Raw genomic sequence first — 458,339 nt, 5'->3', positions numbered from 1 at the left:
ACGACCAAGGCACACCAAAGCTGCCCAATGCGAAAGTCAAAGCCACGAAAAACCGCCGGCGACAAAACGCTCAATAACCAATGGTAGACGTCCCACCAGAAAATCAAGGCCACGCTCGCACAACATGAGCACTTAGAAGCAACAGTCGGGGAAGGCAGCAATAAGACCGGGTCGCAACCATCAAAGCAGACCACGACAGTTGGCCTCACTGGCCAATGATAGGTTCGTCCATTCGCCTCGATCGATGGGGCGTGGTGTGTTGCAGACATCCGTTATCCTTTCCGTCCTGTGTCCGAAGCGGTCGACTCACTCGACCTCAGCGGCTGCATTAGAGGCAACGCTGACAGGACAAATTTGCCTTATCTCCACGTGCCTGTGAGTTTTCGCAACAAACACAGTGTTTCGACGAATTGACGATCAGCCAACTAGTAGGTAGGTATTGCTCATGACCAATGTCGTTTCCACATACGAAAACATCCTCGACTGCGCACAAAACCTCATCGTGTCAGGCGGCTACAATGGTTTCAGCTATGCGGATATTTCCGACGTCGTCGGTATTCGTAAAGCGAGTATCCACCATCATTTTCCCAGCAAAGTCGATCTGGTTCAAACACTTGTCAGTCGATACCGACAGGATGCCGAAACCGGCATCGCGGAAATTGAGCGCAACGTGACCAACCCTATCGAGCAACTTCGCACCTATAGCGACCATTGGGCGACATGCATCAGTGATGGCAGTCGGCCATTTTGCGTTTGCGCCCTGTTGGCAGGTGAACTGCCGCTGCTGCCGCCCGAAGTGGCCGTTGAGGTCAAAGGGTATTTTCGAGTCCTGTCAGGGTGGATGGCTCGGGCATTCGATCGCGCGTCGCAACAGGGTATAATCGATATTTCGCGGACATCTGAGGTTGAGGCGGAGCTGTTTATGGCCACTGTCCATGGCGCTATGCTGTCCGCGCGCGCCTATGGCGACACGAACAAATTCTCATTGATCATGTCGGCGACGTTTGACGCATTGAAACCAAAACGATGACTCCAAAACGGAAGTGCCCTGAGGAACTGGCCGGCAAATTTTATCAACAAACCTACCAACTAGTAGGATGTTAAATTTTAAGTCTGGGAAGCTACCTCGGCAAATGGGCGTGAATTCAGATTGAAAGGACCTGAAATGTTTGGAATAACAACACTTGGCTGGCTCCACACTCTGGGCAGCCTTCCAGCGATACCCGCTGCGGCTTACATGATTTTTCGCTTTGGGCGCATCAAGCCAGACAGTCTTGCCGGACGCATTTATTTCATCTGTATGCTGATCGGCAGCCTTACGATTTTCCTCGTGGCGAAGGCGCCCGTCAGTCCGGTCATTGCGGTCGTTACCCTGCTGTGTCTGATCGGCGGTTACACCGTGCATCGGCTGGCTTTTCTGGGGCGTCTGCAAAAGTATCTGGAGACATTCCTGTTGAGCCTTTCGGTATTTCTGCTCATGGTGCCTTCAGTCTCCGAGACCCTGCGTCGAGTGCCAGACGGACACCCGATTGCGGCTGATCCGGATTCGATCATTTTGAAAGTCGCTCTTGGAACTGTGGCCGCAACCTTTGTCGTTGGGCTCATCACACAGTTCGTTTATCTGGCGCGGTACGCCAACAAACCGCGCTGAAGAAACAATTCCGTTTTGCGAGATGTCATCGCGGCATTGCCTTGATGAAATCAATAAAGGCACGCAGTGGAGATGGAACAAGACGGCGGCCCGGATAGTAGAGAAACGGGCCAGAAAAGCTCAGCCACCAGTCTTCCATGATTGGTAAAAGCGTCTCGTCCGCGAAGTGTGGTCTCAGCCAGTCCTCAAACAGATACATGATGCCAAGGCCAGCTTTCGCCGCTTCAATGCCAAGATCGGTGGCGCCACCGGACTGCACGATCAGATTGCCACTGGGCTCGATTATCAACTCCTTTCCATCGCGCTCAAATTCCCAGGCGGGTATGGCGCGGCCCGAAAAGCGCCCCCGGATGCAATCATGCGACAGAAGGTCATGCGGGGTTTGAGGTGTGCCGCGTGCTGCAAGATAGGAGGGGGATGCTGCGAGGGCATAACGCTGCACACGCGGGCCGATCGGCACGGCAATCATGTCCTGTTCCAACCGCTCATCGTAGCGGATTCCGGCGTCATAACCGCCTTCAATGATGTCAACGAAGCTCTCCTCCGTGACGATTTCCAGCCTGATGTCCGGATAGGTGGCCAAAAAAGCCGGCACAATGCGGGGTAGAACGAGCCTAGCAGCACTCGCTGGTACATTAAGCTTCAACGAACCGGCCGCACGGTCTCCGTGGCTGGTTGCCTGATCAAGTGCAGATGTGATTTCTGAAAAGGCAGGCCCCAAACGTTCCATCAGCGTGCGCCCAGCCTCAGTTGGCAACACGCTGCGTGTTGTGCGGTTGAGTAGCCGTACCCCGAGATCAGCTTCAAGCCGCTTGACGGCATCGCTTAGGGAGGATGAACTCGTTCCGCTGACACGCGATGCCTCACGAAAGCCTTTCGCACGTGCGACCAGTAGGAAAGCCTCGATATCGGCCATTTCTCGCATCCGGCTCTCCTGTTTCTGACTGCAGATTGTCCGGCCAAGCGGACAGCATGTCCGGATTCTAGCGGATTGTGACCTCTATGTCAGGCGCTTACTTTGGAACTCGAAACAGGAGACAAAGCCATGACTTCAATTGGAAAATCCGGTACCTTTATCCTCGGTGGGCGCTCTGTAAACCGGCTCGGTTACGGGGCAATGCAGCTTGCGGGTAAGGGTGTGTTCGGTCCGCCGCGCGATCATGCGGAAGCCATTGCCGTTTTGCGTGAGGCGATCGAAAGCGGTGTCAACCATATTGACACTAGCGACTTTTACGGACCGCACATCACCAACCAGATCATTCGTGAAGCGCTACATCCCTATGGCGATGACCTTGTGATCGTCACGAAGATCGGTGCAACGCGCGGCGCGGACGCTTCATGGAACCCGGCCTTTTCGCGGGAAGATCTGACGCAGGCGGTGCATGACAACCTTCGCAATCTCGGTCTAGACGTTCTGGATGTGGTTAATCTGCGCGCCATGTTCGATGTTCATGGCCCTGCGGAAGGCTCTCTTGATGAACCGCTCGAAGTGTTGGCAGATCTGAAACGACAGGGGTTGATCCGAAATATTGGCTTGTCCAATGTCACCGCAAAACAGATCGATGACGGAAAAAAGATCACCGACATTGTCTGCGTACAGAACCAGTACAATCTTGCCCACCGTGGGGACGATGCGTTGATTGAAAAGCTTGGCGCAGAAGGAATTGCCTATGTGCCGTTCTTCCCGCTCGGTGGCTTTTCGCCACTGCAATCTGCAGCTTTGTCGGATGTTGCGTCTCGGCTTGGCGCGACACCATTGCAAGTGGCTCTCGCCTGGCTTTTTCAGCGCTCCCCGAACATTCTGTTGATCCCCGGCACATCCTCGCGAGTTCATCTGAGGGAGAATCTCGCTGTAGGGAACATCGAGCTTCCTGGCGATGCTCTTGCCGAACTGGAAAAAATGGCTGCCTGAATAGGGCGTGCAACAAGACCGGGCAGCATGGGATATACGGTATAAGCCGTAATTATGCTGCCTGGTTCGGAACCGAACATTACGGTGACAGAACTTTACCTTAGGAGCTGGGCTATCCTCGAAGCAATCGCGTTCTCAGTTGCATCAAAACGTAATCCGAGACGCTCAAATCAGCTGGCTTTTTTGAGCTCATGAATTACGCCGATGCCATTGACCAATTCAAGGCCAGAATTGGCAGGTTCAGGCAAACCCTTAGAGCGGCAGAATGCCGTCAGGGTGTTTAACAGCAGGCAGGCGATCGTCATTGGACCAACGCCGCCCGGGACCGGGGTGATGGCGCCCGCAACTTCCGATGCGGACGTAAAATCAACATCACCAACAAGGGTTGGTTTGCCATTGCGTTCAATGCGGTTGATGCCAACATCGATCACCGTCGCGCCGGGTTTGATCCAGGTACCCGGGATCATCTCTGGTTTGCCGACAGCCATCACCAGAATATCGGCGCGTCGGCAATGCTCCTCCAGATTTTCACTGTAGCGATGGGCAATAGTGACTGTGCAATCTTCGGCCAGAAGCAGTTGCGCCATCGGTTTTCCAACAATGTTCGAGCGACCAACCACCAGTGCGTTTCTTCCTGTCAACGAACCGAACTGCTCGCGCAGCAGCATCATGCAGCCCAAGGGAGTGCAGGGCAGCATGGCCGGCTGGCCGGTTCCCAGCAAGCCGACATTGGACACATTGAAACCATCGACATCCTTGCGCGGATCAATCGCGTTGATCACGCGCTCGGCAGTGATATGCGCGGGCAGTGGCAATTGAACGAGAATGCCATGGACGTCTTCATTTGCGTTCAGATCCGCAATCAGATCCAGCAGTTCTGCTTCCGATATGGCGGCATCAAGTGTGTGCTTGAACGATGCCATGCCGGCTTCAATCGTTTGGCGCGCCTTGTTGCGCACGTAGACCTCGGAGGCTGCATCCTGTCCCACCAATATGGTTGCCAAACCCGGCACAACACCGTGCTCGGTTTTGATAATCGCAACCTGCTGGCCTATAAATTCACGCAGCCGCTGCGCGAACAGTTTCCCATCAATGATCCTCGACATTACAGCACCTTGGACAGGAATTCTTTGGTACGTGGATCGCTGGCCTTAGTGAAAAAATCTGCCGGCGGTGCATGTTCGACAATCACGCCCTTGTCGGTGAAATAGACATGGTCTGCAGCCTCGCGGGCAAAGCCCATTTCATGGGTAACGAGGATACATGTCATGCCGTCTTCGGCCACTTTACGCACGGCCGAGAGCACTTCCTTGACCATTTCCGGATCAAGCGCCGCCGTCACTTCATCGAACAGGATGACCTCTGGCTCCATACAAAGCGCCCGGGCGATTGCCACACGTTGCTGCTGGCCTCCGGAAAGTTCGCCGGGGTAGGCCGCCGCCTTGTCGGGCAGGCGCATTTCGGACAAGAGCGTGCGGGCCCGTTCTTCCACTTGGTTGCGCGGCTGCTTGAGCACCTGGATTGGTGCCATGGCAACATTTTCCAGCACGGTTTTATGCGGAAACAGATTGTATTGTTGGAACACCATGCCAACGCGATGACGCAACTTGACCTGATCGAGCTTCGGGTCACTGACATTGATGTCGCCAACCTGGATGGTGCCTTCATTGATCGGTGTCAGCCCGTTGATGGTACGCAGGATCGTCGACTTTCCGGAACCGGAAGGGCCGATGATCGCAACAACTTCGCCTTTGCGAATATCCATGTCTATGCCACGAAGTACCTCAAACGTGCCGAAGGACTTGCGGACGCCATGAAGAGAAATCAATGGCTTCGCATTTGAATTAATAGTCATGTCAGCACCTCATTTTGTGCGGAAGCGGCGTTCGAGCATCAACGACAGTCGATTGATCGGCCATGTGTAGACAAAGAACATCGTGAGAAGAGCGAGATACATCGGGATCAAAACCCGGGAGTCGCTCTGGGCTTGCACAGCTGCCTGGGTACGACCAAGAGCTTCCTCAACACCGACAATCATCGACAGGGGGGTGGCTGTCAGCAGAAGCGCATAGAGGTTCATCCACGGAGGAACCATGCGTGTGATGCACTGGGGCAGGATGATCCTGAATAGCGTTGCGCGACGGCTGTAACCAAGTGCCTCGGCGGCTTCCCACTGTCCACGTGGCACCGAGTTGACCGAGCCGCGGACGATTTCGGAAAAATTGGCTGCCACCGGAAAAGAAAAGCCGATGGTTGCTCGCAGCCAGCTCGGCAACTGTATGGTTATGCCTGCAATATTCACCTGATAGGGAATGAGAAAGATGCAGTAGAATAACAGAACCAGCCAGGGCGCGTTGCGAAACAGCTGTGTTGCAAGCTTTGATGGCCCCCCAACCGCCATGCTGGGCGACAATTGTCCAAAGCCCAGAAACGTACCGATGGCCGTGCCAATGGCGATTGCCATCAGGCTCATGAGAATGTTGAGCCCAAAACCTTGAAGAACGAATGGCATCCATTCAAGAATCTGGGGGAGAATGCTGGTCTGGTTCATTGTCCGTCTCCCAGTCCAAAGCCAGGCAGGCGCATGGCGGCTTCGACCCTGTTGATGATGACGACGACGGCTCCGGTCAGGATCAGGTAGATCACCAGCATCACATTCATCATTTCGATGGTGTTGAGGGAATCCGACCAGATCTGGTTGGAAACGTAAAGGAGTTCAGCGACACCAACGGCATAGGCGACAGTTGTTGCCTTTGTCAGATCGACCAGATTGTTGGCGAGAGATGCAAATGAAAAACGCAACGCCAACGGCACGGTGACAGAAAAGAATGCCTGGCGTTTGTTATAGCCGAGTGCAAAAGCTGCCTCCTGATAGGAGCCATGGACAGCACCCACACCGGCCCGAAACGTCTCGGTATTAAATGCGCCAGAATAGAGTGAAAGCGAAATCACCGCCCAGCTGAAACTGCCGATCAAGGGTTGGGGCAGCCCTATCTCACTGCGACCCACCGGCATGATGCTGCCGATCGCAAAATAGAAAAAATACATCTGCACGATCAGTGGCGTGTTGCGGAACAAAGCAACGTAACCCCGGATGATTTTTGTCGGCCACCCCGTGGACAGCGACAGGATTGCGGCGCAGGCCGCACCGATGACGATGGAGAAAAATGCGCTGATCAGGATCAGGAGTAATGTGTTGCCAAGACCGGTGGTGAAACGGTCGAAATCGAAGGCGTCATAGAAGATCGTGAGATTGATCCCCGATGCCGCCAGATCGCGAAAAAATGTCTGGATCTCTGTAATCACAGCCCAATCCTCAGTGCTGTCCGGAGCATTGGCGCCCCGGACTGTTTACGGTTCAAGGATCAGTTGACGTCATCTTTCAGAGCATCGTGCATTTTGATGAGGAAGGCAGAGTTTGCGATACCATGCTCTTTTTCGAGCGCGAGCAACGTGCCGTCACGGTGCATTTCGGAGATGATGCCGGAAATTGACAGGCCGAATGGAGCAAACTGGTCACTCTGGCGCACCGCCATGCCCCATGGGGTATCTGCCTGGCTCGACAGTGGTTTCTGGTACTCCCCCCATTTCGGGTTGGAGAGACGAACGTTGATCTGGTTGTCGTCTTCAAGCAGGCCAATGCAGCGTCCCTGCGTCATCGCGGCCTCGGTTTCGGCCGTGCCGGCAAAAGCCAGAACCTTCAGTTTCAGCTCTTCCTGCGCAGGCTTGTTGTACCAGGCACCCTGTACTGCGCAGACGGTCTGGTCAGCAAGCTGCGACCACTCTGTTGCCGTGACGGCTTTTGGAAGCAGAAGTGTGTAACCGGACGAATAATAATTCGGGTGAACAAAAGCGACCACTTTGCGTCGTTCAGCGGTATCTGAAGCGGAGGCAATCATCAGATCGATCTGGCCCTGCGCCAGAAATTCGAAACGATTTGCGGAGGTTACTTTGACGAATTCGGCTTTGACGCCGAGGGTTTCAGCAATTTTTTTGCCGATATCGACTTCCATGCCTTTGAAGCTGCCATCGGAGGCGCGGTAGGACCAAGGCACGTAGTCGTCTTTGGTGCCGACCTTCAGGACACCTGAGGCTTTGACCTTGCACAAGGTATCGTCACCGCAGGACTGTGCCGATGCGGAAAAACCAACGAAAGCGAAGGCTGTCGCCAGAAAAATTGCTTTCAGTTTGAACATTTCGTTCCCCTTTTTGAACAGTTTGTTTGCATCACTTTCAGGCATCGGTGTCGTCTGCATTTTTGTTGTTGCGACTGGGAAAGCTGATGTGAGTGGAATGTCTCCAATTGCGGCCGTTGCTTCAATGGTGATTTGAGAGTAGTAGTCATATTACTGACAAAGATTAATTCAGGTAAACTAAGCAGATGCCCCTACCGGATTTGCACGCTCTGGAAATTGCTGCAACTGTGATCGAGCAAGGCAGCATGAGTGCTGCCGCCGCGCAGTTGGGCATGACCCAATCAGCGGTCTCTCAAGCCATGAAGCGCGCTGAAGCGCAAGTCGAGGTGACGCTAGTTCATCGCGACCGGCGTCCGCTTGTTGCAACGGAGGCGGGGCGGGTGCTGGTGGCTCATATCCGCGAGATTGCCAATCGCGCCGAGCGGGCGATAGAAGAGGTGAGGGCAACGGCAAGGCGGCCTGAACGGCAGGACCTGCGATTGGGCATGGTCGACACCTTTGCCTCATCCGTTGGTCCGGTGCTGATCCGCGATCTGATGGAGGGCGCGATCGCGCTGCGCGTGACAGCCTTTTCAGGCCTTGCACACTCACACACCGACGCCCTGATGCGTCACGAGATCGATGCAGCGATCACCTCGGACCCGATGGACGAACTGGATGAGATGATGCGTTTCCCGCTTTACCGGGAGCCATTCGTTCTTGTTGCGCCGGTTGCCTGGGGGGATACGCTGCGCAACCAGCCACTCAGGGATCTGCTGTTTGAGCACCGGCTCATTCGCTACAGTTCACGTTCGCATATGGGCATGCAGGTCGAGCGGCATCTCAGACGACTGCGCATCGAACACCCGCAGGTGTTGTCTTTCGACACCTCGGACTCGTTGTTGGCAATGGTAGCCGGTGGCGTTGGCGTGGCCATCACCACGCCTCTCTGCCTCGTTCAGGGCGCCATTCACATGCCGGCGCTTTCGGTGTTGCCATTGCCAAGCCCCGGATTTTCCCGCGAATTGACACTGGTGACCAGACGCGGTGAGTTTGACACATTGGGGCCAAGGGTGGCCGAAGCCGCCCGTCAGATGCTGGTAAAGCACACGTTGCCACTGATCGTTAGCCACATTCCCTGGCTCGCCGAAACGGCGGGTGAGATGATTTGGAAACCGCCGCTCATTGAAGGCGATCAGAGCGAGTGAAACACTTCAGCAATGTCACCGTGACTGTAACCAGCGGCCAGGCAAAGTGACAAAAGGATGCGCGCTTTCTGGGGATTGATATCGCCACCGGCAAGAATGCCGAGGCTTTGATGGTGCGCACTATCGACCACCAAGCCCGCACCGGTACGGGACGATTGCACAACAACAAGGCCAGCATTCACCGCTTCATGTAATGCAGCCGTTTCTGCAGGCGTTGACATTCCCGGCCCGAAACCTGATGAAACAATTCCTTTTGCGCCTGCCGCAACAAAGGATTGTATCGCACATCCATCAGCACCGACATGACTATAGCTGATATCCACCCGTGGCATCTCACGCAGCAGATCGCGTGCGAAGGGTTCATGTCTGCGTTTGCTTACCTGCTGAAACCTGACTTCGGTTCCATCGACATATCCGATCGGAGCAGCCCAGGGAGATTGGAAAGCACCTAGTCGTAATGTGTGGGTTTTCGTGACCGTTTTTGGGTCGTGGATTTCGTCATTGATGACCACAAATACGCCGGGTCCGGTTGTTGGTGCGATCGCTGCGCGGATTGCCGCAGCCAGATTTGCATGGGCATCGGTCGAAATTCCCGTCAGTGGCCGCATCGATCCGGTGAGAATGACAGGAATTTTCAGGTCCAGAACCAGTGACAGAACCCATGCGGTTTCTTCGAGGCTCGCCGTACCGTGGCCGATCACGATGCCGCGCAGGCTGCTATCTTCAGCCAACTGGCAGCAAATTTCTGCCAGATCCGCCCAGTCGTCCGATGTGATTGCCGTGCTGTCGATCTGGCGAAAATTGACCGGCCTGATATCGGCGATCGTCCCCTGAATGCCAATACGCTCGATCAGCGCTGCCGCATCGAGCCGTTGCTGACTGGCATTATAATCCAGAAGGTCAAACTGGTCTGTGCCAATGGACGCAATTGTCCCACCGGTGCCGATGAATGCGATCTTTGCCAGCATGTGTTGCTCCGCCGTTTGAGTGTGTCTGACATAAAAATCTTCACAGCGGTTTTGCAACGAGCTCACCCGTACTATTAGATGAATTAATGCCAATAAGTGAATTAATTTAAGTCTCGCTTATTCGGTTCAAATGGTTCCTGGAGTTTGCGATGCTGCGGCATCACACGAACGGACCTTGGAACCTCCATGCCAAATACCAGAACCGACACAGACAGCCTGGGAGCGCGCGAGTTACCCTGCGGAGCATTGTATGGGGTCGCGACGCTGCGTGGACAGGAGAACTTCGATATCTCCTTTCACAAATTGGGTGATGCGCCGGAGCTGCTGAAGGCGCTTGCGCAGATCAAGCGGGCTGCCGCTGCGGCCAATCACGACATTGGCATATTGCCGCGCGACGTGGCGCAGGCGATCGATAAGGCGGCCGAAGAAATCGAATGCGGTTTGCATTCCGACCAGTTCATCGTCGATCTGCTGGAAGGCTCTGGTGGTACGTCGATCAACATGAATGTCAATGAAGTGATCGCCAATCGTGCCTTGCAGATATTGGGCGATGAGCCAGGCAATTATAGTCGCATTCACCCCAATGATCACGTCAATACCGGGCAATCCACCAATGATGTTTTGCCCGCTGCCGTCAAACTGGCGGTCTATGACAAGGCTTCGGCGCTTGGTCATCTCGCTGCGTGTCTTGAGGTCAAGGCCACTGAATTTGCGGATATTTTGCGGATAGGGCGCACCTGCATGCAGGCGGCTCAACCCATGCGGCTGGGGCAGGCCTTTGGTGGTTATGCGGCCTCCACCCGGCGTCTGGAAAGCAAACTGTCGCAAGCGCGCGAAGACATGCTTGTTCTGCCTTTGGGCGGCACGGCAATCGGCACGGGGCTGGGTTCAGCGCCGGGATATCGTTCAGCCGTTTACCGGCATTTGAAGGCGATCGTCGGCGCGAATGTACGCCCCGGTGATGATATGTTCGATGCCATGCAGAATGCCGATGCCTTTGCGCGGGTTTCGTCGGAAATCCGCATTTGTGGAGAGGTCATCGGCAAGATCGCATCTGATTTGATCATCCTGTCATCCGGTCCCAACAGCGGTGTTGGTGAACTGAGGCTACCTTCGGTACAACCGGGCTCTTCGATCATGCCAGGCAAGGTCAATCCTGTCTTGCCGATGATGATGCAACAGGTTGCATTTGCCGTGGTCGGTAATGATGCGGCGGTGTCGCTGGCTGCCCTTCAAGGCCAGTTGGAAATCAACCATTTTGAACCGGTCATCGCCTCGCGTCTGTTCGATTCCATCGAGCTGCTGGCCAAGTCATCACGCATCTTCGCGGATAAATGCATCGCTGGCATAGAAGCCGACGAAGAACAATCGCTCAAAAACCTGATGCAGTCATCGGCACTTGCCACCGTGTTTGTGCCCAAGCTCGGATACGCCGAGGTGTCCCGCCTTGTTCATGCATCAGCAATAGAGCGCCGCCCTTTCATAGACCTAGCCATAGAACGCGGCCTGCTGAGCAACGACGAAGTGCTCAAGGTGGTGCGCGAAAGTACCGATTACCGCGAGGAGATCGCATGAGTCATTATTCTGCCCTGTCTATTTTACGCCACGGCCTGAGTGGCAACCGGAACTGGACCCTCGCCTGGCGCGATCCGGTGCCGAAGCCAAGCTACGACGTGATCATTGTCGGCGGCGGCGGCCATGGCCTGGCAACAGCCTATTACCTTGCCAAGGAGCACGGCATCCGCAATGTCGCGGTGCTGGAAAAGGGTTGGCTCGGCGGTGGCAACACCGGTCGTAATACCACGATCGTTCGCTCCAATTACATGATGCCCGGCAATACGATGTTCTACGAGCGGTCGATGCAACTCTGGGAAAACCTGAGCCAGGACCTGAACTACAATGTCATGATCTCGCAGCGTGGTCAGTTCAATCTCTGCCACTCTCCGGGGCAGATGGATGCTGCCCGCCGTCGTGGCAATATCATGCGGGCCAATGGTATCGACGCCGAACTTTTTGACCGGGCAGAGGTGATGCGCCGTTTGCCCTACCTCGATTATTCGCCCAATGCCCGTTTCCCGATCCATGGCGCGATTTACCAGTCGCGGGCAGGGACGGCACGTCACGACGCGGTTGCCTGGGGGTTTGCGCGTGGCGCAGACCAGCACGGCGTGGACCTGATCCAGCAATGCGAAGTGATCGGATATATCTGGGATAATGGTACCATTGTCGGTGTGGAGACGACCCGTGGACCGATCCGCGCCAAGAAGGTGGCACTTGCCGTTGCCGGTCACACCGGCCATCTGGCGGAAAAGGCCGGCCTGCGTTTGCCAATCGAAACCCATGTTCTTCAGGCTTTTGTGACCGAGCCGCTGAAGCCACTGGTCGACAGCGTCATCTCCTTCGGTGCCGCTCATTTCTACATCAGCCAGTCCGACAAGGGTGGACTGGTGCTTGGTGGAGATCTCGACGGTTTCAACTCCTATGCCCAGCGCGGCGGCCTGCCGATTGTCGAACATACGCTGCACAGTGCCAAGGCGCTGATGCCGTCGCTGTCGCGACTGCGGCTGTTGCGTCATTGGGCCGGGGTCATGGACATGTCGATGGATGGCTCGCCGATCATCGGCAAGATGCCGGTTGACGGTCTCTGGCTGAATGGTGGCTGGTGCTACGGCGGCTTCAAGGCAACGCCTGCCTCCGGTTACTGCTTTGCCTGGACAATCGCCAAGGGCGAACCGCACCCCGACAACGCCGAATTCACGCTGGAACGTTTCGAACGCGGCTACCAGATCGACGAAAAGGGCGCAGGCCCGCAACCCAACGCCCATTGAGGTTCCATCATGTTGAGAATTCATTGTCCCGTCTGCGGGCTGAGGGACGAAACGGAGTTTACCTATGGCTCCGATGCGACGATCCGCCGGCCTGACATGAACGAGAGCGATCCGAAAGCCTGGCTCGATTATGTGTTCATGCGTGACAATCCGCGCGGACCGCACAAGGAATATTGGCACCATGTGACCGGCTGCCGCCAATGGGTGGTGGTTGAGCGTGACACCCTGACCCATGAGATTTCGGCGAGCTATCTTGCCCGCGAGGTGGCGGCATGACAGCGCGCAGACTTCCCACCGGCGGACGCATTGACCGCAGCCGCAAAGTTACCGTGCAGTTTGATGGCAAACCGTTTGTCGCTCATCCCGGCGATAGTCTGGCTTCTGCCCTGTTGGCCGGTGGCCAGAAAATCACCGCACGCAGTTTCAAATATCATCGCCCACGCGGTCTGATGGCTGCAGGTGTCGAAGAGCCGAATTCACTGGTTCATCTGCGTGATGGCGCCCGTCACGAACCCAACGCACAGGCAACGATGGTCGAGGTGTTCGATGGTCTAATCTCGACGCCGCAAAATGCATGGCCCAGCCTGAAGTTTGATATCGGTTCGGTTAACGGTGCCCTGTCGCGCTTCTTTGGTGCCGGGTTCTACTACAAGACATTTATCGGTCCGTTCAAAGGCACCGGCTTCTGGATGGCCTGCGAAAAAATCATCCGCAATGCCGCTGGCATGGGCAAGGCAACAACGCTTGACGATCCGGATCACTACGAAAAGATCAATGCTTTTTGTGATGTGCTGATCGTGGGGGCAGGTCCTGCCGGACTTGCTGCAGCCTTGGCCGCAGGCCGCAAGGGCGACAAGGTGATGCTGGTTGAACAGGATCACGAACTCGGGGGCTCTTTGCTGAGCGAAGGTGCCGGTGGTGAAAGCGATACATGGCTTCGCAACGCCGTGGCCGAACTCAAGAATATGCCCAATGTTCAGGTACTCAGCCGCACAACGGCGTTTGGTGCCTATGACAGTGATGTCTTTGGGCTGGTTGAACGGTTTCGGGATCATCTGCTGGTGCCGGAAGCGGGCAAACCGCGCCAGCGTTACTGGCTGGTTCGCACCAAACGGGCAATTCTTGCCACCGGTGCCATTGAACGACCGATGGTTTTTGCCGGCAATGACGTTCCCGGTGTGATGTTGGCATCGGCCGTGCGTAAATATCTCAACCGTTACGCTGTTCTGGCCGGTGAGAGTGTCGTCGTCGCGACCAACAACGACAGTGCCTACAGCACTGCAATCGATCTCGCCAAGGCCGGTGCGAAGGTCATTCTCTGTGATCTTCGCCGAACCATTCTGGATGCACTGTCTAGCCGCGCAAAGACTGCGGGCGTGGAGCTTCGGCTTGGTTACGGTCTCCTGAAAGCCGAGGGCCGTGGCCAGGTGCGTGGCGCCCGCATCGTGCCTGTCGACACCAATGGTCGGGCGTCTGGTAAGGAGATTGCTGTCAAATGCGATGTCGTCGCGATATCGGGCGGTTGGGCTCCGGCACTGCATCTGTGGAGCCAGCGTTTCGGCAAACCGCAATATCATCAGGAGTTTGATGCATTTCTGCCGATGCAGAAAACAACCGTCACCAGCGTTGGATCGCTTGTTGCCGCTGTCTCAACCGCTGAAGCGATCACGCAGGGGTACGACGCCGGCGGTGACGCTGGCAAGGTCGATACGGTAGCCAATGGCGGTGATTTCTGGGGCCGCGATCTGCTGCCGACCACCGTCATCACAAAGGCCGACGGCACGACCCCGGGCAAGGCTTTCATCGATTTCCAGCACGATGTGAAACTTGCCGACATCGATCAGGCGCATCTGGAAGGTTATGTCTCGGTCGAACATCTCAAGCGTTACACTACATCGGGCATGGCTGCCGACCAGGGCAAAACCTCCAACCTCAATGCACTGGCAAGAATGGCGGCGCTGAGAGGCATGGACATTCCCAAGGTCGGAACAACGACCTTCCGTCCGCCCTATACGCCGATTGCCATTGGCGCGATCGTTGCTCACGATCACGGCCTGCATTTCCGCCCGACGCGTCTGTCGACCATTCATGACTGGCACCAGCAAAATGGTGCAGAGATGATAGAAGCGGGTGCCTGGCTTCGCCCCTGGTATTACCCGGCCAAGGGCGAGACACTGCGCGATACCTATATCCGTGAAGCAGCCCATGTGCGCGACCATGTTGGCATCGTCGACGTGTCGACGCTTGGCAAGATTGCCGTGCAGGGCCCGGATGCGGCGGAGTTTCTCAACCGCGTTTACGCAAACGGCTTCAAGACTTTGCCAATCGGTCGCCTGCGCTACGGCGTCATGCTGCGAGAAGACGGTTTTGTTCTTGATGACGGTGCGACGGCGCGTCTCGGCGAGAACGACTATTTCATGTCGACCACAACAGCCAATGCCGCCAAGGTTCTGGCACAGGCTGAGTTCCTGCTGCAGACGGCATGGCGTGATCTCAAGGTGCATGTGACAACCGTGACGGATCAATGGGCAGCCATTGCCATTGCCGGTCCCAAATCGCGAACAGTACTAACGGCACTGACGGACGCGGATTTGAGCAAGGAGGCTTTGCCGAACAACCACCTGACCTATGTGACGATTGCAGGTGTGCCGTGCCGTCTCCATCGGATGAGCTATTCCGGCGAGCTGGCCTATGAAATCTACATCCCGGCCAAATCCGGCCCGAAGGTCTGGCGCGCGCTGATCGAAGCGGGTGTTCCGCATCATCTCAAACCCTATGGTACCGAGGCGATGGGCGCCCTTCGTATTGAAAAGGGCCACGTGGCTGGCGCTGAGATCGAGGGCCGTACGACCATGAAGGATCTTGGTCTCGAAGTTTTCGCGTCGAGCAAGAAACCCTTCATCGGATCGGTGTTGCGCAAACGTGTGGTGCTGGAAGATGCAACACGCCCGTCATTGGTTGGCTTGGAGATCGTCGGCGACGACGGTGCAAGAGCTGGGTCGCTGCTGTTCGGATTGAATGTCCCTGCGAAAGGTCATGGCGAAGGCTGGGTGTCATCGACAACCTATTCACCGGCTCTGAAAAAGAACATCGCGCTGGCCTTGTTGTCCAAGGGACCGGAACGCATAGGTGAAACAATTCAGGTCGTTGATTTTGTTGGCAACCAAACACTGCGCGCCAAGGTCGTCTCTCCTCACTTCTTCGATCCGGAAGGGTATCGTCAAAATGGCTAAAAAACATAACCTTCCGCTTGGTGGTCTGAACAGTGACGGGCGAACCGTGTCGGTCTCCGAGATCGCGCTTGGCCACCTCACACAATTAGCGGGATGGGAAACCTTCGCAGATGCCACCGACGCGGTGTTAAAGACGCAAGGCCTGTCGCTGCCGCCAGACTATCGTTCTCCTGTTCATAGTGCCAGGATGACAGTGTGGCGGATTGCGCCGGACCGTGTGCTCCTTCGCTCCGAAACACCGGTTAACATGTCGGTGCCGGAAGATCTTGTGGCACTTGATCTTTCCGATGCTCGTGTCTGCCTGATCCTCGAAGGAGAGGGGGCGGCAGGCTTGCTGGGTCGCGTGATCGCCCTGGATTTTTCGGAAGCTGCCTTCCCGGCAGGGACCTTCGTACAGACGTCTTTGCACCATGTCGGTGTGCTGGTTGAACGTCTGGAGCGGGACAGATTTCTGGTCATGGTGCCGACCACCTGGGAGCGGTCATTGACCGACCTGCTTGTTACCCACCTCACTGTTGCGGCCTGACGGCTGGCCATCCCATCACGACTTCATGGAGTTCCCGCGTGGAGAATTTTGTCCTTACCGTTCAATGCCAGTCCCGTCGTGGGATCGTCGCTGCCATCGCAACCTTTCTGGCGGAGCATGGCTGCAACATCACGGATTCTGCGCAATTTGATGATCCGCAGACCGAAAACTTCTTTATGCGCACCACATTTCGTTCGGAACTTGGAACGGACCTCGAGACACTGCGCAGCAGTTTCGAACCGGTCTCAAAGCCTTTCGACATGGCGTTTGCTTTCCATGATGCTGCCCAGCGCACCAAGGTTTTGCTGATGGTGTCCAATTTTGGCCACTGCCTGAACGACCTGTTGTATCGCTGGAAAATCGGTGCGTTGCCGATCGATATTGTCGGCGTGGTGTCCAATCATCTCACTTATCAGAAGCTTATTGTGAACAATGATATTCCGTTTCACCACATCAAGGTGACCAAGGAAAACAAGCCTGAAGCGGAAGCGAGGCTGATGTCGATTGTCGAGGATTCAGGTGCTGAATTGGTGGTGCTGGCGCGTTATATGCAAATCCTGTCGGACGGGGTGTGCAAAAAAATGTCCGGACGCATCATAAACATTCACCACTCGTTTTTGCCATCCTTCAAGGGTGCCAATCCTTACAAACAGGCATTTGAGCGGGGGGTTAAGCTGATTGGGGCGACGGCGCATTACGTGACTGCCGATCTGGACGAAGGTCCAATTATCGAGCAGGACGTTGCTCGCATCACGCATGCGCAATCGCCCGACGACTACGTATCGATTGGACGCGATGTGGAAGCGCATGTTTTGGCCAGAGCAGTGCACGCGCATATCCACCAGCGGGTATTCCTGAACGGCCACAAAACCGTCGTCTTTCCTGCAAGCCCCGGCAGTTATGCCTCGGAAAGAATGGGGTGATCACGCCCCTATCCAAGACATTTTGAAAAGGGCGCCTCAAGCGCCCTCAACCTCATCCGTCGGATAGCCACTGGTCCGGCGTATTTCGGCAACGATTTTCTTCGCGAAGTGACCTGCCGCAGGCAAAAGTTTGCAGCTTTTAAGCCGAATGACAGATTACCGAGAGAGATATCCCCCATGGCAATAATCGTTTTCTGCATGGTTAAACCGGTGATGCCCGGACATGACTTTAACGTTTTCGGTCAGCAAACTTGGTGTGCGGCTTGCCCGTAGTTAGAGCAATATCCAGCGGTTTTGGTTTCAGCGTGGATATGGGGGCGCAATCGATTGCTGTCGTCAGGTAAAATTTCTTAGGTTCATGTGTCCGTTCCCCATACCTAAATCTGTCAGTGTTTTCGGCTGGCGCAGAATGTTCGTTTTGTACTGAGCAATCAATCCACACCAAAGATCATTCTAGGGTATCAATCCGGCATGCCTGCCAGTGGCGACCCTTGACGATAAAGAAAGCAATTGGGTCACTTTCCGCGGTTCTCAATGGTGGCTGGAACCAGGCGAACAAACCTGTGAGCGGCAGGGCATTGCATATCGTTTAGACCCGCGTGAAGCAGTAAGCTGATGTACCGAAATTAGCCTTGGCGCTCTTAGATCTGCTGCAGGACGGCTCGAAGTCTTGGAGCAGCAAAGTCGAGAAACGTTCTGAGCTTCAGCGTCATCAGCCCTTGCGACAGATAAACCAGATGTACGGGTGAGGCGTCCAACTCGAAATCCTCCAGAAGCGGCACGAGCAGGCCGGCTTCCACGGCCCGTTTCGCCTGATAGGACATCACCCTTGTGATGCCCAACCCATCGGCTGCAGCATCCACAGCTGCCTCTGCCGTATTGACCGATAAACGGGGCCGTACCGGCACTGTAATCTCCGAACCGGTGTCTTTGAATGTCCAGAACCGGTTTGAAAGCACGCCTTCAAACGCGATACATCTGTGGTTTTCAAGGTCGCGCGGATGGAGTGGCTGACCGTGTCGGCGCAGATAATCCGGATTGGCGTAAACACATGTGCGGATCGCACCGAGACGTGTTGCAATCAGATTGTTTTCTGACAGCGCTGAGATACGCAGAGCGACATCGATATGTTCGTCTGCGAGGCTGACGGACCGGTCACTCATCGCAAGCCGGATATTGATGTCGGGAAACACTTTCAGAAATTCGGTGATGATCGGCAACACATGCAGGCGGCCAAACACGATCGGCGCTGTGATTGTCAGGTCGCCGCGTGGCGAAACATATTCACCGGATGCGCGGCGTTCCGCTTCCTCAACGCGGCCGAGGATCTCGCGCGCGGCAATGACATAATTTTCTCCGGCTTCTGTCAACAGGGCCTTGCGGCTGGTGCGCACCAATAGCTGAACCCCAAGCTGAGCCTCAAGCTCCGATATCTTGCGGCTGACCGTCGGCAGAGGTGAATGAAGTGCCCGGGACGCTGCCGACAGACTGCCGTTTTCCACGACAGACAACAAAACAGCCATGGCATCCAGCCGGTCCATATCAGCCTTCCAAAAAGTGAGAGGGTAACTCTATAAATATCTGTCTACTGCAGAAATGTGGATGCCGATAGCCTCCTTCGTGCCATCGGAGCTTTTGCTCCACATCTCAACGGAGCCTCTCATGAAACTGTACCATTTTCCGCTTTCCGGCCATGCGCATCGTGCCCTGCTCGGTCTTTCGCTGCTCGGTGTGAAAGCCGAAGTCATCGACGTCGATCTGGCAAACGGCGAGCACAAATCGGCGCCATTCCTCAAACTCAATCCGTTCGGTCAGGTGCCCGTGCTTGAGGACGGAGACATCATCGTCAATGATTCCAACGCAATCCTCGTTTATCTCGCCACTAAACTGGGCCGGAAGGACTGGCTGCCTGACGACCTGCAGTCGACAGCAAAAGTCCAGAAATGGTTGTCTGTCGCCGCTGGCGAAATCGCCTATGGGCCGGCTGCCGCCCGGCTGATTACCGTGTTCGGTGCGGATTTTCGTGCCGATGAAGTTATCGCGCGCGCCCATCGCATTCTCGGGCTGATCAATGCGGAGTTGGAGCAGCATCAGTTCATCATCGATGAAAAACCGACCATCGCTGATATTGCGCTCTACAGCTATATCGTCAGTGCGCCAGAAGGAAATGTGAACCTCGTACCGCATGAAAACGTCCGCCGGTGGCTTGCCCGCATAGAAGCGCTGCCCGGCTTTGTGGCTTTCCCCAAAACCGCAGCAGGCCTTGCTGCCTGATTGTGAGGATGCGGTCGGCAAATTGGGCCGCATCCACTTTTTCCATGTTTCCCTTGGAGGTGCGAATGTCCGATCGAAATGCGCAACTCGAAAATGTTTCGGCCTTGTCATCACCCTGGCATGAAGGTGAGCTGGAATTGCAACGACACGCCGGTGTCGCCGACCAGATGGATACGGTTGGTCGAAAATTCGTGCGTCATTTTCTGCTGGATCAGCACCGCGAATTCTATCCGCTTCTGCCGTTTATCGTTATAGGTGCGGTGGATGGCGAGGGTATGCCATGGGCTACAATCCGGAGCGGTCAACCGGGTTTTCTGCATTCACCTGATCCGCTCACACTGGACATCAATGCGGTGAGTGATACCAGCGATCCTGCGCAAGCCGGAATGAAGGAGGGAGACCCTGTCGGCCTGCTGGGAATTGATCTTGTAACCCGCAGGCGCAACCGTATGAACGGCTTGATCACCCGTCAGTCAAACGAAGGCTTTTCGGTTTCGGTGGAGGACAGTTTTGGAAACTGTCCGCGTTACATCCAGAACCGGCATTTCGCGTTCGTGCGTGACCCGTTGCAACAGACGAGTTCTGCAGTTGATGTCAGCGACAGACTTGACGCCGATGCACGGCGTATCATCTCCACAGCAGATACATTTTTTGTCGCATCCTATGTCGATCGACCCGACGAAAAGCGGCAGGTTGATATCTCGCACCGTGGCGGCCGGGCCGGTTTCGTGCGCATTGACGATGATGGCGGTCTGACTGTCCCTGATTTTAACGGCAATCTGTTCTTCAACACGCTCGGAAATTTTCTCGTTAATCCGCTTGCCGGTTTGGTGTTCTTTGATGCAGTAACAGGTGATGTCCTGCAGATCGCAGGGACTGTTGAGCTTATTCTTGAATCACCCGAAATTACGGCTTTCGAAGGTGCAGAGCGGCTTTGGCGGGTCATGCCGACGAAGGTTGTCCGGCGTCGGGATGCACTGCCCTTGCGGTGGACGTTTGCCGACGATGGAATGTCGCCCAGTAGTCTGATGACCGGCAGTTGGACAGACGCCGAGGCCCGGCTGCAGGCCGCAGCAAAAGCAAAGACCTGGCGCAATTTTCGTATTGGACGGATCGTCGATGAAAGCACGACGATCCGCTCACTCCACCTTGAGCCGGCTGACGGTGAAGCTTTAATCCCGCATCTGTCAGGTCAGCATCTGCCGGTCAAAATTGCCGATGGTGGGGTGTTCATCCGACGCAGCTACACGATCTCAAGTGCACCGTCGGACGGTTATTACCGCATAAGCGTCAAACGCGAGGGGAAGGCATCAAACCTGCTGCATGGCATGCAGATCGGTGACGAAATTTCAGCGCTTGCGCCAACCGGTGCCTTCACTATCGATCCGATGGAGCGGAGCAGGCATGCGGTGTTTATTGCCGCCGGTATTGGTGTCACACCCTTATTGTCAATGCTGCGTCATCTCGTTCATGAGGGCGATAGGACACGACATCGCCGCCCGGTCTGGTTTTTCAGATCATCCCATAGACGTCAGGAGCGGGCGTTCGACCAAGAGATTGATGAATTGGTCGCGCGCGGCAACGGCAGCGTCCGGGATATCAGAGTCGTTGGGCAGCCGGAGGAGGACGGGTTGGAAAGTCGCGAGACTTTAGGCCGCATCAATATGGATCTGTTGAAGGCGCATCTGCCCTTTGACGATTATGATTTTTATCTCTGTGGGCCGCCATCCTTTATGCAGTCGGTTTATGATGGCTTGCTCAAGCTCAATGTCGCAGATGAACGCATACATGCCGAGGCTTTTGGACCGTCGGGGCTGAAACGCGATGTCAAAGACGGTTCTATTAAGGTCAACTCTGCACAGCCTGCGTCCGAGCCTGTCAGGGTGATTTTTGCAGGGTCGACAAAGGAGGCGCGGTGGAAACCCGGTGACGGGTCTTTGCTCGAACTTGCGGAACAGCGTGGCCTGTCACCAGCCTTCGGTTGTCGGGCAGGGCACTGCGGAGATTGTAAAGCCGCTATCATCAAAGGGCAGGTCAGCTATTTCTCGCAGCCAGCTTATGATCCTGGTGTGGGCCATGCGTTAATCTGCTGCTCCGTCCCGGCAACTGGCAGCGATCTGCACCTGGACATCTGATAGTCTGTCAATACCGACTTGGGGCGTTGGTCTTAGCGTTGACCTGCCAACGCCACCGCCTTTTCGGCACCGCCATCCCGCTCTAACTCATCGACCAGAAGTGCCAGAAGACCGGGAAAGCGGGCTTCGATATCTTGCTTCCGCAGCGACGACGAACGCCGATTTCCGTAGTCGATCTGGCTGATCAGGCCGGACTCACGCAGAACCTTGAAGTGATGGGTGAGGGAAGCTTTCGCGACCGGAAATCCGAAGGACACACAGTTGCGCTCCGTGCACTCAGGCAATGTTGCGAGAATGGCAACGGTGGTGCGACGCAGAGGATCAGACAATGTGGACAGGACGACACCGAGGTCGATCTCGTCACGTGCGGGTTGGGGAAGCAAATCTGGCATGAAGACATTTTACCGGGTCGGACGATGATGCGCAAGCGCAAGGTACGCCTTGACGTATACCTTCGACAGGCTTAGGTATGGTATTGTCCATACCAATTGATCTTTGTCAGATTGATTGACTGGTCAAGATCGCGCATCATTCTGGGAACCTCATCAGGTCATCGGTATGGTGACAAACCCGTCACGTTAAGAGTATGCCCAATGCCTCAGCCGCAGCTATTCACGCCGTTCAAGATCCGCAATCTCGAACTAGAGAACCGTATCACCATCGCCCCGATGTGCACCTATTCAGCCGTCGATGGTTGCATGACGGACTGGCACCTGATCCATCTCGGGCAACTTGCGCTGTCTGGCGCCGGCCTGTTGACCATCGAAGCAACCGCAGTCGTTCCCGAGGGACGCATCAGCTACGCGGATGTCGGCCTCTATGACGACGCAACAGAACAGGCCATGCAACGCACGCTGGATGGCATTCGCAAGTGGTCAAACATACCGATCGCGATACAGCTTGCCCATGCCGGCCGGAAGGCGTCTTCGGACTTGCCTTGGCTGGGTGGCGCACAGATTGCGGCAGACCAGAAGAATGGCTGGCAAACCGAAGCACCTTCCGCGGTGCCGTTCAAATCCACGGATACGGTGCCGACCGCGCTGACCCGTGAACGAATGAACGCGATCCGCGATGCCTTTGCAGAGGCTGCCAAACGCGCTGCCCGTATCGGGATTGATGCGGTACAAATTCATGCGGCGCACGGTTACTTGCTGCATTCATTTCTCTCGCCGCTTTCCAATCATCGAACTGATGAATATGGCGGCAGCCTGGAAAACCGGATGCGTTTTCCGCTTGAGGTCTTTGATGCGGTCAGATCTGCATTCCCTGCGGACAAGGTGGTGACGGTTCGTGTTTCGGCCACCGACTGGCACGACAATGGCTGGGATATTGAACAGACCATAGAGTTTGCGAAGGCTCTGGAGCTTCGTGGCTGCGATGCCATCAACGTATCGACGGGCGGTCTGCATGTCGATCAAGCGATTCCGCTGTCCCCGAGCTATCAGGTACCGTTCGCTCGTGCCGTCAAGGCTGCGGTGAAGATGCCGGTTGTTGCTGTTGGATTGATTACCGAGCCTGCACAGGCCGAGGCAATCATTGCGACTGGCGATGCCGATCTTGTCGGCCTTGCCCGTACGATCCTCTATGATCCGCGTTGGCCTTGGCACGCGGCTGCCGCACTCGGCGGAGAGGTGTCGGCTGCACCGCAATATCATCGCAGCCAACCCTCCACACTGAAGTCGCTTTTCAAGATGTAACAGTCACTGACAATAAGGCTCCGGTTTTGAAAGACCGGAGCCTTTATCGTTTCAAAAGTCGGCAAGGCAACGAAAGCGGAGCACCTTAAATGTTCCCCGCTTTTATATGTCGGACAGATCCCTGCTCGTGCCGGTATCGGTCGTATGATCCATCAGGACACGTCTTGTCAGCTCAGGAGCGAACATCGCGACCTGACTGTTGCGCGGAGAGATCGCCCAGCCGATCAAGATGTCCTGGCTATCAAGCTCCTCTTCATCGTCAAGATCGACAGGTTCGAAACGCAAGGACGCGATAGACGATTTCGGCTCCTTGAAGGCTGTATCGAAATCCGGTGTGACCGCACTAAAACCCGTGGTGAACGACGGTGTCAGGACAGTGGCCGCGGTTGCCGGGTCGCCAGGTGTGGGCGAGGGACGAACAGAGGGGATGGCCCCCAGCGAAGCGGTCACGATTGGATCGGTCGCTGCAGCAACTTCGCCAATTTCTGCCTCGGGCCTCATAGTGGGCATTGGTATCGCGAACTTCGCGACATCAACGCGTCCGTCATCGGTTCTGTCGGCGATGTCAAAGGCTGTGGTCGGCCGGCTTGTGGGCACCGGCAGCATTGCAGTCACCAGTGTGCTCTGGCTATCCGCAACCGGTGCAACACGGGATGGGGCGGCGGCGGCTTTTGCCTGCGAAGCAGCGTTGGTTGGTCTGGCAACCGACGCAACCTGAATTGACTGACCGTTGACGCGACGTCTGTAGTCGGCAAGCGCAACGTTATAGCCGGCAAAGCGTCTGCCATCTGGCGGCAGATGCAGTGTTTTGCCATCCGGGAAAAGTCTGACCAGTTCCTGCCGCGACATGCGCGGCCAAGCGCGTACTCCACCGACGTCAACATGCAAGAACGGCGAACCAGACGTTGGGTAATAGCCAACGCCTCCTGCCTGCATCTGCATGGCGAGTGCACGCAGCGTCGACAGCTTCACACCGGGAATATAGAAATCCATCGCCTTGCCCTGCATATGCAAGCTTTTTTCTCCAACACCGGTGTTTCTCGACCGGCCACGCAACATGGCGTTGGTGGTGGGAGACCGGTAGCCGGAAACGACATGGATGTAGTTCGAAGTGTTGGCGCGTTGGTAGATTTCCCAGACAATGTCGAGCAGCCTCGGGTCCATCCGTCCGCTCTCATTACGTCGCCAGTCACGAAGGAAACGATTGACCTTCTGCAGACCTGCCGGATCGAAACGGCCATTCCGCTTGTAGGTAATGGTGGCCTTTTCTCCGGTATGTACAAAATACAGCTTGAGTGAGCGGTCTTGTGCCTGGGCGAATGACACCACTCCAAGCAGCGCGACCGCAGCGATTGTCACAACGCGGATCGCCTTGGCGAAACGGTTGAGAAGGCCGGAAAGGCCAACCGACGTCATGTCGGGAGACATAATAATCGACAACTTGAACACCCGCTTGGCTGACAAACTCCACAAAGGGCAGGCGGCAGTCAGTACACCCATGCCCTCGAACAACTGAGGGCAATTATGGTCAACAAGGTGTTAACGGGTGATTTACGATGAGACAGTTGCCGCCCGCAATTCATCACAACGACGTTATAAGGTGGGTTGGAAACCAGATATGCACAGGCGGAAGTGTCGACGCCAACGCCAATTTTCTTAAACGACATAGACACTTGAGCCTATTTCTCCAGGAGCTTCATTTCCGCTTTGATTGCACTGCTAAAATACCATCCAAGCAGACGTTTTGGCATGTTCCGCATGATGAAATTGCGCAGGCGGAAGGCAAAATTGCTGTGCGGAAAGAAGACGGCGGCCATCTTGCGGCTGCGTGCCCGCAGACGTTGAATGATGGGAGAGCTTCTGTTCATGCAGTGCCTGCTCCAGCATTTCCGCAGATGCCGGTTGCGCACCTGCGGGTTGCTGTTTGCAGTAAAGTCGTTGAACAGTTTGGCTGATCCTGTTGTGTTTCGGGACGGGGCCATCCTTAGGAGAGGATGTCGGTATCGAAAGAACGATTGCAGACCTCATCGGCGAAGGAAGTCTGACAGCCTGTTCAGGCCTTCGGAAATCTTGTCTTCGGAAACGGCGTGGCACCACCGCAGCCAACCTTCACCCTCGGGACCGAAAGCGGCTCCCGGCGCGAGACCAAGACCGACTTCGCGGACGAGACGCTGCGCCAACTCGAGAGATTTGCCGTAGCCATCAATGCGCAGAAACGCATACATGGCTCCGCCAGCCTCCGGCACACTGACGCCGCCCATGCTGCGTAGCCCGTCAACCAGCAATGCACGGGTCTTGGTAAGATTGGCGCGCAGACGCAGCACTTCACTTTCTCCTTCCTTGATCGCCACGGCTGCAGCGCGTTGGGTCGGTTCAAAGATGCAGGAGAAATTATACTCCACTAGCTTGGTGGCATCCTGTGACAGCGTTTCCGGAATGACCATCCAGCCAATACGCCAGCCGGTCATCGACCAGGACTTGGAGAAGCTGTTGACTGAAATGATGCGATCGCCGGTTTGATAGTGGCGCAGAAATGACGGGGCATAACGGACAGCAGGATCGTATACCAACCGCTGATAAACCTCGTCGGCTAAAATCCAGATACCGTGCTTTCGGCAATGCTTCAAAATGGCCTGAACGCTTTCGTCATCAATCGCCCAGCCAGTCGGATTGTTTGGCGAGTTGATGATAACCATGCGGGTGTCGGGCGTCAGCGCGTCAATAAGTTTGTCGAGATCAAGCGACCAGCGACCATCATTGATGGACAAAGGAACACGCTCAACATTCGCGCCGAGAATAAGTGGTGCTTCGCTGATATTTGGCCACAGCGGGGTTACCGCCACAACCCGATCACCCGGCGATAGTACGAGCTGCATTGCAATCTGCAAACCACTCATGCCGGAGCCGACAGCCAGTACCTGTTCGACCGGAATAGCGCAGCCGAGCAGTTCGCTCTGATAGGCCGCGATGGTTTCTCTCAGATAGGGACGCCCGAGATTCTGGGAATAAAATGTTTCGCCCGACAGCAGGGATTCTGCCGCTGCTTTCCGAACGAAATCGGGAGTGGGCGTATCGGCCTCACCGAACCAGAAAGGCAGAACATTCGACTTGCCCATCGCCGCATTTGCGACCTCACGGATAAGCGAATTGGAGAGTGCCCGGACAGCCGGCCGCGCTTCGACAACAGTATTACTCATCGTTCCTGAATTTCACATATATTTGGGAGTATCAACCTGTTCCATGCATGATAGAGCTTAGGAAAAGCCTTGCACGGTCCGTTTTTTGCCTGCCAGTTCCAGACCACCAACCTATCAAAAACTCGATGTAACATCGCGCGTCGACGTGATCGTCGGCATCCCGGCATTCGGTGAGTTGGTCTTATGAAAAAAGGGGAAGCGAGCATCCCGCTTAATAATTGCCCGTCCAGTTGGTGAACTGAACAGGCAAGGTGTTTAAAGCGGCATAATTTATTGCCGATAAGGCCATTTGGCCAGAATGGTTACTGGGGCAGGTTTGCGGCAGCCTGTTTCAAGGCATTTGACATGGTCTCGCAAAGCTTGGCTTCATCAACGCCCTGCGCTTTTGCGGCGGTTGTCAGGTCTTGTTCCATACCCATGACGGAGACCTTTCCTTGCTTGCCAACGTCTTCGGCAGCATCGCCCTTGGAAACATCGGCAGGAGCGGGCACTAGGGCAAGAAGCTTGGTCTGAACTTCGGCTGCGGTACCGTCAATATGACCTTTTCCCTGGCAATAGGTCAGTACGCCGAGCTGGTTTCTCGCCGCAGTATATGCCATTTCCACCTGTTCAGGCGTCGGTTGCTGTGCAAATGCAGCCGTGATTGTGGCGCCAGTCAATATAGCCGTTAAAGCAAGAATTTTCATATTTCTGTCTCCTTCCAAAATATCATACAACCAATTGTTATTGCTTCTGAATGGTTCCAGCAACTGCAGGTTTCTAGAACATTATTCTTCTGTTGTTTGCTGAAGCCCAGGTTTTCCCTTTCGAAACGGTCATAATTTCTCAAGTGTATAAGGCGCAGCACTTGAGCGGAAAATTGCGGTGCGGCTGTGGCAGGAAGATGCAAACTTCTCCTAATCTCGATGTCTCAATTTGTTAGAAAAACTAAACAAAATTTCTTTTGTTCTAAATTGAGCTAACGTCGCCGCACGTTTAATCTCCCATTAACAGCCAAGGGAAATGGCTGCATTGCTCGCGGGGAGGAGTTCTGCGAGCCGAAGGAGGAGATCAATACATGTCATTCAGCACCCGAAAGCGGTGGGCGTCACCGTTTGCCTGATGCGCACTATCTGACACCAGGTTGATGCAGCGGCGCAGCCGTTCGCATTGTCTGTCGCACTATCTGCAATCTCATCGTTGGAGCGGTTTCCTGAATTCACCTTCTGGTCGAAGGCGAAAACGGTGCACTGCGCCCATCGATGATGCTCAACATCATCCAAGGATCATTTCATGAATCTCTACAGTCTTCTGTCCGCCAGTGCCGCCAAGGGGCGCCCCGTTCGTGTTGGCCTGATTGGCGCCGGTAAATTCGGTTCCATGGTTCTCGCCCAGGCGCAACGCATCGACGGTCTGCATATGGTTGCGGTCGTTGACCTCAATGTCTCCAAGGCACGGGAATCTCTCAATCGCGTCGGTTGGTCCGACAACCGCTACAGCGCAAAAACGGTCGGTGAAGCCATGTTGTCCGGCACGACCTGCGTGCTTGATGATGTCGATGCCATGCTGGCCTGCGACGAGATTGACTGCATCATCGAGGCAACCGGCCATCCGATTTTTGGAACACGCCATGCTCTCAAAGCCATTGAGGCCGACAAGCACGTTGTGATGGTCAATGTTGAAGCCGACGTCATGGTTGGGCCGATCCTGGCTGAAAAAGCCCGCCAGAAGGGTGTCATCTACTCCATGGCCTACGGGGATCAGCCAGCTCTGATCTGCGAACTGGTCGATTGGGCGCGTGCTACCGGTTTTGAAGTCACCGCTGCCGGCAAGGGCATGAATTTCGAGCCGCGCTACCGCTACTCGACGCCTGAAACCGTCTGGGGTTTCTTTGGCTGGACCGATGAGGAAGTTGCCAAGGGTGATTTTAATCCAAAAATGTATAACTCCTTCACCGATGGTACCAAGGCGGCAATCGAAATGGCAGCGGTTGCCAATGGCACCGGTCTGGATTGCCCGGATGATGGTCTTGCCTTCCCGCCAGCTGGACTGCACGATCTGGCGCGGGTTTTCCGTCCTGCTGCGGATGGTGGTCGCATGGCACGTTCGGGTCTCGTCGATATCGCCGCCAGCCAGGAGCCGGATGGTCGTGAGGTGTTCAACAACATTCGCTACGGCGTTTTCGTTACCTTCAAGGCGCATAATGAATATGCCAAGGCCTGCTTCAAGCAATATGGCCTGCTGACCGATCCGTCGGGCGGGTATGCGTCCATGTGGCGTCCGTTCCACATCATCGGTCTTGAAACTTCCATCAGCGTGCTGTCGGCGGTGCTGCGCGGCGAAGCGACGGGTTGCTCCAAGGAGTTCCGCGGCGATGCCGTAGCAGTTGCCAAAAAAGACCTGAAGCCTGGCGAAATGCTGGATGGTGAAGGCGGTTTCGCGGTCTGGGCCAATGCAATTCCGGCAGAGCGCAGCCTTTCCCTGAAAGCCCTGCCAATCGGTCTTGCCCACAACGTCAAGGTTATCCGCCCGATTGCCAAGGACACGATCGTCAGCTTCGACGACGTCGAACTGGTCAACGATCTCGATGTCGTCAACCTGCGCCGTGACATGGAAAACCGTTTCCGTCCTGGCGGTCAGGCATAAGGAGGGCGACATGCCTGATAACAACAAGCCATTCGTCGTGTTTGCCGGGTTTCATGTGAAGCCCGGCTGCATGGAAGCCTTTCTTGCGGCGGCGCATGACGATGCCAAACATTCCGTTGCCGATGAACCGGGCTGCAGGCAGTTCGATGTCGTCACGATCGACGATGAGGAAGACACGGTTGTCTTCTACGAGGTCTATGACAGCCGCGCGGCCTTTGATGCGCATCTCGAAACACCGCATCTGGCGCGGTTTCGTGAAGCCTTTCCGTCACTGATCATTGCCGAGCACCCAGTGCGCTTCGGCAAGCTTTTCTAAAGGGGATGGGACTGACGATGAGAGGTGGATTTATCGGCACGGGCATCATGGGCGGCCACATGGTTCGCAGGCTTTCCGAGGCGGGTTTCGACATGGCGGCCTGGAACCGCTCACCGGGAAAAACCGCATCTTTGAAAGATCTGGGTATCGAGGTGGCAAGTAGCGCCGTTGCCGCCGCAACGGCCAAGGATTTCGTCATCTGCATGTTGAGCTCAGGCCCGGTCTGCGATGAGGTTTTGCTTGGTGAAGGCGGCGTCATTGATGCCATGCAGACCGGGTCTACACTCATCGTCATGAGTTCCATTCCGGTGGAAACCGCAAGGAAGCAGGCAGACATCTGCCGGCAGAAGGGCATTTTCTACATTGATGCGCCGGTGTCGGGCGGTGAAAAGGGTGCCCGTGACGGCACGCTTGCCATCATGGCCGGTGGCGAGGTTGGTGACGTGGCTGCCATGCAGCGTGTGTTCGCTGCCATGGGCAGACTGACGCCTGTGGGACCGGTTGGCAGTGGCCAGCTTGCCAAACTTGCCAACCAGATGATCGTTGCCAGTTCCATCTGCACGGTGGCCGAGGCATTGCTTTTGGCCGAACGTGGCGGGGCAGATCCAGCCCGCGTGCGCGAAGCACTGCTGGGCGGTTTTGCAGACTCGACGATCCTGCGCCAGCACGGCTTACGCATGGTGACGAATGATTTCGTTCCCGGTGGCCCAGCCCGGTACCAACTCAAAGATACCAACACCGCCCTGTCGCTTGCGGCAGGGCTTGGACTGCAGCTTCCCATCGCCATCGGGGCCGACCGGCTTTTTGCCGCCATGGTCGAAAATGGCGATGGCGATCTTGATCATAGCGCCGTCATAGAAGAGTTGCGGCGCATGAATGCCTGATGCTTCCAGGGAGGGAAGTATCGTGATTAAAAACACTGTGTGGAGGAGAACACATGAACATGACTTTTATGCGCGGACTTCTGGTTGCCGCGTCCATGCTGGCGACAACTGCAGCGCAAGCTGCAACAACGCTAACGCTGTCGACACCCGATACCGACACGTCGGAAATCACCATCGCCGCCAAAAAATTCGCTGAAATTGTCACGGCGAAAAGCAACGGTGACATCACTGTCAAAGTGTTTCCGAACGGTACGCTTTATGGCGCTGATCCATCGGCGGCCGTCAAGCAGCTGGCTGGTGGTTCGCTGGACATGCTGTTGCTGTCCACATCGCTTTATTCGAACTTCAATCCGAAGTTCACAGCCATTTCCATCCCCTATCTCTATGACGACATGGCGCAGCTTCGCGATTATCTGAGCGGCGAACTGGGGCAGGAACTGATTGCAGATCTAGACAAGATCGGCATCAAGGGGCTTGGCATGTGGACACGTCCATTCCGCCAGATCACCAATTCACGTTTGCCGATCACCTCTCCGGCCGATCTTGCCGGGGTGAAACTGCGTGTGCCGAACAACCCCCTTTACGTCGAGTTCTTCAAAAAACTCGGCGCTGTTCCGACCCCCATGGCCTTTGCGGAAGTCTATAATGCCCTCCAGCTCAAGGTCGTTGACGGGCAGGAAAACCCGATCAACGTACCGCTCAGTGCCAAGCTCTATGAAGTCCAGAAATACGTTTCCATGACCGACCACATGGGCGACGGCTGGGTCATGGCTATCAATCCTGCCAAGTTCGCAGCGCTCACTGATGAGGAAAAGAAGATCATCACCGAGGCCTCGGCCGAAACCGAGAACTGGAAGGCTGAAAACGACGCGGCAGAAGCTGACAAGGCACTGGCCGAGCTCAAAAAAAGCGGCATGGAAGTCAACACTTTGACGCCTGAACAAAAACAGGCCTTCGTGGAAGTGTCGAAAAGCCTGTTTCCGGTATTTGCCGGGCTCGTGAAGGACCAATCGTTCTTCGATCGTAGCGTGGCTTCCGTCGGCAAGAACTGACGTCCTGTGTCATGCCGCCCGGGCTTCTTCTCGGGCGGCATGACCCTCTCTGGCTACAGCACATCAGCCCTGTGCCACCACGCCTTTATCCGCATGAATGACTGACAGCCTGGCCTGTCCCGACCCGTTCTGAAGGATCGCTTTAATGTCTAGCAATATCTCTCTTCCCAGCCGCATGATCAGGATCTTCGCCGATGTTTCGGCAGGCCTTGCTGCCATGGGAATCTTTCTTGTCGTGCTTCTTCAGGTGGGCAGCCGCCTTGCAAATATACCGGTTTCCTGGACCGAGGAAGCCACACGGTTTCTGTTCGTCTGGATGGTGTTCTTGGGAGTTGCCGCAGGCTTTCGTACCGTGGAGGCAGCCCGTGTTGTGGTGTTTATCGCCTCGCTGCGGTCCGTTTTCAAATATCTGGCCGTGCCAATCTATGTCGGTTTTTCCGTGCTGTTTTTTGGACTGATGTTCTGGACGGGCGCAAGTCTTGTGCGCCAGCAGTTCATGATGAATGAAACCGCCGCAACCCTTGCCGTTCCCATGTGGGCAATTGGCATCATCATGCCGCTTTCGGCTCTTCTTGCCATTCTTGGCATCGTCGATTCCCTGCGCAACCGCCGCAACCAGATTGCGCTGCCGGAGATCGGCATTGCCCAGACCGAAACCGACATATCCGCATCCAATACGGAGAAGGCGCTATGAGCATTTTTCTTCTGGTTCTGTTTCTGGTGCTCAGCGCACTTGGCGTGCCGCTCGCGGTCTCGCTTGGCCTTTCCAGCATCGCTGCAATCCTCATCTACACATCGACGCCGCTTGATTTGCTGTCACAGAGCATGTTTTCGGCCATGAATTCCTTCCTGCTGGTGGCTGTGCCGCTGTTCATTCTCGTCGGAGTGCTCATGGAGCGTGGCCGCGTGGCTGAAAGGCTGTTTGACTTTGCCGAGGCGTTGGTCGGCTGGCTTCCCGGTGGGCTGGGGCACGTCAACGTGGCATCGTCGGTGATCTTCGGTGGTGTTTCGGGCTCGTCCGTTGCCGATATCGCCTCGATCGGCGCAATCGAGATCAACGCCATGCAGCGCCACGGTTTCCCCAAGGGCTATGCCGTTGGCATGACACTGGTGACATCGACCTTGTCATCGATCATTCCACCGTCGATCCTCATCGTGATCGCCGGTTCCATCGCCAATGTGTCCATCGGCACGTTGCTGGTTGCGGGTCTGGTGCCCGGCCTGTTCCTGGCCTTCATGTTCATGGTTTTCAACCACTTCTATTCGGTCTATCACGGCTATAATCCGCCCAAGCCTTTTAATGTCCGGCTTGTGGTCACAACTGGCATTGCCGCGATATTGCCGATGCTGACGCCGGTCATTCTGCTTGTTGGTATCGTCGATGGTTATTTTACACCGACGGAAGCTGCCGCCATTGCCGTGCTTTACACCATGTTCCTGTCGATCGTGCTCTACCGCACCATCCGCCCGAAGGAACTGCCATCGATCTTTATTGAAACGGCACGCACAACAGGCACCATTCTTTTTATCGCCGCGACAGCCAAACTGGCGGCATGGGTCTTTACCTATGATGGCCTGCCACAGCAGGTTGCCGAATTCCTCGGCAGCATCAGCACCGGCCCGACCATGGCACTGTTCCTGATCTTCCTGTTCCTCGTCGTCATCGGCATGTTCATGGACGCGATCGCTGCCATGTTCATTCTGATCCCGGTTCTGATGCCACCAGCCATCCAGCTTGGTATCGATCCCATGCACTTCCTGATCGTGACGGTCATTACCTTGACGCTTGGCCTGATTACGCCGCCTGTCGGTGTGTGCCTGTTCGCGGTGGCGCAGGTGGCCAAAATGTCGATCGAGGATGTCATCAAGGGATCGATCCTGCCGATCAGCATCATGATGGCGGCAATTCTGGCGCTGGTGCTGTTTCCGGTCCTGACGCTTGGCCCGATCCGGCTGCTTGGATTGTATTGATGGCAGGCGATACGTTCATTGTGGTGATGGGCGTCTCGGGCGCTGGCAAGACAGAAATTGCCAGCGGCCTTGCCCGGGAACTGGATTGTCCTTGGCTGGAAGCAGATGAACTGCACAGCCCTGAAAATATTGCCCGGATGCGATCCGGGCACGGGCTCTCCGACGAAGCACGCTGGCCATGGCTTGCCAGCGTTTGCGATGAGGCAGTTGCCCTGTCGCAGCGTCCAGCGGTCATTGCCTGTTCGGCGCTGAAACGGCGTTACCGCGATTTTATTAGAGAAAGACTGGGGCAGGTGCACTTCATCTTTCTCGATGGAGCCGCTGAAATCATCGCGGCACGGCTTGCTAACCGCAAGGGGCACTACGCTGGTGTATCTTTGCTGGACAGCCAACTTGAGGCGCTGGAACCACCTGAACCGGACGAGCAGGCACTTCATTTATCGATAGGGTTGATGCCTGCGGATATCATCCGCGCCGCGGTTAAAAGCCTGACGCAGTTGCGGGCAATAAAAACATAGTCAGATGTCGGCCGGCCAGACGGAGATCGCCTCTTTCTCCCGCCATAGAGCGCTTTCCGTGCGCAACCATTCAAGGAACACACGTACTTTCTTTTGCCTAAGATGATCTCTCGGGCAAACGATCCACTGGGTGGTTAGCCTGATCTGTGGCGGTGCTTTTATGGGGCAGATCAGGCGTCCATCACGCAATTCGCGCCACATCATCAGATTGCTTTCAAGTGCAATGCCGAAACCGTCGCAGGCAGCATCGATTGCCATGTGGCTCCGGTCAAAGAACACGCGTTTCCAGCGGTCCGGCGCTTCGATGTTGGCAAGAGTGAACCAGCGCGGCCATTGCGCCTGCGATTTTACCGAATGGATGAGACGGTAATTGAGAACTTCCGACGGGTGCAATCCGTCTTGAGGGGCGTAGCCGGGTGCGCAAACAGGAAAAAAGTATTCTTCCGTCAACCCTTCCACGAAAAGGCCCGGCCAGCGACCATCGCCGTGGCGAATTTCCACGTCGACCATTTCGCGGTTGAAATCGGTCGGCTCATTGGTGCCGTCCAGCCGCACCTCCAGTTCGGGGTGATTGTCGAGAAATGCGCCAAGGCGCGGCAATAGCCATTTGTTGGAAACGGTCGGCGTGGCACGGATCGTCAGTGTGGTGACCGAACGATAGCCACGTATGGTGTTGGTCGCCTCGACAATACGGTCAATTTCATCCGTTACACTGGCAAAGTAACGTTCGCCTGCCTCTGTCAGCGTAATGCGACGGCCGACCTTGCTCAGCAGCGATATGCCAAGCTGAACCTCCAGTACCTGTATCTGCTGTGTCACGGCAGAGGGTGTCACACCCAGTTCGTCGGCGGCGCGCGAAATACTGCCCGCTCTTGCGACGGCGTGAAACACGGTAATGGCGCGTATAGGAACCTGCATCGCGAGCTATTTCCGGTTTCTGTTTCGGTCGCGTGCAGGATGGGAATCTCGCCTCGGACGAAGTTGATTCTAAAGCATAATTGAACTGCAGTAAAAGCGAGGATTTGCTAGATTGGAAGCCTAGTCGGTTTTCCTTCGATCCGCAGAAACCTGATGGCAACAGACTATCCATTGTCTGCAAAAGGTGCGCGTCGTCTTTGTACCGGCGTGCCTTTGATGATGCTGGTATTGGTGCGCGCCTTGTCATGAAGCGGGTCGAGTAGCCGATTGAGGTCCTGAATATCTCTCAATACCATACGTGCGATGAAGCAATCGTCGCCTGTGACTGTGTCACATTGGGTGATTTCAGGGGTGTCTTGAAGAATTTTCTCGACGATGTGCAGTTTCCCCGGAAGCGGCTCGACGCGCACAATGGCTTCAAGGCTGTATCCCAGCATTTTCGAGGGGACCTCGATCGTGAAGCACTCGATTACCCCTTCATCTTCAAGACGTCTGACGCGCTCCCGCACGGTCGGCGATGACAGGCCGACAGTTGAGCCGATCGTCTGTGAACTCTTGCGGCTATCCGCCAGAAGTTCGTCGATGATACGGCGATCTTTCGAGTCGAGGCTGATTTTCTTCATCTTGGTACATTAGCTGATTTCTTTATCAAATAGAAAGCGATCTTCTCCTTCGTTTTTGAAAAACAAAGTACTTGAGACGAAGCTGCTGCTAATTTGTTGGCGCAAAATATGAGGAATAGTGCTGTGCAAGTTAAACGAATTTCGGCGTTCACCAATAACGGTTTGGGAGGAAATCCAGCCGGTGTTCTGTTGACGCAAGAGCCCATGTCAGCCGAGCAGATGCAGGCCATCGCCGCTGAGGTCGGTTATTCCGAGACGGTATTTGCAAGTCCAAACCCGGACGGGTCTTGGCGGGTTCGTTATTTCGCGCCTGAAACAGAAGTGCCTTTTTGTGGTCACGCAACAATCGCGCTCGGAGCAGTACTTGGTGAATACACATGGATTCCGCCGCTACGCCCTCAGTCTTTCTAAGGCTGAGATTGAAGTGTCTGCCGAACAGGTCGACGGGACGTGGGTAAGCACACTTCTATCGCCACCAACCCGCAGCAGCCCGGCCGATCCTGAACTGGTTGATGAGGCTTTGTCGTTGTTTGGCTATACAGTAGATGAGCTTGATCCTCTTTTGCCGCCGCGTCGCGCCAATGCGGGCACCGAACATCTTGTCCTGCCTCTCAACACTCGCGACGCATTGAAGCGTATGGACTACGACCTCGACGAAGGTCGTCGTTTTATGGAAAAGCATCGGATCGGGACAGTGGCCTTTATCTTCCGTGAAGAGGAAAGACGTTTCCAGGCGCGAAACGCCTTTGCAATTGGCGGGGTGCTTGAAGACCCTGCAACAGGTGCAGCAGCGGCCGCTTTTGCAGGAATGCTGCGTGACCTGCAAATACTTAGCGATGGCACCTTTGTCATCCACCAAGGCGAGGATATGGGGCAGCCGAGCAGGATTGAGGTTACGCTTACAGAAACTCCTGGCGCCCCTGTCTCGGTGAGAGGCCGCTCGTCCGTCATTGTTTGACTGGCTTCAATCCAACGCAATGGAGATGACCCAACTGGGACGCTTTCCGGTTGCAAAATCCAGTCGGCGAACTATGCCGCTGTCAGATGTCAGGCTGTGGATTGCCGCACGATTACCGCGAAAACCAAGGGTGGTGACAAACTGGTCCTGCGGGTCGACAAAAAAAGCGCGAGGATAATCGGGGGTGGTCACTTCATTTCGAAGGGCAGGGTGTCTGGTGTCGGGGTCAATATCCAGACATATGAGCCGGTTGGTGTTGCGCTCGGTCACCAAAAGGCTTCTGCCTTCGTCAAAAAGCGCAATTTCGCCGGACATGGCGGGGATATTGTCGTCGATGATGGCAAGGGTATGAACAATCTCCATCTTAGCTCCGAGCGAGATTGTGACAACCTTGCCGCCCTCTTGCAGCAGTACATAGGCAAAACAGCGATCCGCGCTGATGGCCAGATGGCGTGGACCGGAGTTGTTCTCCATGGATATCTGGTCGTGGAACGTCAGCGCGCCGTTTTCGGGATCGAAGTCAAAGCGCCTGACCAGATCGCCTCGACAGGAAGTTGCTAATGCGAGATGGTCTGAAACCATGAGGCAGTGCGCCATCGGGCCTGCCGTAACCCGATCTGTTGACCGCATGACCCGCCCGTCATCGTCGAGTGAAAACACCGTGCCATCCTCTCCTCCGGCGGCGAGAAGATGTTTTTCATCATCGGCAAGCGACAGATGGCAAATATTCTGTTCGATTGGGAAGCTGCCCAGTAACACTGAACCGGGTCGGCTCCGGTCAATTGCAAAACTGTGAATGGCACGACTGTCACCCCGCCACGCTAGCCAGAACCGATCGCCGGAACGAGAAACAGCCATGGGGGCTGCATCTCCCGGCCCGATTGCTCCGGGCACAGCGACGGCCTCCAGATCAATCAACGACCAGTCAGTCGTATCCAGTACGTGGAACTGAATATTTGCAGATCGGGCATTGCAGATGGCAATCAGATGTCGGCTCATTCTCCAACCCGTCGGTTTGCGAGCCACTCCAGATTGCCGGTAAAATCCCGTCCGGCATGATTGGCACCCTGCAACACCGTGGCGACATCGTTCTTATCAGGCGTGGTCATGGCAACCTCTGGTGCATATGTCTCCGCATTGTCTTGCGGTGCATAGCCGAGTTGATAAGCACGGTCGTTACGCCACCAGCTTCGACTATTGTTGGAAACACCATAGACGATTTCATTGTGATATTCGGCCTGCAGTCCGACCCGGATCAGTGAGGCGAGATCACGTGGCGAAACCCAGGTCGCCAGTTCCCGTTCAATGGACGGTTTTTCGCGGTATGTGCCGATACGAATGGAAAAACACTTGATGTTGAATTTGTCGGCGTAGCAGCTGCCCAATGCCTCACCGAAGACTTTTGTGATGCCGTAACGCGAGTCAGGTCGTGCAGCTTCCGTCCCGCTTAGCGTCTGTGTCGCAGGATACATGCCACTGGCATGATTTGAGCTGCCAAAGATGACACGTTTGACGCCCTGTTGCCGCATTGCCTCCCACAGATTTGTGCAGGTGACAATGTTTGGGCCGAGCAGCTCGGACCATTCGCGTTCACGCGGTTGACCAGCCAGATGTATGACCGCGTCGACACCGTCACAGAGCCGTTTTGCCTGTTCGGGGTCGGTCAAATCAGCCTGAACCCACTCAACGTTTCCAGACCTGGATGTTGCCGATGGACTAGCCGGGCGGATGTCGGTCAACCGCCAGAACTCTCCATGATGTGGCAAAAGACGTGCAACGTCAGTTCCGATGACGCCGGCAGCACCGGTCAGTAGAATTTTCCGCATATTATCATATCCGTCCGGGATGTTTGCGCAAGGTCGTCATGAGACCAACACGGGCATGTCGATTTTCAACTTCACCGCCCACTCTTCCAGTTTCTGGTAGATTGGCGCAATCAACGGCACACCCTGCGACAGGTGTCTGGCGCGGTTGTTCAGCGCCCTGTCACCGGGCAGTCTTACGGCCTTGTCGGGATCAGCCGGTTTGTTGGCCCTGATATTGCGCGCGAGATGGCCAAGTTCCGTTTCAAATGCCGAGCGCCCGCCAAAAATCTCTGGGTCAAAAACCTGCAGGAACACATTGGCCTGCCAGCCTTGCGGACCGGAGTGACGACCGTTGCCAGAAAGACCGTGGGTTAACGCCTCGACCACAATGCCAAGCCCTGTGCCTTTGTGACCGGAGGCCATGCCGCCCAGCGGCAGGATTGAGCCCGGCGGATCGGTCAAGCGCACAGCGGGGTCGCGACTGGCGCGGCCAGCATTGTCAGCCAGCAATTCGTCGCGGAAAAGCCGGTTTTGCTCCGACAGACGCCGGACCATGCCATTGGTGGTCGTTGAGGTGCTGACGTCAACCAGGATTGCACCTTCGGTGCCTGGGAAACCCCAAGCGAGCGGATTGGTCGACAGCAGCGGGGCCGTGCCACCGAATGGCAACACACAGGCTTCCGTCGGGTCCGAAACGGTGATCATTGCAACCATGCCCTGTTCAACGACTGGTCGCAAATAGGCAACAAGACTTGCCGTGTGATGGCTTCTTGCAATGGCAAGCGTGAACGTGCCGTTTTCATGAGCGCGCTTAACGCCCTGCCTGAAACCTTCCGTCAGTAACCATGGGCCGGGCAGAAAACATCCGTCCCACAACATGGCGGCAGGACAATCCCTGAGGACTTCGGGCTGTCCCGAGCGGGCCATGCCGCCGTTCTCCAAGGCTGAAAGATAGGCAGGTAGCAGGGCCAAGCCGTGCGTGTCGTGCCCCATCAAGTCACCCTCAACAAGCACTTCCGCAACCGTTGGCGCCATGCTGGAGGCAAGGCCCGCAGCACACAATGCGGATGTGGCAAAATCGCGCAAACCTGCGGCGTCATGAAGACTGGTTCTTTCCATCATGTCGCCTTTGTCCTCACACGCCCGCGGGTCAGATCATCGGCCATGGCGCGGTCGTAACTGCGACTGGCCTCATAAAGGGTGCGGGTATAGTCCTGTTGCGCATCACCTGACATCAGTTGGCTGACGGGCAAAATTTCCTCGATCCGGCCGCCCTGCATCACCGCAAGCCGGTCGCAGAGATGGGCGATGACCGACAGGTCATGGCTGACCATGATGTAGGTCAGACCACGTTCCTTGCGGACATCCGACAGCAGGTTGAGGATTTCTGCCTGCACTGATACGTCAAGGGCGGAAGTCGGTTCGTCAAGAAGAAGCACCGATGGTTCAAGGATCAGAGCACGGGCGATGGCAACGCGTTGCCTCTGACCACCAGATAGTTGATGCGGATAACGATACCGCGCCGCAAGCGGTAAGCCGACTTGCTCAAGGATTGTGTTAACACGCCGGTTGATATCACCAATGCCGTGTATCTTCAGTGGGGAAGAAAGAGTGCTGTCAATCGTGTGCCGCGGGTGCAGGGAGCCATAGGGATCCTGAAACACCATCTGAATTTGCCGATAATGGCTCTTCTGGATTTTTCCGCCGATCGGATGTCCGTTCACATCGATCTTTCCGGTCCAGTGTGTGTAAAGACCTGCAATGCACCGCAGGACAGTCGATTTTCCCGAACCGCTTTCGCCCACCAGTCCGAATATCTCACCCTTCGGCACATCAAAATTCACGTCGAACAGTACCTGATGGTCGTCATGCCCCGCGCCGAAGGAAAGGTTCAGTTCTTCAACCCTGATCATGGATGTTGCTCCTTTTGCGCAAGCCATGCCGGATCACGGCGCAAGACAGGCAAAGCCGGTCGACGTGTTTCCAGTGACGGCAGGGAATCCAGCAGGCCTCGGCTGTATGGATGTTGGACTTTGTCGAGGTCCTTGGCAGCAATGGTTTCCATGACCTGGCCGCCATACATGATGACAACCCGGTCGCAGAACGATCGCACGAGGTTGAGGTCATGGCTGATGAAAATCAGGCCCATGCCGCGCTTGCGCACGAGATCATCAAGAATGGCCAGAATTTGTAGCCTGACAGTCACATCAAGCGCCGACGTCGGTTCATCGGCGATAATCACGTCAGGATCCGAAATCAACATCATGGCAATCATGATGCGTTGACCCATGCCCCCGGACACCTGATGCGGGTAGAGGCCATAGACCCGTTCGGGTGAACGAATTTGCACCGCTTCGAGCATCTCAAGGGCATTTTTTTTGGCCACATGACGGCCGACCTTGTGATGCGCGCGATAGGCCTCCGCGATCTGCTCACCGACGGTGATGACCGGGTTGAGCGAGAACTTCGGATCTTGCAGGATCATTGAGATGCGTGCGCCGCGGATTTGGCGCATTTCGCGCGGGCTTGCGCTGAGAATATCTGTGCCACGGAAACGTAGTGCCTTGGCTTCGACAACTGCGTTTGGTGACAACAGTCCCAGCAGGGCGCGACCAACTGTTGACTTTCCCGAGCCGCTCTCACCGACAATCGCAAGTTTTTCGCGTCCAAGTGTGAAGGACAGGCCGCGCACGGCGGTCATGTCACCAGCCCGTAGCCGGAACTTCACCCAAAGATCTTTAACTTCGATCAGAGGTTCGGCATCATCATTTACGTTTGGGATCGAGGACATCACGCAGGCCATCTCCAAAAAGGTTGAAAGCGAGACTGACGATCATGATCGCAAGTCCGGGGAAGGTGATGACCCACCAGCTGTCGAGCATATATTGCCGACCGGTTGAGGTCATGGCGCCCCACTCAGGGGCCGGAGGCTGGGCGCCGAGGCCGAGAAAACCGAGGCCGGCTGCAGTCAGGATCACAGATGCCATTGCAAGTGTCTGGCGCACGATGACAGATGGCAGGCACATCGGCAGAATAGAGCCGAATATGATGCGCAGGTCACTGGCGCCTTGAAGCCTCATGGCCGCTATGTAGTCGGCATCCCGCACAGTCATGGTTTCTGCGCGTGCGAGGCGAGCGATGCTGGGCCAGCCTGTAAGGGCAATAGCCAACACGGCCTGTTCCAGACCCGGTCCGAGCACTGCTACGAAGGCCAGTGTCAGGATCAGGCTGGGAAATGCGAGAAACAGGTCCGTTATACGCATCACAACCAGATCAACGATGCCACCGAAGTAACCGGAGACAGCGCCAACGATCAGGCCGATCGGGGCAACAGTGATGGTCACCAGTGCCACAATGTAGAGGGTGACGCGCGAACCATAGACGATACGGCTCCAGATATCGCGACCGTATTCATCCGTCCCGAACCAGTTTGCCAGGGATGGTGGCTGCAGAGCGGTGCGAAGATTTTGGATGGTTGGATCGTGGGTGGCAATCAGCGGCGCAAATATTGCCATAAAGACCAGCAGCGCGATGATGACTAGACCGATGAGCGCAAGCCGGTTTCCAAGCAATTCCAGACAGCCCAAGGCCAAACGCTGCATCAGCGCTTCGCGAGGGGACCTTGCGTCACGCAGAAGAAAAGGCCGTTCCGGCGACGTGGTACCTTTGAGAGGGATGATATCGCTCATCGCGTCGTCCTCGGATCAAATATCTTGTAGAGAAAATCGGTGAACATATTCAGAGTGATAAAGATCACGCCGACCAGCAAAACACAGACCATAATGGCGTTCATATCGCCCAGTAACAGGTTGTTGGTCAGGTACTGGCCAAAGCCTGGCCAAGCAAAGATCGTTTCGATCAGCAATGCACCTTCGAGCATCGATCCATAGGCCAGTGCCACAACAGTCAGAAGCTGCACTCGGATGTTGCGGAAGGCATGGCCCCAGACAACCCGTGAAGGCGAAAGGCCTTTTACCTGCGCGGTGATGATGTATTCCTGCCCCAACTGATCGAGCATGAAGCTGCGGGTGAGCCGGCATAAAGATGCCATGGAGGCATATCCAAGGATCGATGCGGGAAGGATGATGTGCCTTATTGCGCTCCAGAACACGTCCCATTCACCAGCAACAGCGGAATCAATCAGGATAATGCCGGTGACCGGTTGAACAAGATCATCATAATAGCTGGCGACACGACCCGATCCGCCGACCACGCCAAGCCAGGCATAAAAGATCAACAACCCGACCATGCCCAACCAGAAAATCGGCACCGAATGGCCAAGGAGCGTGATGACACGAATGAAGTGATCAACCAGTGTATTGCGCTTGACGGCAGCAAGAACGCCAAGGGGAATGCCGATACCAGCACCGATCAGCAGCGCCAGGCTGCCAAGTTCAATCGTCGCAGGGAACACCCTGAGGATATCGTCGCGGACTTGGTTCCCGGTCAGTAGGGCGGTACCAAAGTCCCCAGTGATAATACGGCCTATATAAAGGCGGAACTGTTCCCAGATGGGTTGGTCCAGTCCCAGACGTCTGGTCATCGCCTCATAGGTCTGGGAATCCGCATCCGGACCAACCAGTCGTGACACGATATCGACCGGCATGACCTGGCCGAGAAAGAAAGTCAGTGTCACCAGCAGAAAAAGCGTGACGATGACTGAGGAAAGCAGCTGGACGATACCGTCCGCACGCCTTGGAAGCAATTTACGAAACATGGAAATTTCCCGAGTTTGTCCGGCGGAACGTCCTTGTTCCGCCGGTCTTCTGGGTGATTGCGATCAGATGACCCCAAGAAATATCTAGCGGTCCTTTTCGAGGTTGCGGTATCGCGTCGTCTGGTAGGGATGGGCGATGTAATTCTTCAGATCTGCCTGATAGACAACCGTGTCGTAGCTCTGAGAGATGACCTGGATAGATGGTACCAGCTCCTCATAGAGCGTCTGGATCTTTTCATAGCTCGCGCGCTGTTTTTCCGCGTCCGGTTCGATCAGCGCTGCGTCCAGCAACTCGTTGATCTCCTTGGATTGGAAAGAGGTTCGCCATGCCTGAAGCGTATAGAGCTTGGCTTCGTCGGTGTTGTCAGGGTTGTAAACAAGCGACAGCAGGCTGGTGTATGGATGTGAGCCGTTGCGATCACCGCCGCGGCCAACAACCATTTCAAACTTGCGATCACGCATGGCCCCGTATGTCTGGTCGCCATTGCCCGTGATGATCTCGGCTGTGATGCCGCCTTGTGCGAGTGACGCCTGAATGGCAGTTGCCACATTTACAAAAGGCGAGTCTGCCAGAACCCGGATCGTTGTCTTGAAGCCGTTGGGATAACCTGCGGCGGCAAGCTGCTCCTTGGCGAATGCCGGGTCGAGCTTGTAGCCCGGATCAGGCAAACTACCGGGCAGGCCGGGAGACAGCGGACGCTGATGCAATTTGCCGTAGAAGGGCAGGATTGTTTCGTTGATGCCCTCGTAATCGATCAGATGGCGTAATGCCAGGCGAACCCGCTGATCCTTAAATTTCTCGTCCTTCATGCTGACGGCGAGATAATAGACGTTACCACTTGGTACTTCAGCGGTGGCCAGCTTTTCATCGGTCTGCAATGCTTTGACGTCGGCGACAGACATGCCCATCGCAATGTCGATATCATCGCGCTGCAGCGCCAGACGCTGTGACTGGCTTTCTGGCATATGGCGGTAGATGATGCGGCGCATCTTCGCGGGCCCGGACCAATGGTCGTCTACCCGCTGCAGCACGACGGTGTCATTGGCCTGCCAGCGCACCAGTTTGAACGAACCCGAGCCTGCGCTGTTGGTTGTCAGCCATGCTTGGCCAAAGTCACCATTCTTCTCATGTTCCATGGCAAGTTTGCTGTCGATGACCATGCCGATACCAGAGCCTGCGATGACACCGAGGATCAGGTCCGGATCGCTTGCTTTAGGCAATCGGACAACGACCGTATGGTCGTCAGGCGCGGTTATCATTTCCGCAATGTTCTTCTCGTTATAGCCGAATACACGAATGTTGGAGCCACCGATGCCAAGCGCAAAAGCTCTGGTCACCGACCACACGAAGTCTTTGGCCGTCAGGGGATTGCCGGAGTGGAATTTGACGTCGTCACGCAATTTAAAGGTGATCGTGTCGCGGGCGTCGTTCACCTCCCAAGTGGACGCAAGGCGTGGGTGAAACACACCTTTTTCAACCGGATCTGTCTCGAGCAGGCTGTCATAGATGTTGCTGTTGACCTCTGCCGATTCCCGGCCGCTCATTGCGGAGGGGTCGAGCGACAACATGTTGACCAGACTAACGCCAACGATCAGCTGGTCCGGTGGCGTTTCTGCCAGAGCGGGCATGCCTGCGCATGCGAGAAACGCGATAAGGCTGGCGGATTTGAGAAATGTTCCTATACGCATCGAATACCTTCCTCCTCAAAGGCATAGTTGCAGATGGATTATGTATTTCAGGGGATCTGATGATCCCGGATGTAGTCGAAGTTGATATCGTCACCGATCCCCGGAATGTCAGGGGCATGCACATAGCCCTCTTCATCCATCGGGTCGCAGATGGTGTTGAGATAAAGGGCAGGAACCTCATAATCGAGGAACGGGTGCAGCAGTCCACGTTCGTAATATGTGCAGTTCGGCACGGTCATGCAGAGCGACAGATTGGCAGCGCCGTTTCCGTGAAGCTCGCAATCCAGCCCGTGGGATTCCGCAAGATGCGCAACCTTGATCATTGGCGTGATGCCACCCGCATTCAGCACGCCACACCGCATGATGTCGCTTGCATCATTGCGGATCCATTCGGCTCTGGTGTGATGTTTCCCCGGCGCGGATTCCGGTCCGATAACCGGGATTGACAGGTTTTGTGACAGCCAGCGATAGGATGACATGCTGGTTTCATCCATGGGTTCCTCAAACCACAGGAAGTCCAATTCTTCCAACGCCTTGCCAATTTTTAACGCGTTGCTACGGCTGTACCAGTGATATCCATCCAGCATCAAAGCGATATCGGGGCCAACGGCATCACGCACTGCAGCACAGGCTGCGATATCGAGCTTTACGTTAGGCGCACCCTTTGCCGGCGGCATCCAGGTATGAAGCTTGATGGCTTTGTAACCGCGCGCGACCAGAGTCTTGGCGAAACGGCCATAGTCTTCCGGCGTCGACAGGCCGCCTTCCAACTCATCTCCACACATGATGGAACCATAGGCCAGGATCTTGTTGCGGTAGGTTCCAATCAACCGGTGCATTGGCAGGCCCAAGGCACGTCCGGCCAGATCCCACAGAGCCTGATCGACGGCGCCGATGGACCGGTCGGCCAGATGTCCACCCGACCCCCGCTGCTGATGTTCGATCCGCTGCCAGAGACGTTCGCGGGCCATCGGATCTTCGCCGATAAGCATGGGGCGGAAAAATTTATCGACGATACCTGGACGCAGGGCGTCCGGGCTTTGAAACGCGTAACCTTCGGACCCGTCGTCTGCCCGGACGGTAAGCATTGCCTGCGTGGCATCCTTTTCTGGCCCGGGATGGGAGTGCCCGTGGCTGTCCTGATGCTTGCGGGTCTTGTGCACAAACTTCGTCACAATGACGTCGGTGATCTTCATGAAATGCCTCCTCAGTCATCGCCTCATGCGCCCTCTTCCTTCAGGGCGCGTCAGTGAGATGACGGGATGTTTTTATTCGCAAAAGAGAATGGGCGTCAATAGTTGTGTGATGACTTATCGTAAAAAAAGTACGTGTTATATAAATTTGTCTATTTTTCAACCGTAAGTATTACGTTGGATATGCTTTTCTATAGATGCGAGATATGAAGTTCGATTTTAATTTATCTATATCAGATGTTTATGATGGTTTTCGTGCGAGGTAAGTTAAAAATAGTTTCAGAAATATCGAACTTACACATCATACAAGTTATCAATATGCTGCGCGAAGCTCGTGTAAATTTCGCGTGTTATGAGATTGGTTATTGTGTCCTGGATAAAAATTTCGAACACTTGACATACAAGTGAATGTTGGCAAAGGTTGTTCAACACGGTTCCTAACGGAGAGGACATTCTTTGGGGCTTGAGCGCCAGACACACGGTCGGAAAAAAGGTGGGACGCTTGCCTTCCACTTAAGCGGTGAACTGCGTCAGCAAATTCGGGATGGCATGTTTCGCGCCGGGGACAAGTTGCCGAGTGAAACCCAACTGACGGAAGCACATGGGGTTAGTCGCACAGTCGTGCGAGAAGCAATCGCCTCTCTTCGTGCTGACGGGCTTGTTGAGGCCAGGCAGGGGGCAGGGGTGTTTATCCTGACCTCCAGCCCGATTGATCCGGCAACGCCACGCCTTCAGGACATGGACCAAAACCGGATTTCCTCCGTACTGGAGATGCTTGAAATCCGTGTTGCGGTTGAATCGGAAGCGGCTGCCCTTGCTGCCTTGAGACGTTCGCCGCAACAGGAAGAACATATTATCGAATGTCATCACGCCCATATGAGGCAGATACAGGCCGGTCTACCAACCGCTGAGGCGGAATATGCGCTGCATCTTGCTGTGGCGAAGGCGGCCAATTCTCCAAAATTTGTGGCCTTCATGACACTGATCGGCGAAGCCTTGGTGCCGAGAATTATCCTGAACAAAAGAAGCGAAGCCGGCGAAACTGAATATCTAGCGCAATTGCACGAGGAGCATGGCCGGATTGTCGATGCCATTTCGGCTGGCGACGAATATGCAGCGCGTGAAGCAATGCGTGCGCACCTAAATGGAAGTCAGGCTCGTTACCGTTTGTTGCAACGGCAAAACAGCGACATCACGACCAAATCGGGATAAACGTCTGCCGTGTGTACATGGCATTTGGTTGTTGTTACAGCGGCGCAGGCCGACCGAAGTTGTCACGGCGCATTGTATGTCGCCCCCGGTATTCTGGTGGAACTCAAGTTTTGATACTCCTCAGAGTAGAGTTCCCCTATGGTGAGCTATCGCGATTCCATCTCGGGGCGCGCTGGTATTTTTCGTAGGCCTGCGTTCCGGGCCGAGTTTACAGGACCGCATATGAGACGCAGTTTGCTGACGATTTTTGTTGCCCTCTTTCCCTGGACCGCCAGCGCCAACTGTATGCCTCCTTGGCAGACGCTGTTTGCCTGTAACATCAAAGGTTCAGAGGCCAGGGCAGAGTTTTGCGAAATTGCAGATCAGGAAAGCCACAAGAGCCTCAAAAGCCACTACTATACCTATGTTGTGGGAACGAAGCCGGCAGAGCTTTATTTTGAAGCGGACGGTTATTATTTCTCCACCAAAGATACGATTGCTGGTCATCCCAGCGACCTGACCATGGGGGTCGGTCTCGCCAACAAGAACTACGTCTATTCGTTTTTTGTCACTGAAGATAAGAACGATGACGGGCCTGTCCGTGATGCCGAAATCCGCGTTTACAAGTCGATAGACGCATTCAGCAACGATACAAAAAACAATGAACAGCTACGGCTGCAGTGCGATCCCGCTTCGGTCATTGCGAACAAGGACAACATTCGTCCCTAATCGATGTTTTATGCTTTGATGTGATGCGAACGACCACCCGGTAGGCGGGGCGATCTGTCGTTCGTTTCTGTTACGCTGCTGAATGCAAATCACACGGTTTTACTGGCCAGATTTTACCATCTCGCGAACCTTCAGCGCCTTTTCAAAATGATTGAGCCTATGGGTCTTGATCCACCACTCGGCGGCTTCCATCAGCGGGTTCGGGTCATCATTTTTGTTGGCAAAAAAGGCGTAGAAAGAAATGCCGACGGCATCGCCGTTCTTTGCGATCTTGTCGTCACAAATGGCGATGGCTTTTGTTCTGAGACTTGCGCGCATTGCTATGCCTGAATGCTTGAGAGATTTTATTGTCGACGTATCAGATCGCCAGATCCAGTTGATGCTCGTAGGCCGCAGATGTTTCTCCCAGATTGGAGATTGTGACACCAAGTAACCTCACGGGTTTGCGAAATGGAAATGCGCTGGCGAGCAATTGGGCGGCGTTTTCGACCAGCTCGGCTTCACCACCGAAAAAATGCGAAACTGTCCGGCTGCGTGTGATCTGCTGAAAATCAGAATATTTGACCTTAACCGTCACCGTTTTTCCGGAATATCCGTTTGCCTCGCAATGACGCCAGATTTTCGCGACAAGCGGCACCAGTTCAGCCTTTGCCAGATCAAGCTCTACGATATCTTCAATAAAGGTATCTTCGGCGCCGACCGATTTGCGCTCACGATCGGGTTGTACCTGACGGTTATCAATGCCACGCGAAATGCCGTAAAAATATGGTCCCGACTTGCCAAAGTGCTGGGCCAGAAATTCCAGCGATTTCGCTTTGAGATCGGCCCCCGTTTCAATGCCAAGCAGGTGCATCTTTTCTGCGGTTGCAGGGCCGACGCCGTGAAACTTCTTGACGGCCAATCCCTCGACAAAAGCCGCACCATTTTTTGGCGTAATGACTGCTTGTCCGTTCGGCTTGTTGAGATCAGAGGCCATCTTGGCAAGAAACTTGTTGTAGGAAATGCCGGCAGAGGCGTTAAGCCCGGTCACTGCCTTGATTTTTCCCCTGATTTCCAGGGCAATCTCAGTCGCAACCGGCATATCTCTCAGGTTTTCCGTCACGTCGAGATAGGCTTCATCAAGCGACAAAGGCTCGATGAGTGGTGTATATTCCGCAAAAATCTCGCGAATTTGCCGGGATACTGCGCGGTAAATCTCAAACCGCGGTTTCACAAAAATCAGCTGGGGGCATTTGCGCGCTGCGGTGACTGAAGGCATAGCCGAGCGAACGCCAAATTCTCTTGCCTCGTAACTTGCCGCAGCCACGACCCCACGTGCTGCGGCTCCACCAACGGCAACGGGTTTGCCCCTTAGCTCGGGATTGTCGCGCTGTTCCACTGAAGCGTAGAAAGCATCCATGTCCACGTGAATGATCTTGCGGATCGGACGGGGGCTCTCGTCAGGCATGGCTGGTCACCGTCACTTCCACATGGAGCGCATTCGCGCACCGACATCCATGCGTATCTGGGTGGCACTGCGCTCGCTGGCGTTAGGGCTTATCTTCGGCCAGCTTGTTGACTCGAAGAATTGCAGCAATGTCGCGGGAATGAAGCGGGTGCGCGAGGCGTAGACATGACGGTCACCTTGCGTGTTTTGTCCGTGGGTAAAAAAGCGTTGCGGGGTAATGAGCGAAAGGCTGTCACGCGCCCTAGTCATTCCAACGTAAAGCAAACGTCGCTCTTCTTCGATCTCGGCCGTCGTACCAACCCCGAGGTCAGAAGGAATGCAGCCATCAACCACATTGAGCATAAAAACGGAGCGCCATTCCTGACCCTTGGAAGAATGGATGGTTGACAGGATCAGGTAATCCTCATCAAGCAACGGGACCCCGGCCTGATCACTGGTCGCGTCGGGCGGATCAAGGGTCAGCTCAGTCAGAAATCTTTCCCGGTTGGCATAACCTGCTGCGATCTGCTCAAGCTGGATGAGATCGGCCTTGCGCGTGTCAGCATCCTCGTGAATGCGATCAAGATAGGGCTCATACCACAGGCGAGCCAGGCCAATCTCGGCAGGCCAGCTCGCCCCCATCTTCCTCAGGCCTACCATGAGAGTGATAAACTTTGCCCAGTCTTCACCACTCTTGGGTGGAGGCGGAATCTCCGCGAGCGAGATCAGCGGCTCCGGTTCTGCCGTTATCGTGTCGAGGATTTTACCTGCCGTTTGTGGGCCAATACCCGGTAACATCTGAAGCAGTCTGAAACCCGCCACGCGGTCACGCGGGTTCTGCGCAAACCGCAGTACGGCCAGCAGGTCCTTGACATGAGCGCTGTCGAGAAACTTCAAACCGCCGAACTTCACGAAGGGAATATTGCGCCTGGTCAGCTCAACTTCCAACGCACCGCTGTGGTTGGATGAGCGGAAGAGCACCGCCTGCTGTTTTAGCGATATTCCGATCTCGCGATTGGCCAGTACCTGTTCGACAATATAGGCGGCCTGATCGGTCTCGTCCTTTACGGTGACCAGCATTGGCCGCTGTTCGGATTCGCGGTCGGTCCACAGATTCTTGGTAAAGCGCTCCCGGGCAAGATCGATCACACCATTTGCGGCGGCAAGGATCGGCTGTGTGGATCGATAGTTCCGGTCAAGGGTAATGACATCAGCCGGTTGCGGCGAAAATTCCTTCGGAAAATCGAGAATGTTGCGAATGGTAGCGGCGCGAAAGGAATAGATCGACTGTGCGTCATCGCCAACCACCGTCAGGCCCTGACCATTTGGCTTGAGCGATCTGAGAATGGATGCCTGCAGACGGTTGGTGTCCTGATATTCATCAACGAGAATATAGTCGAAACGATTGCCGATATCTCCCGCAAGTTCCGGATCTGACACCATTTGAGCCCAGTAGAGAAGAAGGTCGTCGTAGTCGAGTACGTTTTGTGCCTGCTTGGCCTCGACATAGGCGCCAAACAACTCCTTCAACTCATTTTCCCATTCCGTGACCCAAGGCCAGGAGGTTTTAAGCGCTTCGGCAATCGAACATTCCGAATTCACCACGCGGGAATAGATGGCAAGGCACGTGCCCTTGGTCGGAAACCGGTCCCGGGTTTTGGAAAAACCGAGATCATGCCGGACGATATTCATAAGATCGGCGCTATCTTCGCGATCATGAATGGTGAAATCGACGTTCAGTCCGATCTGTTCGGCATAGATCCGCAAAAGCCGTGCGCCGATGCCGTGGAATGTGCCCGCCCACGCAAGTGCATCGGTCATGACGGCGGAATTTTCGCCGAGAACCTGCCGACAAATGCGCTGGACGCGCCGGGTCATTTCCGAAGCTGCCCGTCTGGAAAAGGTCATTAGCAGAATGCGGCGTGGATCCGCACCATTGACGATGAGATGAGTGACGCGATGCGCAAGCGTATTGGTCTTGCCAGAGCCAGCACCGGCAATAATCAGCAGTGGTCCGCCGATCTGCCCATCCACTGCGCCGATGCCATGCACGACAGCACTTCGTTGCTGGTCATTCAGTTTTTCCAGATAGGTCGCCGTCATTTGATGCCTGTAAATGCTCTCATTTCGCGCTGCTACATAGTCCGTCACGCCATTACTGCGATGGCGTTCAGGCCCAGACGATTCCGAAAGCCCGAAAATATTGGCGTCTGCATAACATGAAAGGAACAAAAAAGGAACATGCTGGCGTAAAATGCCGGTGTATGTGGTTCGCACCGCGCGCGCCGCTTGGCCGTTGCGCGCAGTGCTTTGATATGGCGGGCGGCAGTTAAACAGCCCGCAGTGTCAGTCAGGTTGCATTGGTAATTTTGATGATTGTCGAGTTTCCGCCACCACGTTGTTCGGTCACTGCAAAGACAGAACCGTCAGGTGCAACTTTCACATCGCGGATACGTGCTTCTAAATCGAGCCGTCCTTCATGCGAGACGCGATCACCATCCATATGGACCGCTACGATGCCCTGGCTGACAAGCCCGCCAATCAGGAAGGCGCCTTTCCATTCCGGTATCAGGTCATGATCATAATAGGCCATGCCAGAAGGCGCGATAACGGGATCCCAGTAATAGACCGGCTGCTCGGTACCTTGCTGTGAGGTAATACCATCTCCCACTGCGCGACCGCTGTATTCAATGCCGTAGGTTACCTCTGGCCAACCGTAATTTTTTCCGGCTTCCGGTCGATTGAGCTCATCGCCGCCCTTGGGCCCGTGTTCGACCAGCCACAGACGTCCCTGTCCATCGAGGGCTGCTGCCTGAACATTGCGGTGTCCCAAGCTCCAGATCTCGTCGAGCGCGCCGTCCGTGGCGACGAATGGATTGCCTTCAATTGCCTTGCCTGATGTGTCGATGCGGAAAACCTTGCCAAAACCGCTTGCCAGATCCTGCGCACCGGTGCGCACTTCCGCGTCTGAACGCTCGCCGACCGTCACATACAACTCACCCTGCGGTCCAAATACCAGGCGTGAACCGAAATGTTTGTCACCGTCGTAACTCGGTGTCTGCTGGAATATGGTCGTTACACCTTCGAGTTTTGCACCACCGTCGACCTCGACCAATTTTGCTGCGGCCACGGAAGTGCCGTTGCCATCTTGGCGGGGTTCTGAAAACGAGAAATAGATCATGCCGGATGTTTCAAAGTCCGGTGCGAGCGCAACGTCCAGCAGGCCGCCCTGACCAGCAGAGGCTACTTCCGGAACGCCTTCAATAGGCTCGCTGACTGCACTGCCATCTTGCGAAACAATGTGCATAGCACCTTCCTTTGCCGTGACCAGCATGCGGCCATCCGGCAGGAACTCCATTGCCCACAGGTGTGGCAAGTCCTTGGCAATCACCTTCATTTCGACACGTGGCTGGTTTTCAGGCAACGGTGCCCGCGTCTGGTTTTCAAACGCCGGTGCCTGCTGCGGCGCATTTGCTTTTCCTGTTTCTGCGGTGTTGCTGTCTTGGGCCGAAACGGGAACCGCAATAAGGCTGCATGCAAGCATCGTGGTGGCGAGAATGTAGTTTTTTCTGAACATCGACAGTTGGCTCCCTTGAGTGCTGGCGGGGCAGATTGATGCCACGCTTCGTTTCAGGAACACATGCGGGCTAAATTTGTTGCAACACACCAGTTCAACAAAAATTTATCGCCTCGAGAGGTGACTGCCAGGCATTTCAGCTGGGGCGTTAACGGCCTCTGACAGATGCCCATAGAAACCCCGCTGCTGCCGCCATTGATACCCACAATAAAGGTTGGGCGCGCACCTTCTCCTCAATCGTTTCCACCTGGTCGCGCACTTCCGCTTTCGCCAATCTGGCAGATGATGTGCCGACAGAACGAATGGCGTCGGAAAGTTTTGTAATCTCGCTGCTGAGATCTCGCAGTTCCTGACGTGTAGCGTCGTCGTCACGGACGGCAGTTTTGGGTGTTATGAGGTCAGCGCTGTTTTCAATCTGCTCTGCGGCGTCAACATCGGTCCGTCCCGAAGGCACGGAGGTTTGCGTAATCGACAAAGGATCGGATGCGGGAAACGTATCTTCAATCGCGTTCTGCAGGTCGTCATTTGCGCTCTTGTCTTTGACGGCAGCCTGCTCCTTGCGGAGCGACTGGACGGCGGGCGATACTGGATTTTTCATGATTTTTCTCCTGAGCTAGTCCTTTTAAATCATCAAGAGGGCTCAGATGTTCCGTGCGGGCCAATAAATTTGGGTGGTAAGCAAGACGGCAAGTCGGGTTGCTGAACAGATTACCTGCGTATAAGCTTTCCGTAGTCGTTTGCAGGGTGTTCGAAGGCGCAGACGATGAGGGGTGCCAACTCTTGCCTCAAGACGGAAGCGAACGTCATGGTTTCAGCCAATCAGGATTCCATTCGGAACAAACTACTATCCATTCTTCCGCCCGACGATTTTTCGTTGATTGCAAAGCACCTGGAATATGTCGACTTGCCTCGTGGCACAGTTCTGGCCCGGGTGGGTGAACCGATCGATCATGTATACTTTCTGGCGTCGGGCATAGGCTCGCTGGTGACTACGACGCCTGATGGAAACAGTGCAGAGGCGGGAATTTTCGGATTTGAAGGTTATGTGCCAACAACTGCCATTGCCGAAGTGGAAACCAGTTCGCACGATGTAACGATGCAGCTTTCCGGCGATGCATATCGCGTTGACTACAAAAACTTCCGCGCTGCTATGGAAAACAGTAGCTTTTCAAAGATTGTTATTCGGTCAATCGAGGCTTTTTCAGTCCAACTTGCTCAGACAGCAGTTTCCAACGCTGTCCACGATGTCAATGAGCGGCTCGCACGCTGGCTTTTGATGTGCCACGACCGTGTGACGGGAAACGAGATCGCACTGACCCATGAGTTTATTGCCCGAATGCTGGCCGTACGTAGACCAAGCGTCACCACCTCACTTCACGTGCTGGAAGGTAACGGTTTCCTCAAATCACAACGTGGCATGATTACAATAAGGAACAGGGCTGCGCTTGAAGAGTTTGCACATGACGCTTACGGAAAGCCGGAGGCAGAGTACCGGCGTCTTATGAAGGACCTTTTCCCATGAACGTTGCAAACGAAGCCAAACATCACAACGCCCTCAGACTGATGTTGTCGATATGAGCCGATATTTCTTTCACCTACGCCGTGACGGAGAAATTGTTTCCGATGTCGAGGGCGATGACTTTTTGAATGATGATGCTGCTCGCGTAAGTGCCATTGGTGCGGTCCGAGAAATGGTTGCTGCACTCATCAAGAGCGGGCGCGTGGTGGCTGATGAATATGTGGATGTATCGGATGACGCTGGCAAGCTTCTGTTCAGCGTATCCTTTCACGACGTCGTGCAAAATCATTTGAAAAAATAACTGATCAAAAAGGACCGATCAGTCGACGATACTCCGCTTCTGGTTCGCCGTAGGCGCCCCCGGCAAATTCCTCAAGTCCCTTGCGGTCACGGATCGTCACCCTGCCGCGCTCTGCCACAACAAGCTTCATGCCTTCCAGAACATGGAACGCGTTGGTGATACTGGGTCGTCGAACCGCGAGCATCAGGGAAACGAAGTCGTGGGTGAGGCTTATTTCATCGTCGTCCAGCCGATCGTGGCACATCAGTAACCATCGGGCTAGGCGTTGGTCGACCTGATAATTGGCGTTGCAGAGGGCCGTGTATGATATTTGTGCGGCAAATGTCTGGATGAATCTTGCTAGCAGGTTTGCAAAGATCGGATTGGCCGACAGCTTGTCATTCACTGCGTCGATCGGCATGCGGTAGGCTTCACCCGACACCTGCATTAGCACCTCGTGAACACTGATGGTTCCGCCCACGCCTGCCGAAGTCGGGCAAAACCCCTCACGCCCGACCATGCCAGCTTCGGAGCGTTGACCATCCTTTGATGCGGTGACCACCGACCCGATGCCACTGCAAAGAAAATAGACATACTCGATGGTGCCGTTGGCACTCGCGATGACTTCGCCTTTCGGGAGGTCAACCGGCGTCAACGCATCGGTCACACTTGCGAATTCATGGGGAGGCAAAAGAGCTAGGAGTCGACTGCGAGAGGCGGGGTGGTCCGAAACGTTCATGGCACTCGTTGACGGGCGTGAGTCCGAACCCACAGCCGTTAAGCCCTGAGCTATTTCAAACGGTTGGTGATTCTATAGCATTCCGGAAATTCGACGGATTTTATGTACGCTGGCATACCTTCCACCTATGCGCGTCAGAAACTGCTAAGCTGCGGTTTATTGCAAGGAGAAGTTACACTGGTAACGCGTACATATGACACCGTTCTGGTGCTGGACGACCAGCCGCTCATCGCCCTTGAGGTCGAGGATTTGCTCACGAGCGCCGGTTTTTCAAACATTGTCACCTTTACCTCCTGTGCCGAAGCGCAAAATTGGCTTAACACCAACACACCACAGCTGGCGGTTATAGAGACACGTCTGCGTGACGGTGCATCGGACGAGGTCGCTGGAATCCTCTCATCCCGCAATGTCCCCATCATTGTGCATTCTGCTGATGATGCGCAGGTTGATACCGCTGCGGAAATTACTTGGGCGAGCCGTTTCTGGATCAACAAACCATGCTTGCCGGATGCCTTTTTGAAGGCCGTTCAGGATTGTCGCGTCGCCTAGCAGACGGTCCTGTATTCGTCATTCCCCATCAAATCAACGCCATTTCCCTCCCATGTGGTGATCAATGGGTGGTATCGTTTGGCCTGTGGAATTAAAGATGACGCATGCCGCGTCGCAAACTGGCGACGTCGGCAACGACGCGCGGGTGGCTCCACCTGATATTCCTTAGTGAGACTGCCATGATCCTTTCGCTTTCTGATATCACCAAATCATACCCGTCAGCCGAAGGGCAAATCCCGGTCCTGAAAGGTGTGACGCTTGATCTGGCAAAAGGCGAGAGCCTTGCGCTGACGGGTGAATCCGGTAGTGGCAAAAGCACCCTTCTGCACCTGGCAGGCGGGTTGGACAAGCCAGATAGTGGCACTATCACTGTCAACGGGCGCGACATCACCAATCTCGATGATGCGGGTCGTGCAGGCTTTCGCAGGCGCGATGTCGGGGTCATCTTCCAGCAGTTCAATCTCATTCCAAGTCTGGATGTGAAAGCCAATATCTCGTTTCACGCCAAGCTCGCGGATCGTTTCGATCAGGCGTGGGAGACGCAACTCGTTGAAGAACTTGGCATCGGTCAGCTTCTTCATCGCTACCCCGAACAGCTTTCCGGCGGTCAACAACAAAGGGTGGCGATCGGGCGGACACTGGCGGCCAGACCGTCGCTTATTCTTGCCGATGAACCGACCGGCAATCTGGACGAAGCCACAGCCGATATCGTACTAAATATCATGCTGCGACTGACCAAATCGGCGGATATTGCCCTTCTTCTGGTAACACATTCCAACAGACTGGCCGACAAGCTGGACCGCCGGATCACTCTGAGTGGCGGAAGGGTTGTCACATGAGGAGGATTGCCTTCTGGGCGCTGCTGTCCCACTGGCGTTACAGACCACTGCAGTTGACCACACTCATTCTGGGTGTGGCGCTTGCGACGGCGCTGTGGTCTGGCGTGCAGGCAATCAATGCGGAGGCGAGGGCAAGTTACGGACGTGCCGCTGCCGTCTTCGACCAGAATGCTCTCGATCAATTGGTACCGCGAAACGGAAGCACTATCGCCACCGAGACATATGCAAAATTACGCCGCTCGGGCTGGTCCGTTTCACCGGTTATCGAGGGTGACTACAGGTTTGGTCAGACGCGCATCCGGCTGATTGGCATCGATCCACTGAGCATGCCCTCGCAAGCACAGTTTACCCCAGTTTCAAGCGCCGCAGGTCTTACCGAATTTGTCCGTTCTCCCGGCCAGTTGATCGTGTCGGCTGCGACTGCCGCCCGCCTGACCGATACCGCTGGTCTATCGGTCAAAATAGCGGCGGATCTTCCTGATGGCGCAGCTTTTGTTGACATTAGTGTTGCCGACCGGCTGCTGAACCGCAATGGCGAACTGAGCAGGATCGTGATCTCGCCTGACCAGAAAGCAGGGCTTGAAGCCATCAAAAACATAGCGCCGGAGCTGATGGTGCGCGATGCCGGCGGGCGACCTGATGTTGCCCAGCTGACCGACAGTTTTCATCTTAATCTGACAGCCTTCGGTTTTCTGGCATTCGTAGTCGGCCTTTTCATCGTCTACTCAGCGACAGGCCTGTCTTTTGAGCAACGCCGCGCGACCTTCAGAACATTGCGGTCGCTTGGAGTATCGCTGCGCACGCTCACGACAATGCTTGCCATCGAAACCATTGCCTTTGCCCTTCTCGCAGGTGTGCTTGGCGTCGTGCTGGGTTACCTCGTCGCATCTGCTCTCCTGCCTGGTGTCGCGGCGACATTGAGCGGTCTCTACGGGGCAAGCGTAGCGGGTGGACTTTCGATCAGACCGCAATGGTGGTTGGCAGGGCTGGCCATGGCGTTGGCTGGCACGGCCTTGTCGTCTGTGCAACATCTGCTGCATGTCTGGAAAATGCCGATACTGGCGGCTGCACAACAAAGAGCCTGGGCGCGCGTGTCGACTAAAAGGCTGGTGGTTCAGTCAGGTATTGGCGTTTCCTTGCTGTTTGCCTCTGCCATTATCGCGGTCGCGGGCGAGGGCCTTTACTCCGGTTTTGCCGTGCTTGGGGCGCTGCTGCTTGGTGCAGCGCTTATTTTGCCAGCCCTGTTGGCACTGGTGATGGCTGCTGGACAATACATGTCCCGACAGGTTCTCATGCAGTGGTTCTGGGCTGACACGCGCCAGCAATTGCCCGGCCTTTCCTTGGCACTGATGGCGCTGCTTCTGGCGCTTTCGGCCAATGTCGGTGTCGGAACAATGGTGTCCAGTTTTAGGCAGACCTTTCTGGGCTGGCTGGATCAGCGTCTTGCCGCAGAGGTGTATGTTACGGCGCGCAATGAGGCGGAAGCCGAGAGGCTACGTGGCTGGCTGCCCGGACATGTCACGGCGATTCTGCCGATCTGGAGCACGGAAGGTGAGGTGCTTGGCAGGCACATACAGATTTCAGGCGTTGCAGATGATGTCACCTACCGCGACCACTGGCCCTTGATTGCTCGCTCCACCTCGACCTGGGATGAGATTGCCAAGGGACAAGGCGCGCTTGTCAATGAGCAGCTTTGGCGAACCGGCAAGGCAAACCTTGGTGAACGGATTAACCTGCCCGGTGGTTGGTCGGCAGAGATTGTTGGCGTGTTCTCTGACTACGGCAATCCAAGTGGCCAGGTCATGATCGGGCTCGATGCACTTGTCCGGCATTATCCCGATGTGGCGAAACTTCGGTATGGTTTGCGTATGAAACCGCAACAGGTGCCGGAATTCAGAAAAAAGCTGTCAGAAGAGTTTGGCCTGCCAGAGAGCAACGTCATCGATCAGGCCGCCCTGAAACGGCAGTCGACGGCGATCTTTGAGCAGACATTTGCGGTAACCGGCGCGCTTAACATTCTCACGCTTGCGGTCGCCGGATTTGCAATGTTTTCCAGTCTGCTGACATTGTCAGCACTTCGACTGCCGCAGCTTGCTCCCGTATGGGCGATGGGGCTTCGCCGCCGTGATCTCGCGCTACTGGAAATCGTCCGAACGATCGCCTTGTGGCTGGCGACCTTTGTCGCGGCGGTTCCCGTCGGACTGGCGCTTGCGTGGGTTTTGCTTGCAATCGTCAATGTCGAAGCTTTTGGCTGGCGGTTGCCCCTGATCCTGTTTCCATTCGACTGGCTGAAGCTCGGCGTTGTTGCGCTGCTGGCGGCTTTGATTTCGGTTCTGATCCCGGTGCGGCGACTGGCCACAACCGATCCTGCCGATCTACTGAGGGTGTTTGCCAATGAACGTTAGAACGGCGTTTTTTATCGTCTTCGCATTAATCACGGCTGCACCGGTCGCCGCTGTTGCGCAGGGTTTCGCCGGGCTCGGTTCAAATGCCGAGGGGTTTACCGTGCCGCAAAAAGGCGTGGCGTTGCAGTTTCCACGTGACCACGCTGCGCATCCCGATTTCAGGATCGAATGGTGGTATGTCACGGCCAATCTGGAGACGGTTGATGGTCGTCCGCTGGGTGCTCAATGGACATTATTCCGTTCGGCACTTGCCCCGCAAGAACGGGCAGGCTGGTCCGACCCGCAAATATGGATTGGTCACGCGGCCCTTACGACCGCAACCAGCCATCATGTCGCCGAAAAATTTGGCCGAGGTGGTGTGGGGCAGGCGGGAGTAGCAGCTGAGCCATTTGCTGCGTGGATTGATGATTGGCAGATGAAGAGTGTCGTTGCGGCCGAGCAGGACGGTATGGATGGCGTATCGCTCAAGGCCAGTGGCAAGGATTTTTCCTATGATCTGACCCTGAAAGCACAGGGGCCGGTGACACTGCAGGGCGACCACGGGTATTCGGTAAAATCACTGGCTGGGCAGGCAAGCTATTATTATTCGCAGCCGTTCTACGCCGTCACCGGTCGGGTGGAGCTTGACGGGCAATCTGTCGAAGTGAAGGGAAAGGCCTGGCTTGACCGTGAATGGTCATCGCAGCCGCTTGCTGCCGACCAGACCGGATGGGACTGGTTTTCACTGCATCTGGATAGCGGGGAAAAAGTCATGGCTTTCAGGCTGCGTGACAGCGGTGAAGGTTACACTTCCGCAAACTGGATCAGCGCTGATGGCACGCCGTCGCCGCTCGCTTCCGGCGATGTGTCTTTTGAACCGCTTAGATCTGCGGATGTCAACGGCAAGTCGATCCCCGTGGAGTGGCGGGTACGAATTCCAAGTCGCGGTCTAGACATCACAACGAAGGCACTCAACGATCAGGCATGGATGGCCACATCCACGCCTTATTGGGAAGGTCCGATCACGTTTGAAGGCAGTGTGTCGGGTCGCGGATATCTTGAAATGACAGGATATTAAGCGTCTTGCATTTTTCTCTTCTGGAATACGGAACAACTCGGTTTCGACGGGGTTGGACGTAACAATAAGGGAGGAAGTGTCATGACCGACAGGGAAGAAAAAATCCGCCAACTGGCCTATAAAATCTGGGAGGAAGAGGGCCGCAAAAGCGGTTTTCACAACGATCATTGGCTGCGTGCTGAAAAAGAGCATCAAATGACCGACCAGCAGGCCGAACAGGCGACCAAAGCCAATCAACACGCCGATGAGGAATTTGCCAAGGACAACAGCGGCAAAAAATCTGCGGTGGACATTCGCCCACCGTCGATTTCCAGCCCGGATTAATGCAGGGACGTGCGCCATCAATGGGGGCGGTGGCGCTGATGTGGAGCGCATCCGAGGCGTTGGTGTGGATGAGAAACATGCGAATGATGGATAGGCAGATATTTGGAACGTGATCTCGACAAGGCGATAGGACGGGATGCAGATGCGCCCAACGAAATCCCTGCAAAGGGCATGCGCGATGTGTTCTGGCGTATCGTCAAAGCGCTTATGGTTGATCGGGTCACGTTGATCGCAGCTGGCGTTACCTATTTCCTGCTTCTATCGCTGTTTCCTGCCCTTGGTGCACTGGTGGCCCTTTACGGCTTTATCGCTGATCCGGTGACGATCGTCGATCATATCAGCTTTCTGGCGCGGATCCTGCCGCCTGGGTCCTTTGACATCGTGCTTGGCCAGTTGCATGCGCTTGCCCAGCAAAAGAGTTCAACGCTGAGCATCGCTTTCGTCAGCGGTCTCATCATTGCCCTGTGGAGTGCCAATAGTGGCATGAAAGCGCTGTTCGAAGCGATGAATGTCGCCTATCAGGAAAGCGAGAAGCGTAATTTTTTTCGCCTTAACCTGCTATCCCTGACATTTACTTTTGGTGCCCTAATCGTCGTTATCGTGATCATTGCGGCGATTGGCGTTCTGCCGGCGGCTCTTACCTATCTGTGGCTTGACCGGTGGCAGGAAATGCTTGCCCGGTTCGTGCGCTGGCCGTTCCTTATCCTGTTCGTCGGCTTCGGAATTACCGTAGTACACCGCTTCGGCCCCAGCCGTGAGCAAGCCAAGCTAAGGTGGATCAACTGGGGTGTCTTGTTCAGTACATCTCTATGGTTCGTCGCATCGCTGCTTTTCTCCTATTACCTTGAAAATTTTGCGAATTATAATGCGACATATGGAACACTGGGCGCCCTGATAGCTCTGATGGTGTGGGTGTGGATTTCCGTCATTATCCTGATCGTCGGTGCCCAGATAAACGCAGAGCTGGAACACCAGACGGCGCGAGACACGACGACCGGCTCGCCCAAACCCATGGGCCAGCGCGGTGCCTTTGTTGCCGATACGCTGGGCGAAACACTCGAATGACAACGCGCTCTTCGCGCAAAGGGTGGCTTTGGCGAATGTCAGCGCTTGCCGGGCCATGCATTCAGGGCGATATCGACCAGTGCCTTCAATCTTATCGTACATGCGCCGTCGCAGGCTTGAGCGGACATGCCCTGCATGACAGCGCCGTAGAAACGGGCCAGTGTGTCTGTATCCGTTCCCTCAGGTAGTTCACCTTCGCTGACCGCGCGGTCAAATCGGCTCTTCAGAACCTGTATCGAGGCTTCGCGCAGTGCTGCCGTTGTCCGGGCCACCGAGGCGTTTTCTTCTGAGTGCTGCAAAACGGCCGTCGAGACGATACAGCCCCGCGGCTTGTCTGGCTGGGTGTCTCCTTCGGCGATGTCATAAAGGAATAATTTGAGCGTCTCATAAACGGGCCTTTTTGCGTCAAGCAGTTGTAGGCGTTGGCTGTTTTGCTGGCTGATGCTGTGGTTGAGCGCCATGCGGAACAGTTCTTCCTTGGAGCCGAAGGTTGCATAGAGCGATGGCGGTGTGATGCCCATGGCGGCGGTGAGATCGGCAATCGATGTGCCTTCGTAGCCACGTTCCCAGAACAGATTGGCTGCAACCTCAAGTCCGGTTTCCCGATTGAGCACGCGGGGTCTGCCGCGTTTCCGCACCGTTTCAGACATTATTATATCGATCCCTACATAAATATTGACATGCCATTCAGCGGTTTTATTATATCGTTCGCTAGTTAAATCGCAACGGAGTGATTTATGTCCAAGAAGCTATCCAATAAAACCGCCCTGATTACAGGAAGTTCCCGCGGCATCGGCCGGGCTGCCGCTCTGGCATTTGCCAGGCAAGGTGCGGGTCTTATCGCTGTCCACTATGCTGCCAATGCAGATGCCGCACAGGCGACTGTGCGTGAAATTGAAGCTCTGGGCGCAAAAGCGGTGGCCATCGGCGCCGATCTGCGCAAGGGCAAGCAAGCGACAGACAGCCTCTGGCAGCAGTTCAAGGAGGCTGCGATCGCGTTTTCTGGTAAACCGGTGCTTGATATTCTCGTCAATAATGCCGGGATTGCAACGGCAACATCGATAGGTGACACGACCGAAGCTGCATTCGATGAGTTGATGACCATCAACTTCAAAGCGCCCTTCTTCCTGATACAGGCTGTGGCTGATGATATCAGCGACAATGGGCGTATCATCAATGTTTCGACCGGTTTTGCGCGTGTTGCAGCACCAACTCACCCTGCCTATGCGGCATCAAAAGGTGCTCTCGAAACGCTTACTCTTGCTCTTGCGCCGGAGTTCGGCAAGCGCGGAATTACCGTCAATGTGGTCAGACCCGGCGTGACTGAGACAGACATGAATGCCGAATGGCTGGCAATGCCGGAGGCACGTGCGGGTGCCGAGGCGATGTCGGTCTTCAATCGTCTGGGACGTGCCGATGACATTGCTGATGTCATCACATTCCTTGCGTCGGAAGAGGCCCGCTGGACGACAGGACAGATGATTGACGCAACAGGTGGCGCACGATTGTGATCCTCGTGGCGGCGTGGGCAAACTTTGCCCACGCATACTTCTAGGTCTGCATAGCGTCGAACGATGATCGACCCTCATGTGGTTGGCAGAACATTTGGTTAGACGTGACGTTCGGCACAGCATTCCATTGCTTGGTTACACGACCGCTTTGCAACAACAAAAAATGCTTGTGGTCATGCGGCGGCCTATCGCCGAGGCAATCAGCACGGATGGCCGTCTTGTTATCCGCGAACTGCCCTTCTCATCATCACGCATCGCCACCTGCCTGCGCTAGCATAAAAGGCCGGATTCTCAGCCCGCACATCGCTGGTTGCGTGACATCATCGCCGCCGCAGTGGCGGCTGACTGACGGCACTTTCACGTAGCATGCGTTGGTCGAACCGCCTGAGAAGTCGCCGCGTAATACATGTGACCGTCGTCCAGAACGGTTATTTCCATCGGAAACAGATCGCGACTTTTTGTCCGCAAAACAACGATAAATCGCCGTTGCTTACCGTTTCAAACGCGCTACATTCATGGTGTGGAGTAAGCTTGGAGGAGCAGTTTCATGAAACGAATGTGGCCGGAAGAATACAATTCCTTGTTACAGGGTGCTGAGGAGGTGACGCTTGATGTCACAGGAGATGCCTCAGATGACCCGACCTCTCACCCGGAAGCTCTTCGTAAGGCTTTAAAAGTTCGAATGCTGCAACAGGATTATGAGCGCATCTGGCCTCTTGCAGAGGCGCGTTATCGTCTCGACGGCAAGTCGGCAGGAAAGGCAATTACGCTCATCGCGAACAACCCGCATTATCAGCGTTGGCATCCAGCCGATGGCGGTACCGTTGAAGAAAAATCAGAAAGTGGAAATGTGAGCCAATCCAAATACGTCATCGTGCATTTTCTGCTTGATGATGTGAGCGTGGCCGCCTGATAAGCGGATTTGATTTCCAGCAGCGTCGTCTAACCACGCGTTGCCGCTTATCACTCATCCCGATCTGATTGTTTAACTGCTATCAACTGGTCAGATCGGGGTTTTACTGTGTGCGTCGAGCACACAATGTCCGTAACCAGATCGAGCAGCGCCAGTTAGATCCGCGCGCGCCGCTTCATCCCATCCACCTGCGATCATCAGGCGTTGGTGGCATCTGGATGCTTGCCGGCGATCCCTGGCGAAGCCTCTTGCCTATCTCCAGCCCCCTAAAAAAGGGGAGGCTCTCCACTGAAAAAGCAAAAATTTCGCAATGAAAAAGCCACAGTGCGTAATTACCAAGCTTCGCGAAAGGCACGGCTGGTATTTCTAACAGATGCCGAATCGTGCTTTAGCTACTTTGGCTAGGTGAGTACTTGACGCGGGGGCGTTGTCATTCTGGCTGTGACGGGAAGGTATTGGTATGACGATAGCTGGGATCCTGTATTTGATGATCGCATCTATTTTTGCCATCGCAAACTCAGTTGAATCTGCACGGCGAAGACTGCCCTGGGGCAGGTATGTTGTGGGGCTGCTTCTGTGCCTGGTTTGGCCAGTTCCGTTTGTTGTTGTCGCCGCTCAGTTGATCCATCGCGCGAGCGTGCGACGCTTCGAGGATCAGCGGTTTTTCTCGATGATAAAACGGCAGCCATAATAGAGGCGCTGAAGCGTCTCGGCCTTCGCGTTCAGGAAATGATCGCTTTCAAGCGGTCTTGTGCTTTTCAAGCTGTTTTTCGACGATATTCTTTTCCGATCTTGCCCGCTGCCGGGATTTTGAGCGCATCATGGCTTCCGCGGCAAACATCCGAACAAGCGGCGGGACCGCATAGACATAGCGGCGCCAGAGCCTCCGGGGATCGGACATCAGTCGATAGAGCCATTCAAACCCGAATTTCTGCATGACGAATGGCGCCCTTGTCTGAAGGTTTGTGATGAATTCCAAAGATGCCCCACAACAGATGCAAACGCCGGTTGAGCCTGCTGTGTGTGATATTTCGTAAGCGATCAGCTCAGACTGTGGTGAGCCAACAGCAATGAATATGAAGTTTGGCTTGTCCCGGGCGGCAAATTCTGCACAGGCACGCATCGCCTCTTCATTGGTGATCACATTACGTGGCGGCACGTGGTAGGTAATGTGGACGTCCGGGAACCGTTCAATCATGCGCTGTGCGACCTCCTCGTAAGGAGCGATCAAAGTAACGCGGTCCCCTGGCTGAATTACCTCATGAAAAAGACATGCCGTCAGATCTGAGCCGGTAACGAGCGGCAACGGAAAAGACAGGGATTTCGCCATCCAGGAAATAGGTTTGCTATCGCATAGAGAAAGCCAGGACTGTTCGTAAATGTTCTGCAGGATATTATCGCCGCGTAATCTAACGGCATGATCGACGTTCGGAGTAACGATGTAAAAAAAACCATCGGTGTGTTTGACGCCCTCAATTGCGGCAATAACCTCATGAAACCGTAAAGTGTTGTACGGAACATCCAGAAACCGTTGTTTGACTTCCCACGCGTCGCCATTGATCGACACATTTTCCATCGTCGTTCCCCCCGAAAAAAATTATGCGTTTTGTAATTTTATATTTAGTTAAGCAATTATTAATAATGCAGTATTGTTGTGAAGCGAGTCAATACAATTTCCTCGTGAAAGAAATTGTTTGTCGTCTGGAATTTCTTATTTGAGATGCATGATGCTATCTCATCGCTACTCGGAGAGAGGGGAGGCTGCTAAATAATAAATTTATCTACGTCTTTTGATGTACTTAGTATTACTAATGATAATTACGTTTGTCGTCGAACCGCGCGTGTAGTTAGTAAGCATGACTATATTAAAAAGGTTCGCTGCCGTTGGAACGGTCTGTTCTGATCCAGCTTTTGTTCTGCCGACCACCAATTATGGTAAGATAGAGAGGTATTTTACTGAAGACGTAGGGCAGGACCTGGGTAAGGTCTTTAGGCGGTAAAGCTGTCATTCCGTACTTTAGCCACGCCAAACTTGTTGTTCCGAGCAGCCACATAAGTGCAAGCATTGTCACTGTGAATGGGCCAGCGGGCATATCGAATGAAATGATCAGGCCGATTTCAGTCATGCCGACAATGACCAAGCTCAAAAGAAGGAGGCTCAAAGGTGGGATAAGTAGATCCAGCATCCAAAGCGCCAGTTTCGGCTCTTTGAGGATTTGAGCCTTGGGCAGAGCGCGAAACGCTTCTGAGATGGTCGCAATATGCCCACTTTCCCAACGTTGCCGTTGGGTTGCAGCTCCAGTCTTGGATTGCGGAAAAAAGCTATAGATATATGACGTCTCGCAGAGTGTCGGTGGCTTTCCGACCAGCGTGAGATCAAGTCCCAGCTTCATATCTTCAACGAGGTTTCCGCTCGCGACGTTCACGCCGCGAATAAGGGCCCATGGGAACGCCATGGCGGTCCCGGTGAGCTGGCATCCGACGCCCATGCGCGCCAGCCCCTTTGGCCGTACTTTGTTTTTGATCAGAAAAGCAAACTCGGCAACTTTGGTCCCGATGCTCGCACCGGTCGGCGCAAGCATCAGATTGACGGCCTGGACTGCTCCACTCTGGGCATTTGATGCCCTGACGAGCGCGTCGAGCCCACCCGCCTCGATTATGCAGTCTGCATCAATAAAAACCACGAAGGGCAGTGGATTTTGCGCAATGGCCTGCAATCCCGCATCTAGTGCATAACCCTTGCCGCGAAGCTTAAGATCAGTTCGCTCCAGCACCTCGGCGCCAGCGGCTCGAGCTATTTCAGCCGTGGCATCAGTGCAATTGTCGGCGACAACCAAAAGCCGGTCGAATGGGCGCATTTGCGAAGTTACGCTGACCACCGTTCTTGCAATTCCCTCTTCTTCATCATGGGCTGGAATAATGATGACGGCTGGGAGGCGTTCGGCAGGAGTTGGTGCAACTTGCCGTCTCAGGAAAGACATGGAAACTTCTATTCCATACAGAGCCGTGGGGATCGCAGTACATATAGAGAAAAGCCAAAGCACCGGTGAAATCATGCTCATAAACTTCGGCCTCAACCCAAGCGTCTAATGGTGGTGTGTTATTCAATATGTAAAATAATTACGAGCGGCAAGCAGTATTATCTCTCTGAAATATTTAAGGTGTTCATAATTACACCTACTGTTGCCAACAAGATCCAGTCATCGACTGTTGGCGAAGGTTCCCAATACCCGGAACGGCAATCCCGATGCGAGTGCGGCCACATATCTGCGGCGTTGCCAGCGACCATCGATGTTGACTCTCGGAAGTTGCAATGCCGACGTCACCTGCTCATTGCAAACTGGCGCCTGCACTGTGGTAACCGCCAATTTAAAGCCTGACGCACCTGCGGCCGCAAACTCTCTTGGTCCTGCCTCAGCACGATGACCGTAGGGAAATGCGAAAGTACAGATTTCCTGAGACAATAAAGTTTCCAGGTAATGGCACGATGATGTTAGTTCTTCTGTCAGTTCATCGTGGGTCAACCTGGCCATTGCCCGATGACTGACGGAGTGCGCGCCGATCGTGGCCAGTGGGTGGCGAGAAAGTGCTATGAGTTCGGCCTCATCGAGGATCGTCTCGTCAACGGGCTTCATAGGATCAATACCGCAATCTGATGCCGACTGATTGAGCTTGTCGATGGCTTTTGCTTCATCAGAGTTCATAATGAAACGCGACAGGCGTTGATATGCGGCTTCTCTGGCGTCTGGCGATGCCAAACTGACCTGCTCGCGGCCGTCACCGAAATCGAACTGCAAAGAATGCCCTTGTTGCGTGAGTTCAAAGGCCGTTTCCCACCACATGCTGTGGGTCCGTTGAATGAAGCCTGAGCATGCAAATATTGTAAAGGGAACCTGATGTCGGGCGAACACTGGAAGCGCGTATGTCACGTTGTCGCGATATCCATCGTCCAATGTGAACACAGCGAATGGTTGGGCAGAGGGATCTTTCGCTGCCGTTTCAAGCTCCTCAAGCCGTATAAATCGATATCCCAAATCGCGGAGTGTGCTGATCACCAGATCAAGAAAATCAGGCGTGATTTCCAGATTTTTCTGCTGCGGGTTGCTGCCGGACTGGCTTGGCCGGACATGATGAAGCGTAAAGATAACCCCGTGCATAGCCGAATTTTTGTACAGGCCACTGGCTGTCCATAAAGAGGACGCTTCAAGGATCGCTGTCTTTATTAGCGCCTTTAGCTTGATGGAGGCGGCAGAATCTTGAAGCTTGGTTTTTACGAAGTGTGTCATCCGTTTATTCTACAATCCCAAGCTCTGTTGAATTCCAGTGGGTGACCGTCCTAAATTGCATCCAGAAACAGCGCTATGAATGTCACCGGACCGATGGTTTGATCGACAGTGTATTCCTGCTGAATAACGATGGCTGGATGTTCGATCAGGTATTCGAAGAAGGGCAGGGCAAAGCGATCTGGCTCCACCTTGCGCTGCGCAACCGCGTCGGGGCGTCCCACTTCTGCCAGAGGCGACCATGAGGGCCCAAAAACCCAGCCATATGCAGAGGCGTTTTGTGGCGCCCAGCCATAGATGGTTATCCCAGGTGGCGGCGCCACGCCCATGGCGCGATGATCTTCGTGCAAAGGATGCTCGATCTGCCTAGGGCCGATCCCGGTCGTAAAGCTGATACCAAGCTGGTTTGCGCCGTGCAGGCCATGCATGGTTTGCTGCAACAGGCGAATGATCTGGACATCACCGCTGATCTGATAGGCGCGGAACAGGAGCAGGGTTTGACCGAAATCGGGCGGGCCGCCTTGTCCCCAGCCTGCTGGCGCATAAGGATGTTTCATGCTTGGATAGGCCAGTGACGATTGCACAGAGAGAAGCGTGCCGGCCTCGCGGACAAAGGCTTTTTCAATCTGGTCACGCAATGTTGGGTCGGCATGACCGCTTTGGTGATAGTCCCAGGCGCCATCGCCTTTCTGGAAATAAACGTCTCCCTCTTTTTTCCACGCGGTTTCGACCAAGGTGGCGAAGGATGGATTGTTGTCGAGCCTGAACAGCGAAGCCGCTGCCGCAATGCGCGGTCCTTCTGCATCTTTCTGCAACACGGCCTTGCGGTCTTCCCACGATATGGCAGAAAACGCGCCGGCCTTCGTTCCTGCCTCTATCGATCTGGCGTAGAATTCGTCCGGGTTCTCGAAGCCTCGTTCTGCGGCTTCCCAGGCTTTCAGCGCGCTTTGGCGATAGGTTTCCGACAGGTCTTGTTGACCGGCTTCTCGCAGCAATCGGGCAAGTCGCGCAGCAGATGCCGCATATCTGTAAGTAGAGATATGGTCGGGTGCATAGGTGAATATCTTCAGGTGCTCCAGAAAGCTCGTCGAACCGAGTAATGGATGCCCGGTACTTTCAATACCGCCGCGTACACTTCCATCCGGCAGTTGAAGGCGTCGGTAAAAATCAATGTTCCAGACCGCTTCGTGTAGAAGGTCTGGTGCGCCGTCGAGGCTCTCGTAACCCGGCAAAAGTTCACTGGATTTTGGAATCCCGAGCAGTTCTGCGCGTTTGTTCGCGGGAAGAAACTCGTCAAGTTCAAGGAATGCATCTGAAACCGAAAGATGCTGAATGCGCCTGTCCCAGTCTCCTGCATCCATGTAACCGCCCCAATAGTCATCGGGCGCAACATGGGTCGTAACCCAGGAGGCATTTGAACCCTCCTCAAACGGCACAAAACCGTTGTACCAGTTCGGCGTCCAGACAAGTGGCAGGTTACTTTCGAGTATCTGCAGTTTTGGGCCGGGGCGGAAAGCCTCCGGACGTTCAAACCCAAAACGGTTATCGAGCGGGATGCCGCTGCGATGATTGTAAAGCCCGCCAATGCCATTGCGGGCCAACGCCATCCAGCGGTCGTCAGCAATCTCGAATGTGTCACTCACACCAATGCCAGGCAGTCGCAGGCGGTATTTGCCCGGATTGTTCCATGCGGAATAATCCAGCTCGAACACGAACGTTCCGGCGCGGTTCGATTTATAGGTCAGTGAGACATTTGCTCCGGGTTCGATCACATCAGGCAGCGGTTCGCTGACATCGCTTAAAGTGAAGCCGTCGGCGTCAGTGCTTGCCATTGTTGCAAACACGGCTTTTGCATCCTGTTCGCCACGCAGTCGCTGAAGCGCGACGCGTTGCCCGGTCTGCAGTTCGTGGCCCGGCGCCATAATGTAGGGTTCTGCTCCCGGACGAATGGCCGTAACCGGAAAGGGTACGCCTTCTGCGTAATCGATGAGTGGCTGAGGAAGCCCGTTTGACGGCTCGGGATCGTCGGGCTGGCTGCGAAGACTGACCGGAGCCGTGAAAACCTCTAGGCCGGTTTCATCAATGAGCGAGAAAGTATCGATGCCGTATTTGCGGAAGTCCACTGCGCCGTGCTCTGGTCCTTCCGGCAGCCACAATGCCAGATAGGCAATTTTGGAAGGGTCTTCCGGCCTGTGTCCTACAAAGGTGGAACGCAAAGCGATTGCGCGTGTCTGGAGCGTGTCGAAGACAAAATTCGTTGGTGGAAATACACCCTCAGGCCACGTTATCGTATGTTTCCCTTCGTTGAGTGGCTGATCCAGTTTGAGATAAAATGTGTGTTTGAACGAGGCGCCTGTTTCGGTTGCGCCGCTGTCGCCGCGATAAAAACCAGAACTGTAGGGCACGGATTTTCGGTAGACGGCCACAACGCGTGCTGCGCCGTCCAGCTGATAATTGCTTTGCTTCAGAAACTTCGCGCGATCAAGAAATTGGTCGGGTGGGGTGTCGGAGATGCGCAGATGTCGACGATCTGGCCCGATAACCATGCCCCATTCGTCTTTGTAAGAAATCCAGGAGCCGACGGATGCAGATGCAGGCGCATCAAGCTCGACGATACGGCCAACACGAAAATCCATGTCTCGAATTTCGACTGCAATGATATCCGGAGCAGCCATGGTAATTTCGTGAATACGAACTCCGCTGCTCGCCAATGCTTTAGATGAAGCAGAAAAAGGTGCTGTTAAAATGCACGTTAAGAAAATTATCAAATAAAATAATCTCACGGCACCAAAGACCTTTCATGTCGCAAGCTATGTGTTAATTGTATTGACCGATAGCAACATTGTTAATCGTCAGAGATACAGTTTTGAAGTTTGCATTTGCCGCTCTTCTGTTACTCAGCATTTTTCCAATAAGTTTATTGGTGCGACGATACGCCTTTGTGTCAAGAATATTCTGGATATCATTCGGAAGTTTTCCATTTTACCTGACTGCGGTACCTCTTCTGGATATTGGCATAGTATCCTGGGAGGAGTGGAGCGGTTTTGTCATGGGAATGGAAGTTTCCATTCTCGATTTCATGGCCCTCATAGCTTTGCTGATCTTGCCAACGCAGCATTCGCCCAAAGCTTATTATGTGCCGATGCTTATCTATATATTTGTTCTGATGCTTTCGGTCACGCAGGCGCCTGAGCCAATGGCTGCATTTTTCGGCGTCTGGCAATATCTCAGGATGTTCCTGATCGTCGTTGTTGTTGCCAGGGCCAGCGCCTACGAGGAAGTTCCGTCGCTGATTTACAAAGGCATGATGATCGGGATTGTCGGCCAGTTCATCGCAGTTGTCTGGCAGCGTTTCGGGTTGGGCCTTCCACAGAATACCGGGCTTTTTGTGCATCAGAACACTTTGGGCATGTCGGTGCACTTCGTGCTTTTCCCGCACCTTGTCATGCTGTTGTCGGGCCGCAAGAACCTGCTCTATCTGGTTGGGTCGGTGCTCGTCATGTTGACGATATTGATCTTCACCGCGTCGCGCGCCTCGTTGGGAATGGCCGGTTTTGGAATTGCCCTGACGTTCGCGCTAATGGCGCTTATCGGACTGACCAGACGCAAGATCGCCGTCGTCGGTGGTGCGGTTCTGGTGGCAGTCATGCTGCTGCCGGTCGCTGTGTCGACATTCGAAAAACGCTTTGAAGCAAGTCCGCTCCATGAAGACGCCTATGACGAGCGTGCGGCCTTTAATCAGGCGGCTCTTTTCATGCTTCACGATTTCCCGATGGGGGTTGGCGCAAACCATTACGTCTATGCAGCCCAATCCATGGGCTACTCCGACCGTGCTGGCGTGGACCCATCTGAAGGAAACCGGCGCGCCATCGTGCACAACGCCTACATGTTGGCCGGTGCCGAGACCGGCTACCTTGGTATGGTTGCTTTTTGTCTGATGGTGTTCACGCCGATGCTGCTTGCATTTGTAGCCGGCTTTCGAAATCACGACAAAACAGAAGGCCAGATTCTGCTGGGGTGCGCGATCGCGATGTTCGTCGCCTACGTCCACTCTGGATTCGAATGGATCATATTCACCAAGGAAATCCAGTATTTGCTGGCAATGACATTTGGCTTGGTGATTGGTGTGGCAACACGTCAACGCGCGCGCCAAAGCGAATATTTCAATATTGACACGTCGAATTATCAATACTTTCGTTGATTTTCTGATTCGTTTTGTATTTACTCAACAAACATGCGTAATACATTATGTATTAATTCTCATGGTCTGAAAATTCTACCGAAATTCCGCGTACGAGATTACATAAAAATATGTGCTAACAGGAGTTCGAATGTGTAATTGTGTAAAATTCGAACATGCAATCTTATTTTTTCGAACACCCGCGAATACATTAAAATTTATATTATCTTGGCTGGTGGTATATTTTCTGTCGTTAGCGCCGTCCATGGCAGCGGAATACAAGCTCGATGTTCAGGACAAGTTGCGTGTTTACGTAGCGGAATGGCCTATACTCAATGTTGAACTGTCGGTTGGCGCAAACGGCAGTGTAGCGCTGCCACTGATCGGTGAAGTCCAGGCGCGTGGCCTAGAGCCAGCACAGCTGGCAGCTGCAGTTGCGGAAAAACTGAAGCTGAAAGCAAATCAGCGCCAACTTCCAGACGTTTCCATTGATGTGGTTGGTTACAGACCATTTTATATTCTGGGATCGGTCACATCCCCCGGCGAATATGCATTCAGGCCCGAAATGCTGGTGTTGAATGCCATGAGCATCGCAGGTGGAGCTTATCGCGCTGTTGGCTATTCAGAGTGGGATCTTGCACGCACCTCGATCAACGGGGTTGGAGAGCTGAATGTTGCTGAATTGAGAAAAGCTACGCTGCTGGCCGAACAGGTTCGATACGAAGCTGAAGTCGGCGAACGTGGTTTTCCTCCAACGCCCCCTGATGCAGCGCCATCCTATGCGCGCGCCTTGGATGAACAACGAGAGTTATTCACAGCCAATAACAACAGCTACGAAAACCAGGCCAAAACCCTGGGCGCGATGGTCGAGTTGCATAAAACGGAAATAGCATCGATTGCGATGCAGCTTGAAACTGTCTCGAGCAAGCTTGCCGAGTATCAGGTCGAAGTCGAAAAAGCGACCAGACTAGAGAATTCCGGCCTGGCTACGAACCGTCGCTTGCCGTTGCAGCGGGATCTGTTCGATATTCAGCGAGAACAGCGCCTATTAGAGTTCGAAAAAGTCAGAGCCGAGCGCGCTGTGCAGGAAGCATTGCTGCGCATTGAGACGCTGGGCAGCACCCGTAAAACGGCGGCTCAGGAAGGTCTTCAGCGGGCAAGATCGATGATGCGTGAGATTGATGAACAGCTCACTTCATTGAGCCAATTGGTAACCGGTGCGGCGCTGCAGACGGAGCAATTCAAGACAGCAAGACAGCGGGAAGAGCTGCCGCGCTTGCAGTTTACAATCATCAGGGGCCGGGATGCGCAGATGCAGCAAATCTCGGCGACCGAGGTTACTCCAATCCTGCCTGGAGACATAATCAAGGTGGAGCTTTCAGGTAATAAATCGATGTAGGGGAAGCGCGCCGGTTTCGCCGACAAGACCTGACATAATACGATCAATTCGTGCGTGTTTAGGCGATGTGGCGGGGATGGCAGCTGCAGTCTTGATGTCTTCAGACAGGTGCAAACATGATGTTATCGCGTAACATGCAGACCCATTCTATCCCGTCACTTCCGATATCGACGGACAATACATATGACTGGCGCTGGATGGTGAAAGCGATACGCAATCGTATCTTTTTGATCATCTTGATTGCCGCATTATTGTCTGCAGCCGCTGTCGCATTCGTCCAATATCGACCCGCGGCTTACACGGCATCATCGACGCTGAACATTACCAATCTGCGATTGACGATGAGCCGCGATGACGCGTTTTTTGCCGAGTTGCAGTTTGATCCGACATTCCTCGAAACGCAGATTCGGATAATCTCGTCGGACTCTGTGCTGATGAACGTTCTCTCAAAATTGCAGATCATCGACAGCTCACCTGCTACTGCAGAAAATCCGCCATCGGCAGAGCGGACTGCCAAGCTTGTCCAGGAGGCGGAGGCCCTCGACGATTTCAGGAGGGCCTTGGACGTTCAACGGCTGGGCATGAGCAACCTGGTCAGCATCAGATATACGGCCGAAACAGCAGAGCGCGCCGCGACAGTCGCAAACACCGTTACGGAAACCTATTTGGCAAAGCTGGAGCAGGACCGGCTTGAGGCCGCAGAAACGGCAAGTAGCTGGCTGCGTGAGCGTTTGCAGGAAGTCGGTCCGAAGGCACAGGTCGTTTCCGAGGCATTGCCGCCAGTCCACAAAAGCGACATTCGTGGCATCTTCATCATCGTCCTGGCTGCCATTATCGGGGTTTCGCTCGGAGCGGTCATCTCGCTTCTGCTGGCGTTTTTTGACAAGCGGATCCGTAGCCCTGAACAGATTATGGAAATCGTGGGCAAACCCTGCATGGGTCTTGTGCCAACGCTGCCGAGAAAACGTCGCAAGAACAAGGTTGATCTGTTGTACTCGGTTGCCAACCAGCCTTCGAGTGGGCTTTGGCATACTTTACGGCACCTCGACACTGTTGTTACGAGTGCGGAGGCAAAGGGCCCGAACATTGTCGGTTTTACCTCGACCATTTCCGAAGAAGGCAAGACGACCATCGCCGGTAATTTTGCGGTCATGAAAGCAAGAGCCGGGAAAAAAGTTCTGCTCATCGATGCCGATCCCTACCGCAAGTCGCTCTCCCATCTTCTCGTTTCTGCTGTAGACGAAACGGAAAAACCGGAGCTGGCCAACGGTGCAGACGCTGACATTGCGTCTCTCATTGAGAAAGATCAGACGGCGGGCTTCGCATTTCTGCGTCTTGGCGATCAGAGTGATATGGATGTGACGACACAGCTTTTCTGGTCTGAGACAATGCCGAAACTCTCGGCAGTTTTCAAAGACTACGATCTGGTGATCTTCGATCTGCCGCCACTTGTGGCACTTGGCGATCTTCAAAATGCCGCGCAGGTCGTCGATAAATTTATCCTCATCGTCGATTGGGGCAAACTGACAGGTGTGATGCTTCAGACGGCAATGGTTATGAACCCGACGGTTCATGAGAAGATCGCAGGCGTTGTCTTGAACAGAGCCGACCGTTCGCGGATGAAGAAGGTCTTTTCACCCTTCGCAGCTTTGCTTGGCAAGCAGTCTCTGCTGGTTGGTGCCAAGAGGCGCTAGAACAGCTTTGATGTGAGGCTGCCGGGTGCAGGCTCACATGTTATCAAGCGCGTTCTGGTTTAGAGTTGACGCATGAAGCGCAACATGTCGCGAAATCTCTGCACGTTCGCCGCGACATATCCCTTTTCGGGCCGCACATAGGTCCGTTCGATGTAACCTGTGTATTTGAAGATAAACGACAGGCTGGGTCTGTCACCGCAGGACTGACTGTCGAAAGTCGGGTTGTCCGCACGGTATCGCGCCAGAAAATCTGCTGCAAGTTTACGGAGAGTGCGCGCCTTGTCGTCTGCAAGGCTAGACGGGATATCGTCAACTTTCAATTCGCCGTAGATTGCCTGAAAGGTCAGTGCGGCGATGAAATAGTTGCCAGCCGCAGTGAGGTGCACATCGTCTTCGAAAAAGGTGTCGACAATCTTGCGGGGGCTCTGACTTGCAAAGCCTGATGTCGATGGATTTGCAATGAGATGATCGACAAGATCTGCCAGAGCTAGCGACGCTGGCACGATGCGAATGGGATGGGCGGGGCCTTGATTTAACGGCTGGTCGTTGACCTTAGCAACCACACACTGCCACACCGGCATGGCTGCGCGTTCGTATTCAATCCAATCGCGTGCATTGTTCTTGTCGGATAGGCTGATCCAGGGCGTAAAGAAGAAGACCTCTCCCTCAGGGTTCGATTGTATGAACCGTTCCTGATAGGCGCGCAGATAGGTCTTGGTCTGTTGCCAGAGGAGTGAATCCAGCAGCCGATGTTGCTCGGTGATCAGCAGAATATCGTACTTGCCGGCATCTGCCTTTGACGGAGATTGCATTTCTGCAAGGGCGTCTATCGTTTCGCCATTTGCATCTGTCCCTGTATCAAACCCACTCCAGGCACGACTTTCGTCACGTCCGAAAGACCTGTCCTTGATGGAGGATCCGTTGAGATTCTGACCGTTCCAGACGATTGGCATTTCCACTGCCGCAGAGATCTCGCTCATGGACTCCAGCATCGGGCGAGGGGTCAAACTATGCCCGGAAACGAAGATATGACGTTTCGCGTCCATTTCGCCGGGCGCTGGCAGTAGTGGATACACCGTCGGCTCCTCGCTGCTGGATGGTGTCGAAATTGCAGATGTCATGATCATCAGACCTGTGACGCACACCACCACGGCGGCAGTCGACAAGAGCGCAAACCGCCTCATGCATAGCTCTTCAGCAGGGTTGCCCGACGGTGATAGATTGACTTCTCATCGAAGCGTTTTCCGGAAATGGCAGCCGCGCTCACGAGTTGCGCGAGTTTGGCGCGATCATTGTTCAACTCGGTTATTTGACGGCCCAGAGCCTCGATGTCATCACGGGAGACAAGGGCGCCGCCGCCATGTTCAGAGACCAGATCCTCAGCATAGGGTGAGTGATATCCGACGAGGGCGCTACCGCAAACCAGTGCTTCGATAAGGCAGCGCGGTGACTCGGCGGTCTTGTGGCAGAACACAAAAATATCGCTGTCGCGCAGAGCCTGCAATAAAGCCTCCCGGTCGCCGACGTAACCGGCAAGCTTCACCTTGTCTTGCAAATGATTTTTCTGGATCATCTCTTCCATCACATCGAGCAATGGTCCGTCGCCTGTCCAGCAGGCTTCGATCGACGGGTTGCCCTGAGCGGCTATTGCCAGTGCCGATACCCAGTCTTCCGGACCTTTCATCGGAGCCGCGCGACCGACATAGGAAACACGTATCGGTGCAAGGGATAAAATTCTTTCGATTTTTTGGTCCAGCGTGTGCTCGTCGATCTGGTCCGCTTCCTGGGTATGAACGTCGTACATGCAATGGGGATTGGAAGACGCCCCAGAATAAGTGTCGTAGGTATCACGTCCCTGGAAAAGCCCAAGTGTGCTGCGCCCGATTAGATAACGATGGTACCATTTCATCAATGGCAGGGTTGCTCGCTCTTTGATGCGTCTGCGTAACCGATGTGCTGATAATGTGCGCAGGATGACATCATGCTCGACGCGGTCAAACCAGATGGCGAATTTGCGCCCCTGCGCATTGGCTTCCAGTGCAGCAATGGCGCCCCAATCGCCGATGAGGTAACCGACGGTAAAGCAGAGATGATCGGCGCTACGGATCTCTTCTTTCAGCAACGCTCGTGTCTTGCGGTAGGTCCGCGCAAAATCCTTTGCCTTGTAGGCAAAGGGCAGTTCGATGAACTTGAGCTGACCATAACAAGGGAGGTCCACGACATCGATCCATGTCGTAGACGTGTTCTCTTCGCGATCACCTTCCAGAACGATGCCCGCGAATTTTACCTGCCGGAAGTTTTCGGCGTGGCGGACCAGCCCGGCACTGGTCTGGTCATCAAGCTGCAGACCGCGAGGCCCGCGCCGCAGACGGACCGCAGTGACAAACAGCACACTGCCTTTGGCCTGGTCAGAGATTGGCTCGTGGACTTTCAGCGTTGCTTTCTGGAGCATTGTGTCACCTTGAGTTCCATCTGCTTTGCGTGGTCATCACCATGGCGGCGAAAATGTAGTCGTCTTGAACTGCAAGGCTGCCCGGAAGAACGGTTCCCTTGGTGAAGCCTTTGATGTCCTTGCGGAAGGTGGCATCAAATGAATCGGTGCCAAGCGAGATTTCCAGATCCTGAAAATCCATCATCATGCCAGTTAAAGGGTACTGGCACTTGTAGGTTGCTTCCTTTGCGCTGAAGATCGTCCGCACCAGAAGAGCACGCTCGCTTGATGGGCGATCCTCGAGCCAGTCCTGCTCTTGACGTGTACATATTGCATCGAACAAGTCAGCAGGTAGCGCTTCAGCAGGCTCGACGTCGAGACCCATTGACAGGTACCCATCTGCCTTGAGGCCGACGGCCGCGACACACAGCGTATCGCAGTGGCTGATGCTTCCAACAACACCATCTGGCCAAACGGGAGAGCGATCGTTTGCAGCGGGTATGGGCACGCGTTTCAGGCCCAAGGCATTCATGGCGTTTCCCGCGCAGGCGCGGCCAGCATGGAATTCCCGTTTGCGGCGCGGAATGGCATGCGCGACATACCGCTCTTCTTCGTCCAGAAAACCACTGCGAGCTGCGCGTGGATCGTCGTGCGCGATGGCCACGTCATCTGGAAACAGGGACTTTAGCGCATCCACCACCATTCAGAGTCGCGAACGTGTCAGCGCCGCACGCCGATCTCCAAGAGCGGCCCGTCGATTGGCTGCTCTGTCCGCCACCTGGCTCAGACGTTCTTCTGCCTTTCCGCGGTCGGCAAGATGCTCGGCAAGCGCTCGCACAGTCGGGAAACGGAAAACATCGGTTATTGTCAGGTCAGGCGCGATGACGACTTTCAGGTCGCGGTGCAATTGCACGGCGAGAAGTGAATGTCCGCCAAGAGCAAAGAAGTTGTCGTTTAAACCGACGCGTTCAATGCCAAGGGTTCGGCTGTAGGCTTCAGCCAGATCCGATTGCAGTTTGTTTTCCGGCGCGACGAAAACCTGAGCGGAGACAATAATCGGTCCCGTATCCGGTTTTGGCAGAGCTTTTCGGTCGACTTTCGCATTCGGCGTCAGCGGAAACGCTTTGAGCGTCACGAAGTGCGCCGGTATCATATAGTCAGGCAGGGCTTCACCGAGATGTTGCCTGAGTGCCTCTTCGTTGATTGGCTGACCGGTCAGTCTCAGATAAGCGACGATACGAACGTCGGAAGCCCTGTCTTCTCTTGCAACAACCACAGCTTCGGCCACGCCCGGGAACGACCCGATCCGTGCCTCGATCTCACCCAGTTCGATACGATAGCCGCGGACCTTGACCTGATAATCCGTGCGCCCGAGAAATCTCAAGGTGCCGTCCGTCTTGCGGCAAACCAGATCTCCGGTACGGTATATACGACCTGGCGCAAAGGGGTTTGGAACGAAACGTTCCCGCGTCAATTCCTCGCGGTTCAGATAACCGCGCGTTACCCCGTCGCCACCAATATAAAGTTCACCGGGTTGTCCTGGCGCTGCCACGCCGCCAGACGCGTCCAGCACGTAGAGCTGTGTATTGGCAATCGGTTGCCCAAGCGGCACAACAATCTCCGACATGTCGGCGGTCATTGTGGATGACCATATCGTTGTTTCGGTCGGGCCGTACATGTTCTCGACACTGGCATTGGTCAGTTTTCGGATGTCGCCAAGCAGAGAGTTCTGAAGTGCCTCGCCACCGATAAACAGGTGACGGATTTGCGCGAAAGCAGCGCGATCTGTTTCGTTGATCAGGAACATACGTGCCATTGAAGGGGTGCACTGAAGATGTGTTACACCGTGCCGGTGCACGTCCTGATCAAAGCTATTGTCGTTTGCAACATCCTCAACCGTAACAGAAGTTTCAGCACGCGCCTGTGCTACCACCCGGGCCAGCGGCTCCAGTCTCTCCAGCACAAGCTCAGATGGCACGCCAAAGTCGATCAGGCAGGCAATCTCGTCCACGCCGATCCCGGCGACCTGATCAATACGCTTCATGGCGTCGTCGACGGTGCCAAACAGACCGCTGTCTTCGAAGTAACGCAGGAATGCAAATTCAAGGATGGCATCCAGCTCGTCTGCCGCAAGAGACTGCAGATCAATGTCGAGAGCGTTGGACAGGCCATGTGGTTTCTTGAAAGCGGGAAATGCCCAGGCATATTGTTTGATAAGCGCCGTGGCACTTTGCAGATAGGCTTTCATTGGGCCACGGGCGGCATCACGCACCTCTTCCCGGTCCTCACCGAGCAACGTGTGCAGCATCAGCGTCACCTTGTAGGCATCGGGATCGCGACCGCATTCGACCAGTGTTTGCCGGTAAATGCTGATCTTTTCAGCAAGCTCATCAACGGACTGGCCGAGCAGGTGAGTCAGCACATGTGCGCCGTTCCTCGCTGCTTCTCTGTATGTTTCGGGATTGCCTGCAGTCGTCAGCCAGACCGGCACTTCCGGCTGAACTGGTCGCGGCTGTGTGACGACACTGGCTTTGCCGCCGCCATAATCAAATTCCATGCGTTCACCGCGCCACAGCTTTCGCACGGTTTCGATATCGCGCAACAGCGCAGTCTTGTTGTGCGGCGGTGCGTTTTCGGGTCTGAGAACAAAGTCTTCCGGCATCCAGCCGGAGGCAAAGGCAAGGCCCACCCGCCCATTACTGAGATTGTCGAGAACCGCCCATTCTTCGACGACGCGGATAGGATGATGGAGCGGAAGGACGCAGCTGCCGGCACGAATTGCCAGGTTCTTGGTGACGGCAGCGATGGCTGCACCTGTTACGGCAGGGTTCGGGTAGGGGCCGCCGAATGCGTGAAAATGCCGTTCGGGCGTCCAGATAGCTTGGAAGCCATTCGCATCTGCAAATTTCGCGCCTTCGAGCAACAACTGGTATTTTGCCGGTCCCGCGCCATCATCATTGCCCCAATAGAATAGACCGAAATCTATCGGCGCTTTGCCAGCGCGGGCGGATTTGACGGCACCATCACCGCCTTTGTGGCTTTGGGTCTGGGCAGAATGGAGTACGACCTTGAAACCTCTCGCCAAGGTCCAGAAAAGCTCCAGGACCGAAATGTCGAAGGATAGGCTGGTAACCGCAAGCCAGACTGGCTGGCTCGACTTGTCGTACTGAATGCGTTCATCCATCCCGGCAAAGAAGTTGACCACATTGCGATGTTCAACCATCACGCCCTTTGGGCGACCGGTCGAGCCTGACGTATAGATGACGTAGGCGAGATTGGACGGTGATACCTCTGTAACCGGTCTGTCTGTCGTGACGGATCGCTCGAGTATATCTTCGATGAAGACGGTTTTGACGCCGGTCGCGAAGAGCGGTGTTTCGGTCATGCGGCTTGTCAAGATGACGGCCGTGCCGCTGTCTTCTACCATATAGGCAAGCCGATCGGCCGGGAAATGAGGATCAAGCGGAACATATGCTCCACCAGCCTTCTGGATCGCCAAGGCACCAACCACAAGATTGCTGCAGCGGGGAAGGTTGAGACCAACCATGAAATCAGGTTTGACGCCGAGGTCGACAAGAACATTCGCGATCAGGTTTGCCCGATCATCGAGCTCCTCGTATGTCAGTTCCTCATCGCGCCAGGCGACTGCAATGGCGTTGGGGGTCGATTGCACCTGTTGTTCGATGAGTGTGTGGACGCATGCGGCGGTGTCATAATCCCGGGCCGTATCGTTCCAGCCGTAGACCACGTTCTTGATTTCGTCGGCGGACATCAAAGGCAGATCAACGACGCGGCCATCCTGCAGGAAAGCAGACGCAAGCAGTTCGATGTGGCGACAATATTGCGCCGCGATTGCGTCCGGAAGCCTTGATCGGTCATACGCCAATCGTGCGCTTGTCGTTGCCGTGTCGAGGACAAAAGTCAGCGGATGGTCAATGCTGCCGGACCATGGTGACCCGTGGTCGGTCTCGACGATGCAGGTTGTCAAACGATTGTTGGACAGACCCGGTTCACGGAAGTGCAGATCGCTGAGATAGGTGGCTTCCCGCCGCAAAACAGTCAGCTGTGATGCCAGGCCTTCAGCAAACTCGGACACCAGAAAATCCGATGGCAGTTCAACGTGCAGAGGGACATCGGGGGCGAAGTAACCCGGGAACCGACTGTTATAATCTGCTGCCTTAGGCGAGGAATAGGCAATATCGAGCCTGTCCTGACCTGAAAACCGTGCCAGGAAGGCTGCAATCACTGCAATCCGTAAATTCGTCGTCAACGCGTCTGGCAGGTTAATGGAAATGCTGGCAACACCAGTCGCGTGAGACGCACTTTCCGACACGTCAAAAAGTTTGACGTCCTCGGCGGCCAGCAATCTGGCCTTCACCCGATCTTCGTAACGAACGACATCGGCAACTGCGGTATTCAGCTCCACGAGATCGCCAGTTGCAAATTGCGGAAGACTGTCACCCTGCCTTACATTGTCGGAAAGCAGGACCTCATGATCATTCCTCTGCATCGTACCATTGATCAGAACATCGTCGGTCGCTGTCGCGACAACCACGCCGTCCGGGCCGACAGAGCGAATGAAGCCCGCAGGCTTGGGAGCATCAGGTAGTCCCAACACTGTGAATGTCGTCAGCAGGAATATGCCATCGGCATGACGGATTTTTGGATGCACCATCCTGTTGGTGTAACCTGCGCCGAAATTCAGCGCGCGATGGAGGCGAGATAGATCCTCAGCTGATTTTTCAAACGGCAGGGTGCCAGCGGCGTCAGGTCTTTTGGACTTTGCAAAATAGCTGCGCTGGGAGAAGTCTTGTGCAATCCCGGTCAGTCTATTGTTGTTGATGTCGTCGACAAGCTTGGCAAAAGTCTCAACGCCAGCCGCCAGACATTTGGTGTTCAGCGTGAGACTGATTTCTTCAGGATTGATGTCGAAATGTGTCTGGCTGTAGATTTTACCTTCATCTGCGCCTTCAGTGATTTCGTGCCATGTAACGCCGAATGTTGTCTCACCTTCTAGAATAGCCCATGTCGGTGCGTTTAGACCTGCCAGTTTTGGAAGTGGGCCATCATGGAAATTGATGGCGCCCCGTCGCGCTTTCTGCCAGACCGTCTGCGGTATCATTCGCAGATTGGCGATGCTGAACAGCCAGTCGTAATCGAGGTGCCCAACGGCTTTCTCGAGGTCGTCACCCCATTCGATTACTGGAATAGACTGTTGTGTTGCCCAGTCTTTTGCCGCATCGTTGCTTGACACAACTGCAGTTATCGCAAAGCCTTTATCTCGGAGCAAAATGCCGCACTGCACAAGTAAAGCTTCATTGCCAATCAAAATACAGCTGAACATCTAGACGTATACTCCGAAACAACAAACGCCACTGAATATAGGTAATATTTCGCTGGGCAGATTATAAAAAATAGATTTCGCAAAACGAAATCGTGTTGCAAAATAAGCTTGTTGCCCGCATAATTTGTAGCAGGTTGAATTATTTTCCCTGATAATTCAATAGAGATATTCAGTATTTTGCGAAATATATTTGTTGTCGTGAGCGTTGTTTGGGCGCTACGTATCCATTTATTGTGCATTTTCAAAAAATCATCTCTACCGCTTTTACAGTGCTTGAGCAGCGCGATTTGTAACTTGAGTTTTGTGTGTGTTTGGAGTGGCGTAATGAAAGTAGGTTATTTCCTGAATACTTACCCGGTGCCGAGCGCCACTTTCATTCGTCGCGAGATCGAAGCCCTGGAAGTTCAAGGGCAAACGGTATTGCGCTTCGCGGCACGACGATTTTCAGACAAGTTGGTCGATCAAAAGGACATCGCTGAAGCCGAAAAGACGGTCTATATACTAGAAGGCAAGCTGTCAGACCTGACGATAGCGACGATACGAGAACTACTTCTCAATCCCGTTGGAATTATCAAGGCGCTGCCGACTTGGCGGAAATTGGTCGCGAACTCCGGAGGAGGGTTTGCACGCCACGCTGCCTATCTGATGCAGGCGGCAAGTTTTCGCCAAAAAGCCTCTCGTGCAGGCATCGACCACGCCCATGCCCATTATGGTACCAACGCCGCTGCCGTAGTCATGCTCGCCCGGCTCATGGGCGGCCCCCAATACAGTTTCACAGCCCATGGTCCCGATGAGTTCATTGACACGTCTGCAAACAGCTATGCGCTCAAGATCAGGCATGCATCTTTCGTCGTCGCCATTTCCAATTACTGCCGATCCGTCCTGCGTGACCTTAGCCAGACCGATGAGGACCGGAAAAAGATTGAGATTGCGCGTTGCGGCCTGAATCTCGAGGATTTCAAGCCGTCTGCACCAATCACCGCCGACAATTTCAACATTGTCTGCGTCGGCCGCCTGTGTCCCCAGAAGGGGCAGGTCCACATTCCTGCCGCTGCCGCCGCCTTGCGCGATGAGTTTCCTTCGCTTCGCATAACCTTGATAGGCGATGGCGAGAGCCGGGCGGAGATCGAAGCGGAAATCGCCCGTCACGGCGTTGGCGAGCAGGTGATCCTTAAAGGTTGGGCTTCCAACGAAGAGGTGAGGGTCTTCATTGCGACCAGTCGCGCATTGTTGTTACCAAGCTACCATGAAGGCCTGCCGATCGTGTTGATGGAAGGCATGGCGCTTCAGCGGCCGGTGATCACGACCACCATCGCTGCCATTCCCGAATTGGTGGATGACAAATGTGGTTGGCTTGTTCCACCGGGCGACCATCCCGCGCTCGTCTCCGCCTTGCGTGACGTTTTATCCGCCTCGCCTGAGCGACTGGCGGAAATGGGGCAGGAGGGCCGCATGCGCGTTGAACGCATGCACGATATCAAGTCGCTTGCATCAGATCTTTCCCGGCTTTTCGGACGTAAATCATGACGACCGCTCGAAAACAGAGGCATGCAAACGGGTTCGTCGTCCCTCAAAAGGCTGAGAAATGAGCGAAATTGTGAATTTCTCCCAAAAGCGTGTTGTCACCGGAGCGATGTGGACTGTCGGTGCCTATGGCCTGTCGGTGTGCTTGCGGTTTGTGTCGAATGTCATTCTGTCACGTATCGTGGTGCCCGAAGTGTTCGGCGTATTGATGATCGTTTTTACGCTGAAAAACGGCATGGAACTTGTTACGGATGTTGGCATCGGCCAGTCGGTAGTCCGCAATCCGAATGCTGAAAACCGATCGTTCAAAAATACGGTCTGGACGCTGCAATTTGTTCGCAGTTTCATTCTCTGCTGCATATTTTCCATTGCTGCATATCCGCTCAGCGCACTGTACGACATTTCTCCAAGCCTGCTGCAAGTGACAGCATTGAACATCCTGATCCTGGGCGCGGCGTCCACCTCGTTCTATTACATGCAGCGGCATATGATGCTGAAGCAGGCCAACCTTTTTGAGGTTGTTCTCGACGTCACGACCATCATCGTCACTGTCACGCTCGCGCTAATTCACCCAAGCGTGTGGGCGATCATGGTGGCAAACCTGATCTCTGCAATCATCCGTGCGACTGCCAGCTACATGCTGCCTCACGCCGTCAACTGGTTCGAGTGGAACACGGCCTATGTTCGTGAGGTCCTGTCCTTCGGTAAATGGATTTTCCTGTCGTCACTGCTGGCATTCCTGTGCGGAAATTTCGACAAGCTGTTTCTGGCGCAGGCCGTTCCGCTGGCTTTGGTCGGCGTCTATTCGATTGCGCGCATCATTGCCGATCTGCCGGGGACCCTGATCGGTCGCATCAGCTTCCAGCTTGTTTTTCCGCTGATTTCTGCCAGTGCCAGTGAAGCACGGCCAGCACTTATTCAGCAGGTCAGCCCGCTTCGCTTCAAGCTGTTGCTGCTTGCCGCAACCTCGATTGCGATCGGCATTGCGACTGCGGATTTTGCGATCTCAATTGTCTATGATGCACGCTACCATGATGCCGGATGGATGCTGTCCATGCTGCTTGTCGGCGCGTGGTTTGGCATACTGAGCACTGTAAACGAATATACCATGCTGGGAGTTGGCAAGCCCGCCTACGGGGTGGCGGGCAATCTGCTGAAACTCCTGTCCCTTGTGGTGTTGTCCTATGCCGGGCAGGCATGGCTAGGTCTGGCCGGCGTTATCCTTGCGGTCATTGCAAGTGAATTGCTTCGCTATTTCCCAATCGCTTTTGGTCAGCGACGCGAGAGAATCTCTTTTCTGAGCCAGGACTTGCTGATCAACGCCATCTTCCTGGCATTGATCGCGCTTTTGTTATTCATTCGCATAGAGCTTGGCTACGGAACTCCGTTTGCCACCGTATCGATGGCAATTGGACATTCGTGAGATGGAAACACTCACGCAACCCTCGCCAAATGATGTTGGTGTCGTCCTTATCGGTCGTAATGAAGGTCAGAGGCTCATCGATTGCATGGCTTCGCTCGGCGACCTTGCGGTCCGATCGGTCTATGTCGATTCCGGTTCAACCGACGGCAGTATCGAGGCGGCGCGCAGCATGGGGCTTACTATCGTGGAGTTGGCGCCAGACGTTCCGTTTACCGCTGCACGGGCACGCAACGAAGGTTTTGCCGCGTTGCTGCGTATTGCTTCCGATATCGAATTTGTCCAGTTCGTGGACGGTGACTGCCGGATCGTTGATGGGTGGATAAGGAAGGCGCGCGACTTTTTCCGCGACAAGGACCGGCTGGCGATCGTATGCGGGCGTCGGAGGGAAATCTTTCCTGACGTCTCGATCTATAACCGCATTTGTGACGATGAGTGGAATACACCGGTTGGCGAGACAGAAGCCTGCGGTGGCGACTGCCTTATCCGCGTTAAGGCGTTCCGGGATGTCAGTGGTTACTCTGCTGATCTGATTGCCGGTGAGGAGCCGGAAATGTGCCTGCGAATGCGTGAGATCGGCTGGACAATCTGGCGTATCGACGCGGACATGACGCTTCACGATGCCAATATCAAAAAATTCTCGCAGTGGTGGCGACGTTCGGTTCGCGCCGGCCATGCCTACGCGCAGGTCGCGGCCCGTCACAGAGCGTCCGATAAACGCATCTGGGTTCGCAATGTAAGGCGCAGCCTCTTTTGGGGTTGTGTGCTGCCTGCTGCGTCCTTGATCGGTGGCGCTGTCGTCCATCCCGCGTTTCTGGCGCTGCTTGCGCTTTATCCGCTTCAGGTATTGCGATTGGCAGGGCAAGCCGCCTCCAAAGATCAGAACAGATGGGCGGAGGCAGCATTGTCGGTGGTTGGGAAGTTCGCGGAAATGAGAGGCGTGGCGACTTACTACAGCAACGTTTTGACCAGTCGTCGCCACAGGCTGATCGAATACAAATAAGCCACTTATTCGCCTGGTTGTCCGCGATCCGTCCGCACCCATCCATTTCGATGTGCGCTGAGCAACATATGCGGGGATCGTATCATTTGCAGACCAATGATCGACACGGCACGAAGGGCGTCCGACGGCGTCAAAATCAAGCGTCCATATTTAACCCACGCGATTAACGTCGTGCCGCAGACCAAGGCCAGATTGGCTACTGCAATAAAGAGCGGGAGAGGGGCAAGCTTTAACGCCCAGGTAAAACCTGCAGTCATCAGCAAGACTATGGCAAGCAGCGGCAGAAGAAACGTAAGCGGCGGTATGGCCGTCGACAATGCACTCAATGCGGCAGGAAACCTGCCTCTGCGCAATGCCCTTCCAACACCGGCAAGCGCCGTGCTTATCAATTCGAAGTGACCGCCGATCCATCTTTGCCGCTGTGTGCTTAATCCTTGCACGGTGTCCGGAAACGGGCTCAGCACCACGGCGTCTTCGCAGAACACCGGTCCTGATCCGGCAATGGCAAGATCCAGGCCCATCTTCATGTCTTCGACGAGGTGTCCGTGGGCGAGATCAAGGTCGCTGATAACCTCCCAGCGGAAAGCCATTCCGCTTCCCGTCAGATGACAGGGAATGCCAAGGCGATTGAGCCCTCTCTGCCGAAGACGGTTTTTCAGCATGAATGCGAGTTCGGCAATCTTCAGGCTGAGCCCGGCGCCTGCCTTGTTTGTCATCAGATAAAGTGCCTGAACGGGTCTTTCTGTCTGTACGGTCGCTTCGGCGAGGAAGCCGATTGCGTCAGGGGAGGGAAAGCAGTCCGCATCTATCAGCACGACGATATCCGGCGGGCAAGAGGACAGATATTTTACGCCGGCATCCAGCGCATATCCTTTGCCCCTTCGGGTAGTATCGTTTCGCTCCAGCACCTCCGCACCAGCCGTTTGTGCAATGATTGCCGTCCTGTCCGAGCAATTGTCGGCGACGACAAGCAAGCGATCGTCCACTGCCATCGCTGCGCGAATGGCGGTCAGGGAGGCGCCCAGTCCTGCTTCTTCATTATGCGCTGGAACAAGAATGGCGATTTTTGGTCTTGGTGCAGTCGATGGCTGTATCTTCGCCCGTAGCGATGGCAGTGCTGCCAACAACTGCGCTGAATAGATGATTGCCAAAGAAAATAGTGCAATATTGAGAAGCGATAAACACCAGAAGAAAAGAGACTGAGTCATAAGCAATACTCTGTGCCCAATTTGTTTGGCTACTCGAAATTGAATACACTGGCTTCAGGTGCTTGCAAACAGTTAAATATTATTTATATTCATAAATTATAGAAATTGCTTATAAGACAAACTCAATAGAATTCATACGGTTACTTACCAAGAGCAGCTATGGAATAAATATAGGCACGTTTTCTATTTTGCTGTCAGCAATTTCGATCGGGGCCGCGTGTGAGAGAGTAAAGAGCGTCGCATGCAAGATCAGGATACCGCCTCACCAAACGACATCGCAATCATCGGCATGGCTTTAAGAGTGCCGGGCGCCAGAACACCAGATGAGTTCTGGCAAAACCTTCGATCAGGCACTGAATCCATTCGCAACCTTTCGGAAGACGAGTTGATTGCCGCTGGCGAGAGCCGGGCTCGAATGCTCGATCCCAAATATGTTGCGCGGACGTCTGATATGCCCGACATGGAGATGTTCGATGCTGATTTTTTCGGGCTGAGCCCGAAAGAGGCTGCGATCATGGATCCTCAGCACAGGCAGTTTCTGGAATGCACCTGGGAAGCAATGGAGGACGCGGGGCGTACTCCAAACACAATGCCTGGGCCAGTCGGTGTATTTGCCGGCTGCGGTATGGGCAGCTATTTCTATTTCAACGTCTGCAGCAACAGGCAGTTGCTAGAGCAAACGGGCATGTTCCTGCTTCGCCATACCGGCAATGACAAGGACTTTCTGTCTACGCGGGCGTCGTTCTCCTTTGATCTGCGCGGGCCGAGTGTGAATGTGCAGACGGCCTGTTCCACCTCGCTTGTCGCTGTCCACTATGCCTGCCAAAGCCTTCTGAGCGGTGAGTGCGACATGGCTCTTGCGGGCGGCGTGACAATTGAGTTGCCGCATCGGCGCGGCTATATTTATCACGACGGTGAAATCCTCTCTCCCGATGGCCGTTGCAGACCGTTCGACCACCGCGCCGCTGGCACTGTGTTTGGCAGCGGGGCAGGGGTGGTTGTGCTTCGACGGCTGTCCGATGCCTTGGCTGATGGCGACATCATTCATGCAGTCATAAAAGCCTCGGCAATCAATAATGATGGTGCCAGCAAGGCTGGTTATCTCGCGCCAAGCGTTACGGGTCAGGCAGAGGCGATCATTGAGGCGCAAGGGCTTGCGGGCATCAGTGCCGAGACGATCCAATACGTCGAATGCCACGGAACTGGCACGGCACTTGGAGATCCGATCGAGATCGAGGCTCTGACCCAGGCGTTCCGTCAGACAACAAACCAGAAAGGTTTTTGTCACGTCGGGTCGGTGAAATCCAATATTGGTCACCTAGACACTGCCGCTGGTGTCGTCAGCCTGATCAAGACGACCCTTGCGCTCAAGAACGCTGAAATACCGCCCACTCTCGGCTTCGAGAAACCAAATCCGTCAATCGATTTCGCCAGTAGTCCGTTTGTTGTCGCAAGCCAGCTGACCAGCTGGCCTGACACAGACGGACCGCGTCGCGCCGCAGTCAATTCGCTTGGAGTTGGCGGCACAAACGCCCATATCGTTTTGGAGCAGGCTCCCGATGTGACACCTGTTGATGACATCAGCAATGATGAACCGGCCATCCTGCTTTTCAGCGCAAAACACCGCAAGGCTCTCGACGGGGCGACTAAACGTCTCGGTACAGCGTTTGCGACAAATTCGGGGTTGAGGACTGTAGACGCAGCGTTCACCTTGCATCAGGGACGGGCACAGTTCGAGCATCGGCGCGTTGCGGTGGTTCGTGACCGCGCGGATGCTGTCGCCGTGCTGTCTGGCGACAACCCAAAACGGATGTTCACACATTCGGCGATTGAAAACCCCGTGGGAGCTGTCTTTCTGCTTCCCGGCGGAGGTGCCCAGCATGTTGGCATGGCACGTCGTCTTTTCGAGGAAGATGCGCGCTTCCGCAGTTTTGTAGAAGAAGGTTTTTCCTATCTTGAGCCGGCGACCGCCGATGAAATCCGTGCAGTATGGTTTGCCACTGGCGGTGACAAAACGGCTGAAGGTAAAACGTTCCTGCGCCCGTCTCTGCAACTGCCTGCCATATTGATCGTTGAGGTCGCCATTGCACGGCTTTGGAAGGATTGGGGTGTCAGCCCCAAGGCGCTGATCGGTCACTCGATGGGCGAATATGCAGCAGCCTGCATTTCGGGCGTGATGAGCTACCGTGACGCGGTCAATCTCGTGCGTTTGCGCGGCGAATTGTTCGATATTGTCGAGCCCGGTGGCATGTTGAGCGTACCGGTTTCGGTTGAAACACTAAAGTCCCTGCTGCCAGCGTCGCTGGATATCGCGTCGGTCAACGCCCCGGAACTTTGCGTCGTGTCCGGACGGGATGAAGACCTCGCCCTGTTTCAAGCCGAGTTGGCGGAAAAAGGTATTGATGCGTCCCGTGTTGCGATTGATATCGCGGCACATTCGCGCATGCTGGACGGCATATTGCCAAGGTTCGAAGCGTTTGTGCGCAGTATCCGTCTCAATCCGCCGACTATTCCGATCATGTCCAACCTTGCCGGACATTGGCTGACGAATGCCGATGCCTGCGACCCGACCTACTGGGTCAGGCATCTGCGATCCACCGTCCTGTTCAACGATGGTATGGCGCGGCTATCGGTGCAGCCGGGTCAGGTCTACATTGAAATAGGACCTGGTCGAACCTTGTCATCGCTGGCAAAAATGCAGACGAATATCGATGCGAACCAAGTGATCAACACCTTGCCGCATGCTGATGACGATGCGGACGATCGACTACACTTCCTTTCGGCAATCGGTCGCGCCTGGGCGACCGGGATTGAGGTTGACATCTCGCGGTCCTGGAAGGGACGTGATCCGCGCCGCGTTCAGTTGCCAACCTATGCGTTTCAGCATCAGCGCTACTTCATCGAGCGGGTCGTGGACAGCTCGGCCCCGATTGCCAGTGATGATGCACCCTTATTGCGGCAGGAAGACATGTCCGACTGGGGTTATCGACCGGTCTGGAAGCAGGTACCTTGCGATATCGCGATAGATGCGAGCATGGAGCCGCGTTCATGGCTGATTTTCCTTGATGACACCGGGCTTGGAGAGCGACTGGTCGACCGCTTGCGGTCTTCAGGCCACCACGTTGTGACCGTGACGGCGGGCGATGGTTTCAGCCGGATTGATGCTTCGTCCTATAGTCTGTGTCCTGAAGAGGGGCGTGGGGGCTATGACGCACTGTTCGCCAGCCTCAGTGAAGATGGTGAGGTGCCCGCCAATATCGTCCACATGTGGCTGGTGACCGGCGACGAAAATCACCGACGCGCATCCAGTTTCTTCGACAGAATACAGGAACAGGGTTTCTATAGCCTTCTGCATCTGGCACAGGCCATGGGCGACGCTGGCGTGGCGGGCAGTCACCTGACCGTGCTGACCAACGGCATGCAGCGCGTGGGCGATGAGACGCTTGCCTATCCCGGCAAGGCGACCGTGCTCGGCCCCGGTCTGGTGATACCCAAGGAGCTTGAGCGCACAACAGTACGGATGGTCGATATCGAGCTTGTGGCAAAGCCCAAACACAACGACAGGCCGGGCCTGCAAAAGCTGCTCAAACTTGTCGGCGATGTTCCGAGCAGTCAGACCGCAGATGTCCTCGACCAGTTGTGGGAGGACCTCTGCGTTTCTCCGGCCTCCGAAACGGTTGCCTATCGCAAAGGGCGCCGCTGGGTTGCAAGTCATGAACGCCTGCCGCTCAAACCGTCCGATCCAACACAGCAATTCCGCCATGAGGGCACATATTTGCTGACAGGTGGTTTAGGAGATCTTTCGCTTGTTGTGGCGAGAGAACTGGCAACACAGTTTTCCGCGCGGCTGGTGCTGCTGGGCCGAACCGAGTTGCCTGAGCGGTCGCAATGGACGTCTTATCGGCGTATGCATTCTGGCACGGACAAGGTAAGCCGGGCGATTGCAGCAATAGAAGAGCTTGAAGTACTCGGAGCCGAGGTCATCTACCGCGTCGCCGATGTGCGCAACGTCGAGCAGATGGCCGCAGCGGTTGAGGCCGCAAAGAACCGATTCGGTAGTCTCAACGGTGTGTTGCATACCGCCGGTATTGTCAGAGATAATCTTATCCAGCTGAAATCATTCGATGAAATTGAAGATGTGTTGTCGCCGAAAGTCTATGGCACATCCGTTCTCGCCCGTGTGTTGGAAAAGGAAGATATTGATTTCCTGGTGCTGTTTTCTTCGACCAGTACCGATACGGCGCCCGTCGGCCAGGTGGACTACGTCGCAGCCAATGCCTATCTCAATGCCTATGCGGAGAGCCGTAGTGGCGACCAAAAACGCCAGACAGTCGCCGTGCATTGGGGCGTCTGGAACGAGGTGGGCATCGCGGCTCGTGCTTCCCTTCATCCTGGATCAGCCTCGACGCCATCCAAAGAGCTGATCGCCGCAAAAGGTCCCGTGTTCGAACGTTGGGTTGAAGATGCGGATCAAACCCAGTGGCTCGAATTTACGGCGAGCCCCGCGACCCACTGGATGTGGAATGAACATCGGCTTGTTTCAGGTCAGGCCATTCTGCCTGGAACCGGTTATATCGAACTGCTGGCGCAGGCCGCCAATGAATATGGCTTCGCCGGAGGCTTTGAAATCGAGGATCTGATCTTCATTTCGCCACTCAGCATTGAAGATGAGACAACGAAGTCAATCCGGGTTCGGTTTGAACAGGATGGAAATGACTATCGCGCCTTCATTTGTGCGGCAGATCAGAATGGCGGTTCGGATTCCATTCGCCTCCATGCGGAAGCGTCGGTGCGACTTGCCCCTCCGTCGGTCTTGCCACCAGTGCAGCTTTCGTTGGGCGACACTCACTGGACAACCAGACGTCGCGCCGCAGACGGCGCGGCATTGCGTTCCGCACAGGAGGACAATATCCGCTTCGGGTCACGCTGGTCGGTTCTGCGCGCCCTTTCGGTCGGAAAAGGTGAGGCGCTTGCGCAACTGTCGCTCTCCGACGACTATGCTGGCGACATTGAGACAGGATTACGTTTTCACCCTGCGCTTCTCGATATTGCAACTGGCTACGCAATGGAGCTTATTGAGGGGTATGCGTCGTCTGGAGTGCTGTGGGCACCGATGTCTTACGGCTCTATTCGTATCTATGAAAATCTGCCGCAACAGGTTCTGAGCCATGTCAGGCTGTCAAAGGGCGGGAATTCCGGTCCAGATTATTCCGCTTTCGACGTGACCATTACGGCGCTGGACGGTTCAGTCATTCTGGAGATTGAACGTTTTACGATCAAACGCCTGGCAAATGATCTCAGTTTGAGTGTGACTTCTGCCGGAGCGGCAAGTCATGGCGAAGTCGGAGCACCGCCTTCGGCCGCAGCACTTGAACTTGCTGCGCAGGTTCGCCAGGGCATCATGCCTTCTGAAGGGTTCAGCCTGCTGTCTCGGGTGCTGGCAACACGCCGACCTCAGGCAATCGTCTCCAGTCTGCCGCTCGACAAGTTGCGCGAAAGGGCTGCTTGGCGAGTTGATACGCAGGCAAGTCCGTCTGCCCAGCTTTTCGAGCGGCCAGACCTTGAGAACGACTATATTGCGCCACGGAACGATGTTGAGCGAACACTTGCCGGTTATTGGAGTGAGTTGCTGGGGGTTGAGAAGATCGGTGTCAGCGACAACTTCTTCGACGTCGGTGGACATTCGCTCATCGCGGTGCGCCTGTTCCGGATGATCCATAAAACCTATGGGATCGATCTGCCCATTTCGGTTTTGTTCCAGGCGCCCACTATTGCCGAATGCGCAGACCTCATTGGCAAGAATGCAGCGCCCGCCGAAAGTGCGGATACTGCTGAAGCACCTGAAGAGGCAGATACGCAGCGGATACATCTGGTGTCGATGACCACGACATCTGCCAAAGCTACGGCTACGCCGCTGTTCCTTTGCGCTGGCATGTTCGGCAATGTGCTCAACCTGCGCCATATTGCATTGCAGATCGGCAATGACCGGCCGGTCTACTGCTTGCAGGCACGCGGGCTCTACGCAAATCAGGAGCCGCACGAGACATTCACCGAGATGGCGCGCGACTACCTAAGCGAGATACGCACAGTACAGCCGTCTGGCCCTTATCTTTTGGGAGGTTTTTCGGGCGGTGGGCTTGTGGCCTATGAAATGGCACAGCAACTGGAAGCTGCCGGAGAAACCGTCGAGATCATCATCATGCTGGATACACCGCTTCCCGGCTATCCCGTTTTGTCGATGACAGACAAAGTGCTGATCAAGGCGCAGGACATCAAGCGAGAAAGAGGTGCTTTTCTCCGCAACTGGATAGAGCATAAGCGTAATTGGGCAAACTATCAGAGAGCGCGATCAGATGCATTGCAGGCACCGGCAAAAACGGTCGAGTTGCACAACGAACGCGTTCACTCAGCCTTCTTGCGTGCTTTGGATCGCTATGAGGTCAGACCTTATGACGGGCAGATTTTGCTGTTAAGGCCAAAACTTGAACCGCGCTATCTGGTCACGGGTGGCAGACAGCTCAATGCCGATCGCGATTTTGTTCGTCACGACAACGGATGGTCACCGCTCGCCCCAAATCTTGACGTTATCGAGGTGCCGGGCGACCACGATTCCATGGTTCTCAATCCAAATGTCCGCGTTCTCTCAGACAAGATTCGACAGCATCTCAAGCTATGTGACCAACGTGTCCTATCGAGAAGCAGACCGATAGCGGCCGAGTGATCTGCGATTTGGACGCCCCTGTGTGAGAGGTCGTCGCTAAGAAGGTCTCTCATCTTGGCGACGATTTTTTCCGGTATTGTTGACGCCTTAGGACGTCACGGATTTACCGTGGCGTCTTCGTATCTTTGCAAAGAGTTTCAGGCACGACCGCGGCGGATATCGATGAAGCGGTTGAGCAGAATGGCGGCAACAATAATCAGGCCGGTGACAGTCATCTGATAGAAAGAACCGAGACCGAGCAGGTTGAAGATATTGCGCAGTACCTGCAGCAACATCACGGCAAAAAAGGTGCCGAGTACGCCGCCGCGACCACCGAAAAGTGAGGTTCCTCCGAGCACAACAGCCGCGATTGCATCGAGCTCAAGGCCCTGTGCTGCAGTCGGTTGACCAATACGCAGGCGTGATGTCAGCAAAATTCCGGCAAGCGCGCTCATGACACCTGATGCCGTAAAGACAAGGATAAGAATACGCGTGGTTGGCAATCCAGACAGACGGGCAGCTTCCGGATTTCCGCCGGTTGCATAGACAGATTCACCAAAAACGGTCAGTCGCAAAAGAGCACCGGCGGCAACACACAGTGCCACGAAAATTATCCCCATGGTGCTGACCTGGATTCCAGGTAGCAGGGGCACCATCGTTGACGAGATGGCTGCGAACTCTGGCGGCAGACCGGCAACCGGCGTGCCGTTGGTCAGCAGATAGGTTACACCGCGAAATGATACGAGACCTGCCAGCGAGACGATAAAACTTGGAACGGCAGCAAAAGCGGTGATCGCCCCGATCGATGCGCCAGCAACGGCACCGGTGAAGATGGTGATCGCCAGGGCAGGGACGATGGGCATGCCCCCTGCCAACAGCACCGCAACCAGCATGCCGCAAAGCGCGGTAACCGAACCGACAGAAAGGTCAATATTTCCCGTGAGAATGACAAATGTCATGCCAATGGCGACAACGCCAACGACCGCTGCCTGCTGAAACAGATTGGAGATATTGGTCGGCGTGAGGAAGTTCGGCGACAATATTGCCGCGATAGCGACCACGACAAGGAAGATAACGATGAAGTTATATTCGATCGCCAGATCCACGAGGCGGCGAGAGGAGGAGCGTTGCAATGGCGTTGTTCCCGTTACGGTATCAGTCATGATGATGTTCTCCCAGGATCTGGTGACGCAGGATCGTATCGTGATCTGTGCTGGCTGGATTGAACCGTGCGATGTTCCGCCCTTCGTGAAAGACCCAGATTGTATCGCAGGCAGCGTAAAGCTCATCCAGTTCGGAGGAGGCGACGATGACGGCCGCGCCCTCGGAGGCAAGCTTGTCAACCAGCTTGTATAGATCTGCCTTGGCTCCGATATCGAGGCCGCGCGAAGGCTCGTCAAGCAGCAGCAGCTTTGCACCCTTGATGATCCATTTGGCGAGAACGACCTTTTGCTGGTTCCCGCCGGACAATTGCAAAACCTTCTGTTCCGGCGCGCCGTATTTGGTTGTCAGCTGTTTTAAAACGGAAACGGTCTGCGCTTTCAGCTCTCCATGGCGAGCGAGAAATTTACCTTGCATGGCCGGGAGAGTGGCATTGCGATAGATCGGTGCGTCGAGAATGAGCCCTTCCGTCTTGCGGTTTTCGGGCACCAGGCCCAGGCCCGCCCGGATCGCGTCGCGTGGCGACTTGGGATTGAACGATTTGCCGTAAAGAGACATTTGCGATTGAGCCGGGTCTGCACCAAATAGAGCCTTCAGAAATGACGTTCGGCCCGAACCGTTCAGTCCGGTTAATCCAGCAATTTCACCACGACGCAATTCAAAATCGCGGATTTCCAGCTTGTGTGCTCCCACAAGACGGTCAACCCTCAGCACGACATCGCCGGTCACGGGTGCGCGCTCCTGCCGCTCAATCAGCATGCGGTTACGACCCAAGATCGCTTCGACCAGCGCACTGTCCGGAGTGCCTGCGACATCGAAGGTTTCGATTGTCTGGCCACCCCGCAGCACCGTGACGCGGTCTCCGATCTCGCGAAGTTCACCGAGGCGGTGGCTGACATAAAGAATCGCAACGCCGCGCGTCGTCAGTTCCCGGATGACGCGGAAGACTGCCTTCAGTTCTGTTTCGTTCAACGCGGCCGACGGTTCATCCATGATGATGACCTTGGCATCCCGCGTTAGCGAGCGCGCAATTGCCGTCAGTTGCTGGTTGGCAATTGACAAATTGCCAACCCGGTCTTCTGGAGAGAAGGTCGCCCTTATCCTGGCCAATGCTTCAAGGGCGCGGGCACGTCGTTCTCGTTTGTTCAGAAACCCGAAACTGGCGGGTGGATGGCCAAGAAACAGATTTTCAGCGACGGTGAGCTGGGGAACAAGATCAAGTTCCTGGTAGATCATTGAAATCCCGACTGCTGCGGCCTCAGCCGGTGTCTTGAAATTGACCTTTTTGCCTTCGACCCAGATGTCCCCGCCGGAAGGCGAAAGAGCGCCAGCGATCAATTTGAGAAAGGTTGACTTCCCGGCACCGTTCGCGCCCAAAAGACAATGAACTTCACCTTTTCTGACCGTAATATTTGCTTCGGCGAGGGCCACGATATGTGGCGGGAATTTCTTGGAGAGTTGTTCTATCCTGAGCACGTCTTCCATCAGGCAGCTTCCTCCAGAATTTTGCAGGCTGTTCCTTCATCGGTCACCAGATCTGTCACGTAGCCGGCCCGAAGGCAGGCGGCGGTGATCAAGTGCTTGTCCTCACCGGCCGCGACACCGATTACTCTTTCCTTGTGCGCAAGTGCCTCCAACCTCAGGCCGATAGTTCGATCATCAAGCTGGCGATCTGCAATCTTGCCATTCCGATCGACGAAACGCCCCATGATATCGCCAACGGAGTTCAGCGTTTTCAAGCGCGCAATATCGTGGTCATCGAGATACCCCGAGCCCAGCAAAACGGACTGGTGGGTAAGGCCTCCAAGACCGAAGCAGACAACGGGCGCTTCATCGGCAAGTCTGAGGACACGCCCGATTATCGGGTCATGTTCGAGAGCCTCCCGAGTCGAACGTGATCCCATTATCGCCGGCACGGGCAAAAGCGTGGCGCGGCCGGGCGCTGACTGTGCAAACTCCTCGGCAACTGCTGAATTTCGGCTGGTAGTGGTGGTCAGTGCGGTCGAGCCGTTGACAAGAACCACGTTGAGGCCAGGGCACCAGTCTTTTGGCAAGGCGCGGGCAACCGCTGCCATTGTGCGTCCCCAGCTGACCCCCATGAGTGATGGTCTGGGATTGAGACTGACAAGATGGTTCGCGGCGGCTTGAGCAACGCTATCAATAATGAGGCTTGGTTCTTCGATATCGACCGTCGGGACGACGATTGCTTCTCTAACGCCAAAATGGCGCTGCAATTCGACTTCCATTGAAGTTCGCCGACCAGCGCGAGGCGTGATTTCGATCCGGACGACACCGTTTTCCTTGGCCTCAACCAGCAGGCGGCCAACTTGCCAGCGGGTTAGGCCGAGTTCGTTGGCAATGTCTGACTGGGTGCGATCCAAATCATAGTAGAGTTTGGCCACCTGCACCATCAGATGGTCGCGCTGTTCATTGACGGGCAGGCGGGCGGAGTAGGGGTTACGTTCTGCCATGTTCACGCTCCCATCTGCCGACGGGCAAGCTGGTGTAATGTCGGGCGCAACTGTTCGGTTGCGTCTTGATAAAGGGGAAGCATACGTTCGAACCATTCGGCGCGGCCGGGATTGGGCAGTAGCTCGCTTGCGGGTGCAACACAGGCTTTTGCGGCGGTCTTCAGATCAGGAAACACGCCAATCGCGGAGGCGGCTGCGACCGCCGTGCCGACAAGAGAAAGATTGTCTTCACGGGCGACCTGGACCGGAAGTCCGAGCGCATCGACCGTGGCTTGCAGCCAGGCGGCATTCTTGACGATGCCACCAGCCATCATCACGCGCTCGACCGCCACACCCCGTGCTTTGAGCACCGACAGGATATTGGCGGACCCGAGCGCAACGGAATCGATCGCCGCCGCGTAAATGTCAGCGCGTGTGTGGCCCAGCGTCAGCCCCATCAGCACGCCACGCAAGGAGGCGTCACGATAGGGTGTACGATTACCCATCATATAGTCCAGCGCAAGCAGGCCTTCGGAGCGGTGCGGCGTTGCGGCAACATCGGCAATCATCGCCGCATGTCCATTTTTGTCGAGGCCGAAAATTTCATCGGTCAGCCAATTGAGCATTGACCCGGCGGCAACCTGACCACATTCCACCAGCCAACGGCCATCGTTCAGTGCATTCGGGTAGGGGCCCCAGAAACCGGAAACGTCTTCCTCCTGGGCAAGTTGCACCAGCTGGACGATAGACGTGCCACCGATGAACAGCATGCCGCCGGGTTCGACCGTGTCTGCGCCGAGAATGCCGATATGAGCGTCGATGCCGCCCTGCGCTACGACCGGCAGGTTATCAAGACCAAGTTCAGCGGCCATTTCGCTGCGCATCGTGCCGATAACTCCGCCGACAGGAACGATGCGCTGCGGCAAACGCTCCAAAAGATCTGGAATACCGAAGGCTTCATAAATTTCCGGAACAAAACGATGGTTCTGGCTGTCGTAATTCCACTTGCAGGCCGCATTCATGCGCGAACCGACCCATTCACCCGTCAGGTCGAAGTTGACATAGTCGAGCGCTTCGCAAATCACTTCGGCCTTTGACCAGAGTTCAGGCATATGGCTTTTCAACCACATCGATTTGGGTACAAGCCACTCGACAGCGTCCGAGCCGCCGCAAAACCGCATGACCTCATGATCTAGCGATGCCGTCTGTCGTGCCTCAGCATCGGCGCGACAGTCCATCCACAGTATTGCTGGCGAAAGCGGGGTACCATCACGCCGACACACCGCGACAGTGGATGCGGTTGTCGCGCAGCAGACAGCATCAACCGTCTTTCGCCCTGCTTTTTCAAGGGCGGCACGGCCAGCATGACGAAGGGCTTTGCGCCAATCAGTCGGAGATTGTTCAGCCCACCCGGCTCTCGGATAATGTGTCGCGTAGGCTGCGTCGGCCTGACCAAGCATCTGACGGCGGTCGACGTCGTAAACACCTGCTCGTACGCCACCGGTGCCAAAATCGAAGCTCAGAATATGAGCCATGTTCGATTGTCCTCCCCAAACTGCCAGTTATGACGGCCCGGCCTCCAACCGGGTTTTGTCCGTCACGGGCGAAACATGATCTTCGAGAAAAAGAAGCCACTGTCGTTGCGAAGCCGCTCGAAAATTGCGGGTAATTCATTGAGTGCAAGATCGTGGGTTATCATGAACTCCCATTTGAGGGCTCCGGAGGCAAGCTTGTCAAGCGCAACCGTCCATTGTGGGCCGGGGTAGGGAGCGCCAAACGAATTCCAAGAACCATGCAGCGAGACTTCCTGACGAAGGAAGTGTTGGAAGGTGGCATTGGAAAGAGGCACTTCGCCAACCGGAATGCCGATAAAGGCAACGTGACCGCCTGGTGCCGCAAGCTGGACCGCTGTCCCGATTGAACTTGGATGCCCGGCCGCTTCGATGATGATATTGCACAGCATATCTTTCGGGATCTCGTCAGTTGAAAGCAACGTATGTGTCGCGCCGGCCTGACGAGCCAACTCAAGCTTTTCTTTGGAAATGTCGATCGCAACAACCTCGGTTGCTCCCATCAACAGCATCCACTGAATGGCAAAAAGCCCGATTGGACCACAGCCGATAACCGCTCCGCGATCACCCATCGTCACGCCGCCCGCCTTCCAAATGGCATGTAGCGCGATCGACGCCGGATCGACCATTGCGGCCGCACGCGGGTCGCAGTTTGCCGGAACCTTCATAAGGTTGCTGACCGGAGCGCAAACATATTGCGCGTAGGCTCCATCGCGACGAGAGCCAAAATAGTCGTAATTGCGGCAGCGAGAGAAGTTGCCGGTGGCGCACTGGTCACAACTATTGCACGGAAGCATCGGAGGAACCGTGACCAGTTCACCAATCTTGAAATTGGGAACACCCGGACCGAGTTCTTCGATAACGCCAGAAAATTCATGACCACAGATAATCGGCATCTTGTGGGCACCTTTGGTGAGCATTCGCGGCAAATCCGAACCACAAACGCCGACGGCCGCGACGCGTAGGAGGGCTTCTCCTTGTCCCGGCACGGGTTTGGCAACGTCTTCGAGGCGGATATCTCCGGGCGTGTGGAGTACGGCTGCACGCATGATTTTGCTATCCTTCAGATACACCGAGGCAATCGTCGGGCTGGGGCGCCGACGCTCATTGACAGATAAGATCAATCAGGAGGGGCGAAGCCCCTCCTGTCTGCTTGGGAGTTATTGGTTGAGAACCTGCGGACGGTATTCCGCAAACAGTGCAGAATGCGGGAACTTGCCCACATTTTCTGGTGTTACCAGCGCCGTGCCGGCATCGACAAAGGCCGGAACCGTTTTCTTGGCGGCGGCTTCAAGTGCGACTTGAATGGTGACGTCACCGAGATATTGCGGATCGTTGAGAGCGGTCGCCACATATTTGCCGCCTGAGCTCATGGTCTGCAGCGCTTCAGACAGCCCATCGACACCTGCAACCAGAACATCGTCCCGGTTGTTTTCCTTCAAGACCTGCATAGCACCAAGTGCCATGTCATCATTATGGGCGTAGATAACCTTGACATCAGGATGGGCTTGCAAAAGGTCCTGCATTGCGGTGACCGCATTGGCGCGGATGTACTCAGCGTAAGGCCCTTCGACGATTTTGTGGCCACTATCCTTGATCGCATCGTGGAAGCCGTCTCGACGGTCCATCATCACGGCGCCACCTGCGTCACCCTGGATTTCGATGATTTTGGCATCGCTGATGCCATCTGCCTTCAGTTTCGCAACGACGGCTTCTCCAACCAGTTTGCCCATAGCCTTGTTGTCGCGCCCGACATGGGCCGCCACGGTGCCACCACGCACAGGTCGGTCGACCGTTATGACAGGAATACCTGCCGCTGCTGCTGCATCCAAAGACGGTGCCACGGCATCCGGGTTGACCGGATTGATAATGATGGCGTTGACGCCCTGTGTAATGAGATCCTGAATATCATTGTTCTGCTTCGACACATCGCCGTTGGCATCCAGAAACACCAACGTGTCACCTGATGCCGCTGCTGCTGACTCTGCACCATTCTTCAACTGAACATAAAATGGAGATTGCAGGGTAACCTGGCTAAAACCGATTTTGAGATCTTTGGCGTAGGCGGCCTGGCCGCCAAATGCGAGAATTGCGACAGTGGAAGCGGCTACCGTTAAGGTAGCCATGAAATGACGACGACTGTTCATATGATCCTCCCATGATCGTGAACGTGACGATTGCCCTCCCGGCAATCAGCATATGTGATATTTATTCACTTCTGCTGATTTAAGGGCAACATTTCTCGTCCGTAGTTGTCAACGGGAAGGATAATTTTTGTTAAAATAAAATCTATCCTATTGTAATAAATATATAATTTGCGGTCTAAATTGACGGAAGTCCAAAATTTATGACTTCAGCGTTGGCATTTTCAAAGTCTGTGCATTGCAACAAAAATCGCTAAAAACAACAAATGACGGAATTGAGGGTTCTTTGCGAGGGATGATTTTGTTTTTAGTTATTTGTCCGCAGCGCTTTTGAGCAAGACCGGCCGAACAGCTGATACCATCTGAACATAAGGACATGGAATACAAAAGTTCCATAACAAACCTTATGCGATTTATGTTTGTAGCGTGGTACATTCCATTTTCAAATGCAACGAAGACAATAATGCCCCTGGTTTCTGCAAAGTTGGAATGTCACACTCCCCGGGTCTGATTAATGCCTGGGAGATTGCAGATTGGCTTGATAACGCTGACCACGCGGGAAATCTTTGGCGACGGATGGCGAAGTGCTCCCTAATCGCGGAGCGGATGAAAAACGACGTCGCCAAAAATCAAACCTTAATGGCCTCAAGGACCGCAACAGTCTGGCTGCGGGAAACCATATGTCTGCGCATATCGTCGAAGCAAGGACAAATATTCTCTGCGCGCATCCGTAAGTTTCGCCGCATATCCGCTCGGCTGTGAAAAATCATGGTTCGTTAAGGATCACGCCGCAAAAGCGCTGGGTGTTGCCAGATGGCTGCGGATGTCTGCCGTCAGATGGTGCAAGCTCGCATATCTGCGATTGTCGAGATCAATCACATGGAACTTCACGGCAATGAACCGCAACTTGTTGTCTTCAGCGATTGCTATTCCGACCGGCAGTCCGGCGTGTTCAATAACGTGTCTCTGCATATCCGTCTCTTTTCAGCGCGTTTTTCGACCTCGAACTAATCCACCTCTGCGATGTCACAGGTGCGTGCATTCGTGATGGAAAACGGCAACAACGGTTTTGCGTGATGTCGGTAATATTGCGGGCTGCGTCATATTTACGATCAACTGAAACGCGAACCATGATTTATCCTCACCCGGTTATTATCTATAAAATATATATACTATTTGGGTCGTGATGTAATGTCGAAAGTTCGAATTTTCGGAAGAAAAATCTAAATTTTCAATGATGTGATTGGATATAGAGTTATTTATCTTATCTCGGTTAGAATTAGGGAATAAATATTCGAGAGGTTGGCCCTATGTCTATCGCCAATATATTCCAACATGCTCGAAGGAGAGCCGCTCCATGGCAAAGTCGATGCATCTCACAGCGTTCATGCGTCCCGTCAGTCTGCATACCGGCGCGTGGCGATATCCGGGTTCCTATGCCGATGCGAACTTCAACTTTTCCCATTTGAAGTCATTCATTCAAAAGCTAGAAGCTGCAAAATTTGACGCGTTTTTTATGGCGGATCATCTGGCGGTTCTGAACATGCCTGTGGAGGCGCTGAGACGCAGCCACACTGTTACATCCTTTGAGCCGTTCACTTTGCTTTCGGCGCTGGCTGCCGTGACCGAAAAGATTGGCCTTGCCGCAACGGCGTCGACGACTTTTGACGAGCCGTATCACGTTGCTCGCCGGTTTGCCTCGCTCGATCATATCAGCGACGGACGCGCTGCATGGAATATTGTTACAACGGCAAACCCTGACTCCGCGCTCAACTTTGGTCTGGATAACCATGTTGATCATGGTGATCGATATGCGAGAGCGCGTGAGTTTTTTGATGTCGTCACGGGCCTGTGGGACAGCTTTGCTGATGATGCATTTATTCGCGATCAGGAAAGCGGCATCTTCTTTGATCCCGATAAAATGCACGTGCTTGATCACAAAGGCCCTGCCCTGCAGGTCAAGGGGCCTTTGAACATAGCCAGGCCTGTCCAGGGCTGGCCCGTCATCGTGCAGGCGGGCCAATCAGAGCCCGGTCGTCAACTGGCTGCTGAAACCGCAGAGGTGGTGTTTTGCTCGCCGCGCGATCTGGCCGCTGCAAAGCTCCTTTATGCCGATATCAAAGGCAGGATGCCAGCTTTCGGCCGCCGTCCGGAGCAACTGAAAATACTGCCCGCTGCTCTCATCGTGATTGCAGACACGGTGGAACAAGCCAAGGCCAAGCGCGCCAAGCTTGACAGTCTGGTGCACTATGACAGCGCTATCGCGTCACTGTCGATTGCTCTTGGCCATGATGCGTCCGGTTTTGATCCGGATGGCCCGCTGCCTGACATACCCGATACGAATGCAAGCAAGACCGGTCGCGAGCAAGCTATAAGGCTTGCAAGAGAGGACGCGCTGACGGTGCGTCAGTTGGCACAGCGATATGGTGGTTATGCTGGCCTCGCCTTTGTGGGCACGCCACAAACCATCGCTGATGAGATGGAAAAATGGTTGGCCGAGGATGCCAGTGACGGCTTTACAGTCGTGTTACCATATCTTCCGCAAGGGCTGGACGATGTGGTACTTCGGCTGGTTCCGGAACTGCAACGGCGAGGTTTGTTCCGCCAGGATTACGTAGGAACAACGTTGCGAGACCATCTCGGGTTGCCACGTCCCACCAACCGGTTTTTTGCGTAACGCTTTGTGGTTCGGTTGATGCCAGAAGTTGCCGCGGCAAGCGGAGGTGTCAGCGAGATGCTGCCGGGCAATGGGCGTAGTGATAGCCTTCTTGTCCCGGCGCTTTCAGCATACGATCACGCAGGATCGTGGCTTTGGGCGTGTTCTTGTCACGGCAGACAGCGGAGAATTTTCCGCGCAGGTCATCGGTATATTCAATGTTGATGACCTGATCTCCGTAGAAGCGTGTATATTCGGAACACTCATCGAAACGATGGCATTCTTCTGCAACGGCGAAATCAAATCCGATTGTGCGGCGCTCGTCGTGGGAAAGCTGCGGTGTGTTCTTCTGACCTGCGGCCAATCCATTGCTGTGTGCGATCTCGACAAGCAGGCGCGCGAATGCCACCGCATCTTCCTGCGTCAACGCCCCTTTAGAGCGGCTAAAGGAATCGAGATTATCGAATTCGACGGCGTCAAAGCCGGCCTTCGCGCAGTGCGCTATGCTGGTGGCGAGCCGTTTTGCAATCTGTTCTCTGATCGCTGCAGACGAGATGTTCAGAAGATACTCATCTGGCCAGCCGGGATCGGCAAATGCTTTGCCGTTTTTGTCAATAACCAAAAGCTCTTTTGGCCAATGGCTGTACGGCTGGTCTGAAAACCATTAACGTAACAAATATTGTAAAGGCCTTCGGCTGGCATCGCTGTGCTGTCCCGCGCCACAACAGTAACGCCAAGAGGCGGCTCATAACTGCCGCCCAGTTGATAGTCTGGAATTGCCCTACTTGGTATGGGCTTAACACGCTGATTTTGCTCAAGGCTGAATACGACTTGTGGGTGCAGAATAAGAGTTGTTGCCAAAAAAAGTCGCTTCAATTTTCAATATCCCTTGGCCTAATCAGAGGTGCGCGCAAGACCTTAGCCGTTGTCGTGGCGAGTTGAAACGGCAGGCTTGATGCCGAGTAGAGTACGGATGTTCGTTCGAAAAGCATGTGGGAAGTGACAACCTAATGTGTTGCCTTTTTATTGTCTGTATCTGTGATGATCTGGTGCCAAGCACGACAGGCGGTCGCTTTCTCGGCTGGAAGATAATGATCCGCCGCCACAAGTCTCTCGCGAGCAAATGATGGGAAGTATGTTGACCAGATGAATTCAGTCGTAAGACGGCCCGGTGTCAGCCGCAGATCTGCCCGTCACCCCTTGACGCGCGGATAGTCGTAGGCATTGACCTTTGATGTGACGTAACCAGCACCGACGAGGGCTTCGGCTATCTTGATTGCTGCCGTCACGCCATCAATCACCGGAACACCGGTCGCCTCGCGCAGACGATCGCAGAGCGCCGACATGCCAGCGCAACCGAGAATGATGGCCTCGGCGCGGTCTTGCTGTTTGGCCGTTTCAATTTCACGGATCAGCAACTGCTCTGCCATGGCTGGGTCTTCCTCCAGTCCAAGGACAGGCAAATTGATTGCCCTGACTTTACGGCAGTGACGATCTGCGCCGTAATCACTCACCAGATCTTCGATGATCGGGATGGACCGGGGCAATGTGGTGATGATCGAAAAGCGGCGACTGATGGTCATCGCCACCTGTATCGCCGCCTGGCAGATGCCGATGACGGGGCCGCGCGCAACTTCTCTGGCCGCGTGCAGGCCGGGATCATCGAAGCAGGCGATGACATAGGCCTCAATGCCCAGACGTTCGCCCTTGCGAATTTCCTCCAGCATGCCTGGCACAGCCATTGCCTCGTCCGCGCCACCCTCGATGCTGATGGGGGTGTTTGCCGGATTAACGGCAGAAACCTCGGTGCCCGATTGTTTTACCCGCAACGCACTTGCCAGCGCCTGGCTGGTCATCGAAGCCGTGGAGTTTGGGTTGATCAGGCGAATATGCATCGTCGTGAACCTCTCAGGGCCTATTTGTCCTGCGGTTTGATGAAATCTGCGATCGGTGGTGCGCTCAGTTCAAACTGGCGATCCGAAGTGATGTAATTGTCGGCATGCAAACGCGCGATCGGCTGATACCGTTCTGGATCGACATAACGTCCCTCGGCATCAAGGCACTCTCGGTGAACATGCATGTGGAGGACTTCGCCAATCACCAGGGTGCGGCGGGGATAATCGATCAGACGTTCCACCCGGCACTCAAAGACACAGGGCGATTGCGCGGCATAACTTGCGTCGATCTTGGCGCATGGCTTGGCTGTTAGTCCAGCCATGGAGAGTTCATCGACTTCATTATCAAAGCCTAGCCCGCAGACCAGCATTTGCTGCGACAAGGTCATGTCGACCATGTTGATGGCGAACTCACCGGTGCGGCGAATATTGACCATCGTGTCTTTTTCTTCACCCGAAGATTGCGGCTGGATGCCAAGCACAACAAGTGGCGGGTCGTGTGAAAACACGTTGAAGAAGCTCATGGGCGCCGCGTTGTTATGGCCTGCTGCCGAACGGGTCGTCACCAGCGCTATCGGTCGCGGGCCGATGAAATTCGTCAGCAGGCGGTAGCGACTTTGTGGCTCAAGTTCGGTGAAGTCGAATTCCATGGTGAGATCTCAATTTCATAATTTACAATGATGTCTCATATTGTCGACAATAATGCAATGAATATCCTGACAATATGATTGACTTTTCTGGTCAGATTGCGCTTGTGTAATCCCAACAGGGAACAGATTTGATGACCGCACAGGCCGGACCGTCCACACAACACATTGTCGAAAAAGTCTGGTTGTCCATCGCTGAGCGCCGGCTTCGTCCCGGTGTGCAGCTCAAGGAAGAGCAACTGGCGACGATCTTTAATGTCAGTCGCGCCAAGGTTCGTCAGGCCCTCACCGCACTGGAGCGCGATGGCCTTGTCACAATCATTCCGAACCGCGGTGCCTTTGTTTCCAAGCCATCGGTAGAAGAGGCGCGGGATGTTTTTTTTGTGCGCCGCACAGTTGAACGTTGTGTGATCGAACGTCTGTGCAAGTCAGTTTCCAAAGCAGATCTAAAGCGATTGCGTGATCATGTTGCCAAGGAACGTGTCGCCAATACGGAAGATATTACGAGTGAAATCATCAAGCTTTCTGGTGGTTTTCACCTGCTTTTGGCGGAAACTCTGGGGTCGGACTTCCTGTTCACGACAATGCGGGACTTGATTGCCCGCTCATCGCTGATAACAGCCGTCTACCGCAATACCAACCGCTTCAATTGTGGGCCGGATGAACATGCCGAGATCGTTGAGGCGGTTGCTGCCAACGACGCCGAAAAGGCGGTGCATCTGATGGCGCATCATCTCGAGCATGTCGAATCCGAGCTAGACCTGAGCGAAATCCGCGATCTCTCCCACGATCTGCGCGCCGCCCTCGCCTGATATTTGCTGTGGTATCGGCTGTGAAATCCCGCTGGCTCGGCATCACGCACGAATGCGTCTGTCGTTCGGGGTGGCGATCGGCTGCGCCTGCCGGCTTCGGAAAATTCAGCGCAGCGATAGAGACGGGTGTTGTCAATCATGGAAAGATATTGTAGACAATACTGTACGCATTATCTTAGCCAAAAACAATAAAATGACAAGGGAAGTGCATCCAATCAAAAGGGGAACTGAAATGAATAGATGGACAGTTGGGAGCTGCATCGGTGCAGCCATCGGAATTCTGACAGTCGTTACAGCAGGCGTTGCCAGCGCCGATACACTCGACACGGTAAAGCAGCGCGGGAAGCTGGTTTGCGGCGTCTCTCTCTCCACGCCCGGTTTTGCTGCACCTGATGACAAGGGTCGCATGGAAGGTTTTGATGCGGATATCTGCCGCGCCATTGCCGCCGCCGTTTTTGGGGATGGTGAAAAGGTCGAATATGTCCCGACCAACATCAATACCCGTTTCCAGGCACTTCAGTCAGGCGAAATCGATGTGCTGTCGCGTCAGACAACCCATACATTTACCCGTGACGCCTCTCTCGGTATCGATTTCGGGCCTGTCGTGTTTTATGACGGTCAGGGCCTGATGGTGCAGAAGTCGCTTGGCGTAACCAGCGCCGAGGAACTGAAGGATGCAGCCATCTGCACCCTGCCCGGCACTACGACGGCGCAGAACCTCAGCGACTTCTTCGGCAAGCTTGGCGCCAAATTTGAACTGGTTGTGTTTGAAAGCCCGGACGAAAACCGTGCAGCATTTTTCAGCGGTCGTTGCGACGCAATCTCGTCTGACCGTTCTGACCTTGCTTCGATCCGCGCCGTTGCCAACAATCCCGACGACTATGTCGTTCTGCCGGAAACCATCTCCAAAGAGCCATTGGCAGTTGGCGTTCGCCAGAACGATTCCAACTGGCGCGATATCGTATCCTGGTCGATCTGGATGCTGATGGCGGCAGAAGAAAAGGGCATCACCCAGGCCAATGTCGATGAAAAGGTCAAAAGCGACGACCAGGAAATCCAGCGTATGCTTGGCGTCACTGACAATCTCGGCGAGATGCTGAAGCTCGACAACAAGTGGGGCTACAACATCATCAAGTCGGTCGGCAATTACGGTGAAGTTTTTGACCGTGCGCTTGGTGAAAAGACCCGACTTGGCATGACCCGCGGCCCGAACACCCAATGGAACCAGGGCGGCCTGCTTTACGCTCCGCCAATCCGATAAAACGAGATCGTCGCGCCCGTTCCTGCGGGCGCGAATACCTCTTGCGGCCGTCTCCACGGAGGGTTCCGATGGCTCTGCTGAGTAATGTGCGCTTTCGCGCGCTTTTTTACCAATGGCTGGCAATCGGTGTCATCGCGTTGATTGCCTGGTCGATGTTTACGACTGCAAGCCAAAATCTTGCCAAACACGATATTGCGACCGGGTTCAGCTACCTGTCGCGACAGGCTGGTTTTGTCATCAGTGAAGCGGCAATTCCCTATGGGCCGAGCGACACAGTGGCCCATGCGCTGCTGGTTGGTCTTGCCAACACCGTCAAGGTGTCGCTGCTGGCCGCCATTTTCGGCACTATCATCGGACTTCTGGTCGGGATTGGTCGCATGTCGCGCAATCCGATCTTGCAGCGGCTGATGCTGGGCTATGTCGAGGCACTTCGAAACGTGCCGCTGCTGCTCTATTTGCTGTTCTGGTACGCGGTGATCATCAATGTGCTGCCACCCGTGCGAGAAGCCCTGGCACTGGCACCACATGTCTATCTTTCCAATAGCGGCCTCGTTATTCCCTCCGTCACCTTAGAAAGCGGTTTTGCCTTTGTTTTTGCGGCCATTGTTGTTGGCATCATAGGTGCAGTGGTCATCAGGCGTTTTGCACTCCGCAGGCGATTGGCAACCGGCGTTTCCAATAATGGCGCTTTGGTTGCCGTGATGTTCGGTTTCCTGCCTGTTGCGCTGGCCCTGCTGCTGCACGGCATAGACATGACTTTCGACTTGCCAGAGAAAGGCCGCTTTCGCCTCACGGGCGGCGTGCAGATCAAGCCAGAATTTGTCGCCTTGCTGTTCGGCTTGTCTCTCAGCGTATCGGCCAATGTAGCGGAAATTGTTCGCGCGGGCATTCAGGCTGTCAACAAGGGCCAGTGGGAAGCGGCGATGGCGCTTGGCCTACCGCGCCGCCGCACCATGCGGCTTGTTATTCTGCCACAGGCATCTCGCTTGATGATCCCACCGTTGACCAATACATACCTCACCGTCTTCAAAAACAGTTCACTGGCGATTGCCATCGGTTATCCCGATCTTGTCATGGTCTCAAACACCGTGATGAACCAGACCGGGCAGGCCATGGAAACGATTGCGATCTTCATGGGGGCTTATCTCACCCTGTCGATCATAATTTCGCTGTTCATGAACTGGTACAACTCTCATGTTGCGCTGAAGGAGCGTTGATCGTGACGGAAGCTCAACTCGTCCTTGGCACAGCCAGCATCCAGTCCCCTCCCCGGCGTCCGCAACGCTGGCGGCAGGACTGGTTTGGTACGCCTGGCAACGCGCTGATCACCATTCTGAGCAGTGCCGTCGCTCTCGCCCTCGGTTGGTTCGCGATACAGTGGCTGTTTCTAAACGCCACCTTCGCCGGCACACCGGAAGACTGCAAGACGGCAAGCGGTGCCTGTTGGCCATTTCTCAGCACTAAGCTGCGCTACATGGCCTTTGGCTTTTACCCCTATGAAGAACAGTGGCGGCCGCTTGTTTCTCTGATTGTCTTTCTCGGCTCCATTACGGTTTCGATGGTGCCACAGATGTGGAGCCGCAAGCTGCTGCTGTCGTGGATTTTCCTCATCCTGCCCGGCCTCTACATTCTGATGGCGGGCGGCATGTTGGGCCTGCGTGCCGTTCCGACAACGCAGTGGGGTGGTCTGCCGCTGTCCTTCATGCTGTCGTTTGTCGGGCTCGCCTGTGCCCTGCCGCTCGGCATCCTGCTGGCACTGTCGCGCGCCTCTGACCTGCCGGTCATCCGTGTTCTGGCAACCAGCTTCATCGAGATCATCCGTGGTGTGCCGCTGATCAGCATTCTGTTCATGGCAACCGTGATGTTGCCTTTGTTCATGCCGGACGGCGTGACGGTGGACAAGCTGCTGCGTGCCCAGATCGCCATCATCATTTTCGCTGCCGCCTATATTGCCGAGATCGTGCGCGGCGGTCTGCAGGATGTGCCGAAGGGCCAGATCGAGGCTGGCAAGGCACTTGGCATGGGCTACTGGCCGATCATTTTCAAGATCGTGCTGCCGCAGGCAATGAAGAAAGTCATTCCGCCCCTGGTGTCGCTGTTCATCGGCTTCTTTCAGGACACGACGCTCGTGACCATCGTTGGGCTGCTCGACTTCCTCGATACTGTGCGCTCGGCGATGCGCGATCCGGTCTGGCAGGGCATTGCCGTACTGGAAGGGTACGTGTTCGCCGCTGCCGTCTATTTCCTCTTCAGTGCACTGATGGGTGCCTATAGCCGTTTCCTCGAACGTTATTTCAGGACAAGCCATGACTAAGCAGATCACCGTCATCCGTAATGTCGAAACTATCGTCGCCTATGACGAAAAAACCGGCAGCCATGCCTATCTCAACAATGGCGATATTGCCTTCGATGACACGTCTATCCTGCACATTGGTGGGCACTATACCGGTCCATTTGCGGTGGAAGAACACGGCCAGGGCAGTATGCTGTTGCCTGGTCTCATCAACATCCACTGTCATTCCGATGAGGAGCCGCTGTCAAAGGGCATATTCGATGACATGGGCACAGCCGCCCTCTGGGGTCAGGCGATGTATGAATATTCGGGCCTGATCGAAATCAGCCAGGAGGCGCGTGAAGCGTCACTAACGATCATGCTTGGCGACCTTATTCGCAGTGGTGTTACCACACTTCTCGATATTGCCGGGCCTCATGACGCGTGGCTGCCGACGCTGGTTAAAAGCGGTGCCCGTACCTATGCCGCGCCGGGATTTCGTGAAGCGAGCTGGCACGTCGAAAACAGTCACCGACTGGAATATCGCTGGGATAAGGCACGTGGTCGCGAGGCCTACCAACAGGCACTTGCCTGTGTTGACGCCGCCGAGGCCCACCCTTCCAGCCGCATTGGTGGCGTCATCGCCCCGTCGCAGGTTGAGACATGCTCTGAGGACTTGCTGATTGAAGCGACGGCGGCGGCCAAAAGCCGTGGCGTGCCGATCACAATTCATGCCGCGCAGACCATGGCAGAACATGAGGAATTGCTTAGCCGGACCGGCAAGACGGCGGTCAAATATCTAGAAGGGCTCGGTATTCTCGATGAAAGGCTGATCCTCGGTCACTGTATTTTCCTCGACAGCCATTCCTGGACACGTGAACGCACGCAGACCGATATGGAGCTGCTTTCTAAACGCGGTACCAGCGTTGCCCACAGCCCGGTTACGTTCTCGCGCAGCGGCATGATCCTGGAATCGATCGGGCGTTATCGCCGGGCCGGTATCAATGTCGGTATTGGCACGGACAGTTATCCTTACAATATGCTGGAAGAGATGCGCCGCGCGCTAATCTGCGCGCGAATTGCCGGCAAGAGCGTTTTCGACATCAAGACCGGTGATATCCTGGACATGGCAACACTTGGTGGTGCGAAGGCACTTGGCCGTTCGGATATTGGTCGCATTGCGGTTGGCGCAAAGCCGGACTTCTCGCTTGTTGATCTCAACCATCCCGCCATGCAGCCGGTGTACGATCCACTGCGCAACCTGCTGCAATGCGCGGCAGAGCGCGCGGTAGAGGCCGTCTATGTCGATGGACAATGTATTGCGCGTGGCGGCAAGTTGCTTGGGCTGGATTATGATGCTGCGGTCCAGGTGATGAAGGAGGCCTCGAAATTTGCGGTCAGCCGTATTGCCCAAAAGGACCCTCAAGGCCGTTCACTTGGCGAACTCGCACCTCTGTCTCTTCCAGTCCTCAATTGATCTAGTCGACAGGGCCAGATGCAAAACTGCCTGCCAAAGGCAGTTTTGTCAGGCCTTTGTTTGGCCACGTTTGGCGGGTGAAGGCCCAAAAATGGCTGTCTAGGCAATTAAAGTGGCCTCGCAACGTTGTATTTACAGTATTTACTATCAAATATCGGTTGCGGTTGACGGCGCAGATGCCTAATCTCCCGCGTCGGCGGCATAAGGGCCGCCATTATTTACGGGGATATACATGGCCACTGGGACAGTAAAGTTTTTCAATCAGGACAAAGGCTTCGGCTTTATCACGCCAGACAATGGCGGCGTTGACGTATTCGTTCACATCTCTGCAGTTCAGAGCTCGAGCCCACTTCGTGACGGCCAGAAGGTCAGCTACGAAATCGGTCAGGACCGCAAGACTGGCAAGTCGAAAGCGGAAAACGTCGTACCTGCTTGATTAAATCACGGCTCGTTGCCGCGCGTGAATGGGGATCGATTTGATGACAGGTCGCCCCATCTGCGCGGAGACGCTTTTTCGCCGGCACGCTTGATTATGCATTTTGGGAGCTGTGCGGCGCCGTTTACGCTGCCAGAGCCGGCTCTCAGTGAAAATCACCAGTGAGCAGTGTGAAAATACGAAATTTACAGCGGGGTCCGAGTTTGTGCTCGGACCCCGCTGTTATTTCTGGTTACGCCTTGTAGGTCTGGACAGCGCCTGGCAGCTTGCTCCACTGGGCATACCAATTGTCGAACAGCTTCAGCTGTGCTTCGACATAACCACGCTGGCTGTCAGAGAGGAAATCGCTCTCATTGAAGTTCAGCGTGTATTCCTTGTCGCCCTTCACCACCATCATGTGCTTGAAGTAGAGAACGAGATCCGGACCTTCGTCGAAGGATGACAGCACGGCAAGAGCGTTTTCCAGTTCCAATGCACGCTGACGAGCGTCCGCATCACCTGTTGCCGCAGCCATGGAGAGCTTGCACAGGTGCAGGACTTCCTTCGGCAGGACGTTGCCGATGCCGGTGATTGCACCGGTTGCTCCGCAATTGACGAAGCCGTGGACGACGGCGGTGTCGACACCAATCATCAGCGTGACTTCATCATCGCGGCTGGTGATGTTCTCTGCGGCATAACGCATGTCAGCCGGGCCACCGAATTCCTTGAAACCGACAAGGTTCTTGTGCTCCGAACGAAGATCAAAGAACAGGTCGGCACGGGTCGCAAAGCCGTAGTAGGGGCTGTTGTAGATCACCGCCGGAAGATCAGTTGCTGCAGCGAGGATGGCCTTGAAGTGGCTCTTCTGGGCACTCACGACCGAGCCACGCGACAGGACGCGCGGAATAACCATCAGACCCTGCGCGCCTACCTTCTGGGCATGGGCTGCGTGGGCAACGGCCGAAGCGGTGTTGACGGCGCCGGTTCCAACGATCACAGGCACACCTGCCTTGACCAGACGCTCGACACCTTCCATGCGCTGTTCGTCGGTCAGGAGTGGCCAGTCACCCATCGAACCGCAATAAACCACCGCTGACATGCCGAGCGCGATCAACTCTTTGCCCTTCTTGACCAGTGCGTCGAAGTCCGGCGTGCGGTCTTCTTTGCAAGGGGTCATCAATGCAGGCATAGTGCCCGAAAATACTGCGGCGGACATGCGGCTTCCTTTCTGTTGAGCCATTTCACTCACGGGATCAATGGACTTTATACATTCGATTACCCTGGATATAATCTAGTGTATTCATTTTGTCGACAACAAATCTGGATAAATTAATGATGCCCGCACAATATCCCCGGTAAGCTGAGGCTTCCGGTTTGACAGAAGCTTGCTTTAGGTTGGCAATGTCTGGAAAGCTGCCGGAAATTCAGTTTTCTAAAAGATGGCTTTTGGAACAGGCGCAGTCCGCTTGAACACGCCTCGATGGAGGCCTGCCGAGCAACGGAGACAGTAGCGATTGGTCACGCAGGTTAACCAGCAGGTGGCGAGCAGGTCCGGCTCAGTAACCACCGGTCAGGAAAATGCTTTCGCCGGTCATGAAGCTGCACGCCTGAGATGACAGGAAAATCGCCGCTCCGACCATCTCCTCCGGTTGCCCTGCTCTGCCCATCCAGTTGAGGGTGCGGACATAATCTGCCCAGCCATCGGGATCCTCATCTTTCCTATGTGCGTTGCGGTCGGTATCGATCAGGCCAGGTGCCAGCGTATTGAGCAGGACATTGTCGCGGGCAAAATCCCGTGACTGGCTCTGGATAAGATTGTGCTGTGCCGCCTTGGTGGCAGCATAGGCGGTAACGACGCCTTTCGGGCGAAGCTGGTTGATCGATCCGATCGAAACCACCCGGCCCCATTTGCGGGCGGCCATCAGCGGCAGCGCGGTCTGCAGCATATCCACCGTCGAACCGAGATTCACCGCCAGTTGGAACGCAAGATCAGCGGGTTTCAGATCAGACAGGGTCGCGTTGATCTGGGCGCTGGCATTGATGATGAGAATATCGATCGGTGCGATGGCTTCAGCCCGTTTAATCAGGTCTCGGCCAGCATTGGGGCTTGAGAGGTCGCTTGCCAGTTCCTGCGCTGTGCCGCCTGCATCGGTAATGCGTTGCTGAACAACTGCTGCGCCTCCGGCTTTTGTGCCGTGCAGAATGATGTGCGCGCCAGCCCCCGCCAAACCTTCGGCAATGGCGGCACCGATGCCGCGACTGGAGCCCGTCACCAGTGCTGTGCGGCCCTTCAGGCCAAAAACTGTTTCAAGACGCATCATTTATCCTTCGGACACTGAACCTTCGAATAGCGGTATGCGCGCACCGGCAACGCCGGGGCGGCAGGAGAACAGGCCACCCGACAGTGGTGCATCTGCCAGCGCCGAAGCTGGCAAACGTGTGCGGGCGCTGGTGATGAAAAGTGTCGAGAGGTCTGGACCGCCAAAGGCGATACTGGTTGGTCTTGGCACCGGCAGATCGATCACCTGGTCCAGCTTGCCATTGGGTAGATAGCGATGCACGCACCAGCCATCCCAGATTGCGCACCAGACACCGCCTTCAGCGTCGACCGCGAGCCCGTCCGGTCGACCGTCGGCGACCGGAATGCGCGCAAATTCGCGTCGTCCCGACAGAGTGCCGGTCACTGGATCGCAATGATATGCGTGGATGAGCCCCGGCACGGTATCGACAAAATAGAAGGTGCGAGCATCCGGGCTCCAGCCAAGGCCATTGGATACGATAATACCGCCCTCCTTGCGTTCGGAGGCACCAGAGGCATTGATGCGGTACAGCGCGCCTGTTGGTTTGGAGGCGTCGATCCGCATTGAGCCAACCCAGACAGCACCGTCGGGTCCACATTTGGCATCGTTCAGGCGGTTATCGGCAATGCCCGCTTCCGGGCTGACGAAAGGTGTCAAGCGACCGGAGGCAAAATCCAGCCATTCAATGCCATCTTGCGAGGCAACCAGCAGACGGCCTTGCGAAACTGGAATGACAGCACTGACCAACTTGCCGGTTTCCGCAGTGTCGTTGCGGCCGGTTGCCGGGTCAAAGCGATGGACCGCCGGGTGCAGAATATCCACCCAGTAGAGGGCCCTTTCGTCTTCGTGCCAGACCGGGCTTTCACCAAGTTGTGCGCCCCAAGGCAGAACGCAACTGAGGTCCGCCATGTGGCGCCCGACAGCTGTGCGCGGACGCGGACGTGAACTGATGGCGACGGCACCCGCGGCACCGGTAATGCGCCGGGCTGCTGCAATCAGTTCACGGCCAGCTGGATGGATGTTGGATGCATCGAGACGTGAGGATGGGCCAAGCGCCACCAGTACGCCGATCGGCGTATTGTCGCGCCCCATCACAGGAGCAGCCACCGAATTTACGCTGCGCAAATGCTCTTCATAGGAAATAGAATAACCGCGAGCCCGCGTCAGTGTCAGGTCGGCCTGCAGCGCATCGAGTGTGATAATGGTTTGTGGCGTTTGCGCGTCCAACGTCAGACGCTCGATGAGTGACCGGCCGACTGCAGGGTCCTGAAAGGCGAGAAGCGCCTTGCCAGGCGCGGTGCAATGTAGCGGCACGCGGCGGCCCACTTCAACGCGTACGGACAGACCATTGGGTGAACGTTCGACCAGATATTGCGCCATCACACCGTCCAGACGACACAGGGCCACCGTCTCGCCAAGCTCGGCCGCTAGCCGTTCCAGTTCAGGTGTTGCGGCCGAGACGAGATCGAAACTCTCCCACACCTTATGCGACATTTCGAGAAAACGCTGGCCCAGCACGTACGTGCCGCGCGCCTCGTCCTGGCGCACCAGCCCGTAGGCGATGAGCGTGCGCAGAATGCGTGCAAAGGTTGGCTTCGGCAGGCCAGAGGCGCGCAGCAATTCTGCAAAACGCAACGGTTCTGGGGCATCGGCGACCATGTCGAGCAAGGTCAACCCTTTGGCGAGCGCGGCTGTCCCTCCCGGCGTTTCAGGCTTCATGGCCTCTTCCCCCAAGGCTCGTTCTCCCCGGTGAGACGCTGCCGCCTTGCGGCGATGGCCTCGTCCAGCATTCGCTTCATCGTCCATTCCGCCCTAAACCCCAGCCTGTTCCTGATACGCGCGTTTGACGTGTGGTAATAAACGCCTGCGCCGGGAAAATCGACTGGTACGATTGGAAGGCCGGTTAAAGTTGCCATTTCGGTGATGAGTTCGGCAAAATCTTCCGGTTCGTCTGATCCGAGATTAAAGATCTGACCTGCCGCGTCGGGATGATCGAGCGCCAGGAGAATACCCGCCACCATGTCGCGGGTTTCGGTTATGTGCATGCGGAACGCACGGCCGTTTTCATTGCGTGCCAGAACATGTGCGGGCTCGCCGATGTCTCTGGAGCGCAGAAGATCGGTGATAGCAAGGTTTCCAAAGTTCTCTTGCTGGCGGATACGTGGTCTCAGGAAAAAACGCGGGCCGGAAAAGAAGCTGTCTTCATCCAGCAATTCGCTGGCGTCCTGCGTGTGCGAAAATCGCAGGATCACGGTTTCCATTGTGCCAGTGCGCTGGTGGAACTGTACCAGTTCTTCCCCAAGCAATTTGGTGAGACCGTAAGGAGAGTTTGGACGGAGTGGATGCTCCTCGGTGACCGGTAGAAACTCTGGCCGATTTTCAGGATAGACTTCGCCTGAGGACGCAAAGACAAAACGACGCACACCTGCGGCCGCAGCCGCATCCAGCAGCCGCCGCGTTCCCTCGACATTGGCTGCAAACATGCGGTCGCGGTCAGCGGCTGCCCAGGACATAAAGGCGCCGAGATGCAGGATATCCGTTACGCCTTCAACTGCCCGCGCCAGACTGCCAGCATCGTCAAGCGAACCAACGACATCGCCATCCGTCCCTGAAGGCTTGACGTCAAAACCTCTGATGGCTCGACCTTGTGCCCTTAAAGCAGCAGTGACAGCGCGGCCAACCCGGCCTGCTGAGCCGGTGACCAGGATCATAACCGTTCACCGGTCTTGGCATCGAACAGATAAAGCTGGGCAGGATCAAAACCGAGCCTGATGTCTTCGTCCCGTGGCAGATTTCCGGTATGGGAAACGCGGGCAATCAAGCCCTTAGACTTTCCCTCTTCGCCGTCTGCGATGCGTGCGCCTTCAACGTTGAAGTAGACGTATTTTTCCGATCCGAGGCTTTCAATCAATGTTGGGCGGACAGAGAAGGTCACCGGCGCATCACCAAGCACGAGGTGCTCCGGTCTCAGGCCAATCACGACCGCGCCCTGATGGCTGGTGGCGCGTGGCAAGGCCACCTGCTGACCAAACACCGTCACCGTGCCATCGCGCAATTCCGCATTGAGAAAGTTCATGCCCGGCGAACCAATGAAGCCTGCCACAAAAAGATTGGCGGGGTTATTGAACAGCTCGTCGGGTGCGGCGATCTGCTGGATGATACCGCCCTGCATGATCACAACACGGTCAGCCATGGTCATGGCCTCGACCTGGTCGTGGGTCACGTAAACGGTGGTCACACCGATGCGTTTGTGCAGGGCACCGATTTCGGCGCGCATATGGACACGTAGCTTGGCATCAAGATTGGACAAAGGCTCGTCCATCAAAAACGCCTGTGGCTGACGCACGATTGCACGGCCAAGTGCGACGCGCTGGCGCTGGCCGCCGGAGAGTTCCTTTGGTTTGCGGTCGAGATAGGGCGTCACTTCAAGGATACGCGCTGCATCATCAACACGTCGATCGATTTCTGTTTTGTCAGTGCCGCGCATCTTAAGGCCGAAACCGATATTCTGGCGTACGGTCAGATGCGGATAAAGCGCGTAATTCTGAAACACCATGGCGATGTCGCGATCGCCGGGCGCAAGATCCGTTACCTCGCGGTCACCGATGAAAATCTCGCCTTCGGAGGCAGGCTCGAGACCCGCCAGGATTTTCAGCATCGTTGATTTGCCGCAGCCGGATGGTCCGACCAGCACCACGAACTCGCCGTCTTCGATCTCCAGAGAGAAGGGCCGCAAGACGTTGAGCGCACCATAGGACTTGCTGACATTGCGAATGGAAATATTGGCCATGCTTATTTCTCCGCGCCAGCGGTAAGACCGCCGACCAAATAACGTTCAAGAAAGAGGTAGATTGCGATGATTGGCAGCGCGATGAACACCGATGCGGCGGAAATGTCGTTCCAGTAGGTGACATATTCGCCCTGCATCGTGGTGATGCCAAGATTGGCCGTCCAATTGTCGGGTGAGTTAACGAGGAAGGTCCGCGCATAGGCATAGTCCGCCCAACTGAGCACGAAGGCATAAAGCGCGGTTGCGGCAAGGCCCGGCGTCGCGATGGGCAGGACCACACGGATCATGGCGCCGATGGGCGAACAACCATCAACCATGGCAGCCTGTTCCAGCTCCTTCGGAATGGTGTCGAAATACCCCTTCAGCATCCATGTGGCGAAGGGAATGATCATCGTCGAATGCGCCAGCACAAGCGTCCAAAGACTGCCGATCAGGCCAAAGCTGGAGAAGATCGAAAACAGCGGAATGACCAACAGTGTGGCCGGCAACATCTTGGCGGTGAGGACGAACATCCCCATGGTTGCACCACCCCGCATGGAATAGCGTGACAATGCGTAACCGGCGCTGACAGAAACAAGCATCGACAGCGCCACCGAGCCTACGGCGGCAAGCATCGAGTTCCAGAGCCACATCAGAATGGGTTTTGCTGCCCAGACGCGGGCAAAGATGTCCCACTGCGGATCGTCAGGCCAGAAGGTTGGCGGCAGGCGGTAAAGTTCATCGGTCGTCGACAGCGCCGTTACCAGCAACCAGTAAACCGGAAACAGGATCATGATCAGGGTGAACGCGACCGTGGCGTAAAGCGCGAGACTCTGTGCGAATGTGCGTCTCATCAAAGCCTCCTCAGTAGATGGATTTCGAACGCCGGCCCAACATCAGCAGGCTGGCAATAATGCAGATGACCAGTGTCAGTACGCCGACAGCGGCGGCACGACCGAAGTTGTGGTACTGGAAAGCCTGATCGTAGGTCATGATCGACAGGGTCTGGGTGGAGCGCAGTGGCCCGCCACCGGTCAGGACCTTGATGATCGAGAAATCACGGAACACCCAAAGCAGGGTCAGCACCAGCGTGACGCCGAGAACCGGCATCAGAAGTGGCATGGTGATCCAGCGGAAACGCTGCCAGACACCGGCACCATCGACCTTGGCTGCGGCATAATAATCCGCAGGGATCGACTGCAGGCCGGCAAGGCACATGATCGATACGAAAGGAAACCCTTTCCAGACCATGGTAATGGCCACCGCCCAGAAAGCCGCCGTCGAACTGCTGACCCACGGGATCATCTGGTCGGTGAAACCGAGCTGTATCGCCAGCCAGCCAAACAGGCCAAAAGAGGTATCAAACATCCAGGCAAAGATCACCACAGCGATGATTTCCGGTACTGCCCAGGGCAGTGCCATGCCGAGGCGGGCAGCGGTACGACCTTTGAAACGGTTGTTTACGAGAAGTGCTGTGCTGAGACCAACGGCAACACTGCCGACTGTAACCACAATCACCAGTTTCAGCGTAACCCAGCAGGCCAGCCAGAATTCTGGCGAGGAAAATAGCCACACATAGTTGCTGATCGAGAACGGACGGCTAGCACCACCCAACCTTGGTATCTTGACTTGCTGGAACGACAGGTCGATCGCCAGGACAAGCGGCCAGACGATGATGGCGGCGACCATCAAAACCGCTGGGGCGATTAAGATGTAGCCGAGAAGATGTTGCCGGCTGGGGCGCGCAAGGTCAAAGAACTTGCGTCGCTCCGGCTGAACGGTGTCGGTCATGGATATTTCTCCTGCCGGATGCTGTGTGATATGTGCATGGCCCGCAAGGCAAGCGGGCCATGGTCCCAAAAAAGGGTCAGCCTTTGATGCTTTCCGCCTTGGCCTGCATGGTCTTTGCGACTTCCGCAGGGTCGAGGTCCTGAATGATCATCCGTTGGGTCTCTTCCATCACCATCTTGCTGAACTCGTTGTAATAGAGCTCAAGCCCGATCGGTACACGGTCGATCCCCTTCTCCGATGCAGCCTTCATCGTTTCCAAAAGAATCGGGAAATGCGGAATGGTCTTTTCAACGCCAGACACATCAGCCTTAGGGCTTGGCGGCGTGTTGCCGCCTAGCGTCGCATAGGTGCGCTGGAATTCAGGTGTCATCGTCAGCTTGATGAAATCCCAGACCAGTTGTTTCTGGTCATCGGGAATGTCTGATGGCATGGCCAACACGTTGGATGAGCCACCGAGCGGCGGTGTCAGCGGTGGTACAGCATAAACGATGTCGCTCTTGGCCGAACCTTTTTCGGTGGTGCCGTAAAGCCATGGTCCATCCAGTCGCATGGCCATTTTTCCATCGGCAAAAAGCTTGCGCACATCGCTGGCGCTCATATCGACTGGGCTGATGCCGCTTTTCATCACGGTTTTCCAACGCGTCAGGCCCTCGACCATCTCAGGCGTATCAATGGTGATATTGCCGTCCTTGTCGGTCCAATAGGCACCGGCATCGATGATGTAGTTCAGCATCTCGGTGAGATATTGGCCCGGGCCACCCTTGGTTTCATGACCCGTACCGAACTGGTCGATGATACCGTCACCATTGAGATCCTTGGTGGTTGCCTTGGCAGCGGCAAAGAATTCATCATAAGTCTTTGGCACCGCAATGCCGGCCTCATCGAGAATCTTCTTGTTGTACGCCATCACGAAACCGAAGTAGTTGGTCATGATGCAGACGGTTTCACCGTTCCATTCACAAGTTTTCTGACCGGCCCAGCCGGTCATGTCGATGCCGTCCTTTTCGAGCCAGGGATCGAGTGGCTCCAGCCAGCCGCTATCGGCAAACATCTGGAATTCGAAGGATGCGAGATGCACGATCTGTGGCGGCTGGTTGGCCGCAAACAGCGTCGTCATCGTATCAGCGTAGGAACTGCGCTCGGCCTTGGTGAATTCGATCTTCACGCCGGGATGCTGTTTTTCAAATTCTGCAATGGCCGAGTGCCACCACTCACCGGTGCCAGCATCATCGGTTTGCCAGGAAATGAATTTCAGCACCGTGTCGGCCATGGCAGGCGCAAGGCTGCCAATGGTCACCAAAGCTGTTGTTGCGGCGCCGAGCGCCAGTCTTTTCATTGTCTTGTTCATGGCTTCCTCCCAAAGAACCAATTCAGATACGTTCAAGCATACTGATTGCCGCCTCCGACGGCCTCACGCCGAGCCCAGGCCCGGACGGCAGGTAATAACGACCTTCGCGGCAATCCATGTCACCTGAAAGAAGGCGACGGTTCGGTTCGAAAATCGAATGCTGGAATTCGTGGCCTTTAAGCGTCTTTAATGTTGAAGACGCCTGCAGACTTGCGGCCAGAAAGATACCGGCACCGACAGTGGCATGCGGGATCACGTCAATGCCGTGTTCGGTCGCAAGAGCACCGATACGAACAAAGTTGGTGATGCCCTTGTGGCCCATTTCCGGCTGCACGATGGCGATGCGGCATCGCTCGATCCGGGCGCGCATGTCCCAATGTGTGCGCCACTCCTCCCCGACGGCTATCGGGATGTCGGTGCCTTTGGACACTTTTTCCAGACCGGCAATGTCTTCGGTCCAGACTGGAGCTTCGGCGAACCATGGATCAAACGGCGCCATGTCTGCGATCAGCTCCAGCGCCCGTTCCGGCGTTTGGTTCCAATGCATGTCGGCGGCGATTTTTGCGTGCGGTCCCAAAACCTTGCGCAGGTTTTCCATTTCTGCGGCCGGGCCATCATCTGCCACCGGTGTCGCAAATTTGAAGGAATCAAAACCGCGATCCTGCCAGTATTTTGCCAGTTCGCCGCGTGCCTGCAGCGTCTTTTCTGGCAAGCCGGAAACATAGGCAGGAAAATCGTCTGCGCCACCGCCCAGCATGTCTCGCACGGATTTACCCGCTTCCTGACCGGCTATATCCCACAGAGCAATATCGAGGGCCGCCAGTGCATCGACATAAAAGCCACCGGTGTAACCACGCACCCGCATCATGTCGTAGAGATCGTCATAGATCGCCGATGGGTCGGACGCGTCACGGCCGATGACAAAACCGGCCAGCAGATCATTGATCAGTGCAGCCACAGCACCTGGTGCAACAATGCCATAGGTTTCGCCCCAGCCAGTGATGCCGCTTTTGGTCGTCATGCGGACGAGCACGCTGCGATCGAAGGTCGGGTAGACCGTGCGGTTTCCCTTTCGCACGATATAACCATTGGGATTGACCACCTCACCTTCCCTTAAAGCGCCCAGATAAGGCACTTTACGGGGTTGGGTGAGGGTAAAAACCTCAACTGATGCGACCGGGCTGTTCATGCGGCCTCCGCGGAGAGAAGACCGAGTTCCACTAGATTGGCATCGATGTCGGCAATAGCTGCCGCGTCGAGATCAGGAGTCGATGCACGCACGCCTACGCCGTCGATGATGCCGCGACGGGCCAGCACATGTTTGGTCAATCGCATACGATAAACCGCCTGCAGGACCAGAAGCGGCAGGGTGCGGACATAGACCGCCCGTGCCTCGTTGTGTTTGCCCGCTACCAGTGCCCGGTCGATCGCTACATGTTCACCAGCAATCTCGAGTGCTGGCATGGCAGCGGTTGCGCCGCGGGCATATTCATCCAAAATGTAACGTGCACCGCCGCCGCCGATGACGCCTTTCAGGCTGGCAGGGGCATTCGCGATGATGTGGCTGATTGCCGGGCCGGCCGGCAGTGTCTCTTCCTTGACGTAGGCGACACGCGGCAACGCACGAATAATCTCAACAATAGCCTGGGGTGACAGGTCTGAACCGCGTGGTGCAGGCGCATTCTGCAGAATGATTTCGATCTCTGGCAGCGCGTCTAGCACATGGCCAAGAAATTCGATCAATGCCGGAGCATCGGTGCCTACCGATTTCGGCGGCTGTACCATCAGATGGCGGATACCGTGGCTGGCGGCCACGCGTCCGTGCTCTACCACTTCGCGCCAATCTGCAGCGCTCGCACCAGCCACCACAGGGATTCGCCCTGCGGCTTCCTTAACAACCACGGCCAGAAGCTCAGCACGTTCGTCAGCGCTGAGGTTCTCAACCTCGCTGGCAAAGCCGGGAAAAACCACGCCGTCCACGCCCTGTTCGAGTGCAAACCGCACCAGCCGTGACATGCCTGCTTTATCAACCTCGCCGCTCTTCAAAAACGGTGTTGGCAGAACGGGCAGTATGCCCTTCAGACCAGTCGCCATTTCCTCACCTCCCAAAGAAGTCTCACATATTGATACTATGAATTCACTAATTGACACTACATGCGCAAAACTCTTATGACAAGCCCTTAGATGAAAATGAGCGAGGAGGCTCACGACATGGCAGAACAAACCGCATCGATCATCGTCGATTGGGGAACCACATCACTGAGAGCTGCGCTGGTGGACGCCAATGGTGAACAACTGGACCAGTTGGAAACCGCACAGGGCATCTCGTCCCTTCAGAAGGGCGAACATGAGGCTGCATTGATGGGGGCTCTGGCGCCCTGGTTCTCGACCCATGGTGCGATCCCGGTGGCTGCGCTCGGTATGATCACCAGCCGCAACGGCTGGGTGGAAATTCCCTACGTGCCCTGCCCGGCAGGACCTGCAGGCTTGGCCGCCGGCAGCACAAAACGACAGTTGCCGAATGGGTCGGACCTGGTTTTCCTGCCGGGATTGACTGACCGGGCCCGTCGCCCCTTCCCGGATGTGATGCGCGGTGAAGAGACGCAGATCGTTGGGCATGGGCTAGGCGCTGATGCAACCATCATCATTCCGGGCACCCACAGCAAATGGGCAAGCGTCAAAGCTGGCAAGATCGCCGGTTTTCAAACCTTCGTGACTGGTGAAATCTTCGCGCTGTTGATCAACCATTCCTTCATTGCCCGAGGTGCCACCCAGCCGCCTATTGATGATCCGGCCGCTTTTGACCAAGGCCTTGAGGAGGCGAAAAACTCGCGCGCGATGCTCTCACTGCTGTTTTCATCGCGAACGGGCGGATTGGCTGGCAAGCTGTCACCCGATCAGTTGCGATCCTACGTTCATGGCATGGTCATTGGTCAGGAATTCCGGCAGGCCTGCGATGCGGGCTGGTATTCGCCGGGCGACAAGGCAACCATTGTTGGCAATGACGGATTGAACGACCTCTATCTGGCCGCAGCCAGAAAATTCGATCTGGAAATTGACCTCGGTGCAGATGACGTTCTTGTTCGCGGGGCGTTGAGTGTTCTCAAACATTCACTTTCGTAGACCTGCAATAGTCCGGGAGAAACCCAATGTATGACTTTCCGCCCAGTATCGGCACAGGCCGTCACGAAAACGATATCATCACAACGCTGGCTCGGCTGGAGCGTATCGGCCTGCCTGATAATCCGATTGCCTTTTACGGTTCGTCATCGTTCCGGATCTGGAGTTCGATCACCGAAGACCTCGGCTCACTGGATGTCGTCAATCTGGGGTTCGGTGGTGGAACATATCTTTCCGGCATTCACTACATGGACCAACTCCTGACGCCTCTGAAGCCACGCCGGATTGCCCTGTATTTTGGCGAAAATGACATTGCCAGCGATGGCCTGACAGCCCAGACAACTCTTGGCCATTTAAAGACATTGCGAGAGGCTATTTCAAAGACTTTGCCGGAGGCCAAGGTTTTTGTTTTTGCCATCAAACACAGTCCGGCCCGCTGGATTTATCGCGATGAATTTGACTTGTTCAACCAGCTGGCCCGTCAGTGGTGTGAAACGGATGGCAATGCCAGCTGGCAAGATCCAAGCGTCGGCCTGATTGGCGAAAACAGGTTGCCGATGTTTCGCTACTACCTTCCCGATCTCGTTCACATGAATGCTGCCGGTTACGCCGTTTGGTCGACATTTCTGAGGAAAACGTCGGGTTTGCTGGGCTGACACGAACAGGCACGATCCGTTGCCAAGCGGTCGGCAAGTGGGTAACTGCAAGTATGCCGTGAGGCATGCTTGCTTTGCCCTCAAACTCGCGCCACTATTCGTGCCAGCAGCCACAGCGCGTGTGCCATGCATGACCGAAAATCTGACTGAAGGTAATTTAATGAGCTTGCTTGCGCCAACGCTTTCAGAACTTCTTGATGAACAGGAAAAACTGCAGCTTCCGCATTTTGACTATGACGTTGCCTGGCAACTTGGCGCAAAAATTCGCGAGCGCGCAGTCGCTGCCGGCTTGCCAATCGCAATCGAGGTCCGGCACGGCAACGACGTGGTGTTTGCATGTCTTCTGCCGGGCGCAACGATCGATAATTTCAATTGGGCACGCCGTAAGTGTGCGGTTGTACACCGGTTTCACAAAAGCTCTCTCTACATGCGGATAATGGCTGAAGAGAAGGGCTACAACCTCAATGAACGGTTTGCATTGCCTGTTCTGGATTTCGCACCGTCTGGTGGTGCTGTCCCGCTTTTCCTGAAAGGCGGCCTGTTCGTCGGGTCTGTCGCGGTAAGCGGTCTGCCGGATGTTGAGGATCATAAGCTGGCGACGGAATGTATCGCTGAGCTTTTATAGGCTGCACAATTTGCCGCGCAAATACAGAGCTGGACTTGAAACTCAAGTCCAGGCGTAGCGGACAATGTGGAAGAATACTGGCGCCGCAAAAACCAGGCTGTCTGCCCGGTCCAGCATGCCGCCGTGGCCTTCGATCATATGGCCCCAGTCCTTGACACCGCGATCCCGCTTGATGGCGGAGGCAACGAGGCCACCGAAAAAGCCCATGACGCAGGAAAGTGCGGCTAGGAATCCGGCTTCCAGTGGTGAAAACGGGGTGAGCCAGAACAGCCCTGCCCCCATAAGAGACGCGCTGGCGATGCCGCCAATCAGCCCTTCCCAGGTTTTGGATGGCGAGATGCTCGGCGCCACCTTGTGACGACCGAACAGTTTGCCAAAGATATATTGCAGCACATCGCTGCCTTGCACTGTGGCAATCAGAAAGGCGATGAGCAACAGCCCACGCCCTTCATTGCCGGGAATGGGTAGCGTGACGAGCGCCGGAACATGGCTGAGGCAATAGACCGACAGCATCACACCCCATTGCTGTTCGCTGACCCGCTCGAGAAAGCGGGACGTGTCGCCGCGCATCGCCGTAATCGCTGGCATGGCAAGGAAGCAGTAGACCGGAATAAAGATCGAATAGAGTCCGTACCAATCGATCCAGATCAGATAATATTGCGTAGGCACAATTATCAGGAACATGCCAAGCAATGTCCAGCGGTCGGCGTGGCGCGTCTTGGTCAGCGTTACATATTCCCGCAGCGAGGCGAAGGAAACGAAAGCAAAAAGCAAAAGCACCCCGCGTGTCCCAAACAGAAACGCGAAGCTGATGCCGGCGACCATGATCCACCACGCCTTGATACGCGCATTGAGATTGTCCAGTGTCGATGGCAGCGGTTTGGGGCTGCGCCAGGACAACACACCAGCAATGACGCTCGCGGTGACGAGCACCCCGATCAGACCGAGAAAAAGGCGCGTGGTGTCGTCGCTCATCCGTTATTTCCATCTTTTCGCGGGGCAAGGGATAGAAGTGCCTGCCGAGCGCGCTCGAGAAATTCTTTGCGGTCTTCGCCCTCTTTGAGCGTCACCGGCGCACCAAAAACGGTGCGGCATAGCAGCGGGACGGGAAGGAGAGCCCCTTTCGGCAAAACACGAGACATGTTTTCGATCCAGCAGGGAACAAGTTCGACGCCCGGGCGGGCGACAGCGAGGTTGTACAGACCGGAGCGAAACCGCAGCAAGGGTTCCTCCGTCATGTTGCGCGTGCCCTCGGGGAAAAAGATGAGGGATTCACCGGCGTCGAGCGCATCCAACATGACCTGCATGGGGTCAGCCGTTCGTTCCACCCAATTGCGCTCGACAAGCACCGTCCGCAGCAAGCGGCGGGAGATGAATCGGCGCACATGCCCTGCGCTCCAATAATCGGCACCGGCCACCGCCGCTGTCCGGCTACGCTCGGATGGTGTCAGGCACGTTGCGACCAGAATGAAATCGCCGTGACTTGCGTGATTGGCGAAATAGATGCGCTGACCACCATTCGGTGCTGATCCGGCCCAGATAGGCCGGACCCCGGTCACCGCCCGCGCAAGCACAGCGAGCATCGACCCGGAGACGATCTGAAGCAGAGATGCACTGCCGCTCATGTCGCAACTCCATCGACGGCATCAAGCATAAGAATGCCATAGAGCAAAATCGCAATGGCAAGGGTCGACCATTGCAACAGAATGAGGCGACGGCATCCGGAAAACCGTTGCAATAGCGGTGCTGGAACGGCGGTCCTCGCCCGAAGCCTCATACGGGCCAAAACGTCATCGATAGCGGCGAGTGCTTCCGCTTCACTCTCATGAGATGCGGCCAGATGAAAGAGACGAGCGTCGAAGAGAAGATGGACGGCTAGTGCGATCGGGGCAAGGCAGAAAGCCACCAGCAGCCACCATCCAAGGGCTGCGGTAAAACCGTGTGCCCCTGCTGTGACCGGTGCGACGGCGACCAGCAAAAGTGCGATCAGACCACCGCTGATGCCATTACGCCGCAACCGTCGGGCCATACGCATTGTGGCCGTTTTCCAGTCACTCATCGTGCCGCCTCATCGATTGCCGCATAGGTTGCCTGTTTCAAATGAACCGTCCGACCAAGCGTCATCAGGTGGTCTGCCGCCGCTTTGGCATTTGTCGCGCGGCCTGACCGTACAAGCCAACACGCGACGACGGCAGCACTGCGCTGAAAACCGAGCGCGCAGCAGACGAGCACGGGTCCGTTCCGGCGAGCGTCATCAACGGCCAGCGCTCCGGCACGGATTCTTTCTGGCGTCAGGGCCAGCAGGTCGAGTGATGGAATGGAATGCCAGTTGAGGCCGGGGACGCAACGGGCTGGAAATTCTGCGGTCATATCGACAACAGAAGAATAGGCGGAAAGCTCTTTTCGATCAGGTGCACGTCCAAGAAACACTCTATCCGCGATCTCGACCGCAGCCGGTAGCTTGCGCGTCCACCACCAGCGGTTCACCTTTGCTCCGAGGCGATAGGGCCAAAGCAGCCAACGGCTCGCAAGGCTGGTTGAGCCGTTGCCATCCTTTTGAAAGACCTGTGGTCCCGCACCGGCGTAACCGATCGCCACCAGTGCCAGTGCAACACTCGGCCACAACCACAACAGGCCTGCGCCGGAGTTGCGCAACGAAAGGACTGCGATCAGAAGAAACAATACGACACCCACCGCATAGGCCAATGCCAGTCGTCTCGCCCTTTGATCACCGGTTAAATGGAAGGTGGCGATTGGTGATGTTTTTTGTGCCGGAAACAGCCAGAGGGCAAACAGACCGAGCAGTGCACCTGTCGGAATGTCGATCAGATGATGTTGCCAGGTGGTCAACACCGATATGCCGATCAGCAGGCACCAGACGTGCCAAATACCGAGAACTGGACCCTTTAAACGGACACGCCAGTGATCCCAGATGATCACCAGAAGGGAAATGTGTAGCGAGGGTGCCTGATTGAACGGTTTGTCGAAGCCACCGAGAACATCGAACATGAAACCCGGCAAGCCATGAGTTTCAGGTCGGACAAAAATTGCCTGTAGCGGGAATAACAGGAAGCAGACAACGGCTATGATCTGTGCGGTGAGATAACGACGCGCCAAGCGGCCGACGTCGTCCGTTGTGTCGTTGACAAACAGAGACAGCGCATAAAAAGCGTTGATCGACCAATAGGGCACGATTGACCAGGCAATGAAGGGAATGTGTTTTTCCCAGGCAAATGCCAGGTTCGGCACGTCTGCACGCAGCGATGCCTGCCAGTTCGCTAGGCCGTAGGTGAGATAAAAGAACGGAGCGAGGAAAGCGAGCCACAGGGCTGCCCGTCGCAGAACCGCGCTGCGTGTTCCCTCGGGAACCGATGTAACCCCCTCCTCCATGTCGCCCTCAGATACGTTCGGCCAGCGACACGGTGAAAATGCCCCACTTGTCGATGCGCTGCTCAATCTTGCGGAAACCGGCGGCCGCGACAAGCTGATCCATTTCCTGCTGCGTGCGGCGACGCATGATCCAGGCTTCGCCACCACGATGAGAGGTCAGCGCCCGCGCAATCATCTCTAGCTGCGGGTGCCAAGGCTGGCCAGTGTAAAGCAGCAGCGATCCCGGTTCCAGCGCCAGCGAAAGGCCGCGAAGCGAGGCTTCGATGGCATCATTGTCAGGGAACAACTCGTAGAGGCCGGAAACCACGGCAAGTGTCGGCTTCGGCTCAATCGCGGCCAATCCCGCCGTATCGAAGGCATCGGCGCGGTGGAACGAGGCGATATCACTCAGGCCACGCTCGGCAATCAGTGCGCCACCCTTTTCGACATTGATCGGTGAGTAGTCCTGCAGGCGGATACCGTCCGGTCGCACATCTGACGCTGCGACCGCATCGAGAATGTAACGTCCGTGACCAGCTGCGATGTCGAGCACGCGCACAGGCTTTCCCTCTGCCTTGAGCCGGGCGAATGCCTTGCCGATCAGCTCTTGCAAATGCAGCTTGCGCTGCCGGATACCACGCCAGCCGATGGCATTGAGAAACTGGCGATCGATCAGCCGGCCGCCGGGGCCAAGGCCTCGGGCATCGTCTTCATAGATGTAATCAAGCGTCGAGCCGGAATCGAAGCCGGTGCGAACACCCGTCTTAATGCCGTTTGAAAACAGACTGCCAAAACGGATCGAGGAGCGCGTCAAAGCCCAGTAGAGACCACGGGGTGTGGTCAATGATAGTGGCGTTGCCAATCGGTCAGCTTCATCGCGGCTGTAACCGGAGAGATGTGCTTTGCGAAGATCTGCAATAACAGGTGCGTCATTGAAACGCGCTGTGATGAATGCATTGATCTTTTCCAATGCCTTGACCCGGTGTAACTCGCCGAGCGTGTCGTGATAAAAGCCTGGCAGCACATGGCGTTCCTTGATGGTGCTACCGAGATTCTCAAAAAAACGATGCTGAGGCGCATGTCGCACGACGAAATCACTGCCGGAAATGAGCAACTGCGTCGGTACAGTAATGGCGCGGGCGTCAGAGACTACCCTGTCGGCCGCCTCGTAAAGCTCCAGAAGAATGTTGGAAGCGATGGGGCGGGTAATCTGCGGATCGCTTTCGAATGATGCAATACGCTCAGGATCATGCGTCAGGAAACGTGCCTTGACGTAGGAATTGACGAAAAAGGTGCCTTTCAGCTTTTGCCAAACAGCAATGCCTTCCTTTGCAAAGGGAACATAAAGTTTGACGTCGAATGCTGGCGAAGCCAGCACCAGTGCGCGGATATTGGGCGCATAGTCGTGCACCCAGGTTGCTGCGAGCACTGCGCCAACACTCTGTGCGACAACGGCAATCTGATCGATGGCAAAACCGCCGGTCTCGCAAATATGACGGACGAAACAATCGAGATCGCGTACCGAATGGGCGAAGGATGGCGAGTGACCGCGTTCACCGGGAGAATTTCCGTGACCGCGCGCGTCCCAGGCATAGAAAGCGAAGTCATCCAGACCAAGCTCTTCGGCAAGATGGGCTACTCTGCCGCCATGTTCGTGGCCGCGATGGAGAAGCACGATTGCACCCTTGGCAGTGCCGGAGCGTGCCGGCCAGTAACGGTAGAAAAGCTCCATGCCGTCATGGCTCGCAAACTCTGATTTGATCATGCCGTTGTCACTCCCACTTGACTGAACTGGACTCTATAAGGATGATTTCCCAAATTTCCAGTTGATTTCATCAACTTGCGCCTGCATGTGTGGATGCACTCAATCGGATTCGGGCTTTCATGTCGATCTACAAACTGAAATCTTCGTTTCAGGCCATCCTTCGCCCGCTTGTCGGACGGCTGGCGGCATCAGGGGTAACAGCCAATCAGGTGACCGTGGGTGCGGCACTTGTTTCCGTTGCAATCGGTGCGTTGTTGCTGGTTCAGCCGCTGCCGGGACTGTTTGCACTGGTGCCACTGTGGATGTTTCTGCGCATGGCCTTTAATGCCGTCGACGGCATGCTGGCGCGTGAGCATGGGCAGCAATCTGCCCTCGGTGGCTACCTCAATGAAATTACAGATGTAGTGTCGGACGCAGCACTGTACATTCCCTTTGCATTGGTCGCGCCCTTCTCGCTCCCATGGATTGCGACCATTGTTTTCCTCTCGGTGCTGACGGAATTTGCCGGTGTGCTGGGTGTCGCCCATGGCAAGGAACGAAACTACGAAGGGCCGATGGGAAAAAGCGACCGCGCCCTGTTGTTCGGGGCAATTGGTCTGCTTGTGGCGATGTTCGATACGCTTCCTGAGTGGATGTGGCATCTCCAACCGATGGCCTGTGTGCTGTTGATCTGGACGGTGGTCAACAGGGTGCGTACTGGCCTGCCAGATCGGGATACATCAGATATTTGAGATCGTGGGTGCCGCGAAAACGGCACGCCTGCGACTTTCCTTGAGCGTGATCAGACACCCGTCAGTCACCAGCACAGGCTGAGTGACTGACGGCTCTTCATGGCAAGCAAGTTCTGGTGCATTACAGGATGTCACTCGAATTTTTCATGAGCGTCCGCCATGCCTTTGACCCAGTAGCCGGAGGCCTTGGTCCACGGCAGGGCATGCCCGCGCTGTTCAACGAGATAGCGACGCACGTCACGCGTCACTGATGCTTCGGCTGCAACCCAGACAAAGGTGTGCGGCGCGATTTCGATCTGTTCAAGCGTCTGAAGCAGCAGGTCCGCCTTGGCGGCATCGCTGAGTGGCCGGTAAACCCAATGGATGTTCACCTCTGCCTTTGAGGTAAAGTCTTGCTTTTCCTCAGGTCCGGTAATTGCAATGACCGCAGAAATCCGTTGGCCCGCCAGGGCTTCCTCTATGCGGCGGCCAATTGCCGGCAGCGCCGTTTCGTCGCCAACCAGCAACCAGTTGATGATGTCTGGCGAGACGACCGCAGAGCCCTTGGGGCCGCCAATGGACAAGACGTCACCGATCTTGGCATTCAGTGCCCATTGGGTCGCCGGGCCTGCTTCATGGATGGCAAAATCAATGACGACAGTGCGTGACGACGTATCGTAACGCCTCGGCGTGTAGTCGCGGCGTTCAGTGGCGCCGCCTGATGTCGGAATGAAGATCTTGATGTGGTCGTCCGCCCCGAGGCTGACGAAGTCCGAAGCGTCGTCGCCCTTCAGCGTGATGCGCAGCATCGCCGGAGTGATATAGTCCTTGGCGATTACGGTGAGATCACGTCGCTTTAGTTCGTGACGAATACGGTCAATTTTCGGAGAAGAAGCAAATACGTCGGTTGTCAAAATGTATCCCTTTCAGAGGCCGACGGATCGATCTGCAGGACACAGCCGCGCAGATCAGAACCGGGAAGCCCGTTTGATCATGCGCGTTGAGTTACGTTAACGCTTACGTGCCAAAGAACCTTGGCAGTATTCTGTTTAATTAGGGCGGTGGGCTGCGATTTGCAAGAGTCTGGGAGTCTCCAAACTTTCCTTCTGCCGGCATTTGACGGCCTGGTCGATACTCTCATGCGGATAGGCAGCCTTCGGATTTTTACCGGAAATATCGCCACGGAAAACCGGCCTTGCACCCGAAGAGTACAAGGCCGGTCTGATTGAGCTTATGATCAACCGACTGCGAACGGAACGGTCACAAAGCTCTGGTCGCTGCCGCGCTGGATGAGCAACAGAACGGCCTTTCTGCCTGTCTTGCCAGCATTTGCCACGGCCGTCTTGGCTTCCTGGGCTGTCTTGACCGCATGCTGATTAACCGAGAGGATCAGGTCGCCTGCCTGCAGGCCAGCTTCCGCTGCCGGCTTGTCAGGTGCGACGCTTGCAACGACGGCACCAGTTTCATGTTCTGGCAGGTTAAGGGCCTGACGGACCTGATCATTAACATCGGCAAGGCCAATGCCAATGGTGTGAAGCTTTTGTGCTGCAGGGCCGCCCTTGTCCTGATCGGTCGAAGCCTGTTGTTGGTCCTGGCTGTTTTGGCCGATCGTCAATTGCAGGTTCTTGCTGGCACCCTGCCGCCATACCGTCAGGTTTTCTTTCGAGCCAGGGGTCATGTCTGCAACCATACGCGACAGGTCGCGTGGTGAAGAAATGGCCTGACCACCAAGGGCTGTGATCACGTCACCGACCTGGACGCCAGCCTTTGCAGCAGGGGTGTCATCGTTCACGCTGGCCACCAGCGCGCCTTCAGACTTTTCGAGCCCAATCGCATTGGCAATATCGGCAGACACTGGTTGGATCTGCACGCCGATAAAGCCGTGCTCAATAGAGCCGTCCTTCATCAGCTTTGCCACGACCCGCTGGGCCTGATCCGAAGGGATGGCGAAACCGACGCCGACACTACCTCCGTTCGGTGAGTAGATCGCCGTGTTGACGCCGACGACACTGCCGTCGCTATTCACCAGAGGACCACCAGAGTTACCGTGGTTGATTGGTGCATCGATCTGGATGAAGTCGTCATAAGGGCCAGAATGCAGGTCACGACCGCGTGCCGAGACGATACCCGCAGTGACCGTCGTGCCGATGCCGAACGGATTACCGATCGCGAGGATCTGATCGCCAAGCTTCAACTTGTCGGAATCACCCCATAACACGGTGGCGAGTGGCGTCTTAGCCTCGATCTTTAGGACCGCCAGATCCGACTTTGGATCAGCCCCGATCAACTTTGCAGGCAGTTCCGTACCATCATCGAGAGTGACCTTGATGTCGATGGCATTGTCGATCACGTGGTTATTGGTAACGATGTAGCCATCCGACGAGATGACAAAGCCTGAGCCGAGGGCTTGGGAACGCTGCGACTGACGCTGCTGTGGCATTGGCATGCCCCGCTGCCCGAAGAACTGCTTGAATTGATCGTTGAAGGGCGAGTTTTCACCAAAAGGTGAGGTTTCGTCCGAAGCGACGGATTCTGTTTTCATCGTTGTGGTGACGGTAACGACGGCAGGCTTGTCTGCAGAAACGATGGAGGCAAAAGAGCCTGTTGGTGCAACGATACCGCTGACTGCCGGGGCCGTGGATGGTGCTGCAAAAGCAGCATTGCTGCCAAGGATGACCGGTGTTGCCAATGGCACTGCGATAATGGCGGCCCCGAGCAGGGCGAGGACGCGATTTCTGTGAAGGATATTCGACATGATCATTCTCACTCTCTTTTAACACCGGGACAGGCAATTGCTTCCCATCGCCAGGGCGACGGGCTCTGGCGGGTTCGGATTGTGTCGCGGTACCGTTTCAACGAAGGTTTTGTGCGCCTAATCGCAAACGCGGGCGCGGTACATGTCACCCCAGGCGTCCTGTCGCCAAACAACATGGCAGGCGGGATAATGTGAGGCATATATTGGCGCGCCATAGGGGCCGGGAGGAGGCCCATATGGCACTACTGCATAGGCTGGCGGGCCATAACCCGACGCGTGATGGCCGTTGGCAAGCAACGCCCCACCAATCAAAGCGCCCGCGATACCCGCAACGAGACCGCGGCCGAAATTATTGCGTGCTTCTGCCTGGGAGGCGGTGGCGAACGCTGAACCAGCAATCGTCAAGGCGACCAGTCCGGTGGTGACGAATGTGTGCAATCTAGTCGTCATGGTCCTGATCCTTTTTGAATGGTCGACGCCTTGTTTCGCGACCATGGGATAGACATTAGACGAGTGCGGATTACCGTTGGATATCCGCCGGATTAAAGGTTGGTAAGTTTTCCTTGAAATTCCAAGCCGAATGAAATGGCTTTTATGCTCGGAGTTTGTCGCGGATTTACGCGAGCCCTGCTGTCGAAGGGCGGTAACAGCGTCTCAGTTCTTGGCGGATGACGAAAACTGCGTCCATACTGTCTCCGGTATCGTATCTGACAATCCGGCAATCGCGGCGCGAATACGCGATGGTCGCGCGCTTCCCAAAATCGCAGACGTCACAAGCTCGTCTCTCAACGGAAACTGCGTTGCAGCGGATGCAATGTCTACGCCCGCTGATGCGGCAACCTCGCGCGCGCGATTTGCGATGAAATCGATCTCGTCCATATTCCCAGTAGGGCGAACGAGAGTACCAGAGTTGAACAGGCTGCCGACGATCAGTGGTGTGGCGGACTGTCTACACATGCCGAGAACACGCGTGCCGACTGTGCGATCAAGGAGTGTATAGCGGCCGTTGATAAGCAGGCAGTCGAGCTTCACTCTCTGCATGATATCAATGCATGCCCCAACATCACTGACACCCAACCCAAATGCAGCGATGTCGCCGCTGGATCGCAACTCCTCCATGGCTTTTATGCCGCTATCGAGAAATTTTGGGAAATGCCTGCGGTATTCCAGCAAACCGAGCGTTTGTGGATCGAGGTCGTCGACAAGCAGCAGATCAATCTTGGCGAGGCCAAGCCGGGCCAAGCTGAACTCGTAGGACCGCATGATGCCGTCATAACTATAGTCGAACGTGATCTCGAAGGGCATAGGGCCTGTCGCAGCCGACTTGGCGGGCTTGAGAAGTTTGCCGACCTTGGTGGACAGCACATAGTCATCGGGTCGGATGTCGCGAAGGAAGTCACCGACAATACGCTCTGATATGCCGACGCCGTAACCGGGCGCGGTATCAAAATAGCGGATCCCCGCCTCCCAGGCGGCTGTCAGCGCTTCCGTGGCCTCTGCTCGATTGACACTTCTATACATGCCGCCGATGGCGGCACAGCCATAACCCAGCTCACTGAGTTCCAGCGATGTGTTACCAAGTCGGCGTTTGCGGATCATGTAGGGCATTCAATCAATCAGGTGGGGGAGACGTAAAGTTGAGAGGATTTGGACATGTTATCAGCAGATTCGTCAACGAACTTCGGCGTGATCATGTCGCGTGCATTTCGGGTTCTTCAGTTATGAGCGACAGCGATTCCATTGACTGGACTGTTTCACACGTAAATTGTCGGATTTGGGGACCTTCCTAGTGACGTGATTCCGTCAGGGTGACGGTTCCGATTCCATTTTTACCGGTCATCCATGGCAATAACTGCAAAATTCGTCCGATTCTTTGAAAAAAATGCCAAAAGAAAGCTGTTATCGATCTTGGAATCGCCGCGAAAATGAGTATGGTGGCGCACGATTTTCGATTTTTAGCTCAAGAGGGGCAAATGCAAGTATTAGTGCGCGACAATAATGTCGATCAGGCGCTTCGAGTTCTCAAGAAGAAACTGCAGCGTGAAGGCATTTTCCGCGAAATGCGTCTGCGTGAAGCTTTTGAAAAGCCATCTATCAAGAAGGCTCGTGAAAAGGCTGAAGCTGTAAGCCGTCAGCGCAAGCTCGCTCGCAAGCAGCTGCAGCGCGAAGGCCTTCTGCCTTCGAAGCCAAAGAAGACCAGATAATTACTGCGACACGTCGTGGTATCGATTGGATTGACGGGCTGTGAAAACAGCCCGTCTTTTCGTCGTGGCCTTCGATACGTGTTCTTTCGATCAATATCAGTTTTTCCAGCACGCTGAGTGACCGGAGCTGTTTTCGAAAGACGGCATTTCTGTCTGCAAAATTCGCCAGATATTCTGACGGCATCCATTCGTTCGGATCGCTGGGTGGATATTTGTTGCCTGCTTCTGTGGTGACGCAAGCGAGCAATCACTGTAGCTTGTGATGCGATTCTCCACATCTAACAGCAGTCCTATGGAAACCTCCCTTTATCTGCCCGTAAAAGACTTTCTCGAACAGGCAGGCTACGCCGTGAAAGGCGAAATTGGTGGCTGCGATCTCGTTGGCCTCAGCGATAGTGATCCGACCATCGTCGTGGTTTGTGAGCTGAAACTTTCCTTCAATCTTGAACTTATCTTACAGGCCGTTGACCGCGCCGCGGTTTCTGACGAGGTGTGGATTGCGGCTCGGATTTCAGCCAAAGGCAGAGGGCGCGAAGCGGATAAACGTTACAGAGATCTTTGCCGCAGGCTTGGGATTGGCATGCTCGGTGTTTCCGATGCGGGCGATGTCAGCGTTATCGTCGGCTCGGTTACCCCGATGCCGCGCACCAATCCGAAAAGACGCTCCCGGTTGATGCGCGAACACCGCAACAGGCGGGGTGATCCTGCACTCGGCGGCAGCACACGCCAACCTGTCATGACAGCCTATCGCCAGCAGGCACTCGGTTGCGCGGCCGCTCTGGCTGCAGGACCGTTGCGTGTTCGTGATGTCACGACATCCGTGCCGGACGCAGGAAAGATATTGCTTTCAAATGTTTATGGCTGGTTTGAGCGGCTGGAACGAGGGATTTACGGTCTGACAGATGCTGGCCGCGAAGCGCTCATACGCTGGCCGCAGAAAATCCCCGACAAGCAATAGAACGCCCCGCTGTGCTGAATACAACGAGATAGGCACCGCACGGGTCAGCGGAATTTTGTGTGGGGTGGTTAGATTCCCGACCCGTCAACCTCCAGCTCTTGTGTGTCTTTTCCTTTCCACGGAGAGGGCAAGCTCATGCGGTCTGGGTCGGCCGACGGGATCGGCATCCAACACTTCAACTCGGGTTCGGCATATTCGATGATGCGGCCGGGAGCGGAATCAGAAGAGCGCCAGGCTTCGCCTCCGAACTGATCGCCATTTGACCAATAGGCGAGATCAACTGCACCTGGCCCCTGCTCCGTGGGGCGGATGGTTACGAGAATGCGACTGCCGTCTCTCGGAGCGTTTCGCATATGTCGCCAGCGGTCTGGTTCGTCCATGTGTTACCTCCTGTTTTATAAGGTCGAAGTTTCACCTCGCGATCGAAAACGGTCAATGCAAATTTTCTGACTTGCTCAGCGTATACTGCGGCAGAACGCTGCTTCGGTTGGGGTGTTCAACCGATCGCAAGCGTGCCAGAATTAAACAACGCTACGCCGCTTTAGGCGACCTTGATGATCAGCTTTCCAAAATTGCCACCGGTCAGCATTGCGGTGAAGGCGTCTGGTGCATTTTCGAGACCGTCAACAATATCTTCGCGATACCGTATCTCGCCTGCGGCAACGCGCGGACCGACCTCAGCAAGAAATTCGTCGAAATGATCTGCTGCAAATTCGGTCTGAATGAAACCACGCACGAGCAGGCTTTGCCGCAGAATTGCAGACATGGTCGCCGGCAACCGGTCATTATCGAATGTTGAAGCGCCATTATAATGGGCGACAAGTCCGCACACCGGAACTCGTCCAAACTTGTTGAGCCGTGGCAGGACCGCATCCCAGACATGTCCGCCGACATTTTCGAAATAGACATCAATACCGTCGGGTGTCGCCGCCTCCAATCGAGAGACAAGGTCATCGGAGCGGTGATCAATGACCGCGTCGAAGTGAAGCTCATCCTTCACATAGGTGCATTTTTCTGAACCACCGGCGATGCCAATCGCCCTTGCACCCCAGAGTTTTGCGAGCTGTCCAACCATTGAGCCGACAGGGCCGGACGCTGCGGCGACTGCAACGGTCTCGCCGGCTTTCGGCTGACCGATAAATTTCAGGCCGCTCCATGCAGTGAAACCCGGCATGCCAAGTGCACCGACCGCGGTCGTCAGCGGTGCACCATGTGTCTCGACCCTTCGTAGAGCATTGCCATCCACGACCGCGTGGGTTCGCCAGCCGGTGCGTCCTCGCACAATATCGCCCGGCGCGAAATTGCTGCTTCTGGATTTCAGGACCTCACAAATGGTTTCGCCTTCCATGATGCCATCAATGGGGACCGGCGCAGCATAGGATTTCGCATCACTCATGCGGCCCCTCATGTAGGGGTCAAGTGACAGGAACAGCACCCTAACTGTAACCTCACCTTCCTCTGCCTGCGGTAAGTCGACTTCCTCAAGCCGGAAATTTTGTGGTTTCGGCGTACCCACTGGTCGGCTGGCAAGAACGATCTGCTGAGATTTCATGAGGTGTTCCTCCGGAGAAATGTCCTGCTGAAAGCGGCAACAATATATCGGTGTGCGGCTTCCGCAATGCTTGATAGCTGATGGAGCGCCCGTGAGCGGGCTTGCTTTACGGCAGGACTAACGGACATCAAGGGCTATCGTTCCATGCCGTCCGCGAGAGAAGTGGTGACGGCTTATTGCTCACGGTGGTTTGGATGTCGGGGATCATCGTGCGGTTTCAACAGAAAACGACGCGCAACTTCCCGGTAGCCATTATAGACCAGTCCACCATTGAGATTGACCAGAAACTCTCTGTGCCGACGATATAAACGGGGAATCTGGTACCAGGGAATACCCGGCCGTTTGTGATGCAGGACGTGGAGGTTGTTGTAGAGGAACAGCAGACCCAACAGTGGGCTGTTTTCGACAATTGCCGTGCGTTCATCGTGGTGATCGGCAAAACGGTGCTCAGCGAAAGACCGTAATCTGCTGAGTGCTGCTCCAAAATAAACAAACCCGAGTAGATAGATCCAAAGCGGCATTTGGCAGACTAGGACCACCCATGTCAGCACCACGGCGACACCCAGGCTATGCCTTCCCCAGATAAATGCTCTGCGCCGGTCTCCGGCACGAATGAGCAAAAACTCCTGAAACAGAAAACTCAGGATCATCACGGCAGGACCAATGGTGAGGCGTCCCAGAAGCGTCATATTGAGATTTGACAGCAATTTGCCAAAGGCTCCCATGCGTTCCCACGCTGCCTGCGTATGATAGGAGGATTCCGGATCCTCAATCGGATCCGTCAGATGCTCGTCGCGGTGGTGGAGCAGATGGCCTTCTTTGTAGATAGCATAAGGCAACCACAGGGAAATCGGAGGCCAACCAATGGCATCATTGATTGCCTGTAGCCGTGTTGGATGTCCATGCATGACTTCGTGCTGCAAGGATCCCTGCCATGCCACCAGCCAACCGCCCAGCGCGATGACGAGAAGCAGAGGCAGCGATTGCCAGAACAATGTGAGGCCGATGAACCCGCCGTAGATGACGATTGCTAAAACAACCGTCTGCCATTCAAGGCGCGCGATCGACGACTGGCTGAGTTGAGACAGGGTGGAATGGCGCAACATGGCGGCTCCGCGCATTGGAAATGCTGTTGGAATTGAGAGCCGAACTATAGGTCGCATAACGTCCGGACGCGCCACATGGCTTTGCGCAACGGAATTGAAAAACGGAAAACTAGTTTGCCGATGATGGTTCGGAGGAGAATTTCAATTCTACCAAAACCATAGATTATACTATCTAATCTTGGCCATAGAGGCATATACGGCACAAAGCCGCTTTGGACAGGGGACATCCATGACACTGAATTCAACACGCCGACAGTTTCTCGCGGGCGGCGCCACCATTGCCACTGTGGTCGCTTTCGGAGGTATCAGCCCGGCTTTTGCCAATGCTGACCGCACCAAGATTACCGTCCGCGTGGAAAAGGATCTCGTCAATCTTGATCCCGCCAACCGCTCTGGCCCGATTGACCTCAATGTCATCTGGTCTGTGCAGCAGGGGCTGATTTCCTTCAAACCCGGTTCAACCGAGTGGGAATTGGACGCCGCAGAAGAACTCGAGCAGGTCAGCGACACCGAAATCCGCTTCAAGCTGCGATCCGGCCTCGCCTTTACCGGCGGCTATGGCGATCTGACGGCGGAGGACGTAAAATTCTCCTTCGAACGTTTCATCAAGCCTGATGCAGAAGGCAAATCCGTCACCTATGCCAAGGACTGGTCGGCACTGGATCATGTTGAGGTTACCGGTCCGCTTGAGGGTCGTATCATCCTCAAGAACCCGGCACCGGCACTCTATACCATTGCGCTGGCCGATGGCTCCGGTCGTATCGTGTCCAAAAAGGCATTTGAAGCTCTAGGCAAGGATTTTGCCACCAAGATTGTTGGCAGCGGCCCGTACGTGTTGAAGGAATGGACGCCGCGCGAACAGTTCGTGCTTGAGATCAATCCGGATTACAGGGGACCGATCAAACCACATTTCCAGCAGATTGTCGGCAAGCCGATTGGCGAACAGAAGACGGCTGAAATTGCCTTCCAGTCTGGCGAAATCGACTTCACCGCCATCGACCCGGAAAACGGCAAGGCACTTTCTGCTCTGCCTGACGCAAGCGTCACGGAAATTCCGGCGATCGATTACGTCTGGTTTGGGCCGAATATCGAAAAGGCACCGTTTGACGACATCAGGGTACGCCAGGCCATCCGTTATGCTGTTGATGTCGATGCCATTCTTCAAGGTGCCTATTCCGGCATTTACCCACGTGCCAACGCACTTCTCGCTCCATGTTTGCTCGGTGCATGGAAAGACGCGCCGCTTTACACGCGTGATCTGGAAAAGGCGCAGGCCCTGCTGGACGAAGCTGGCCATTCCGGTGGCTTCAAGGCCAAGCTGACGGTTGAAGCTGGCGCCCGTTACGAGGCAATCGCACAGATCATTCAGGCAAATCTCGCCGATGTCGGGATTGAGGTGGAGATTGAAGCGCTCGAATCGGCGGCCTATTGGGCACTTGGCAAAAACGACGCCAGCAAGGATCTCGAACTCTCGCTGGTCAAGTTCAATGGCAAGTTCGACCCAGGTTTCCAGACGCAGTGGTTTACGTCGGAACAGGTGGGCCAGTGGAACTGGCAACGTTACAAGAACGCCGATTATGACGCCCTGCACCAGAAAGGTGGCGTCACCGTTGATCCGGCAGAGCGGGAAAAGATTTATATCGAGGCGCAAAAACTGCTCGACGAATCCGCGGCCTTTATCTGGATCACTCACAATCTCAATGCCTTTGCCTCACGCAAATGGCTGAAGCCCGGTGTGCTGCCCAACGGCAATAACTGGCTCTATACGGCTTTCACCGACGCGGCGGTCTGACTGTGACGACCGAAAACAAATACAGGGAGGCGCTGCGATGAGCAGCGCATCTCTTCAAAGCCATCTGGTTTTCAAGCTGATGACAGCAGCTCTCGCTGTCGCCGGCTCTGTTGTTTTGTTAATTGCGTTGACACGCCTGATCCCCGGCGATCCAGCAACCGTCATTCTGGGTTCGCGTGCTACGCCTGAAACCGTAGCAGCATTGAACGCGCGCATTGGCCTCGACAAACCGCTGCAAATGCAGGTGTTGACATTTTTCAGTCGACTGATCGTCGGCGATCTGGGCCAGGACGTTTTTAACGACCGACCGGTTTTGCAGCTGGTGGCGGCGGCCCTGCCCAATACGGTTGCCCTCGCCATCTCGGCGATGCTTCTGGCAATTGCCATTGGCGTGCCGCTCGCGCTGATATCTGCCCATCGCCCAGGTGGCCGCATAGACCGCTTGATCGCCTTTGTCAGCGTGGGTTTTATCTCGACACCCAGCTTTGTGGTTTCGGTGTTCCTGCTGATGATTTTCTCGGTCAAACTCGGATGGTTTCCGGTTCTGGGCGCGGGACAACGTGGGGATACACTGGATCAGCTCTGGCATCTTGTGCTTCCGACACTTGCGCTCGCTGCTGGCTGGGTGGGGTACATTGCCCGCCTGCTCCGTTCCTCGCTGCTGGAAGTGCTGAGTGAAAGCCATATCCGCACGCTACGTGCCTATGGTGTCAGTGAAGCGAAAATCCTGATCAAATACACGCTCAAACCGGCAGTTTTGCCAACTATCGCCGTGCTTGGCATGGGGTTCGGTGAACTTCTGGGCGGGGCAGTTTTTGCCGAGGTTATCTTCAACCGGCCTGGCCTCGGCTCCCTCATCTACGATTCCATCCGCACCCGCAACTATCCTGTTGTGCAAGGCGGCGTGTTCGTGATCGTTCTGCTCTATGTGCTGACAAATCTGGTTGCGGAGCTATCTCAAACACTCACCGACCCACGCGAACGTTCGCGGCTGGCCCGCAAAAGTGAGCCGTGAGATGACAATGTTTGCTGATCTATCCCGCCGCCCCGGCGGCACCTTTGCCCTGCTGGCTGTGACATTGCTCTGTCTTTTGGCCATTGCGGCCCCGCTAATTGCACCTTATGCGCCGAACGCCATCGCACCCGCCAATCGTCTGATGGATCCGTCTTTCCAGCATATACTGGGCACCGATCATCTCGGTCGCGATATCTTAAGTCGCCTGATATATGGTGCACGCATTGCCCTTGGCATTTCGCTTTCGGTGATTGCCATTTCCCTTACCGCCGGGGTGGTGCTTGGCATTATCGCGGCGCTGTCACCGCGTCCGGTCGACTTGTTGATTGTCGGTATTTTCGACGTGGTAACGTCGTTTCCCAGCATCATTCTTGCTCTAGCGCTCGTTGCGGTGTTTGGCCCCGGACTTGGCAACGTCGTTTTGCTGGTCAGCATCGTGTTCATTCCGCATTTCGGACGGGTGGCGCGCAGCCAGACGATCACGCTGCGCAACAGCCCTTTCATCGAAGCTGAGAAGGTACTTGGTGCCCAGACTTGGCGCATTATCCTGCATCATGTCATTCCCAATATTATCGGCCCCATCTTCGTGTTGGCCTGCATGGATATTCCCGTTGTCATCACCATCGAGGCTGGTCTCAGTTTTCTTGGACTTGGCGTGCGCCCTCCTCTCGCCAGCTGGGGAAATCTGCTCAATGACGGTTACGTCTATCTCGACCAGTCTCCCTGGCTTGCCACCTTCTCAGGCATTTCGCTGATCCTCGCCACGCTTGGTTTTGCGCTTTTGGGTGAAGCGCTGCGCGATACGCTGGATCCGAAGCTCAGGAAAACCCTATGAACGAGGCACTCCTTTCCATTGAAAACCTGCACGTCGCCTATCGCGGAACTGGAAGCAGCGCCCATATTCTCGATGGCGTCAACCTCACCATCAACCGGGGCAAATCCGTCGGCCTTGTTGGAGAAAGTGGCAGCGGCAAGTCGACTATTGCCTTTGCGCTACTTGGGCTTCTCGCCGACAATGCAACGGTTGAGACAAGCCACGCGACGTTTGATGATAAAGCGATGCGGCTTGATCCCAAGGGAACAGCCTCTCTTCGCGGCACTGATATCGCCATGATCTTTCAGGATCCAATGACGGCGTTGAACCCGATGTTCACGATCGGCGAACAACTGGTCGACATACAGCGGCGACGTTTTCCCAAATCGAGCAAACGACAACTCTGGCAGCGTGCCGAAGCGGTGCTGGCCGATGTCGGCGTTCAGGATGCGGCCGGCCGTATGCACCGCTATCCGCATGAGTTCTCCGGCGGCATGCGCCAGCGCGTTGTCATTGCGATGGCCTTGCTGGTTGAGCCGAAACTGTTGATTGCCGATGAACCGACAACAGCGCTCGATGCAACGATTGAGGCACAGGTTGTTGAGGTGCTGCATGAAATGCGGCAGCGAACAAAGGTTTCCATGCTGATCGTCAGCCACAGCATGGGCCTGATCGCCGAATTGTGTGACAGCGTGGTGGTGATGTATGCGGGGACCGTGGTTGAGACCGGCCCGGTGCGCGAGGTGTTGCACAATCCCCGCCACCCTTACACGCGAGCGCTTCTTGCCTGCGAAATCGATCCCTATGCGCCGTTTGATGCCACACAGGATCTGTCGACCATACCGGGCAATGTTCCCGACCTGACGAACCGGCCTGACGGCTGCATTTTTGCCGCCCGCTGTCCGTCGCGGCAGGTGCAATGTCACCAGAAGCCACCGCAACGTGAGGTGGACCACGGACACCATTATGCCTGTTGGCGGGAGGCCGCGTAATGGAGCAGCCTGCACTTGTTCTGAAAGACGCAGTTGTCCGTTATCACAGACTTACCGCTGTAGATGGTGTTTCGCTGGAGTTGCGGCGTGGTGAAACGCTCGGTCTCGTGGGCGAAAGCGGCTGCGGTAAATCTTCCATTGCACGGTCTATTGTCGGTCTTCAGCCGCTCGCCTCTGGCACGCTTTCGGTAGATGGTGAAAGCGTTCCTGCAGGCACCCGTCGTAAGGTTGGCGATGCGCAAAGCCGAATCCAGTTGCTGTTTCAGGACCCTGCGGCTTCGCTTTCGCCACGGCTCACCGTCAAAACGCTTCTCGCCGAACCGTTGAAAATCAGGAATGTTTACACTGCTGAACGTTTTGCAGAGATTGTCGCTCTTGCAGAAAGCCTCGGCCTTGGCCAGCAATTGCTGACGCGTTATCCGCATCAATTGAGCGGTGGACAGGCGCGGCGTGTGGCACTTGTGCGTGCACTGGCGGCCAACCCTTCCGTTATCGTTGCGGATGAGCCAACCGCTGGCCTTGATATCTCTATTCAGGGTGAACTGCTTAATCTGCTACGTGGCCTACGAGATCGACTTGGCCTCAGTTACTTGCTGATCTCACACAATCTGAACGTGGTGGGGCGCGTCACGGATCGAGTGGCGGTGATGTATCTTGGACAGATTGTCGAAAGCGGGCCAACCGCCAGCCTGTTTAGAGAGCCGGCTCATCCCTACACGCAGGCGCTGCTTTCCGCCAATCTGACGCTTGACCCCAGTCGGCAGCGTGAACGGATTGTTCTAACAGGTGAATTGCCAAATCCCAGCAACCCGCCAGGCGGATGTCGCTTTCACAAACGCTGTCCCGTGGCTCAGCCGAAATGCGCAACCGATGCGCCGCCATTGCTCGCGGGCGCGGGAGCGCGCAGCGTGGCCTGTCATTTCCCATTGGCTTCTGCGGCGCCGATCCCGCGTCAAGCGATTGCGGGGTAACCTTGAACTTCAGCGTCTCGATCCAATTTGGCCAAGATTTGATAATCAGCGTCCCCGAGAAGCGTGATGCCGCGCAGCGACAGCACGTCACAGACCTCGCCGAGCGCTGGATCAGCAATCGTTTCTGCAAGCGCCCGACGCAGGATCACCAGATCTTTGGCCGAGGTCTCAATCGAAGTGATGAATGGCAGGCCGGGACCCCGCGGTGTTTCGGCGAGGACACGAACACCTGCAAGGCGTTCCGGATCAAAGCGCAGGGTATTGCCAAAGGTCACACAATCGATGGAGGCGATATCCGCTTTGCCGCTTGCAACGGCGTCGATGCTGGCACGGTGGCCACCGGTTTCGATAACGGAGGAAAAGAAACGCCTGTTTTCGGCATGGGGTGCGATGAAGGCACGGAAGAGATTGTAGCCGGAATTGCTTCCAGGCTCATTGATCGCCGCACGGGCACCGCGCAAATCCTCAATGGACTGCGCCGAAGACTGCGCATTGACGATGACAAAGCTGCATTTAATCGGCCCATCACATCCCGGCAGATCGTAATTGGGCGTGGCAACCAGCTGAACCTTGTCCCTGAGATGTTGCACATAGGGGTATCCGCAGGTTTGCCCGAAAATGAGATCCGGACGAAGCCAGGCTTCGTCATATCGCACCGTGTCATCAAGCACATCAGGCGCATTGAGCCCGTAGTCGCGCAACCGCGCACCGAGCGCCAGCCAGAACTGGTGGGTCGCCTGCGCCACCTGTGGCGGGCTGACATACATGGCAAGGCTGGCAAGGGTCATAAAAGCACTCCGATAAACAACATAAAATCTATGTTGAAACTGGTTTGTTCTGCAATGCAATGGTTTCATTTAGGACGGATGATATGAACTTATCCCTGACAAACACTTCCCCCTCAAAGAACCGGCGATCAGATTTTGACTGTGATGTTCTGGTTATCGGCGGTGGTCCGGCCGGTTGCTGGGCGGCGCTGGAGGCCGTGGCGACAAATGCCAACGTGGTGCTTGTCGAGAAGGGATATTGCGGCAGCTCTGGTGCAACGGCATCCGCTGGCACGCAGATCTGGTACGTGAAACCGGACCCGGAAGAGCGCGAGGCTGCCATGGCCAGCCGTGAAGCGATGGGCGGCTATCTTTCAGACCGTGACTGGATGCGACCGGTACTCGACAAGACCTTTGAAAGCGTCAATCGGCTGGCCGACTGGGGCTACCCCTTCCCGCGTGATGAAAGTGGAGAACAACAGCGCATCTCGGTGCAGGGACCGGAATATATGCGGTTGTTGCGGCGAAAGGTCAAAAACGCCGGCGTCACCATTCTGGATCATCATCCCGCGACACATTTGCTTGTTGATGGCGACAGGGTGGCGGGCGCAACCGGTATTGTGCAACAGGGTGGTGGCGAATGGCAGGTGATCGCCGGTGCCGTTGTGCTGGCTGCCGGAGGTTGTGCGTTCATGAGCAAGGCACTTGGATGTGACGTGTTGACCGGTGACGGTTATTTGATGGGGGCAGAGGTTGGTGCCGAATTGTCGGGCATGGAATTCTCATCGGCCTATGCGATATCGCCGGCCTTTGCCTCCATTACCAAGACTGCGCTTTATCGTTTTGCGCAGTTTTATCGCAAGGATGAGAGCCTGATTGAAGGGGCTGGCTCCGCACGCGGCCGCTCGATCATTGCCCGCACGTTACTGTCGGAGCCTGTATTCGCCCGACTTGATCTGGCTGAAACCGATGAGGTCAGAACGATATTGCGGCAGGCGCAACCGAACTTCTTTGTCCCCTTTGACCGACGTGGCATTGATCCGTTTACCCAGATGTTCGAGGTCAAGCTTCGGCTTGAAGGAACGGTTCGTGGAACAGGTGGCCTCCGGTTGACCGGGCTTGATTGTGCCACCACGGTTCCCGGCCTTTATGCGGCCGGTGACAATGCCACGCGCGAACCGATCTGTGGCGGGTTTACCGGTGGCGGCAGCCATAACGCGGCCTGGGCGATTGCGTCAGGATCCTTTGCCGGTGTCGCGGCCGCCGGTTTCGCAAAAGCCAACGCCAAACCCCATTCTATATCAGATCCACAAGCTGAGAACTTTGCGAGAAATCCGTCACATTATGCGGATCCCACCGCCATTTTGGCAGCGGTGCAAAATGAGGTCTTTCCGCTCGATATCAACTATTTCCGTACCCACGACGTGCTGTCAGCGGCCTTGAAACGGCTGGATAGTCTGTGGGATGACATCAAAACTGCCGTGCCGGTGGATGAAAACGGAACCTTACGGCTGCGCCAGGCGCAGGCGATGACCGCAACGGCGCGCTACATGTACAAGGCCGCAATTTCCCGCACGGAAACGCGTGGCATGCATCGTCGCGATGATTTTCCCAAGCAGGATCCGGCCCAACATCATCGCCTTGTTCTCAGTGGGCTTGATGACATTCTCATTCGTTCCGAACCGGCAGGTTCAGACCTGTTGCCGGAGGTGGCCGAGTAATGATTGAAGTTCTTGATCCGCAAACCTGCACCGATTGCAATCTCTGTGTTCAGGTCTGCCCGACAAATGTTTTTGAGGCGATGCCGGAGGGGCCTCCCCAAATTCTCAGGCAGGATTCCTGCCAGACATGCTTCATGTGCGAACTCTATTGTCCTGTTGATGCTCTCTATGTCGAGCCCGATGCAGAAATGGTCCATGGCCTCACGGTCGAGGATGTTCATGGCAAACAATTGTTTGGCAGTTATCGCAAGGCAATCGGCTGGCACAAGGAAACCCGCCATCGCCGCCACATCGATGATCACTTCAGGTTGCCACAGTGAATAGGGATGCGCATTAGGCCTCAAGCGCGCGTTTGCGTTCGGCCGACAGCATCATCTCCACAAAACGTCGCACCTTTGCCGGTCGAAAGCGGGCGACCGGAAAAACGGCATGTAGGCCGCCAGCTGGCAGGCTCCAATCGGGCAGCAGCCGCACCAGTCTGCCCTGCGCTAAATCTTTGCCCAGCATATAATCAGGAAAAACCGAAACCCCTGCTCCGGCCAGTACACAGGCATAGGCGGCTGGCGTCTTATCCGTACGGATGGCAGACGATACCTCGACCATTTCGGGAGGCAAGCCGTCACGGGAAAACATCCAGCGAAGCGGATGACGCAGCGCCGAATTTTCGATCCACGGCAGATTGGCAGCGTCGGCTGGTGTCTGGAGTGAGGAAAACCGCTCTGCCACTGATGGTGTGGCGACAAGATATTGTTCAAACGCCCCAAGCCGTCGTGACTGATGGCTTGTATCGGTCAGCCAGCCAGCGCGAATGGCAAGATCAAGCTGCTGGGTTGCGGGATCGATAACCGTATCGTCGAAGACCAGGTCGACTTTCATAGTTGGATAACGAGCGAGATAGGCTGTTATGACAGGGGCGACAATCACCGCCCCGTAGTCGAGCGGTGCGGTCAATGTCAGGGTGCCAGAGGGTTCGCTTGTATGGTGGGACATTTCCCCATAAGCGGCCTCGGCCTCTCTCAGAATGACGGCACAGCGGTCGTAGAATATCCGCCCCTCCTCCGTGGTGGCCAGCCGTCGCGTTGTTCGCGACAGAAGCGTAACGCCGAGTTCCTCCTCAAGCCTTGCCACGTGATGGCTGACAACAGCTTTCGCCACGCCCAGACGTTCGCCCGCCGCAGTGAACGAGCCGCTTTCCACCACGGTTGTAAAAAATATCAGACGGTTGAGATTGAGAAGATCACTCATTATTGTCTCATTTAATCATACAGTCTGTACGAATAACCGATCTTTATTCCCTGTCAAAGTCAATGGATGATGTTGACCATCGAAACGGGATCAAAGACATGCAGCCAGACCGCATCATTTATTTATTCGATCCCCTCTGTGGCTGGTGTTATGGCGCATCGCCAATGCTGACGAGGTTGATGGCGGAAGGAACGTCTATCGAAGCAATCCCGACAGGGTTGTTTTCAGGTTCGGGAGCCCGCCCGCTGGATGAAGCGTTCTCAGCATATGCATGGGCGAATGACCAACGTATCCAGCGGCTTACCGGCCAGGAATTTTCCAGGGATTACCTTGAAAAAGTCCTCCGGAAGCAAGGCTCGATGTTTGATTCAACTGCTACCACAAGAGGTGTCGTGGCGGCGGGCTCGCATACGCCGCAGACACGCTTTTCGGCTCTGCAGACCTTGCAGCACGGCCGGTATGTCAGGGGATTGGACACAAGTGATCAGACCGTCGTCGCAAACCTGTTGGAAGAGGCAGGATTATCTGAGGCTGCCGCCCGTGTTCGCCAGCCAGATGACGGACTTCGATTAGCCGTCGCCGATCTCGTGAAAATCGGCAAGCGGTTGTTCCACCAGTTCAACGCCAACGGCGTTCCTGCGCTCATCATCGAAAAAGGTGAAAGCCGTCGCCTGGTGGATTCGAGCGCCCTTTTTAGCAATTTCCAGAACCTCAAGGCTCATGTCGAAGCCGCCTAACAATTCCACTCAGAGGACATATCCATGTTTACACGACGCAACACGCTCAAGCTCACAGCCGCCGCCGCCAGCCTAGCGGCACTGCCAGTCTCGGTATCACGGGCATTTGCCACAACTTTGAAATGGACGTTTTTCCAGGCGGACGAGTCAGGCTTTCGCCGCACACCCGTTCTTTTGACCGGGGAAAAAAATGCGATCCTGATCGATGGCGGTTTTACCCTGTCAGACGGTCGTGCTCTGGCAGCCGCCATCAAGGCAACAGGAAAAAACCTGTCGACAATTTATGTGAGCTGCAACGATCCTGATTACTATTTCAGCCTGCGGCCGGTCGTTGACGTTTTTCCTGATGCGAAGGTCATTGCCCGGAAAGCCACCGTTGACACTATCAATAGCAATGTCCAGGGCAAGCTGGAGGTTTGGGGGCCACAACTCAAGGAAAATGGCCCGCAAAAGCTGGCGGATGTCGTCATTCCCGCCGTGTCCGATCTCGAAGCACTGGAGCTCGACGGCAACAGAATAGAAATCGTCGAAATTCCCACAATGCATGATCGTCGCTACCTGTGGGTACCATCACTTGAAGCTGTTTTTGGCGGCGTTCTTGTGTCTTCCGGTATTCACGTCTGGGTGGCTGATGAAGGTACTGCTGAAAAGCGTGCGGCATGGATCAAGGCGCTTGATGATCTGATTGCCCGTAACCCGAAGATCGTTATTCCCGGTCACCAGTCCGAGGGTGCACCGCAAGGCGTCGAGGCCATTAAGTTCACACGCGATTACCTCATGTCTTTCGAGGAAGAAGTGTCCAAGGGCAAGGATAGCGCAGAGGTGATTGCCGCTATGCTCAAACGTTATCCGGACCTCAAGGATGCCAGCTCGCTGAAACTGGGTGCCAAGGTTGCCAAGGGCGAGATGAAGTGGGGTTGAAAACGGGGACAGATCGACAACAGATCGAGGCAGAGAAAATGGCGAATGAAACTTTCCCCGGTGTCGGTCATCGTTACCGTGCCGACTAGGGCGCCGTCGTGTTCCATGTCGATTTTGCGCCCGATGGCAAAACTCTGCGTTGGGCGGATGCATCGGCTGAGGATTTCGATGCTGTTGCCCATATGGAAACCTATAGCGCAACGTTCATACGGCCTCATGTGTTTTGGATAACCTGGAAGGAAGCTGACGGCACCACAGTCACGCATGTGGAAGATTTTGAGACTGGCTATGTCTATGCCTCGATAACGCAGCCCGATTTAACGTTTGTTCCGCACCGTGTCCGGTGAAATTTCATTCGACAAGGACGATGTCACGAAAAGCTCGATCGAGCTGAAGATAGAAGCTGCCAGCATCGACACCAACCACGAACAGCGTGACACGCACCTCAAGAGCTCGGACTTCCTGAACGTTGAAGAGTTCCCTGAGGTTACCTTCAAAAGCACCGCGATTGAAAAGACCGGCGACAAGACTGCAAAGGTTACCGGCGATCTGAGCCTCGCAGGCACGACGAAGCCGGTTACACTTGATGTGACATGGAATTCTGAATCGCCGCTTCCTTGGGATGCAAAGACCATCAAGACCGGTTTTTCTGCAACGGCTGCGATCACCGGCGCTGATTTTGGCATCACCAAGCTGGCAGACTTTGGTCTGGGACCAGACCTGTTACTGGATGTCGATCTGGAAGCGATCAAGAAGTAAGAAAAAAGACGCCGGCCTTTCCGGTCGGCGTCACTTTCACGATGAAATCATACGTTAGCCGATTGAGAGCGCATCTTTGAGCGCCACGCCCTGCTTGGGCTGCAAGTCGAGATCGGCCTCGATGTGATCGATATGGTGCAGCATCAGGTCAGCGGCACGTTTGGCGTCACCGCGTTCGATCAGGTCCAGAATGGCGAAATGTTCGCTATGGCCGCAGCTCGACACACCTGAACGGCCGTAAAGCGCGATGACCAGCGAAGACCGCGCCACCAACTCATCCATAAAACGCTGCAGGATGGCATTGCCAGCAACAGAGGCCAGCATGAGGTGGAAATCACCGGATGCCTTGATTTCTGCCCGCCTTGCCGCCGGGCCGCGCTCGTTCATATAGCGCTCTTCTTCAATCAGCTGTTCGCGAAAACGAGCGATGTCCTGCGGCGTAATCCTTTCGGCGGCGGCTATAACAATGCCTGGCTCGATCAGCCGGCGGGATGCAAAGATCTGTCGTGCCTCCTCTGGCGTCGGATTGGAAACGAAGGCGCCACGGTTACGCTCGGTCTTCACAAGGCCTTCGAAGGTCAGCATTTGAAGTGCAGCGCGTGCCACCGTGCGGCTGACATCAAAAAGCGCGCCAACTTCCGCCTCGGACAGTTTTGTTCCCGGCGCGAGCCGCCGATCAATGATGGCATTGCGCAGGGACTCGCGGATCGCCATCGAGCGGTCCTCGACCATTGGGTCAGCAGAAACGGAGGTATGTTCAAGCAAGGTCATTGGTTTCGTCCAGTATGACCTGTTGTAGCGCGTTGCGGTGTCATCTGCCAGTGGGATATTTTGCAATCCGTAACTCAGATTGCATACAATTTGACCATGGGATCGAAAACAATCGATGCAAATTTGCGCAGCGCTCAATGACAAAAATGGTTTTGTGACAAAACATCGTTGATCTTCAATGGTTAATTGAATTGGCACGGCTCCTGCATCACCAAAAACAATCTCAGGAGAGTGCCTATGAGCAAAGCCGCTGAAATAGACATCGTATCCGTTTCCAAGATCTATGGTGCCACCACGGCCGTCCATGAGATCAGCCTGAAGATCCCCGCGGGCACCTATTGTTGCCTGCTTGGACCCTCCGGGTGCGGCAAGACCTCGACGCTCAGAATGATCGCCGGGCACGAGAGCATCTCGACGGGCGATATCCGTCTTGGCAATGCTGTTGTCACCGACCTACCGCCGGCCAAGCGTGGCACGGCGATGATGTTCCAGTCCTATGCGCTGTTTCCACATCTGGACCTCGTCGACAACGTCGCCTTTTCCTTGAAGATGAAGGGGGTGGACAAAGACGTGCGGCGTGCCAAGGCACTCGACATGCTGAAGCTGATGCAGCTCGAAGCCTATGCGCCACGCCGCCCGGCCCAGCTTTCCGGCGGTCAGCAGCAACGTGTGGCGCTTGCCCGCGCTCTAATCACTGATCCGGAAGCCCTTCTGCTTGATGAACCGCTTTCAGCCCTCGACCCATTCCTGAAAATCCGCATGCGGGCGGAGCTTAAAAAGCTCCAGACCTCGCTTGGCATCACCTTCGTGCATGTGACGCACAGCCAGGAAGAGGCAATGGCGCTTGCCGATATCATCGTCATCATGAATGATGGTCGCATCGAGCAGGCCGCTCATCCGCGCACCGTGTTTGAGCGCCCGGCAACTGCCTTCGTCGCCAAGTTCATGGGCGATCATAATGTGATTTCAGGTCGCGTGATAAAGAGCGCCGACGATGAGCTGATGATTTCGGTCCCGGCTGGCGGCGATTTTCTGGCGATCGGCGCTGATGCTGCTGGTCTCACCGACACGGCCGACATCGCGGTTCGGACCGACCACGTGCGTGTTGCACCGGCGACCGACAAGGGCCTCGGTTTCACCGGTTCCGTTTCAAATGTCGAATATCGCGGCTCATCGGTGAAGCTCACCGTCAATGGCTCCGGTGTGGAGGATTTTACCGCGATCCTCAGTGACAAGGACTATTTCGCCAATCCGGTGAAGGTTGGCGACGCCATTCCGCTTTCGTGGGAGCGTGAAGACGCGCTCGTGCTGGGGCGGCTGAAGCACTGAAAATACAACTATAAACCTCAAGAGGAGAACTGGCATGACCGATACAAAAAAAACGGGGATCGACAAGACGGCCAAGGGTATTTCCCGCCGTTCGCTTCTGAAAACGGCATCGGCTGCGGCCGGCCTTGCGGCCGGTTCAGGCGTGATTACCGGTTTCCCGACCATCTGGGCACAGAACCCGATTACGCTTCGCCAGTTTGGCACCGGCGTGTCGAACCTCAATGCGATTGCCGAGAAGTGCAAGGCTGATCTTGGCATCACGCTCGAGATGACGGCGACGGATTCGGATGCCGCCGCTCAGCGTGCAGTCACCCAGCCGAAGTCCTATGACATCGCCGATATCGAATACTGGATCCTGAAAAAGGTCTATGCAGCCGGCGTGATCCAGCCGATGGATACAAAGAAGCTGAAATATTACGACAAGGTCGTTCCGCTGTTCAAAAACGGCAAGTTGACACCCGACAGCGTGATTGCACAGGGTACCGCGCCGCACACGGTCGGTTTCGTTGAAAAGCCGGGCGACAAAACCTTTGCCAAGGAAGAAACCCAGTATTTCACCATGATGCCAACGATCTACAATGCCGATACGCTCGGCATTCGTCCTGACTTGGTTGGCCGCGATATCACCACCTGGGCCGACATCATGGATCCGAAGTTCAAGGGCAAGACCTCGATCCTCAACATCCCGTCGATCGGCATCATGGATGCGGCGATGATCATGGAAGCGCTCGGCAACATCAAATATGCCGACAAGGGCAACATGACCAAGGAAGAGATCGACAAGACGATCGACTTCCTGATCAAGGCCAAGCAGGACGGCCAGTTCCGCGCCTTCTGGAAGTCGTTTGACGAGTCGGTCAACCTGATGGCGTCTGGCGAAGTGATCATCCAGTCCATGTGGTCGCCAGCTGTTGCCGCCGTTCGCTCCAAGGGTATCGATTGCAAATACCAGCCGCTGAAGGAAGGCTATCGTTCGTGGGGTGGCGGTCTGGGTCTCGCAGCACATCTGACCGGTGCACAGCTCGACGCGGCTTACGAATATATCAACTGGTACACCTCCGGCTGGGTTGGCGCCTATCTCAACCGCCAGGGGTATTACTCTGCCTGCATGGAAACCGCCAAGGAGCACATGTCGGCCGATGAGTGGGGCTACTGGATCGAAGGCAAGACTGCGACCGGCGATATCGTCGCGCCGGACGGCAAGGTCATGGAAAAGGCCGGTGCAGTACGCGACGGCGGCTCCTTTGAAGAGCGCATGGGCCATGTTGCTTGCTGGAACTCGGTAATGGACGAAGACCGTTACATGGTCCGCCGCTGGAACGAGTTTATCGCAGCCTGACAGACAATTACTACACCCTCCCCCGCAAGGGGGAGGGCTTAAGCCAACCGCATCGCCGATGCGCGACCATGACAGGCGAACGCGGCCACGGCTTATTCGCAGTCGTAGAGAAGATGGCCGGTAGGCCTGATGATGTAGCCGACAGCTTCGCCTTTTCGTTGCGAGAAGGTCCAGAGGCCCATAGGGAGAAGCCAAGCGATGGCGACGATCACATCGACAGATACGGAAAATGCCGGGCAGGCTCGCCCAAAAGGCTTTCAGGTGCCGATTGCCGTCATCTCCTATCTACAGGCGGTGCCACTGACGCTCATTCTTGGGTTCTTTCTGCTGTTACCGATCATCATGATCGCAGTTGTCAGTTTCTGGGATTATGATTTCGCCCAGATGTATCCCGACTTCCTGACGATGAACTATGCCGAAACGCTTGGGTCATGGGTTACTTGGAAGACCTATCTCAACACACTTAAATATGCTGCTCTGGTCTGGCTAATCACGCTTTTTATCGGCTTTTGGGTCGCCTACTTCCTTGCCTTCCATATCCGCACCACATCAATGCAAATGGTACTTTTCCTGATCTGCACCGTGCCGTTTCTGACATCGAATATCATCCGGATGATTTCATGGATCCCGGTTCTTGGACGAAACGGCCTGGTCAATTCGGCGCTGGTTGGGTCCGGAGTGATTTCCGAACCGGTGGAATGGCTGCTCTATTCCGATTTCGCTGTCGTCTTGGCCATGGTGCATCTCTACACGCTCTTCATGGTGACGCCGATCTTCAACACATTGATGCGCATCGACAAATCGCTAGTTGAAGCGGCCCGTGATGCAGGTGCTTCTTCCTGGCAGGTCCTGTCAAACGTTATCATCCCGCTGGCCAAGCCCGGCATGGCAATCGGCACGATTTTCGTCGTGACGCTGGTCATGGCCGATTTTTCCACCGTGCAGGTGATGTCTGGCGGACAAAGCGCCTCCGTCGCGCTGATGATGAAGAACCAGATGTCGCTGCTGCAATATCCAGCAGCTGCCGCCAATGCCGTGGTGCTGCTGGTGCTCGTGTTGATGATGGTCGCTGGCATATTGCGGATCGTCGATATCCGGAAGGAGCTTTAAGATGTACCGCGAAAAACGCTCCCGGGAATTCTACTTTCTCGCCATCTTCTTTGCCGTCTTCGTGCTGTTCCTCTATGGCCCGCTATCGGCAATCCTGATCCTGTCCTTCCAGGGGCCAAATGGCGGCCTGACCTTCCCGCTTAACGGTGTGTCGCTGCGCTGGTTCGCCAACCTGTTCGAAACCCAGGCGGTGGGTGATTTCGGCGGCTCGTTCCGTCGCTCGGCAATGCTCGGCATCATGGTCATGCTGGTAACCGTTGTTGTGTCGCTGCTGGCGGGACTGGCCTTTCGCCGAAAATTCATCGGTGCGACGGCGCTTTTTTATCTGGCGGTTGCAAGCCTCGTTGTCCCCTCGATCATCGTTTCTCTTGGCATCGGCGTGTTGTTCAGCCAGCTCGGCTTGCAGCCGGCATGGTATTCCTCGGCCTTCGGCGCGCACCTGACCTGGACATTACCCTTTGGTGTGCTGATCATGTTTGCCGTGTTCAACCGCTTCTCGCCTGCCTACGAGGAAGCGGCACGGGATCTCGGCGCATCTTCCTGGCAGACATTCTCGAATGTTGTTTTGCCGATGATCGCTCCAAGCCTGATCGGCGTTGGCCTGTTCGGCTTCACGCTGTCTTATGACGAATTTGCCCGCACGCTGATGACCGCAGGATCGTTCAATACGCTGCCGCTGGAAATCTACGGCATGACAACCAATGTGACGACGCCGGTGCTTTATGCGCTTGGCACGGTCACAACAATCTTCTCCTTCCTGGTGATTGCTGGCACGCTCGGCCTGATCGTCCATCTTAATCGTCGCAGACAGCGGAGTTGATGAGACACCGATGCGCATCCTAATCATCAATCCCAACACAACAGCCAGCATGACCGCAACCATCGCCGACAGTGCGTGGCGGGTTGCAGGGCATCAGACGGAGATCGTCGCCGTTACCTCATCGATGGGGCCGGTTTCGATTGAAGGCTATTATGACGAGGTCTTTGCGGTTCCTGGCCTGCTCAAGGAAATCGCCGCAGGCGAAAAACAGGGTATCGATGCCGTCGTCATCGCCTGTTTCGACGATACTGGTCTTGATGCTGCGCGGGCGCTCGCCAACGTGCCAGTGATTGGTATCTGCGAGGCAGCGGTTTCTGCCACGGCCTTCATCGCCCAGAAATTCACGGTTGTGACGACGATGGAACGGTCGCGGCTGCCGCTTGAACATCTCGTCCATCGCTACGGCATGTCGTCGCGCTGTAAGGTGAGAGCGGCGGATATTCCAGTGCTATCTCTTGAGGACCCGAACTCCAATGCTCGCGACCGGTTGCGCAGCGAGATTGCGCTGGCGCTGAAGGAAGACAGGGCTGAAGCGATTGTGCTCGGCTGCGCCGGCATGGCGGATCTGACCGCAGAGCTGAGGGCAGAATTCGGTGTGCCTGTCGTGGATGGCGTTGCCGCGGCAGTAAAACAGGCGGAATCGCTGGTAACGCTTGGCCTGTCGACCGCCAAGCGCGGTGCCTATGCAACACCGATCTCGAAACCCTATCGAGGTATGTTGGAGCCCTTCCAACCTGATCGGCTGACAGGCTTATGAGTGACGTTGTGATCCGGTCGCTCGATCTGGCGGAGATCGAAATGCTGATTGGCTGGGCGAAGGCCGAAGGCTGGAACCCTGGGCTTGCCGATGCGGCACCATTTCAGGCTGCTGATCCCGAAGGATTTATCGGCTGTTTTGTCGATGGGCAGATGGCCGCTGGCATATCCGCCATCCGTTATGGTTCTGATTTCGGATTTATCGGTCTTTATATTGCGCGTTCTGATTTTCGCGGGCTCGGATACGGGCGGCGCGTTTGGGACGCCGGCATGGCACATCTGAAAAACCGAACGATCGGTCTTGATGGCGTGCCGCAGCAACTGGCGAATTATCGATCCATGGGATTTGTCCCCGACTATGAGACCTTTCGCTGGAGTGGACCGCTGGAAGGCAAGACCGATCCTGACATCTGCTCCCTCGAAGATATTAATCCGGCGAGCCTGATCGCGTTTGACGCCGAGTGTTTTGCAGAGCGCCGTGCGGTTTTTTTGCAAGCCTGGCTGGCGTTGCCGAGGCAGACAAAAGTGCTCATCCGCGATGGTGCGATCTGCGGATATGCTGTCGCGCGTCAATGCCATGAGGGTTATAAGATCGGACCGCTTTTCGCCACAGACCCTGGCGCTGCGACGACATTGATTCTTGCGTGTGCGGCCAAGATTGAAGGTCAGTTGATCCACATCGACGTGCCTGCCGATCAGGCCAGGTTTTCCGCTGTTCTGGAAGGTCACGGATTTGAGCGCGGTTTCCAGACGACGCGGATGTATCGTGGAACACCGCCATCATTCGAAACCGCGTATGTTTTCGGTGTGACAACACTCGAATTGGGCTGAGGTGTTCACGGATACAGTACGACTTAGCTTTCTAGTGAGACTGTTGATGCGCAATTTCAAATGGCGTCATTTTTGGCGCTGACAAAGCCTCAAGAAACCGAGGTTTTTCTTGAGGCTGTTGGGCGCATTAACAGCATAAAAAACGGTGCGCCGAGAACTGCGGTAACGACACCCGCAGGTAGTTCAAGCGGCGCAATAATACTACGGCCAACAAGGTCCGCCACGGCCATGAGAATGGCACCTGTCGCCATGGCAACCGGTAGACTACGCGCGTGGCGTGGTCCTGCCAAAAGGCGGGCTGCATGGGGTGCAAGCAACCCGACAAACCCGACTGTTCCAATGGCCGAGACGGCGATAGCACTCGCAAATGCTGCGTATAACAACGCCAGAAGACGGGCGCGATCCGTTTCAACTCCGAGTGCGCGTGCCTTTTCGTCACCCAACACAAGTGCGTCCAACTGACGGCTGCAGAAAAGGCCAACACTTGCCAGGACGATGAGCCATGGCAGCATGGCCCATGCATCATCATATCCTCGGCCATGGGTTGACCCGCTGAGCCAGGACAGCGCCTGCGCCGTCTGCAATCTCGCTTCGACAACGATGATGGTGCCGATTGCTCCAAAACTGGCTGCGATTGCGATGCCGGCCAGAATGAGCTTTTGTGGTGATCTCCGTGGACCGAGTACCATCAAAAGGACAACCGCTGACAGGGCGCCTGCGACGGTCACCAACTGAAACATCGATGTGCCGGGAACAAGGCCTGAGAGCAGGGCAATCAGACTGAACAACGCTGCGCCTTGCGAGAGACCGAGCGTTTCCGGGCCACAAAGCGGATTACGCGTGACCGCTTGCAGCGCCACACCGGAAGTTGCCAGCAATGCGCCGCACCCCAGAGCAATAAACAGCCTTGGGGCGCGTAAATCGAGGTTTGCGACAAGGGCACCAAATGACGACGAGACGCCATCTCCAATCGTCAATGCTGCGATGATCACCAGCAGGCCAACCGCAACAATCACACTGGAAAGCATTGATAAGGACAGGCGATTGGCAGTTGAAGGTGCCGCCATACGGCTCTCACCACCTGCTTTTGTTGTGTTCAAAAGCAACAGCATGGCAGGAGCACCGAAGCAGGCAACTGCGACACCGGCCGGTACAATAATGCCACTACCAGCCAGTAATTGCGTGATCATGTCGGCAGTTATAAGGGCGTTTGCACCCCACAGCGCGGCCAACGGTAATTGACGGTGATGGCGTGTGACGCCAATAGCGCGAAGGGCATTGGGGACGGCAAGCCCGATAAAACCGATCGGGCCAGCCAGTGTTACGGCAGCGCCCGCCAGGATGACGCCAGCAATCAGGCCAACCAGTGTGGTTGTGCGGGTCACGCCCAGGCTTGCAGAGGTCTGTTCCCCCAAACCCAATAGATCAAGCTGCCGGGCGATCAAGAGAAGTGCAATACATGATGCGATGATGGCCGGCCCCGCCATTAGCACTTTCGACCAGCCGGTTTGGTCAAGAATGCCGGCAGACCAGAGTATCAAACCGGATGCGCGATCATCAGCCAGCAGGACGATTGCCGAGGCTATTCCTGCAAAACATAGGGATATGGCGACGCCGGCTAACGCCAATCGGCCCGGTGGCGCACGAAACCCGCCAGCAAGTGCGATGCAGGCAACGGCGCCAACAGCGCCCCCCATGGTTGTTGCGATGATCGATGGAATTGCAACAGGCAGCAGGAGTGTCGAAATGACGAGGAACAGCTGCGCTCCGCTGGTGACCGAGAGGATATCCGGTGCTGCCAGTGGGTTGCGAAGGACGCTTTGAAACACCGATCCGGCGATTGCCAGTGCTGCGCCAACAAAAATAGCCGCGACAAGTCTGGGCGCACGAATGGTTTCCAATACGGTTTGAGCCAAGCTGGTGGGACGTGTCGGAAACGTGACAACATCGCTCCAGTTCACCAGCTTGCTTCCCATGCGAAAATCGAGAACAGCCAGCAGGACGATTAGCAAGAGACCAATTGGCCAGGCAAATGCGGCCAGGAACGGCCTTAATCGCACGGGTGCGTTTGCTGCTGTCATTCTGCGAGCCGCAGAGTGTTGGTGCTGTCGGCGTTACCCACCCAGTCGATAAGGCAGTAACCGCGATCATGGTTGCGGGGGTGAGGAACGATATCGACCTTGCAGCCAAAGGCCTGTTCAAGCAGGTCTTCCTGCAAGACGTGACCTGTCGAGCCAGCCGCCAACACCTTGCCTTTGCACATCAACACAATGTCGTCGGCGATATCCATGACCTGGTTCAGGTCGTGAAGTACGGCAACGATCGTCAGGCCTTCCTCTTTGTTAAGTTGCCTGAGCAGCGTCAACAGTTCGGCCTGATGGCGGATGTCAAGAAAGCTGGTTGGTTCATCAAGAAACAACAGTTCTGGCTCCTGCGCCAAAGCCATTGCGACCCAGGCCCGCTGGCGTTCACCGCCGGAGAGTGTGGAGAGTTCTCGGTCGCGCAGGGCATGCAGATCAACACGTCTTATGGCGCGGTCGATAAGGTCACGGTCCTCTACTGAAAGACGGCCAAGCCAAGGTCTATGTGGATGACGGCCCTGTTCAACCAGTTCCTCGACCGTCAGGCCCAACGGAACTTCCGGAGACTGGCTCATGACCGCAACCCGGCGGGCAATATCACGCCGCGACAATTGGGATAGTGGCTGGCCCGACAGCAGAACCTCGCCTGACGTTGGCGCTTCCAGTCCTGCCAGAGTTTTCAGAAGCGTGCTTTTACCTGATCCATTGGCGCCACATATGACGGTGATGCGACCGTGAAGCGCCTGCACATCAAGGTCGCGCAGTGCAAAGGCCTGGTCGTAAGCCACAGCCAGTCCACGGGCTTCGACCGCGGGCACATTTGTGTTTTCATCGCTCACACCACGACCTCGCGCATGGCTTTGCGCAAAGATGACAGGCTGCGGTAACCGACATCTGCTGCCGCTTCATCAAGTCGTGCACCTTCGGCCTGCCTGCGCATGACATGGGCCATACGCAAACGGCGCCGCCATTCGGCAAAACTCATGCCGGTCTGGGTGCGGAATTTTCGTGTCATTGTCCGGCGGCTCATGCCAAGATTGTCGGCCCAATCGTCGATGTCAAGATCGATCGATGGGGTTTCGGAGAGGTCCTTGCACAAGCGCTGCAGCCTTTTGTCGCTGGGCATTGGTAGTGCAAATGGCCCTTCTTTTGCGCGGGAAATCTCATCAAGAATGAGAGCGGCAAGGTGGCCACCCCGGCCGTTCTCGGCATAGAGCGTCGGTTCTTCAATAAATGCTCCAACCATGGCTGACAGCAGAACAGAGGTCGAGATAACCCGCGTCGGCTCCCAGTTGAGCATCAATGCCCCATCCGGCTCGATATAAAGCGACTGCATGGAGACGCGACCATGAGACGTTACGGCATGTGGTACGTCGGGCGCAATGAGAAGGCCGTAGCCGCTGGGGATGATAAACGAGCTGTCGGGTGTACGGGCCGTCATGAAACCGCCGAGAATTTGCAACAATTGACCCCGGCGATGGCTATGCCAGCCGAAGTCGACGCTGTTTTCATAAATCCGCGACATTGCGGCGACAGGGCGGGGCACGTTCTGAAGTTCGCCGGCCTTTTGCTGTTTCATCTCGTCTCCCAATCGGAGGCCCTGTCACAACAGGGAAAAATCCGTGGATAGCTTAATCATGGCCGGAGCATTAGCCGGTGCTATCAAATTTTTCAAAGATAAATTTGACCCGATTTGTTCGGATTTCTCAACATCGGTCCAAATGGGTCGCTTTGTGGCCCGCCAGAGTTTCAATTTGACCTGACAATGGTGACTAGAAAAGTCTACTTAACCTCAAAATCATACGAGACGCCCATTCATGACTGCCTACACAGTTGGCAGGTCTCGCTTGAAGCCGTATCACGCTCTTCAAAGGCCGCAAAATGCATAACACCGCTTCGACCTCTTGCACCCCCTCGATCCTGTCCGCCCGACGGTCACGCGTTCTGTTGATGTCTGGTGTTGCCATGATTGCGGTTGCCGGTTTTGGTGAAAGGGCCTTTGCGGAGGAAGAGACTGATGCAACGCGCCTCGCTCCGATCGTTATTCAGGGGCAAAGCAGCACCAAGGGTGCGCGCGTTGAACAGCGCGGTTACGTGGCAAAGGACTCCGCATCGGCCACCAAAACGACAACACCGATTGCCGAGACGCCTCAGTCCATTTCGGTGATTACACGTGGAGCCATGACTGACCGCGCCGTACAGACGGTGGCTGACAGCCTGTTATACAGCTCCAACGTCAATGGTCAGCGTTATGGCAATGATCCGCGCTCGGACTATTTCACCATTCGTGGTTTTAGTGCTGACCTTTATCTCGACGGTCTGCGCGTTCCACAGATCGCCAACCAGACCGGCGGCTACGCAGGTTTTCGTGTAGAACCCTATTTCCTGAACCGTGTCGAAGTGCTGCGTGGACCGAGTTCTGCCCTGTTCGGCCAGACGAATGTAGGTGGCGTCGTCAACATGATTAGCAAGGATCCTTCTGATCAGGCCGGTGGTCAGGCTTATGTCAGGTTCGGCAGCTTCAAACAGAAGGAAGTTGGTTTCGATACCACAGGTCCGCTCGGCAGCGGATCAGACCTGACCTATCGCGTTGAAGGCGTGTTGCGCGACAGCGATACGATGAATGATTTCGGCAAGAACGACCGCGTCGCCATCAGCCCAACGGTGAAATGGTCGCCGGATGAAGACACCAGCATCACGGTTTACGGTGCTTACATGAAGGATGATGCCGGTCAGGTGCCGTCGCTTATTCCGGCGCTTGGCAGTGTCTATCCGAACAGTCTCGGACTGACGATCCCGCGTAATTTTTCCGATGGTGACCCATCACTGGCAATCTACGACAAGGAAACCGCCTATATCGGTTACCGTCTGGAGCATGCCTTCAACGACGATCTCACGTTGCGACAGAATTTCCGTTATTCCTATCTCGATGTGAACTATCAGAACCTGTATGCCACTGGCTTTGCCGCCTCCCCGACAACGCTTGCACGTACGGTTTACAATGCGCAGCCGACGCTCAACGCCGTCGCGCTTGATACCAATCTTGAGTACAGGTTTGATACGGGCCCAGTCAGCCATACGCTGTTGGGTGGTGTCGATCTGCAATGGCAAAATCTCGTCAATGAGACCGGAACTAAGACTGGCACTGCATATAACCTCAACATTTTTAACCCGATCTACAACATCGGTGTGACGTCTGCTCCTATCAGGACACATCTTGATCAGACGCAAAAACAGGCTGGCATTTATCTGCAGGATCAGATTGAACTTGATCGTTTCCGTCTAACGATTGGCGGACGTCAGGACTTCGTAACCAACGATTCCGATAGCATTGCATACGGCACTCCTGACACGCTCACGCAGCAGCGCCGAGATTACCACGCCTTCACCGGCCGCGTTGGCGCAGCTTATGTGTTTGACAATGGCTTTATCCCTTATGCGGTCTATTCGACATCGTTCTCCCCGGTTCTCACTTTGGCACCCAAGCCTCTGAAACCAACGACCGGTGAGTTGAAGGAAGTGGGCGTCAAATATGCGCCAGAGGGTGAAGACTACAATGTGACGCTGTCTGGTTTCGAAGCGACGCAGCAAAACGTCGTGCAGCGCATCTCGGGCGAGTATTTCCAAACCGACGAAGTGCGGGTTCGTGGTATCGAACTTGAAGCCAATGCCACCCTTTGGGATCGCTTGAATGTGACGGCCGCCGCAAGCTGGCAGGACCCGGAGGTGACGCGCAGTCAGACGGCGACACAGGTTGGCAAGCTGCCATATACGGTACCCAAGCAGCAGCAGTCGATATTCGTCAGCTATGATGTGCCAATGCCGGACGCCTGGGATGGTAAACTGACCATTGGTGCAGGTGCGCGCCACATTGGCAAAACGGCGGGAGATACCAACAACACGTTCTTCGTGTCGGGTTACACACTGGTCGATGCCTTTGCACGGTATGAATATGACCGTTATTCATTCCAGCTCAATGGATATAACCTTGCCGATAAGGACTATGTAGCCGGTTGTAACACCACCACGCAGTGCTACTACGGTCAGGGACGCACCGTGGTCGGTACAGTGAGTGTGAAGTGGTAACAGAACTAGGCAGACGATCATTCATCACCGGCGTGTCGGCTTTGGCCGTCGCGCCGATGGCGTTTGGCGCGACGGCCTCCAAGCGCATCGTTACGCTGGAATGGACCTCGACCGAAATTGCACTGTCGTTGGGCAAGTCGCCAGTCGGCTGCGCCGAACCGTCCGGATACCGAACTTGGGTCAATGTCGCCAATGACAAGCTCGATCATGTGACGGATGTTGGCCGCCGACAGCAGCCAAGTCTTGAGGCTATCCGCAATTTGCAGCCTGATCTCATCCTGTCGTCGCGCTTTCGCCATGCATCGCTTGCCCCAGCACTTGGTGAAATAGCCCCTACTCATCTGCTTGATGACCAAGCCGGTGACGGGGATATGCTGGCAGCCGTCTACCAAAGCGTTGGTCAGGCGGGCACCGCTCTGTCCCTTGAGCGCGAAGCTAAGGCGCTGTTTGCGCAATTTGACAGCAATATTGATCTCTTAAAAACCAAATCGGCAGGGCAGATTTCCGGCCGAAAATTGCTGGTCGCGCAACCGCTACCCGGCGTTCCGCGTCTACGGGTCTTTGCGCCCAATTCTGCCATATCGATGCTGTTGAGCCGGGTCGGGTTTTCAACCGCGCTGGACATGGACCCGCAGCCGTTCGGCTTCGCCACCATTGATCTCGAGGGACTGGCCGCGCTGGATAGCGAAACGTCGCTATTCTTGTTGTCAGAGCAATTGCCGAGCGAGTTGAGCGATGCTGCTCTATGGCCGGTCCTGCCACTTGTGGCGCAGGGGCATGTGCTCCTTGCCTCCACGCCCCATTGGCCATTTGGCTCCACTGCATCGCTGCAGAGGCTGGTCGAGGACATTGTCCAAACCTTTGCATGAATAGTCGACTACCAGTTATTGCAAAAGCGGCTTGAGAAACGGCGATGCCAGAAGCGCATCCGTATCAATGAGGTGGTGTTCGACATGCCCATGCGGTTCAATCTTGCCTTGGCTTAACATCGACAAGAGAGCGGCTGCATAACCTGTTGCGCCTGATATCAGTGCGTTGAACGGGCCAACGTCCTTGTTTGGTGCAAACCGATAGGACTTTGTCCGTTCGGTGGGCAACCTGCCACGATAGCCGCGTGCGGTTACCACAAGGAGCAGAATGTCGTCTTCAATAACCGGTAGGCCATTGTAGAGCAGCGAACGCAGCATATCGCGCCGATGACGCAGGTTGAGATCATCAAGCATAAAACGAATATAGTCGAGATGGCCCGGATAGCGGATGGTCTTGAAGGTCAGGTTTTTCGGTGCGGCATGCGAGAAGATCGATAGCGCCTCTACCCCGCCGGATGTAATGAACTCTTCGTAGCTCACCCCATCAATACTCAACCGGCCGTAATCTTCCAGGGGTGTCAGCATAACTGGCTGCCCATCCCTGATCGCGGCACTCGGCCGGGTATATTCATCGATCAGCCCGTCAACATTCCAGATTTGCCCGTAACCGAGACGGTTGGTTGGGTAACGCGGGATGGCGCCGACACGCATGGTGACGTCGGTGACAGGTGAAAATGACTTGAGCAGGTCGCAGGTGACATTGCCAATCAGACCGGGAGACACACCACATCCGCTAAAAACTGCCCGGTGTTTTGACAAGGGGTCTAGTATCGCCTGTGTTTCGGGTCTTGGGCAGGTGAAATCGAGATAATGAACGCCCGCTCTGGCTGCAGCCTGTGCAACATCTGCGACCGCGGGTTCCGGCACTGCTGCAACGACAACATCCTGCCCTCTCAGATGGGTCTGCAAATCCTCACCGTGTCGAACGGCTTTGACAGAGGCATCTATCTCCATCTGTTGCAAGCGTGACAAAGCTTCTTCCGAGCGGTCAACGACCTGAATGGAAAATTCGCCACTTTTCGACAAGGTTCGGGCCATGGCGACGCCGATTTCTCCGGCGCCGACGATGCTGACGTTGAGTTTTGTCACAATGTCTGCCCCCTGAAACGCTGGACAAAGCCTTGCAAGCGCGGATTTTTCGGGCGCAGAATGACTTCATCTGCCGTTCCGGTTTCAGCAATCACACCGCCGTCGAGAAACAGCACGCGGCTTGCCACATCGGCGGCAAAAGCCATTTCATGCGTCACGATGGCCATGGTCATGCCCTTGTCGGCCAACCCACGAATAACCGCCAGAACCTCGCCGACCAATTCCGGGTCAAGCGCGCTCGTCACTTCGTCAAGCAGCAGGACTTCGGGTTCCATAGCCAGTGCCCGGGCAATCGCCACACGCTGTTTCTGGCCACCCGAAAGATGAGCCGGATAAGATGCGTGTTTCTCGGCCAATCCCACCTGCCCGAGCAAATCCATCGCCAGTTCTTCCGCTTCGCGTTTTGGCCTCTTGCGGACCACGATTGGCCCTTCGGTAACGTTTTGCAGCACCGTTTTATGCGGGAATAGATTGAAATGCTGGAAGACCATGCCGACATGGCGACGCAAGGTACCGATGCCGACCGCCTCTCCCTTGTCACGAAAACTCTGGCCAACGACTTTCCCGCGAAAGCGAACCGTGCCGCCGGTCGGCGTTTCCATCATGTTGAGACAACGAATGAAGGTTGACTTGCCAGAGCCCGAGGGCCCGATCAGTGCGACCACCTCGCCGCGCTTGAGGCTGAGATCCAGCCCCATGAGAACCTCATGCGTACCATATGCCTTACGAAGCGCTTGCGTTTCGATGACAGGGACATTGTCGTGTGTGTGCTGTGTCATGTTCATGCATCCGTTCCGTTAGTCGCTGACTCTGAGGCGTCGTTCGATCCAGTCTGCAGCCTGGGTAAGCGGCAGGAGCATGGCGATGTAGAGGCCAGCCATTAAAGTGTAGGATTCCAGCGGCCGGTAGGTCTGGCCGTTGACCACCGCTGCCATGTAGGCGAGGTCAGCAACCGAAATGACCGACACCAGCGATGTGTTTTTGAACTGGATGACCGACTGGTTGATAAAGGATGGCAGCACCCTTTTCATCGCTTGCGGTAGGATGATGCGGGTCATCGACTGCCATGGGCTCATGCCGATAGCGGACGCCGCTTCGCGCTGTCCCTTGTCGATCGAAACAATGCCGCCCCGGAAGATTTCAGCGTAAAAGGCACCGACATAAAGCGACAGCGTCAACATGGCTGCCAAGCGATTGTCGATCGAGCCGCCGATCAGCAACGGAAATGCGTAATAGAACCACAAGAGCTGCACCAAGAGCGGCGTACAGCGAAAGATTTCCTGATAGATGCGGGCAATGGCCGAGAAGATTTTCCAGCCGGAAAGCCGTGCTGCACAGGTCACAAAACCGATGATGATGCCAAAAAATATCGAGCCGAATGTATAGACGACAGTGATCCAGAGGCCCCAGAGAAAGAGGTCCCAGTACTGCCATACGGAGTGGAAGTCCCAGCTGTAATTCATCGCTCACCTCCGGTTGTCACGGCCGCGCATAAAAACGGGCAATACCCGCGCGGGGACCGCAGCTTCTCATCGGTTCGTTTTGTCATTGTTGTTCCCTTGTCTTTTGCGTCAGCCGCTGCAAGGTAACAGCAGCTGACGATTTGATAGTGCTATGTCCGCTACAGGCGGACAATGCAAAGCTGATGGCGCTGCTTATCGCATTTCTTGGAAGGCGACAGACGCACTGGCAAAACGACCTAGAATTCCAATGAGCTTTTCGCGGTTCACGTCCGATACAGGCACCATCGGCAGGCGCATTTCCGGTCCCGCGAGGTTGGAGAGTGCCAGGGCAGCCTTGACCGGGCCGGGATTGGACTCGATGAACATTCCGTCCGTCAGTTCGGCGATCAGTTCGTGAAGCGCCAGCGCGCGCGCCGTGTCACCCGACTTCCAGGCCTCGACAAGCTGAACCATTTCGCGCGGGGCAACATTGGAGACAACACTTGTAACGCCGGCGGCACCTAGCGACAGGAACGGAAGGGTCAGGCCATCGTCGCCGGAATGGATGATCAAGCCCTCCCCGCATGCCGCGCGAAGCTGCGTCACACGCGATGCTGAGCCGCCAGCTTCCTTGATTGCAATGATGTTGTCATGGCGGTGCATGAGTTCGGCGCAGGTTTCCGGCGCAATCTCGACACCGCAACGGCCCGGAACCGAGTAAAGCATGATCGGCAACGAGGTTTCTTCTGCGGCTGCACTGTAGTGAGCCAGAAGTCCGGCCTGCGTCGGTTTGTTGTAGTAGGGCGTAACGATCAGCAACACATCGGCGCCCGCCTCTTCGGCGCGCTTCACTTTTTCGATCGTTTTCCGGGTGTCATTGGCGCCTGCTCCAGCCATGACAATCGCGCGGCCGGCGGCCAGATTGACGGTGCGCGCAATCAGCATATCGGCTTCATCGTCACTCAGCGTTGCTGCTTCACCGGTTGTGCCAACAGGCACAAGTCCGGCGACACCGGCTTCGAGCTGTCGCTCAATCAATGCATCGTAGGCGGGCAGATCGACGCTGCCATCCTTGAAAGGGGTAATCAGGGCAGTGAAAACTCCGTTGAAACGGTCATGAATGTTCTGCATGGTCCAAGTTCCTCTCTTTATCTCGTTCAATCAGCCAGACTGTTGGCCAAGCTGTAGCGCCCCGCTGGGTGTTGTCTTGAAACCAGCCACTGCGCGGCGGCCAACGCACCTTCCGCGTAAGCGGCCAGTGTTTCGACGCGGTAGCTGAAAAATGTACGGGCCGATCCCATGGTGAAGCGTACTTCGTTGATACCGACTGTCTCACCGATACGATCAATCAGGATGACCGGCTCTGGTGCGGGAAACCCCATGGTGAGGCTCTGTGCTTCAAACAGATCCCGTGCCAGAAGCCGCGACGTGCCGGATGGCTCCGCCTTCTTGCGGGCATGATAGGTTTCGCTGATCGTCACTGTGGCGTCTGGCATGCGGCGGGCAAAATCGATCACTGAACGCCGGAATGCTTCAAAACCATGGGCGAAATTCGCGCTGATCATCAACGGTCGGCTGGTGGCAAATGCCGTCAACTGCCCATCATCTTCCGATGTGAAACCAGTGGTACCGATGACCACGGGAATGCTCTTCGTGCCGAGCAGGTCCTGCATCGCAAGACTTGCCGCAGGAGTGGAAAAGTCGATCATCACATCGCTGCGGGTCTTTATCCAGCGTTCCGCCGGGCGATATTCAACGCTGCCGCCGGCAACCGGCGTACCAACCAGCCTCGACTGCGGCGAAACGAGTGCCGCAACCAGTTCCAGTCCCGGATTGGCAAGGGTGAGCTCAATGAGACGAGTACCAACCCTGCCGGATGCGCCGAGAATAGCAATGCGCATGGCGTTACTCCTCAGTCGATGACGACTTTTGGTTCCGACATCTCGCGTAGAGCAATGCGAACACCTTCACGGCCAAGTCCAGAGCGCTTCACGCCGCCAAACGGCACGTGTTCGGCCCGGAAATCTGGTCCTTCATTGACCATAACGCCCCCGACAATAAGATCCCTTGAGAAGGTCTTGATCAGCGCATGGTCATTGGTGAAAATACCCGCCTGCAATCCGTAGGCACCGGCATTAACCTCGGCAATCGCTTCAGCCGGGTCGGAAAATGACCGGATTGCGATAACCGGACCGAATGTTTCATCGGCAATGACTGGCGCATCTGCCGTGACATCGGTCAACACGGTCGGGGCAAATACCGTGCCGTCATGGGAGCCGCCGGTTAGCAATCTTGCACCCGATCCGGAAACGCTTGCCGCGATCCGATCAGCCACATTCTTGGCTGCAGCAAGGTCAATGACAGTGCCCATGTCGGTATCCTCATCCGACGGGTTTCCAAACTCCACGGCATCAACGGCTGCCAGCAGTTTTTCTGTGAAAGTTTTTTCGATGTCGCGGTGCAGATAGAGCTTTTTGACAGCTGCGCAGCTCTGACCGGCAATCTCAAAACGATGTCCGATGGTGGTGGCGACTGCCTTGTCGAGGTCAGCGTCGGGCAGGACAAACAGCGGATCGTTGCCACCCAATTCCATGAGGCAGCGGATCAACCCGCTAGCGTTCTTGAGTGCCAGTCCGGCAGCCGAACCGCCGGTGAAAGACAGCAGATCAATCGGTGACTTGGCCAATGAAAGGGCCGCCTCAGCTGCACCATGTACCACCTGGAAAAGATCGGCGGGCCATCCAGCCTTCAAGGCAAGTTCACGCAGGCGTGCTGCGGCGAGTGGTGCCTTGGGAGATGGTTTTGCAACGACTGCATTTCCAGCAGCAATTGCCGGGCCCAACTTGTGGCAAAGCAGGTTCAGGGGGTAGTTGAATGGTGTGATGGCGCCGATCACGCCGACTGGTTCGTAGGTAATGGTTGCCAGACGGTCGGCGCCGCCTTCGACGATAGCGCAGTGCAGGGCTTCACCATCCAGAAATGTTGCCGCATCTCCTGAAAGCCGCAGCGTGTTCTGTGCTCTGCGAACCTCGTTACGCGCCTCGCGGATTGTCTTGCCCATCTCACTGGAAATGGTCTTGGCAAGATTTTCCGCGTCGGCGGCGATTTCCAGCGCCAGTGCATTCAGCATTGCGCGCCGGACCGCCGGAGTCGAATGGCGAAACTCGCTCTGGGCTGCCTTGGCACGTGTGATGGCTGCGGCGATCTCGAGAGGTGAACTGACGGCTATTTCACCAACCGGTGCATCGTTGAATGGATTGCGGACGAGGATCACCTTGGCTGTATCAAGTATCAATCGCTGCGCTTGAGTCATCTCGGTAAACCTTTTCAATTGTTATCGTGGGGAGTGGAGTTGGCGCCAGTCAGCGCCGCGATGGAAACCGGACGTAACGGCCAGCGGCGTCCGGTGAGATCCTGTGCGGTGGGCGCAATGTTGCCCGGATTGAGTTCAGCCATGAGAGCGGCGGCATTTGCCGCGCAGAAACGGCCCTGACAGGCGCCCATGGCAAACCGGCCGTTGTGTTTGACTTCGCGTCCGCTCAGCAGATCTTCTCGGTCACAGAGCTGGCGAAGATCACCGATTGTCTTGCCTTCGCATCGGCAAAGCACGGTTTCGTCAGGCAACTGGTTGAAGACCGAGGATTGATCGGATGGTGCAAAAAGGGCTGACAGGGTGTCCTGCGCCTTGCGGGCACGACTGATTATTTTTGATACGTTTGCCGCAGCCTCTTTACCGGAAAGAATGGCGACTGCTGCCTCGCCTGCCCGTCTGCCATCAGCATCGGCTGCAAAAGCACCCAAAGCTTCGCGGCAATCACCTGCCCGCAGAACGAACGGGCTTGACGGGCTGTCTGTGACCTCTGGCGGCAGTCCAAAATCGTTCGGGCGAATACCATCATGCAGGCCGATGCGATCCGCCGTGATAGTCTGGGATTTGCCATCTTTATGGCGAATGGTTGCAAGGAGTGCAGTTTCATTGCGCTCGATTGCCACCAGGCGTGCAGCACGTATCCAAGGAATACGCCGGGCATATATATGCGCAAGATATCCGACTGCCTCACGGAGCAGTGAAAGATGGGGCAGCATTGCAAAAGAGGGTCCCACTTGTTGGAGTGGATCACCCGCCTCGACAATGGCAACGGGTGGATTGCCCAACTTGGCCATCTGCGCGGCAACTGCAATCAGCAAGGGTCCACTTCCCGCAAGAAGGATATTCCCCTCCGGTGCCCGGCCCGTTTCTTTCATCATCACTTGCAAACCACCGGCGGTGGACACGCCGGGAAGATGCCAGCCCGGCCTTGGCAGGACTTTTTCGACAGCACCACAGGCAATGATGACACCCCGTGGACGGCGCTGCTCAATGTGTCCCGTGCGCCTGTTGTCCAGCAAGACCACTCCGTCGCCATCCACGCCGAGGAAAACCGAATTGTGGTGCACCGGGATACGGGCTTGCGAAAATTTACTCAGGATCGCATGCCAACGAGCCTGTGTCTGCGCCGTGTGGCATGACCTTTCAACGCCAGCAATCGGTTGGCGGTAGATTGCACCGCCGAGAGTGTCGCGTTGTTCAACGAGTTCAACCATATAACCGGCGCGCGCGACCTCCGTCGCCGCAGCCATGCCGGCGGGCCCACCACCGATCACGAGAACATCTGGTTCAACCATGTCTGTTCTCCATCGGCTCCACCCGCATGCCAACTTTGGCCGGAGTGATGCAGGCTTCCCGGACTGTGCCGTCAATGCGCATGGCGCAACATTGGCAGGCGCCGATGCCGCAAAAATACCGTGTTTCCTGTCCCAGTGCGTCATGGCCGAAGCTGCGGATGCCGGCTGCGTCCAAGGCTGCCGCGACACTTTCACCCACACGAAACGGAATATTCTGTCCCATCCACTCAAACGTCATTGCGGTCATGCTGCCACTCCACAACTGTTGAAGCGGGCAGGATTAAATGCGGAGATATCAAGATCAGTTTTTTGATCGCAAATCAGTTGCGCGATAGCCTTGCCGGTTAACGGGCCAAGGCAAATGCCATCCCCTTCAAAGCCTGTTGCGACATAGCCGTTTTCCAGACCGGGAATTCGCCCTACCAGCGGTAGACCGTCAATAACAGCGGTGCGAACGCCCGAAAAACTCCGTAACAGCCTCACGCCTGCCAGACCGGGAACGAGATCGACGGCGCTGGATAATATCTGCGTCACCGCATCGATATCGTTGGTTTCGCGACGGCCGAAATCTTCGCGGGTACCGCCGATCAGGAACTGCCCTGTGGTGAGCGGATCAATAACCAGTCCGAGGCCACGCGATGCTGTTGCCTGCGCGCCTTTCTGGCTGCCTTTGCTCAGGAGATAGCGGCCGGACATGATGGCGCCGGGCATTAGGGCATTCAGTGCCGGTGCCCGTTCGGTCACCAGAAGCTGGCCTTTTCTTGGTGTCAGCACATCTGACAAACCAAGGAGCTTGGCGGACCCGTTGCCGGCCGCAATAACAACCGCGTCGCCCCTGAGATCACCGCGGTTGGTGGCAATAGCGGCGATACGGTTACCGCCCTGTTCCACGCGGATGCCCTGCACCTGCGTGTCGCGGTAAACTTTGATTTTTGCGGCGGTCAGCAGCCGGTGAACGATCTGATAACCGATGGCGTGGCCTTCACCATGCACCTCGACAGCCATTTTCGCCTGTCGCGAAAGTGCCGGAAATGAATGGTGCAAGGCCGCGTCACTAAGCGTCTTTACAGTGACCCCGGCACTTGCAAGTGCTGCCGAATGGGCGTCCAACACAGCGCATTCATCGTCGGACGCTGCAATGATGAAGGTCGAGCGCCGTTTGAATGCTCCTGCAAACAGGCCCTCATCCGCCAGCTGCCCATAGAGTGCGACACCCTTCATGGCTGCGGTCATCATAGGGCCTGGACGCTTGCTTGCGACCGAGACGGCGCCGTCTGCAGCTCCGGTTGCTTCGGCAGCAGGTGCGGATGCATCAACCAACCTTACCTCTGCGCCACGCTGGGCCAGAAAGTAGGCAGTCGCAGCACCGACGATGCCGGATCCGACGACGATAACGCTGAATGAAGAGCGGGATTGCATAAATTTCTGGCCGACCTTGTTGCTTGTCGCCCGATATTGGCGGAGGCTGGCCTTGTCCGTCGATACAAGATGATGACGTTACTTGGTCACGAAATTTGTATCCGCTAAAAACTCATCACTCTCTAGAAAAGAGGGAGGGGGACCAAAGTCATGGCCAAGATAAGCCTTACACTCATCCAGACATTTTATCAGGTGGCGCGCCTGGGATCGTTTTCCGGTGCGGCACGAGAACTCAACTTGAGTTACCAATCAGCCGCCAATCATGTCCGGCGGCTGGAGCAAATTCTGAAAGGTAAGCTGATCGATTCAGAACAGGGCGCCAAGCGGATATCGCTCACGCCGCGCGGGCGCGCACTTTATAATCTGTTGCATCCAGAGCTTGATATCATGCTCGAACGGTTGACAAAGCTGATCGAGAACCAACGTTCGTCACTTCGCGTTGGCATGCCACAGGCGATTTTCTATTACCTTTTCACCAACATATTGTCGCGGTTCCGCGAGGTCTTTCCGGAAATCGAGTTCGCAGTCTATGAACGTGACACCGTGCTGGCTGAACTGGTCAAGAACGGCAGTCTCGATGTCTGTATTTCCGAGCGATATTTTGGTGATCCGGTCGTGCCGCAGCGATTGCTTGGCAGTTACAGGCTGAGTTGTGTTTATCCTGAAAGCTGGGGCGACCTTCCTGACCCGCAGGATATACCAAGCTGGGCGGAGGGGCGGCCGTTCATAACCTACGAGCCCGGGCAGACCCTTCGAAATCTTGCCGTCGATTTTCTGGCGCGTGACGGGGCAATCGTACAACCTGTTGTGTCCACTTCAGGCAGTTCCAGCGTCAAGCGTTGTGTGGCCGATGGACTGGGCTTTTCGATCATTCCATCGTGGTGTGTCGGACCGAAAGATCACACGATCCGCAGTAAAAAACTCACCAATCTGCCAGAGGTGCGCGTCTATTTCGGAACCGCAGGATTTCTGCAGAAACACCCGATGGTACAGCAGTTGTTCGACGACTGTCGCCGCGAGCTTGTCGGGCCGGTGCTCGATCCTCCACGGGCTAGCGAGCTTTCGCTTCCCCCGCTGTGAGCACGACATATAAAAAAGCCGATAAGTACGTCCGCGTCTCTAGCATTGTCCCCTGTCAAATCACGGATAGGCTGGTTCTCGCCCGCTTGGCCTCGTGGACTGGACTTTCAGGAGCGCGGGTCGCGGACAGTAAAAAATATTCCGGGGAACATAGGAGAACGAGATTATGAAATTATTTTCCAAGCTCTGTGGTGCGGCAGTGATGGCACTGTCACTGTTGGGCAGCACCATTGCCTCAGCTGGAACAATCGATGATATCCGTAGCCGCGGCGTCCTTCGTATCCCGGCTATTCTCAATGAAACGCCCTATTTCAACAAGGACCCGCGTACGGGCGAGTGGCAGGGATTTGTCATCGACATGGCAAATGACATTGCCAAGACGCTCGACGTCAAACTTGAAGTGGTTGAATCCAGTTGGGCCAACGCCATCCTCGATGTACAAAGCGGTAAGGTCGACATGGCTTTTGCGGTTACTGCAACGCCAGTTCGCGCCATGTCGGTGTCGTTCTCTGATCCGACCTATTACAACAGCTTTGTCATCGTTTCCTCAAAAGATGAGCTCAGCGGCAAGACCTGGAATGAGCTGAACGATCCCAAATACACATTTGCGGTGGATCTCGGCTCTGCACAGGACCTGATCACCCAGCAATATCTGCCAAAGGCCAATATTCTGCGTTTCAAGACCCGCGACGAAGCCATTGTTGCTGTTACCACTGGCAAGGCCGAGGGCTTGGTCAACACCATGTTGAACGGGCTCGTGATTTCAAAGAAGGCACCAAACATCGGGTCCGTACAGGTCCCTACTCCGGTATTGTCGACACCGTCGGTGATTGCCCTCAACTACAGTGTGGACGAGCCTTTCAAGACATTCGTGTCCGCTTGGGCAGAATATAACCGCCGTATTGGCAACAATCAGACCTGGATCCTGAAAAGCCTTGAGCCATTCGGCATTACGCTGACAGACATTCCTGATGGCTTCGGCTTTGGCGGCTGATCGTTTTTCTGTCTAACGACTGTCCTTTCCTTCTAAAACGAAGGGAAGGATTTCTGCATTCCGGCCGCAAGCCACACGACATCGTTGATTGCAGCCCAACTCCACCGCGCTAAAAGCGCGATTTTTTGCTTTGCTGGCAGAGTGCTGCCTCGAAAAATATCTGAAACTATAGCGAGAAACGAAAAAGCCTGCCGCGGGAGGAGGTGCGGCAGGCTTTCGAAAGAATTGAATAGCGACTGGGAGGAGGATGCCGCTATTCTGCCAGACGTCCCTTGGGAGGAGGAGTGGGCCGTCTGATGACGAAGCTTTGCGGGAGGAGGTGCATCGCTTCGTTGAGTTAATGAATACGATAAAATGCGTGCCTTCGAAATAGCCAATAGCGCAGTGGAGCTATGCAAAAATAGATGATCACTTTTGGTTCACGGAAAAGATCAGTCGAAACGTGCGGAAGACTTCCGTTATTAAGATTCTGTGAACATCACTCATCCAGTAGGACAGGCAGAAAATTTGTGATATCCGGCCGGTTTTACGAATGAGAGGATAAGTACCGTGAGCGACCAGACAGTAGCTGAGGTAACTGACAAGATTTACGCATCGATCCAGTCGGACAATGCGGACATTGACCTGCATATTGCTGACCTCAAGCAGGCGTTGGCGCGTGAAGGCGCCAAGGAAGCGGTTTTTGATCCGGCAAAATTGGCCCATAACAACCGCTCCGGCCGTAAGTTGATGCAGGCCTATTTCCGCCAACGTGGCGTGACCGTGAAGTTTTCCGCGTGATCCTGATGGTGCTATCGCGATATTTTCGGTCCTTGGCTGTGATACCGCTGCCGCAAATTTGATCCCAGGCTCGGTCACTCCTGGCATGGGTGGCCACATGTTTTTGCAAGGTGTTGATTTATCACCGGCGCTTGTCTCCGTCCGGGCTTGCGAAGCAACTTTCGCGTGCTTAAAAGGCGTTTCGTTTCAATTCTGTATAGTAAGAGGACCAACTTCGTGGAACAAGCAAACAACCAGACCGTCAAGGGTCGGCGCAAGGCGCTATTTGCAGCCGTTGCAGTGATCGCAGTTGCAGCCGTCGGCGTCGTCGGGGTTAAGACTGTCTACGAAGGCAAAGTGAAGGATTTCATCGCCAGCACTGGCGGCACAGCTGAGGTCGTCAAGGTCGATTTTCTCGGACGCATTCATGTTCGCAACTTTGTGCTGCCACAAGCCGATGGCGGCAATCTGCGTATTGCGGCGGCTGATGGCCGCCAGGAATTTTTGTTCGTCAAAAGCGATCTGCAGGTAAATGGCGTTGAAGTCGAGACACAATTGGTCAACGCTTCGATACCGCATATCCGTTGGGAAGAGCCGGCTTTCTATAAAAATATCTCGCACGACGCCTCTCCTGCTGACGTGATTGCAAGCTTTTCCGCAAAGCGTATTTTTATTCCTGAAATCATCGCGACTCAAAAGGTCGCCAATACCGGCCAGAAGACAGTTTACAAAGATGTTGTCTTCACAGGGGTGGCCGATGGCAAGATCGCCCAATATTCGGTCGATAGCAGCAGCTATGATGTCACGGTCGATCTGCCAGAGAGTGATGCCGCGACCAAAACGAAGAATATGCTGATCACGACCGGTGCTATCGCAGGTGAGAGCATTGATGTTGCCTATCTTGTCCGGCTGTACACTGAAAAGGCTGGCCCTGACGACAAGGACGCAAAGCTTGTCTATGGACCGGTTACGGTCAGCAAAATTGCTTTCTCAGACGGTGAGACGAAGTTCACTTATGATGAGATGATCAGCAAGGGGGTCAGCTCGCGCATGCCATCGGAGCCCCTTATGGAGACTTTGAAGGCACTATCAACAGCGACAAACTATGACGATCTCTCACCTAAAGAGAGGCAGGTATATTTTGGCAAGTTTCTTTCTCTCGTCGACATGATGGGCAAGGCCGATTTGGAGCTGCGCGGCCTGACTGTCGACGCCCCAGATACGGCGAGCGATGAAGAAGGAAAGAAGCTAAAGCTGGTCGTTGATAGTACTTTTTTGCAAATGGACGGTCGCAAGCTCAATGTCGGCCTGCACGGCTTGAAAATGGGTAGTGGCGACGACAAAATCGAAGTTGCTGAGGCCAGCCTTACGGGTTTCGACTGGGGTTCGTCGCTCGAGGGCTTCGGCAAGTTTGTGAGTCTTGAAGAAGACGAGATGGCCAGCTTTCCATTCAGCCAACTGATGCCGGAATTGGGCACCATTCGCGCTGCAGGTATCAATGTTGATGTGACGACCCCAAAGACAGATGATACGGCAGAAGGTGATGAAGCGGCGGCGGCGGTGCCTGAGCGCGTTCAGTTCCAGCTCAAGAACTATGAGATGGCACTGACCAAGCCATTTAACGGCATTCCAACCGACATCACGATCAAACAGGAAGATTTGACGCTTCCAATCCCTGAGAATTCTTCGGATGAAACCTTCGTGCAGTTGCGCAAGATGGGTATGGAGGTTCTGACCGTCTCCTACGGGCTTGCTGCAAATTGGGATGAAGCAAACAAGAACCTCGTCATCAAGGAAATATCTGCGAATGGCAAGGATATCGGCAGCATCAATTTTTCCGGTCTGGTGAGTGGCTTTGGCGAGGAGTTTTTCTCGTTTGATACCACACGTATGCAAGGGGCGCTTTTTGGCCTCGCTGGCCGCGAAGTGAAGATGACGATCAAGGACGAAGGTCTGATTGACAAGGCCGTGAAGCTCTACGCGGCGCAAAACAACATGACCGAAGATCAGGTGCGGGGCATCTTGACGGTCGGTGCGACCATGGGCCTGCAGGAAATCACGGCCACCCAGCCACAACTGCAGGGCACTGCTGACGCCGTTCTTCGCTTCATCAACGCGCCAGGCACATTGACTGTCACGATCAAGGCCAAAGGTCCGAACGGCCTTGGTGTTCTTGATCTGGCAGCCGCATCGCAAAATCCGATGTATCTGTTAGGCCGGATCGATATCGAAGCGACCGCTGAATAAGCGCGACCCAAGAAGTCGGCGGCTCAGATCTGTGGGCCGCCGACGAACTTTAAGGCGTGTTGGGTCTGTTCGTTAAACTGGCAGGTGAGCCTGACGAACCAGTTGGCCTTTGAGGTGGGCTGTTTCCAGCCCAAGTTCGATAAAGCGGTGCGCATGTTTGGCCAGAGCAACGTTATCGTCCCACAAAGTGCGCCAGATGGCCGTCTTCAGTGACAGATCTTTATCGACGATGGTGGTGGAGAAGGATTCGAACGTCACATAGTCATTCCAGCCAATTGCTACGAGCGCGTCAAAGATTGCCGGGAAGTCGATTGTGCCGGTTCCCAGATAACCACGGTGGCTTTCGCCAATGTGGATGTAGCCGATCTTGTCTGCCGTGTGACGGATGGCAAGGCCAACATCGGCCTCTTCAATGTTCATGTGGAAGGTGTCGAGATGCAGCAGCACGTTCGAGGCGCCGGTGTCCTTGATGTAGGCCATTCCCTGTGCAGCGGTGTTGAGCATGTTGCTCTCGAAGCGATTGACGATTTCGAGATTGAGTGTGACGCCAGATGCTTTGGCGCGGTCTGCCACCTTGGTCAGCGCTGAGACGCTATTATCCCATGATCTTCTGGTCAGCACATGTTCCTGCTTGCCATGGGAGGAACTCAATATGCCTGCAAGTTTGCTGCCGCCGAGATCGCGCACCAGCGCGACAGCCCGGTCAAGGATATCGACGCCGTTGGCCACCACTGATGGGTCATCGCTCGAGATATCGCCTTCGGGTGGCAGGCCCATGCTGACGGCAACGTCGAGGCCGAGTTCACGGATACGGCCTGCAAGCCAGGAAACATCGACCTGAGCAGGATCGAGATAAGAGAACTCAATCAGCTTGTAGCCCAGCTTTTGCGTGTTCTCGAGCGCCTTTTCAAGCTCGCCGCGCGAGGAGCCAGCGCTCCAGACAAAGGAATGCACACCGATCTTCGACATATCCCGGTACTTTCTGAATTGAATGGAAAAAAGTCGGACTGGCACCGCATATACGTACGGTGCCAGTCCGGTCTCGAGGAGATTAGCGAGCTGCAGTCCAGCCCTTGTAATCCTTGACGTTGTCTGCGGTAATCAGCTGCGGGTCGAGCAACACGATTGGCTCAGCCGGCTTGTTGCCGTTCAGCACGTCCACGCCAAGCTTCAAGGCTTGACCGGCCATGACATATGGGTCCTGCGAAGCGGATGCCTTGATCATGGAATTGCCGCTGGCGAGCGACTTTTCGATGTCTGGTGCACCGTCGACAGCGGTAATGATGAACTCACTGCGGTTGAGCTGCTTGGCGGCAAGTTCAGCGCCAATTGCTGTCGGGTCATTGATTGCAAAAACCGCGTCAATCTTGTCAAACCGGGTCAACAGACCCTGCATCACGGCAAGACCGCCTTCACGGGAACCCTGGCCATTCTGGTCGTCGGACAGGATTTTGATATCGGCATGTTTGCCAAGCGCTTCTTTGCAACCCTGAACGCGGTCGAGGATCGAGGACGAGGCCGGTCCGTTGATGATGACAACGTCGCCCTTGCCGCCGATCTTTTCGGCGATGTAGTTGCAGGCCTCTTCGCCAGCCTTGACATTGTTGGTCATGACGGTGACGTTGGCGCCCGGAGCGGAAACGTCAAACGCTGCCACAACAACGCCGGCGGCCTCCGCCTTTTTGACGGCCGGCGCGATGGCCTTGGCGTCAACAGCGTTCAGCATGATGATGTCGACACCGGCAGCAATGAAGCTGTCGATCTGGGAGACCTGCTTGTTGAGGTCATAGTCGGCGGAAACGGAGATAACTTCGACGTTCGGATTGATCTCCTTGGCGCGGTCTTCAATACCCTTGATGGTGGCAACAAAGAACGGGTTACCAAGCAGACCGACCGAAATGCCGATCTTGTTGAGGTCCTTGGCGGCTGCGGGCATGCAAAGGGCGGCAGCCATGGCGGTGCCGATAAGCAACTTGGACATAAGACGCATGTTTTCCTCCATAATGCGCGTTTTGCGCGGTTGTTTCCGGTTCCCAACCGGTTCGTTCAGCCGGAAATCAGGTCCGGCCAAGCCCTTGGAGCCTGTAGCGATCGAGGCCGACGGCGACGATGATGACAAGGCCTTTGATTATGTACTGCCAGATGTCAGAGACACCGGCGAGGATGAGGCCGTTGGAAAGCACGGCGATGATGAGGGCGCCGATCAGTGTGCCCCAGATCGAACCGACCCCGCCAACAAAGCTTGTACCGCCAAGAATGACCGCCGCGATGGCATCAAGTTCGTAGGCCTGACCGAGCTGCAGGCCATTGGCCGCATAAAGGCGTGCGGCAGACATCGCGCCGCCAACACCGGACAACAGGCCAGACATTGAATAGACGAACAGCAGAACCAGTGGCACCTTGATGCCGGTCAGTCTGGCGGCTTCCGAGTTGCCACCCACGGCATAGATCCATGTGCCGAGCACCGTGCGCTTGAGAATGAACCACGACACGACGATGGTCGTCAGCGCGATAACCGCCAGCCACGGAACGCCGAACAGCGTGCCATTGCCAATAAAATCAAAGGGTAGATCCGCATTAAACACCGTGGTGTCGTTGCCGAGCAGACGGGCAACGCCGCGAATGGCTGTCAGTGAACCCAGTGTGACGATGAAAGGCGGCAGCTTCAGCCAGGCGATGATGGCACCGTTGAGGAAACCGCAGGCAAGGCCGGCAGCAATCGCGGCCGGAATTCCAAGCATGCCGAGATCAGGCACAAGAGACACAATCACAGCAATCATCGCGGACGCCGCCAGGATCGACCCGACCGACAGGTCGATGCCACCGGTCAGAATGACGAAGGTCATGCCAGCTGCAAGCACGGTGTTGATCGATGCCTGTTGCATGACGATGGAAAGGTTATTGGCGGAAAGGAACCGACCACTGATCAAGTGGAAGCCGATGGCCAGCAGAACAAGAACAGGTAACATGCCGAGCGCTGTCAGCGTTGAGCGCAGTTTTAGCTTTTCCATCCGGGTCTGTTCGGTTTCACTTGCGCTCATTGTTCCGCTCCCACTTCTTTTTCTGTTGTCGTTGTCAGGCTGCGTGGCCGGCCGTGCCGGTTGCCAGTGCCATGATCGCTTCCTGTCCGATCGGTTCTTCTGGTGATCCGGTGACCTCACCGGCGATGCGCCCCTCGCGCATGACCAGCACGCGGTCAGCAATGCCGAGGATTTCAGGCAGATCGCTTGATATGGCGACGATGGCGATGCCGTTCTGGGCAAGCTCATCAATGATCCGGTAGATTTCCGATTTCGCGCCGACATCCACGCCACGGGTCGGCTCATCCAGAATGATGACCTTCGGCTTTGTCTCCAGCAGGCGTGCAAGCAGCGCTTTTTGCTGGTTACCGCCTGAGAGGGCACCGACATTGATCTGCGTCCCGGCGGTGCGGATCGACAGGGATTTCACCGCATGGGCGGCCCGTTCCCTCGCCTTCGAAAAATTGAGTACGCCACCGGACTTGGCATCACCCGCGATGACGCCGATATTGATGTTGTCGCTGATCGACATGTCGAGGAACAGGCCGAGCGATTTTCGATCTTCGGTAAGATAGGCTATACCAGCATCGAGCGCGGCGCGCGGTGATGTGATGGCGACCGGTTTGCCGTTGAGCGTAATGCTGCCTGTTGTCTTGTGGTCGGCACCATAAACGAGGCGGGCAAGTTCTGTCCGGCCTGATCCAACCAGACCGGCAACGCCAAGCACTTCGCCAGCACGCACATCAAAAGAGCAGTCATGCACTCTGATGCCGTCGCCGACATTGTTGACCGACAGGACAGCAGCGCGTTCGCCCGTCACTTGCCGGTGCTCTTTTTTGTAGAAAGAAGACAGATCGCGCCCGACCATCATCGACACAAGCTTGTTTGCCGACAATTCTGACCGTTCCAGCGTGCCGACATAGGCGCCGTCACGCAGCACACTCACCCGGTCGGAAAGCTGATAGATCTCTTCCATGCGGTGACTGATATAGATGATCGCGATGCCTTTTGCCTTCAGGCGGGCAATTACGTCAAACAGCCGGTCGGTCTCGCGTGTGGTCAGGGAGGTCGTCGGCTCGTCCATCACAATGATACGCGCATTGGTCGTTAGCGCCCGGGCAATTTCCACCATTTGCCGTTCGCCAAGTGACAGTTCGGCGACGCGCCGCCCTGGGCCGAAACCAATACCGAGTTGCTGCAGGATGGGTTCTGCGCGACGGCGCATCTCTGCCCGGTCTGCGACACCGAAGCGGGAAGGCTCGTTACCGAGAAACATGTTTTGCGCGACGGTCAGGTTGGGTGCGAGTGAAAGTTCCTGATAGATAACGGCAATGCCAAGGGCTTTGGCTCTCTGTGGATCACCAAGCAAGGCGGGCGCTCCATCGATCAGCACCGAACCACCAGGATCAGCCGTATAGGCGCCGGACAGGATTTTCATCAAGGTCGACTTGCCGGCGCCGTTTTCGCCCATCAGTGAATGCACTTCACCGGCATGTACGGTCAGGCTGACTTGGGACAGGGCTTTTGAGACGCCGAATGTCTTGCTGATCTCGCGCATTTCAAGGATCGGGTGCTGCTGGCTTGCCGTCAAGGTCATGCGCACTTCTCCTTTGTTTCGTCTTGCGTTTGGCCGGTCAGGGCATCGACATGCTGGCGCCATTTCAGGCGATAGTCCTCAAGTCCGGCGATGGTCGCCGCCGTTGCCGTGGCGCAGTCATTGACGAAAGGATTGTGGCCATCTGCATCAAACACCAGCGCGGCAGCGCCAAATGCGCTGCCCTCAGGGTTGGCGCTGGTGTGCACGGTCTGATCCGGTCTGAGGGCTGCAAGAACCGACGCATAAAGCCCTGTTTTGACCAGACCGCCATCAATGACGATCGTGTTTTTCGAACCAATCAGGTCGAGTGACAGGTCGGTCATCAATGCGACATAGAGCATGGCAACGGCAGCGCGCTCTTCGCCATCGACGGTTGGACCAATGAAGTGGCCGACATGGCCGGGCATGGGTCCGCCAGGCGCAAAGGATGGCAAGGCAAACGCCTTTTTGGCGATAACCGATGCGACGGCTTCGGCTGATACAGGCTTCGTCCACCCGCCACTCGCAACATCATACTCACGGCCGCCCATGAAGCGGATCGTGGCGACCGGTTGGTGATCGACGGTGACATTTGCCAGCATGTCGCGCTTGGCATCCAGTGTTTCCAGCGGGCTTGCCGGATTGAAGATGATGACCCAGGTGCCGGTTGAAACCAGCGTGAAATCGGAGAAGCCAAGCGAGCGGTAGAAATAAAGCGCGCTATTGCTGTCATGCACGCCGTTATGCACGGCGACGTCAACGGTGCTGCCGTCTTCGAGCTGCACAGCATATGTTCCAATGACACTGCCTGCACTTGCAAATTCAGGCATTTTTTTCCGCCAATCCATGCGGTCAACGAGACTGCTGAAATCGTCTTTCAACGGTGCCCACAGATTGGAATGGCAGCCGAGATAAGAGACTTCGCTCACTGCACGACCGGAAAATTTCCAACTCCAGAATTGCGGGTAACACAGAATGGCCTCTGCCTCGGCGATCAGTGCCGGATCACGGGCATCAAGCCAGAGCAGATGTCGTCCATAATTGAAACCAAGCGGCAGTGGCGGCGAAAAGGTTTCGCTGAAATCCGGTGCCATCGCATCGATCCGTGCGGCGATATCGGCAGGTGGTTCCTGTTCATAGTCGAGAATGGCGTGAACCAGCTGGTCGCCCCGCGTCAGTGCAAATGTGCAGCCATGGCCGGAAAAGGTGATGCGGTCGACGCCATGCCCGGCAACGACACGGGCAAGCTCACTTTTCATCCAGTTGAAAAGTGCACCATCATCCAGCACACGCAGATCATCCTGTTCGCGCCAGATGGGACGCGTGCGGGCCTCGTCAATCACCTGACCATCTGCCGAAACGACGAAAAGCTTCGAGTTGGTCTTGCCGAGATCAAAGACTGCAAGAGGATTTTCGCTCATGCCCCACCTCCGACATTGGCGATCATGATGCTGACGCCAGCGTCTTCCAGCATTTTCGAGGCGGTATCCGTCAGGCCATCATCGGTGATGATGGTACCGATGCGCGACAGAGGCAGCACGGCATTACGTGGCTGAATTGAAAATTTGCGGCTGTCAGCCAGAAGAACAATCTCGTCGGCGCAGGCTGCAAGTTCGCCAATCACCTTGACCAGCAGCGGATGGGATTCAAGCAGCCCCTTGCCGCTGATGCCCTGCGTACCCACAAAGAAACGTGAGGCAAAAAAGCCTGGGGAACCGGCTGTCGGATCATGGATGATGCCCGGTTCGCGGTATAGGTCGCCGCCTGCAAGTGAAAGCTGGCAGGTGCCATGTTCGCCGAGATAGGCTGCAAGCGGCATGGAGTTGGTCCAGAGCCGCAGATTGCGCTGCGCCAGCAGAATGCCAAGCTGGTAGCAGGTCGAACCGGCATGCACGATGATGGAATCGCCATCGCGCACCAGATCGGCAGCCATGGCCGCAATGGCCCGTTTTGCCTCGACGGCAATGTCACGGTTTTCGTCATAGGGGCGTGCTGACAGGCGGATGCTGTCACCCGGCTCCATCGCAGAAATGCCACCATAGACTTTGCGTGCACGACCAAGCTCATGGAGCTTGTCGATATCACGACGGATTGTGGCTGGAGAAACGCCAAGCTGCTCCTGCAGATCCCGTACCGAAGCAAACGGTGTCTCACGCAAAAGGTCGGTAATGGCTTTGTGGCGTTCGGTGTCGTTCAAGACGGTTCCTCCCGGCGTCTCCCTCGCCGATGAATGAAGATAATCATAATCAATCTACCTTATCAATAGTTGTGACGAAAATTATTCACTATTGACGTTTTGTGATCATGAAAATAACTTTTGCAGAAAAGTTCGCTCATATTTCGTTGTCAAACGATGGTGATGCGACGCTACGGCATAGGAGGAGGCCGGCATGACTTCGGGCAATCGGACGCAGGACATTCCAGCCTTCGAGGCATTTCTCGATCTGTCGCGGCAGATCGGCAGTGATGTGCTGAAAACGCAGGGCGCTGGCGGCAACACGTCCATCAAGCACGACGGCATGATGTGGGTGAAGGCGTCGGGCACATGGCTTGCCCATGCCGGCACACGCGACATCATGGTGCCCCTTGAAGTCGCTCCGCTGGTCGACGCGCTCAGGGCACGGGATCCAAGCGCCGAAAAAGCAACAGATTTCATCATCTCCGACTTGAATGCGTCGGGGCTGCGTCCATCAATCGAGGCGAGTTTTCATGCGGCCTTGCCCCAAACGGTGGTGGCGCATTATCACTGCGTCAATGCAATTGCGCTGTCCGTCTTGGAGGATCGTGAAAAACGGATCGCTGAGCGCATGGCAATTCTGCCGGATTTGACCTGGGCAACCATTCCCTATCGTCGACCCGGCACCCCGCTTGCCCGTGAAATCGAATTGGTTGCCGCAAACCGGCCTGATGTTCTCATCCTCTACAATCACGGCATTATCGTTACGGGTGAGACCGTGGAACAGGTGCGGGATCGCATAACCCGTGTCACGGAGGCGTTAACGATGCCGGAACGCCCTGTCGCAGAGGTCGATGTCGCAGCTTTGATAGCGTTGGCGGCGGGTTCGAATTTCCATGCTGCGGAAGACCGAGGCAGCCACAAGACTGCCCTTGATCCTGCGAGCGTCAAACTGGCGACAGGTGGGTCTCTCTATCCGGATCACGTCATTTTTCTGGGTACGGAAATTGGTGTTTTGGCCAAGGGGCAGACGGCAAAAGCCTATTGTGAAGCACGGCAGTCAGAAAATCTGGTCGTCCCCAAAATGCTTCTGGCGCCTGATCTCGGTGTCCTCTTGGCAAATGAGTTGACGGATGGTGGGCGCGTCATGGCGCGTTGCCTTGCCGAAGTCGTTGCTCGCATTCCCGAAGATGCACCCGTTGTCTATCTCGGGCCGGATCAGGAATATGAACTGACCCACTGGGAAGCGGAGCAATATCGCCAGGCGCTCGACCGTAAGGCGAGTCAGCGCATATGAGTGCGACGGCAAGACCAGCCAAAGCGTTGGGCATTGATGTCGGCACCTCAGGGGTTCGTGCTGCGGCGCTCGCGGCCGATGGCACTCTTTTGGATATGGCCGTATTTTCATTTCCAAATGCTGCGGCCGGGCGTTCGCCCTCCGTGTGGTGGGCGGGGGTACAATCCTGTCTGGCAGAACTTTCCGCTCGCCTGCCGTTAAAGGATATTGAAGGGTTAGCGGTTGATGGCACCTCAGGTACTGTGGTGGCGCTGGATGCCAGTGGTGAGCCGGTTGGCGATGCGTTAATGTACAACGACCCCTGCCCCGACCTTGGGATTGTCGAGAAGATCGCGTCAGAAGCGCCAACCAATAGCCCCGCTCGTGGTGCAACCTCCGCACTGGCTCGTGCTATTCATCTGTCGCGCCAACCGGGTGTAAGCAAGGTTGTGCATCAGGCTGATTGGATTTTGCTCAAGCTTGGCGTGTCGGCAGCAACCAGTGACGAAAACAATGCGCTGAAAACCGGGTATGATCTCGTTAACGAGCGTTGGCCGGATTGGCTGGATGCCTGCGGCATGGATATCGCGCTGCTGCCCGTGGTCAAACGTGCCGGCGCTCCTATTTCGGAAATCGGTGCCGCAACTCGCTTGTTCGGCATTCCCGCGGCCTGCCGTTATCATGCCGGAACGACGGATGGCTGCGCGTCATTTCTCGCAACCGGCGCGTCGAGCATTGGTGACGGCGTGACCGCGCTTGGTTCAACCTTGGTCATCAAATTAGCCTCAGCCAATCCGGTCGATGCTGCTGATTATGGCATTTATTCGCACCGCATTCTGGACTTCTGGCTCGCCGGCGGAGCCTCGAATTCCGGAGGGGCAGTTATCGGCAGCTTCTTTGATGGTGAACAGTTGAAGACCATGACGCCCCTTCTGCAGCCAGGTAAGCCGACCGGCCTTGATTATTACCCGCTGAACAAGCCCGGCGAACGTTTTCCCATCAATGACCCCGCCTATCCGCCGCGTCTGGAACCTCGCCCGGCCGATGATGTCCTGTTTTTCCAGGCAATTCTGGAAGGTCTCACCTCCATCGAAAAATCGGGTTACGGCCGTTTGGTCCAACTTGGTGGTCCGAAACTTCAATCTGTGCGCACTGTCGGCGGCGGAGCTGCCAATCCCGCTTGGGCAAACATGCGCGAAAAGGCGCTCGGTGTGCCTTTGCTTGCCGCGCGGTCAACCGAGGCGGCTGTCGGCACTGCCTCCTTGGCGCTGGCCGGAAAGGCACGGTTGTCATGAGCCTTAAACCTTGGACGACCCTGGTTGATCTGGTTGAACGATATGACGCCTTTCTCGTCGACCAGTTCGGTGTGTTGCGGGATGACGAGCGGGCTTATCCCGGCGCCAATGATGCGTTGTTACGACTGAAGGCTTTGGGAAAATCCATCATTATCCTCTCCAACTCAGGTCGAAGTGGGGACTATAATGCCGACCGTCTGGTGAAGCTCGGCTTTGACCGTTCCGGTTTCGATCGCTTTCTGACATCAGGCGATGTTGCCCATGACATTCTGGCAGAGGAGACGGCAGGGAAAAGCACGACGCGATGCCTGACGATTTCGAGCGGCGATGATCGAAATCTGGCTGATTCACTCGGTTTCGAAAGCGTAGAAGATGCGGCGCTCGCCGATGTGGTGATCATCTCGGGCAGCGAGGCTGAACGAATTCCGCTTTCCCTATATCGGGAGCGGCTGGAACCGGCAGCCCGCCGTGGTGTGCCCTGTTATTGCACCAATCCTGATCGCCACAAGCTTGCCAAGGGCGGTGTTACGGCACCCGGTGCTGGCAGTATTGCGCTAACCTATCAGGAGCTTGGCGGTGTCGTGCGCTGGTTTGGAAAACCCTATCCGGCAATCTACCAGAAGGCGCAATCTCTGTTGGGCGGCGTCGCCTCGGATCGCATCATCTGTATTGGCGACAGCATCGAACATGACATCGCAGGTGCTGCCGGCGCAGGCCTGAGTTCCTGTCTTGTACGAACCGGCATATTGGAGCGCAGTACCGAACCTGAATTGAACGAAATCTCGGAAAAATACTCCGCCTGGCCAGATTTCTTGATGCAACGCTTTGTCTTTGGATGATGCCAGACACGGTCTGTCCCGCTGTCATTGCAGTTACGACAAAATGACCTAAAAGCTAGGGCGAGAATTTACCGCGCAAGGGCATCATCCCAGTGGACCATAAAAACGCACATCAGGACGTGATGGTACCAAGTCCAGTTGCTAGTGTTTCGATCTTTCCGATCTCACAGGCGACGGCAGCAACATTTACCGATCTTTATATCGGCCAGGCCTTTCTGTGTTTCATTCAGTCAGGCTCAAAGCGTGTGGTCTGCCCTGTGCGCGGTGAATTGATCGCAGAACAAGGGGATTTGCTGATATTCGCGCCGGGCGATCTTGTGACGCTGGAAAACCGCCCGGTTCCAAACGCCAACTATCTGGCAGATGGCGTTTATTTTTCCCATGATCTGGTTGAAAGCGTTTTTGCCGAGCAGCCGAGGCCGACGTCACCCGCAGGTATCCAGTTGCTCCGTGCCGCCTCTACCGACATTTCAACGATCCGTGATCTCATCAAGGAAACACTTCACCGGGATGATCTGCCTGCCATCGTCAGACAACACAGGTTGCTGGAGCCGCTGATCTGGTTGCAGCAAAATGGCGTGCGACTTCCCACCCGCAGTGAAGACCAGCCTTGGAGCAAGGTGCGACGGTTTATCGAGACTGATATTAGCAGGTCATGGCGTCTCGCCGAGGTCGCTCAGCATTTTGCGATGAGTGAAGCAACTCTGCGGCGCTGGCTTGCAAAATCAGGTCTTGGATTTGCGGAAATCCTGCTCAATACCCGCCTCGAAAACGGGCTTGCTCAGTTGCAGACGACCAGCACATCGATTTCGCAGATCGCCCTTCGATGCGGCTTCAAGACTCCTTCCCATTTTTCGGACGCCTTTCGGAAAAGGTTCGGTATAAGGCCTAAAGCGATCCGTTCTGCTGAAAAATGAGCGTTTACCGATAGTATTTGATTGTCAGCCGGAAGCGGTAGCTAACGCCAGATTATATCTTCGACGCCATGATCAACCGTTCAGAAGGACATCATCATGTTGAAGAAGACATTTTTTCCGCCGCCTTATTGGCTGCGACGATTTCGTCAATGGCGGGCGCACAGGACCTCAAGCTGTCAAGCTCGTCGATTGCCGAGGGTGCGCAACTTGACAAGGCATTTGTCTTTGCCGGTTTTGGCTGCAGCGGCGACAACCAATCCCCTCAACTGACATGGTCTGGCACGCCGCAAGGCACAAAAAGCTTTGCGATCACCGCTTATGATCCGGATGCGCCAACCGGTTCGGGCTGGTGGCACTGGAATGTCGTGAATATCCCGGCCACGGCGACCTCCCTGGAACTCAATGCAAGTGCCAATGGCAAGATGCCAGCGGGTGCCAAGCAAATCAGCAATGATTATGGCGTTGCCGGTTTCGGTGGCGCTTGCCCGCCACCGGGTGAAGTTCACCGCTACATTTTCACGGTCCACGCCCTGTCGGTCGACAAGCTCGACCTGCCGGAAAATCCAAGCAATGCGTTGACCGGATTTATGGTTCACGCCAACAGCATTGAAAGCGCTCGCATCACGGCCGTCTATAACCGATAGGCGATATGACCGCCTGACAGCCGATTTCCTTATACGGCTGTCAGGACCCGCTTTTGGCAAGTTTCTGTGCCTGCAGTTTGGCGGCCTGTTTCAGCCCCATACCAATGCCGAAACGAATAACAAGTACCTGCAGCAGAACCAGCCCTACGACAAACCCGCCGATGATCGTTGCGTCATCGCCACTCAACGAGAAAAGGCTTCGCTGACCGTCTATGCCTATCAGATGATAGACACCCCAGAATATTAATCCTGACAGGGCAAGGGTGATCAATGCGCAAAGCAATGTGATTTTCCAGATTCGGCCTTTAACCGGCAGGTTTGCCTCACGCGAATACCAGAACTGGCCGACATAATTTGCCGAGACAAAGGCGACAATGAAGCCCATTGCACTGTTTTGAAACTCAACATTGAACAGCTCTGCCATTACCACGATGATGATGTAAAACAGGACCGTCGCGCCGACGAAGGCTGCCAGATAGGCAAGCACAAGACGCAAGGTGCTCACGGGCAATGGAGAAATCTCGGTCATCGCTGTTCTTCCTATTCGCGATTCTGCATAACACGGATGTAGAGATTTTTACGCGTGCATGCTGAAAAGCTCAACTACTGCGCTACCGAACTGCAGTATATGATTGTGCCGCTCCTATGGCTGGAACCTCGCATATTTACATCAAATCAGGAGAGGGCACTGTTCAAGCAGTTGCGGATGCTTCGCTGACATAAGACAGCAAATGGGCAAGAAACTTCTTTCCATGATGGGGAAGATGTTCTTCCTTTCGAACGCATAGATAAAGTTCGCGGTCGGCCCAATCGTCGAGGATTTGCACGATGCGAAAATCCATGAAGCGACCATAACGGAGGGCAGCGCTTTCCGGCACGATTGCAACGCCTGCCCCTTGCGCGACCATGGCGCAGATGCCCTCAAACCCATCCATGCGCATGCGAATATCGACATCGCGTCCAAGCTCGACGGCTCGCCTTCGCAGGAACTGTGACAAGGCTACCTTCTGTTGTAAGGTAATCATACGCTCGCTGAGCACGCGTGAAAAATCGGTGGCGTCCAGCAGCGCGTGATCCTTTGGCACAACCAGCACCAGTCTGTCGGGCACAAAACGCCATCGCTCCAAACCGCTCATGTCGGCAGATGCCGCAACGATGCCAATATCAGCCTCACCGTTTCTCAGCAGCGCCACTACTTCGAGGCTTGGTTTATCGGTAACCGAGATGCTGATGTCGGGATGTGCGGCCAGAAATCGCCCCATGACGGCTGGCAGATGTTCTGCCAGCATATTTGTGTTTGAGAGGAAACGGATATTACCGCTGCGCCCGTGCGAGAAATTGCTCAGTTCGATCTCGATGCGCTGTGCGCTGCTTAAAACCTGTCGGGCATGCCGCGCCAGCATGTCTCCGGCAAGTGTGGGACGAATACCTCTTCCTGTGCGTTCTAGCAGGGGCAGGTCGAACGATTCTTCCAGCTTTTTTAGCCGGGCACTCACCGCTGCCACAACAATATTGTTCTGCGCCGCCGCCGCTGTCAGGCTACCGCCTTCAACTGCTGACAGAAAGATACGAAGGTCCGTCAGATCAAATTTCATCACATCCAACCTTTCACGTATGGTGAAATCTGATTATAGAAAAAACTGCCTAGTCAAGATGGCGAGGGCGGCGTTATGACACTCGTCAAGTCGTACCCGCGACACATCGACACGCTGATATTTCCGTATGGAATTATCCAATTAAGCGTTTTCGCGCAAGAATTGCTTCGGAAAGACTGGTGTTTTCCGCGATGTTGCTATCTGGGCCGCGGCGACACGTATCGGCCTTGCTCGTGGGAGGAGAAGCACGGTTTGGCACTTATCGTTCATGCTTGATGAAAGCACGTTGTTTATGCCCAAGCTTCTTCCCGCCTTGTCACCCATATTTCTCTGTCTGACCGCGCTGGCCGCTACGTCCGGTCTAGCGCTTGCAGAAGACACCATCAGCGCCTCTTCCGACCTCATTGCGCGTGGGCGTTATCTGGCGACTGCTGCCGACTGTGCTGCCTGTCATACTGCACCGCATGGCGGAACGCCTTTTGCCGGTGGCTATGGCATCGACACACCGCTTGGCAAGATTTTCTCGACCAATATCACACCGTCAAAAACGGATGGCATCGGCAATTACAGCGAGGAAGAATTCGCGCGCGCCGTGCGTGACGGTGTCGCCAAGGATGGCAACCATCTTTATCCGGCCATGCCCTATACGGCCTATGCCAAGATCACCGATGAAGACATGAAGGCACTCTACGCTTATTTCATGAATGAGGTGAAAGCGGACGACCATAAACCGCAGCAGACCGCACTGCCCTTCCCGTTTTCAATCCGCTTGTCCATGGCCGTGTGGAACATGTTGTTCCTCGATAAGACGCGGTTTGAACCCAACCCAGCTAAGTCAGCGGAATGGAACCACGGCGCCTATCTCGCCGAGGCACTTGAGCACTGTGGAACCTGCCATACACCGCGAAATGGTTTTATGGCCGAAGACGGTAGCCTGCCTTTGGCGGGCGGAGCGATCGGTCCGTGGTTTGCGCCAAACATCACCTCTGACAAGGTGGCTGGCATTGGCGGCTGGTCGGATGCCGACCTCGTGCAGTATCTCAAGACCGGCAATGTCCGCGGCAAGGCGCAGGCTGCTGGGCCTATGGCCGAAGCGGTTGAAAACAGCCTGCAGCACTTGCCTGACGAAGACCTCAAGGCAATCGTCACCTATCTGAGGGATGTGCCTGCCAGTGCGTCCGGCGACGAACAATCGCGTGCCGATCTCGGCAAGCCGTCGACAGAAATCGAAGCGTCGCTGCGTGGACTGCCTGGACAGGAGCCGAACGAAAACGGTTTCCATATTTTCAGTGGCAGCTGCGCTTCCTGCCATCAGCCGGAAGGCCAGGGTAACCTGCACTACCCATCGCTGTTTAAAAATACCGCAACCGCTGCGCACCGGGCCGACAATCTGATTGCGACAGTCCTATACGGTGTCCATCGCACAGTTGGCGACAACGTGGCCTTCATGCCGGCTTTTGGACCTGATGCCTCCTACACGGATCGTCTGTCTGACGAAGATATTGCCGATGTCAGCAATTATGTTCTGACCAATTACGGCAATCCCGCCGTCAAGGTCAGTGCTGCAGATGTCGCCCTTGTTCGCGAGGGTGGTGAAAAGCCGTTGATCGTCAGGCTCGCGCCGCTTGCTGCTCCTGCAGCAATTGCCTGTGGTGTCTTTGTGGTCGGGTTGATCTCCTGGCTGTTGATCCGCCGTCGTCGTTCGCCTGCCTCTTAAGGCGTACGACCGTCCCTTCCTTTTTGCCTTACAGCTCCACCGGAGATCCTGATGCCTCTCGATAATTTTCCCCCGTCTGCCACAGGACATGTCTCGCGTCGCGGCTTCCTGCGTACCACTGTCGCAATTACAGGTCTGGCGGTGTTTGCCGACCTGACTGGCCCACTTTCGGCCGCTGCCACAGATGATGCTGTGACGTCCTTTACACAGCTGTCAGAGTTCCTGACCGGCTACACACTCGATCCGGTTATCGGCGGCCGTTTTCTGGCCGCACTGAAAAAACGTGATGCCGAGCTGGATGCAAGCATGGCGACATTGTCAAACCTCATCAAACAATCCGGCGTGTCGGATATGGATGGTTTTCTCGCCCTTTCCGGCACCGACCCCGCGTTGATGAAGACTGCAACCAAGATCGTTTCCGCCTGGTATCTCGGTGTGGTTGGCGAGCCGGAAGATGCCGAGCTTATCACCTATGCCGATTCCCTGATGTACCGCCCGACCAAGGGCCTTCTCACCATTCCGTCTTATGGTCCAGGCCCTAACGCCTGGGGACCTAAGCCCGGCAGCAAGATCTGACAGGAACACTTGAAATGGCAAACACATCTTATGATGCCGACCTGATCGTTATCGGCTCCGGCGTAATGGGCGGCATTATCGCCTCCAATCTCGCCAAGGCGGGCAAGAAGGTCATCGTGCTGGAGGCTGGACCGCGCGTTGATCGCCGCGAAATCGTCGAGACCTACCGTAATGCGCCGGTCAAACTGTCGCTCGCCAATGCCAAGCTGCAAGGTGCGGGCTCTCCCTTTCCAAGCATGCCATGGGCGCCCTCCACCTATGGCGATTATCTGCAGTATGAAGGTCCGGTCAAATACAACACCTCCTATCTGCGTGTGGTTGGTGGCACGACCTGGCATTTCGGCTCGGCGCTGTGGCGCATGATACCCAACGACTTCAAGATCCAGACCCTTTACGGTCGCGGTCGTGACTGGCCGATCGGCTATGATGATCTAGAACAATATTACAACAAGGCCGAACTGGAACTGGGCGTTACCGGCACCGACGGACAGGACGAAAGCGGTCAGGGCGGTGGCCCTATGCCCCCACGCTCCATGCCGTTTCCGATGAAGCAATTGAACTCCACCTATATGTTCGACACGCTGGCTGAAAAGCTGCTGGTCGGTGGCTTCAACCCGGTCCTGGAGCCCCATGGTCGCGCTTCGCGTCCTTACGGCAATCGTCCGATATGCGCCGGCAACAACAATTGCAATCCGGTCTGTCCGATCGGCGCAAAATACGATGGTTCGATGCATATCGACGAAGCGGAACGTCACGGTGCCAAATTGCTCGACAACTCGCCGGTCTATAAGATCGAAGCGGGTGACGACGGCAAGATCACCGCCATCTGGTACAAGAAGCCCGACAATTCCGAGCATCGTCTGACGGCAAAATATTTCGTGCTGGCTGCCTATGGTATTGAATCCGCCAAACTGTTGCTGATTTCGACATCGGAAAAATATCCAAACGGCATCGCCAATTCCTCGGATCAGGTTGGTCGTAACCTCATGGACCATACCGGTATCAGCATGAACATGCTGACCAAGGAAGATATGTGGCCGGGTGAAGGCCCAACGGAACTGCTGGTGTATCTCAACCAGCGTGATGGCGAATTCCGCAAGGACTACCCCAGTTATAAGATCAAGGTGCGCAACACTGTTCCGACCGCGCAGATGACTGAAGGTTTCATCAAAAAGGGTATTCTCGGTTCCAAGCTGGATGAGCAGATCCGAAAATATTCGGCACGTTCCTTGAACTGGGCCATCGATTTCGAACCGCTGCCACTGGCCGAAAACCGCGTCACGCCATCGAAAACAAAGTTCGATGCACTCGGCATTCCTGTCCCGGTCCTCTATTACAGCGTGACCGACTACTGGAATGCGGGTCGTGATCGCGGATTGCAGGATCTCAACAAGATCGCAGAACTGCTAGATGCCGAAGTGCTGTCCACAGATGTGAAATGGCAGAACCGCCAGCACGTCATGGGCACGACCCGCATGGGTGATGACCCGACAGATTCCGTTGTTGATCGTGATTGTCGTACACACGACCATCCCAACATGTTCATTGCCGGGACGAGCGTCATGCCATCGGCATCGTGCATGAACCCGACGCTGACAGGCGCAGCACTCAGCGTACGGATTGCCGAGCAGCTAATCAAGGAAATCTGATCGGGTCGTCAGATGTTTCAGGATGCCGCCGCGGCGGGAGACGGCGGCATCAATCGGTCGGTGTTTGATGCATTCATCGCGGAAGTGGCAGAGCACGCTTTGAGCGAGCGCCCACTTCCCCCTTCATGTCTGATGAGACATGGATACGGACGGCAAATTGCTTGCCGTCCGCAGGGTTTGAAACATCAGGCCGCGTTGCTACCCGGCTGCGTCGACAAAGCGAGTTTTCTCGCGGCAACAAAGTCGACCTTGCCCGAACCAAGAACCGGCACGGCACCAATAGTTACTTCGGCAGGCACCATCATGTCCATTGCGCCCTTCGACTTCGCAAAGCTTGCAAAGGTTGCACGCGTCGCACTAGGGGCATCCGTCAGCAGGATGAGGCGCTCACCCTTTTTGGCGTCCGGCACGGATGAGACGACGGAAAGACTGCCCGGCCACAACTGGCCTGCCAGTGCTTCCACCGTTGCCAGCGACACCATTTCACCGCCGATCTTGGCAAAGCGCTTGGCACGGCCGCGAATGGTGACAAACCCGTCTTCGTCAATGGTGACGATATCGCCCGTATCGTGCCAGCCGTCTACCAGCGGTTCGATCACACCGGGGTTTTCGGCCTTCAGATAACCGGCCATGACATTGGCGCCACGGATGAACAGACGGCCACCTTCATCAATGCCCGGCACTGGTTCCAGTTTCCATTCCATGCCGGGCATGATCTTGCCGACGGTGCCGGAACGGTTGAACATTGGTGTGTTGAGCGAAATGACTGGTGCCGTTTCCGTTACACCGTAACCTTCCAGAATACGCAGGCCGAATTTTTCCATATAGGTTTCGCGTGTCGACGCCTTGACCGGTTCGGCACCGGAAAAGATGTAGCGGATCGAACGGAAGTCATAGGGATGTGCGGTGCGCGCGTAACCGTTGAGGAAAGTGTCGGTGCCAAAAATGATGGTGGCATTGGACGTGTAGATCAGCTCCGGCACGATGCGGTAATGCAGCGGCGACGGATAGAAATAGACCGGGACACCGGCGACCAGCGGCAGGACGGTTCCAGCGGTCAGGCCGAAGGAATGAAAGACCGGCAGAATATTGAACACCTTGTCGCCGGAGTGGAAGTCGATGCGCGACGCGGCCTGGGCTGCATTTGACAGGATGTTGCGGTGCGTCAGCACCACACCCTTTGGCGCACCTTCCGAACCCGAGGTAAACAGGATCACGGCCGTGTCTTCCGCTGTCTGTTTCACCAGCGGTTTGTAACGACGGATCAGTCCCTTGATCTTGTCAAAAGTGGTGATTGTATCACGCAGATCATCTAGCCAGACAATGGTCACGTCCTTTTCCAGTTCTGATATGATCGGAGCAAGCTTGCCCTGCGTGACGAATGCACGCGAGCACAACACATGTTTCACCTGCGCCGCCTTGCAGGCCGACAGGATATTGGCGGCACCAGCCGTGAAGTTCAACATCGCCGGGACCTTGCCTGCCGACATGACGCCGAGAACTGTGGCGGCTGTGCCGTTGGCATTCGGCAACATGACGCCGAGGTTCTTTTCATGCGGGAACAAGGCTTTGAACTTTGCGCCGAGTACGGCAGCACCGGTCAGCAACTTGCCGTAGGACAGCGGACCGCTGATCGGATCTTCGACGGCAAGTTTGCTGCCACCTTTCTCCTTCGCTGTCTTGATGATGCGTTCGAGAACAGTGAGGTTGGTATCCGTCGTCTTGAACAGCAACATCGACATGATCTTGTAGAGTGCCGCACCGGCTGCAATGCGACGCTTGCGTCCTTTCAGTTCATCTGGAACATCAAGACGAACCGGCTCTAGAATGGTGACTTTGACCTTGGGGAACAAGCGACGACGAACCTGGCCGCCGGACAGGCGTGAAAAATAGCTCTTTTCCAGCCCATCAATACGAACAGGAACAACCATCGAGCCGGTCTTGTCGGCCACCATGGCGGCGCCGTCGTAAACCTTCATCAGAGTGCCGGTCACCGTCAGGCGCCCCTCGGGGAAAATACCGATAGAATTGCCATCCTGCACCACCTTGATCAGCGAACGTGTCGCCATCGGTTTGGTCGGGTCAAGCGGCAGGAACTTGCACATTTTCAGGAATGGGCGCACCCACCAGGCCTGCGCGATCTTGTAGTCAACGGCAAAGACTGGCTCTTCTTCGGTGATGGCCAACGCCAGCGCGCCATCTAGGAAACTGACGTGGTTAAGGGCAATAATCGGTGCGCGACCAGCCTTGCGGATGTTCTCCAGTCCCTCAACTTCCAGTCGCATGAATGCGCGGAACAGGATCGAAATAAAATCGCGGAACGGGTTGGTTGGCAGAAACTTCAGCATCAGCCAAGCCACAGCGAGATTGATGAGCGACAGGCCAAGAATGATCATTGGCACCGACACGCCAATCGCCTGTAGAATGGCAACCAGCGCCAGGCCACTGGTGATGAACAGGGCTGAAAGAACATTGGCGCCGCCAATAACGCGGGCACGGCGTGTCTCATCGGCCCAGGTCTGCATGGCAGCAAAGGTCGGAACGGCGAGGAATGCGCCACCGATGGCCATGCCAGCGAGATCGATCGCCACACGAATGGTGTTTTGACCGGCGAAGAAGGCGGCCATGGTATCGGCATGTGCTGACGACTGCAGACCCCAGAGATTCCACGCAAGATCGATACCGAACAGGGCAACGATGGCGATGCCAACAGGTGCGGGCAGAAGAACGACACGACCGGCCGACATCCAGCCGGCAATCGCCGAGCCGATTGCAATCGAGATTGCGAAGGTTGCCAGATAGGCAGGAACGATCAGTTCGGAACCACCAAGGATTTCGGTGACCATGATCGGCAACATCGACATGACAAAGGCGCCGACAAACCAGAACCAGCAATTCATCAGTGCTGAGCGCCAGACGCGGCTATCCTCACGCAGTTCCTTCACCAGAGTCATGCTGGAACGCAGCACGTTTTTGTCGATGATCAGCGATGGTGCCCGTGCGCCAGTACGCGGGATCATGCGGGCCGACAACCAGCATAGAACCGACAGCACCATCATCATCGGGCCGAAGATCCAGACGCTGTCACCTTCGGCGAAGGCATAGGCGGCAACGATCGTACCGGTAAGGATGGCGATAAAGGTGCCGCCCTCAATCCAGGCATTGGCCTTTGGCAGTTCTTTTGTTTCGAGAAGGTCCGGCAGGATGCCGTATTTGATCGGTCCGAACAGTGCCGAGATGACACCGAAACCGAACAGCGCAACCATCAGCACAGTGATCGATGAAAAGGCGATGCCGATAACCGAGATGGCGGCGATGCCGATTTCGGCAAATTTCAACCTTTCGGCCATCTGTGCCTTGTCGTGTTTGTCGGCGAGTTCACCGCCAAGTGCCGATAACGCCAAGAAGGGCACAATGAAGATGCCGCCTGCCAGGGTCACGAGGGCCGCACCTTCCGCAGCCATCTTCGCCAGAATGAGGAAGATCAACGTCTGTTTGAGAAAGTTGTCGTTGAACGCGGACAGAAATTGCGTCCAGAACAGCGGCGCGAATTTCCTCGTTTTAATCAGACTATCTTGCATTGGCGCTTTCCTTTTCGATCGCGACAGGAAAACCATGGAGGCGTTAGGTAATTATTGACAGCTAAAACAACCCCAGGGTGTGGTTAATATTATTTTAGCTGTCGCTATCGCGGTTGAACTTTACCATCAGTTTTTCAGTCTTTGCGTCTTCGATCTTGCGCATTAGCTTTTCCGATTCAGCATTGTCACGCAGGGTCTTGGTCATGTTGACCGTGGTCTGAACGAGCATGAGAATGCCCATGGCGAGATATCCCTTGCCCCAGAGATCAAGTGGCATCATCCAGATGCCAAGCACCAGCATGAAAGCGGCAGCACCGAAGGAGATGTAGGAAAAGCTGACCCAGGTGGAGGAATGTTTCTGAAAACTGTCATTCACGGCTTTAATCCCTTGATGTGTTGAAATGAGGTTCAGGCTGCGGTGACGAGGCGGCTACGTAAAACTGTTGTGATCCGGTTGAACATTGGGCCTCTCCCGTTTATGAACGTTGTTCATGATTTTGTGTTTCGCATAAAAATGAACAGTGTTCAATATTTAATTTGAACACTGTTCAGAATTATTACGAGGTGGCTGGCATGGGTCGACGGGAAGAAAAACGGGAAGATCTCAAGGCGCGATTGCTGGAAGCGGCGCGTGACCGCATAAAACGCGATGGCTTGGCAAATTTGCGGGCACGTGATGTCACGCATGATGCTGGCTGTGCGCTGGGTGGTCTCTATAGTGCCTACACGGATCTCAATGATCTGATCATCCACGTGAATTCGACGACATTAAAGGCTCTCGAGCAGTCATTGGCGCTGGCTGAGGTCAAGGACAAGTCACCAACCGAAAAGTTGCGCAATCTCGGGCAAGGTTATCTGAAGTTTGCGATGGCCAATCGCAATCTCTGGAAGGCGCTGTTCGAACATTATCCGCCGGAAGAATCGCCCGCCCCCCAGTGGCATCTCGACGAGCATCTGTTTCTGCTCAGCATCATTGCCGAGCCTCTGGCCGAATTGCAGCCTGACATGAGTGCGGAAGATCGCGCCGTGCGTGCCCGCACGCTGTTTGGTGCCGTCCACGGCATCATCAGCATCACGTTGGAAGCGCGATTTGTCGGCTTGCCGCCAGAACGCCTCGGGCATGAGCTTGATGAGATCATCATGATGATTGCAGCAGGTGCCGCCGCACAGCGCAATGCCTGACGCCCTGGCAGACGGGTTTATTTCGATGGCGTCAAAAGGCGCACGCCGTATAAATTCCTGAATAGCTGCTCATCGTCTGCACAAAATCTGCAAACGCCGGGCCTAGCCTGTTCATATGAAAAAGCACCTCATCCCTGATCAAGCCGCCCTTCCCCGCCTGCCTTACAGTCTGCTGCAAGAAAGTTGGTGGTTGGAAGATAATTCCTACGTTGAAACCCGCATCCCGCCTTCATCTATAAGCCAAGACAGGACTCGACGCCTTCAGCCGCAAAAGCGTGAGGTACCGATATGCAACTGACACACACGCAAACTGTTGCCCCACCCCGTACCCTTGCCGACAAAAAACTGCTGCTGGTGTTCATTGCGACGATTGCAGTCGCCGATTATCTGATTTTCCAGCAGGCGCCGGGCCTTAACCTTTTCCTGTTTTCTCTATCGCTGACATCAGCCATTCTCATGACAGCACGCCGACCACCGAGCGGCATCAAGGCAGCCACCTGCCTGGGTATTTCTGCGCTAGCCGCAGCACCCTTACTGGAAACGCCAAGCGTAACAGGTGTTATCTTAGCGATGACGGCTGTCGTTTCCATCGCGCTTTTTTGTACAAATCTATTGCCGAAAACGCCAATGGGCGTACCGCTGACGCTGCTGCGGTTCATTCCGCTGGTGCCGTTGCGTTTGCCGCACTTCTGCCGCCGCTATTTCGTCTCGCATTCGGGAAAACCAATTTTCGGAACGACGTTGACGTCGCTTGCCGGCTGGCTGTTGCCGCTCGGCATGGGACTGGTGTTCCTGCTGTTGTTCACGGTGGCCAATCCATTGATCGCGATGGGGCTGCACAATATCGATCTCAGCTTTCTGATAAACCTCTTTGATATCACGCGCATCGGGTTCTGGTTGCTTGCAGCAATCGGTATCTCGGCGATACTGCGTCCGCGCCTGATACGCAAAATCAGACATCACATTACCGAAACCCCGCAGGTCAGCCGTCAATCGACAGGCTTTCTCGATCACACCGCCCTCCTCCGGTGCCTGTGGATCTTCAACCTGCTGTTTGCCATGCAGACGACGCTGGATGTGCTGTATCTGTGGGGCGGCGCGGAACTGCCGACCGATATGAGCCATGCGGAATATGCCCATCGTGGTGCCTATCCGCTTGTGGCAACCGCCTTGCTTGCAGCAGCCTTCGTGCTGATTGCCATGCGCAGTGGCGGTCCCGGTGACAGCAGCCGTCTGATCCGCATGCTGGTGATTGCCTGGATTTTGCAGAACGTCCTGCTCTGCCTATCGTCCATTCTCAGACTCGATCTTTACGTGCAGACCTATTCGCTGACAGGTCTGCGCATGGCAGCCGGTATCTGGATGGGCCTGGTGGCGGCAGGTCTGGTCTTCATCCTGCTGCGCATTGCATTGCGCCGGTCCAATGAATGGCTGATTTCCATGAATGTCGCGACGCTGCTGGCTGTTCTTTACATCTCTGCATTCTTCGATTTCTCGGACTTTATTGCCCGCTTCAATGTCGAAAACAGTGCGGAGGTCAGTCAGTTGGGCACACCACTCGACTTGTATTACCTCAATTCACTTGGACCATCGGCAATCCCGGCTATCGATATCTATGTTGCAAAAGTGCCAGGACATGACTGGAGGCACGAGATGGCGAAGCGCATGAGGGATCGTCTTGCTACCAGGTTTGCAATGCGCTCATTGGATTGGCGAAGCTGGAACTACCGGGACCACAGAATTGCAAACTATATTCGGTCTACCGCTTTGATCGAACAATGAAACAGCGATATCAACGACACATTGGAATTATCAGGAGACCTTGTGGTGCCGCGCATTCTTGTCGTCGATGACGAGCCGAACATCCGTGAGGTGATCTGTTTTGCACTTGAACGCGCTGGCATGGCGACTGCTACGGCCGGAACCGGCACACAGGCGATGGCAACGTTTCGTGCGAGCAAAATCGATTTCATCGTTCTTGATATCGGTATGCCTGACATGGACGGCCTAGACGTCTGCCGGCAAATCCGCAAGACATCCTCTATTCCCATCCTGTTTCTCTCGGCGCGGGACGAGGAAATCGACCGGATCCTGGGGCTCGAGATCGGTGGCGATGACTATGTCACCAAACCGTTTAGCCCACGCGAACTGGTCGCGCGGGTCAAAACCATTCTCAAACGAACCGGCACGACAAGCACAGCAGGTCGAAACGAACAGGATTTAACCGTTGGGGAACTGCGGCTGGAAAGTGCTGGCAGGACTGTGACCTTCGCGGGCAATGCCGTTCTCCCAACCACGCTGGAATTTGCCATTCTCGAAACACTGATGGCGCGTCCGGGCATGGTGTTCAGCCGTGAACAATTGATGGAGGCGGCATACGGCCCGGGAACTTACGTCGCCGACCGGACCATTGACAGCCACATCCGTAACATCAGGGCAAAACTTGCAGCTGTTGGCGCCGACAGCGTGATCACGACAGTCCATGGTGTCGGTTTCAAGCTGCGCGTCGATACTGAGCGGGGTCATTGACATGCCGGCACCGCAGGTAAAGTCAAAATGGCGGCCACGACTGGCCCTGATCGTGTATTCGGTGCTGCTGTCGATCATGGCGCTGCCGATTATCAGCATCATCTGGTTTCGCACCATCGATAGCACGGCGTCCCTGACGACCACAACGGAGGCGGGAGCGTTGTTGGGCGTGCTTCTGGTGACGCTCGGTGTTGCCTATGTGCTTAGCCGCAACATTACCGGGCCGATCAACGCGCTGATTTCGCGTTCCGATGAAATCGCGCGCGGGGGACGGGCGGCAATCCAGCCGCTTGACAGTTACGGCACAAACGAGATTGCGACCCTGTCGCAAAGTTTTCTCGATCTTGCCAGCAAGCTGGTCGATCGCAACGAATATGTCCGTTCGTTTGCGGCGCATGTATCGCACGAGCTTAAATCGCCGCTGACGTCAATCCGCGGTGCTGCCGAACTGATGCGTGATGACGACGACGAACAGCCAATGACCAAGGAGGAACGCCAGCGTTTTCTTGACAACATCATTGCCGATTCCAAACGGCTGGACCTTTTGCTGGCCAGATTGAGGGAACTGGCCTATGCCGAAATCCCTATACCCGCCGATCAAAGCACGGCAGATGATGTCTGCAACATGCTGCGCGATCGGTTTCCACACCATGTGATTGGCCTGTCCGGCCAACCGGGCATTCGGTTTGCACTGCCGATCGAAGCTGCGGCCGTGGTGTTCGGCAATCTCGCCGAAAATGCATTCCAGAATGGTGCGACGCGTGTGGATATTGAGGCGCAAGCCGATGTGCAGATCGTGCGGATTTTGGTCGCCGACAATGGCAATGGTATTTTGCAAGCCAATCGCGAACGCATATTCCAGCCGTTTTTCTCCACCCGGCGGCAAGATGGCGGCACGGGCATGGGACTTGAGATCGCCCGCACCATGCTGGCCTCACATGGCGGAGATATTACGCTGCAAGATACTGGTGATCAGGGGGCTGTGTTTTTGGTCACTGCGCAGCGATCCTGACTTCTGTGACATGCGATTTTACTTGTGAGCGTGACTGCCGGAGATCTATAAGAAGACCATGGTCAAACGAGCTGGCAGTGCTGATCTTCCCCTTCATAGCGGACACGTCCCGCGTTGGCTTGGCGACCGGATGACACGCCTTGGCGCCATCATTTCAGAAGCAATCGTGATCCATTACGGTCGTGATGAACTTTTGCGGCGCCTCGCCCATCCATTCTGGTTCCAGTCGTTTGGCAGTGTCATGGGCATGGACTGGCACTCTTCAGGCATTACCACCAGCGTGATCGGTGCGCTGAAACGTGGACTAACGCCGATGTCAGGCGAATTGGGCATTCATGTCTGCGGAGGACGTGGCCAGCATTCGCGGAAAACACCCAATGAATTGATTGCCATCGCCAGCCGAACCGGTCTGAATGGCGACGAATTGGCCAATACCAGCCGTCTGGTCGCCAAGATCGATAGCGCCGCTGTGCAGGACGGATTCGATCTTTATCTGCATGGTTTCATCGTCACGGACGACGGCAAATGGGTGGTTGTTCAGCAAGGCATGAATGGCGAACGACGTCAGGCGCGCCGTTACCACTGGCTATCAGAGGGGATGAGCAGTTTTGTCGATTCTCCGCATTCGGCAATCGAAGGCAGACAGCAGGGCAACATCGTTAATCTCGCCGATAGCAGAGCGGCACCGTCGCGTATCGGTCAGGTCGATCTACTGTCGGCGCTCGGACCCGATCGTATCCTGCAGGAATTGTCTGTACTGGAACCTTCGGGAAAAGCAAAAGAACCGGTCGCACAACCGATGCTGCCGCATCTGATCATGCCTGACCACCATGATGTCCGGGAAAAAGACGTCAACATGCGACGGCTACACGGTGCGCTGGCGGCAGCAGCCGATCGTGGGCCCAAGGATTTTGAAGACCTCATCCTAACACCGGGTGTAGGTGCGAGAACCGTGCGCGCCTTGGCAATGGTATCAGAGGTCGTGCATGGCACGCCCTGTCGTTTTTCTGATCCAGCCCGTTTTTCGCTGGCGCATGGCGGCAAGGATCGTCATCCGTTCCCGGTGCCCTTGAAGGTCTATGACGAAACCATCCGGGTCATGAAGTCCGCGGTCAGCAAGGCGCGACTGGGGCGTGATGAAGAATTGCAGGCGCTGCAGCGGCTTGATGCCCAAGCCCGCGAGATGGAGCGTTATGTCACCGGACCCGACCTCAAGGAGATAGTTGCCGGTGAATATGCCCATTCTCACGAATGGGGCGGTCGCAGCGTTTTCGGTTGGGAACCGGAACCGGATTTGACCGTTTCGAGCAACAAGCAGAATGGATAACTGATCACTGAGACTGACGGCTCGGTTCTGCGTCCATAAGCGGTGTCATAAAGAGGGCAGTTCATTGACAGCATCACGCACCAACTACACGTGTCTGATAGTCTTCCTTTTTGTTGTATTGGGTGTTGGCTTTACCATAGGCCTGACGATCCAGCCGGGTGAATGGTATGAGGCCTTGGTCAAGCCGTGGTTTACCCCACCGAACTGGCTGTTTGGACCCGCATGGACATTGGTCTACATTCTGATTGCGGTTGCAGGTTGGCGGGTGGCAATATTCGAAGGCTTTAACTCTGCAGCCTTTCGTCTTTGGATGACGCAAATGCTGTTGAACTGGGCGTGGACGCCGGTGTTCTTCGGGTTTCACAAAGTCGGCCTTGGACTTGTTATCATCCTTTGCCTGTTGATCAGCGTCATCGCCTTTATGCGAAAGGTCAGGGATCAGACGGCCCGCTGGTGTTTTGGCCCTTATGCGCTGTGGTTGTGTTACGCGACATCCCTGAACGCTGCGATCTTTATCCTCAACTGAGGCCGGTAAGGCAGTCTCTGATATGAAATTGGCAGGCATTGGTAAAATGCCTGCCAACAGTTTTTGTTTGGTTTCAGCCGAGCTTACCGGATCGTATCGAGCAGTTCCGACTGGTCGGCAACGATGGAAGCTGCTTCGTTGCGCAGCACATCCTTGGCGTTTTTGCGGGCATTCTCCAGTGCGATGTCGGCCTGAAGGCCACGCTCGTCGGCCTGCAGGCCGTCATCCTGTCGGCTGAACAGGCCGCCATCTTCTTCCTGACGCGCCTTACGAAGCTTTTCGGCAGCAGCCAGTTCCTTGCGGCGCTCGTTCTCGTTGAGGGAAACCGCACGTTTTTCGCGCTGTTCCTTCAGCTCGGTGACATCTTCCACAAAGCGCTGGAAATCGGCATCTGTTTTTACTCTGGTGTCATGACGACTTTGCAACTGCGGCAGGACATTGGCAATTTTGGCGTCAGCCTTGTATTTCGCAGGCTTCATTTGCGCCCAGGGCAAGGCGTTGTCATAGCTTGCTTCGCCGAGTTTTTTCGGATCGTAGAGGCCAGGCAGGATGATGTCTGGTGTCACGCCGCGCAACTGCGTTGTTCCGCCATCGACACGGAAGAATTGGGCGACGGTAAATTTCAGCTGGCCAAATCTTGGTTCGCTGTTGCGCGCCACCTGATCAAGGTCGACAACTGTTTGCACGGTACCCTTGCCGAAGCTCTGTTCACCGATAATCACACCACGGCCATAATCCTGTATTGCGGCGGCAAAAATTTCTGACGCTGACGCTGATGCACGGTTGATCAGCACACCAACCGGTCCTGTCCAGGCCGCTTTGGAGACATCGTCACCCTGTATCTTGATTTTGCCACCGGCGTTACGCTGCTGGACCACAGGGCCTTTACCGGTGAACAATGCTGTGAGTTCGATTGCTTCGGACAATGAGCCTCCGCCATTGTCGCGCAGGTCGACCAGCACACCATCGACCTTTTCCTGCTTTAGCTCGGCAAGAAGTTTGGCGACATCGCGGCTTGCGCTTCTATAGTCCTTGTCGCCATTCTGGCGAGCATCAAAGTCTTCATAGAATGTCGGAAGGGTAATCACGCCAATCTTGCGTGTTACACCTTCGCTGGTGATTGGAAGAACGGCCTTCTGAGCAGCTTGCTTTTCCAGGTTGACCTTATCACGCACCAGATGGATTACCCGGTGTGTGGCTGCGTCGCCAGCGGCTGCCGGAAGGATGTCCAGACGGACAACAGAATCCTTCTCGCCGCGGATCAACTGCACGACGGCATCAAGGCGCGTTCCAACGACTTCCTCAATCGAACCTTCTTCGCCCTGCCCGACGCCAACGATGCGGTCGCCGACAGCCAGCTGTCCCGACAATTGCGCTGGGCCACCCGGTACGAGTTCGCGCACCGTGGTGTAACCGTCACGCTCCTGCAGAACGGCACCAATGCCGACCAGCGAAAGCTTCATGGAAATGTCGAAGGCAGAGGATGCAGCTGCGCCGAAATAGTCGGTATGCGGGTCAACCGATGCGGTATATGCAGCCATGAATGATTGGAAAACGTCTTCGCTCTTGTAGGTGTAAACGCGCTCAAGAATGTTTTTGTAACGTTTATCCAGCGTATCACGGATCGCCGCGTCGGACTGGCCCGCAAGTTTCAGACGCAGCCAGTCGGCCTTGACGCGCTTGCGCCAGATGTCGTCGATCTCGGACTGTGTCTGTGGCCAGGGACCTTTGTCTTCTGACAGAGAGTATTTTTCCTGTACGTTGAAATCGAAGTTCTTTTTCAACAGTTCCCGCGCATAGCTCATGCGGTCGATCATGCGCTGCGAATAGACGTTGAAGATCGAAAACGGGATGTCGAGATTTTCGGTGTTTATAGCGTCGTCGAGCTTGGTCCTGTTGGCCATGAAGATGTCGATGTCAGCCTGCAGGAAGAAATTCCGGTCCGGGTCGAGAGAGTCGACATACTGGTCCATGACCTTGGCTGACAGCGCGTCGTCCAGGGCGACCGGTTTGTAGGCATTGCGGGCGAGAAACAGCGAACTCAGGTGCGCGGCCTGTGCCTGCTGCTCTTTTGGTGCCAGAACCGGTGCCGCACCTTCAAACGAATAAGCAGGTGGAGCGATTGCGAGGATTAGGGCGATGAGACCATATCTAATGTGCATTCAGCTGTGATCCTGGTTGTGATGACAATTTTTATAATGCGATGTGGGACAAAGATGTCTTTTTGACAATCGATTATCGAGCAATATCGCGTGAGTGTGAATGAAATGGACCATTGTGAGGCAAGTTCTGCCATTGCTCCATGAAAATTACGACCCTGAGGCGGATGAACGGAACGCCTTGGCAATCCGTCGCAATGCGGCCGGAGCAAGATCTCCGGTGACATTTGAGACCAACAAAACGTCCAGTGGAGGTAGTTTCGGAAGTGTGCGGTCAATCACTTCGATCACACCTGACGGTGCCGCGCTGCGCGCCATAAGGGCGACGCAAATACCTGCTTCGGCGGCTGCACCGACTGCCGTTGCGCCGGTGCCAACAAACACTTCCCGCCAGGGCAGTTTTGCCGTGTCCAGAGTGCGCAATGCCATTGCACGCAGGTTGCATGGCTCCGGCTGCAGGGCAAGTGGCAAGGGCGCATCCTGTTGCAGTTGAAAACCCGGGGAGCAGAACCATCCGAAGTTTTCCTGCGACAGCACTTCGCCGTCGCGTCTGATATCGTCGTGGCGCAACACAACGATCGCATCCAATTCGCCTGCGTCATAGAGTTCCAGCAGGTTTCTGGTTCCAGCGGTCCTTAAGTGTAAGGTGATGCCGGTTTCCCTTTCGCTTATCAATCGCAACAAATGGGGAAGATCGGCGCCGATCAGATGATGTGAGACGCCAACCGCTAGGCGCATCGGCTCTGCGCCGAACACATCAAGGGCACGTCGCCCGGCGCCGACATAGTCGCGGGCCGGTTCCAAAAAACGTTCACCCGCGCTCGTCAGCCGAATGCGCCGTGGTGTGCGCTCAACAAGGCGTACGCCCAACAATTCTTCCAGCCGGCGCAGCCTCAGGGATATCGCGGCCTGGGTGGTGTTCATGACACCTGCGGCCCGCGTGAAGGACTGCAGTTCAGCAACAAGGAGGAAGGCTTCGACGGCTTCAGGATCAAGGGAGCGCATGCCATCTATAACAAACCGTTATCGCTGTAATGCGCAAGCCCTAATTTCAAATATCGTTGCGGATGGCTATGCAGGTGTGATCTGCCTGTCTGGAGCCTTCTTATGCTGCGCCGCCTGTCCCCCGAACCTTCACCATCTTCTATCGGGACAAGTCCCAATATCTGGGCCATCTTGGCGGTTGCGGTTGGAACGCAGACCGCAGGCTCCTTTGTCTCCCAGGGCGTCTATATCCTTGTGCCGTTCTGGCGGGAGGCATTTGGTATTTCCCTAGCGTCGGCGTCGCTTGCCGTCACCGTCATGAACGGGGTGCAGATCGCCACGATGTTTACACTCGGTCGCGCAATCGATCTTTATGGCGAGCGGAGGATCGTTGGCCTGGCGATGATCGGCATGGCAATTGCCATGGCCTGTGCCGCCACGATCGCCAACAGTTTTGTCGCCCTTTTGATCTGCATGGCATGTCTCGGTGGAACCTATGCCGCGGTGCAGCCCGGTGGGACCAGAGCGATCATGCGGTGGTTCCCACCATCGCACCGTGGAATTGCCACCGGCTTTCGGCAGGCTGCCGTTCCGTTCGGCACGATGATTGCCGCAGCTTTGTTGCCGCTTTTGGCTATCAATTACGGGTGGCAGGCTGCAACCTGGCTGGGTGCTGCGATTTCTATGCTGGGTGCGATTTTGTTTTTCGGGCTTTACCGCGAGGGCAGCGAGTTTACGTCTTCAAAGAGCGCACCTCTGCGCCTGTTGTCGCTGGCACGGATTGTCGGTCAGGATCCGCAATTCTGGCCCGTACTGCGCCTTGGCATCGCAATGTCGGCATTTCAATTCACGTTCACGGCCCACATGATCGGCTTCATTGCAGACGGGTTGAAACTCGGTTTGATCGCAGCATCATCATTGTTTGCGGCAACCCAGCTTGCAGGCATACCCGGCCGCATCCTGTTGCCGTGGCTGAGTGATCGATTTTGGCCGGGCCTGCGCGCCAGATCCTTTGGTGCCGTTTCACTCATTGCTGCGGCGTCGGCTGTCCTTCTTGCTGTCCTGCCGGTCGGATCGTCAACGATAACGATTGCAGCCATTTTGCTCGTCCTTGGATTTTTTGGGATTGGCTGGTTTCCGCTTTACCTGCTGCAAATTGCCGAGAGTGCGCCGAAAAGTTCGATTGCCTCTACAATCGCCTTTGCCTCGACGATCTGCCTGGCCGTGATGGCGGCTGGACCCTACCTGTTCGGACTGCTGGCCGAGTATTTTGGTTATGGCGTCGCCTGGGCAGTATTGTTGTTGCCGGTCATTATAACGTCACTCCCGTTGATCGCCGGATCTCGCAGTGCGCTATCGAGCCATCAGAGCTGATACAATCAACTGCGCGTTGGTGCCGAATGGTCGCGTGAGAGTAGAAAATCTTTGGCAAAAGTAGATTGCGCAACCCGGAATTTTCACGCATAGATTCCTGCAACGAAACGTTTTGGGGATCACTGCAATGAATAGACTTCCCAACCCTATTGACGTTCATGTTGGTTCTCGTATTCGCCTTCGTCGATCGATTGCTGGTCTGTCGCAAGAACAGCTCGCCGATGGACTTGGCCTAACCTTCCAGCAAGTTCAGAAATACGAAAAGGGTATCAACCGGGTCAGCGCCAGCCGACTACAGCACATTTCCGAAGTGCTTGAGGTCCCGATCAGCTTTTTCTTTGAAAACGGCCCAAACGCACTGGTCAACAGTGCCGGCTCCCCTATGGGCGAGTTTAATGAATTGATGAGCTCCAAGGAGACGATTGCCTTGGTGACCGCGTTCAACTCGATCAAGAGCCCGCGCTTGCGTCAGAGCGTTCTCAATCTCGTCCGGACGCTGAGAAACGACCCGTCCAGTGCGGGTGAGGAAGATCATAATAACGCCTCCATCTGATACCATATGGGCTTTGTTTTAACGACACTTGGTGACAGCAGTCTACGCGACGGCGCTGGGCAGAATTTATCTGTGCCCGGCCTGTCACTGGTGTTTCTGGCCTATCTTCATGACATGGATAGGCCGGTCGCCCGGCGGCAAGTGGCCAGCTTTTTATGGCCTGACCGTGGAGAGGCCGCAGCCACCAATATGCGCTCCATGCTTCGGCGCCTGGCAATGGCAACCGATCCCTCAGGCCCGCTAGTTGTAGCAGACGGCACGACCTTGTCCCTTGCCCCGCAGGCCATGCGCTGTGATCTGGCGATGTCTGCGCTGACAGATCCCACAGAACGCCTCAAAGCAGCCACAGATGCCGTGGCTTTGAAGTTTCTTCCCTTGCATGGCGACGGATCAAGTGCGCTGGATGCCTGGGTTCGTGACGTCCGCACGCGTTTGGTCGGCCAGTTGCGTACCGAATTCATGCAGTTTCAAACGCTACCGGCCTCCGACCAGAGGCGGTCCGATCTTCGACGTGCTGCAGTGTTGCTGCTTGAATGCGATCCTGACGACGAGGAGGTCAGAAGAACGATTTCGTCGCCTGTGGAATTGGGTGAACAGCAAACTGCTGCAGTTGCCCGTCCTCTCGTCAGCTTTTTACCGCCACAGCCTGCCAATCTTCAATCATCGGACGTGAAAACGGCCTTTGACATTACCGTTCCGCCGCGAATTGCACTGCTGCCCCCTGAGACACTTCACAGTGCCCAGCAATATGGCTCCGTGGCCAACGCGCTGATTGAAGATTTGACAATTGGCCTCTGCACCAGCCGATCGGTCTCGGTGGTTGCCCCCTACACCGCCGAACGTATTCGCGCCTCGAAAGACAAGGCCGGGATTCTCGAAAAACATTCGGTCATGTATGCACTCGACACGAAGCGGTCTGATGATCAGTTGTTTGTGCAATTGATCTTCATGCCGAGTGACGAGGTGTTGTGGGCAACCCGTTTTCAGTTGAAACCCGACGAGGTTGCGATCCAGAAGCTCGAAATCGCCGAGGTCATTCAAAAGTCGATTTTCGACAAGGTCGGTGGTCGCACGTCCAATGTGGCCGATTATCACAGCCGTCCGGACGCCTATTACGCCTATCTGCGTGGCCTGCAGAGCCTTTCCAAACTGGATCTGCCATCGATCAGAAAAGCGCGACGGTATTTCAGGCAGGCTCTTGATGGTGACAAGAGCTTCTCTGCAGCGCGGGCTGGAATTTCCAGAACACTGACCATGGAATGGCTGTTGACGGCGAGAGGCGACAGCGAGCTTCTCCAGCATGCAGAAGAGCAGGCCAAGATAGCCGTAGCCGAGAATGCCGAATTTGCCGGAGCGTACAAGGAACTCGGCGTCAGCCAACTCTATGGCGGAAAAATTGACGACAGTCTGGCGGCGCTTGGCCAGGCCGAAACATTCAACCCGACTTATGCCGACGTGCTCTACAGTCACGCAGACAGCCTTGTTCACGCCAGTGATCCCAAAGCTGCACTTGAAAAGATCAGTTCGGCCATTGCGCTCAACCCGTTGTCTCCGGACACCTACCTGTGGACTGCGGCTGGCGCCAGTTACTTCCTTGGCGAGTTTCGTCAGGCTCTGGATTACATCGGACAGATGCGCGATAGCGCGCCGGCATCACGTCTTGCTGCGGCATGCTGGGGTATGCTTGGCGACATGGCAAAGGCACGTGCATGCAGGTTGCGCGTTCTGAAAAGTAATCCTGATTTCGATCTCGAGCGTTGGCTCAAGATGGTGCCCCACAAGGAGCCCTGGCAGACAGAGCTTTACCGGGAAGGCCTGATCAAGGCCGGTTTTTAACAAAGGAGAACATCGTGTCTAAGGTTGCAGTTATTGGACTTCCCGGAGATGAACAGCTCTGGCTCGTAGATTTCACATCAGGCACCGTTTCTCCACTGAGTGCGCCGCCCGCTGGTAGTGACCTCGCCAACGCTCAGACGCTTCGCCAGCAGGGCTCGACAATCGTCAAGGGTGTAAACTTTGCTGTCGCATTTTCGTCTGCTGAGGTCGCCGCATCCGGACACCATGAATCCTGATCAGTTAGAAATCGATACTGTCGATTTCCGTTCATGTTCTGCGGGAGAGACCTTTCAACGGGTCTCTCCTATTCTTTCTCGGCTCGGTATTACCAGGGTCGCCAAACAAACCAGCCTTGATCGTATCGGTGTACCGGTCTGGTGCGCCTATACGCCAAACGCCAAAGCGATTGTTATTGCGCAAGGCAAGGGCATCGACGACGATTCGGCTCGAACGTCAGCTGTCATGGAAGCCGTTGAACGTGCCGTTGCCGCCAGCGCGGCCTGTCAGATAGTATCTGATACGCCTTCATCTCTACGCTCGGCTGGCGAGGTCGTAAACACGCTGGATAGCCTGCTTGCTGTAAAGGCAATGCCGATCCGTGATGACGAAACGATTTCATGGGCAAGTGCGACCAATTTGCTGACAGGAAAAAAAGTCTGGCTGCCTGTGGAAGCCATTCAACTCGACCGCACTCTGATCGCGCCGCGTTTCTGGCAATCGTCGGATGGACTTGCATCCGGCAATAGTTTGATCGAAGCGACATCGCATGGGGTGCTGGAGCGTGTTGAACGCGACGCCATGACACTGTGGCAGGTAACAACGTCAGCGAAGCGCTATCAGCCAAGAATTGACACCAGCCAGATCGCAAACCCCGACTTGCAGGGTTTGCTCGGCAGAATTTCGGCTGCAGACATGGAAATCGCTGTTTTCGACATCACCAGCGACCTCGCGGTCCCCTGTGTGGTTGCGCTTCTGAAGCCGCGACATCAACTGCAAGCTGGTGAGGGCTTTCGCCATGTTGACATCACACTTGGGGCAGGATGTTCCATCTCTCCTGAGATCGCTGTCATGCGGGCGATTACCGAAGCCGTACAGTCACGCATGACCTTCATTGCCGGAGCAAGAGATGACGTCATGCCGAAGACCTTTAGCCAACCGGCCGACCCGACCATCCTCGCCGCGTTCGATGCGCCGGTTGCCATGCAACTCGAAGATTTGCCCCGCATTAATGCCAGCTGCGCTAAGCAGGCTTTGCAAAGGGTTGTGGAGCGCCTGCAAACCAAAGGTATCACGGACATCTACGCGGTCGATATCTCTCCCGACTGGTTGCCCGCCGCGGTGGTAAAGGTTGTTGTGCCGCAGCTTGAAAACCCCGACGGTGAGCGTCGCCAGAGATTTGGTGGCCGGGCGATTTCGCGAGCCTTGCAATGAAGGTCGTCTTCGTCGGTCCGAGCTTCCCAGACATTGGCAAACTGTCGGATGTCGAGATCAGGCCTCCTGCCTGCCAGGGTGATGTCATGCGCGCCGTGCGGGACGGTGCAACGGCGATTGGCCTTATCGATGGTCAGTTCGAATTTGTGGCGCCCGTCTGGCATAAGGAACTTCTGTTTGCTCTCTCCCAGAATATCGGGGTATTCGGAGCTGCCAGCATGGGCGCGCTGCGTGCCGTAGAATGTGCAACATTTGGCATGATCGGTGTTGGCAAGATCTTTGACGATTATGCCAGCGGTCGACGCGATGACGATGGTGATGTCGCCTTGCTGCATGGGCCAGCCGAGTTGGCCTACATGCCGCTGACGATACCGATGGTCAATGTTGATGCTACTTTGGCGCGTGCTGAAAACCTCGGTGTGCTGACGGCCGCCGATTGCCTTGATATTTCGCGTGCAGCGCGTGACATCTTCTTCAAGGAAAGGAGTTGGACACGGATCGCGGAAGTTGCAGGCTTTGATGCGATTGTGCTTCGCAATATAATAAAACAAGCATGGGTTGATCAAAAGCGCTTGGATGCCGTTGCACTACTTGAGGTGATCCAGCGACCAATTGCTGCCCAATCGGCGAAGACTTGGACTTTTAACGAGATTTCCGTGTGGCGTAGTTTGTTTCGCGCAGAAGACGGCGAACAAGTACGATAAATCCCGTTTCGCGTGTGCAACGCTTTTGCAACGCGCACGCAAACGAATTCCGTGCTTAACAATGACCTCGACAACATATCGAGGATAGCATGACGAACATCAATGCCAGCATTCAGCTCAGCGAGCGCCATGAGGAATACCTCGCGCTAATCAATATGCTCGAATATACCGTTGGGATCGCTGAAAGCCTTTCCTCGAAATCGGCAGCCTTTCAATTGGACGCAGCCCGCAAGACTTTGATGGGCGAATTGAAAAATGAGCTCACAGCCGACCTGTCGACACACGAAATTACGCAATTGGCAGGCGTCAGAGCCGGCCACTGCTGAGCGGCCTGGCAGGTACTGCCAGCCTCTCCCCGGGCTCGAGGCCATCATGACCTCCTATCTCATGGTGTCGGGTCCGGCATATCAGTCACGCACGAAAGCTGCTTCCAGTTTTCCGCTGACAAAATGACCGGTAAGGGCGCATAGCCTCACTCCATCTAATGCTGAAGTGGGCGCGATCAAAATCGCGCCGGGATCGGTTTACCGCCCGTTCTGGTTTCGCCATTCAGCAAACAGGGCCAGGTTGCTTTCATCCGTTGCCGGATAAAGACCGATAATTGTGTGGCCTGCTTTGACCCGTTCCGTGACGAAATCCTCATAGGCCGTCATCTCGACGGCCTCGTCAGCAATCTCATCAGCAATTTCAAAGGGTATGACGATAACGCTGTCGTCATCACCCACCATGATATCTCCTGGAAAAACGGCCACGTCACCGCAGCCGATCGGCACGTTGATATCAATTGCCTCATGCAGCGTCAGATTGGTCGGGCTCGATGGTCGGTTGTGATAGGCTGGAATGTCCAGTTCCCCAATCGTCATTGCATCGCGAAAGCCGCCATCTGTAACGACACCTGCCCCGCCACGCACCATCAACCTTGTGATCAGAATATCACCAGCCGAAGCCGCCCGCGGGTCTTTGCGGCTATCCATGACCAGTACCGAACCTTCCGGGCAGGTCTCGATGGCATGGCGTTGTGGATGTTTTGGATCGCGAAACACGGACATCGGATTACGATCTTCACGCGCTGGCATATAGCGAAGCGTAAATGCCGGGCCGACCATGTTGCGGCCCTTTGGTCGTACCGGCCGCACATCCTGGATAGTTTGGTTTTTCAAGCCGCGCTTGTAGAGCGCCGAGCAAAGCGTTGCAACGGATACGCCCATCAGTTTTTCACGGGTATCGGGGTTCATGGTCATTTCTCGCTGTTCGAACGGTTCATTGTCATTTCCGTCTGTTTTGCCCATTCGGCTGAAAAGGCTTTGTATTCAGGGTGTTTGACCGTGTGGATGAAGACGATTTCCGAGAAAATCTGGATGAATTTTGGCCGGGGCGACATCTCCATCGTCATCACAAGCTTGACTCTCAAAAAAACAACAGATATGTCAAGTTATATTCTGATATCTCAGTTTGGTTATTGATATGTCTAACGCTGTTGAATTTCCATCGTTGCCTCTGTCCGATCTTGTCACGCCACAGGACTTGCCGGTCGATGGAAATATGACCAACCGGATCCACGCCTTGCTTCGCAAATTGATTGTCGAAGTGAAGTTGCTTCCGGGTCGGGCGCTGTCTGAAAAGGAAATCGCGGCGTTGTTGCATGTCAGCAAGACGCCGGTGCGTGAGGCGATCATTCGCCTGGCGGAGGAAGGTTTTGTGACGGTTGTGCCGCAGGGCGGAACCTACATCTCACCGATTGATGTGCAGCGTTATATGGAGGCGTGTTTCATCCGCTTCAAACTCGAAGAAGGTGCTGTCATAGAGGCGGCCAAGCGGCACTCACTTGAAGATATTGCCCGCCTGAAGACCTGTCTTTCGCAGCAGCGTACGGCGGCGGCCGATGAAGAATTTACCGACTTTTTCCTGTTGGACGAGGAATTCCACCGCACGATTTTTGCGGCGGCTCGTCTGCCCGGTGCCTGGAGTGTTGTAAACCAGGCCAAGGGTGAAATGGACCGCATGCGCCACCTGAAAAGGGTATTTGCGGTGCGTCGCACGGAAAAGGTCATCGAAGAGCACGAGGCGATCGTGAATGCGATCGAGTCTGGCAACGTTGAAGCGGCGCGTGACGCCGTCCAGTGTCATCTGGGATCGCTGGAATCCAAGATCGCAGAACTCTCCAAGAACCCCAAAATCTGGACCTTCATCGAGCAGGTCAATACGCGCGTCACGAGAAAGCGTGTGTCAAGAGGAGCCAAGGCCCCTGCCTGACTGAACATTCAAGGCTTTTGAGGAGGGGCCTTTCATGTCTGCAGTTCAAATCAACGATGTCGTCAAGCGCTACGGCGCTCTCGAAGTCGTACATGGCATCAACCTTTCCATTCAACCGCAAGAATTCGTTGTGCTCGTCGGGCCATCGGGCTGCGGAAAATCCACCACACTGCGCATGCTCGCAGGCCTGGAAGATATCTCCGACGGCACCGTCTCGATTGACGGGCGCGTCGTCAACAAGATCGCCCCGAAAGACCGCGATGTTGCGATGGTGTTTCAGAACTACGCGCTTTATCCGCATCTGAACGTAGCTGAGAACATTGCTTTTGGCCTGCGTGTACGGGGCGAAAAACGCGATGTGGTCGACAAGGCCGTTGCCGAAGCCGCACAAATCCTGGGGCTGACGGAATATCTGGCACGCAAGCCAGCCGACCTCTCGGGCGGCCAGCGTCAGCGCGTCGCCATGGGTCGCGCTATCGTGCGCCGCCCGAAGATTTTCCTTTTCGACGAGCCTCTCTCCAATCTCGATGCCAAACTGCGCACCCATATGCGGGCTGAAATCAAGCAGCTTCATAAGCGCATGCAGGCAACCAGCGTTTACGTGACCCATGACCAGGTCGAGGCGATGACGCTCGCCGACCGCATCGTCATCATGAACCGCGGCAATATCGAGCAGGTCGGCTCACCAATGGAAGTGTTTCTGGAGCCGGCAAACACATTCGTTGCAAGTTTTATCGGGTCGCCGCCGATGAACCTGCTGGACGCGACAATCGACAAACAGGACGGCCGCGTCAAAGCCGTGCTGGCCGGCAGCTCTGGCCAGAGCCTGACAATCCCCGATGCATTTGCAAAAAATGCAACGCAGGGGCAGTGGGTCAAGCTCGGTATCCGGCCTGAAATCATGTCGGTAAAAACGGAAGAAGGGCGTGAGGTCCTCCACTGCAACATCGAACTTGTCGAGCCGCTAGGAGCGGAGGCTCTGCTGCATGGTAAGGCCGACGGTCAGCCGTTTATCGCCAAGGCTGAAACGCTTTACGCGGACCACGCGCTCAATGGTGTGACTGAACTCGGTATCGATACGACCCGCATCCATGTTTTCGATTCCGAAACAGGTCGATCCCTCAAGACCGCAAGCGAGACGCGGTCATGAAACAGCATTTCCAACAATCACTCAGTGATGTGTGGCACGATGTGCGCCGCGATTGGCAGCTGTATTTGCTGCTGGCACCGATGGCCATCTGGTTTGCGCTGTTTCTTTACAAGCCGATGTACGGGTTGATCATCGCCTTCCAAGACTTTTCGATCTTCCGCGGCATCGAAAAAAGCCCCTTTGTCGGATTTGCGAATTTCATCGAGCTTTTCCAGAATGACATGTTCGTACGTGCCTTCTGGAACACCATCACGATCAGCGGCCTCGGACTGATTTTTGCATTTCCAGTGCCGATCATCCTGGCCTTGATGTTCAATGAGGTTCAGAGCGAAATCGGCAAACGCTGGGCGCAGACTGTCGTCTACCTGCCGCACTTCATTTCCGTGGTAATTGTTGCCGGTATCGTCATCAACTTCCTGTCGCCTTCCATCGGCATCGTCAACCTTTTCCTGAAAGGCATTGGCCTTGAGCCAATTTACTTCCTGACACAGCCCGAATGGTTCCGTCCCGTGTTCATTGGTTCGTCGGTATGGAAAGAATCCGGCTTTGAATCGATCGTCTATCTTGCAGCGATCGCCGGTGTCAGTCCGACACTTTACGAGTCCGCACGTGTTGACGGTGCGTCGCGCTGGCAAATGATGTGGCGGATCACCCTGCCCTGCATTTTGCCGACGATCATCATCATGCTGATTATCCGCATCGGCAATCTGGTCGAGGTCGGTTTCGAATATATCATCCTTCTTTACCGTCCATCCACCTATGAAACGGCCGACGTTGTGTCGACCTTCATCTACCGCACCGGTCTGCAAGGCACGCAGTATGATCTGGCCACGGCTGCCGGTCTGTTCAATGCGGTCATTGCTTTCGTTCTTGTCTATTCGGCGAACCGTATCAGCCGAAGAGTCTCGTCGACATCGCTGTGGTGAGGAGCTGAAAAATGGCAAGTTTCAATTTGTATTCCCGTGGTGACAGGATTTTTGGCTGGGCCAACGCCATCCTGCTGGGGCTGTTTGTGCTGTCGACCCTTTACCCATTTATCTATGTCGCGGCCGTTTCGATATCATCGGGTGCAGCGGTGACCGCCGGGCGCGTGACTTTGTGGCCGGTTGATGTGACGCTGGCCGCCTATGAACATGTTCTGTCCGACAGAATGTTCTGGATCGCCTACGGCAACACCTTCATCTACACCTTCGGCGGCACGTTCATGAGCCTGCTGATCATGATCCCCGGCGCCTACGCCTTGTCGCGTAAAAGGTTGCGTGGTCGCACCTTCTTCAACATCGCGATTGCCTTCACGCTGTGGTTCCACGCAGGCATGATCCCGTTCTTCCTCAACATGCGTGACCTCGGTCTGCTCGACAGTCGTTTCGGTATCATCATTGGCTTCGCGGCGAGCGCCTTCAACGTCATCCTGCTGCGTAATTTCTTTGAAGCCGTGCCGAAATCCTTTGAAGAAGCCGCCAAGATGGACGGTGCGAGCGAGTTGCAGCTGTTGTGGAAGGTTTTTATCCCGCTGTCCAAACCCGCCATCGTCACCGTTGCGTTGTTCTGCATCGTGTCGCGCTGGAACGGATATTTCTGGGCCATGGTCCTGTTGCGCGGTGAAGAAAAAATCCCGCTGCAGGTCTACCTGAAACGCGTCGTCGTCGATCTCAATTCGAATGATGAATTCGCTTCAAGCCTGCTGACAGCCCAATATTCATTCGAAACGGTGACCTCCGCGATCATGATCGCGTCGATCATCCCCGTCCTGATCATTTACCCCTACGCACAGAAGTATTTCACAAAGGGAATTCTGCTGGGCGGAGTCAAAGAGTAGCAGCACAAGGGAGGAGAACCTGTGAGACAACTACGAAAAGGCACGCCCCTTCTGGCGTTAATGACAGCCGTTACAATGGCAATGCCGGTTGCCGCGCAAGACACTGGCAAGATATCAGAAGACCCGTTGGAACTAACGATCCATTTTCACTTCCGCGATAAATACGTCTACTCAGAAAAATGGCCGGTGGAGCAGAAAGCCGCTGAGATCACCAACATCCACGTTCGCAATGTCGCATCTCTGGCAACAACCAGCAGCCGTGATGCCTTCAACCTGCTGATCGCATCGGGTGATCTTCCCGATATCATTGGCGGCGACGCCTCCGGAGGACTGAAGGAAGATTTTATCCGCTACGGGCTGGAGGGTGCCTTCGTTCCGCTTGACGAACTTATCGAGGAACATGCACCAAATCTGAAGGCGTTTTTTGACAGCCACAAGGACATTCGCAACGCGATTTCCGGCCCTGACGGCAAGCTCTATTTCATTCCGTACGTGCCGGATGGGAAATATTCCCGTGGCTGGTTCATCCGCCAGGATTGGCTGGACAAGCTCGGGCTGAAGCAGCCGGAGACGCCGGAAGAAGTCTATGAGGTCCTCAAGGCATTCCGCGACAAGGATCCGAACGGCAACGGCAAGAAGGATGAGGTTCCATACTTTGCCCGTGAACCGATCGATGCGATCCGTCTCATCAATCTCTGGGACGCACGCGTGTCAGGTTCTGAGCGTTATGGGGACTTTGCGGTCTATGACGGCGAACTGCGCCATCCGTGGGCTGAAGAGAACTATAAAACAGGCATTTCGAATGTTGCCAAATGGTACAAGGAAGGGCTGATCGACAAGGAAGTCTTCACCCGTGGTGCTCGCTCGCGAGAATACCTGCTGGGCAACGATCTTGGTGGCATGACCCACGATTGGTTTGCGAGCACTTCGACCTACAACGATGCTTTGGCGCCCAAAATCGAAGGTTTTGCGCTGAAACCGATGTTGCCACCAAAGTCAGCGTCTGGTGAACGTTTCGAAGATGCCCGCAGACTGCGTGTTCAGCCGGTTGGATGGGCAATTTCCGCCACCAATGAACATCCAGTCGAAACGATCAAGTACTTCGATTTCTGGTTCTCCCAGCAGGGGCGCATCCTATCGAACTTCGGTGTCGAAGGTCTGACCTATGAGATGGTCGATGGCAAGCCGCAGTTCAAAAGGGAAGTTCTTGAAAACAAGGATCCGGTCAATGCGCAGCTCTGGGCCGTCGGTGCACAGGTGCCGCGCGGTTATTGGATGGACTATGAATATGAACGCCAGTGGACCAACAAGATCGCGCTTGAAGGCATCGATATGTACGACAAGTGCAATTGCCTCAAGGACGAGTTCATGGGCGTGTCTCTGAACGCGGAGGAAAAGGCAATCTTCGACCGCTACTGGCCGAGCCTTCTTACCTACATGACCGAGATGCAGCAAACCTGGATCTTGGGTGCACAGGACGTCGATGCCGGTTGGGATGCCTACAAGAAACGGCTGACCGCACTGGGTTACGATGAGGTCATCAAGATGATGCAGTCGGCCTACGACCGTCAGTACAAATCGGCCCAATAAATCAGTCTATCGCGATGGCGGCCCTGTCGCCGCCATCCCCTTTTTTTGTTTTTACAGGAGTTAGAGCGCAATGCGTCCCTCTGCCTCGGCGATCGCCAGACAAGCTCATCTCGATGAACCGCGCCCGGGTTCCCTGACCATTGGCTACATGCCGAGTGAGCAATTACCGCCTACAGAAAATCCACCGCGTTTTTCCTGGCTTCCCGATATTGATGACGGTGCGCGCTATGTGCTGCGCATCTCGTCTGATCCCGATTTTTCTGATGCGAAAACAACTGTCTATGAAGATCTGGCCTGGAACTTCTTTACCCCGGACAAGGTGCTTTTGGATGGCCATTATCACTGGAGCTATGCGCTCTGGGATCAGAATGCAGGACAAGCTCTTTCCAACTGGAGCAAGGTGCGCGATTTCGAAATCACCGCTGCCTTGCCAAAAACACCGTTACCAGGCCGGGCAGTCCGTCATACCGCCGCCCACACGAGCCATCCAAGGCTCTGGCTGAATGGCGATCAGCTAAAATCCTTCTCAGCCGCTGTGGCAAAGGATGCCGGTCATTGCGGATGGACCGACTTTTTTGAAAAGTCGGTCAAACCCTGGCTGGACCGGCCGATCACGCCGGAACCGAAACCCTATCCCAACAACGTCCGCGTCGCGACCTTGTGGCGACAGATGTATATTGAATGCCAGGAAGTAATTTACGCCATTCGCCATTTGGCTATTGCGGGACGCGTTCTGGGGCGTGAAGACCTGCTCGACAGGTCGCGGGACTGGCTGCTGGCTGTTGCCGCCTGGGATCCGACTGGCGCGACCTCCCGCGCCTACAATGACGAAGCTGGCTTTCGTGTCGTCGTTGCATTAGCCTGGGGATATGACTGGCTTTACGACCATTTGAGCGAGGAAGAGCGCGAGACGGTCAAAACCGTTCTGCTGCGCCGTACGCGAGAGGTTGCTGACCATGTGATCTCCCATGCTCGCATCCACGTCTTCCCCTATGACAGTCACGCAGTACGCTCTTTGTCTGCCGTTCTGACGCCTGCGTGCATTTCGTTGCTGGGTGAAAGCGAAGAAGGTGGTGAATGGCTCGACTATACGGTCGAGTTCCTGTCGACCCTCTATTCCCCGTGGGCGGGCACCGATGGTGGCTGGGCCGAAGGTCCGCACTACTGGATGACCGGCATGGCGTATCTGATCGAAGCCGCCAACCTGATCCGCTCTTACATCGGTTACGACCTCTATCAGCGCCCATTCTTCCAGAACACCGGACGGTTTCCCCTCTACACCAAGGCGCCGGGAACACGACGCGCCAATTTTGGTGACGATTCCACCATGGGTGATCTGCCTGGTCTCAAGGTCGGCTACAATGTGCGCCAGTTTGCCGGTGTGACCGGCAATGGCCATTACCAATGGTATTTCGATCGCATTAAACAGGATGCGGCTGGTACCGAAATGGCCTTTTATAATTACGGTTGGTGGGATCTGAATTTTGACGATCTTGTTTACCGTCACGACTACGAGCAGGTGGAGGCTGTTCCGCCAAGTGATCTGCCAGCACTGTCCGTGTTCAATGACATTGGCTGGGTCACCATCCAGAAACATATGGAAGATTCGGACCGGCATCTGCAGTTCGTGTTCAAATCCAGCCCGTACGGTTCGCTGAGCCACAGCCACGGCGATCAGAACGCTTTTGTGCTATATGCCTATGGCGAAGATCTGGCGATCCAATCCGGTTATTACGTCGCCTTTAATTCACAAATGCATGTGAACTGGCGCCGCCAGACCCGCTCGAAAAATGCGGTGCTTATTGGCGGCAAAGGCCAATATGCCGAAAAGGACAAGGCACTGGCACGGCGTGCCGCCGGGCGTATCGTGTCCGTCGATGAGCAACCTGGCCATATCAAGATCGTCGGTGACGCAACGGCGGCCTATCAGGTGGCAAATCCGCTGGTTCGCAAGGCACAGCGTGAAATCCACTTCGTCAACGACAGCTATTTCGTGTTTGTCGATGAGGTGGAGTGCGCCGAGCCGCAGGAGTTGCAATGGCTTTGCCACACGATCGGGGCGCCGCAGACCGGCCGTTCCAGTTTCCGTTACACCGGCAAGAAAGCCGGTTTTTACGGCCAGTTTGTCTATTCATCGGCCGGTATGCCGCAGATTGCCGCTGTTGAAGGGTTTCCCGGTATCGATCCGAGGGAATTCGAAGGGCTCGAAATCCATCACCACGTTAGCGCGACCGTACCGGCCGCAACACGGCACCGTTTGGTCACTCTTCTGGTGCCTTACAGCCTGAGCGAACCGAAGCGCATTTTCAATTTCATCGATGATCAGGGTTTCTCGACGGACATCTACTTCAGCGATGTCGATGACGAGCGCTTCAAACTCTCTCTTCCCAAGCAGTTCTAATCAATACGAGGTTTTCAAATGCAACGTTTCAAAAACAAAACTGTCGTCGTCGCTGGTGCAGGTCGCGATATTGGCCGCGCATGCGCTATCCGGTTTGCTCAGGAAGGTGCCAATGTGGTGCTGACCTATAATGGCGCGGCGGAAGGCGCAGCATCAGCCGTTTCCGAGATCGAAAAGCTCGGCGGCAAGGCGCTGGCCGTCAAGGCCGATCTTACCAAGGCCGCAGATGTCGAAGCTGCAATCTCTGCCGCAGCCGACAAGTTTGGGGAGATCCATGGTCTGGTACACGTGGCAGGCGGCCTGATTGCCCGGAAGTCTCTGGCCGATATGGACGAGGCCTTCTGGCATCAGGTTCTTGACGTTAATCTGACGTCGCTTTTCCTCATTGCCAAGGCCGCGGTGCCGAAAATGGCAAAAGGCGGCGCCATCGTTACCTTCTCGTCGCAAGCCGGCCGTGATGGCGGCGGTCCCGGCGCGCTGGCCTACGCGACATCCAAGGGTGCAGTGATGACCTTCACGCGTGGCCTTGCCAAGGAAGTTGGCCCCAACATTCGCGTCAATGCGGTTTGCCCGGGCATGATTTCGACCACCTTCCATGACACCTTCACCAAACCGGAAGTGCGTGAGCGGGTGGCCGGTGCCACGTCGTTGAAGCGCGAAGGCTCGAGTGAGGATGTTGCCGGTCTGGTAGCCTTCCTTGCGTCCGACGATGCTGCCTACATCACCGGCGCTTGCTACGACATCAATGGCGGCGTTCTGTTCTCCTGATATCCTGGTAAAACCATGTCCGTATCGTTACCAAGGGCGAGCCGCATTGCCATTCTTGGCACGTCGCTCGTCCAGCAAAACCACATTGGCGATGCCGGGATGCTCGCGACATCGGCACGCGGCTGGATGAGTTGGGCCGAGGTTCTGTCTCACGGCAGGCTTCGTTGTCCTGTCCATCACGATCCATCGGTGCCGGCTGGTTGGGAACCGAGCAATCGACCTGGCGTCAGTCGGTTTTTTAGCGGGCTCAATTTCGGGGTGTCCGGGCAGAAGGCAATCGAGATCGAACGGCGGTTGTCGTTATTGCTGCGATCGGATTTCGACCTGATCCTGCTTGATGCTGGCACCAACGACATGATGGCGGAAACGCGCCAGACGATTGCAGATACCAGAGCACGTATTGCGTCGGCTTTGCTGGCGGCGGGCAAAACGGTCATTCTGCTGCCCATTCTGGCGCGTGGTGTGGGCAAGTGGCCAGCCCATGGTTCCGAACGGGCCAAGGCGCACTGGATCAATCGCCAGGGTGCTGAATTCGCCGCCAACCACGCCAATTGCCATGTGTTTGACTGGAACGCGGCTTGGGTTGATCCGGATAATGAATTCGGAGAGCCCTATTCCGGTTATTCTGACGATGGAACGCATTTTTCAGTACGGGGTGCCTTTGCCGTGGGTAAGCTGCTGGCAGGCTATCTCGAAGCCATGTTACCGCGTGCGCCGGACCGCCTTCTGCCGAAAGATGATCGCTTCGATGCTGTCGACAATCCAACTGGCAATCTGGTAACCGAACTATCCGCGAAGACACTGACCGAAAAGGGTGACCAAAGCCACCGTCTTGGCGGGCAGATTGAACATCCGGGAACAGGTAACTGGATTGAGGCGATCTGCGATATCGACGTGCCGGCTCATCCCGGAATTCTCGGAGTAACACTACGCTTGAAGGATGTTGCCGAAGACGGGCAACAGGCCAACGCGTTAAACCCCTTTCGCACAGAAGATGGTACAGTTTTCCCTTTCCCCGATACCCATTGGAAAGGTGCATTGCGGACGCCGCCATTAAAACTCCGGCCGGGTAACGCACCGCCCGAGCTTTATCTCGATGTTCTGATGCAGGGTGGTTCAAAGTCGATCAACATCGATATTGCGCGCATTGACGTGCGGCCTGTTTCAAGTCCGGTGCGCGCATGACCAGGCATGGTAAGAAACCGAAGCTGTTGATAGCCATGCGCAGCGAGCTTCCCGAAGGATTTTTCAGCACGCACGAATGGGCGCGACTGAATGCGGTGACAGATATCATTGATGGATTTCCCTATACGGACTTTGACACGGGTAAGGGTCGCGAAGCTCTGGCTGATGCCGACATTCTGCTGGCGGCCTGGGGTACACCGTCGTTGACAAAAGAACGCCTTGCCAGGGCACCGCACCTCAAGATGCTGGCTTATGCGGCATCATCGGTGCGCGTGGTCGCGCCTGCCGAGTTTTGGGACAACTCAGATATTCTGGTGACAACAGCCGCATCCGTGATGGCCACACCGGTGGCCGAGTTTACCTACGCGGCTATTATCATGTGCGGCAAGGATGTGTTTCGCCTGCGGGATGAACACCGGGCTGAGCGCGGGACTGGTGGTTTTGGCAGCCGGCGTGGCATGAACCTGCCCTGGCTTGGCAGCTATTCCCGCAAAGTCGGCATTGTTGGCGCGTCTCGCATCGGGCGGCAGGTCATCGACATGCTGACACGAGGCAGTTTTGAAATTGCCGTCTATGATCCATTCCTGTCTGAGGATGAGGCAGTTGCACTTGGTGCGACAAAAATGGAGTTGCACGCGCTTCTCGCATGGTCCGACATTGTTTCGCTACATGCGCCGATCCTGCCGCAGACCCACCATATGATTGGCGCTCGAGAGTTCGCGCTGATGGCCGACCATGCGGTGTTCATCAATACCGCACGGGGTTGGCTGGTCGATCACGCGGCATTGTTATCGGAGGCACAATCCGGCCGCTTGCGTGTTCTGATCGACACGCCGGAACCGGAACCCTTACCGGTGGACAGCCCATTCTACGACTTGCCGAATGTCGTGCTGACACCACACATCGCCGGTGCGCTTGGCAATGAACTGCGCGCCCTTTCTGATGTCGCAATTACTGAAATCGAGCGATTTGTTGCCGGCCTTCCACCGCTTTACCCCGTCCGCAAACAGGACATGGAGCGTATGGCATGAGCGCTGTTGATTACTGTTTTTCGACGCTTGGATGTTCTGAACTCAGCCTGCATGAAACCGCTGACCTGGCGAGACGGCATGGTATATCTTCCGTGGAATTACGTGCGCTTTCCGGCGCGGTTGACGTGATTGCTGCATTGAATTCGGAGTTTGGCAGACCGTCGCAGTTTGCGGCCTTTCTTCAACAGCGCGACCTCAAGGTCGTTGGCCTCAACACGTCGATCCGACTGCTTGAAAGTCGTGACCTGTCGGCCGTCGAACCCTTTATTGCATGGGCGGAAGCGGCAGGCGTGGCACATCTGAGGATCTTTGACGGCGGCAAACAGTTAGCTGTCGACGAACTGAGGCGCGCAACTGCACTGCTTGATCAATGGCAAGCCGACCGGCAATCGCGCGGGCTGAATGTCGATCTGATGATCGAAACCCATGATGCTCTGGCAGATGCTGCGCAACTGAAGACCTTCGTCAAACACGTGCCAAACGCCTTGATATTATGGGACACCCATCACACCTGGGCCAAGGGTTCTGCTCTCAACAGCCTGTGGCCTGATATCGCCGACAATGTCGTCCATTTGCATGTCAAGGACAGCAAGATGGGAAGCGATGGCCTTCGCCATTACGTGCTTCCCGGCCACGGTGATTTCCCCATGGCGGATCTCATGTCGCTTGTCAGGTCGAGTAATCGACACGTCCCTCTCAGTCTCGAATGGGAGCGCCACTGGCATCCCGAACTGCCACCTCTGGATGACGCGTTGACGGCAGCGCGCACCTGGTGGCGATAGGAGTTCTTATGCGTATCGCTGACATCAAATTAACGCCGGTTGCCATCCCCGACAAACCATTGCTGAACTGCAAGGGTGTTCACCAGCCCCATGCGTTGAGAACCATCATCGAAGTCCTCTGTGATGACGGCACGGTTGGTTTGGGAGAAAGCTATGGCAGTATCAAAGCCCTGGACGGTTTAAGACGGGCGGCTCCGTCATTGATCGGCCTTGATCCGTTTCACCTCCACGAGTTGAAGGCAAAAGTGATTGCTGCTTTGCCCGGTGGTGGAGGCATCAACGCAAAAACGGCAGTTGCCGATCACAAGCTGACGGACGTTGTTGCCTCGGCATTTGAAGTTCCATGTCTTGATATTCAGGGCAAGCTGCTTGGACGGCCGGTTTGTGACCTGCTTGGAGGGGCGGTTCGTGACACCGTTCCCTTCAGCGCCTATCTGTTTTTCAAGTTTGCCGCCCATATCGGTCAAGAACCGGACGAATGGGGGGAAGTGCTGACGCCAGACCAGATGGTCGGGGAAGCCCGCCGGATGGTGGATAAATACGGCTTTCAGTCCCTGAAGCTCAAAGGGGGCGTGTTACACCCCGATCTCGAAATCGAGACGATGCTGAAGCTTCGCGAAGCCTTTCCAAATCATCCCTTGCGGATTGATCCCAATGGCGGCTGGACCGTCGACACAGCCATCTATATCGCCCGCAAACTGGAAGGTGTTCTGGAGTATCTTGAAGATCCTGTCATCGGTATGGACCAGATGGCGGAGGTCGCAGCGGCAACGTCACTTCCGCTGGCCACCAACATGATCGTTCTTGAGTTTGACCAGATCGCCGAAGCCTTCCGCAAAAATGCTGTCCAGATCGTCTTGTCCGACCATCACTATTGGGGCGGTCTGCGTGCCTCGACACATCTTGGCAAGATCTGTGAGACATTGGGGCTCGGTGTTTCCATGCATTCAAACTCGCATCTCGGTATCACGCTTGCTGCAATGACACATGTCGCCGCGGCGACACCCAATCTCAGCTATGACTGCGATACACATTTTCCATGGACTGGCGTCGATGTGATTGAAGGCAAACCCTTCACGTTCCGTGATGGCAAGCTGAATGTGCCACAAGGCCCGGGTCTTGGTGTGTCACTTGACCACCAGAAACTCGCCGAACTTTCTGCGCTCTACGAACAGACTGAGATGAAGGAACGCAACGACACTGCCTATATGCAGTTGTTCGATCCCGGTTACGAAAGACGCGTGCCGCGCTGGTAACTAAAACGCCTTTGACAGGATGTTGGGCGTCCGGTTCATGACGCCGATTGGGAAATCTATAGCGCGCGAGAGTTTAGCGCTCTTATCCCTGAATCAGGGAGTTTCCCGCAGGCGTTGACCGACGCACGACCTCATAGGTCTCGAATTGGGTGACGGGCACGGGGCGTCCAACGTGGAAACCCTGGATCTGGTCTATTCCGTATTGCCGCATCAACTGCTCATGGGCTTCGGTTTCTGCACCCTCGACAAGAATTCGCAGGCCACGGTTGCGCAGCAGGCTGATGATATCACGCAGCATCATGCGACCGCGCTCGGTGTCGCAATCATGCAGGAAGGAGCGGTCGATCTTCACCGTGTCGAATTCGATCAGACGAAGCCAGGACAAACCGGCAAAACCGGTGCCGAAATCGTCGAGCCAGATTTGCGCACCAAGTTTTCTCAGATCACTGATGCAGCGAACCACCTCCTGATCCATCTCCAGCTCGACGCCTTCGGTAATTTCGAAGGCAAGCCGCGCACCCATCAGGCCAAACTCTGACAGCGTGGCTGCGACATAGGTCGCAAACCCGGGCATCTTCAGTTCGATTGGCGAGACGTTGACACTGGCAACAGGCACAAGATTGGTCGCCAACAGATCGCTGCAAACCGTTCGGATTGCCCAGCGCCCGAGATCGACAATCGCTCCTGTTCGCTCGGCGATCGGAATGAAGGTGCTTGGCAGAACAGGCGTTCCGTCCAGCATCCTTAATCTCATCAAGGCTTCAGCCCCACTCAATTCGCCTGTCTTGACGTCGCGGATCGGTTGATAAACCAGAGTAACGAGGCGCTGTTGAACGGCGATTTTAAGGATCGCTGCAATGTTTTCACTGTCATCGCTCGCCCATGGGTCCTTGGTGTCGAATAGTTTGACGCAGTTGCGGCCACTTGCCTTTGCGGCATAGAGCGCACGGTCGGCCTCGTGAATGACCCTGTCTACTTGGATTGCATTACCGCGTGTGTGCGACACACCCACGCTGACGGTGACGAAGGGTGTTCCGTCGCGTCTTGCTTCATGCGGATACGCCATGACACGGACGGCGATACAAATCGCTTCCGCCAGATCGGCGGCGCGTTTGGGTGTGTCGGTCGGGGCAATGACGATGAACTCCTCACCGCCATATCGGCCAATGATGGCGCCATGCAGTGATGCAACGGTTTTCAGTCGCTGCGACACCGCAATCAGGCAACGGTCTCCCTCCTGGTGACCGTAGCAGTCATTGTAACGTTTGAAGAAGTCGACATCGATGAGCAGGACAGCAAAACTCTTGCCGTGCTCTCGCCAATTGTTCCAGTAGTCACGCAGTCGCTGGTCGATCGCGCGGCGATTTTCAAGGCCGGTCAGCGAATCGGTGATGGACAAGTGCAGCAAAGCCTTGCCCCGTTCGTCGGCTGCTGATTGCTGCAGCCGCGCCTCATAGGCGTTGAGGAAAACCTTGTAACGCTCTCTGTTGAGCTGCAGGTTCACGTAGGATGTAAAAATGAAGCAGGAAATACAGAATGCACCGAGGATCAGCTTGTAAAGCAATCCCATCGGCTCAAAGGCGTAGAGAAAACCGACGAAGATTGTCAGGTTCGTCGCCGAAGCCGCGAATGCCAGTGGAAACCGGAAGCTGAAAAACAGGTTGAAGCTCATCATGAAGATGGCGCCAAACACCATGTAATAGGAAAAGGCATTCGCATGGCTGGTCATTTGTGCCGTAGCGAGCCACACTACATAACCTGAAAGCACGGAGACTGCGGCAACAAGATCGATGATATCGGCACGTGCCTTGAAGTGCAGCAGAATTTCGAGAACGCACAATGCGACGATGCCCACGGCAACGCGGCCCGCAATGGTGTAGAGCGCGACATCGCGCAGGAACAGGTAATCGGTCGCAGAGTAAGCGATATATGCGGCAACAGCGATCCAAAGACCGTGACGCGTCACGTCTTTTCGGTTGAGTTCACTTTCCTGCTGATAGAGGCTACGCATCTGCTCAGGGGAAAGCGCCGGCCGCATCGCGGGCACGGTGGTCTCGGCTAACAAGTGCATCATGCCCTATTCACCCAACATCCAGCGCATTGATTCTAGCCGCCATCCGGCCAGAGCCGGAAGTCAACGATGATTCACCCTGCGCAAGCTCCCATGCCACTCTCAACCGAGAGTGCACCAACTCTCATATATCCTGAGGTTATTAACTTTTTCTAAACTTCTCACAAACGGGAAAGGTGGGGGTTGTTGAAAAACATGACCTCCTCGAACTTGACGTGCACGGAAAATGCTGAAGATTTTATCTTTTTCTTTAACCCTTTATTCAGCAGTGAGGTTCGCGTGGCTCAGCCTTTGTTCTCCCTTGACGGTGAAAGTCTTATCACTCCCCAGTCGGTCACTAACCATCGCCACCCGTCTGACAAAACCGCCGAGGCCGATCTTCTGGCAACGGCAGAGGCGGAGTTCGTGCTGATCATGAGCCTCGCAAACCAGCGCTTCAGCGCCGGTAACGACCTCGCCGAAGCGACAAAATGGCTGATTGCCCAGATGCATGATTTGCGGTGGAAATATGGTCCGGCCGTATGGCAGGGACTTATTCCGATCATTCAAGCGCACCCTTCCGCAAAAATCATGCAGCAGTGCCCATTCACCCGTTGGTCTTTTGAAAAGCCACGTGGTTATTCGGGCGACGCCAGCCTTATCGACTTTATTTACGGTCATTCGGCGGTAGCGGATGAGGTGTCAAAATCCACGCCTCTCGGCCTTAACATCTTTGAATATACCCGCAATGCGCCGGGACCGGTTGCCGTTCGCGAGCGCCGCGACATTCTAACCGAGTATGTTGATATGGTTGCAGCCGAGAAGGGACCGGAGACGGAAATTCTGACCGTTGCAGCAGGCCATCTTCGTGAAGCAGAAAATTCTCAGGCGCTTAAGAACGGTAGCATCAAGCGTTGGGTTGCCCTTGATCAGGACCCGCTCAGCATCGCATCGATTTCAAGCCAGTTCCATGGCACGTGCATTGAACCAATCGATGGCTCTGTCCGTGGCCTGCTTGCCAAAAAACACAAGATCGGCACGTTTGATTTCATCTATGCCGCAGGCTTGTACGATTACCTTACCGACAAGGTTGCGATCCGCCTCACCCAGGTTTGCATGGACATGCTGAAGCCGGGCGGCATGTTCCTCTACGCCAATTTCTCCGATGAAATGGCCGATGACGGTTACATGGAATCCTATATGAACTGGGAGCTTCTCCAGCGTTCGGAAGCTGATATGTGGCGCGTTACCAATGCCAGTGCTGATCCAAACACCGTAGACAGCAAAGTGTGGTTTGGCGCCAACCGAAACATCATCTACAGCACAATCAAAAAACGGTCCTGAGGATCATTGGGCCAAGGCCATTCGGCCTGTAACTTCCGAAATAGCGACGACGCAATACTAAATTGCGTCGTGACAGAGACGAGGCTTGGAAGTTCGCAAACCTTGCCATTTGCGCTAAGCTGGCGTGCGGGCTCTTACTAAATGTCGTCCGGCCAATGACTACAGGACCTATTCTGCCAGGGCCAAATCAATTGCCACTTCGCAATGGATCAATGTGGTGTCGAAAACCGGCACGGAAACATTATCCTGATTAAGCAACATGCCGATTTCGGTGCAGCCTAGGATCATGCAGTCGGCCCCAGTTTCGACAACACGCTGGGCGATCTGCTCGTATGTGGCACGGCTGTCATCCGTGGTGATGTCCTTGCACAGTTCATCATAGATGATGTGATGAACAACTGCGCGGTCATTAGCATCAGGTAGAACTGGATCGAGCCCGGCTTCGATCAACCGCCCCGTATAGAAGCTTTGCTCCATGGTGAATGCCGTGGCCATGAGGCCGGGTCTATGGAGACCTGCTTCGGCAATGCGGCTGGCGGTGGCATCTGCAATATGCAGCAAGGGAATGCCGACGCCGCTCATCATCTGATCGGCAAGTTTATGCATGGTGTTGGTCGCGAGAATGATAAAATCTGCGCCGCCACGTTCCAGTGCCTTGGCCTCGGCATTCAAAATCTGCCCGGCCTCTTCCCACTTGCCAGCGCTTTGTAATGTCTCGATTTTTGCGAAATCAAGCGAGCGGATCAAAAGCTCAGGGGAATGAAGACCGCCAAGGCGCTGCCTCGTGATTTCGCAGAGCTTGCGGTAGTAGGTTTGTGTCGACGCGGCGGACATGCCGCCCAAAATACCGATAAGTTTCATTGCGCCATTATCCGTTCAGAGGCTTTTAATGTGCCCAGCCTGCCACCGGGCGGTTTGTCGAGACGTGAGTTGTTTTAACATCAGATGAACCGTGCGGTAGATGGCAATGTCAGGGATTTTGCATGTCCTGCCTGATATCCGAGAGGTTAGAGTGTTCTTCTTTGTGCAAAATCATCGGCTTTCGGCGCCGAGAATCCATCATGACAGTTGAATTTTCACATGCTTAGATCGCTTAGGCGATATGGTCGTTACGACACAAGGAGCTTGCTGTGGCCTACATCTACATCGTGACGGATTGCGAATTCGACGGTCCTATACCGGGTATGAATTCGATGCTTTCTTTCGGGTCTGTCGCTGTTTTCGAAACTGGTGAGATTCTTGGCGAATTTGAAGGTGTTCTGCAACGCCTTGATGGCGCCGGAAGTGACCCGGCTGTAATGGATTTCTGGCAGCGGTTTCCTGAGGCATATGCGGCGGCTACAGAAAATGCGCAGCCACCGGATGTCGTCATTAAACGCTTCGTCAATTGGATCAGGTCGCTTGGACACCATCCGATCTTTGCGGCGCATCCGGTTTCTCTCGATGGGCCGTGGTTTGACTATTATCTGAAACGGTTTACCGGCAGGCCATTGCTGGAAGGGCCTTGGGTGGAGGACCGGTTATTTCGCTATGCACCACTTTGCATCATGTCGATGGTTGCCGGAAAAACCGGGCGTGAGCACTGGAACTGCGATGTCAAAAAATATCCGGCTGAATGGCTCGGGTCGGTCGAGCATACCCATCGTGCAATAGATGACGCACGTGGTTACGCCAATCTGTTGCGCTTCTTGATCAGAGACCGTTGATACGGTCCTGCCGTGTCTGGCGAGCTTGCTTTGGTCAAAGATGTCACGGGGTTCGGTAAACCCCGTGACTGATCTTATCTTGATTGGCCCTGAAGTTGGACCGCGTCAGGCGCCGTAAGGCACCCAGATGTTTTTCACCTGAATGGCCCTGCGCAGATAATCGCGCCCCTGCGCCTCGGAACGGTCCAGCCAATCGGGCTGGCGACCGTTATTGACCCAGGTTGCTTTCAGGTTTCCGGCAGATGCCTTTTCAACCATCGCGCTTCCCTTGTCCGAACCGAAGTACCAGACAGCAGCCACCTCATCATGTTCAGCCAATGTCTTGGCCAGCACATCACGCTCACCGGTCACGATGTTGATGACACCACCCGGGACATCCGATGTGTCCAGTACCTGATAGAAGTCACCCACAATCAGTGGATGTCGTGAAGACGGGATGACTACGACGCGGTTGCCCATGGCGATTGCTGGCAGGACGAGCGACACCAGAGACAGAAGCGGTGCCTCATCCGGGCAAACGACGCCGACAATGCCCCATGGTTCATTCATGGCAAGCGTGACATGGCGAGATTTGGTCGAATGCACCGCGCCATCAAACTTGTCGGCCTGTGCTGCGTAGTAGGAAATTCGACGCAGGGATGCCTCGAACTCCTCCGTTGCCTTCTTCTCGCTCACGCCGGTGCTTTCGATGATACGCGCGACGAATTCGCCGCGCCGTGCATCGAGGTTTTCGGCAAGATAATAAAGCACCTGTGCACGGTTATGGGCTGTTGCGGAGCTCCAGCTTGTTGCCTTGGACGCTGCTTCCACGGCATTGCGGATATCCTTGCGGTTGCCAATGCCGGCCATGCCGATTACCGCGTTGCCCTTGCCTGTCACAGAGTAGCTGTAGCCACCGTCGGGACGAGCTTGTTTACCGCCGATATAGTTTTTCATGGTCCGGTCGAGACCATCGACCGCCATCTTGCTGTCTCCTGACGGCAAGGCTGACGGGGTGAAGGTTTCAAGGGCCTTGGCAACCGGAAGGCTCTTTTCCCAATCGGCAGCCAGATATTCATAAAGGCCTTCGCGCGCACCTTCGCGGCCAAAACCGCTTTCACGGTACCCGCCGAAGCCGGCACCGGCATCAAGCATGTTGGTGCAGTTGATCCACACCACGCCAGCCTTGACGCGTGCCGCCAGATCAAGCGCCACATTGATGTTTTCCGACCAGATCGATGCGGCCAGGCCGTAGCGGGTGTTGTTGGCCAGTACTGCGGCTTCGTCCGGGGTACGGAACGTGAAGGCAGCGGCAATTGGACCAAAGATTTCCACCTGGCAAACGGTAGAGGCCTGATCAACTTCGGTGAAGAAGCCGGGGGCGATATAATTGCCCTTTGCTGGCAACGGGTTCTTGCTTTGCCAGAGTTCGCCACCTTCATCCACGCCCTTGCGAACCAGATCGGTGATGCGCTTTACCTGCGTAGCGGAAACAATCGCGCCGACATCGGTCGACTTGTCGAGCGGATCACCAACGCGCAGTGTTTCCAACCGCTTTTTCAGGCGAGCGTAAAACGTCTCGGCAATACCTTCCTGCACCAGCAGGCGGGAACCCGCGCAGCAGACCTCACCCTGGTTGAACCAGATGGCATCAACCACACCTTCAACGGCAGCATCCAGATCAGCATCTTCGAAGACGATGAACGGTGATTTACCGCCCAGTTCCAGCGATAGTTTCTTGCCCGAACCGGCAATCTGCTCCCTGATGACCCGACCAACCTGCGTTGAACCGGTAAACGCTACCTTGTCGATGCCGTCATGGCCGCAGACGGCCGCACCAGTCGAGCCATCACCCTGGATGATGTTGACGACACCTGCTGGTAGACCAACCTCATGGCAGATTTCTGCAAAAGCAATGGCTGTCAGCGGAGTGAGATCAGCGGGTTTGAGCACCACGGTGTTACCGGCGGCCAGTGCTGGTGCAATCTTCCATGCCAGCATCAACAGCGGGAAATTCCACGGAATGACTTGACCGCAAACGCCAACGGGCGAGAAGCCACGGAACTCGTCTTCTACCATCTCAGCCCAACCGGCATGGTGGTAGAAATGACGGGCAACGAGAGGAATATCGATATCGCGGGTTTCGCGAACCGGCTTGCCGTTGTCCATGGTTTCGAGAACCGACAGGAAACGCTCACGCTTTTGGACGTGACGCGCAATGGCATAGAGATAACGGGCACGTTCATGGCCGGATAGTTTCGACCATTTTCCGAATGCGGCACGGGCAGCCTTGACCGCCAAATCGACGTCATCCTCATTACCGCAAACGATTTGTGCCAGGCTTTCGCCGTTCGCGGGGTTTGATACGGCAATGGTCTTGCGGCCTTCCGGAGTTACGAAACGGCCGTTGATGTAGTGACCGAATGAGCGTCCGTGTTTATCGAGCCACTGCGTCACATCGCCATTCGCCTCGGGGGAAGGTCCATATTCCATGGTTTGCAAAATGTCCTTAATGGATACCATTTTTTCAGTCCTTATGCGGCAGCGTGGTGATGAGCGCTGGAGTAGCGGCCCGTTACGAAATGTTCGAGCTGCCGCTCGATATCGCCAAGCATCGAGCTGGCACCGATGCGGAACAGATCAGGTTCCAGCCAGCGATTGCCCAACTCTTCTTTCATCAAGGTGAGCCAGGACAGCGCGTCCTTTGCAGTTTTCAAGCCGCCGGCAGGTTTGAAGCCAACCATCTGGCCTGTCAGTTCGCCGTAGTCGCGCAGAGCACGCACCATGGTCAGGCTAACCGGCAGCGTAGCATTTACTTCCTCTTTGCCGGTCGAAGTTTTGATGAAGTCGGACCCCGCCTGCATCGCTACCATCGAGGCACGATAAACATTGGTCAGCGTGTTGAGGTCACCCGTTGCCAGAATGGCCTTCATATGGGCATCGCCGCAGGCTTCGCGCATCGCGGCGATCTCGTCATAAAGACCGGTCCAGTTCTGCGTCAGAACGAATTCACGGGTGATGACAATATCGATCTCTTTTGCGCCCTGGTCGACGGCATAACGGATTTCCGCCAGTCTCTGGGGAAGCGGTGTCAAACCGGATGGAAAACCTGTCGCGACGGACGCAACTGGAATTTTCGTTCCTTCCAGGGCCTTAACTGCGTGCGCGACCATTGTCGGGTAGACGCATACCGCGCCGGTGGTAATGCCGGCATCGGCGAGACCAAGTGCCTCCAGAATATCGTCGCGGACCGGGCGGCGCGCCTTGGCGCAAAGGCGGCGGACGCGCCCGGCCGTGTCATCGCCCGACAAAGTTGTCAGATCGATGCAGGTGATGGCCTTGATCTGCCATGCGACCTGATATTCCTTTTTGATCGAGCGCCGCGCGGTGATTGTCGATGCCCGCCGCTCGGAGGCACTGCGATTGACAGTCACATCCTCAAACCATTCCGGCTTGAGGGGTGTGCCATTGTTTCGTGGAAAGTTTTCGCTCATTTTCTGTCCATTCTTGAGATCAGGCGCTAACGGCAGCATGTTCGCGGCAAAATGCCTCGAACTCTTCGACGCTGGCGTAGGCCTTCTGTGTTCCGGGACGGGTGATGGAGTGGGCCGCGTAAAGCGACGCCTTTTTTAAGGAAGAAACGACGTCGCCAGTTTCTGCGTAGAACCGGGCAAAAGAACCGATAAAGGCATCGCCTGCCCCGGTAGTATCTTTTGGCGTGACTTTAACCGGGGCGATGTTGACGATTTCCGTTGCGGTAATCATGCGCGCGCCGCGTCCACCCAGCGTCACGATGACGGTGCGAATACCGCGTGCGATCAGTGAACGGGCAGCCGTGACAATGTCATCATCGGTATCGGTTGGCAGACCCGACAGCAGCGCCAGTTCGCTTTCGTTCGGGACAAGGAAGGTGACCTGACGGATACGTTCCGGGTTGAGATCGGCCGCCGCCGGGGCCGGGTTGAGAATAGTCTCAATACCGTTTTTGGCTGCAAACTCTATCGTGTGATAGACAGTTTCAACCGGCACTTCCATCTGCATCAGAATGAGGCCGCATTGTTTCAGATCGGACGCTGCCTTGTCGACTTCCGCAGGCAGAAGATCGGCATTGGCGCCCTTGACGATAAGGATCGAGTTCTCGCCCGATTGCTCTACAAAAATCGGTGCGACGCCGCTGGAGCGGCCAGCAATCTTTTCCACATGGCGGGTATCAACGCCAAAACTTTTCAGATTGCGAATGGTGTTGTCGGCAAACACATCGTCGCCGACACGGGTCACCATCATCACATCGGCACCGAGGCGAGCCGCTGCAACGGCCTGGTTGGCACCTTTGCCGCCGCAACCCATTTCGAATGTTGGTGCTTCTAACGTTTCACCCGGTCCCGGCATGCGGTTCACATAGGTGATGAGGTCGACCATGTTGGAGCCAACGACCCCGATTTTCTTGCTCATGATGAACTTCCCTGAATATGCTGTTTCAAAGAGTGCCGATCCTGGCGCCGAACTGCTCGGCGGCGGCACGGTCGAGATAACCGAGCCGCACCGGAAAGATCTTGCGTTCGCCCGGCGAAAGGATCTGCACGTTGTTTTTGGCTTTTTCCGCCAGATAACCCTCGGGTTCGCAGGTCGAGGGCAAGGCAAAAGCGGCGACTTGCGAATCTCCGTTCACCAATATCCAGCGCACTGTTTTGGGGAAGGCGGCCAGTGGATAGGAGATGCCGAAGCCATCGCCCTCGTTTCGCTGCATCATCAGATGCGTCTTTCCATCACCATCTTGCGGCAGGCCATTGATGTAGAACACCTGTTCGGGATCATAGCGCTGTGGTTCATCCAGCACTTCCATGGCGGATGGTTTTTTTGCCAACGTGTCCAGAAGTGACAGGTAATCGGGGTTGGGTTTGACATGGCCGGGCACGGCTGTGCGCACCCTCACCTGTTCCGGCGTATAAGCCACCGGCTGAACGATGCGAGCGCCCTTGGCGTACGCAAAGTTCACATGGCACATATACATCAGATCCATGGGTGCCGATGACAGGTTTTCGATATCCATGAATATATCGAACAGCGTATCCTCTGCATGCAGTGTTACACTTGGCCGCGCCAGATAATTGGCCCCGAAGCCCATGACATATTCTATTTCGCCGGCGACACGGATAAACGCGCCGCGTTCATCGTGACCGATGACGAAACCGGCCTTGTCCATGGACGCGCAGGGCATTTCGCCGTGCAGAGCGTGATTGTCCTCTGGTGATGGGCAGCCGTTGCGCAACATGCCGCTGTGAAATGCAAAGCAACCATAGGTCTCAACGATCGTGCCTGCTGGCCGCGGCATGGCAAAACGGCTACCCATTGTCAGATCGACGCCATCAAATTCGACACTCCAGATCATCTGTCCCATGAAGGGCAGGATGACGATGCGGCCGCGACGGTTCTCGATCTGCAACGCCTCGATGCCGGTGGCGTACCGGAACGTCGTGACCTTGAGCCCATCGGCTGAGGCCAGAAGATGCGGAACCTCGGTGAAGTCCTGTCTGCGAAGATTAAATTCTGTCTCCTGCATTGGATCACCTGCCGGGGTTGCGCCATGCATTGATGGCGATGACGAGAATAAGGAAACCGCCCCAGATGAAATCGATGAGGTGGTTGGAGAACCGCATCATCTGGAAGCCTGAGGAGAGCAACATGAGGGCAACGAGCGCAATGGCGATGCCGAGAACACGGCCTTTGCCGCCAGCCGGATTGGTGCCGCCAAGAACGGCGATCAACACGGCCTGTAGGAGATAGGATGCACCGTAATCAGATTTGGCAGCATTGGTGCGCCCAGACAGAATGATACCCGCCAACGATGCCAGCACACCTGTTAGCATGTAGGAATAGAGCATCATCCGGTCTTTGCGGATGCCGGCAAATACGGCCGCACGCGGATTGGTGCCGATCAGCATGAGATTGATACCAAGCGTCGAGCGCGTCAGCAGCACAGCGACAATCAGGCAGACCACAATGAACAGGATGAAGGGCGTGGCGATACCAAGGATCTTGCCATTGCCGATCCAGTTCCATGCGTCGGGAAAACCGACAATGGCCGGGCCGCCAGTCATGACCAATGCCAGTCCCATCAACACCTGACCAGTGCCCAGTGTGGCCAGGATCGGGGTGATACGCAGTTTGGCAACCAGCAGGCCATTGACCAGACCGGCCACCAGACCAACCGCCATGGCAATCAGAATGCCAAGGCCGGTGTAGAATATCATGCCCGAGGTGGAAGATTGCCCCGCCTGAACCATGGTGGAGTGGAAATAGACACCGGCAATGATGCCTGCGAGATTGGCAATGCCAACCACGGACAGGTCAATGCCGCCCGTCAGCATGGCAATCATCATGGCGATGGAGAGGATCCCCAGTTCCGGCATGATGTAGCTGATGGATTCAAAGTTGTAGTAGTTCAGGAACTTGCTGGGATTCATCCAGGTCATCAGCGCAAAAACGATGACCGTGATGACAAGCAGCTGCAGGATGTTGTTGTCGTTGCCGAGAAGCCGGCGCATGTCGAACGAATTTTTCATGATGCGCTCTCCCCTCACGCTATGCTTTTACGATCACGCCATGCGGTGATGGCGGTGGCGACGATGATGATCAGGCCGACGACGACCTTCTGCCAGGTGGTGTCCACCTTCATGATGATCAGTGAGTTCTTGACCATCACCAGCATGAAGACGCCCATCAAGGTACCGAGCACAGTGCCGCGCCCACCGAAGATCGATGCGCCACCAAGAACCACGGCCGCAATCACATCCAGTTCGAGACCAACAAAGTCACGCGGGTTTGCAAGCCAGATCATCGAGGAGTGCAGCAGGCCGGAAAAACCCGCCAGAGCGCCGGCAACGCAGTAGACAAAGAAGATGGTTGCACCGGTGTTGAAACCGACACGCTTTGCCGCCTCAGGCGAACCGCCATAGGCATACACACTGCGCCCCATCATCGTGTAGTTTAGGATGAGGTGAATGACCAAAGCCAAGCCTAGATAGACCAGGAACATCGCTGTCAGACCAAAGGTCGAACCTGTGGCAGACGTCAGCGAGATCACGTCGGTCTTGCCAAAGCCGATCAGTTCCTTCGGCATCTTGTTGATATTCACAATGCTGGTGCCAACGAGACCGAGAACCAGACCACGCACAATCGAACCGGTGCCCAATGTTACGATCAGCGGGATCATCTTGAAGCGGTGAATGATGAAACCGTTGAATGCACCGAGCGCCAGACCGATCAATGTCGCAGCGATAAAGGGAATGAGAACGCCGTCGTAACCGAGGTAAACCATGGCACGCACGGTCAAATACATTGCGGCAATGGCAAAGGCGGTAAACGAGACGTCGATGCCGCCGGAAATCATCACCAGCAATACGCCAAGCGCCATGATGCCGATGACGACATTGGACCGTAACAGGCCGAAGATGTTATCGAGCGACCAGAAAGCCGGGTTGATAAGGCCGATGATGATCATCGCTGCAAGCAGGACGCAGGCGATAATGAATTCTGTGCTTTTGACGAATTTCATGTTCTTCGGCCCCTCAATTCAACGTCTTGAGCCGGTCATTCACGGCATCCTCGGTCATGGTGTCTCCCGACAATTCGCCGACGAAACGACCCCGGTGCATAACCAGCACGCGGTTGCAGTTCTGAACCAGTTCCGGCACGTCGTCGGAAATCATCAGCACGGCCAGACCTTCCTTTTCGGCGAGCCTACGGATGATGTTATGGATCTGCGCCTTTGAGCCGACATCAACGCCCACTGTCGGCCCGTTGAGGATCAGAACCTTGGCACCTGTCAGCAGCCAACGGGCGAGAACCACACGTTGTGCGTTACCGCCGGACAGATGGTTGACCGGCGTATGCGGTCCCGGTGCGACGATTTGCATTGCCGAGAACATTTCACGGGTCGTGTCGTCGGCCTTCTTGCGGTTGATGAAAAACCCGCGAACAAATTTCTCGATCGACGTCACAATGATGTTGCGCTCGATCGACTGTGTGAGGAACAGGCCTTCGGTCAGGCGGTCTTCCGGCACATAGGCGATGCCACAGGCAATGCCGTCCTGCACTGTCTTTGGATGAACTTCTCGGCCTGCCACACGCATGGACCCGGTAAAGTCAGGGCGCATGCCAAACAGCGCCAGCGCAAGTTCTGTACGACCTGAGCCGATCAGGCCGGAAATGCCGACGATTTCACCGCGCCGCAGTGTCAGATCGGCATTTTCGACCGATCCCGGTACGGTCAGATTTCGCACTTCAAGTGCCGGTGCATCAGCGCCCTCGAACGGTACCCAATGGTAACTGTGAGCGGCAATGTCCTGCCCGGTCATCGCACGGGTAATGGCTGGCTCGTCGAACTCGGTGATTGGGCCTTCAGCCACCTTCTTGCCGTTACGGAAAACGGTCAGACGTTCGCTGATTTCAAGCATTTCGCGCATCTTGTGGCTGACGAACAGCACGGCGATGCCCTGCGCCTGGATATCGCGGACGATCTTGAACAAGGCATCGACTTCATGGCGTGTCAGCGCTGTGGTTGGTTCGTCCATGATGATCAAACGGGCATCGGCCATAAGCGCTCGGGCAATTGCCACGATCTGTTTGCCAGATGTCGGCAGGCTTTCCACGTCAGCATCAAGATCAATCGTCACGCCAAGGCGGTCGAGAGCTTGTTGTGCCATTTCGCGCACACGCCGCCAGTCAACCGTTTTACGTCCCTCCATCAGGAAGGTGTTGATCGACAGGTTCTCGGCGACCGTCAGGTTTCCGAACAGCGAGAAATCCTGGTAGATCACCTGGATACCGTGATGAACGGACTTGACCGGATCAAGTTTGCCGACCGGCTTTCCATCGATCAGGATTTCGCCGTCTTCGGGTGTGTAAACCCCCGACATGATCTTGATGACGGTGGATTTACCGGAGCCGTTTTCGCCGGCAAGGCAGTGTATTTCGCCCGGGCGGATGCTTAGCGACACGTCGTCAAGCGCTTTCACGCCGCCAAACCGCTTGCCGATATGGCGCAGTTCGATCAGATTTTCAGTCATAAGGGCCTCGTAAAAGGCTAAGGGAACGCGGATGTATAAGGAGAGAGGGTTACCCCTCCCTCCGTGATTAAGATCAGAAGTCGTACTGATCCATGTTGTCCTTGGTCACGCCGACCCAGCCTGCGCCATAAAGCAGGTGTGGATTGGCGGCATCAGGAACCAGCAGGCTTTCGTAACCTGGCAGACCGAGATTGAGACCGGCCTTGATCTGGTCGTTCTTCTTTTCAAGAACCGCGACAGCCAGCATGTTCATGGCATAACCAGCAACGGCCGGATCCCAGAACTGGATGTACTGAATGTTGTCGTTCTTGAGATATTCGCCAGCAACGGAAACCAGACCCGTACCTGCAAAGAACACCTTGCCCGACAGACCACCTTCGGCGATCAGACGGCCAGCACCTGCGGAGGTTGGCATTGGCGCGCCGAGAATACCGGTGATATCCGGATAGGTGGTCATTGCTTCCTTGAGTTTGTTGTAGTCGGTGTTGGCGTCGTCGTAGGTTTCCAGACGCTCAGTCACCAGCGACATCTCAGGGAAGTTGGCCTTCTGGTACTCGATGGCACCATCAACCCATTCCATCTGCGACTTTGACGTCAGACCGCCGACGGTGGCAACATATTTGCCCTTGCCGCCCATCGACTTGCCGAGTTCCTTCATCAGGTTGGCGCCGTAAGCCTTGTTGTCAAAAGCCTCGATATCGAAATCGACATTCTTGATGTTGGATGCTTCGTGGCTGATGACGACAATGCCACGATCACGCGCTTTTTTCAGCACCGGCTCAACGGCTTCCACCGAGAATGGCACGACAGCGATAGCGTCAACGCCCTGTGCGATCAGGTTTTCGATGATTTGAACCTGTGCAGCGGCGTCGGCCTGGCTAGGACCAACCATCCAGACGTCATTTTCAGTATCGCCCTTGAACTGCTCGACTCCTTCGCGCATGCGGTCGAACCAGGCGATACCGTCCACTTTGACGACGGTTGCGATGGTGTATTTCTTGCCGCTTGCCGAAGTGATCAACTCCTTGTTGACCTTCGACGTATCTACGGCGCTCTGCGCGAAAACAGCCGACGCAGAAAGCGACGCAGCAAGCGCGATGGTTGCGAAGATTTTTTTCACTGACAACTCCTCCCTATGAAACCACAATGGGTCACGCCTTTTACGGCAGTATCACCCGATAATGTTCGATCTCTAACGTCGGCAATCGCTTGTCGCGCGCCTGACGCCTCCTCACTCTCCCGGAGAGGCTTCCCATGCCCCAATTACCGAAGGATCGATGTTTGACCCAGAAACCTGTTGTTTTCCTCTCCCGATAATGCGAATTATAATGTTACAATCCGATCATTATGTTTCGATCGTTTCATGTTTGGTGTTCTCTTGTCAAGCTCAGGGAAGGGCAATTGCTAAGAAAGTAACATCACAATATGAAGCGCAGTTGGGACAAACCACAACGGAGATACGGTGAGCAGAGTAAGTGCACGCAATGCCAGGCTGGATGCGCTGGCTCTTCTTGTTCAGGAAACGGGTGTGTTACGGCTTCGGGACGCAGCGTCCCGGCTTGGCGTGTCCGAAATAACCATCCGCCGTGACATTGCCACCGATAGCGATCAGCTCAGTTGCCTTGGTGGTTATATCCTTCCTTTCCAAGACGGTGCGGTCGGCAGCGATTATGTGCTCGATCAGGAAAAGGACAGCCACGCTGTCGCCAAAGCGCGAGCTTGTACCGCAGCAGCGGCGCTGATTGAACCCTACGATACGGTGTTTATCGATTGCGGTACGACAACCCCACATCTGGCGCGGCAGATTCCAGCCAATGCGCATCTAACGGTTATCTGTTACTCGCTCAACGTTGCCGAGGAACTGGCACGGCGCAATGATGTACGCCTGATTATGCTCGGCGGGGTTTACCACGCGGAAGCGGCTTCGTTCTCAGGCGACGAAGGCATCGACGTGCTGCGGCGCATCAATATCAACAAGGCGTTTTTGTCTGCTGGTGGTCTCGACGAGCAACACGGGGTGACCTGCTCGCATTTCCACGAGGTGCCGATCAAGCAGATGGTCATGCAGCGCTCTGTCCAAAAGCACCTCGTGGTCGATAGCAGTAAGTTCGGCAAGGTCAGGGCGGCACGTTACGCCTCGATCAGTGATTTCAATTCGGTGATCGCCGACCAGCCTGCCCCTTGGTCCTGAAAACGCCCGGCCTCTGAGATTTATGCCGCCAAGACAGTGTGTTTGGTTGGATAACCGCGACGGAATTGCTGAACTTCGTATGCACGGCATCAGGTTATCAGTCCGGAACTGATGTCCAACCATCAAGTGTCTGTTCCCGCTTCTGAATCACAAAAAACATAAAAGCCCGGCATTGCTGCCGGGCTTTCACCAATCGACTTGAGGTCAGATTAGAACGAACGGGTCAGACGAACCCAACCGGAAGTGTTGTCGCCTTCAAAGTCAGCGTCGGTGTAGTCAACCGTTGCGCCAACCTTCAGACCCTTTGCCAGCTGGTATTCAGCCAGAAGGCCAACGCCCCAGATGTCTTCGCCGCCCTGTGTGCTCCAGTAAGCAGCAGATGGAGTGACTGTCAGCTTTTCAGTAGCCTTCAGAGCGTACGAACCGGAAACAGTCCACTCGTATGCACCCTGGTCGCCCTTGAGGTATGGATCATCGCTGATGCCGCTAACGTAAGCGTTAGCACCGGAAGACCAAGCAGCGCCGATGTTCAGTTCGCCTGGGCCAACTGGAGCAACGAGAGTTACGTATACAGTGCCTTCTTCGTTTTCAGCGTCATATGCGCCGCGTACAGCAAGGTTTGCTGCACCGAAGTCAACCTGGCCGTAAGCCTGGATACCGAATTCGTTACCAGCGGCTGCAGCATAGTTGTGGACGTTGGAGATATCGTCGATGCCGAGACCGATGCGGAACGAGCCAGCGTCGTACAGGTAGCTGATGGTGTTGAAGTTGGTCTGGTTATCCCAGTCGTCCAGCTCGCCGTTGATGCCGATGTCGTCCCACCATGTGAGAGCCTTACCAGCCTTCAAACCACCGATGGTGATGTAACCCTGCTCAAGCGATGCGCTGGAAGAAGGAGCAGAACCTTCGGAGCTGTAGTTGCCCTGCAGGCGGATGTATGTGCCGATGGTGCCGAGCTCAGAGTCGGTCTTCGTGTCGAAGAAGATACGGCCACGAGTAGCAGAGTACCAGTCGCTGGTGCTGTTTGCACCAACGTCTTCACCGAAACCAACGGTGAAACGAACTTCACCACCGATGCGCAGGCAGGTTTCAGTGCCTGGGATGTAGAAGTAGCCAGCGCCGAAAGCGTCGCAAACGCGAACATATTCCAGGGGCTCTGGCTCAGCAGCGACGATAGCGTCAGCGGCCTGTGCGCCAGAAACTGCTGCGAGTGCTGCAGCGGAGCCGATGAGAAGGCTCTTGATGTTCATATTGACCTCCAGTCAAAGAAAAAGGTGAGTTTTGACCCGATTTGTGAAAAAATATTCCCGAACCCAAACCCGCAAATTTGAGAAGTGAGTTGCCCCTCTTCCTGAGTCTGAAAATACTGAAAAGACCTATAGTTGCAATTGGGTTCCTCTGGGAATGGCCTTTGTCTCACCCGCTTCATGGAGGTGTGTGGCGAAAGAGAAACAAAAGTTACGACTTGGCATGAATCGTCACTTAATCGCATATGCAATTGAAAAAGCAGAATATTAGGTGAGGAAATATTTGAATAGTCACTTAATGTTGCTCCCCGATGGAGTATCGGGGAGCCTTGACTAAAGGCCAATGCGCTTTTCGAGGGGGCGTTGCCAGTGGATTGGAAAAGCTCCACGCAGTAACCAGCTTGAGTTGTATATTACTTTCATTTTGCTGTCTCTAGGGATTCGAAAAAATTGTGGATGAAATGGAAAAATATTTCACTGACTAACAGCATCCGTCACTTAGCGCTGAAAAATCAAAATAGAATCAGTGCGCCGCCGATCGTCGCCTCATTCGCACAGCCATGGCATTCGATTGAGCGAAGTCATGCGTCACGAAATACCAAGTCAGAAATGAAACATGTTTGCGAGAATGCTCGGGCGATCAGAGACCGGCAGCAGACCGATTCGGTTGCTGTTGATTTGTTTCCACGGAAACGAATCCATTCTTCGACATCTCAAACAGGTGAAAAAAGCGGCGCTGTCCGATCTGCGTCTGCACCAAATCGAGCACATCCTGCCAAGCTGTAGGGTTGTGTTTCCTGCAACCAAAAAGATTTCATGCGTTTAACGCCACAAACACACAGTCTGACTTATGAGACAGATGACCCGGTCACAAATTTTTGATAAGAGACAGGATGAGGGTGACAGGGAAACAAATAAAAATCAATGAGTAGAAACAGACGCATTTGCCCCAATGATGTCCTAGATGCAGCAGAACGGGTGGTTCTAAAATCGGGCTCGTCCGGGCTTTCGATCGATGCTGTCGCAAAAGAAGCTGGTATCAGCAAATCTCAGGTCGTCTACGATCATAAAACAAAGAGCGGCCTTCTCGAGGCCTTGGTGGATCGGCAACTTCAAAGAGATGGCGATTTTGTCAAAGAGTCTGTGGCGTCTTGCTCTGAGACACAACATCCAGAACTTTTTGGTCGGATAAAAGCTGCTGCAACAGGCTGGGAGGAGGCGGAACGTGCTGTCTGCATGGCCGTCAGCGCCTCGCTTTCAAGCGATGACCGTCTGCAAGAACTTATGCGACAATGGCAGCAAAATGATCTTAACGCGATTAAAGCTGGACCTAAGCCACGCGCTGCTCTTGTAGCCTACATGGCGCTTTCCGGATTTTCCTGCATGGAATTGTTCGGTTTTCACAAATGGTCAGACGAAGACCGCGAGGCGCTGCTCAGTGATATCAGAAAGATCTATGAGACATTTCCCGACGAGTAGGCACTGTCGGTAAAGATTGGCCAAGGGCTATGTCTTTATGTCATTCAGATAGGAATAAGCCGGGTTACCGAAGATAAATAACATCGGCAACCCGTTGCATTTATTTCAGCACGCTTTTGCCAAGGGGGCGGAAGCGCCTATGTCCATGACCTGTTTCATGAGGTTGAGAATATTGTCGACCCTGGAAACAAGCACGCGATATTCCGTCGTCGCCACAATGGCCGGGTGGCACACGGCCAAGAAGATATCTGCCAATGCTTCCGAAAATCTCTCAGCGTCGGACAGTTCCATATCTTCTATCACCTGCGGGCATGCGTCGAGAATGCGGCTCCTCATGATGTCAGATACATTTTCGGTCGAGAGAATATTTGTCAAAATATAGAACAGTTCTGGTTCGTCCTGCGACATATGCGAGAGATCGCCAAGAATGTTCAGGGGTAAAGCGCGCAGCCTTTCTTTTGGCGTAACACCAGCGATAACCTGCACCGGGCGCAATCTCTGTTCGACAACGGCGTATGCAAGATCGAGCTTGGAGCGAAAATGCTTGTGAATATTGGCTGCCGACATTTTCAATGTTTCAGCAATACTGGTGATCGAAGTTTGCTGATAACCCATTTTTGCGAATGATCGTTCTGCTTCAAAGAGAATGATTTGGCGGGTTATTGCCCCTTTTCGCCGGGATCGAACTTCACTTTTAAGTTCCGTCATCAAAATTCTCGTTTTCAGATGTCACCTGCTCTTGGGACGGCACGTTGGTGCCCTCATACGTCAGGGATTTGGCTAAAAAGAACGAACGTTCGTATTCACTAATAGCAAAAAAAATTGACGACGCAATAATCAAAATTTCATGTCGTTGGAATTTTCGCCGACCAATTTAACCTGCTACAAAAAATGAGAAATACGCAACATGCCGGTAAATACGCTGCTGATATATGAATCGATAAACATGTTTTCCACCCTGCTCGACAAATAAGTTCGCAAGCGAATCAAACGCTGCAGAGAGAAATTCGGGCGGCCGATCAGCGATACGAAGCGACATTGAACATATGATGTCGGCGTAAATCTGATGCGATTTGATCAAATGGTCAGGGTTTCAAGGCCCCATATTCATGCTTTCCGTAAACCGGAATAGTAAAAGGCCTGTGGCTGAGAAACTGGAAATTCCCCGTCTATTGCAAGGGGTTCAGCCTCACGGTCACTCTGCGCCTCATAGTAAATATACGATCGTGCTTGGGACGAGAGGCGTAGGACAATGTCTCCGCAAACAAATGCAGTTCAAATGACATAGTGCATCAGATGCAAATCTGATAGGTGATGTCCGCAAAAGTTAGTTAACGAGGAATAAAATGCAGCATATGAACACCTCCCCTACCGCTCCCAAAATTGCCGTCATCGGTGTTGGCGGCGGCGGCGGCAACGCAATCAACAACATGATTGCGGAGGCTGACTATGGTGTTGATTTTATGGCAGCAAACACGGATGCGCAGGCGCTTAAAAACACCGCTGCCAAACGTTTTATTCAACTTGGTCCTGAACTGACCGGTGGGCTTGGTGCTGGCGCTGATCCTGCAATCGGACGGCAGGCGACGATCGATACCATGGACGAAATCATGGATCATCTTGCCGGCTACGATATGTGTTTTATCACTGCTGGCATGGGCGGTGGAACCGGTACAGGTGGAGCGCCGGTGATTGCTCAGGCATGCAAAGAAAAAGGCATCCTGACAGTCGGCGTCGTGACGCTGCCATTCAGCTTTGAAGGCACCAAACGCCTCAAGGCGGCACAACAGGGTGTTGATGGACTGCTTGCTGCAGCAGATATTGTGATCGTTATTCCGAACCAGAACCTACTGAGAATCGCCAATCCCGGCACGACATTCGACAGTGCGTTGAAAATCGCCGACAAGGTTCTCGCCTTGGGCGTGAAGTCCATAACGGATCTCATTCTCCGCGACGGCTTGGTCAATCTCGACTTTGCAGACGTGGTCTACGTCATGAAGGGCGGCGGCCGTGCGCTAATCGGAACCGCCGAAGCGCGTGGGGAAAACCGTGCATCGCTCGCAGCGGCTGAAGCAATCTCCAACCCACTATTGGGCTTGCCGTCACTGAAGCATGCACGCGGCGCGCTTGTTTCAATATCCGGCGGTAGAGACCTGACGCTTTATGAGATCGATGAAGCCATGACACTGGTTCGTGAAGCCGTGAGCGAAGAAACGGACGTGGTTATGGGCGCTTCTTTTGACCCGACACTTGAAGGAGCCTTCAAGATTTCGGTCGTCGCTACAGGTCTTGAAGACTGACATTGCGATTTTTTTTGCGAGGCGCCGGTTTTTTAGACGCGGCCAGCCCAGCAAAAATCTTGATCAGGTCGGCGTGGACAATGCCGACCGTAGGCGGATCATTTTTCTAGGCACGATGTCCGCCTTTGGGCTTTAGGTCTTCCAATATCCGAGAAAATTGGAAGCAGGCAGACGTCCCGGATGACCTTCTGGGTGAAACAGGCGCCCTTTCTGAACCATATTGGCGGGTGTGACTGCGTTTGCGTTTAATTGCCGGTGTTGTTTGTTGCGGTGTCTTTAAAGAGCACTGACGTCATCAGGCCGCTGCCCTGCCGGTTTTCGATGGACAGAACCAGGCCATAAACCTCACAGATTTCCTGTGCAATCGATAGGCCAAAACCGCTCCCTGGTGTCTGGCTGTCCAGTCGTACACCGCGCTCGGTCATGCTGCGGATTTTTTCCGGGTCAACCCCCGGGCCATCATCAGCAACGATTAAGCGGCCGTCTTTCCAGGTAATGGAAACCTGACCGGCTGCCCATTTAACGGCGTTTTCCGTCAAATTCCCAATTAGTTCACGCAGGTCTTGTGCGTCAACGGGCACATCCGGCGGCGCGTTAATGTCGACTTGCCATTCAAGTGCGTCGCCTTTTGGTGTTCGCTGCAAGGTTTTGACGATTTGCCCGATGATTGTTTCGACATTGGCATCGGTCTGGCGCATGTCGGCATTGGTTACGATGCGGCTGCGCGCGAGTTCATGTTCGACATGGCCGCGCATCAATTGCACCAACTGTTCAATTTCCTCGGCGAGGTCCTGATGGCCGCGCTCATGTAAGGTCAAAGCGTCATTGGAAAGTACGGTGAGCGGCGTCTTGAGGCCATGTGCAAGATCACCGGCACGGGCACGCGCCTTGCTGAGTGACTGCGCCTGTGTTTCCAACAGGCGATTAACTGCTTGTTCCACCGGTGCAAATTCAGCTGGCAAAGCACCAATGAGACGCCCACTATGGCGTTCCCTGATGCGGTCCAGTCCTTCGGTCAGGTCGGCCAGTGGCTTCAGACCGTAGACTACCTGCACCAGCGAAGCGCCAATCAGGAAAACCGCAAGTCCGGCAAGGTAAGGGAGGATTTCAAGCGTAAATCCATGGCTTGCGTCATCCAGTGCCTTCGTGTCTGCGGCCACGGAAATCTGAACCGGCTTCAGGCCGCTTGGCGCACTGACCATGATCTGACGTTCCAACACAATCAGTCTGGTGTTTTCCGGCCCGTTGGCAACGTAACTATGTACGGCGCCGTCGTCTGGCAGATCCGCCGGTCGTGGAAGGCTGGTGTCCCAAAGGGATTCCGAGCGGTAAAGCGCAGGCTGTGCAGCGTCGCCGATCTGCCAGTAAAGCCCGCTATATGCCTGCGAGAAACGTCGATCCATCAAGCCAAGTGGATGTTCTATTCCACCGTCGGCGCTCACGCGTATCGAGCCGGCAATGGTGTTGATATGCCCTTTCAGTTCGTCTTCCAGCCGTCCTTCCAGATTGCTTGAGAATATCGACGTCATGAACAAGGCTGCCAATGCCAGTGCCAGGGGCACGACAATCAGCGATACCATTAGAAATCGAGCACGGATGGAAAGCGGTCGCTTCATGCCTTGTCAATCCTGTAGCCATAACCACGGCGGGTGGTGATGACCTGCTTGCCAAACTTCTTGCGCAGTCGGCCGATCAGAACTTCCACCGAATTGCTGTCACGCTCAAAATCCTGCGCGTATAACTGTTCGGTCAACTCCAGTTGCGAGACGTGTCGCTCCGCATTGGCCATCAGGTAGTGAAGGCAGCGATATTCGAGGGGTGTGACATCGACAGGTTCGGTATCTAGCGAAACAGTGCGGCTACGTGGATCGACCCTTATCCGACCCGCCGTCAGGATTGGGCTTGCCGTATGTTGGGATCGACGCATGATGGCCCGCAGGCGGGCCAACAGTTCTGCCATATGAAAGGGTTTGACGAGATAGTCGTCGGCACCGGCGTCAATTCCCTCGACCCGCTCTTCCCAATTGCCACGTGCGGTCAAAATGAGAACAGGTAACGCGCGCTCATCCCTTCGCCAGCGTTTCAGGATGGAAAGGCCGTCGAGGCTGGGTAAACCAAGATCAAGCACGACGGCGGCAAACTCCTCGCTGTCGCCTCGATACCAGCCACTTTCGCCATCGCTTTCGTGCTCGACGAGATAGCCCGCCCGTGAAAGGTGCAGGGATACGTCGCGGGCGATCCGCAGATCATCTTCAACAAGCAGAATCCGCATTGGCCTCAATCGTCGTCATCAACATCGAGAATAGTGCCATCCTTAGCGTCCATCTCAATCTCGTAAAGCCGGCCATTGGCCTGCAACACTTTAAACTCGTAAATGAACCGGCCATCATCTTCGTCGAGTTCCACCTTTATGATGTCGCCCGGATAGGAGATGCGCAGCTTCTCCTGCAATACGGAGAGTGGTAGCACATCGCCGCGTTTTACCGCATCGCGCAAACGATCAAGATCCTTTGCCGTGGCATTGATTGGTGCCAGGGTCAGCACCAGCACGCATGCTACGGGCAAGACATGGAAAATACGGTTCAACATGCTGCCGACATTAGCATTCTCAAACTGACAATTCGCTGACAAAGCCTGTCAGTTATCGCTCAGGGCACGCCGCATAGTGTTGTGGCATCAAACGGGCAGAGGTTGCCCGCCACCCCTGAAAGGATGATCGACCATGAAGACTCTCGTTATCGCTGCAGCACTTGCCACCACTGCATTGGTCTCTACCGCCTACGCCGATGATCGGCACGATCGCCACTGCGGCAATGTCCAGATCGACAAGTGGATGAGTGAGGCACAGGTTCGCGAACGTGCCACCGCTCTTGGTATTGAGGTGCGTGAAGTCGACATCGATGACGGCTGCTACGAAGTCGAAGGCCGTAACAAGGACGGTCGCCGTATCGAAGTGCGTTTTCATCCTGAGACCGGTGAGCAGGTCTCCGTCGACGGAGATTGATCTCAGTCCGGTGCGTCAAGGATGGGGGCAAAGGTTGTGGCGTTGAAAACCTCCAGCCTTGCCTCGCCTTTTGGAAAAGCAAGAATTGTCAGACTTGCTGGTCCAACCGGGATAATACTCTTGGGGGCAAGATCCAAAGCGCTGTCGAGTGCAGCGCGGATCACGCCTCCATGGCAAACCATCAAAACCGTATCGGCATCTGTGTTTAGGGCCTGCTCAATCGCATGGCCAATGCGGGTGCGAAATTGAGCCCAGATCTCACCATTCTCAGGTGCGAAGGTGCCTGCGCGCCAACCGGCATAGGCGTCTGGCGTTTCCGACATAAGTTGGGCAATTTCGACACCCGTCCATGCACCGACATTCTGTTCCCGCAGCAATGGCTCCCTGATTGCGTCGGCATGGCCGAGCAGGGAGGCGGTATCTGCAGCGCGTTTCAGGTCGGAGGTAAGCACCATGTCGGGGTTGAAGCTGGCAACCATGGGAGCCAAGGCACGCGCCTGCTGTTCACCGCGCGCGGAAAGCTCGATATCGGCCTGCCCTTGCAGGCGACGAACGGCGTTCCATTCACTTTCGCCGTGCCGGACCAGAAGTATGCGTTTCATGAAATGCGTGTTCCTTGTGTATCGAAAATTGCCGCGGGAGCGGTTGGAAGGCGGAAGTATAATTTGCCGGATTGCCGCGATAGTCGGTTGGAGATTGCGGTGATACGGTTACCGTTGATGATGCCGGTAATCAGAAATCGTCCAGCCATCGGCACAACCTCTGCCAACACCGCTTCAAATGTTCGCGGACCCAGCTCGTCAGCAAGCTCTATCTGTTCTGCCCGCACCATGGCGTGGCCACTGTAGGTGCGCAGCAAAGGGTCCGGCAGGGTGCCGAACCACTTGCCATCGTCGATGGGAATGAGGTTGGCAGGTGGCGTGCCGACGAAACCGGCAACGAAGGCAGAGGCCGGTTCTGCAAGCAGCCGCTCTGGCGCATCGAACTGCTCGATACGACCGTGGTTCATCACAGCCACATGGGTCGCCATTGTCATTGCTTCCACCTGATCATGCGTGACATAGACGGCCGTGGCGCCTGTTGCCGCATGAACTTTGAGAAGTTCGAAGCGCATCTCCACCCGCAATGTTGCGTCGAGGTTGGAGAGCGGCTCGTCGAATAACATGATTTTTGGCCGGGGAGCGATCATGCGTGCAAGGGCGACGCGCTGTTGCTGCCCGCCGGAAATTTCGCCGGGATACCGGTTGGCGAGTTTTTCAATTCCGAGCATTTCCATGGCTTCCAGCACACGGGTGCGCCGTTGTTCGCCGGCCAGTTTGGCAATCTTCAGCGGCCATTCGATGTTGCCGGCAACGGTCATATGCGGCCAGAGGGCGTAGGATTGGAACACCAGACCGGCATTGCGCTCTGCCGGCGGTAACGAGTTGCCAGTGTCGCCGTCTGCGACAAGCGTATCACCGAACAACATCTTGCCTGATGTTGGTTGATCGAGACCGGCAAGCATCCTCAATATTGTGCTTTTGCCGCACCCTGATGGGCCGAGAAGCACAAGAAATGCACCGTCGGGAACAGAGAAACTGACCTTGGACACGGCATTGGATGTGCCAAAGGATTTTGAGATATTGTCGAGCGAAATCAAAATTTTGCCTCAGCTGAAAGATTGGCGGCGGCGGCCGCGCAGCAGGGTTGCAGCGCCGGTGGCCAGCATGGATATGATGAGGATGACCAGCGTCACGGCATTGGCGAACTGGTGGAAGCCATCCGACGCATAGGAGTAGGACAGGACGGCCAACAGTGGTGATGTCGGTGTGTAAAGCAGAATGGTGATTGCCAGATCGCCAATGACGTTGACGAAGGTGATCAAAAGGCCAGCGACAAGACCACGTGCCGCTAGCGGCAGGGTGATTGCACCCAGTCGACGGAAGAAACCTGCACCGGTCATACGGGCGGCCTCGTCAATATCGCCGGAAATCTGCGCCACGGTTGCCCGCCCTGTCTGCACGGCAAAAGGCAACATGGCGGCGGTCAGGGCCAAGCCCAGCAGTAGTTTTGTGCCGTAAAGTGCCGGCAAGGGACCAATCGGCGCGCCGTAGAGTGCTATGTAGGCAGCCGCAAAAGCAATACCGGGAAGCAGCATCGGCAGGAAGCTGAGTTGGGAAACAACATTGCTGAGAACCCGCACTTTCTGTTGCGTCAGGGCGACGGCGATCAGTGTTCCAATAATGTTGGCAGCAAGTGCTACAGATGCTCCCAGGATCAGCGTTGTGGTCATTGCCGAGATAAGCTGCGGATTATGAAAGATACCCGGCTGGCCACGGGCAAATGCCGGATTGGCCTCGCCAATCCAATAATGCATCGTCCAGTCTGAAAACAGTGCGAGCGATGACGGCGCAAGGCTTGCTGCCACCAGAAGCAGGACCGGTAAAATGGTGGTGAGGACACAGATGATCCAAGCAATGAGCGTCAGCGGTATGCGTGCACTGCCGAGTGTTGTGCGGCGGGGCACCGCACCCTTGCCGCCAATCGTCACGAAGTTGCGCCTTCCCGACAGCATGCGGTTGCCAAGTCCAAGGAAGATCGCAGAAATGCCGATCAGCAATATGGCGAGCACGTAACCGCGCTCCGTCTGGCCGATTTCGATCATGCCGAACAGCCGCGTCGATAGTGTTTGCATACGAACGGGCAATCCGAGCAGTGCCGGTGCTGCGAAATTGGACACTGCTCCGGCAAAGGCAAGAGAGCCGCCAGCAATAATGGCGGGTGTAACGACCGGCAGGACAATACCGAACAGGATACGTTTGCGTGATGCACCGGTCATTTGTGCGGCTTCAACAAGATCACCGTTAACGGCGGCAAGCGCTGCTGCAATGACGGTAAAAGCCAGTGCATAGTAATGGGCGATCAATACGATGATCGTTGGTGTGATACCCCATGACAACCAGTCAGGGACAGAGACCCCCCACCCTTCCAGCAAGCCGCCGCCACCGCCAACACGACCGTTGCGAAATACGGTGCCCCAGGCGAGCGCTGTTGCGAAACTAGGGATCATGAAGGGCAGTGTCGCCATGAATGCTATGACCGGCCGGCCGGGAATGTCAGTCATCACAACCAGCCAGGCGAGAAAGCCACCCAGCAGAACACAGCCACCAGCCACACCGAGGCCAATGACCATGGTGTTGAATGTCGGGCGCCAGAACAGGTTCTGCGACAGTCGGCTTGCCAGGACATCGCCCCATGCGGACGCCGAGGGGTAAATGGTTTGCGCCAGAATGGTCACCAGTGGGGCTGCCACCAGACCGACAAGTACAAGTGCCATGACAAGCGTCAGGCCACGTTTATTGAGTGCTGAACCAATCGGTCCGCTCAGGGATTTCATGTGGTACTCCAAGGGCATTGCTGTGTGCCCGATAGTCCTTGTTCAAAGAGCCAGCCTGCATCACCAAACGTTGAAAGACCGCAGCAGCTCCTGCCAAACAACCCTCTCCCCGTTGACTGGGAGAGGGCTTTTGTCTCGTGAGGTGTAATGTCTGTCGTCACCTGACAGTTCTCACTGCAATGCGAGAATGAAGTCCGCCACATCGGCGCGGATTTTGGCGGTTTCTGCGGGTGCGATTTGCCATCCCTTGAAATCTGCGAGTGGGATGGCATCCTTGTGTGGCGTGATATCGGAACGTGTCGCCCAATCACCAGCTACATAGAAGGGCTTGAAACCCTCGCCGCCGGTTTCGCTGTCGTCACCCATAAGGAAGTCGACAGCAAGGCGGGCTGCAGCCGGGTTGGCCGGCTTGGGGTTCAACGCCAGAAATGCAGGAAAAACAATGCCGTTAGACGGTGTGACGTCGTTGGCGACTTGCAACGCCCAACCTTCATCTTCATTGTCGCGACGGTCAGAATAGCTGGTGAAACCGATTGGTGGCTTTTCCTGCCCCTTCGCGCCGATGGCCTTGTTGACGTCATCGGTGGAGCCGACAAGAACGAGATCATTGGCAAAGAGATCGCTGATGAACTGCTCACCTGCATTTTCGTTACCATCGGTGAGCGCAATTGCTTTACCGAATGCGGCTTCGTAGGATTTTGCCATCTCGTCCGACTTCAGGACGATTTCGGTCATCAGGTCGAGGTAGTCACCGCGTTGCAACGGATCGACCATAATGACGCGACCTTTCCATTCCGGTTTTGTCAAATCCCAGAGGTTTTTGACGGGAGAACCATCCGGATGGGCTTCTTCGTTATACATCAGCACTTTGGTCGAAAGGCGCTGCGCCAGCAGTGGTGATTTGTTTTGATCGGCAACAGTGCCTGCGACGCGTGGCGGCACATAGGAAACCACCAGATTGTTGGCCAACAATTCTGTCAAAACGACAGGGGCATCGGAGATGTAGATGACATCGGCGCCCGGCAGACCTGCCTGCGCTTCACTCTTGATCCGGGCGATCTGTTCGGTCGACGACATGTCGAACGTCACCATGTCGATTCCGGGATAGGCAGCCTCGAAGGCTTTTTCAACTCGACCAATGCGGCTGGTGAAGGCGTAGACTGTGACCTTTCCTTCCTGCTTGGCCTGCGCCAGCAGGTCGGTGGCAGTCTTGGCGTCGAGGTCTTCGGCGAAGGTAGCGGTAGCCATGAGGCATGAAACGGCAGTGACAATGAAGCGGCGCATGGAAAACTCCTTTAATGGGTCTGCGCCGTTTGTAATGTTTTCTTGCTACAATTTTATGACGTGCAAGTTATCTTGCAAATCTATCCTTCAAACTGCGCAATCAGGCTGCCGAGGCGGTCGAGAGCTGCGAGTGCGTCTGGCCCTCGCCGTTCCGCCAATGCCAATATGATAGCGTTACAGACTGCCATTGGCACCGTTAGCGTTTGGAAGCTGTTGGGCATGCCCGCACGCGGGGCAGAAAGCAGCACATCCGGGCTTGGGGTTAGTGACGGGCCGATGGTGCCGGAAATGACAACTGTCGAAGCACTGGTGTCGGCAGCAACTTGCATCAGTTGCAAGTAATCTGGTGGTTGGCGGCGGAAGGCAAAGATCAGCAGAGTGTCATCCTGAGAGAGTGTCAGCATCTGCTCTGCAAGATCACGCCGGCTGCCTGCCAGCGGGTGACTGTCGATGCCAAGTCGCCGCAGACGGCGCTCCATCAGCACGGACAATACTTCGGCATTGCCCTGCCCATAGATGAAGACGCGGCGGCGATCAAGTTTTTCGGCCGCTTCGAGAACATGGCTGTCGCCCAGATGATCAGCAATTCCGGTCAAGGCTGCAATTTCGCTTGCAACAAGGAGCGGCAGAAAACCTTGCGCGCGCGCGTCGGTCAGTGTTGCGGAAATGCGTTCAGCGGGATCGGCAACCTTGAGGAATTCGCGGCGCAATTCGTCGCGAAACTCGGCGTAGGAGGCAAACCCAAGTTTGCGAGCCAGACGGGATGTTGTTGCCTCATGCACACCGAGCCGGGCGGCAAATTCGCTCGATGTGCCGATAGCCACCTCGCGCGGGGCTTTCAAAAGTTCGGAGATCAATTTCTGTTCGGTGGCTGTCAGAGTGCCAGCAACGGCCTGAACGCGCTCCACCAGCGCTAATGTCGCGTCAATCTTCGGCATGGGTGTCCCAAACGATCTGCACTTGCATTCGGGCTATCGTAACGGCGCAGCCAATGCAACTGTTTGCAAAGTCACCTGGGTGAAGTCATGGCCGCAAGGCGACTTTTGATCAGGCGATCTCCACGGCATGACACTTTAGGCGTAAGCGGCAAGCAAGCTGCGGGGTGTCTCACTCTGCGTCAGCGATGAGAAGGTGACGACCGTTCCACGACCTCTGGCTTTAGCAGCGTAAAGGGCGGTGTCTGCCTGCTTAAGGGCCTGATCACACGTATTGGCCACGTTGATGTGAATGTCGCTGAGGCCAAAAGATGCATCAACAACCACTTCAGCACCCTGAATGATGTAGGGCTCGGACAAATGCGAAGATAATTTGCGGCAACGCCATTCGGCACCCTCAAGGGACGAGGCAGGCATGAATATGACAAACTCATCGCCGCCCAAGCGGAAGGCAACGTCGTTTTCACGGCCATTTGCCTGCAGGCGCTCAGCTACCTGTTTCAACAGTTCGTCACCGGCAGCATGGCCATGACGATCATTGACGCCCTTGAAGCCGTCGAGATCAACGCACGCCACCACCAGATCGCCCGGTCCGGCAAGTCTCTTGAATTCGCTTTCCAGCATCGCGCGGTTTGGAAGGCCGGTCAGGAAATCATGGGTTGCGGCGTGCCGCATATTTTGTTCTGCAGTTACCAATGACACTGCGGCGCGTTGTGAGAGCCTTGCAACAAAGACGCCACCGACGACCAACACGATGATGACGGCCGATATAAGCGGCAGAGACTGGCGCATCAGATCACGCGCGGGCGTTGGAGGATGCCAGGAAAGCACTTCGGATTGCCCGTTGAGGCCAACAGCAATCTCAACCCGCGCATGCCCTGACGGGACCAGATCCATTGGGCCGATAACCGCATCATCAAGCAGAAAACGTGTACCGACAAATTCCTGCAAGCTGCCAGCAATCGGCGTTGCCGATACCAGAATTGGGGCGGTCTTGCCGCGCGGAATTGCCGTCTTGAAATCAGGTTGGAAAAGGCTGGCAGTGAGCAGAACCGCGTCGGTTCCGATGACTTCAATCTTGCTGAGCGCAATCGGGGCCGGAATTCCATCTGTCGTGACAGAGTTTTCCCGAGCGCGAATGTTTTCAACAAGGCTTTGTGCGTCCTTGCCTATTGCCTCCGCACCGCGTGCAAAGAAAGGTCGTTCCTGCACCTCCTCTGCCGTTCTTGAATAGATCATCTTGCCATCGGCATCCAGGATGGAGGCAAAACGTGTTCTCGACGTGCCAATCAGTGAGCGACCAATGTTGCGGTCCGTCCACTCGAAATCAAATGCGTTATCGATTTTGGCGATGGATTCGTCCCAGATCGTCCACGCCGTCAGGGCGAACTCAACGTCTTCGATCCAGATGGAGATGTTTCTCTTTACCAGGGTTTCCTGACGCTCCCGGACATCTGCATCCAGGCGCTCCATTCCATAATAAGGAATGGTCGCCAGCCCCATGATAAGAATGGCGATAAGTATGAGCGCGGGGCCTACCAATTTGAATTGGGTGAAGCGCGTGGTCACTGTAGATATCCTGATGGCGTTTGAACGCCGATACCTTCGCCTCGGGGCGCTTTCTGAACCGTTACCTTAGACAGTTTTTATCTGTTTGGGTTAACGCATTTCACCGTGGGTCTCCTGACGTCTGTAATCATCGGCAGTTTAAGTGCGCCTGTGCTCGTCAGCTCCCCACAATTGAAAACTATAAAAGCATGTTTTGATTTTTCAAAGTATTTGATCATGCGCCTGAACCTGCGTGGCGACCTGCTTTAGCTGCTGGAATGCAGCCTGTTTTGCGGTCTGGATTTTCATTGGGAATTCAAGTTAGTCTCCTCTCTATATTACATGGGAATGGTCTGTCTTAGCGTAAGGACTTCGCTGATGATCAAGGTGCGACGTGACTAACAAAGGGCGCGATATTCTCGCTGGGCTCTCTGTCGCTGGCCTCATGCTTCCCGAGGCTATTGCCTATTCCGGCATCGCCGGGGTCCCTCCTCAACACGCTCTCTACGCTGCGGTTGCAGGCTGTCTGGTTTATGCGGTCCTCGGGCGTAGTCGCTTTGCGATTATCTCACCGACTTCTTCGTCCGCAGCGATATTGGCTGCTATGCTGGTCGCGCTGGTCCCTGAGCCTGGACAAAAAATGCTGCTGGTTGCCGTGGTGGTGTTTTTTGTCGGGCTGTTGTTTCTGGCAGCAGGCCTGCTGAAACTCGGTGCACTCTCCAGTGTGATTTCTAGGCCGGTGCTGCGCGGTTTCACTTTTGGCCTCGCCATACTGATTACCTTGAAACAGTTCCCGTTGATTTCAGGAGTGTCGACGACAGGGGCCGGCACTTTTGAGACGATCTGGCGCATCATGACCAATCCAGATCAGTGGAATACATATAGCCTTTCGGTTGCGGCTGCAGCTCTGGCCTTTCTATTGGCCATGCGGCGGATTCCACAATTGCCGGCAAGCCTTGTGGTACTGGCACTCGTTATTCCCGTTTCGATACTGCTCAATCTGCAGGACAAAGGCGTTGCTATCGTTGGATCAATCGATCTGTCAGGGATCTGGGGCAGCTTCACGGCGATCTCGTTTGATGAACTTTCCCACGTGGCGCGCTTTGCTCCACCTTTGGTACTAATCCTGTTTGCCGAATCCTGGGGTACAATACGAGGATTGTCGCTCAGGCATGGTGAGAATGTCGATGCGAACAATGAGCTAAAAGCGCTTGGCATCGCAAACCTTGCCAGTGCCGCTTTGCAGGGAATGCCGGTAGGTGCGGGGTTTTCCGCAGGGGCAGCCAGTGAGGCCGCCAACCCGCAGACGCGGTTTGCCTCCGCGGTTGCCGCCGTCGGGCTGGCAATCTTCTGTCTGGTGGCGTCCACATGGTTTGCTTACATTCCGCAAGCGGCACTTTCCGCAATCATCATCGTCGCCCTGCTCCATGCACTTGATCCCTCTCCGCTGATCAGGTTGTGGCGCTTGAAACACGACCTTATCCTTGCTCTTGGTGCAACGGCGGGCGTGCTGTTTTTTGGTGTTTTGGATGGCATGGTGGCGGCGATCGTGCTGTCCTTTGCTGTATTCCTGCGTCGACTGTCATCACCCCTTATCATGGTGCTGGGTCGGTTAGGCAGTAGCCATAATTTTGTAGACCTGAAACGGCACCCGGATGCCGAGGCTCCGGCGGGCATTATGGTTTTGCGCCCGGCGCAGCCACTGTTTTTTGGCAACGCAGAGCCGATCTTTGCCGACATCACACGTTTAATTCTTGCAAATCCGGACACAAACACTGCCATTGTCAGTCTGGAAGAAACATTTGAGCTTGATACGACAGCACTTGATGCCTTGCTGGAGTTCGATGCCAACCTGCGCAAGCGCAATATCACCATTCGTTATGCCCGAATGCATGACGCCGTGCGTGACGTGTTGGCACTTGGTGGCGGTGAGGATTTATTACGCCGTGCAAATTATAGTGTCGACGATGCTGTTACTGCTTTGGAAAAAACAAGGGAGCAGACATGACGCATATTTATGAACCCCGCCTCACCCGTACGGAGATTACAAAATTGCGACCGACCCAGATCACGGTTGGCTTTCGTGAGGTAGAACTGAAAAGAAAAGAGTGGCGGGAAACAGCCCCGACACGGGGCGATGGTTTTCTTGGCCATTATATTGTTCCTGTCGTTGCGGGCCCCAAAGGCAGATTGTTACTTGTTGATCATCATCATCTTGTCCGTGCCCTGCACGAGGAAGGCGTTGAACATGTCCTGACCAGCGTTGTCAGCAATCTCGCGCATCTGGACAAAGACGAATTCTGGTCGGTGATGGACCATAAAAATCTGATCTATCCATTTGATGTCGCTGGCCTGCGACGGCACACTGACGACATTCCGAAAAAGGTCGAGGATCTCAAAGACGACCCTTTTAGATCTCTCGCCGGTTATCTACGGATGGCCGGAGGATTTGCCAAAGTCGCAGTTCCATTTTCGGAATTTGTCTGGGCTGATTTTCTCCGGCGCCGTATCGGCCTTGATTATGTCAATCGTGCCTTTGATGAGGCCTTGGCAACAGCCATGAAGCTGGCGAAATCGGGCGAGGCGCGGCATCTTCCGGGGTGGTGTGGCATTGAGCAATGAGGGCTTGTTTAGATATCACTGACACGGTAGTCGGGTTTCCCTCCGTTGCTGCAGCAGGTCACGCCAACGTTTGACGTAGCCATCCACAAAACGCGGCTGAATACCTTCGGCGGACATTTTTTCTGCCAATATTTCCAGATCGAAATCCTCTAGACGGGTTTCTGGCGGATAATGTTTCAGCGTATATTTGAAGGTCTCTTCCCAACTGCGCCGCACGCCTACGGAGGCGTCTTCGATATGGGGGCGATACCCTTGTATGAGTTCTGCCAGGGTCATCTTCAGAGAAATCCAGTTTCCAGGGATTTGCGACGATCGATACGTTGGCGGATTAGGGTGGTAACATCTTCCCGGCAGCCCGCGCCATTCTGTCCACCATCTCGTTGCCCTCGATGCCGGAATGCGCCTTACACCATTCTATCTCAATGGTTGGATGACGCAGGAGGAACCCGTCCAGTTCTTTCCAAAGCGATGCATCAGGTATCTGCCTTTTCCGTGCCCGCTGATTTGGGTTGATACGTTTCCAGCCATTGCCGCGCCAGATCGCCCGCCAGTGCCGGCATCCTTCGACAACATGCACGGAGTCGGTTCGCAGAACGACTTGCCGGCCCTGCGCATGGCCATGCACCCACATCACCGCGTTGATGATGGCCAGGACTTCAAATGTGTTATTGGTCAGGCCCGCATCGTTCCCGTGAGCCGAATGAATGAGTTGTCCTGTTTCATACACGGCAAAGGCCCAGCCACCTGTCTGGGTCGCAGGATCATAAGAGCCATCAGCGTATATTATCAGAGGGTCGAACATAAAGACATTTCGCAGGTTGCTGCCTGCAACAACAGGCAATTTGTGTGATTGCACTTTGGCGCCACCACCGCAACCGCTGAGCACGATTAACTGGTCTTGTTGGCGATGGAACGGATGACGAGTGGAACGGTTACATCTGTCTGCGCCGTCATGAGTGGGTTTTTCAAAAATCCTGAATGAATGGCGCGTCGGCGTGGCCTTTGCCATCCATCGCGGGAGGAGCGATTATGACGACAACGAGGAACATGGAAAACCTATCAAAGCATATCCGCAAGATTGACTTCTGCATGATGTGCACACGCCGCGAGGATGGGCGAATTGCCACCCGGCCAATGAGCAATAATGGTGACATCGATTATGACGGGGACTCGTGGTTTTTTACCTATGACGACACGTCAAAAATTTCCGAAATCAACAGGGACTGCAGTGTTACGCTAACCTTTAGCGAGCCGCCCAGTCTGCTTGGCAAACCGGGAATATTCATCTCTATTGACGGCGTCGCTGAAATTATCAGAGATCGCAGTTATTTTGCAGAGCATTGGACAAATGGCCTCGATCACTGGTTTCCTGATGGTATCGAAACGCCCGGACTTGCACTTTTGAAGGTCAGTGCCGAGGTGATCCAGTATTGGGACGGCGAGGAAAACGGGAAGATCAATCTCGTTGGTAGCTGATACGCAATGACTTGTGTGGATCGGGAGGCGGAAGCACGACCCGTAGCCGCGTCAACTCAACTTGCGGAGTTGATCGGGTTTGTGAGCGGCCCGCTTTCCTGATTTCTCACTTTCCACGATATATTGCGGATCGTCGGGTGTCGCCTTGACCGGATGATCTTTTATCTTGGTTGCTGACGTCTGTTTTCGGACAACCTTACCCTTGGTTTCACCCTGACTTGTGTTCCAGGCGACCTTATCGCCCTTACTCAACGACTTCACCATCATCTCGTTTCCTTACGTGATGAGCCGGCAACGAAGGTGTTACGGCTCCCGGAATTGCAAACGAAGGGCACGCAGGGTTGGTTCCTGTATGTGAAGATGAAGACAACATGCTTACAGCACCACGTCTGATCGCCACCATCACGACACAGGTCGTGATGGCTTTCGTATTGACGTATCGTAGTCCCGATCATTCGGAAAAGTTGAAGACCGATCCGCTTTGCGGTTTTGCTGGAGCTTGAGCAGCAACGCGCATGCCGGTGGCTGTTTCGAACTCTTGCGTGAAAGTCTGGCGCGCCTTGTCATCGAGGCCAAGTGTTTTCATCCCCGCGATGAGCCGTGCCGCCGGTTTATCCTTTGCAAGGAAAGCCTGTTGCAGGTCCGGCCGACCGCTCAATACGGAACCGTCGGCTTCAGCGCCTGCCAGGTCAATCGCACTACATTCTGCAAGCTTTGTTGCAGATGGCTGTTTCCCAAAATCACTGTAGCATTGTTCGATTGCCTCGATTGCGCCGACGATGCCAGTCTCTATGTAGATCTGCATGAAGCGTTCCCTACCCAACCGTGCGGCATCTGACACACTGCCGTTTTCTGCCGGCAACGTGACCGGTTTGACCACCGGTGTGCTTTCCGCTTCTGCGATAGTAGGCACTGCCTTTGCTTCACCACAGGTACGATCAGCAAGAACACGTGCCTGCTGGTTGGCCTTCACGACGCCGATGCGGCTGCCGGTTGCGAGTTCATTGACCACAAGCACCTCACCCTTGTTTGTAAAAACACGGATCACGGCTGCGCAAGGCGTGGCATCACCGACGCGCTGGCGCCATTCAAGCTTCGCACCATAGGGTTGGCGTGCCTTGGGGCTGATCTCGAACATGTCGTCACGTTCCAACGGCGTCTTACCACCCATAGGCAGGTAGAACACGCCAACCAGCCCTTCGACATATTGCAGCACGGCCCGAACATTTCCGGGGCCGGTGCATTCCCGAATAAAGGCATCCTCCCCCTCTTCAGTCACCGGGCAGGCAAGGGTTTCGGAATAGGTCGAACGGAATTCGGTGGCTTGTGATGTCGACGCGATGCAAATGCCAGCCACAAGGCCAAGTGCGGATAATCTCGAAAAAGTCATGGATGGTCTCGCAGAACAGAGGGCAGAGAAACAGGGGCAGGTATTGGCCTGCCCCTTTACACTCAACGATTTTCCAGGATCAGGGGTGGCAGGCTGGAGAACCCATGAAGCAGGCCGAGACTATCTCGATGCGCATGCGCTGCTTTTCCAGCCGCTCGATCGTTGACTTGTCTTCGACGGCGAGTACCCAGTCCGCATCGTTTTCATCTTCGTTCAGGACAAATTGCAATGGCTCTTCATCATTAGGGAAACGGACGGTCATGGCCTGCGTTTTCCACATCAGCATGCCGCTGCTGGAGAAGCTGACATTAATCTCGCGTACCGCACCCTTGCAGACGAGGTCCTTCAGTGGAGCCTTTGATGTTCCACTGGTTTCGGCCACGGCAACCGTTGTTTCAAGGAAGTCTTCCGATGCACCCGAAGCGGCCAGCGCTTTGGTGCAACGTAATTCATCTTCCTTTTTTGCCAGCTTCGTCGTCTCGACCTGGCAAGCGCTATGGACGGCAGAGAACGCGTTACCGCTCAACTTGGAAGGTAGATCGCTGCATAGTTCGCGTGCCGCTTTGGCCTGTTCGGTACCTGGTTCCACGGAAGCGAACGCAGCGGTCACCTTCTCGAGGGCTGCAGTTGTCTGCTTTTCGTCGAGTGTTGTGCGGACAGCCTCACATTTTTCACGCACTGTCGTGCGCTGTTCTTCACCGAGATTACGAAGGTATCCGAGCTGATCGCAAAGGTCGCCGATCTGTTTGGCAGCGTCCGGTTTTTCCAAAGAATAGGACGCGACCTGATCATCAATGTCCTTCATGGCAATGGACAGAATTTCCTGACGTCGGGCATCCAGAGGGCCACCGAAGAAACGGTCCGACAGGTTGGATTGGCCATAACCAAGACGCACTTTTTCCGGGTCGGGCTGGAGATTTTTTGTGTCAACCAGTGTTTCGACCGTTGCAGGAAGTGCACGCAGACGGGCCTGTTCGGCACGCAATGTCTCAATGAATTGCTGGCTCTTCTGTATTTCAGCCCACTGCGATGCCAGACGCTGAGAATAGTCCTTGTGAATGGCTTTGCAACCCGGCGCATCCTCCAGGAATTTCTCTGCCATGTCGCGCGTCCAGTAATCGAAAGGAACGGCGGTTGCGAGCTGAAGCTTGTCGAATTCGAAATAGTTATAGGCAAAGTTGAGGTTGGTAAAACGCTGACACATCAGGCCCGCGTCGCTGTTACCGAGAACGGTGGCCGGGCTGGCACCGCTGTCGGCCAGGCGATCGGCCGTCTTTTGCAGCATCGTCACCATGTCCCGAAAACCGTTGTTGTCAGCGGAGGAACGCAGGGTGTTGGACAGGGCAGCATCAACATGTTCGCTCAACGCCTTGCGCTCTGCGTCCGTGGAGATCGGCATCGCCGTCAGTTCGTCTGATAGTGTTGTTCTGTAGCGTGTCCAGAACTCGGAGATCGACGTGCTATAACGTTGTGAATAGGTCGTCTGATCGAGTTCCGGCAGGGCGTAAACGATCGGCGGGAAACGTGTGGCATCCGCAACCTTGGCTGCGATCTCTTCATCCGGTTTGCTGGTATTGAGCAGAGCAAACAACTGGTCGAAGCGATCCCGTGGACTGTCTGAACGGCTAACTGCAAAAGTCGAGCAATCCGATTGTGGAGCGCCCTTCATCCAGATCGCCCGGATTGTATCGCCGTCGGCTGCCACATCAAGTCGTGGGTTACCGTTGGCATCGTGAAGCTGCATGCCGTTGGAGGTTCTGCGCTCGGTCAAGTCGAGCCAGTTCACGTGGCTGGAGCCACGCTGCTGGTAATAGACGGTAACCGCAATGTCGCCGGACTGGTCTTTGCGGATATTCCAGTTGGTAGTGTAGTCGGTCTGGCCGCAATTGAATGCGCCGGAATAATAGATATTCTGCGCCTGTTGGGCGCTGGCCGGGGTCGTGCCCATCAGCGCGCTGGCGGTGAGTGCCGTCGCTAGGAGGTATCGCATGATGTATCTTTCAGGATTGCAATGGTGATAAAAGAGGAAAGGCATCAGCGGGCAGATGCGGCCCATCCGTCACTGGCTTTGACCATTCTGATCGGAGTTGTGATGTCGCGGCCTTCTTTACCGAACAGGCCGCCTTTGGCGGTGTAACGCACGTCGCAGACATAGGCCTTCTCACCACTTTCCTTGCAGCCGATCTTTTCGAGATCTGTTATCTGGATCGACATCATCTCGCTGACCGGGTTGGCGACGCCGGGAAGTCCTGCGCTCAATCCCGCAGTCAGGTTCTTCATCTGGTTCTGTTCTGCCTCGATTGCGCCGTTCAGCGCCTTGCTGATGTCGCTTGCAGACGGCTCCCCAGAGCATGAGGCGAGCAGCAAGGCGGTGCCGCACAGCATTACAATTCTTCCCGCAGGGATGGTGGTCATCAGTCGCATTTGTTGTCCTGTTTTACCTGTGAAAGGTCAGCATGAGATTGCTTGCGGCATGAGTGTCTCGTTGTTCTTGATCTCTGCCGCTTTTGTGGTTGCAATCGTCATGACGATCGTCGCGTTTGTTGATTAAAATCGGATGCGGGGAAATGGGGACGCCTCTCATGAGACGAAAGAATGCTTGGCCGACGGGCCGATCCCATTTGTTGCCAACCTCCGGGAAGAGGCAGGCTGCGACGGTTCTGGTCGCCCTCGGTCGCCACAATTCCATCCAATTCTTAAATGGCGAAATAATTACGGACGGTAATTTTACCCTGTCGGTTCGCTTTTAAGGTGGCGCTTTTGTCCATGCTCAACAGAGCATTAATGGCAGCATTGTTTTTGCGTTGTGTTGCCTTCACGGTGAACCGTGGATCGAATTGAAAAAAAACCGACGTCTCGGCAAAGCCGTGCTTGCTTGATCCGTGCGCGTCACGGGCAATTTTAGGTCTCTCGATCATTGGATATTTTTCGTATGGCGCAACAATCGTTTGCTAACGAATGTCAATCATATTGCCGTTGAAACAAAACGATAATTTCATACTCGGCGCATGCAGACATGGCTTCATTCAATTCACTCTCTCAGGACCTTATCGATGCGTGGTTGCAGTCTGACGAAACCACTGGTGTTGATGAGCTCCATGCTGGTATCCTCAGCCGGCTGACTATTAAGATGGCGCTTTCGGTCATCACGACGAGCGCAGATGATCCCTACGACTGGCGCTTCCGTCGTGTGAAGGATTTTGGTTTCAAGAGTGGTCTGCTGAATGAAATGAAAAAGCAGTTTCCCGATGCTGCCTTGCGCGACCTCGACCGTCGCTTCATTGATGAAGCGATCATCGCAAGCTATTCACGGGCGCTCGAATCTAAACGTCCGGCCATTGATGTCGTGCGAACAAAACTTCTCGGTGTTCGGATTGGCTACGAGCGCCTTATCCTGCCGCAGAAGGTGGAGGGAAAACCCGGCTGGTGTCTGAGCCTGATTGAGGGGCGTTTCTTCATCTCCCGTATGCGGGAGGCAAAGACCGACATCACCGATGACAATATTATTCAGCTGCTGATTGAAGGGCAGTCCACCAAGGAAATCGCCGAACTGCTTAATCTGTCGCCTAGAACGATCGAGCATCGTCTCGACAGACTGAAGGATCGATTTGAAGCAAGAAACCTGACCCACCTGGTGGCGAAGATCGTCGCCACGCAGGTTGATCGTCACAGTCATGACGCAAAAGCAGCGGCAAGCTGATCCTGAATAGCCTGCGAGCCCGCATAGCTGGCAAGGGCAGAGACGCCTCTGCCCTTGTCAGTTGCGACTGTCATAGCCGTGTCAGGCAACGTATTTTTTGAACCACTCTATCGTGCGCTCCCAGGCGAGTTTCGCGGCCTCTTCATCGTAGCGAGGCGTGGAGTCATTATGGAAACCGTGATTGGTGTCCGGATAAATGTAAGCCTCATAGACTTTTCCATTTTCCTTCAAGGCCGCCTCATAAGCTGGCCAACCCGCATTGACGTTATCGTCATGCTGGGCAAATTGCAGCAGCAGAGGTGCTTTTATCTTCGCAACATCAGCCGCCGGAACCTGACGTCCGTAGAATGGCACGGAGGCAGCAAGTTCAGGATACGCGACTGCCGCCGCATTGGATACGCCACCACCATAACAAAAGCCGGTGATGCCAACCTTGCCGGTGGTGAGGTCGCTGGCCATCATCCATTCAATGGCGGCAAAGAAGTCATTCATCAGCTTGGTCGGATCGACCTGTCGCTGCAGCTCACGCCCCTTTTCGTCATTGCCCGGGTAGCCGCCAACCGAAGTCAGTCCATCGGGAGCAAGTGCCACAAAACCGGCTTTGGCCACGCGACGGGCAACATCTTCAATGTAAGGGTTCAAACCGCGGTTTTCGTGCACGACAACAATCCCGCCCCTCCGTTCGGTAACCGCCACGCCGTCCTTGGCCGGGCGCACGAGATAACCTCGAACTTCGCCATTACCGTTTGGTGACATGTAGGTGATGTACTCTGCCACAATATCCGGATCAGTGAAGGCGATCTGTTGGGCCAAAGCATAATTGGGACTGAGCGCTCCCAGAAGAGCGATGGCTGTCATACCGCCGACGGTGAATTTGCCGGCCCGGTCGAGGAATTCTCGTTTTGTAATCCGCCCGTGAGCGTAGAAGTCGTAAAGTTCGAGCAGTTCTTGCGGGAAATCTTTTGCGGTCAGGCGCGTCATGGTTCCTCCAGCCGTCTGTTTTACGTGGCGAACCATACTCCCCTGCCAGAGATAGGGAATTCAACTTTTGGCGAGTGGCGCTCTGCCGGCTCTCGAAGGATGCCGTCAGCAACGCATTATTTCCGCCGTCAGTTCGATTGCTCACCCAAAGTGGGGATGACAACTGTTCGCAGATCGGTCTGAAATCGTTCTGCTAATTTTGCATGAGGGGAAGACGATGCGCAGCCTGATTACAATAGTTTGCTGTTTTTTGATGTCGACGTCTCAAGGGGCGAGATATCCGTATGGTCGATAGGCCTAGAGCGTCAGGCTCTGACGATTGCCGCTGAGCTGACGTTTCCACGGGGATTGGCAACCTCTCGTTATGTCACTGCCTGCCGCTATCAAATTGATGCGACGTCTTTTTTTAGTCACCAGCTATGCCAGACATGGTCCTTTCTGTTATCCTCAACGCGGTCATCGGTCTTTAAAAATGCAAATAGGGGTACCTACAGTGCGGGATGAGGCGGATTTCTCACAGCATCTGAACTGTGATGTTGAATTGAAATTGAGTGGCCCGACAGGAAAAGCCATCGATAAAGCCTGTGCCAATGCCTTACGCGCATTGGCTGATCGGCTGGAAAAGGGCGATTTTGAGGATGGATTGCATCCCGTAACCGACAATTCCGGAAAGCTCATCGGTGCAATTTACATCGATTACGCTCAAGACGCCGAAGTCGGGGCCGATTGAGTTGAGCGAATATGTGCGGGCTTGCATATCGTACGCCCACATCCGCTCTACCGTGCTGTCACGCCTCGTGTTTCAAAGCGTGTTTTACACGCAATATGGTGATGCAAACCGCAACAATGACGAGTGGTATCGACACAAGCATGATCATAGGGCTCAGGTGATAACCTGAATGTTCAAGTGTTTCAAAGACCGTCTTTAGCAGACTGAGCAGATAATAGCTGATGGCGATGATCGAGAAACCTTCAACAGCGCGCTGAATCTTGACCTGCGTTGCCGCACGGTCGGCCATTGCCTGGATTTGCACGGCGTTCTGGTACTCGATTTCGACCTGAATGCGTGTCTGCAACAGATCGATCATGTGCATTGTTGCGTGCGAAAGCTGCTCTAACCGCACAGCTGTGGCGTGACACGTGCGGACGGCTGGATTGAAACGACGCGCGACAAATACTCCAAAACGCTGGAAACCGGCGACGTGTTGCTCTCGCAGTTCTGAAATCCGTTCTTCAACGATCTTCGCATAGGCCGCTGTTGCCCCAAAACGCGTACGGGTTTCAGCTGTTGCGGAAATGATTTCGGCAGACAGCAGCGAGATTTCATTCAGTAGGGCCTTATGCTCCGATGTCGAGGTGCTCAAATTCCGGCTGGTCAGTTGCACCAGCTTGGCATCGAAATCCACTAGCCGTGGCGACAGGCGCCTGGCTTCGGGAAGACCAAGCAGCGCCATTGCGCGATACGTCTCGATTTCGTAGATGCGTCTGATCATTCGGCCGAGGCGATAGGCATTCAAATCATTGTTGAACAGGATGATGCGGCTGCTTTGGTCATCATGGACGCGGAAATCGGAGCAAACCTGGGCAGCCCCGTTGCCGATAGACGATGCTGCGGTGTCGCCAAAGCCAAATTTTCTCAAGACAGGACCAAGTTCAGCTGGCGCCGGGCCCGATACCAGAATGCAGACACGGCAAATAAGTCGGGCATCTGTAAGACCCGCAACCTCAGCATAATCGCCTGTTGTGGTCCCTGACGTTGGCCAGTTTTCACTGGTGTTATCAAGGGGATGAACTCGAGTGACTGTAGTAAATTCCGTGTGATGCTCGATCTGAGTCTTGAAGGAGTTATCCTCCGTGATCCTTGAGACGTGGTCATCGACATTGGGCCGTGCTGCCGCCGTTTCAGGCATAAATGCGAGATGTTCGACAAAAGCCGGGCCTTCAAAATAGATCGACGGACGAGCGTGTAGTTCTGAATTGAAATCGGGGGGCATCCGCTTTTACTCCGGGCTACCAGGGGAAACTTATATGCTGCTTTAACAATCGTTAAGAACGATAGCGACCGGTGATTGCTGTTGTGACAGTATGTCGCTGCGGGCCGGTTAATGCGGCGTTGTGTGCCTGTTACCGTGCCAAATGCGTGTAATGAGGGCGATCGTTCACAATTCGACGACACGCTGTCTTTGTTTGCGGCGTTGGAGAAGGGGCAATGATGCCTATATGACTGGCAACAATGATGCCGGCGTGACCGGTATTTCTCCAACGTTTTGAAGGCCATCATGAAAAAGATCGGATTTTTGTCGTTCGGGCACTGGACGCCCTCCCCTCAGTCGCAAACACGCTCGGCTGCCGACACTCTTTTACAGTCGATCGACCTTGCTGTAGCCGCCGAAGAACTTGGTGCAGACGGCGCCTATTTCCGCGTCCATCATTTCGCGCGGCAGCTTGCCTCGCCGTTCCCGCTGCTTGCCGCTGTCGGTGCCAGAACCAAGACGATTGAAATTGGTACTGGCGTCATCGACATGCGCTACGAAAACCCGTTTTATATGATTGAGGACGCTGGTTCGGCTGATCTGATCTCCGGCGGACGCCTGCAATTGGGCATCAGCCGCGGTTCGCCTGAACAGGTTATCGACGGTTGGCGGTATTTTGGCTATCGCCCGGCAGAAGGCCAGACAGAAGAAGACATGGCGCGCCAGCACACCGAAGTTTTCCTAGATCTCCTTAAGGGCGACGGATTTGCGCAACCCAACCCAAGACCGATGTTCCCCAACCCTCCCGGTCTGTTGCGGCTGGAACCACATTCGGATGGTCTGCGCGAGCGCATCTGGTGGGGCTCAAGCTCCAATGCGACGGCGGAATGGACCGCAAAACTTGGCATGAACCTGCAAAGTTCGACACTGAAGACAGACGAAACCGGCAAACCGTTTCATGTTCAGCAGGCGGAACAAATCCGTGCGTTCCGTGCTGCATGGAAAGAAGCTGGTCATGCCCGTGAACCTCGCGTTTCGGTCAGCCGTAGCATCTTTGCTCTCGTCAATGATATGGACCGCGCCTATTTCGGTTACGGCAACAAGGAAGGCGATACGATCGGTTTTATCGACGATAAGACACGCGCAATCTTCGGAAGAAGCTATGCAGCTGAACCGGAAGCCCTTATCGAACAACTGAAGGCTGACGAGGCTATTTCCGAGGCTGATACGCTGCTTCTGACCGTGCCAAATCAACTGGGCGTAGCCTACAACACGCATGTGATTGAAACGATCTTGAAGCAGATTGCTCCAGCACTTGGCTGGCGTTGATTGAGGCAAACTTTTGCTACGCCGATGAGGCGTATTGAGCCGTAGAGTTGAAAGGCCGGTCTTGTCGACCGGCCTTTTGTTTTAATGACGCCGCCGGTGCCGAAACTGCCAAATATGTAAGCAATCTGGGGTGCTTTGAGTGCCGGTTCTAGCCCACCAGATCGCGGTAACCGCGGCGTATTTTTTGGCGTTCAATGCGCAGAAATGCTGTTTTTGCATCATGCGGACGGTCAAATGTCTCGACCATCGTCTGACCTGCTGCACCGATACGACCCCAATTTCGGATAAGCGAGACTTCTCCGAACAATGTCGGTTGAATGCTCAACATGTAGAAGCGCCGCATGTTTTGCGCCCGGTCGATCCGTTGAAGATGAATGGTATGTCTGTCGGGTTTTTCCATGCCCGGATTGTCGCTGCCGACCCGGATATCGTCCAACGACTAATCTGAATCGATCAGGCATCATTGATTCATGATTTTGATGATTTTTCGAATCTGAGAGGTCTGTTTGGACGAGATATCCGAGCCGTTTTGACGGTCACTGGGCAACAGGGGCGGATATTGGCTGTAGCTAAGAATCAGTTGGTCGATTTCACGCTCTACAAAACTGATTCGTGACGCGTCTTCGTCATCCCGGTGCCTGATGGCCCCAAGGTTGCGTTTTTAAACAACTTTCATTCGTGGTGCGCACATCATGCAAAAGATGCCCATAGGACGGCGGCCAATTGGTTAAGATATTGATAAATAGACGCGAAGACCTCTTAACAGGTGTAAACATCTGACGGAGTTGACGTCGATGATAGGATTTCATTAACCAAGTAGGATTTGACGAAAATGCGGAATCGGTTAACTGTCGGTCGACGGTAAATTACTGACAATCACGAAAAAACCGTCGTGAGGCGAAATGACAACGAACCAACAGCGAATTCAACCAAAAGAATCGTCGGCAATGAAGATTAGCCGACAGGCTCAGCTGTTGTCTGCCCAGCTCCAGTCTATCCGCGAAAGACTGTATGAGCCAGAGATTGAAAAGAGCCTCAAGACATTTACCTCTCGCGAAGTTGCCAGCCTGTTGGGCATCGCTGAATCGACCTTGCGGCAAATGTCGCTCGATGGCGAAGGCGCAATCCCGGACCGGCAGGACAATGGCCGGCGGATTTATACGCTAGCCCAGGTCAACGAGATCCGTGAACACTTGGCACGTAAGCGTCCTAACGAGGCGTTGGAGTTTCTGCCCCGCCGTCGTGACGGAGAAAAGCTGCAGGTTATTGCTGTTGCGAACTTCAAGGGCGGTTCGGCAAAAACCACGACAACCCTTCACTTGGCGCACTATCTGGCAATCCAGGGCCTGCGCGTTCTTGCGATTGACCTTGATCCGCAGGCGTCTTTATCAGCGATGTTCGGCTACCAGCCGGAATTTGACGTCGATGAAAACGAGACTGTTTACGCCGCTATTCGTTATGATGAGAAGCGCAGACCCGTTCGTGAGGTGATCCGAAAGACCTATTTCGACGGGATTGACCTCATTCCGGCCAATCTTGAACTCATGGAATATGAGCACGAGACACCTCAGGCGATTGCCGAAGGTTATGGTCGTGGCGACGAGATTTTCTTCCGCCGCTTATCATCCGTTATTTCGGAAGTTGAGGCAGATTACGATGTTGTGCTGATCGATGCGCCGCCGCAGCTCGGCTATCTGACGCTCGGTGCATTATGCGCGGCAACCGGTCTGTTGATCACTATTCATCCGGCAATGATCGATGTCGCGAGTATGAACCAGTTTCTGGCGATGATGAGCGATCTGATGGGCGTTATCGAAGATCGCGGCGGTACGCTTAGTCACGATTTCATTCGCTATGTCATTACCCGTCACAACCCGAATGATGGGCCGCAGGTGAATGTCGTCACCTTGCTGCGCTCTCTTTTCAAGGAAGATGTGTTGGCGCCGGCTGTTGTGGAAACCACGGCCATTGCGAGTGCAGGTCTGGAAAAAAAGAGCCTCTACGAACTGTCACGAGGCAGTGTCGGGCGCGACACGCTCAATCGTGCGATCGAGTCCGTGGATTCCGTGAACCGTGAAATTTTCCTTCACATCAAAGACGTGTGGGGCAGATAATGGCAAATCCCAAAGAACGAAATCAGCGCATGAAGAGCCTGTTCGCCAATGTCGACACGGCGGCCCTTGCAAAGCATACGCCAGTGTCCGTTGTCGATCATGAAAAGCGACGCGTCGGTTCAACGGCCGTCAAATCCATGGACCGTGCTTTCGTTTCGATCGAGGACGAGAATAAGCGCCTGCACGATCAGCTGCTGTCCGCGGAGTCGATTGTCGAGCTTGATCCCGACCACATTGTGGGTTCGTTTGTGAATGATCGCCTTGATATTGAAGGCGATGCAACGTTTCAGGCCTTCGTCGAGGGCATCCGGGATGCGGGTCAGAAGCTGCCGATTCTTGTGCGTCCGCTCGCAAACCGTCCAGGCCATTATCAAGCCGCCTACGGACATAGACGGCTTCGCGCCTGCCAGATTCTGAAACGGCCGGTCAAGGCGATCGTTCGCGATATGAGTGATGAGGAACTTGTCGTTTCTCAGGGCATCGAAAACTCTGAGCGTCTGAACCTGTCTTTTATCGAACAGGCGCTGTTTGCCCTTACTCTTCGCGATCGTAAATATTCCAGAGAAGTTATCTCTGATGCGCTGGGTCGGAAAGAGGGCAGAAACCTTGCCTATATTTCGATCCTGACAAACACCGCATCGTTGATCCCGGAAAACATTATCCGGTTGATCGGGCCAGCCTCGTCGATTGGACGCCCGAAATGGGAAAAACTGGGCTCTTTCATCAAGGACCGTCGTTTGAATGGAGCGCAGGCCGCAGCGGTTGCCGAACTCACCACATCTCCATCCTGGGCTGCTACTGGAAGCGATCAGCGCTTTTCATTGATCCTTGATGTTCTCGATCAATCAGCGAAGCGCGAACCGGTTGCCGTCGACGTGACGGTGGCCAATGGCGTCGTCATCGCGGCGAAACGTACAGATACATCGACACGGATTTCAATTCCGGACAATCGCCTTCCCGGGCTTTCGGACTGGCTGCTGCAACGGCTACCCGAACTTGTTGCGGAATTTCAGGACCAACAACGAAAGGATTCTGGGATGAGCTAGTCGCCAGAACGGAAAAGGGCCCATCGACTGCAATCGATAGACCCTTAAACCATTGGCCAACGGAACACGAAGCACCGTCAACATTAGCTGTAACGATCTGATTCTAAGACGGACGAACGCGTTAATCAAGTCTCTGTAACTGTCAGAGACCGTTTTTTTGCGTCTAAATTCCGATGGCTTCCTGAAAATCGACCTATTGGGAATGTGATCTTGCGATCGCAGCGGGTAAGCTATGACTGAAGCTTCTGTAGTAGCGTCCTTTAGACGCGTCACTCCTGGGATCGTTGCGAGCGCCCGATTGGCGATGGCAAACGACGTTCCAGACACCACAAAATCCGAAATCGCCTTACTTTTGAAAAAGGCAGCGCCCGTGCTTGGCATTGATGGAACAACCTATCATGTGATGGATATCCTGCTTGGCCTGTCGCGTGCTGATGACTGGAAGGGCTCAGGTCGGCCGATCGTCGCCATATCCAATGCAAAGCTGGCGGAATACACCATGCGTTCGGAACGCACTGTTATCAGATGCATTCGCCGGTTGGTCGAAGCAGGCATCGCAGCTTACCGCGACAGTTCTACAGGCCGCCGTTTTGTTTATCGCAACGATCAAGGCGAGGTTGTCGCTGGATTTGGCATCGACTTCACGCCGGCGCGTGTAAGAGTTGAAGAGCTGACGCAGGCCGTCACCCGTTACCAACAGCGACTGGCAATCGAGCTTGCGGCAAAGCGCGACATCGCCAGGCTTTCGCGGGCCATTGAGGATATGTGCGTCGCATTTTCCGACGAAACAATTGATGTTCGTGCCGAGCTTGCGGCCATTAGCCTCCTGAAGGTCGATATTGTAGCAAGAGCAAGAGAGACTCAGTTGCTGCATGATAGGGTAGTAGAAAGTCTCCCATCCGAGCATATTCCTTTTAATATGACATCCGAGGGTGACATCAGCGTCACCGCTATTATTAATACAACCCTAGAATCTCAACCTGAAAGTAAGAATGAAAGGACGCACTCTACCGAGCGCGATCATAATTTACATAACGACCGCTACGCGGCCGATCTAGCTTTTGAAAAAAAGCTTTCGGCAAATCCAGCAGTTGAGCAAGAAACTTTTGGTGTGGCCCAACGGGATGTTGATGCCGTTCAAGGTGAAATTCTTGGCTCCGTATCTGTGGGGCTGCTCCAAGCTGCCTGCCCCGAAGCGCAGGCGATGATAGGTGCCCAGTTCGACTCCTGGACAACACTTTCTCGTTCGGGTGAGGTGTTGCGGCGAATGATTGGACTGTCAGAAGCAGGTTGGGCGGACGGCAAACAGAAGGTTGGCTCCTATGCTGCGGCGGCAATTCTCGCCACAGTGCTCGAAAAATCCATCCGTGATCCCGAACAAATCAGCAAACCGGGTGGTTATTTCCGAGCGATGATCGATCGTGCCCTTGAAGGGAAACTGAATCTGGAACGCAGTCTGTTTGGCCTGGCCGATAACCGATACGGCAAAACTCAGAAGTAACAGCTGTAACTTTTGAGCGGTGTGTAAAAACACCGATGTTGCACTCCCCTTCCCGGCTCAGGTTTGAACTTGATATCGGGAGGAACTGGGGCAGCATTCGGATCGATGGTCAGCAGAAGAGTCACATGTCGTTCAACTCGATTGCATGCTTGAAGGGAGGATGTTGAGCAATCTCGAAATGACGCAATTCTCGGCTGAGCTCAGTGTAAATTACAGAGGGCTGAACGAGGACGCCGTTTAGAACTTTGTCGCGGTGATCAGGGTGTAATTAGTGCCCTGCCAAAGTTTTGCGCCAGCCCCTGGATGCCTCACCCGGCAGCGAGTGAGCGGAGGAAAAGTTACAGCTGTTACTTTTCCCATGCGTGCCTTTCGGATGCGACTTACCCGAGACCTCACCGCGCTCATGTTTGAAATGGAGGGCACTTGCCCGACAGCCACTCGAAACGAGAACAATGGAAATATTTTGCCTGGGGCTGTCGCTGCGCATTGCTCTCATATACCGTGGTGAATGACTGCAGTCCCCTACCCTGCTTTAGCGTCTCCTTCTCCTTTGCACTACTTGATGAGCAAATGAGCTAGCGAGCTCATTGATGCCGCAGCATCAGAACGGAAACCTGAAGAGTGCTAAAAGGACCGTCGATAAAACCCTTTGTCGCTTTTGATCCTTGAAATTTTGGTACCAGCGTCACTCATTGCTTGCGGTCCAGCGGATGCTTTGACACGTGACAATGAGACCGTTGGCTGGAATAAGGGCCACGTGGTGATCTCCAACAATTGCGGCAATATTCCGCGTCGGCTTGGTAGACGGCAAGACGACCTGGCTGCTTATACTCGAGCCGTATTGACAAGGGCGTGATGCTGGAGAATGCCTACTCCCCTGCCCTCGCCTGCGCCCTCAATTCAGTACGGAAATTTCCCGCTATCTCTCTCGGGCATATGTTAGGCGCCGAGTTTCCTTTCCAAATCCAAGCATGTTTACGCTCAGCGGAAACACGATGCTGAGACTGAAGTCGCCGAAGCCTCATATTCAACACTTCGCTATCTCAGAATATGTGCTTGAAGCGGAACACTCGCTTTGAGATATTCCCTCGCATATCAATTACAACCTGCCGGAACACTGATGTTTTTAAAATATATAGCAAATTCCGCCCGCCAGACGCTGTTTGCGCTTGCGACGATTTCCATGGGCATTGGCCTGCCGATGCCAGTTCGGGCCGAAAATGTCGCCACGTCTTGGCCGCAGGCTCAGAGTGATCTGACTGCAGATTCCGATGTCCAGTTTGGCGTGCTTGCAAACGGAATGCGATTTGCCATCAAGCGCAATACCACACCAACAAATCAGGCGGCGATCCGCTTTCGTATCGGTTCCGGTTCGCTCGATGAAAAAGATAATCAGCAGGGCCTCGCCCACTTTCTCGAGCACATGGCCTTCAAAGGCTCAACAAATGTAGGCGAAGACGAGATGGTGCGTATGCTGCAGCGCAAGGGTCTGGCATTTGGGCCAGATACCAATGCTCACACGTCCTATAGCGAGACCGTCTATTCGCTCGATCTGCCGCAGGTCGACGCCGATACGATTTCGACCGGTTTGAAACTGATGCGTGAAACCGCGAGCGAGTTGAAGCTGAATGCTGCGGCGTTTGACCGCGAACGTGGCGTTATTCTTTCTGAAGAAAGGCTGCGCGATACGCCGCAGTACCGGACTGGTGTGAGTGTTCTCAATTCTTTGCTTGAAGGCCAGCGCGTTACGATGCGCTCGCCAATTGGCAAAACCGAGATCATTCGTAATGCGCCCGTCGATTTGCTGCGAGAATATTATACTGCCAATTATCGTCCTGATAACGCGACCTTGATCGTCGTTGGCGATGTTGATCCCGCAGCTCTGGAGGCCGAAATCCGTGAGCGTTTTAGTGATTGGAAAGCCAGTGGGCCAGAACAACCGGCACCTGATCTTGGTACTTTGAAAAGCAAAGGTGAAACGGTCAATGTCGTTGCGCTTCCGGGAAATATGACGCGCGTGCAGATTGCCTGGACACGTCCATTCGACACGACGAAAGATTCTGTGGCCAAGCGCCGCGATGATCTTATCGAAGATCTTGGCTTTCTGGTTTTGCAACGTCGTCTGAGTGTCATGGCTAGTAGAGCTGATGCGCCATTCATCAGCGCGAATGCCGGTACGCAAGGCCTGCTGAAATCTGCCCGACTTGCGGTGGTTTCCGCCAGTTCTGAACCCGACAAATGGCAGGCCGCGCTTTCTGCGATAGATCAGGAGCAACGCCGTATTCAGGAGTTTGGTGTCACAGAAGCTGAACTGCAGCGTGAGATTGTCGAGTTCCGCTCGGCCCTGCAAGCCGACGCTGCAGGTGCTGCGACACGAAATTCCACTGCCCTCGCCAACATGCTGGCTGGTAGTGTTGATGCCGATCAGGTCTTCACATCACCGAAGGACGACCTTTCGCTTTTTGAGACTATAACCAGTGACGTTACGGTTGATGAAGTCAACGCTGCGCTGCGCGCTGCATTTACCGGCAATGGTCCGCAGGTCTTGCTCCAGGCAGCAAAATCCCCTGAAGGTGGCGAAGAAGCCGTACGATCTGCCTATAGCACAACCCGCGCCATTAGCGTTTCCGCACTCGCTGGCGCAGAAGATGTCGTTTGGCCTTACACGTCGTTTGGTGAATCGTCGGCCGTCGTTGAGCGCGAGGCCGTTGAAGATCTAGGGCTGACCATGGTGCGTTTTGCCAATGGTGTGCGCCTGACCGTTAAGCCGACAAAGCTGCGGGCCAATGAAGTTCTGGTGCGCGAACATATCAGCGGTGGCAGATCGCAAATCGCGCGTGACCCCTTCCCGCCCCTGTGGGCTTCTCCGGCCGTCATACTGTCTGGCACGGAGGATCTGGATTTTGAAAACATCCAGAAAGCGTTGACTGGAAAGATTTTTGGCATCGATTTCTCGGTTGGCGATAGTGCCGTACGGTTCGATGGGCGCACACGTACGGAAGATCTGGAGACCCAGTTACAATTGATGGCTGCCTACACATCTCGCCCAACCTACCGCCCCGAAGTTTTCAAGCGAGTGCAGCAGGCTTATCTGAGCAGCCTGGACCAATATGATGCCACCGCTGGAAGCGTTGTGCGCCGAGATTTTGCCGGATTGGTACACTCCAACGATCCGCGGTGGGCATTCCCGAGCCGTGAACAACTGTCATCCGCGACGCTTGGCGATGTCGAGGCGCTATTCAAACCGCTGGTTTCCAAGGGGCCGATTGAAATCACCATCGTCGGTGATGTGACGGTTGATGACGCTATTCGCCTCACAGCCGGTACATTCGGTGCGCTTCCGCAGCGGGCAGAAATCTCACCGCAGAGCGATCAGACGGTCGTGAAGTTTCCCGATTCCAACGATAAGCCGCTGATTTCCACTCATACAGGGAGAGATGACACGGCCGCAATCAGTGTTGGTGTCCCGATCGGTGATCTTTTCTCGGACGTTCCGCGTTCCTTCATAGCCGATATCTCAACCCAAATTCTGCAAAACCGGCTGATTGACCAGTTCAGAATTGCCGAGGGTGCGACATACGGTTTGCAAGCCAGTGCTGAACTGTCGCGAGATTTACCGGGCTTTGGCTTCGGTTATATTTCTCTTGAGACGACGCCCGAAAAGGTAGAGAGTTTTTACACGCTGCTGGACAAGGTTGCTGCCGATCTGCGCACCAACCCCGTATCTGACGATGAAATGGCAAGGGCGCGGGAGCCCGCAGTTGAGACGCTCAAACACCAGAAGCAGACCAATGACTTCTGGGCATTTTATCTGCAGCAAGCGCAGACCGACCCACGCCGGTTGGAACTTATCCGCTATACCATGGAGGGCTATGGCAAGGTAACGGCGGATCAGGTTCGTGAGTTTGCTCAGAAATATTTCCAAACGGAACACTTGTGGAAGTGGGAAGTTTTGCCTGCCGGCGTAAGGTGATGTTGAGAATGGCGGTCATTGTCGAAATGGCCGCCATTTTTTTATGGCTGCAGCATCTGGAATAGTGTTTTAGCTGAACGCTTGCGCCGATCTTTGGTACAAATTTCTCGGGATGGGACACGTTTCTGACTGTAGTTCGCAGCACTATTGTAGCGGTTGCGAGCCCAGCTGATTTTGCCAGAAGGACATAAAGTCTCTCAGAAACGCTTCCACTCTTTACCTGTTCTCCGCAACTTTCAAAATTTCCTGGATCGCTTCTGGCGTTTCCTTCATCACGGGAAGTCGGAAGAACAGCTCTTCGTTGAAATGCAGCTAATGGTGGACAGCACTTTGCGAAGAGCGACCAGCATGTCGTCACCACGATGCGACGCGTGGACGAGAGCAATCGGCTTGCCGATGATCTGATCGCCAGACACCAACCAATCAAACGCATGAAATCTTGAACGCTTTCGGGAAGGTTGGGACCTTCAAGGTCAGGTGAGAACACCGGCAAACTCCCGATTCCGTCAAAAACAGTGATAGCAATGTCATTGGGGGAGGCGGCTTTTATTGCCATTAACAGAGCCGTGTTCGTGGACTGTTGGCGGGTGCTGCCGGAAATTGCGAGTATTTTCATGGCCACAAATGAGCGTGGGGAAGTGGCCGTTGCAATTGATAGCTCGGAGTTGTTCGATCGGTTGCACAACGGGGAAGCTTTGCGTCTTCAATCTTGCCAAAAAAAGGCTGCCAAGCGGCTGGCTGAGATGGAAAACCAGCGCCGAACGAAGCAAGAAAAAAACGGATTCAACCCGATAAGCAGGGAGATCATATGCCAACATTCTACTTGAAAATATCAGACGGACTTGAAGTTCAAACGCCGATTGATGTCCCCAATGCGCATGAGGCTCTGAACGCCGCGTTGAATGCTTTATCGCAGTTTGCATGCAGCCATTTCCCACCGCCGGAACAGATCGTCATAACTGTAATGGATGCCGAGAAAGCGCTGATTGCGAGGATGAGTTTTTCCTTTAAGATTGAGTACGCGCGAGGTCTGGGCGTGTGACGCGAGAAATATAAATGTGTTACAGAATCCGCGCTGCGCGACCGCTTCTGCGGGTGGCATTGTTGTAGTAACTTGAAGCTTGCTGGACCGAGCGGTGTTTCGACTGCTCCATGGCCTCGGGCAAAGGAATACCTCTATTGGCAGCTTCGGTCAGATAGCCAGAACGCAGACCATGTGCTGAGATTTCCGTAGGATCCAGTCCGGCCATCATGGCGCGTTGTTTGATGATGGCATTGATGGACTGCGGATCAAGGGCACGCCGCGATACCGTTCCCCACCTGCCAATCGACCGGAATACACTCGCGCTTTCAATTTTCGCAGCGGCCAGCCATGCATTTAGTGCTTCCACCGGCAACCCCGTGAGATAGACAACATCATCCTGTTCGCCGCTGGTGGTTTTGGTTCGGCCAAGATGAATGGCGAGTGAGGGCAGGGAAGTTCCGTCTTCGGTGGTGATTGGGGGCTCAACGATCAATTGCTGATAGCGCAGGCCTGCCACTTCGCTGCGCCGGCGGCCACCAGAAGCAAAGGCCACCATCAGAATTGCCCGGTCGCGCAGATCCCGCAGACTTTCACTGCCACACGTCTCCAGCAGTTTTGACAGCACATCAGCTGTAACAGCCATGGTACTTTTGCGTTTGCGGACCTGTGGTGTCGCGCGAACCGCCAACCGCATGGCCGACTTAAGCGCAGGGGAGGTGAAGGCACCGCTGTGGCCGCGCCATTTTGTTAATGTCGACCATGATGCCAGTCTTCGACGTACAGTGTCTGGTGCATGTGGGCCTGTTGCGCGCAGAAAACCTTGGTCGCGCAGACTTTGGGAAAACCGTTCCGGCATGCCATGGTCGGGATCGGCCATGCGCTTTTCCGGATCCCATAGATGCTGAGCAACAAACTTGAGAAGCAATGCCTCTGGCGCTGGCCAGGGCAGGGGGCTGCCGGTTGAAGCCAATGACCAGGCTTCGAGATAAGCAAGATCAGACGTAAGCGCCCGTAGCGTATTGTCTCCCATGCCTTGGTTGACGAGATGCCGCAACGTTTCGACATCTTGATCCGTTAGAAGCTCTGCGAGTTCGTCTCGACGCTCGATTGGCAGAACGGCTGCAATCGTGTCGAGTTCTTCTGCTCGAAGCTGGACAGCGGTTTTTTCCGGTCGTGACATCTATGGCTCCTGCTCCGGGTTAGGCTCGTACTTTCAAGACCCGCGATGGCGGTTATTTTCGATGATTTGCCATGACAGATCAACTCACCCGCGGAATTTGACGCCAGGTCTGTCACCGGCTCATTATTCAGACGAAGCTCGAATAGGCTCAATCAACCAGGTTCGGCAGAGTGTTTTTAGACATTTCACCATCAGTGGAGAACATCTCGTGATCTCAGCGTCATGCTAAGGGCGTTCAGTTTCGGCCGCAGGATGGCCCTGCGCGCGTTTTGGCGCTCGAGACGAGCAATTCCTCATCCTAGCCGTCTCTTCGTCTGTGCGGTCGAATTTGACGGTTTTTGCATGCGGCTGATGATCTCTGTTGGGCGTATAGGTAGTCTTGATCGACTAACTAGAATTAGGAGCCCATGAATTGATCACCGATGGCTGGAAATCTGGTGGTAATCGGGATGCTAGTGCGAAGGCTCATCATTTCCGACCTTCAGCATAAGGAGGTAATCCTGATGACGATCGGTAAGGGTAGGGGACCCCAGAGTGACGGAAATGATTGAATTGCCATTTTCGAGTGTCGAGACAGCAGCAAGATTGAACACCGATGGCCACAAGGATCCGGACTTTCCACCTCTGAACTGAGGGATGGAAAAATCTGGGAGTGCTCTGCGGCTTGAGCCTATGAAGACTGATCGTACGATAAGCCGCCGTGGGTTTGGCCCATTTATTTGAATTCCGTATTTTTCCAAATCCCAGACGCCACAAATCATGCTGTGCCGAAGGCACTCCAGAACCAGCAGCGACAAATCCCGAGCGGTTGAACGTTGTCCTTTGACCGCCAAACCGTGAGCATTCAGAAAGCGCGATGACTGCATCTGCAGGCGTGCCGCGACTGAATTCATCTCATCAATGAAACGGCTCTGGGCATCCAACGCGGAAGGTCCGATTGATCGGTCACTGAGAAGAATTGAGCCAAGCGAACGGGCTATGACATTGGCCGAAACGTTTGACGACGCCAGAAGGAGATTAATCAAAGCATGGCGAACGCTTAACCGATCATCTACGCGGAGATTGTTTCCGGATCCCTCTACAAGATCCTCTGGCAGGACTGATAACTCCTTTGCCAAGGATATATCCTTTGCGTGACATACAGTCAGCGCGGTCACTGCCGTGAGCAGCTTGGTAATCGACGCGGGTGACGCAGGTCTGTCAGCGTTTTTTTCGAACAGCGTGGTCAATGGACTTTCGAGGCCGCCTGCTAAACGAATGCAGATTGCGCTGATGGCCGATGGACTGACATTGTCGATTACGTCCTGATGTTCGGAACTTTCCATCTCTTCCAACCATGCGCTGTGAGCAAAATCTGTCTGTTGGGGAGCCTACACGAAGGACGATAAATGTCATCAAACGTGATTTAGGGGGAACTGTCTGCTCGGCGAGTTGGATTGTGTCGTTGGTGTCGACCGCCGGTCCTCAGAAACGAGTGAGTGTCCACATGGGTTTCGGTGTGTCATTTCGTTTATGTGTCGCTCCGCAGAATGCCGATTGAGCGGGCAGAATGAGCCAGTTTAAACCTGTGCACGGCATGACCAGGCTGCGAGGCTTGCTGCGGTCGTGTTGGTTGACCCCACCTTGATTTGCAATGCTATCGTGGATGTGGCCTGCGGCGGCCTGCCGCTCGCTCAAACTGGAATGGCGAACGTAGCCCCAAATGGTTTGACCCGACGGGGTTGTTGTCGAGCACTGACATCGATAGCGCCCAAAGAGGATCAGACGATCGACATACCCAATTCGAAAGCTATGGTGAAGGCGTTGCGCTCGTCATTGGCTGGGCGCAACATTGACTTTCGCGTAGTGACTGCCTGGAAATCATGTCGCAGCAACTCGGTTTCCCGAACTGGAATACTTGCAGGGCAATGCTGGAAGTGAAGACGACAGTGAGCTCGACTATCTCCGTGCACTACGGCAGTCGGCAAAAGCTGCTCTATTTTACAAACTGCGTTCCACGCGAAATTTTGAGAGCACCCTCATCAGGGTGAGTTGATTGCGGTCGATATCATGTTGCATGGTCTGGCCGTAAGTGCGGTCCGTTCAAATCCGCGACGTGAGGCTGAGCAGTGGCGCAGCGGCCCCCTAAAGTGCCGGGATCTATAAGTATCGGTAATACGGCTCGATGTAAAAATGCCGCATCAGCGGTCGCGGCCACAAAGCCACCGGCGCCACCGAACGTGATGAACTGCAAATAGATGCTGAAGGTCATAAGGTGATCGTGATCTTCGATCACTTCGGGCACGCATGGTCGATCAAGCAACGCGATAAGACGAACGGCGGACAGGCGGCATAAATGCTTTCATGCAGCCGGTCACGTGGCGCGTTAGATTTCCCGACAAGGCGACTGGCAGAGTTGGTTTTCTAGATAGTTCCGCTCAATTCTCCCGGCGATACAATTGACTCCATCAGATCTTATCAAATCTGCCACGATCCTCATCTTGAGACGGAAATTGGCGATACACAGGAGCCATCGCGACCGGGAAGATGGTCGAAATAAGCAATCTGCGACTCCAGATCATCTATCATCGATAAGCGATACCTATCGATGATAGATATACCAACTATTAACCATACCCACTGGCGAATACTAAAAGGCATATAGCATTCGTTTAACAAATCATTTACCATGATTTCAATGGTTTACGATCTCGCCAAATTGCCCATCCACACCCTGCTGAAACCGCTCAGCGATGCCACGGCAGCATTTTGTCGTCTCGACGAGCGCATTGCCCGCTCATCCGTCGGCGCCGGTTGGTGCGAGCGCCAGAGTTTTGCCGACGCGTGTGCTTCGCTATGGATCGATGGTGAACTGGTGCATCTTGAAGACCTGGTGCTGCACGACGCCACCCGCGATGTCCGCGCACCGACCCACGAACTCACCATCGCCCGCGACGTTCTGAAAACCCGTCGGCGGATTGTCGCGCAGTCAGCCGACTGGGCACTGTCCGCAGAGGGTATCAGAAGTTTGCGCCAGACATCATCCGAGCCCGGGCAGGCGTGGCCTGCGACATCTTGGGGAAAGACAGGTTCGGTCGCGAAAAATGAGATCGCGGATGACAATCAGGCCTCAACAGGACAGGGGACTTTTGAGGACGGTGACGCATTTCATCCGGCAAACGAATTCGCCGAGATCGATGCGCTGCTGGCCCGCTCCGAAGCAGTCCTCGAAGATGCGATGCGGCCCGGCCCGGCCAAATCATTGCAGGACAAGGATCCGCTCATTTACGATCTCGACTGGGATGAAGATGCCCGCCTTGATGAATGGCGTACGGTGCTGCGGCAAGCCAATGACTTGCCACCGCTGCTGCAGGCGATTGTTATGCTCGATGCCTGGAACAGTCTTGATGTCCTGCAGCACGCGCCGTGGCTCGGTCGGTTGCTGTCAGCCACGCTTTTGCGCCAGGCCGGCATCACCACGCAAAACCATCTCGCTGCGATCAATACCGGCCTGAAAACCACCCCCGTTGATCGGCGCCGGCATCGCAGTCGCGAGGTTCGGCTATTGGCAATAACTGAGGCATTTGTCGCGACAGCCGAGATCGGTTTAAAGGAACATGATCGGCTGGCCCTGGCCCGCCAGATGATGGAGCGCAAACTATTGGGGCGACGCACCTCGTCCAAACTGCCCGAACTGATTGAACTGGTCATGGCAAAGCCGCTGGTCTCCGCCGGCATGATTTCAAAAACTCTCGACGTCACGCCACAGGCCGCACGGCGCATCGTCTCCGAACTTGGCCTACGCGAGATGACGGGCAGGGGGAGGTTTCGGGCATGGGGGGTGCTGTAGATTGAAGTTACGTGCGTGTGATTAATGCTTAGCCGCCGGTCAACCAATCGCGCAAAGGTACTGCCGTGTTAGATTGTAGAGGTTCTCTTCGCACTTGCAAATCTCCGTTCTTTAAGAAAGCACAGCCGAACTTGGACGCAGTCACCAACAAACGCCACTTCATCGACTGCAAATTCGGGCGGCGCGAGGCTTGCCCGTTGAAATCGTCGTTGCATAGTTGGTCCTCCGATGAGTCATCCGCTACAGCAGCAAATGTGAGTAAGAGCCAATTCTCGGTGGAAACGCCGGGCAGTTCTCAGTGACAATCAACGGCCAGGCTCCTGAAATGGTCATGTGAGACCAGCAATGACGGGGTCATCGATTCCGCGGCCATCTGCTGATAGTCTCGGAAGAAGCCATGCTATTACGGTAGGGTCTAACAACCCTTCCGCAAACATTGATTCCCAATTGTTTGGCGAGCCCTGAGCATAGTCTCTCCCGTCTCGATGGTCACGGATTGCCGCAAACAATTCTTGATCATTTGCAGGAATGAAATCCAAGCTGCCCACGATCTTTCGAGGTGCGCGGACGAACTTAACCCACCTCTTCCGCATCCAGTTCAGTACGCCTGTTGGCTTGACTATGTTGTCGAGATGGAACGCTATTGCTGTTTTTTCAGGATGGATATCGGCAACCAGAATTTGGAGGCCTACGCGTGCGGTCTTGCCCATGCCCGAGAACTGTGCTGCGTAAAGCCGCTCGTCCATGCATGCGTCATAATATGGATGAAGGGTTCGAGCGCCAACGTTATTGCCCCGGTAATTTCGGCCGCGCTTCAAATTGCAATAGCATGCAGGAACGAGGTTCCTAGAAAAGATCGCGAACGCCGGGTGGTCTTCTTTCGGAAGCACATGGTCCAGCGAAAACGCGTGCGATGAACCGCACATCGAGCAAGGTAAAGCGAGACCATCCTCGCGGATGTCGTTGATGGGAAGATGGCTAGTAGGCGGATTTTTGTAATGTTTACGCAGCCAATCGCCTGACGGATCCGGTATCGGAACAAGCAGGACAGCCTGGGCGTTGCCCTCGGCATTGTGATATTGCTCGTAGCCATCCTTCAATGCCTGACGAAACGCCTGAAGGTCCGGGTAGCTGCCGAGTCTGGTATTGTCGACGAGGGCGTCTACGCCTGCAATGTCGTCGAAATCGGGAAAAGGAAGCCTGCGCATCAGTTGGGAATCTTTGCCTGAAGTTCGTTCAGGAATTCCAACGACAGTTCGTTGCCGTACCTTTCCAGGATTTCTTCCCACGTCAGTCCCGATGCGCGTATGTTCCTTTCCAGTTCCTTTGCTAGGTATGAAGGCTCATCTTCTCCAAATACGAAATAGGAGATTTCCCCGACGTCTGCGCCGAAGGTCGCGAGGCGTGGTTTTTGCACTTGGATCCGTCTGTCGTCGTCGGTCCTTAAGATTGAGATCTGTTCTTTGAACACTTCGCGGAGAAAATAGGCAGAGTGCGTGGCTATGATCGCTGCTGAGCCTGTCTGGGCCAGCAGGCTATCCAGGATCGATACAAAACGAGCAATGAAATTCGGGTGTAGATGGGTTTCGGGTTCATCAAACAGAAGGAGGGAGCTGTTGTCGATTTCCAAGCTTACGTACGCCGCGAACTTGAGAAACGAGATCTCGCCACTACTCAAACGCAGTGCGATGCCGTCGACGAATCGGACTGGGTCGCGTCTGGTATTGATCGAGGAAAATCTCTGTAGTCGCCCCTGCTCGCCTCCTCTGTTCAGCGAGAGCAATGGAAGGAGACCACCATCGCGGTTCCAGATAAATATCGAGCTGGTGTCGCCTAGCGCTTCGATCGCATTGAGAAAGATCTGCCAACGAGAGGTATCTTTGATCTCCTTATTTGATCGGGCGACGCTGACTATCGCATCGATCAGCCCCCCGACTCGCCGGTTGGAGGAGGACCGTGCTAGTGCATATCGTGTGTAACGGACGTATTGTCTGCGTCTAGGGGGACTTGGAAAGACGGAGAGCGCTTCCTGAGTAGGGGCAAAAGCCAACATTCGGTTGAATTGAGCCCGCTCCTTCGTCAATGGGTCGATCAGGCCTCCGTCTTTCAGTGCCCGTTTTGCGATGGTGCTGAGCGCCTGACTTTTCCCAACTCCGTTTTTTCCGATGATGATTGCCATCCGCTTCGGCAAGAAGCCACCATGGTCGAAGTTGAACCTGAACTGATGTTCATTTGCAAAAGCCGCTAGCTTGAACGAGACGGCAATCGTCGGCGACATCCTTCCGATTTCTTCATGACCCAGCCCGCGCAGAATTGGCCCGCCGTTTTTGTATGCAAAAAACGCTTCCGCAGTTCGCGTAAGAGAGAACTGAAAAACCTCCGTTTTTGGTGCGTCGCGCAATATCGGTGATTGTGCTGAAAATTCGCCGAGAGCTACGAGGTCGCAGATCCTTAGAAGGATTTCTCGCGCTCCATCGACCTGAACGTCAGAGACAAGGCTGCGGTAAGCGTCGAGATCAGGGAGGAGCGTGAAAAATTTGGGAAATTCCTCTTCCGAGCAATAGTCTCTGTCTGCCGTCACCTTTTTGATGAGATCTGCGCCATTTAGGTCATCCTCGGAGCTCTGAAGAAACCCGATCATTGCAGGAAACACGCTTATGAGCTTATCGGCTTCTCGGCGCACGAATACGGTGATCCTGGTTTTGAAGCGAAAGTCGTCGAAGCGATCTTCAGATGGCACGATGACAATCGAGTTATCATCGATCGAGAAGGGGTCGGATGGGGCTTTGGACGAGAATAAAATCTTGAACTGATTCCCAACAGGATCTGAAGACGTGACAGTCATTTGATTTCCATGTTAAATTCGTGAAAAATAAGGACTTTTCGCTTTGCGCGCACGATACTTATTCTTAGTTTATGTGCAACAATTTTCGCGCATTGGTGGCATATTTATTCAATAAGACTTTTATCCGTCCTGACACTGTAGAGATGATTATCTGACGCGCGTGAGAAGCTCCGTAGGGTTTATCGCCAATGCATCAGCAATCTTCCTCAGTGCCGTGACACTGGTTGATTCATCGCACCGATATAGCGCAGTCAGCTTACAAAGATGGCAAGCTCTCCCTGCGTCCAGAGTCCACAGAAAATCTGATGCTACAATCACCGCATTTTAGATGGATATATTTCCGAACTTCCTCTACTGGAATAGTGAAAATCCGGGAACTGCCTTGCCTTCCGGAAGATCATGGACGACAGCAACGACATGCCGTGCACGCGTCAAAGCTACGTACAGTTTGGCACGCGCCTCTCCTTCCAATTGGCCCTTTGGATCTTCCAGCCATGCCATCATCTTTTCCGTGGGATAGATAATGACCCGGTCGAAACCGAGGCCTTTGGAACGGCCAAACGTGAGCGTCGGTAGATCCTGCGCTACGACCTTGATGTTGGAACTCCATCGCAGCTGAACCGGATTGCCGGTCGCGAGGTAACGAGGCAGGTCGTCGCGCCTGACAATGTAAAGTCCGGCATCATCAGGGACCGGCTGACGGCAATGGTCGCACTCGCATGCTGCGGTCGCCGCCATGGCAGGATAGAGTTTGGAGGATAAGGAACATATAGCGGCACTGTTGCGATGCGATGTGGCAAGGCATGTCGCATCGATATCGCAGGAAACCTTTTTAGGCAGTTTCTCGCGAATGAAGTCTTCGATTCCGCCGTTCCGGTATTTTTCGTGGCGTGCTTCCAGATGGGTGAGGTACGTCACCTGCCTCGGATCACCCACGAGCACAACATGGGAGGGCGTTTTCAACAAGGCCACCAGGATATCGAGATCGTAGCCAGCAAGATCCTGCACTTCGTCCACAAAAATGTACGGGTAGATCCGTGAGAACCGCTCGAACACCGCGCCGGCGGATTCTTTGTTGCACCGGATCACAAGCTTTGCCAGTTTGTCGGAATAGACACGATTGCGGCGATCAAAATAGTGGCGCTGAAAGTCACTCTCTCCCCAGTAGACGGGGAAGCCTCTTGCGCTTTTGTAGCGCAATCCCGACCGTTTTGAATCCAGTAGTATGCCGGCGACATCCCACTCAAAGAGCCTACCCTGAAATGGCTTGATGCCATGCTCTATCAACAGGCTGAACCAGGTCTGAATGTGCACATTCCCTGGGACCGAACCATGGAGTTCGAAAAATTTCCGGCGGATCTCTTCTTCGTTCGATTCCGTATAGGTGGTGATGAGGACGCGCTTCGCTGCAACAGCGAGCGCCTGCTTGACGAGGTATGTGGTTTTTCCCGATCCCGCGCCAGCAATCACCAACTTGTTATGCCCCGTCATTTGGCGATCGCGTCAAAGATATATTGCGGGTAGGTGATCTTAGTATCGGAGGAAAAGATCTTCAGCGCGCATTCGGTCTTTTTGTTCAACATGTATTTATGAAGATTGTCGAGCGTATGATCCGTGCCGAACAGCGTATTGAATAGCTTAATGCTGTTGGCTTTTAACAGCTTGGGCTCGAGCGTATTGTAATTGAAAGCCTTGTCACCGATCATCAGGTCGCCTGTATCGATCTCGGGATCGTAGCAGATCTTTATGTGGTCGATGCCCTCGTAATCTGCATATTTCTTTTCCAGCTTATCGATACGACCATCATTATCCGTAGCGACCACGACGGGAATCTTGAGTGCCTTTGCCAGCTCAAGAAAGCGGAGGAATGCCGTGCCCACCGAGATCACATCGATCTCGTCATCAATCGGCAGTTTCCCGTTATTTGCGTCCATATAGGCACGCTGTATGATCAGCTCGTCGCAATCCCCTTCGACCAGGATCGATTTCTTCGCCAACACTAGACGCAGCGTGTCGTAACCGGGAAGCTTGTGGAAGAAATCGCTGGCCTTCAGCGCCTTGATACGGGTCACGCGCGCATCACGTAGAAGTATCAGGTGGTCCAGCCCCAGCTTGTTCGCAACAAAGCTGCTGTGGGTGGTGATGATGACCTGCTTGCCGCTATTATCCTTGCTGATGTCAGTGATGAGCTGGTTGAGCTTGGAGTGTGAGAGATGATTTTCCGGCTCTTCGATCAACAGGACGGTCGCTTCGCGGTTCTTCTTGCTGCTTAGCGCGAGCCTGGTCTTGACGATGCATTGCTCGCCCTTGCCGATATAGTGAAACGGGACATCGTCGATGTAGGTCATGAGGCTGTTTTCCCAAGCATTGTGGGACGACATATCGACCGAGATGCTGACATTCTTGCGGCTGATCTTGGCCGCCTCTGCCAACCGTTTGTTGATCGCGTCCACGTGACCGTCTTTTTTGAACGCATCTTTCAGTTTTCGATGTGCCTGCGAGACTGCTACTCGTTCCTTCTCGTCGAGGAATTCCCTTACGATGCGCGAGATATACATGTCCGAGCCGCTCTGCACCCTAGTGCTTGTCGAATCGATCAGTGCGGACTTGAGAGGCACGGTCCGCGCGGTCGCGGCCTGACGGGAGAATTCGAACCACTGGACCTGGTAGAATTCCAGCGGGATAGAATTGATCTCCTTGGTCTTCAGCAGTTCGGTATAGGGACCATCATATTTTGTATCGAACTCGATCGTGAAAAGAAGGCCGGACAGCTTGTCGTTCTTTTCCGAATTTTTGTTCCCACGCAGATTCTCAAGCAACTCCTTATCGCCCGCAAGATATAGCTCGATCTGTATGTCCGGCGGCTGGAGCGGATTTTTCGTCCCGATACTTTCAAGGTATTCCTTCTCGATCTTGCGATTGAAGAGATATGGCGATAGTTCGTTGCGAAGATATTTCCCGTTCAACACGCCTGTCAGGCATAAATGGATCGCTTCAAGTAGCGTGGATTTGCCCGCTTCGTTGTTGCCGACGATGATGTTGACCCCCTGATTGAGATCGACCTCGAACCAGCCTTCGAAGCACTTAAAATTCTTGATTTTGACCTTCTCTATATACATTGCTCCTCCCATTTCGCGCCAAGCAACCATAGCTTGTTCGCCTACCTCTCGCAAAACAGCTATCGGAAACGTAGCGGTCTCTTCACGATTGGTAGCGAGGATAAGCTGATTGGTGGTCGATCCTTGCCGATGATCCTGAGGACAGCCCGATCATGATGGAAATCAAGAAACTCTTGGGCTATGGCTTTATCGGCAAAGTGAGTTGAAATCTGAGCATCGGCGGAAGCCGTGAGCGTCCCTGGTGGAAGGACCTCTACCCATCCTTTGAGATCACGAAACTCCTTCACAATCATACCAAAGGGCGGATACGCGTGACTGAGTTGCGCCTCGGGATATCCAACGAGATTCCCTGTAATGTCGCACGCGATCAAGCCGTCCGGCCCCGCGAAATGGTCAAATTGCCTCTGCTTCATCGCTAACAAGTCACGTGACACCGCATTGTGGCATGCCACAGAGAATTCTTCTGCGTCGCTCTTGGGACGGCCTGCGACTGCCTGCACGTAACTGAAATCTGTGGGAGTGTCGTCGATACGAATGACCCAGAACCCAGGGCTCGACCACCCATCGCCCTTATTCAACCGTCGCTCAAACCGCTTTATGCCGGCCCCTATCTTCGACGGGCCATTGGAAACGAGCAAATCAAATCGTTCAAGCAGCGCCGAGAGATCGCTGTGGTCCCGATAGTCCGATATGTGATCTTCGTCGTTATAGCGTGCCAGCATTTCCCGAAAATGCTGTTCGGCAGCTTTCTTGCTTTTGAATACCTGACCGTTCGTAAGCTCTACGGGTTTTGTCATCTACTCCTCCTCCAATACCGCCCTGGTCAGCACTTTTTCACGGATTTCGCGGACCACGATGGAAGGGAGACCGAGGCCATCCAGCCGGTCGCGTCGATCAACGACCCATTGGATGCAGGCTGCCTCGTCCAACTGATCCAAAGCGACAATCTCATATAGAGCCACCGCGCCTATGCGCGACATGCCCAGCTCCATCAAGGAACGCAAAGTCACAGTGCTGACGCCGAATTCCAGTGCAACGCCGATATCGAGGTCTTGGTCGATAAGATCTTCCCGGCCTATAGCCTTCAAGTGCTGGTTCAGCACATCGACATAGGCCGAGAAATAACGCGGTGCCAGAAAGCGGGCCGTGCCTTCGATCATTTCAAGCGTGCTTCGTATGACACCGGCCGTATCGACCTCACCGTCACGCCGTTGGAGGTAATCCAGCCGCTTGCGAATAATCGTCGGCAGGGAAAAGCCCTTGAGCCATTGCAGTACAGTTAGCGCATGAAGCGGGATCAAGGTCTTCGGCACAAAGACATTCAGGACATTCTCATTGATCCGTTCCATCATGTTGGAAAAACGATGATATGCATCGTCGCTTTCCGAAGGTGCAGCCAGCAGATCGTCCGGTGATCCTTCATATGCCCGAAAATACACCAGCAGGCTTTGCAGCCCAATCAAGCTGACCCCGGGATTTCTAGCACCGATATCGGCAGCGAGGTCAAGGCCATCTGTCGCTTTCGCAAGCGCCTGCTCGAGCCGTTGCAAGTTTGCAGAAGACTGGCGTTTTGCCCATGGCGCGGCCGTCAGAGACCGGTCGCGGACATAAGCTGTCGTAAGATAGGCGCTCACCTGCTCAAAGGCTCGGACCTGATCAGGATCGATGTCAACGCCCAAGGGGCGCCGTTCTATGTAGGCAGTCAGTTCATCGAGTTTCGACAGCGCAGTGTCGGTTTCTCTCCGGATAGGATATCGGGTACGTTGGGGAACACCCGACGGCCAGGCTTTTTCGTCCGACGCGTCGATGCAGATGATATTGCCCTGAAATTCATCGCCCCATCTGCCCGCTCTGCCGGCAAGGTTCCAGAAGTCCTGCGGCTCCATAGGCGTCTTCTTTCCCTTGCGGGGTCCGCGAACTACGATCGTCCTGCAGGAGAGATTAACCCCCTCAATGAGCGTGGACGTACAAACGAGGAATTTCAGCTTTCCGGTTTTGAACAGGCGCTCAACTTCAAGACGGATCAGTGAGGGCATGTTTCCGTAATGGAATGCGACCCCGGCCTCCACCAATGGGCCGAGGCTATAGCTTCTATGCACACATTTCCGGGCCAAGTCGGAAAGGTCGGCCAATTCTTGGTCGGTCTCTTTCGCTTTCGGCAGCAACTGACTGATGAGCTCAGCGACATGTTCGGCCTCTGCTGCACCATTGGTGTAAACCAATGTGCCGCCCCGCTTACCGATCGCTGCGGCAATGAAGGCAAGCCTTTTCGACAACGAACCCGGCTTGCTCGCGAGCGTCAGCGTCCCGAGAGGCAAATAATCCTCATTGTGCCGGAACTTCAGCGCCCATTTGATGGGCTTTGCCGGGACCTGGTGCGCGACTACGATGTTTTGCAAGACGGTCGCCACGTCGCTATCAATGGGTATGGTCGGAGTCGTCTCAGGCGCGTCGTCGAGCAGCACTTCAGGATTTTGCGTTGCCGGGCTTACGAAAGTCACCCGCATATTGGGGCTTGATCGGAGAAGCCTCTCTATGGCGTCTTGAAGGATGACGCCGCGCTGAGGATCACCAATCTTGTGCGCCTCGTCCACGACGACGAGATCAATATCGACACGCTCGTGCAAAAGGTTGGCCAGCAGATGTAATCGCTCTTGAGTGAAGACAAACACACATCGCTTGCCGGATTTCTCCGCAGCAGCATATTTCTGTGCGGAGGGAAGCGACGAAATCTCGATGTCGAGCCCGGATTGCGCGGCGACCTCCGCCAGCGACGCTTCGATCTCCGAGACCAGTGCGCGAGTCGGCGCGAGATAGACTGCCCGCTGAATCTTTTCTGTCGCGATGCAATCGACGAGCCATTTCAATACGAGGAAGGTCTTGCCGGATGCAGTAGGAGCCGACGCGGATAGCCATGCCCGCTCCTGACCAGCAGCACGCCAAAATTCGAGCTGAAACTCGTTGACCGGAAGGCGCTCACCCGTCGCTTCCAGCAGGATGGAATTCTCGAGTTGCTTGCGCTGGTCCTCGATCCGAAGTGCGACGCCCAGCCGCGCTTCCAGACCGGGCTTTAACCGCCCGCGCTTCTCGGCAAGCACCACCGAACGGTGATTTGAAAGCTTGTCGAATAGTACTGCGGCTGCATCGCGAACTGGGTCTGATGTAGGTAGCAGCATCGCGCCGGTAGCTATACGCAGACTTGCCTCGCGATGCAGCCGCTTCTTTGAACGTGCAAGGATACTCGCACCAAAGAGGAGGCGCGGCCAATCGAACACGATTTCCGCTAAGGTGGGCTCCTGGGCAACGTTGTCTAGTTCCAGAAGTGTGGTGACCATGCCGAGTTGCTGCAACTCGACCCGCAATGATGTGTCGTAAAGCCAATCCTGAAGTTCTACCTCAGACATTAACGCCCCATCGCGTCGAGGAACGCTTCTCTGAATTTATCAACGGAAGGAAGCGGCAAGCAGAGGAAATGGATATCAAAATGCTGAAGCTTCTCCTCGGTCAGCCTTCGACCAACTGATGCGGACCATCCTTCAAGTCCTTTCTTCGCGGCAGCCACCATATCGTCCAACGCACCCTGTCCATCATCGGCAGGATAGAACTCAGCATCGAAGCCGACCAATGCTATGCCGCAATATTCAACCCTGTTCGACATGGGCGAGCTCGTGTCGAAGAAACGGCGGAAAGCTGCCGACAATTTCGGATCGCCAAGATCTGCCTTGTCGCTCAAAAGCACTAAATCTCGCTCCCGGGATGAATCGAGATGATCTTCTTCGATTAGAAACGGCGCCAGTGAGCTGAGGCAGTCCCGGATCGCATCGGTCGGATCCTTGTAGACTTTGGACTCGCCCCAGAAAAGTTTCAACTTACCGTCGTCGGATACGGATGCGTAGACGCCGTCTGCACCGTGATAGTGCATACGACTGTCGGTCTTGAGGTCCATCTTACAAAGAACATGTGGGATGCCCAAGAAACGTTCCGCTAGAAGGAACAGAAGCATTTCCCCGCCCTCACCGGTCTTGGCGAGGTCGGTGAATACAGCCCTTGCTTTTTCATGAAGAGCTGCAATGGCCGATGTGGAGCGGAACTTGGCATCCCGCTGCCTCGCTTCTTCTATGCGCGTACGGGGAATGGCATAATCAGCTGCGGCGTGGCGCATGAATTCAGCGAGGCGCTTGACCTTGATCTTGCCGTTGCCATCGGTCGTTAAGCAATGGCAATAAACTGTGACCTTGTGGCCATCGATAATGATATCACGTTCGACAAGATGTAAGTGCACACCCAACTCGTCCGGATCGCCCGACAAAATTGCGTCGAGTTCTGCACCGGTGATTTCTGCCATGTCGCCGCATTCCCAAAGAATCAATTGCAACTATATTGCGAACGAAACTGCCGTACTGCAAGTCTAAGGAGCTGAATGAGCACTACGATCCTTAAGAATTGCAAGCTCACGGCTACACTGCGTTTACCCTGAACTGTCTTTAAGCGCGTCAACAACTTGACGATCATCGATCCATTCAACGACCACGAAACTTCGAGACGAGCGTTGATATCTATGCCGTAGAAGTCGGGACCAGGAGTTCCTTTGATGAAATATGCAATTCTCATATCTGTTATTCTGATGTCTGCACCGCCAGCGTTTACTGCGGATTTCAGCCACTTTGACGCAGAAACCAAAGCTGTTTCTCAGGCGATTAAGTGCCCGACGCCGAATGTGACGAGAACCCCCGGGCTGCCCGACTTGTGGGGTTGTATTTTCCCCGGTGCGGAAGTGATGAAGGTATTCATCAATGCCACCGATGACGGTAACAGCGTCGAGAACGTAAAAATCATGTGGAACGATTGGACGCGTGACACTGGCTACGGTGTCCATACAGACAAGGGTGTAGCGGAGGCCTGGGTGATGGCACTCTCTTCCCGTTACGCGCCGACTAAAGTGCAGGAGATTTTAGCGGCATTTCGCGGGACATCACCGGTCACAATCGAGGGAGACGGGGTTAATCTCACCTATACCCACTTCAAGGGTCCCGCAATTGACGAGCGATTGATTACTGTCACACCTCACTAAGGCCGTCGTTGACCCGCCTGTGAAACGTAAGCCCGGTGCGTACATGGCACATGTTCCGACTTAGCCAAGAAGACCGACGCCAAACAAAGTAGGAAAAAGTGTACGTACCGCCTTGGACGATATTTGCAGGGCTTGGCGCTCTTGAACGGCGCGAGCTCTGCAATCTGATTGCTAATTTTGAAGCGACGACCCTGTTGTCGATGTCAATTGATCGAGCAATCGACGTTGCTGCGCGCTTCAAAAAAAGCAGCAGTGCAGCCGACATCAATGCGTTCGCAAAACGTCTAGGCGCAGTAGCGGACAGTCTATTCGCGTCGACGATTTCAGATCGTGCACTGCGTATTCGTCTTTGGATAAGAATGGCGGAGGCGTTGAACCTCGCCAATACACTTCCTCTGTCTACAAAGATGGCGAACTCGATCGCTTCTGCGGCGTCGATCAAAGCTGCTTCCATTATGGCTGCACCCATTGAATACGACAACGGAGAAAACGTCCCGTTATCGCTTCAGAAGGCGTGGCAGACGGTAAAGTCTATTGGAGGTCGCTCACATCACGATTTTGCTACACTAGTTACCGAGCAGGCCCAACTCATTGCCAAGGCTATAGCTGACGCCACCACAGCGGGCGAACTTTCAGCACAAAGTCAAAGCGAAATAGCCGAACGTATTCGCGATCATATCCATAGCTTGCCGCCAGAACTCCGCGACAATGCCATGCGTGATGCCTTGCAATCTAGGGACAGGGCCGCATTGACCCTTTTGGCAACCGGCACTACAGCATTTTCGATTGGAGTCGGTGTCAATCTGGCAGGATTCAGCGCCTATATTTTGGCAGCGCAAGCATCTGCATTCATCCCATTCATGAGCGGTCCTGCTGTCGTCTCTACGCTTTTCATGCTGGCAAACCCTGTCTTTAGTATTCCTGCTGTTCTCAGCATTGGCTACTTTGCAAATCGTCACGTGAGTGGCGGGAGAGCGGCAAAGCTTGCGGCCACTATCTGCGTGCAACTATCTTTGCGGGGTTTGTCGGCAGAGCGTGATGGTCTGGCGATTACTTTGAACGATTTCAGGGGTGCGACAGCATCTGACCTGACACAGCTGCCGGTAGATGTAGGAGCGGAAATCACCTCTCGCACGACGGCTATCGCCAATACAATATCCGGCGGCCTATCTAATGCACAAGGAAACCTATGTGTAACAGGACTTAATTCCGATCGGAGAGGTGCTCTGCTCGAAGGTGTTCTTTCAAGAAACCGTGGAGAGGCTGGCGAAATCGCGGTGGTGGCGGGTCTGTCGGCAGGTGACATTCTCTACAATGCGGTATCCATCGATCCGATGGTCCTCGGTGCTGCAGATTTTTCGCGTTCCGAAGATATTGGAGACATCTTTCAGTTTTCCGCATTTGCTGAGCATATTGGTTCCATGACGTCGGCCGCAGCAAATGGTGCGGAGAATAATTTACGTGGTTATGTCTCAGAACAGCTGGTCGCCGCGCGTTTGACAGAGGTTGGTCACGTCGTCAGTTTCCCCGACGCATCTAATAATCCAGGCTTCGATCTGCTCGTTGATGGCATGCCATTCCAGGTGAAATGCTTGCAAAGCATTGACGGACTGAAAAAGCACTTTTCCAAATACCCTGACATGCCGGTGTACGCGAATTCCGAGTTGGCGCAGGCAGTAATCGAAAGCGGTGCGGAATGGGCAAGGTTCGTATTTTATGTCGACGGTTTCGATCGAGAGATTGCTGATCTGATTATGGTCACCTCGCTTGAGGCAGCCGAAGCAATCGGCGACTTGAATGTCCCTTACTTCGCCATGGCCGTTTCCTCGGCTCGTATTCTTCATCGCGTCTGGCGTGGTCGTGTGCCGCTGTCTGATCTACCATTTTCAATGGTGATGGATGCTGGCGTCAAAGGTGGTCTTTCGGCGATGGGGGCATTATCGGGTAAAACTTTGGGTCTAATGATGTTTGGGCCGGCCGGGGCGCTTGTCCTTGGAGGTGTAGGAGGTGTTGGCGCTTTGGCGGGTGCTGGGTGGACGAAGCAACAGGCGACACGATTGCTGTCGGCTGAATGGCATGCTGAGCTCAATGCCTCAACTGAGAAATTCAGGATTGCTGTCCTGCGAGCTGTCCGATCCAAACTTACCATGCTTCGCGAGAAGAAGAGCTCTGTTCCTAAAACGCGGTCCGAGATCAACGATTGGATTGACGCTCGATTTGCTGATGACATCATCTCTCTCGGAGAAGTTGTCTACGATCTTGAGGCGCTGATACCAACGCTTAGCCAGCCAGCGAAAGCAAGGGCATGCCTTTCGGCAATGGATTCTGCGAAAGTTCATCCACTAGCTGTCGAGGCGGAACTGATGGGCCTCTTGGAGATACTTGGAACCGAACCTTCGGCAGCAGAAGCTGCGGGAAAAAAAGCTGTGCGGGTGTGGACCACTATCAAATCGCGGCTTCGTACCGAAGGGTAGGGATCAACTGTCTACGACCGGATTTTAAAATGGTCGAGGTGATGCGGTCTTGCGACTGTTTTCGTACGCTTGGTGGACCCGAGGTCACTTCCTTTTTGATCATTAATTCTCACAGAGGCGGTGCACAGTATGAGGCAATGCGAGCTATCCTTCAGGAAGAGGCCGGCTTGTACGAAAACCGTTCTTAAGTGTACGTTTGTTGGACTTTAATCGGATCAAAAGTCCGTCACGATGCTCGGGTGAGGTGTGCGGAGGTTTCTTTCACTATCCCGTATCGATACATGGCGGTGGCATCCAAGGAAAAAAACAAAACTAACGGTACGTACACTATTAGGAGGGGCATTTCGAACGGTTCGCTGACGTAAGTCTCGACTAGCATCCATACGGTGTCGACTAGTGAGAATGTCAGAAGAACGCCACAGGCGATCCGCTTATTCAGTTGTAGCTTCCAAGGTAAATCGAACGCATAAAGCCATACGACAGCGGTGATCAAGAAGTATGGCGACATTAGTATACAATCCCAAATATCGCTGAAAAACAGGACAAAAGTACCAACTGTTAGGAACATGGCGCTGAAGATGGCGTAAATCTTCCAAAGGATTTTGCTAGGCATAACATCTCTTAAAGGTGGGCTGTTCTTGGAAATGGAGTTTCGGCTATTCGTTGCGAAGGAAGGTTGAATTCACCCATCCTTCCTGACCGGTTTCGATGAGGCGAATTCGCGCCCAGCCTGCCTGTTCTTCGAGAGATGACACCGGCACATTGGTGGCCAGTGTTTGTAACAGCGGAAACTTCGGGCCCGGCCCGCTACGCATGTTCAGGTTGGTTGTCGTTCTCGCGAGTTTAGAACCGAGTGAGTTTCCGGCTTGTGGCTCCGACGGTATTGCAGCAACACTTGGAGAAGGTTTGATCTCCCTGGAGACGAGAGGTTGGACAGGGGACTTGCCGATATCAACGGAGTCATCTTCAGTCGGGACGACATTCAGACTTCGCGTTGAGGCTTCGCGAACAGCGATATCGAAAGCTGCTTTTAGGTCGTCGTCGATATTGCGGTAAACTCGCTGCGGTGTGTTGCTTGAAGCTGGGTTCGATTTTTCAGCCGGCAGTTCTTGTCGGGCGGCGGACGATGTAGAACTGGGTTGCCCATTATCCGATGCCAAGCCTCCGGGTTGCGAGTTCGACGATGTTGAACCTAGCCTGCTTGTTCCGGAGGCGGAAGGGGCATACGTCTCACGGGTTACTTTCGGTTTCGCTGACATGTTCGCCAGAACGATCGCACCGACAGTCATGCCCACAATGATGCAGAAGTTTTGATAGGGGACTGACATCGTTCGTTACCCCATATCCAATTCGACTTGCTTGACCCGACGATATGCCTCTGTCATCGACGCGAGTGGCGCGTTCCTGATGGCATTGGCTGCGTCGGCAAGTCGATGCAGTTCTTCCGGCGCTTTTGCCAGGTCACGTTCGATCTCGCCACGTCGCCTTTCGATTTCAGCTTTTATTGCCTGAATGATTTTTGGATCAGACGGCATAGACGGGTCAAAAACAAAGGCCTTTGCGACGGTCCTCGCCCAGACATCCATCTCGCCAACTAGTGACGGACCAAAACCAGAGATACCAGTCATCGATTTGTTTTGGACGTCGAATGCGGTCTTCACACCATGAGATGCGAGAGTTGCCTTGCGACCTGGCCCAACCCCAGCGATTTTAGCGCGATCGATCTGTTGGGCTTTCATGTGATTGATGAACTGAAGCTGACGCTTTTTCTGCTCAAGTTCATCGAGTTTCTGTCGCTCTTTTGCAGGCAGGCCCGAATGGGCATGTGCAAGCGACAGATAATGTTGTTTTTTCCGCTCGAACGCATCAGGTCCGGCCTGCTCAATCCATGCACTTCTTTGGTCGCGCCATGTGCGATGTGCCTGCTCATACTCTGTTCTAAATCGTGGTTTCAGGCTCAGTGAGCGAGCCGTCATAATTGATGACCCGACAATGAGCGCGGAACCCCAGAAACCATTGATATCGAGCGCGAGATAGGCGCCAATAGCCACTGCAATTACACCAGCCCAGAGGGTCACAGTTTTCTCAGAACGGGCGGAGTAGCCGGCGCCTGATATCTTGAGATCAGGAACCGTAAAAACTGTCTCGGGCTCTGGTGGAGCGGTGGGCGCAGGGATTGCCCGGATTGTGATAAGGAGCGCGCTTACATCCATGATGGATCAGTTGGCAACGATGCCAAAGGCGTTGAGCACCTCCGGGGTGATCGTTCCCGTGACTTTCAAATTGTAGTCAGTTTGCATCGCTGTCAATGCAGTCTTGCTTCCTGGCCCAACCTGTCCGTCGATAAGGCCGGAGTAATAGCCGTAAGCAGTCAATGCTGCCTGTACCTGCATCACAATTCGTTTGAACTTGTCGGTGTTGCCGGCAAGTGGTCGCAGCGGGGCAGGGGAGGTCGTGGCAGGCGCACTATAAACCGGGGCAGGTGCGGAAGGCACGGCCGGCGCTACGGGCACGCTTGGTGCGGAAGGGTAGAGTGAGCGCGCGGGCGGCGTATAACGCGGAGCCGGAGCAGAGTAGGTTGATGAGCCGCCATAGCTATATCCACCACCACTGCTCGACCGGTGACTTGAATGCGAACGATGGCTCGAATGAGAACGATGCGAACGGTGACCAGCCAGCGTGAAGATGTGGTTGAGTTTTAGCCGTTCAAGAACGGTTGGGACCGGACTTTTTTTGGAGACGAGCTCGCCGATTGGCATCGCTGTCGTTTTCGTAGGAAAAAACCCCGCCGCTAAGAACGACGGAATCAAGAATAACCGCGACTTCATAATGGCCCCAATGCAGAAAACCCCTCGGCATGATCATACCACTGAAAAAAACCACCACAAGTTTCGCGTGCATCACAACTATCGCAAAAATCGAGATACTTACGTTTCCAGTCAGAAATCGTTGAAGGGGCATGCGCACGATAGGGCGAAGGAACAGAGCAGGCCGGGAATTGTAGAGCCACGCCTGAATGCCGCGTGCAGATGCAATGTCAATTGCCCGTGCAAGAGGATCAAAGTCAGTGGACGTGTCCTTGAATGACGAGGTCCAATTCATGCGTCCGTAACCGATCCGCTCGAGCTGCATCACGGCCCAAAATGAAATGAACCCCAATCGTGTTGAGATGAACTCAGACAATGCTGGCAGGTCATTCCAGTTCTGCTGAAGCACCACCGTACGAAGCTCGACGGAGGCGCCAGCCCGGAGAAGAACCGCCAGTCCTTGCTCCAATGTTTTGTAGGCGCCGACTTTGCCTACAATCTCATCATGGACAGAGGGTGTGGCCGAATAGAGTGGAACGCCCCAAAGGACGCGGTCGCGGCCAAATGATGCGACACACTCAATATCGCTTGGCTCAAGATGCTGGGCATTCGTCAGAATATGAAACCGGATATCTGGTCGAGTTTCGATGACAACTGACAACATCTCAAAGAGGCGGTGCTTGTGTAAAAGCGGTTCACCGCCTGAAATGCCGATCGTCGAATTTTGCGGCGCGAGAAGTGCCGCCAACGCAAAATGCTCGAACATGTCGTTGTGATGTTTCTTGGGCGGTTGCGAGCACATCACACAGAGCTGATCGCATTGCTCGGTCACCAGGAAGGTGTTGTGCTCGGAGTTCGCACGGATCAAGCGATGGGCGCTTGGTTGACCCGGCAACAACAACAGCACGTCGCCATCCATGCTTTCACCAGATCGCGTGTAAACACCGACGGAAAAACCGTTGTAGTCGTATTCGCGGCGATCTCCATCTTCATCCAAGAGGACAACGTCGTGCGGTCCGAGCTCAACGTCGGTTTGTTCGCGCAGCCGGATAATCAGTGGAACGTCGAGCGGAAGGGGATCCACTTTCAGGCGCAGATCAATCATCGGTGAAACTTCGCGAGAGATTGATCGAAACGGACGGAGCCCGACCAGATTGCTAATGATTTTTGGATCTTCGGATCGTCAGAGTAGATCATCGAAAAGATCTTATCGAAAATGTAGGTGTGCCGCTGACAGAAGTCGGTCAGATGTTTTGGAAGGTCTATCCGGCCATAGCGAGAGATGTCATCGACCAGATCGACACCGCAGAACGCCTGATAAGGACAGTGCACACAATCCGGATGGAAGTTGTTGAGGGCCTCGCCATTTAGCGTATCGATCGTATCAGGCTTCAATCCTTTAAAGACATCGCCCATCGACAGGTCGAACTGCCCAACGCGTGTCACCATGCGCGCTTCGTCAGTCGGATAAAGTTTGCCGTCAAAATCGACCACCAGATAGCTATGGCCAATAATGTTGGGGTTACGCAGATCTGCATGGTGATTGTGTCCTGACCGCAGGACACGCCTGAGACAGTGCGTAAAATAATACTCCTCGACCGGCTCATCCGAATTCCAGTTGAACTCCACCATCTCATCGATGAAGGATGAATGGTACTGGTTCCAGAGGTTGGCATTGGCACGAGCATCAAATTTCTTGCGCGCAAAACCCTGGTAGTTCACTGGGCGCAGATATATCGACCTGAACCCATATTGCGCAAAAGATCCGATCAGTGCTTGTGGTGCCGGTGGCTTGCGAGGATCAATAGTGGGTAAAGCTGATACTTTGTCGGGACCAAGCCATTCGATGGCCCGGTCAAGATTGTCAAAGAATGCATCGGTTTTTTGCGGGCTGATAGTACGCTGCGCCTGATGGATCGACCGTGTCGCATCAAGTGACGTACTGGTGAAGACATCAGGTTCGTTTAGAACCGCCCATGCATCCTCACTGACGTCCTGAAGATTGGTACAGATCACAAACTCACAGCGCTCGAACTTGCTTCGACAGAATGCGATGACGTGTTTGATGACATCAAGACGAAGGAGTGGCTCTCCTCCCTGAAACTCAACCTTGATGTTACGGGTTTCGAGCCCGTCCAGAAACCTGATGGCGGCCGATAGGGTTTCCGTGCTCCAGTCAAACCCGGGGGTGCCTTCGTTGACACGAGAAACCTGACAGTATCCGCAAGCCAGATTGCATCTCAGTGTTGGGACCAGGATGACGTAGTCCAGATCTGCCGGCAGATAGAGGCGGCTCGCAAAGCGGTGCTCAAATCCGAGGTAAGATAGGTCGTTAGTATCTTCGAATGCGTGACCGTTTGTGCTCAGGAAGTCAAAGTCGTTCCCGTTGAGTTCATCGCAGACATAGCGATGCAGGAAGTCTTCCTCGGCCTTGAAATAGCCGCCGGCGTCATCTGCGAAAAGTATGCCGTCATTTGCGGTGCGGAATTTAAGAGGTGCGACGAGCAACGCCTGTCACTCCTTCAATCAACATTGTCCGCAGCGGCAGGGTCTGCTCGAAGATTTTCTGCCGATAGAGACAGAACTGGAATTCACGTTTGATACCTGGATCATCAGCGCCAGTTCCGGTCAGTCTGACAGAATTTCCTTCGGTCGAGATTTCAATGTGTGGATGAAGATATTGGAACCTAAGAGACGCATCTGACAGCCATTGCTGAAACTGCTCTTCGATTACAAATTCTGAACTCGGAAGGCTGTTTTCCATGGTGATACCGGCTGACGGGATGATGTCGCGTCTCAGCTGAGCGCGTCGGCATAATCCATCCAAAGGTGAAATGATTGCATCAAATACTATCTCAGGTTTTGCGACAGTGAAGTCAAGCATTGTTGCTTGGCACCAAGATCATGCCTGAGCAATTCAATCCATTCTCCATCGTTGAAACTGAAAAACTGCATCACACAGGTCCCCGTGTCAGCGTGCGCCCACTGTGTCGTCATAAGTCGGCTAGAAAGATCGAATTTGAGGGCGAGGTTGGTGTTGCTTGCGCCACCAACCGGTAGCTTGAATACCTCACCCGTGCGAACGTTACCCAAAAAGACATTCACACAGTTGGTGCCGCAACTGATCTCGACGACCGCAAACTCGCCCGCGAAATTAGGACCAGAAGCCATACCCTCCGCAATCCTTGTTCGATAGTTGCGCATTGTCGCACTCTGATCTGTGAAGTCAGGTGCGTTACTGGGGCCAGAATATACCCGAGCAACAGGCAATTGTGATGGCTTGATCCGCGCCAGTGAAATCTGGTGTTTTTGATCTACCGTTTGAGTTGTCGCAGGCTGCCAGGCGATGGGCTGGTACCCGATATCGAAAACAGATGGAGTACCGCGAGTTTCCTGAAAATATGCCGCGGTAGAGAGAGCCACAGAGTTCAGAATGGCCACCTCCGCCATATGATCGTATGCGGCACTTACATATCGTTCTTGGAGATCCAGAAGCGCTTTCTTGCTGATCTTCGTAACAAACGTCACGACGACATCGCTGTCAGCGACTTCGTAAAAGCTCGAGATTTCGACACCACCATCGGATGTCGATAGAACCGGCGATCCGTTTCCAGGCAGTGATCCCGCATTGCCAAAGCGTTGCCTTATCGTTGCAAGGGTCGTTTTGCCGAACGTGAAATCTGAATAATACGCCGGCTGTTTTGATCCTCGCTTGTCAGCCTTGGCCTCCAGGCGAACAATCTTGCCCGTCGATTTGTCAGTAGTCCCAGTTAGCCTGACGCCGTTGCTCGTTTGAAACGACCCGTCTTGGTAATTTCCGTAAGCGTCCTTCCAAGTGCCTTTTACAAGCTTTTCCAGCGAGAAGCGTTGTTCGCCGACAGAATGACCAGCAAGTGTTTGAGCGAAAGAATGTTCCGAACCAGCAACGAAGAGCAGGGCCACGCATGCAATGATACGGCTTCGTCTCCAAAGCAATAAATGCCCTGACAACATTCTCACAGCCCCCGCCGCGTTTCTTTGGATTTGAATACACTAGCAGGTTTAGTCGCGTTTGAAATCGAGTATTCAATTTATAGCGGAAATGCGTGAGAATGAGCGTTTGCATCAGATGATAAAATCACCCAATGCACATCGGGAAGCAAACTATTTGTTCTCTGGTGGGCGGCTCAGGCAAGACAAAATTGAGGAAATAGGGCCTGCATGAGACGTAATAAAAAGGCATTTCTAATTTTTCTACTGGCCTCTATCCCCGTAGACACCACTGTCGCAGCAGAGTTGACCCCAGTTTCTGACTCTAGGTGTAATTATCTGCTACGCGGTGAAATCAACGAGGATGACGTAAACCTCTTTGGAACCCAAGAGGTGAACCGTCTTTGTCTCGACAGTTCTGGTGGATCATTTCTTGGTGGGAAGGCGCTTCAGGATCTTTTCATGACGGATGGCATCCGAACATATGTCCGTCGCGGCGATCAGTGTCATTCCGCTTGTGCTCTGGCGTTCCTCGGCGGAAGCGAATGGGGCGATATGCGACACGCATCTCGCACCATTGAGCCTGGAGCGGTGCTGGGATTTCATGCGCCGTATCTCGCGCTGCCACCGGGTAAACATGATGCAGAGGAACTCAACCAAGCGGCAAGACTAATGATGACAATCGCTGGAGAGATTGTTGCTGACGGGCCCAATCTCAAAACATCGCTCAGTTTCCTGACTGGATTCATTCTTCATCCGAGCCGAGAAACCAAGGCCGTAGCAACAGTTCGTGATGCGGTCATGGGCGGTATAGAAATCGCGACATCTTATAAGCTGGCCAAAGTCACGGACAAGGAGGCCAGACAGGCATGTGAAACTCTGTTTGAACGCTACTCGAACGCTTTTTCAGATGCTGTAACTGCCACTGAGCCGAGCTTTGAAGTCAATCCATCAGATGACTTTACGCAAGCGTTGACTGCAAAAACTGTAGTCGATGGAGCGAGTTGGATGACTGTTGGGACGCTGAACAGCGCGGAAACGCCATGGCAGAACGCTGCGTGTGCTTTTTCTGGTACCATCGACCACTGGGGATATCGCGAAGCGCTTATTTGGTCGAACGACTCTGGCTCGAAAGTTGATTTGACATCGGCCAACCGCAAGGCGAGGCTCAGAATTCCGGACTGGTATTTTCTTCCTGGCGAAACTCTGGTCAAAACGTTGTAGAGCTAGACAACGCCGTAACGGGATCATGGCCATTGAAGTTGCGCTTGTTTTTGGGAAGATCCGAGTCAAGCCGATAGCATCTACCCTGATACCGTGCGCCACCTGTCACCCGTCGCTGCAACTTAATGAATACCTCTCCATGTTTGCAGGTCCCCCCAAGCTAATTTGTCCTGTGGCAGTTACAAGAACCGCCGCCGAACTGGCCATGTTCGCCGCCGCCGGAGGGGCAGAGGCGGTTGTGCCTCTGAATAGTTGCTCCACATCTTTTGGGGGTGTTCTAGTAATAGTAACAACTTCAGGGTATCGCGAACGTAGCTACGAAACGTCTTATTCGAGAGGCCAGATGCACAGGGCAACTATTGTCACACTAGCGATTATTTGTTCGTTGAGCTTGGGTACAAGCGTACTTGCAGCGGCTCCTTATGGTTCATGCCCGGAGAAAGCCCAGTTCTACCAAGAGCGCTTTGAATCAAGCGGTCAGGTACAGGACATGGTCTGTATGCAAAAGGCACTGGAGCGTGAAATGGCAGAGGGTCCATCGTACTCCTGCTTAGACAGTGCTCAATCGTACCAGACAGCCTACGAAACATCGGGTCGTGCGAGTGACTTGGTATGCATGCAGGAAGCTTTGAAGAGAGAATTACAATGATGAAAGTTTTCAAGCTTGCTGCAGTCTTAGGGGCATTGATCACGCCCGAACTCGCTTATGCCGATTTCATAGATACCAAGTGGAGCGTTGTGGGATGGACAGGTGAGTCTTGGTTCGCGAACACCCAAAACATAATCGGGAAAACGCAAGAGTTTCATAGGGGAGAGGCGGTTGGAGTTTTCTATTCCTGTGACGCCTCTGGTCAATCATCGACATATACGACATATGAGACCGTTGATGCCTTTCTTGCAAACCCGGAATTCGAATTGTTCAAGCCTGCTGAAAAAGATTTGCGCTTGAGCGGACCCAAGGTCTTTGTTCATCGTATCACCTGCGACGGTCACGGAGATCCTGGCAAACGCCGGGTTTTGTATCCATTTGTCACAACGGAAAAGCGACACTCGGCCTACTATCTGTACGAAGGCGGATATTTCTCGCTATATAGTCCTTGACTTGCCATTAGCTGGAAAAGCGATGATGCGATTGAGTTGATCAGTTCGCACCCAAAATCGACAATGTGACGAATGCCTAGTGGTGTGCACTATTATAGCGGGAAACTAGTGCATATCCCTATCTTGGACCAATGGCGATAAGCTGTGCAACAGCATCATGATGGTGTATGCCAATGGCAATGAAACATTCTTAATAAGTATTCACGATAATTGTTGGAATTTTGTTCCTGGTGAGAAAATAGACGCTGATCTTTTATTCGATGGTTCACCATATCCGCTATCTGCAATCGAAGTCCGCAATCCGAAGGTTTTAACGCTTCACGGTGGTTCCGAAGAAGACGGCGTAGAACCGTCTTCCGGGAGAGCTCTACTCTAGAATTCCATCGAGGGCGCGGAAACTTAGCGTGAAACTCACACAATCCAACTCTGCAGCCGATGCTCTTTGGGGTTGTGTCGAGGCCCAATAGGGTCGAAGCACTGAGTTTACTCAGCGATGCCGTGAGTTGGATTTATCATTTTGAGCCGTTTGGCTGCATTCCTGCGCTGCTTTGAAGCCATCGCCGCCAAGTTATAGGCGCCTGTCCTCATGTTCCGTTCTTAAGCAAACCTGCGTCTGGGTAAGTTGTATTATCTTCACTCAGCAACTAAACAGCTTGGTAGAGCTAAAGCATGCGGGGGTTGTCATGTGGACTTGGATCAAACGAGGGCTTCTCGTAGCTGTACTCGGCTATAGCGGGTATGCCGTATGGGATTATTATAGGGCAGGCTATTTTTCGCGACCTGAGATGCCAAAAGGTGCATTCTCAATTTCTTATAAGAATGGTTTGCGTGCGATCCTCGTTAACGTGCAAGATCAGCGAGAGACAAGGCGATATTTCAGTTATCCCTTAGATGTACCTTTCTACCTGAAAGATACTTGGTCACTCTGCAGCCCTCCCACCCAGGATGAACTGCCCAACGCCGAAAAATTCATTGCTGATCGCAATATGCCTGGAGAGCGCTTCGAAGTAGTTTGCCGTGTTCAAGTAGATAATGATGTGGTTATTCGAGGACTGATTTCTAGTGTTCCTAGACTCTGAAACCGAGCTTCATCGTTTGAGCGGGTTGGCGTTGATTTCTCGCATTCCAGCCATAATTGGTCAATCGCTTGATACCACCTCAGTCGTTGATAGGCCATGTCGGCAATATTTTTTACCTCACAGTCATATTCCTGGGAATTATCGTTATCGCGTAGGCACTTACTAGGTTTTCGCGTGCACTAGCGCCTTCCGCGGGCTGCCAGCGACCGATGGTAGTCTTCGGTCGCATTTGCATGGACTTCTGTGGCGACATCACGATTATTGACTACTCATCAACAGCACGCTTCCCCTCTGTATGGGACTATTCGCTAAGTTCGCTCCTTAGATGTAACAGCGTTCTAAGAAGACAGGTTTGGTTCCCTTCAACTGAGTGTTGACGAGCACGCCTTAATCAGTGACACCGGACAACCATGTCATGGACAAATCGAGAACCTGATGCGCCTGAAATCTCCCTGGAAGGCCCGCCTCACGGACGGTGAGGGCAATCCTTCCACACGTCTGCTGGAAGCACTCTCTGAAGACATTTTGTCGGGGCTTTTGGCAGGCGGCGACAGGCTTCCACCCCATCGCGAGCTTGCCTGGACGCTCGGACTGGGTGTCGGCACAGTGACAAAAGCTTACGCGGTGCTGGAACGGCGGGGCCTTGCACGCAGTATCAAAGGAAGAGGAACCTTTGTTGCATCGTTCCAATCGGAAAATCGCGCGACCATCGACTTCTCCGTCAATGCCATTCCGCCAATGCTAAGTGATCGTCTGTTGGCACGTACTCTCTCAACTGTGTCTCGCAAGATAGATGCTCAACATGTCCACTTGAGACCGCCACTTGCAGGCCATGATGCTCACCGCAGGATCTTTGGGAAATGGCTTGAGAGCCTGGGAATATTTGTTGAGCCCAACCGCATCATCCTGACCGGAAGCGGCCAGCAGGCACTCTGGCTGGCGTTCGATACACTGTGCGGGGGAGGGGGGCTGATCATCACCGAGCGACTGAGTTATCCCGGGGCGATAGCACTCGCGCGCCACAGAGGTCATCCAATTGCCGGTGTGGAGATTGATGAAGAGGGTATGGTGCCGCACGATCTGGCACGGGTTCTAGACGATCCAAACAATCAGCGGAGGCGAAGGCTGGTTTATCTCACGCCTTCTCTCCATAATCCGACCACTGCATCGATGAGCCTCGGCCGTCGCCAAGAAATCATCGGGATTTGCCGTCAACGTGACGTGCAGATTGTAGAGGACGGGGTCTATACGCTCGGCTCCAGCACTGATTACCCACCTCTCGTGGCACTGGCACCCGATAATGTGTTTCACGTTACCAGTCTTTCAAAAACACTGACGTCAGGTCTTCGATTAGGGGTTCTGGTTCTTCCCGAAAAATGGATTACTTCAGCTGAAGAAGCTCTGCAGGTCATTCCACTGGCGGCTTCGCCTCTGGATTACTCCTTACTTGAAGAGTGGTTCACTAGCGGGGTTGTCGAAGCCACACGAACATCGCTTCAGGCAGAAGCCAGCCGCAGAGCACACCTTGCTGTTTCGCTGCTTTCTGACAGGAAAATCGTCACCAATCCCGCTGCGTTCCATGCGTGGATTCCGATGCCCCATGCGCAGGCGGAGGCGTTCGTGTCGTCAGCAGAAATGATGGGCGTTATAGTCACGCCACCAGATGCAATGCGCGCAGACCGCCAAGATAAGTCGACGGGGATACGGCTTTGTCTCGGCGGTCCCTCGATCGATGAATTATCGCGTGGCCTGTCGATTCTGGCAAAATTTCAAAGCGGCCCTGTGTGAGGGCAGGGCCGCTTTAACGCTGTCACTGGTTGTTCAGTCCTCGTAGGCCGAGGTGCCACTACCAACGGATTCGGACGGACGCCATAACTTCCCTGTCATCGCCATATTGGCAGGAGGAAAACTCGCAATTGACGTAATCTTTTCCAAACAGGTTGGTGGCGTTGACCGACAGTGTCACGTTCTCGTTGACATCGTAGCGGACTAGAGCATCGACAACCACATTGGCGGGTATCCCATGATCGATACCTGAAGCACGGGTTGTTCCCTTGTAGCGCACACCGCCTCCAACGCTCAAGCCTTCGACGCCCAGTTGCGCAAGATCATAGGTCATCCACAAAGCGGCTTGGTGATAAGGCGTGTTTTCGCTGCGTCGACCAATTTCTTCTGCCACTTCACTCTTGGTAATTCTTGCGTCCGTATAAGCGTATGACCCAACCATAGTGAGATAATCCGTGAGGTCAGCTTTCGCCTCCAGTTCCAGGCCCCGTGCACGTTGCTGACCAATCTGGGTGAGGTCACCGGCAAGATTGGCTGAGACAACATTATCCTGCGTCAACTGATAGACGGCTGCACTGAACAGCATGTTGGTTCCGGGCGGCTGGTAGCGTATTCCGGCCTCAATCTGTTCGCCTGTGGTGGGGTCGAAGTTTATATCGTTGGTGAAAGCCCCAATGGATACTGGGAAGAACGATTGCGCATAGCTGATGTAAGGTGCCAGCCCATTGGCCGCCTCATACACCAGTCCCGCACGCCAGGTCGTTTCCTGCGTATCGCGGGTAATCGTCTGCCCGGTTCTATGGATCCTAAATTCCTGGTCGGCCCAGTCGTGGCGCAAGCCCCACAGCACATTCCAGCGTTCGTAGAAATTGATATTGTCCTGAACATAAATTCCGTGCTGCGTGGTCGTGGTTTTACCGCCACGATTTAGGGCAGGGTTTTTGTTCACCACAATGGGTGTACCGTAGACCGGATTGTTGAGATCAATCGACCCAACCGCTGCACGGAAATTGTCAGAGTCATAGGATGTGTCGTAAAAATCATATCCGACGACGAAGGAATGTGACAGCGGACCTGTATCCAGGTCAAACTCAACATTCATATCGTGGGTAAAACCCTTGGCTTGATCATAACGATCGCTGTATTGCCGCGCCAGAATACCGGTGGCGGCGGCATTGTTCACCGCCGCAGTGCCGGTCTGGGCCATGAGATAACGCCAATCAAGGTCCGATTCATAATAGCGCGATTTCGATGAGAACTTCACATCATTGTCAAACCGATGCGTGAACTCATAGCCAAGAGCGCTCATGTCGCTCACCATTCGGTCGTAACCGGGCTCGCCAATAAATGTGCCCCGTTTCAGGAAAAAGGGTCCGGATCCTATACCGTCAATGATCTGGTACGGAATTGATGCGGGAAACCGGGTGCTGCTTCGTTGGTAGAAACCCAGTATAGACAGCGTTGTATCGTCATCAGGGCTCCATTCCAATGCTGGCGCAATGTAGAAACGATCGTCATTGCTGTAGTTCACCGGCGTATCACTATCCCGTCCCATGACGGTGAGGCGATAGGACAGGGTATCGGTCAGGGCATCACTGAAATCAGCCGTAACCTGTTTGCGTTTGTTCAGTCCACCTTCAATGCCAATTTCACGAAGCGGTTCATCTGTCGGACGTTTGCTGACGCCATTGACAAAACCGCCGGGCGAAAGCTGGCCGTAAAGAACAGACGATGCGCCTCGCACAACGTCCACGCGCTCTAAACCAAAAGGTTCCTGAGTTCCGTCATAGGAATTGTTTTGCAGTCGCATTCCGTCACGCAACAAGCCACCTGTACCGGGTTCCACATCAAAACCCCGGATACGGAAGCGGTCCGCGACGCGGGAAAATGAACGTGGCTGTGCTGTAAAGCTTGGGCTGTAGGCAAGGACATCGGCAAGCGTTCGCGCATCGCGATCCTTAATTTCCGTTGCTGACACAACCGACAATGACTGAGGTGTTTGGAGGATCGGCGTGTCTGTTTTGGTCCCGCTATTGCTTGTTTGAGCCACATAGCCATCGATTGGCGCAGTAGCGTCCGTTTTACCAGTCACGACAATTGATTGGAGGACTGTTGCGCTCTGAGTATCCTGAGCCATGGCAACACTTTCCGCCGAAAGTAAGCAGGCCAATGCAGAGCTGCAAAGAAGGCTTTTGGTGCTGAATTTTTTGAAACGCTGGCGCATTGGTCCCCCAAACCTTGACGTTGCCGCACAAACATGACACTCGCGGTCAACAAAGATGGGCGTCACTAACATGTGATGCACTTCTGGAAAAACGCTAAAGTGTCTCAACACACTTTTAGCATTGCATGCCTTTTGGGGGCCGGTGTTACAGGTTGCCAAATCAGATTGAATCTTTGGTCTCGTCGTAACGACGTCGGCGCGTGGATAGACATACATGTTTTCGATAAGTGATCTAAATGTGTACCACGGTGACACTCATGCTCTGCGCGGCATCAATCTAACCGTCAAGGAACATAGGTTCACTGCCCTGATAGGTCCGAATGGTTCAGGCAAATCAACACTCCTTGGCGCGATTGCTGGAAATGTGCTTCCAAAAAAAGGCAGCATCTTTCTCGACTCAAAATCAGTGTCGTCCTATCCAAAGCGGGAGTTTGCCCGCCTGGTTTCTTTCCTTCCTCAACGCACACATACCCCAACGGGCATAAGCGTTCGTGAGCTGTTGGTACAAGGGCGTTTTCCCTGGCGAACTTGGCTGGGCAAATGGTCGAACAAGGATGAGGAAGCGGTCCGGCGGGCTGCCTCACTTTGCGAAGTAGAGGCGTTACTGGATAGGCCGCTCTCTGCCCTTTCGGGCGGCCAACTGCAACGTGCCTGGATTGCGATGACTTTGGCACAGGATGCCCCCATCATTCTGCTTGATGAACCGACCACCTATCTGGATGTAGCCAATCAATTGAGCCTCCTTGATCTCCTGGCCATGTTACGTGACGCAGGCAGGACCGTGGTTGCTATTCTTCATGATCTCAATCAGGCGGCGCAGTATGCAGATGAGCTCGTGATGATGCGGGAGGGCGAGATTGTCGCGGAAGGTGCGACACTTCGCGTTTTTACAGACCACAACATCGAGAATGTGTTTGGCGTACGCTCCAGAATGTTGGAGGACACTGTAACCGGCGGAGTGATCTGCATACCCTCATCGCTCGAGGCTTAGGCGGCTGACATGTTATCCGCCATTCGTTTAATACCTTTTATCGCACTCACTATTGCTCTTGGCGTCGCTGCATTGGTGCATCTGGCATTCGGGGCACGTGTGCTTGATTGGGGTGTCGTGTGGGATGCAGTATTGTCTCCTGATTATACTAATCCACTCCATAACATTGTCCTTGATATGCGCATGCCGCGCCTTTTCAGTGCGCTGATTGTTGGCGGTGCACTGGGTTTAGCGGGCGTGCTGCTGCAAGCCCTGACGGAAAACCCACTTGCAGATCCGGGACTGCTTGGCATCAACAGTGGTGCTGCATTTTTCGTGGTTGGCGGATTGTTGGTCGTGCCTGATATGACGCTGGCGATGATCCCGCTTTTGGCATTTTCTGGCGCTATTGTGGCGGCATCGTTTGTTCTTCTCAATGCAGGAGTAGAACAACATCGCGCACGGCTCATCCTGTCCGGTGTCGTCATCAGTGCGCTGTTCAGCGCTCTGACCTCAAGCATTCTTCTGATGGATCAGCAAGGGCTTGATTCTCTCAGACGTTGGCTTGTCGGTTCGTTGGCGTTTGAAAGCAGCGAAGCAAGATGGCACACCCTGCCGCTGCTCATTGTTGCTAGTGGCATAGCGGTATTTAACATTCCCGGTCTCAACCTTTATCGCCTGGGGTCACACAAGGCCTCATTGCTGGGGCTGAACATTGGGCGTTTTCGAATATCTATGCTTTTGGCATCTGTGCTTCTCTCCGCGTCAACCGTGGCAATTGCCGGACCAATTGGTTTCGTCGGCCTAGTGGCGCCCCATGTCGGGCGGATGTTGTTTGGTAACAATCATCGCTACCTGATCGTAGCGGCCCCTCTATTAGGCGCATTGATGGTGGTGATCGGCGATGTGGTCGCTCGCGTTGTCGTACGGCCGCTCGAACTAAACACCGGAATTGTTGCCGCTTTGGTTGGCGCACCAGTGTTTATCGCCCTTGTCCTTGGGAGGCTGAAATGATTCCAGCCTCGGTCGGCTCAGACACGACATCTAGAGATAAAAGGGCACGAAAGATTGTCGTTTTCATTTGCATCTTCATGCTGTTGTTTGCATTCTTATCCGTCACTTTCGGAAGTTATCCGATGACAGTAAGTGATGTCGTGACAAGCTTCAGTTCAAGTGATGACAAAGATATCCTTCATACGATCATCTACGACATTCGCCTTCCTCGGATTATGCTGGCTATTTTGTCCGGTATGGCAATGGCGCTTTCGGGTGTTACACTTCAGGTTCTGACCCGCAATTCACTTGCTGCACCAGGCCTCGTCGGGGTTGAAGCCGGAGCAGGGACAACAGTGCTTCTGGCGATGATTGTGTGGCGGTCGGACCTCACGGAAGAATTCTACCCTCTCGCGGCCTTCGTAGGCGGTGTCCTGGTGGCACTTTTAATAGCAGTCCTATCCTGGAACAAAGGGGTTAACCCGCTACGTCTGATACTGGTTGGTGTCGGCATAACCGCAATTTTGAGTGCGGTTTCCGACACGATGATAACATATGGTCGCATCGACCAGGTTGAATCTGCTTTGTTGTGGTTGGCGGGTAGTCTTCACCATGCGGGGTGGGCAAATGTCCGCGGCCAGCTTGTCTGGCTGACAATTTCAGGGATACCCATTCTTCTACTTTATCGTCATTTCGATCTTTACCAGCTTGGAGAGGCCGTTGCAGGCAGCCGCGGACTGGATATCGGCAGGTTCCAGTTGGTCGGATTGCTGCTGAGTGTGATGCTGACAGCGTCCGCCGTGGCCAATGTCGGCACTATGAGTTTCATCGGGCTGATCGCACCACACGCATCCAGACTGCTTGTCGGGGATCGCCACCGGTTTCTGTTGCCGTTAACTGCCCTTGTCGGTGCTTGCATCGTACTGATTGGCGACACGGTCGGTCGAACGCTCTTTGCACCCCTCCAGATACCAGCCGGTCTGGTCGTTGCCGTTATCAGTGCACCCTATCTGCTTTTCCTGCTTTCGCGCAGAGGACATATCTCATGAGAATGCGAGCACTATTTGTAACGTTATTGTGCTTTGTGAGTGGTGTGACCGCTGACGCAAGTGAAGCGACAAGGACATTCACGAACCAGTTCGGAAAGACGGAAATTCCTGTTTCACCCCGCTGTGTGGTTTCTTTGCATGACTTCAGCCTGACCACGCAATTGCTGGAGCTCGGCATTACGCCCTGTGGCTCTTCGGGCCGCAAGCGACTGTTTAAAGGAACGATTTTTCGTGGTGCGTCGCAACGTTTCGATACGTCCGCTATCCACTATATTGGTACCCATCAAGCGCCTGATATTGAGACCATCGCGTCCCTCAAACCTGACCTGATCGTTGGCCTGTCCTATCACGCAGCGCTTCGCGAAAAGCTGTCGTCGATTGCACCCGTGGTTCTCCTGCCGGTGCGCGAAAAGAACATAGTCGAATATGCTGAACAATTGGCAGATATCGTTGGCAAGCAGGCACGCTACAAAGAGTTGAACATGGAGTATCAGGGCATTGTCAACGCGTTCAAAAACCGTGTCCGCGATCCCGCCACCATCACTGTCACGCCAATGGAAATTTATCGCGATGGTTTTCGCCTCATCGGTCGCGGTGGCATGGAGGAGGTGATTTCGGACTTCGGGCTCGGTCACGTCCCCGCTTATGCAAACAGCTCCCCTGACATTCCCTACAGTCTGGAACGAATTTCAGATTTTGACAGCGATGTGATTATCGACACTTATGAAGAGATGTTGAGTGAAGAAGCGGAGACCATGGCATTTCGCTCAACTGCCCAATGGCGAAATCTGTTTGCGGTCCGAAATCGCCAGTTCCTATACCTTAACCGCAGCCGCTATGGAGAAACGATGAACGGCCTAATAGGCTCTGCGACCTTGCTTTTTTCGCATGTCGGTGAGCGTGAAGTGCTGCGGCAAGCTGACCTCAAAGAGGCGGCGCAGTCTCGCTAAGACCCGTATCAATCGATAGGTTCGACCGCTACAACCTGCCAGCGGTCAGCTGCTTGACTTGATCCCCTCGTGATAGTGTCGCACCGGGTATTCACTTCAAATGAATGGCGCGCCAATCGAATGCGTAGGCGGCGTGAAGACATGACAGCTATGAATTCAGCGTTCTTTTCCGGGTCTCTTGAAAGTTCTGGACTTTCCTGCAGCTCCACCTCCCTGACACCATCACCGTCAGCATAGGTAAACGCAGCATGCTCTGCCACCTGTCTTGCCTCATCAAGCATTGGGTTGCCACGGTAGGCCGGCAAAAATGGAATTCCGTTGGACAGAGCCTCCAAAAAAGCAGGCACAGCTTGAGACTCGAGCCGGCCATATCTCTGCCGCGCGGGCAGGACAATCAGGGTAGCTGCGAAACGACAGCCGCCCAAATGGGTCGATTGCAGTACCCGAAACTTGGTTGGATCAGCTTTCTCTTTCAGTGCTTTCCAGGTGGAAAACCCGTATTTTGCGCAACAGGGATCCTGCTTGCTATCCGTGCAACAGAGTATGGTTATGCGCGTGTCAGGTTCACAATCCAATGTGCCACCGGATGCGATGTGTAGGAGGTGTTCTGCTGCTAGTTCGTGAGATGCGACAGGTAACACCTTTCCATCGACCGACAACGCGATATCATCGCCGTCAACCAGGGCAACATGCACCCCGGCCTCATTTGCTTTGACAATTGCATCAGATAGACCGACTGGCATTTCAGCCGACTGTGTTCTGGGAACCCGCCAGTGACGGCGGGGCCAATGTAACAGTGCATATCGGTTTGCAGCCACCCCTGAACCAGGCAGCGGCTCACCGCGGTCGATGCAAATATCCCGGCAAAACTGATGATTGGTCATAGGACATTGACTTACGGGATAGTCATACCATCAGACAAGAAAAATCGCGCCTGAAGGTACCGAGCACTCGTACTGCATCGTCACCGTGTGGGGCAGGCGTACTTTGGCTCTCGAAAGTCATGCACGGTTTTGCCGCTTCGTTCACATAACGATTGTCGGCTGTTTCGCTCAGGGACTTCGTCTATCGCCAATCTGATAGGAAAGCCTGACGGGGCTATCCGTTGACGATACTTTGAATATAGATTGCGAATGACCGCTGACAAATGCGGAGATGGATATTACTGACTACCACTCAGTAGGGCTTTCTGGGTCCTGCTTCCATGGATTTGCGATTCTAGGGGCGAACGCTTCCTTGCTTGTCGCATTGGCGGTTGCGCGAAAGCCTACGTCATCTATGCGACTGTGGGTGCCCGGCGTTTCCTCAAATGCAAATGACGCGAACCAAGGGCGGGCGCAGAGTGAGAGGCGATCCGCAGATCAATCGATCCTGCGTGGAAACGGTCATGGCAGGTTCGGATGCTTGAAAGTCTTCCGACAGGTGGACGGCTCATTAGACATCTTGGTGATGCACAACCGTCTCGAGGAGCACTGCGATCTGCGTCGATGCGAATATTGCCGGGGATGTCGCTCTGTATCTGCCTGGCATCTAGGAGATCGGCTTGGACCAGGAAAAATTTAAACGCCATCTCTTGCTAGGCCGCCCGAACACAGGCGACCTAGCAGTGCTTGGGCTTTTAGCGCAGAGCGACAGGTAGTAGTGCAGGCGAGAAATCCTGGTAGGATACTGGCCTAAGGAAGCGATAGATTGCCAAGGTGCCGACGGAGGTCGACCTCCCGTCCGCCGTTGCTGGGTACGGCCCGCCATGAACCATCGCTGGTGAAACCTCGACGCCGGTTCCGAAGCCGTTCACCAGCAATCGTCCGGCAAGCAACTCGAGCTTTGGAACAAGGCCACGCGCAGCGGGCTCGTCGTCCTCCGCGATATGGAGCGCAATCGTAAGCTGGCCTTCCAGTACATCAAGGACCTGCTCGAGTTGTTCGAGATCTTTGCATCGAACGATCAGACCTGCGGCGCCGAACACCTCGTCTTGGAGCTCGTGATGAGCAAGGAATGCATCTGCAGAGGTTTCGAAGAGCGCTGCTGTACCATCGAACTGGCTTCCTGGCTTGCCGGAGGCGATTACTCGAACTTCCGGATGTCCCGTTAGTTTGGCCACTCCATCGCAGTAAGCTTTCGCGATGGAGGGGGTTAGCATGGCTTGCGCGTCTATCTGCGGGAGCAATCGCGCCGCCTGAGAGACAAAGGCGTCCAGCCCCTCCCCATCGAGGGCCAGCAACAATCCAGGGTTCGTGCAGAACTGTCCTGCGCCAAGGGCGAGTGACGCTACAAATGACGACGCTATGTCCGCTGCGCGGTTCTTCAGGGCCGCAGGAAAGAGAATGACCGGATTGATGCTGCTCATCTCGGCGTAGACGGGAATAGGCTGCTTCCGCCTGGAAGCTATGTCAATAAGAGCGGTTCCACCTCGGCGGGATCCCGTGAAGCCTACAGCACGGATTCGCGGGTCGGCGACCAGCCTCTGGCCTACTTCAAACCCCGCGTCGAAAAGCAGGGAGAATGTCCCCGGATGAAGGCCAGCTCGCGCGACGGCGGTTTGGACAGCTCGACCAACCAGTTCGGAAGTTCCGGGATGAGCCGAATGCGCCTTCACTACGACCGGACAGCCAGCCGCCAATGCGGAGGCTGTGTCGCCTCCGGCAACCGAAAAGGCGAGGGGGAAGTTGGAAGCGCCAAATACGGCTACAGGACCGAGGGCGATGTTTCTCAGTCGGAGGTCTGGCTTTGGCAAAGGCTTCCGGCCAGGATCCGCGCTGTCGAAACGTAGTTCCTGGAAGCGCCCGTCCCGGACCTCCTTCGCGAAGAGCCGAAGTTGCCCTACAGTTCGCGTCCGCTCGCCCTCCAGCCTACCGCGCGGGAGCCCCGTTTCAGCCATCGCTCTGACGATAAGATCGTCACCGATGTTTTCGATCTCGTCAGCAATGGCGTCTAAGAATGCTGCACGTCGACTTAGATCGGTTTCCCGGTATTCGCTGAAGGCTTCCCACGCTTGCTTCGTGGCGTGCTCCACGTCTTCGGCAGTAGCACCACCAAACAAGACATCAAGCGGCTCGCCTGTGGCGGCCTCGACCCCGGCAAATTCGCCGTTGGCTCCGCGCTTTTCCGACCCTGCGAGGAGCAGGTTACCAGTTAAGTTCATGGCTGAATTCCTTATCACAGTCTGGAGGCTATATAGGAAGCGAGACGGGCGGTGTCACCGCCAACGCCTTTATACTTCTCGTAATGTGGTTTGAAGTAGGAAACGAAAGCACGCCTCCTGTGGGTTCCATAGCACCAGCGCCGAGGAGCTTTTCTGTCGAGGCGCCCCCCTCGAAGACAAAAAAGGAGGCCATCGCCGGGCGGGTGGAGACCACCTAACGCGGACCGGAGACGATCCGCTCGCTCCGGCGTAGGGGAGCGCTGCTGCACCAGTAGATCGTTATTGGAGGAGAGAGCGATTTTCAGAAGCTAATCCTACCCGAAACATCGCGATACCAGACTTGGGTTTCGCCGATACCTTGGAGTCGACCAGGCTCATTCGGAGATGACACGATCGCGCAATGGAACGCTTTAATCTTGGTGCGATGTTCCTAAGCCTAATTGCTGGGCTCGGTTAGAATGGATGAGTGCGGATCGAGAGATCAAATCGATAAACCGATAATGGGGCATTTGGACTACTCATCTAGAGCAAAGTTAACTCGGGCGACGTGCGCAGATCGAACTTTCTCCAGCCGACGCGTTATTTAATCGCGCTTTTAACCCCACCCATTGCAGACATATCGTATAATCGGATATAGATCTGTCATGTCGATGTGGGGAGCATGGATGAGTTCGAAATTTTTGGTGATTGATCCGCGCAAAGACTTGGCTGCGCTCAAGGGAATCTTTTCGTTACATCGCATTCAGCTCCTACAATTGATCGCCAATCGCCCCGGCATCAATGTCAACGAACTGACTGAGGCGGCAGTCCTGCCGCAATCGTCGGTATCGGCCCACCTCAAGGTTCTAGAAAAAGCGGGCCTGGTTCGCACTGAAGCCAGACGGGCAAAGAAGGGGAACCAGAAGGTTTGTTTCGCGGTTTATGACGAACTTATCGTCACCCTACAGCCAGCACCGGAAGCCGTCACAGACAACGTTATCGAAGTCTCGATGCCGCTAGGTCTTTACACCAACAATGCCGTAACAGCGCCGTGCGGGATTTGCTCGAATGAGGGGATCATCGGGCTCCTCGACGTGCCGGAAACCTTTATGGATCCGGAACGGATGAAAACCAGTTTGTTGTGGTTTACCAGCGGCTTCGTCGAATATCAGTTCCCCAACAACGCCAAGCTTCGTGGCGACTTGATCGATTCCGTCGATATCGTTATGGAGGTCAGCTCTGAGGTGCCGGGCACCATGGCGAATTGGCCCTCCGATATCCTTATTTCTATCAATGGTACCGAGATTGGCGCATGGACATCTCCGGGCGATTTTGGTGACCGTCGTGGCACTTACACACCCGCCTGGTGGAAGCTGAAAGGCTCCCAGTATGGCATGCTAAAAACATGGTCCGTCGGGTCAGGAGGCACCTACGTCGACGGCCATAAAATCTCTGATGTAACCATTGGCGACCTTGCCCTCGATGAGCACAGATCGATCCGCCTGAGGGTCGAAGTCAAAGCGGAAAGCAAACATCCTGGTGGCATAAATATCTTCGGACGCGGCTTTGGAAACTACGATCAAGATATTGTTTTGCGTTTGAAAACAAAGCGCGACTGACCAAAGTCCGCATTATTTCCCCTTCATATTGTGCGCCGCAGCACAAAAGCCCCATTGACAAGGCGACCTCGTAAGTTGATGTTTATCGAAAAATACGATCTATATCGTATAATTGGATAGCTTGGAGGAGACATTCATGAAGGCCCGTATTGCCGTTCACCGCGATTTTAAGATTAGCGACATCGACGAAAGGCTATATTCCGCTTTCATCGAACACATGGGTCGGGCGATCTACAGCGGCATTTACGAACCGGGTCACCCTGAGGCCGATGCGCAGGGGTTTCGCAAAGACGTACTGAAATTTGTTAAGGACCTTAAGATCCCTGCGATCCGTTATCCGGGTGGCAATTTTGTCTCGGCCTATCGCTGGGAAGATAGTATTGGCCCGCGTGAAAACCGTCCGGTTCGCCTTGATCTCGCTTGGCGTTCGAAAGAGAGCAATCAGATCGGCATTAATGAATTTGCCGACTGGGCAAAACAAGCCGACATCGAAATGATGCTGGCCGTCAACCTCGGTTCGCGTGGCCTCGAAGACGCCCGTAACTTCCTGGAGTATGTGAATTTTCCCGGCGGAACTGCCTGGAGTGATCTGCGCCGTTCGCACGTCGACAATGATGGTTATGGCGTCAAGATGTGGTGCCTCGGAAATGAGATGGACGGCCCTTGGCAGATTGGCCACAAGGTCGCCACCGAATATGGCCGCTTAGCCAATGAGACGGCTAAAGCGTTCAAAGGCTTCGACAGCACCATTGAAACAATCGTCTGTGGCAGTTCCAACGATGAAATGGCGACCTATCCTGAATGGGAGCGCGAAGTTCTCGAAGAGTGCTATGAGAATGTCGACTACATTTCGCTCCACAAATATTTCGGAAACTCAAGCAAGGACACGCTGAACTATTTCGGCAAGGTCGTTGAAACCGGCCGCTACATTCAGACAATTGCCGGCACCATAGATTATGTGAAAGCGAAGAAGCGAGCCAAGAACGACGTGCATATCTGCTTCGACGAGTGGAACGTCTGGTATCACATCCGCGAAGACGATCGTCGCCGCTGGAAGAGCTGGGATTGGCCGGAAGCTCCTGAACTGCTTGAAGAAACCTACAATTTTGAAGACGCGCTGTTCGTCGCCGGTCTCCTGAACGAGTTCATCCGTCGTTCGGACCGTGTGCGCATCGCGTGCATTGCGCAGCTCGTTAATGTTATCGCGCCAATCCGCGCAGAACGTAATGGTCCGGCCTGGCGCCAGACCATTTATCATCCCTACCGTTTTGCCTCGATCTACGGTCGCGGTGAGGCACTGAATGTCGCAGTTGATGTGCCGACTTATGATTGCCACGTTGCCAATGATGTTCCCTATCTCGACGTTGCGGCCGTGCGCAATCGCGATGAAAGCATTCTGACATTCTTCGTAGTCAATCGCCATTTGACTGAAAATGCCGAGGTTGATTTCAGCATGACCGGCTTCACCGGCGCCGTGCTGCTGGAGCACCACGCGATGGAAGGATACGACCTCAACGACACCAATGGACCGGATCGCCCGGACCATATCATTCCCAAAGGCGGCTCCGGCGTGGGTGTCGAAGACGGTAACCTCAAGGGCTCCATCGCCCCACTGTCATACCACGTCTTGCGTGTGAAGATCGATTAAGGAGACGGCGATGGGCATTACGCTTCACAATGTCAGCAAGCGTTTTGGCGCAGTCGACATCATCAACAATGTCAGCATGGAAATTCCGACGGGATCGTTTGCGGTATTCGTCGGCCCTTCCGGTTGCGGCAAGTCGACCCTGCTGCGCATGATCGCCGGGCTGGAGGACACCACCTCCGGCACGATCTCGATCGAAGGACGCGACGTCACTCAAGTTGAGCCCGCCAAACGCGAAGTGGCGATGGTTTTCCAGTCTTATGCGCTCTATCCGCATCTGACGGTTTATGAGAACATGGCCTTCTCGCTCAAGCTCAAGAAAACCCCAAAGGCCAAGATCGACGAGATGGTGCATGAGGCTGCGCGCATTCTGCACCTCGACGCCCATCTGAAAAAGCGCCCCTCCGAATTGTCCGGCGGCCAGCGCCAGCGTGTCGCAATCGGCCGAGCCATCGTTCGGCAGCCAAAGGTTTTCCTGTTTGACGAGCCGCTATCGAACCTCGACGCAGAACTGCGCGTGCAGATGCGGCTGGAGCTTGCCAAGCTTCACAAGCAGATTGGCGCGACGATGATCTACGTGACTCACGATCAGGTCGAGGCAATGACACTCGCCGATCACATCTTCGTCCTGAAAAACGGTGTGGTACAGCAGACCGGACGACCACTGGAACTCTACGACAATCCCGACAACCAGTTCGTTGGCGGCTTCATCGGCTCGCCGGCCATGAATTTCCTGCCTGGACGTGTGCTCGGCCGTCAGGGAGAAACATTGAGGATCAGTCTGGACGGCATTCAAAGCGAATTGTTGGCCAAGGTTTCCGGCGATGTTGGCGATGGAACGGCTGTGAAAGTCGGCATACGCCCCGAACATCTGCGTCCCATGAATGACGGATTCGTCGCCACAGTCGACATGGAAGAAGACCTCGGCGGCGTTTCTTACCTGCATGCCCGTCTGGCCGATGGCCGTGCATTGGTTGTGGAAACCCGCGGACGCGAAGCGCGCGTTGACAGCCGTTCCCTTCATCTCGGCGCTGACGCCGGTGACGTGCTGGTCTTCTCGGAAAGCGGTCACAGGCTTCGCTGATTGAACTTGAGTTTGGGTTAACCGCCATCGACGGGAGATCGCTGGCGTCAAAAAATGGAGGAACTGACATGCGCATGAAAAGATTGTTTGCTGCCGCAGCCATGACGCTGATGGCAATACCTGCAGTAGCGCAGGAAAACGTAACCTGGTGGGACTTTCTTGCCGGCGGCGACGGCATTCGCATGAAGGCGCTGATTGCGCGCTTCAATGAAGAACATCCTGATATCAAGATCACCAGCACGACTCTGGAGTGGGGTATTCCCTTCTACACCAAGGTGCGCACGGCTGTTGCCGTCGGACAGGGTCCTGATGTGATGACCTATGCCCTTTCGCGCCTGCCGCTTGGCCTGTCCGAAGGTGTGCTCGGTGAGATCACCGCGGAAGATCTGAAGAACGCCGGCCTTACGAAGGAAGACTTTTTCCCGGCCTCTGTTCAGGCATCGACCTCCGATGATGGAAAGCTTCATGCCGTGCCTTTCGACATTCACTCGATCGCGCTTTATTATAACAAGTCCTTCCTCGAAGGTTCGCGTTTCCTTGACGGCGACAACAAGCTGACAGGCATCAGCAACCTCAAGGACTTTGAAGAAGCACTGGCTTACGCCAAGGAAAAGGGTGCTGAAGCACCAGTTACCTACCCGACAGCCACAGCTGCTGGGACTTACCGCGTATTCTACACCCTTCTGCGTCAGCAGGGCGGCGAACTGATCTCGGGCAAGGAAGTTCTGGCAGGCGACAATCTCGAAAAAGCCGCCAAGGCAATCGAGGTCATGACAAACTGGCGCAACAATGGCTGGCAGCCTGAGCAGGCCGAGTCAAAAGCCGCGGTTGCCTTGTTCACCTCTGGGAAATCCGCCTTCATGCTAGGCGGCGTCTGGGAAGTCCCGACGATGATCGACCTGGAGAAAAAGGGCTCGCTCGGATTTCAGTGGGGCGCGGTACAGGTACCGAACCTGATGGGCACCCAGACAACCTGGGCGGATTCGCACGCCTTTGCCATTCCGGCTAACAGCAAGATGTCCCCGGAAAAGCGCAAAGCCGTCATGACCGTTATCGGCTGGATGGAGAAAAACTCCCTGTCCTGGGCTGGAGCTGGCCACATCCCGGCCTTCAAGGCCGTGGTCGACAGCGAGAACTTCAAGAAGATGGAACCAAACGCCACCTATTCCTCGCTCGCCAACTCGGCATCCTACGATCCGCGTTCGATCATCGCTGGTGTAGCATCTCCGGTCTACGACGCTTCGGTCAACGTGATTGCTCCGGCAATTCATGGTTACGCCGAACCAATGCAGGCGGCCGAACAGGTCAAGCAAGATCTGCAAGACCGGTTGAAATAAGCGGTACTTCGGCCGCGCTAAACGCGCGGCCGTCTTTCTCATCGGGAGGTTTCCGACTTGGCTATGTTGACTAACCGGCGCAAAGAGGTTGCGGTTGCCGCCTCACTGGTGGCGCCATTCGTACTGATCTTTGCGTTGGTTTTTTTGTATCCGACAATAAGACTAGTGCTTTTGAGCATGACGGATGCTCCGCTTATCGGCGCTGGCCAGTGGGTTGGCCTTGATAACTTCAAGAAATTGCTCACAGACAAGCTGTTCCTGACTTCGCTGAAGAACAACGGCTATTTCATCCTGCTGACCGTCGTCCCGACCACGGCGCTGGCACTCACCATCGCGCTGTTGGTGACGCGTCTCAAAGGATCGCTGCAGGCCTTGGCACTGGCGATCTTCTTTATGCCCTACATCCTGCCGGTATCGGTCGTGACGCAAATCTGGATGTGGATGCTTGATTTCCAGTTCGGTGTTCTGCAGCCGGTCTTTTCGTTCTTCACCGGCAAGCCGGTCCCGGTGTTCAAGAACCCGTACTGGGTGATGCCGACGGTTGCAGCCGTGACGATCTGGTGGACCAACGGCTTTAACGTACTACTGTTCATTGCCGGACTGCGCAACATTCCCAAAGACTTCTATGAGGCCGCATCTCTGGATGGTGCCAGCCGCGTACAGCTGTTCACCAAAGTCACCTGGCCATTGCTGTGGCCGGTTACCGGTCTGGTGCTGACATTGCAGCTTATTCTACAGCTGAAAATCTTCGATCAGATTTACTTGCTCAGCAGTGGTGGTCCGTTCAATTCATCTTACGTCCTGCTGCTGATGGTTTACCGTGAGGCATTCCAGCTGAACCACGGCGGTTACGCCTCCGCCATAGCACTGGTGTTGTTTATGATTATCGCCACCTTCTCGGTATTGCAGTACCAGCTGGTCCGCATGGGAGGACGTCGATGAAATCTGTCAGATTGTTTGAAAACTGGGTACTGACGCTCGGTACGTTTCTGGCCGCAGCGCTGTGGATTTTCCCGCTCTACTGGGCTTTCCTCACCTCCATCCGGTCAGAGGACCGAGTGGTGTCGAACGAGGCGGGCATTATTCCGGATGAGTTCAACCTCGCCAACTACATCGACATTCTGTGGGACACCAATCTCGTCACCTGGTACATCAATTCGATTGGCACCGCTGTCATCATCACTGTGACGGTGCTGATCTCCGGCATGATGTGCGCCTATGCCATTTCGCAGCTTCGTTTTCCGGGACGTCGCATTCTCTACGGCGTAGTGCTCTGTAGCTTCATGGTGCCATCTCAGGCGTTGGTCGTTACACAGTTCATCCTCATGAACGATCTTGGCCTAATCAACACCTGGGCTGGCATCATCCTGCCGCAGCTGGTCGTGCCGGTAGTCATCATCGTTTACAAACAGTTCTTCGATGCCGTTCCCAAGGAAATGCGCGAGGCGGTGGTTCTGGATGGCGGCGGCGACTACACTCTGCTGTTCAAGGTCTACTTACCGCTGAACTGGGGTATCACAACGGCCCTCGCCATCATTACCTTCATCATGGCATGGAACCAGTTCCTCTGGCCTTTCCTGGCCGTTACGACCGAGGACATGATGACAATTCCAGTTGGTATTACCCAGGTCAATGATGCGTTCGGCGTGTTTTATGCCCGCCTGATGTCCGTGGCACTGCTTGGCGCAATGCCGGTGGCAATTGCCTATCTGATCTTCCAGAAGAAGGTCACCGAGGCGGTGATGATTTCGTCTGGCGTCAAAGGCTGACAATCCCGACATGATAAAGGCCCCATCTTGAATGCTGCCCCGGCATTTAAGATGGCGCCTTTATTCTTTGATCTTGAGGAACAGCGAAGCTGGCATCAGTATTGTGAGGCCTAACTCAACTATCTCCGATAGTTTATATTTGGTGCGGAGCAAAGCGCCAAATTCCTGAATACTCATCGAAATTCTTTTCGATCGCGCGTCATGTTTCCCCGCAGAGGTCAGGAACAACAAAACATTGCCTTCGATCGAATGAGAGGTCGGGTCGAACTCCGTCTCCAAATTTTTTGTTGCCGATCTTGAAATGGAAAATCTGCAAAACCAAATCGATTGCCGACAGCCGCTGAAACAAGGGCCGGTTTCGCTGGGAGCGCTGCTTTTAGCACTCCCGTATCCATGTTGCTTCAAGGAGGATATGGCTATAGCAACATCTTACGACTTCGCACCACTTTTCCGTTCAAGCGTCGGTTTCGATCGGGTATTTAGTCTGCTCGAAAACGCTCAGCGCGCCCGCTCACCGAGCGATTGGCCGCCCTATGACATTCGCAAGATGGGTGAAGACACTTACAGGATCGCCATTGCAGTGGTCGGCTTTGACGAGGATGAACTCGACATAACCTTCCAGTCCAACTTGCTCACTGTTTCTGGCAAAAAACAAGATGAACCGACGGATGGTTACCTCCACCGGGGAATTGCCGCTCGCCCGTTTGAACATCGGTTCGAACTCGCGGACCACGTAAGGGTGAACGGCGCCGACCTGAAAAATGGCCTCTTGTCGATCGAGCTTGTTCGTGAGATCCCCGAGGCACTAAAGCCACGTAAAATTTCAATCAAGAGGTCGCAGGACGTGACATTGGGCGCACCAACTCAGATCGAGGCGCCGAAGGCTGCCTGAGTTTTCCTATTTGCGAGTAGGCGAGGGCGTCACTGCGGTGGCGCCCCACACATCCGGGTTTGGAGAATGGCCCGCCTCACTCACAGATACAACGCACTCCGTTGCCTTAACGGCACGCAAAGCAGCTCTATGCGGCGAGATCGAAGCAGACACCGCTCGCGGTCTGTTTACAACGTTTGCTGAAAAGCAGGATCTCATGGCTCCCAAAACGTCGGCGGCTATTGTAACTCGATACCGCAACGGTGATCCCCACGCGCGGTGAGCCGTGAACTCACCGAACCACCGCAAGGTTTTCAGAGCACTGTCTCTATTTGCTCGCTTCATATATTTGCGGCGAAGACACACGATCTCGAGCTGCAATCGATTTTGAACCAAGGTCGAGCATGCGACAGCTCGTTATGATTAGTTCGCGGCAGTGGCGCACGCTGCCGCGAATGACGCGTTATCAATTGGGACTCGAAAGTTCTTCGTATTTCTTGCTGACTTTGTCTCCGGTCAACAACTTTTGCAGTTCGTTGCTGTAATATCCGCTCTTCTTGTTTTTCTCTCCACTCCACAAAGTCCAGTATTTTGCGCCTTGTTTGTACCAAGCCCAGCAATCTTTAGATTTTTTGCTTCCGCCATCCTTCACGCCTTTGATCAGGACGTCGGTACACATTTCGTTATCTTTCACCGACCACCGTCCTTCTCCCAGGAACTGACCGTTTTTACCGACCAGCAGATATTTGCCGTCGGGGGCGAAGTAAGAGTTGATGCGGCTCCAGTCAGAGGTTTTATCCGCGTAGAGAGCTTGAACCTCACTCGCGGAAAGTTTTATAGCGTCTTTGGGAAGTTTGTCCGCCAGTGCACTTCCGGCAAACGCCGATGTCACGAGAAGGGTGATCGTTGCAGTCCGAATTTTCATAATGATGTCTCCGGTGATGTCCTAAGAAAGCTTAGCGAGGAGGCGATGTGTGAGACACTCCCAATCGGGAGCCCGTTCTCAATCTTCCAACCGTTGTCTCGACCGAGAGCGGGCTGAATCAGCGCGCCTCGACAGACTGGCGAGTTTTTCCACGATTTATGTCGCGAAACCATGCAACTAGGGCCGGGTACGGGCGACCAGCATATCTGCTCACGAAACTGCGGTAGATCCCGTACTTGAAATAAACCGGGTCATTACGGTCAACGTTCGGTCCCGACAAGTTCACTTTCTGTTTGCCATCTATCCATACGTGTATAAAGCCGTCCTGCTGCCGCGACCATTTCGCGTGAACGAGGACGCTCGTCCAATTACCCTTCATCGCCGAGGTCTGTTTCAGCGGAATGTTGCGTAGCGAGGGAACCGGCTTCATGGGATTTTTTTGCCGCCGCGACGGGTTCGACAGTTCGAATTCATAGGTTTGGTCGGTTAACTGAAAAAGTACCGGCGGCTTGCCTTTGCCTTTCTGGTGGAACTGGCCGAGCTTGGTGTTCAAGGGCCCAGTTTTCTGCCAATTCGATGGAACAAACACCGAGAAATGATACCAGTATTCTGAGCCGACCCTTGAGGCGGGCATCTGTTCTGACCTCTCAATCCTCTCCCTGTCGGCGACGCAGTCTCCGGTCGATTTCGGGCAATCACCAGGCCGCAGTTCAAACCGCTCAGCTTTCGACCCGTCAGGGACAGGAGCGGACCGCGCGTAGGCATAGGAGTTTCCCGCTGATTGGAGTTCAAACCTACTGAAGCCGCCCGCAACCGAGGTATTTGGCAGGAAACCGGAGGCAAGAACGAATATAGCCACAGCGCATTTTAGCATTGTTTTCTCCTTTAGAGTTCAGACAAATGACTCTGTGGGGCTCCAGATTGACGCGAGGCGGTGACAGGAGCAAACCACGAACCTCGCCAGGTACGAGAAAGCAGCTCCCTAGTTGCCCGCAGATACAACGGTTTCTTTACGGAGCGTCGACCGCCGCGTTGGATTTAGCTAGAACATGGGACAAAGACCTGCCGCAGACAGTCGAGCTGCGTGAGCTAGAATTACTGCTCGTCAAAAGAATACGCATGCTTGATGGCTTTACATTTGGCCGAGGTGCGTGCTTGTTCCACTCACGTCCTGAGGCATGAAAGAATCATCATATTGCGAGCTTAGAGTCTCTGACACTTCAGATCCTTTCATGGAGATTTCTGAAGCATTCGTTCAGCTTTCTTAACGGCCCGTGCTACCTTCGAATTTCGCCACCATATATCTACGATGATGAACTCAAACACTCCCAACTGGGAGGTCTTGTCAGGCAAGTGAATTCAGCAGCAGCTTGAGGTCGGATTGATTGGATACACCGGTTTTGCGAAAAATCGATTTGAGCTTCTGGCGTGCATTCTCATAACTGATACCGCTGCAACTTGCGGCCTCATTCAGTAACAGTCCTGCCGACAACGCCCTGCATAGCCGGATTTCTGCGGGTGTAATTCTGTATGCTTCGGCGAGCAGGTCGCCATCGTAGCAACTTCCGTTCGAGCCGAGATCGGTCAACTGAACTAGAAATTGATCTTGACCCCGGATTAGTTGTGAGAACATGGTGACTGGTAGTTGATTTACCGAGATTAACCACCGTTCCTCTGAAATATTCATAACTCTCTTACGGGTGAGATCGGGGGGGCTCTCGTGTAATAATTTCCCAAGCCAAGTAGTAATTTCAGGCTGGAGAAATCTAACAGACCCCTGTCGGTTCAGCACCGGCCGAGCACGAGCAAATGCATCGATTGCGCGGTGATTAGCATCCTTTAGCCGCCCTGCGCGATCGACTACAAATGCGATCGCGTTGCTTCTGCCAACAAGAGCCGACCTGGCGGCCGCATAGTCGGAAGTGTCTCGGAGGTATGATGCAATTTGTATCGCGTTTGTCAGAGAGCGCCGGGTATTGGCAATCACTGCTTCGAGCCTGCTCTCGTAAACTTCTGATAAACTGACCGAGAAGTGCACGGGCAAATAAATAATATAATCGTCATTCACTTGGAGTCGTAGGCCAATGGATGCGTCATAATCGCCAATGCTACGCATCCACTCGTTGTAGAACGCGCTCTTTTTATATTTTGTTGCCGGGTCATCTCTCTCGGAAACGCAGATCGCACCGTTGGAAGCAAACTCCCAAAACCGTCGCCAAGGGTTTACGTATGAGTAATGGGTAACGAAAGACTGGAGATACTGGTCTTCCAGACCGTCTACTTTCGCAAAGCTCACTTCGGGACGCACAAAATTCTGATTCAAGAGCGCAGCAAACGAGCCCGGAAATGCTCTTGTGAAACCTGCGCAAACGTCAGACCATTCACCCCGCCCCATAGCTGCCGCTGAAATTCTTGATGATATTTCTTCTGATATATCACGTACAGTCTGATCCAAGCCCATAGCAAAACCCCAAAACGACTAGGATGGCATCCGGAAAACGACCTCTTTCTGTTGATTATAGCACACTGCTGGATGCGAAGATCACGCAGATTATAACACCTACGATCCTTTTCAAACTTTCGAAGTCAATAGTAACGATTTGGCTGATGTTGGGTTTGCCACACACGAAATGCAAACATCCTCGATCACGCGCAGCAAACTAGGCCAACAAGACGAACATCAGCGCCATTGCGGCTCTGCGCGACAGACAGGAATGTTGCAAGTTTGCTTTTCTCGCAACGAGCATCCCATGGGTCGACTACTCATCAATTCAACCTTTCGGACGCGGGCCGGGATCAACGCCGAGCCGGACGTCTGCTAAAGCTAAAATGGCGTTGGACGGTATTTACAGTTTGCCACAATAGGGATATTATATATCCTTAATTGCCGCCCTTTGGCGTTACCGGAATGCTTTCATGATCCTCAAAAGCCAAGTTGAGTGGGCGCTACACTGCTGCGCCATCCTGTCGGGTTTGCCAGAGGGGAGATATCTCTCAACAAAGGCGCTTGCTGAACTCCATGGGTTGCCAAAGGAGTATCTCTCTAAAGCACTGCAAAGTCTGTCTCAAGCAGGTCTCGTCCATACGACGCTGGGGCCATCAGGTGGATATCGGCTTGCCAAGCCTGCCGCAGAACTGACGTTTCTCGACGTTGTCGAAGCAGTGGAGGGCAGTGGCCGCACCTTTGTCTGCCAAAACATTCGCGCCAACAATCCCTGCCGTCCGAAGGACTTCTGCGAGAGTGGCCCGTGCGCGATCGCCCGTATCATGTGGGAGGCGGACGAAGCCTGGCGTGCCGCGTTGCGTAGGGCGACGTTTGCGGATCTCGGCAGAACGCTGGAGAAGGAGGTTGATCCGGCAATATGGGCAGGAACGTTTGAATGGGTGCTAAAGCGCGCGGGCTGAAGATCGCGCGACGGTATTTCCCGATATCGTCGCGGCAGACACGAGGAAACTGTGCGAAGGCATTGCAAATGACAATCCTGAACGTGCTAGTTGCTGGTGAACAGCATTTATGACCTCATTGCGCGCCGGTGTTCGCTGGGCCGGGCTCGTAACACGGAACTGAAGCTCAATATCGAGTGCCATGGCATCAATGCCCTTCAGCGCTACGACCGGCTTTGGATCCTGAACGATGCAAAGGCATGTCTGCAAAACGGATATTAGAGCATCCTCGATTTCTGAAGGCTTGCGGCCGGCAGAAATTCTCATCGGCAACACAATCAGGTGTGTTTCGTCGGGGCGAGTGAGATTGGTAAGCCCGATTTTGGCTAGTGTGCTGTTTGGCAAAACGACGATATTGTGGGCAGGTGTTAGGATCTGTGTGGAGCGCCAATCGTTCTGGACCACGCGTCCTTCCGTGCCATCGGCAAGATTAATCCAGTCTCCGATCGAAAACGGCTTGCCCAGTGTCAGCGCGATCCCGGAAAATACGTCACTTAGCGTGTTTTGCAATGCAAGCCCAACTATGATCGCCACTACTCCGGACGTTGCAACGAGTGTGCCGATCGGTGCTCCGAAAACGAAGCCGATAACTGATAAGGTTGCCCCGACATACACGCCAGCGATAATCAGATCCTGAATCAGCCGCGCTTCTTGTGGCCGACGGTCGAGGACGATGTAGAGCCGGACAATGCCGATCGCTGCCCAAGCAAAATGTACCCACCAGAAAACCCGTGCCGATGTCGCGAGATAAGTTTGCGCACCTGGGAGTTCGCTTGCGGTGACCCGGTATGGGACTACGCCGGCGCAAACAAGTACGGTGGTCATCGACAGAAAAAAAAGGATCTGGACAATCAACCGAGCAGTAGGTCTCTTCCGACCTTGGAGGAGCCAGATGATGATGCCGATCACGCCGAGTGCATTCACCACCGCGAATGCGAAAAATCCAAAGTGACTGGACATGGCGTGACGCTCCGATCAACTGAAGAAAAAACAGAAGAAAAGGCCAGATGTAGCGACATCTCGCCCTTGAGAACTTATTTGTTAATCGGGAAGACTAGATCCTCTTGGTCACTATCGACCACAAACACCGCTAGCAGCTTTGCAGGTTTGGAGTCACTGCCATTCTTGCTGACCCCGTGACGGTCACCCGGTAATTCCGAAAAGTTTTCGCCAGCTTTGTATTCCTTGACCGGGCCATCGTTAACCTGGCTGAGGATCGAGCCCTCGAGTACGGTGGCATAAATAAATGCCGACTGCGGATGGGTATGGGCCTCCGAAAAGCCGCCTGGGCCGTACTCGACCAGCACACCCTTGATGCTCTTGCCGGGAACGTTGGGCAGTTGGTGCTCATACACCACCGTGACATTCGATGCCGGCCCGGTCTTGGTGTCGTGGGCGGAAGCGGTGCAGGTCGAGAAGATCACACTGGCGAAAACCGCGATGCCGTGTCTTACCATTGGATTTATCCTTTCTAGGAATTCGCTCGGTGGTTACTTGCGTGGTGCCGTGGCGAACCACGTGTCGAAATCAATTGCACCGAGGCGCGGGTTGGCGTCGCTGACCAGCGATCCGTCGTCCAACCGTGCGCCGAAATACCGCGCCTCAGGGTCTGGGACGACTTCGCGGCCATCAGCCGTCGCTTGCAGATAGCGCGCGACAAGCTCGTGAAGATGAAAACGCTCTGGCCCAGCGATTTCGACCACACCATTGACCGGAGCGGCCAAGGCGACGTCGGCCATGGCATCGGCGACATCGTCCGAAGCGATCGGCTGGACGAAAGCGGGTGAAAGATGAACTTTTCCACCCACCATGCTTGATTGTGCGATGCCCGCCAGAAACTCCATGAACTGGGTTGAATGGACAATCGTATAGGGAATACCAGCGTCTTTGATCAGCTTTTCCTGAACCAATTTGGCGCGGAAATAGCCGCTTTCCTGGAGGCGTTCGGTTCCGACAACCGACAGGGCAACATGATGTTTGACACCCGCTGTTCTTTCCGCTGCGAGCAGATTGCGGCCAGACGTTTCGAAGAACTCAAGGACGGCCCCGTCTTCAAACGATGGTGAGTTGGCGAGGTCCAACACGACTTCGGCGCCGATCAGTGCCTCTGCCAAACCTTCGCCAGTGATCGTATTGATACCGGTGTTAGGGGACGCGGCGATGACCTCGTGACCCTTCGCTCTCAGGTGTTCGGTGGTTTTCGAACCAATCAGTCCGGTCCCGCCGATGATAACGATTTTCATGATATTTTCCTTTGTCAGACGCGCTGACGTTTTGTTCGTTGTTGGGGTAGCCGTTCGCCAGCCCCTCAGTTCAGGCCGGACTTCTCGAGACCATAGAGCTTGTCGGCAGAACCTGGCACCGACTTGAAAGCAATGCTGATGCGGTTCCACGCATTGATCGTCATGATCGAGAAGGTCAGGTCGGATACTTCTTTCTCCGAAAGCTGACCGCGAACCCGCTCGTAGAGTTCATCGGGGATGCCGCCCGCTGGCAATTCTGTAAGCGCTTCTGTCCAGGCAAGTGCTGCGCGCTCGCGTGGAGCGAATAGGGTGGATTCGCGCCAGATTGAGACGTGATGTAACCGCAGTTCACGCTCGCCACTGATCTTGGCCTCTTTGATATGCATGTCGACGCAGAAAGCGCAGCCATTGAGTTGCGAGGCACGAATATTGACGAGATTGCGGATTGGCTGCTCGATCGCACTGTCCTTCAACGACATGCTGAGCTCAGAGATCTTCTTGAAAAATTCCGGGGACTGGGCGGCGTAGTTCAGGCGCTGTGACATAGTTATCTCCGTTATTAAGGACTCATAATGTCCTTATGGATATAGAATATCCGTAATTACTGGACGTGCAATCAAAAGCTGCTTAAGCTGAACGCATAACGCTTATGCTTAGAAGTATGAGGGGACGGGCGATGGACGTGATTTGTGCTTTGAAAACGTTTGTGCGGGTGGTGGAAACAGGTTCTTTTTCCGCCGCGGCTCTGGACCTCGGACTGACGCAGCCAGCCGTCTCGCGTCAGGTGTCAGCGCTCGAAGCGCATTTCAGCATGCGTTTGTTACATCGGAGTACCAATGCGCTATCGCTTACAGTCGAAGGGGAGCAGATGTTGCCGATGGCGCTGAGGGCAATCGAGGCGGTTGAAGCGCTTGGCGAAACAGGGCCTCCCGAGGGAATCCTTCCTTCTGGCAAGGTGAAGGTCTGTCTGCCGGCGCCACTCGGCCTCTATCTCAGTAAGCAACTTCCAGCCTTCCTTGATGCATATCCGGCTTTGACGATCGAAATGACCTTCCGAGAAGAGGCGTCCGATTTGATCGGAGAAGGGATCGACCTAGAAGTCCGGCTCGGTGAAATTACCGATAATCGTTTGATCTGTAGGAGGATCGGCTGGACGACTGCCTATCTGGTTGCGACGCCCGAATATCTTTCCGCACACGCTGCGCCCGTGACGCCCGACGAAATCCTTGGGCACAACATCATCTGTTACAGTCGCGGAGGAGAGGGACGGCTTTGGACATTTTTGAATGGTGCTGACTTGGTGCAAGTCAAAGTGGCTCCGCGGATGATTTTCGACAATGCGACCGCGGCGCATCGCGCCACACTTTCTGGTGGCGGACTAGCTGTGCTTTCACATATTCTCTCCAGCCCAGATATCGCTGCCGGAAGGCTGGTCAATCTAATGCCTGATTTTCCGCCGGCGCGCCTGCCGATTAATGTCGTCTACGCGTCGCGCAGGCACCTTCCCCTACGTGTACGGACAGTGCTTGATTTTATCATTGAAGCGGTGCGCTCCGATGCGCTGATGGGACCGTGACGGCTAAGCGTCCGCCTGGTCTCGGTGCAGGCTGCGGTAGCGCGCAGGAGACTGCCCAACAACGCGCCGGAATGTGGCGGCAAAGGCACTGTCTGAGTTGTAACCGAAGGATTGAGCGATCCGTGACAATGACTCATTGCCACGACGCAGCCTTGCTGCCGCAAGCCGCATCCGCCAGTTGGCAAGATAATCTATCGGTGAGGATCCAACAGTAGCGCGAAATCTCTCGGCGAAGGCCGAGCGTGACAGTCCTGCAAGTTCGGCCAGTGCATCTACTGTCCATCTGCGCGCCGGTTGCGAATGGATCGCCCGCATGGATGGCGCAAGGCGTGCGTCGGCAAGTCCAGCAAGCCAACCCGGATGCTGCGAGGTCTGGCGTGCCAGGTAGGCGCGCAGAACGTGGATGAATACCAACCGCAGCAGATCGTTGCAGGCTATGCGCGAGCCAGGCGCTGCACCGTTCCACTCGAGATCAAGCTGTTCGAGCAGGAAAGTGATGGGACCAGTCTCCTCGCGCTCGATTACGACGACCGGTGGGAGGGCATCAGTCAACAGGGAGCCGTCGACCGTGTCGAGACTTCGTAGTCGACTTCAGTGAGTTCACCTTTGTTTTTGCGTTTGATCTCAACAATGCGGCGATCGGAATGATGTCCGATCGTTTCCTTTCCGTCCTTCTCAGTCCAGCCGCTCTCTTTGCTCTGATCGAAGGCTCTGATCGAGTTGACGCCACGAAGCCGGAACAAGTCCGACGCTGCTGTGTTCTCTTGTAGCTGAAACAACCTGTCAGGATGTCGACGAATGAAGCTAATCGGCCTTGCTTACGCTGGAACTCTGATTTCCTTTCTTTTGATAGATGCCATTTGGCTAGGTTTTGTAGCGAAGAACTTTTATCGGGACCAACTTGGCCACTTGATGCTTCCCAAATTGAACTTTGCAGTTGCGGCTATTTTCTACGCGTTTTTCGCGGTGGCAATCGTCATTCTCGCAGTTCTTCCCGGACTTGAAGCTGGCTCACTTTGGGTGGCCATTTGTTACGGAGCGGTGCTTGGATTGGCCGCCTATGGCACTTACGATATGACGAACCTCTCTACCATCCGCGGTTGGCCAGTGTTGATGAGTGTCGTCGACCTCATTTGGGGGACAATGCTGACTGGCGTAGCCAGTGCGTGCGGTTACCTAGCTGCACGTCATTTTGGATAGCTGAGACGTGTCTTAATTTCTGCATTACAAACCTACCGGCCCGCCACTCGGCGTAAGCTAATTCATCAAGCCTGAGGAGAACATTATTATGGCAATACAAAAGAACGGTTCGGCTCATTGGAAGGGCGGCATCAAGGACGGAAAGGGCGAAATATCGACAGAGAGCGGCTCTCTTAGTTCGCATCCTTACGGGTTCAACACTCGCTTTGAAGGTGTCAAGGGAACGAACCCAGAAGAGTTGATCGGTGCAGCTCACGCAGCCTGCTTCACGATGGCCCTCTCCAAAATGCTTGGAGAAGCCGGATATACTGCGACCGATCTCGATACGACGGCCGTGGTCACCCTTGACAAGGTCGGTGAGGGTTTTGCGATCACCGAAATCGCCTTGACGCTCCGTGGTTCTGTTCCAGGCGCCGATTACGCCGTCTTCAGCGAAATCGCGAATAAGGCCAAGGAGGGCTGCCCGGTTTCAAAGGCTCTGTCTGCAGTGCCAATTACTCTGGAAGTGTCTGTGTCATAACCAAAATTCCTTTTTGACAGTGGAAGCGGGTATGAAGCCAGCTTCCACATTCTTTACTGGCGGTTTTGGTAATCCCGATTGAACGGGTTAACTTTCAGTTGCTAAGGGATAACGCTAAGTTCACGTCGCTCCCGGTCAGTCACGATTGACAGATCAAGTATTTTTTGGAGGTTCGCGGCGTGTCGAAACGTAGGATCCGCCATCCCTCCGTCCATGACGATTGACGCAAACTTTTCATAGTTGGTGGGTACGGGCTCTACTTGGAGGTCTCTCCAGATGGCCTTGTCCACATCGTCGCCCAGACAACCGCGGAGCGTGGAGTAATCGGGAGTGTGAATGACTTCCAGGGCTCCCTGGTCACCGTGAAGACGAAGACGCAGTTCATTTAGGTGACCGGTTGCCCAGCGTGTTGCGTGGATTACACCCATGGCTCCATTTTCAAATTCAGCCGTCATGGTGAAGCTGTCATTGGCATCCAGATCGTAGGCGTCTATTCTGTTGCCTTCATATTTATCGAAGGTCTTCAAGCGCGTGAAAATTCGCTCCACGTCGCTGCCTGCTCCGTACGATGCGAAATCGAGAATGTGGATGCCGACATCACCGAGTACACCGTTAGAGCCATGTTTGGTGGAAAGACGCCACAACCATTTGCTCTCCGTCATCCAATCACCCCAGGCTTTGGATACAAGCCAGCTCTGAAGATAGGAAGCTTCGAGGTGCCTTAGCTTACCGATCCGGCCTTCCATCACCATCTGCCGTGCCGCCTGAAGCGGCGCGACGTCGCGGTAGGTCAAATTGACCATTCCGATAAGCCCCGCTGTTTCGGCGGCCTCCGCCATTTCGGCGGCCTTTTCATAGGTTTCCGCCAGCGGCTTTTCGCAAAACACATGTTTACCAGCAGCGAGCAGCTTCAACGTCGTGGGGTGATGTATCGCATCCGGTGTGACATTTGCCGCTGCGTCAAATTCACCCCAGGCCAACGCGTCGTCGAGCGATGTGAAGGTGAGAGGAATATTATGGCGCAAGGCAAAGGCGCGAACGACGACGTCATCAACATCGACCGCCGCAATCAACTCCACTCCTGAGATCTGTGAGAAATGCATGACATGGCTGTTCGCCATTCCACCGGTTCCAAGAATAAGAAGCTTCATAATTGATTACCTGTAACCTGCTTCACCCGCCTTGTGCAGTTTGGGGCCACGTTCCTCGATTGGCTCGGGTGCCTGATCGACGGGGACGTTCGGCGCATCGTGGATCGTCTTTAACGCGCCTGACGGATTATATGCCCACTTGACCGCATTGCCGATGACCTTCTGGACATTGGCGTCGTGATAGGTGGGGTAGGTTTCATGACCCGGTCGGAAATAGAAGATGTTCCCCGCGCCCCGCCGCCAGGTTAGGCCGGAGCGGAACACCTCACCACCCTGAAACCACGAGATAAACACCGTTTCTAACGGTTCTGGCACCGAGAATTGCTCACCGTACATTTCCTCGTTTTCAAGCTCGAAATGTTCCGGCAGCCCTTTTGCAATGGGGTGACGGGGATTGATGGTCCAGACACGTTCGCGCTCGCCGGCCTCGCGCCATTTCAGCGCGCAAGGAGTGCCCATCAGGCGCTTAAACGGCTTTGAAAAATGACCGGAGTGAAGCACGATTAAGCCCATGCCTTCCCACACGCGTTTTACCACACGTTCGACGATTTCGTCCTCAACCGCTCCGTGATCCTTATGTCCCCACCAGATAAGGACATCCGTCTGATCAAGCCTTGCCTGCGGCAGGCCATGTTCATTTTCCTGAAGGGTGGCAGTGGTCGCAGTGATATCTGAATGCTTGTTCAGGGCTTCGGCTATGGCGGAGTGCATGCCGTTTGGATAGATCGAGCCAACAGTCTCATTGATATGCTCATGAATATTCTCGCCCCAGACGACTGTATTTATTTGCATTTAAACGTTCCTTGATGAGTTGGCTCGCAATTTGACGCCGGTAAAAGAAGGCTCGGTAGTCATTTCGACTAGTCGATAGATCACGATAATGGTCATCGACCGTGAAACGTCGGTGTCCCGACTTCTGGTCTTCCTAAACGGCATACAAAATCCAAACTCAGCAGTTTACGATAAGTTCCGCAAACACAGGATCCGCGGACACCTGTGGAAGGGTATGCGGGTGCATAATCACTTTTGACCCAAACCCGTCATCTAAGAAGCGAAAGATGCCGAAGACGTATTCTAGATGGCCGCACCTGAAACTCAACTTCACGAAGGGAATGCGTGCTTTACGGCAGCATCGTCAATATTTGAAAGTATTGGTCTACAGTCTGCATCTGTAAGATTCAGAGCCAGCCGCTTTTACGGAAACGGTAATAGAGGGTGCTGCACAAGACGATAATGACGCAGATGACAGCTGGATAGCCGAACTGCGATTTCAGTTCCGGCATATACTCGAAGTTCATGCCATATATGCCAGCAATGGCTGTCGGAACCGCCAGTATCGCGGCCCAGGCGGCGAGTTGCCTGGTGATGGCACCCTGGCGTTGTTGTTCCAGCAAATTTGACGCTTCGAACACCGACGTCATGATTTCGCGCAGACCACCAACGAGGTTTTCAACACGACGCATGTGATCATAGACATCCTTGAAATACGGCCGTGCGTCATCATCGACGCAGGGCATATCGAGGTGAGAAAGTTTGCCTGCAACTTCGGCCATCGGGCCAAGAATGCGCTGGAATTTGATGACCTGTCTACGCATGCGGAAGATGCGCCTGATTTGTTCGGGCTGAAGGAAGGAGACAAGGACATGTTTTTCCATGTCCAATACCTTGTCTTCCAACGTTTCGACCATTGGGAGGTAACCGTCGACTATGAAATCCAGAATGCCGTGCAACACATAATCGGGGCCGTGGCTCAACAGCTTCGGTGACTGCTCGAGTTGACGCCGCAGGTTCTGGTGGGATCTGGCCGAACCATGCCGAACCGAGATCAGGTGGTGCCTGCCCACAAAGATGCAGGTTTCTCCATAAGCAATCTTGTCGCCTTCGAGATGAGCGGTCTTGGCAACAACGAACAACTGCTCGCCATAAATATCGACCTTTGGAACCTGCTTGCCATTGATCGCGTCCTCCACCGCCAGCGAGTGAAGACCAAACATCTTTTGAAGGCTTGCCATTTCCTCAACGCTTGGATCTGTCAGGCCAATCCATGCGAAGTCGCCATCGCTTGTTTCGAAAACCTCATCAGTCAGCGCGATTTCTTCGGCACGCACACCGTTTCGATAGAGGTAAGAGCCAACAACTGTCATGAATGGTCCGATCTAAACTGGCATGCTGGAATCGCGACGGGCATGCCATTTTGGTGTTTATGGCACAAAAACCTTGATTGCCTTTTCGAAGATAGCAAATTCGACAGGTGTTTGTGTCTTCAGTTCGCCATCAAGGTTGACGGGGCGGGGTCTGCTCGTTCTGATCGTCAGTGCCTTGGTGGAAAAGGCGCGGACATCATGCCAGTTTCCATGAGTGCCACGCCGGATCGCGGGCAGCAGGCCAAGCAGGCGCCACCAATGGTCCACTTCCAGACTATAAAAATCGAGCATTCCATCCGTTGCGGTGGCGTCCGCATGCACAGACATGCCGCCGCCATAGAACCGGCCGTTTCCGACAGAAACCTGCAGGGTCTTGAGAGTTTCTACCTTTCCGTCGTGGTCGAGATCGGCGGTAAAAAGCTGTGACTTCGCCAGCAATTGGGCGGCAACGATTGCATACCCCAACTTACCCCACCGCTTCTTTGCATCCTGGGTCAGCGATGCCGCGAGGTCAGCACTGAAACCGATGCTGGCAACGTTGAAGAACGCATGCCCATTGGCTGTGCCAAGATCCACATCGATGGTCCGGCCACGAGAAATCACCTCAATCGCTGCACGAAGATCCTGCGGAATGCCCATCGTCCGTGCAAAGTCGTTTGCTGTCCCAAGAGGTAGAACGCCCAAAGGCAATCCGGCTTCCAGCAAACCTGGTGCTGCGTTGTTGAGACTGCCGTCACCACCGCCAACAACAACCAGATCGACGCTGTCACGATGAGACGCGATAGCCTCCGACGTGTTTGTAAAATCCTGTGATGGTTCAACCACATCAAAGCCAGTCTGGAGGAGCAGTTGGCGTGCCTGAACAAGGCTATCACGCCCACGTCTGGCATGGGGATTAATCAGGAGTAGTGCTCTTTTGAAGCGTGTTTTGTCTATCATGGTCTCGATGCTCATGCGTTTCATATGTGTGGCGCACCACAAAACCGCAATGAGCACCGACGTCATTGAGACCATCTACGCGATCAACTAGATGGCAACCTGCGCTCCCAACTCGATGACGGGTTAGGCGGAAGTGTTCCCGATATTGATATGGTGGAGGGATTAGCAGCACTCAATGAAAAGAGTGAGGAAGATCAAGGTGGACTTATGCATTGGATTTCGCGTTAGGACGCGATACTTGCTATTCCTAGATAGTGCGACTTAGCACCCTGGGTGTGAGATCGGTCCTGATCACACATCGTCGTCCGTGCATGTCTAGTCTGCATGCCTTCGACCGTTTGGGTAGCGTTGATTACGGCAGTGAGAGAATTTCGCCATTTTTGACTAATCATCAATCGACTTTGCGACTGCGGGTCGAATCCTTTCAAGGCGAAGTACTCGCATGCTATCTTGAACTTTAGCAGGATGAGCCAAGTTTCCATTCTGGGTCGCCTCACGAAATCGAACGTAACCAATCGTCAGAAAACAACTATTTCGATTTTGACGGATTACTCACAATGGAAAACGGGCTCTTGCTGATCAGGCAACCAACACGTGGTGCTATGATCGCTGGCCTGATTGGCTCACTCGGAGCGGCGATGGAAAGCTCCTACGTTCCACGTCGCGCAAGGGCGATCAGACGAGAACCTCGCAAGTCAGTCCTTTTCCATTCAGTTCATGGCAGAAGGCTGTGATCGATTTGCGCAAGATTGCCTCGAACTGCAGAACCAAACGTGAGACAGGACGATTGCGGGAATAAAGCATGGCAAATGTCAAAGGCACGTCTCGTTCGTAAGGTACTGCCACGACCTGCCCAAGCGGATCGAAAGGCAGAACCAGCGGATGCGCAAAAGCTATACCCATGCCGCATTGAACCATATGGAGGGAAGCGACCGACTGGTTTGTCGTCAGTATCTGGAAACTCTCGACTTCAGTTCTCAAGCTTTCCCGCAGCACAAAACCGGGGGTCGTCTGCGCGCCGTGAACAATGATGGTTTCATTTTCCAGATCACCTGCAGTGATGATGGATTTTGAGGCGAGGGGGTGTCCGACCGGCACAAGGCACACCATAGACATTCGGAGCAGAGGCTGGACGGCTACACCCGCCTCATCCAGTGGCATGAACGCAAAGCCGATATCGCAATATTCCTGACGGATCTGCCTGACGACATCACTTGCGGTATAGACCTCAAGCCGCAATCTGACCTGACTGCGCTCTGCCCGAAAAGCTCCTAGTGCGGTTGGCAGGATTCTGGCCGTAAAGGACGGCACTGAAGCAATCGACAGTGCGCCCGCCCGCATATCCTTAAGTTCTTCGGCTTTTCCCCTCAACGTCGCCATCTGCGCAAAAAGCCGCTCCACATCCGGTAGAACATTATTTGCTTCGATTGTCAGACGCGTTCTGCCATTCGAGCGGACGAATAACGCAAATCCAAGCTGCGCCTCGAGTTCCTTTAGCGTCTGGCTCACTGCCGGTTGTGAGACCCGCATCAACCGCGCTGTTTCCGTTACGCTCTGGGTCCGGGCGAAGAGCCGAAACGTCTCCAGCTGACGTATCCCGAGGTTCATAATCTTTTCCTTATGTCACTATAGAGCTTTTGTATTAGTTCTAATGTTAAAACTCTGCAATTCTCAATCTTGGGAACATAAGAGCATAAAGCAGGACCGGAACACGTTGGATAATATCCTTGAAATAACAGGCCTTGAGGTCGACATCGCCATGAAGGCGGGCATTCTTCATGCCGTCCGGGGCGTGTCATTTTGCATCGCCAGTGGAGAAACCCTCTGCCTCGTTGGCGAATCGGGTTCCGGAAAGTCACTCACGGCACTTTCAATCCTTGGTCTGTTACCGCCAAACGCATCCCGCCGTACGAACGTTGCGACTTTTGTCGGACAGGATATCGCGCATTTGTCGGAACGGCAGATGCAGGATCTTCGCGGACGATCCATTGGAATGATTTTCCAGGATCCGATGATGGCCTTCAATCCGACAATGACGGTGGGACGGCAGTTGGAGGAAGTGTATCTGCGCCATATCAAACGGGACAAGAAAGCCGCCCGTGCGAAAGCTGTCGAACTGCTGTCGCGCGTTGGAATGACGGAGCCTGAAGGCCGGATGACGCAGTTTCCCCATCAACTGTCCGGCGGACTTCGCCAGCGTGCGATGATTGCCATGGCGTTGATGTGCGAACCGAAACTCCTGATTGCCGATGAGCCGACCACCGCACTCGACGTGACGATGCAGGCTCAGGTGCTGTCTTTGCTGAAGTCCATTCAGACAAGTTTTGGCGTCTCCATTCTGTTCATAACCCACGATCTTGGGGTGGTGGCGGCGATTGCCGACAGGGTTGCCGTCATGAAGGCCGGGCAGGTCGTGGAAATTGGTGACGTCTACCAGGTTCTGAAAAGCCCACGCGACGATTACACCCGAGCGTTGATTGCCGCAGTTCCGAAAGCCAAGCCGCTAATTGCGTCACAACGAAATGTCATTGGGAGTGTTGGTCATGTTTGACAAAGCCCGCAACATTTCTATGGAAACTGCGATGGCCACCCGCGAATTCGCGATCAAAGGCAAGAAGCAGCCGTTTGTCGCAGTAAATGAAGTCAGTCTCAGGTTGTACGAAGGAGAATCGCTTGCACTCGTCGGAGAGTCCGGTTCCGGCAAAACAACACTTTCGCGCATGATGCTAGGACTTCTGGAACCCACACGCGGCGACGTTCAGGTCTTCGGGCGTGATATTTCGACTTATTCCCGTTTGCAGCTTGCGGCGCTGGTGCAGCCGGTTTTCCAAGATCCCTATGCCTCCCTGAATCCGCGCAAGCGTCTCTTGGATATCATATCGATGCCGCTTAGGGCGGCACGCAAAGTTGGTCACGATGAAACGCGGCATCGTGTTGAAGACCTGTTACGCAAGGTTGATCTTCCTGTTTCCTTTTCCGAGCGGTTTCCACACGAACTTTCCGGAGGTCAGCGTCAGCGTGTTGCGATTGCGCGTGCGCTCATCAATCAGCCACGAATCCTTGTCTGTGATGAGCCGACATCGGCGCTCGACGTCTCAGTACAGGCCCAGATACTCGAGCTTCTAAAAACACTTCGGGTAGAGATGAACCTCTCCTACCTAATCGTGACCCACAATATCGGTGTCGTAGCCGAATTGTCCGACCGTGTGGCCGTCATGTACAACGGGCGTATCGTTGAGGATGGTCCTGTTGACGATGTTCTGTCGTCACCCACTCACGACTACACCAGACGGCTTCTCTCGGCTGTTCTGCCGGTGGACCCGGATCTTGCTCGACCGCTCGTGTCGCCAGATTTTATTCCTCCCCAAACCAGCATATCTTGAATCGGAGATACTCCATGTTGAATTTAGCTCGAAAGAGTACCCTTGCTCTTTTTGCCGCAAGCATAGCCTTCACGCCTGTAGCTGCTTTCGCTGGCAAAGATGACGATACCCTAGTTGCCGCGTTCCAGGCCAAGCTCCCAAGTCTGGACCGCTATCATTCGCCTGGCCGCGAGGGATTTCTGCTTGGTTTGCTTGCCTATGATGCGCTTGTTTATCGCGATCCGAATACCTTCGAGCTGAAGCCCTTGCTGGCGACTGCGTGGAAGCAGGTGGATGACAAAACCTGGGAATTCGACCTGCGTCAGGGCGTGAAATTCCACAATGGCGATCCGATGACCGCCGAAGATGTTGCCTACAGTTTCATGTATGCCGCCGAGCCTGCAAACAAGGTCTTCAACCGTATGACCGGTGGCTGGATTGAAAAGATCGAAATCGTCGATCCTTTCAAGGTTCGGGTGGTTGGCAAGCAGGTAACACCTCTGGCTCTGGAATACATTATTCAGCTCCCGATTGTACCTAAAAAATACCGGGAAAGCGTTGGCTTGCAGGGATTTGCCGAAAAGCCTGTGGGTACGGGTCCTTACAAGATCAGCGGCGGTAGCGGCAACGATGTGATCTTCACACGTAATGACGACTACTTCGAAGGCGGTGGCAAGAACAAGCCGCACATCAAGACCTTGGTATACCGGGCAGTTCCGGACGTGAACACACAGGTTGCCGAGCTCATCAGTGGCGGCGTTGACTGGGCTTATTACATTCCGGCTGATCAGGCCGATCGCCTGAAGATGATGCCGATGGTGGATGTGGTGAATGCAGACACTTTCCGTATCGGCTTTCTTACTCTGGACGCTGCTGGCCTTTCCGACGAGAAAAGCCCTCTCAAGGATGTTCGTGTTCGCCAGGCTATCGCTCATGCGGTTAACCGCGACGCCATGGCAAAGTCGCTGGTTGGCGGGGCCTCCAAGACAGTCCCTTCGGCGTGCACTCCATCGCAGTTCGGTTGCTTTGCCGATGTCACGCAATATGGATATGACGTCGAAAAGGCTAAAGCTCTGATGGCTGAAGCCGGTTATGCGGATGGCTTCGATATCGATATCTACGGTTATCGCAGCCGCCCTGTCGCAGAGGCCATCATCGGTTATCTCGGTGCCATTGGCATCCGTGCGAACCTTCATTGGCTGCAGTATTCGGCCGTCATCCAGCAGCGTCGCGATCACAAGACTCCAATCGTCATCGATGACTTCGGTTCGGCGGGTGTGAATGACGTAGGCGCCATCCTGCCGTTCTTCTTTGCTGAATCCCCGGATGATCAGTCGCGTGATCCAGTCGTGACGCAGGCGGTGAAGGATGCCGGTGCGATCGCCGATCCTGAAAAGCGCAAGGAGCTTTATGCAACCGCTCTGAAGCAGATTGCAGATCAGGCCTATTGGGTGCCGATGTTCAGCATGCCGGTCAACTATGTGACGGCAAAAGATGTCACGGTTCCTGTTCCGGGAGACGAGAACGTCGAATTCTGGCGCGCCACTTGGAAATGATTATCTTTCCGCTCCGGCGCCACGACTGCCGGAGCGGAGTTTCGCATAAGGACGAACAGAGATGGCTTATTACATCGCCCGAAGACTAGGCCTTGCCATACTGGTGATGCTGACCATTTCCTTCCTGAGTTTTGTGATGCTCAAGATGTCTGGTGATCTGGCGATTTCACTTGCAGGCGAGGGAAGTGGCGCCGACTATGTCGACTTTCTTCGCAAGACATATGGCTGGGACAAGCCGCTGATCGCGCAATACTGGGATTGGCTTCTTCGGGCACTGCAGGGTGATATCGGTACTTCGTTCTATTACGGCAGTCCTGTCGTCACACTGGTCCTCGATAGAATGCCCGCGACTTTGGCACTGGGAGCCATTGCGATCGTCATGGCATTGGCCATGGCTATTCCTCTTGGTATGGCCGCCGGTCGTGCGCCTGGCGGGATGGTGGATCGCATAGCCTTGTTCATCGCGCTTCTCGGTGTGTCGACACCAATTTTCTGGCTCAGCTTCATCCTTATTCTGGTGCTCGGGTTACAGTTCGCTGTGCTGCCGATCTCAGGCGGCGGTTCCTTCAAGCACCTGCTAATGCCGGCAATGGCGCTTGCGTTCTACTCGATGCCGGCCATCATCCGTATTTCTCGCGCAGGCATGATCGAAGTGATGCGTTCCGACTATATCCGCACCGCGCGCGCCAAGGGCCTGCGCCCGTGGCAGATTTATCTGCACCATGCTCTTCGCAACACGCTGGTTCCGGTTGTCGCTGTGGCCTCCGTCCAGTTCGGCTTCCTGCTGGGTGGTTCTGTTGTCGTAGAGAATATTTTTGCAATTCACGGGATCGGGTACCTGACCTGGGAGGCTATCAACCAGAATGACTACCCCGTCGTTCAGGCAGCGCTTCTGGCAGTGTCCTCCGCTTACGTCGTCCTGACGCTTCTGGCCGACCTCATCAACGTGATGATCGATCCCCGTATCAGATTGGACTGAACATGCGCCTGCATATGACTGAAAACACACCAACAGCGCGCCTCTGGAAAGGTCCCCGTATTCCTGTCGGTCGCTGGGGTCTGACAACGGGGGCGGTCATTATCGGGCTGATTGCCATCGTCGCAATCCTGGCACCATGGATCGCGCCTCACTCACCATATGAGCAGTCGTTGACCGACCGCCTTATCCGTCCTGTCTTCATGGAAGGTGGCAACTGGAACCATATTCTGGGAACTGATCACCTCGGCCGGGATTATCTCAGCCGTCTGATCTATGGAGCAAGGCTGTCGATTATCATCGGCTTTGGTACCATCCTGCTTTCGGCGGTCATGGGCATCGGTCTTGGGCTTTTGGGTGGCTTCTTTGGTGGCCGTATCGATATGGCCGTCATGTTTTTGCTGACGGTCCGCCTTAGTCTCCCCATAATGCTTGCCGCGATTTCGCTGGTCGGCCTGCTTGGCAATTCTTTGCCTCTGATGATGCTCATTCTTGCCTGTTTTCTGTGGGATCAGTTCCTTGTGGTGACGCGGTCCCTGACCATGCGTTATCGCAATGCCGAGTTTGTTCTGGCGGCACGCGCTGCTGGATTATCGAATTTCCGCATCATGACTGGTGAAATCCTCCCAAACCTTGTGAGCCCGCTGATTGTTGTCGGCACGCTTGAGATGGCACATGCCATTCTTCTTGAGGCTGCTCTTTCGTTCCTCGGTCTCGGCATTCGTCCACCCGATAGTTCTTGGGGCCTGATGATCGCGGAAGCCAAAGACTTCGTGTTCTTCGAATCCTGGCTCGTCAACATTCCCGGTCTGGCGATTTTTGTGCTGGTCGTTGGAATAACCTTTCTAGGCGAGGGATTGCGCAGTCTTCTTGCACCCGATGCCTCGCAATAACCGTCAGATCAGAGTGAACAGTATGACCAAAGATATCTATCGCATGACCCTTCGCGAAATGGGTGAAAGTCTGCGGGATGGAAGCCTGACCGCGATTGCAGTCGTGGATCATTATCTTGAGCGGATCGAGAGGATCGATCCTGCACTAAATGCTTTCGTTTATCTGGATAAAGACGGTGCGCGCGGCGCAGCCGCGCAAGCCGATATGCGGTTCAGCGCCGGTGAGCCGCTTGGTCCGCTGGACGGCATTCCTGTTGCAGTCAAGGATAACCTCCTGGTCGCTGGCATGCCCTGCGTATGGGGTACGCGACTTTTTGAAAACTTTAGCACAGAGACCGACGAACTGCCCGTTCAGCGGTTGCGTGAGGCGGGGGCGGTTATTCTCGGCAAGACGAATGTCCCGGAATTTACGTTGCGCGGCTTTACCGGAAATCCGGTTTTCGGCTCGACAGGCAACCCGTGGAACCCGGCGCTGACCCCAGGTGGATCCAGTGGTGGATCGGTGGCAGCGGTTGCTGGCGGACTTGCGCCCTATTCCATCGGCACCGATGGCGGAGGCTCGATTCGACGCCCAGCCGGTTATACAGGGATCGTTGGCTTGAAGCCTTCAATTGCCCGTATACCACGTAACAATGGCCTGTTGCCGCTGCTTTCCGACTGCGAGGTTGTTGGGCCAATTGCTCGGACATGCGATGATATTCGCGTAATCATGAGTGTGATCGGTCATGCAACCAGTGAGGATCAGCGGTCATATGGTTTCCGGCCAATATCTCTGGATGCAGAAGAACCAAAAGCATTGCGTATTCTGTTTGTAGAACGTTTCGGAGAAGCACCTGTCGATCCCGAGATCGTTGCTCTATGCTCGGCATCTGTTGATGTCATGCAACGCCTTGGCCATCAGATAACACGTGGATCATTGCCACTGGACCTTGGGCCGATCTCAAATGGCTGGCAAATACTGGCAAATGCAGGATTGGCCAAGCTCGCGCAGGACATGCCATGTTTCTTCGATCTGGTCTCACCGGCATTTGCAGATCAGGCGAGGGCAGGTGGCAAACTCTCTGCCAGCGATTATGTCGGGTTTATTGAAACGATCAATGCTTTCCGCTTTGCGGCCGGCAAATTGTTCGAAGATTTCGATGTCGTCATAACGCCGTCGTCTGCTGCTCATCCATGGCCGCGAGACACGCAGTTTCCCCCTGTTATCGATGGCAAGGATGCGGGTCCCCGTGGTCACGCAATTTTCACCAACTGGGTGAATGCATGCGGGCATCCGGGCATTTCGCTACCCGCAGGCTGGAACAGCGACAATATGCCCGCGGGCTTGCAGGCTGTTGGGGCCTATGGCGCGGATGATCTGCTTCTGGATTTTGCAATACAATTCGAGAAGGCTCAGCCCTGGGCTCATCGCTGGCCAGCATTGGCAACAGTCTGATGTCATCCATCCGTACGAGTTTGTTCGACCGGCAATTGATTGTCCGGGTGTTGGAGACATTGGCTGTAGGTGCATTAGGCGGGGGGCTTCTCGAGCTTTCGGGCTTCCCTGCCGGATGGCTGTGCGGCTCTATGCTTGCAGTAATCGTCGCCGTGTTCGCAGGGAGACCGTTACGAATTCCAGATGGATTGCGGGGTGCTGCGTTCATCTTGCTGGGCTCCTCCATGGGGGCTGGCATAACCCCGGAAATGCTGGTCAAACTCGAAAAGTGGCCTGCCAGCATAGCCCTTTTGGCTATTTCGGTGGCGGCAACCATGGTTGTCGGGACACAGTATCTCATCCGTCGGCATGGCTGGGATCTGGCATCGGCGCGATTGAGTTCTGTCCCGGGGGCGCTTTCGGCTGTTTTGGCAATTGCAGGCGACAGCAAGGGGGATCTCGTCAAGATCACCATCAGCCAGACATTGCGGCAAATCGTTCTGGTTTCACTTGTACCCTTGCTGATCTATGTCAGTCCGGCAGGGGCCATGCAAATCGAAATCCGGCAGGCATCGGTATTTGATATCGGAGTGATGCTTGTGGCTGGCAGCATTGGTGGTCTCATCTGCGCCAGATTACGCATTCCCGGTGGCCTCTTGCTTGGCGCTCTTCTGGCCAGCGGTTCATTGCATGCAACTGGGATCGTCGAAGGCGTACTTCCTGCTCCAATATTGATCGTGGCCTATATTGTCGTTGGCTCTGCCATCGGTGCAAGACTTCGTGGAACAAGCCTGCCAGCTATCATAGCACTTTGCGGACCGGCACTTGGAAGCATTGCTTTTGCGATTGTTATTGCTGGCTTTTTCGCAGCGCTGGCGGCTTTTTTGACAGGATTGCCATTCAACGAGATCTGGCTGGCTTTCGCACCAGGTGGCGTTGAGGCCATGACCGTGCTTGCCTTTGCCCTCAACCTCGATCCGAGCTTTGTCAGTTCGCATCATCTCATCCGGCTTGTCGGTCTGATGGTGTTGAGCCCAGTCTGGACAATTGGACTAGGGCGCGGCGGTCAATCCTGAAACCGCCACGCCTGCTTCTATTTATTCGTGATTAGATATTTGGCCAGCGATCCGCCCAGGGGAACTTTTGTTCATAAGCTGCGGCCACCGAGAGCAGGTCCCAGTCACCGCCGAAGGGTGCGATGACCTGGAAACCGATTGGCATGCCATCCGATGCAGGATCGCACGGGATACTAATGCCTGGAAGACCGGCGGAATTCACGAATCCTGTGAACGCCCGGTGATATGGTGGTCCGAATTCCTCTGCTTTCCATGGCATTGCGCCTGCAGACGGGGTCATGATGAAGTCATAGGTTTCGAATGCGACGGCGAGTTGCGCGTAGATTTCCCTAAACGCCATCAGTGCATCGACATAGTCGATCGCAGAGAGCGACTTGCCCTTTTCGATCATCGGCGGATAGGCGGTCCCGATATTACCTTCCCAATCCGTATCTTTCAGCAGCCATGCAAGTCCGGAACCGCCGATTGCCGGCCAATGTTTCTCGAACAGCGCAACATCGAAGGGAGCCGCGCCGGTTTCCACTTCAAAGCCAATCGACGCCAGATTTTCGGCTGCCTTGGCACAGGAAATACGGATTGGTTCTTCAACAGGCATGTCGGCTAGCTGTGGGACATAGAGGACTTTCAAGCCCTTGCGCGCAGGTGTGAGTTTACCCTTTGTGAAGCCGTAGGATGACCGGTCGTGCGGGTGCGGTCCTTCCACAGCCGATAATGCCAGGGCGACATCGGCGACCGTGCGCGCTATGGGCCCGATGATCTCGAAGTCATGCAGGATTTGTGGCAGTCCGTTGATGCGCGCGACGCGACCGGTCGAAGGTTTGAGGCCAACAAGTCCGTTATGGGCTGCCGGACGGCGAATGGAGCCACCGCCATCGGTTCCGAAAGCAATTGGTGCGACACCAGAAGCCGTTGCAGCCGCGCCGCCGCCTGTGGAGGCACCGCTGGTTAATTCCGGGTTCCATGGGTTGCGCGTCGTGCCAAAAGCCAACGTGCTGACATTGCCGCGGCCGAGTGTGAATTCCGAAACATTGGTCTTGCCAAGAATGACAGCACCCTGTGCTCTGATCCGTGCGACGGGCAATTCATCTTCAGGCGAAATCTGATCGAGGAACAAATTGCTGCCCCAGGCACAACGCAGGTCCTTCACATGGATATTATCCTTGATAGTGACTGGAATACCGTCAAAGTCGCCGAGTGGTTGCCCTTGCGCAAAGCGCTTGTCGCTTTCAGCCGCAGCCGTTCTTGCGCCATCGACGTCCATTGTTGCGAACAAATTAAGGTTGGGATTGACGGTTTCGTTGCGCTTGAGAACCTCTTCAAGAACGGCGGTCGGTTGCAGCTCGCCTTTTCTGTACGCCGAGTGCAGCTCGGATGCGGAATAGGACCATAACGGTTTACTCATTTTTTCTTCCTCAGAAATGCCGGTTTTTGATGTGGCAAAGCTGAAGGGGAGCAGGGGGGATGTCCAATAAGAAACGCGGATAAAGGCATAGGCTATTACTAATGTCGGATTAGTTCGGTTTTGCGGATATGCCAAGTTCGTTCAGGTGCTTCGCGAAACCACGCATCTCTTCGCGAACCTGGGTAAGAAACGATTTGGCCAGAGGCGAAAGTCCTGGTTTTTTCAAATACACAGCAACCAGTGATCTGCGGATCTCCGGTTTGAAGGCGGCGACGGCAAGGTCATCGTTTCCGCGTGGAGACAGTACGAAGGGTAGGGTGATGGCTATGCCCAGACCCTGCCGTACAAGGTCCGCTGACACCACGGAGAGGTTAGTGGTTAGAAAGCTGCTTTCATTGGTGTTACGGTCGAAAGACATGCGTACATCGAATTCCTGACGTACCTGCTGACCGAAAGTTATGACAACTTCGTCTTTCAGCGCTTCCGGTGTCAACACTGGTGTGCCTGCCAATGGGTGATGCGCTGGCATCAGGCATATCATTTCCGTTGCCATCAACGGTCTCACAACCATGTCAAGATGTTCGACAGGCAGAAACGTAAAGCCGATATCGGCGGAACGATCCTGAACCCGTCTTGTAACTTCACGGCTGGAATAGGCCTCGATGCTGATGCGCGTCTGCGGATGGGCGTCCTTCAGCCGGCTCAGAGACTGTGGCAGAATCCATCCAGTCAGGGGGTGGACCGTTGCAATCGAAAGACTGTTATCCTGTTCTCCGCGCAGTCGTGCGGCACGCTCTCGCAGGGCCTGCATATTATCGAGAACGTCTTCCATGTTTTTCAGTAGCAACTCTGCATTCGCGGTCAGCTTGAGCGGACCGTTCCCACGAATGATTAATTCAACCCCGAGCTGGTTTTCCAGATCCCTCAGCGCCTGACTGACCGAGGGTTGGGTTATGCGTAAGAGCCTCGCCGTCTCGGTGACGCTCATGACGCGGGAGAAAAGGCGGAAAACTTCCAGATGCCGAAGATTCGGGTTCATGTGCACTCCAGGGCAATCGTTGCCTCCCGCTCAGACCATAGGCATTTTCCTATGAAAATATAGAAGGAAAATATTGGACGCACAGTAGATCATGGTCTCCAATCCGGTCACGGGAAGGCGCCATGCAGCGAGAGATTCACACCGTTAAAGGTCTTGGCTCTGGCTTTTCCCCAATAACAAAACAAGGGAACTCCATTCATGCTTTCACGACTATTCGCTCTTGCTATTCCTCTTTCTACGTCACTGGCACTCGCATCGAGCGCTTGCGCGCAGGAACTTGCCTATGCTTCCAAACTTGTTTCACCGGGAACGATCACCATTGCCACGACCGGAAATGCTCCTCCCATGACCACGATGGGTGGCGATGGTACGCTTACCGGGTTTGACGTGGAGCTTTGCCGCACGGTGGCCACCGGCCTGAAGCTGAAAACCGAGTTCGTGCGAGTCGATTTTGCCGCGACAATCCCCGGCCTGAAAAGCGGGCGGTTCGACATGATCTGCTCTGCAACTGCCCGTACCCCACAGAGGCTCGCATCGCCCGATCTGTTCATGACCGAGCCGACGGTGGAGAATTTTTCAACCCTGCTGGTCAAAGCTGAAGGTGCAACGATTGCTGCGGTAGGTGAAGCCAAAGGCAAAACCATCGGGGTCGTACGTGGCGGTCAGGAAGGCAAACTGCTGTCCGATTTATTCGGTGAAGACGTCACGGTCACGACGTATCCCGGTATTGCCGAGGAAATACTCGATCTCAAAAATGGTCGCATCGATGCTGTTGCGATCAACTACATCACCGCCAGCCATCATGTTCACGGTGATCCGGCGCTGAAGATTCTTGTACCTGGTTTCGAACGTGATGGCGTTTCTCCTTACACCCATGCATTGATCGTTAGCCGTAGTCAGCCAGAACTGCTGGAAGCGGTGAATGGTGAACTGGCGCGACTGAAACAGAGTGGTGAACTCGCCAAGCTTCAAGAGACCTGGATTGGTCGTAACTGATAGCGGGCAGCGATCATGGATTTCGGTTTTCTCGTTGAGAGCCTGCCCATCCTTTTGCGGGCAGCCTGGACAACTGCGTGGCTGACAGCAGCTACGCTCGTCTTGTCCACGATCGTCGCTCTGCCTCTTGCCGTATGCGGTCTTCGCAGACCCGGACCGTTGTCGTGCGTCATTCAGGCCTGCAGCACACTGATGCGTTCCGTGCCGACACTCGTGATCCTGTTTCTGGTCTATTACGGCCTGCCGGAGATTGGAATTGTTCTACCAGCGCTGGTCACAGCACTGGCAGGACTTATGCTTTCGGCGGTTGCCTATACGATGGAAATATTCCGGTCAGGATTGAAATCGGTCGATCCCGGGCAGTACGAGGCAGCAAGTGCGCTTGGTATTCCTGCATGGAGGGTATGGATTTGGATCATCTATCCTCAGGCATTGCCTGTTGTCGTTCCCACATGGCTTTCGAACGCAACGCTAATCCTGAAGGGTACATCGGTCGCCTCGATCATCACAATCCCCGAACTCACAGCCAAGGCCAACGAACTGGTCGCCGAGAGCTACCGGCCATTTGAAATCCTGCTATCGACTGCCGCAATCTATATCCTGCTTGGTGGTCTTCTTTCCCTAATTGCACGGGCCTCCGTGCGCCGATGGAGTCCAAAATGAGCGCCGGCCAACCGAATCAACCGAAAATAGGTTTCGTTAGTCTCGGGCAGGGGCCGCGTCTTGATCTGGACAGCTATCATCAACGCCTGCTGAAGCAGACGGGTATCAAGGCACACGTCATTTGGCGACATGTCCTTGATGGGCTTTCTCACGAGGCGCTGGCGTCTATGGCTGCGAAAGATGGCATGCCTGCTATTCGCTCCAATCTGCGTCAGTCGGGTGAGCATAGCGCTCTAGGCCCGGGTTGGACTGCGCGTTGGTTTGACCGTGACAGTTTCATACCGCTGGTCCAGGAAGCCATCGATGATCTGGAAGTGAAAGACGGTGTTGATCTGACCATCATTTGTGCTGCCGAGGAGTTTCCTGCTTCAAGCTTCCGATCAAACCGTCCGGTTGTCCTGCCAAGCATTGCGATGGCTGCTTATGCGCAATTGCTGGCAAACACCAAACCAACTGCAACTTTAGGACTTCTTGTTTACGGAGACCGCCAACGCCAGCAACAAAAGGATGGATGGGCAGCCAAGACCTGGGCAGGTGACCTTAGTCTCGTCTTTTGCGGTCATGGCAACAACCTCGACGCTGCTGCCGAAGAGTTCCGGTCAAACATACCTGACCTGATCCTGGTCTGGGCTTATGGCGCCGGTGTCGGGCAGGGAAAAGATGGTGCTGAAAGTCTCTCGCTGAAACTCGGCGTTCCCGTTATTTCGGCAGCCGTTGCGTCGATTTCAATGGCCGCAAAATTGCTTCCGAGGGCGAGCGAGAAGGTCAGCTCATGATCGCTATATGGTCAACAGTTCTCAATCTTGCACCATCAGTGGCGAGTGCAACACTGAATGCCTTGTTTCTCTTGGTGACAACCGTATTTCTATCAAGCTTTTTGGCTGTCTGGTTGACGGTTGCGGATATTGCTGCGCCGAAAGCCCTGCGCCTTTTTATTAGGCTCTACAGCTGGCTTGCACAAACTACGCCACCACTCATCCTGCTGTTTCTGGCGTTTTATGGATCGACCGCATTTGGATGGTTTATCTCGCCAATGACGGCTGCTGTCATTGCCTTCGTGCTTTTTGCGACAGCCTATTATTTCGAGATATTTCGAGCGAGTTATAACGGCGTTCCGCAGGACCAGTTCGAAGCTGCATATGCGCTTGGCATTCCCCCGCTAAGCTTTGCGATAAAGGTAATAATTCCTCAGGTCGTCAGGATTGCCGCCGCACCGTTTATCGGGCGGACGACCGTTCTGTTCAAGGAGACCTCACTGGCGTCGGCGATATCGGTAAGCGAAATCATGAGCACTACCAGTGCCTTCATCTACTCGGGAGAGAACCCTTTGCTAATGGTCGCTGTCGCGGGTGCAATCTATGCGATTATCAACACATTCCTGATCACAATTGAAAAACGCTGTACTCGAAGGATGGCAATCGCATGAGTTCTGTTCACGCAATCGCACATTCTTACACAACACGCTGGCCAGAAAAACCGGACCCTGTTCATGCTGTCGAGTTGCGCGGTGTCGGGCTTTCAATTGGCGATCAGGGCATTTTGAACAATATCGATCTTGCCATTCGCAAGGCGACGACCACGGCGATCATTGGTCCCAGCGGATCAGGCAAAACCACTCTCCTGCGTTGCATCAATTATCTTGCACGGCCAACGGCAGGTGAGGTCTGGGTTGGTGGACAGCTTGTGGGACATCGTGAGCGCAATAACAGGCTTGTTCCTGCTGGTGAGCGATTATTGCGCCACCACCGGCGACAGACAGGAATGGTTTTTCAGAAATTCAACCTGTTCCGTAACATGAGCATTCTTGAGAATGTCGCTTTTGCTCCTGTATCTTCGGGTATTTGCACCCGTGAGGAAGCCAACGATCGAGCGCGGCGTCTTGTTGCCCGCGTTGGATTGGCGCACAAGCTGGACAGCTTGCCTGAACAGTTATCCGGTGGCCAGCAGCAACGCATAGCCATTGCTCGTGCTCTTGCGATGGAGCCAAAGGTCATGCTCTTCGACGAGGCAACATCGGCTCTCGATCCAGAATTATCGCGAGAGGTTCTTCTTCTTATGCAGGAGCTTGCAGAAGAGGGGATGACGATGATTGTTGTCACCCACGAAATGAGTTTTGCCCGCAACGTTGCCCACGAGGTGGTCTTCATGGAAAACGGGTCGATTTACGCCAAGGCACCCCCGGCTGAATTGTTTTCCGACCTCGCGCCGGAAAGGGTGCAAACGTTCCTTGCAGCATGATTGTGCCTTTTACAGATCAATCTCCACCCAATGAAAGAATGAAAGCATGACATTTTCTCTCGTTATCCGTGGCACTGCAGTTTTACCCGATGGTCTGCTTGAGCATGGATGGGTCGGTATACGCGATGGGAAGATCGCTGCAGTTGGAACGGGTGAGGTACCCGCGAGCGACGAGGTTTTCGACGCTGGTGACGATCTGATCATCCCGGGCGTCATCGACGGTCAGACGCACGCCTGCAGTTATGGCGGCTTGCCGGGCATTGCCTCTACGACTCGGTCTGCTGTCGCGGGTGGCATCACCACGATAGTCGACATGCCCTATGACAATCCCGATCCGCTCAACTCGCTGGCAACGCTCAACGCCAAGATTGCCGCCATTGGCAAGCATGCCCACTCCAATGTCGCGCTGTATGGCACCGTCATGCCGGGCCAGTCGACAGATGAGATCGCCGGTCTGATTGCGGGTGGCGTTGTGGCCTTCAAGATTTCGACCTTTGAAAGCAGCCCGACTCGCTTTCCGCGTATATCTTCAAACCAAACGTTGGAAATTTTCAACGCGCTTGCGGATACTGACATTCCGCTTGGTGTCCACAATGAAGACCAGGAAATCGTGCGTGCGCACATCGCCGCAGCCAAGGCTGCAGGCCGTGATGGCATCGAGGCTCACTCGGAAAGCCGACCCGTGGCAGCCGAGATGGCGGCCACAGCGCAGTTCCTTGAGCTCGGTGCCGCTGCTGCTGCCCATGCGCATATCGTGCATTTGACAACGACACGCGGGTTCGACATCGTCGAGAACTACCTCTCTGATGGTTACCGTTCAACCGGCGAACTGTGCGTGCATTATCTCTGGTTCGACCCTGAGGCCGACGGCGCGGAACTGGGCGCTAAGATGAAGGTCAACCCGCCGATCCGCCCCGGTCAGATCGAAGCCTTGTGGGGCGACGTTATTTCCGGCCGGGTGGCTTTCGTCAGTTCGGATCATTCCTCCTGGCCGATCGACAACAAGTTCACACCATCGATCTTCGAGGCGGGCGCGGGCGTTCCCGGTCTTGAAACCCTGCTTCCGGCTTTCTTCACCGGTGCAGAACTGCGTGGCTATGATGCCGTCATGTTGACCGTCGAGCAACTGTGCGAACGCCCTGCCAAATTCTTTGGCCTGTGGCCCCAGAAAGGCACCCTGAGCATTGGTGCTGATGCCGACATCGCCATTCTGAAGGCTGAAGCGCAAGTATGGGACGCCGCCAAGGCGCATGACGAGTTGAACTGGAGCCCCTTCGACGGTCGTGAATTCTCCGTCAAGGTTTCGCGGACATATGTCGGCGGAAAGCTGGCCTTTGACGGTACAAACGTCGTCAACGCAGCCGGTGACGGGCAGTATGTCGCCCGCGGCACGTCCAGCTGGTTCTGACCTTCGGAGACAAAAGATATGACACTGATCAACAACGAGACATCGGGCGTCTTCGTGATTGCCTGCACACCGTTCACTGACAACGGCGCCATCGACGTGGCGAGCGTCGACAGAATGGTGGACTTCTATTACGACAAGGGCGCCGATGGTCTGACGATCCTCGGCATGATGGGAGAAGCACCGAAGCTGACACAGGCAGAATCCATCGATATCACCCGCCAGACGATTGCCCGTTCGGCCGACAAACAGGTGGTGGTCGGCGTTTCCGCACCGGGTCTGGCCGCGATCGGCGAACTGACCAAGGCGGTGATGGACATTGGCGCTGCCGGTGTCATGGTCGCACCGCCATCCAGCCTGCGCACCGACGAGCAGATCATCGGTTACTACCGCAACGTCATCGAGACCATCGGCACCGATGTGCCCGTCGTGCTGCAGGACTTCCCGTTGTCTACCGGCGTGCAAATCTCGTCGCGGACGCTTGGCGTGATCCTGGAGGCGCATCCGAGCATCGTCATGCTCAAGCATGAAGACTGGCCGGGCCTGCAGAAGATCACCGATCTGCGCGAGGCGGAAGCAAAGGGCCGTCGTCGCACCTCCATCCTGTGCGGCAATGCGGGCGTGTTCCTGCCGGAAGAAATGCAGCGCGGAGCCGATGGGGCGATGACCGGGTTTGCCTATCCGGAGATGATGGTCGAGGTCTGCCGCCTTTGCGATGAAGGCAAGCATGACAAAGCACAGGACCTGTTCGACGCTTATCTTCCGTTGATGCGCTACGAACAGCAGCCGGGCCTTGGCCTCGCTATTCGCAAATATGTGCTGGCCAGACGCGGTGCCATCACCAGCGCTGCACAGCGCCGTCCCGGCGCTTCTCTCAATGCCAAGGCCATCGCTGAAGTCGAACGACTGATCGAGCGTCAGACACGCAAACTAGATGAACTGAAGTAAGGCATCGATACCATGGACTTTATGATTTCCGGCAAGACCGCACTCGTTCTCGGTGCTAGCCGCGGCCTGGGGGCCGCCATCGCCAAGGGACTGACCGCAGAGGGCGTCAAGGTTTTTGCCGCTGCCCGTAATGTCTCGGCGATGGAGGAGACCGAGAGCTTCATTCCGGTCAGCGTTGATCTTTCCGACGCCGCATTAGTGGCAGCGCTGATCGCCACGATCAAGGCTGCCGGCGGCGTCGATATACTCGTCAACAACTCCGGTGGGCCGAAGGCTGGTCCTGCGGTCGGCCAGTCGAAAGATAGCTGGACAAGCGCATTCGAAAGCATGGCGACTTCGATCTTCGCGGTCACCGATGCGATGCTTGAAGGCATGATCGACCGCAAGTGGGGCCGCATCATTACCATTGGGTCTTCCGGCGTTGTACAGCCCATACCCAACTTGGCGCTTTCCAATGGTGTGCGCGCCGCCGTGTCAGGCTGGTCGAAAACGCTGGCCGGTGAAGTTGCCCGTCACGGCATCACAGTCAACATGATCCTGCCTGGCCGGATCGACACCGACCGCGTGCGCGAACTGGATGCCGGCAGGGCCGAGAAGACCGCCAACACGGTCGAAGCCGTGCAGGAAGCATCGCGCGCCGAAATCCCGGCCGGTCGTTACGGAAAGCCGGAAGAATTCGCGGCCGTCGCGGTCTTCCTCGCCAGCGAACATGCAAGTTACGTCACCGGCTCTGCCATCCGCGTTGATGGCGGAATGATTAGGGGTGCATGAAGAGTGCTGGCTGAGCGCCTTCATACTCAATGGTGCTGATCGAGCGAAATTTCGAGCATTGCATAGTTCGCGGGGATTGAAGCTGGTCGCCATTCCGGTCAGAGCTGAATGTGCGCGGCCCCGCGCATACCATCACGCCCAACCTTTCAAGGCTCTACCTGAGTAGTAGCTTGGCGTCGTCGCGCGATAGAGTGGAATGGTCGCAGCTCCTAAATGCGGTACTTCGCTTAACTCCGATTTGCGGATTTCCGGTGGCTCAACGAAAAAGTCCTCGCCGAGAGTTTCCAGCGATCCAAGCCTTTCGACAATTTCCGCTATGAGCCAGGCCGGCAACGATCCGCCAAAAACAATCGTGGAGGGATCGAGTGTTCTAGCAACAGTAAGCGCCAAGCTTCTAAGCTGATCCGTCGCGCGCTCCAACCACTGCATAACAATAGGGTGATCAGAATAACTTTCGTCAATGTCACAAAGACGATTGATCGTGACACCGCTGCTGTCCAGAAGATTGCAAAGATCCTGGCCTGAGGGGCGGTGATGTGATTTGGGGAAAAGGCCGCCAAATTCTCCGGCATTTCGGTTGCTACCTCGATAGAGATGTCGCTGCACAACAACACCCCCTCCGATGCCATATGTCAACCAGATCATCGCGAAGTTTGCGAGGTTACGGCCAACGCCGTAATAGAGTTCAGACAGTATCACAGCCTTACCGTCATTCTCGTGATGTACCGGGTAATCGAAGAACGGCTGGAAATCCCTGTCAACGTCGACGTCATGCCAGCCAGTAAACTGAGGGATTTGAAAGACGTGGCCCGGGTTGCGAGAGAAATGGCCCGGAAATGACAGGCCGCAACCAAGTATTCTCCGCTTGTCGACCTTTGATGCGGCGACAACCGCCCGTGTTGCTGGGGCCGCTATGCTCATAATGTGCCGGAAGCTGTGATCGCTCAGATCTTCGCGAACCTCCGCCCTGATCTTGCCATTGAGATCCGCCACGCAGATCCTCAAATCATCCGGATTGAAGTAGACTCCAATAGTGAACAGGCCATCGGGAGCAAGCTCCAGAGCGGTTGAAGGTTTTCCCCGGCCCGAACCACCAGTCCGATTAGCCTCGGCTTCACGGATGAGACCTGCCTCCAGCAGGCTCGATGTCAGTCGCGTGAGGGTGGGAGCTGAAACGTCCATGTCACGCGCGAGTTCAGTCCGCGACATGCCGCCGCGGCCGCGCAACATTTCGATCAATCGACGTTCGTTATAGCCGAGGTTAATCAAATCTGTCCCCTGTCTCACATCTCTCCATTTGCATAGCTTAGTTCACTAGACGTAGCATCTGATTTCTTTTGCCCCTGCGTGGACGCGCATGAATTCTGTGAGGTGGTCGGACTTTAAAACAAGCAATAACAGTTGCTTATTCAAATTGTGATAGTTTTGCGAAATCAGTCTTGACATATTTAATTACGTAATGAAAATTAATCGTAGCGCTGAATATGATTGATAGATCCAGGCAAACTGGACGCGGCAAATCGACATGCGCTTTCGGGAACCAAAACAATCTGGAGGCCACATTGGGCTATGTTCGTAATTTTGTGACCGCTCTCGCCACGAGTGCGGCTATGTTCGCTTCGCTGTCGGCTGCTCATGCTGACGGGACCGTTGTGATCTACTCAGCAGCTCCCCAGCAGATGATGGACGATTTGCTCCCAGCATTTGAGAAGAAGACCGGCACCAAGGTCGAGCTCGTCAAAGCCGGGTCAGGTGAGTTGATGAACCGCATCAAGGCGGAAAGCGGCAAACCGGCGGCCGATGTCCTGTGGAGTGTTGATGGCACCGTCATCGATTTTTCCGCCGATCTCTTCCAGCCCTACGAGGCGAAAGAAGCTTCGGCGATCACTCCCTCGCTGGCGCCAAGCAAGAACTGGATCCCTTTCACGGCTGTTGTCACAGCGTTCATAGTCAATCGTGATGCCCTAAAGGGTGCCCCGGTACCCACGTCTTGGGAAGATCTTGCCAAGCCGGAATATAAGGGACTGATCTCGTCGGCTCGCGCCGACCAGTCCGGTTCGGCATATATTCAGCTATCGACCGTGCTTCAGCTTTTTAAGCCTGAAGAAAAAGGCTGGGAAATTTACAAGGGCATTCTTGCAAACACCGTCTTCTCAACATCCTCCGGTGCCGTGCCGCGTTTCGTCAATGATGGTGAGCAGGCGATCGGCATTACCCTCGAAGACGCCGCGCTTCGTTACAAGCTTGGCAACGCACCGGTCGATATCGTCTATCCGAAGGAAGGCACCGCAATTGCTCCGGACGGTATGGCCATTGTCAAAGGGGCGCCGAACGCAGCAAACGGCGAGGCCTTCATCGACTTTATCATCTCGAAGGAAGGCCAGGAGGTTGTCGCCAAGCATGGTCGTCGGCCGATCCGTGGTGACGTTGCAGCCAATGCTGCCCTCGTGCCGCTGTCTGAAGTTCCGGATGCAAAATACGACTTTGCATGGGCCGCTGAGAACCGCGAACAGGTCATGAAGACCTGGAACGATGTCATGCTGGATATCCAGTAACATGAACGGACGGACATGGCATGTTTGCCGTGTCCGTTTCTCCCATTTGATCCGCCATTCCCATTCGTTCGTCCGCAGGCATCAAAACTCCTGACGGTCTACGGAGACGCTTTATGTCCGCTGTCGAAATCTCAAACATCCGAAAAAGTTACGGGGCGACCGTCGCTCTTTCGGACATCAATATCTCCATTCCGTCCGGCTCGTTTTTTACGCTGCTTGGTCCAAGCGGCTGTGGCAAAACCACCCTTCTGCGCACGATCGCCGGTTTTCACCAGCAGGATAGCGGTAGCATTGCGATTGCCGACCAGAGGATTGAGAACGTGCCCGCGCACAAGCGCAATGTGGGCATGGTTTTCCAGGATTATGCAGTTTTCCCGCATATCAGCGTTGCAGACAACATCGCCTTCGGTTTGAAGCAACGTAAGGTTTCACGCAGTGAGATCGAGCGTCGCGTTGCAGATATTCTCGATGTCGTGCAACTGAAAGCCTACGCCCAGCGTATGCCGCACGAATTGTCCGGTGGCCAGCAACAGCGTGTCGGTCTTGCCCGTGCTCTCGTCATAAATCCGCAGGTCCTGCTGATGGACGAGCCACTCTCCAACCTTGATGCCAAGCTGCGTGTCGATCTGCGCCGCGAACTGCGCGCTATTCAGCAGTCAATGAACATCACCACTATCTACGTCACGCACGATCAGGAAGAAGCGCTGGCGATGTCAGACTTCGTTTGTGTCATGTATGGTGGCGTCATCCAGCAGGCGGCGGCTCCCTGGGAAGTTTACAACAGTCCGGCCAACCGGTTTGTTGCGTCTTTCGTCGGTGCCAACAATTTTATGGCACTTTCGGTAGAGGGTGCACAGGCTGCCATCGCAGGGACCGCCGTCGTGCTGCCGCAACTGACAGGGGCGGCAACCGGTAAGCCGCTTGTCGCCGCAGTGCGTCCGGAATTCATCTCGGTCAATGCCGCAGCTGGCGATGATCTCATTCGTCTGCCTGTAAAAATCCGGCAGGTCAGCTTTACTGGCCGCGAAATGGCCGTCGCCGCCGTGCTTGCCTCCGGCGAGGAAATCGAGGCGATCACCAAGCCGACGCCTGACATCATCGCGCTTCATCCCAACGACGATGCCACTTTTGCATTTGCCGCCAGCAGCGTGCAGCTTTTTGAGGACGGCGTGACCGGGGCGAGGGTGCTTTGATGGCTATGACAACTGCCACATCCGCTCCCTTGAGCCGCTTGAGAATGCCCGGTTTCTGGACGGTGATCACCGCTCTGGCCGTTATCCTCCTCGCGGTCTTTCTGCTTCTGCCGATTGCCAATGTGCTGGCGATCAGCTTCTTCGATGCGTCAACCGGCGATTTCGGCATTTCCAACTATGTGCAGGTTCTGACCCGGCGTTTCTACACGCTGGCTTTGTGGAACACGATCGTGATCGGTCTCATGGGGATGCTCGGTGCCTGCCTGATCGGCATACCGCTCGCGTTTTGCACGTCCCGCTACCGCATTCGCGGCCGCGCCGTGATCGCCACTTTCGCGGTTCTGGTACTCTGTGCACCTCCGTTCATCGGCGCCTATGCGTGGATCATGCTGTTCGGCTCAAACGGTGCAGTTACAAACGCTCTACAGGCTATCGGTATACCGGCACCGACGATCTATGGAATTCCTGGTATCGTTATGGTCTTCAGCCTGAAATTCTTTCCATACATCTATCTGATGACGGAAAACGCGCTGAACACGATCAACAAGTCCTACGAGGACGCTGCCGAAAATCTTGGCTGTACCGCTTTCCAGCGCTTTTACAAGGTCACTTTGCCGCTGATATTCCCAGCTGTCAGCACCGGTGCCATCATATGTTTCGTGCTGTCGATCGCCGATTTTGGAACGCCTGCCATTCTCGGTCGCGGCGTCCGCACACTGGCAACCATCGCCTATTCGCAATACACATCCGAAATGGGCGGCACGCCAACGATGGCGGTCACGGTTTCGATGCTGATGATTGCAATTTCGATGATCGCGCTTCTGCTGCAACGCCGTATTCTCTCCAAGCGTCGTTATGCCAGCGCGCTGACCAACCGACCCGTCAAGAAGTCAATGTCACCGCTGAAATCGGTTCTCGTGCACGGCTTCTGCTATCTGGTTGTCTTCATTGCGATGCTGCCGGCATTTACCGTCGTGTACACATCGTTTCTCGAGACAAGCGGACCCGTCTTTACCGGCAATTTCGGGCTTGGCAGTTATGAGCGTATTCTTCGGGATTCTCCGCAGGCAATTTACAACAGCTTCCTTTTCTCGCTGGCAGCCGTCGCCATGATTGCCGTCGTCTCCGGCCTCTTGTCCTTCATCGTCGTCAGAAAGGACAATGTTGTTTCCGGTTCGCTCGATCTCGTTCTGATGGTGCCTTACCTGATCCCGGGTGTGGTCATGGCAATCGGATATGTCGCAACCTTCCGTCATCCACCATTCGATATCACCGGCACTGCCTTGATCATCATCCTTCTGGTTTTCATCCGGCGCCTGCCTTACGGCGTGCGTTCGACCACATCGATCCTGCGGCAGATCAAACCATCGATCGAGGAGGCGGCAGTTAACCTCGGCGCATCACCGGCAAAAACCTTTGCCTCGGTGACCGTGCCACTGATGATGCCAGGCCTGATCATCGGTTCGCTGATGAGCTTCATCACTGCCATCAACGAACTGTCGTCGACGCTTATTCTTTATACGTCGCGGACAGTGACCATGCCGGTGCTGATCTACGTGCAGGTGATCGACGGCGAGTTTGGTACGGCAGCCGCCCTGTCAACCCTGCTGCTGGCCTCGACCGGACTGTGTGTCTTCATCGTTTTCCGTTTCTCGGATCGTAAGGAATCCGCGTTCGTCTGATCCCCGGCCTCGGCCAATCGACAGGTGTGACCGGCGCTTCAGGGCGCCGGACGGCCCCCTGTCGCCAACAGGACCTGCATTTATGAATATCGAAGCATTTTCACGATCCAAATATAAGAACGGCGCCAAGCCGGGTGATGACATCATTCTCATCGAACCGGACACACTTCTGGCGGTTTTCGACGGCGCAACCGATCCGACTGGCGCCTTTTACAACGGCGAAAGTTCCGGTCGCATTGCAGCCCGAAGCGCCGCACAATGCACGGCGCGCCTTGCCGCTGCGGGCACGCTTTTTTCGGCGTCGGGCCGTGAGATCTTTCAGGCGTTGAGTGACAGCGTCCGCGATGCGGCAATCGAGCGCAACATTGCCCATCCACCATCAACGACGGCGGCAATCGTCGTCAGCGCGGGCGATCATTTTCGTCTCTTGGCACTCGGTGACACGGGCATTCGCATCAATGGCGAGACCATCTATCAGCATCACAAGCTGATCGATACCGTCAGTACAGCGGCACGTATTGCCGTGCATGGGATTTTGTCTGATCGGATGGACGACAGCGACGAAGCCGAAATGGCGACGCGCAAGGTCATTTTTGATGGTCTTGATGCAGCCGTGGCGACGGGCCGTTTGACTGCACAAGAGGCATCAACAGCGATTGCCACCGCCGTTGCTACCGCGAAGACTGCTCTGGAAATCGCCGAAAAGTTTCTAAAGGGCGGCATCCGCACGCAATTCCATTACGCCAATAGCACGCAACCGCTGGGCTACGCCTCGATCAATGGCAAGGACATCACCATCGATGGTTTGACCGATGTCCTTCTATCAAAAAACGACGTGACGAGCATCGAAATTTTCTCGGATGGTTACGTCTCGATCCCGACTGGTGGAATTCACGTCGGCGACTGGGAGAGGGAATTCGAGCGGGTTGAAGCCGTCGATTTTCACAAGACCGGTGCCTTTCCTGCCGTGAAAGGCTCGACCTCTGTCGAAAGCTGTGATGACAGGACGATCCTTTCTGCCACGCTTCCACGATCAGTCGCGATCTGAACCCACAATACCGCTGCCGCCGGGCAACCAGGCCGGCTTTGAAACCAAGAAGAACAGGATTTGATCATGCAGGCCCAGGACAGCCAGACATGGAAAGAAATTTTCGCACAGCCGCGCATCTGGGCCGAATGGGCTCCGATCCTTGCTGGCAAGGCACAGGAAATCAGTGCCTGGATCAAGGAAAAACAGATCACCGAGATTGTCTTTGCCGGTGCCGGAACCTCGGCCTTTATCGGTGACGCATTGAGCTTTGCGCAATCTGACGGACTTATCATAAAGGCAATCCCGACCACCGATATCGTGGCATGCCCGTTCGAATGCCTTCGCAATGATCCGCATCTTCTCGTCGTGCAGTTCGGCCGCTCGGGTGACAGCTCCGAGAGCATTGGCACGCTTGATCTGCTCGATATGCAGTTTCCCAAGGTGCAGCGGCTGAACATCACTTGCAACCCGAAGGGTGCTCTTGCCACGCGTGCGCCTGTGGGAAGTGGAGAGCAAAAGGTGATTGCGCTGCCCGAAGCGACGCATGACAGCGGTTTTGCAATGACGTCCAGTTTCACGACCATGCTGTTATCTGCACTGGCCTGCCTCGATACTGGGGCGGATGTTGCTGATAATCTCAACAGGATCGCAGACAAGGCATCCTCGCTACTGCCAGCGCTGCAGGCTATGACACCGCCGAGGCCCGAGCGCGTGGTTTTTCTCGGCTCAGGCTCACTGAAGGGTGTGGCCCGTGAATCTGCGCTCAAAGTTCTGGAACTGACGGCCGGCCAGACCATGACCTCGTGGGACAGCACGCTTGGTTTTCGCCATGGTCCAAAGGCGGTCATCACCGGCCGTGATCTTATCGTCGTCATGGTCCATCCGGATGTGCATACTGCGCTTTATGATCACGATGTGGCGCGCGAGATCATGGCGCAGTACCCAGAGGCCACGGTGCTGACACTGGGTGGAGCGGGTTGCGATGTGAATCTTCGGACCTTGGGTGACGCCCGTTGGGAGGCACCGCTTTATGTGCTGGCGGCGCAGTTGTGGGCCGTTGCATGGTCAGGCGAACTTGCGCTTAACATCGACAATCCGTTTGCGGGACAGGGAAATCTCTCTCGAGTGGTCTCCGGCGTAACGCTTTATCCGGTGCGGGCATGATCTGCGGCGGCATCGATATCGGCGGCACCAAGATCGAAGCACGGCTGTTTTCCAACGATCTGGCGACTGTCGAAATGCGACGCATCCCAACGCCGAAGGAACGGCTTGCCGATTTCATCGATGCCCTCGCCGAGCAGGTCCGATGGCTCGAGCAGCTTTCGGATCAGGGCCAGGCGTTACCTGTGGGAATGGCCATACCTGGTCTTGTCGATGTGCATACGGGCCGTGCTTTCACCTCCAACCTGCCAGCCAGTGGTTACGACATCGCCACCATACTGGAGGAACGGATTGGTCGCAGGCTGCCATTGATGAACGACTGCCAGGCGTTTGCCCTGTCGGAGGCAAATGGCGGAGCCGGTGAAGGGTTCAAGACCGTTGTTGGCCTGATCATGGGTACCGGCGTCGGGGCAGGTCTGACGTGTGACGGTCGGTTGACGCCACGTCTGAACGGTTCGGCACTGGAAATTGGCCACATCGGCATTCCGGCCCATATCTCTGTGGCTCACGGTTTGCCGTCATGGGACTGCGGCTGCGGGAAGCGTGGATGTTTCGAACGCTATGTCTCCGGCACGGGTCTGGCGGCACTTGGCGGGCATAGGCTGGGACGACCGGTGACGGCCGAAGAGATCGTTGCCTCTGCGCAAGCCGGGGATAAGCAACAGCAAGAGGTAATGTCCCTATGGGCAGAGATCGCCTCGGAACTGTTGCTGATCATTCAGCTTACACACGACCCCGACTGTATTGTGCTGGGCGGCGGATTGTCCAGCATTCCGGATGTCGTGTCGCTGCTGGAAAAACCGTTTCAGTCCATAAAGCTCGGCGAAATGCGCATGCCGGCCATCCGCTCCGCCATCCATGGTGACAGCTCCGGAGCACGTGGTGCCGCCATCATGGCAAGCCGAAACCAATCTAACCCGTCTGGAGCCCCATTTTCATGACCCAACTCATCGCCGCCGATTTCATCTGGATGGATGGTGCCATGCAAACCGGGCTTGCGGCTGAATTCGCCAGCGGTGAGCTGAGAGAAATCCGGTCGCTTGAAAGCGACGAAAACCCGGACATGCGGGTCCATTTTCTTGGCCCGGCACTGACCGATCTGCAGGTGAACGGCAGCGGCGGAGTGATGTTGAATTCCGATCCTTCGGCACAGTCAATCTCACATATTGTCACGACGCAACGCTCTCTTGGCACCGGCTGGGTAATGCCAACCCTCATCACCTGTGAGGCTGAACGTATGCGCGCGGTCGCGACAGCGGCACGGGACGCTTGGGGAACGGCTGGCTTCCTCGGTCTTCATATAGAGGGTCCGCATCTCAACGTGTTGCGCAAAGGCACGCACAATCCTGCGTTTATCCGGCCCATGGATGAAACAACACTGGCGATCCTTGAAGAACTGCGTTCAGCTGGCATTCCAGTGATGCTGACGCTTGCGCCAGAGACCGTCGATTTGGACACGATCCGACGCATTGCAGATATGGGCGTGATCATCTCCGCAGGCCATTCTGCGGCAACCGCGGACGAAACCAGAGCCGGACTGGAAGCGGGTGTTACCTGCTTCACCCATCTCTATAACGCAATGCCACCCATGGGCTCGCGCGAGCCTGGCATCCTCGGTGCGGCGATCAATTCGGATGCCTATGCCGGGATTATTGTCGATGGCCATCATGTCGATTGGTCGATGGTGGCTCTGGCCTGCCGTGCGCGTCCGTCCCCGGGGCGTATGTTCATGGTCTCCGATGCAATGGCAACGATTGGCGGACCCGATCAATTCGAACTTTATGGCGAGACAATAAGGGTTCGGGATGGGGCACTTATCAATCAGGCGGGTTCTCTTGCCGGAGCGCATGTCGATCTTGCCACATGCCTTGCGAACGCCGTCCAGCATGTCGGGCTGTCACTGGAAGACGCTTACCAGATGGCAGCCATGATCCCACTGGACGTGATGGGTTTCAAGCGATCGGCACTTCGCCAAGGAACCCCCACCAGGGAAATCATAGCGCTCGATGACGCCCTGCGGCGCGTTGCGATCTGACACCGCAATGCGGCCATTGGGTAGCAGGATCCGGCCAATTAGAGGATTGAAATAATGAACATTTCATTGCAAAAGACGGCTATCAGCGATGGTTGCCTGATAACGGTATTTCCGACGGCCAATGATGCTGCCGATGCGGTCGCAGATCACCTCCTCGCAATCGTTAAGCGAAACCCCAAAAGTGTTCTGGGTCTTGCAACTGGCCAGACGCCCCGCCGGGTCTATAAAAGTCTCATCGATGCGTTTGTTGAGGGCGAGGTGTCGTTTCGTGATGTCGAGACTTTCAATCTGGACGAATATTGTGGTCTGGCGGCATCCCATCCGGATTCCTTTGCCGCGTTCATGAAGCGCGAACTCTTTGGTCTTGCCGATTTCGATCCTGGCAAGCTCAACCTCATCGACGGTGCCGCAGCGGATCTGGCAGCCGAGGCTGCACGATATGCGGCCCTGTTGCGCGAAAGCGGTGGCGTCGACGTACAGCTTCTCGGGTTGGGTACGAACGGCCATATCGGTTTCAATGAGCCCGGCTCGGCACCCGACAGTCATGTACGGATCGTCGATCTTTCTGAAGAAACCCTGTCAGCCAACCAGCCTGGTCTTGTGGAGCTGCGCTCCGTACCCTCGCAGGCCATCACCCTGGGGATCGCCGATATACTGAATGCGCGTGAAATCATCATGCTGGCGACGGGACCGGCGAAGGCGACTGCCGTTCGACGCAGTCTGCGGGAACAGCCGTCAACCGATTGCCCGGCCTCATTGCTCAGGTCTCATGGAAACATCCACTGGTATCTCGACAGCGCTGCTGCCAGCGCACTTTGATAAAACCAAGACAGTTTTTGACATCGCTGAGAACGGATGCTGCGGTCCGAAACCCTCCAAACGCAATGCCGAACGAGGACAACGCCATGCTGAAGATCACCTTTATCAATCAGGACGTTCGGCCCGCCCTCAGCAAATCGGCAATGACGTTTCCCGATGGTTATCGTTCCAAAGTCGAAACATACTGGGCTCGCATCAGCAACAACGGCCAGTTCTTTAACGGCCCGGTGCTCGCCGCATCATCAGTCACTCCGGAAAGTTCCGGCATGGTTGTCGAACTTTCGACGACCGACTACGCGCATTATCTTTACGCTGCCCAAGACCTGAACCATGAGTTTGATTGCCAGGCTTTCTTTTGTGCGGCCGCCATTTTGACCTCTGACAACCACCTGCTGTTTGGCGAGATGGCGCAGCATACGTCATCCCCCGGCCGGATTCAGTTTCCTGGAGGCGGTGTCGAAATTGGGGCCGATGGAGAACTCAATGCACGAATGTGCTGCCAGCGCGAGGTAATGGAGGAACTTGGACCGGATTTTGTCAGAGACATCGCATGGTTTCGGCCCTTTGGTTTAAAATGCGGCGGTAAAGATTCCACCGTCGGGATATTCTACGCCCTGTCTCTCGATATGACCGCCGGGCAGGCGCAAAATTCTTTCGCTAGTTATCGATCGAAACAACTGGCAGACGGAGAACTCCCCGAGTTTGATCGTCTCCATGCCGTGACGTTCGACCTTAAAACACTCAGCCAATTCTTCCGCGTGAACAAAGGCTGCATTGTTGATTATCTCGCACCGCTTCTGGAAGACGGTTGGGAGGAAGCTTCTAAGGCTGTGCGTTTCTGCGCAACAGAAACGCTGTCGCGGCACACGCCTGAACCGTATGCCCTTAAATCCCGCTGATGACCGCGCAACGATATGCAGGTCATCCGCCAGCGAAATTTTGCCCTCAATTTGAGAGATTTACATGAATACGTCTACACTCACGTCTTTACGATCGCGCCGTGATCGTGGTGAAACATATGGCATAACCTCCGTTTGTTCGGCGCATCCCGATGTCATTCGCGCGGCTTTGATACTGGGTCGCGACATTGATCAGCCGGTCTTGATCGAAGCCACTTGTAATCAGGTGAATCAAGACGGCGGATATACGTCTATGACACCTGCGAAATTCCGGACGTTTGTTGAGGAGATCGCGGGCAGTGTGGGCTTCAATACCGAAGGCCTCATCCTTGGCGGAGATCATCTAGGTCCCAATCCCTGGAAACATCTGTCTGCCGCTGATGCAATGGCCAAGGCCAAGGAGATGGTTGCAGCATATGCCAGTGCGGGATTTTCCAAGCTGCATCTCGACTGCTCGATGGGATGCGTTGGCGAGCCTGAAGCGTTGGACGATGAGCTTGTGGCCCGGCGCGCAGCCCAGCTGGCAGCAGTTGCCGAAGACAACAGCTCTTTTTCACCCGTCTACATTGTCGGAACGGAAGTGCCTGTTCCAGGTGGTGCTTCTCATGCCGTTGATGATCTTGACGTGACAGATCCGGCCGCGGCGCGCAGGACGTATGATGTGCACTCCAGGTCGTTCGCGGAACACGGGCTGGAGGCGGCGTTTCAACGGGTGATCGGTTTGGTTGTGCAGCCCGGTGTCGAATTCGGCAACGCAAATGTTGTGGCTTACCGGCCGGACCAAGCAAGGAACCTCTCTCAATCGCTTACCGACATGCCCAATGTGGTCTTCGAAGCACATTCGACCCATTACCAAACTGCTGAGGCGCTTTCGTCGCTCGTGGGTGGCGGGTTTGCCATTCTAAAGGTTGGTCCCGGCCTGACGTTTGCGTTGCGGGAAGCGCTCTATGGGTTGGATTTGATTGCGTCGGAACTTGATGGTGAAGCCCCGATGCTCAAGCAAACAATGGAAAACATCATGATGGGAGATCACAACCACTGGGCTAAATATTATTCAGGTACTTCTTCGCAACAGCGCCTCCAACGGCATTTCAGTTATTCGGACCGCATTCGCTATTATTGGTCCCAGCCCGCTGCGCGACAGGCAGTAGACGTTGTGAGAACCCGTCTCGGGAATAGGTCCCTACCTGAAACACTGATCAGCCAGTACCTCACTCCTTTGACTGCGAAAGTGCGATCAGGCGACGTCGTGGCTAATTTCGATGGAATAAAGCTTGCCTATGTCCAGGCGACGTTGCGTGATTATGCTAAAGCGTGCGGCCACTGACGGGGCTGTCACTCGAAAGTTTGAGAAGAACCTGACGTGCGGTGGTCTATTCTGTCCACCAGCGCCCGCACATCGCGGTCTGGCGTGTGTACAGAAGAATTATACGGAACGTGTGCTCAAAATCGCATGCGAAATCCTAGCCGACGAAACCAAGCGGAACACCGAATTAAGACTTCAGCTAAAATGAGACGTTCCCCGCCCTCCAATGATCGATGAGGGTTGAGAGGCAAAGGTGACATTCTGACGTCGCGTGGCCAGGGGAGCGCACGGCCCTCTATTTAAGCAGCCTGCAATTGCCGATTGCAAATCACTCGGCTTTGGGACCGTTGGTTCAGATCTCTTTAAGACGGCTGAACTCCCCTTTAACCGGCAAAATATCGCTCCGGGCGGACCCGCTGAATGCGGTACATGGGTCAACTTCACTCCGCGACGGCGATCTTGTTGGCGTTGATTCAGCCGACGTAAAAATAATCTTTACATCTAACTAACATAGTTGCTAGGTTTCTCAGTGCCGGTCTTTTAAACCCGCGTGGGTGATATGTTATGAGGCCAGGAAGAGGAAACCCAGTATGCCAGACACATATGCGACTTTTGCGGATAACTGTTTTGCCGGTAGATCGGTGTTGATAACGGGTGCCGCCAGCGGAATGGGGCTTGAGACCGCCCGTGCTTTTGCGTCCAAAGGGGCGGAAGTGGTCATGGCAGACCGAGACGAGGCCGGGCTTGAGCGTTACAGCGCCGATTTGCGGCAGTCGGGAGCCAAGATCCACACAGTAAGGGTGGATGTCAGCGATCAGGCGAGCATTGCGGCCGCATTCGAATATTGTGACACCAATCTACAGCGGCTCGACAACGTGGTCACCTGCGCGGCAATCATTACCGCCAAGCGTATCTTTGAACAGGATTGGGCGCACTGGCGCCGCGTGCTGGACGTCAACCTGCTTGGCACCTTCTTCACGGTTCAGGCGGCAGTCAAACGCATGCTCGACAATCCTGAGGGTGGCAATATCGTATGCACCGCTTCCGATGCTGGGGTCCATGGCGGTGGCGGGCTCATTGCCGATACGCCCTATGCTGCATCGAAGGCGGCCACCCTGTCGATGGTCAAATCTGTAGCGCGAGAACTGGCAGGCAAGAAAATCCGCATCAACGCGCTCAACCCTGGGCCAACAGACTCGCCAATGCATTCCCATATCGATCCTGCGCTGAAGGAGCGCATTGCTGCTAATTTGCCGATGCGCCGCATGGGTCGACCGGACGACATGGCCGCTGCCATCATGTTCCTTTGCTCCAATGCCGCCAGTTTCACCTATGGATCAGCGCTCGATGTCGATGGCGGATCGATGTTCCGCTAAATCAGTCTGGGAGGACAAGATGCATCAGACAGAGCGGCATTATGCCTATTCGGTCGACGTTCCCGAACTCGATGATGTCGACGTACTCGTCATCGGTGGCGGACCATCGGGAATTTCAGCAGCGGTAGCGGCGGCCCGTCTCGGGGTGAGGGTCCGTCTCGTCGAGCGCTACGGGTTTTTGGGCGGCAACCTGACCGCAGGTCTGGTCGGTCCCTGCATGACATCCTATTCGCTTGATGGCAAAACACAGCTGATCCGTGGCATCTACGAGGAATTCGTGCAGGGAATGATGGCGTTGGGAGGCGCATTGCATCCCAGTGCCATTCCTGCTGGTTCGGCCTATTGCGGCTTCATCGTTTATGGACATGACAAGGTCACCCCTTTCGAGCCCGAGGCAGCAAAGGTTGTCGCCCAGCGCATGTGTCTTGAGGCGGGCGTCGAACTTCTGCTCCACACAATGGTGGTCGACGCCATCGTTGACGACCGCGATGCCGACAATCCCAGGGTGCTCGGTGTTGTTTGCGCTGGCAAAGGTGGCTTGAGAGCCGCGCGCGCCAAAGTGGTGGTCGATTGCTCTGCCGATGGTGACGTCGCTCACTATGCTGGCGTCCACACCCGGCAGGGGCGTGACAGCGACGGGCTTTCCCAGCCCCAGACCCTGTTCTTTCGCGTTCAAAATGTCGATGATCAGGTTGTCGAGGAGTATGTTCGATCGCACCCGGACGACTATCGCCCGTTCTCCTCGATTGTCGCCAAGGCGACGGAAGAGGGGCGTTTCCCTGCGCCTCGTCGCGGCATAGGCCTCTATAAGACCATGGAGCCGGGGGTCTGGCGTATCAATACCGGGCGGGTGCTTAAACGGAACGGCGCCGATGCGCTCGAACTGTCACTGGCCGAGGTGGAGGGGCGTGAGCAAACCGTGGCTCTTCTCGATTTCTTCCGCAAGGAGTTGCCAGGTTTCAAAGAGGCGACGTTGCGCGATACCGCAACGCAGATCGGTGTGCGGGAAACCCGCCGCATCGAAGGCGACTACGAGTTGACGCTTGAGGATCTGCATTCCGGTCGCGCCTTTGAGGACGTGGTCGCACTCTGTGGCTATCCGCTGGATATCCACGATCCGACGGGATCGGGTGGCGGCACAGGTGGAGAAGGGCCCGACGCTGCCAATATCTATCAGATCCCGTATAGGGTGATGGTACCGCGCATCCACGATGGTCTTTTGGTTTCCGGTCGTGCCGTGTCAGCAACGCATGAGGCGTTGAGTGCCATCCGCGTCATGCCGCCCTGCTTTGCGCTTGGCCAGGCTGCCGGCATCGCGGCTGCGCTTTCCGTGGGCAATCGCGCCAGCCCTCGCCATATCGAATATGAGGACCTGCGCCGTGAATTGCTGGCACAGGGCGCTTATCTGGGGTGATGTGAGGGGCGGATGTATCATTCGCCCGTTTCACGTTCACGCCTTCAAATGCAATGTGATCAGCACGGTGCATTCCGCGCCTTGGGCAAACTGAGTTACGACGCGTAGCCAGTTACCGAAATGTTGTACCCGTGCAGATGTCAGTCCATCGACCTCGGCCGGCATATCGAACTCCGTCCCTTCTCGCATCCAATGCATGCCATCGGGCGAAATTTCCACCCATCCGCGAGGCGATGCGCCAATCGGCTGTTTCAGCGCGCGGATGAAGAAGACTGCTTCGCGCGCCCAGCCTGCCTCATAGGGTTCACTGGCGGCATCACCACTCCAGGGCTCGTTGCGGGCAATGATCGCTGTGATGTTTTCAGGCAGCATCAGAAATCTCCTGAAATGCAGATCGAATCGACATAGAGAAAGGCGCGCTTGGCGACGTCCGTTTCCGCGAACAAGCAGAAGTTCAGCATGCACCAGAGGTTTTTCATTGCCGGAATACGGATAGGCTCGAAGCCCGATACATCGAAGGTGCGATCGTTGCACTGCATGCCGGTGGCCTGCATTTTTTCAAGGTCGAAATCGAACCGCAGATAGCTCCAGTTCACCTTGGTCGGGATTTCGTTGTAGCAAAGCTTTTGCTCGCCATCCGGCAGATCAAGCCAGCCTTCCGGTGCAAGGTGGTAGTGACTGACCGTCTTGTCCTCCGTTCCAAGAGGTGTGATCTCGGTAGTCTCACGCTTGTATTGCCATTTCTGCAAGAATTTGCCGTTTTCGGCATTCAAAAATCTTAGATGCGGCATTACCCGCTCGCTATCGCTGTCACGGTCGCCGCCCTGCAGATCGAACAGAAACCCGACGGAACGCACGTCGGTTTCCGACAGCTTCAGCTCGGAGGCTTCCGGTTTGAAGGTGAAGTAAATCTCGAAGCGGATCGGTCCTCTTTTGCGGAACGTGTGACGTTTGATCGCGACATTCTGTGCGCCCGGCTTGGGCCTGGTGGCGATCTTAAGCGCATAGGACGAATCCATACCGCCATGCGAGCCGGCATCCCAATGCCCGAGAGTGGAAATCATCGCACTGGAATGCTGGGCGTAACCGGGCAGCATGGCATCCAACGTGTCTTCGTAATTGCCGACCAGTTGCGACCAGCCGCAATGGCCGCGCGAAAAGTCGTCGAACGAGAGAATGCGGGGCAATGGGTCAAAACGACTGAGTGCGGGATCGGCCCGCAACAGAGCGATGCGTAAGCTTTCCGTCATTTCGGCCATTTGGCTCGGTGTTGATGGTGCCATCGGGTTCTGCCTCACTGTGTTCAGCGGCCTGCTTGTGTGCTAGTTCTAGCCACATCGTATCATCTTGGCAACTGATAAACCTAGTTGCTATGTTATAAACTGTATGCTAGCTTTTGATCATGAGGACGCAAACAATGGTTATCTCCCGCAAATCCGTATTCGATGCAAAGCTGGTAAGCCCTGTCAGGCTCGCAGACGGTGTGTCGGATGCTATTGCTGCCGCTTTGTTCGACGGCCGTATTCCGCCGGGCGAGCCGTTGCCGCCCGAGGGAGAAATCGCCAAGGAATTTGGTGTGTCGAAGCCGATTGCGCGTGAGGCTCTGCGTCAGTTGACAGCTGCTGGACTGATCTTCACCCAGCAGGGAAAAGTGGCCCGCGCCAAGGCCATGAGTGGCGAGACGATGGACAAGATCTATGGCTATGCGGTGCGCTCGAGCCTCAAGCGCCTTCAGGAAGCCAATGAGATGCGCCGGGTCATCGAGACCGGCATTGCGAGACTTGCCGCCGAGCGTCGAGACCCCGAAGGTCTGGAGATGATGGAGCAGGCGTTGAAAGACATGAATGCCGGCGTCCATGATCCCGCCAGTTTCACGGCTGCGGACATTTTGTTCCATCTTGGTCTGGCGACCGCGACGGGCAATGCGATGATCCGCGTTCAGATGGAAGGCATGCGCACAGTACAGCGGGAAGTGTCCGAGCTTTTCTCACGGCGCGCGAACCGTAGCGAGGCAGATTGGCATGAGACGATCGCACGGCACGCTGCAATTTGCGAAGCCATCCGTTTGGGCGATGCTGACCGGGCCGAGCAAAGGATACGCGCGCATTTCGATGCGGCAGATATCGCTTCACTTGAAGTCGCTGATAAGCTGGAAGGCGCAGAGGGATGACGAGCTCGCGCTTCTCGCTCAATGGTCGGCGTGCGCTGGTGACCGGTGCCAGTTCTGGCATCGGTCGCGCTGTGGCACTGGGGCTGGCAGAACATGGCGCGGAACTTATCCTCCACCATTTCGGCAACGAGGCGGGCGCCAGGGAGGTGGCTGAAATGATGGGCGGCAAAGCGCCCGTCATCGAGGCGGATTTTACCAGGCAGGGTGCGACTGAAGCATTCGCCAACGATATACTCGATCAATTTGGGCCGATCGATATCCTGATCGCCAATGCTGCTATCGAACGACGCATGCCTTGGAATGATATTGATGAGGCGCATATAGCCGCGCATGTGGCGTCAAATTTCGCGGCACTGCTGACCCTCACGGGAAAACTGGTTCCGCCCATGGCCGAGCGTGGCTGGGGCAGGGTGGTTGCTACCGGCAGTATCATGGCGACCAGACCGCGCACCGAAACGATCGTCTATGCATCCTTGAAGGCAGCGCAACTGACGGCGGTGCGGGCCATTGCCCGCGACGTCGCGCCGCGTGGCGTTACAGTCAATGTCGTCTCGCCCGGCGCCATCGAGATCGAGGCCAACGCGGCCCAGTACAGCGACCATGCTTTTCGCAGGGCCGTGACGGCTAAAATCCCTGCAGGACGACAGGGGCAGCCGCATGATCTGGCAGGTGCATTCGTTTTTCTGTGCAGCGACGCTGCCAGCTACATTACCGGAGCAAACATACCGGTCGACGGAGGATGGTCGATCGGTGATGCCCCTGGTGTCCTTCCGCAGGTTGCCGATTAGTCGCCTGCGACAAGGAGTTACAGTGAATGCCATTGGCATCGCTGGAGGAGTACTGTTTACGAAGCGACCAAACGGGAGGAAGCCATGAGGACCGCACTAGCAGGTATAGCAGCATCCGCTTTAGCACTATTGATGTCGACATCTGCCGCGCTTGCTGTGGATCTCCGCATGACGGTGTGGACCGGTAGCGAAGCCCATCTGAAGATGCTGAATGCCATCGCAGAGAGTTTCAAAGCCAAGAATCCGGACGTAAACGTCAAATTCGAGACAGTTCCGGTCAACGATTACACCCAAAAACTGACCTTCCAGGTGGCGGGCGGAAATCCGCCCGATGTCGCCTGGATGATGGAAGATGCGGCTCCCGCTTTTGAGAACGCCAAGCTTCTCATGGATCTCGGGCCAACACTAAAGGCTACGGAGGGCTATGATTTCGCGGACTTTTCTCAGCCGGCCATGGGCCTGTGGCAGCAGGGTGAAACGGTTTACGGGATACCATTTTCCACCTCGCCATTCCTGATTTACTACAACAAGGACATGTTCGACAAAGCAGGCCTTGAGGACCCGCAACAGCTAGCGGCCAAGGGCGAGTGGAACATGGACAAGTTCCAGGAAGTCTCCAAGAAGCTGGTCGAAGCCAACCCCGGCAAATGGGGTTTCGAGTTCAAGGACGGTGAAGGTTATGCTTCTCGCATGACGCATGCTTTCCTGCCTCCTATCCGCGCCTATGGCGGCGATATCTGGTCGAACAAGCAATGCGGGTTTGACAAGCCTGAAGCCGTGAAGGCGATCAAGCAACTGCATGACATGGTGTTCAAGGACAAGTCGATCGTGCCGCCTGGCACTCAGGGCGACTATTTCTCGGGAAATTCAGCGATGACCGTGAACCAGATTTCGCGCGCATCGAAAATGCCGGAGGCGGGTTTCAAGTGGGGTATCGCACCCTTGCCGACGGGTCCGGGAGGGGAATCTCCGGTCATCGGCCAAGCTGCGCTCGTCGTTTTTGCCAAGGGCAAGAACACCAAGGTTGCTGCGGAGTTTGTGGCGCATATGACCAGTAAGGAAAATGTCGCCACCATGGCGCAATTCTTCCCGCCTGCCCGTAAGAGCGTTCTGCAAGCACCAGCTTTCATCAACGGCAACAAGCTGATTTCGCCGGAGATGATGAAGAATGTCGCGGCGGCGATTGAAAAGGGCCGTGTCGTTCCCGGGCATGAGAAGGCGCCACAAATCCTTGCCGCAATGATGCCTCGTGTCGACGCTCTCTGGAAGACCGATGCGAATGTCGATGCCGCCATTAAGGACATCTGCGCGGCAATTACACCACAACTCTGATGACGCCTCTTCGTCACCCGACCTTGTGCCAACATGAACGCAGTCAAATTCTCGGCGCAAGGCGGAGGATGACGATGGAGTGCTTGGATCCGTGAGAGTAAACAACCAAAAGCCCTGGCTGAGTTTGAAGGCGAGAGAAATGATGGAGGCGTGGCTGTTCGTCAGCCCCACCTTCATCGGCTTCCTCATCTTTTTTCTCGGGCCGCTCTGCGCCATCCTGTATTATTCGACAACGGAATGGAACCTGCTGACGCAGGAGGCAACCTTTATCGGCCTGGCCAACTTCGAGAATGCGCTGCTCGAAAATCCGGATTTCTGGCTCGTGGTGCGCAACTCGGTTATTTTTGCAATCGGGCTTGTGCCGCTCAATATGGCGCTGGCTCTAATGCTGGCGCTCGCCCTTTCACGGCCTTTCTTGGGCGTTGTGTTCTTCCGCACGGTGTTCTTCGCTCCGGTTATCACCTCGGCGATCGCCTGGGCGATAGTCTGGAAGTTCCTGTTGCAGGGAGAGGGCGGCTTTATCAATCAGGTGCTGGCGATTGTCGGCATCAGTGGACCGAACTGGTTGCGTGAGCCGAACTGGGCGATGGCCGCTGTCATCGTGACGCGGGTCATCAAGATGGTGGGACTGAACATGATCCTCTACATCGCCGCCCTGCAGTCCATCCCGCGGGATTACGAGGAGGCGGCTCGCCTTGAAGGGGCCTCGCGTCGGCAGATTTTCAAAATGATTACTTGGCCGCTGCTTGCGCCGACGACGCTCGTCATCATGGTCATCACCACGATCGGTTCGTTCAAGGTATTCGATCACATATACCAGATGACCGGAGGCGGACCTGAAAACGGCACGCTGGTGCTAGCTTTCTACATTTACCAGCAGGGCTTCAAGTTCTTCAATATCGGGTACGCATCTGCACTGGCGATGATCATGTTCGTCATCGTAATGGCCCTGACACTGGTCCAGGTCATGCTGAGACGGAAGGGCATGCAATGACGCAGCGTCAGATCCAGATTCTTTATCGCACCTGCTGGACGATTGCGCTTTTGATCGTCGCCGTACCCTTCGTCTTTCCGTTTATCTGGATGGTATCTGCGGGCTTTAAAAGCGTGACCGAAATCTTCGGCACGCCGACGCTCATTCCGCGTGTCTGGCGTTGGCAGAACTTTGTCGAGGTCTTCACCTACCAGCCATTTGCCCGACAGTATTTCAATTCGATATACATCGCGGTCGTTGTGACCGTGCTGACGCTGATAATCGCTTCGCTGGCCGGATATGCGCTGGCGCGGATGCGATTTGCCGGGGCGGGGCTGCTGATGGTTTTCCTGATTTCGGCGCTGATGGTGCCGGAGGAAGTCACGATCATTCCCAACTTCTTTCTGATGCGCGGGATGGGCATGGTGGATAGCCACTGGCCTCTCATCCTTCTGCCGACCTTTGGTCCGCAAGGCGTGATGGCGACGTTCCTGATGCGTCAATATTTTCTGGCGCTGCCAAAGGAGCTTGAAGATGCGGGCAAGATGGATGGGCTTTCACGCCTTGGGGTCTGGTGGAAGATCGCGATACCGATGTCGCGCCCGGCACTGGCAGCGGTTGCGATAATCACCTTTCTTCATTCGTGGAACCTGTTCCTTGAACCGCTGATCTTTGTCAGTTCGCTCGAAATGTTCACGCTTCCGCTCGCACTTTCCAACTTCAACGACAGCTATGGCCTTCCTTTATGGAACCTGCAGCTTGCCGCAACCAGCCTTGCCGTGGTGCCGATCCTGATTGTCTATCTGATCGCCCAGCGGCAGATCATTGAAAGTTTCGCGCTTTCCGGCGTCAAAGGGTAAGATATGACCAGTGTTACGCTAACGGACATTAAAAAAAGCTTCGGGGCGGTGGACGTTATCCGCGGTGTCGATCTGGAGATTGAGAACGGCGAGTTCGTCGTTTTCGTGGGCCCTTCCGGATGCGGAAAATCCACACTGCTCCGGCTCATCTCAGGGCTGGAGTATATCACTGGCGGCGAGTTATCGATCGGCGGGCGCGTGGTGAACGAGGTGCAGGCATCGCAACGCGGCGTGGCGATGGTGTTCCAGTCCTATGCACTCTATCCGCATCTGACGGTTCGCGACAATATGGCTTTCGGGCTGAAGGTACGGAAGGTACCGACTGCGGAGCGCGACCGGCGCGTCGGCGAAGCGGCGACAACGCTTAAGCTGGAGGCTTTGCTGGATCGCTATCCGCGCGAACTTTCCGGCGGCCAACGTCAGCGCGTAGCCATTGGTAGGGCCATCGTCGGCAATCCCGACGTATTCCTGTTTGACGAACCCCTGTCCAACCTTGATGCAGAACTGCGAGTGCACATGCGATCCGAGATCGCCGCGCTACATAAGCGTCTTGCCACCACGATGATCTACGTGACCCACGATCAGATCGAGGCCATGACGTTGGCCGATAAGATCGTCGTTCTGCGCGACGGGCGGATAGAGCAAGTGGGTTCACCAAGGGAACTCTATGAACGGCCGGCCAATATTTTCGTGGCCCAATTTATAGGAAGCCCGAAAATGAACGTAATACCGGCAGTTGAGGCAAGTGCATTGCTGAGCGGACCGCATCCTGCCTCCACCGAAACTCTAGGCGTACGACCCGAACATTTCATCATTTCCGCCCCAGGAGAGGGCGTTATGCGTGGAATTATCAATCTCTGTGAGTATACGGGCGCAATATCTCTGCTGCATATCGCGTTGCCCAGCGGACAGATTTGCCTTGTCACCCATGACAGGCCGGAAATGCCCTCTGTGGGAAGCGAGGTCGGATTAACCGCCGATCCGTCAAAACTCCATTATTTCGACAGTCACGGAGTTTTATTACTCTAGTGTCGTAAAAACCCGCTGATCACCCGCTCCAGATCATGAGCTGTTCGGAATATCGATAAGCGAGTTTGCAGAAAGCATGTCTCAAAATCGCACGACTACCGCGCCGTCACAGTCTGCCACGTTCGCAATAGTCTTTCTGTGCGATAGAGAGCCGCGGGTCATAATCGCGCGTGATTTGAGAATGTGGTGGATCGGTTCTGGCTCACTGTGAATGTTCCTTTTTAGAAATCGAACGATGCCGAAAGTGTAAAGGTACGAGATGCGCCAGCTGCGAGGAAGCTGCGAGCCGACGACGCCCAATAGTTCTCATCAAAAACGTTTTCGACATTGGCGCGGATTTCGATAGGCTTTCCGTTTTCGCGCTCGAATTTGTACCGTGCACCAAGGTCGACGCGTGTCCAGTCGTCGACCTTCAGGGTATTCGCCGCGTTGAAGTAAGTGCTGCCGCTGTGAACGACACGACCGGTGGCTGTTAGGCTTTCAATCCATGGCAAATCATATTCGCCATAGAGGCTGATCGAAGTCTTGGGGATGCCGGGAGCCACGTTGCCATCATTTCCTCCGCCATTGGTGCGGCTTAGCTCTGCACCAAGAAATGTGATCCCGCCAAGCAGTCGCAGGCCGTCGATTGGCTCTCCGTAAGCCGTAAGTTCTACGCCACTATTGGTCTGGAGACCATTGAGACCATAGGTGTTCCCGACCACATAAGCGCTAGGCTGCTTTATCTCGAAAAGCGCTGCCGTAAGCATGAGCGAACCGGTGTCATATTTCACCCCAACTTCTTTTTGTCGATTGACCGTAGGAGGAAGTACTTCGCCTGGGTTACTTAATGTTGGCGTCAAAGGAGCGATTGCGCCTTCCGTCAACGCCTCCACGTAATTTGCGTAGATGGATAGGTCTTCGGTCAACTTAAAGCTGGCTGCAACCGCTGGACTAAACCGTGACTCATCATAAAAGTAATTCTGTACTCCGAGAGGTCCACGATCTGGGCGCACATTGAAGCTTTTTTGGCGGACACTTTGAAAGCGCCCTCCCAAAGTCAGTTCAAGTCTGTCGTCTAGGACGGAAAGCGTATCAGAGAATGCAAAGCTGGTAGACAACAGTTCTGAAAACGGGTTCAAGTTACCAGAACGGGGCAAGCCCGACGTATTCACCAAGCTACCTGAGATATAAACGGGATCGTAAATATTGGATACGTAGCTTGGGAAGCCCAAAGCAGATGGGTTGAGGTAACCGCGATTATTTTCCGTATAGGCTAGTTGGGCGGATATGTTCAGTTGGTGGTTTATCTCACCCGTTTCGAATTCTGAACGAATCCCTGTTTCGCCAGAATAGCTGATAATTTCTTGCGGATTGTATCCGAAATCGATCCGGGCATCACCGCTGTTGTTTAGAATTGTATAGGACGATGTCAAAAAGTCCTCACGGTAACGATACGCGCCTGCTGCGGCATAGATCGTCGTGCTGTCCAGGATATCGTACTCAATGCGTCCCGTAGCCATATTGTATGAGCTATCAAGATATTCAAACGGATTGCCCGTATTCACCTTGCCATTTGGAGCTCGCGGTATCTGCGTCACCAAAGATACAGGTCGTGTATCTACCGTGTTAAACAGTGATGTTGGCGAATCTAGCTTTTGTGTCGAGTGGCTCAAATCTAACGAAGCACGAAAATCATCACCACGATAGTCGATGCCGAGCGTTGCCACGCCAACTTTGGTATCATTGTGATCAAGAGCGGTTTCACCGCCCTTGATTGAGCCATTGGCGCGAACGCCCCATTCATTTGCTGGGCCAAACCGACGGCTAACGTCGGCGTGCGTCCAGAATTGTGAATCGCTGCGATAACCAGTCGTCAGACGGGTTAATGGTTCATCTGCTGCACGCTTTGGGATGAGATTGATCGTTCCGCCGACGCGACCCAGCCCGCCGTTCGCGAAATTGCTCGGTCCTTTCAAAACTTGAACCTGCTCAATGCCTTCAAGGAAATGACGACGCGGGTTGGCTATATACGGAAGTCCATCGTAAAGAATATCGAGGTTAACCACCGAAAAGCCGCGGATGAAGAACGAATCGCGCTCGCTATTTGCAGGCGCATCCGCGCGCACGGACGGGTCGTTGAGTGTAATATCCGCAACAGTTCGCGCCTGCTGATCACGGATGAGCTTAGCTGTGTAGGCCGTGATACTGAAGGGCGTGTCTTTAACAGGACGGTCTCCGAGGGAGCCAAGTCGTGCTCCTGTCGAAAGCTGTCCACCACTGAACGATGCAGGAGGCAGTCCGATGGTGCTTGTCTTCGGTTTGTTTTCGTTTTGAGATTGGATCAAGATGGGGGCAAGTACTGTTGCGGAGGTGCCTGGACCGCGTTCAGCGCGATTTGCTTCTTGGCCTTGCGCTAAAACTGGCGTCAGCGCGAGCAGCGAAACGCTGGCAAGTATCGCGCAGCCGTAACTACGCAGGCAGAACTGGTGTGTTCCCTTCGACATGTACCCCATCCCCATTTCAATAGAATTCTGTTTGATGATTAGAACGTGTTGCAGGCAGCGTCAGGTTTGCGGCTGCCAATCGAACTCAAGCGTCTCCCGGAAGGCAAAGCGCTCGATATGCGTTTGAACGACATCCTGTAAAACTGGAAGGTCTTCGCTCTTATGTGCAGTGATTTCGATGTGAAGGCTTCTATCGTCCGCCCTCAGCCGGGCATCTCCTAGCGGCAAAGCAATCTTTGCCGAAACGGGCGTGAACTCCGTTTCAAATTTATGTGCCCAGTGCTTGGAAAGTTGCTGTAGATAGCGACTTCCATACTCCGTCGAAATGATCGCCTGCCTGCTGGACATGAATACCTCGGATCGTATCACTTGAGTGCGTTTTGTCCGCGTCTTCTAGAAAAAACTTGGAACGTAAAGACGCAATCTCAAAGATGACAATTTGAGTCAAGTCTTGATAACGATTTAAAGTAGAATATCCTTGGAAATATCGAAGTGAATTAGTCGATTTCGAGTGTTAGTTGCATTTAATAGCTTTTTAGAATTCACGATTGCGAATCTTGAGTTCTCTTAGGATACGTGGAATGAGCGATAGAGAATGTTCGCCATAGTTTTCAATGCCTTGTTGTGAACCGTAATGCGCGGTTGCCATTTCTGTGTATGCTGCGATCCAAGCTATGGCTATGGCGCATGTTCTTTCATTGCTTGCCAAGCATGTTCTGCAATCGCCGAACGGTGAGGAAACGGGTTGCTGCGCTGCCATTTGGACAAACATCAGGATGCGTTTCTCGTATCCATTTCCAATCAGCAGATTGTCGCTAGTACCATCCCTGATTGTTTCCTGCAGCCTTGAGTCAAGACCAGCCCCAGATTGACAAGCCAGATGTTGCCGCGGAGCGGGCAGGGCGACACCGCCGCGTCGCCCTCGGCTCAGTTTAAGCCCGCATGGCCTCCTGCAGGTGTTCGTCGATCTTGTCGAGGAAGGCCGTGGTGGAGAGCCATGGCTGGTCCGGGCCTATCAGCAGCGCAAGATCCTTGGTCATGAAGCCGGCTTCGACAGTTTCCACACACACTTGCTCAAGCGTGTGGGCGAACTTTGCCAGTTCCGTATTGTTGTCCAGCTTGGCGCGATGGGCGAGTCCTCGCGTCCACGCGAAGACCGAAGCGATCGAATTGGTAGAGGTTTCCTCACCCTTCTGATGCTGCCGATAATGGCGGGTCACAGTGCCATGGGCAGCTTCCGCCTCGACAGTCTTGCCATCTGGCGTCAATAGAACGGAGGTCATGAGGCCGAGCGAGCCGAAGCCCTGTGCAACGATGTCCGACTGCACGTCGCCATCATAATTCTTGCAGGCCCAGACGTAGCCGCCGGACCACTTGAGCGCCGAAGCGACCATATCGTCGATCAGGCGATGTTCGTACCAAATGCCCGCTTCCTTGAAGCTGGCGGCAAACTCCTCGTCGAACACGGTCTGGAAGATATCCTTGAAGCGACCGTCATAGATTTTGAGAATGGTATTTTTTGTTGAAAGGTAGACAGGCACCTTGCGCTGCAGGCCGTAATTCAACGAAGCGCGGGCGAATTCGGTGATGGAATCGTCGAGATTGTACATGCCAAGTGCCACCCCGGCGGAGGGAGCATCGAACACGTCACGCTCAATCACAGTGCCGTCGTCGCCGACGAACTTCATCGTCAGCTTTCCCTTGCCGGGAAATTTGAAATCGGTTGCACGATACTGATCTCCGAAGGCGTGGCGGCCAACGATGATCGGCTGGGTCCAGCCGGGCACAAGGCGTGGCACGTTTTTGCAGATGATCGGTTCGCGGAAGATCACACCGCCCAGGATGTTGCGGATTGTGCCGTTCGGGCTCTTCCACATCTGCTTCAGGCCGAACTCAGCGACACGCCCCTCGTCAGCGGTGATGGTCGCGCATTTGACGCCGACGCCGTGCTTGCGGATCGCATGTCCCGCATCGATCGTCACCTGGTCATTGGTCGCATCACGGTTCTCGATGCTCAGGTCGTAATATTCGAGATCCACGTCGAGATAGGGGTGGATGAGCTTGTCCTTGATGAACTGCCAGATGATGCGTGTCATCTCATCGCCGTCGAGTTCGACGACGGGGTTTGCAACCTTGATCTTTGCCATTCTGTTCTCCCATGAGACGACGTTGCGCCGCCCCTCCTCAAAGATTTTCGTGTCAGCGCATGTCGCGCATATGGCTTTCCACGCTGCGCAAGTGCTTGCGCATCGCATCCGCAGCCCCGGCGCCGTCGCGATTGGCAATGGCCTCCACGATGCGTTCATGTTCCTCGAATGAATGGTGATTGACCGGAGGGCGCACCGGCGTGTCACGCAACCGTCCCCAGGTGACGGCGCGGCGTACCGCATTCAGCGTGTCGAGCAGCCCAAGAAGGAGTGAGTTCTGCGAAGACTCGCCAATCAGACGATGGAGTCGGTTGTCCCACTGCTCATAGAGCCGCCAGGTCGGCGCCTGCTGCGCCTTGATCATGCAGTTGCGCAGCTCTGCAATCTGGCTCGGTGTGGCATTGAGCGCGGCACAACGGGCGACCTCGGGCTCGAATGCGATGCGGGCTCCCATGACTTCGAGCGGATTGGTCCGATGCACCATGGCGTTGATATCGGCCACCGTATCGATCGGCCGTTCGCCTGTAAAAGTGCCCTTGCCGACATGTCGCCAGACCACCCCTTCCGCCTGCAGGGTTGCCAGCGCTTTGCGCAGCGCACCGCGCCCGATTTCCAGCGCTTCTGCCAGCTCCCGCTCTGGCGGAAGGCGTCCGCCATCCTGCAATTCCGCGGTTGTAAGGAAGTCCCTGAGGCGCGTGAGAACTGCCCCATCCGAAAAGTCTGTCATGCTCAATTTCCGAACCAATTTTTGATTGGTTTGCTTATATCCGGCATATTGGTGCATGTCAACGCGCATGCATGTTAACAAAATACGATAAATTTAAAGCCATAAATAACAGATATTTACCGCAGTAAAGGCTTGTTTTCCGACCCTTCCTATCGCGCCGCAACATGTTTCAATGGTTGACACAATTTATAATTAATGAAGAATTGGTTTCAGATTGGGTTGAGAAAAACACAATTTGGGAGGAATGAGCATGAACACTTATCTCAGACGATTGAGGGCATCGGCCGTGGCCGCAGCCTTCTGCCTTTCAGCAGCAATACCGGGCTTGGCGCTTGCCGAGCCAATGCGCATCGCGTTCGGCGATATCGCAACCGTAGAATCCGTCCATCTACTCGCGGCACTCGAACGCGCCAAGGAGCAGGGCGTCGATGTGCAGGTCACCTTCCTGAAGAGCGAGGATATTGCGGCACAGGCGGTGGTGAGCGGTCAGGCCGACATTGGCATCGGCGGCCCTTACTCCCTTCTCCAGAAGGTGAAGGCGCCGATCCGCATTTTTATGCAGCTTTCCAAGCTCCAGTTCTATCCGGTGGTTAACACCGAGTTCTACAAGGAATGGAAGGATCTTGATGGCCAGGAAATCGCGGTTCACTCCCGCGGTTCAGGTACCGAGGCGATCATGCGCCTTATGGCCGACAAGAACGGCATCAAGTATTCCAACATTTCCTACGTTCCGGGCGCGGAAGTGCGCACCGGCGCCCTGCTTCAGGGCAATGTAAAGGCGACGATCGTCGATTCCTCCGGCAAGCGCGTGCTGGAGAAGGAAGCGCCAGGGAAATTCGGCTTCCTGCCGCTTGGCGAAGTCAGCGCGACCGACGAGGCGCTGTTTGCCAACACTGACTATCTCTCGAAAAACCAGAAGGATGTCGCAATCCTCGTTGAGAGCATTCTGACCACTTGGCGGGAGGTCGCTGCGGATCCTAAGGCGGCCGTTGCGCTACGTGAAAAATACAAGCTTCTTCCCGATGCGACGCCAGACATGTTAGCCGACATTGAGCCTTACTTTAGCGAGGCGGCATCTACCCTTCCGCTCAATGGTGGCGGCGAGGACGCAGCCCGCGACGACTTCGACTTTTACACGGTCTCCGGCGCGCTCGAAGGCAAGTCGGCCGACCTCAAGGTCGAAGACTTCTGGGACCTCACCGCGCTCAATGCAGCACTTGCCAAAGTCGGAACGAAGTGATGCACATGACCACTTCACCCCATAGGGCGAGTGCGACGGGGGGAGCCGCCACCGGCTCCCCCCGGTTCGCCGAAACGATCGCCGAATTCGCCAGACGCCGTAAATCCTTCTGGGTGGTGGCTTCTCTTGCAACTCTTTTCACGATCTGGGAAATCGCGGGAGGCGTCCCGATCAGCTTCGCCTTCCCCACCTTCTTCGACACGCTTTTTGCGCTGTTCGAGATGGCCTACGACGGTACCTTGTTGCGAGCCTATCTCATCACGTTCCAGCCGCTGTTGATCGGCGTTGCCGTCTCAGCCGTGCTTGGCATAGGGCTTGGCATCATCATGGGCCTATCGGACAAGGCGGAATGGCTTCTGGCCCCTGTCTTCATTGTGCTCCAGGCCGCACCAATGGCTGCATTGGTTCCGTTGGTCACCTTTATCTACGGCATTGGTCTGCTCGCCAAGACGCTCGCCGTCATTATGCTGGCCCTGCCGGTCATCGTGCTCAATTCCTACAAGGCCGTTCGTCACGTCAATCCGTCGCTGGTCGACATGTGTCGATCGTTTCAGGGCAATCGCCTCCAGCAGATCTTCAAGATCATCATACCCGACGCTACGCCGGTCCTGTTCGCGGGCTTACGCCTTGGCATAGCCGCGGGCTTCATCGGTGTCATGCTCGCCGAACTGCTGATCACCCCGACCGGTATCGGCGACCTCATCACCTATCATCGCTCGATCGCCAACTACGCCCACATGTACGCGGCCGTCGCATCCATCATTGCCGTTTCGACGCTGACACTCGCTGCCTTGCAATATGTCGAGGTCAATTTCCTGCGTCCCGAAAAGAGGAGAAAATAAGATGGCTCTTTCCATGACGGCCCGCACCATCGATCCGTCGCGCTCGACCATGTCCGACGCCATTGTCGAGGTCCGCGACATCTGCAAACGCTATGGTGACATCGAGGCACTCAGAAACATCAACCTTCAGTTCGAGCGCGGCAAGCTCACCACACTGCTCGGTCCCTCTGGCTGCGGCAAGACCACGCTCCTGAAAATCATCGCGGGCCTTGTGCCTTCAACCTCAGGGGAGATACGGGTCAACGGTAAGGTCGTCACAGGCCCCGGCCCGGAACGTGCCTTCGTGTTCCAGGACTTTGCCCTCATGCCTTGGGCCACCGTGTTGCGAAACGTTGCGTTTGGCCTTGAGCTCAAAGGCGTTCCACAGGCTGAACGCAACCGCGTTGCCAAGCACTATATCAGCGAGGTGGGCCTGACAGGCTTCGAGGAAAAGTATCCGCACGAACTCTCGGGCGGCATGCGCCAACGCGTCGGCATCGCCCGCGCCTTCTCCGTCAATGCGGATGTCCTGTTGCTTGACGAACCCTTCTCAGCCGTCGACGAACAGAACCGTCGAAAGTTCCAGGAAGACCTGCTGCAACTGGTCGAGAAGGAGCGCAAGACTTTTCTCTTTGTCACGCACTCGATCGAAGAGGCCGTCTACGTCTCCGATCGCATCGTTCTGCTTTCGCCGCGCCCTGGTCGCGTCTCCCAGATCATCGAACCCAACATCGATCGCTCCGCTGCACCCGATGTCATCCGCCGCGACAAGGGCTATCTCGATGTGGTCGAAGAGATCTGGCAGGGCCTCAGGCAGTATGCGGAGTAACCGGCCATGAAACTTTTCGGCATCAAAATCCCCATGATGATATCGCTTATCTTCTGGGCGCTGATTTGGGAAATCGTCGGTCGGATGGATGTGATCTTCCTGATCCCGCCGATGAGCTCGATCATCTCGGCCGGCTTTGAGCTGGTCGCGACGAACTCGTGGCAGAACGCATCACTGGTGACGATCCGGTCCTTCGTGTTGGGTATGGCCCTGGCCACCGGCATCGGCGTGCCGCTCGGCATTGCCATGGGCCGTTTCAAGGTCGTTGACAACATTTTCGGCCTTTGGGTCAACATGTTTGTCAGCGCGCCTCTTTCGGCTCTGGTTCCGGTTCTCATGATCCTGTTCGGGCTTGGCGAAACCACGGTGTTCGTCACGGTGTTCCTCTTCGCAGTCTGGATCATCGTGCTTGATGCACGGGCCGGCGTGATGCAGGTTCCGCCGTCGCTCATCGAGATGGGGCGTTGCTACGGCGCATCCCGGCTCACCATCTTCACCAAGATCATCCTCTTCTCAGCCCTTCCGGAAATCCTGGCAGGCATCCGCATCGGTCTCATCCGTGGCGTGAAGGGCGTGGTCATTGGCCAGATCCTGGTATCCATCATCGGATACGGCGAACTCTTCGAGCTCTACTCCCGCAGCTTCGACATGGAGCGCTTCTGGGCTCTGACTATCATCCTCTTCGCGGTGGCAATGCTGCTGTCCGCGGCCGTGGAACTCTTCGAAAAACGCATCGAATATTACGCAGGAGCACGATAATGAACGACATGACCTCAACCAACCCCGCCTACGTCATCAATCCGGCCGCTATTCCGACCCTTCCGGTCGCCGGCAGCCAGGCACTCTTCCCGGTGCACCGCATCTACTGCGTCGGCCGCAACTTCGCCGACCACGCGATCGAGATGGGCCACGATCCAAACAAGGAGCCGCCGTTTTTCTTCCAGAAGAACCCGGACACCTTGGTTCTGTCGGGTACGGATTTCCCTTACCCGGCGCAGAGCAAGGACGTGCATCACGAAGTAGAGCTTGTCGTGGCGCTGAAGAGTGGCGGCAAAGATATCCCGCTTGATAAGGCACTGGACTGCGTCTACGGCTATGCCGTCGGCCTCGACATGACCCGCCGTGATCTGCAGAACGAAGCAAAGAAGCTCGGTCGCCCCTGGGAAACCGGCAAAGCCTTCGAGGCTTCCGCTCCCTGCGGCCCGCTGCATCCCGTGTCCAAGGTGGGACATCCCTCCGCCGGCGCGATCTGGATCAAGGTCAATGGCGAAGTGCGCCAGACGGGCGACCTCAACCAGATGATCTGGAAGGTTCCGGAAATGATTTCCTATCTCTCAGGCCTATTCACGCTGCAACCAGGCGATCTGATCTTCGCGGGCACTCCTGCCGGCGTCGGCGCGATCGTCAAGGGCGATGTCATGGTTGCCCATGTGGACGGCGTCGATGAACTGACCTTTAAGGTTGGCTAATCGCTATGAGCGGCGCGTCACCCGTGCCGCTCATTTTTCTGCCTTTCGACGTCGTGGTCGGCATCACGTCCACTTAGGGACGTCGACGCGTTGTTATGCGTGTAATTTGCCGATCAATACCTCCGCATACGCATCGACAAAAGCCGTATGCTGGTGCGCAGGTGGCAGAAATTTCTCAGCGACCATATGATCGATGAGGCCGAGAAAAGCATGGAAGAAGCCGCGCGTGTTGAGTAGGCAGACAGGCTTGTCGATTTCGGAGAGCCGATTCATCGTCCAGACCTTCATGATTCTTCAAGCGTGCCGATAGCATTCGGGAGTGCGATGAACGCATCTGCCAAGTCTGCCATGCGCTGCTTGCGCTACAGTCGGGGCTGGGCGACCTCATAAAAGTCAGGCCCTCATGAGACTGTCCTTCCTCATGTAGGCACGCTGCGATGACACCGGCACCTCACCGTCGACACCTAACGCAGCGTCCGCGACAATGCCCATTAGCACTTTCGTCGTGCCACCTTAGATCAGCTTGGATACCGGCCTTACCCAGCGCCATTGGCGACGTCTTCCGAACCGCTAAAATTGGAGCAGCAGAAAACGGTGATCGATTTTTATCTCACGGTGGGTCATGGCATTCTTTATTCAGGCCTGGCAGGTGGGAAGACGGATTTGGGGATCATCACATGAGCCCCCGTTGTAACGTTGACGAGTTGGGTGATCCGCACGTCGGCGGCGACGCTGCAGAGCGTGTAGGCATTTGCCGCAGTCATGCCCGTTTGATTGCAGATGAGAGAAATGGCGCTGCGCAAGGCTTCACGAACGGCGAGGTCGAGGTTCTCGCCAAAGCCCATAGCAATCATATGGGTTAGTGTCTCGGCCTAAGGTAGCGGCATCTGTCCAGCTTTGATAACCGTAAAACGGAAACATCCGGTCAATGCAGTTTCAACGGCGGTAAGGCAGACCTCGCCGTCGCCCTGCGCTGCGTGTCCATCTCCAATAGACACGAGCGCCCCTTCAACGGACACCGGCAAATAGAGTGTGGAGCCAGCGGTCAGTTCCTTGTTGTCTAGATTGCCACCGAAATATCCTGGCGCAACCGATGAACGACGACCATCTTCGGCATTGGGAGCCGTCGCCATAACCCCGAAGAATGGCCGTGCTGTTAGTGCACCACCCCAGGGAGTTGCGATGGCTCCTGTTTCCAGATCGATCCCGAAATGCACCGTGTGCGGCTCTCCGAATTCTTCATGCAGCATACCCTTGCCGGGACGAATGATGTTGTAGCCCCAGTTGTCGCGTAATCTGACGTCAAGAATGTCGATCCTGAGCGTATCCCCAGGCATTGCCCCTTTGATTTTGATTGGCCCGGTCAAAATATGAGGGCCAAGCTCCGGCGATAGTGCCCGTTGGATGGATTTGAGTTCCGGACGCACGCAGTATCCGGCGACAGGAGTTTCTTCCGCCGAGCCACTGACGGAATGGACTGTGACGATATCACCATCAGCAATCTCCAGCGCCGGTGGCAGGGTCGCGTCGAGATAACCCCAATGGACCGTATCGATGCTCGGAAGAAGCTCGTGCTCGGTCATGGGTCAAGCCAGCTCGAAACGGATGGGCTGTGCGCCCTCCCATAATGTCTTCTTTCCGAGTGCGGGCAAATTCTCCAATCCCGAGGTTAGCGTGATGAAATGGTTTCCGGCAAGCTGCCCCATTTTGGAGGAGAAGTCGACGCCGCCATAGGCGAGCAGGATTTCGGTTTCACTGATGCCACCCGGATAGAGGATGATGTGACCTGGAGCCGGGTGGCTGGTGTGGTTCTCGTAGCCGACGCCGAAGTCTTCGTCGCCCAGCGGCACCCACACTCCTTCGCCACTCCAGCGGACATGGACGATTTGGCTTTCATAAGGAAGGCGTTTGAGGAAAGCTGCCGAGGTTTTTGGCGCACTTCCGGTTTCGAGGCGGGCGTCGAAGGTAAACGGGCCTGCCGTGATTTTGAGCTTAGTCATGGGATTGTCCCTCTGAGGTTCGGCTCCGTCGTGGTAGAGGAGGCGAGGATGCGGTTGTTTGGAAAGATCAGCCGTTGGCGGCGAAGTTATCGTTGCGCACTGCCCAACCAGTGACCCGTGCCTCTATGGCCGAGAAGATGATGTAGAGGGCGACGCCGAGAGCCGCGAGAATGAACAGCCCGGCGAACACCAGAGGCACGTCGAAGCTGGAGCTGGCGATCATCATCAGGTTGCCGATGCCGCGATTGGAGGCGACGGTTTCGGCGATGACCGTTCCGACGAATGCGAGCGTGGCGGCAACTTTCAGCGAAGCGAAGAAGTAGGGCATGGTCCGAGGCAACCCGATATTCCAGAGGATTTCGAGTTTCGTCGCCTTCAATGTCCGCATCACGTCCTGCAACTCGGGTTCCGTCGAGGCAAGGCCGGTCGCCACATTGACGACGATCGGGAAAATGCACATCACCATCGCCGTCAGGATCGCCGGAACCGTTCCCGCTCCAAACCAGAGCACTAGGATCGGCACGATCGCAACCTTGGGGATCGAGGAAAAGCCGACCAGCATTGGATAAGCGACGTCATAGGCAAGCTTTGACGATCCAATGAGCATGCCGAGTAGCACACAAATAATGATGCCGAGACCGAGGCCGACCAGCGTCGTGTAAATAGTCTGAAACGCATGCGGCCAGATCGACGGGAACTGGCTTACCAAGGTGTAGAGGGCCTGTGTTGGGCGGGGCAGGACCATTTCCGAGATCCCGAAGGCGAGGCAGATGACTTCCCAGGCGATGAAAAAGCCGAATATGCAGCAGGCGGAAAGAAGGCGACGTCTGGTATCCGGCTTCATGACTGATGCTCCTTGACGGCCCGTGCCGCGACGATGCGCTCGCGAAGCCTTTGCGTGAGGGAAACGAATTCGGGTTCGAAGGAAACATCGATGGTTCGCGGCCGGGCGAAAGGCACGGTGCTGTCTTCGATGATTCGACCCGGGCGCGCCTGCATGACGCAGATGCGGGATGCGAGGTAGGCGGCCTCCTTGAGATCATGGGTGACGAGCAGCACCGTCGGTTTTTTGTCGATCCAGAGGTTCTGCATGATCTCCCAGAGCTCCTCGCGGGTGAACTGATCGAGTGCGCCGAAAGGCTCGTCGAGCAGGAGCAGGGTGGGATCGTGGATCAGCGCCCGGCAGAGTGAAGCGCGCTGTTGCATGCCGCCCGAAAGCTGCCAGGGAAATTTGTCTCCGAAGCCAGTCAGGCCCACCTGCTTCAGGAGCGCCTCGGCACGATCCCGATATTCACCGCTCTTCTTCTTCGAATAGGTTTGTTTAAACGGAGAGACGATCTTTAGCGGCATCATTACGTTGTCGCGGATGTTGAGCCAGGGCAACAGTGTCGGGTTCTGGAAGGCCATGCCGATCCGAACGTTATTCGCACCGATTTCACGGCCGGCAACGAAGATGTGTCCCTGGGATGGCGAGAGCGTTCCCGCCACCAGCTTGAGGATCGTCGACTTGCCGCAGCCAGAGGGACCGACGAGAGCGACGAATTCGCCATTCTCGATCCTAAGCGACGTTTCCGCCAGTGCTACGGTCTTGTTCTTCTCGCCACCGAAGGTGACGTTCACCCTTTCCAGATCGATAATAGCATTACGGACTGCGATTTCGGTAGCGAGAGCTGATGTCATGCCGCAGCACTCCCCTTGTTCGTTGCTGTTTGAGACGTGACGGCTGCCATCGTCTGATCTGCGTGGCGGACGTCTGGCGTCGGCATCGCCTGAATGTCGTGGACCGAGCGCCCCCAGCCTCGTGCGTCTTCCTGAAGCTTGCGGTTCTTCATGGCGAAGCGGCCGCGGACGATCGTATGGATCGGAAGAGCGGTTGTCTCCATGCCGTGCCAGGGAGAAATCTTGGCGGTGGACTGGATCAGGTTGTCATCGACTGTCCAGGTGCGGTTGGTGTCGACGATAGCGATATCGGCGTCGGAGCCGACCATCAGCGCGCCCTTTTTCGGGAAGAGACCCCAGCACTTGGCGGGGTTTTCCGCGCTCCAGCGAACGTAATCGGAGACGCTTGCGTTGCGGCGCGCGACTTCCGTCAGCATCAGCGGCATTTGGGTTTCTACGCCCGGGAAGCCGCAATCAACCGTCCAGATGTCTTCACGTGTTTTTTCCTCAATGGAATGCGGGGCATGGTCGGTGGCAATCATGTCGATCGTGCCGTCCACTAGCGCCTGCCAGATCGGGTCCTGGTTCTCCGCTTCTCGGACTGGCGGATTGACGCGGATCACGCCGCGCTTTTCCTCATAGTCGTCGGCTGAGAGGACCAGATATTGCGGGCAGGTCTCGCCGGTGATGTCAACGCCGCGTGCCTTGGCTTCTGCGAGAGGCCGTAATTCGGCCGCAGAGGAGATGTGAAGGATGTGGATGCGGGCACCCGTCCATTCGGCGAGGATCGCAGCGCGGGCCACGGCCTCGGTGGCGACCACGGCCGGACGTGCGGCAAGATGCGCAAGCGCATCGGTGCGCCCCATCTGGCGAAGGCGTGCCTCGCGACGCTCCATGATCGAGTTCGTCTCGGCATGAAGCGAGATGCGCTTACCCGTAGGAGCGACGATCTCGAACAGTTCCAGCATTGCACCAGTGCTTGGCGACGGGATGCGGCCGAAGGTGTTGCCCATGTAGCATTTGAACCCGATGACGCCGCCATCGACCAGATCATGGATGTGCGGCAGGCTGTCTTCGCCGAGCACGGCGTAGAGGCCGTAGTCAACATGTGCCTTCGCGCTGGCGATTGCATGCTTTTCCTTAAGTGATTTCGCGTCGGAGATCGCTGGCAGGGTGTTCGGCATGTCGAAAACCGTGGTGACGCCGCCGAATGCCGCGGCCGCCGTGCCACTGGCGAAGTCTTCCTTCTGGGCATAGCCCGGATCGCGAAAATGAACATGGACGTCGATTGCACCGGGAAGAATGTGGAGGCCGGTTGCGTCGAGCGTTTCCTTCGCGGCAGGCATGGCACACTGCTCGCCGATGGCGAGGATTGTGCCGTCCTTGATGGCGATACTAGCCTTGTATTCGGTGTCCGGCGAAACGATGGTGCCGCCGTGGATGACGAGGTCTGCGGTGGTATCTGCGGTCATGACTTAGAACCTTCCTTAAAGTGCTGCCCAGCCGCCGTCGACCGGGATATCCGCGCCGGTGATCTGGCGCGATACGTCGCTGGCAAAGAACAGGCAGGCATTGGCGACATCTTCGTCGACGGTAATGCGCCTCAGCGCGTAATCCTCGGCGTGACGGATCGCGGCTTCCTCTTCGGTGATGCCGAGCTTCTGCGCCATGGTCTTGCAGACCTTGTCACGGAAGCGGGGCCCATCGACCATGCCGGGTGCGACGTTGTTGACGTTAATGTTGTGCTGGCCGACCTCAAGTGCGAAGCTTTTGGTGATGCCGCGCAGACCCCACTTGGATGCCGAGTAGGCCAAGCGACCGGAGCGTCCCCTCATGCCGAAGGTGCCGCCCACATTGACAACCTTGCCATAGCGGTTCTCAATCATCGACGGCAGGACCGCGCGGATCGTATGGAAGCAGCCGTTCATGTTAAGCGTGACGATCTCGTCGAATTCTTCCGGCGTGGTTTCGACTCCGGTCTTGCCCATAGGACCGGAGCCGCCTGCGACATTGACCAGAACGTCGATGCGGCCGAAAGCCTCGACAGTTTTCTCAGCCGCCACATCGCATTGGCCCGCATCGGTGAGATCGCAGCCGATAACGATGACGGAGCAACCCTTGAAACGGGCGTCTTTAGCCACAGGTTCGATCGCTGCCGTGTCGCGACCGACAAGTGCGAGCTTAGAGCCCTCCCGGGCAAAGGCCAGCGTGATTGCCGCGCCCATGCCCTTGGCGGGGCCGGTGATAAAGACGACCTTATCCTTCAGCATCAAGTCCATGATGTTGCTCCGTTCGTTGTGTATGGAGAAAGGGGGACGGCGCACTGCGCCGTCGGTTACTTGACCGAGGTCAGAAGCTCGCTCTTGGCAGGCAGGAAGCTACGGTCGAAGACCTCGCCGACCGTCGGGCTGCGCGGCAGGCTATTGGCGTCTACAAGGATGTCGATCGACTTCGCCAGACGTGCTTCGTCGATATCACCGAGGCCGACGGTCGCAAGTTCCGGATGCGCCATCTCATCGGCCAGGGTCGCATCAAAGCGTTCGCGTTCTACGTCGGACTTGATCAGCGGCTCGCGGGCCTTCACAGAGGCGATGGCAGCCTCGGGATCTTTGATCGCGTCCTTGATGCTCTTGTTCAGCGCGCGCAGGAAACCCTTGATGGCATCGGGGTGATCCTTCATGAAGGTCTTCGAGACAATGATGGCGTTTGAGTAGAGGTCCATGCCGTAGTCGCCGTAGTTTATGAAGCGGATATCCTTGTCCGGATTGACGCCGATCAGCTTGGCGCTGAAGCGGATGGTGTTGACGTATCCGAAGACGCCGTCGACCTGGCCTTTCATCAGCATCTGCTCGCGCAGGTTCGGCTGCATGTTGGTGATCTCGACCGTGGAGCAATCCGTCTTGGTGATCGAGCAGAGAGCCGGGAATAGCTTCAGCGCGCCGTCGTTGGCGGCTCCGCCTAACGTGTGCCCCGCGAAGTCAGCAGGCGTCTTGATCGGGCTGTCGGCCTTGACGGCAACGGTAAAGGGCGGCTGATTATACATCATGAAGACGCCAACCGGGGCATCTTCCGGCTTCTTTGCCGCAAACTCGATTAGCGCGTTGATGTCGCCGAAGCCCATGTCGTAAGCACCATTGGCGACCAACGGGACCGCGGCACCCGAGCCATTACCTTGGTCCATCGTGACGTTCAGGCCTTCTTCCTTGAAGTAGCCCTTGTCCTCTGCCAGAAACAGCAAGCCCTGCGGTCCCTGATATTTCCAGTTCAGGACCAGCTTGATGTTGGTTTCCGCATGCGCGACCGCGGAAGCGCCAACCGTAGCAAGCGCCGTCATCGCAGCGAGTGCTACCATGCGGGCGTGTGTCTTCATCTGATGGTGAGCCATTCTCTGTTCCCTTGATCTGGTGGTTGGGGGCCGCCTTGTCCGGCTGCTCTTTCGTCTGTGTTGCAATGCAGAAGTGCCACTATTCAGTGAACACATCTACCGCTATTATCGTGCATCAGCGGTGACAAAAAGGCCTCACTGAGGAGGAACGCCATGCGACATCTCAAGCTTTTAGAGCAAGTCTCGGAAATCGCCCGTGCCGGTTCGATCCGTCAGGCGGCGGAAAAGATGAACATCACGGCATCAGCGATGAACAGGAAAATCCAGGACCTCGAGCTTGAGATCGGAACGCCGATTTTCGAACGTCGAGCGCGTGGCGTGAGGCTGACGGCCGCCGGAGAGATGTTTGTCCGCTATGCACGTAGCCAGATCGCCGATGCGGAACGCCTGAGCTCCCAGGTCGAAGACTTGCGAGGACTGCGCCGTGGTCCCGTGAAAATCGCCTGCAGTCAGGCACTTGCGCTCGACTTCCTGCCCTCCCAGATCGGCGAGTTCAGAAAGGCCAATCCGCGCCTCGTGTTCAACATCAAGGTCATGGATCACAATGCCGCGATCAATGCTCTGATCGACTACGACGTCGATCTCGCGATCGTCTACCGCGCAGCCATGCGCCCCGCAGTTCGAATTCTGGCCTCGGTTCCGCAAAGACTCGTCGCGATCATGCGCGATGACCATCCGTTGGCTAGCAAAGAGATTTTGCGCCTCTCCGACTGCGTCGGGCATCCGTTGGCACTGCCGGACCAAAGTCTTGGCGGACGCCAGGTTCTTGATGAAGTTATTGCAAGGCGCGACTTTAGGTTCGACGTCATGGCCGAATCTAATTCCTTTGAGATGCTCCGCGGCCTTGTGCTGCGCGGCAACATGATCTCCTTCCAGATTGACGTTGGCGCGCCGCGCGAAGAGTTCGGCATGGGTGTGGTTGGTCGGCCAATCGATGAACGCGATATCCCGCGATCCGACCTCGTGATGTGCCAGTTGCGCGGACGCATCCTGCCACTTGCCGCGGCAAGTTTTGCTGAGCGCATCGTGAAAGCGACAGCCAAGTAGAAGTTGTCCGCTATTGGCGCACAGTGGCCGAGGGCTCATAATTGTTGACTGCTCATCAATCGGCTTTGGGGCCGCGGGCTTATTTCTGTACCCGCTCGTGCAGGCAACCGTTGCGTTAAGTTAGGTGGCCAGACTTGGTGAGTTCAATATTGGCATGATACCGACAAGAGCTTCGGCTTTACCGCAAAGCACCGCGCTCAGCGAAGACGCGCGTAACCTCGGCCATGTTGTCTGTGCCCCAAGAGCAAAGCGGCACTAAGGCTTCGGCCAAGCTCCTGCCCAGTGGGGTCAGACTGTAGTCGACGCGCGGCGGGACCTCTTTGTAGTCAGTCCGCCTCACGAGACCGTCAGCCTCCAACTCCTTGAGCTGTTGGATTAGGACTTTGTCGCTTACGTCTCGCACTGCGCGCCGAAGCGCACCGTAGCGGGTCGGGCCACCCTGGGCGACGAAGTACAAGATCAACGGTTTCCACTTCCCCGATATGACACGCAAGGTTGCGTCAAGTCCGCAGGTAAAGCCGGCCAGTGTCGGGGTGCAGGTCTCCGAAGGTGGTTCGGCCGCCGTCGGTGATACGGATGGGTGTGATCGATTTGACATTTCTAGGTACTTACCAAAAGGTGCATACTTGTCAATGGGTGCGTAGGTCGCCAGCTTAGTGTGATTACAACAAAGGAGCGCGACATGGGCAGACTACAGGGTAAGACAGCAGTTATAACGGGTGGCGGAAGCGGTATAGGTTTTGGAGCCGCCAAGCGGTTTATTGAGGAGGGGGCATTCGTTTATATTTTTGGCCGTCGGCAACAAACGCTTGATGCCGCCGTTGCGCAACTTGGATCCTCAGCGCAGGCGGTCCAGGGCTCAGTGACCGATCTCTCCGACCTCGACCGTCTTTATGAAAAGGTAAAAAACGAGCGGGGCGGGCTCGACATACTCCTTGCTAACGCAGGAACCGGAGCGTTTGCGCCGCTCGGCGAGATTACGCCCGAGCACTATGACCAGATATTTGACCTCAATGTAAAGGGCACGGTCTTTACGGTACAAAAGGCACTGCCACTCATGACGGCGGGTGCCTCGATTATTTTGACGGGTTCAAGCACGGGTGTGATGGGGACACCGGCGTTCAGCATCTATAGTGCGACCAAAGCCGCGGTTCGAAACCTAGCGCGCAGTTGGGCGCTAGACCTGCGAGGTACCGGCATCCGTGTCAATGTGATGTCACCTGGCCCGATCACCACAGAGTTGGCACTGGAAGTTCTCGGTGACGAAGGGATGAACGCAATCGGAGCGACGACGGTGCTTGGTCGTATGGGCGAGCCATCTGAGACAGGCGGTGTTGCAGCGTTTCTGGCATCTTCAGATTCCAGTTTCATGACGGGCGGCGAAGTCTTCGTTGATGGCGGCTTAGCGCAGGTCTGACACCAAGCCGCTGATGAATAGCGACACTGTTTCGTGAACTTGCCGCAGCGAATGAGCGCGTTCGGATAATCATGCCGTCTGCGCGGCTCGGAAAGAAATGCAAACTTTATATCTCCTCTACTGTGTCAATTGGCGAGCATCTTGGATGCTCGCCAATTGACGTCTGCGGACACCTTCATTTGCGATTATTCACGAAGATCCTGCCAATCGTGTTGAGCAGCAGCTGAGCCGCAAGAATGGCAGTGGAACCAGTGTGGTCATAATCCGGCGCGACTTCGACAAGATCGACGCCGACGATCGTACCGCGCTTCGCAAGCCCTGCGATCAATTCCAGCACTTCATAATAGATAAAGCCGCCATGGCTCGGTGTGCCGGTGCCCGGTGCGATTGATGGATCGAATCCATCGATATCAATGGTAAGGTAATAGCGTTTGCCGGCCGGAATGCGCTCCAGAACGGCGTCGACGCCGAGCTTGCGGATCTGCCGCACAGAAAGAATGTCCGAGCCCTTTGCGCGCGCATCGTCATAACCTTCCTTGGCAGTGGAAGAGACGTTGCGGATCCCGAGCTGCGTCATGCCAGTGACCCAAGGTTTTTCCGAGGCTCGGCGCAGCGGACTGCCATGGCCGAAGCGGACACCGTGGCGCTCATCAACGAAGTCCAGGTGCGCGTCGAACTGTACGACATGGATTGGCTCCTGCTCGCTGAAGGCGTTGATGCAGGGGATGTTGATCGAATGGTCGCCGCCGAGGACGACAGGCAGGGCGTTAGCCGCCAGAATTTTGCGCACGCCATATTCGATATTGGCATGGCTGCTTATCGTGTCGGTGTGGATGATATCGGCATCGCCGAGATCGACCATGCGAACGCCTTCCAGGTAGGTGACGTCGTCCTCGTGGTCATAGGCGCCGGCATGGCCGAAGGCAAACAACGTTGAGGCCTCCCGGATGCCACGCGGCCCGAAACGGGCGCCGGACCTCCATTGTGTGCCGAAATCGAAGGGCGCGCCGAGGATCGCGACATCGGCTTCGATCTGGTCCCAGTTTTCCACATAGGGGCTTTTGGCGAAGGTCGAGATGCCTACGAACGGCAGGTTCAGCCGTCCGGAATCATATCCGTGGGAGGCCATTACAGTTCCTTTCAAAATGGTTAGGGCACAGGGGCCGTAAATTTTCAGGCAATTGGTGGGAAGCGACCGCTTATGCGAACCGGGGTGCGCTGAGCTCTACCGGCCCGTCATATTGCGGCATCGGGATTTCCCTTGGCGTGTAGAGCCCTTTGGCGGTGACGTCGCGAACATGCGCGGCGATCTCTTCCATTGGCGCGAACCAGACATCGCCGCGGGCGACGACTTCTTCGAGATATTGGCTGACGACATGCCAGCGTGCCAGGCGGCCGGTGGCGAAGGGGTGGACGACAGGAATCCACAGACCGCCATAAAGATAGGCCGCCTCGAACTCCTCGCGAAAGATCTGGAAGCCGTGGCTCGGCGAGCGGATTGGCATCATATAATCAAGGTCCATCGACTGCACATATTGCGGCCAGTCGTCAACGCCCCAGTGCGTTGGTAGCTCGACGAAATCGCCGCCCGCGGCCTTGACCAGATAAGGCACGTCATCGGCCATCAGCGAACTGTCATATTGGAAACCGCGCTCAACCAGGAGACGCGCCGTCTGGTCGGAGAAATTGTATAGCGGCGCGCGAAAACCGCGCGGCGCCTTGCCGGTGACCCGTTCGATCACTTCACTCGATCGATCGAGCCAATAGGCCTGTTCCTCTGCGCTTTGCTTGACCGGATTTTCGTGCAGGAACCCGTGCTGGCCGATCTCGTGGCCACCGGCGAGAATGGTTTCGATTGCCTGCGGATAGCGCTCTATGCACCAAGCCGGGATGAAAAAGGTCTGCTTTAGGCTGAGCCGACGATAGGTCTCGACGATCCGTGGAATAGCGACGGTCGGTCCGTATTGCAGCATGGAAAGGGCTGAAGCGCGTTTGTAGCCGTCTTGCGGATGGTCGATGTGGATGAGGCTTTCGGCATCCATGTCGAAGGTGACACAGGCTGCGCATTTGGCGCCGTTCGGCCACGGAACGGGATTGGTGATCATGTCTATGCCTTTCATTTGCCGCTGCGCTCGAATTTTCTGCCAACGGCGGCTGGCGCGTGGACCTTGCCCGAGAACAGGACCAGGGCTGCGAGGGCCGCGATGAAGGGCAGGGTGGAGAACAGCTGATAGGGAATTTCGGGGCTGCCGAATTGCAGCCGCAGTTGGGTAGCGTCAGCCATGCCGAATGCGAGGCAGGCGATGGCTGCGCCGAGCGGATTCCACCGCCCGAGGATGACGGCGCCGAGCGCTATGAAGCCTTTGCCCGCGCTCATGTGCTCGGTGAAGACATGGACCTGCGAGAGAACGATATAGGCGCCGCCGAGCCCGCCCAGCATGCAGGAGCCGAGGACCGAGAGGAAGCGAAGCCGTTGCACGTCGACGCCGGCCGTATCGACCGCCATCGGCTGGTCGCCCGCAGCCCGCACAAGCAGTCCCCATGGCGTGCGGTAAAGCAGCATCCAGCCGAGCGGCACGATGACATAGGCGAGATAGGCAAGCGGCCCCTGGCTGAACAGGACGGGCCCCACGATTGGGATATCTGACAGAAGGGGAATCGGCATGACGGCGAAGCCGGGCAGCGGCGCGGTCGCGTTGTTGCCCATGATCTGGCGGGCGAGGTAGGCTGTCATGCCGCCGACCAGCAGATTGATTGCGATGCCGGCCACCAACTGGTTGATGCCGAGGCCGACCGCCAGCCCGCCTAGCAGAAGGCCGAGCAGGCTGGCGATGACCAGGGCCATAAGGAGGCCGCCCAGAGGGTCGCCGAACCACCACGTGCCGATTGCTGCGCCGAAGGCGCCGCCGAGGATGCAGCCTTCGATGGCGATGTTGAACACGCCACAGCGCTCCGACCAGACGACGCCGATCGCGGCAAAGATGAGCGGGATCGACAAGCGTAGGGAAGACGAGAGAAAATCGGTGAGGAACGCCGGATTCATAATGTAATCCATCACTTGGCCTCCTGCGATTGAACCGCAAGCGCAGCGTTGAGCCTCTGGCGTCTGGCAAACCAGGCGCGCCACTGGTCGGCCTTGAACGTAAAGGCCTGCGATGCGGCGACGCAAATGATGACAATGCCTATTACCGCGTCGACAACGGTGCTCTCCAGTCCTATTGCGCGCTGCATCATCAGTGCGCCACTCTTCAGGCCGCTAAGGAAGAAGGCGGCGATTACCGACATCAGCGGATTGAGCTGTGCCATGAAGGCGACGACGATGCCGTCAAAGCCGAAACCAGCAGAGAACAGGTGGTAGAGACGGTGTTTCAGCCCAAGAATTTCGAAGCTTCCAGCCAAGCCGCCGAGTGCGCCGGAAAGAAACATGGTCGAGATCACGGCGCGCCCAACGTCGACGCCCGCATAACGCGCCGCCTGCGGATTGCGGCCGACGAGATCGAGCGAGAAGCCGAGCGTCGAAGAACGGAGCAGAACCCATAACAAGATGGCAATCAGTAAACCGAGCACCACGCCGAAATGAGCATCCGTCATTGGCAGGATAATCGGCAGAAATAGGCCTTCCGGAATTTCCTCGGAATAGGGATAAGGCGCACCGTCCTGCATCATCGGCCCGCCTGCGAAATAGCTTACGAGATTGATGGCAACGAAATTAAGGAGCAGCGTGACGATCACCTCGTTAACGCCCCGCTTAGCCTTCAACACGCCCGCGATCATGCCCCATGCCCCGCCGGCGAGCGCACCGCTGAGAATGGCGAGGATGAGGTGTAATGTTGTAGGAAGCCCGGTGACGTAGAGCGCAACGATCGAGGAGAACAGACCGCCCATATAGATTTGCCCCTCAACACCCAGATTGAGAAGGCCGCCGCGTAACGAGAGGATGACGGCGAGGCCGGCGAGCAGGATCGGCGACATCTTTACAAGCGTGCCGGAAATTCCCCAATAATCGAGAAAAGCACCGTTGATCAGCGCGGAGTAGGCGGCAAGCGGATTGCCGCCGGAAAATAGCATCAGCAGTGCGCCAAGCGCGAAGGCTATACAGAGAGCCCAGACGGTGCGCAGGGCATAGAGCGTTGCGACGAGACGGATCATGGGGCCTCCGGTGTTTCACTGATACCAGCCATCAGGCTGCCGATACGCTCAACCGTCGCCTCGGCGCGCGGCAGCATGCCGGTAAATTGGCCACCGCAGATCACTGCGACACGATCGGCTACGGCGAGGATGTGCTCGAGTTCGGTCGAGATATAGAGGATGGCAACACCCTCGGCGCGTGCCTTGAGAATGGCGCGCTGGATAAGTTCGATGGCGCCTACATCGACGCCTTTGGTGGGCTGCATGACCACCATGACCGCGGGCCTGGCCTCGATCTCACGTGCAAAGATCAGCTTCTGTTGATTGCCGCCAGAGAGGAAGCGCACCGCTTGATTGAGACTGCGCAGCCGCACATCGTAGCGCTTCACCCAGTCGGCGGCGATGTCGCGCATGCGTGTTGGCTTGAGCCATCCCCTCAGCGAAAATGGTTGTCGCCGGAAATCGCGTAGTGCTGCGTTCTGCCAGACAGAGAGATCCAGAACGAGGCCCGTATGCTGCCGGTCCTCCGGAATGGACGAAATCTTTGCGTCGTGGCGACGCTGGTCGATGGTCATGGGCAGAATGTCTGCTCCGTTAAGTGTTAGTGTGCCGCCTTCAGGGCGCAGTATACCTGTCAGAACCTCGGCCAGTTCGGATTGGCCATTGCCATCGACGCCGGCAATCCCGAATATTTCGCCGGCCCTAAGCTCAAAGGAGACAGCCTTGAGTGCCAGGACGCCATGGCTATTGCGTGCCGCGAGTCCGCGGGCTTCGAGGACGACAGGGCCGGGATCCGGGCGCTCGACGTCGTAAGATGAAAGCGCGACATCGCGCCCTACCATCATTCTCGCCATGTCGGACTTTTCGAGACCAGCGACATCCTGTTCGGCGACGACACGGCCCGATCGCATCACAGTGATGCGATCCGCGACGGCGGCCACTTCCTCTAGCTTGTGGGTGATGAGGACAACAGTCTTTCCCTCTTCACGCAGGCGCCTAAGTCCCCGCAGCAGGCCATCGACTTCCTGTGGCGCAAGAATGCTTGTCGGCTCGTCGAAGATAATAATTCGCGCCTCGCGATAGAGCGCCTTCAGGATTTCGACTCGTTGGCGCATGCCCATGGGCAACGTCCAGACCGGTGCGTGGAGATTGACGTCGAAACCATAGCGACGCGACAGCGCGTCAATCTTTGAGGAATGCTCGTCAAGTGACAGACGCATACCCTGGCCCGGAAGTCCCAGAATAATGTTCTCAACCACGGACAGTGTATCCACCAGCATGAAATGTTGATGGATCATGCCGATGCCGTGGTCGAGCGCTGCACGTGGCGATGGGATACTGACCGTCTGACCGAAGACCTCCACCTCGCCTTCATCGGGCTGGTAAAGACCGTAGAGGATGTTCATCAGTGTCGTCTTGCCGGCACCGTTCTCGCCGAGGATCGAGTGGATAGTGCCTGCGGCCACCGTCATTTCGATCGCGTCGAGCGCGCGGAATTCACCGAACAGTTTTCCGACTCCGTGAAGGCGAAGGGCAGGAACCACCATGCGACCAACCTTTCTCTGGCAACCGAGGCCGCCGGCAGAAGGCAATTCTGCCGGCAATCGGGCTTACTTTAAGGAGATTTCGCCGGAAGCAAGCTTCGGAAGCAGTGCATCCACTTCGGCAGGCACGGACGCCGGAACCTTCGGCCCGTAAGTCCCGATGCGTGTCGCATTCTTATGGTCGAAGCTGAAAATATAGGGTTTAGGCTCAAGCTTGCCGGACTTCGCCAGCCCGATGACTTCGCCAAGCGCGCCGCGCATGTCAAAGACCGCTGACTGAATGACCGTATCCGGCCAGTCCTTGATCGCATCATAATAGATGCCGATCGCCATCTTGTCCTTTTCCTTGGCTCCCTGAAGGCTGCCGACGACCGCATTGTCCATGGACGGGAAGATCACGTCGGCGCCTTGGCCGATCAGATTGAGCGCAGCTTCCTTGCCCTTGGCGACGTCGTCCCAATCATTGGTCCACGCGGTCATGACCGCTCCGTCGGGCCGGGCGGCCTTGAAACCTTTCTCGAAGCCTTCGCCAAGTTCGACATAGAATTTCAGCTTCTGCGCGCCGATATATCCGGCCTTGCCGGTCTGTGATGTTTTTCCGGCGACATACCCCATTGCATAGCCCATGGACGGGAAGTCATAGCTGACTACGGAAACGTTCTTGCCGGCCTCGACACCATTGACGACGAGAAATTTAGTATCCGGGAAGCGGCCTGCAACGCGGTCGACAGCATCCTGAAATTCCCCTCCGTGACCGATGACGAGATTGTAGCCGCGGCGCGCGTAGTCCGCCAGCGCTTGCGGTTGGTCAGGTTGCGCCGTCTTTTCGCTATAGGCGAACTCGATGCCAAGCGTGTCGGCAGCTTCCTTGACGCCTTCATAGCCTGACTGATTGAAGGAATTGTCGGTAATAACGCCAGGAAGCACGATCGCGACCTTGAAATCATCAGCGGATGCAGGCGTGATAAGGCCACCGAACACTAGCGCGGTGCCGATTAATCCATTGCGCAATGACTTAATCATGTAGATAGTTCCCTTTGGTTATATTTATAAAAATTTTTATGACATAAAATATTTTTGTCAATTAAATATTTAGCTCAATTATTAATCGAACAACGCAAAAAACGGATAAAAAACAGGCAGATAATGACTGAAACGGGACTTAGAGAACGCAAAAAGGCAAAGCGGCGCGAACTTATAATGGATATTGCACGCCGTAAGTTGCGAGACGAACCCTATGGTGACGTCACAGTTGAATCGATTGCCTATGAAGCAGGCATTTCAGGCGTGACTGTTTACAATTATTTTGGTCATAAGGCTGGTCTGTTGCTGGCACTTGTCGAGGAAAGCGACCGCAGCCTTACCCGACGACTGATTGAGGAGCAGGCGGTGCTGGCGCATGATGCACCCGATTTCGTGGGTTACTGTGCCGACTTCGCGCAACGTCTTCGTCTTCACGCTACCGGCAACCTTCCCAAGCCGGTCTGGCGCGAAATTCTGGCTGCGTCGATCCAGAGCGGAAGTGAAGAATTCGGGCGCAGCTACCGGGCTCTCGACGTGGCGTTGACGGATTTCCTGGCTCATTGGGCGCGTATCTGTATAAAAGCAGGCACGTTGTCGGCTGCGATCGATCCCGACGCGCTAGCGGACACGATCTTTCAGCTTCAGAACGCACGGTTTCAACAGTTCATGAGCGATGACGGAATTTCAGACCTCGAGATTGATAGGCTAACGCGTAGAGACTTTGCTCAACTTAGCCAGTTATTCGCTGTCGGCGGCTAGCATTGGCTGGATGGCGCGAATAGACCTGATTTCTAATTCTATAGTCAGTCAGGCGCGTTTATAGGTGACCATTGCCTTAAAAGCGTGGCAACAACAATTTCCGCATCCATTAGACGCCCGGCTGACAGCTGCGCCCGTTATGGTGGCGAAGAGTTCGCCGTCGTTCTCCCGAACACGAACGAGGAAGGTGAGTTTTTACTTGCAGAAACGATGAGGCGGGCCGTCGCAGACCTCAACATTTCGCATAAAGGCAGTAGCTTCGGGCACGTAACGATCAGTATTGGGGCGCAACAGACATTGCCAACATTGATCAGTTGAGCTTGTTCAAACTGGCAGACGAAGCGCTTTATCGAGCAAAAGCCAGTGGCCGCAACGCTGTAGTTGCTTCCTCCCACGGTGGAGAGCAAAAAATAGAAGCTTAGCCATGTCAGGTTGTTTCATACTCAATACTTAAAATTAGCGCGTTTGTTAGCTTGGTCTAATCAATTGATTTCGATGGATTTTCTGCCGTTTTAGTGTCTTCGATCAATGATTCTGAAACGCTCTCGCAAATATTGTGGTCGTTCAAACGAGGGCCACTCCATGACCGGCATAAAAATCCGCCTGGCTGAAATCATCGAAGCGTTGAGCAAGGCGCTCGATATGACAGAAGGGCAGCCGGAAGGACATTGCATTCGGTGCTGTTACATTGGAACGGAAATCGGGCGCGAAATTGGACTTGAGGACAGCGATCTCCACGACCTGTATTATACTCTTCTGTTGAAAGACCTTGGGTGCAGCAGTAATGCTGCCCGCATTTGCGAACTCTACCTTGCTGACGATCTGAGCTTCAAACACGATTTCAAGCTGGTCGATGGAAGTCTTGGCCAGGTGCTGCGTTTCGTGATTGGCCGCACCGGGATGAAGTCGGGTTTGGCCGAGCGCTTTCGTGGAATCCTGAACATTCTTCAAAATGGCGGCACTATATCCACCGAGCTCATCCAGACGCGATGCCAACGAGGAGCAGATATTGCCCGTCAGATGAGGTTTTCTGAACAGGTGGCAGACGGTATTCTTGCCCTTGATGAGCACTGGAATGGTGGCGGAAAACCAAACGGCGCTGCAGGTATGACAATCCCATTATTTGCCCGTATTGCGCTCTTATCACAAGTCATCGACGTGTTTCAGGAATCCGGCGGCCCCAACAGTGCGTTGAGGGAGATAAGGAAGCGTAGGGGAGAGTGGTTCGACCCCAATTTGGTAGATGCTTTCACCCGGCTGTCATCGCGCTCAAATTTCTGGAAGACTTTAGTCTCGCCTGATCTTGAGGCCCTGGTGCTTGCGTCGGAGCCCGGACAGCAGGCCGTCATGGCTGACGATGATTATCTGGATGATATCGCCGCCGGTTTTGCGAAAGTCATTGATGCAAAAAGCCCCTACACGTCAGGCCACAGCGATCGTGTTGCGTTGTACACGGATTTGATTTCTGAAGAAATGGGTATCGATTTTGAGGATCGTCGGCTTCTGAAACGAGCTGCTCTTCTTCACGATATAGGCAAACTCGGCGTGAGCAACAGCGTGCTGGACAAGCCGGGGAAGCTTGACGATCAAGAGTGGCTGCAAATGAAGCGCCATGCGGAATTCTCCGAGCGGATTCTGTCCACAATTGGAGCGTTTTCAGAGGCAGCGTTAATTGGGGGCGCTCATCATGAACGGTTGGACGGTAAAGGCTACCCGCGGGGTTTAACCGCGCAAGAAATCCCGATGGAAGTCCGAATTGTTTCCACTGCTGACGTGTTTGACGCACTTACCGCCGATCGACCCTACCGATCTGCAATGCCGATAGACAAAGCCATAGGAATCCTGCGAGAAGGAGCGGGAACATCGCACGATCCTATTTGCATCGAGGCATTGGAACGGGCCCTTGACAGAGCAAAACTGGGCACGTTTACGAGGCCAGCACTACAGCAAATAGAGGCTCGTTACGCATTGCCGTCTCATCAGCGCAGTAGTCAACTTTCGGCTACGTCCGCCCGAGATCGTTGGCGTTGATAATGCCTGGTCGAGCTTAGCCGAAGGAGAAGTTGCAAATTTTGTTGGCATTCAGTTACGGGCCTGATTCAGAAGAAGGAAATGTTACGGTCAACGCGTTACGCCTGACCCAAGCTAAAATTGCAGTTCGGCTTTGAGCCATTCCACGAATGCCTCGATAGCGGCGGCATTTTTTGAGTTTAGATCACATACCGCCCAATAGGCTGCCTTCTCTGAGCTGAAACTGACTGGAAACGGCTGAATCAGCCGCCCCTTTCGCAGATGTTCCTTGATGAGCAGGTTTCGGCCCATGGCTATACCCTGTCCATCAAGTGCTGCCTGCAGGACGATATTGTAATCGGTTAGGCGTATGTGTCTGGCTTTGTCGAGGCAGAGGTTCGCGCTCTCGCTCCACAATTGCCATTCGAGCCCGCTTTTCGCCTGCAATATGGGGTGAGGCAGCAGATCATCGGTAGACTGGAAGCGGGATCCGTCTCCGTAAAGAACCGGGCTCATCACAGGTGAAAGCTCCTCATTCGCGAGATGAATGCCTCCCTGCTTATCCGCACTAAAGTCACCGAAACGGATTGCGACGTCTGCTTCTCCGCGATTTATGTCGACCACACGCAGCGTTGGGTCCAGATCCAGCTCTATATTCGGATGTTGCGTTTCAAACCGCTCAAGGCGACTGATCAGCCAGTTTGCAGCAAAAGATGGTAAGAGGCTGACGCGCAGATATGCCTGGCCTGAGCGTGCGCGCAACTGCGCAGTCCCTGCCGCCAGCAGGGACAATGCCTGATCCACGGTGGCCAGAAACATCACGCCCTCGTCAGTCAACTCGATGCTTTTGCTTTTGCGTTGGAAAAGCTGCGTGCCCAATGCGGTTTCGAGTTGCTTGATATGGTGACTGACAGCGCTTTGAGTAATCAGCAACTCCTCACCAGCCAGCCGAAAACTTAAACGGTGGGCTACGGCCTGAAATACCCTGAGAGCGGGCAGTGGAGGAAGAAGGGGGGAGCTGCGCAAATCTGGTCTGCCTCACGACTATTGTGCGTGACATTAACAATTTCGATCGCAGGCTGCAAAGCTTTGAATTGGTCGATGGCACGGATTTCTTCCATGAATTCAAAAAAGGAGAAACACATGTCGATATCCATCATCGAAAAGCTCAAAACTCTCGGAATTGAACTGCCTGCACCAACTGCACCTGTCGCAAGCTACGTCTCTGTGACACAAGCGAACAATCTCCTGTTCATTTCAGGTCAGATCAGCAAGGCTCCCAACAGTGAGGTTCTCGCGGGAACACTTGGCAGGGATTGTGCGGATGAGCAGGGCACCGAGGCTGCCCGCATTGCGACCATCAATGTTCTCGCTCAGATCGTAGCCCATACGGATGGCCTGGTTTCATCCGTGCGCCGTGTCCTCAAGCTCGGCGTCTATATCGCTGCAACACATGAGTTCAAGGATCACTCCCAGATCGCAAATGGCGCTTCAGACCTGATGGTTGCTGTCTTCGGTGATGCTGGCAAACACGCAAGGGCCGCACTCGGAATGAGTTCGCTGCCCGCCGGAGCTGCTGTCGAGGTCGATGCAATTGTTGAGTTGGAGGAAAGCAGGTGCTGACAGACGCCAGGGTCAGGAGCTTACGAGCTGACACCCCAGGCTGCGCCGAGCTCATCCATTTCAACCATGCTGGCGCATCGCTTTCACCAAGGGCTGTTGCGGAGGCGGTGACACGACACCTTGCGCTGGAAGGGTCACGCGGTCCGATGGAGGCTGCGGCCCTTGTTGCGGATCGGCTTTCAACAATTCGGCTGAATGCTGCGAGCCTGATTGGTGCAGAGCCCGAAGATATCGCATTCGGATCGTCGGGGTCCTCCGTGTGGGGCATGGTTTTTGCGGCACTGCCACCGCTGCGCGAGGGCGACCGCATTCTTGTCGGTCGCCACGAATGGGGTGGAAATGTCGCTACGATGCAGCGCGCGGCAAGCAGAAGCGGCGCCCGCATTGAGGTCATTCCCTGCCGCGAGGACGGAAGTGTCGATCCGGATGTGCTCGCCCACATGATTGATGATACGGTAAGGCTGATTTCATTGACCTGGCTTCCTGCGAATGGTGGCCTGATCAACGATGCCGAGGCCGTTGGCAAGATAGCCAACGCCGCTGGAATTCCCTATCTGGTGGACGCCGGGCAGGCATTGGGTCAAATCCCGATTGATGTAGCAAAGATCGGTTGCGACATGCTCAAAAGTGCCGGACGGAAACATTTGCGGGGACCGCGCGGAACCGCGCTCTTGTATATTCGGCCCGAATTTCGCCACAAACTTGATCCGCTTTTTGTGGATGTGAGTTCAGGTCCTCTCATAAATGGTATGCCATTACTGAGATCAGATGCGCGTCAGTTCGAAATGTCTGAGACATCGGTCGCGTTGCTTTTGGGTCTCGGAGAGGCAATTTCCCTTGCTTCGGAGCTGGGTGTGGCGGCGATTCGGGACCGCATCGGCGTGGTTTCCGCAAGCCTTCGGGACAGATTGCGTCATGTGCCCGGTGTCGAAGTGCGTGATCTCGGATCGACATATTCGGGACTGGTTTCATTCACGGTAGATGGCATCCTGGCCTCAAACGTCAAAAGTAGCTTGGCCGAAAAAGGCATCAACATCGGTGCAAACGGGGTGTCATACACGCCTTACGATATGACAGCTCGCGGTTTGCAGGAAGTGGCCCGCGCTTCGGTCAGCTACCTCAACACCGAAGATGAGATCGTCCAACTTGTTGAAGCGGTTGAAGCAATCGCCCGGATGGCCAAACGATAGAAGGAGAACGCGCAATGGATCTTGGAATAGCTGGCAGACGGGCAATCGTCTGCGCAAGTTCAAAAGGGCTTGGCAAGGGTGTCGCGCAGAAACTCGCGGAAGCGGGCGCCATCGTCACGCTCAATGGCCGGCACCCTGAAGCACTTGCGTTGACTGCAAGCGAAATTCGAAAACAGACCAATGCCGAGGTTCACATGGTCGTTGCTGACGTGACCACGGCGGAAGGTCGCGCGGCACTTCTGGACGCGGAACCATCACCGGACATCCTGGTCAACAATGCTGGGGGCCCACCGCCGGGGCTTTGGTCCGACTGGACTGAGGATGACTGGCTCAAAGCTCTTCACGCGAATATGCTTGCGCCGATATTGCTGATGAAAGCGGTGCTGCCGGGCATGATCGACAGGAAATGGGGAAGGGTGGTCAATATCACCTCCGCATCTGTCAAAGCGCCGATCCCCGAACTTGGGCTTTCCAACGCGTCGCGCAGCGGGCTTACCGGTTTCGTTGCCGGAACGGCTAGGCAGGTGGCAAAACACGGGGTTATCATCAACAATCTTCTACCCGGTTCACACGAAACAGATCGTACCGAGGGTTTAATGAAGAGAACCGCCGCAGAACAAAGTATCAGCCTCGATGAGGCTCGACGCAAAGCACATGCGCTCAATCCGACAGGCCGGTTCGGCACGCCAGAAGAGTTTGGTGCCGCCGCCGCCTTCCTGTGCAGCCAATACGCAGGCTATATCGTTGGACAAAATCTTTTGCTCGACGGCGGGGCGTTCCAATCCACGCACGGATAGGGTGGTGAAAAGACGCGTGTCTTTACCGGTATGAGATAGGCAATGGCGGCTTCTCGGCCGTCATGTCGTCAATAATAGTTCGGCTCCTCATAGCACCACATATCGACGCGATATCTGATGGACGAACACGGCCAAATGCTGGAATTGGAGAAACAATATGGACAAACCAGAAACTCAGGTTGGGCTCTCTGGCCTCCTTCGCTGCGCGACCGTTGATGAGGTGGAGATCGTAAAAACGCACCTGCCTGACCATGTCCGTCTGACCAAGGCAGAGCCGGGTTGCCTCTCCTTTGAGGTGTCGCAGACTGAAAACCCTCTCGTCTGGTGCGTTGAAGAAGTGTTTTCGGACCGAGCCGCCTTTGATTTTCATCAGCAGCGTACTCGCGCATCCGAGTGGTTCACAGCCACGTCAATGATCCAACGGGACTACGTAGTCACTGAATAACTGTGGATCGGCCATTTAGCGCAGTTTTCCCGCAAAAATGCGTTTCCGCTACGTTGCCGCATCAATGTTTTACCAGGGGTCAAAGCATTAAATCGGGTAGGCAACGCGCAGGCAATCTTAAATCAAGCCTTGAGCGCGTAGTCTGGTGGCCAATAGTCAGCGACGTCGGCCCGGCTCCTCTGCTTCATCATCGAAGCCAATTGGTTTTGTTTTTACCCAACTGACGAACTTCTGAATCGCGGGGTCCTCGAGAATAGCTGAGATCGTGGAGAATTTCTTTGCCAACTGGGCGTCAGTGAAGCCTGCATGTATGTGGCTATGGCATATCCGATGCAAAGGCACCGTGACCCTGCCACCCTTACTCCGGGGAACAAGATGGTGGTGCTCGATCTGGTCGTCAGGTATCACCCGCTCGCAGAGCTGGCAGATGACGGGCTCCGCCTCCACATCTTGCGAAGTAAAATTGTCTCTCTGCTTGCGTGCCATTGATTTGGTGCCTCTCTATCGGCTGTCAGATTGCGTTCGCGCCGCATCGATAGACCAACCCAAGCATGCCGACAACGCCAAGCCGTTTTCGACAAGGCACTGGCGTGTGCATCGGAGCAACATCGGCGACTAAGTACGATCAGTCGATTAGTCGATCCTCGTGACGAGCGATAGGATATTATAGAATATTGCTCATGATTGACGGTCTTGCTTTGGCAGGTTGTCGGTTCACATCTATTCGAGAGCACATTAGTCTTGATGGCCGCAATTTGCCCAAACCGGTCATATAAAAATAGCCGCGACGCAGATCCTAAACTGTTCGCAGCGTTGTTAAAGAAGCAGCTTCAGGTCCTTTTCAAATCGGTGGGTCAGCACAAAGAACCTTTCATTGCTAGTCGCTGGTGTCCAAAGCGCGTCTTCGTAGGAACCAGATAATTCCCACCCCTGCCGCGCATAAAACCGCTCAGCCCGAATGTTGCCGGCCGTACAGAGCAGCATCGCTCTTGCTATCCCGGACTCACTCAGAAGTTTCTCAGCTAAGGATAGTAATGTCTGGGCCACGCGTGTACCACGAGCACGGTCGCTGACATAGAGTTTGACAACCTCAGCTCCCTTTACGGAGACGAACCCGACTATGCCAATGTCGTCTGCTGCGACGAAGAATGCGTCCTCCGCTTCCGTCAGCCAGAGACTGAAATGGTCCTAGACCGATAAGGCAGCACCCCATCAGGCACAAGGTTAGCATTGGCATCATGCCATCCTTGGTGCCAGAGCTGGACAATCTCCTCATAATCAGCGGCTTTTGCGGGGCGAATTTCGACCATCTGTTCACTCTCTGGTTTTGTCCGTACAGCAGATCTGGGAGTTCTCCGAGGGAAGCAACGTCCGATGTCGGCGCAATGCTGCCATAAGCTCCCAATTTTTGACTACGCATCAACTTCGCTTTCGAAGGAAGATTGAAGCTTTTCAAGGCGCTTTAGTCGAAGGGGACGTTCGCGGTTTGCCGTAACTCTGAATTATGGGAGGTAGACTTGTGGCATCTTCTCAAGCCGCCTGCCAAAACCTTATCGGGAACTCGGTCTGCCAGCACTGTTTTATCCTGTGGCAAGAATCGCCCTTAGTGATGCTACACCGTTCCTGCTGTGACCTGGAGAAGGCGTTTGCTGTTACATTGTATGTCGCAACGACAGCAACGTCATCACAGTTGGTGCCGCTTAGGCTTATCGAGCTCTCGGTGTTTCCAAATGAAATCAATATCTGTGTCGATTCTACAGGCCGTTGTTTGTTGCGAGACAGTTCGATCTCTCCCACATCTTAAAAGAGCCGTCAGCAGGATTATCCCGCCGTTAAAGTTCATCTAGAAAATGTCATTCAATTGCATTACTATTCCGACAAATATGGAGATAGTCATGGCCGCAAACGCACTTGTCCAAACACGTATTGATGCCGAGGTTCGAGACCGTGCCTCTGCCGTGCTCGAAAGTATGGGCCTCACAGTATCTGATGTGGTTCGTATCTTGCTCACGCGGACTGCCAACGAGGGGGCGCTACCCCTTGAACTTCTTTCGGGCAGTGAAGCGCATGATGCCTGGTTTCGGACCAAGGTGCTTCAAGCGTTGAACGATACTCGACCGGATCTATCAGACGACGAGGTTGAGGCGCATTTTGCAGAACGGCGAAAAGCTGCCCGTCTAAAAGTAGGCGCACCAAAATCTTGAAACTTACCTGGTCTGCGTTTGCGCTATCAGATCGCGACGCCATCTTTACATACATCGAAATTGACAATCCCGCTGCCGCTGTTCTGATCGATGAACGAATAGTCGCCGCTTCTCGTCGTTTACTCGATTTCCCGGCGAGTGGGCGCGTGGGCAGAATTGCCGGGACACGCGAACTCGTTATCAATGGCACGCCTTACGTCGCGGCATACACTATTACCGAGACGAAAGTTCGGATCCTTCGTGTGCTTCATGGGGCGCAGGAATGGCCAGAGTATCTGCCGCCCAGTTAAACGACTCGTGACGTGGAGATGATGGATAAAATAGTCAGGTCCCCACATCGGGATGAAACCCACATGTCGCTCTTCATCGAGCGCGATCATTTGTGACTCGCCCTCGGTCTGACTGTCGAAATCATCAAGCGTCAGCTCCGAGCACCGCTCCCATACGAACGCTGCACGGCGTGACCGTAGAAAGAGATCACGAATGGCGGGTACATCGACGGGCAGGATGGGTCGAATGTTCATCGCTTGGTTTTGCTTTTGAGTTTTTCGCGCGCGTAGGCGGATGGTCACGAAGAGGTGACGCTCGCGCGCTTCTTTTCAGGAGATTTACGCGTGATCTCGTTGAGTGGTGCTGTTCTTTGTCGTAAGGCCTCGGCTCAGAAATCTTTGTAAGTTCAACAGGGATTTTCAGAGAAGCGGCTGTCAACAGCCACTCCATCACATCAAGGAGCTTATATTTGCCGGAATTTGAACAGACATTATCCGCAGGCGCACTGATTTCGATAGCGGTTGGCGCTGTCGCGCTACTATTGTTGCTCATCATCAAGTTTCGTGTCCACGCCTTCGTTGCCCTTATTCTCGTCAGCTTCCTGACGGCGCTTGTCACGGGCATCCCGATGGCAAACATCATGAACACACTGACAAATGCATTTGGCTCTACACTTGGCGGCGTAGCGCTGCTTGTCGGACTTGGCGCAATGCTGGGACGCCTGCTCGAAGTATCTGGTGGCGCACAAGCTCTCGCCGATGATCTTGTCCGGCGTTTTGGCGAGCAACGCGCGCCAATGGCCTTGGGCATCGCCTCCCTCTTTTTCGGCTTCCCGATCTTCTTCGACGCAGGCCTCGTTGTTATGCTGCCTGTAATGTTCACGGTTGCGCGTCGCCTGGGCGGAAGTCTCCTGCTGTATGGTATCCCTGTTGCGAGCGCGTTCTCATGCATGCATGTGTTCGTGCCACCGCACCCAGGGCCGGTTGCCGCCTCTGAGTTGCTCGGTGCGGACGTTGGTCTACTCGTCATTGTCGGTCTGGTTGTTGCCGTCCCGACCTGGATCATTGCTGGTCATTTCTTCGGCAAATGGATCGGCCAACGAATCCTTTTACCCGTTCCCCAAGTCGTTCAGAAAGACGAAACGCCTGAGGACGAGGCGTCCCTGCCAAGTCCCGGACTTGTCGTCGGGCTCCTGCTTTTGCCGCTTGCGCTGATCTTCATGAATACAGGACTTGATTTCGCCCGGGCTCAGGACTGGGTGGATAAGGATGCAGGCTGGTTTCAGTTGTTACGTGCGATTGGTTCGACGCCTATTGCCCTCTTAATATCTGTTTTGGTCTCGGCCGTCGTTCTTGGACCAATGCGGGGTCGTGATCCTATCAAGGTTGAGCGCATCGTCGACTCCGCTCTGGGTCCGGTTTGCTCCGTTATCTTGATTACCGGCGCAGGAGGCATGTTCGGCGGTGTCCTTCGTGCCTCTGGGATCGGCGATGCTCTGTCGAGCGCATTGGTTGATATCGGTATGCCAGTTTTTGTGGCAGGTTTTCTGGTTGCAACTGCATTGCGGGTCGCACAGGGTTCTGCAACAGTTGCCCTGATTACAGCTGCTGGACTGATCCAGCCTGCTGTCCAGGCTGCCGGTTATCAGGGGATCGAACTGGCGGCCATCGTCATTGCGATCGCGTCCGGTTCTGCGGTGCTTTCACATGTCAACGATTCCGGCTTCTGGCTGGTTGGCCGTTTCTTTGAAATGGACATTAAAACAACGTTCAAGACCTGGACTGTTATGCAAACGTTAGTGGGCCTTGTGGGTTTTGCTATATCGGGGTTGATTTTCTGGTTGGCTTGAGCGGTGCGAGTGCGCAGATCAGGAGGCTGACTTCAGGTCTCCGATAAGCGTGGGCACGTGCCGAGCATTAAAAGGGTCGGTTATGGGGGGCAGGCGTTCATTGCATCCATACTTTGGATTGCCTCGTCCCCCCTCGATGCCAAGGATAGCTGCTCTGAGGATTTGTCGGGTTTCGGCATCTGCGATTAACTTCATGAAACCCGGTGTCTCATCTTCTCAACGGCTCCGCTGACATGGCTCATGTAGTCGTGTCGGTGTGAGGATGGGGCGGGCCCCCCCCCATGCTCTTGCCTGGCGCGCCGTCGCTTGCCGCTTACGGCGCCGACTGAAGAAACAGCTAAAAATAAACTCTGGCTGTGGGCTTACTGTTCCGCCGATCCTCATTGCCGTTCAGCCACTGATTGCCCAGTCTTTGTGGGCAAGACCATCGGTCGAGAACCTGCCTTTACCGTAAGCAAAATTCCCGACCATAATTATTTCAAAGTTTCGTTAAGGGCTGGACGAATAAGCGCCCCTAGCAGCAGTCTTGGATGTCAGAATTCTTCCCACGAATCCCGTGCAACGGCAGCCGCAGAGCCACCACCAAATGCGCCCGCGATCTTGCGGCCAAGCGCACGTGCTGGAGATGGCGCTGGTATGGACGCGCTTGACGCAGAGCGGACAGGTGCGGCAGTTGGAGCCGAGCTGCTTGCACCCGCGCCGTTGCCCAGATTGAAGCGTGACAGCAACTGGTTGAGAGATGCAGCTTCCTTGGCAAGGCTGTGGCTAGCCGCGGTCGACTGCTCAACCATGGCTGCGTTCTGCTGCGTGCCCTGATCCATCGTGTTGACGGCAGTATTGATTTCCTGAAGGCCAACCGACTGTTCGCGTGAGGATTCCACGATGGCATTGATGTGCCGGTTGATTTCCTGGACTTCAGTGACAATCACTTCCAGCGCGCGACCCGTTTCACCGACCAGATTGACACCTGAGCGAACATGTTCACCGGAAGTGGTGATCAATGCCTTAATTTCTTTCGCAGCCTTTGCCGAACGCTGCGCCAGTTCGCGAACTTCCTGTGCGACGACTGCAAAGCCTTTACCAGCTTCACCAGCGCGTGCAGCTTCGACACCGGCGTTCAAAGCAAGAAGATTGGTCTGGAAGGCAATCTCATCAATAACGCTGATGATGCTGGTGATCTCACCGGACGAGCGCTCGATCTCGTTCATGGCCGTCACGGCCTGACGCACGACTTCACCTGACTTCTCCGCCCCATTACGGGCCTTGGCAACGAGGTGGCCGACCTCTTCGGCACGGTTGCTGCTATCCTTCACTGTGGTGGTGATCTCTTCCAGCGCGGCCGCTGTTTCTTCGACCGATGCAGCCTGCTGCTCGGTGCGCTTGGACAGGTCGTCGGCCGCAGAACGGATTTCATTGGCACCAGCGTCGATACCGCGGGCATTCTGGCCGACGGCACGTAGTGCGTCATTCAGATTGGCAACCGAACCGTTGAAGTTGTTGCGTAGCGTATCGAGATGGGCAACAAAAGGTGTTTCGATGCGGTAGGCAACATCACCATCTGCAAGGCGATCGAGACCCTTGGCCAGTTGATCGACGGCGAACTGCGTGTCGGCAGCGTCCCGCGCCTTCTGGGCCTCTCGTTCCAGGCGTTCCTGTTCGGAAAGGCTGCGGTTCGCGTCAGCTTCTTTTTCGAGGCGAATTTTCTCAAGGGCGTTGTCACGGAAAACGGAGACAGCCTTTGCCATCTGACCGACTTCGTCCTTGCGGTCCTGCCCATCTACAGGTGCAGTCGTCTGCCCCTGGGCCAGCGAAATCATGCGTTCACGCAAGGCTGCGATTGGAGTGGTAATGCCTTTGGCGGCAACGATGAGTGATGCAATGATGCCAAGCGCAAAGGCCACGCCGACGACCGTCAGCGAGGTGAAGATAGTAGAATTTGTCTGGTTGGTCAGTCCGTCACTTCTTACGGCGACCGTTTTCAATATCTGATCCAGAAACGTTGCGCTGTCGGTGGTCAGAGGCAGGATCAGCGTGTCGGCTTTCGCCAGAGCCGCCCTTGCAGGGTCGTTCTGGTCCGCTTGCCCCAGTTGTACGGCCTCGTCGGTCAGGGCGACGACGTCTTTCGTTCTCTCTATGATTTTGTCGATCGCAACACTCTCGCTGGGAAAGAGTAGTTTCGTATTCTGAAGACGCTCAAATAGCTTACTTTTGCTATCGTTGTAAAAGTCCACCGCTGTTTTCATCGCTGGATCTTCCTGGCGATAAGTCAGGATTTGATAGGCGGCATATGCGGTTGCCACGACATTTCGGTTTGCGCGCGACATTTCCACGCTTGCCGCAGCGTCATTTGAGATAAAGTCGGAATAGCTTGTATCTGCTTGTTTGTACCGGGTGGAGATAAAGGCTGTGGCGCTCAAGCCAACCACACAAAGGGGAAGGATCAGGGACAGAATTTTCGTGCGAATGCTCGCATTTTTAAGAAATGACATATTTCCTCGCGGTTCTATTTTGAAGTCGCGAACACGAAGCAGGGAGCATTACGACCGAGGCCGGTCGAACGAAAAACTCTGCTGCAGGGGATTCGGCGTGGATATGAAGAATAACAGACGGTGCCTGCCATCATGGCGACCTGATCGATGCTCTGTCGCGCCTATGCTTAGTTAGTTATGGTTTAAATATAATTAAATATCATTTCTTGAGGTTTATCGAAATTATTTTGATCTATTTTGGCAACTTATAGTATATTTTTTCTCCTTGCCTGCGGTGCAATTTCAACCTGTGTGCGATGATGGTTTGCCGTCGCGCAATTTCATAAACGCCCGCGTGATAGTTGTTGCGATCGCCGCTGGTCCCGAGCTGCCGTCCCGACGATAGCCAGCCGTCGAACGCCCGGTTGCCTTCTCGTTACCGTGGGCGGGTTAACAATACTTGTCTTCAAATCGCCGATGGAAACAGGCCCGCCGCCTCGGCACGGGCTGATATCAGGCAGATGATGTCCTTAATCTTGGGATTGGGTCTGCTCTCCGGCAGAAGGTAAAACCCCATCACTGCCAGGCGGCGAGGACTATTCGGGCAAATCTTCACCTCTCGCAGACCCTTTTCGACAAAATAGTCTCTCAGGACATCGCTGTGGATCAGCACTGCGTCCGTACTCTGCGCAAAACCGATGCAGGCATCCATCGAGTTGCATGCGAATGCGTGGCCAGTGCCGTCGAGGTTTTGAGCACCTGTCCCTGAGATGAGGCGCTTTTGACGAGCCTCTGCCGGATTCGCCATTGTCGTTGGATAGTTACGGATTTCGTCAATTTTACGAGTTCCTTCAAGAAGCGGATGCCCTTCACGGACGAAATATCCGTCGGTCGCTGATCCCAACGGAATGAAATCGACCGCAAGCCCCGGCTTTAGATGGTCGATGCGATGTCCCATGAACAGGGAAATGTCGCCAGCGACCAGCTGGTCCATGCAGCGCATCATATTGCCTATGCTGACATTGATTGGTGCTGCCGGGTGGGCTTTGAAGTGTTCGATCACAAAATCCTTCAAAAGCAGAATCCAGGTGGAATAGCCGGTTCCGATACTGATGCCTTCTTCCAGCTCCGCTTTCTGCCGGGCGATTGTTGTAAGGGCGTTCGTGTGTAGGCGGTTCATCAGGATCGCGCTGTTGTAGAGCGTTTCCCCATAAGGGCTCAGCTGGACACCGCGTGCCGAGCGATAAAGGAGTTCCACACCCAGTGACTGTTCCAGTCGCTTGATGTTGTAGCTCAGTGCTGGTTGCGAGATGTGCAGTATCTCTGCCGCTGCCATGAATGACCCAGCTTCGGCGACCGCCACAAATTGCTCAAGTGCTTTGTTCATGTCCGTCTCCTCGTCTCCATAAAGAAATTTTATGAATGGTCGGAAATATTATATTTGTCCATATACCTCGAGAGGGCTAACTTCGCCGTGCAGAGCAAACTTAAGGAGGAAAAGTGGGGACAATTAATAATCCCACCGGCCAGTTTGTTGGTTGATAAGCTGACCCCTGGCACCCGGCGTGCCCTGCCGATCTGCCGATCGTGCCGCATCGCGGACTGATCCGAAATATTGCACCTATTCGATGCGGAAGGTTGCGCCCTGCGCCGGTAAAGCGAAGCAGCGTCCTTCTCACGGGACAATCAGAAACACGTGGCTGCGTCAGATCGGCATCATTGATCGAAGCGGTTTGGCGTGAATGGAAGAGGAGATAGCCGATGGCCAAGAAAAAATACGTCATCGTTGGCACAGGCGCGCGCGCCCGCATGTTTTACGAAGCCATTGCGCGTAATTTCAGCGCGCAGAATGAACTGGTGGCACTTTGCGATACCAACCAGACGCGCATGGATTACACCAACAAAGTGCTGATCGAGGAGTTCGGCCTTAGCCAGTTGCCCACCTATAAGGTCGAGGATTTCGGTCGCATGCTGGATGAGACAGCTGCCGATGTCGTGATCGTCACCTCGATCGACCGTACACATCACACCTACATCATCGCGGCATTGGAAGCTGGCCGTGACGTCATCACCGAAAAGCCGATGACCACGGATGTGGTCAAATGCCAGCAGATCATCGACACGGTCAAGCGTACCGGTCGCTCGGTCCGCGTCACTTTCAATTACCGCTACGCGCCGCACAATGCGGCTGTCCACGAGATCATCGCTTCAGGCGGAATTGGTGACGTCTATTCCGTCCATTTCGAGTGGTTGCTCGATACCAAACACGGCGCCGACTATTTCCGCCGCTGGCATCGTGACAAGCGCAACAGCGGCGGGCTAATGGTGCACAAGTCCACTCACCATTTCGATCTCGTCAATTTCTGGCTGCAAAGCCAGCCACAGACCGTGTTCGGCATGGGTGATCTGCGCTTGTATGGCCGCGCCAATGCCGAGGAGCGGGGCCTGTTCACGCCTTACAACCGCACCACCGGAGTTGCCGCCGCTAAAACCGATCCCTTCGCCATCGACCTGACCGAAAGCCCGGTCCAGAAAGCGCTCTATTGGGATGCCGAACATGAGGACGGTTACCAACGGGATCAGAACGTCTTCGGGGATGGCATCAGCATCGAAGATACGATGCAGGTCATGGTGCGCTACAAGAGCCGCGCGGTCATGACCTATTCGCTCAACACCTATGCGCCCTGGGAAGGATTTAATGTTGCCTTCAACGGGTCGAAGGGGAGAATCGAACTCATGGTTCGCGAAACCTCCTATATCAATGCCGGTGGTTCTTCACACGAGGAAGGCGCTGCAAAGGGTACCCAACTCTATCATTTCCCGCTGCACGGCGAACCGCGTATCGTACCTGTCGTGATGGAGGAGGGCGGTCATGGCGGTGGCGACAACCGCATGCTGGCAGATATCTTCGGTAGTTCGAATTCCGGCGGTGCCTTCGCCGCAGATTTTCGCGATGGTGCCATGTCAATCCTGACCGGCCTTGCCGCCAACCGGTCGTTCCAGACGGGCTTACCGGTCGAAGTCGACGATATGGTCCAGTTCTGAGCGGTTTTTCAAAGCGCGTGCAACGTTTTCGGCGGCACGCGCAATGCTTTGTTGGGACACGTCGGCGTGAGCGTGTCCAGCAAGGTTATCGTCTGGAAAGCAGCGCACCCCTAGAGAACCGAGTTTGATGTGCCGATATTTTGCACGAGGCTCCATTCGCGGTAGCGTTTTCGACAGACGGTACACGTCCGCGCCAACGAAGCATGGCATGGTTGGCTTGGAAATGGGGAGCTCCACCCAGTCCATGAGGGGACCATCCAAGGCCAATACAGTTGAGGCGACTGCAGGAGTGAAATCGGTGAAGACGAGATTAGCACCCTTCGGATATAATAGCCGCGTTCCGCGCTTTTTTCCAATCGCGAGGCCCCTGGGGAAGGGGATTAGTTCGAACATTGGAGCTTATGGAACACTCCGTGGCACTGCATCGAGTCGAAACTTTTTGCACTTCGTCGCGGCAGTACCCGGCTCTTTCGTTTTTTAATACTCGAGAGACCAACTCCGCCATCGAACGCTCGTCCACGACACGCCTGTTAGCCAACACCCCGGATTCACTATGCATTAAGCATGGTCTAAGCGGCGCGGGAACCTCCAACGGAGCGCGGGCATTCCGATTACGGTGTTGCAGATGAGGATAGAATGACCCCCCAATTTCATGAGCGCTACATAAGCCGTGCAGAACATAATGCCATAGTCGCATATTACAAAAAGCTTGTCGTGCAGCTTCATCAGAACCGGCAAACAGCGAAGGACGAAAGCCACCTCAACAATTCGACTTGCACGTCAAGTAGTGAGGAACTGACAGTTTATCAGAGCTGTGAAGAGGTAGGAGGCATCGATCTTGGCTCAGGCGGCAATGTTGTCGTGGTGGATTTCGCTCGCTGTTCGGCGAAGAACTCCCAGCTCCTCGAGTAAGCCATGCACAATGTGGCTGACGACAAGGGTACTCCATGTGCCGCCCTTCGTGAAGGAATTGCCCTGCATTCGCTAAGGCCATAAACGACGTTGGCGAAGCAAGCCTCTTCAGCGGCGCAAGGCTCGAACTTATCCCACAGTGCCCGAAGCTCCTGGGCCCGTCCATCAGGAGTAAAACCTATTGGCTTGGAACGGGACTTGGGCTTTTGGGGATCTTCGGGTCTGCCAACCATCAGGCTGATCGGTTCACGTGCATTTCGAAGTTGGAAGGGTACATCTTTCACCGTCATTCTCGTCCGAGCCTGAAAGTGCTGTTCGTGACTGGCTACACTGAAAATGCGTTCTTAATGTTTTGGTCTTGATGCGGAATTGGCAGATACTCAAGTCATTTCAACTGTGTACGGCCAATCGGGTTGGCGACATCGTCGCGAAATAATTGTTGAGATAGCGAGCGCAAAGTAACCTTTGCGCTCGCCCGTTTTTGCTTAAGACAGAAACGCGATAAGGTCCTGGTTGAGGCGATCAGGGACCGTTGCGAACAGGCCATGGGGTTCGCCATCATATTCGATCAGTTTCGCCCCTGCGATAGCCTTCGCGGCAGCCCGCCCAGTGGGATCAATGGGGACCGTTTTGTCGCCTGTACCGTGGATCACCAGTGTTGGAACCGTGAAGGCAGCAAAATCTGCACGGAAGTCGGTCTTGCCAAATGCATCTACGCAATCGATTGTGGCTTTCGGGCTCGCCATCACACCCAGCACAAACGACCAGTCCAGCACACCTTGGCTAACAGGCTTAGTGACATATCCGACGCCGTAAAACGTCTTGGCAAAGCTTTGGAGGAAAGCAAAGCGATCCTCTCTGATGTCTTTTTTCATTCCATCAAAGACGCTTCCATCGACACCGTCCGGGTTCGTATCATCTTTGAGTAGGTAGCCCGCGACCGATGCGACGAGCACGGTTTTAGAAATCTTGGATGCGCCGTGTCTCGACAGGTAACGGGCAATCTCGCCTCCCCCCATGGAAAAACCGACAAGCGCAGCACCTTGCAGATCAAGACCGTCAATAACTGAGGCCAGATCGTCAGCGAAGACGTCGTAATTATAGCCACTTGCGGGGTGACCAGACTGTCCAAATCCACGGCGGTCATATGTGATGACTCGGAAACCGGCCTCGAGCAGAGCAACCGTTTGATATTCGAACATGTCGCCGGTCAGGGGCCAGCCATGGATCAGCACCACAGGGCGTCCTTGACCCATGTCTTTTACGTGCAAGCTAGTCCCGTCTTTTGCTTCAATAAATGCCATTATGAAACTCCTTGGATGATGCCAAGAGTAAAGCTCACAGCGGACATCTTGTTCCTCGGAGATCACATTCCAGGTATTTCGTTTGGCCGATCGTTGCACCGACCAGCTCTTCATCGAGAGGGCTAAGACGCGTCACTTGGGCGATTGGGAAAGTCATGGCGTCACCACTGTCATCGGCAAATCGCTGACGGCGTTTCAGGCTAACGACGACTTCTATTAGGTCAGCGCGCTCTGGCGCAGATGTTATGGCGTTCTCTTAATCGTGCGGCAAAACGTCGCCTTGAAGGATACGTTTCCTCTGCTTACCTAACTGTCATGCGAAATACTTGGGTCATTCAAATCTCCTGGCTTACCGATCAAGCACGCTCCGTCACCCGGAGTTGGCAGCATTGATCCTGTAACGCCGCCACAGACCCAGCCGCTCCGGGCACCCAAGCAATAGAAAGTGCGGTTTCGTTACACGGCGTTGAGGCGTGTCATGGAGCGTATCATGTCCCTTTTTCGACACCATCCCACCTGCGTCACATGCAACCGCAAACTGCCGGGTGCTGCGGCCCGTTGCCCATGGTGCGACACCTCTGTCCCGTCCACAATCGACCGCCGCTCTGCCGTTCGTAAGCAACAGGCGTCTCTAGAGACATTCCTTTTGCTCTCGGAGGATGCCGGACTATGAGTTGCGCTATGACGTTGAGCGGTAAGACCCTAACAGGTGGCGATACGGACGAGTTGCAGCTGGTCGGGGTCCTTCCGTGGCGTATCGGGCGTGATGGCGAACGGACGGTGCTGCTCATCACCTCGCGCAGGCAGGGACGATGGATCATGCCCAGGGGGTTGCCCGTGAAGGGAGAACCGCCCTTTGTTGCGGCGTCCCGGAAGGCTTTCGAGGAGGCGGGCATCATCGGTGAAATTTCCACCGTCCCGGTGACAACCTACCAATACATCAAGGTCCTTGACGAAGGATCGCAGGTTGCCTGCCGCGTCACTGTGTTCGGTATGAACGTGCGTGGCACGTTGACCCACTGGCGTCAGAAGGAGCAAAGACACCGACGGTGGTTTTCCCTCGAAGCAGCGGCGGACAAGCTTGATGATATCCAGCTTGCCGAGTTCGTAAGGACAATCGACTCGGAGCCGGGTCGCCTTGAGCAACACAACCGTTCCGAGGGACTACGCGACCACCATACGCGAGGTGCCTGACGTGCCGACGATATTTCTGACAGGCTTCGCAGGTTGGATGCCTTCTGTCTTTCCAATTCGAAGGACCAGTGCCGGACGCTAGCTGCCTGGCGCCAAGAGCTGCGATTGCAACATTGGCGCCAGGTGTTTCCCAATCCGTGACTGAAACTGTGGGGCAAGCCTGGCCCTTTGTGCCAGAGCATAATCCATATCCAGAAAGAGCCACCAATGACTTTTAGATACACCCATCCGTTCCCCATCAGCGGCCCGAACAAGTTGCCTCGTTTCAGGCGGTGGGCGGCCGAAAATATTCCGGGCGTCGCCGTGTCCCTGCCGCCCCAGGTGCCGGTCAAGAGTGAGGCACTCACGGTGCGATTGAAGTCCCTTGAGGATCGCAACATGCTGATCGAAAAACTGCAAGGTGTGGGCTTGCAAGGTAAGCCTTCTCGGTAAGCGGCCGGTCCGTGATTGTGCTGTAGGTAGACCGTCACGCGCAGAAGGTTATAGGGCCGTGCCGCTTACTGCATTTTTCAGGCATAAAAACCCTGCCAATGCATACTGGTTTGATGTTTCTGGTGTTTTGTCGCCTCCGAGCTTGCGAAAGGGGGCGCCATAGTCGGTGGCGCCATGCAGAATATGAATGATGACTACCTTTGATTGTCGACGAGTTAGAAGATCGGATAGTCGGGCAAACGCGTCACAGAATACTGTGATGTTCGTTGCGAAGGACCAGGGTAGAGCGACTGGTGTGTCGTCGATCCCCATCGAGAGTTTTCGTCACCGACAAGTAGCAGCTAGAGCCCCTAAGCACTGATATGCGTGTCTTGTATAACGAAAGTGTTTGAAGCCTGTACGGAACTGGAGACCTAGCGCCCCGGCTTGCGCGGCTCACCGCCTTGAGCGTAGGCTGTCTTTTCCACAAATCGGAACTGGTTGCCGCAGTGCGAGCAGCGGATCATGAATTCCGAGGGAATGCTTGATGGACGCTCGGCACGAAATCCGCGCGGCATCTCGTCGACGCGAAAATCGACATTAGCTGAACGCTTATCGTCGGTTTCCGAGACTTCTGCAAAGCCCTGGTGACCACAGTTTGAACATTCAAGCTTTCGGGAATATCTGTCGCGCGCTGCCATCTGACATCCTGTTATTTTTGCGATCAGGTAACAACCAACGGAAGACATTTCAATGTGCCAGATCCGGAATTCAGCCAGTCCATTTGTTTCGACAGCCAATTTATCGGAGTGCAGGGCGATGGTGCTGTCGCCAACATCGAGTCTGAGGACGATTGCGGGGACTGTCTCGCCATTTATCAATCGGTTTTTCGAACGCGGGGTCGAATTCTTTCGAGGTGAATAATTACCGAGGCTCTACTGTTGTTGGAGCTTCACTTGGCATCAGTGATTTAGATTCCAACGCCAGGCGACATCTTGTTTATGGGCAATTCTGGGGCGTCGACGCGCGACGCCTACCCGGATAGTCCTGACGCATCGAATACGATTACGCGCTCAGCCGTACCGAAGCCCGGTTTCCGCATTGAAGAGATGAACGGCTTCCGGATCAAAGAACAGCGATATGTGGTCGCCGCTGGCCAGAGTTGTTCTTGGTGGCAGGCTCGCTGTCACGCGCTGTGTGCCGACGGATGTGGTAACAAGCAGCTCCGGACCGGTTAACTCGGCCACATCGCAACGCGCGTCGATGGTATTGCCATTGCCGACGAGCGAAAGCGCTTCCGGGCGAATGCCGAGGATGAGCTTCTGCCCATCTGCTGGCACAGTCTTCAGTGATGACGGCAAAGGCACACGGCCATCTCCATTATCGATCGCCAGAGCGCCATTCTCGACCGTCACCTGCAGCAGGTTCATCGGCGGTGCGCCAACAAAAGTGGCTACATATAAGGTTGCCGGTCGGTCGTAGATTTCAGCAGGTGTGCCAAGCTGTTCGATGCGTCCGTCTTTCATGACGGCGATCCGGGTCGCAAGTGTCATCGCCTCGATCTGGTCATGCGTGACATACACCACCGTCGTTTTCAGTATCTGGTGCAGGCGCTTGAGCTCTGTGCGCATTTCCATGCGCAATTTGGCATCAAGGTTGGACAGGGGCTCGTCGAACAGGAAGACTTCAGGCTTTCGCACCAGCGCACGACCGATCGCGACGCGCTGGCGCTGTCCACCGGAAAGCTGAGCCGGCTTACGATCCAGTAACGGCTCGATCTGCAGCAATCTGGCAGCCTCGTTGACCGCTCTGTCGCGCTCCTGCACTGGTACTTTACGCATTTCCAGTCCGAAACCGATATTCCGCCGCACCGTCAGGTTGGGATAGAGCGCATAGGACTGGAACACCATCGCGATGTCGCGATCTTTTGGATGCACGCCCAGCACCGAACGATTTCCAATCCGGATATCGCCGCTAGTCGCTTCTACCAACCCGGCAATGATGTTCAGAAGCGTTGACTTGCCGCAACCTGACGAGCCGAGAAGGACAAGAAACTCGCCACTTTCAAGCGAGATATCGACGCTCTTCAGTGTTTCGACTTCACCGTATGTCTTGCGAATACTGTTGATCTCAAGCGCGCTCATCGAACGGCCTCCTCGGAAGCAAGTGGTCCGCCATAATGACGGGGAAGGGTGGAAATTGCGCGCGATGCGACTTGTGTGCCAGCAAGCAAACAGGCTTCAATCGACCTGGAATTGGCAAGCGCAGCCAGGAATGCGGCGTTAAACACATCACCGGCGCCGATCGTGTCGACGACTTCGACCTTAGGGGCTGCAACTGTAACCAACGAGCCGTCAGGTCCGATGGCAACTGCGCCATCAGGACCGCGTTTGACGACGACAATCGCTCCTTCAGGCATGTGCGAGCGGATTTCGCGTGCAGCCTCGATCGGATCATCAAGGCCAGCGAGCGTTGTCGTTTCGACCTCATTGAGCAATGCAATACCACAGCGGGAAAGCCAGCGACGTGTCTTCGTGCAGTTCTTTTCTGTCCACCCGTCCAGCGGCCAGCCTGTGTCGAGTGCAAGGGTGATTTGGTGGGTCGCCGCCCAGTCGAACAGTGTGTCATAGTTGTGAGCCAGGTCGTCGGTCAGGAATGAGCCACAAACCAGTGCATATCCACCCGCCATCGCCGCGCCGTCGATCGTGGTCAGGACGTCGGATATCCCGAAGCGAGGCAAATGACCACGTGTCGTGAAGAAGGTTCGTTCGCCGTCCGGATGGGTGATGCCGACCGACAGCGTGGTGCGCTCCGAGCGGACGGACCATTTGGCGGCGCGCTCCCCGAAGGCCTCACGCAGCCAGCTGCCGAACTGGTCGCTGCCGACATTGGCGGCGATCGAGAACTCCACGCCGAGCGCTGTCCAGGCCAGCGCACTGTTGCCGGCGCTGCCGCCGACACGAAGCTCGTCGTGATCGACAATGATTTCGGTGCCAGCCTTTGGCCATGGAGCTGCAGGCCCTAAAATAAGATCGACATTGACGTTGCCGATGACTGCGAGAGGTCGCATTTATTCGCTCCTGGTAATCTTGGTTGAGCGTACAGGCGTGCCGGCATCGTCGACGCGGGCATCGGCAAATGCGATCATCAGCCGCTGCGCCGCAGGCAGCATTGCGAATATCGCCGCAAGGCCGTTGGCTGGGGCAAAGCGGATAGAGACCGTGCCAGCGACCGGTTCGTCGCCCGAAGCGTCGAACATGATGACAGGAGCGCCCGTTTCCACCGCGGAGACGGCCATGGCCGTCACGAGGCCGGCCGTACTGTCGTTGCCGCGGAACAGAACGACGCCAATATCCGCGCCGAGCATTTCCATCGGACCATGCCGCAACTGGCCGCCTTCGAGCGAGAAGCATGGCAGACGCGACAGTTCGGTGAGGCCGAGTGCGAGCGCTTCGGCAAGGCCCTGCAGGCGGCGGCCGGAGGTGACGACGGTACGAACCGTGGCGAGAGCAGCGAGTGCCGGCGCGATGTCGGGCTCCTCTGGTGCATTCAGCACGGCGAAAGCCGCTGATGGATCGTCTCCGAACGCTGACAAAATGGCGAGGTGCAAGGCGAAGGTTACCGTGAGGCTGCGGGTCGCGGCGAAGGCAAGCTCGGTGCCACCGGCACCGATCAGTGATGTCACAGTGCGTGCCAGGAAGGATCCGCCCTCTAATGTCAGCCCGAAGGTCTCGGCATTGCCGCCTGTCTCTTCGAACCAGCGCACGACCTCAGCGCTCTCGCCCGACTGCGAGGTGACCAGAACGGTGCGACCTTCGAGCGCCAGTGGCTGGCCCAGTTGTTCCGAAAGAGGCGCGGCAATGGCGTCAATTCCAAGCGCGCGATAGAGTGGTTCGACGGCACGGCCTACCGCGTGCGATCCGCCCATGCCGAGCAGCAGCAGCTTCCTTGTCTTTGCCAATGACGCGGCAATGGTGTGGGCTTTTGTCTTCGCTGCTTCATACGAGGCGAGCGCATCGGCATGCTGCCGGGCCATTTCGCGGTCAATGGCGACGAGGCCGACAGGTCTGTTCTTTTGCTGGGTCATGATCATCCCTTGACGCCACCGCTGGTAAGCCCTGAGATCAGGGCGCGTTGCATGACAAGACCGACCAGCACCGGGGGCAGGGCGGCAAGCACTCCAGCGGTTGCAATCAGTCCATAATCGGAAACACGGCCACCGGCGAGATCTGCGATGGCAACCGTGATTGTCTTGGCGCGCTGGTCGGAGGTGAACAGCAACGCATAAAAGAATTCGTCCCAGGCCAGCAGGAAGGCGAATAGGGCCGACGTCGCCATCACGGGCATGGCCAGTGGTAACGTGATGATCTTCAGCGTCTGGAACAGGCCCGCGCCGTCGATCATCGCCGCCGCCTCGATTTCCTTAGGAATAGAATCGAACCCGGATTTCATCAGCCAAGTGGTAAAGGGAGCGAGAATTGTCAGATATACCAGTGCCAGTCCTAAGACGTTGTTGAGCAGGCCGAGATGGGCAAGACCCATATAGAGCGGCACGGCCAGCGCCACAGGCGGAAGCATGTAGGTGGCGATCACCATTGTGAGCGACCAGCCGACCGTTGGTGTCCTTGACACAGCCCAGCCTGCGGGGATGGCGAGGGCGATCGCTGCAATAGTAGACAATGCGGCAACTTCGATGCTGTTAACCAGCGACGACGTGAATGCTGCGCCAGCGCTGTTTTCCAACGTCGACAGCAACACACCATAGCGCGAAAAGTCTGGCGATTGCGGCCACCACCGCAATGGCTTGGCGGCAAGGTCGGCAGCTGGCGAGATGCTCATGATGAACAGCCAGAGGACCGGAGCGAGAATGACGGCGGCAAGCAACAGCGCGCAGCCGTAGATAAAGATGTTGAACACAGGATTGCGACGTTCCATCAGCTTGCACTCCCTGCGGTCTTGCGAACAAGTATGGCGTAGGCGGCTGCAAGCACGGTGACCAGCAGTGTGACGATCAATGCCAGAGAGGCCCCGGATCCCGCCCGCTGAAACGAAAATGCTTCCTGGTAGACGAGGATCGACAGCGTGCGAGTGCTGTTGGCAGGTCCGCCACGGGTCATCACCCATATGATGTCAAAAACCTTAAAAGCTTCGATCGTGCGCAGAACCAGTGCAACCATGAGCGGACCAGCGATGTAGGGCAGGATGACAAAACGAAAGCGGGAGAAAGGCCCTGCACCATCGACCAGCGATGCCGATGTTATATCGCGGGGCACGGCCTGCAGTGCGGCAAGGGCGATCAGTGCAACAAGCGGAAAGTTTTTCCAGCAATCGGCGACGATGAGCGCTGCAAGCGCAGAGCCCGGCTCGCCAAGCCAAGAGCGGTAGGCATCGAGCAATCCGAGCTGGGTCAACATTGCATTCAACGCGCCATACTCGGGATTATAAATCAGCCGCCAGAGGGTGGCATTGACCACGGTGGGCAGCGCCCAGGGAAGGATCATCAGCGCACGCAGCAGGGTGCGGCCGTAGAAATTCTGGTTCAGCAGCAACGCAGCAAGAACACCGATCACCATCTCGGCGGTCACCGAGACAATCGCGAACACGAGGGTCGTTGAAAGCGTGCGCTGGAAATTAGAGCTTGTGAGCATCTTCACGTAGTTATCGATACCGACAAAATTGCCTGCGGTGCCGACCAACTTGGCGTCAGTAAAGGACAAGGTGACGGTGTCAATCAACGGCCATCCGATGACGGCCATCATCACCGCGAGCAGCGGCAACATCAAAAGCCACGCACGGGTGGTCATCCAGGTGCCGGACATGGGGCGCCCTTTCAATTCATCGGTATGGAGATGGCAAGCCAGGCGGCGCTAGTGGCCGCCTGGTGGTTCACTTGCTTAAAGGCCGCTGTTTTCTGCAGCCGTGTTCAGCGCATCTTCGGGCGAAGACTGGCCGAGAAGGGACTCCTGGATCGCCTGCTGAAGGGCGGTCGAGAGCTCCTGATATTTCGGAGTCGTGGGTCGCGGATACATGGCGGCGAGACCGATTTTCGCAGCGGAAATCAGCTCCTCTTGGCCTTTGGTGACGGCAGGATCATCATAGGAGGATGCCCAGATGGGCAGGCTCAACTTGGCATACTGGTTCTGCGTCGCCTGCGACGTCATAAATTCAATGAACTTCCAGGCTTCGTCAGGATGCTTGCTGGCCGAGGTAATGCCGAGACCCATCGAGCCATTCACCGCAGATGCTTCGCTCTTGCCGGAGACACCGGGAGCAGCCACGACACCGACCTTGCCGGCAACTTTGCTTTCCTTGGGGTCGTTTGCCATGTTGTACATATAGGTCCAGTTCAGCGCGAAGGCGGCGTCGCCATTCTGGAAGACCTTGCGGACGTCCTCTTCGAGGAATTCCTTGGAGTTCGGGTTGGTGAGGCCGGACTTGTAGCTTGCGACCATGTAGTTGAGGGCATCAAGACCGCCGCCGGACTGGAAAGCCGGTTGTCCGTCCTTCAAGAAGTCGCCCTTATAGGCGCTGACCAGCGTCGTGTAATCGCAGATCGCAGCTTCGGCCTGCGCCCAGCTCCACGCGATCGGGGTATCCAACAGTCCTTTGTCCTTAATTACCTTGGCCTGTTCGGTAAGTTCGTCCCAGGTCTTTGGCGGTGTTTTGATGCCGGCCTTTTCAAGGATTTCCTTGTTGTAAAACAGGTATTTGGTGTCGAGGATCCAAGGCATCCCATAGTATTTGCCGTCGTTCTGAACGGTGGTCCAGGCTCCCGGCAAAACATCCTTCTTGGTGTCGTCGGAAATGCGCGATGTGACATCCACGAGTACGTTGTTGGAGGCATATTCCGATGGCCAGATCACGTCGAAGAGAACGACGTCATAGCCGCTGCCGGAACCCTGTGCGAGCACCGTCTTGTCGTGCAAGCCTTCATAGGGAACAAATTCGAGATTGACCTTCACCTCGGGATTTGCCTTGCTGAAAGCCTCGGCCATCGCGCGCACGTCAGCTTCACTATAGGCCGCCTGCGCCATGAAAAGTGCATTGATCGTGGTTTCTGCAAATGCATGTGGTGCAAAGGACGCGCCGAATAGTGCAGCTCCAAGCAGTGTCTTATTTAATGAGTTCAACATTTAGCCAGCCTCCAGCTTTTTGGCATTCACGCGTTTCCCGGGGGCGGCTGTACGTCGCCTCCGGCCTTCAAGGCATCCAGTGTTTCAGATGCCGATTTCGGAGCGTCGTGGAGCCGTTTTGGGCTCTCTGCGTTCCCCGGAACTCTGCGGTTCCTTATTAAGTCAATTGCATTGACTTTATTTCTTGTTCAATATTCTATTGGTGTCAAGGGGAATTGCAGATGCATGACAGACGTCCGATAAGGGCCAAAAGCGGGACCAACCAAGAAGGCACCAGTTCGCATAACAGACGGGTGATGATTGATGCGTTGCGCGTCAACGGCGCGCTCTCACGGGCCGATCTTGCCCGTGCCACCAGACTGACGAAACAGACCGTATCCAACATCATCGATGAACTAGAGCGCGATGGGCTTGTGGCCGCGCATGAGGTGATCCGAAAGGGCAGGGGGCAGCCTTCGACCCCTTACAGTCTGGTTCCGGCAGGTGCATTCGCTATCGGCCTACAGATCGACCGGCACATCACCCGCGCGTTAGCGGTCGATCTCATGGGCACGATCCTTACCCGCGCCGAAGCGCCGCTGCCGGCGAACGGTCCACAGGGGGGCGTGAAGGTCATCCTGGATCTTGTCGAGGCCGTCAGACGAGAACTTGGTCAGATGTTCAGCCAGTCTGAGCGACGCTTGGTCGGCCTGGGCGCCGCGATGCCGGGACCCTTCGGCACAGAAAACACGACAGACGATCCCTGGATGATGTCGGCATGGCAGACATTTCCGCTGCTGGAAATGCTGGCTGCAGGCACCGGCCTTGAAGTAGGGTTGCAGAACGATGCGGCAGCCTGTGCGCAAGCGGAGCGCATGGTAGGAGCGGCCCACGGGCTCGACCACGCCGTTTGCCTTTATCTCGGCTATGGTATCGGTGCCGGTTTGATTCTCGGTGGTGAATTATACAGCGGCGCAAATGGCAATGCTGGGGAAATTGGTATGGCTCTGTTGTCTCCGGGCGGACGTGCTGCTCCCTTGGAACATCGAGCGTCGCTGGCCGCACTCTACCAGCATCTTGAAATCGATCCGGCCGACCCCAGGGTTTACGCCAAGGTCAACGAACTCGCATCGACGGATGATCCGAGGGTCCAGCTATGGCTTGATGAAGCGGTGATGGATCTTCGCTGGAGCGTCCATCTCATTGAAACAGTCTTCGACCCACAAACAGTGATCTTATGCGGTGGTGCGCCCGAAGCGCTTGCCTTTCGCTTGATGGCAGCGATGGAGCCGCTGGTTCCGTCGGTTGCGCAGCGCTCCGACCGCAGCGTGCCAAGGTTTCAGCTGGGAATGACAGATCCATGGGCGGTAGCACTGGGGGCGGCGGCAGAACCCATCAGTCGCGCTTTCGACCCTCGATTTTCAGCGATTCTCAAGCAGGCAATTTGAAGCTGGTTCATGTCCGTAAAGTGGTTGCAGAACTATCGCGACGGGCATTTGACGACGATTGCGCAGAAGACTTAATTCCAATGGGACGGTTTGTGGCGGTCGCAACTGGGCTGATTGTCGGCTTCTCTAATCGCACCGCCGTTCAGACATTGCAAAGTAAGCGGATTCTATGCGCTTTAGGCCTATGCGGTCGGCTCCGTCTCATTAATCCATTCACACAGGATGAGATTGCTGATCTGCAGGGCCGGGCATGTGCGCATTGGGAGACTGCCAGGTGAATGCAGAAGAACTACTGTTGTGCGGTCAAAACAGCCGTCTGATAATTCAAACAAGGCGTCCATTATGTTTCATGCGGCAACGGAAGACTGCCGCACGCTACTAATCCATAGAAATGAGACGCTCTTACCAGAGTAGGATCACTGCGCTGCCGACGGTTCGTCGGCTATAGGACGCATCGCTGCGGGTCAGACAGTCGTTGGCTGATCATCGCCGGGTATCTTCCCATCCGGTGTCAGTTCATCGACCGCCCGTGGCAAATCCTTGCTAAGACGTGCGAGGATTTCCTCTCGCGACAGACCGGTTTTTGCAGTCAATTCGTCTAGCACGTCCGGTCCAATCGCCTCTGCAAGTTCGTTGTCATCGATATCGTCATTTGTCCCAGGCTTTACCCAGGAATCAGCTTTTTGTCCGAAGCCGTTCTGTTGGAACGTTTTGAGTAGGTCGCTCAGGCCACCGCTCAAAATTCCCCCAGAGGTCAGGCCGCCGAGAATAGACCCGATTCCCCCCGTCTCATTACCTCCACCGAGCTTGCCAAGCAGATCGTCAAGGCTACTTGTCTGGCGCGATCCAGCGTCTTGACCTGTGTTTGCGCCTTCCGCCTGCGGCTTGTTCAATCCGCGCAGGAGGTCCGCGATCTTGTCCCTGTTCTGATAGCCAGCGACGGCAAGTACACCAAGCAATGCTTTCAGTTGACCACTTACCATGTTCTTCTCCTCCGTGGGCCTCGAAAACAACGTCGCGACGCGGCCCTGTTCGCTCGACTGAAACGGTTGGTTGGCCATGAAGTTCCGCCTCACAGGTACAACGAACGCAGCGACTCCATGCGCGCCGCCTGCCGCACGGCGGGCCAACTTTGGCAACCTTTCTCTGTTCGGCAAACGGAAGGGATGTAACCCTTCTCACCAGTCGCCTACCGGGCAGCACCGTGCGCAAGAAGCACTTCGCTTTCCATGCGCAGATCAGGAGACTTACCTCAGGTCTCCGATAAGCGTAGGCACGAGTTCCGACACGGTGGGATGTATCGGTACCGACCATTGGAGAGCGGGGTAGGGGGTGCGGGCGTTCATTGCATCGATAATGCCATGGATGGCCTCGTCGCCCTCTATGCCAAGGATAGCCGCCCCGAGGATCTGTCGGGTTTCGGCATCCGCGATTAGCTTCATGAAGCCCTGTGTCTCGCCTTTCTCAACGGCTCGGCCGACACGGCTCATGGGCCGTGTCGATACGAGAATTTGGCGACCCGATGCTCTTGCCTGGCGCTCCGTCATGCCTACCCGTCCAAGCGGAGGATCGATGTAGAGAGCGTAGGCCAGAATGCGATCGCTGAGCTTTCGGTTGCACCCGTCAAGCAAGTTGGCGGCGACGATCTCGAAGTCGTTGTAGGACGTGTGGGTAAACGCGCCGCGGCCGTTGCAGTCCCCCAATGCCCATATGCCGCTGACATTCGTGGAGAGGCTGTTGTCTACGACAATAAAACCTTTGTCGTCGGTCTCGACACCAGCCTCTTCAAGACCCAGATCATCGGTATTGGGTCGTCTACCTGTAGCAATAAGGACGTGGCTTGCATTCATGGTCCCGCTGTTTGTCGTGACCGCGATGTCGTCCGCAGTTTTTCTGAACGATAGCCCGCTTACCCCCGTATGAACCGCGATCCCTTCTGCCTGTAGGATGTCAGCAATGGCGGAGGAGACATCGTCGTCTTCACGTGAGGCGAGGCGGGTGCCACGCTCTAAAATGGTTACGCTTGCGCCAAAACGGCGGTACATCTGCGCGAACTCCAGGCCGATGTAGCTTCCACCGATCACAACGAGATGACGCGGAACCTCCGCCAGCTGGATGATCGACGTACTTGTCAGGTATGACACGTCCGCAAGCCCAGGGTAGTCGGGAATAGACGGACGTGCACCAACGTTGATGAACACCTGCGGTGCTGTCAGGCGCATGCCATTGACCACAACCGTATTGGGATTTTCGAACTTTGCTTGTCCGTAGATCACCGACATGCTGTCGAGACTGTCAAACCAGGTAGCAAGGCCTTTGCGGGCATCGAGCGTGACCTTTTCAGCCCGGCCCCGCACAGCCTCCATGTCTATACCGATCTCGCCGGGGACAACGACCCCATATTCGCCAGCGCGCCGGGCGACGTGTGCAGCCCGTGCGCTGGCGACCAATGTCTTTGTTGGCATGCATCCGGCGTTGACGCAGGTGCCGCCAAGATATTTGCGCTCGATCAGCGCGACCTTGCGTCCAGCCGCCGCCATTCGCGCCGCCAGAAATGGACCGGCCTGTCCTGCACCGATGAAGATGGCGTCGAAGGAAGTCATGACACGGCCGCTACAATCAGCAGCGCTCCAACGACGGCGACAGCGTCTTCGATCAGGGCGGCGGGCAGGTCGCGCCCGAACGAGGTGGCAAGTCTGGCGCGGACGGCTGCTCCGCCGTAGGTACCGATGATCGCTCCGACGATCCCGGCGACCAAGCCTAAAGCGAGCAATCCAGCCGACGCACCGATGGCTGCGCCTGACAGAGCGCCTGATGCCAAGCGGGTTCCGAACTGGACCAGCACTTTGCGCGAGGGCGTGCCGGGGAGCTTGTCGGTGATCAATTCACCAAGTGCCAGAACGGTCAAAATCAAAGGTGTCCACTTGTACCCTATGAAGGCCAGAGGTGTCTGGGAAACATCGAGCCAGCCAAGGCTTGCCGCCCAAGCGATGGCAGCTGGAGCTGTCATCGCCCGTAGTCCGGCGATGACACCGATTAAAAGCGCGAGAAAAATCATCATGCCATTCCCCTTTTTTGATCTGGCGTGGTGCCTGTCGCCGCCACTGCGCCATCGCGTGCAGCAAATGAGAGCCCAGCCTTCGATGAAGTCAAGCAGGTCAGTGTCACAAGACCCCTGTCTGGTAATAGATTTCCGTATCGTCCAATTATGTGCGGACGACATCATCTGGTTGCCCGATGCGAGTGCCAGCGTGCGATCGCTGATAGCATCCTCCTCTGACGGCCTTTGACGAGATAACGTTACCTGACTGATTTTTGTTTGGCGAGTTAAGCGTCGTAAATCGATGCAAAGGGCGAAGCCTGCCGAGAATTAGTCAGACGGAACAGTGCAGCATTCCGTAACGATCGCGGGCTGACCGTGTGCAGCCAAACGGAGGGCTGGCTGGTCCACCGGAAATCAGGAGGCCTTCTCTACGGGGTGAGGAACACCGCGACGGTGTTGCCGACGATGATGGCGACGGACTTTTTGCCTTCCAGTAGCGCTGTGATGATAGCGGTTACGCCGCTGCCACCGTTGTCGCTCCACATCGTAGCGCGGGGCTTCAATATTTCTTCTTTCGAACACTCTTGTTGCCACGTGCTCCGCTGATGACGGGTGTTCTCGCCAGATTTTCAGAGACAAGCCTGCGCCACCGATCAACGCGTTCGGCGGCCAAAGCTCCGCTTTTGACGGCCGTCTGAACTGCGCAGCCCGGCTCATGCGCATGGGTGCAATCACGAAATCGGCAATGTGGTGCAAGCTCAACGACGTCTGCAAAAAGTGTGTCGATGCCGTCGGTGACATCACTGATGTAGAGTGTCCTGATCCCAGGGGTATCAATCACCCAGCCACCACCGGGAATGGCATGCAGGGATCGCGCGGTCGTGGTGTGACGGCCTTGCGCATCATATTCGCGAATAGGTCCGGTTTTCTGCTTTAAGTCAGACGCTGGGCCGGTCAGCGTGTTCACCAGCGTCGATTTTCCTACCCCTGAGGATCCAACCAGAGCAATCGTTTGGCCAGCACCGCACCAGGGACTTAAAAGAGACTTCGCATCGCCGGATCGACCATTCAGCGCAACGACAGGCAGATCACGCTGCAAAGCCTCTGCCGTGGTCTGAAACAGGCCGACATCGTCGGCGGTGTCAGCTTTTGTCAGCACGATTACCGGCTTACTCCCAGCCTGGTTGGCCATGATTATGTAACGTTCCAGCCGATCACTATTGAAATCGGCATTGCACGACGTCACAATCAGCAGCGTATCGACGTTGGCAGCAACGAGTTGTTGGCCACGTCCGACCTCTGTACGCCGCTGAAACACCGCTTTTCTATCAAGCCGACGGACAAACATTTCAGAGTAGGGATCGGCTAAAACCCAATCTCCGACCGCAAATTCCGCCGTATTGGCATTGGCTGGAAGAACCAGCTCGACAGGCCCCGCGACACTGATCACGTCGATGCGCGAGCGGTGAACCGATGCGACGCGCCGAGGCAAGAGGTCAGCTTCACCAGGCTTGATCTGATCTGCGAAGAAGTCTGACCAACCAAGCGATTCCAAGGCAGTGTGAAGATGGGATTCGGTCAAATTTCTTATCACATTCGCTGTCGGAGTTTACAGAGGTTTGAAGGTTTCCTGCCTAGGTGCGCTGCTGTTCTCGCTTAGGCAAAGAGGTTGCGTAAGCAGCCGCTTCGCCGGAATATGGGAATGGGTCTGACAACTGACGGTCGCCGTCGTAAACCTGGAAGGCGGGCCCGTCGATTTCGACGATTTTATATCCATTCACGTATTCAAACTTTGTCGTTTTCCAACCCATAGAATGGTCTCCAATATCGGTCCGATGTTGTTAAACTCTGAAGATGATGTTCGACCGTCATACCCATCAGCCCATGGGTGTATCAGGTGTTTGCACAAAAGACGAATTGATCAGCACCACTTTGCGTATCTTGCGAAATACACCCACACGCCGGCGCTGTCCGGGCGGGACCAAACTGCGATTGGGCCAAGGAGCTTCCGCGACCGTGGTGGTGGCGAGCGGCGGCAGGACCGGTGGATCGTGGGTAATCCATATTTCGTTCAGCGCATTTCAGACAAGCAGCGCGATACGCGCATAGCTGAGTTGCACAGTAATTGTTTTGCAAATGGTCAAAAATCGGGCATAACGACTACAACCGATGCACATGGCGACCTCCTCCCAGGATCGCAGCGTCGGTTGTTCCCCTCTGGAGGTTTTGAACCTTCAAACTTATAGGCCGCGACTTTTGTCGACGGCCTTTTTTCTTTCTCATTCCTGTCGGACGACTGTGCGTCATTACTGGCGCCGCAAAGCCACCGTGTGCGACTGAACCAATGGTAGAGAAATGGGCTTAAATTTCTTCTGTAGATTGTTGATTGATGCGTCTTGACGCGCGCTGCCAGACAATGGACTTGTTACGAAACGACTGCGGAATATCCATGCCATTCTATCTTGTCACCCAGACCACTCTCATTGAAGCGGATGACCCACAATCTGCGGCGCAAAACGCAATCGATTTGATCCGTTCAGGCTCCGAAGTGTTGGTTGCTGTTAAACGCGACCATACAGACATCTCTCATGTGGTTGTGGGTGCTAAGACACTACCATCAATTGTATCCGAAGAAACGACAGTCGGTGAGCTATCTTTACCGGCAGAGCACGTCTCTGAGGTTATGTCACAACCTGGCAAGCTGACGTGGATGCACAAACTGGCCGATGCAATTTCGCTCAGAAGCTGGCGGCGTTGAACCAAATGCCATTCGGCCTCCTGATGGCAGGAAGATAATTTATCCGGAGCGCCGGTGGGACGGGCAATCAAATTGTCTTTTGTCATCTTCCGTATTGCAAAAACTCACAAACCGCCATCGGCGCGATTTATGGCGATTCCTGCGTCAGCTCACCGATCAGTAAGAAAAAGGTCGATGAGAACCTTTTTCCTATCCCACGTTCGAAGGCGCTTGGCGATCGGACCACGACCGGTATGGTTGAATTTCCAGCGCACACGCAGACATTGATGGTCCCTTCATTCTGGCTGAATGCAGCCCGTTGTGGCAATCCCCATCGATCCCATCTCGCATGAAACCAGGAGGCCTGAACTCTGACTTCTAGAGTCTGAAACGGGGACTACGCGGGAGAGAGACCCGCTCAGCGTGATGCCATCACGCGTAAGTCGTTGTCGCCTCGCCACGTTTCGCCAATGCCGATCCGCAAAATGCAAGCCTAGGCTGCAATCCAAGCCATCATAACATTTAAGTATAATGCGATGACGCAATTTGATTTGATGTTATGCGCTCATAGTGATCTTCTGCAGACGAACGCGGCGAAGATCGCAAGGGGATACATATGAAGTTATCTGATTCCGACAGAGCAGCAGGCCTGCTCTACCTTATTCTTGCCGTCTGTTTTGTCGTCCCGGCAATCGGGTATGGCTTTGGAAGCGTGCGCCGCCTAGGCGCCGGCGTATTTCCGCTGGTGGTAGGTCTGCTTCTCGCGCTTGTGGGCCTGCTACTCGTTATCAGGTCGTTATGCGGCCACAAGGGGGCTGCGATTGCAGAGATGAACCTGCGTACGCCAGCATATATTGTTGCAGCGTTGGTTTTTGCTGCTGCAACTTTACGGGTTGGAGGCATAGCGGTTGCTGTGCCAGGCGCCGTTTTGATTTCCAGCCGTGCCTCGCGTGATTTTCCCATATCGCACGCTCTTGGACTGGCTGCGCTTTTGACGGTGTTCGTCTGGCTTGTCTTTGTCGTCGGCTTCAGCGTGCGCCTCCCGTTTCTGGCAGGAGTTTTGTAATGGATTGGTTTGCAAACCTCGCAGGCGGTTTCGAGACAGCCGTAACGTTAAATAACATTATGTTATGCTTCATCGGTGTTTTGCTTGGGACCGCCATCGGTGTTCTTCCAGGAGTGGGACCGCTTGTCACAATAGCGATATTGCTCCCATTGACATATTCGTTGGAGCCAACGAGTGCCTTGATCATGCTCTCGGGCATATACTACGGTGCCCAATATGGTGGATCGACCACAGCGATCCTGGTGAACCTGCCAGGGGAATCTGGTTCCGTTGTTACCTGCATTGACGGCAATGCGATGGCCCGAAACGGCCGTGCAGGATCAGCGTTGGCGATAGCTGCGCTAGGATCGTTCTTTGCTGGCACCGTTGGGACGCTTATGATTGCGGCGTTCTCGCCGTATCTTTCAAAGATAGCACTATCCTTCGGTCCGGCAGACTACTTCTCGCTCATGGTTCTTGGTTTGGTTGCTGCGATCGTGCTTGCATCCGGTGGCCTGCTGAAGGCGTTCGGAATGATCCTTGTCGGAATTCTTCTGGGTTCGGTCGGTACCGATCTCACGACCGGCACGGCGCGGTACACTTTTGGTACTTTCGAGCTTCTTGACGGCTTGGAATTTACCGCGCTGGCGATGGGTCTGTTCGCGATCGGCGACATTATCGCCAATGCGAGCAAAACCCATGACCGCAGTATGGTGAAGGGCAAGGTCACAGATCTTTGGCCAAACAAGCAAGAATTTAAGGAAGCTTGGCCAGCGGTCCTGAGGGGCACGGCGCTGGGATCACTCCTTGGATTGCTCCCTGGCGGTGGTGCCACGCTGTCCTCCTTTGCATCCTATTCGATTGAAAAGAAGCTTTCAAAACATCCGGAACGATTTGGTAAAGGGGCACCTGCCGGCGTTGCTGCACCTGAGAGTGCCAACAATGCTGGAGCCCAGAGCGCGTTCATCCCAATGTTGACGTTAGGTTTGCCGTCGAACGGGGTCATGGCCATGATGATTGGCGCGATGATGATCCATAACATCGTTCCCGGTCCCGAGGTGATGACACGCAATGCAGATCTTTTTTGGGGGCTGGTTGCCTCAATGTGGATCGGCAACTTTCTGCTCGTCATTATCAATCTGCCACTGATCGGCATTTGGGTCCGCTTGCTTCGCCTGCCTTACAATATGCTCTTCCCGGCTATCCTGATATTTTCCTTGGTAGGCCTGTACTCCATCGGAAATTCGTCTGCGCCGATCTTGATGGCGGCCGGTTTCGGCATCCTTGGCTATCTGTTCAACCGCTTGGGTTGTGAGCCTGCGCCCTTGTTGCTCGGATTCATTCTCGGCCCGATGATCGAAGTCTATATGCGCCGCGCGCTGCTGTTGTCCAAAGGAGACGTCAGCGTTTTTGTAACGCAACCGCTTTCGCTCGTTCTTTTGCTGACCGCGCTCGCACTCCTGATTTCCGTTCTTTCGCCCGTGGTGCGCAGGAAACGAGAAGAAGTCTTTGTTGAAGACTAAAGCCTGCCAAAAAATACAAAAAGGGAACTTTCAGAATGTACAAAATCTCACGCAGAACTTTTGCAGCTTTGACATTGGCATCGTTAATGCCAATGTCGACAGGTGTGTTGGCGGATGAATTCCCGTCACGCGCCGTCACAATTATCGTTCCTTATGCGCCGGGTGGCCAGGGTGATATCACGGGCCGCCTGATTGCGGAGCACTTGTCGCCGCTGATCGGGCAGCCAGTAACCGTCGAAAATCGACCGGGCGCCAATGGCGTTATCGGGATCTCTGCGATAGCCAATGCCGAGGCCGATGGGCATACGATTGGTGTCGTCGTTGCGTCTCATGCGATGGCGAAGGCTCTGGTTCCCAACCTGCCGTACGACCCTGTAACGAGTTTCACACCCATAACCACGACTGCAAGAACAGACATCGTGATGGTTACCACGCCATCGATCGGTGTAAAAAATGTCGAGGAGTTTATTTCCTACGCAAAAGAACATGCCGGCGATGTCGCCTTTGATTCATCCGGTCAGGGCAGCAACACACATCTGTTTGGAGAGTGGTTTGCGGATGCGGCAGGCATCGAGATGATTCATGTGCCGTACCAGGGCTCTGGGGACGCAATGCCAGACCTGCTGTCAGGCGTTATTCAAGTTGGCTTCAAGTCGGTGCTGGCGGTCCGTGGATATATTGACAGCGGCCAGCTCGTAGCGATTGCCGCTGGGGGTCCTGAACGTACAGCGGTTTATCCTGACCTTCCTACCGCTGCCGAACAGGGTGTCACTGGCTATAGTGCCAATACATGGGGCATGGTTCTTGCTCCAGCCAACATTCCTGCAGAACGCGTCCAATACCTGAACTCAAAGATCGTGGAAGTTCTGAAAAAACCGGAGGTGGTTGAAAAGTTTTCTTCGATGGGGGCGACGGTCGTTGCCGATAGTCCTGAGGCGGCGAGATCCATGCTGCAAAGTGAGGAGAAGACCTATTCCGATCTTATCACCCGCCTTGGCATCAAGTTAGGCCAGTAAAAGATTTGCCCCTCTCGAAATCGCGAGGGGCAACCATCGCCGGGTCTATAGAGGATGATATGGGAAACAGATCGCTAAATCCGCGCCAGCTCGAGGCATTCCGCGCCGTCATGGTATCTGGAAGCATTACCAAGGCAGGGCTTCTTCTTTCCATTTCGCAGCCTGCGGTGACACGGCTCATACGTGATCTTGAACTTGATCTTGAAATGCAGCTGTTTTCACGCAGTGGTGCCACAGTCAGTCCTACTCCAGAGGCACGAGAGTTTTTCAACGAGGTGGAGCGGCATTTCATTTCGACTGAAAGATTGCGGGAGAGCGCCTCCAGCATTCGGGAGTTTGGAACAGGAAGGCTTAGAATTGCGGCAATACCTGCACTTTCCGGCCATTGCTTGCCGGATGCACTTGCTCGCTACGCCTCTGATTTCCCCAATACTATAGTATCTGTGCACAACGGCGCATCGGTTGATCTCATCGATCTTGTTGCGGCCAGCCACGTGGATGTCGCCATCATTGCGCGTCCTGCATCTCGTAACGACTGCTCATTCCGGCTCCTTCCGGAGGCAGAGGCTGTGTGCATACTTCCCCACACTCATCCACTTGCCGAAAAGAAGGTCATTAGTCCGGCAGACCTTGATAAACAGGACTATATCGCGTTGGGCCACGGTAGCCTGATGCGTATGGAGTTAGAGGCGCTATTGCGCGCGGCTGAGGCGCATCCACGCTTGCGCGTAGAAAGTCTGTTTTCAGGAACCGTTGTCCACTATGTCAATCGTGGACTGGGGCTGGCGATTGTTGATCCTCTGGTTGCTTCGATGGTCGATACATCGAGCACAGTGGTGCGCAAATTCTCTCCCAAAATTCGCTATCAACTGTCCGTTGTCTACGCGCCTGACATCGTCCGAAGCCCGATGCTGGAGCGTTTTGTGGAAGTGTTTACCGAAACCTATGAGCGATTGACACGATCACTTCAGGCGCATGTCGCATGACCTTGCTCTAAACTAAAACACCGAAAGGAACTGATATGAAGGACTTCGAGGACTTCCTCGTTGCGATGGATGCTGCCGTTGCGCGGGTCGCGCAGGAGGAGCCTGAGGAACACCGCAAACTTCGAACAGGCAAGCTTGAGGCGCGGCCCGGTGGTAAGGGAAGTTATTTCACGACACTCGACATCGCCCATGGAATGCTGCGAGATTTTACAATGTACATTGTGTATCCTGGCCTTGTTCTGCACCGCCAGCGGCAAGACCTGGATGCATCGCGAGCAATGATTGCAGAGATGTTCCCAACGGTCTTGAACTATCTCGGCTACAGTGGTTTTGGCGAACTGAAGGTGCTCGGGCATACACTGCTGCGCTTGGCTCCGACATTGAACAACGAGCAGTTTGATCAGGCGCTCACTCGGTTTCTCCGTTACACAAACCTGCTCTATGGCTGGGCATATCACTGGTTCCCCTGGAGCATCGGCGATGCGATGCGTTATGAAGAAGGGGGCGAAATCGAACTTCCACAAGTCGTTGACAGCCTCGAGCCGACAAGCACGCTCATAAAGTTGAGGTGGGACCCAATTGGTATTGAAGTCCAAGCATTTCTAGTCACTGACGGCAATGCGGAGTTGTGCAATGAGCTAATGGCCATCATGCCGTTTAAATGCCTTCAGACGCATGCGATGGTCGCTGGCGAGTCACTTATGGCTTACACACCTCTGGTATCAACCGCACCCACGCCTTTCAAAGAGGAAATACGTCTTGCCCCTCCGGGTCGCATAAGGTTCAACCCAAGGACAGGGCAGAAGCTGATTGTGCAATATGGGCGCACGACAGAAGATATCCTCGCTCCGGTTATCGGCTCCGTTCTGCCCGAAGATGTTTCGAAGCTCGCCGAGGTCGGCATAGCTGTATGGGAATCCACCTATCTCCACAAGGAGCCGGTCTGGTTGACCGTCGAGCGCTTGAGTTAGGCTTAAAATCCATATCGGCTCAGTATCCAGCCTGTTTATTGAGCCGATATTGTGAAACTACTTAGCCGGTCCTCCACTCCGGTTCGAGGGATGCGGCTGCTGCCCACGGAAGAGTAAGCGGGTTTTCGACACGAGGTTTCCAGATATATTGCAAACGCTTAATCGAGCAGTCTTGGAAACTCCATGGCCTAGAGTAGGTCCGGCCAATAAGACGGGCGTCGCTCCGGCGATGAATTGTTTACTGCAGCAACCGGACGAGCAGATATTGCGCGCGTTTAAATCTCATCAAGCGCGCTAGATGGCTTCATTCATCGCCGCCCGTAGGACGTCATTAATACGGTCCTGCCAGCCAGGGCCGTCTGCTTGGAAGTGCGCCAGTATATCGCTGTCGATTTTCAGCGACACTAACTCCTTGGCATTGCGGATAATTGGACGTTCAAAGACCGGCGCCGTGACTTTCTTGGCCGGTTTGAACAGCGCCTCGGCTGCGTCTTTAGGATTGGACGGTCGTCGTGGTGTCGTCGCCATTGTTATCTCCTTTCGTGCAAATCTGGTGTGCACGTTTTAATTCAGCTTGACCAGAGGGGGCGCAATCTCTGCCCGAGTTCTTTCTCGACAATTTTCAGCATGAGCAATGTTTCAAGGCATTGCAGAGTTGTCGTCATCTTTTGGAAGACCTAACCGCTTTGAACGCGCTATCTGCTCGGCAAAAATTCCATTCGAGTACAATAAGGCGCGCTGTCGTTTTCGCTAATAATTGACAGCGAACACGGCTATTAGACTTGAAAATTTTCAGGCACTTCAATGTGCGCCTTCGTACTCCAGAGATGCACCAATGAGTTCACGCGCATATTCATGCGTGGCACCGTTTCCAGCGATGGCTTGGCGCGGCAGGATTTCGGTAATTTCGCCCCGCAACATCACCGCAAAGCGGTCACACATATGATCAACCACAGCCAGATCATGGGTGACCATGATGTAGGTAAAACCACGCTCTTCGCGAAGACGCTGCAGCAGGTTGAGAATTTCCGCCTGAACAGACACATCCAGTGCCGAAGTTGGCTCATCCAATAGCAGCAAGGATGGCTCCAGGATCAGGGCGCGGGCAATAGCAACGCGTTGGCGCTGACCGCCGGACAGCTGGTGCGGAAAACGATCGAGGAACGACACCGGCAGACCAACGTCGGTGATGGCCTTGCGCATACGCTCTTCCCTGTCGCCCAGCTTGTGGATGACCAACGGTTCATTCAGAACTGTGCGCACCGACTGGCGCGGATGCAAGGAACCATAAGGGTCCTGAAACACCATTTGCAGGATGCGGCAACGGTCGATCAGCGGCATATCCCGCACGGATTTGCCCGCGATCAGCACCTCACCCTTCCAGAAATCGGTCAGCATGGACACGCAACGCAGAACGGTGGACTTGCCGGAGCCGGATTCGCCGACGAGGCCAAAACATTCTCCCGGCTGAACAGAAAACGATACGCCGGGCAGAACCTTGACCGCATTGGGTTCAGTGCCGAAGGAAATGGACAGATCGCGAGTTTCAACAGAAACGGACATTAGAC

Annotated in this window: 419 protein-coding genes and 5 pseudogenes; 212 read left to right on the top strand and 212 right to left on the bottom strand. The window is 55.1% G+C overall.

Annotated features, from left to right (window positions below):
* Positions 1–445 precede the first annotated feature (445 nt).
* A complete protein-coding gene (locus tag HGO37_RS15405) occupies positions 446–1,030 on the top strand; it encodes a TetR/AcrR family transcriptional regulator (RefSeq protein WP_250984078.1) in 585 nt (194 codons plus the stop codon).
* Positions 1,031–1,165: 135 nt separating this feature from the next.
* Positions 1,166–1,651: a hypothetical protein gene (locus HGO37_RS15400; RefSeq protein WP_250984077.1), complete on the top strand. Its 486-nt coding sequence runs from the start codon at positions 1,166–1,168 to the stop codon at positions 1,649–1,651.
* A 25-nt stretch (positions 1,652–1,676) separates the two neighbouring features.
* On the opposite strand, the gene HGO37_RS15395 is transcribed toward HGO37_RS15400, so the two are convergent.
* The gene (locus HGO37_RS15395) at positions 1,677–2,576 is read right to left on the bottom strand and encodes a LysR substrate-binding domain-containing protein (protein ID WP_250984076.1); all 900 of its coding nucleotides are present in this window, start codon (positions 2,574–2,576) and stop codon (positions 1,677–1,679) included.
* Between the two features lie 120 nt (positions 2,577–2,696).
* Here HGO37_RS15395 and HGO37_RS15390 point away from each other — a divergent pair, with 120 nt between their 5' ends.
* Positions 2,697–3,563, top strand: coding sequence for an aldo/keto reductase family oxidoreductase (locus HGO37_RS15390; RefSeq protein WP_250984075.1), 867 nt, complete (start codon positions 2,697–2,699; stop codon positions 3,561–3,563).
* 170 nt (positions 3,564–3,733) lie between these two features.
* Here the strand turns inward: HGO37_RS15390 and folD are convergent, their stop codons facing one another.
* The 5 genes from folD to HGO37_RS15365 are packed head-to-tail and all read right to left on the bottom strand — an operon-like array spanning position 3,734 to position 7,759.
* Positions 3,734–4,669 (bottom strand): bifunctional methylenetetrahydrofolate dehydrogenase/methenyltetrahydrofolate cyclohydrolase FolD, encoded by a 936-nt coding sequence (gene folD / locus HGO37_RS15385; protein WP_250984074.1) that lies wholly within the window; start codon positions 4,667–4,669, stop codon positions 3,734–3,736.
* On the bottom strand, positions 4,669–5,418 hold the full coding sequence (locus tag HGO37_RS15380; RefSeq protein ID WP_285200628.1) for an amino acid ABC transporter ATP-binding protein: 750 nt from the start codon (positions 5,416–5,418) through the stop codon (positions 4,669–4,671). Before HGO37_RS15380 ends, folD begins: the two co-directional genes overlap by 1 nt.
* Before the next feature lie 9 nt (positions 5,419–5,427).
* Positions 5,428–6,114: an amino acid ABC transporter permease gene (locus HGO37_RS15375; protein ID WP_192490911.1), complete on the bottom strand. Its 687-nt coding sequence runs from the start codon at positions 6,112–6,114 to the stop codon at positions 5,428–5,430.
* Positions 6,111–6,869, bottom strand: coding sequence for an amino acid ABC transporter permease (locus HGO37_RS15370; protein WP_250984073.1), 759 nt, complete (start codon positions 6,867–6,869; stop codon positions 6,111–6,113). The genes HGO37_RS15375 and HGO37_RS15370 overlap by 4 nt, the downstream gene beginning before the upstream one ends.
* Before the next feature lie 59 nt (positions 6,870–6,928).
* Entirely contained in the window at positions 6,929–7,759 is an 831-nt protein-coding gene (locus tag HGO37_RS15365; protein WP_250984072.1) for a transporter substrate-binding domain-containing protein, read from the bottom strand.
* Positions 7,760–7,944: 185 nt separating this feature from the next.
* Here HGO37_RS15365 and HGO37_RS15360 point away from each other — a divergent pair, with 185 nt between their 5' ends.
* Complete coding sequence (locus tag HGO37_RS15360) at positions 7,945–8,946, top strand: LysR family transcriptional regulator (RefSeq protein WP_250984071.1); 1,002 nt, start codon at positions 7,945–7,947, stop codon at positions 8,944–8,946.
* Here HGO37_RS15360 and HGO37_RS15355 read toward each other — a convergent pair.
* Positions 8,934–9,914 (bottom strand): asparaginase, encoded by a 981-nt coding sequence (locus HGO37_RS15355; RefSeq protein ID WP_250984070.1) that lies wholly within the window; start codon positions 9,912–9,914, stop codon positions 8,934–8,936. The two genes, HGO37_RS15360 and HGO37_RS15355, sit on opposite strands and share 13 nt — an antisense overlap.
* A 186-nt stretch (positions 9,915–10,100) precedes the next feature.
* Between HGO37_RS15355 and HGO37_RS15350 the strand changes: the two genes are divergently transcribed.
* From HGO37_RS15350 to purU, 6 genes are read left to right on the top strand one after another with little or no spacing between them, the layout of a single operon-like run.
* Positions 10,101–11,489: an aspartate ammonia-lyase gene (locus HGO37_RS15350; protein ID WP_250984069.1), complete on the top strand. Its 1,389-nt coding sequence runs from the start codon at positions 10,101–10,103 to the stop codon at positions 11,487–11,489.
* Positions 11,486–12,742, top strand: coding sequence for a sarcosine oxidase subunit beta family protein (locus tag HGO37_RS15345; protein ID WP_250984068.1), 1,257 nt, complete (start codon positions 11,486–11,488; stop codon positions 12,740–12,742). The genes HGO37_RS15350 and HGO37_RS15345 overlap by 4 nt, the downstream gene beginning before the upstream one ends.
* A gap of 9 nt (positions 12,743–12,751) precedes the next feature.
* Positions 12,752–13,018 (top strand): sarcosine oxidase subunit delta, encoded by a 267-nt coding sequence (locus tag HGO37_RS15340; protein ID WP_250984067.1) that lies wholly within the window; start codon positions 12,752–12,754, stop codon positions 13,016–13,018.
* A complete protein-coding gene (locus tag HGO37_RS15335) occupies positions 13,015–15,975 on the top strand; it encodes a sarcosine oxidase subunit alpha family protein (protein WP_250984066.1) in 2,961 nt (986 codons plus the stop codon). Before HGO37_RS15340 ends, HGO37_RS15335 begins: the two co-directional genes overlap by 4 nt.
* The gene (locus tag HGO37_RS15330; protein ID WP_250984065.1) at positions 15,968–16,501 is read left to right on the top strand and encodes a sarcosine oxidase subunit gamma; all 534 of its coding nucleotides are present in this window, start codon (positions 15,968–15,970) and stop codon (positions 16,499–16,501) included. Before HGO37_RS15335 ends, HGO37_RS15330 begins: the two co-directional genes overlap by 8 nt.
* A gap of 38 nt (positions 16,502–16,539) precedes the next feature.
* A complete protein-coding gene (gene purU, locus HGO37_RS15325) occupies positions 16,540–17,424 on the top strand; it encodes a formyltetrahydrofolate deformylase (RefSeq protein WP_250984064.1) in 885 nt (294 codons plus the stop codon).
* Between the two features lie 641 nt (positions 17,425–18,065).
* Here the strand turns inward: purU and HGO37_RS15320 are convergent.
* Complete coding sequence (locus HGO37_RS15320; RefSeq protein ID WP_250984063.1) at positions 18,066–18,965, bottom strand: LysR family transcriptional regulator; 900 nt, start codon at positions 18,963–18,965, stop codon at positions 18,066–18,068.
* Positions 18,966–19,086: 121 nt separating this feature from the next.
* Between HGO37_RS15320 and HGO37_RS15315 the strand changes: the two genes are divergently transcribed.
* Both HGO37_RS15315 and HGO37_RS15310 read left to right on the top strand, forming a co-directional pair.
* On the top strand, positions 19,087–19,698 hold the full coding sequence (locus HGO37_RS15315) for a glutathione S-transferase family protein (protein ID WP_250984062.1): 612 nt from the start codon (positions 19,087–19,089) through the stop codon (positions 19,696–19,698).
* 65 nt (positions 19,699–19,763) lie between these two features.
* On the top strand, positions 19,764–21,833 hold the full coding sequence (locus tag HGO37_RS15310; RefSeq protein ID WP_250984061.1) for a 2Fe-2S iron-sulfur cluster-binding protein: 2,070 nt from the start codon (positions 19,764–19,766) through the stop codon (positions 21,831–21,833).
* A 32-nt stretch (positions 21,834–21,865) separates the two neighbouring features.
* On the opposite strand, the gene HGO37_RS15305 is transcribed toward HGO37_RS15310, so the two are convergent.
* Complete coding sequence (locus HGO37_RS15305) at positions 21,866–22,225, bottom strand: ArsR/SmtB family transcription factor (protein ID WP_250984060.1); 360 nt, start codon at positions 22,223–22,225, stop codon at positions 21,866–21,868.
* 201 nt (positions 22,226–22,426) lie between these two features.
* On the opposite strand from HGO37_RS15305, the gene HGO37_RS15300 reads away from it, so the two are divergent.
* Positions 22,427–23,530: an NADH:flavin oxidoreductase/NADH oxidase gene (locus tag HGO37_RS15300; RefSeq protein WP_250984059.1), complete on the top strand. Its 1,104-nt coding sequence runs from the start codon at positions 22,427–22,429 to the stop codon at positions 23,528–23,530.
* Between the two features lie 102 nt (positions 23,531–23,632).
* Here the strand turns inward: HGO37_RS15300 and HGO37_RS15295 are convergent, their stop codons facing one another.
* Positions 23,633–24,958 (bottom strand): peptidoglycan L,D-endopeptidase MepK, encoded by a 1,326-nt coding sequence (locus HGO37_RS15295; RefSeq protein WP_441296704.1) that lies wholly within the window; start codon positions 24,956–24,958, stop codon positions 23,633–23,635.
* Between the two features lie 128 nt (positions 24,959–25,086).
* Between HGO37_RS15295 and HGO37_RS15290 the strand changes: the two genes are divergently transcribed.
* Positions 25,087–25,485: a hypothetical protein gene (locus tag HGO37_RS15290; protein ID WP_250984057.1), complete on the top strand. Its 399-nt coding sequence runs from the start codon at positions 25,087–25,089 to the stop codon at positions 25,483–25,485.
* Between the two features lie 69 nt (positions 25,486–25,554).
* Here HGO37_RS15290 and HGO37_RS15285 read toward each other — a convergent pair whose 3' ends face one another.
* Together HGO37_RS15285 and HGO37_RS15280 are read right to left on the bottom strand one after the other, a co-directional pair.
* Positions 25,555–26,727 (bottom strand): pyridoxal phosphate-dependent aminotransferase, encoded by a 1,173-nt coding sequence (locus HGO37_RS15285; protein ID WP_250984056.1) that lies wholly within the window; start codon positions 26,725–26,727, stop codon positions 25,555–25,557.
* Positions 26,728–27,029: 302 nt separating this feature from the next.
* Positions 27,030–27,476: a pore-forming ESAT-6 family protein gene (locus HGO37_RS15280; RefSeq protein WP_250984055.1), complete on the bottom strand. Its 447-nt coding sequence runs from the start codon at positions 27,474–27,476 to the stop codon at positions 27,030–27,032.
* 523 nt (positions 27,477–27,999) lie between these two features.
* On the opposite strand from HGO37_RS15280, the gene HGO37_RS15275 reads away from it, so the two are divergent.
* From HGO37_RS15275 to HGO37_RS15245, 7 genes are all read left to right on the top strand, one after another.
* Entirely contained in the window at positions 28,000–29,352 is a 1,353-nt protein-coding gene (locus HGO37_RS15275) for an NAD(P)H-dependent oxidoreductase (protein ID WP_250984054.1), read from the top strand.
* A gap of 10 nt (positions 29,353–29,362) precedes the next feature.
* On the top strand, positions 29,363–29,668 hold the full coding sequence (locus HGO37_RS15270; RefSeq protein WP_250984053.1) for a putative quinol monooxygenase: 306 nt from the start codon (positions 29,363–29,365) through the stop codon (positions 29,666–29,668).
* 17 nt (positions 29,669–29,685) lie between these two features.
* Positions 29,686–30,552 carry an NAD(P)-dependent oxidoreductase gene (locus HGO37_RS15265; protein WP_250984052.1) on the top strand — a complete coding sequence of 289 codons (867 nt, stop codon included), beginning with the start codon at positions 29,686–29,688 and terminating at the stop codon, positions 30,550–30,552.
* A gap of 53 nt (positions 30,553–30,605) precedes the next feature.
* Positions 30,606–31,604, top strand: a complete 999-nt coding sequence (locus tag HGO37_RS15260) for a DctP family TRAP transporter solute-binding subunit (RefSeq protein ID WP_250984051.1) — start codon at positions 30,606–30,608, stop codon at positions 31,602–31,604.
* 145 nt (positions 31,605–31,749) lie between these two features.
* Positions 31,750–32,298 carry a TRAP transporter small permease gene (locus HGO37_RS15255; RefSeq protein WP_250984050.1) on the top strand — a complete coding sequence of 183 codons (549 nt, stop codon included), beginning with the start codon at positions 31,750–31,752 and terminating at the stop codon, positions 32,296–32,298.
* Positions 32,295–33,575, top strand: coding sequence for a TRAP transporter large permease (locus HGO37_RS15250; protein WP_250984049.1), 1,281 nt, complete (start codon positions 32,295–32,297; stop codon positions 33,573–33,575). Before HGO37_RS15255 ends, HGO37_RS15250 begins: the two co-directional genes overlap by 4 nt.
* Positions 33,575–34,093: a gluconokinase gene (locus tag HGO37_RS15245; RefSeq protein WP_192490880.1), complete on the top strand. Its 519-nt coding sequence runs from the start codon at positions 33,575–33,577 to the stop codon at positions 34,091–34,093. The genes HGO37_RS15250 and HGO37_RS15245 overlap by 1 nt, the downstream gene beginning before the upstream one ends.
* On the opposite strand, the gene HGO37_RS15240 is transcribed toward HGO37_RS15245, so the two are convergent.
* Both HGO37_RS15240 and HGO37_RS15235 read right to left on the bottom strand, forming a co-directional pair.
* The gene (locus HGO37_RS15240; protein WP_192490879.1) at positions 34,094–35,011 is read right to left on the bottom strand and encodes a LysR substrate-binding domain-containing protein; all 918 of its coding nucleotides are present in this window, start codon (positions 35,009–35,011) and stop codon (positions 34,094–34,096) included.
* A 164-nt stretch (positions 35,012–35,175) separates the two neighbouring features.
* Positions 35,176–35,634 carry an Lrp/AsnC family transcriptional regulator gene (locus HGO37_RS15235; protein ID WP_250984048.1) on the bottom strand — a complete coding sequence of 153 codons (459 nt, stop codon included), beginning with the start codon at positions 35,632–35,634 and terminating at the stop codon, positions 35,176–35,178.
* A gap of 123 nt (positions 35,635–35,757) precedes the next feature.
* Here HGO37_RS15235 and HGO37_RS15230 point away from each other — a divergent pair, with 123 nt between their 5' ends.
* Positions 35,758–36,045 (top strand): PhzF family phenazine biosynthesis protein, encoded by a 288-nt coding sequence (locus tag HGO37_RS15230; RefSeq protein ID WP_250984047.1) that lies wholly within the window; start codon positions 35,758–35,760, stop codon positions 36,043–36,045.
* On the top strand, positions 36,002–36,592 hold the full coding sequence (locus tag HGO37_RS15225) for a PhzF family phenazine biosynthesis protein (protein WP_250984046.1): 591 nt from the start codon (positions 36,002–36,004) through the stop codon (positions 36,590–36,592). The genes HGO37_RS15230 and HGO37_RS15225 overlap by 44 nt, the downstream gene beginning before the upstream one ends.
* A gap of 6 nt (positions 36,593–36,598) precedes the next feature.
* Here HGO37_RS15225 and HGO37_RS15220 read toward each other — a convergent pair whose 3' ends face one another.
* The 9 genes from HGO37_RS15220 to HGO37_RS15180 form a co-directional block, all read right to left on the bottom strand.
* Positions 36,599–37,591 carry a lactonase family protein gene (locus HGO37_RS15220; RefSeq protein WP_250984045.1) on the bottom strand — a complete coding sequence of 331 codons (993 nt, stop codon included), beginning with the start codon at positions 37,589–37,591 and terminating at the stop codon, positions 36,599–36,601.
* The gene (locus HGO37_RS15215) at positions 37,588–38,418 is read right to left on the bottom strand and encodes an NAD-dependent epimerase/dehydratase family protein (RefSeq protein ID WP_250984044.1); all 831 of its coding nucleotides are present in this window, start codon (positions 38,416–38,418) and stop codon (positions 37,588–37,590) included. Before HGO37_RS15215 ends, HGO37_RS15220 begins: the two co-directional genes overlap by 4 nt.
* Positions 38,419–38,454: 36 nt before the next feature.
* The gene (locus HGO37_RS15210) at positions 38,455–39,519 is read right to left on the bottom strand and encodes an Ldh family oxidoreductase (protein WP_250984043.1); all 1,065 of its coding nucleotides are present in this window, start codon (positions 39,517–39,519) and stop codon (positions 38,455–38,457) included.
* Positions 39,516–40,310, bottom strand: coding sequence for an ABC transporter ATP-binding protein (locus HGO37_RS15205; protein WP_352230575.1), 795 nt, complete (start codon positions 40,308–40,310; stop codon positions 39,516–39,518). The genes HGO37_RS15210 and HGO37_RS15205 overlap by 4 nt, the downstream gene beginning before the upstream one ends.
* Positions 40,307–41,188 carry an ABC transporter ATP-binding protein gene (locus tag HGO37_RS15200; RefSeq protein WP_250984097.1) on the bottom strand — a complete coding sequence of 294 codons (882 nt, stop codon included), beginning with the start codon at positions 41,186–41,188 and terminating at the stop codon, positions 40,307–40,309. Before HGO37_RS15200 ends, HGO37_RS15205 begins: the two co-directional genes overlap by 4 nt.
* Positions 41,163–41,999: an ABC transporter permease gene (locus tag HGO37_RS15195; protein ID WP_250984096.1), complete on the bottom strand. Its 837-nt coding sequence runs from the start codon at positions 41,997–41,999 to the stop codon at positions 41,163–41,165. The genes HGO37_RS15200 and HGO37_RS15195 overlap by 26 nt, the downstream gene beginning before the upstream one ends.
* 83 nt (positions 42,000–42,082) lie before the next feature.
* Positions 42,083–43,114, bottom strand: coding sequence for an ABC transporter permease (locus HGO37_RS15190; protein ID WP_250984041.1), 1,032 nt, complete (start codon positions 43,112–43,114; stop codon positions 42,083–42,085).
* An 84-nt stretch (positions 43,115–43,198) separates the two neighbouring features.
* Entirely contained in the window at positions 43,199–44,803 is a 1,605-nt protein-coding gene (locus tag HGO37_RS15185) for an ABC transporter substrate-binding protein (protein ID WP_250984040.1), read from the bottom strand.
* Between the two features lie 47 nt (positions 44,804–44,850).
* Positions 44,851–45,999 (bottom strand): mandelate racemase family protein, encoded by a 1,149-nt coding sequence (locus HGO37_RS15180; RefSeq protein ID WP_250984039.1) that lies wholly within the window; start codon positions 45,997–45,999, stop codon positions 44,851–44,853.
* A 453-nt stretch (positions 46,000–46,452) separates the two neighbouring features.
* On the opposite strand from HGO37_RS15180, the gene HGO37_RS15175 reads away from it, so the two are divergent.
* Both HGO37_RS15175 and HGO37_RS15170 read left to right on the top strand, forming a co-directional pair.
* Positions 46,453–47,208 carry a FadR/GntR family transcriptional regulator gene (locus tag HGO37_RS15175; RefSeq protein ID WP_275642611.1) on the top strand — a complete coding sequence of 252 codons (756 nt, stop codon included), beginning with the start codon at positions 46,453–46,455 and terminating at the stop codon, positions 47,206–47,208.
* Between the two features lie 234 nt (positions 47,209–47,442).
* The gene (locus HGO37_RS15170) at positions 47,443–47,916 is read left to right on the top strand and encodes a hypothetical protein (RefSeq protein WP_250984038.1); all 474 of its coding nucleotides are present in this window, start codon (positions 47,443–47,445) and stop codon (positions 47,914–47,916) included.
* 99 nt (positions 47,917–48,015) lie between these two features.
* On the opposite strand, the gene HGO37_RS15165 is transcribed toward HGO37_RS15170, so the two are convergent.
* From HGO37_RS15165 to HGO37_RS15145, 5 genes are all read right to left on the bottom strand, one after another.
* On the bottom strand, positions 48,016–48,234 hold the full coding sequence (locus HGO37_RS15165) for a DUF6500 family protein (protein WP_250984037.1): 219 nt from the start codon (positions 48,232–48,234) through the stop codon (positions 48,016–48,018).
* A gap of 40 nt (positions 48,235–48,274) precedes the next feature.
* Complete coding sequence (gene dinB / locus HGO37_RS15160; protein WP_250984036.1) at positions 48,275–49,363, bottom strand: DNA polymerase IV; 1,089 nt, start codon at positions 49,361–49,363, stop codon at positions 48,275–48,277.
* 12 nt (positions 49,364–49,375) lie between these two features.
* Positions 49,376–51,445 (bottom strand): ATP-dependent helicase, encoded by a 2,070-nt coding sequence (locus HGO37_RS15155; protein WP_250984035.1) that lies wholly within the window; start codon positions 51,443–51,445, stop codon positions 49,376–49,378.
* A 247-nt stretch (positions 51,446–51,692) separates the two neighbouring features.
* Complete coding sequence (locus tag HGO37_RS15150) at positions 51,693–52,919, bottom strand: PQQ-dependent sugar dehydrogenase (RefSeq protein ID WP_250984034.1); 1,227 nt, start codon at positions 52,917–52,919, stop codon at positions 51,693–51,695.
* Positions 52,920–53,067: 148 nt separating this feature from the next.
* On the bottom strand, positions 53,068–53,517 hold the full coding sequence (locus HGO37_RS15145) for a hypothetical protein (protein WP_250984033.1): 450 nt from the start codon (positions 53,515–53,517) through the stop codon (positions 53,068–53,070).
* A gap of 207 nt (positions 53,518–53,724) precedes the next feature.
* On the opposite strand from HGO37_RS15145, the gene HGO37_RS15140 reads away from it, so the two are divergent.
* Together HGO37_RS15140 and HGO37_RS15135 are read left to right on the top strand one after the other, a co-directional pair.
* Complete coding sequence (locus tag HGO37_RS15140; RefSeq protein ID WP_250984032.1) at positions 53,725–54,441, top strand: Crp/Fnr family transcriptional regulator; 717 nt, start codon at positions 53,725–53,727, stop codon at positions 54,439–54,441.
* 52 nt (positions 54,442–54,493) lie between these two features.
* Positions 54,494–54,739 carry a DUF6894 family protein gene (locus HGO37_RS15135; RefSeq protein ID WP_250984031.1) on the top strand — a complete coding sequence of 82 codons (246 nt, stop codon included), beginning with the start codon at positions 54,494–54,496 and terminating at the stop codon, positions 54,737–54,739.
* Between the two features lie 4 nt (positions 54,740–54,743).
* On the opposite strand, the gene HGO37_RS15130 is transcribed toward HGO37_RS15135, so the two are convergent.
* Entirely contained in the window at positions 54,744–55,385 is a 642-nt protein-coding gene (locus tag HGO37_RS15130; protein WP_371815379.1) for a Crp/Fnr family transcriptional regulator, read from the bottom strand.
* Between the two features lie 174 nt (positions 55,386–55,559).
* Between HGO37_RS15130 and HGO37_RS15125 the strand changes: the two genes are divergently transcribed.
* The 6 genes from HGO37_RS15125 to HGO37_RS15100 all read left to right on the top strand — a co-directional run bounded on the left by HGO37_RS15125 (position 55,560) and on the right by HGO37_RS15100 (position 61,696).
* Positions 55,560–56,006: a response regulator gene (locus HGO37_RS15125; protein WP_250984030.1), complete on the top strand. Its 447-nt coding sequence runs from the start codon at positions 55,560–55,562 to the stop codon at positions 56,004–56,006.
* Between the two features lie 179 nt (positions 56,007–56,185).
* Positions 56,186–56,845: an ABC transporter ATP-binding protein gene (locus HGO37_RS15120; RefSeq protein ID WP_250984029.1), complete on the top strand. Its 660-nt coding sequence runs from the start codon at positions 56,186–56,188 to the stop codon at positions 56,843–56,845.
* Positions 56,842–59,250: an ABC transporter permease gene (locus HGO37_RS15115; RefSeq protein WP_250984028.1), complete on the top strand. Its 2,409-nt coding sequence runs from the start codon at positions 56,842–56,844 to the stop codon at positions 59,248–59,250. The genes HGO37_RS15120 and HGO37_RS15115 overlap by 4 nt, the downstream gene beginning before the upstream one ends.
* Complete coding sequence (locus HGO37_RS15110; protein ID WP_250984027.1) at positions 59,240–60,307, top strand: lipocalin-like domain-containing protein; 1,068 nt, start codon at positions 59,240–59,242, stop codon at positions 60,305–60,307. The genes HGO37_RS15115 and HGO37_RS15110 overlap by 11 nt, the downstream gene beginning before the upstream one ends.
* An 81-nt stretch (positions 60,308–60,388) precedes the next feature.
* Positions 60,389–60,631 carry a DUF2934 domain-containing protein gene (locus tag HGO37_RS15105; protein ID WP_250984026.1) on the top strand — a complete coding sequence of 81 codons (243 nt, stop codon included), beginning with the start codon at positions 60,389–60,391 and terminating at the stop codon, positions 60,629–60,631.
* Positions 60,632–60,733: 102 nt separating this feature from the next.
* Positions 60,734–61,696 carry a YihY/virulence factor BrkB family protein gene (locus HGO37_RS15100; RefSeq protein WP_250984025.1) on the top strand — a complete coding sequence of 321 codons (963 nt, stop codon included), beginning with the start codon at positions 60,734–60,736 and terminating at the stop codon, positions 61,694–61,696.
* Between the two features lie 38 nt (positions 61,697–61,734).
* Here the strand turns inward: HGO37_RS15100 and HGO37_RS15095 are convergent, their stop codons facing one another.
* A complete protein-coding gene (locus HGO37_RS15095; protein ID WP_250984024.1) occupies positions 61,735–62,346 on the bottom strand; it encodes a TetR/AcrR family transcriptional regulator in 612 nt (203 codons plus the stop codon).
* Positions 62,347–62,433: 87 nt separating this feature from the next.
* On the opposite strand from HGO37_RS15095, the gene HGO37_RS15090 reads away from it, so the two are divergent.
* Both HGO37_RS15090 and HGO37_RS15085 read left to right on the top strand, forming a co-directional pair.
* Positions 62,434–63,207: an SDR family oxidoreductase gene (locus tag HGO37_RS15090; RefSeq protein WP_250984023.1), complete on the top strand. Its 774-nt coding sequence runs from the start codon at positions 62,434–62,436 to the stop codon at positions 63,205–63,207.
* Positions 63,208–63,763: 556 nt separating this feature from the next.
* Positions 63,764–64,120 (top strand): hypothetical protein, encoded by a 357-nt coding sequence (locus HGO37_RS15085; protein WP_250984094.1) that lies wholly within the window; start codon positions 63,764–63,766, stop codon positions 64,118–64,120.
* Positions 64,121–64,859: 739 nt separating this feature from the next.
* On the opposite strand, the gene HGO37_RS15080 is transcribed toward HGO37_RS15085, so the two are convergent.
* From HGO37_RS15080 to HGO37_RS15065, 4 genes are all read right to left on the bottom strand, one after another.
* Complete coding sequence (locus HGO37_RS15080) at positions 64,860–65,696, bottom strand: WecB/TagA/CpsF family glycosyltransferase (RefSeq protein ID WP_250984022.1); 837 nt, start codon at positions 65,694–65,696, stop codon at positions 64,860–64,862.
* A 289-nt stretch (positions 65,697–65,985) separates the two neighbouring features.
* The gene (locus tag HGO37_RS15075; protein ID WP_250984021.1) at positions 65,986–67,182 is read right to left on the bottom strand and encodes a glycosyltransferase family 2 protein; all 1,197 of its coding nucleotides are present in this window, start codon (positions 67,180–67,182) and stop codon (positions 65,986–65,988) included.
* Positions 67,183–67,320: 138 nt separating this feature from the next.
* On the bottom strand, positions 67,321–68,406 hold the full coding sequence (locus tag HGO37_RS15070) for a polysaccharide deacetylase family protein (protein WP_250984020.1): 1,086 nt from the start codon (positions 68,404–68,406) through the stop codon (positions 67,321–67,323).
* Positions 68,407–68,456: 50 nt separating this feature from the next.
* Positions 68,457–71,078 (bottom strand): glycoside hydrolase family 9 protein, encoded by a 2,622-nt coding sequence (locus HGO37_RS15065; protein WP_250984019.1) that lies wholly within the window; start codon positions 71,076–71,078, stop codon positions 68,457–68,459.
* Positions 71,079–71,452: 374 nt separating this feature from the next.
* Here HGO37_RS15065 and HGO37_RS15060 point away from each other — a divergent pair, with 374 nt between their 5' ends.
* From HGO37_RS15060 to HGO37_RS15050, 3 genes are all read left to right on the top strand, one after another.
* Positions 71,453–72,604 (top strand): O-antigen ligase family protein, encoded by a 1,152-nt coding sequence (locus HGO37_RS15060; protein WP_250984018.1) that lies wholly within the window; start codon positions 71,453–71,455, stop codon positions 72,602–72,604.
* A gap of 244 nt (positions 72,605–72,848) precedes the next feature.
* Positions 72,849–73,982: a polysaccharide biosynthesis/export family protein gene (locus tag HGO37_RS15055; RefSeq protein WP_250984017.1), complete on the top strand. Its 1,134-nt coding sequence runs from the start codon at positions 72,849–72,851 to the stop codon at positions 73,980–73,982.
* A gap of 116 nt (positions 73,983–74,098) precedes the next feature.
* A complete protein-coding gene (locus HGO37_RS15050; protein ID WP_250984016.1) occupies positions 74,099–75,676 on the top strand; it encodes a nucleotide-binding protein in 1,578 nt (525 codons plus the stop codon).
* Positions 75,677–75,735: 59 nt separating this feature from the next.
* Here HGO37_RS15050 and HGO37_RS15045 read toward each other — a convergent pair whose 3' ends face one another.
* The 4 genes from HGO37_RS15045 to HGO37_RS15030 are packed head-to-tail and all read right to left on the bottom strand — an operon-like array spanning position 75,736 to position 83,361.
* On the bottom strand, positions 75,736–76,860 hold the full coding sequence (locus tag HGO37_RS15045; protein ID WP_250984015.1) for a hypothetical protein: 1,125 nt from the start codon (positions 76,858–76,860) through the stop codon (positions 75,736–75,738).
* Positions 76,857–78,128, bottom strand: a complete 1,272-nt coding sequence (locus tag HGO37_RS15040; protein ID WP_250984014.1) for a glycosyltransferase — start codon at positions 78,126–78,128, stop codon at positions 76,857–76,859. Before HGO37_RS15040 ends, HGO37_RS15045 begins: the two co-directional genes overlap by 4 nt.
* A 4-nt stretch (positions 78,129–78,132) precedes the next feature.
* Positions 78,133–78,810: a 4'-phosphopantetheinyl transferase family protein gene (locus HGO37_RS15035; protein WP_250984013.1), complete on the bottom strand. Its 678-nt coding sequence runs from the start codon at positions 78,808–78,810 to the stop codon at positions 78,133–78,135.
* A complete protein-coding gene (locus tag HGO37_RS15030; protein ID WP_250984012.1) occupies positions 78,811–83,361 on the bottom strand; it encodes a MupA/Atu3671 family FMN-dependent luciferase-like monooxygenase in 4,551 nt (1,516 codons plus the stop codon).
* A gap of 267 nt (positions 83,362–83,628) precedes the next feature.
* Between HGO37_RS15030 and HGO37_RS15025 the strand changes: the two genes are divergently transcribed.
* Genes HGO37_RS15025 through HGO37_RS15015 form a run of 3 tightly spaced genes read left to right on the top strand, consistent with a single transcriptional unit; the run spans position 83,629 to position 87,398 of the window.
* Positions 83,629–84,978: a glycosyltransferase family 4 protein gene (locus HGO37_RS15025; protein ID WP_250984011.1), complete on the top strand. Its 1,350-nt coding sequence runs from the start codon at positions 83,629–83,631 to the stop codon at positions 84,976–84,978.
* Positions 84,979–85,036: 58 nt separating this feature from the next.
* On the top strand, positions 85,037–86,398 hold the full coding sequence (locus HGO37_RS15020; RefSeq protein WP_250984010.1) for an oligosaccharide flippase family protein: 1,362 nt from the start codon (positions 85,037–85,039) through the stop codon (positions 86,396–86,398).
* 1 nt (position 86,399) lies between these two features.
* Positions 86,400–87,398, top strand: a complete 999-nt coding sequence (locus HGO37_RS15015) for a glycosyltransferase family 2 protein (protein ID WP_250984009.1) — start codon at positions 86,400–86,402, stop codon at positions 87,396–87,398.
* A 5-nt stretch (positions 87,399–87,403) separates the two neighbouring features.
* On the opposite strand, the gene HGO37_RS15010 is transcribed toward HGO37_RS15015, so the two are convergent.
* Positions 87,404–88,606, bottom strand: coding sequence for a glycosyltransferase family 2 protein (locus HGO37_RS15010; protein ID WP_250984008.1), 1,203 nt, complete (start codon positions 88,604–88,606; stop codon positions 87,404–87,406).
* A gap of 241 nt (positions 88,607–88,847) precedes the next feature.
* Here HGO37_RS15010 and HGO37_RS15005 point away from each other — a divergent pair, with 241 nt between their 5' ends.
* Positions 88,848–95,327 carry a type I polyketide synthase gene (locus HGO37_RS15005; RefSeq protein WP_250984007.1) on the top strand — a complete coding sequence of 2,160 codons (6,480 nt, stop codon included), beginning with the start codon at positions 88,848–88,850 and terminating at the stop codon, positions 95,325–95,327.
* A gap of 137 nt (positions 95,328–95,464) precedes the next feature.
* On the opposite strand, the gene HGO37_RS15000 is transcribed toward HGO37_RS15005, so the two are convergent.
* The 7 genes from HGO37_RS15000 to HGO37_RS14970 form a co-directional block, all read right to left on the bottom strand.
* Complete coding sequence (locus tag HGO37_RS15000) at positions 95,465–96,469, bottom strand: ABC transporter permease (protein WP_250984006.1); 1,005 nt, start codon at positions 96,467–96,469, stop codon at positions 95,465–95,467.
* Complete coding sequence (locus HGO37_RS14995; protein WP_250984005.1) at positions 96,462–97,952, bottom strand: sugar ABC transporter ATP-binding protein; 1,491 nt, start codon at positions 97,950–97,952, stop codon at positions 96,462–96,464. The genes HGO37_RS15000 and HGO37_RS14995 overlap by 8 nt, the downstream gene beginning before the upstream one ends.
* Positions 97,952–98,938, bottom strand: a complete 987-nt coding sequence (locus HGO37_RS14990; RefSeq protein ID WP_250984004.1) for a sugar-binding transcriptional regulator — start codon at positions 98,936–98,938, stop codon at positions 97,952–97,954. The genes HGO37_RS14995 and HGO37_RS14990 overlap by 1 nt, the downstream gene beginning before the upstream one ends.
* A 2-nt stretch (positions 98,939–98,940) precedes the next feature.
* Positions 98,941–100,452 carry an FGGY-family carbohydrate kinase gene (locus HGO37_RS14985; RefSeq protein ID WP_250984003.1) on the bottom strand — a complete coding sequence of 504 codons (1,512 nt, stop codon included), beginning with the start codon at positions 100,450–100,452 and terminating at the stop codon, positions 98,941–98,943.
* Between the two features lie 62 nt (positions 100,453–100,514).
* The gene (locus tag HGO37_RS14980; RefSeq protein ID WP_250984002.1) at positions 100,515–101,537 is read right to left on the bottom strand and encodes a galactitol-1-phosphate 5-dehydrogenase; all 1,023 of its coding nucleotides are present in this window, start codon (positions 101,535–101,537) and stop codon (positions 100,515–100,517) included.
* Positions 101,538–101,648: 111 nt separating this feature from the next.
* Positions 101,649–102,635, bottom strand: a complete 987-nt coding sequence (locus tag HGO37_RS14975; protein ID WP_250984001.1) for a substrate-binding domain-containing protein — start codon at positions 102,633–102,635, stop codon at positions 101,649–101,651.
* A gap of 780 nt (positions 102,636–103,415) precedes the next feature.
* On the bottom strand, positions 103,416–103,604 hold the full coding sequence (locus HGO37_RS14970) for a hypothetical protein (protein ID WP_250984000.1): 189 nt from the start codon (positions 103,602–103,604) through the stop codon (positions 103,416–103,418).
* Positions 103,605–103,989: 385 nt separating this feature from the next.
* Here HGO37_RS14970 and HGO37_RS14965 point away from each other — a divergent pair, with 385 nt between their 5' ends.
* Entirely contained in the window at positions 103,990–105,309 is a 1,320-nt protein-coding gene (locus tag HGO37_RS14965; protein ID WP_250983999.1) for an LLM class flavin-dependent oxidoreductase, read from the top strand.
* Positions 105,310–105,358: 49 nt separating this feature from the next.
* On the opposite strand, the gene HGO37_RS14960 is transcribed toward HGO37_RS14965, so the two are convergent.
* From HGO37_RS14960 to HGO37_RS14945, 4 genes are all read right to left on the bottom strand, one after another.
* Complete coding sequence (locus HGO37_RS14960; protein WP_250983998.1) at positions 105,359–105,910, bottom strand: endo alpha-1,4 polygalactosaminidase; 552 nt, start codon at positions 105,908–105,910, stop codon at positions 105,359–105,361.
* Positions 105,847–106,164: an endo alpha-1,4 polygalactosaminidase gene (locus HGO37_RS14955; RefSeq protein ID WP_250983997.1), complete on the bottom strand. Its 318-nt coding sequence runs from the start codon at positions 106,162–106,164 to the stop codon at positions 105,847–105,849. The genes HGO37_RS14960 and HGO37_RS14955 overlap by 64 nt, the downstream gene beginning before the upstream one ends.
* 317 nt (positions 106,165–106,481) lie before the next feature.
* Positions 106,482–107,183 (bottom strand): aspartate/glutamate racemase family protein, encoded by a 702-nt coding sequence (locus tag HGO37_RS14950; protein WP_250983996.1) that lies wholly within the window; start codon positions 107,181–107,183, stop codon positions 106,482–106,484.
* Positions 107,184–107,203: 20 nt separating this feature from the next.
* On the bottom strand, positions 107,204–107,833 hold the full coding sequence (locus HGO37_RS14945; RefSeq protein ID WP_250983995.1) for a flavin reductase family protein: 630 nt from the start codon (positions 107,831–107,833) through the stop codon (positions 107,204–107,206).
* A gap of 131 nt (positions 107,834–107,964) precedes the next feature.
* Here HGO37_RS14945 and HGO37_RS14940 point away from each other — a divergent pair, with 131 nt between their 5' ends.
* The 6 genes from HGO37_RS14940 (at position 107,965) to HGO37_RS14915 (ending at position 114,088) form a co-directional block, all read left to right on the top strand.
* Entirely contained in the window at positions 107,965–108,642 is a 678-nt protein-coding gene (locus tag HGO37_RS14940) for a GntR family transcriptional regulator (RefSeq protein WP_250983994.1), read from the top strand.
* Positions 108,643–108,874: 232 nt separating this feature from the next.
* Positions 108,875–109,903: an amino acid ABC transporter substrate-binding protein gene (locus HGO37_RS14935; RefSeq protein ID WP_250983993.1), complete on the top strand. Its 1,029-nt coding sequence runs from the start codon at positions 108,875–108,877 to the stop codon at positions 109,901–109,903.
* A gap of 68 nt (positions 109,904–109,971) precedes the next feature.
* A complete protein-coding gene (locus HGO37_RS14930; RefSeq protein ID WP_250983992.1) occupies positions 109,972–111,120 on the top strand; it encodes an amino acid ABC transporter permease in 1,149 nt (382 codons plus the stop codon).
* A gap of 2 nt (positions 111,121–111,122) precedes the next feature.
* Positions 111,123–112,217: an amino acid ABC transporter permease gene (locus HGO37_RS26525; protein ID WP_250983991.1), complete on the top strand. Its 1,095-nt coding sequence runs from the start codon at positions 111,123–111,125 to the stop codon at positions 112,215–112,217.
* Positions 112,210–113,652 (top strand): amidohydrolase family protein, encoded by a 1,443-nt coding sequence (locus HGO37_RS14920; RefSeq protein ID WP_250983990.1) that lies wholly within the window; start codon positions 112,210–112,212, stop codon positions 113,650–113,652. The genes HGO37_RS26525 and HGO37_RS14920 overlap by 8 nt, the downstream gene beginning before the upstream one ends.
* Positions 113,653–113,884: 232 nt before the next feature.
* Entirely contained in the window at positions 113,885–114,088 is a 204-nt protein-coding gene (locus tag HGO37_RS14915; protein ID WP_192490822.1) for a cold-shock protein, read from the top strand.
* 232 nt (positions 114,089–114,320) lie between these two features.
* On the opposite strand, the gene HGO37_RS14910 is transcribed toward HGO37_RS14915, so the two are convergent.
* The 10 genes from HGO37_RS14910 to HGO37_RS14865 all read right to left on the bottom strand — a co-directional run bounded on the left by HGO37_RS14910 (position 114,321) and on the right by HGO37_RS14865 (position 125,369).
* Positions 114,321–115,283, bottom strand: a complete 963-nt coding sequence (locus HGO37_RS14910; RefSeq protein WP_250983989.1) for a dihydrodipicolinate synthase family protein — start codon at positions 115,281–115,283, stop codon at positions 114,321–114,323.
* Between the two features lie 340 nt (positions 115,284–115,623).
* Complete coding sequence (locus HGO37_RS14905) at positions 115,624–116,385, bottom strand: SDR family NAD(P)-dependent oxidoreductase (RefSeq protein ID WP_250984093.1); 762 nt, start codon at positions 116,383–116,385, stop codon at positions 115,624–115,626.
* Between the two features lie 3 nt (positions 116,386–116,388).
* Positions 116,389–118,086 (bottom strand): SMP-30/gluconolactonase/LRE family protein, encoded by a 1,698-nt coding sequence (locus HGO37_RS14900; RefSeq protein ID WP_250983988.1) that lies wholly within the window; start codon positions 118,084–118,086, stop codon positions 116,389–116,391.
* Positions 118,083–119,078: an NAD-dependent epimerase/dehydratase family protein gene (locus HGO37_RS14895; RefSeq protein ID WP_250983987.1), complete on the bottom strand. Its 996-nt coding sequence runs from the start codon at positions 119,076–119,078 to the stop codon at positions 118,083–118,085. Before HGO37_RS14895 ends, HGO37_RS14900 begins: the two co-directional genes overlap by 4 nt.
* A complete protein-coding gene (locus HGO37_RS14890; RefSeq protein WP_250983986.1) occupies positions 119,075–120,157 on the bottom strand; it encodes an ABC transporter ATP-binding protein in 1,083 nt (360 codons plus the stop codon). The genes HGO37_RS14895 and HGO37_RS14890 overlap by 4 nt, the downstream gene beginning before the upstream one ends.
* Before the next feature lie 2 nt (positions 120,158–120,159).
* On the bottom strand, positions 120,160–120,990 hold the full coding sequence (locus HGO37_RS14885; RefSeq protein ID WP_192490817.1) for a carbohydrate ABC transporter permease: 831 nt from the start codon (positions 120,988–120,990) through the stop codon (positions 120,160–120,162).
* A 10-nt stretch (positions 120,991–121,000) separates the two neighbouring features.
* The gene (locus HGO37_RS14880) at positions 121,001–121,927 is read right to left on the bottom strand and encodes a carbohydrate ABC transporter permease (RefSeq protein WP_250983985.1); all 927 of its coding nucleotides are present in this window, start codon (positions 121,925–121,927) and stop codon (positions 121,001–121,003) included.
* 76 nt (positions 121,928–122,003) lie between these two features.
* Complete coding sequence (locus HGO37_RS14875; RefSeq protein ID WP_250983984.1) at positions 122,004–123,275, bottom strand: ABC transporter substrate-binding protein; 1,272 nt, start codon at positions 123,273–123,275, stop codon at positions 122,004–122,006.
* A 22-nt stretch (positions 123,276–123,297) separates the two neighbouring features.
* Complete coding sequence (locus tag HGO37_RS14870) at positions 123,298–124,464, bottom strand: mandelate racemase/muconate lactonizing enzyme family protein (protein WP_250983983.1); 1,167 nt, start codon at positions 124,462–124,464, stop codon at positions 123,298–123,300.
* Positions 124,461–125,369 carry a dihydrodipicolinate synthase family protein gene (locus HGO37_RS14865; RefSeq protein ID WP_250983982.1) on the bottom strand — a complete coding sequence of 303 codons (909 nt, stop codon included), beginning with the start codon at positions 125,367–125,369 and terminating at the stop codon, positions 124,461–124,463. The genes HGO37_RS14870 and HGO37_RS14865 overlap by 4 nt, the downstream gene beginning before the upstream one ends.
* Before the next feature lie 117 nt (positions 125,370–125,486).
* Between HGO37_RS14865 and HGO37_RS14860 the strand changes: the two genes are divergently transcribed.
* The 3 genes from HGO37_RS14860 (at position 125,487) to HGO37_RS14850 (ending at position 127,676) form a co-directional block, all read left to right on the top strand.
* Entirely contained in the window at positions 125,487–126,398 is a 912-nt protein-coding gene (locus HGO37_RS14860; protein WP_250983981.1) for a 2-dehydro-3-deoxygalactonokinase, read from the top strand.
* Positions 126,399–126,424: 26 nt separating this feature from the next.
* Complete coding sequence (locus HGO37_RS14855) at positions 126,425–127,051, top strand: GDSL-type esterase/lipase family protein (protein WP_250983980.1); 627 nt, start codon at positions 126,425–126,427, stop codon at positions 127,049–127,051.
* A 160-nt stretch (positions 127,052–127,211) separates the two neighbouring features.
* The gene (locus tag HGO37_RS14850) at positions 127,212–127,676 is read left to right on the top strand and encodes a heme-degrading domain-containing protein (RefSeq protein ID WP_250983979.1); all 465 of its coding nucleotides are present in this window, start codon (positions 127,212–127,214) and stop codon (positions 127,674–127,676) included.
* A gap of 42 nt (positions 127,677–127,718) precedes the next feature.
* Here HGO37_RS14850 and HGO37_RS14845 read toward each other — a convergent pair whose 3' ends face one another.
* From HGO37_RS14845 to HGO37_RS14825, 5 genes are read right to left on the bottom strand one after another with little or no spacing between them, the layout of a single operon-like run.
* Entirely contained in the window at positions 127,719–128,651 is a 933-nt protein-coding gene (locus tag HGO37_RS14845) for a phosphatidate cytidylyltransferase (protein ID WP_192490810.1), read from the bottom strand.
* Complete coding sequence (locus tag HGO37_RS14840) at positions 128,648–129,301, bottom strand: lysophospholipid acyltransferase family protein (protein WP_250983978.1); 654 nt, start codon at positions 129,299–129,301, stop codon at positions 128,648–128,650. The genes HGO37_RS14845 and HGO37_RS14840 overlap by 4 nt, the downstream gene beginning before the upstream one ends.
* A complete protein-coding gene (locus HGO37_RS14835) occupies positions 129,298–129,735 on the bottom strand; it encodes a hypothetical protein (protein ID WP_250983977.1) in 438 nt (145 codons plus the stop codon). The genes HGO37_RS14840 and HGO37_RS14835 overlap by 4 nt, the downstream gene beginning before the upstream one ends.
* Entirely contained in the window at positions 129,732–131,066 is a 1,335-nt protein-coding gene (locus HGO37_RS14830) for a phosphatase PAP2/dual specificity phosphatase family protein (RefSeq protein WP_250983976.1), read from the bottom strand. Before HGO37_RS14830 ends, HGO37_RS14835 begins: the two co-directional genes overlap by 4 nt.
* A 7-nt stretch (positions 131,067–131,073) precedes the next feature.
* On the bottom strand, positions 131,074–132,810 hold the full coding sequence (locus HGO37_RS14825) for a bifunctional alpha/beta hydrolase/class I SAM-dependent methyltransferase (protein ID WP_250983975.1): 1,737 nt from the start codon (positions 132,808–132,810) through the stop codon (positions 131,074–131,076).
* Between the two features lie 119 nt (positions 132,811–132,929).
* On the opposite strand from HGO37_RS14825, the gene HGO37_RS14820 reads away from it, so the two are divergent.
* Positions 132,930–133,541 (top strand): CDP-alcohol phosphatidyltransferase family protein, encoded by a 612-nt coding sequence (locus HGO37_RS14820; RefSeq protein ID WP_250983974.1) that lies wholly within the window; start codon positions 132,930–132,932, stop codon positions 133,539–133,541.
* A gap of 131 nt (positions 133,542–133,672) precedes the next feature.
* Here HGO37_RS14820 and HGO37_RS14815 read toward each other — a convergent pair whose 3' ends face one another.
* The 4 genes from HGO37_RS14815 to HGO37_RS14800 form a co-directional block, all read right to left on the bottom strand.
* Positions 133,673–134,434, bottom strand: a complete 762-nt coding sequence (locus HGO37_RS14815) for a siderophore-interacting protein (RefSeq protein ID WP_250983973.1) — start codon at positions 134,432–134,434, stop codon at positions 133,673–133,675.
* 323 nt (positions 134,435–134,757) lie between these two features.
* Entirely contained in the window at positions 134,758–136,275 is a 1,518-nt protein-coding gene (locus HGO37_RS14810) for a DegQ family serine endoprotease (protein WP_250983972.1), read from the bottom strand.
* Between the two features lie 117 nt (positions 136,276–136,392).
* Positions 136,393–136,725 (bottom strand): hypothetical protein, encoded by a 333-nt coding sequence (locus HGO37_RS14805; RefSeq protein WP_250983971.1) that lies wholly within the window; start codon positions 136,723–136,725, stop codon positions 136,393–136,395.
* 204 nt (positions 136,726–136,929) lie between these two features.
* On the bottom strand, positions 136,930–137,874 hold the full coding sequence (locus tag HGO37_RS14800) for an aldo/keto reductase (protein ID WP_250983970.1): 945 nt from the start codon (positions 137,872–137,874) through the stop codon (positions 136,930–136,932).
* 374 nt (positions 137,875–138,248) lie between these two features.
* Here HGO37_RS14800 and rpsU point away from each other — a divergent pair, with 374 nt between their 5' ends.
* Together rpsU and HGO37_RS14790 are read left to right on the top strand one after the other, a co-directional pair.
* Positions 138,249–138,479, top strand: a complete 231-nt coding sequence (gene rpsU / locus HGO37_RS14795; protein ID WP_192490802.1) for a 30S ribosomal protein S21 — start codon at positions 138,249–138,251, stop codon at positions 138,477–138,479.
* Between the two features lie 292 nt (positions 138,480–138,771).
* On the top strand, positions 138,772–139,437 hold the full coding sequence (locus HGO37_RS14790) for a DUF2161 domain-containing phosphodiesterase (protein WP_250983969.1): 666 nt from the start codon (positions 138,772–138,774) through the stop codon (positions 139,435–139,437).
* 68 nt (positions 139,438–139,505) lie between these two features.
* Here HGO37_RS14790 and HGO37_RS14785 read toward each other — a convergent pair whose 3' ends face one another.
* The 3 genes from HGO37_RS14785 to HGO37_RS14775 form a co-directional block, all read right to left on the bottom strand.
* Entirely contained in the window at positions 139,506–139,817 is a 312-nt protein-coding gene (locus HGO37_RS14785) for a hypothetical protein (protein ID WP_250983968.1), read from the bottom strand.
* A gap of 161 nt (positions 139,818–139,978) precedes the next feature.
* Positions 139,979–140,989 (bottom strand): NADPH-dependent curcumin/dihydrocurcumin reductase, encoded by a 1,011-nt coding sequence (gene curA / locus HGO37_RS14780; protein ID WP_250983967.1) that lies wholly within the window; start codon positions 140,987–140,989, stop codon positions 139,979–139,981.
* Between the two features lie 173 nt (positions 140,990–141,162).
* Positions 141,163–142,095, bottom strand: coding sequence for a fatty acid desaturase (locus tag HGO37_RS14775; RefSeq protein ID WP_250983966.1), 933 nt, complete (start codon positions 142,093–142,095; stop codon positions 141,163–141,165).
* Between the two features lie 229 nt (positions 142,096–142,324).
* On the opposite strand from HGO37_RS14775, the gene HGO37_RS14770 reads away from it, so the two are divergent.
* The 5 genes from HGO37_RS14770 to HGO37_RS14750 are packed head-to-tail and all read left to right on the top strand — an operon-like array spanning position 142,325 to position 147,679.
* The gene (locus tag HGO37_RS14770; RefSeq protein ID WP_250983965.1) at positions 142,325–143,887 is read left to right on the top strand and encodes an ABC transporter substrate-binding protein; all 1,563 of its coding nucleotides are present in this window, start codon (positions 142,325–142,327) and stop codon (positions 143,885–143,887) included.
* A gap of 37 nt (positions 143,888–143,924) precedes the next feature.
* Entirely contained in the window at positions 143,925–144,902 is a 978-nt protein-coding gene (locus tag HGO37_RS14765; protein ID WP_250983964.1) for an ABC transporter permease, read from the top strand.
* A 7-nt stretch (positions 144,903–144,909) separates the two neighbouring features.
* On the top strand, positions 144,910–145,737 hold the full coding sequence (locus HGO37_RS14760; protein WP_250983963.1) for an ABC transporter permease: 828 nt from the start codon (positions 144,910–144,912) through the stop codon (positions 145,735–145,737).
* Positions 145,734–146,708 (top strand): ABC transporter ATP-binding protein, encoded by a 975-nt coding sequence (locus HGO37_RS14755; protein ID WP_250983962.1) that lies wholly within the window; start codon positions 145,734–145,736, stop codon positions 146,706–146,708. The genes HGO37_RS14760 and HGO37_RS14755 overlap by 4 nt, the downstream gene beginning before the upstream one ends.
* Positions 146,708–147,679: an oligopeptide/dipeptide ABC transporter ATP-binding protein gene (locus HGO37_RS14750; RefSeq protein WP_250983961.1), complete on the top strand. Its 972-nt coding sequence runs from the start codon at positions 146,708–146,710 to the stop codon at positions 147,677–147,679. The genes HGO37_RS14755 and HGO37_RS14750 overlap by 1 nt, the downstream gene beginning before the upstream one ends.
* Here the strand turns inward: HGO37_RS14750 and HGO37_RS14745 are convergent.
* Positions 147,661–148,467 (bottom strand): phosphate/phosphite/phosphonate ABC transporter substrate-binding protein, encoded by an 807-nt coding sequence (locus HGO37_RS14745; protein ID WP_250983960.1) that lies wholly within the window; start codon positions 148,465–148,467, stop codon positions 147,661–147,663. The two genes, HGO37_RS14750 and HGO37_RS14745, sit on opposite strands and share 19 nt — an antisense overlap.
* An 83-nt stretch (positions 148,468–148,550) precedes the next feature.
* Between HGO37_RS14745 and HGO37_RS14740 the strand changes: the two genes are divergently transcribed.
* Both HGO37_RS14740 and HGO37_RS14735 read left to right on the top strand, forming a co-directional pair.
* The gene (locus HGO37_RS14740) at positions 148,551–150,167 is read left to right on the top strand and encodes an FAD-dependent oxidoreductase (protein WP_250983959.1); all 1,617 of its coding nucleotides are present in this window, start codon (positions 148,551–148,553) and stop codon (positions 150,165–150,167) included.
* Entirely contained in the window at positions 150,167–150,487 is a 321-nt protein-coding gene (locus HGO37_RS14735; RefSeq protein WP_192490790.1) for a 4Fe-4S dicluster domain-containing protein, read from the top strand. The genes HGO37_RS14740 and HGO37_RS14735 overlap by 1 nt, the downstream gene beginning before the upstream one ends.
* A gap of 13 nt (positions 150,488–150,500) precedes the next feature.
* On the opposite strand, the gene HGO37_RS14730 is transcribed toward HGO37_RS14735, so the two are convergent.
* Positions 150,501–151,412 carry a LysR family transcriptional regulator gene (locus HGO37_RS14730; RefSeq protein WP_250983958.1) on the bottom strand — a complete coding sequence of 304 codons (912 nt, stop codon included), beginning with the start codon at positions 151,410–151,412 and terminating at the stop codon, positions 150,501–150,503.
* Positions 151,413–151,510: 98 nt separating this feature from the next.
* Here HGO37_RS14730 and HGO37_RS14725 point away from each other — a divergent pair, with 98 nt between their 5' ends.
* From HGO37_RS14725 to HGO37_RS14710, 4 genes are all read left to right on the top strand, one after another.
* The gene (locus tag HGO37_RS14725; RefSeq protein ID WP_250983957.1) at positions 151,511–152,149 is read left to right on the top strand and encodes a DsbA family protein; all 639 of its coding nucleotides are present in this window, start codon (positions 151,511–151,513) and stop codon (positions 152,147–152,149) included.
* A gap of 24 nt (positions 152,150–152,173) precedes the next feature.
* Positions 152,174–153,070, top strand: coding sequence for an MBL fold metallo-hydrolase (locus HGO37_RS14720; RefSeq protein ID WP_250983956.1), 897 nt, complete (start codon positions 152,174–152,176; stop codon positions 153,068–153,070).
* A gap of 98 nt (positions 153,071–153,168) precedes the next feature.
* Positions 153,169–153,417, top strand: coding sequence for a MoaF-related domain-containing protein (locus tag HGO37_RS14715; protein WP_250983955.1), 249 nt, complete (start codon positions 153,169–153,171; stop codon positions 153,415–153,417).
* Entirely contained in the window at positions 153,407–153,829 is a 423-nt protein-coding gene (locus tag HGO37_RS14710) for a YceI family protein (protein ID WP_250983954.1), read from the top strand. Before HGO37_RS14715 ends, HGO37_RS14710 begins: the two co-directional genes overlap by 11 nt.
* Positions 153,830–153,883: 54 nt before the next feature.
* On the opposite strand, the gene HGO37_RS14705 is transcribed toward HGO37_RS14710, so the two are convergent.
* Positions 153,884–154,600: a GntR family transcriptional regulator gene (locus HGO37_RS14705; RefSeq protein ID WP_250983953.1), complete on the bottom strand. Its 717-nt coding sequence runs from the start codon at positions 154,598–154,600 to the stop codon at positions 153,884–153,886.
* Positions 154,601–154,837: 237 nt separating this feature from the next.
* On the opposite strand from HGO37_RS14705, the gene HGO37_RS14700 reads away from it, so the two are divergent.
* The 6 genes from HGO37_RS14700 to HGO37_RS14675 all read left to right on the top strand — a co-directional run bounded on the left by HGO37_RS14700 (position 154,838) and on the right by HGO37_RS14675 (position 160,785).
* Positions 154,838–155,929 (top strand): ABC transporter ATP-binding protein, encoded by a 1,092-nt coding sequence (locus tag HGO37_RS14700; RefSeq protein WP_250983952.1) that lies wholly within the window; start codon positions 154,838–154,840, stop codon positions 155,927–155,929.
* A 34-nt stretch (positions 155,930–155,963) separates the two neighbouring features.
* Positions 155,964–157,268 carry an ABC transporter substrate-binding protein gene (locus HGO37_RS14695; RefSeq protein ID WP_250983951.1) on the top strand — a complete coding sequence of 435 codons (1,305 nt, stop codon included), beginning with the start codon at positions 155,964–155,966 and terminating at the stop codon, positions 157,266–157,268.
* A gap of 198 nt (positions 157,269–157,466) precedes the next feature.
* Entirely contained in the window at positions 157,467–158,378 is a 912-nt protein-coding gene (locus HGO37_RS14690) for an ABC transporter permease (protein WP_250983950.1), read from the top strand.
* A gap of 1 nt (position 158,379) precedes the next feature.
* On the top strand, positions 158,380–159,198 hold the full coding sequence (locus HGO37_RS14685) for an ABC transporter permease (protein ID WP_250983949.1): 819 nt from the start codon (positions 158,380–158,382) through the stop codon (positions 159,196–159,198).
* A gap of 10 nt (positions 159,199–159,208) precedes the next feature.
* Positions 159,209–159,955, top strand: a complete 747-nt coding sequence (locus tag HGO37_RS14680) for an aspartate/glutamate racemase family protein (protein WP_250983948.1) — start codon at positions 159,209–159,211, stop codon at positions 159,953–159,955.
* Positions 159,952–160,785, top strand: coding sequence for a GNAT family N-acetyltransferase (locus HGO37_RS14675; RefSeq protein WP_250983947.1), 834 nt, complete (start codon positions 159,952–159,954; stop codon positions 160,783–160,785). The genes HGO37_RS14680 and HGO37_RS14675 overlap by 4 nt, the downstream gene beginning before the upstream one ends.
* An 89-nt stretch (positions 160,786–160,874) precedes the next feature.
* On the opposite strand, the gene HGO37_RS14670 is transcribed toward HGO37_RS14675, so the two are convergent.
* From HGO37_RS14670 to HGO37_RS14660, 3 genes are read right to left on the bottom strand one after another with little or no spacing between them, the layout of a single operon-like run.
* Complete coding sequence (locus HGO37_RS14670; RefSeq protein ID WP_250983946.1) at positions 160,875–162,866, bottom strand: iron ABC transporter permease; 1,992 nt, start codon at positions 162,864–162,866, stop codon at positions 160,875–160,877.
* Positions 162,863–163,705, bottom strand: a complete 843-nt coding sequence (locus tag HGO37_RS14665; protein ID WP_250983945.1) for an ABC transporter ATP-binding protein — start codon at positions 163,703–163,705, stop codon at positions 162,863–162,865. The genes HGO37_RS14670 and HGO37_RS14665 overlap by 4 nt, the downstream gene beginning before the upstream one ends.
* Positions 163,702–164,445, bottom strand: a complete 744-nt coding sequence (locus HGO37_RS14660) for an AraC family transcriptional regulator (protein WP_250983944.1) — start codon at positions 164,443–164,445, stop codon at positions 163,702–163,704. The genes HGO37_RS14665 and HGO37_RS14660 overlap by 4 nt, the downstream gene beginning before the upstream one ends.
* Positions 164,446–164,747: 302 nt before the next feature.
* Here HGO37_RS14660 and HGO37_RS14655 point away from each other — a divergent pair, with 302 nt between their 5' ends.
* Together HGO37_RS14655 and HGO37_RS14650 are read left to right on the top strand one after the other, a co-directional pair.
* On the top strand, positions 164,748–166,952 hold the full coding sequence (locus HGO37_RS14655) for a TonB-dependent siderophore receptor (RefSeq protein WP_250983943.1): 2,205 nt from the start codon (positions 164,748–164,750) through the stop codon (positions 166,950–166,952).
* Positions 166,946–167,821 carry an ABC transporter substrate-binding protein gene (locus HGO37_RS14650; protein WP_250983942.1) on the top strand — a complete coding sequence of 292 codons (876 nt, stop codon included), beginning with the start codon at positions 166,946–166,948 and terminating at the stop codon, positions 167,819–167,821. Before HGO37_RS14655 ends, HGO37_RS14650 begins: the two co-directional genes overlap by 7 nt.
* 15 nt (positions 167,822–167,836) lie before the next feature.
* On the opposite strand, the gene HGO37_RS14645 is transcribed toward HGO37_RS14650, so the two are convergent.
* From HGO37_RS14645 to HGO37_RS14605, 9 genes are all read right to left on the bottom strand, one after another.
* On the bottom strand, positions 167,837–168,910 hold the full coding sequence (locus tag HGO37_RS14645) for a saccharopine dehydrogenase family protein (protein WP_250983941.1): 1,074 nt from the start codon (positions 168,908–168,910) through the stop codon (positions 167,837–167,839).
* The gene (locus HGO37_RS14640) at positions 168,907–169,695 is read right to left on the bottom strand and encodes an amino acid ABC transporter ATP-binding protein (protein ID WP_250983940.1); all 789 of its coding nucleotides are present in this window, start codon (positions 169,693–169,695) and stop codon (positions 168,907–168,909) included. The genes HGO37_RS14645 and HGO37_RS14640 overlap by 4 nt, the downstream gene beginning before the upstream one ends.
* Before the next feature lie 12 nt (positions 169,696–169,707).
* Positions 169,708–170,373: an amino acid ABC transporter permease gene (locus HGO37_RS14635; protein ID WP_250983939.1), complete on the bottom strand. Its 666-nt coding sequence runs from the start codon at positions 170,371–170,373 to the stop codon at positions 169,708–169,710.
* A gap of 192 nt (positions 170,374–170,565) precedes the next feature.
* Positions 170,566–171,483, bottom strand: coding sequence for a 4-hydroxy-tetrahydrodipicolinate synthase (gene dapA / locus HGO37_RS14630; protein ID WP_250983938.1), 918 nt, complete (start codon positions 171,481–171,483; stop codon positions 170,566–170,568).
* Positions 171,484–171,509: 26 nt separating this feature from the next.
* Positions 171,510–172,253, bottom strand: a complete 744-nt coding sequence (locus HGO37_RS14625; RefSeq protein ID WP_250983937.1) for a dihydrodipicolinate reductase C-terminal domain-containing protein — start codon at positions 172,251–172,253, stop codon at positions 171,510–171,512.
* A gap of 11 nt (positions 172,254–172,264) precedes the next feature.
* Entirely contained in the window at positions 172,265–173,665 is a 1,401-nt protein-coding gene (locus tag HGO37_RS14620) for an aldehyde dehydrogenase family protein (RefSeq protein ID WP_250983936.1), read from the bottom strand.
* A gap of 14 nt (positions 173,666–173,679) precedes the next feature.
* On the bottom strand, positions 173,680–175,017 hold the full coding sequence (locus HGO37_RS14615; RefSeq protein WP_250983935.1) for an FAD-dependent oxidoreductase: 1,338 nt from the start codon (positions 175,015–175,017) through the stop codon (positions 173,680–173,682).
* Positions 175,010–175,264 (bottom strand): 2Fe-2S iron-sulfur cluster-binding protein, encoded by a 255-nt coding sequence (locus HGO37_RS14610; protein WP_250983934.1) that lies wholly within the window; start codon positions 175,262–175,264, stop codon positions 175,010–175,012. The genes HGO37_RS14615 and HGO37_RS14610 overlap by 8 nt, the downstream gene beginning before the upstream one ends.
* Positions 175,261–176,436, bottom strand: coding sequence for an NAD(P)/FAD-dependent oxidoreductase (locus HGO37_RS14605; RefSeq protein ID WP_250983933.1), 1,176 nt, complete (start codon positions 176,434–176,436; stop codon positions 175,261–175,263). The genes HGO37_RS14610 and HGO37_RS14605 overlap by 4 nt, the downstream gene beginning before the upstream one ends.
* A 150-nt stretch (positions 176,437–176,586) precedes the next feature.
* On the opposite strand from HGO37_RS14605, the gene HGO37_RS14600 reads away from it, so the two are divergent.
* The 4 genes from HGO37_RS14600 to HGO37_RS14585 all read left to right on the top strand — a co-directional run bounded on the left by HGO37_RS14600 (position 176,587) and on the right by HGO37_RS14585 (position 181,516).
* Complete coding sequence (locus HGO37_RS14600; RefSeq protein WP_250983932.1) at positions 176,587–177,516, top strand: LysR family transcriptional regulator; 930 nt, start codon at positions 176,587–176,589, stop codon at positions 177,514–177,516.
* A 166-nt stretch (positions 177,517–177,682) separates the two neighbouring features.
* Complete coding sequence (locus tag HGO37_RS14595; RefSeq protein ID WP_250983931.1) at positions 177,683–178,510, top strand: transporter substrate-binding domain-containing protein; 828 nt, start codon at positions 177,683–177,685, stop codon at positions 178,508–178,510.
* Positions 178,511–179,059: 549 nt separating this feature from the next.
* Positions 179,060–179,290: a hypothetical protein gene (locus HGO37_RS14590; protein WP_250983930.1), complete on the top strand. Its 231-nt coding sequence runs from the start codon at positions 179,060–179,062 to the stop codon at positions 179,288–179,290.
* A gap of 216 nt (positions 179,291–179,506) precedes the next feature.
* Positions 179,507–181,516 (top strand): aq_1923 C-terminal domain, encoded by a 2,010-nt coding sequence (locus tag HGO37_RS14585; protein WP_250983929.1) that lies wholly within the window; start codon positions 179,507–179,509, stop codon positions 181,514–181,516.
* Positions 181,517–181,588: 72 nt separating this feature from the next.
* Here HGO37_RS14585 and HGO37_RS14580 read toward each other — a convergent pair whose 3' ends face one another.
* The 6 genes from HGO37_RS14580 to HGO37_RS14555 all read right to left on the bottom strand — a co-directional run bounded on the left by HGO37_RS14580 (position 181,589) and on the right by HGO37_RS14555 (position 188,309).
* A complete protein-coding gene (locus HGO37_RS14580) occupies positions 181,589–182,485 on the bottom strand; it encodes a sugar phosphate isomerase/epimerase family protein (protein ID WP_250983928.1) in 897 nt (298 codons plus the stop codon).
* Positions 182,486–182,567: 82 nt separating this feature from the next.
* Positions 182,568–183,506, bottom strand: a complete 939-nt coding sequence (locus HGO37_RS14575; protein ID WP_192490762.1) for an ABC transporter substrate-binding protein — start codon at positions 183,504–183,506, stop codon at positions 182,568–182,570.
* Positions 183,507–183,573: 67 nt separating this feature from the next.
* Positions 183,574–184,557, bottom strand: coding sequence for an ABC transporter permease subunit (locus HGO37_RS14570; RefSeq protein ID WP_250983927.1), 984 nt, complete (start codon positions 184,555–184,557; stop codon positions 183,574–183,576).
* 34 nt (positions 184,558–184,591) lie between these two features.
* Entirely contained in the window at positions 184,592–186,133 is a 1,542-nt protein-coding gene (locus tag HGO37_RS14565; protein WP_250983926.1) for a sugar ABC transporter ATP-binding protein, read from the bottom strand.
* On the bottom strand, positions 186,130–187,533 hold the full coding sequence (locus HGO37_RS14560) for an FGGY-family carbohydrate kinase (RefSeq protein WP_250983925.1): 1,404 nt from the start codon (positions 187,531–187,533) through the stop codon (positions 186,130–186,132). Before HGO37_RS14560 ends, HGO37_RS14565 begins: the two co-directional genes overlap by 4 nt.
* Positions 187,530–188,309, bottom strand: coding sequence for a DeoR/GlpR family DNA-binding transcription regulator (locus HGO37_RS14555; RefSeq protein WP_250983924.1), 780 nt, complete (start codon positions 188,307–188,309; stop codon positions 187,530–187,532). Before HGO37_RS14555 ends, HGO37_RS14560 begins: the two co-directional genes overlap by 4 nt.
* A gap of 193 nt (positions 188,310–188,502) precedes the next feature.
* On the opposite strand from HGO37_RS14555, the gene HGO37_RS14550 reads away from it, so the two are divergent.
* From HGO37_RS14550 to HGO37_RS14530, 5 genes are all read left to right on the top strand, one after another.
* Positions 188,503–189,585, top strand: coding sequence for a class II aldolase/adducin family protein (locus HGO37_RS14550; RefSeq protein ID WP_250983923.1), 1,083 nt, complete (start codon positions 188,503–188,505; stop codon positions 189,583–189,585).
* Positions 189,582–190,859, top strand: coding sequence for an FGGY-family carbohydrate kinase (locus HGO37_RS14545; protein ID WP_250983922.1), 1,278 nt, complete (start codon positions 189,582–189,584; stop codon positions 190,857–190,859). The genes HGO37_RS14550 and HGO37_RS14545 overlap by 4 nt, the downstream gene beginning before the upstream one ends.
* On the top strand, positions 190,856–191,698 hold the full coding sequence (locus tag HGO37_RS14540) for a TIGR01459 family HAD-type hydrolase (RefSeq protein ID WP_250983921.1): 843 nt from the start codon (positions 190,856–190,858) through the stop codon (positions 191,696–191,698). The genes HGO37_RS14545 and HGO37_RS14540 overlap by 4 nt, the downstream gene beginning before the upstream one ends.
* A gap of 92 nt (positions 191,699–191,790) precedes the next feature.
* Positions 191,791–192,615, top strand: coding sequence for a helix-turn-helix transcriptional regulator (locus HGO37_RS14535; RefSeq protein WP_250983920.1), 825 nt, complete (start codon positions 191,791–191,793; stop codon positions 192,613–192,615).
* Positions 192,616–192,764: 149 nt separating this feature from the next.
* A complete protein-coding gene (locus HGO37_RS14530) occupies positions 192,765–193,259 on the top strand; it encodes a YbhB/YbcL family Raf kinase inhibitor-like protein (protein ID WP_250983919.1) in 495 nt (164 codons plus the stop codon).
* Positions 193,260–193,299: 40 nt separating this feature from the next.
* Here HGO37_RS14530 and HGO37_RS14525 read toward each other — a convergent pair whose 3' ends face one another.
* Together HGO37_RS14525 and HGO37_RS14520 are read right to left on the bottom strand one after the other, a co-directional pair.
* Positions 193,300–193,788, bottom strand: a complete 489-nt coding sequence (locus tag HGO37_RS14525) for an ABZJ_00895 family protein (protein WP_250983918.1) — start codon at positions 193,786–193,788, stop codon at positions 193,300–193,302.
* A gap of 163 nt (positions 193,789–193,951) precedes the next feature.
* Positions 193,952–194,854, bottom strand: a complete 903-nt coding sequence (locus HGO37_RS14520) for a LysR family transcriptional regulator (RefSeq protein ID WP_250983917.1) — start codon at positions 194,852–194,854, stop codon at positions 193,952–193,954.
* A gap of 292 nt (positions 194,855–195,146) precedes the next feature.
* On the opposite strand from HGO37_RS14520, the gene HGO37_RS14515 reads away from it, so the two are divergent.
* Genes HGO37_RS14515 through HGO37_RS14505 form a run of 3 tightly spaced genes read left to right on the top strand, consistent with a single transcriptional unit; the run spans position 195,147 to position 198,796 of the window.
* A complete protein-coding gene (locus tag HGO37_RS14515) occupies positions 195,147–196,571 on the top strand; it encodes a c-type cytochrome (RefSeq protein WP_250983916.1) in 1,425 nt (474 codons plus the stop codon).
* Positions 196,572–196,622: 51 nt separating this feature from the next.
* A complete protein-coding gene (locus HGO37_RS14510; RefSeq protein ID WP_250983915.1) occupies positions 196,623–197,147 on the top strand; it encodes a sugar dehydrogenase complex small subunit in 525 nt (174 codons plus the stop codon).
* Positions 197,148–197,161: 14 nt separating this feature from the next.
* On the top strand, positions 197,162–198,796 hold the full coding sequence (locus HGO37_RS14505) for a GMC family oxidoreductase (protein ID WP_250983914.1): 1,635 nt from the start codon (positions 197,162–197,164) through the stop codon (positions 198,794–198,796).
* A gap of 185 nt (positions 198,797–198,981) precedes the next feature.
* Here the strand turns inward: HGO37_RS14505 and HGO37_RS14500 are convergent, their stop codons facing one another.
* Both HGO37_RS14500 and HGO37_RS14495 read right to left on the bottom strand, forming a co-directional pair.
* The gene (locus HGO37_RS14500; protein WP_250983913.1) at positions 198,982–202,377 is read right to left on the bottom strand and encodes an acyl-[ACP]--phospholipid O-acyltransferase; all 3,396 of its coding nucleotides are present in this window, start codon (positions 202,375–202,377) and stop codon (positions 198,982–198,984) included.
* Positions 202,378–202,471: 94 nt separating this feature from the next.
* A complete protein-coding gene (locus HGO37_RS14495; RefSeq protein ID WP_250983912.1) occupies positions 202,472–202,753 on the bottom strand; it encodes a YiaA/YiaB family inner membrane protein in 282 nt (93 codons plus the stop codon).
* A gap of 197 nt (positions 202,754–202,950) precedes the next feature.
* Between HGO37_RS14495 and HGO37_RS14490 the strand changes: the two genes are divergently transcribed.
* From HGO37_RS14490 to HGO37_RS14465, 6 genes are all read left to right on the top strand, one after another.
* On the top strand, positions 202,951–203,559 hold the full coding sequence (locus tag HGO37_RS14490) for a TetR/AcrR family transcriptional regulator (RefSeq protein ID WP_250983911.1): 609 nt from the start codon (positions 202,951–202,953) through the stop codon (positions 203,557–203,559).
* 288 nt (positions 203,560–203,847) lie between these two features.
* Positions 203,848–205,341 carry a DUF4153 domain-containing protein gene (locus tag HGO37_RS14485; protein WP_250983910.1) on the top strand — a complete coding sequence of 498 codons (1,494 nt, stop codon included), beginning with the start codon at positions 203,848–203,850 and terminating at the stop codon, positions 205,339–205,341.
* 42 nt (positions 205,342–205,383) lie between these two features.
* A complete protein-coding gene (locus HGO37_RS14480; protein WP_250983909.1) occupies positions 205,384–206,088 on the top strand; it encodes a response regulator in 705 nt (234 codons plus the stop codon).
* 1 nt (position 206,089) lies between these two features.
* Positions 206,090–207,100 carry a HAMP domain-containing sensor histidine kinase gene (locus HGO37_RS14475; protein ID WP_250983908.1) on the top strand — a complete coding sequence of 337 codons (1,011 nt, stop codon included), beginning with the start codon at positions 206,090–206,092 and terminating at the stop codon, positions 207,098–207,100.
* A 58-nt stretch (positions 207,101–207,158) separates the two neighbouring features.
* Positions 207,159–208,427: a DUF763 domain-containing protein gene (locus HGO37_RS14470; protein ID WP_250983907.1), complete on the top strand. Its 1,269-nt coding sequence runs from the start codon at positions 207,159–207,161 to the stop codon at positions 208,425–208,427.
* Between the two features lie 64 nt (positions 208,428–208,491).
* The gene (locus HGO37_RS14465; protein WP_250983906.1) at positions 208,492–208,953 is read left to right on the top strand and encodes a TspO/MBR family protein; all 462 of its coding nucleotides are present in this window, start codon (positions 208,492–208,494) and stop codon (positions 208,951–208,953) included.
* Positions 208,954–209,036: 83 nt separating this feature from the next.
* Here the strand turns inward: HGO37_RS14465 and HGO37_RS14460 are convergent, their stop codons facing one another.
* Positions 209,037–211,115, bottom strand: coding sequence for a carboxy terminal-processing peptidase (locus tag HGO37_RS14460; RefSeq protein WP_250983905.1), 2,079 nt, complete (start codon positions 211,113–211,115; stop codon positions 209,037–209,039).
* A 147-nt stretch (positions 211,116–211,262) separates the two neighbouring features.
* Positions 211,263–212,126, bottom strand: coding sequence for a LysR family transcriptional regulator (locus HGO37_RS14455; RefSeq protein WP_250984092.1), 864 nt, complete (start codon positions 212,124–212,126; stop codon positions 211,263–211,265).
* A 93-nt stretch (positions 212,127–212,219) separates the two neighbouring features.
* Here HGO37_RS14455 and HGO37_RS14450 point away from each other — a divergent pair, with 93 nt between their 5' ends.
* From HGO37_RS14450 to HGO37_RS14420, 7 genes are all read left to right on the top strand, one after another.
* Positions 212,220–213,470 (top strand): MFS transporter, encoded by a 1,251-nt coding sequence (locus HGO37_RS14450; protein ID WP_250983904.1) that lies wholly within the window; start codon positions 212,220–212,222, stop codon positions 213,468–213,470.
* 127 nt (positions 213,471–213,597) lie between these two features.
* The gene (locus tag HGO37_RS14445; protein ID WP_250983903.1) at positions 213,598–214,023 is read left to right on the top strand and encodes a helix-turn-helix domain-containing protein; all 426 of its coding nucleotides are present in this window, start codon (positions 213,598–213,600) and stop codon (positions 214,021–214,023) included.
* Between the two features lie 6 nt (positions 214,024–214,029).
* A complete protein-coding gene (locus HGO37_RS14440) occupies positions 214,030–215,859 on the top strand; it encodes an AfsR/SARP family transcriptional regulator (RefSeq protein WP_250983902.1) in 1,830 nt (609 codons plus the stop codon).
* 14 nt (positions 215,860–215,873) lie between these two features.
* Positions 215,874–216,095 (top strand): hypothetical protein, encoded by a 222-nt coding sequence (locus HGO37_RS14435; RefSeq protein ID WP_192490736.1) that lies wholly within the window; start codon positions 215,874–215,876, stop codon positions 216,093–216,095.
* Positions 216,085–217,290, top strand: a complete 1,206-nt coding sequence (locus HGO37_RS14430; RefSeq protein ID WP_250983901.1) for a YcaO-like family protein — start codon at positions 216,085–216,087, stop codon at positions 217,288–217,290. Before HGO37_RS14435 ends, HGO37_RS14430 begins: the two co-directional genes overlap by 11 nt.
* Positions 217,287–217,994, top strand: coding sequence for a TfuA-like protein (locus HGO37_RS14425; protein WP_250983900.1), 708 nt, complete (start codon positions 217,287–217,289; stop codon positions 217,992–217,994). Before HGO37_RS14430 ends, HGO37_RS14425 begins: the two co-directional genes overlap by 4 nt.
* An 89-nt stretch (positions 217,995–218,083) precedes the next feature.
* The gene (locus HGO37_RS14420) at positions 218,084–218,320 is read left to right on the top strand and encodes a hypothetical protein (RefSeq protein WP_250983899.1); all 237 of its coding nucleotides are present in this window, start codon (positions 218,084–218,086) and stop codon (positions 218,318–218,320) included.
* A 198-nt stretch (positions 218,321–218,518) separates the two neighbouring features.
* Here HGO37_RS14420 and HGO37_RS14415 read toward each other — a convergent pair whose 3' ends face one another.
* A complete protein-coding gene (locus HGO37_RS14415; protein WP_250983898.1) occupies positions 218,519–219,229 on the bottom strand; it encodes a ribonuclease activity regulator RraA in 711 nt (236 codons plus the stop codon).
* A 229-nt stretch (positions 219,230–219,458) separates the two neighbouring features.
* Here HGO37_RS14415 and HGO37_RS14410 point away from each other — a divergent pair, with 229 nt between their 5' ends.
* From HGO37_RS14410 to HGO37_RS14360, 11 genes are all read left to right on the top strand, one after another.
* Positions 219,459–220,247, top strand: a complete 789-nt coding sequence (locus HGO37_RS14410) for a GntR family transcriptional regulator (protein ID WP_250983897.1) — start codon at positions 219,459–219,461, stop codon at positions 220,245–220,247.
* A gap of 34 nt (positions 220,248–220,281) precedes the next feature.
* Positions 220,282–221,397, top strand: a complete 1,116-nt coding sequence (locus HGO37_RS14405; protein WP_250983896.1) for an ABC transporter ATP-binding protein — start codon at positions 220,282–220,284, stop codon at positions 221,395–221,397.
* Positions 221,394–222,323, top strand: a complete 930-nt coding sequence (locus HGO37_RS14400; protein WP_250983895.1) for an ABC transporter permease — start codon at positions 221,394–221,396, stop codon at positions 222,321–222,323. The genes HGO37_RS14405 and HGO37_RS14400 overlap by 4 nt, the downstream gene beginning before the upstream one ends.
* A gap of 11 nt (positions 222,324–222,334) precedes the next feature.
* The gene (locus HGO37_RS14395) at positions 222,335–223,216 is read left to right on the top strand and encodes a carbohydrate ABC transporter permease (protein WP_192490729.1); all 882 of its coding nucleotides are present in this window, start codon (positions 222,335–222,337) and stop codon (positions 223,214–223,216) included.
* A 60-nt stretch (positions 223,217–223,276) separates the two neighbouring features.
* Complete coding sequence (locus HGO37_RS14390) at positions 223,277–224,806, top strand: extracellular solute-binding protein (protein ID WP_250984091.1); 1,530 nt, start codon at positions 223,277–223,279, stop codon at positions 224,804–224,806.
* Between the two features lie 70 nt (positions 224,807–224,876).
* Positions 224,877–227,207 carry an alginate lyase gene (locus HGO37_RS14385; RefSeq protein WP_250983894.1) on the top strand — a complete coding sequence of 777 codons (2,331 nt, stop codon included), beginning with the start codon at positions 224,877–224,879 and terminating at the stop codon, positions 227,205–227,207.
* 18 nt (positions 227,208–227,225) lie between these two features.
* Positions 227,226–227,975 (top strand): SDR family NAD(P)-dependent oxidoreductase, encoded by a 750-nt coding sequence (locus HGO37_RS14380; RefSeq protein WP_192490727.1) that lies wholly within the window; start codon positions 227,226–227,228, stop codon positions 227,973–227,975.
* Between the two features lie 15 nt (positions 227,976–227,990).
* Positions 227,991–229,160, top strand: a complete 1,170-nt coding sequence (locus HGO37_RS14375; protein WP_250983893.1) for an SGNH/GDSL hydrolase family protein — start codon at positions 227,991–227,993, stop codon at positions 229,158–229,160.
* The gene (locus HGO37_RS14370) at positions 229,157–230,191 is read left to right on the top strand and encodes a hydroxyacid dehydrogenase (RefSeq protein ID WP_250983892.1); all 1,035 of its coding nucleotides are present in this window, start codon (positions 229,157–229,159) and stop codon (positions 230,189–230,191) included. The genes HGO37_RS14375 and HGO37_RS14370 overlap by 4 nt, the downstream gene beginning before the upstream one ends.
* Positions 230,188–230,973 carry a sugar phosphate isomerase/epimerase family protein gene (locus HGO37_RS14365; protein WP_250983891.1) on the top strand — a complete coding sequence of 262 codons (786 nt, stop codon included), beginning with the start codon at positions 230,188–230,190 and terminating at the stop codon, positions 230,971–230,973. Before HGO37_RS14370 ends, HGO37_RS14365 begins: the two co-directional genes overlap by 4 nt.
* 8 nt (positions 230,974–230,981) lie before the next feature.
* Positions 230,982–232,229: a glucarate dehydratase family protein gene (locus HGO37_RS14360; protein ID WP_250983890.1), complete on the top strand. Its 1,248-nt coding sequence runs from the start codon at positions 230,982–230,984 to the stop codon at positions 232,227–232,229.
* An 82-nt stretch (positions 232,230–232,311) separates the two neighbouring features.
* Here the strand turns inward: HGO37_RS14360 and HGO37_RS14355 are convergent, their stop codons facing one another.
* Positions 232,312–234,303: a putative bifunctional diguanylate cyclase/phosphodiesterase gene (locus tag HGO37_RS14355; RefSeq protein ID WP_405049448.1), complete on the bottom strand. Its 1,992-nt coding sequence runs from the start codon at positions 234,301–234,303 to the stop codon at positions 232,312–232,314.
* A gap of 276 nt (positions 234,304–234,579) precedes the next feature.
* On the opposite strand from HGO37_RS14355, the gene HGO37_RS14350 reads away from it, so the two are divergent.
* Complete coding sequence (locus HGO37_RS14350) at positions 234,580–235,623, top strand: class I SAM-dependent methyltransferase (protein ID WP_250983889.1); 1,044 nt, start codon at positions 234,580–234,582, stop codon at positions 235,621–235,623.
* Positions 235,624–235,791: 168 nt separating this feature from the next.
* Here HGO37_RS14350 and HGO37_RS14345 read toward each other — a convergent pair whose 3' ends face one another.
* Positions 235,792–236,484 (bottom strand): aspartate/glutamate racemase family protein, encoded by a 693-nt coding sequence (locus HGO37_RS14345; RefSeq protein ID WP_250983888.1) that lies wholly within the window; start codon positions 236,482–236,484, stop codon positions 235,792–235,794.
* 269 nt (positions 236,485–236,753) lie between these two features.
* Between HGO37_RS14345 and HGO37_RS14340 the strand changes: the two genes are divergently transcribed.
* Complete coding sequence (locus HGO37_RS14340; RefSeq protein ID WP_250983887.1) at positions 236,754–237,329, top strand: DNA polymerase III subunit epsilon; 576 nt, start codon at positions 236,754–236,756, stop codon at positions 237,327–237,329.
* Positions 237,330–237,434: 105 nt separating this feature from the next.
* Here the strand turns inward: HGO37_RS14340 and HGO37_RS14335 are convergent, their stop codons facing one another.
* From HGO37_RS14335 to HGO37_RS14300, 8 genes are all read right to left on the bottom strand, one after another.
* Complete coding sequence (locus HGO37_RS14335) at positions 237,435–239,831, bottom strand: aldehyde dehydrogenase family protein (protein ID WP_250983886.1); 2,397 nt, start codon at positions 239,829–239,831, stop codon at positions 237,435–237,437.
* Positions 239,832–239,842: 11 nt separating this feature from the next.
* A complete protein-coding gene (deoC, locus tag HGO37_RS14330) occupies positions 239,843–240,802 on the bottom strand; it encodes a deoxyribose-phosphate aldolase (RefSeq protein WP_192490718.1) in 960 nt (319 codons plus the stop codon).
* A gap of 19 nt (positions 240,803–240,821) precedes the next feature.
* Positions 240,822–241,760, bottom strand: coding sequence for a ribokinase (gene rbsK / locus HGO37_RS14325; protein ID WP_250983885.1), 939 nt, complete (start codon positions 241,758–241,760; stop codon positions 240,822–240,824).
* 25 nt (positions 241,761–241,785) lie between these two features.
* Complete coding sequence (locus HGO37_RS14320) at positions 241,786–242,868, bottom strand: aldose 1-epimerase family protein (protein ID WP_250983884.1); 1,083 nt, start codon at positions 242,866–242,868, stop codon at positions 241,786–241,788.
* Between the two features lie 4 nt (positions 242,869–242,872).
* Complete coding sequence (locus tag HGO37_RS14315) at positions 242,873–243,871, bottom strand: ABC transporter permease (protein ID WP_250983883.1); 999 nt, start codon at positions 243,869–243,871, stop codon at positions 242,873–242,875.
* A gap of 14 nt (positions 243,872–243,885) precedes the next feature.
* Positions 243,886–244,863, bottom strand: coding sequence for an ABC transporter permease (locus tag HGO37_RS14310; protein ID WP_192490714.1), 978 nt, complete (start codon positions 244,861–244,863; stop codon positions 243,886–243,888).
* 13 nt (positions 244,864–244,876) lie between these two features.
* Positions 244,877–246,376, bottom strand: a complete 1,500-nt coding sequence (locus HGO37_RS14305) for a sugar ABC transporter ATP-binding protein (protein WP_250983882.1) — start codon at positions 246,374–246,376, stop codon at positions 244,877–244,879.
* A gap of 73 nt (positions 246,377–246,449) precedes the next feature.
* Positions 246,450–247,496: an autoinducer 2 ABC transporter substrate-binding protein gene (locus tag HGO37_RS14300; protein WP_192490712.1), complete on the bottom strand. Its 1,047-nt coding sequence runs from the start codon at positions 247,494–247,496 to the stop codon at positions 246,450–246,452.
* Positions 247,497–247,838: 342 nt separating this feature from the next.
* On the opposite strand from HGO37_RS14300, the gene HGO37_RS14295 reads away from it, so the two are divergent.
* A complete protein-coding gene (locus tag HGO37_RS14295) occupies positions 247,839–248,567 on the top strand; it encodes a DeoR/GlpR family DNA-binding transcription regulator (RefSeq protein WP_250983881.1) in 729 nt (242 codons plus the stop codon).
* 209 nt (positions 248,568–248,776) lie between these two features.
* Here HGO37_RS14295 and HGO37_RS14290 read toward each other — a convergent pair whose 3' ends face one another.
* The gene (locus HGO37_RS14290; protein ID WP_250983880.1) at positions 248,777–249,817 is read right to left on the bottom strand and encodes a porin; all 1,041 of its coding nucleotides are present in this window, start codon (positions 249,815–249,817) and stop codon (positions 248,777–248,779) included.
* 921 nt (positions 249,818–250,738) lie between these two features.
* Here HGO37_RS14290 and HGO37_RS14285 point away from each other — a divergent pair.
* On the top strand, positions 250,739–251,293 hold the full coding sequence (locus HGO37_RS14285) for a TetR/AcrR family transcriptional regulator (protein ID WP_250983879.1): 555 nt from the start codon (positions 250,739–250,741) through the stop codon (positions 251,291–251,293).
* Between the two features lie 105 nt (positions 251,294–251,398).
* Here the strand turns inward: HGO37_RS14285 and HGO37_RS14280 are convergent, their stop codons facing one another.
* Positions 251,399–252,001 (bottom strand): TetR/AcrR family transcriptional regulator, encoded by a 603-nt coding sequence (locus HGO37_RS14280; RefSeq protein ID WP_192490708.1) that lies wholly within the window; start codon positions 251,999–252,001, stop codon positions 251,399–251,401.
* A gap of 638 nt (positions 252,002–252,639) precedes the next feature.
* On the opposite strand from HGO37_RS14280, the gene ftsZ reads away from it, so the two are divergent.
* Positions 252,640–253,593, top strand: a complete 954-nt coding sequence (gene ftsZ / locus HGO37_RS14275) for a cell division protein FtsZ (protein WP_192490707.1) — start codon at positions 252,640–252,642, stop codon at positions 253,591–253,593.
* A gap of 245 nt (positions 253,594–253,838) precedes the next feature.
* Here ftsZ and HGO37_RS14270 read toward each other — a convergent pair whose 3' ends face one another.
* The 3 genes from HGO37_RS14270 to HGO37_RS14260 are packed head-to-tail and all read right to left on the bottom strand — an operon-like array spanning position 253,839 to position 256,182.
* The gene (locus tag HGO37_RS14270; protein WP_250983878.1) at positions 253,839–255,209 is read right to left on the bottom strand and encodes a sensor histidine kinase; all 1,371 of its coding nucleotides are present in this window, start codon (positions 255,207–255,209) and stop codon (positions 253,839–253,841) included.
* On the bottom strand, positions 255,206–255,865 hold the full coding sequence (locus HGO37_RS14265) for a response regulator transcription factor (protein ID WP_250983877.1): 660 nt from the start codon (positions 255,863–255,865) through the stop codon (positions 255,206–255,208). The genes HGO37_RS14270 and HGO37_RS14265 overlap by 4 nt, the downstream gene beginning before the upstream one ends.
* Before the next feature lie 5 nt (positions 255,866–255,870).
* A complete protein-coding gene (locus HGO37_RS14260; RefSeq protein ID WP_250983876.1) occupies positions 255,871–256,182 on the bottom strand; it encodes a PepSY domain-containing protein in 312 nt (103 codons plus the stop codon).
* A 133-nt stretch (positions 256,183–256,315) separates the two neighbouring features.
* Between HGO37_RS14260 and HGO37_RS14255 the strand changes: the two genes are divergently transcribed.
* Positions 256,316–256,597: a PepSY domain-containing protein gene (locus HGO37_RS14255; RefSeq protein ID WP_250983875.1), complete on the top strand. Its 282-nt coding sequence runs from the start codon at positions 256,316–256,318 to the stop codon at positions 256,595–256,597.
* Positions 256,598–256,599: 2 nt separating this feature from the next.
* Here HGO37_RS14255 and HGO37_RS14250 read toward each other — a convergent pair whose 3' ends face one another.
* From HGO37_RS14250 to HGO37_RS14225, 6 genes are all read right to left on the bottom strand, one after another.
* Positions 256,600–257,199 carry a histidine phosphatase family protein gene (locus HGO37_RS14250; protein ID WP_250983874.1) on the bottom strand — a complete coding sequence of 200 codons (600 nt, stop codon included), beginning with the start codon at positions 257,197–257,199 and terminating at the stop codon, positions 256,600–256,602.
* The gene (locus tag HGO37_RS14245; protein ID WP_250983873.1) at positions 257,196–258,236 is read right to left on the bottom strand and encodes an ABC transporter ATP-binding protein; all 1,041 of its coding nucleotides are present in this window, start codon (positions 258,234–258,236) and stop codon (positions 257,196–257,198) included. The genes HGO37_RS14250 and HGO37_RS14245 overlap by 4 nt, the downstream gene beginning before the upstream one ends.
* Before the next feature lie 9 nt (positions 258,237–258,245).
* A complete protein-coding gene (locus HGO37_RS14240; protein ID WP_250983872.1) occupies positions 258,246–259,973 on the bottom strand; it encodes an ABC transporter permease in 1,728 nt (575 codons plus the stop codon).
* Positions 259,974–260,144: 171 nt separating this feature from the next.
* Positions 260,145–261,221 (bottom strand): ABC transporter substrate-binding protein, encoded by a 1,077-nt coding sequence (locus HGO37_RS14235; RefSeq protein WP_502941423.1) that lies wholly within the window; start codon positions 261,219–261,221, stop codon positions 260,145–260,147.
* 116 nt (positions 261,222–261,337) lie between these two features.
* Complete coding sequence (locus tag HGO37_RS14230; RefSeq protein ID WP_250983870.1) at positions 261,338–262,195, bottom strand: MurR/RpiR family transcriptional regulator; 858 nt, start codon at positions 262,193–262,195, stop codon at positions 261,338–261,340.
* Between the two features lie 135 nt (positions 262,196–262,330).
* Entirely contained in the window at positions 262,331–263,761 is a 1,431-nt protein-coding gene (locus tag HGO37_RS14225) for a sensor domain-containing diguanylate cyclase (protein WP_250983869.1), read from the bottom strand.
* A gap of 373 nt (positions 263,762–264,134) precedes the next feature.
* Between HGO37_RS14225 and HGO37_RS14220 the strand changes: the two genes are divergently transcribed.
* Both HGO37_RS14220 and HGO37_RS14215 read left to right on the top strand, forming a co-directional pair.
* Entirely contained in the window at positions 264,135–265,748 is a 1,614-nt protein-coding gene (locus tag HGO37_RS14220; protein ID WP_250983868.1) for a SulP family inorganic anion transporter, read from the top strand.
* A complete protein-coding gene (locus HGO37_RS14215) occupies positions 265,745–266,362 on the top strand; it encodes a ParB-like protein (protein ID WP_250983867.1) in 618 nt (205 codons plus the stop codon). The genes HGO37_RS14220 and HGO37_RS14215 overlap by 4 nt, the downstream gene beginning before the upstream one ends.
* A gap of 15 nt (positions 266,363–266,377) precedes the next feature.
* Here the strand turns inward: HGO37_RS14215 and HGO37_RS14210 are convergent, their stop codons facing one another.
* Complete coding sequence (locus HGO37_RS14210; RefSeq protein WP_250983866.1) at positions 266,378–266,638, bottom strand: hypothetical protein; 261 nt, start codon at positions 266,636–266,638, stop codon at positions 266,378–266,380.
* 52 nt (positions 266,639–266,690) lie between these two features.
* The gene (locus HGO37_RS14205) at positions 266,691–267,371 is read right to left on the bottom strand and encodes a ribonuclease H family protein (protein WP_352230574.1); all 681 of its coding nucleotides are present in this window, start codon (positions 267,369–267,371) and stop codon (positions 266,691–266,693) included.
* A 20-nt stretch (positions 267,372–267,391) separates the two neighbouring features.
* Between HGO37_RS14205 and HGO37_RS14200 the strand changes: the two genes are divergently transcribed.
* Positions 267,392–267,838, top strand: a complete 447-nt coding sequence (locus tag HGO37_RS14200; protein WP_250983865.1) for a pyridoxamine 5'-phosphate oxidase family protein — start codon at positions 267,392–267,394, stop codon at positions 267,836–267,838.
* 51 nt (positions 267,839–267,889) lie between these two features.
* Here HGO37_RS14200 and HGO37_RS14195 read toward each other — a convergent pair whose 3' ends face one another.
* The 5 genes from HGO37_RS14195 to HGO37_RS14175 all read right to left on the bottom strand — a co-directional run bounded on the left by HGO37_RS14195 (position 267,890) and on the right by HGO37_RS14175 (position 272,146).
* Positions 267,890–268,102, bottom strand: coding sequence for a hypervirulence associated TUDOR domain-containing protein (locus HGO37_RS14195; protein ID WP_192490919.1), 213 nt, complete (start codon positions 268,100–268,102; stop codon positions 267,890–267,892).
* Between the two features lie 187 nt (positions 268,103–268,289).
* The gene (locus tag HGO37_RS14190; protein ID WP_250983864.1) at positions 268,290–269,228 is read right to left on the bottom strand and encodes a hypothetical protein; all 939 of its coding nucleotides are present in this window, start codon (positions 269,226–269,228) and stop codon (positions 268,290–268,292) included.
* A gap of 79 nt (positions 269,229–269,307) precedes the next feature.
* The gene (locus HGO37_RS14185) at positions 269,308–271,218 is read right to left on the bottom strand and encodes a hypothetical protein (protein WP_250983863.1); all 1,911 of its coding nucleotides are present in this window, start codon (positions 271,216–271,218) and stop codon (positions 269,308–269,310) included.
* 44 nt (positions 271,219–271,262) lie between these two features.
* Complete coding sequence (locus HGO37_RS14180; protein ID WP_250983862.1) at positions 271,263–271,652, bottom strand: hypothetical protein; 390 nt, start codon at positions 271,650–271,652, stop codon at positions 271,263–271,265.
* Between the two features lie 272 nt (positions 271,653–271,924).
* A complete protein-coding gene (locus HGO37_RS14175) occupies positions 271,925–272,146 on the bottom strand; it encodes a hypothetical protein (protein WP_250983861.1) in 222 nt (73 codons plus the stop codon).
* A gap of 98 nt (positions 272,147–272,244) precedes the next feature.
* Here HGO37_RS14175 and HGO37_RS14170 point away from each other — a divergent pair, with 98 nt between their 5' ends.
* Positions 272,245–272,928 carry a helix-turn-helix domain-containing protein gene (locus HGO37_RS14170; RefSeq protein ID WP_250983860.1) on the top strand — a complete coding sequence of 228 codons (684 nt, stop codon included), beginning with the start codon at positions 272,245–272,247 and terminating at the stop codon, positions 272,926–272,928.
* 81 nt (positions 272,929–273,009) lie between these two features.
* Here the strand turns inward: HGO37_RS14170 and yghX are convergent, their stop codons facing one another.
* The gene (yghX, locus tag HGO37_RS14165; protein ID WP_250983859.1) at positions 273,010–273,909 is read right to left on the bottom strand and encodes a YghX family hydrolase; all 900 of its coding nucleotides are present in this window, start codon (positions 273,907–273,909) and stop codon (positions 273,010–273,012) included.
* 364 nt (positions 273,910–274,273) lie between these two features.
* Here yghX and HGO37_RS14160 point away from each other — a divergent pair, with 364 nt between their 5' ends.
* Entirely contained in the window at positions 274,274–274,639 is a 366-nt protein-coding gene (locus tag HGO37_RS14160) for a hypothetical protein (protein WP_250983858.1), read from the top strand.
* A gap of 58 nt (positions 274,640–274,697) precedes the next feature.
* Here the strand turns inward: HGO37_RS14160 and HGO37_RS14155 are convergent, their stop codons facing one another.
* Complete coding sequence (locus HGO37_RS14155) at positions 274,698–275,903, bottom strand: DUF3422 domain-containing protein (RefSeq protein ID WP_250983857.1); 1,206 nt, start codon at positions 275,901–275,903, stop codon at positions 274,698–274,700.
* 285 nt (positions 275,904–276,188) lie between these two features.
* On the opposite strand from HGO37_RS14155, the gene HGO37_RS14150 reads away from it, so the two are divergent.
* A complete protein-coding gene (locus tag HGO37_RS14150; protein ID WP_250983856.1) occupies positions 276,189–277,211 on the top strand; it encodes an LLM class flavin-dependent oxidoreductase in 1,023 nt (340 codons plus the stop codon).
* Positions 277,212–277,359: 148 nt separating this feature from the next.
* Here the strand turns inward: HGO37_RS14150 and HGO37_RS14145 are convergent, their stop codons facing one another.
* Positions 277,360–277,611 (bottom strand): WGR domain-containing protein, encoded by a 252-nt coding sequence (locus tag HGO37_RS14145; RefSeq protein ID WP_250984088.1) that lies wholly within the window; start codon positions 277,609–277,611, stop codon positions 277,360–277,362.
* Positions 277,612–278,113: 502 nt separating this feature from the next.
* Between HGO37_RS14145 and repA the strand changes: the two genes are divergently transcribed.
* From repA to HGO37_RS14125, 4 genes are all read left to right on the top strand, one after another.
* On the top strand, positions 278,114–279,325 hold the full coding sequence (gene repA, locus HGO37_RS14140) for a plasmid partitioning protein RepA (protein ID WP_250983855.1): 1,212 nt from the start codon (positions 278,114–278,116) through the stop codon (positions 279,323–279,325).
* Entirely contained in the window at positions 279,325–280,371 is a 1,047-nt protein-coding gene (gene repB / locus HGO37_RS14135; RefSeq protein WP_250983854.1) for a plasmid partitioning protein RepB, read from the top strand. Before repA ends, repB begins: the two co-directional genes overlap by 1 nt.
* Before the next feature lie 232 nt (positions 280,372–280,603).
* Positions 280,604–281,872, top strand: a complete 1,269-nt coding sequence (repC, locus tag HGO37_RS14130) for a plasmid replication protein RepC (protein ID WP_285200601.1) — start codon at positions 280,604–280,606, stop codon at positions 281,870–281,872.
* Positions 281,873–282,992: 1,120 nt separating this feature from the next.
* Entirely contained in the window at positions 282,993–285,845 is a 2,853-nt protein-coding gene (locus HGO37_RS14125; RefSeq protein ID WP_502941421.1) for a M16 family metallopeptidase, read from the top strand.
* A gap of 216 nt (positions 285,846–286,061) precedes the next feature.
* On the opposite strand, the pseudogene HGO37_RS14120 reads toward HGO37_RS14125, so the two are convergent.
* Positions 286,062–286,461: pseudogene (locus tag HGO37_RS14120) on the bottom strand (NADPH-dependent FMN reductase).
* Between the two features lie 192 nt (positions 286,462–286,653).
* Here HGO37_RS14120 and HGO37_RS14115 point away from each other — a divergent pair.
* Complete coding sequence (locus tag HGO37_RS14115) at positions 286,654–286,887, top strand: DUF6894 family protein (RefSeq protein WP_250983852.1); 234 nt, start codon at positions 286,654–286,656, stop codon at positions 286,885–286,887.
* Between the two features lie 19 nt (positions 286,888–286,906).
* Here HGO37_RS14115 and HGO37_RS14110 read toward each other — a convergent pair whose 3' ends face one another.
* Both HGO37_RS14110 and HGO37_RS14105 read right to left on the bottom strand, forming a co-directional pair.
* Positions 286,907–288,049, bottom strand: coding sequence for a site-specific integrase (locus HGO37_RS14110; protein WP_250983851.1), 1,143 nt, complete (start codon positions 288,047–288,049; stop codon positions 286,907–286,909).
* 452 nt (positions 288,050–288,501) lie between these two features.
* Complete coding sequence (locus HGO37_RS14105) at positions 288,502–289,374, bottom strand: D-alanyl-D-alanine carboxypeptidase family protein (RefSeq protein ID WP_250984086.1); 873 nt, start codon at positions 289,372–289,374, stop codon at positions 288,502–288,504.
* A gap of 522 nt (positions 289,375–289,896) precedes the next feature.
* Here HGO37_RS14105 and HGO37_RS26520 point away from each other — a divergent pair.
* A pseudogene (locus tag HGO37_RS26520) lies at positions 289,897–290,079 on the top strand (hypothetical protein); the annotation flags it as partial.
* Positions 290,080–290,717: 638 nt separating this feature from the next.
* A complete protein-coding gene (locus HGO37_RS14100) occupies positions 290,718–291,878 on the top strand; it encodes an RHE_PE00001 family protein (RefSeq protein WP_250983850.1) in 1,161 nt (386 codons plus the stop codon).
* 329 nt (positions 291,879–292,207) lie between these two features.
* On the opposite strand, the gene HGO37_RS14095 is transcribed toward HGO37_RS14100, so the two are convergent.
* The 7 genes from HGO37_RS14095 to HGO37_RS14065 form a co-directional block, all read right to left on the bottom strand.
* Positions 292,208–293,086, bottom strand: a complete 879-nt coding sequence (locus HGO37_RS14095; protein WP_250983849.1) for a hypothetical protein — start codon at positions 293,084–293,086, stop codon at positions 292,208–292,210.
* Positions 293,086–294,723: an AAA family ATPase gene (locus HGO37_RS14090; protein ID WP_250983848.1), complete on the bottom strand. Its 1,638-nt coding sequence runs from the start codon at positions 294,721–294,723 to the stop codon at positions 293,086–293,088. The genes HGO37_RS14095 and HGO37_RS14090 overlap by 1 nt, the downstream gene beginning before the upstream one ends.
* A 351-nt stretch (positions 294,724–295,074) precedes the next feature.
* Positions 295,075–296,196 (bottom strand): UvrD-helicase domain-containing protein, encoded by a 1,122-nt coding sequence (locus HGO37_RS14085; RefSeq protein WP_352230573.1) that lies wholly within the window; start codon positions 296,194–296,196, stop codon positions 295,075–295,077.
* 14 nt (positions 296,197–296,210) lie between these two features.
* Positions 296,211–297,842 carry an ATP-dependent nuclease gene (locus tag HGO37_RS14080; RefSeq protein ID WP_250983847.1) on the bottom strand — a complete coding sequence of 544 codons (1,632 nt, stop codon included), beginning with the start codon at positions 297,840–297,842 and terminating at the stop codon, positions 296,211–296,213.
* 59 nt (positions 297,843–297,901) lie between these two features.
* Positions 297,902–298,639, bottom strand: a complete 738-nt coding sequence (locus HGO37_RS14075; RefSeq protein ID WP_250983846.1) for a DCL family protein — start codon at positions 298,637–298,639, stop codon at positions 297,902–297,904.
* A complete protein-coding gene (locus tag HGO37_RS14070; RefSeq protein WP_250983845.1) occupies positions 298,640–301,246 on the bottom strand; it encodes a DEAD/DEAH box helicase in 2,607 nt (868 codons plus the stop codon).
* On the bottom strand, positions 301,246–302,187 hold the full coding sequence (locus HGO37_RS14065) for a HamA C-terminal domain-containing protein (protein WP_250983844.1): 942 nt from the start codon (positions 302,185–302,187) through the stop codon (positions 301,246–301,248). Before HGO37_RS14065 ends, HGO37_RS14070 begins: the two co-directional genes overlap by 1 nt.
* Before the next feature lie 246 nt (positions 302,188–302,433).
* Between HGO37_RS14065 and HGO37_RS14060 the strand changes: the two genes are divergently transcribed.
* Together HGO37_RS14060 and HGO37_RS14055 are read left to right on the top strand one after the other, a co-directional pair.
* Positions 302,434–302,913 (top strand): hypothetical protein, encoded by a 480-nt coding sequence (locus tag HGO37_RS14060; RefSeq protein WP_250983843.1) that lies wholly within the window; start codon positions 302,434–302,436, stop codon positions 302,911–302,913.
* Positions 302,914–303,011: 98 nt separating this feature from the next.
* Positions 303,012–305,387: a hypothetical protein gene (locus HGO37_RS14055; protein WP_250983842.1), complete on the top strand. Its 2,376-nt coding sequence runs from the start codon at positions 303,012–303,014 to the stop codon at positions 305,385–305,387.
* A 656-nt stretch (positions 305,388–306,043) separates the two neighbouring features.
* Here HGO37_RS14055 and HGO37_RS14050 read toward each other — a convergent pair.
* The 7 genes from HGO37_RS14050 to HGO37_RS14020 all read right to left on the bottom strand — a co-directional run bounded on the left by HGO37_RS14050 (position 306,044) and on the right by HGO37_RS14020 (position 312,136).
* On the bottom strand, positions 306,044–306,676 hold the full coding sequence (locus HGO37_RS14050) for an SH3 domain-containing protein (protein ID WP_250983841.1): 633 nt from the start codon (positions 306,674–306,676) through the stop codon (positions 306,044–306,046).
* 45 nt (positions 306,677–306,721) lie between these two features.
* Complete coding sequence (locus HGO37_RS14045) at positions 306,722–307,465, bottom strand: hypothetical protein (RefSeq protein ID WP_250983840.1); 744 nt, start codon at positions 307,463–307,465, stop codon at positions 306,722–306,724.
* A gap of 141 nt (positions 307,466–307,606) precedes the next feature.
* Positions 307,607–308,197 (bottom strand): His-Xaa-Ser repeat protein HxsA, encoded by a 591-nt coding sequence (gene hxsA, locus HGO37_RS14040; protein WP_352230572.1) that lies wholly within the window; start codon positions 308,195–308,197, stop codon positions 307,607–307,609.
* The gene (locus HGO37_RS14035) at positions 308,094–309,299 is read right to left on the bottom strand and encodes a radical SAM protein (RefSeq protein WP_352230571.1); all 1,206 of its coding nucleotides are present in this window, start codon (positions 309,297–309,299) and stop codon (positions 308,094–308,096) included. Before HGO37_RS14035 ends, hxsA begins: the two co-directional genes overlap by 104 nt.
* Positions 309,296–310,702 (bottom strand): His-Xaa-Ser system radical SAM maturase HxsB, encoded by a 1,407-nt coding sequence (gene hxsB, locus HGO37_RS14030; protein ID WP_250983838.1) that lies wholly within the window; start codon positions 310,700–310,702, stop codon positions 309,296–309,298. The genes HGO37_RS14035 and hxsB overlap by 4 nt, the downstream gene beginning before the upstream one ends.
* Positions 310,683–310,958, bottom strand: a complete 276-nt coding sequence (locus tag HGO37_RS14025; protein WP_250983837.1) for a hypothetical protein — start codon at positions 310,956–310,958, stop codon at positions 310,683–310,685. The genes hxsB and HGO37_RS14025 overlap by 20 nt, the downstream gene beginning before the upstream one ends.
* An 86-nt stretch (positions 310,959–311,044) precedes the next feature.
* Positions 311,045–312,136: a hypothetical protein gene (locus HGO37_RS14020; RefSeq protein ID WP_250983836.1), complete on the bottom strand. Its 1,092-nt coding sequence runs from the start codon at positions 312,134–312,136 to the stop codon at positions 311,045–311,047.
* Between the two features lie 258 nt (positions 312,137–312,394).
* On the opposite strand from HGO37_RS14020, the gene HGO37_RS14015 reads away from it, so the two are divergent.
* From HGO37_RS14015 to HGO37_RS14000, 4 genes are all read left to right on the top strand, one after another.
* On the top strand, positions 312,395–313,387 hold the full coding sequence (locus HGO37_RS14015; RefSeq protein WP_250983835.1) for a hypothetical protein: 993 nt from the start codon (positions 312,395–312,397) through the stop codon (positions 313,385–313,387).
* A 645-nt stretch (positions 313,388–314,032) separates the two neighbouring features.
* Positions 314,033–314,488: a hypothetical protein gene (locus tag HGO37_RS14010; RefSeq protein WP_250983834.1), complete on the top strand. Its 456-nt coding sequence runs from the start codon at positions 314,033–314,035 to the stop codon at positions 314,486–314,488.
* Between the two features lie 683 nt (positions 314,489–315,171).
* Positions 315,172–315,567 carry a hypothetical protein gene (locus HGO37_RS14005; protein ID WP_250983833.1) on the top strand — a complete coding sequence of 132 codons (396 nt, stop codon included), beginning with the start codon at positions 315,172–315,174 and terminating at the stop codon, positions 315,565–315,567.
* A 435-nt stretch (positions 315,568–316,002) separates the two neighbouring features.
* Complete coding sequence (locus tag HGO37_RS14000; protein ID WP_250983832.1) at positions 316,003–317,355, top strand: aminotransferase-like domain-containing protein; 1,353 nt, start codon at positions 316,003–316,005, stop codon at positions 317,353–317,355.
* A 58-nt stretch (positions 317,356–317,413) separates the two neighbouring features.
* Here HGO37_RS14000 and HGO37_RS13995 read toward each other — a convergent pair whose 3' ends face one another.
* Positions 317,414–319,792, bottom strand: a complete 2,379-nt coding sequence (locus tag HGO37_RS13995; protein ID WP_250983831.1) for a TonB-dependent siderophore receptor — start codon at positions 319,790–319,792, stop codon at positions 317,414–317,416.
* On the opposite strand from HGO37_RS13995, the gene HGO37_RS13990 reads away from it, so the two are divergent.
* From HGO37_RS13990 to HGO37_RS13975, 4 genes are read left to right on the top strand one after another with little or no spacing between them, the layout of a single operon-like run.
* Positions 319,791–320,567: an ABC transporter ATP-binding protein gene (locus tag HGO37_RS13990; RefSeq protein WP_250983830.1), complete on the top strand. Its 777-nt coding sequence runs from the start codon at positions 319,791–319,793 to the stop codon at positions 320,565–320,567. The two genes, HGO37_RS13995 and HGO37_RS13990, sit on opposite strands and share 2 nt — an antisense overlap.
* Before the next feature lie 9 nt (positions 320,568–320,576).
* The gene (locus HGO37_RS13985; RefSeq protein WP_250983829.1) at positions 320,577–321,560 is read left to right on the top strand and encodes a FecCD family ABC transporter permease; all 984 of its coding nucleotides are present in this window, start codon (positions 320,577–320,579) and stop codon (positions 321,558–321,560) included.
* A complete protein-coding gene (locus HGO37_RS13980; protein WP_285200591.1) occupies positions 321,557–322,588 on the top strand; it encodes a FecCD family ABC transporter permease in 1,032 nt (343 codons plus the stop codon). The genes HGO37_RS13985 and HGO37_RS13980 overlap by 4 nt, the downstream gene beginning before the upstream one ends.
* The gene (locus HGO37_RS13975; RefSeq protein WP_250983827.1) at positions 322,585–323,538 is read left to right on the top strand and encodes an ABC transporter substrate-binding protein; all 954 of its coding nucleotides are present in this window, start codon (positions 322,585–322,587) and stop codon (positions 323,536–323,538) included. The genes HGO37_RS13980 and HGO37_RS13975 overlap by 4 nt, the downstream gene beginning before the upstream one ends.
* An 8-nt stretch (positions 323,539–323,546) precedes the next feature.
* On the opposite strand, the gene HGO37_RS13970 is transcribed toward HGO37_RS13975, so the two are convergent.
* Positions 323,547–324,422 carry a sucrase ferredoxin gene (locus tag HGO37_RS13970; protein ID WP_250983826.1) on the bottom strand — a complete coding sequence of 292 codons (876 nt, stop codon included), beginning with the start codon at positions 324,420–324,422 and terminating at the stop codon, positions 323,547–323,549.
* A gap of 734 nt (positions 324,423–325,156) precedes the next feature.
* The gene (locus HGO37_RS13965; protein ID WP_250983825.1) at positions 325,157–326,680 is read right to left on the bottom strand and encodes an aldehyde dehydrogenase (NADP(+)); all 1,524 of its coding nucleotides are present in this window, start codon (positions 326,678–326,680) and stop codon (positions 325,157–325,159) included.
* A gap of 665 nt (positions 326,681–327,345) precedes the next feature.
* On the opposite strand from HGO37_RS13965, the gene HGO37_RS13960 reads away from it, so the two are divergent.
* From HGO37_RS13960 to HGO37_RS13925, 8 genes are all read left to right on the top strand, one after another.
* Positions 327,346–328,278, top strand: coding sequence for an ArsR/SmtB family transcription factor (locus tag HGO37_RS13960; protein ID WP_250983824.1), 933 nt, complete (start codon positions 327,346–327,348; stop codon positions 328,276–328,278).
* Positions 328,279–328,414: 136 nt separating this feature from the next.
* The gene (gene arfA / locus HGO37_RS13955) at positions 328,415–329,926 is read left to right on the top strand and encodes an arabinosylfuranosidase ArfA (RefSeq protein WP_250983823.1); all 1,512 of its coding nucleotides are present in this window, start codon (positions 328,415–328,417) and stop codon (positions 329,924–329,926) included.
* 10 nt (positions 329,927–329,936) lie between these two features.
* Positions 329,937–331,007 carry an ABC transporter ATP-binding protein gene (locus HGO37_RS13950; protein WP_250983822.1) on the top strand — a complete coding sequence of 357 codons (1,071 nt, stop codon included), beginning with the start codon at positions 329,937–329,939 and terminating at the stop codon, positions 331,005–331,007.
* Positions 331,008–331,081: 74 nt separating this feature from the next.
* The gene (locus HGO37_RS13945) at positions 331,082–332,344 is read left to right on the top strand and encodes an extracellular solute-binding protein (RefSeq protein ID WP_502941422.1); all 1,263 of its coding nucleotides are present in this window, start codon (positions 331,082–331,084) and stop codon (positions 332,342–332,344) included.
* A gap of 63 nt (positions 332,345–332,407) precedes the next feature.
* On the top strand, positions 332,408–333,286 hold the full coding sequence (locus tag HGO37_RS13940; protein ID WP_250984084.1) for a carbohydrate ABC transporter permease: 879 nt from the start codon (positions 332,408–332,410) through the stop codon (positions 333,284–333,286).
* Positions 333,283–334,113, top strand: coding sequence for a carbohydrate ABC transporter permease (locus tag HGO37_RS13935; protein WP_250983820.1), 831 nt, complete (start codon positions 333,283–333,285; stop codon positions 334,111–334,113). The genes HGO37_RS13940 and HGO37_RS13935 overlap by 4 nt, the downstream gene beginning before the upstream one ends.
* A 418-nt stretch (positions 334,114–334,531) precedes the next feature.
* A complete protein-coding gene (locus HGO37_RS13930; RefSeq protein ID WP_250984083.1) occupies positions 334,532–335,005 on the top strand; it encodes an Hsp20 family protein in 474 nt (157 codons plus the stop codon).
* Positions 335,006–335,042: 37 nt separating this feature from the next.
* Positions 335,043–335,267, top strand: coding sequence for a DUF982 domain-containing protein (locus tag HGO37_RS13925; RefSeq protein WP_502941420.1), 225 nt, complete (start codon positions 335,043–335,045; stop codon positions 335,265–335,267).
* 183 nt (positions 335,268–335,450) lie between these two features.
* On the opposite strand, the gene HGO37_RS13920 is transcribed toward HGO37_RS13925, so the two are convergent.
* The 3 genes from HGO37_RS13920 to HGO37_RS13910 form a co-directional block, all read right to left on the bottom strand.
* On the bottom strand, positions 335,451–335,909 hold the full coding sequence (locus tag HGO37_RS13920) for a DUF995 domain-containing protein (RefSeq protein ID WP_250983819.1): 459 nt from the start codon (positions 335,907–335,909) through the stop codon (positions 335,451–335,453).
* Between the two features lie 118 nt (positions 335,910–336,027).
* A complete protein-coding gene (locus HGO37_RS13915) occupies positions 336,028–336,783 on the bottom strand; it encodes a polysaccharide lyase family 20 protein (RefSeq protein ID WP_250983818.1) in 756 nt (251 codons plus the stop codon).
* Between the two features lie 471 nt (positions 336,784–337,254).
* A complete protein-coding gene (locus tag HGO37_RS13910) occupies positions 337,255–338,370 on the bottom strand; it encodes a helix-turn-helix transcriptional regulator (protein ID WP_250983817.1) in 1,116 nt (371 codons plus the stop codon).
* A gap of 455 nt (positions 338,371–338,825) precedes the next feature.
* On the opposite strand from HGO37_RS13910, the gene HGO37_RS13905 reads away from it, so the two are divergent.
* Complete coding sequence (locus HGO37_RS13905) at positions 338,826–339,314, top strand: RrF2 family transcriptional regulator (RefSeq protein WP_250983816.1); 489 nt, start codon at positions 338,826–338,828, stop codon at positions 339,312–339,314.
* On the opposite strand, the gene HGO37_RS13900 is transcribed toward HGO37_RS13905, so the two are convergent.
* From HGO37_RS13900 to HGO37_RS13885, 4 genes are all read right to left on the bottom strand, one after another.
* A complete protein-coding gene (locus HGO37_RS13900; RefSeq protein WP_250983815.1) occupies positions 339,297–340,313 on the bottom strand; it encodes a mechanosensitive ion channel family protein in 1,017 nt (338 codons plus the stop codon). The two genes, HGO37_RS13905 and HGO37_RS13900, sit on opposite strands and share 18 nt — an antisense overlap.
* Before the next feature lie 74 nt (positions 340,314–340,387).
* A complete protein-coding gene (locus tag HGO37_RS13895; protein ID WP_250983814.1) occupies positions 340,388–340,810 on the bottom strand; it encodes a cupin domain-containing protein in 423 nt (140 codons plus the stop codon).
* Positions 340,811–340,843: 33 nt separating this feature from the next.
* Positions 340,844–341,596 carry an SDR family oxidoreductase gene (locus tag HGO37_RS13890; RefSeq protein WP_250983813.1) on the bottom strand — a complete coding sequence of 251 codons (753 nt, stop codon included), beginning with the start codon at positions 341,594–341,596 and terminating at the stop codon, positions 340,844–340,846.
* 65 nt (positions 341,597–341,661) lie between these two features.
* The gene (locus HGO37_RS13885) at positions 341,662–342,141 is read right to left on the bottom strand and encodes a carboxymuconolactone decarboxylase family protein (RefSeq protein WP_250983812.1); all 480 of its coding nucleotides are present in this window, start codon (positions 342,139–342,141) and stop codon (positions 341,662–341,664) included.
* Positions 342,142–342,272: 131 nt separating this feature from the next.
* On the opposite strand from HGO37_RS13885, the gene HGO37_RS13880 reads away from it, so the two are divergent.
* On the top strand, positions 342,273–343,172 hold the full coding sequence (locus tag HGO37_RS13880; protein ID WP_250983811.1) for a LysR family transcriptional regulator: 900 nt from the start codon (positions 342,273–342,275) through the stop codon (positions 343,170–343,172).
* Between the two features lie 3 nt (positions 343,173–343,175).
* Here the strand turns inward: HGO37_RS13880 and HGO37_RS13875 are convergent, their stop codons facing one another.
* The 3 genes and pseudogenes from HGO37_RS13875 to HGO37_RS13870 form a co-directional block, all read right to left on the bottom strand.
* Positions 343,176–343,586 carry a helix-turn-helix transcriptional regulator gene (locus tag HGO37_RS13875; RefSeq protein WP_352230578.1) on the bottom strand — a complete coding sequence of 137 codons (411 nt, stop codon included), beginning with the start codon at positions 343,584–343,586 and terminating at the stop codon, positions 343,176–343,178.
* Positions 343,563–343,736, bottom strand: a pseudogene (locus HGO37_RS26515) (cupin domain-containing protein); the annotation flags it as partial. The pseudogene HGO37_RS26515 and the gene HGO37_RS13875, both read right to left, overlap by 24 nt.
* Positions 343,721–343,915: a DUF3140 domain-containing protein gene (locus tag HGO37_RS13870; protein ID WP_250983809.1), complete on the bottom strand. Its 195-nt coding sequence runs from the start codon at positions 343,913–343,915 to the stop codon at positions 343,721–343,723. The pseudogene HGO37_RS26515 and the gene HGO37_RS13870, both read right to left, overlap by 16 nt.
* Before the next feature lie 55 nt (positions 343,916–343,970).
* Here HGO37_RS13870 and HGO37_RS13865 point away from each other — a divergent pair, with 55 nt between their 5' ends.
* Both HGO37_RS13865 and HGO37_RS13860 read left to right on the top strand, forming a co-directional pair.
* Positions 343,971–344,372 carry a DUF2177 family protein gene (locus tag HGO37_RS13865; RefSeq protein ID WP_250983808.1) on the top strand — a complete coding sequence of 134 codons (402 nt, stop codon included), beginning with the start codon at positions 343,971–343,973 and terminating at the stop codon, positions 344,370–344,372.
* Between the two features lie 88 nt (positions 344,373–344,460).
* The gene (locus HGO37_RS13860) at positions 344,461–344,892 is read left to right on the top strand and encodes an OsmC family protein (protein ID WP_250983807.1); all 432 of its coding nucleotides are present in this window, start codon (positions 344,461–344,463) and stop codon (positions 344,890–344,892) included.
* A gap of 101 nt (positions 344,893–344,993) precedes the next feature.
* Here HGO37_RS13860 and HGO37_RS13855 read toward each other — a convergent pair whose 3' ends face one another.
* The 5 genes from HGO37_RS13855 to HGO37_RS13835 all read right to left on the bottom strand — a co-directional run bounded on the left by HGO37_RS13855 (position 344,994) and on the right by HGO37_RS13835 (position 350,734).
* Positions 344,994–346,043, bottom strand: coding sequence for a Gfo/Idh/MocA family protein (locus HGO37_RS13855; protein ID WP_250983806.1), 1,050 nt, complete (start codon positions 346,041–346,043; stop codon positions 344,994–344,996).
* A 6-nt stretch (positions 346,044–346,049) separates the two neighbouring features.
* Positions 346,050–346,835 (bottom strand): ThuA domain-containing protein, encoded by a 786-nt coding sequence (locus HGO37_RS13850; RefSeq protein WP_250983805.1) that lies wholly within the window; start codon positions 346,833–346,835, stop codon positions 346,050–346,052.
* A gap of 386 nt (positions 346,836–347,221) precedes the next feature.
* Positions 347,222–348,187, bottom strand: a complete 966-nt coding sequence (locus HGO37_RS13845; RefSeq protein ID WP_250983804.1) for a magnesium and cobalt transport protein CorA — start codon at positions 348,185–348,187, stop codon at positions 347,222–347,224.
* A 57-nt stretch (positions 348,188–348,244) separates the two neighbouring features.
* Entirely contained in the window at positions 348,245–349,126 is an 882-nt protein-coding gene (locus HGO37_RS13840; RefSeq protein ID WP_250983803.1) for a lipid kinase, read from the bottom strand.
* Positions 349,127–349,801: 675 nt separating this feature from the next.
* Entirely contained in the window at positions 349,802–350,734 is a 933-nt protein-coding gene (locus tag HGO37_RS13835; RefSeq protein ID WP_250983802.1) for a LysR family transcriptional regulator, read from the bottom strand.
* A gap of 106 nt (positions 350,735–350,840) precedes the next feature.
* Here HGO37_RS13835 and HGO37_RS13830 point away from each other — a divergent pair, with 106 nt between their 5' ends.
* The 7 genes from HGO37_RS13830 to HGO37_RS13800 all read left to right on the top strand — a co-directional run bounded on the left by HGO37_RS13830 (position 350,841) and on the right by HGO37_RS13800 (position 358,403).
* Positions 350,841–351,677, top strand: coding sequence for an ABC transporter ATP-binding protein (locus tag HGO37_RS13830; RefSeq protein ID WP_250983801.1), 837 nt, complete (start codon positions 350,841–350,843; stop codon positions 351,675–351,677).
* Entirely contained in the window at positions 351,670–352,509 is an 840-nt protein-coding gene (locus HGO37_RS13825; protein ID WP_192489958.1) for an ABC transporter ATP-binding protein, read from the top strand. The genes HGO37_RS13830 and HGO37_RS13825 overlap by 8 nt, the downstream gene beginning before the upstream one ends.
* Positions 352,510–352,523: 14 nt before the next feature.
* Positions 352,524–354,044, top strand: a complete 1,521-nt coding sequence (locus tag HGO37_RS13820; protein ID WP_250983800.1) for an ABC transporter substrate-binding protein — start codon at positions 352,524–352,526, stop codon at positions 354,042–354,044.
* A 61-nt stretch (positions 354,045–354,105) separates the two neighbouring features.
* The gene (locus HGO37_RS13815) at positions 354,106–355,023 is read left to right on the top strand and encodes an ABC transporter permease (RefSeq protein WP_192489960.1); all 918 of its coding nucleotides are present in this window, start codon (positions 354,106–354,108) and stop codon (positions 355,021–355,023) included.
* A gap of 2 nt (positions 355,024–355,025) precedes the next feature.
* Positions 355,026–355,913 carry an ABC transporter permease gene (locus HGO37_RS13810; RefSeq protein WP_250983799.1) on the top strand — a complete coding sequence of 296 codons (888 nt, stop codon included), beginning with the start codon at positions 355,026–355,028 and terminating at the stop codon, positions 355,911–355,913.
* A gap of 22 nt (positions 355,914–355,935) precedes the next feature.
* Positions 355,936–357,348 carry an amidase gene (locus HGO37_RS13805; protein ID WP_250983798.1) on the top strand — a complete coding sequence of 471 codons (1,413 nt, stop codon included), beginning with the start codon at positions 355,936–355,938 and terminating at the stop codon, positions 357,346–357,348.
* Entirely contained in the window at positions 357,348–358,403 is a 1,056-nt protein-coding gene (locus tag HGO37_RS13800; RefSeq protein ID WP_250983797.1) for an AbrB family transcriptional regulator, read from the top strand. Before HGO37_RS13805 ends, HGO37_RS13800 begins: the two co-directional genes overlap by 1 nt.
* 31 nt (positions 358,404–358,434) lie before the next feature.
* On the opposite strand, the gene HGO37_RS13795 is transcribed toward HGO37_RS13800, so the two are convergent.
* On the bottom strand, positions 358,435–359,805 hold the full coding sequence (locus tag HGO37_RS13795) for an amidase (protein WP_250983796.1): 1,371 nt from the start codon (positions 359,803–359,805) through the stop codon (positions 358,435–358,437).
* A 109-nt stretch (positions 359,806–359,914) separates the two neighbouring features.
* Positions 359,915–360,844 (bottom strand): LysR family transcriptional regulator, encoded by a 930-nt coding sequence (locus tag HGO37_RS13790; protein ID WP_192489965.1) that lies wholly within the window; start codon positions 360,842–360,844, stop codon positions 359,915–359,917.
* Between the two features lie 198 nt (positions 360,845–361,042).
* Here HGO37_RS13790 and HGO37_RS13785 point away from each other — a divergent pair, with 198 nt between their 5' ends.
* From HGO37_RS13785 to HGO37_RS13750, 8 genes are read left to right on the top strand one after another with little or no spacing between them, the layout of a single operon-like run.
* Entirely contained in the window at positions 361,043–361,840 is a 798-nt protein-coding gene (locus tag HGO37_RS13785) for a substrate-binding periplasmic protein (RefSeq protein ID WP_250983795.1), read from the top strand.
* Between the two features lie 15 nt (positions 361,841–361,855).
* Positions 361,856–362,503 carry an amino acid ABC transporter permease gene (locus tag HGO37_RS13780; protein WP_250983794.1) on the top strand — a complete coding sequence of 216 codons (648 nt, stop codon included), beginning with the start codon at positions 361,856–361,858 and terminating at the stop codon, positions 362,501–362,503.
* Positions 362,500–363,279, top strand: a complete 780-nt coding sequence (locus HGO37_RS13775; RefSeq protein WP_250983793.1) for an AroM family protein — start codon at positions 362,500–362,502, stop codon at positions 363,277–363,279. The genes HGO37_RS13780 and HGO37_RS13775 overlap by 4 nt, the downstream gene beginning before the upstream one ends.
* Complete coding sequence (locus HGO37_RS13770; RefSeq protein WP_250983792.1) at positions 363,276–363,929, top strand: ABC transporter permease subunit; 654 nt, start codon at positions 363,276–363,278, stop codon at positions 363,927–363,929. The genes HGO37_RS13775 and HGO37_RS13770 overlap by 4 nt, the downstream gene beginning before the upstream one ends.
* Complete coding sequence (locus HGO37_RS13765; protein ID WP_250983791.1) at positions 363,926–364,741, top strand: amino acid ABC transporter ATP-binding protein; 816 nt, start codon at positions 363,926–363,928, stop codon at positions 364,739–364,741. The genes HGO37_RS13770 and HGO37_RS13765 overlap by 4 nt, the downstream gene beginning before the upstream one ends.
* Before the next feature lie 46 nt (positions 364,742–364,787).
* The gene (locus HGO37_RS13760) at positions 364,788–366,149 is read left to right on the top strand and encodes a dihydroorotase (protein WP_250983790.1); all 1,362 of its coding nucleotides are present in this window, start codon (positions 364,788–364,790) and stop codon (positions 366,147–366,149) included.
* An 18-nt stretch (positions 366,150–366,167) separates the two neighbouring features.
* A complete protein-coding gene (locus HGO37_RS13755) occupies positions 366,168–367,094 on the top strand; it encodes a dihydrodipicolinate synthase family protein (protein WP_250983789.1) in 927 nt (308 codons plus the stop codon).
* 12 nt (positions 367,095–367,106) lie between these two features.
* Positions 367,107–367,865 (top strand): SDR family oxidoreductase, encoded by a 759-nt coding sequence (locus HGO37_RS13750; RefSeq protein WP_250983788.1) that lies wholly within the window; start codon positions 367,107–367,109, stop codon positions 367,863–367,865.
* 132 nt (positions 367,866–367,997) lie between these two features.
* On the opposite strand, the gene HGO37_RS13745 is transcribed toward HGO37_RS13750, so the two are convergent.
* Complete coding sequence (locus HGO37_RS13745) at positions 367,998–369,134, bottom strand: ROK family transcriptional regulator (RefSeq protein ID WP_250983787.1); 1,137 nt, start codon at positions 369,132–369,134, stop codon at positions 367,998–368,000.
* Between the two features lie 341 nt (positions 369,135–369,475).
* Here HGO37_RS13745 and HGO37_RS13740 point away from each other — a divergent pair, with 341 nt between their 5' ends.
* The 12 genes from HGO37_RS13740 (at position 369,476) to HGO37_RS13685 (ending at position 383,335) form a co-directional block, all read left to right on the top strand.
* Positions 369,476–370,420 carry an ABC transporter substrate-binding protein gene (locus tag HGO37_RS13740; protein ID WP_250983786.1) on the top strand — a complete coding sequence of 315 codons (945 nt, stop codon included), beginning with the start codon at positions 369,476–369,478 and terminating at the stop codon, positions 370,418–370,420.
* 113 nt (positions 370,421–370,533) lie between these two features.
* Positions 370,534–371,613: an ABC transporter ATP-binding protein gene (locus tag HGO37_RS13735; protein ID WP_250983785.1), complete on the top strand. Its 1,080-nt coding sequence runs from the start codon at positions 370,534–370,536 to the stop codon at positions 371,611–371,613.
* On the top strand, positions 371,613–373,295 hold the full coding sequence (locus tag HGO37_RS13730; RefSeq protein ID WP_250983784.1) for an ABC transporter permease: 1,683 nt from the start codon (positions 371,613–371,615) through the stop codon (positions 373,293–373,295). The genes HGO37_RS13735 and HGO37_RS13730 overlap by 1 nt, the downstream gene beginning before the upstream one ends.
* An 82-nt stretch (positions 373,296–373,377) precedes the next feature.
* A complete protein-coding gene (locus HGO37_RS13725; RefSeq protein ID WP_250983783.1) occupies positions 373,378–374,343 on the top strand; it encodes a PP2C family serine/threonine-protein phosphatase in 966 nt (321 codons plus the stop codon).
* 66 nt (positions 374,344–374,409) lie between these two features.
* The gene (locus tag HGO37_RS13720) at positions 374,410–375,489 is read left to right on the top strand and encodes an AgaS family sugar isomerase (protein ID WP_250983782.1); all 1,080 of its coding nucleotides are present in this window, start codon (positions 374,410–374,412) and stop codon (positions 375,487–375,489) included.
* Positions 375,486–376,427 carry an ROK family protein gene (locus HGO37_RS13715; protein WP_250983781.1) on the top strand — a complete coding sequence of 314 codons (942 nt, stop codon included), beginning with the start codon at positions 375,486–375,488 and terminating at the stop codon, positions 376,425–376,427. The genes HGO37_RS13720 and HGO37_RS13715 overlap by 4 nt, the downstream gene beginning before the upstream one ends.
* Positions 376,424–377,521: an N-acetylglucosamine-6-phosphate deacetylase gene (locus HGO37_RS13710; protein ID WP_250983780.1), complete on the top strand. Its 1,098-nt coding sequence runs from the start codon at positions 376,424–376,426 to the stop codon at positions 377,519–377,521. Before HGO37_RS13715 ends, HGO37_RS13710 begins: the two co-directional genes overlap by 4 nt.
* Positions 377,522–377,575: 54 nt before the next feature.
* Entirely contained in the window at positions 377,576–378,340 is a 765-nt protein-coding gene (locus HGO37_RS13705; RefSeq protein WP_250983779.1) for a glucosamine-6-phosphate deaminase, read from the top strand.
* An 86-nt stretch (positions 378,341–378,426) separates the two neighbouring features.
* A complete protein-coding gene (locus HGO37_RS13700; RefSeq protein ID WP_250983778.1) occupies positions 378,427–379,239 on the top strand; it encodes an NUDIX hydrolase in 813 nt (270 codons plus the stop codon).
* Between the two features lie 64 nt (positions 379,240–379,303).
* Positions 379,304–380,566 carry a D-tagatose-bisphosphate aldolase, class II, non-catalytic subunit gene (locus HGO37_RS13695; RefSeq protein ID WP_250983777.1) on the top strand — a complete coding sequence of 421 codons (1,263 nt, stop codon included), beginning with the start codon at positions 379,304–379,306 and terminating at the stop codon, positions 380,564–380,566.
* Positions 380,567–381,135: 569 nt separating this feature from the next.
* Positions 381,136–381,921 carry an SDR family NAD(P)-dependent oxidoreductase gene (locus tag HGO37_RS13690; protein WP_259148130.1) on the top strand — a complete coding sequence of 262 codons (786 nt, stop codon included), beginning with the start codon at positions 381,136–381,138 and terminating at the stop codon, positions 381,919–381,921.
* Between the two features lie 19 nt (positions 381,922–381,940).
* Complete coding sequence (locus HGO37_RS13685) at positions 381,941–383,335, top strand: FAD-dependent oxidoreductase (RefSeq protein WP_250983776.1); 1,395 nt, start codon at positions 381,941–381,943, stop codon at positions 383,333–383,335.
* A 36-nt stretch (positions 383,336–383,371) separates the two neighbouring features.
* On the opposite strand, the gene HGO37_RS13680 is transcribed toward HGO37_RS13685, so the two are convergent.
* Both HGO37_RS13680 and HGO37_RS13675 read right to left on the bottom strand, forming a co-directional pair.
* Positions 383,372–383,707 (bottom strand): hypothetical protein, encoded by a 336-nt coding sequence (locus HGO37_RS13680; RefSeq protein ID WP_250983775.1) that lies wholly within the window; start codon positions 383,705–383,707, stop codon positions 383,372–383,374.
* A complete protein-coding gene (locus HGO37_RS13675) occupies positions 383,707–384,618 on the bottom strand; it encodes a DUF6772 family protein (RefSeq protein WP_250983774.1) in 912 nt (303 codons plus the stop codon). Before HGO37_RS13675 ends, HGO37_RS13680 begins: the two co-directional genes overlap by 1 nt.
* A 134-nt stretch (positions 384,619–384,752) precedes the next feature.
* Here HGO37_RS13675 and HGO37_RS13670 point away from each other — a divergent pair, with 134 nt between their 5' ends.
* The 6 genes from HGO37_RS13670 (at position 384,753) to HGO37_RS13645 (ending at position 390,487) form a co-directional block, all read left to right on the top strand.
* Positions 384,753–385,505 (top strand): FadR/GntR family transcriptional regulator, encoded by a 753-nt coding sequence (locus HGO37_RS13670; RefSeq protein WP_250983773.1) that lies wholly within the window; start codon positions 384,753–384,755, stop codon positions 385,503–385,505.
* Complete coding sequence (locus tag HGO37_RS13665; protein ID WP_250983772.1) at positions 385,502–386,293, top strand: SDR family NAD(P)-dependent oxidoreductase; 792 nt, start codon at positions 385,502–385,504, stop codon at positions 386,291–386,293. Before HGO37_RS13670 ends, HGO37_RS13665 begins: the two co-directional genes overlap by 4 nt.
* A gap of 84 nt (positions 386,294–386,377) precedes the next feature.
* Positions 386,378–387,625 carry an ABC transporter substrate-binding protein gene (locus tag HGO37_RS13660; protein WP_250983771.1) on the top strand — a complete coding sequence of 416 codons (1,248 nt, stop codon included), beginning with the start codon at positions 386,378–386,380 and terminating at the stop codon, positions 387,623–387,625.
* A gap of 139 nt (positions 387,626–387,764) precedes the next feature.
* Positions 387,765–388,619 carry a carbohydrate ABC transporter permease gene (locus HGO37_RS13655; protein ID WP_352230570.1) on the top strand — a complete coding sequence of 285 codons (855 nt, stop codon included), beginning with the start codon at positions 387,765–387,767 and terminating at the stop codon, positions 388,617–388,619.
* Entirely contained in the window at positions 388,616–389,458 is an 843-nt protein-coding gene (locus tag HGO37_RS13650; protein ID WP_250983769.1) for a carbohydrate ABC transporter permease, read from the top strand. The genes HGO37_RS13655 and HGO37_RS13650 overlap by 4 nt, the downstream gene beginning before the upstream one ends.
* 3 nt (positions 389,459–389,461) lie before the next feature.
* Complete coding sequence (locus HGO37_RS13645) at positions 389,462–390,487, top strand: ABC transporter ATP-binding protein (RefSeq protein ID WP_250983768.1); 1,026 nt, start codon at positions 389,462–389,464, stop codon at positions 390,485–390,487.
* A gap of 221 nt (positions 390,488–390,708) precedes the next feature.
* On the opposite strand, the gene HGO37_RS13640 is transcribed toward HGO37_RS13645, so the two are convergent.
* From HGO37_RS13640 to HGO37_RS13625, 4 genes are all read right to left on the bottom strand, one after another.
* On the bottom strand, positions 390,709–392,973 hold the full coding sequence (locus HGO37_RS13640) for a TonB-dependent receptor (RefSeq protein WP_250983767.1): 2,265 nt from the start codon (positions 392,971–392,973) through the stop codon (positions 390,709–390,711).
* A gap of 60 nt (positions 392,974–393,033) precedes the next feature.
* Positions 393,034–393,321 (bottom strand): DUF2218 domain-containing protein, encoded by a 288-nt coding sequence (locus tag HGO37_RS13635; protein ID WP_250983766.1) that lies wholly within the window; start codon positions 393,319–393,321, stop codon positions 393,034–393,036.
* 584 nt (positions 393,322–393,905) lie between these two features.
* A complete protein-coding gene (locus tag HGO37_RS13630; RefSeq protein WP_250983765.1) occupies positions 393,906–395,120 on the bottom strand; it encodes an NADP-dependent isocitrate dehydrogenase in 1,215 nt (404 codons plus the stop codon).
* 52 nt (positions 395,121–395,172) lie between these two features.
* Complete coding sequence (locus HGO37_RS13625) at positions 395,173–395,847, bottom strand: FadR/GntR family transcriptional regulator (RefSeq protein WP_192489995.1); 675 nt, start codon at positions 395,845–395,847, stop codon at positions 395,173–395,175.
* A 250-nt stretch (positions 395,848–396,097) separates the two neighbouring features.
* Here HGO37_RS13625 and HGO37_RS13620 point away from each other — a divergent pair, with 250 nt between their 5' ends.
* From HGO37_RS13620 to HGO37_RS13600, 5 genes are read left to right on the top strand one after another with little or no spacing between them, the layout of a single operon-like run.
* Positions 396,098–397,087, top strand: a complete 990-nt coding sequence (locus HGO37_RS13620; RefSeq protein WP_250983764.1) for an ABC transporter substrate-binding protein — start codon at positions 396,098–396,100, stop codon at positions 397,085–397,087.
* Positions 397,087–397,929 (top strand): ABC transporter permease, encoded by an 843-nt coding sequence (locus tag HGO37_RS13615; protein WP_250983763.1) that lies wholly within the window; start codon positions 397,087–397,089, stop codon positions 397,927–397,929. Before HGO37_RS13620 ends, HGO37_RS13615 begins: the two co-directional genes overlap by 1 nt.
* Position 397,930: 1 nt before the next feature.
* A complete protein-coding gene (locus HGO37_RS13610; protein ID WP_246788056.1) occupies positions 397,931–398,737 on the top strand; it encodes an ABC transporter ATP-binding protein in 807 nt (268 codons plus the stop codon).
* Between the two features lie 6 nt (positions 398,738–398,743).
* A complete protein-coding gene (locus HGO37_RS13605) occupies positions 398,744–399,496 on the top strand; it encodes an ABC transporter permease (RefSeq protein ID WP_250983762.1) in 753 nt (250 codons plus the stop codon).
* A complete protein-coding gene (locus HGO37_RS13600; protein WP_250983761.1) occupies positions 399,496–400,206 on the top strand; it encodes a fumarylacetoacetate hydrolase family protein in 711 nt (236 codons plus the stop codon). The genes HGO37_RS13605 and HGO37_RS13600 overlap by 1 nt, the downstream gene beginning before the upstream one ends.
* A 93-nt stretch (positions 400,207–400,299) precedes the next feature.
* Here the strand turns inward: HGO37_RS13600 and HGO37_RS13595 are convergent.
* The 9 genes and pseudogenes from HGO37_RS13595 to HGO37_RS13560 form a co-directional block, all read right to left on the bottom strand.
* Positions 400,300–400,556: pseudogene (locus HGO37_RS13595) on the bottom strand (LOG family protein).
* 282 nt (positions 400,557–400,838) lie between these two features.
* Positions 400,839–401,060, bottom strand: coding sequence for an acetamidase/formamidase family protein (locus HGO37_RS26510; RefSeq protein WP_352230569.1), 222 nt, complete (start codon positions 401,058–401,060; stop codon positions 400,839–400,841).
* Positions 401,061–401,078: 18 nt separating this feature from the next.
* The gene (locus HGO37_RS13590; RefSeq protein WP_352230568.1) at positions 401,079–401,789 is read right to left on the bottom strand and encodes an acetamidase/formamidase family protein; all 711 of its coding nucleotides are present in this window, start codon (positions 401,787–401,789) and stop codon (positions 401,079–401,081) included.
* 3 nt (positions 401,790–401,792) lie between these two features.
* Positions 401,793–402,206, bottom strand: a complete 414-nt coding sequence (locus HGO37_RS13585; RefSeq protein WP_250983760.1) for a DUF3830 family protein — start codon at positions 402,204–402,206, stop codon at positions 401,793–401,795.
* Between the two features lie 67 nt (positions 402,207–402,273).
* Positions 402,274–403,050: an ABC transporter permease gene (locus HGO37_RS13580; RefSeq protein ID WP_250983759.1), complete on the bottom strand. Its 777-nt coding sequence runs from the start codon at positions 403,048–403,050 to the stop codon at positions 402,274–402,276.
* The gene (locus tag HGO37_RS13575; protein ID WP_192490003.1) at positions 403,047–403,886 is read right to left on the bottom strand and encodes an ABC transporter ATP-binding protein; all 840 of its coding nucleotides are present in this window, start codon (positions 403,884–403,886) and stop codon (positions 403,047–403,049) included. Before HGO37_RS13575 ends, HGO37_RS13580 begins: the two co-directional genes overlap by 4 nt.
* Complete coding sequence (allB, locus tag HGO37_RS13570; RefSeq protein ID WP_250983758.1) at positions 403,883–405,337, bottom strand: allantoinase AllB; 1,455 nt, start codon at positions 405,335–405,337, stop codon at positions 403,883–403,885. The genes HGO37_RS13575 and allB overlap by 4 nt, the downstream gene beginning before the upstream one ends.
* A gap of 15 nt (positions 405,338–405,352) precedes the next feature.
* On the bottom strand, positions 405,353–406,144 hold the full coding sequence (locus HGO37_RS13565) for an SDR family NAD(P)-dependent oxidoreductase (RefSeq protein ID WP_250983757.1): 792 nt from the start codon (positions 406,142–406,144) through the stop codon (positions 405,353–405,355).
* A 56-nt stretch (positions 406,145–406,200) separates the two neighbouring features.
* On the bottom strand, positions 406,201–407,250 hold the full coding sequence (locus tag HGO37_RS13560) for an ABC transporter substrate-binding protein (protein ID WP_250983756.1): 1,050 nt from the start codon (positions 407,248–407,250) through the stop codon (positions 406,201–406,203).
* A gap of 153 nt (positions 407,251–407,403) precedes the next feature.
* Between HGO37_RS13560 and HGO37_RS13555 the strand changes: the two genes are divergently transcribed.
* Positions 407,404–408,297 (top strand): LysR family transcriptional regulator, encoded by an 894-nt coding sequence (locus HGO37_RS13555; RefSeq protein WP_250983755.1) that lies wholly within the window; start codon positions 407,404–407,406, stop codon positions 408,295–408,297.
* A 178-nt stretch (positions 408,298–408,475) separates the two neighbouring features.
* Here the strand turns inward: HGO37_RS13555 and HGO37_RS13550 are convergent, their stop codons facing one another.
* Complete coding sequence (locus tag HGO37_RS13550; protein WP_192490007.1) at positions 408,476–408,823, bottom strand: winged helix-turn-helix transcriptional regulator; 348 nt, start codon at positions 408,821–408,823, stop codon at positions 408,476–408,478.
* A gap of 156 nt (positions 408,824–408,979) precedes the next feature.
* Between HGO37_RS13550 and HGO37_RS13545 the strand changes: the two genes are divergently transcribed.
* A complete protein-coding gene (locus HGO37_RS13545; RefSeq protein WP_250983754.1) occupies positions 408,980–409,714 on the top strand; it encodes an SDR family NAD(P)-dependent oxidoreductase in 735 nt (244 codons plus the stop codon).
* Between the two features lie 175 nt (positions 409,715–409,889).
* Here HGO37_RS13545 and speB read toward each other — a convergent pair whose 3' ends face one another.
* From speB to HGO37_RS13515, 6 genes are all read right to left on the bottom strand, one after another.
* The gene (gene speB / locus HGO37_RS13540; protein WP_250983753.1) at positions 409,890–410,843 is read right to left on the bottom strand and encodes an agmatinase; all 954 of its coding nucleotides are present in this window, start codon (positions 410,841–410,843) and stop codon (positions 409,890–409,892) included.
* Positions 410,844–410,913: 70 nt separating this feature from the next.
* Positions 410,914–411,834, bottom strand: a complete 921-nt coding sequence (locus tag HGO37_RS13535; RefSeq protein ID WP_250983752.1) for a polysaccharide deacetylase family protein — start codon at positions 411,832–411,834, stop codon at positions 410,914–410,916.
* Positions 411,831–412,769, bottom strand: coding sequence for an ABC transporter permease (locus HGO37_RS13530; protein WP_250983751.1), 939 nt, complete (start codon positions 412,767–412,769; stop codon positions 411,831–411,833). The genes HGO37_RS13535 and HGO37_RS13530 overlap by 4 nt, the downstream gene beginning before the upstream one ends.
* Entirely contained in the window at positions 412,769–413,863 is a 1,095-nt protein-coding gene (locus HGO37_RS13525; protein ID WP_250983750.1) for an ABC transporter permease, read from the bottom strand. Before HGO37_RS13525 ends, HGO37_RS13530 begins: the two co-directional genes overlap by 1 nt.
* Positions 413,860–415,389, bottom strand: coding sequence for an ABC transporter ATP-binding protein (locus HGO37_RS13520; protein ID WP_250983749.1), 1,530 nt, complete (start codon positions 415,387–415,389; stop codon positions 413,860–413,862). Before HGO37_RS13520 ends, HGO37_RS13525 begins: the two co-directional genes overlap by 4 nt.
* A 63-nt stretch (positions 415,390–415,452) precedes the next feature.
* Entirely contained in the window at positions 415,453–416,409 is a 957-nt protein-coding gene (locus HGO37_RS13515) for a BMP family protein (RefSeq protein ID WP_250983748.1), read from the bottom strand.
* 177 nt (positions 416,410–416,586) lie between these two features.
* Between HGO37_RS13515 and HGO37_RS13510 the strand changes: the two genes are divergently transcribed.
* The 3 genes from HGO37_RS13510 (at position 416,587) to HGO37_RS13505 (ending at position 419,199) form a co-directional block, all read left to right on the top strand.
* Positions 416,587–417,168 carry a TetR/AcrR family transcriptional regulator gene (locus HGO37_RS13510; protein ID WP_250983747.1) on the top strand — a complete coding sequence of 194 codons (582 nt, stop codon included), beginning with the start codon at positions 416,587–416,589 and terminating at the stop codon, positions 417,166–417,168.
* A gap of 60 nt (positions 417,169–417,228) precedes the next feature.
* Positions 417,229–417,486 (top strand): GGDEF domain-containing protein, encoded by a 258-nt coding sequence (locus HGO37_RS26505; RefSeq protein WP_352230576.1) that lies wholly within the window; start codon positions 417,229–417,231, stop codon positions 417,484–417,486.
* 264 nt (positions 417,487–417,750) lie between these two features.
* Positions 417,751–419,199 (top strand): HD-GYP domain-containing protein, encoded by a 1,449-nt coding sequence (locus HGO37_RS13505; protein WP_250983746.1) that lies wholly within the window; start codon positions 417,751–417,753, stop codon positions 419,197–419,199.
* A 114-nt stretch (positions 419,200–419,313) separates the two neighbouring features.
* Here HGO37_RS13505 and HGO37_RS13500 read toward each other — a convergent pair whose 3' ends face one another.
* Positions 419,314–419,970 (bottom strand): LysR substrate-binding domain-containing protein, encoded by a 657-nt coding sequence (locus HGO37_RS13500; protein WP_250984081.1) that lies wholly within the window; start codon positions 419,968–419,970, stop codon positions 419,314–419,316.
* 42 nt (positions 419,971–420,012) lie between these two features.
* Positions 420,013–420,204 (bottom strand): annotated as a pseudogene (locus tag HGO37_RS26380) (LysR family transcriptional regulator); the annotation flags it as partial.
* A gap of 117 nt (positions 420,205–420,321) precedes the next feature.
* Between HGO37_RS26380 and HGO37_RS13490 the strand changes: the two are divergent.
* The 4 genes from HGO37_RS13490 (at position 420,322) to HGO37_RS13475 (ending at position 423,233) form a co-directional block, all read left to right on the top strand.
* The gene (locus HGO37_RS13490) at positions 420,322–420,801 is read left to right on the top strand and encodes a RidA family protein (RefSeq protein WP_250983745.1); all 480 of its coding nucleotides are present in this window, start codon (positions 420,322–420,324) and stop codon (positions 420,799–420,801) included.
* Positions 420,795–421,991: an aminotransferase class V-fold PLP-dependent enzyme gene (locus HGO37_RS13485; RefSeq protein ID WP_352230567.1), complete on the top strand. Its 1,197-nt coding sequence runs from the start codon at positions 420,795–420,797 to the stop codon at positions 421,989–421,991. Before HGO37_RS13490 ends, HGO37_RS13485 begins: the two co-directional genes overlap by 7 nt.
* A 14-nt stretch (positions 421,992–422,005) precedes the next feature.
* On the top strand, positions 422,006–422,788 hold the full coding sequence (locus HGO37_RS13480) for an SDR family oxidoreductase (protein ID WP_250983743.1): 783 nt from the start codon (positions 422,006–422,008) through the stop codon (positions 422,786–422,788).
* Positions 422,789–422,945: 157 nt separating this feature from the next.
* Positions 422,946–423,233, top strand: coding sequence for a putative quinol monooxygenase (locus HGO37_RS13475; protein ID WP_250983742.1), 288 nt, complete (start codon positions 422,946–422,948; stop codon positions 423,231–423,233).
* 156 nt (positions 423,234–423,389) lie between these two features.
* On the opposite strand, the gene HGO37_RS13470 is transcribed toward HGO37_RS13475, so the two are convergent.
* A complete protein-coding gene (locus HGO37_RS13470; protein WP_250983741.1) occupies positions 423,390–423,719 on the bottom strand; it encodes an HNH endonuclease in 330 nt (109 codons plus the stop codon).
* 330 nt (positions 423,720–424,049) lie between these two features.
* Entirely contained in the window at positions 424,050–424,355 is a 306-nt protein-coding gene (locus HGO37_RS13465) for a GNAT family N-acetyltransferase (RefSeq protein ID WP_250984080.1), read from the bottom strand.
* A 773-nt stretch (positions 424,356–425,128) separates the two neighbouring features.
* Between HGO37_RS13465 and HGO37_RS13460 the strand changes: the two genes are divergently transcribed.
* The 3 genes from HGO37_RS13460 (at position 425,129) to HGO37_RS13450 (ending at position 427,556) form a co-directional block, all read left to right on the top strand.
* Positions 425,129–425,437, top strand: a complete 309-nt coding sequence (locus HGO37_RS13460; protein WP_250983740.1) for a type II toxin-antitoxin system RelB/DinJ family antitoxin — start codon at positions 425,129–425,131, stop codon at positions 425,435–425,437.
* Complete coding sequence (locus tag HGO37_RS13455; RefSeq protein WP_250983739.1) at positions 425,434–425,727, top strand: type II toxin-antitoxin system RelE/ParE family toxin; 294 nt, start codon at positions 425,434–425,436, stop codon at positions 425,725–425,727. The genes HGO37_RS13460 and HGO37_RS13455 overlap by 4 nt, the downstream gene beginning before the upstream one ends.
* 449 nt (positions 425,728–426,176) lie before the next feature.
* Positions 426,177–427,556 carry a GntP family permease gene (locus tag HGO37_RS13450; RefSeq protein ID WP_250983738.1) on the top strand — a complete coding sequence of 460 codons (1,380 nt, stop codon included), beginning with the start codon at positions 426,177–426,179 and terminating at the stop codon, positions 427,554–427,556.
* Positions 427,557–428,089: 533 nt separating this feature from the next.
* On the opposite strand, the gene HGO37_RS13445 is transcribed toward HGO37_RS13450, so the two are convergent.
* A complete protein-coding gene (locus HGO37_RS13445; protein ID WP_250983737.1) occupies positions 428,090–430,045 on the bottom strand; it encodes a methyl-accepting chemotaxis protein in 1,956 nt (651 codons plus the stop codon).
* Between the two features lie 445 nt (positions 430,046–430,490).
* Entirely contained in the window at positions 430,491–431,411 is a 921-nt protein-coding gene (locus HGO37_RS13440) for a LysR family transcriptional regulator (RefSeq protein WP_250983736.1), read from the bottom strand.
* A gap of 374 nt (positions 431,412–431,785) precedes the next feature.
* On the opposite strand from HGO37_RS13440, the gene HGO37_RS13435 reads away from it, so the two are divergent.
* Both HGO37_RS13435 and HGO37_RS13430 read left to right on the top strand, forming a co-directional pair.
* Positions 431,786–433,069: a Gfo/Idh/MocA family oxidoreductase gene (locus HGO37_RS13435; protein ID WP_250983735.1), complete on the top strand. Its 1,284-nt coding sequence runs from the start codon at positions 431,786–431,788 to the stop codon at positions 433,067–433,069.
* A 636-nt stretch (positions 433,070–433,705) separates the two neighbouring features.
* A complete protein-coding gene (locus HGO37_RS13430) occupies positions 433,706–433,981 on the top strand; it encodes a hypothetical protein (protein WP_250983734.1) in 276 nt (91 codons plus the stop codon).
* A 485-nt stretch (positions 433,982–434,466) separates the two neighbouring features.
* Here the strand turns inward: HGO37_RS13430 and HGO37_RS13425 are convergent, their stop codons facing one another.
* Positions 434,467–435,285, bottom strand: a complete 819-nt coding sequence (locus HGO37_RS13425) for an alpha/beta fold hydrolase (protein WP_250983733.1) — start codon at positions 435,283–435,285, stop codon at positions 434,467–434,469.
* A gap of 681 nt (positions 435,286–435,966) precedes the next feature.
* Between HGO37_RS13425 and HGO37_RS13420 the strand changes: the two genes are divergently transcribed.
* Entirely contained in the window at positions 435,967–436,479 is a 513-nt protein-coding gene (locus HGO37_RS13420) for an NUDIX hydrolase (RefSeq protein WP_250983732.1), read from the top strand.
* Positions 436,480–436,686: 207 nt separating this feature from the next.
* Entirely contained in the window at positions 436,687–436,911 is a 225-nt protein-coding gene (locus tag HGO37_RS13415; protein WP_250983731.1) for a hypothetical protein, read from the top strand.
* Between the two features lie 413 nt (positions 436,912–437,324).
* Here the strand turns inward: HGO37_RS13415 and HGO37_RS13410 are convergent, their stop codons facing one another.
* From HGO37_RS13410 to HGO37_RS13380, 7 genes are all read right to left on the bottom strand, one after another.
* Complete coding sequence (locus tag HGO37_RS13410) at positions 437,325–437,591, bottom strand: hypothetical protein (RefSeq protein ID WP_192490308.1); 267 nt, start codon at positions 437,589–437,591, stop codon at positions 437,325–437,327.
* A gap of 372 nt (positions 437,592–437,963) precedes the next feature.
* Positions 437,964–439,034, bottom strand: coding sequence for an ABC transporter ATP-binding protein (locus tag HGO37_RS13405; protein WP_250983730.1), 1,071 nt, complete (start codon positions 439,032–439,034; stop codon positions 437,964–437,966).
* Positions 439,031–439,960, bottom strand: a complete 930-nt coding sequence (locus tag HGO37_RS13400; RefSeq protein WP_250983729.1) for a PfkB family carbohydrate kinase — start codon at positions 439,958–439,960, stop codon at positions 439,031–439,033. The genes HGO37_RS13405 and HGO37_RS13400 overlap by 4 nt, the downstream gene beginning before the upstream one ends.
* Positions 439,961–440,983 (bottom strand): SIS domain-containing protein, encoded by a 1,023-nt coding sequence (locus tag HGO37_RS13395; RefSeq protein ID WP_250983728.1) that lies wholly within the window; start codon positions 440,981–440,983, stop codon positions 439,961–439,963.
* Entirely contained in the window at positions 440,980–441,825 is an 846-nt protein-coding gene (locus HGO37_RS13390; RefSeq protein WP_250983727.1) for a carbohydrate ABC transporter permease, read from the bottom strand. Before HGO37_RS13390 ends, HGO37_RS13395 begins: the two co-directional genes overlap by 4 nt.
* The gene (locus HGO37_RS13385; protein ID WP_192490028.1) at positions 441,825–442,709 is read right to left on the bottom strand and encodes a carbohydrate ABC transporter permease; all 885 of its coding nucleotides are present in this window, start codon (positions 442,707–442,709) and stop codon (positions 441,825–441,827) included. Before HGO37_RS13385 ends, HGO37_RS13390 begins: the two co-directional genes overlap by 1 nt.
* 75 nt (positions 442,710–442,784) lie before the next feature.
* Positions 442,785–444,023: an extracellular solute-binding protein gene (locus HGO37_RS13380; RefSeq protein WP_250983726.1), complete on the bottom strand. Its 1,239-nt coding sequence runs from the start codon at positions 444,021–444,023 to the stop codon at positions 442,785–442,787.
* A gap of 221 nt (positions 444,024–444,244) precedes the next feature.
* Between HGO37_RS13380 and HGO37_RS13375 the strand changes: the two genes are divergently transcribed.
* Positions 444,245–445,450 carry an ROK family transcriptional regulator gene (locus HGO37_RS13375; RefSeq protein WP_250983725.1) on the top strand — a complete coding sequence of 402 codons (1,206 nt, stop codon included), beginning with the start codon at positions 444,245–444,247 and terminating at the stop codon, positions 445,448–445,450.
* Between the two features lie 464 nt (positions 445,451–445,914).
* On the opposite strand, the gene HGO37_RS13370 is transcribed toward HGO37_RS13375, so the two are convergent.
* From HGO37_RS13370 to rsgA, 5 genes are all read right to left on the bottom strand, one after another.
* A complete protein-coding gene (locus HGO37_RS13370) occupies positions 445,915–446,433 on the bottom strand; it encodes a YidB family protein (protein WP_250983724.1) in 519 nt (172 codons plus the stop codon).
* Between the two features lie 264 nt (positions 446,434–446,697).
* Positions 446,698–448,053, bottom strand: coding sequence for an FAD-containing oxidoreductase (locus HGO37_RS13365; protein ID WP_250983723.1), 1,356 nt, complete (start codon positions 448,051–448,053; stop codon positions 446,698–446,700).
* Positions 448,050–448,511, bottom strand: coding sequence for a DUF4126 family protein (locus HGO37_RS13360; RefSeq protein ID WP_250983722.1), 462 nt, complete (start codon positions 448,509–448,511; stop codon positions 448,050–448,052). The genes HGO37_RS13365 and HGO37_RS13360 overlap by 4 nt, the downstream gene beginning before the upstream one ends.
* 410 nt (positions 448,512–448,921) lie before the next feature.
* Entirely contained in the window at positions 448,922–449,056 is a 135-nt protein-coding gene (locus HGO37_RS26375) for a hypothetical protein (protein WP_285200589.1), read from the bottom strand.
* Positions 449,053–450,075 (bottom strand): ribosome small subunit-dependent GTPase A, encoded by a 1,023-nt coding sequence (gene rsgA, locus HGO37_RS13355; RefSeq protein ID WP_250983721.1) that lies wholly within the window; start codon positions 450,073–450,075, stop codon positions 449,053–449,055. Before rsgA ends, HGO37_RS26375 begins: the two co-directional genes overlap by 4 nt.
* Before the next feature lie 867 nt (positions 450,076–450,942).
* On the opposite strand from rsgA, the gene HGO37_RS13350 reads away from it, so the two are divergent.
* The 6 genes from HGO37_RS13350 to HGO37_RS13325 all read left to right on the top strand — a co-directional run bounded on the left by HGO37_RS13350 (position 450,943) and on the right by HGO37_RS13325 (position 456,771).
* A complete protein-coding gene (locus HGO37_RS13350; RefSeq protein WP_250983720.1) occupies positions 450,943–451,251 on the top strand; it encodes a hypothetical protein in 309 nt (102 codons plus the stop codon).
* 595 nt (positions 451,252–451,846) lie between these two features.
* Positions 451,847–452,296, top strand: coding sequence for a tripartite tricarboxylate transporter TctB family protein (locus tag HGO37_RS13345; RefSeq protein ID WP_192490037.1), 450 nt, complete (start codon positions 451,847–451,849; stop codon positions 452,294–452,296).
* Positions 452,296–453,798: a tripartite tricarboxylate transporter permease gene (locus HGO37_RS13340; protein WP_192490038.1), complete on the top strand. Its 1,503-nt coding sequence runs from the start codon at positions 452,296–452,298 to the stop codon at positions 453,796–453,798. Before HGO37_RS13345 ends, HGO37_RS13340 begins: the two co-directional genes overlap by 1 nt.
* 35 nt (positions 453,799–453,833) lie before the next feature.
* Positions 453,834–454,814 carry a Bug family tripartite tricarboxylate transporter substrate binding protein gene (locus HGO37_RS13335; RefSeq protein WP_192490039.1) on the top strand — a complete coding sequence of 327 codons (981 nt, stop codon included), beginning with the start codon at positions 453,834–453,836 and terminating at the stop codon, positions 454,812–454,814.
* 59 nt (positions 454,815–454,873) lie between these two features.
* On the top strand, positions 454,874–455,800 hold the full coding sequence (locus HGO37_RS13330; protein WP_192490040.1) for a LysR substrate-binding domain-containing protein: 927 nt from the start codon (positions 454,874–454,876) through the stop codon (positions 455,798–455,800).
* A 35-nt stretch (positions 455,801–455,835) separates the two neighbouring features.
* On the top strand, positions 455,836–456,771 hold the full coding sequence (locus tag HGO37_RS13325; RefSeq protein ID WP_250983719.1) for a cucumopine synthase-related protein: 936 nt from the start codon (positions 455,836–455,838) through the stop codon (positions 456,769–456,771).
* Between the two features lie 294 nt (positions 456,772–457,065).
* Here HGO37_RS13325 and HGO37_RS13320 read toward each other — a convergent pair whose 3' ends face one another.
* Both HGO37_RS13320 and HGO37_RS13315 read right to left on the bottom strand, forming a co-directional pair.
* Positions 457,066–457,299 (bottom strand): BrnA antitoxin family protein, encoded by a 234-nt coding sequence (locus tag HGO37_RS13320; protein WP_250983718.1) that lies wholly within the window; start codon positions 457,297–457,299, stop codon positions 457,066–457,068.
* A 273-nt stretch (positions 457,300–457,572) separates the two neighbouring features.
* Positions 457,573–458,334: an ABC transporter ATP-binding protein gene (locus tag HGO37_RS13315; RefSeq protein ID WP_250984079.1), complete on the bottom strand. Its 762-nt coding sequence runs from the start codon at positions 458,332–458,334 to the stop codon at positions 457,573–457,575.
* Positions 458,335–458,339: the final 5 nt, after the last annotated feature.

Source organism: Rhizobium sp. CG4, from assembly GCF_023701965.1.
GTDB lineage: Bacteria > Pseudomonadota > Alphaproteobacteria > Rhizobiales > Rhizobiaceae > Agrobacterium.
This window is presented reverse-complemented; position numbering and strand designations above follow the sequence as displayed.

Excerpts from the sequence above, each read along its gene's own strand:
- HGO37_RS15405 (WP_250984078.1), top strand. The coding sequence starts at position 446 with ATGACCAATGTCGTTTCCACATACGAAAACATCCTCGACTGCGCACAA.
- HGO37_RS15400 (WP_250984077.1), top strand. The coding sequence starts at position 1,166 with ATGTTTGGAATAACAACACTTGGCTGGCTCCACACTCTGGGCAGCCTT.
- HGO37_RS15395 (WP_250984076.1), bottom strand. The coding sequence starts at position 2,576 with ATGCGAGAAATGGCCGATATCGAGGCTTTCCTACTGGTCGCACGTGCG.
- HGO37_RS15390 (WP_250984075.1), top strand. The coding sequence starts at position 2,697 with ATGACTTCAATTGGAAAATCCGGTACCTTTATCCTCGGTGGGCGCTCT.
- folD (WP_250984074.1), bottom strand. The coding sequence starts at position 4,669 with ATGTCGAGGATCATTGATGGGAAACTGTTCGCGCAGCGGCTGCGTGAA.
- HGO37_RS15380 (WP_285200628.1), bottom strand. The coding sequence starts at position 5,418 with ATGACTATTAATTCAAATGCGAAGCCATTGATTTCTCTTCATGGCGTC.
- HGO37_RS15375 (WP_192490911.1), bottom strand. The coding sequence starts at position 6,114 with ATGAACCAGACCAGCATTCTCCCCCAGATTCTTGAATGGATGCCATTC.
- HGO37_RS15365 (WP_250984072.1), bottom strand. The coding sequence starts at position 7,759 with ATGTTCAAACTGAAAGCAATTTTTCTGGCGACAGCCTTCGCTTTCGTT.
- HGO37_RS15360 (WP_250984071.1), top strand. The coding sequence starts at position 7,945 with ATGCCCCTACCGGATTTGCACGCTCTGGAAATTGCTGCAACTGTGATC.
- HGO37_RS15355 (WP_250984070.1), bottom strand. The coding sequence starts at position 9,914 with ATGCTGGCAAAGATCGCATTCATCGGCACCGGTGGGACAATTGCGTCC.
- HGO37_RS15350 (WP_250984069.1), top strand. The coding sequence starts at position 10,101 with ATGCCAAATACCAGAACCGACACAGACAGCCTGGGAGCGCGCGAGTTA.
- HGO37_RS15345 (WP_250984068.1), top strand. The coding sequence starts at position 11,486 with ATGAGTCATTATTCTGCCCTGTCTATTTTACGCCACGGCCTGAGTGGC.
- HGO37_RS15340 (WP_250984067.1), top strand. The coding sequence starts at position 12,752 with ATGTTGAGAATTCATTGTCCCGTCTGCGGGCTGAGGGACGAAACGGAG.
- HGO37_RS15335 (WP_250984066.1), top strand. The coding sequence starts at position 13,015 with ATGACAGCGCGCAGACTTCCCACCGGCGGACGCATTGACCGCAGCCGC.
- HGO37_RS15330 (WP_250984065.1), top strand. The coding sequence starts at position 15,968 with ATGGCTAAAAAACATAACCTTCCGCTTGGTGGTCTGAACAGTGACGGG.
- HGO37_RS15320 (WP_250984063.1), bottom strand. The coding sequence starts at position 18,965 with ATGGACCGGCTGGATGCCATGGCTGTTTTGTTGTCTGTCGTGGAAAAC.
- HGO37_RS15315 (WP_250984062.1), top strand. The coding sequence starts at position 19,087 with ATGAAACTGTACCATTTTCCGCTTTCCGGCCATGCGCATCGTGCCCTG.
- HGO37_RS15310 (WP_250984061.1), top strand. The coding sequence starts at position 19,764 with ATGTCCGATCGAAATGCGCAACTCGAAAATGTTTCGGCCTTGTCATCA.
- HGO37_RS15305 (WP_250984060.1), bottom strand. The coding sequence starts at position 22,225 with ATGCCAGATTTGCTTCCCCAACCCGCACGTGACGAGATCGACCTCGGT.
- HGO37_RS15300 (WP_250984059.1), top strand. The coding sequence starts at position 22,427 with ATGCCTCAGCCGCAGCTATTCACGCCGTTCAAGATCCGCAATCTCGAA.
- HGO37_RS15295 (WP_441296704.1), bottom strand. The coding sequence starts at position 24,958 with ATGTCTCCCGACATGACGTCGGTTGGCCTTTCCGGCCTTCTCAACCGT.
- HGO37_RS15290 (WP_250984057.1), top strand. The coding sequence starts at position 25,087 with ATGAGACAGTTGCCGCCCGCAATTCATCACAACGACGTTATAAGGTGG.
- HGO37_RS15285 (WP_250984056.1), bottom strand. The coding sequence starts at position 26,727 with ATGAGTAATACTGTTGTCGAAGCGCGGCCGGCTGTCCGGGCACTCTCC.
- HGO37_RS15275 (WP_250984054.1), top strand. The coding sequence starts at position 28,000 with ATGAATCTCTACAGTCTTCTGTCCGCCAGTGCCGCCAAGGGGCGCCCC.
- HGO37_RS15270 (WP_250984053.1), top strand. The coding sequence starts at position 29,363 with ATGCCTGATAACAACAAGCCATTCGTCGTGTTTGCCGGGTTTCATGTG.
- HGO37_RS15265 (WP_250984052.1), top strand. The coding sequence starts at position 29,686 with ATGAGAGGTGGATTTATCGGCACGGGCATCATGGGCGGCCACATGGTT.
- HGO37_RS15260 (WP_250984051.1), top strand. The coding sequence starts at position 30,606 with ATGAACATGACTTTTATGCGCGGACTTCTGGTTGCCGCGTCCATGCTG.
- HGO37_RS15255 (WP_250984050.1), top strand. The coding sequence starts at position 31,750 with ATGTCTAGCAATATCTCTCTTCCCAGCCGCATGATCAGGATCTTCGCC.
- HGO37_RS15250 (WP_250984049.1), top strand. The coding sequence starts at position 32,295 with ATGAGCATTTTTCTTCTGGTTCTGTTTCTGGTGCTCAGCGCACTTGGC.
- HGO37_RS15245 (WP_192490880.1), top strand. The coding sequence starts at position 33,575 with ATGGCAGGCGATACGTTCATTGTGGTGATGGGCGTCTCGGGCGCTGGC.
- HGO37_RS15240 (WP_192490879.1), bottom strand. The coding sequence starts at position 35,011 with ATGCAGGTTCCTATACGCGCCATTACCGTGTTTCACGCCGTCGCAAGA.
- HGO37_RS15235 (WP_250984048.1), bottom strand. The coding sequence starts at position 35,634 with ATGAAGAAAATCAGCCTCGACTCGAAAGATCGCCGTATCATCGACGAA.
- HGO37_RS15220 (WP_250984045.1), bottom strand. The coding sequence starts at position 37,591 with ATGAGCCGACATCTGATTGCCATCTGCAATGCCCGATCTGCAAATATT.
- HGO37_RS15215 (WP_250984044.1), bottom strand. The coding sequence starts at position 38,418 with ATGCGGAAAATTCTACTGACCGGTGCTGCCGGCGTCATCGGAACTGAC.
- HGO37_RS15210 (WP_250984043.1), bottom strand. The coding sequence starts at position 39,519 with ATGATGGAAAGAACCAGTCTTCATGACGCCGCAGGTTTGCGCGATTTT.
- HGO37_RS15205 (WP_352230575.1), bottom strand. The coding sequence starts at position 40,310 with ATGATCAGGGTTGAAGAACTGAACCTTTCCTTCGGCGCGGGGCATGAC.
- HGO37_RS15200 (WP_250984097.1), bottom strand. The coding sequence starts at position 41,188 with ATGTCCTCGATCCCAAACGTAAATGATGATGCCGAACCTCTGATCGAA.
- HGO37_RS15195 (WP_250984096.1), bottom strand. The coding sequence starts at position 41,999 with ATGCAGCGTTTGGCCTTGGGCTGTCTGGAATTGCTTGGAAACCGGCTT.
- HGO37_RS15190 (WP_250984041.1), bottom strand. The coding sequence starts at position 43,114 with ATGTTTCGTAAATTGCTTCCAAGGCGTGCGGACGGTATCGTCCAGCTG.
- HGO37_RS15185 (WP_250984040.1), bottom strand. The coding sequence starts at position 44,803 with ATGCGTATAGGAACATTTCTCAAATCCGCCAGCCTTATCGCGTTTCTC.
- HGO37_RS15180 (WP_250984039.1), bottom strand. The coding sequence starts at position 45,999 with ATGAAGATCACCGACGTCATTGTGACGAAGTTTGTGCACAAGACCCGC.
- HGO37_RS15165 (WP_250984037.1), bottom strand. The coding sequence starts at position 48,234 with ATGCGCGCAAGTCTCAGAACAAAAGCCATCGCCATTTGTGACGACAAG.
- dinB (WP_250984036.1), bottom strand. The coding sequence starts at position 49,363 with ATGCCTGACGAGAGCCCCCGTCCGATCCGCAAGATCATTCACGTGGAC.
- HGO37_RS15155 (WP_250984035.1), bottom strand. The coding sequence starts at position 51,445 with ATGACGGCGACCTATCTGGAAAAACTGAATGACCAGCAACGAAGTGCT.
- HGO37_RS15150 (WP_250984034.1), bottom strand. The coding sequence starts at position 52,919 with ATGTTCAGAAAAAACTACATTCTCGCCACCACGATGCTTGCATGCAGC.
- HGO37_RS15145 (WP_250984033.1), bottom strand. The coding sequence starts at position 53,517 with ATGAAAAATCCAGTATCGCCCGCCGTCCAGTCGCTCCGCAAGGAGCAG.
- HGO37_RS15140 (WP_250984032.1), top strand. The coding sequence starts at position 53,725 with ATGGTTTCAGCCAATCAGGATTCCATTCGGAACAAACTACTATCCATT.
- HGO37_RS15135 (WP_250984031.1), top strand. The coding sequence starts at position 54,494 with ATGAGCCGATATTTCTTTCACCTACGCCGTGACGGAGAAATTGTTTCC.
- HGO37_RS15125 (WP_250984030.1), top strand. The coding sequence starts at position 55,560 with ATGTACGCTGGCATACCTTCCACCTATGCGCGTCAGAAACTGCTAAGC.
- HGO37_RS15120 (WP_250984029.1), top strand. The coding sequence starts at position 56,186 with ATGATCCTTTCGCTTTCTGATATCACCAAATCATACCCGTCAGCCGAA.
- HGO37_RS15115 (WP_250984028.1), top strand. The coding sequence starts at position 56,842 with ATGAGGAGGATTGCCTTCTGGGCGCTGCTGTCCCACTGGCGTTACAGA.
- HGO37_RS15110 (WP_250984027.1), top strand. The coding sequence starts at position 59,240 with ATGAACGTTAGAACGGCGTTTTTTATCGTCTTCGCATTAATCACGGCT.
- HGO37_RS15105 (WP_250984026.1), top strand. The coding sequence starts at position 60,389 with ATGACCGACAGGGAAGAAAAAATCCGCCAACTGGCCTATAAAATCTGG.
- HGO37_RS15095 (WP_250984024.1), bottom strand. The coding sequence starts at position 62,346 with ATGTCTGAAACGGTGCGGAAACGCGGCAGACCCCGCGTGCTCAATCGG.
- HGO37_RS15090 (WP_250984023.1), top strand. The coding sequence starts at position 62,434 with ATGTCCAAGAAGCTATCCAATAAAACCGCCCTGATTACAGGAAGTTCC.
- HGO37_RS15085 (WP_250984094.1), top strand. The coding sequence starts at position 63,764 with ATGTGGCCGGAAGAATACAATTCCTTGTTACAGGGTGCTGAGGAGGTG.
- HGO37_RS15080 (WP_250984022.1), bottom strand. The coding sequence starts at position 65,696 with ATGGAAAATGTGTCGATCAATGGCGACGCGTGGGAAGTCAAACAACGG.
- HGO37_RS15075 (WP_250984021.1), bottom strand. The coding sequence starts at position 67,182 with ATGAGCATGATTTCACCGGTGCTTTGGCTTTTCTCTATATGTACTGCG.
- HGO37_RS15070 (WP_250984020.1), bottom strand. The coding sequence starts at position 68,406 with ATGACACACTTCGTAAAAACCAAGCTTCAAGATTCTGCCGCCTCCATC.
- HGO37_RS15065 (WP_250984019.1), bottom strand. The coding sequence starts at position 71,078 with ATGGCTGCTCCGGATATCATTGCAGTCGAAATTCGAGACATGGATTTT.
- HGO37_RS15060 (WP_250984018.1), top strand. The coding sequence starts at position 71,453 with ATGGGAATGGAAGTTTCCATTCTCGATTTCATGGCCCTCATAGCTTTG.
- HGO37_RS15055 (WP_250984017.1), top strand. The coding sequence starts at position 72,849 with ATGGCAGCGGAATACAAGCTCGATGTTCAGGACAAGTTGCGTGTTTAC.
- HGO37_RS15050 (WP_250984016.1), top strand. The coding sequence starts at position 74,099 with ATGATGTTATCGCGTAACATGCAGACCCATTCTATCCCGTCACTTCCG.
- HGO37_RS15045 (WP_250984015.1), bottom strand. The coding sequence starts at position 76,860 with ATGAGGCGGTTTGCGCTCTTGTCGACTGCCGCCGTGGTGGTGTGCGTC.
- HGO37_RS15040 (WP_250984014.1), bottom strand. The coding sequence starts at position 78,128 with ATGCTCCAGAAAGCAACGCTGAAAGTCCACGAGCCAATCTCTGACCAG.
- HGO37_RS15035 (WP_250984013.1), bottom strand. The coding sequence starts at position 78,810 with ATGGTGGTGGATGCGCTAAAGTCCCTGTTTCCAGATGACGTGGCCATC.
- HGO37_RS15020 (WP_250984010.1), top strand. The coding sequence starts at position 85,037 with ATGAGCGAAATTGTGAATTTCTCCCAAAAGCGTGTTGTCACCGGAGCG.
- HGO37_RS15015 (WP_250984009.1), top strand. The coding sequence starts at position 86,400 with ATGGAAACACTCACGCAACCCTCGCCAAATGATGTTGGTGTCGTCCTT.
- HGO37_RS15010 (WP_250984008.1), bottom strand. The coding sequence starts at position 88,606 with ATGACTCAGTCTCTTTTCTTCTGGTGTTTATCGCTTCTCAATATTGCA.
- HGO37_RS15005 (WP_250984007.1), top strand. The coding sequence starts at position 88,848 with ATGCAAGATCAGGATACCGCCTCACCAAACGACATCGCAATCATCGGC.
- HGO37_RS15000 (WP_250984006.1), bottom strand. The coding sequence starts at position 96,469 with ATGACTGATACCGTAACGGGAACAACGCCATTGCAACGCTCCTCCTCT.
- HGO37_RS14995 (WP_250984005.1), bottom strand. The coding sequence starts at position 97,952 with ATGGAAGACGTGCTCAGGATAGAACAACTCTCCAAGAAATTCCCGCCA.
- HGO37_RS14990 (WP_250984004.1), bottom strand. The coding sequence starts at position 98,938 with ATGGCAGAACGTAACCCCTACTCCGCCCGCCTGCCCGTCAATGAACAG.
- HGO37_RS14985 (WP_250984003.1), bottom strand. The coding sequence starts at position 100,452 with ATGGCTCATATTCTGAGCTTCGATTTTGGCACCGGTGGCGTACGAGCA.
- HGO37_RS14980 (WP_250984002.1), bottom strand. The coding sequence starts at position 101,537 with ATGCGTGCAGCCGTACTCCACACGCCCGGAGATATCCGCCTCGAAGAC.
- HGO37_RS14975 (WP_250984001.1), bottom strand. The coding sequence starts at position 102,635 with ATGAACAGTCGTCGTCATTTCATGGCTACCTTAACGGTAGCCGCTTCC.
- HGO37_RS14970 (WP_250984000.1), bottom strand. The coding sequence starts at position 103,604 with ATGCAGAGACACGTTATTGAACACGCCGGACTGCCGGTCGGAATAGCA.
- HGO37_RS14965 (WP_250983999.1), top strand. The coding sequence starts at position 103,990 with ATGGCAAAGTCGATGCATCTCACAGCGTTCATGCGTCCCGTCAGTCTG.
- HGO37_RS14950 (WP_250983996.1), bottom strand. The coding sequence starts at position 107,183 with ATGCATATTCGCCTGATCAACCCAAACTCCACGGCTTCGATGACCAGC.
- HGO37_RS14945 (WP_250983995.1), bottom strand. The coding sequence starts at position 107,833 with ATGGAATTCGACTTCACCGAACTTGAGCCACAAAGTCGCTACCGCCTG.
- HGO37_RS14940 (WP_250983994.1), top strand. The coding sequence starts at position 107,965 with ATGACCGCACAGGCCGGACCGTCCACACAACACATTGTCGAAAAAGTC.
- HGO37_RS14935 (WP_250983993.1), top strand. The coding sequence starts at position 108,875 with ATGAATAGATGGACAGTTGGGAGCTGCATCGGTGCAGCCATCGGAATT.
- HGO37_RS14930 (WP_250983992.1), top strand. The coding sequence starts at position 109,972 with ATGGCTCTGCTGAGTAATGTGCGCTTTCGCGCGCTTTTTTACCAATGG.
- HGO37_RS14920 (WP_250983990.1), top strand. The coding sequence starts at position 112,210 with ATGACTAAGCAGATCACCGTCATCCGTAATGTCGAAACTATCGTCGCC.
- HGO37_RS14915 (WP_192490822.1), top strand. The coding sequence starts at position 113,885 with ATGGCCACTGGGACAGTAAAGTTTTTCAATCAGGACAAAGGCTTCGGC.
- HGO37_RS14910 (WP_250983989.1), bottom strand. The coding sequence starts at position 115,283 with ATGTCCGCCGCAGTATTTTCGGGCACTATGCCTGCATTGATGACCCCT.
- HGO37_RS14905 (WP_250984093.1), bottom strand. The coding sequence starts at position 116,385 with ATGCGTCTTGAAACAGTTTTTGGCCTGAAGGGCCGCACAGCACTGGTG.
- HGO37_RS14900 (WP_250983988.1), bottom strand. The coding sequence starts at position 118,086 with ATGAAGCCTGAAACGCCGGGAGGGACAGCCGCGCTCGCCAAAGGGTTG.
- HGO37_RS14895 (WP_250983987.1), bottom strand. The coding sequence starts at position 119,078 with ATGATCCTGGTCACCGGCTCAGCAGGCCGGGTTGGCCGCGCTGTCACT.
- HGO37_RS14890 (WP_250983986.1), bottom strand. The coding sequence starts at position 120,157 with ATGGCCAATATTTCCATTCGCAATGTCAGCAAGTCCTATGGTGCGCTC.
- HGO37_RS14885 (WP_192490817.1), bottom strand. The coding sequence starts at position 120,990 with ATGAGACGCACATTCGCACAGAGTCTCGCGCTTTACGCCACGGTCGCG.
- HGO37_RS14880 (WP_250983985.1), bottom strand. The coding sequence starts at position 121,927 with ATGACCGACACCGTTCAGCCGGAGCGACGCAAGTTCTTTGACCTTGCG.
- HGO37_RS14875 (WP_250983984.1), bottom strand. The coding sequence starts at position 123,275 with ATGAACAAGACAATGAAAAGACTGGCGCTCGGCGCCGCAACAACAGCT.
- HGO37_RS14870 (WP_250983983.1), bottom strand. The coding sequence starts at position 124,464 with ATGAACAGCCCGGTCGCATCAGTTGAGGTTTTTACCCTCACCCAACCC.
- HGO37_RS14865 (WP_250983982.1), bottom strand. The coding sequence starts at position 125,369 with ATGGCGACTGGTCTGAAGGGCATACTGCCCGTTCTGCCAACACCGTTT.
- HGO37_RS14860 (WP_250983981.1), top strand. The coding sequence starts at position 125,487 with ATGGCAGAACAAACCGCATCGATCATCGTCGATTGGGGAACCACATCA.
- HGO37_RS14855 (WP_250983980.1), top strand. The coding sequence starts at position 126,425 with ATGTATGACTTTCCGCCCAGTATCGGCACAGGCCGTCACGAAAACGAT.
- HGO37_RS14850 (WP_250983979.1), top strand. The coding sequence starts at position 127,212 with ATGAGCTTGCTTGCGCCAACGCTTTCAGAACTTCTTGATGAACAGGAA.
- HGO37_RS14845 (WP_192490810.1), bottom strand. The coding sequence starts at position 128,651 with ATGAGCGACGACACCACGCGCCTTTTTCTCGGTCTGATCGGGGTGCTC.
- HGO37_RS14840 (WP_250983978.1), bottom strand. The coding sequence starts at position 129,301 with ATGAGCGGCAGTGCATCTCTGCTTCAGATCGTCTCCGGGTCGATGCTC.
- HGO37_RS14835 (WP_250983977.1), bottom strand. The coding sequence starts at position 129,735 with ATGAGTGACTGGAAAACGGCCACAATGCGTATGGCCCGACGGTTGCGG.
- HGO37_RS14830 (WP_250983976.1), bottom strand. The coding sequence starts at position 131,066 with ATGGAGGAGGGGGTTACATCGGTTCCCGAGGGAACACGCAGCGCGGTT.
- HGO37_RS14825 (WP_250983975.1), bottom strand. The coding sequence starts at position 132,810 with ATGATCAAATCAGAGTTTGCGAGCCATGACGGCATGGAGCTTTTCTAC.
- HGO37_RS14820 (WP_250983974.1), top strand. The coding sequence starts at position 132,930 with ATGTCGATCTACAAACTGAAATCTTCGTTTCAGGCCATCCTTCGCCCG.
- HGO37_RS14810 (WP_250983972.1), bottom strand. The coding sequence starts at position 136,275 with ATGTCGAATATCCTTCACAGAAATCGCGTCCTCGCCCTGCTCGGGGCC.
- HGO37_RS14805 (WP_250983971.1), bottom strand. The coding sequence starts at position 136,725 with ATGACGACTAGATTGCACACATTCGTCACCACCGGACTGGTCGCCTTG.
- HGO37_RS14800 (WP_250983970.1), bottom strand. The coding sequence starts at position 137,874 with ATGATCCGCAAACGCCGACTTGGTAACACATCGCTGGAACTCAGTGAG.
- rpsU (WP_192490802.1), top strand. The coding sequence starts at position 138,249 with ATGCAAGTATTAGTGCGCGACAATAATGTCGATCAGGCGCTTCGAGTT.
- HGO37_RS14790 (WP_250983969.1), top strand. The coding sequence starts at position 138,772 with ATGGAAACCTCCCTTTATCTGCCCGTAAAAGACTTTCTCGAACAGGCA.
- HGO37_RS14785 (WP_250983968.1), bottom strand. The coding sequence starts at position 139,817 with ATGGACGAACCAGACCGCTGGCGACATATGCGAAACGCTCCGAGAGAC.
- curA (WP_250983967.1), bottom strand. The coding sequence starts at position 140,989 with ATGAAATCTCAGCAGATCGTTCTTGCCAGCCGACCAGTGGGTACGCCG.
- HGO37_RS14775 (WP_250983966.1), bottom strand. The coding sequence starts at position 142,095 with ATGTTGCGCCATTCCACCCTGTCTCAACTCAGCCAGTCGTCGATCGCG.
- HGO37_RS14770 (WP_250983965.1), top strand. The coding sequence starts at position 142,325 with ATGACACTGAATTCAACACGCCGACAGTTTCTCGCGGGCGGCGCCACC.
- HGO37_RS14765 (WP_250983964.1), top strand. The coding sequence starts at position 143,925 with ATGAGCAGCGCATCTCTTCAAAGCCATCTGGTTTTCAAGCTGATGACA.
- HGO37_RS14760 (WP_250983963.1), top strand. The coding sequence starts at position 144,910 with ATGTTTGCTGATCTATCCCGCCGCCCCGGCGGCACCTTTGCCCTGCTG.
- HGO37_RS14755 (WP_250983962.1), top strand. The coding sequence starts at position 145,734 with ATGAACGAGGCACTCCTTTCCATTGAAAACCTGCACGTCGCCTATCGC.
- HGO37_RS14750 (WP_250983961.1), top strand. The coding sequence starts at position 146,708 with ATGGAGCAGCCTGCACTTGTTCTGAAAGACGCAGTTGTCCGTTATCAC.
- HGO37_RS14745 (WP_250983960.1), bottom strand. The coding sequence starts at position 148,467 with ATGACCCTTGCCAGCCTTGCCATGTATGTCAGCCCGCCACAGGTGGCG.
- HGO37_RS14740 (WP_250983959.1), top strand. The coding sequence starts at position 148,551 with ATGAACTTATCCCTGACAAACACTTCCCCCTCAAAGAACCGGCGATCA.
- HGO37_RS14735 (WP_192490790.1), top strand. The coding sequence starts at position 150,167 with ATGATTGAAGTTCTTGATCCGCAAACCTGCACCGATTGCAATCTCTGT.
- HGO37_RS14730 (WP_250983958.1), bottom strand. The coding sequence starts at position 151,412 with ATGAGTGATCTTCTCAATCTCAACCGTCTGATATTTTTTACAACCGTG.
- HGO37_RS14725 (WP_250983957.1), top strand. The coding sequence starts at position 151,511 with ATGCAGCCAGACCGCATCATTTATTTATTCGATCCCCTCTGTGGCTGG.
- HGO37_RS14720 (WP_250983956.1), top strand. The coding sequence starts at position 152,174 with ATGTTTACACGACGCAACACGCTCAAGCTCACAGCCGCCGCCGCCAGC.
- HGO37_RS14705 (WP_250983953.1), bottom strand. The coding sequence starts at position 154,600 with ATGACCTTGCTTGAACATACCTCCGTTTCTGCTGACCCAATGGTCGAG.
- HGO37_RS14700 (WP_250983952.1), top strand. The coding sequence starts at position 154,838 with ATGAGCAAAGCCGCTGAAATAGACATCGTATCCGTTTCCAAGATCTAT.
- HGO37_RS14695 (WP_250983951.1), top strand. The coding sequence starts at position 155,964 with ATGACCGATACAAAAAAAACGGGGATCGACAAGACGGCCAAGGGTATT.
- HGO37_RS14690 (WP_250983950.1), top strand. The coding sequence starts at position 157,467 with ATGGCGACGATCACATCGACAGATACGGAAAATGCCGGGCAGGCTCGC.
- HGO37_RS14685 (WP_250983949.1), top strand. The coding sequence starts at position 158,380 with ATGTACCGCGAAAAACGCTCCCGGGAATTCTACTTTCTCGCCATCTTC.
- HGO37_RS14680 (WP_250983948.1), top strand. The coding sequence starts at position 159,209 with ATGCGCATCCTAATCATCAATCCCAACACAACAGCCAGCATGACCGCA.
- HGO37_RS14675 (WP_250983947.1), top strand. The coding sequence starts at position 159,952 with ATGAGTGACGTTGTGATCCGGTCGCTCGATCTGGCGGAGATCGAAATG.
- HGO37_RS14670 (WP_250983946.1), bottom strand. The coding sequence starts at position 162,866 with ATGACAGCAGCAAACGCACCCGTGCGATTAAGGCCGTTCCTGGCCGCA.
- HGO37_RS14660 (WP_250983944.1), bottom strand. The coding sequence starts at position 164,445 with ATGAAACAGCAAAAGGCCGGCGAACTTCAGAACGTGCCCCGCCCTGTC.
- HGO37_RS14655 (WP_250983943.1), top strand. The coding sequence starts at position 164,748 with ATGCATAACACCGCTTCGACCTCTTGCACCCCCTCGATCCTGTCCGCC.
- HGO37_RS14640 (WP_250983940.1), bottom strand. The coding sequence starts at position 169,695 with ATGAACATGACACAGCACACACACGACAATGTCCCTGTCATCGAAACG.
- HGO37_RS14635 (WP_250983939.1), bottom strand. The coding sequence starts at position 170,373 with ATGAATTACAGCTGGGACTTCCACTCCGTATGGCAGTACTGGGACCTC.
- dapA (WP_250983938.1), bottom strand. The coding sequence starts at position 171,483 with ATGCAGAACATTCATGACCGTTTCAACGGAGTTTTCACTGCCCTGATT.
- HGO37_RS14625 (WP_250983937.1), bottom strand. The coding sequence starts at position 172,253 with ATGCGCATTGCTATTCTCGGCGCATCCGGCAGGGTTGGTACTCGTCTC.
- HGO37_RS14620 (WP_250983936.1), bottom strand. The coding sequence starts at position 173,665 with ATGACTCAAGCGCAGCGATTGATACTTGATACAGCCAAGGTGATCCTC.
- HGO37_RS14615 (WP_250983935.1), bottom strand. The coding sequence starts at position 175,017 with ATGGTTGAACCAGATGTTCTCGTGATCGGTGGTGGGCCCGCCGGCATG.
- HGO37_RS14610 (WP_250983934.1), bottom strand. The coding sequence starts at position 175,264 with ATGACCGCAATGACGTTTGAGTGGATGGGACAGAATATTCCGTTTCGT.
- HGO37_RS14605 (WP_250983933.1), bottom strand. The coding sequence starts at position 176,436 with ATGCAATCCCGCTCTTCATTCAGCGTTATCGTCGTCGGATCCGGCATC.
- HGO37_RS14600 (WP_250983932.1), top strand. The coding sequence starts at position 176,587 with ATGGCCAAGATAAGCCTTACACTCATCCAGACATTTTATCAGGTGGCG.
- HGO37_RS14595 (WP_250983931.1), top strand. The coding sequence starts at position 177,683 with ATGAAATTATTTTCCAAGCTCTGTGGTGCGGCAGTGATGGCACTGTCA.
- HGO37_RS14580 (WP_250983928.1), bottom strand. The coding sequence starts at position 182,485 with ATGTCGAAGATCGGTGTGCATTCCTTTGTCTGGAGCGCTGGCTCCTCG.
- HGO37_RS14575 (WP_192490762.1), bottom strand. The coding sequence starts at position 183,506 with ATGCGTCTTATGTCCAAGTTGCTTATCGGCACCGCCATGGCTGCCGCC.
- HGO37_RS14570 (WP_250983927.1), bottom strand. The coding sequence starts at position 184,557 with ATGAGCGCAAGTGAAACCGAACAGACCCGGATGGAAAAGCTAAAACTG.
- HGO37_RS14565 (WP_250983926.1), bottom strand. The coding sequence starts at position 186,133 with ATGACCTTGACGGCAAGCCAGCAGCACCCGATCCTTGAAATGCGCGAG.
- HGO37_RS14560 (WP_250983925.1), bottom strand. The coding sequence starts at position 187,533 with ATGAGCGAAAATCCTCTTGCAGTCTTTGATCTCGGCAAGACCAACTCG.
- HGO37_RS14550 (WP_250983923.1), top strand. The coding sequence starts at position 188,503 with ATGACTTCGGGCAATCGGACGCAGGACATTCCAGCCTTCGAGGCATTT.
- HGO37_RS14545 (WP_250983922.1), top strand. The coding sequence starts at position 189,582 with ATGAGTGCGACGGCAAGACCAGCCAAAGCGTTGGGCATTGATGTCGGC.
- HGO37_RS14540 (WP_250983921.1), top strand. The coding sequence starts at position 190,856 with ATGAGCCTTAAACCTTGGACGACCCTGGTTGATCTGGTTGAACGATAT.
- HGO37_RS14530 (WP_250983919.1), top strand. The coding sequence starts at position 192,765 with ATGGCGGGCGCACAGGACCTCAAGCTGTCAAGCTCGTCGATTGCCGAG.
- HGO37_RS14525 (WP_250983918.1), bottom strand. The coding sequence starts at position 193,788 with ATGACCGAGATTTCTCCATTGCCCGTGAGCACCTTGCGTCTTGTGCTT.
- HGO37_RS14520 (WP_250983917.1), bottom strand. The coding sequence starts at position 194,854 with ATGAAATTTGATCTGACGGACCTTCGTATCTTTCTGTCAGCAGTTGAA.
- HGO37_RS14515 (WP_250983916.1), top strand. The coding sequence starts at position 195,147 with ATGCCCAAGCTTCTTCCCGCCTTGTCACCCATATTTCTCTGTCTGACC.
- HGO37_RS14510 (WP_250983915.1), top strand. The coding sequence starts at position 196,623 with ATGCCTCTCGATAATTTTCCCCCGTCTGCCACAGGACATGTCTCGCGT.
- HGO37_RS14505 (WP_250983914.1), top strand. The coding sequence starts at position 197,162 with ATGGCAAACACATCTTATGATGCCGACCTGATCGTTATCGGCTCCGGC.
- HGO37_RS14500 (WP_250983913.1), bottom strand. The coding sequence starts at position 202,377 with ATGCAAGATAGTCTGATTAAAACGAGGAAATTCGCGCCGCTGTTCTGG.
- HGO37_RS14490 (WP_250983911.1), top strand. The coding sequence starts at position 202,951 with ATGGGTCGACGGGAAGAAAAACGGGAAGATCTCAAGGCGCGATTGCTG.
- HGO37_RS14485 (WP_250983910.1), top strand. The coding sequence starts at position 203,848 with ATGCAACTGACACACACGCAAACTGTTGCCCCACCCCGTACCCTTGCC.
- HGO37_RS14475 (WP_250983908.1), top strand. The coding sequence starts at position 206,090 with ATGCCGGCACCGCAGGTAAAGTCAAAATGGCGGCCACGACTGGCCCTG.
- HGO37_RS14470 (WP_250983907.1), top strand. The coding sequence starts at position 207,159 with ATGGTCAAACGAGCTGGCAGTGCTGATCTTCCCCTTCATAGCGGACAC.
- HGO37_RS14460 (WP_250983905.1), bottom strand. The coding sequence starts at position 211,115 with ATGCACATTAGATATGGTCTCATCGCCCTAATCCTCGCAATCGCTCCA.
- HGO37_RS14450 (WP_250983904.1), top strand. The coding sequence starts at position 212,220 with ATGCTGCGCCGCCTGTCCCCCGAACCTTCACCATCTTCTATCGGGACA.
- HGO37_RS14445 (WP_250983903.1), top strand. The coding sequence starts at position 213,598 with ATGAATAGACTTCCCAACCCTATTGACGTTCATGTTGGTTCTCGTATT.
- HGO37_RS14440 (WP_250983902.1), top strand. The coding sequence starts at position 214,030 with ATGGGCTTTGTTTTAACGACACTTGGTGACAGCAGTCTACGCGACGGC.
- HGO37_RS14430 (WP_250983901.1), top strand. The coding sequence starts at position 216,085 with ATGAATCCTGATCAGTTAGAAATCGATACTGTCGATTTCCGTTCATGT.
- HGO37_RS14425 (WP_250983900.1), top strand. The coding sequence starts at position 217,287 with ATGAAGGTCGTCTTCGTCGGTCCGAGCTTCCCAGACATTGGCAAACTG.
- HGO37_RS14420 (WP_250983899.1), top strand. The coding sequence starts at position 218,084 with ATGACGAACATCAATGCCAGCATTCAGCTCAGCGAGCGCCATGAGGAA.
- HGO37_RS14415 (WP_250983898.1), bottom strand. The coding sequence starts at position 219,229 with ATGAACCCCGATACCCGTGAAAAACTGATGGGCGTATCCGTTGCAACG.
- HGO37_RS14410 (WP_250983897.1), top strand. The coding sequence starts at position 219,459 with ATGTCTAACGCTGTTGAATTTCCATCGTTGCCTCTGTCCGATCTTGTC.
- HGO37_RS14405 (WP_250983896.1), top strand. The coding sequence starts at position 220,282 with ATGTCTGCAGTTCAAATCAACGATGTCGTCAAGCGCTACGGCGCTCTC.
- HGO37_RS14400 (WP_250983895.1), top strand. The coding sequence starts at position 221,394 with ATGAAACAGCATTTCCAACAATCACTCAGTGATGTGTGGCACGATGTG.
- HGO37_RS14395 (WP_192490729.1), top strand. The coding sequence starts at position 222,335 with ATGGCAAGTTTCAATTTGTATTCCCGTGGTGACAGGATTTTTGGCTGG.
- HGO37_RS14390 (WP_250984091.1), top strand. The coding sequence starts at position 223,277 with ATGACAGCCGTTACAATGGCAATGCCGGTTGCCGCGCAAGACACTGGC.
- HGO37_RS14385 (WP_250983894.1), top strand. The coding sequence starts at position 224,877 with ATGCGTCCCTCTGCCTCGGCGATCGCCAGACAAGCTCATCTCGATGAA.
- HGO37_RS14380 (WP_192490727.1), top strand. The coding sequence starts at position 227,226 with ATGCAACGTTTCAAAAACAAAACTGTCGTCGTCGCTGGTGCAGGTCGC.
- HGO37_RS14375 (WP_250983893.1), top strand. The coding sequence starts at position 227,991 with ATGTCCGTATCGTTACCAAGGGCGAGCCGCATTGCCATTCTTGGCACG.
- HGO37_RS14370 (WP_250983892.1), top strand. The coding sequence starts at position 229,157 with ATGACCAGGCATGGTAAGAAACCGAAGCTGTTGATAGCCATGCGCAGC.
- HGO37_RS14365 (WP_250983891.1), top strand. The coding sequence starts at position 230,188 with ATGAGCGCTGTTGATTACTGTTTTTCGACGCTTGGATGTTCTGAACTC.
- HGO37_RS14360 (WP_250983890.1), top strand. The coding sequence starts at position 230,982 with ATGCGTATCGCTGACATCAAATTAACGCCGGTTGCCATCCCCGACAAA.
- HGO37_RS14355 (WP_405049448.1), bottom strand. The coding sequence starts at position 234,303 with ATGATGCACTTGTTAGCCGAGACCACCGTGCCCGCGATGCGGCCGGCG.
- HGO37_RS14345 (WP_250983888.1), bottom strand. The coding sequence starts at position 236,484 with ATGAAACTTATCGGTATTTTGGGCGGCATGTCCGCCGCGTCGACACAA.
- HGO37_RS14335 (WP_250983886.1), bottom strand. The coding sequence starts at position 239,831 with ATGGTATCCATTAAGGACATTTTGCAAACCATGGAATATGGACCTTCC.
- deoC (WP_192490718.1), bottom strand. The coding sequence starts at position 240,802 with ATGAGCGAAAACTTTCCACGAAACAATGGCACACCCCTCAAGCCGGAA.
- rbsK (WP_250983885.1), bottom strand. The coding sequence starts at position 241,760 with ATGAGCAAGAAAATCGGGGTCGTTGGCTCCAACATGGTCGACCTCATC.
- HGO37_RS14320 (WP_250983884.1), bottom strand. The coding sequence starts at position 242,868 with ATGCAGGAGACAGAATTTAATCTTCGCAGACAGGACTTCACCGAGGTT.
- HGO37_RS14315 (WP_250983883.1), bottom strand. The coding sequence starts at position 243,871 with ATGAAAAATTCGTTCGACATGCGCCGGCTTCTCGGCAACGACAACAAC.
- HGO37_RS14310 (WP_192490714.1), bottom strand. The coding sequence starts at position 244,863 with ATGAAATTCGTCAAAAGCACAGAATTCATTATCGCCTGCGTCCTGCTT.
- HGO37_RS14305 (WP_250983882.1), bottom strand. The coding sequence starts at position 246,376 with ATGACTGAAAATCTGATCGAACTGCGCCATATCGGCAAGCGGTTTGGC.
- HGO37_RS14290 (WP_250983880.1), bottom strand. The coding sequence starts at position 249,817 with ATGAACATCAAGAGCCTTCTCATCGGCTCCGCTGCAGCACTCGCAGCA.
- HGO37_RS14285 (WP_250983879.1), top strand. The coding sequence starts at position 250,739 with ATGAGTAGAAACAGACGCATTTGCCCCAATGATGTCCTAGATGCAGCA.
- HGO37_RS14280 (WP_192490708.1), bottom strand. The coding sequence starts at position 252,001 with ATGACGGAACTTAAAAGTGAAGTTCGATCCCGGCGAAAAGGGGCAATA.
- ftsZ (WP_192490707.1), top strand. The coding sequence starts at position 252,640 with ATGCAGCATATGAACACCTCCCCTACCGCTCCCAAAATTGCCGTCATC.
- HGO37_RS14270 (WP_250983878.1), bottom strand. The coding sequence starts at position 255,209 with ATGAAGCGACCGCTTTCCATCCGTGCTCGATTTCTAATGGTATCGCTG.
- HGO37_RS14265 (WP_250983877.1), bottom strand. The coding sequence starts at position 255,865 with ATGCGGATTCTGCTTGTTGAAGATGATCTGCGGATCGCCCGCGACGTA.
- HGO37_RS14260 (WP_250983876.1), bottom strand. The coding sequence starts at position 256,182 with ATGTTGAACCGTATTTTCCATGTCTTGCCCGTAGCATGCGTGCTGGTG.
- HGO37_RS14255 (WP_250983875.1), top strand. The coding sequence starts at position 256,316 with ATGAAGACTCTCGTTATCGCTGCAGCACTTGCCACCACTGCATTGGTC.
- HGO37_RS14250 (WP_250983874.1), bottom strand. The coding sequence starts at position 257,199 with ATGAAACGCATACTTCTGGTCCGGCACGGCGAAAGTGAATGGAACGCC.
- HGO37_RS14240 (WP_250983872.1), bottom strand. The coding sequence starts at position 259,973 with ATGAAATCCCTGAGCGGACCGATTGGTTCAGCACTCAATAAACGTGGC.
- HGO37_RS14235 (WP_502941423.1), bottom strand. The coding sequence starts at position 261,221 with ATGGCTACCGCTACCTTCGCCGAAGACCTCGACGCCAAGACTGCCACC.
- HGO37_RS14230 (WP_250983870.1), bottom strand. The coding sequence starts at position 262,195 with ATGCCGAAGATTGACGCGACATTAGCGCTGGTGGAGCGCGTTCAGGCC.
- HGO37_RS14215 (WP_250983867.1), top strand. The coding sequence starts at position 265,745 with ATGACGCATATTTATGAACCCCGCCTCACCCGTACGGAGATTACAAAA.
- HGO37_RS14210 (WP_250983866.1), bottom strand. The coding sequence starts at position 266,638 with ATGACCCTGGCAGAACTCATACAAGGGTATCGCCCCCATATCGAAGAC.
- HGO37_RS14205 (WP_352230574.1), bottom strand. The coding sequence starts at position 267,371 with ATGGCAAAGGCCACGCCGACGCGCCATTCATTCAGGATTTTTGAAAAA.
- HGO37_RS14200 (WP_250983865.1), top strand. The coding sequence starts at position 267,392 with ATGACGACAACGAGGAACATGGAAAACCTATCAAAGCATATCCGCAAG.
- HGO37_RS14195 (WP_192490919.1), bottom strand. The coding sequence starts at position 268,102 with ATGGTGAAGTCGTTGAGTAAGGGCGATAAGGTCGCCTGGAACACAAGT.
- HGO37_RS14190 (WP_250983864.1), bottom strand. The coding sequence starts at position 269,228 with ATGACTTTTTCGAGATTATCCGCACTTGGCCTTGTGGCTGGCATTTGC.
- HGO37_RS14185 (WP_250983863.1), bottom strand. The coding sequence starts at position 271,218 with ATGCGATACCTCCTAGCGACGGCACTCACCGCCAGCGCGCTGATGGGC.
- HGO37_RS14180 (WP_250983862.1), bottom strand. The coding sequence starts at position 271,652 with ATGCGACTGATGACCACCATCCCTGCGGGAAGAATTGTAATGCTGTGC.
- HGO37_RS14175 (WP_250983861.1), bottom strand. The coding sequence starts at position 272,146 with ATGATCGAGAGACCTAAAATTGCCCGTGACGCGCACGGATCAAGCAAG.
- HGO37_RS14170 (WP_250983860.1), top strand. The coding sequence starts at position 272,245 with ATGGCTTCATTCAATTCACTCTCTCAGGACCTTATCGATGCGTGGTTG.
- yghX (WP_250983859.1), bottom strand. The coding sequence starts at position 273,909 with ATGACGCGCCTGACCGCAAAAGATTTCCCGCAAGAACTGCTCGAACTT.
- HGO37_RS14160 (WP_250983858.1), top strand. The coding sequence starts at position 274,274 with ATGTCACTGCCTGCCGCTATCAAATTGATGCGACGTCTTTTTTTAGTC.
- HGO37_RS14155 (WP_250983857.1), bottom strand. The coding sequence starts at position 275,903 with ATGCCCCCCGATTTCAATTCAGAACTACACGCTCGTCCGTCGATCTAT.
- HGO37_RS14150 (WP_250983856.1), top strand. The coding sequence starts at position 276,189 with ATGAAAAAGATCGGATTTTTGTCGTTCGGGCACTGGACGCCCTCCCCT.
- HGO37_RS14145 (WP_250984088.1), bottom strand. The coding sequence starts at position 277,611 with ATGGAAAAACCCGACAGACATACCATTCATCTTCAACGGATCGACCGG.
- repA (WP_250983855.1), top strand. The coding sequence starts at position 278,114 with ATGACAACGAACCAACAGCGAATTCAACCAAAAGAATCGTCGGCAATG.
- repB (WP_250983854.1), top strand. The coding sequence starts at position 279,325 with ATGGCAAATCCCAAAGAACGAAATCAGCGCATGAAGAGCCTGTTCGCC.
- repC (WP_285200601.1), top strand. The coding sequence starts at position 280,604 with ATGACTGAAGCTTCTGTAGTAGCGTCCTTTAGACGCGTCACTCCTGGG.
- HGO37_RS14125 (WP_502941421.1), top strand. The coding sequence starts at position 282,993 with ATGTTTTTAAAATATATAGCAAATTCCGCCCGCCAGACGCTGTTTGCG.
- HGO37_RS14115 (WP_250983852.1), top strand. The coding sequence starts at position 286,654 with ATGCCAACATTCTACTTGAAAATATCAGACGGACTTGAAGTTCAAACG.
- HGO37_RS14110 (WP_250983851.1), bottom strand. The coding sequence starts at position 288,049 with ATGTCACGACCGGAAAAAACCGCTGTCCAGCTTCGAGCAGAAGAACTC.
- HGO37_RS14105 (WP_250984086.1), bottom strand. The coding sequence starts at position 289,374 with ATGGAAAGTTCCGAACATCAGGACGTAATCGACAATGTCAGTCCATCG.
- HGO37_RS14100 (WP_250983850.1), top strand. The coding sequence starts at position 290,718 with ATGATTTCAATGGTTTACGATCTCGCCAAATTGCCCATCCACACCCTG.
- HGO37_RS14095 (WP_250983849.1), bottom strand. The coding sequence starts at position 293,086 with ATGCGCAGGCTTCCTTTTCCCGATTTCGACGACATTGCAGGCGTAGAC.
- HGO37_RS14090 (WP_250983848.1), bottom strand. The coding sequence starts at position 294,723 with ATGACTGTCACGTCTTCAGATCCTGTTGGGAATCAGTTCAAGATTTTA.
- HGO37_RS14080 (WP_250983847.1), bottom strand. The coding sequence starts at position 297,842 with ATGTATATAGAGAAGGTCAAAATCAAGAATTTTAAGTGCTTCGAAGGC.
- HGO37_RS14075 (WP_250983846.1), bottom strand. The coding sequence starts at position 298,639 with ATGACAAAACCCGTAGAGCTTACGAACGGTCAGGTATTCAAAAGCAAG.
- HGO37_RS14070 (WP_250983845.1), bottom strand. The coding sequence starts at position 301,246 with ATGTCTGAGGTAGAACTTCAGGATTGGCTTTACGACACATCATTGCGG.
- HGO37_RS14065 (WP_250983844.1), bottom strand. The coding sequence starts at position 302,187 with ATGGCAGAAATCACCGGTGCAGAACTCGACGCAATTTTGTCGGGCGAT.
- HGO37_RS14060 (WP_250983843.1), top strand. The coding sequence starts at position 302,434 with ATGAAATATGCAATTCTCATATCTGTTATTCTGATGTCTGCACCGCCA.
- HGO37_RS14050 (WP_250983841.1), bottom strand. The coding sequence starts at position 306,676 with ATGACTGTCGGTGCGATCGTTCTGGCGAACATGTCAGCGAAACCGAAA.
- HGO37_RS14035 (WP_352230571.1), bottom strand. The coding sequence starts at position 309,299 with ATGATTGATCTGCGCCTGAAAGTGGATCCCCTTCCGCTCGACGTTCCA.
- HGO37_RS14025 (WP_250983837.1), bottom strand. The coding sequence starts at position 310,958 with ATGGAAAACAGCCTTCCGAGTTCAGAATTTGTAATCGAAGAGCAGTTT.
- HGO37_RS14015 (WP_250983835.1), top strand. The coding sequence starts at position 312,395 with ATGAGACGTAATAAAAAGGCATTTCTAATTTTTCTACTGGCCTCTATC.
- HGO37_RS14010 (WP_250983834.1), top strand. The coding sequence starts at position 314,033 with ATGATGAAAGTTTTCAAGCTTGCTGCAGTCTTAGGGGCATTGATCACG.
- HGO37_RS14005 (WP_250983833.1), top strand. The coding sequence starts at position 315,172 with ATGTGGACTTGGATCAAACGAGGGCTTCTCGTAGCTGTACTCGGCTAT.
- HGO37_RS14000 (WP_250983832.1), top strand. The coding sequence starts at position 316,003 with ATGCGCCTGAAATCTCCCTGGAAGGCCCGCCTCACGGACGGTGAGGGC.
- HGO37_RS13990 (WP_250983830.1), top strand. The coding sequence starts at position 319,791 with ATGTTTTCGATAAGTGATCTAAATGTGTACCACGGTGACACTCATGCT.
- HGO37_RS13995 (WP_250983831.1), bottom strand. The coding sequence starts at position 319,792 with ATGTATGTCTATCCACGCGCCGACGTCGTTACGACGAGACCAAAGATT.
- HGO37_RS13985 (WP_250983829.1), top strand. The coding sequence starts at position 320,577 with ATGTTATCCGCCATTCGTTTAATACCTTTTATCGCACTCACTATTGCT.
- HGO37_RS13980 (WP_285200591.1), top strand. The coding sequence starts at position 321,557 with ATGATTCCAGCCTCGGTCGGCTCAGACACGACATCTAGAGATAAAAGG.
- HGO37_RS13975 (WP_250983827.1), top strand. The coding sequence starts at position 322,585 with ATGAGAATGCGAGCACTATTTGTAACGTTATTGTGCTTTGTGAGTGGT.
- HGO37_RS13970 (WP_250983826.1), bottom strand. The coding sequence starts at position 324,422 with ATGACCAATCATCAGTTTTGCCGGGATATTTGCATCGACCGCGGTGAG.
- HGO37_RS13965 (WP_250983825.1), bottom strand. The coding sequence starts at position 326,680 with ATGAACTTAACTGGTAACCTGCTCCTCGCAGGGTCGGAAAAGCGCGGA.
- HGO37_RS13960 (WP_250983824.1), top strand. The coding sequence starts at position 327,346 with ATGAGTTCGAAATTTTTGGTGATTGATCCGCGCAAAGACTTGGCTGCG.
- arfA (WP_250983823.1), top strand. The coding sequence starts at position 328,415 with ATGAAGGCCCGTATTGCCGTTCACCGCGATTTTAAGATTAGCGACATC.
- HGO37_RS13950 (WP_250983822.1), top strand. The coding sequence starts at position 329,937 with ATGGGCATTACGCTTCACAATGTCAGCAAGCGTTTTGGCGCAGTCGAC.
- HGO37_RS13945 (WP_502941422.1), top strand. The coding sequence starts at position 331,082 with ATGAAAAGATTGTTTGCTGCCGCAGCCATGACGCTGATGGCAATACCT.
- HGO37_RS13940 (WP_250984084.1), top strand. The coding sequence starts at position 332,408 with ATGTTGACTAACCGGCGCAAAGAGGTTGCGGTTGCCGCCTCACTGGTG.
- HGO37_RS13935 (WP_250983820.1), top strand. The coding sequence starts at position 333,283 with ATGAAATCTGTCAGATTGTTTGAAAACTGGGTACTGACGCTCGGTACG.
- HGO37_RS13920 (WP_250983819.1), bottom strand. The coding sequence starts at position 335,909 with ATGAAAATTCGGACTGCAACGATCACCCTTCTCGTGACATCGGCGTTT.
- HGO37_RS13915 (WP_250983818.1), bottom strand. The coding sequence starts at position 336,783 with ATGCTAAAATGCGCTGTGGCTATATTCGTTCTTGCCTCCGGTTTCCTG.
- HGO37_RS13910 (WP_250983817.1), bottom strand. The coding sequence starts at position 338,370 with ATGGGCTTGGATCAGACTGTACGTGATATATCAGAAGAAATATCATCA.
- HGO37_RS13905 (WP_250983816.1), top strand. The coding sequence starts at position 338,826 with ATGATCCTCAAAAGCCAAGTTGAGTGGGCGCTACACTGCTGCGCCATC.
- HGO37_RS13900 (WP_250983815.1), bottom strand. The coding sequence starts at position 340,313 with ATGTCCAGTCACTTTGGATTTTTCGCATTCGCGGTGGTGAATGCACTC.
- HGO37_RS13895 (WP_250983814.1), bottom strand. The coding sequence starts at position 340,810 with ATGGTAAGACACGGCATCGCGGTTTTCGCCAGTGTGATCTTCTCGACC.
- HGO37_RS13890 (WP_250983813.1), bottom strand. The coding sequence starts at position 341,596 with ATGAAAATCGTTATCATCGGCGGGACCGGACTGATTGGTTCGAAAACC.
- HGO37_RS13885 (WP_250983812.1), bottom strand. The coding sequence starts at position 342,141 with ATGTCACAGCGCCTGAACTACGCCGCCCAGTCCCCGGAATTTTTCAAG.
- HGO37_RS13880 (WP_250983811.1), top strand. The coding sequence starts at position 342,273 with ATGGACGTGATTTGTGCTTTGAAAACGTTTGTGCGGGTGGTGGAAACA.
- HGO37_RS13865 (WP_250983808.1), top strand. The coding sequence starts at position 343,971 with ATGAAGCTAATCGGCCTTGCTTACGCTGGAACTCTGATTTCCTTTCTT.
- HGO37_RS13860 (WP_250983807.1), top strand. The coding sequence starts at position 344,461 with ATGGCAATACAAAAGAACGGTTCGGCTCATTGGAAGGGCGGCATCAAG.
- HGO37_RS13855 (WP_250983806.1), bottom strand. The coding sequence starts at position 346,043 with ATGAAGCTTCTTATTCTTGGAACCGGTGGAATGGCGAACAGCCATGTC.
- HGO37_RS13850 (WP_250983805.1), bottom strand. The coding sequence starts at position 346,835 with ATGCAAATAAATACAGTCGTCTGGGGCGAGAATATTCATGAGCATATC.
- HGO37_RS13845 (WP_250983804.1), bottom strand. The coding sequence starts at position 348,187 with ATGACAGTTGTTGGCTCTTACCTCTATCGAAACGGTGTGCGTGCCGAA.
- HGO37_RS13840 (WP_250983803.1), bottom strand. The coding sequence starts at position 349,126 with ATGATAGACAAAACACGCTTCAAAAGAGCACTACTCCTGATTAATCCC.
- HGO37_RS13835 (WP_250983802.1), bottom strand. The coding sequence starts at position 350,734 with ATGAACCTCGGGATACGTCAGCTGGAGACGTTTCGGCTCTTCGCCCGG.
- HGO37_RS13825 (WP_192489958.1), top strand. The coding sequence starts at position 351,670 with ATGTTTGACAAAGCCCGCAACATTTCTATGGAAACTGCGATGGCCACC.
- HGO37_RS13820 (WP_250983800.1), top strand. The coding sequence starts at position 352,524 with ATGTTGAATTTAGCTCGAAAGAGTACCCTTGCTCTTTTTGCCGCAAGC.
- HGO37_RS13815 (WP_192489960.1), top strand. The coding sequence starts at position 354,106 with ATGGCTTATTACATCGCCCGAAGACTAGGCCTTGCCATACTGGTGATG.
- HGO37_RS13810 (WP_250983799.1), top strand. The coding sequence starts at position 355,026 with ATGCGCCTGCATATGACTGAAAACACACCAACAGCGCGCCTCTGGAAA.
- HGO37_RS13805 (WP_250983798.1), top strand. The coding sequence starts at position 355,936 with ATGACCAAAGATATCTATCGCATGACCCTTCGCGAAATGGGTGAAAGT.
- HGO37_RS13800 (WP_250983797.1), top strand. The coding sequence starts at position 357,348 with ATGTCATCCATCCGTACGAGTTTGTTCGACCGGCAATTGATTGTCCGG.
- HGO37_RS13795 (WP_250983796.1), bottom strand. The coding sequence starts at position 359,805 with ATGAGTAAACCGTTATGGTCCTATTCCGCATCCGAGCTGCACTCGGCG.
- HGO37_RS13790 (WP_192489965.1), bottom strand. The coding sequence starts at position 360,844 with ATGAACCCGAATCTTCGGCATCTGGAAGTTTTCCGCCTTTTCTCCCGC.
- HGO37_RS13785 (WP_250983795.1), top strand. The coding sequence starts at position 361,043 with ATGCTTTCACGACTATTCGCTCTTGCTATTCCTCTTTCTACGTCACTG.
- HGO37_RS13780 (WP_250983794.1), top strand. The coding sequence starts at position 361,856 with ATGGATTTCGGTTTTCTCGTTGAGAGCCTGCCCATCCTTTTGCGGGCA.
- HGO37_RS13775 (WP_250983793.1), top strand. The coding sequence starts at position 362,500 with ATGAGCGCCGGCCAACCGAATCAACCGAAAATAGGTTTCGTTAGTCTC.
- HGO37_RS13770 (WP_250983792.1), top strand. The coding sequence starts at position 363,276 with ATGATCGCTATATGGTCAACAGTTCTCAATCTTGCACCATCAGTGGCG.
- HGO37_RS13765 (WP_250983791.1), top strand. The coding sequence starts at position 363,926 with ATGAGTTCTGTTCACGCAATCGCACATTCTTACACAACACGCTGGCCA.
- HGO37_RS13760 (WP_250983790.1), top strand. The coding sequence starts at position 364,788 with ATGACATTTTCTCTCGTTATCCGTGGCACTGCAGTTTTACCCGATGGT.
- HGO37_RS13755 (WP_250983789.1), top strand. The coding sequence starts at position 366,168 with ATGACACTGATCAACAACGAGACATCGGGCGTCTTCGTGATTGCCTGC.
- HGO37_RS13750 (WP_250983788.1), top strand. The coding sequence starts at position 367,107 with ATGGACTTTATGATTTCCGGCAAGACCGCACTCGTTCTCGGTGCTAGC.
- HGO37_RS13740 (WP_250983786.1), top strand. The coding sequence starts at position 369,476 with ATGTTCGCTTCGCTGTCGGCTGCTCATGCTGACGGGACCGTTGTGATC.
- HGO37_RS13735 (WP_250983785.1), top strand. The coding sequence starts at position 370,534 with ATGTCCGCTGTCGAAATCTCAAACATCCGAAAAAGTTACGGGGCGACC.
- HGO37_RS13730 (WP_250983784.1), top strand. The coding sequence starts at position 371,613 with ATGGCTATGACAACTGCCACATCCGCTCCCTTGAGCCGCTTGAGAATG.
- HGO37_RS13725 (WP_250983783.1), top strand. The coding sequence starts at position 373,378 with ATGAATATCGAAGCATTTTCACGATCCAAATATAAGAACGGCGCCAAG.
- HGO37_RS13720 (WP_250983782.1), top strand. The coding sequence starts at position 374,410 with ATGCAGGCCCAGGACAGCCAGACATGGAAAGAAATTTTCGCACAGCCG.
- HGO37_RS13715 (WP_250983781.1), top strand. The coding sequence starts at position 375,486 with ATGATCTGCGGCGGCATCGATATCGGCGGCACCAAGATCGAAGCACGG.
- HGO37_RS13710 (WP_250983780.1), top strand. The coding sequence starts at position 376,424 with ATGACCCAACTCATCGCCGCCGATTTCATCTGGATGGATGGTGCCATG.
- HGO37_RS13705 (WP_250983779.1), top strand. The coding sequence starts at position 377,576 with ATGAACATTTCATTGCAAAAGACGGCTATCAGCGATGGTTGCCTGATA.
- HGO37_RS13700 (WP_250983778.1), top strand. The coding sequence starts at position 378,427 with ATGCTGAAGATCACCTTTATCAATCAGGACGTTCGGCCCGCCCTCAGC.
- HGO37_RS13695 (WP_250983777.1), top strand. The coding sequence starts at position 379,304 with ATGAATACGTCTACACTCACGTCTTTACGATCGCGCCGTGATCGTGGT.
- HGO37_RS13690 (WP_259148130.1), top strand. The coding sequence starts at position 381,136 with ATGCCAGACACATATGCGACTTTTGCGGATAACTGTTTTGCCGGTAGA.
- HGO37_RS13685 (WP_250983776.1), top strand. The coding sequence starts at position 381,941 with ATGCATCAGACAGAGCGGCATTATGCCTATTCGGTCGACGTTCCCGAA.
- HGO37_RS13680 (WP_250983775.1), bottom strand. The coding sequence starts at position 383,707 with ATGCTGCCTGAAAACATCACAGCGATCATTGCCCGCAACGAGCCCTGG.
- HGO37_RS13675 (WP_250983774.1), bottom strand. The coding sequence starts at position 384,618 with ATGGCACCATCAACACCGAGCCAAATGGCCGAAATGACGGAAAGCTTA.
- HGO37_RS13670 (WP_250983773.1), top strand. The coding sequence starts at position 384,753 with ATGGTTATCTCCCGCAAATCCGTATTCGATGCAAAGCTGGTAAGCCCT.
- HGO37_RS13665 (WP_250983772.1), top strand. The coding sequence starts at position 385,502 with ATGACGAGCTCGCGCTTCTCGCTCAATGGTCGGCGTGCGCTGGTGACC.
- HGO37_RS13660 (WP_250983771.1), top strand. The coding sequence starts at position 386,378 with ATGAGGACCGCACTAGCAGGTATAGCAGCATCCGCTTTAGCACTATTG.
- HGO37_RS13655 (WP_352230570.1), top strand. The coding sequence starts at position 387,765 with ATGATGGAGGCGTGGCTGTTCGTCAGCCCCACCTTCATCGGCTTCCTC.
- HGO37_RS13650 (WP_250983769.1), top strand. The coding sequence starts at position 388,616 with ATGACGCAGCGTCAGATCCAGATTCTTTATCGCACCTGCTGGACGATT.
- HGO37_RS13645 (WP_250983768.1), top strand. The coding sequence starts at position 389,462 with ATGACCAGTGTTACGCTAACGGACATTAAAAAAAGCTTCGGGGCGGTG.
- HGO37_RS13640 (WP_250983767.1), bottom strand. The coding sequence starts at position 392,973 with ATGTCGAAGGGAACACACCAGTTCTGCCTGCGTAGTTACGGCTGCGCG.
- HGO37_RS13635 (WP_250983766.1), bottom strand. The coding sequence starts at position 393,321 with ATGTCCAGCAGGCAGGCGATCATTTCGACGGAGTATGGAAGTCGCTAT.
- HGO37_RS13630 (WP_250983765.1), bottom strand. The coding sequence starts at position 395,120 with ATGGCAAAGATCAAGGTTGCAAACCCCGTCGTCGAACTCGACGGCGAT.
- HGO37_RS13625 (WP_192489995.1), bottom strand. The coding sequence starts at position 395,847 with ATGACAGACTTTTCGGATGGGGCAGTTCTCACGCGCCTCAGGGACTTC.
- HGO37_RS13620 (WP_250983764.1), top strand. The coding sequence starts at position 396,098 with ATGAACACTTATCTCAGACGATTGAGGGCATCGGCCGTGGCCGCAGCC.
- HGO37_RS13615 (WP_250983763.1), top strand. The coding sequence starts at position 397,087 with ATGCACATGACCACTTCACCCCATAGGGCGAGTGCGACGGGGGGAGCC.
- HGO37_RS13610 (WP_246788056.1), top strand. The coding sequence starts at position 397,931 with ATGGCTCTTTCCATGACGGCCCGCACCATCGATCCGTCGCGCTCGACC.
- HGO37_RS13605 (WP_250983762.1), top strand. The coding sequence starts at position 398,744 with ATGAAACTTTTCGGCATCAAAATCCCCATGATGATATCGCTTATCTTC.
- HGO37_RS13600 (WP_250983761.1), top strand. The coding sequence starts at position 399,496 with ATGAACGACATGACCTCAACCAACCCCGCCTACGTCATCAATCCGGCC.
- HGO37_RS26510 (WP_352230569.1), bottom strand. The coding sequence starts at position 401,060 with ATGATTGCTATGGGCTTTGGCGAGAACCTCGACCTCGCCGTTCGTGAA.
- HGO37_RS13590 (WP_352230568.1), bottom strand. The coding sequence starts at position 401,789 with ATGACCGAGCACGAGCTTCTTCCGAGCATCGATACGGTCCATTGGGGT.
- HGO37_RS13585 (WP_250983760.1), bottom strand. The coding sequence starts at position 402,206 with ATGACTAAGCTCAAAATCACGGCAGGCCCGTTTACCTTCGACGCCCGC.
- HGO37_RS13580 (WP_250983759.1), bottom strand. The coding sequence starts at position 403,050 with ATGAAGCCGGATACCAGACGTCGCCTTCTTTCCGCCTGCTGCATATTC.
- HGO37_RS13575 (WP_192490003.1), bottom strand. The coding sequence starts at position 403,886 with ATGACATCAGCTCTCGCTACCGAAATCGCAGTCCGTAATGCTATTATC.
- allB (WP_250983758.1), bottom strand. The coding sequence starts at position 405,337 with ATGACCGCAGATACCACCGCAGACCTCGTCATCCACGGCGGCACCATC.
- HGO37_RS13565 (WP_250983757.1), bottom strand. The coding sequence starts at position 406,144 with ATGGACTTGATGCTGAAGGATAAGGTCGTCTTTATCACCGGCCCCGCC.
- HGO37_RS13560 (WP_250983756.1), bottom strand. The coding sequence starts at position 407,250 with ATGGCTCACCATCAGATGAAGACACACGCCCGCATGGTAGCACTCGCT.
- HGO37_RS13555 (WP_250983755.1), top strand. The coding sequence starts at position 407,404 with ATGCGACATCTCAAGCTTTTAGAGCAAGTCTCGGAAATCGCCCGTGCC.
- HGO37_RS13545 (WP_250983754.1), top strand. The coding sequence starts at position 408,980 with ATGGGCAGACTACAGGGTAAGACAGCAGTTATAACGGGTGGCGGAAGC.
- speB (WP_250983753.1), bottom strand. The coding sequence starts at position 410,843 with ATGGCCTCCCACGGATATGATTCCGGACGGCTGAACCTGCCGTTCGTA.
- HGO37_RS13535 (WP_250983752.1), bottom strand. The coding sequence starts at position 411,834 with ATGAAAGGCATAGACATGATCACCAATCCCGTTCCGTGGCCGAACGGC.
- HGO37_RS13530 (WP_250983751.1), bottom strand. The coding sequence starts at position 412,769 with ATGGATTACATTATGAATCCGGCGTTCCTCACCGATTTTCTCTCGTCT.
- HGO37_RS13525 (WP_250983750.1), bottom strand. The coding sequence starts at position 413,863 with ATGATCCGTCTCGTCGCAACGCTCTATGCCCTGCGCACCGTCTGGGCT.
- HGO37_RS13520 (WP_250983749.1), bottom strand. The coding sequence starts at position 415,389 with ATGGTGGTTCCTGCCCTTCGCCTTCACGGAGTCGGAAAACTGTTCGGT.
- HGO37_RS13515 (WP_250983748.1), bottom strand. The coding sequence starts at position 416,409 with ATGATTAAGTCATTGCGCAATGGATTAATCGGCACCGCGCTAGTGTTC.
- HGO37_RS13510 (WP_250983747.1), top strand. The coding sequence starts at position 416,587 with ATGGATATTGCACGCCGTAAGTTGCGAGACGAACCCTATGGTGACGTC.
- HGO37_RS13505 (WP_250983746.1), top strand. The coding sequence starts at position 417,751 with ATGACCGGCATAAAAATCCGCCTGGCTGAAATCATCGAAGCGTTGAGC.
- HGO37_RS13490 (WP_250983745.1), top strand. The coding sequence starts at position 420,322 with ATGTCGATATCCATCATCGAAAAGCTCAAAACTCTCGGAATTGAACTG.
- HGO37_RS13480 (WP_250983743.1), top strand. The coding sequence starts at position 422,006 with ATGGATCTTGGAATAGCTGGCAGACGGGCAATCGTCTGCGCAAGTTCA.
- HGO37_RS13475 (WP_250983742.1), top strand. The coding sequence starts at position 422,946 with ATGGACAAACCAGAAACTCAGGTTGGGCTCTCTGGCCTCCTTCGCTGC.
- HGO37_RS13470 (WP_250983741.1), bottom strand. The coding sequence starts at position 423,719 with ATGGCACGCAAGCAGAGAGACAATTTTACTTCGCAAGATGTGGAGGCG.
- HGO37_RS13460 (WP_250983740.1), top strand. The coding sequence starts at position 425,129 with ATGGCCGCAAACGCACTTGTCCAAACACGTATTGATGCCGAGGTTCGA.
- HGO37_RS13445 (WP_250983737.1), bottom strand. The coding sequence starts at position 430,045 with ATGTCATTTCTTAAAAATGCGAGCATTCGCACGAAAATTCTGTCCCTG.
- HGO37_RS13440 (WP_250983736.1), bottom strand. The coding sequence starts at position 431,411 with ATGAACAAAGCACTTGAGCAATTTGTGGCGGTCGCCGAAGCTGGGTCA.
- HGO37_RS13435 (WP_250983735.1), top strand. The coding sequence starts at position 431,786 with ATGGCCAAGAAAAAATACGTCATCGTTGGCACAGGCGCGCGCGCCCGC.
- HGO37_RS13430 (WP_250983734.1), top strand. The coding sequence starts at position 433,706 with ATGACCCCCCAATTTCATGAGCGCTACATAAGCCGTGCAGAACATAAT.
- HGO37_RS13425 (WP_250983733.1), bottom strand. The coding sequence starts at position 435,285 with ATGGCATTTATTGAAGCAAAAGACGGGACTAGCTTGCACGTAAAAGAC.
- HGO37_RS13420 (WP_250983732.1), top strand. The coding sequence starts at position 435,967 with ATGACGTTGAGCGGTAAGACCCTAACAGGTGGCGATACGGACGAGTTG.
- HGO37_RS13415 (WP_250983731.1), top strand. The coding sequence starts at position 436,687 with ATGACTTTTAGATACACCCATCCGTTCCCCATCAGCGGCCCGAACAAG.
- HGO37_RS13410 (WP_192490308.1), bottom strand. The coding sequence starts at position 437,591 with ATGGCAGCGCGCGACAGATATTCCCGAAAGCTTGAATGTTCAAACTGT.
- HGO37_RS13405 (WP_250983730.1), bottom strand. The coding sequence starts at position 439,034 with ATGAGCGCGCTTGAGATCAACAGTATTCGCAAGACATACGGTGAAGTC.
- HGO37_RS13400 (WP_250983729.1), bottom strand. The coding sequence starts at position 439,960 with ATGCGACCTCTCGCAGTCATCGGCAACGTCAATGTCGATCTTATTTTA.
- HGO37_RS13395 (WP_250983728.1), bottom strand. The coding sequence starts at position 440,983 with ATGATCATGACCCAGCAAAAGAACAGACCTGTCGGCCTCGTCGCCATT.
- HGO37_RS13390 (WP_250983727.1), bottom strand. The coding sequence starts at position 441,825 with ATGGAACGTCGCAATCCTGTGTTCAACATCTTTATCTACGGCTGCGCG.
- HGO37_RS13385 (WP_192490028.1), bottom strand. The coding sequence starts at position 442,709 with ATGTCCGGCACCTGGATGACCACCCGTGCGTGGCTTTTGATGTTGCCG.
- HGO37_RS13380 (WP_250983726.1), bottom strand. The coding sequence starts at position 444,023 with ATGTTGAACTCATTAAATAAGACACTGCTTGGAGCTGCACTATTCGGC.
- HGO37_RS13375 (WP_250983725.1), top strand. The coding sequence starts at position 444,245 with ATGCATGACAGACGTCCGATAAGGGCCAAAAGCGGGACCAACCAAGAA.
- HGO37_RS13370 (WP_250983724.1), bottom strand. The coding sequence starts at position 446,433 with ATGGTAAGTGGTCAACTGAAAGCATTGCTTGGTGTACTTGCCGTCGCT.
- HGO37_RS13365 (WP_250983723.1), bottom strand. The coding sequence starts at position 448,053 with ATGACTTCCTTCGACGCCATCTTCATCGGTGCAGGACAGGCCGGTCCA.
- HGO37_RS13360 (WP_250983722.1), bottom strand. The coding sequence starts at position 448,511 with ATGATGATTTTTCTCGCGCTTTTAATCGGTGTCATCGCCGGACTACGG.
- HGO37_RS13350 (WP_250983720.1), top strand. The coding sequence starts at position 450,943 with ATGCCATTCTATCTTGTCACCCAGACCACTCTCATTGAAGCGGATGAC.
- HGO37_RS13345 (WP_192490037.1), top strand. The coding sequence starts at position 451,847 with ATGAAGTTATCTGATTCCGACAGAGCAGCAGGCCTGCTCTACCTTATT.
- HGO37_RS13340 (WP_192490038.1), top strand. The coding sequence starts at position 452,296 with ATGGATTGGTTTGCAAACCTCGCAGGCGGTTTCGAGACAGCCGTAACG.
- HGO37_RS13335 (WP_192490039.1), top strand. The coding sequence starts at position 453,834 with ATGTACAAAATCTCACGCAGAACTTTTGCAGCTTTGACATTGGCATCG.
- HGO37_RS13330 (WP_192490040.1), top strand. The coding sequence starts at position 454,874 with ATGGGAAACAGATCGCTAAATCCGCGCCAGCTCGAGGCATTCCGCGCC.
- HGO37_RS13325 (WP_250983719.1), top strand. The coding sequence starts at position 455,836 with ATGAAGGACTTCGAGGACTTCCTCGTTGCGATGGATGCTGCCGTTGCG.
- HGO37_RS13320 (WP_250983718.1), bottom strand. The coding sequence starts at position 457,299 with ATGGCGACGACACCACGACGACCGTCCAATCCTAAAGACGCAGCCGAG.
- HGO37_RS13315 (WP_250984079.1), bottom strand. The coding sequence starts at position 458,334 with ATGTCCGTTTCTGTTGAAACTCGCGATCTGTCCATTTCCTTCGGCACT.